The organism is Colwellia sp. RSH04 (genome assembly GCF_003545765.1).
Classification (GTDB): domain Bacteria; phylum Pseudomonadota; class Gammaproteobacteria; order Enterobacterales; family Alteromonadaceae; genus Colwellia.
The window spans coordinates 1-335099 of the sequence record NZ_QXIO01000005.1 but is presented as its reverse complement, the minus strand read 5'-3'; the positions used below and the strand labels follow the sequence as shown (position 1 = coordinate 335099).

290 protein-coding genes, 2 tRNA genes and 4 pseudogenes are annotated in these 335099 nt (G+C 36.7%); 103 read left to right on the top strand and 193 right to left on the bottom strand.

Annotation, left to right across the window (positions count from 1 at the left end):
• Positions 1-231: 231 nt before the first annotated feature.
• Entirely contained in the window at positions 232-1143 is a 912-nt protein-coding gene (locus D1094_RS11080; protein WP_118960162.1) for a LysR family transcriptional regulator, read from the bottom strand.
• A gap of 135 nt (positions 1144-1278) precedes the next feature.
• On the opposite strand from D1094_RS11080, the gene D1094_RS11075 reads away from it, so the two are divergent.
• Entirely contained in the window at positions 1279-1965 is a 687-nt protein-coding gene (locus D1094_RS11075; protein ID WP_118960161.1) for a type 1 glutamine amidotransferase domain-containing protein, read from the top strand.
• A gap of 39 nt (positions 1966-2004) precedes the next feature.
• Positions 2005-3162 (top strand): iron-containing alcohol dehydrogenase, encoded by a 1158-nt coding sequence (locus tag D1094_RS11070; RefSeq protein WP_118960160.1) that lies wholly within the window; start codon positions 2005-2007, stop codon positions 3160-3162.
• 101 nt (positions 3163-3263) lie between these two features.
• Here D1094_RS11070 and rimO read toward each other — a convergent pair whose 3' ends face one another.
• The 10 genes and pseudogenes from rimO to D1094_RS11025 all read right to left on the bottom strand — a co-directional run bounded on the left by rimO (position 3264) and on the right by D1094_RS11025 (position 14928).
• Complete coding sequence (rimO, locus tag D1094_RS11065; RefSeq protein ID WP_118960159.1) at positions 3264-4721, bottom strand: 30S ribosomal protein S12 methylthiotransferase RimO; 1458 nt, start codon at positions 4719-4721, stop codon at positions 3264-3266.
• Between the two features lie 172 nt (positions 4722-4893).
• The gene (locus D1094_RS18920) at positions 4894-5418 is read right to left on the bottom strand and encodes a DEAD/DEAH box helicase (protein ID WP_259337914.1); all 525 of its coding nucleotides are present in this window, start codon (positions 5416-5418) and stop codon (positions 4894-4896) included.
• Positions 5419-5607: 189 nt separating this feature from the next.
• Positions 5608-7323, bottom strand: a pseudogene (locus tag D1094_RS19085) (TOTE conflict system archaeo-eukaryotic primase domain-containing protein); the annotation flags it as partial.
• 4 nt (positions 7324-7327) lie between these two features.
• The gene (locus D1094_RS11055) at positions 7328-8254 is read right to left on the bottom strand and encodes a nucleotidyl transferase AbiEii/AbiGii toxin family protein (protein WP_118960158.1); all 927 of its coding nucleotides are present in this window, start codon (positions 8252-8254) and stop codon (positions 7328-7330) included.
• Positions 8247-9017 carry a type IV toxin-antitoxin system AbiEi family antitoxin gene (locus tag D1094_RS11050; protein WP_118960157.1) on the bottom strand — a complete coding sequence of 257 codons (771 nt, stop codon included), beginning with the start codon at positions 9015-9017 and terminating at the stop codon, positions 8247-8249. The genes D1094_RS11055 and D1094_RS11050 overlap by 8 nt, the downstream gene beginning before the upstream one ends.
• A 199-nt stretch (positions 9018-9216) precedes the next feature.
• Positions 9217-9417 carry a hypothetical protein gene (locus D1094_RS11045; protein WP_118960156.1) on the bottom strand — a complete coding sequence of 67 codons (201 nt, stop codon included), beginning with the start codon at positions 9415-9417 and terminating at the stop codon, positions 9217-9219.
• Between the two features lie 221 nt (positions 9418-9638).
• Complete coding sequence (locus tag D1094_RS11040; protein ID WP_147361075.1) at positions 9639-11033, bottom strand: diguanylate cyclase; 1395 nt, start codon at positions 11031-11033, stop codon at positions 9639-9641.
• 615 nt (positions 11034-11648) lie between these two features.
• Positions 11649-12833: a DEAD/DEAH box helicase gene (locus tag D1094_RS11035; protein WP_118960154.1), complete on the bottom strand. Its 1185-nt coding sequence runs from the start codon at positions 12831-12833 to the stop codon at positions 11649-11651.
• 5 nt (positions 12834-12838) lie between these two features.
• Positions 12839-13297, bottom strand: a complete 459-nt coding sequence (locus D1094_RS11030) for a DUF1456 family protein (protein WP_118960153.1) — start codon at positions 13295-13297, stop codon at positions 12839-12841.
• 26 nt (positions 13298-13323) lie between these two features.
• Positions 13324-14928, bottom strand: a complete 1605-nt coding sequence (locus D1094_RS11025) for an ABC-F family ATPase (protein WP_118960152.1) — start codon at positions 14926-14928, stop codon at positions 13324-13326.
• A 177-nt stretch (positions 14929-15105) separates the two neighbouring features.
• Here D1094_RS11025 and D1094_RS11020 point away from each other — a divergent pair, with 177 nt between their 5' ends.
• Complete coding sequence (locus tag D1094_RS11020; RefSeq protein ID WP_118960151.1) at positions 15106-15444, top strand: hypothetical protein; 339 nt, start codon at positions 15106-15108, stop codon at positions 15442-15444.
• Between the two features lie 291 nt (positions 15445-15735).
• Here D1094_RS11020 and D1094_RS11015 read toward each other — a convergent pair whose 3' ends face one another.
• The 3 genes from D1094_RS11015 to D1094_RS11005 are packed head-to-tail and all read right to left on the bottom strand — an operon-like array spanning position 15736 to position 18599.
• Positions 15736-16299, bottom strand: coding sequence for a hypothetical protein (locus tag D1094_RS11015; protein ID WP_118960150.1), 564 nt, complete (start codon positions 16297-16299; stop codon positions 15736-15738).
• Positions 16299-17276 (bottom strand): ABC transporter substrate-binding protein, encoded by a 978-nt coding sequence (locus tag D1094_RS11010; protein WP_118960149.1) that lies wholly within the window; start codon positions 17274-17276, stop codon positions 16299-16301. Before D1094_RS11010 ends, D1094_RS11015 begins: the two co-directional genes overlap by 1 nt.
• A 24-nt stretch (positions 17277-17300) precedes the next feature.
• The gene (locus D1094_RS11005; RefSeq protein WP_118960148.1) at positions 17301-18599 is read right to left on the bottom strand and encodes a hypothetical protein; all 1299 of its coding nucleotides are present in this window, start codon (positions 18597-18599) and stop codon (positions 17301-17303) included.
• Between the two features lie 479 nt (positions 18600-19078).
• Here D1094_RS11005 and D1094_RS11000 point away from each other — a divergent pair, with 479 nt between their 5' ends.
• The 4 genes from D1094_RS11000 to D1094_RS18905 all read left to right on the top strand — a co-directional run bounded on the left by D1094_RS11000 (position 19079) and on the right by D1094_RS18905 (position 21883).
• Entirely contained in the window at positions 19079-19705 is a 627-nt protein-coding gene (locus D1094_RS11000) for a hypothetical protein (protein ID WP_118960147.1), read from the top strand.
• Between the two features lie 10 nt (positions 19706-19715).
• Entirely contained in the window at positions 19716-19955 is a 240-nt protein-coding gene (locus D1094_RS10995) for a hypothetical protein (RefSeq protein ID WP_147361074.1), read from the top strand.
• Between the two features lie 317 nt (positions 19956-20272).
• Positions 20273-21013, top strand: a complete 741-nt coding sequence (locus D1094_RS10990; RefSeq protein WP_118960145.1) for an ABC transporter substrate-binding protein — start codon at positions 20273-20275, stop codon at positions 21011-21013.
• Between the two features lie 189 nt (positions 21014-21202).
• Complete coding sequence (locus D1094_RS18905) at positions 21203-21883, top strand: PEP-CTERM sorting domain-containing protein (protein ID WP_259337911.1); 681 nt, start codon at positions 21203-21205, stop codon at positions 21881-21883.
• 64 nt (positions 21884-21947) lie between these two features.
• Here the strand turns inward: D1094_RS18905 and D1094_RS10980 are convergent, their stop codons facing one another.
• Complete coding sequence (locus D1094_RS10980) at positions 21948-23204, bottom strand: Y-family DNA polymerase (RefSeq protein ID WP_118960144.1); 1257 nt, start codon at positions 23202-23204, stop codon at positions 21948-21950.
• The gene (locus D1094_RS10975; RefSeq protein WP_118960182.1) at positions 23192-23605 is read right to left on the bottom strand and encodes a LexA family transcriptional regulator; all 414 of its coding nucleotides are present in this window, start codon (positions 23603-23605) and stop codon (positions 23192-23194) included. Before D1094_RS10975 ends, D1094_RS10980 begins: the two co-directional genes overlap by 13 nt.
• Positions 23606-23751: 146 nt before the next feature.
• Between D1094_RS10975 and D1094_RS10970 the strand changes: the two genes are divergently transcribed.
• The 7 genes from D1094_RS10970 (at position 23752) to D1094_RS10935 (ending at position 30297) form a co-directional block, all read left to right on the top strand.
• Positions 23752-24165: a DUF4124 domain-containing protein gene (locus D1094_RS10970; RefSeq protein ID WP_118960143.1), complete on the top strand. Its 414-nt coding sequence runs from the start codon at positions 23752-23754 to the stop codon at positions 24163-24165.
• 37 nt (positions 24166-24202) lie between these two features.
• Positions 24203-24508 (top strand): DUF962 domain-containing protein, encoded by a 306-nt coding sequence (locus tag D1094_RS10965; RefSeq protein ID WP_118960142.1) that lies wholly within the window; start codon positions 24203-24205, stop codon positions 24506-24508.
• Positions 24509-24671: 163 nt separating this feature from the next.
• Positions 24672-26438 (top strand): MFS transporter, encoded by a 1767-nt coding sequence (locus D1094_RS10955; RefSeq protein WP_118960140.1) that lies wholly within the window; start codon positions 24672-24674, stop codon positions 26436-26438.
• A 12-nt stretch (positions 26439-26450) separates the two neighbouring features.
• Entirely contained in the window at positions 26451-27518 is a 1068-nt protein-coding gene (locus D1094_RS10950) for a proline racemase family protein (RefSeq protein ID WP_118960139.1), read from the top strand.
• A gap of 48 nt (positions 27519-27566) precedes the next feature.
• A complete protein-coding gene (locus D1094_RS10945; RefSeq protein ID WP_118960138.1) occupies positions 27567-28646 on the top strand; it encodes a Xaa-Pro peptidase family protein in 1080 nt (359 codons plus the stop codon).
• A gap of 90 nt (positions 28647-28736) precedes the next feature.
• Positions 28737-29684 (top strand): ornithine cyclodeaminase family protein, encoded by a 948-nt coding sequence (locus D1094_RS10940; protein ID WP_118960137.1) that lies wholly within the window; start codon positions 28737-28739, stop codon positions 29682-29684.
• Between the two features lie 292 nt (positions 29685-29976).
• Positions 29977-30297 (top strand): hypothetical protein, encoded by a 321-nt coding sequence (locus D1094_RS10935; RefSeq protein WP_118960136.1) that lies wholly within the window; start codon positions 29977-29979, stop codon positions 30295-30297.
• A gap of 1 nt (position 30298) precedes the next feature.
• Here the strand turns inward: D1094_RS10935 and D1094_RS10930 are convergent, their stop codons facing one another.
• From D1094_RS10930 to D1094_RS10910, 5 genes are all read right to left on the bottom strand, one after another.
• Entirely contained in the window at positions 30299-31000 is a 702-nt protein-coding gene (locus D1094_RS10930; protein ID WP_118960135.1) for a pseudouridine synthase, read from the bottom strand.
• Positions 31001-31131: 131 nt separating this feature from the next.
• The gene (locus D1094_RS10925; RefSeq protein WP_182440162.1) at positions 31132-31749 is read right to left on the bottom strand and encodes a CCXG family PEP-CTERM protein; all 618 of its coding nucleotides are present in this window, start codon (positions 31747-31749) and stop codon (positions 31132-31134) included.
• Between the two features lie 174 nt (positions 31750-31923).
• A complete protein-coding gene (locus tag D1094_RS10920; RefSeq protein WP_118960133.1) occupies positions 31924-33072 on the bottom strand; it encodes a cupin domain-containing protein in 1149 nt (382 codons plus the stop codon).
• Between the two features lie 44 nt (positions 33073-33116).
• Positions 33117-34001: a U32 family peptidase gene (locus D1094_RS10915; protein WP_118960132.1), complete on the bottom strand. Its 885-nt coding sequence runs from the start codon at positions 33999-34001 to the stop codon at positions 33117-33119.
• A 65-nt stretch (positions 34002-34066) separates the two neighbouring features.
• Positions 34067-35062: a peptidase U32 family protein gene (locus tag D1094_RS10910; RefSeq protein ID WP_118960131.1), complete on the bottom strand. Its 996-nt coding sequence runs from the start codon at positions 35060-35062 to the stop codon at positions 34067-34069.
• Between the two features lie 219 nt (positions 35063-35281).
• On the opposite strand from D1094_RS10910, the gene D1094_RS10905 reads away from it, so the two are divergent.
• Entirely contained in the window at positions 35282-35869 is a 588-nt protein-coding gene (locus D1094_RS10905) for an SCP2 domain-containing protein (RefSeq protein WP_259337910.1), read from the top strand.
• A 112-nt stretch (positions 35870-35981) separates the two neighbouring features.
• Here the strand turns inward: D1094_RS10905 and kdsB are convergent, their stop codons facing one another.
• The 6 genes and pseudogenes from kdsB to D1094_RS10875 all read right to left on the bottom strand — a co-directional run bounded on the left by kdsB (position 35982) and on the right by D1094_RS10875 (position 43175).
• Positions 35982-36800 carry a 3-deoxy-manno-octulosonate cytidylyltransferase gene (gene kdsB / locus D1094_RS10900; protein ID WP_118960129.1) on the bottom strand — a complete coding sequence of 273 codons (819 nt, stop codon included), beginning with the start codon at positions 36798-36800 and terminating at the stop codon, positions 35982-35984.
• 48 nt (positions 36801-36848) lie between these two features.
• Positions 36849-37025 carry a Trm112 family protein gene (locus D1094_RS10895; protein ID WP_118960128.1) on the bottom strand — a complete coding sequence of 59 codons (177 nt, stop codon included), beginning with the start codon at positions 37023-37025 and terminating at the stop codon, positions 36849-36851.
• Between the two features lie 109 nt (positions 37026-37134).
• The gene (lpxK, locus tag D1094_RS10890; RefSeq protein ID WP_118960127.1) at positions 37135-38181 is read right to left on the bottom strand and encodes a tetraacyldisaccharide 4'-kinase; all 1047 of its coding nucleotides are present in this window, start codon (positions 38179-38181) and stop codon (positions 37135-37137) included.
• Between the two features lie 53 nt (positions 38182-38234).
• On the bottom strand, positions 38235-39956 hold the full coding sequence (gene msbA, locus D1094_RS10885; protein ID WP_118960181.1) for a lipid A export permease/ATP-binding protein MsbA: 1722 nt from the start codon (positions 39954-39956) through the stop codon (positions 38235-38237).
• Positions 39957-40157: 201 nt separating this feature from the next.
• Positions 40158-40436 (bottom strand): annotated as a pseudogene (locus D1094_RS18900) (hypothetical protein).
• A 114-nt stretch (positions 40437-40550) separates the two neighbouring features.
• Positions 40551-43175: a DNA internalization-related competence protein ComEC/Rec2 gene (locus D1094_RS10875; protein WP_182440161.1), complete on the bottom strand. Its 2625-nt coding sequence runs from the start codon at positions 43173-43175 to the stop codon at positions 40551-40553.
• A gap of 90 nt (positions 43176-43265) precedes the next feature.
• On the opposite strand from D1094_RS10875, the gene D1094_RS10870 reads away from it, so the two are divergent.
• The gene (locus D1094_RS10870) at positions 43266-43790 is read left to right on the top strand and encodes a DUF2062 domain-containing protein (RefSeq protein WP_118960125.1); all 525 of its coding nucleotides are present in this window, start codon (positions 43266-43268) and stop codon (positions 43788-43790) included.
• Between the two features lie 183 nt (positions 43791-43973).
• On the opposite strand, the gene ruvB is transcribed toward D1094_RS10870, so the two are convergent.
• From ruvB to D1094_RS10845, 5 genes are all read right to left on the bottom strand, one after another.
• A complete protein-coding gene (gene ruvB / locus D1094_RS10865) occupies positions 43974-44981 on the bottom strand; it encodes a Holliday junction branch migration DNA helicase RuvB (RefSeq protein WP_118960124.1) in 1008 nt (335 codons plus the stop codon).
• 87 nt (positions 44982-45068) lie between these two features.
• On the bottom strand, positions 45069-45704 hold the full coding sequence (ruvA, locus tag D1094_RS10860) for a Holliday junction branch migration protein RuvA (protein ID WP_118960123.1): 636 nt from the start codon (positions 45702-45704) through the stop codon (positions 45069-45071).
• A 122-nt stretch (positions 45705-45826) separates the two neighbouring features.
• Entirely contained in the window at positions 45827-46366 is a 540-nt protein-coding gene (gene ruvC / locus D1094_RS10855) for a crossover junction endodeoxyribonuclease RuvC (protein WP_118960180.1), read from the bottom strand.
• A gap of 110 nt (positions 46367-46476) precedes the next feature.
• Positions 46477-48264 carry an aspartate--tRNA ligase gene (aspS, locus tag D1094_RS10850; RefSeq protein WP_118960122.1) on the bottom strand — a complete coding sequence of 596 codons (1788 nt, stop codon included), beginning with the start codon at positions 48262-48264 and terminating at the stop codon, positions 46477-46479.
• 151 nt (positions 48265-48415) lie between these two features.
• The gene (locus D1094_RS10845; protein WP_182440160.1) at positions 48416-51292 is read right to left on the bottom strand and encodes a transporter substrate-binding domain-containing protein; all 2877 of its coding nucleotides are present in this window, start codon (positions 51290-51292) and stop codon (positions 48416-48418) included.
• 90 nt (positions 51293-51382) lie between these two features.
• Here D1094_RS10845 and cmoA point away from each other — a divergent pair, with 90 nt between their 5' ends.
• The 3 genes from cmoA (at position 51383) to D1094_RS10830 (ending at position 54538) form a co-directional block, all read left to right on the top strand.
• A complete protein-coding gene (gene cmoA / locus D1094_RS10840; RefSeq protein WP_118960120.1) occupies positions 51383-52117 on the top strand; it encodes a carboxy-S-adenosyl-L-methionine synthase CmoA in 735 nt (244 codons plus the stop codon).
• A 31-nt stretch (positions 52118-52148) separates the two neighbouring features.
• Positions 52149-53126, top strand: a complete 978-nt coding sequence (gene cmoB / locus D1094_RS10835) for a tRNA 5-methoxyuridine(34)/uridine 5-oxyacetic acid(34) synthase CmoB (protein ID WP_118960119.1) — start codon at positions 52149-52151, stop codon at positions 53124-53126.
• 68 nt (positions 53127-53194) lie between these two features.
• Positions 53195-54538, top strand: coding sequence for an anti-phage deoxyguanosine triphosphatase (locus D1094_RS10830; RefSeq protein ID WP_118960118.1), 1344 nt, complete (start codon positions 53195-53197; stop codon positions 54536-54538).
• A 39-nt stretch (positions 54539-54577) separates the two neighbouring features.
• Here the strand turns inward: D1094_RS10830 and D1094_RS10825 are convergent, their stop codons facing one another.
• On the bottom strand, positions 54578-55399 hold the full coding sequence (locus tag D1094_RS10825; protein ID WP_118960117.1) for an ABC transporter substrate-binding protein: 822 nt from the start codon (positions 55397-55399) through the stop codon (positions 54578-54580).
• A gap of 164 nt (positions 55400-55563) precedes the next feature.
• Here D1094_RS10825 and D1094_RS19080 point away from each other — a divergent pair.
• The 4 genes and pseudogenes from D1094_RS19080 to D1094_RS10805 all read left to right on the top strand — a co-directional run.
• Positions 55564-55679, top strand: a pseudogene (locus D1094_RS19080) (patatin-like phospholipase family protein); the annotation flags it as partial.
• Between the two features lie 197 nt (positions 55680-55876).
• Positions 55877-56815 (top strand): hypothetical protein, encoded by a 939-nt coding sequence (locus D1094_RS10815; RefSeq protein WP_118960116.1) that lies wholly within the window; start codon positions 55877-55879, stop codon positions 56813-56815.
• Between the two features lie 15 nt (positions 56816-56830).
• Entirely contained in the window at positions 56831-57160 is a 330-nt protein-coding gene (locus D1094_RS10810; protein WP_118960115.1) for a hypothetical protein, read from the top strand.
• Positions 57161-57358: 198 nt separating this feature from the next.
• Positions 57359-57475: pseudogene (locus D1094_RS10805) on the top strand (patatin-like phospholipase family protein); the annotation flags it as partial.
• Positions 57476-57568: 93 nt separating this feature from the next.
• Here the strand turns inward: D1094_RS10805 and D1094_RS10800 are convergent.
• The gene (locus D1094_RS10800) at positions 57569-58834 is read right to left on the bottom strand and encodes a S41 family peptidase (protein WP_118960114.1); all 1266 of its coding nucleotides are present in this window, start codon (positions 58832-58834) and stop codon (positions 57569-57571) included.
• Positions 58835-58883: 49 nt separating this feature from the next.
• Positions 58884-60317 (bottom strand): serine hydrolase domain-containing protein, encoded by a 1434-nt coding sequence (locus D1094_RS10795; RefSeq protein ID WP_118960113.1) that lies wholly within the window; start codon positions 60315-60317, stop codon positions 58884-58886.
• Positions 60318-60488: 171 nt separating this feature from the next.
• On the opposite strand from D1094_RS10795, the gene D1094_RS10790 reads away from it, so the two are divergent.
• Positions 60489-62063, top strand: a complete 1575-nt coding sequence (locus D1094_RS10790) for a winged helix-turn-helix domain-containing protein (RefSeq protein ID WP_118960112.1) — start codon at positions 60489-60491, stop codon at positions 62061-62063.
• A gap of 168 nt (positions 62064-62231) precedes the next feature.
• Complete coding sequence (locus D1094_RS10785) at positions 62232-63287, top strand: patatin-like phospholipase family protein (protein ID WP_118960111.1); 1056 nt, start codon at positions 62232-62234, stop codon at positions 63285-63287.
• A 25-nt stretch (positions 63288-63312) separates the two neighbouring features.
• Here the strand turns inward: D1094_RS10785 and D1094_RS10780 are convergent, their stop codons facing one another.
• From D1094_RS10780 to D1094_RS10770, 4 genes are all read right to left on the bottom strand, one after another.
• Positions 63313-64533 carry an EAL domain-containing protein gene (locus D1094_RS10780; protein WP_118960110.1) on the bottom strand — a complete coding sequence of 407 codons (1221 nt, stop codon included), beginning with the start codon at positions 64531-64533 and terminating at the stop codon, positions 63313-63315.
• 324 nt (positions 64534-64857) lie between these two features.
• Positions 64858-65025, bottom strand: coding sequence for a hypothetical protein (locus D1094_RS18635; protein ID WP_182440159.1), 168 nt, complete (start codon positions 65023-65025; stop codon positions 64858-64860).
• 264 nt (positions 65026-65289) lie between these two features.
• Positions 65290-65817 carry a DUF6942 family protein gene (locus D1094_RS10775; protein ID WP_118960109.1) on the bottom strand — a complete coding sequence of 176 codons (528 nt, stop codon included), beginning with the start codon at positions 65815-65817 and terminating at the stop codon, positions 65290-65292.
• A gap of 363 nt (positions 65818-66180) precedes the next feature.
• Positions 66181-68229, bottom strand: a complete 2049-nt coding sequence (locus tag D1094_RS10770) for a hypothetical protein (protein WP_118960108.1) — start codon at positions 68227-68229, stop codon at positions 66181-66183.
• 525 nt (positions 68230-68754) lie between these two features.
• Between D1094_RS10770 and D1094_RS10765 the strand changes: the two genes are divergently transcribed.
• Positions 68755-69648 carry a DMT family transporter gene (locus D1094_RS10765; RefSeq protein ID WP_118960107.1) on the top strand — a complete coding sequence of 298 codons (894 nt, stop codon included), beginning with the start codon at positions 68755-68757 and terminating at the stop codon, positions 69646-69648.
• A gap of 146 nt (positions 69649-69794) precedes the next feature.
• Positions 69795-70475, top strand: coding sequence for a glucosaminidase domain-containing protein (locus D1094_RS10760; protein ID WP_118960106.1), 681 nt, complete (start codon positions 69795-69797; stop codon positions 70473-70475).
• 62 nt (positions 70476-70537) lie between these two features.
• Here the strand turns inward: D1094_RS10760 and D1094_RS10755 are convergent, their stop codons facing one another.
• The gene (locus D1094_RS10755) at positions 70538-71728 is read right to left on the bottom strand and encodes a PLP-dependent aspartate aminotransferase family protein (protein WP_118960105.1); all 1191 of its coding nucleotides are present in this window, start codon (positions 71726-71728) and stop codon (positions 70538-70540) included.
• A 59-nt stretch (positions 71729-71787) separates the two neighbouring features.
• Positions 71788-73749: a glycoside hydrolase family 97 protein gene (locus D1094_RS10750; protein ID WP_118960104.1), complete on the bottom strand. Its 1962-nt coding sequence runs from the start codon at positions 73747-73749 to the stop codon at positions 71788-71790.
• Positions 73750-74034: 285 nt separating this feature from the next.
• On the opposite strand from D1094_RS10750, the gene D1094_RS10745 reads away from it, so the two are divergent.
• Positions 74035-74442 carry a hypothetical protein gene (locus D1094_RS10745; protein ID WP_118960103.1) on the top strand — a complete coding sequence of 136 codons (408 nt, stop codon included), beginning with the start codon at positions 74035-74037 and terminating at the stop codon, positions 74440-74442.
• 82 nt (positions 74443-74524) lie between these two features.
• On the top strand, positions 74525-74962 hold the full coding sequence (locus tag D1094_RS10740; RefSeq protein WP_118960102.1) for a glutaredoxin family protein: 438 nt from the start codon (positions 74525-74527) through the stop codon (positions 74960-74962).
• 331 nt (positions 74963-75293) lie between these two features.
• Here the strand turns inward: D1094_RS10740 and D1094_RS10735 are convergent, their stop codons facing one another.
• The 3 genes from D1094_RS10735 to D1094_RS10725 form a co-directional block, all read right to left on the bottom strand.
• Positions 75294-76817, bottom strand: coding sequence for an aminotransferase class V-fold PLP-dependent enzyme (locus tag D1094_RS10735; RefSeq protein WP_118960101.1), 1524 nt, complete (start codon positions 76815-76817; stop codon positions 75294-75296).
• Between the two features lie 576 nt (positions 76818-77393).
• Positions 77394-77867, bottom strand: a complete 474-nt coding sequence (locus tag D1094_RS10730; protein ID WP_118960100.1) for an ArgR family transcriptional regulator — start codon at positions 77865-77867, stop codon at positions 77394-77396.
• A 29-nt stretch (positions 77868-77896) separates the two neighbouring features.
• Positions 77897-79297 carry an aspartate ammonia-lyase gene (locus tag D1094_RS10725; RefSeq protein ID WP_118960179.1) on the bottom strand — a complete coding sequence of 467 codons (1401 nt, stop codon included), beginning with the start codon at positions 79295-79297 and terminating at the stop codon, positions 77897-77899.
• A 538-nt stretch (positions 79298-79835) separates the two neighbouring features.
• On the opposite strand from D1094_RS10725, the gene D1094_RS10720 reads away from it, so the two are divergent.
• The 3 genes from D1094_RS10720 (at position 79836) to D1094_RS10710 (ending at position 85000) form a co-directional block, all read left to right on the top strand.
• The gene (locus D1094_RS10720) at positions 79836-81230 is read left to right on the top strand and encodes a pre-peptidase C-terminal domain-containing protein (RefSeq protein ID WP_118960099.1); all 1395 of its coding nucleotides are present in this window, start codon (positions 79836-79838) and stop codon (positions 81228-81230) included.
• Between the two features lie 91 nt (positions 81231-81321).
• Positions 81322-82050 (top strand): ABC transporter substrate-binding protein, encoded by a 729-nt coding sequence (locus D1094_RS10715; protein ID WP_118960098.1) that lies wholly within the window; start codon positions 81322-81324, stop codon positions 82048-82050.
• A gap of 79 nt (positions 82051-82129) precedes the next feature.
• Entirely contained in the window at positions 82130-85000 is a 2871-nt protein-coding gene (locus D1094_RS10710) for a ligand-binding sensor domain-containing diguanylate cyclase (protein WP_118960097.1), read from the top strand.
• Here the strand turns inward: D1094_RS10710 and D1094_RS10705 are convergent, their stop codons facing one another.
• The 6 genes from D1094_RS10705 to D1094_RS10680 form a co-directional block, all read right to left on the bottom strand.
• Entirely contained in the window at positions 85001-85903 is a 903-nt protein-coding gene (locus tag D1094_RS10705) for a LysR family transcriptional regulator (RefSeq protein ID WP_118960096.1), read from the bottom strand.
• 104 nt (positions 85904-86007) lie between these two features.
• On the bottom strand, positions 86008-87597 hold the full coding sequence (locus D1094_RS10700) for a sulfotransferase (RefSeq protein WP_118960095.1): 1590 nt from the start codon (positions 87595-87597) through the stop codon (positions 86008-86010).
• Positions 87598-87650: 53 nt separating this feature from the next.
• Positions 87651-90089 (bottom strand): TonB-dependent receptor, encoded by a 2439-nt coding sequence (locus D1094_RS10695; protein WP_118960094.1) that lies wholly within the window; start codon positions 90087-90089, stop codon positions 87651-87653.
• Between the two features lie 183 nt (positions 90090-90272).
• Entirely contained in the window at positions 90273-91439 is a 1167-nt protein-coding gene (gene iadA / locus D1094_RS10690) for a beta-aspartyl-peptidase (protein ID WP_118960093.1), read from the bottom strand.
• Positions 91440-91448: 9 nt separating this feature from the next.
• Positions 91449-92954 (bottom strand): putative basic amino acid antiporter YfcC, encoded by a 1506-nt coding sequence (gene yfcC / locus D1094_RS10685; RefSeq protein WP_118960092.1) that lies wholly within the window; start codon positions 92952-92954, stop codon positions 91449-91451.
• A 111-nt stretch (positions 92955-93065) separates the two neighbouring features.
• Positions 93066-95993, bottom strand: a complete 2928-nt coding sequence (locus tag D1094_RS10680) for a TonB-dependent siderophore receptor (RefSeq protein WP_118960091.1) — start codon at positions 95991-95993, stop codon at positions 93066-93068.
• Positions 95994-96398: 405 nt separating this feature from the next.
• On the opposite strand from D1094_RS10680, the gene D1094_RS10675 reads away from it, so the two are divergent.
• Positions 96399-98183, top strand: coding sequence for a cyanophycinase (locus D1094_RS10675; RefSeq protein WP_182440158.1), 1785 nt, complete (start codon positions 96399-96401; stop codon positions 98181-98183).
• Between the two features lie 418 nt (positions 98184-98601).
• Here the strand turns inward: D1094_RS10675 and D1094_RS10670 are convergent, their stop codons facing one another.
• Positions 98602-99738 (bottom strand): AraC family transcriptional regulator, encoded by a 1137-nt coding sequence (locus D1094_RS10670; protein WP_118960089.1) that lies wholly within the window; start codon positions 99736-99738, stop codon positions 98602-98604.
• A 220-nt stretch (positions 99739-99958) separates the two neighbouring features.
• Between D1094_RS10670 and D1094_RS10665 the strand changes: the two genes are divergently transcribed.
• Complete coding sequence (locus tag D1094_RS10665) at positions 99959-100642, top strand: hypothetical protein (protein ID WP_147361072.1); 684 nt, start codon at positions 99959-99961, stop codon at positions 100640-100642.
• A gap of 347 nt (positions 100643-100989) precedes the next feature.
• Here the strand turns inward: D1094_RS10665 and D1094_RS10660 are convergent, their stop codons facing one another.
• The 14 genes from D1094_RS10660 to rlmE form a co-directional block, all read right to left on the bottom strand.
• Positions 100990-102405 carry a peptidoglycan-binding protein gene (locus tag D1094_RS10660; RefSeq protein WP_220452546.1) on the bottom strand — a complete coding sequence of 472 codons (1416 nt, stop codon included), beginning with the start codon at positions 102403-102405 and terminating at the stop codon, positions 100990-100992.
• Positions 102406-102686: 281 nt separating this feature from the next.
• Positions 102687-104033 (bottom strand): McrC family protein, encoded by a 1347-nt coding sequence (locus tag D1094_RS10655; RefSeq protein WP_118960087.1) that lies wholly within the window; start codon positions 104031-104033, stop codon positions 102687-102689.
• Positions 104034-104043: 10 nt separating this feature from the next.
• Entirely contained in the window at positions 104044-104934 is an 891-nt protein-coding gene (locus tag D1094_RS10650; RefSeq protein ID WP_259337909.1) for an McrB family protein, read from the bottom strand.
• Positions 104931-106718 (bottom strand): hypothetical protein, encoded by a 1788-nt coding sequence (locus D1094_RS18735; RefSeq protein WP_220452545.1) that lies wholly within the window; start codon positions 106716-106718, stop codon positions 104931-104933. Before D1094_RS18735 ends, D1094_RS10650 begins: the two co-directional genes overlap by 4 nt.
• A gap of 13 nt (positions 106719-106731) precedes the next feature.
• On the bottom strand, positions 106732-107379 hold the full coding sequence (locus D1094_RS10640; protein WP_182440157.1) for a peptidase M15: 648 nt from the start codon (positions 107377-107379) through the stop codon (positions 106732-106734).
• A gap of 11 nt (positions 107380-107390) precedes the next feature.
• Positions 107391-107732 (bottom strand): hypothetical protein, encoded by a 342-nt coding sequence (locus D1094_RS10635; RefSeq protein WP_118960085.1) that lies wholly within the window; start codon positions 107730-107732, stop codon positions 107391-107393.
• 296 nt (positions 107733-108028) lie between these two features.
• Positions 108029-108763 (bottom strand): hypothetical protein, encoded by a 735-nt coding sequence (locus D1094_RS10630; protein WP_118960084.1) that lies wholly within the window; start codon positions 108761-108763, stop codon positions 108029-108031.
• Positions 108764-108952: 189 nt separating this feature from the next.
• A tRNA-Leu gene (locus D1094_RS10625) sits at positions 108953-109038 on the bottom strand.
• Between the two features lie 29 nt (positions 109039-109067).
• Positions 109068-109475, bottom strand: a complete 408-nt coding sequence (gene secG / locus D1094_RS10620; protein WP_118960083.1) for a preprotein translocase subunit SecG — start codon at positions 109473-109475, stop codon at positions 109068-109070.
• Positions 109476-109477: 2 nt separating this feature from the next.
• Positions 109478-110248 (bottom strand): triose-phosphate isomerase, encoded by a 771-nt coding sequence (tpiA, locus tag D1094_RS10615; RefSeq protein ID WP_118960082.1) that lies wholly within the window; start codon positions 110246-110248, stop codon positions 109478-109480.
• 169 nt (positions 110249-110417) lie between these two features.
• Complete coding sequence (gene glmM / locus D1094_RS10610; RefSeq protein ID WP_118960081.1) at positions 110418-111755, bottom strand: phosphoglucosamine mutase; 1338 nt, start codon at positions 111753-111755, stop codon at positions 110418-110420.
• 113 nt (positions 111756-111868) lie between these two features.
• The gene (gene folP / locus D1094_RS10605; RefSeq protein ID WP_118960080.1) at positions 111869-112693 is read right to left on the bottom strand and encodes a dihydropteroate synthase; all 825 of its coding nucleotides are present in this window, start codon (positions 112691-112693) and stop codon (positions 111869-111871) included.
• A gap of 118 nt (positions 112694-112811) precedes the next feature.
• Positions 112812-114788, bottom strand: coding sequence for an ATP-dependent zinc metalloprotease FtsH (gene ftsH / locus D1094_RS10600; RefSeq protein WP_118960079.1), 1977 nt, complete (start codon positions 114786-114788; stop codon positions 112812-112814).
• A gap of 146 nt (positions 114789-114934) precedes the next feature.
• Complete coding sequence (gene rlmE / locus D1094_RS10595) at positions 114935-115564, bottom strand: 23S rRNA (uridine(2552)-2'-O)-methyltransferase RlmE (protein WP_118960078.1); 630 nt, start codon at positions 115562-115564, stop codon at positions 114935-114937.
• Between the two features lie 112 nt (positions 115565-115676).
• Between rlmE and yhbY the strand changes: the two genes are divergently transcribed.
• Both yhbY and D1094_RS10585 read left to right on the top strand, forming a co-directional pair.
• Entirely contained in the window at positions 115677-115973 is a 297-nt protein-coding gene (yhbY, locus tag D1094_RS10590; RefSeq protein ID WP_118960077.1) for a ribosome assembly RNA-binding protein YhbY, read from the top strand.
• Positions 115974-116455: 482 nt separating this feature from the next.
• Positions 116456-118435 carry a S8 family peptidase gene (locus D1094_RS10585; RefSeq protein ID WP_118960076.1) on the top strand — a complete coding sequence of 660 codons (1980 nt, stop codon included), beginning with the start codon at positions 116456-116458 and terminating at the stop codon, positions 118433-118435.
• Positions 118436-118565: 130 nt separating this feature from the next.
• Here D1094_RS10585 and D1094_RS10580 read toward each other — a convergent pair whose 3' ends face one another.
• The 8 genes from D1094_RS10580 to D1094_RS10545 all read right to left on the bottom strand — a co-directional run bounded on the left by D1094_RS10580 (position 118566) and on the right by D1094_RS10545 (position 127085).
• Positions 118566-118766: a hypothetical protein gene (locus tag D1094_RS10580; RefSeq protein ID WP_118960075.1), complete on the bottom strand. Its 201-nt coding sequence runs from the start codon at positions 118764-118766 to the stop codon at positions 118566-118568.
• Between the two features lie 26 nt (positions 118767-118792).
• The gene (locus tag D1094_RS10575; RefSeq protein WP_118960177.1) at positions 118793-119638 is read right to left on the bottom strand and encodes an SPFH domain-containing protein; all 846 of its coding nucleotides are present in this window, start codon (positions 119636-119638) and stop codon (positions 118793-118795) included.
• A gap of 185 nt (positions 119639-119823) precedes the next feature.
• Positions 119824-120300, bottom strand: coding sequence for a transcription elongation factor GreA (gene greA, locus D1094_RS10570; RefSeq protein WP_118960074.1), 477 nt, complete (start codon positions 120298-120300; stop codon positions 119824-119826).
• Positions 120301-120401: 101 nt separating this feature from the next.
• On the bottom strand, positions 120402-123620 hold the full coding sequence (carB, locus tag D1094_RS10565) for a carbamoyl-phosphate synthase large subunit (RefSeq protein ID WP_118960073.1): 3219 nt from the start codon (positions 123618-123620) through the stop codon (positions 120402-120404).
• A 27-nt stretch (positions 123621-123647) separates the two neighbouring features.
• Positions 123648-124823 carry a glutamine-hydrolyzing carbamoyl-phosphate synthase small subunit gene (gene carA / locus D1094_RS10560; protein WP_118960072.1) on the bottom strand — a complete coding sequence of 392 codons (1176 nt, stop codon included), beginning with the start codon at positions 124821-124823 and terminating at the stop codon, positions 123648-123650.
• Positions 124824-125141: 318 nt separating this feature from the next.
• Positions 125142-125948, bottom strand: coding sequence for a 4-hydroxy-tetrahydrodipicolinate reductase (dapB, locus tag D1094_RS10555; protein WP_118960071.1), 807 nt, complete (start codon positions 125946-125948; stop codon positions 125142-125144).
• Between the two features lie 30 nt (positions 125949-125978).
• Positions 125979-126395: a hypothetical protein gene (locus D1094_RS10550; protein ID WP_118960070.1), complete on the bottom strand. Its 417-nt coding sequence runs from the start codon at positions 126393-126395 to the stop codon at positions 125979-125981.
• 69 nt (positions 126396-126464) lie between these two features.
• Positions 126465-127085, bottom strand: a complete 621-nt coding sequence (locus D1094_RS10545; protein WP_118960069.1) for an FKBP-type peptidyl-prolyl cis-trans isomerase — start codon at positions 127083-127085, stop codon at positions 126465-126467.
• 289 nt (positions 127086-127374) lie between these two features.
• Between D1094_RS10545 and D1094_RS10540 the strand changes: the two genes are divergently transcribed.
• A complete protein-coding gene (locus D1094_RS10540) occupies positions 127375-128712 on the top strand; it encodes a Na+/H+ antiporter NhaC family protein (protein WP_118960068.1) in 1338 nt (445 codons plus the stop codon).
• Between the two features lie 527 nt (positions 128713-129239).
• Here D1094_RS10540 and D1094_RS10530 read toward each other — a convergent pair.
• From D1094_RS10530 to zipA, 3 genes are all read right to left on the bottom strand, one after another.
• The gene (locus D1094_RS10530; protein WP_220452544.1) at positions 129240-129575 is read right to left on the bottom strand and encodes a DUF3392 domain-containing protein; all 336 of its coding nucleotides are present in this window, start codon (positions 129573-129575) and stop codon (positions 129240-129242) included.
• The gene (gene ligA, locus D1094_RS10525; RefSeq protein WP_118960066.1) at positions 129575-131647 is read right to left on the bottom strand and encodes an NAD-dependent DNA ligase LigA; all 2073 of its coding nucleotides are present in this window, start codon (positions 131645-131647) and stop codon (positions 129575-129577) included. Before ligA ends, D1094_RS10530 begins: the two co-directional genes overlap by 1 nt.
• Before the next feature lie 115 nt (positions 131648-131762).
• Entirely contained in the window at positions 131763-132935 is a 1173-nt protein-coding gene (zipA, locus tag D1094_RS10520; RefSeq protein ID WP_118960065.1) for a cell division protein ZipA, read from the bottom strand.
• A 174-nt stretch (positions 132936-133109) separates the two neighbouring features.
• Here zipA and cysZ point away from each other — a divergent pair, with 174 nt between their 5' ends.
• The 6 genes from cysZ (at position 133110) to D1094_RS10490 (ending at position 139756) form a co-directional block, all read left to right on the top strand.
• On the top strand, positions 133110-133877 hold the full coding sequence (cysZ, locus tag D1094_RS10515) for a sulfate transporter CysZ (protein ID WP_118960064.1): 768 nt from the start codon (positions 133110-133112) through the stop codon (positions 133875-133877).
• Between the two features lie 194 nt (positions 133878-134071).
• Positions 134072-134701 carry a hypothetical protein gene (locus tag D1094_RS10510; RefSeq protein ID WP_118960063.1) on the top strand — a complete coding sequence of 210 codons (630 nt, stop codon included), beginning with the start codon at positions 134072-134074 and terminating at the stop codon, positions 134699-134701.
• Between the two features lie 101 nt (positions 134702-134802).
• Entirely contained in the window at positions 134803-135393 is a 591-nt protein-coding gene (locus D1094_RS10505) for a GNAT family N-acetyltransferase (protein WP_118960062.1), read from the top strand.
• A gap of 113 nt (positions 135394-135506) precedes the next feature.
• Positions 135507-135791 carry a hypothetical protein gene (locus tag D1094_RS10500; protein WP_118960061.1) on the top strand — a complete coding sequence of 95 codons (285 nt, stop codon included), beginning with the start codon at positions 135507-135509 and terminating at the stop codon, positions 135789-135791.
• A 262-nt stretch (positions 135792-136053) separates the two neighbouring features.
• The gene (locus tag D1094_RS10495) at positions 136054-137811 is read left to right on the top strand and encodes a GGDEF domain-containing protein (protein WP_182440156.1); all 1758 of its coding nucleotides are present in this window, start codon (positions 136054-136056) and stop codon (positions 137809-137811) included.
• A 151-nt stretch (positions 137812-137962) separates the two neighbouring features.
• Positions 137963-139756, top strand: coding sequence for a GGDEF domain-containing protein (locus tag D1094_RS10490; protein WP_182440155.1), 1794 nt, complete (start codon positions 137963-137965; stop codon positions 139754-139756).
• Between the two features lie 9 nt (positions 139757-139765).
• Here the strand turns inward: D1094_RS10490 and D1094_RS10485 are convergent, their stop codons facing one another.
• Positions 139766-140668, bottom strand: a complete 903-nt coding sequence (locus D1094_RS10485) for an OmpA family protein (RefSeq protein WP_118960058.1) — start codon at positions 140666-140668, stop codon at positions 139766-139768.
• A gap of 300 nt (positions 140669-140968) precedes the next feature.
• On the opposite strand from D1094_RS10485, the gene rnt reads away from it, so the two are divergent.
• A complete protein-coding gene (gene rnt, locus D1094_RS10480; protein WP_118960057.1) occupies positions 140969-141664 on the top strand; it encodes a ribonuclease T in 696 nt (231 codons plus the stop codon).
• 122 nt (positions 141665-141786) lie between these two features.
• Here rnt and D1094_RS10475 read toward each other — a convergent pair whose 3' ends face one another.
• On the bottom strand, positions 141787-142392 hold the full coding sequence (locus D1094_RS10475; RefSeq protein WP_118960056.1) for a peroxiredoxin: 606 nt from the start codon (positions 142390-142392) through the stop codon (positions 141787-141789).
• Positions 142393-142492: 100 nt separating this feature from the next.
• On the bottom strand, positions 142493-142822 hold the full coding sequence (locus D1094_RS10470) for a Grx4 family monothiol glutaredoxin (protein ID WP_118960055.1): 330 nt from the start codon (positions 142820-142822) through the stop codon (positions 142493-142495).
• A gap of 234 nt (positions 142823-143056) precedes the next feature.
• Here D1094_RS10470 and D1094_RS10465 point away from each other — a divergent pair, with 234 nt between their 5' ends.
• The 4 genes from D1094_RS10465 (at position 143057) to D1094_RS10450 (ending at position 148989) form a co-directional block, all read left to right on the top strand.
• Positions 143057-143638, top strand: a complete 582-nt coding sequence (locus D1094_RS10465; protein WP_118960054.1) for a Fe-Mn family superoxide dismutase — start codon at positions 143057-143059, stop codon at positions 143636-143638.
• A 417-nt stretch (positions 143639-144055) separates the two neighbouring features.
• Positions 144056-145990: a PrkA family serine protein kinase gene (locus tag D1094_RS10460; RefSeq protein ID WP_118960053.1), complete on the top strand. Its 1935-nt coding sequence runs from the start codon at positions 144056-144058 to the stop codon at positions 145988-145990.
• Positions 145991-146083: 93 nt separating this feature from the next.
• The gene (locus D1094_RS10455; protein ID WP_118960052.1) at positions 146084-147361 is read left to right on the top strand and encodes a YeaH/YhbH family protein; all 1278 of its coding nucleotides are present in this window, start codon (positions 146084-146086) and stop codon (positions 147359-147361) included.
• A gap of 17 nt (positions 147362-147378) precedes the next feature.
• Positions 147379-148989: a SpoVR family protein gene (locus D1094_RS10450; protein ID WP_118960051.1), complete on the top strand. Its 1611-nt coding sequence runs from the start codon at positions 147379-147381 to the stop codon at positions 148987-148989.
• A gap of 116 nt (positions 148990-149105) precedes the next feature.
• Here D1094_RS10450 and fadR read toward each other — a convergent pair whose 3' ends face one another.
• The 3 genes from fadR to D1094_RS10435 form a co-directional block, all read right to left on the bottom strand.
• Positions 149106-149819: a fatty acid metabolism transcriptional regulator FadR gene (gene fadR, locus D1094_RS10445; protein WP_118960050.1), complete on the bottom strand. Its 714-nt coding sequence runs from the start codon at positions 149817-149819 to the stop codon at positions 149106-149108.
• 272 nt (positions 149820-150091) lie between these two features.
• Complete coding sequence (locus tag D1094_RS10440) at positions 150092-150760, bottom strand: hypothetical protein (protein ID WP_147361070.1); 669 nt, start codon at positions 150758-150760, stop codon at positions 150092-150094.
• Positions 150761-151162: 402 nt separating this feature from the next.
• Positions 151163-152290 (bottom strand): PQQ-dependent sugar dehydrogenase, encoded by a 1128-nt coding sequence (locus D1094_RS10435; protein WP_118960048.1) that lies wholly within the window; start codon positions 152288-152290, stop codon positions 151163-151165.
• 262 nt (positions 152291-152552) lie between these two features.
• On the opposite strand from D1094_RS10435, the gene nhaD reads away from it, so the two are divergent.
• The gene (nhaD, locus tag D1094_RS10430) at positions 152553-153953 is read left to right on the top strand and encodes a sodium:proton antiporter NhaD (RefSeq protein ID WP_118960047.1); all 1401 of its coding nucleotides are present in this window, start codon (positions 152553-152555) and stop codon (positions 153951-153953) included.
• A 132-nt stretch (positions 153954-154085) separates the two neighbouring features.
• Complete coding sequence (gene dsbB / locus D1094_RS10425) at positions 154086-154604, top strand: disulfide bond formation protein DsbB (protein ID WP_118960046.1); 519 nt, start codon at positions 154086-154088, stop codon at positions 154602-154604.
• A 108-nt stretch (positions 154605-154712) separates the two neighbouring features.
• Here dsbB and D1094_RS10420 read toward each other — a convergent pair whose 3' ends face one another.
• A complete protein-coding gene (locus D1094_RS10420; protein WP_118960045.1) occupies positions 154713-155342 on the bottom strand; it encodes a TetR/AcrR family transcriptional regulator in 630 nt (209 codons plus the stop codon).
• Positions 155343-155899: 557 nt separating this feature from the next.
• Between D1094_RS10420 and D1094_RS10415 the strand changes: the two genes are divergently transcribed.
• Positions 155900-157753: a M2 family metallopeptidase gene (locus D1094_RS10415; protein WP_182440154.1), complete on the top strand. Its 1854-nt coding sequence runs from the start codon at positions 155900-155902 to the stop codon at positions 157751-157753.
• A gap of 180 nt (positions 157754-157933) precedes the next feature.
• Here D1094_RS10415 and D1094_RS10410 read toward each other — a convergent pair whose 3' ends face one another.
• The 6 genes from D1094_RS10410 to seqA form a co-directional block, all read right to left on the bottom strand.
• Positions 157934-159181 carry a dihydrolipoyllysine-residue acetyltransferase gene (locus tag D1094_RS10410; protein WP_118960044.1) on the bottom strand — a complete coding sequence of 416 codons (1248 nt, stop codon included), beginning with the start codon at positions 159179-159181 and terminating at the stop codon, positions 157934-157936.
• Positions 159182-159200: 19 nt separating this feature from the next.
• Positions 159201-160178 carry an alpha-ketoacid dehydrogenase subunit beta gene (locus tag D1094_RS10405; protein ID WP_118960043.1) on the bottom strand — a complete coding sequence of 326 codons (978 nt, stop codon included), beginning with the start codon at positions 160176-160178 and terminating at the stop codon, positions 159201-159203.
• Positions 160179-160180: 2 nt separating this feature from the next.
• Positions 160181-161386 (bottom strand): thiamine pyrophosphate-dependent dehydrogenase E1 component subunit alpha, encoded by a 1206-nt coding sequence (locus D1094_RS10400; RefSeq protein WP_182440153.1) that lies wholly within the window; start codon positions 161384-161386, stop codon positions 160181-160183.
• Between the two features lie 509 nt (positions 161387-161895).
• Positions 161896-162387 carry a DUF7000 family protein gene (locus tag D1094_RS10395; protein WP_118960042.1) on the bottom strand — a complete coding sequence of 164 codons (492 nt, stop codon included), beginning with the start codon at positions 162385-162387 and terminating at the stop codon, positions 161896-161898.
• A 434-nt stretch (positions 162388-162821) separates the two neighbouring features.
• Positions 162822-164477, bottom strand: a complete 1656-nt coding sequence (pgm, locus tag D1094_RS10390; protein WP_118960041.1) for a phosphoglucomutase (alpha-D-glucose-1,6-bisphosphate-dependent) — start codon at positions 164475-164477, stop codon at positions 162822-162824.
• Between the two features lie 23 nt (positions 164478-164500).
• The gene (gene seqA / locus D1094_RS10385; RefSeq protein WP_118960040.1) at positions 164501-165058 is read right to left on the bottom strand and encodes a replication initiation negative regulator SeqA; all 558 of its coding nucleotides are present in this window, start codon (positions 165056-165058) and stop codon (positions 164501-164503) included.
• Between the two features lie 226 nt (positions 165059-165284).
• Between seqA and D1094_RS10380 the strand changes: the two genes are divergently transcribed.
• From D1094_RS10380 to D1094_RS10355, 6 genes are all read left to right on the top strand, one after another.
• Positions 165285-166103, top strand: a complete 819-nt coding sequence (locus D1094_RS10380; RefSeq protein ID WP_118960173.1) for an alpha/beta fold hydrolase — start codon at positions 165285-165287, stop codon at positions 166101-166103.
• Positions 166104-166294: 191 nt separating this feature from the next.
• Positions 166295-166516: a DUF2788 domain-containing protein gene (locus D1094_RS10375; protein ID WP_118960039.1), complete on the top strand. Its 222-nt coding sequence runs from the start codon at positions 166295-166297 to the stop codon at positions 166514-166516.
• A gap of 5 nt (positions 166517-166521) precedes the next feature.
• Positions 166522-166803: a LexA regulated protein gene (gene ybfE / locus D1094_RS10370; protein WP_118960038.1), complete on the top strand. Its 282-nt coding sequence runs from the start codon at positions 166522-166524 to the stop codon at positions 166801-166803.
• A 33-nt stretch (positions 166804-166836) separates the two neighbouring features.
• Positions 166837-167361: a flavodoxin FldA gene (gene fldA / locus D1094_RS10365; RefSeq protein WP_118960037.1), complete on the top strand. Its 525-nt coding sequence runs from the start codon at positions 166837-166839 to the stop codon at positions 167359-167361.
• Between the two features lie 193 nt (positions 167362-167554).
• Positions 167555-167998, top strand: a complete 444-nt coding sequence (fur, locus tag D1094_RS10360) for a ferric iron uptake transcriptional regulator (RefSeq protein ID WP_118960036.1) — start codon at positions 167555-167557, stop codon at positions 167996-167998.
• A 233-nt stretch (positions 167999-168231) separates the two neighbouring features.
• Positions 168232-168696 (top strand): isoprenylcysteine carboxylmethyltransferase family protein, encoded by a 465-nt coding sequence (locus D1094_RS10355; protein WP_118960035.1) that lies wholly within the window; start codon positions 168232-168234, stop codon positions 168694-168696.
• 308 nt (positions 168697-169004) lie between these two features.
• On the opposite strand, the gene D1094_RS10350 is transcribed toward D1094_RS10355, so the two are convergent.
• Positions 169005-169574: a PhnA domain-containing protein gene (locus tag D1094_RS10350; RefSeq protein ID WP_118960034.1), complete on the bottom strand. Its 570-nt coding sequence runs from the start codon at positions 169572-169574 to the stop codon at positions 169005-169007.
• A 211-nt stretch (positions 169575-169785) separates the two neighbouring features.
• Here D1094_RS10350 and sstT point away from each other — a divergent pair, with 211 nt between their 5' ends.
• Positions 169786-171003: a serine/threonine transporter SstT gene (gene sstT, locus D1094_RS10345; RefSeq protein ID WP_118960033.1), complete on the top strand. Its 1218-nt coding sequence runs from the start codon at positions 169786-169788 to the stop codon at positions 171001-171003.
• A gap of 133 nt (positions 171004-171136) precedes the next feature.
• Here the strand turns inward: sstT and tilS are convergent, their stop codons facing one another.
• The 18 genes from tilS to rpsB all read right to left on the bottom strand — a co-directional run bounded on the left by tilS (position 171137) and on the right by rpsB (position 192368).
• On the bottom strand, positions 171137-172522 hold the full coding sequence (tilS, locus tag D1094_RS10340) for a tRNA lysidine(34) synthetase TilS (protein WP_118960032.1): 1386 nt from the start codon (positions 172520-172522) through the stop codon (positions 171137-171139).
• 35 nt (positions 172523-172557) lie between these two features.
• Entirely contained in the window at positions 172558-173514 is a 957-nt protein-coding gene (gene accA, locus D1094_RS10335; protein ID WP_118960031.1) for an acetyl-CoA carboxylase carboxyl transferase subunit alpha, read from the bottom strand.
• Between the two features lie 98 nt (positions 173515-173612).
• The gene (gene dnaE / locus D1094_RS10330) at positions 173613-177131 is read right to left on the bottom strand and encodes a DNA polymerase III subunit alpha (RefSeq protein ID WP_118960030.1); all 3519 of its coding nucleotides are present in this window, start codon (positions 177129-177131) and stop codon (positions 173613-173615) included.
• Positions 177124-177750, bottom strand: a complete 627-nt coding sequence (gene rnhB, locus D1094_RS10325; protein WP_118960029.1) for a ribonuclease HII — start codon at positions 177748-177750, stop codon at positions 177124-177126. Before rnhB ends, dnaE begins: the two co-directional genes overlap by 8 nt.
• A 9-nt stretch (positions 177751-177759) precedes the next feature.
• Positions 177760-178947 carry a lipid-A-disaccharide synthase gene (lpxB, locus tag D1094_RS10320; protein ID WP_259337904.1) on the bottom strand — a complete coding sequence of 396 codons (1188 nt, stop codon included), beginning with the start codon at positions 178945-178947 and terminating at the stop codon, positions 177760-177762.
• 78 nt (positions 178948-179025) lie between these two features.
• Positions 179026-179796 carry an acyl-ACP--UDP-N-acetylglucosamine O-acyltransferase gene (gene lpxA, locus D1094_RS10315; protein WP_118960028.1) on the bottom strand — a complete coding sequence of 257 codons (771 nt, stop codon included), beginning with the start codon at positions 179794-179796 and terminating at the stop codon, positions 179026-179028.
• Positions 179797-179832: 36 nt separating this feature from the next.
• The gene (gene fabZ, locus D1094_RS10310) at positions 179833-180285 is read right to left on the bottom strand and encodes a 3-hydroxyacyl-ACP dehydratase FabZ (RefSeq protein ID WP_118960027.1); all 453 of its coding nucleotides are present in this window, start codon (positions 180283-180285) and stop codon (positions 179833-179835) included.
• A gap of 101 nt (positions 180286-180386) precedes the next feature.
• Positions 180387-181445 (bottom strand): UDP-3-O-(3-hydroxymyristoyl)glucosamine N-acyltransferase, encoded by a 1059-nt coding sequence (lpxD, locus tag D1094_RS10305; RefSeq protein ID WP_118960026.1) that lies wholly within the window; start codon positions 181443-181445, stop codon positions 180387-180389.
• A 36-nt stretch (positions 181446-181481) separates the two neighbouring features.
• Complete coding sequence (locus tag D1094_RS10300) at positions 181482-182000, bottom strand: OmpH family outer membrane protein (protein ID WP_118960025.1); 519 nt, start codon at positions 181998-182000, stop codon at positions 181482-181484.
• 75 nt (positions 182001-182075) lie between these two features.
• Positions 182076-184550, bottom strand: a complete 2475-nt coding sequence (bamA, locus tag D1094_RS10295) for an outer membrane protein assembly factor BamA (protein ID WP_118960024.1) — start codon at positions 184548-184550, stop codon at positions 182076-182078.
• A gap of 88 nt (positions 184551-184638) precedes the next feature.
• Entirely contained in the window at positions 184639-186000 is a 1362-nt protein-coding gene (rseP, locus tag D1094_RS10290; RefSeq protein ID WP_118960023.1) for a sigma E protease regulator RseP, read from the bottom strand.
• Positions 186001-186019: 19 nt separating this feature from the next.
• Complete coding sequence (ispC, locus tag D1094_RS10285; RefSeq protein ID WP_118960022.1) at positions 186020-187246, bottom strand: 1-deoxy-D-xylulose-5-phosphate reductoisomerase; 1227 nt, start codon at positions 187244-187246, stop codon at positions 186020-186022.
• Between the two features lie 4 nt (positions 187247-187250).
• Complete coding sequence (locus D1094_RS10280; RefSeq protein ID WP_118960021.1) at positions 187251-188117, bottom strand: phosphatidate cytidylyltransferase; 867 nt, start codon at positions 188115-188117, stop codon at positions 187251-187253.
• Between the two features lie 107 nt (positions 188118-188224).
• A complete protein-coding gene (locus D1094_RS10275) occupies positions 188225-188992 on the bottom strand; it encodes an isoprenyl transferase (protein ID WP_118960020.1) in 768 nt (255 codons plus the stop codon).
• Positions 188993-189120: 128 nt separating this feature from the next.
• Entirely contained in the window at positions 189121-189678 is a 558-nt protein-coding gene (gene frr, locus D1094_RS10270; RefSeq protein ID WP_118960019.1) for a ribosome recycling factor, read from the bottom strand.
• 53 nt (positions 189679-189731) lie between these two features.
• Complete coding sequence (gene pyrH, locus D1094_RS10265) at positions 189732-190463, bottom strand: UMP kinase (RefSeq protein ID WP_118960018.1); 732 nt, start codon at positions 190461-190463, stop codon at positions 189732-189734.
• A gap of 209 nt (positions 190464-190672) precedes the next feature.
• On the bottom strand, positions 190673-191509 hold the full coding sequence (gene tsf, locus D1094_RS10260; protein WP_118960017.1) for a translation elongation factor Ts: 837 nt from the start codon (positions 191507-191509) through the stop codon (positions 190673-190675).
• A 130-nt stretch (positions 191510-191639) separates the two neighbouring features.
• The gene (gene rpsB / locus D1094_RS10255; protein ID WP_118960016.1) at positions 191640-192368 is read right to left on the bottom strand and encodes a 30S ribosomal protein S2; all 729 of its coding nucleotides are present in this window, start codon (positions 192366-192368) and stop codon (positions 191640-191642) included.
• 374 nt (positions 192369-192742) lie between these two features.
• Between rpsB and D1094_RS10250 the strand changes: the two genes are divergently transcribed.
• The 5 genes from D1094_RS10250 to D1094_RS10230 all read left to right on the top strand — a co-directional run bounded on the left by D1094_RS10250 (position 192743) and on the right by D1094_RS10230 (position 198620).
• Positions 192743-193357 carry a hypothetical protein gene (locus D1094_RS10250; protein ID WP_118960015.1) on the top strand — a complete coding sequence of 205 codons (615 nt, stop codon included), beginning with the start codon at positions 192743-192745 and terminating at the stop codon, positions 193355-193357.
• Positions 193358-193442: 85 nt separating this feature from the next.
• Positions 193443-194234: a type I methionyl aminopeptidase gene (gene map / locus D1094_RS10245; protein ID WP_118960014.1), complete on the top strand. Its 792-nt coding sequence runs from the start codon at positions 193443-193445 to the stop codon at positions 194232-194234.
• 72 nt (positions 194235-194306) lie between these two features.
• Positions 194307-196931: a [protein-PII] uridylyltransferase gene (gene glnD / locus D1094_RS10240; RefSeq protein ID WP_259337903.1), complete on the top strand. Its 2625-nt coding sequence runs from the start codon at positions 194307-194309 to the stop codon at positions 196929-196931.
• A gap of 42 nt (positions 196932-196973) precedes the next feature.
• Positions 196974-197819, top strand: coding sequence for a 2,3,4,5-tetrahydropyridine-2,6-dicarboxylate N-succinyltransferase (gene dapD, locus D1094_RS10235; protein ID WP_118960012.1), 846 nt, complete (start codon positions 196974-196976; stop codon positions 197817-197819).
• A 387-nt stretch (positions 197820-198206) separates the two neighbouring features.
• Positions 198207-198620 (top strand): hypothetical protein, encoded by a 414-nt coding sequence (locus D1094_RS10230; RefSeq protein WP_118960011.1) that lies wholly within the window; start codon positions 198207-198209, stop codon positions 198618-198620.
• A 102-nt stretch (positions 198621-198722) separates the two neighbouring features.
• Here the strand turns inward: D1094_RS10230 and D1094_RS10225 are convergent, their stop codons facing one another.
• A complete protein-coding gene (locus D1094_RS10225) occupies positions 198723-199517 on the bottom strand; it encodes a tRNA pseudouridine(65) synthase TruC (protein ID WP_404851478.1) in 795 nt (264 codons plus the stop codon).
• Between the two features lie 571 nt (positions 199518-200088).
• Here D1094_RS10225 and D1094_RS10220 point away from each other — a divergent pair.
• From D1094_RS10220 to D1094_RS10210, 3 genes are all read left to right on the top strand, one after another.
• Positions 200089-201126: a DUF3549 family protein gene (locus D1094_RS10220; RefSeq protein WP_118960009.1), complete on the top strand. Its 1038-nt coding sequence runs from the start codon at positions 200089-200091 to the stop codon at positions 201124-201126.
• Between the two features lie 30 nt (positions 201127-201156).
• Positions 201157-201456 (top strand): DUF3301 domain-containing protein, encoded by a 300-nt coding sequence (locus tag D1094_RS10215; RefSeq protein WP_118960008.1) that lies wholly within the window; start codon positions 201157-201159, stop codon positions 201454-201456.
• 82 nt (positions 201457-201538) lie between these two features.
• On the top strand, positions 201539-202669 hold the full coding sequence (locus D1094_RS10210; RefSeq protein WP_118960007.1) for a DUF805 domain-containing protein: 1131 nt from the start codon (positions 201539-201541) through the stop codon (positions 202667-202669).
• Between the two features lie 192 nt (positions 202670-202861).
• Here the strand turns inward: D1094_RS10210 and D1094_RS10205 are convergent, their stop codons facing one another.
• The 5 genes from D1094_RS10205 to D1094_RS10185 form a co-directional block, all read right to left on the bottom strand.
• Positions 202862-203278, bottom strand: a complete 417-nt coding sequence (locus D1094_RS10205; protein WP_220452543.1) for a putative zinc-binding protein — start codon at positions 203276-203278, stop codon at positions 202862-202864.
• Between the two features lie 568 nt (positions 203279-203846).
• The gene (gene wecA, locus D1094_RS10200) at positions 203847-204878 is read right to left on the bottom strand and encodes a UDP-N-acetylglucosamine--undecaprenyl-phosphate N-acetylglucosaminephosphotransferase (protein WP_118960006.1); all 1032 of its coding nucleotides are present in this window, start codon (positions 204876-204878) and stop codon (positions 203847-203849) included.
• A 229-nt stretch (positions 204879-205107) separates the two neighbouring features.
• Positions 205108-206133 carry an NAD-dependent epimerase/dehydratase family protein gene (locus tag D1094_RS10195; protein WP_118960005.1) on the bottom strand — a complete coding sequence of 342 codons (1026 nt, stop codon included), beginning with the start codon at positions 206131-206133 and terminating at the stop codon, positions 205108-205110.
• A gap of 57 nt (positions 206134-206190) precedes the next feature.
• The gene (gene tviB, locus D1094_RS10190; protein WP_118960004.1) at positions 206191-207483 is read right to left on the bottom strand and encodes a Vi polysaccharide biosynthesis UDP-N-acetylglucosamine C-6 dehydrogenase TviB; all 1293 of its coding nucleotides are present in this window, start codon (positions 207481-207483) and stop codon (positions 206191-206193) included.
• Between the two features lie 20 nt (positions 207484-207503).
• On the bottom strand, positions 207504-210272 hold the full coding sequence (locus D1094_RS10185; protein WP_118960003.1) for an SLBB domain-containing protein: 2769 nt from the start codon (positions 210270-210272) through the stop codon (positions 207504-207506).
• Between the two features lie 411 nt (positions 210273-210683).
• Here D1094_RS10185 and D1094_RS10180 point away from each other — a divergent pair, with 411 nt between their 5' ends.
• The 4 genes from D1094_RS10180 (at position 210684) to serA (ending at position 215090) form a co-directional block, all read left to right on the top strand.
• A complete protein-coding gene (locus D1094_RS10180; RefSeq protein WP_118960002.1) occupies positions 210684-212129 on the top strand; it encodes a peptide MFS transporter in 1446 nt (481 codons plus the stop codon).
• Positions 212130-212209: 80 nt separating this feature from the next.
• Complete coding sequence (locus tag D1094_RS10175) at positions 212210-212812, top strand: 5-formyltetrahydrofolate cyclo-ligase (protein ID WP_118960001.1); 603 nt, start codon at positions 212210-212212, stop codon at positions 212810-212812.
• Between the two features lie 153 nt (positions 212813-212965).
• On the top strand, positions 212966-213622 hold the full coding sequence (rpiA, locus tag D1094_RS10170) for a ribose-5-phosphate isomerase RpiA (RefSeq protein WP_118960000.1): 657 nt from the start codon (positions 212966-212968) through the stop codon (positions 213620-213622).
• Between the two features lie 223 nt (positions 213623-213845).
• A complete protein-coding gene (gene serA / locus D1094_RS10165) occupies positions 213846-215090 on the top strand; it encodes a phosphoglycerate dehydrogenase (protein ID WP_118960170.1) in 1245 nt (414 codons plus the stop codon).
• 140 nt (positions 215091-215230) lie between these two features.
• On the opposite strand, the gene D1094_RS10160 is transcribed toward serA, so the two are convergent.
• A complete protein-coding gene (locus tag D1094_RS10160) occupies positions 215231-216733 on the bottom strand; it encodes a CoA-acylating methylmalonate-semialdehyde dehydrogenase (RefSeq protein WP_118959999.1) in 1503 nt (500 codons plus the stop codon).
• Between the two features lie 137 nt (positions 216734-216870).
• Here D1094_RS10160 and D1094_RS10155 point away from each other — a divergent pair, with 137 nt between their 5' ends.
• Positions 216871-217764, top strand: a complete 894-nt coding sequence (locus D1094_RS10155; protein ID WP_182440151.1) for a LysR family transcriptional regulator — start codon at positions 216871-216873, stop codon at positions 217762-217764.
• 80 nt (positions 217765-217844) lie between these two features.
• Here D1094_RS10155 and D1094_RS10150 read toward each other — a convergent pair whose 3' ends face one another.
• The 4 genes from D1094_RS10150 to dbpA all read right to left on the bottom strand — a co-directional run bounded on the left by D1094_RS10150 (position 217845) and on the right by dbpA (position 222370).
• A complete protein-coding gene (locus D1094_RS10150) occupies positions 217845-218627 on the bottom strand; it encodes a tRNA-uridine aminocarboxypropyltransferase (protein ID WP_118959997.1) in 783 nt (260 codons plus the stop codon).
• 96 nt (positions 218628-218723) lie between these two features.
• Positions 218724-219575, bottom strand: a complete 852-nt coding sequence (locus D1094_RS10145; RefSeq protein WP_118959996.1) for a DUF2884 family protein — start codon at positions 219573-219575, stop codon at positions 218724-218726.
• A 178-nt stretch (positions 219576-219753) separates the two neighbouring features.
• Positions 219754-220956 carry a cell division protein ZapE gene (gene zapE, locus D1094_RS10140; RefSeq protein WP_118959995.1) on the bottom strand — a complete coding sequence of 401 codons (1203 nt, stop codon included), beginning with the start codon at positions 220954-220956 and terminating at the stop codon, positions 219754-219756.
• A gap of 10 nt (positions 220957-220966) precedes the next feature.
• Positions 220967-222370, bottom strand: coding sequence for an ATP-dependent RNA helicase DbpA (gene dbpA, locus D1094_RS10135; protein ID WP_118959994.1), 1404 nt, complete (start codon positions 222368-222370; stop codon positions 220967-220969).
• Between the two features lie 316 nt (positions 222371-222686).
• Here dbpA and D1094_RS18540 point away from each other — a divergent pair, with 316 nt between their 5' ends.
• The gene (locus tag D1094_RS18540) at positions 222687-222887 is read left to right on the top strand and encodes a hypothetical protein (protein WP_147361069.1); all 201 of its coding nucleotides are present in this window, start codon (positions 222687-222689) and stop codon (positions 222885-222887) included.
• Positions 222888-222918: 31 nt separating this feature from the next.
• Positions 222919-223101, top strand: coding sequence for a DUF2986 domain-containing protein (locus D1094_RS10125; RefSeq protein WP_118959992.1), 183 nt, complete (start codon positions 222919-222921; stop codon positions 223099-223101).
• Between the two features lie 94 nt (positions 223102-223195).
• Here D1094_RS10125 and D1094_RS10120 read toward each other — a convergent pair whose 3' ends face one another.
• The 40 genes from D1094_RS10120 to D1094_RS09925 all read right to left on the bottom strand — a co-directional run bounded on the left by D1094_RS10120 (position 223196) and on the right by D1094_RS09925 (position 265297).
• Positions 223196-226309, bottom strand: coding sequence for an efflux RND transporter permease subunit (locus D1094_RS10120; RefSeq protein WP_118959991.1), 3114 nt, complete (start codon positions 226307-226309; stop codon positions 223196-223198).
• A 10-nt stretch (positions 226310-226319) separates the two neighbouring features.
• Positions 226320-227519 carry an efflux RND transporter periplasmic adaptor subunit gene (locus tag D1094_RS10115; protein WP_118959990.1) on the bottom strand — a complete coding sequence of 400 codons (1200 nt, stop codon included), beginning with the start codon at positions 227517-227519 and terminating at the stop codon, positions 226320-226322.
• 427 nt (positions 227520-227946) lie between these two features.
• The gene (gene hpf / locus D1094_RS10110; protein ID WP_118959989.1) at positions 227947-228303 is read right to left on the bottom strand and encodes a ribosome hibernation-promoting factor, HPF/YfiA family; all 357 of its coding nucleotides are present in this window, start codon (positions 228301-228303) and stop codon (positions 227947-227949) included.
• 487 nt (positions 228304-228790) lie between these two features.
• Positions 228791-229264 (bottom strand): phosphatidylglycerophosphatase A, encoded by a 474-nt coding sequence (locus D1094_RS10105; RefSeq protein ID WP_118959988.1) that lies wholly within the window; start codon positions 229262-229264, stop codon positions 228791-228793.
• A 32-nt stretch (positions 229265-229296) separates the two neighbouring features.
• Positions 229297-230256 carry a thiamine-phosphate kinase gene (thiL, locus tag D1094_RS10100; RefSeq protein ID WP_118959987.1) on the bottom strand — a complete coding sequence of 320 codons (960 nt, stop codon included), beginning with the start codon at positions 230254-230256 and terminating at the stop codon, positions 229297-229299.
• 6 nt (positions 230257-230262) lie between these two features.
• Complete coding sequence (nusB, locus tag D1094_RS10095) at positions 230263-230679, bottom strand: transcription antitermination factor NusB (RefSeq protein ID WP_118959986.1); 417 nt, start codon at positions 230677-230679, stop codon at positions 230263-230265.
• A gap of 26 nt (positions 230680-230705) precedes the next feature.
• A complete protein-coding gene (gene ribE / locus D1094_RS10090; RefSeq protein ID WP_118959985.1) occupies positions 230706-231170 on the bottom strand; it encodes a 6,7-dimethyl-8-ribityllumazine synthase in 465 nt (154 codons plus the stop codon).
• A gap of 110 nt (positions 231171-231280) precedes the next feature.
• Positions 231281-231994, bottom strand: coding sequence for a VacJ family lipoprotein (locus D1094_RS10085; RefSeq protein ID WP_259337902.1), 714 nt, complete (start codon positions 231992-231994; stop codon positions 231281-231283).
• A gap of 213 nt (positions 231995-232207) precedes the next feature.
• Positions 232208-232678: a DUF2802 domain-containing protein gene (locus D1094_RS10080; RefSeq protein ID WP_118959983.1), complete on the bottom strand. Its 471-nt coding sequence runs from the start codon at positions 232676-232678 to the stop codon at positions 232208-232210.
• 81 nt (positions 232679-232759) lie between these two features.
• Positions 232760-233254, bottom strand: coding sequence for a chemotaxis protein CheW (locus D1094_RS10075; protein WP_118959982.1), 495 nt, complete (start codon positions 233252-233254; stop codon positions 232760-232762).
• Between the two features lie 35 nt (positions 233255-233289).
• Positions 233290-234084 (bottom strand): chemotaxis protein CheW, encoded by a 795-nt coding sequence (locus D1094_RS10070; RefSeq protein ID WP_182440150.1) that lies wholly within the window; start codon positions 234082-234084, stop codon positions 233290-233292.
• Complete coding sequence (locus D1094_RS10065) at positions 234085-234873, bottom strand: ParA family protein (protein WP_118959981.1); 789 nt, start codon at positions 234871-234873, stop codon at positions 234085-234087.
• 9 nt (positions 234874-234882) lie between these two features.
• Positions 234883-235887 (bottom strand): flagellar motor protein MotB, encoded by a 1005-nt coding sequence (locus tag D1094_RS10060; protein ID WP_118959980.1) that lies wholly within the window; start codon positions 235885-235887, stop codon positions 234883-234885.
• Positions 235887-236630 carry a flagellar motor protein gene (locus D1094_RS10055; RefSeq protein WP_118959979.1) on the bottom strand — a complete coding sequence of 248 codons (744 nt, stop codon included), beginning with the start codon at positions 236628-236630 and terminating at the stop codon, positions 235887-235889. Before D1094_RS10055 ends, D1094_RS10060 begins: the two co-directional genes overlap by 1 nt.
• On the bottom strand, positions 236623-237759 hold the full coding sequence (locus tag D1094_RS10050; RefSeq protein WP_118959978.1) for a chemotaxis response regulator protein-glutamate methylesterase: 1137 nt from the start codon (positions 237757-237759) through the stop codon (positions 236623-236625). Before D1094_RS10050 ends, D1094_RS10055 begins: the two co-directional genes overlap by 8 nt.
• Before the next feature lie 51 nt (positions 237760-237810).
• Entirely contained in the window at positions 237811-239973 is a 2163-nt protein-coding gene (locus D1094_RS10045) for a chemotaxis protein CheA (RefSeq protein WP_118959977.1), read from the bottom strand.
• Positions 239974-239986: 13 nt separating this feature from the next.
• Positions 239987-240727: a protein phosphatase CheZ gene (locus D1094_RS10040; protein ID WP_118959976.1), complete on the bottom strand. Its 741-nt coding sequence runs from the start codon at positions 240725-240727 to the stop codon at positions 239987-239989.
• A 94-nt stretch (positions 240728-240821) separates the two neighbouring features.
• Positions 240822-241205, bottom strand: coding sequence for a chemotaxis response regulator CheY (gene cheY, locus D1094_RS10035; protein WP_118959975.1), 384 nt, complete (start codon positions 241203-241205; stop codon positions 240822-240824).
• A 56-nt stretch (positions 241206-241261) separates the two neighbouring features.
• Positions 241262-241981, bottom strand: coding sequence for an RNA polymerase sigma factor FliA (locus D1094_RS10030; protein WP_118959974.1), 720 nt, complete (start codon positions 241979-241981; stop codon positions 241262-241264).
• Between the two features lie 30 nt (positions 241982-242011).
• A complete protein-coding gene (locus D1094_RS10025) occupies positions 242012-242854 on the bottom strand; it encodes a MinD/ParA family protein (protein WP_118959973.1) in 843 nt (280 codons plus the stop codon).
• A 37-nt stretch (positions 242855-242891) separates the two neighbouring features.
• Positions 242892-244409, bottom strand: coding sequence for a flagellar biosynthesis protein FlhF (flhF, locus tag D1094_RS10020; protein WP_118959972.1), 1518 nt, complete (start codon positions 244407-244409; stop codon positions 242892-242894).
• 53 nt (positions 244410-244462) lie between these two features.
• On the bottom strand, positions 244463-246565 hold the full coding sequence (flhA, locus tag D1094_RS10015; RefSeq protein WP_118959971.1) for a flagellar biosynthesis protein FlhA: 2103 nt from the start codon (positions 246563-246565) through the stop codon (positions 244463-244465).
• Positions 246566-246660: 95 nt separating this feature from the next.
• Positions 246661-247791, bottom strand: a complete 1131-nt coding sequence (gene flhB / locus D1094_RS10010; protein WP_118959970.1) for a flagellar biosynthesis protein FlhB — start codon at positions 247789-247791, stop codon at positions 246661-246663.
• A gap of 9 nt (positions 247792-247800) precedes the next feature.
• Complete coding sequence (gene fliR, locus D1094_RS10005; RefSeq protein ID WP_118959969.1) at positions 247801-248583, bottom strand: flagellar biosynthetic protein FliR; 783 nt, start codon at positions 248581-248583, stop codon at positions 247801-247803.
• Entirely contained in the window at positions 248583-248852 is a 270-nt protein-coding gene (gene fliQ / locus D1094_RS10000; RefSeq protein WP_118959968.1) for a flagellar biosynthesis protein FliQ, read from the bottom strand. Before fliQ ends, fliR begins: the two co-directional genes overlap by 1 nt.
• Positions 248853-248891: 39 nt before the next feature.
• A complete protein-coding gene (fliP, locus tag D1094_RS09995) occupies positions 248892-249653 on the bottom strand; it encodes a flagellar type III secretion system pore protein FliP (protein WP_118959967.1) in 762 nt (253 codons plus the stop codon).
• A 105-nt stretch (positions 249654-249758) separates the two neighbouring features.
• Positions 249759-250217, bottom strand: a complete 459-nt coding sequence (fliO, locus tag D1094_RS09990; RefSeq protein ID WP_118959966.1) for a flagellar biosynthetic protein FliO — start codon at positions 250215-250217, stop codon at positions 249759-249761.
• A gap of 8 nt (positions 250218-250225) precedes the next feature.
• Positions 250226-250627: a flagellar motor switch protein FliN gene (gene fliN, locus D1094_RS09985; protein ID WP_118959965.1), complete on the bottom strand. Its 402-nt coding sequence runs from the start codon at positions 250625-250627 to the stop codon at positions 250226-250228.
• Positions 250628-250678: 51 nt separating this feature from the next.
• A complete protein-coding gene (fliM, locus tag D1094_RS09980; protein ID WP_118959964.1) occupies positions 250679-251743 on the bottom strand; it encodes a flagellar motor switch protein FliM in 1065 nt (354 codons plus the stop codon).
• A 60-nt stretch (positions 251744-251803) separates the two neighbouring features.
• Positions 251804-252361 (bottom strand): flagellar basal body-associated protein FliL, encoded by a 558-nt coding sequence (fliL, locus tag D1094_RS09975; RefSeq protein ID WP_118959963.1) that lies wholly within the window; start codon positions 252359-252361, stop codon positions 251804-251806.
• Positions 252362-252472: 111 nt separating this feature from the next.
• Positions 252473-254782 carry a flagellar hook-length control protein FliK gene (locus tag D1094_RS09970; protein WP_118959962.1) on the bottom strand — a complete coding sequence of 770 codons (2310 nt, stop codon included), beginning with the start codon at positions 254780-254782 and terminating at the stop codon, positions 252473-252475.
• 203 nt (positions 254783-254985) lie between these two features.
• The gene (gene fliJ / locus D1094_RS09965) at positions 254986-255429 is read right to left on the bottom strand and encodes a flagellar export protein FliJ (RefSeq protein WP_118959961.1); all 444 of its coding nucleotides are present in this window, start codon (positions 255427-255429) and stop codon (positions 254986-254988) included.
• A 43-nt stretch (positions 255430-255472) separates the two neighbouring features.
• Complete coding sequence (gene fliI, locus D1094_RS09960) at positions 255473-256834, bottom strand: flagellar protein export ATPase FliI (protein WP_118959960.1); 1362 nt, start codon at positions 256832-256834, stop codon at positions 255473-255475.
• 60 nt (positions 256835-256894) lie between these two features.
• A complete protein-coding gene (fliH, locus tag D1094_RS09955) occupies positions 256895-257689 on the bottom strand; it encodes a flagellar assembly protein FliH (protein WP_118959959.1) in 795 nt (264 codons plus the stop codon).
• A gap of 55 nt (positions 257690-257744) precedes the next feature.
• Positions 257745-258803, bottom strand: coding sequence for a flagellar motor switch protein FliG (gene fliG, locus D1094_RS09950; RefSeq protein WP_118959958.1), 1059 nt, complete (start codon positions 258801-258803; stop codon positions 257745-257747).
• A complete protein-coding gene (gene fliF, locus D1094_RS09945; protein WP_118960168.1) occupies positions 258796-260517 on the bottom strand; it encodes a flagellar basal-body MS-ring/collar protein FliF in 1722 nt (573 codons plus the stop codon). The genes fliG and fliF overlap by 8 nt, the downstream gene beginning before the upstream one ends.
• Positions 260518-260588: 71 nt before the next feature.
• Entirely contained in the window at positions 260589-260942 is a 354-nt protein-coding gene (gene fliE, locus D1094_RS09940; protein WP_118959957.1) for a flagellar hook-basal body complex protein FliE, read from the bottom strand.
• A 186-nt stretch (positions 260943-261128) separates the two neighbouring features.
• The gene (locus D1094_RS09935) at positions 261129-262469 is read right to left on the bottom strand and encodes a sigma-54 dependent transcriptional regulator (protein ID WP_118959956.1); all 1341 of its coding nucleotides are present in this window, start codon (positions 262467-262469) and stop codon (positions 261129-261131) included.
• Positions 262466-263671: a PAS domain-containing sensor histidine kinase gene (locus D1094_RS09930; protein ID WP_118959955.1), complete on the bottom strand. Its 1206-nt coding sequence runs from the start codon at positions 263669-263671 to the stop codon at positions 262466-262468. The genes D1094_RS09935 and D1094_RS09930 overlap by 4 nt, the downstream gene beginning before the upstream one ends.
• Before the next feature lie 132 nt (positions 263672-263803).
• Entirely contained in the window at positions 263804-265297 is a 1494-nt protein-coding gene (locus D1094_RS09925) for a sigma-54 dependent transcriptional regulator (RefSeq protein WP_118959954.1), read from the bottom strand.
• A 280-nt stretch (positions 265298-265577) separates the two neighbouring features.
• Here D1094_RS09925 and D1094_RS09920 point away from each other — a divergent pair, with 280 nt between their 5' ends.
• The 13 genes from D1094_RS09920 to D1094_RS09860 all read left to right on the top strand — a co-directional run bounded on the left by D1094_RS09920 (position 265578) and on the right by D1094_RS09860 (position 279280).
• On the top strand, positions 265578-265889 hold the full coding sequence (locus D1094_RS09920; RefSeq protein ID WP_118959953.1) for a hypothetical protein: 312 nt from the start codon (positions 265578-265580) through the stop codon (positions 265887-265889).
• A gap of 339 nt (positions 265890-266228) precedes the next feature.
• Positions 266229-267230 carry a UDP-N-acetylglucosamine 4,6-dehydratase (inverting) gene (pseB, locus tag D1094_RS09915; protein WP_118960167.1) on the top strand — a complete coding sequence of 334 codons (1002 nt, stop codon included), beginning with the start codon at positions 266229-266231 and terminating at the stop codon, positions 267228-267230.
• Complete coding sequence (pseC, locus tag D1094_RS09910) at positions 267227-268378, top strand: UDP-4-amino-4,6-dideoxy-N-acetyl-beta-L-altrosamine transaminase (RefSeq protein ID WP_118959952.1); 1152 nt, start codon at positions 267227-267229, stop codon at positions 268376-268378. The genes pseB and pseC overlap by 4 nt, the downstream gene beginning before the upstream one ends.
• A complete protein-coding gene (locus D1094_RS09905) occupies positions 268375-269250 on the top strand; it encodes an aldo/keto reductase (RefSeq protein WP_118959951.1) in 876 nt (291 codons plus the stop codon). Before pseC ends, D1094_RS09905 begins: the two co-directional genes overlap by 4 nt.
• A gap of 18 nt (positions 269251-269268) precedes the next feature.
• Complete coding sequence (locus D1094_RS09900; RefSeq protein WP_118959950.1) at positions 269269-270399, top strand: FkbM family methyltransferase; 1131 nt, start codon at positions 269269-269271, stop codon at positions 270397-270399.
• Positions 270400-270409: 10 nt separating this feature from the next.
• Positions 270410-271237, top strand: coding sequence for a hypothetical protein (locus tag D1094_RS09895; RefSeq protein WP_118959949.1), 828 nt, complete (start codon positions 270410-270412; stop codon positions 271235-271237).
• Positions 271238-271328: 91 nt separating this feature from the next.
• A complete protein-coding gene (locus tag D1094_RS09890) occupies positions 271329-272519 on the top strand; it encodes a 3-deoxy-7-phosphoheptulonate synthase (protein WP_118959948.1) in 1191 nt (396 codons plus the stop codon).
• Positions 272520-272601: 82 nt separating this feature from the next.
• On the top strand, positions 272602-273348 hold the full coding sequence (gene pseF / locus D1094_RS09885; protein WP_310648348.1) for a pseudaminic acid cytidylyltransferase: 747 nt from the start codon (positions 272602-272604) through the stop codon (positions 273346-273348).
• Positions 273345-275015 carry a UDP-2,4-diacetamido-2,4,6-trideoxy-beta-L-altropyranose hydrolase gene (gene pseG, locus D1094_RS09880; RefSeq protein ID WP_118959946.1) on the top strand — a complete coding sequence of 557 codons (1671 nt, stop codon included), beginning with the start codon at positions 273345-273347 and terminating at the stop codon, positions 275013-275015. Before pseF ends, pseG begins: the two co-directional genes overlap by 4 nt.
• Before the next feature lie 96 nt (positions 275016-275111).
• Positions 275112-276260, top strand: a complete 1149-nt coding sequence (locus D1094_RS09875) for a Gfo/Idh/MocA family protein (protein WP_118959945.1) — start codon at positions 275112-275114, stop codon at positions 276258-276260.
• 1 nt (position 276261) lies between these two features.
• Complete coding sequence (pseI, locus tag D1094_RS09870) at positions 276262-277317, top strand: pseudaminic acid synthase (protein WP_118959944.1); 1056 nt, start codon at positions 276262-276264, stop codon at positions 277315-277317.
• Complete coding sequence (locus D1094_RS09865) at positions 277314-277571, top strand: acyl carrier protein (protein WP_182440149.1); 258 nt, start codon at positions 277314-277316, stop codon at positions 277569-277571. The genes pseI and D1094_RS09865 overlap by 4 nt, the downstream gene beginning before the upstream one ends.
• Before the next feature lie 125 nt (positions 277572-277696).
• Positions 277697-279280, top strand: coding sequence for a class I adenylate-forming enzyme family protein (locus D1094_RS09860; RefSeq protein ID WP_118959942.1), 1584 nt, complete (start codon positions 277697-277699; stop codon positions 279278-279280).
• Positions 279281-279524: 244 nt separating this feature from the next.
• Here the strand turns inward: D1094_RS09860 and D1094_RS09855 are convergent, their stop codons facing one another.
• The 25 genes from D1094_RS09855 to D1094_RS09735 all read right to left on the bottom strand — a co-directional run bounded on the left by D1094_RS09855 (position 279525) and on the right by D1094_RS09735 (position 306155).
• A complete protein-coding gene (locus D1094_RS09855; RefSeq protein WP_118960166.1) occupies positions 279525-280835 on the bottom strand; it encodes a glutamate-1-semialdehyde 2,1-aminomutase in 1311 nt (436 codons plus the stop codon).
• Between the two features lie 120 nt (positions 280836-280955).
• Complete coding sequence (locus tag D1094_RS09850) at positions 280956-281477, bottom strand: GNAT family N-acetyltransferase (RefSeq protein WP_118959941.1); 522 nt, start codon at positions 281475-281477, stop codon at positions 280956-280958.
• Between the two features lie 126 nt (positions 281478-281603).
• Positions 281604-283697 carry a 6-hydroxymethylpterin diphosphokinase MptE-like protein gene (locus D1094_RS09845; protein ID WP_259337900.1) on the bottom strand — a complete coding sequence of 698 codons (2094 nt, stop codon included), beginning with the start codon at positions 283695-283697 and terminating at the stop codon, positions 281604-281606.
• Between the two features lie 214 nt (positions 283698-283911).
• The gene (locus tag D1094_RS09840) at positions 283912-284232 is read right to left on the bottom strand and encodes a hypothetical protein (protein WP_118959939.1); all 321 of its coding nucleotides are present in this window, start codon (positions 284230-284232) and stop codon (positions 283912-283914) included.
• On the bottom strand, positions 284222-284647 hold the full coding sequence (gene fliS, locus D1094_RS09835; RefSeq protein ID WP_404851474.1) for a flagellar export chaperone FliS: 426 nt from the start codon (positions 284645-284647) through the stop codon (positions 284222-284224). The genes D1094_RS09840 and fliS overlap by 11 nt, the downstream gene beginning before the upstream one ends.
• Positions 284648-284687: 40 nt before the next feature.
• Positions 284688-286085, bottom strand: a complete 1398-nt coding sequence (gene fliD, locus D1094_RS09830; protein WP_118959937.1) for a flagellar filament capping protein FliD — start codon at positions 286083-286085, stop codon at positions 284688-284690.
• Between the two features lie 79 nt (positions 286086-286164).
• The gene (locus tag D1094_RS09825; RefSeq protein ID WP_118959936.1) at positions 286165-286632 is read right to left on the bottom strand and encodes a flagellar protein FlaG; all 468 of its coding nucleotides are present in this window, start codon (positions 286630-286632) and stop codon (positions 286165-286167) included.
• 119 nt (positions 286633-286751) lie between these two features.
• A complete protein-coding gene (locus D1094_RS09820) occupies positions 286752-287720 on the bottom strand; it encodes a flagellin (protein ID WP_118959935.1) in 969 nt (322 codons plus the stop codon).
• 172 nt (positions 287721-287892) lie between these two features.
• Positions 287893-288864, bottom strand: a complete 972-nt coding sequence (locus tag D1094_RS09815) for a flagellin (protein WP_118959934.1) — start codon at positions 288862-288864, stop codon at positions 287893-287895.
• Between the two features lie 25 nt (positions 288865-288889).
• Complete coding sequence (locus tag D1094_RS09810; RefSeq protein WP_118959933.1) at positions 288890-289858, bottom strand: flagellin; 969 nt, start codon at positions 289856-289858, stop codon at positions 288890-288892.
• A 476-nt stretch (positions 289859-290334) separates the two neighbouring features.
• The gene (locus D1094_RS09805; protein WP_118959932.1) at positions 290335-291303 is read right to left on the bottom strand and encodes a flagellin; all 969 of its coding nucleotides are present in this window, start codon (positions 291301-291303) and stop codon (positions 290335-290337) included.
• A 575-nt stretch (positions 291304-291878) separates the two neighbouring features.
• Positions 291879-292853 (bottom strand): flagellin, encoded by a 975-nt coding sequence (locus D1094_RS09800; protein WP_118959931.1) that lies wholly within the window; start codon positions 292851-292853, stop codon positions 291879-291881.
• Positions 292854-292973: 120 nt separating this feature from the next.
• Positions 292974-294197 (bottom strand): flagellar hook-associated protein FlgL, encoded by a 1224-nt coding sequence (gene flgL / locus D1094_RS09795; protein WP_118959930.1) that lies wholly within the window; start codon positions 294195-294197, stop codon positions 292974-292976.
• A 10-nt stretch (positions 294198-294207) separates the two neighbouring features.
• Positions 294208-296169: a flagellar hook-associated protein FlgK gene (gene flgK, locus D1094_RS09790; protein WP_118959929.1), complete on the bottom strand. Its 1962-nt coding sequence runs from the start codon at positions 296167-296169 to the stop codon at positions 294208-294210.
• A 99-nt stretch (positions 296170-296268) separates the two neighbouring features.
• On the bottom strand, positions 296269-297411 hold the full coding sequence (gene flgJ / locus D1094_RS09785; RefSeq protein ID WP_118959928.1) for a flagellar assembly peptidoglycan hydrolase FlgJ: 1143 nt from the start codon (positions 297409-297411) through the stop codon (positions 296269-296271).
• 49 nt (positions 297412-297460) lie between these two features.
• A complete protein-coding gene (locus D1094_RS09780) occupies positions 297461-298555 on the bottom strand; it encodes a flagellar basal body P-ring protein FlgI (RefSeq protein WP_259337898.1) in 1095 nt (364 codons plus the stop codon).
• Positions 298556-298615: 60 nt separating this feature from the next.
• Complete coding sequence (gene flgH / locus D1094_RS09775; RefSeq protein ID WP_118959927.1) at positions 298616-299311, bottom strand: flagellar basal body L-ring protein FlgH; 696 nt, start codon at positions 299309-299311, stop codon at positions 298616-298618.
• A gap of 27 nt (positions 299312-299338) precedes the next feature.
• On the bottom strand, positions 299339-300127 hold the full coding sequence (gene flgG, locus D1094_RS09770) for a flagellar basal-body rod protein FlgG (protein ID WP_118959926.1): 789 nt from the start codon (positions 300125-300127) through the stop codon (positions 299339-299341).
• A 42-nt stretch (positions 300128-300169) separates the two neighbouring features.
• Positions 300170-300913 carry a flagellar basal-body rod protein FlgF gene (flgF, locus tag D1094_RS09765; RefSeq protein ID WP_118959925.1) on the bottom strand — a complete coding sequence of 248 codons (744 nt, stop codon included), beginning with the start codon at positions 300911-300913 and terminating at the stop codon, positions 300170-300172.
• Positions 300914-301143: 230 nt separating this feature from the next.
• Positions 301144-302526, bottom strand: coding sequence for a flagellar hook protein FlgE (flgE, locus tag D1094_RS09760; RefSeq protein WP_118959924.1), 1383 nt, complete (start codon positions 302524-302526; stop codon positions 301144-301146).
• 88 nt (positions 302527-302614) lie between these two features.
• On the bottom strand, positions 302615-303301 hold the full coding sequence (locus D1094_RS09755) for a flagellar hook assembly protein FlgD (RefSeq protein WP_118959923.1): 687 nt from the start codon (positions 303299-303301) through the stop codon (positions 302615-302617).
• Between the two features lie 30 nt (positions 303302-303331).
• Positions 303332-303751 carry a flagellar basal body rod protein FlgC gene (gene flgC / locus D1094_RS09750; RefSeq protein WP_118959922.1) on the bottom strand — a complete coding sequence of 140 codons (420 nt, stop codon included), beginning with the start codon at positions 303749-303751 and terminating at the stop codon, positions 303332-303334.
• 2 nt (positions 303752-303753) lie between these two features.
• Positions 303754-304152 (bottom strand): flagellar basal body rod protein FlgB, encoded by a 399-nt coding sequence (gene flgB / locus D1094_RS09745; protein WP_118959921.1) that lies wholly within the window; start codon positions 304150-304152, stop codon positions 303754-303756.
• Positions 304153-304342: 190 nt separating this feature from the next.
• The gene (locus tag D1094_RS09740; protein WP_118959920.1) at positions 304343-305173 is read right to left on the bottom strand and encodes a protein-glutamate O-methyltransferase CheR; all 831 of its coding nucleotides are present in this window, start codon (positions 305171-305173) and stop codon (positions 304343-304345) included.
• Positions 305174-305225: 52 nt separating this feature from the next.
• Positions 305226-306155: a chemotaxis protein gene (locus D1094_RS09735; protein WP_118959919.1), complete on the bottom strand. Its 930-nt coding sequence runs from the start codon at positions 306153-306155 to the stop codon at positions 305226-305228.
• 179 nt (positions 306156-306334) lie between these two features.
• Here D1094_RS09735 and flgA point away from each other — a divergent pair, with 179 nt between their 5' ends.
• The 3 genes from flgA (at position 306335) to flgN (ending at position 308050) form a co-directional block, all read left to right on the top strand.
• Positions 306335-307027: a flagellar basal body P-ring formation chaperone FlgA gene (gene flgA, locus D1094_RS09730; protein ID WP_118959918.1), complete on the top strand. Its 693-nt coding sequence runs from the start codon at positions 306335-306337 to the stop codon at positions 307025-307027.
• Between the two features lie 85 nt (positions 307028-307112).
• Complete coding sequence (flgM, locus tag D1094_RS09725; RefSeq protein ID WP_118959917.1) at positions 307113-307421, top strand: flagellar biosynthesis anti-sigma factor FlgM; 309 nt, start codon at positions 307113-307115, stop codon at positions 307419-307421.
• A gap of 197 nt (positions 307422-307618) precedes the next feature.
• A complete protein-coding gene (gene flgN, locus D1094_RS09720; protein WP_118959916.1) occupies positions 307619-308050 on the top strand; it encodes a flagellar export chaperone FlgN in 432 nt (143 codons plus the stop codon).
• Between the two features lie 69 nt (positions 308051-308119).
• Here the strand turns inward: flgN and D1094_RS09715 are convergent, their stop codons facing one another.
• Positions 308120-308587, bottom strand: a complete 468-nt coding sequence (locus tag D1094_RS09715) for an LPP20 family lipoprotein (protein ID WP_118959915.1) — start codon at positions 308585-308587, stop codon at positions 308120-308122.
• A 39-nt stretch (positions 308588-308626) separates the two neighbouring features.
• Entirely contained in the window at positions 308627-309271 is a 645-nt protein-coding gene (locus D1094_RS09710) for a FlgO family outer membrane protein (protein WP_118959914.1), read from the bottom strand.
• A gap of 258 nt (positions 309272-309529) precedes the next feature.
• On the opposite strand from D1094_RS09710, the gene D1094_RS09705 reads away from it, so the two are divergent.
• Both D1094_RS09705 and D1094_RS09700 read left to right on the top strand, forming a co-directional pair.
• The gene (locus D1094_RS09705; RefSeq protein WP_259337897.1) at positions 309530-310711 is read left to right on the top strand and encodes a flagellar assembly protein FlgT; all 1182 of its coding nucleotides are present in this window, start codon (positions 309530-309532) and stop codon (positions 310709-310711) included.
• 56 nt (positions 310712-310767) lie between these two features.
• Positions 310768-310843: transfer RNA gene (locus tag D1094_RS09700), tRNA-Arg, on the top strand.
• 98 nt (positions 310844-310941) lie between these two features.
• Here the strand turns inward: D1094_RS09700 and D1094_RS18895 are convergent.
• Both D1094_RS18895 and D1094_RS09695 read right to left on the bottom strand, forming a co-directional pair.
• The gene (locus D1094_RS18895; protein ID WP_259337896.1) at positions 310942-311076 is read right to left on the bottom strand and encodes a hypothetical protein; all 135 of its coding nucleotides are present in this window, start codon (positions 311074-311076) and stop codon (positions 310942-310944) included.
• Between the two features lie 135 nt (positions 311077-311211).
• Positions 311212-313431 (bottom strand): CHASE domain-containing protein, encoded by a 2220-nt coding sequence (locus D1094_RS09695; RefSeq protein WP_182440148.1) that lies wholly within the window; start codon positions 313429-313431, stop codon positions 311212-311214.
• Between the two features lie 668 nt (positions 313432-314099).
• Between D1094_RS09695 and tkt the strand changes: the two genes are divergently transcribed.
• The 8 genes from tkt to D1094_RS09655 all read left to right on the top strand — a co-directional run bounded on the left by tkt (position 314100) and on the right by D1094_RS09655 (position 324240).
• Complete coding sequence (gene tkt, locus D1094_RS09690) at positions 314100-316088, top strand: transketolase (RefSeq protein ID WP_118959912.1); 1989 nt, start codon at positions 314100-314102, stop codon at positions 316086-316088.
• Between the two features lie 75 nt (positions 316089-316163).
• Positions 316164-317213 carry an erythrose-4-phosphate dehydrogenase gene (gene epd, locus D1094_RS09685; RefSeq protein ID WP_118959911.1) on the top strand — a complete coding sequence of 350 codons (1050 nt, stop codon included), beginning with the start codon at positions 316164-316166 and terminating at the stop codon, positions 317211-317213.
• A 75-nt stretch (positions 317214-317288) separates the two neighbouring features.
• Positions 317289-318464: a phosphoglycerate kinase gene (locus D1094_RS09680; protein ID WP_118959910.1), complete on the top strand. Its 1176-nt coding sequence runs from the start codon at positions 317289-317291 to the stop codon at positions 318462-318464.
• A gap of 474 nt (positions 318465-318938) precedes the next feature.
• Entirely contained in the window at positions 318939-320003 is a 1065-nt protein-coding gene (gene fba, locus D1094_RS09675; protein WP_118959909.1) for a class II fructose-bisphosphate aldolase, read from the top strand.
• A gap of 189 nt (positions 320004-320192) precedes the next feature.
• Complete coding sequence (locus D1094_RS09670; RefSeq protein ID WP_259337895.1) at positions 320193-321116, top strand: YdiY family protein; 924 nt, start codon at positions 320193-320195, stop codon at positions 321114-321116.
• 386 nt (positions 321117-321502) lie between these two features.
• Entirely contained in the window at positions 321503-323182 is a 1680-nt protein-coding gene (gene ettA, locus D1094_RS09665) for an energy-dependent translational throttle protein EttA (protein ID WP_118959907.1), read from the top strand.
• 130 nt (positions 323183-323312) lie between these two features.
• On the top strand, positions 323313-323675 hold the full coding sequence (locus D1094_RS09660) for a PilZ domain-containing protein (RefSeq protein WP_118959906.1): 363 nt from the start codon (positions 323313-323315) through the stop codon (positions 323673-323675).
• A 67-nt stretch (positions 323676-323742) separates the two neighbouring features.
• Complete coding sequence (locus D1094_RS09655) at positions 323743-324240, top strand: glycine cleavage system protein R (RefSeq protein ID WP_118959905.1); 498 nt, start codon at positions 323743-323745, stop codon at positions 324238-324240.
• 167 nt (positions 324241-324407) lie between these two features.
• Here D1094_RS09655 and D1094_RS09650 read toward each other — a convergent pair whose 3' ends face one another.
• The 4 genes from D1094_RS09650 to D1094_RS09635 form a co-directional block, all read right to left on the bottom strand.
• Positions 324408-325373 carry a PstS family phosphate ABC transporter substrate-binding protein gene (locus D1094_RS09650; protein WP_118959904.1) on the bottom strand — a complete coding sequence of 322 codons (966 nt, stop codon included), beginning with the start codon at positions 325371-325373 and terminating at the stop codon, positions 324408-324410.
• A 171-nt stretch (positions 325374-325544) separates the two neighbouring features.
• A complete protein-coding gene (gene phoR, locus D1094_RS09645) occupies positions 325545-326852 on the bottom strand; it encodes a phosphate regulon sensor histidine kinase PhoR (protein WP_118959903.1) in 1308 nt (435 codons plus the stop codon).
• 3 nt (positions 326853-326855) lie between these two features.
• Positions 326856-327551, bottom strand: a complete 696-nt coding sequence (gene phoB / locus D1094_RS09640; protein WP_118959902.1) for a phosphate regulon transcriptional regulator PhoB — start codon at positions 327549-327551, stop codon at positions 326856-326858.
• A gap of 283 nt (positions 327552-327834) precedes the next feature.
• Positions 327835-328848, bottom strand: a complete 1014-nt coding sequence (locus D1094_RS09635) for a porin (protein WP_118959901.1) — start codon at positions 328846-328848, stop codon at positions 327835-327837.
• A 325-nt stretch (positions 328849-329173) separates the two neighbouring features.
• Between D1094_RS09635 and D1094_RS09630 the strand changes: the two genes are divergently transcribed.
• Together D1094_RS09630 and rdgC are read left to right on the top strand one after the other, a co-directional pair.
• Positions 329174-330925: a sensor histidine kinase gene (locus D1094_RS09630; RefSeq protein ID WP_118960163.1), complete on the top strand. Its 1752-nt coding sequence runs from the start codon at positions 329174-329176 to the stop codon at positions 330923-330925.
• A gap of 102 nt (positions 330926-331027) precedes the next feature.
• On the top strand, positions 331028-331951 hold the full coding sequence (rdgC, locus tag D1094_RS09625; RefSeq protein ID WP_118959900.1) for a recombination-associated protein RdgC: 924 nt from the start codon (positions 331028-331030) through the stop codon (positions 331949-331951).
• Positions 331952-332107: 156 nt separating this feature from the next.
• Here rdgC and D1094_RS09620 read toward each other — a convergent pair whose 3' ends face one another.
• On the bottom strand, positions 332108-332950 hold the full coding sequence (locus D1094_RS09620; RefSeq protein ID WP_118959899.1) for an HDOD domain-containing protein: 843 nt from the start codon (positions 332948-332950) through the stop codon (positions 332108-332110).
• A 273-nt stretch (positions 332951-333223) separates the two neighbouring features.
• Between D1094_RS09620 and yegQ the strand changes: the two genes are divergently transcribed.
• Positions 333224-334630, top strand: coding sequence for a tRNA 5-hydroxyuridine modification protein YegQ (gene yegQ / locus D1094_RS09615; protein WP_118959898.1), 1407 nt, complete (start codon positions 333224-333226; stop codon positions 334628-334630).
• An 11-nt stretch (positions 334631-334641) separates the two neighbouring features.
• The gene (locus D1094_RS09610; protein ID WP_118959897.1) at positions 334642-334887 is read left to right on the top strand and encodes a YfhL family 4Fe-4S dicluster ferredoxin; all 246 of its coding nucleotides are present in this window, start codon (positions 334642-334644) and stop codon (positions 334885-334887) included.
• Positions 334888-335099: the final 212 nt, after the last annotated feature.

Below are 335099 nucleotides of genomic sequence, written 5' to 3'. Positions count from 1 at the left end.
CGGTGTTTCACCTGCTAAATTTGAGGAAGCGTATTTTTCTGAGTTAGAAACTGTCTAGTGAAATCTGGGAAGTCCATACTCTCTCTCAAAAAATTATTTAATCTGTGTAGTTATCATAATTAAACTCCCACTACTTATTACTTAAACTTAGAACATTTATGTCTTTTTTCCTATGGTTATTATTTAATTATAAATAAATTAACTGTAACAATCGTATTGTCTCTTAACATTTTAATGGTTATTTAATTTACTGCGACTCGCAAAGTACTCTTTTAGATAATCTAATAATAAACGGAGTTTTTTTGAACTTGCAGCACCCGGTGGAAAAACACCAAAAACATTAATATCTGTCAACGTGTAATCATCAAGTACCGTTTCAAGAAGCCCTGCTTGTATTTTTGGCCACGCGTCATACAAAGGAATGCGACCTAAACCATGACCGGCTTCAACAAAGGAGGTTCGTGCTGCCGCATTATTAGTGCTTATACTGCCTTTCGTTTCTACGCTATATGAACGCCCTGCTTTATCTAGCGAAATGGCTCCTGAGGTTAATTTATAATTCACCCATTCATGTCGACTCAATTGCGCTGGCGTACTTGGCCGACCATAGCGCTTAAAGTATTCAGGCGATGCACAAATACACGTTTTTAATGTCGCTAATTTAATGGCTTGTAAACCAGAATCAGGCAGCGGAGCTCCTCTAATAGCTAAATCTATACCTTCTTTCATAATGTTAACCACTTCATCCGTGAGCATGACATCAAGTTCAATTTTCGGGTACGTTCTTTTAAAGTCATTCAATGCAGGAATCACTGTTTGCAAACCTATATTAACTGGGCACGTAATTTTCAATAAACCGACGGGTTCATTTTTAAAGTTTTCAATTTGTTGGTTTGCAGCACTCGCTTGTTCAGCAATGACTCGACAACGCTCATAATAGGCTAAGCCTGCTTCAGTTAACTTAATTGAACGTGTCGAACGATTAAGTAATTTTACTTCAAGTTGCGCTTCGAGCTTCTTTAAATGGTAGCTTACTACTGCTCTAGATAAACCTATATGCTTGGCTGCTGCACTTAAACTGCCTTGTTCTATTACCTGAGCAAACACCACCATACTTTTAAGTTGTTCAAAAGATACTTCCATAAACGCCTCTATTTATTTATAAGCATCCAACTATTGTATCAATAATTAATACAAAGTTATCTAAAACATCTGCATTGTTCAGTTAAAAATCTCGCTCTATACTGTAGCCAGATTTCATTATTAGGACAGTAACTCATGACTAAAAAAGTATTAATGGTATTAACATCACACAGTGAACTAGGAAACACAGGTAATAAAACAGGCTTTTGGGTTGAAGAGTTTGCATCGCCATACTACACATTTATCGATGCTGGTGTTGAAGTTACCCTTGCGAGCCCGTTAGGTGGTCAAGCGCCTATTGATCCGAGTAGTCAACTTGACGATTTTAAAACCCCTGCAACGGATAGATTTGAAACTGATAACATTGCACAAGATAAAATTGCCAATACACAAAAAATTTCCGCTGTTAACGCGTCTGATTTTGACGGCGTATTTTACCCGGGCGGTCATGGCCCTTTATGGGATTTAACCGAGAATAAAACATCAATTGCACTGATTGAAGCTTTTCTCAACTCTGGTAAAGCTGTTGCGGCGGTGTGCCATGCAAGTGCAGCATTACTAAATATAAAATCATCTTCAGGTGACTATATTATTAATGGTAAAGCAATAACGGGGTTTTCAAACACAGAAGAAGAAGCGGTGCAATTAACAAACGTTGTACCTTTTTTACTTGAAGATGAACTGGCTAAGCGCGGCGCTGATTATCAAAAAGCAGAAGACTGGCATGCATTTGCAGTTCAAGATGGTTTAGTAATTACTGGTCAAAATCCTGCAAGCTCAGAGTTAACTGCGCAAAAATTATTAACACAATTGTCATCTTAATAAAGTATATATATCGTATACACGAAACAAGGAAATAGCATGTTAAATTTCAACTTTCAAAATAGCACTCACATTCATTTTGGCAGTGAGCAAATTCAAGTTATCAAGACAGAAATCCCTTCAAATGCAAAAGTGTTAGTGGTTTATGGGGGTGGTTCAATTAAAAAAAATGGAGTTTATGAGCAAGTATCAGAAGCATTAAACGAGCATATTTGGTTTGAGTTTTCTGGTATTGAACCAAACCCAACCTATAGTACGTTAATGAAAGCACAAGAGATTATCAAAAATGAAAGTATTGATTATATTTTAGCCGTAGGTGGAGGCTCGGTAGTAGATGGCGCTAAATTTATCGCCGCAGCAGCTCTTTATCAAGGCGATGATCCTTGGAATATCTTAGCTAAACAAGAAGCGGTTAGCAAAGCGTTACCTTTAAGTGCAGTATTAACGTTACCTGCCACAGGCTCAGAAAGTAATGGTAACTCTGTTGTCACTCGCGATGGTAATAAATTACCTTTTTCTAGCCCTTTAGTAAGACCATTATTTGCTGTTTTAGACCCTAGTGTCACGCTTTCCCTGTCTGATAGACAAATTAGTAACGGTGTTGTTGATGCTTTTGTTCATATAATGGAACAATATCTAACCTATGATGTGAACGGTAAAGTACAAGATCGCTTCAGTGAAGGTTTATTGCAAACCCTAATTGAAGAAGGTCCAAAAGCTTTACAAGCCGAAACTAAAGAAGATTTAGACATTAGAGCAAACATTATGTGGTCTGCAACCATGGCATTAAACGGGCTTATTGGTTCAGGGGTTCCTCAAGATTGGTCGACACATATGATTGGCCATGAACTGACAGGCGAATTTAACATTGATCATGCACGTACGTTGTCTATTGTTTTACCTGCAGTTATGAAAGTACGTAAAGAGCAAAAACGAGAGAAGTTATTACAATACGCTGCTCGTGTTTGGCAAATTAATTCTGGTAACGAAGATGAACGTATTAACCAAGCCATTAAATTAACTGAACAGTTCTTTATTCAAATGCAAGTACCGACACGTTTATCTGATGTTGATTTAAGTGAAAGTGATATTGATTTACTCATTGATAGACTGGCAAACCATGGCATGACAAGCTTAGGTGAACATGGTGATATTACTTTAGAAATTAGTCGAGAAATATTAACTACCGCTCTTTAAATCTTTAAGCTTTATAAAAATAGATTGGCGTACATTATTTGATGCACGCCAATTTTTATTGGGTTAACAACCTTTTATTTGATTAAAAAAACAGCCTTCTCTTAATCTTCTACGCGAACACCCCAAACATCATGCTCATCGGCATGAATTATTTGTACCCATAATTGGTCACCTGGTTTCGCATCAAAATCATCAGACAAATACACTTTGCCATCGACTTCGGGGGCATCCATGTAAGAGCGCCCGACAATGCCAAGATCATTAACTTCATCGACAAGAATTAAGTATTCTTGTCCAATACGTGCTTGTAGCTTATCAGCGCTTATTTTCGCTTGTACTTCCATAAAGCGCTGTAATCGTTTTTCCATTACTTCATCAGAAACATGATCAGGCAAATCATTAGCTGTAGCCCCTTCAACAGGCGAGTATTTAAAACAACCAACGCGATCTAGTTGCGCTTCTACTAAGAAATCCAATAATTCTTGAAACTCTTCTTCTGTTTCACCAGGGAAACCAACGATAAATGTTGAGCGAATCACTAATTCAGGACAAACTTCTCGCCACTTAGCAATACGCTCTAAAACCCGCTCAGAGCTACCAGGGCGCTTCATTAGTTTTAAAATACGCTTGTTAGCATGTTGAAATGGAATATCTAAATAAGGCAATATTTTGCCTTCTGCCATGAGTGGAATAATTTTATCTACATGCGGATAAGGATAAACATAGTGTAAACGCACCCAAACGCCTTGCTTACCTAATTCTTCACAAAGCTGCTGCATATGTGTTTTAACAGGCATACCTTCGTAAAAATCAAGCTTGTGCTTAACATCAACGCCATAAGCCGATGTGTCTTGGGAAATAACCAAAAGCTCTTTTACGCCAGCATTGACTAAACGTTTTGCCTCACCAATGACATCGCCTACAGGGCGTGAGTCTAAATCGCCACGCATTGATGGAATAATGCAGAATGTACAACGGTGATTACACCCTTCTGATATTTTTAAATAAGCGTAATGTTTAGGCGTAAGTTTAACGCCGTGATCAGGTACTAAATCAATCAACGGATTATGTTCAGGTTTCGCCACATGTTCATGGACTTGTGCTAACACTTCATCATAAGCGTGTGGCCCTGTTACCCCTAATACATTAGGATGAAGCTCAATAATTTCATCTTTTTTAGCGCCTAAACAACCTGTAACTAACACTTTGCCATTCTCGCTAAGTGCTTCACCAATAGTATCTAAAGACTCTTGAACGGCAGAGTCAATAAAACCACAAGTATTAACAATAACCATCTCTGCATCATCATATGAGTTAACTACATCATAACCTTCGGTACGAAGTTGAGTAAGAATACGCTCAGAATCCACTAAGTTTTTTGGACAGCCAAGACTTACGAAGCCCACCTTTGCAGCTTTTTCAGAAACAAGAGTAGATTCTTTATCTGAGTTAACAACTTCGTTATGTTGCTCTTCAATCATTTTAGATGGAATGTCTAACGTGGTTGTTTGGCTTTGGGCTGAATTACTAGTGCTTGGGTCGAATTGTTCTACGGTCATATTGCGCTCTGCTGCTTTAACTGGCTCAAACCATGAGGTTAAAGCGTCATAAGTGGTGATTTAACTGCCTTTATCGCAAACTCAGTCTTTACTTGGAATAAGCGCTAAGGCAGCTGTTTAATGCGCAGGATTATACAGCAAAGTAGGTTTTGAGGAAATCAATCGATATTTTTTAATTAAGCTCTAAGCTTCTTTGCTCATCAAAAGTATAACCAAGCGCCTTATAGCCTTTTTCGCGCTTTGCCCACATACGCTTAAGTGTTATGTAATCATCAACAAAGTCGTAAACTTGAATAACTTTCTTTGTGCTCCACTCTCGCTGTATTCGACCAGCATATTGAGCCAAAATGCCCTTCCATGCTATCGGCAGTGTAATAAACAAAGTATCTAGATAAGGTAAGTCAAAGCCTTCACCAACATATTTACCCGTTGCTAATATTACAAATTGATTATTACTATCATTTTCTAATGTGTCAGCATTAGGATCATGGTGTTGTAACTTTTCTATGCGTTGTTGTCTTTGTTTAGCTGAAATAGAGCCATGTAACTCAATGACATTAACACCCTCACTTGTCAGCATTTCAGCGAGTATTGTTATATGCTCTTTACGTTCAGTTAATACCATAACTATCCGTTTATTTTTTACCGATTCAATAACCGCTTTTATGATGAGCTGATTCCGTTGTTGATTCAGCATTAAATATTGATAAACTTCAGAGATATGAGGTTTCTGCTCAGGATCATCCCACGACTTAGGAAAGCTAATTCTGGTATTAATCACTTTCACATGTTGCTCAAATTTATGAGTTGATGCAGTTGCCTTAAACACAACACCACCTAATTGAAAATGCATTAACTTCTCTAACCCATCTTGACGTTTAGGTGTTGCAGTTAATCCGTGAATATAACGAGCATTAGCCGATTTTACCAATGTCTCATAATTTGAGGCGGGTAAATGATGGCACTCATCAATGATAATTTGCCCATATTTTTCAATGGCAGGTTTAATATCTAAACCATTCCTACTCACTAAACTTTGATAAGTAGCAACATCAACTTGGTAACTCAGTTTATCTTTACCGCCTAATAAACTACCAACTTCTACATTGGTTAAGAACACTTTTATACGTTCAAGTCATTGCTCAGCTAGTTGTCGATTATGTACTAAAATGAGCGTATTAGTTTTTCGTTTAGCTATTAGCGCTAATCCTGTTACTGTTTTACCAAATCCCGTTGACGCAACAAAAACCCCATTATCTTTTTCAAGCAATGCATTCACAGCTTTTGTTTGCTGGCTTTTCAGTTTGCCGCTAAATTTTATTTTACTTAATAGCTCTCCCTCAAAGCGTTTATCATCATGCTCAATGGAAATGTTTTGTTGAGACAAAATATTTTCAATGTCAGGTAAACAACCTCTAGGTAAGATCAAATAGTTATCTTCTATATGAGCCGCACAAATATATCGACTAGTGCCGATAGTTGAAAACCTTAATGCTTGTCGTTTGAAAAACTCTGGATTAGCAAACACTGCACATCGCTTTAAACTTGACGTGATTTTCCCTGGCAAATTTGAAATTGGAATGTAAACTTGATTTGCTAAAACGAGTGATATTTTCTCAGGGCAATTGTCTACTTTAATAACTTCTCTCTGGCCACTCTTTGATATTGCACTACGCTGCCAAGGTTTATTTTTACAATCATCTGAGGAAGTTTCGTCGTTAGTACTTGAGATATCAACTAATTCGGTAAGGTGCTGACTAAGTCGCGACGGAGACAGTTTCTCAATGGACGCTAACTTTGCCCATTGGTCATTAAAAGGAAGTCCTTCTTTATCTATAAATATGCTATTACCCAATTGCCTAGGTGAAAATTGCAAAGGTAAGGCGATCAAATTACCAAAGCCCCCTTCTGGCATAATATCTTGGTTAGGAAATAATCTATCGAAACAATCAAAGGAAAGAGATGGATAAAGCTCCATCGTTTTATTTAATAAGGCATTACCGAGTTTTCTAGCATCACTTGCTTGAACGGGATGAGAGAAAAACACCCATATATGGCCACCATTACCACTACGGGATCGCTCAAGAATATAAGGAATATTTAATATTTCACAACTACTAGCAAATGCTGTTATCGATTCAAACCAATCTGTCTTGTCAAAGTCAGCAGCTAATAAGTAGGTTGTGTTATCGGTTAATAGCGGATATACCCCTAAAGTTTTAATCCCCTTTAAATGCTCAAATATCGCATTCTCATCAAGAACTTTAAAGTTTTGATTATTACATTCGGTACAACTTATTTTTGGCTTATTACAAACCTTAGGCTGCCACTCATTTCAACAAGCAGGTGAATAACCACTGCGACCATTTTTAGACTCCCATCTAAAAGGGTAGATATCTGGCCTCCCTTTAAAATAAGATAAAAACAGTTCGATTTTATCTTCTACTGGCGCATATTGGTTAAAGTTATTAGCGAGGAGTTGATCATCAAGTTGTAATAGTTTTTTTCGCGCTATAAGTAAACTTTCTTGCTCAGCTTTTAACCGCGATAGTTTTGTATCTATTTCAGTTAACTGATGAACTATCTGCTCTCTTTCATCCATGCGCTTACAGCCACTGCGTTAGCACATGAGTTAGTTTATCTACTGCTTGCGATTTTTTATCCATGCTCATTTTATTAATGTTAATTAATTTCCATTTCACCGCGGGTAAATTAGCAATATTACTATCAGGTGCAAGTTCCCAATTAGGCTTTCCTGATTTAAACGACAGCAAAAAATCAAAATCTCGTTCAGTAAAGTGAGTTTTTAACGCAGCTATTAATTTATTTGGTATCTCAATAAGCTCATCAACTGTTACAGCTTGTGTTGTCATCCCATTGAACTCATGAATAAATGAGTTTTTGATATCTTTAAGTCGAGGAGACATCACTTCAGCAATAGGCCTTGGGTGACTTAACAAATATGCAATAAAACCATCAAAAATAGCTCTATCAATGCCTACAGACAAACCTTGTTGCTCAAGGAGTAATTTAATGTCAAAAAGATCTCTTGGATGCTGTCTATCAAGTGCAGCACAAATTTTACCGCCATATAAATCAGCTAATGAAACCACGTCAATGCTAGCATAGCCAAACTCATCTTCTACTGACTCAATAAGATCCATTTCAATTGCTGGCTTTAAAGTGCCTCTCATTACTGGTGAAACTTCAACTTTTATTTGTGCTTGCTGTCCTGTCACAATGATACGCATTTCATCAGGTCTATTAAGTTGCAACTCTGCTTTTGCTATCCCTGAACTACTAATCTGTTTAGCGATACGGTTTAATGCTCCTCGAACATTAACTATAGCTTCATCTCTTTGCTCTAGTAACATGTAGGCCAAATCAATATCAACTGACAACCTAGGAAAGTCTTGTATGAATAAATTAATTGCAGTGCCACCTTTTAGGGCGAAACATTTTTCCTCAGCAACATAAGGCAATACAGAGATTAACAATTGGACTTGTTTGTAATAATGACTATTTTTATCCATTTTCTAACTCCATATCTTTAAACTTCAATGGCACGGTTATCTTATACTGCCTATCGACATAACCGCCCTTCACTACTTGACGGTTACCAGAGCCAAGATCTAATTTGCTCTCATCTAACCGTTTAAGCCAAGGATGTTGATTATAATGTGCTAGAAACAAGAAAAGGCGTTTCACCTTTACCGAAGATGACCTTTCTAATAATGATTGAAGTTTTCTAGGTCTTAACGACGTTAATCCTTGAAACAATTCAGAAGCAAATATAAAACTACTTTCGTCCGTTACTTTCTCTAACACTTCTAAAACAGCTAATTCTATTACGCTCGACTTGATTGTTTGGTTATTAACGGTTAACTCTATTAAATCATTTTCATGGAGTTCGTCTAATACTTTAGAGCACTTATATTCTATCTGCCAATGTTGAGAAAATAACCATTTAGGTGATCTTATCGCTTTTATAGAATTAAGCTGAACAGTTTCATTACCCATAGTGAGGTAATGAGATAGTCCTTGATACGCTAGACTTGAAAGCCCTGAAAGATGTAATGAACTGCCATGCTGGTATTGCAATGCAGAAAGTGCTGAACTCCAAGATATGTTTTGACTTGGTTTTTTATAAACACCGTTGGCAACTACTTCTAACCAACCACTTTTCACATAATTTTGCACATGCGAGCGTGATATATCGTGTTGGTTTAAATACGGCATTAGCAGTAGTTCAAACTGTGATAATTGATCATTTATCCATTTCAGTTTAGTTGACATTTAATTTACCAAAAAACAAATAAGTACACTTTAAATGTACGTTATTGTATTTAAGTAAACAAGGTGTTTTAAATATTAATAGAAAAATTTGTAAAATAACGGAGTTATTTTTCGGAATTAGATAGTTAAAAAGTGGATTGGATTGATATAAGTATTGATAGAACAAGGGCTGTAGCTTGGATTTATCTTAGACTTCAGGTCAGCCAAGACTTACGAAGCCCACCTTTGCAGCTTTTTCAGAAACAAGAGTAGATTCTTTATCTGAGTTAACAACTTCGTTATGTTGCTCTTCAATCATTTTAGAAGGGATGTCTAACGTGGTTGTTTGGCTTTCGTTTGAGTTACTGCTTTTTGTAGGTGTTTGCAGCTTATCGCTAGGAATGTATTGTTCTACGGTCATAGGTATCTCTACTTGCTCTTATTCTATACTGGTGCTTATATCTAATAAAGAGAAGAGCAACGTCAAAAATTGTGATTTAACTGCCTTTATTGCAAACTAAATGTGTTTGCAGACTGTTGTTTAATGCTCAGGATTATACAGGAATGTTACGATAGGTGGTAATTATACTAATCTACATAAAGAAGTGAGCATTTAGAGTGACATTAGAACAAATTAAGCTTTTAAAGAGACTCTTTAATACAGTTTCGACCTTCATTTTTAGCTTGATAAAGTGCTGTATCTGCACGCTCAATCCAAGATTCAATAGTATCGTTATCTTTAAATTGAGATACTCCAATACTAATAGTTAAGTTAATATTTAAATCAAACGAATGATGTTCTACAGCTTCAATCAACCTTTTGGCTAAAGTGAGAGAACTGTTATTATCAGTTTCAGGTAAGAGCACTACAAACTCTTCCCCACCCCACCTAGCAGCTATATCACCTGCCCTTAATGCATTTAAAAGTAATGCTGAGAATTGCTGTAATATTTTGTCTCCTACTGCATGGCCAAATTCATCATTTATTTTTTTAAAAAAATCAAGGTCAACCATTAGAATACATGAATCAATCTCCTGCCTAGCCAACTGATTTAAATGATCGTTTAAAGTCGACATGAAATAATGACGATTATATAAATTTGTTAAGTTGTCATGGAATGATAAATATTCAAGTTCCTTATTTACAAAAAGTAACTCTTCTCTTATTTGTTCTAACTCTTTATTTTTATGTTTTAGCGCATTAGATATTTTTATAGAAACAAGATAACGCCATAAGAAAACAATGAAAAGTAAACTCATTCCACTGATAAAATAATACAGCACAGTATAATCTGTCTGTTTTACAACCCTGACATCACTCCACCTCATTAAAATATCATTGTGTTGTTTTGATGAAATTTTTTCGATAGTTTTATTAAATATAGGGGTTAAGTGTGCATTGGGCTTAGTAAATCCAATTCGAAGTTTATCTTGCAATGAAATCCAGCCATTAATTTTTACAGACTGTAAATTTAATGTATTAATACTCAAATTAATCGAGTATAACGACCCCACAAAGGCATCTATATCACCTTGATTTACCGAAAGTAAACCAGCTTCCTCCGAACTAAGGACTTTTATCTTAATTTCAGGGTAATACATAGGGATCTCTTCAAGTAATCGATATCCCGACACTACGCCGAGTGTCATATCACCAATCGCCGTTAAATCTTGTATAAATGGCATCCCGCCCTTAGTCACCAGTACATTAGGGCCAAAAAAATAAGGTAAGCTAAAGGTTAGGTATTTTTCTCTTTCTGCGGAACTATTGAGCATTAAGGTTAAATCACATTTACCTGATTTAAGAAAGTCTGTGCTTTCTTTCCATGAGTTTGTTGATACCAGAATAAATTTATAGGGTAATGATTGCGAAAAGAGTTCGAGGTAGTCACTTGCAATTCCGGTATGTTTGCCATTAACTACTCCTTCAAATGGCATCCAATCAGGATCAACACAGTACTTCAACGTTTTAATGTCTTGTTGAGCAATCACGGGCAAAGTTATAATGAATAAAAAGAGTAAAACGATCTTCTTCATCAGATGAAAAATCGCTCTATTGTATTGTTGGTTAAAAGCATGAATAACTTTCACAAAGGTATGCGTAATTAACAAAACTGCTAAACCTTATCTTTAATCATTAATTTACCCATATCTAATTTTGTGATGCTAAATTGATTTTTGATAAGTATAGGATAAATAATTTATTTACGATAATTCAGGTGATCAAGTCAAAAATGATGTTAGTGCAAGGTGAACTTTCGAGTACGAATTTTGTATGAGCTAATCATGATTTAACTAAGGTGTAGTGTTTAATGTGTCGTTATTCTACATAAATGAACGACATCAAAAAGTAAATGCTGTTAAACGTATCTCAAGAACAGCGTCAAGTTGCTCTTTATTCCGCGTTTTCACTTGTTTATGGGGATCAACTCATGACATAAGCTCAGCCTCGTATAAATACCAAATAAGCCGCTGAAAAAATGGAAGTTATGGGTGTAATGTTAATTGTATTTATTCAAGAAACGCACAACGCTTCTTGGATAAATACAATAAAGTTAACTAATAGCCTGAAGCTGAACGCTATAGTTTAACTAAAGACTTCGTTCTGAGTTCTTTACTTTAAGGAACGAAGTCTACATGCCAAAGAAAGTATTACTGTTTTTTACCCTTAGGCACATAATTTAATATTGAAACAGGCACGATTTTTTTTACGGGAAAATCCTCAAATTCTTTTCTTGTAATGATATGTCCTAAGCGACTTTCTATGGCGCAAAGTTCTCTAAAATTATCTTTTGACACTAACGAGATGGCTTCGCCAGTCGCTCCTGCTCTACCAGTACGACCAATACGGTGTATATATTCATCTGCTTGTGCGGGTAAATCATAATTAACCACTCGCTCAAGTTCACCAATATCAATACCACGAGCCGCAATGCCCGTTGACACTAACATCGTAATTTTACCTGATTTAAAGTCTGCTAATATTTGCTCACGAACGGCTTGAGTTCTTCCTCCGTGTATCGATTCAGCACTAATGCCACGTTTTTCTAACTGACTTACTAATTTTGCTGCACCATGTTTTGTCTCAATAAAAATAAGCGCCTGCTGCCATTGGTGTTCTTTAATTAAAAAGCTGAGTAAAGCTGATTTATTGCTCTTATCAACCGTGACTAACCATTGATCAATTTTGGGCTTGGAAGACTCGTCAGGTGAAATAGAGATTTCTACAGCATTATTGATGGTTCTTTTTGCTAAGGCGCGAACATCAGTTGAAATAGTGGCAGAAAACAATAAGTTTTGTCGCTGTTTCGGTAAACGTTCGATAATTTTATTGATGTCATCAATAAACCCCATATCAAGCATTCTGTCTGCTTCATCCAAAACCAATACTTTTAATTCATCAAAATGTAATGCTCGTTGGTGGGCCATATCTAACAGTCGACCTGGTGTGGCAACGAGAATATCAACACCCCAAATCAACGCCTGTTTTTGTGGTGCAGAGTCTACGCCACCATACATTGCCATTGAGCTTAAGTTTAAATATTTACTGTACTTTTCTATACTTGCTTCAACTTGTACAGCCAATTCACGCGTAGGTGTTAATACAAGTGCTTGAATACGTTTTCCACGTAGTTTATGGCCATTATTAAGTAATTCTAATGTAGGTAAAACAAAGCTCGCCGTTTTTCCTGTACCTGTTTGTGCTGCCGCAATTAAGTCTTTCCCCGTTAAAACAACCGGAATTGCTTGTTTTTGAATGGCTGTTGGCTCGGTGTAACCCAGCTCATTAATTGCTTTGGTAACAGGCTCTGTTAACCCTAACTTAGAAAACGGCATAACTATTACCTTTGATATTTTATCTGCAAACCACTTAAGAAAGTAGACAATACTTGGTCACTACATTCACGGTAATGTTTATGATTAATATTTCTAAAGAACGCACTTAACTCATATTTACCTAAGTTAAGGTTTGCCATGTCGAGAATAGCAATCACATCATCGGCTTTTAACGCAAGCGCAATTTTAAGTTTATTAAAGACAATATTATTGTTTAATACTTGCTCTGGTTGTCGTTGAGGGCCATCTTGTTTCCCTCTTTTTTCAATGATTAATCCATTTAAAAAGCTTGCCAGTTCAATATCTAATAATTCTTTATACTGTGGATCGTTCTTTTCTTTAAAAAAACAATCTAATTGTTCAGCAGTAATATCACATTGACTTAAAGAAAATATCGTCAAAAGTTTTTCATTATTAAAAGCAAATATTTTGCTAATTCGACGAAGAATATCATTATTTATCATAAGCATGCCTTAGTTTTTTAGTGGCGTTACGCGACTTTTTGCTGATTAATTTCACTCGCTAAATATTCATCTAACGAGCCTTGAAAGTTAACTAATTTTTTATCTTTAATATCGATAATACGTGTTGCTAAGCTTGAGACAAACTCACGATCGTGACTGACAAAAATCAATGTTCCTTCAAACGCTTTCAGTGCGTTATTAAGCGCATCTATCGCTTCAATATCCATATGGTTTGTTGGCTCATCCATTATCAATACGTTGATGTCTTGCATCATTAACATACCGAATAACAAGCGGTTTTTTTCACCACCCGAACAATTGCGCGCTTTCTTGTTGGCATCGTCTTCGGTAAACAACAACCGTCCTAACATGCCTCGTACCATTAAGTCATTATGGCAAGGTCTGCGCCATTGAGACATCCAGTCCATCAAAGTTAAGTCATTGTCGAAAAAGTGACTGCTGTCTTGAGGGCAATACCCTAGAGTAGCATTGTCAGACCACTTTACGACACCTAAGTCTTGTTTTAATTCGTTCATTAAACAACGTAAAAATGTGGTTTTACCTACGCCATTCTCGCCAATAATAGCAAGTTTACTTCCTGCTTCTAAAAGTAAATCACCTTTATCAAACAACATTTCATTGTCAAAGCCATGACCTAAGTTTTCAAGCTCTAAGGCTTGGCGGTACATTTTTTTACCTGGCGCAAAAGCAATGTTTGGCGTAATGCGACTTGAAGCCTTAACATCATCAAGCTTGATTTTATCCATTTTTTTAGCGCGAGAGCTCGCTTGTTTGGCCTTAGAAGCATTGGCACCAAAACGATTAACGAAGTCTTGTAGCTCTTCAATTTCTGCTGATTTTTTTGCATTACCCGCAAGTAATTGCTCACGTAATAGCGCTGATTGCGCCAAGAAGAATTCATAATTTCCTGGGTATATGCGTAACTCACCGTAATCAATATCAGCCATATGTGTACATACAGCATTAAGAAAATGTCTGTCATGAGAAATTATAATCATGGTACATTTACGTTTGTTCAATTCACCTTCTAACCAACTAATAGTGTGAATATCCAAGTTATTGGTCGGTTCATCGAGCAATAAAATATCAGGATTAGCAAACAAGGCTTGCGCTAGTAATACCCGTAACTTCCAACCGGGTGCAACTTGTTGCATTAAACCGTAATGCAATGACTCTTCAATACCTGCTTCTAATAATATTTCACCCGCACGACTTTCGGCACTATAACCGTCCATTTCAGCAAATTGACTTTCCAAATCACCAACACGCATACCATCGGCTTCGCTCATTTCAGCTTGTGCGTATATGCTGTCTCTTTCTTGTTTTACTTTCCACAACGCCACATCACCCATAATCACAGTATCAATAACACTGTATTGTTCAAAAGCGAATTGATCTTGACTCAGAGTACCTACTTTATTGCCCACAGAAATCGACACATTTCCTGAGCTAGGAGCTAACTCTCCGCTGAGTATTTTCATGAATGTAGATTTGCCACAGCCGTTAGCACCGATCAATCCGTAACGGTTACCGTTGCCAAATTTGGCAGAAATGTTTTCAAATAAAGGCTCAGCGCCAAATTGCATTGTGATATTCGATGTAGTGATCAAAAAAGATATTCCTAGGTTATGCTAATAGTTTCTAAAGAAAAGACGACTAATAACAATGAGACACAAAATAAGGTCGCGCATTATACAGTATTTGCTACCTCTACCCCACTAAACATTGAAGTTTTATAGCTGTTATTTTCAGCAAAGCAATTCTTGCATGTCTAAAGTCATTTTAGTTTGAACATTATTCCCCATGGGATTTTGCCGGACAATGCACTAGAAACCGGGGGAACAACGCAAGATCATCAAGAGTTAACAAAGGTGTATCAAAAAGCAAAAAATTGGTCAGACATTCACAACATTCCTGTGATGGTGAATGAATTTGGTAGCACAAAATATGATTATTCCGCTCCTGATAATATCTGTGACCAAATTAGTCGAGAAGCTTATATAAGTGCGCATATCAACAACCTCAAGAGCTTTGGATTTGCTGGCTCGTTTTGGGATGATGGTGGTGCGTTTAGTACCTATGTTCGTGCAGAAAACAGCTGGGGATTTGAAAAGATATCTTGGTAAAAAATTAAAACGAAAAAATGACACGTTTAATAAGTTTGGCCTAATTAATCTCCGCTCGGGTTAAGAGAGAAGCTAATTATTTGAAATTTTTATACTGGTGTTAATAGTAACTCACAAGCTTGATAGTTTTTCTTAATTCAAGGCAAATTCATTAATAATAGCCATTATATTGTTTATGAATTTAACGAAGAAGTAAGAAAAAAACCTGCTAGGGCGCTATTTATAATACCGATTTGAGGTTATCTATCAATTCAGAGTGAAATCAAATTTATATAAAAGTTTATAATCATATTAATCAATTAAATGAACCTCATCCATTCTAGCATATACGCCATATGCAGAAATGGCTACCCAGCAAACCTCAAGACTAAAGACAGGCCAGTTTTGTTGAACCCACAATATAGGCATAATCGCGCCAGCAGCATAAATATTAATTAATAAATACTTAATGTGTGTAACTTTTTTACTACAAAACAGGAAATATGATAAGCAGAACGCGTAACTTGACGACCAACCTAATACAGTATAAAAATTGGTAGACTTCCAACCACTGTCATAACCAACAAAAGCACACCACCCTATAATTGCTACGCTTCCTATATAAAAGCTTCTTTTAGAGACAGGAACCTTAGATATATCAATTTTTTTCAATAATAATATTGAAATCAATGCCCAAAAACTATTTATCACTGCTGCTTGATACGAGAACAGAATAAGAGAACTTATCACTAAAGAAAGCGCTGCAATTAGATTACTTGCGTAGTATATTTTGGGGCTCCAACTTTTCACCATTGAAATATAAGCATGGCCAATCAAATAGAGCAGCGAACCTATCCAGCCTAATGAAATAGACATTATTGTATCTCTAAATGCATATTTTTAATATAAAGTTCTTTACCGACATGTGGGCCATTCAAGACAACGACATAACTAAGATCTATCATACTCTTATATAAACGATCTGTTTGCGAAGGCCTAAGGATCTTATCACTCCAATTCAGTACTAAAACACGAGTGCCTTGTGGTAAAGTATAATAATCAACAGCCTCTTCAAGGGATGTCTGCCCAACAATTGCAGGATACCCTTCTGCTGTAACTAATCTTGCAATATCTTTAAGTTTAAAGCGCTCAATAGCTTTTGGTTGTACGCTTTTAATTTTCTTTATTTGTTCAATAAGTTGATCAATACTAGCAATGAATTTCTCTCCTTCAACCGTTTTTGGTGCGATCAAATGTAACGAGTCATAACCTACAATATCGTTAACCTTTTTAATGAGTAATGCTTGATCTCTATATGTTTTATTAAGCATGTTATTCATTACGCTCTTAGTCATAGGAAGAAAATCAATTTCATTATTCAATAAACTTTCTAAAGCATCTTTTTCCGTTGCATAAGTTTCCGCATCTTTAAGGTATGTATCAATGACCTCACCATAGCTATAACCCACGACTCGACCAAAACTATGACGACTAATTTGAGTTAAGTCGAGTTTACTTTCACGTTGACGGTTATAATAAATATGACTTTTAACACTAAAAAGTGCTCGAGAAAATAAGACCTGCTGTTCTCGTTCCTTAGTTTTAAAATATGGAAACGCTGATTGTTGCTTACCTCTTTTTACAAGTTCAAAAGCTAAATCATAATTTTGATATCGCCAAGAGATAATTTTATCATTTTGTGAAAGTATCTGCTCTAACAGCTCGGCTGCTATACCTAAAGGCTGGTGTTTAGCATTAATATAAGGTGCCCATTGGTAAGTGGCTATCGAGATTGGTTTAGTCCAGCCAATGACAGGATATAAGAGAATATAAAAGAATATTAAAGATTTCATTTACGCACTTCGTTTTAGTTAGAATCAGTTTCGTTTTATGTAACGGTAAACCATAATAAGCAATAGAGTTAACCCGAAACCAAAAGAAAACATAATATCAGCATCAATTTCAGCAATAATACTTAAGAAAAAAGAACTTTTATTATCGTTATAGTCAAGTGCTGGTCTGCTCATCATTTCTCGACTAAACTCAGTCAAATAAAGCGATAATTCAAAGACGGCAAAAAAACTTAATGTAACAAGTAAGAAATCGGTCATTACAGTGCTTCGTTCACGTTTTTTATTGTCTTCCTCTTGTAGTCGAGCATTACAGATTTCAACCATTCTCTCAGAATTTTCAACCAGCTGCTCAAACTTCCAACCATTTAAAATATCTTCCAAAAGAACCCTATTGGGTTGACTGAGAAACTTTATATTTTCATAAAAAGCTATTTTGTTTAAACGACAAGCGGTTCGGGTATTGGCAAGTACTTTATCTACTTTTTGTTTTTGTCTGGGGGCATATGCAATTTCAATAGCGCTACGCAGTGCACTGTTACAATGCTCTTGTGAAATATAATAATATTGAGCTAATACCATAACTTGTATATATGGATCTTCCCCTACACACTTAACATCTTTGACCACGTAATTTAACCAGGTCATAGAGTGATTTTTTTTAGCTGCAATAATATCAGCCGCATCTTCTGGCCTACCTGTTTTTCTTAACCATGCAGTTAAAATGTGCTGAAACTCTTTATCAAGCAAATGATCATCATTAATAATCATTGTTCTAGCTACCCAATTAGTACTTATTGAGTCGTCACTATTTGAAATGATATAATTATGAGACAGTAATGGCTTAAGGTGCTGTATATCTTGACAGAAACTATCATAAAATTGTGCAACCTGTTCCTCAGCTAGTTGCTGTACTTTTTCTTCAATTGCTGCCACTAATTCACTTGTCGTTTGTGTCGTTGTGCGTAATGAAGATATATCAACAGTAAACTCTACTTCAACAATTGTAATATGATTGGTAAATACGTGAAACATAACATGAGTATTTTCCTTATCGTTAGAATTAGGTACCCAACACATAAGTCGAATATCTTTAGAGTCTCTGTCGGTAGATTGATATTGTCGTTGTTCGTTTTCCTGTCCACTTAAATTCAAAAATTTACCATGCCATTTAAGAGGGTTTTTATCTTGCTCAACGTTTATATCTACATTAATTGCCTGTAATGACTCGACAAAGGGTTTTGAAAATTGATCAACACCAATGTGTAAGCATAAAGGTGAATAAATAGGCGCTATTGCACGAAAGGTTATTTGAGAGTCTGACATAACTTAGCGGTTTCAAAGGTATTAATTAGCCATAATAGTATCAGTTACAAATCAAAACATCTATGCTTACTACCCCACTATCCGTCTGTTTTATAAAGCTATATTTTAAAATACCCCTTAATACTTAACAGTTAATCTTTATCTGAGTTAATGACAGTTTAATAATCATCGAGAAAGGTATAGCCTAGTTATTGTAAATAATGACTCCTGTCGTTTGCAAAAAGCTCCCCCCTAGCAAAAGCAATGAATGATGTACGTTTAATTAAACTCCCCTTATCTCCCATAGTACTGATTCGTTATTTCTGCGGTGTTATTATCTTTTTTTTCGAATAACCAATTATGTTAACATCACCACATAGACACTCTAGACACTCTAGACACTCTAGACACTCTAGAAAAATATTAATATTTGATTGATATTTACCTATTTATTTATAAAATAGCCCGCCTTTTTATTTCGTCAGTTAGGAGAAAGATTCTTGTTTTTTGAAGGTTCAGAAAAGAAAGCCGAGATCATGGTTGATATTAACAAAATCAACCTGTTGACTGATATTGATAACACGTTTTGGTCAGATTTAGTCACTTATTGTAATGCTCAAGTACTCACAACAATTGAAAACCAGTATTGCAAAGCCTTTGTTTTATCTGAATCAAGCTTATTTGTTTGGCCAGAACGGTTCTTAATCATTACTTGCGGCGAAACGAGCTTAGTTAATTCTATCGAGTTCTTTTTATCACGTCACAGTAAAAGTGTTATTGAGCATTTAATTTATCAACGAAAAAATGAATACTTTGCAAACGCACAGCCAAGTTGCTTTGGCGATGACATAAAAATCATCTCTAAATTTGTTAAGGGTAAAGCTTATCGTTTTGGCGAATTAGATAGACACCACAATTATATTTTTCATCAACAAAATAATTTATCGCGGGAGAATATTAAAGCTTATTTATGCTTAGACACACTGCTGTCTGACTTTATTATCGATGATTATCTATTTCAACCTTATGGTTATTCGTTAAATGCAATTAATGGTAAAGATTATTTAACAATTCATATAACACCACAAGCAAGTAGTAGCTATATATCTTTTGATATCAAGCATTAATATAATGCACATGGCACCAAAATTTTTTGAAATTTTACAGCCCGCCTCTTTCGATGTTTTAAGCTTTAATGAAGAGGACTTTGAAATACAGCTAGATCAATTTATACCTAAAAAATATATTGGCAACTCCTTAATCAAGCAAACATTGGATAATAACTACCTTATTCACTTTGCTAACTTTATTCGACCACAACAACAATTCACATCAGCTATTGAACTTGATATCGATGGAGAAAACCATACACTTTAGTTTATCGATATTAGAAAAATTGAAGAGTTTTTGAGTTTACATTGGAAAAGTGAATTGCTAACCGTTACTACCGTTGAGATCAAAGGTCATAGTAAAATGTTTAGTAAACGATGGGGTACTAATAGTTACAGACTGAGGGAGTTCGCTTACTATGACATTCTATTGAAGCGAAAGACTACGCTTCTAGTCCTCTCTCCCCGTACATATTTTTTTATAAGCCTACTTTTATAAGCCGATATTGATAATACTACCTGCTTGTATTGTTCATTACGATTGATTTATGATGAATACAGCTGTAATGATTTTAGTTGGCGATAATGAATATTCGTTTTTACCTCTTATATATATTTATACTTTGTTTAAGTCTACATTCTCTCAATGCCCGTGAAATTAAAGTCGTCACTGAATGCAATCAACCGTGTAAACTTCGATCATCAGACGCTTTGCCTGAAAGCCTTCCCACAGATATTGTTTTAGCACTTTTTAATATGACAAAAGATGCGCCAAAGATTCATATCATGCCTTGGGCTAGAGCTTACGATAATGCTCTTACTGAAAAGAACGTGTTTATTTATTCGATTTCAAGAACGCTTAAACGAGAGCCTTTATTTCAGTGGATTGGAGATATCTTAATCGAAAGATATTATATTTGGGGATTAAAAAGCAATACCAATCACCAGCTAGCATTGTCTAGTGACTTTAAAAATAGCTCTTTCGCAACTTATCGTGGTTCAAACGAGTCTGAATATTTGTTAGAAATGCCTAATATTGACCTATACCCCGTGGTCTACCCTAACCAACGCATGCAGATGGTGTTGCGTAACAGAATTGATTATTTCATTGAAAGTGAACAAACATTACTCGAAACCTGTAACCGCTTTACTATTGATTGCAATAAATTTGAAAAAATTACTGAAGTTAAGCCTCTCAACACCCCATTAAGCATTGCAATCAATAAAGATAGTGACCCTGCGTTAATCAAACAGTATCAAGAAGCGTTTTCTGTTTTACGTGCTTCAGGACAACTGAGTAACTTAATAACACAATGGAAGCTATAACCCAGCCCTGAGTTTTCTTACTTTAAGTGACATCGTCTCATAAGTGTCAGCTTTATTTACACCAAATAATTTAACACTTAAACAAAACAATAAACCTATTATTATACAACTACTTATCGCTTTGGTGTGTTTTTTGCTTATATCTCAAAAAATCATAACTATAATAATCATTATTCACTAAGGAACACTATGAACTTAACACTATTAAAATCAGCATGTGCTGGACTAATACTATCAATCAGCAGCTTTGCTAACGCTGGAGCAATTATCCCTTTTGGCATTCAGAATGATACTAATGTTGATGCTATAATTGACGATGGTTGGTCATACCTTTATCGAGAAAATGCTGGTTTAACATCTAGCATTGCTGATGTTTTCGGCGATTTAAATACTAATGACTGGATAATTTTAGCCGGTATTCGTAATTCAGATAATTTAGTATTAGCTCATGCCGCAATTACATGGGGTGAATTCTCAACCTATACAGCATTCAACCAAACTCACTCATTTAATGGTGCTGATTGGTACTATAACGGAAAATCATTTGGTTTTACTGCAATTGGTGACGCGATAACTCAAAGCACTGCTGATACTTCAAGTTATGTTAACGGTAACCAAGGGTTAAGTGTTCACACTAATTACTCAAGTGGCTCTCATGGGCAAGCCAGTTTCAACAACCAAAACGATGCAATAAGCCCTACATTTTTTGGTTCAGGCTGGAGCATGGGAGCTGTCAGAGGCCTTAACAGCTCAAACGCTTATGATTATGCTATCTTTGTAGGTGAAGTACAAGAAGTACCAGAGCCTTCAACGATTGCAATTTTTGCACTAGGTCTTCTAGGGTTAGCTTCTCGAAGAGTAAAGAAATAGTCATATAGGCTAGCTCAATTTACGCTATTTGAAAGCACCTACTTCTAGGTGCTTTTTTATTGCGCTAACAAATAATTTTAGGAATATCTGACCACTTTGTTGTATAACTTGGCGATAAAAAATGTCGCTTCATTTGCCAATCTTGCTGGTTATTTTCAGTTGCCATACTCAAAGTCCCCTGCCCATAACGCCTATTAACCATATCAAAGCACTGCATTAACGAGTCGTTGTTAACATCAGGGCTGAATAAGTCTGGCTGCCTATAACGGTTACTTTCAAGCGCTACCGCCCCTACACCACATTTATAGAATAAAACCCCTTGCCTATAAATACTCGGTAATGCCTTAGTAACGGCATTGGCAAGCACTAAAGTATTATTAGTCGCTTGAGTGAACTGAACAATAACTGACTGTTTGTAGTAATTACCTTGGTGTTGAGAACTATGAGCGAAAATATAAAGCTTCTTAACTAACGAGTTTTGCTGTCTGAGTTTTCTAGCAACAATATTGACATGACTAACCATCGCTGATTTTAATACATGATAATCAGTAACTCGTTGCCCAAAACTGCGCGTTGAAAATATCTCCTGCTTAGGCTCTTTTACTTCATCCCACGACAAGCAAGCAATACCGTTAAGTTCATTAATCGTACGCTCAACAACGACACTGAATTGTTTTCTCATCTGTTTGGCGCACTGATTCGATAAATCGAGTGCAGTATTAATCCCCATAATCATAAGCTTATTACTTAACCGTGATCCTATTCCCCATACCTCTGAAACGGCCATTTTCGCTAATATGTTTTGGCGACTTTGCTCACTGTCAATCACAGCAACGCCATTGTAACCCGGTAACTTTTTAGCAGCATGATTAGCCGCTTTTGCTAAAGTAGGTGTACTGGCTATCCCAACACCTACTGGTAGCCTTGTTTCTCGCCAAACCGCTTTTCGAATTTGATAACCATAATCATGCCAATCCTTAATAAGGCTAGTAAATTGTTTAAAATACAAAAAGCATTCATCAATAGAATAAACATGTTGGTTATCACAAAAACGCGCCGTTACCTCCATCATACGTTCGCTTAAATCAGCGTAAAGTTCATAGTTAGATGAGCGAATAACAACACCGTGCTGAGCTAAATAATGTTTAATTTTAAAATACGGACCAAACTTGGGAATATTAAGTTTTCTCGCGATAGGACAAACAGCACAAATACAGCCATCATTATTAGTTAAAACCACAACGGGCTTATGCCGAATACTTGGATCAAATACTTTTTCTGCCGAAGCATAAAAAGAGGTGGCATCAACTAAGGCATACATCGGCTTAACTCTCGAATAGGCTCTAATATACGAATAACGCGAGTAACGACACCCTCTACTTGAAATTCATCACTTGCCGTTATGTTGACAGGAGCGTGTTCTTTTGAGGCAGATATGAGTTGAGCATGTGTTTTATTTAAGGTTTTACAGACAAAGCAACCATTATAATTAGCGACAATTACCGCATTATTTTTAACAGCTATAGAGCGATCAACAATTAATAAATCACCATCAAATATGCCCATTCCTTGCATAGAACTTCCAGAGGCAAGACCGATAAAGGTTGCCGTAGGGTTTTCTATCAATAGCTCATCAAGCGATAAACCAAGCTCTTTATATTCTGCAGCCGGTGATTCAAAGCCACTAATACCTGCTTCAATGTAAATGGGAACAACTTTCATAATAATAAACACAAACACTGTAAATAAACACAGTATAGCTTATGTGATTTACATTAAGCAATATAGCTTAATATCAAAAAGGTTGGATTATTTATCTGTCATGTTTACACTATAGCCTTTCACTCTTGATATAGTTTTTAGTACTCATGAATAAAGCCATTCTTTTATTACTATTATCTCCGCTATCCGTATACGCTAGTGATGTTTATCAATGTACTGTTGATGGTGTAACCACTTTTAGTCAAACACCTTGTGATGATCAATACAATACCGTTGAAGTCGATAACTCTTCTGGTGGCAGTATTAGTGAAGAAGAAAAAAGTATGGTCATGAAAGCGTGCGTAAATCATCATAGTTCAAACTTTAAAGACCCCAACTCTGTTCGTATTGATAACTCAAAAACCGTTTGGATATCTGATACCAGTGGTGCTCGACAGGTTCTTATCCTCGATTTAAATGCAAGGAATGGCTATGGTGCATATGAAGGCGCAAAACCATACCGTTGTTTTTTAAATCATGACGGTAGCCAATTAAGTAAAGTTCAATATTTAATTCAATAACCCTCTCCCCACTTAATCACATAATCTTGGATAATATATGAGTAAAACATATCAAAGTTTTTCAGAGTTTTATCCTTTTTACTTAAGTCAGCATCAAAATCCTACTTGTAGGCGTTTACATTTTGTTGGCTCTTTTCTTATCATAATAGTAGCGATCTACGTGCTATTTACACATTCCTATTCTCTATTATGGCTGTTGCCTATTATAGGTTATGGCTTTGCTTGGTTTGGGCACTTTTTCTTTGAAAAAAACAAACCCGCTACCTTCACATACCCTCTTTATAGTTTAATAGGCGACTGGGTAATGTTTAAAGATATTCTCACAGGTAAAATAAAACTTTAGTAGGTTGCTTGTTTTTACAAGCAGCACAGCCTTGCATAAAAAATTCAAACACATATTTATGAGCCTTAATCGCATATTTTATTTGTATTCGATAGAAATCCTCTTGTAATGACCAAATAATTGTATACAATATTTCTTCTTTTAATTGTGTGATAATTATAATATGAGTCAAATACAACGCAGCCCTTTTCAAAGCGCCTTTTATGTCGCCAATACCATGGAAATCTTTGAACGATTAGCTTGGTATGGCATGTATACCCTTCTTGCTAGTTATATTATGACACCAACAACCCAAGGTGGCTTAGGATTAGGCAATAATGAACGAGGCCTGATCATGGGCGTTGTGCCATTTTTCTTGTATTTATTTCCCGTTATTTCTGGCGCACTAGCAGATCGCTTCGGGTACAAAAAAATGTTCTTGCTGTCATTTACCTTAATGGCGCCTAGTTATTATTTATTAGGTTATGTAACTGATTTAGTCAGTTTTATGAGTGTTTTCATGCTCGTTGCTTTAGGTGCTGGTATATTTAAGCCTGTAGTTACCGCAACCATTAGCCGAACAACCGATGACACTAACCGAGGTTTAGGCTTTGGTATCTTTTACATGATGGTTAACATTGGCGGCTTCTTAGGCCCTGTATTAGCTCCTGTTGTGCAAAAAAATTACGGCTGGGAATGGGTATTCATTTTCGCATGTATTTGGATTTCAGTTAACTTTATCCCTGCGTTATTTTTCTATAAAGAACCTGAGCGTCATGCTGATAACAAGTCACTAAAACAAGTATTTAAAGAAATGCAGCAAGTACTTGGAAATGGTCGTTTAGCACTAGCTGTTGTACCACTACTTATTTTATTAGTTTCAGATTATGCAGGCTTTATTTCAGATGGCAAAGTAACCCTTGCTATTGCTGTTGCATTAATCAGTATTGCCGTTGTTTGGGATATTGTCGTATCAAAAGCAAATGCCAAAACAGAGCAAAGTAAATGGTATTTGCAAAAAATGCGCATTGGTAACAAACCTTTCATGACCTACTTATTGATTATGACTGGTTTTTGGACCGTCTATTTACAAATATTTATCACCTTACCCGTATTTATTCGTGATTATGTAGATACCTCTGACTTAGTACGTGGTCTTCATGCAATAAGCCCTTGGTTGCATGAGATATTCACCGCAGTGAATGTTGATACATTAAGCAGTGAAATATCACGACTTGCTAGCCAATTTACCTCTGTTGATTTATTACAAAGCCAAGTCGCTATTAAAGAAATTACCAGTACCATTTCGTCGTTAGATGTTCGCGTACCCAAACAGGTAATAATCGATAGCTTTACTCAACTAGCTCAGCAAAGCCACTCAGCTGAAGCCGTTCAAACAATGAGCCAAGAATTAGCTAAACAGTGGGCTAATGACTATCGTCAAATGAACCCAGCAACAATTCTTAGTTTAGATTTTCTCATGATCATACTCTTTCAGGTATTAATCAGCCGATTTATCGATAAATTTAAGCCGTTGCCTACTTTAATTGCCGGCACTGCCATTCTTTCATTTTCAATGCTAATTAACGGGATTGGCCATACCTTTGTATTCGGTGGTTTATTAGTTGCAACGTCTGTCATTATTTTTGCTGTAGGTGAAATGACCGCATCGCCGAAAAGCCAAGAGTACGTCGCATCATTTGCACCATCAGATAAAGCAGCAATGTTCATGGGATATTACTTTGTTTCTATGGCACTAGGTAACTTGTTTGGTGGTTTATTATCAGGCTGGTTATATGATTCTATCACCGTAAAACTGGATAACCCTGCACTTATGTGGGCTATTATTGCCTTACTAGGGGCAGCTACCTGTATTGCCTTGTATTTATTCAACAGACACTTTGTTGATGAAATAGCTCAACAACAATTAGAACAAGCTCAGGTGAACTAACAGGTTATAGAAATGACAATAAATATTAAAAATCCAGCTGAAAAATTTGAGCAATGGCAAGTTAATACTGAGCAAGAGCTGTTCACTACCATAAAAACGCTTGAATGCCATACCGGTGGCGAACCACTAAGAATCATTACCTGTGGTTTTCCAACGCTTAAAGGTGATTCAATCCTGGCAAAGCGTCGTGACTGTCAAGAGAACTATGATGACTTACGCACTGCGTTAATGTTTGAACCAAGAGGTCATGCAGATATGTATGGCGCTATTATTACTGAAGCTGAAAAATCGGACAGTCACTTTGGCGCTATTTTTATTCATAACGAAGGCTACAGCACTATGTGTGGCCATGCGGTAATAGCGCTAACGAAATGTGCGGTAGAGTCAGGTGTTGTAGCACAAACAGGTGATATAACTTCAGTTGTAATTGATGTACCTTGCGGTCAAATTCACGCACAAGCTTTTGCTAAAGGTAAAGTTATCACTCATGTGACTTTTAACTGTGTACCATCATTTGTGCCAGCCTTAAACCAACAAGTACAGGTTGATGGCATTGGAAAGGTAAATTTTGACATTGCCTTTGGTGGTGCATTTTATGCTTACGTACAAGCAAAACCATTAGGGCTTAACTTAGAGCCAAGTGAGCATGAAAAACTCATTGACTATGGTCGAAGAATTAAAAAAGCCGTTATGGAAAAAACACCCGTAACTCACCCGCTTGAAGAAGACTTAAGCTTTTTATATGGGGTAATATTTATTGATGATTCTCCAAATGAAGGCGTTCACAGTAGAAATGTGTGTATCTTTGCTGACGGTGAACTTGATAGAAGCCCTACAGGCAGTGGCGTAAGTGGGCGTATTGCATTACATGTTGCTAAAAATGAAATAGCTCTCAATCAAGCAATAAAGATTGAAAGTATTTTAGGTAGTCAATTTAATGTTAACGCCATAGAAAAAGTTAACTATGCGGGTGTTGATGCAATTATTCCTCAAGTCACAGGTGATGCTTTTATCTGTGGAAAAGCAGAATGGTTAATTAACTTAAACGACCCATTAAAAAATGGCTTTTTGCTAAGGTAAATATTGTCCCTTAGGCAAAAACACTTAAACAAATAATAGAGGAATATCATGACAACTGAACGTTTACGCCAGCAAGTATTATCTAAATCGCACAGTGCAATGATAATCTTCAGTGATATAAGTATTAGCTATTTATCTGGTTTTACGGGGCATGCTGCGACCGTACTATTAACAGGTAAAGCAAATTACTTAATTACTGATTATCGTTATTTCGAACAAGCTGAAAAAGAAGCTCACGACTACATTGTTATTTCTCGTGATAGAGCGAATCAATCGCTAGCCTCATTAATTACTGAAATTATCATTAAAGATGAATGTCAGCACATTAGCTTTGAATGCGAACAAGTGACTGTCGCTCAATGGCAAGAAGTAAAAGAGACACTTGAAAAGAGTGGCGTGACTGATTTTATGCCCATTTATCAAAGTGTAGAAAAGCTTAGAAGAGTTAAAACCGCGAATGAAATAGACTCAATTCGACAAGCGGCCGCTATTGCCGATCAAGCCCTTAAGAATATCTTACCACTAGTAAAGCAAGGCATTAGTGAAAAAGAATTGGCGAATGAGCTTGATTATCAAATGGCAAAGCTAGGCTCAGAAGAGCTATCGTTTGCCACCATTTTATTGTTTGGTGAACGCAGTGCTATGCCTCATGGCGTACCATCATCGAGAACCCTAAATAACGGCGATATCATTTTAATAGATTTTGGCGCAGTCATTAATGGTTATCGTTCAGATATGACAAGAACCTTTATTTTTGGTGAAGCCTGTGAGCAACAACGAGAGATTTACCAACTGGTAAAAACCGCTCAACAAGCGGCACTAAACGCTGTAAAAGAAGGCGTACGTGGTGATGCTATCTACCAAGAGTCAGCCAACATATTACAGGCAAGTAAATATAAAGAATTTGCAGGAGAAGGTTTAGGTCATGGCGTTGGTTTACAGCTTCACGAACAGCCCTTCTTAGGGCCTGACTGTCATTATGAAATGGAATTAGGTTGTGTTGTTACTATTGAACCAGGTATTTACATTCCTGGCTGGGGCGGTATCAGAATAGAAGATGATGTGGTACTCAGCGAGCAAGGCCTTGAAATAATTACCCAATCGCCAAAAGAGCTCACCGTACTGTAAGGTACTTATCAATAGAGCTAAAAACACTTATAAAGACGAACGATGCGTGCTTGTTATCGTTCGTCATTCCCCTAGGTAAAAGAGAATAAAATGAAAATAATCAGTGCAGAACAAGTACATCAATCGCTAAATTTTGCCGACTTAGTTCCTCTATTAAAACAAAGCTTTAGTAAACCTTTTCACATGCCACAGCGTCAAGTGCACCTACTGGCACCTGAAGACAAAAGTAATCATGATGCCTTTGCTCTACTTCCTTCATGGAATGAAGAGGTAATAGGAAATAAAGCATTTACCTATTTCCCTGACAATGCTGAAAAACATGATCTTCCCGGTCTTTTTTCAAAAATAATGCTTTTTAAACGTAACACAGGCGAGCCTTTAGCACTTGTTGATGGTACCAGCGTTACTTATTGGCGTACTGCGGCTATTTCAGCCTTAGCAAGCCAGCTACTTTCTCGTGAAGATAGCAAGCATTTAATGCTATTTGGTACAGGTAATTTGTCTACCTACATCCTTCATGCACATTTAACTGTTCGCCCTATTAATAAAGTCACTATTTGGGGCAGAAGTTTAGCCAAAGTTGGCAACCTTATTGATGAAATGTCTACTCAGTATCCACAAGTAGAGTTTGTTGCAAGTTCGAACGTTGATGATGAATGCGCACAAGCCGATATTATTTGCTGTGCCACTGCATCAAAAACCCCCCTGTTTAATGGCGAGTTAATCAAAGCAGGTTGTCATATTGATTGTTTAGGTAATCATGTTGTTAACGCACGTGAGTGTGACACCACTACCGTGCAACGAGCGCGAGTCTTTGTCGATAGCTTAACCAATACGCTTAATGAAGCAGGTGAGCTACTAATACCTATTGAAGAAGGTGCCTTTAACGCACAAGACATTATTGGTGAATTAGCTGACATGTGTAAAAAACCAGAAATACTTCGCCAATCAGCACAAGAAATCACCCTCTTTAAGTCAGTTGGTACAGCAATAAGTGATTTAGTGGCTGCCTATCAGGTTTATCAACACTGCAATTAATGCTGCAGTCAGTTTTACTTAGTGAATTAATGTGGCTATACGCTAACTAACTCATTATTTAATGAGTATTACTACAATATATCAAGCACAGTTAGTTAGCTTTTCGCGCTGTGCTTTTTCTATACAGATTCTATGTGGTATCAAATAGTAACCCGTATAAAATACGTCTGCATCGTTCTAACTAGTCATTTCTTTATGTTAAATGGTATGAATGATATAAGTGCAAAGGTGCACTATGGTTTTATAAATGTCATGATATAGGCAGTTTAAATTACTCAGAATGTAGATAAAAATGAGAGAGCCTTTAAAAACCGTATCAGAAATCATCGCTCGCGCGAATGATGGTTTTTATCAGAAGTATACCCGTATTGATACTATCATCGGCATCATGGATAACACATTAAGAAAGCAAGGCATGAATAGTGATGCCATAACTGTTGACTGCCCTGCCCAGAACAAGAAAATTGTTTTTTTACTCCACGATGAAAAACCAGAGCATGTCAGTATTGCCGTTGGAGATAAAAGCGGTAAAGTAGAAACCTCTTCAGAGCTTGAATTAACACGCTTATCTGAAGAAGCCCTATTAGCAATGTTAGAAATGCACTTCACATAACTTATAAAAACTGGGCAACTTCATCTTGTGTTAAATAGCGCCACTCACCCGGTGCTAAATCGGCCAACTCAATACTGCCTACTTTTTCTCGGTGTAATTTTTCTACTCGGTTACCTACTGCGGCAAACATACGCTTAACTTGATGATATTTACCTTCAGTAATCGTTAACAACACTTCATCGGTATCAACTTGTTCTAAAATAGCTGGGCGAGTTAACTGGGCTTCACCTTGCAGTTGTATACCTATTTTAAAGTGCTCAATAAGCGCCCCAAGCTGTTGAGGCAAAATATCATCCCTTAACCAAACTCTATAAACTTTAGGACACTCTTTTTTGGGTGAGATCACATTATGCGACCATCGACCATCATCTGTAATTAACACTAAACCAGTCGTGTCAGCATCTAAACGCCCTGCTATATGAAGATCGAACGCTTTTTCTAAATCAATATAGTGTAGTACCGACGGGTAAACTTCATCAACATTAGAGCAAATGGTTTCAGCAACCTTATGTAGCATTAAATAACGAGACTGCCTTGCGGTTAGCTTTTCGCCATCAAGGGTTATAGCGTTATTTTCATGGACTTGCATGGCCGCATCTTTAGCCACTTCGCCATTAACAAACACAACACCTTTCTTGAGCAGCTTTTTCGCCTCATTTCGAGTTAACTCTGTACTTTTACAAATAAATTTATCTAGTCGCATTTAAATCACAAAAAACTATGTTTACATGGCGCGTCATTATCCCTATTCAAATAGAACAAGCAATAAAATGACAGAAAAAAACCAAAAAAAAACCTGCAGATGCAGGCTTTATAAAACTCATTAGTAATGAATTATTTGCTAAAACGACGACTTACTAAACCAAGTAAACCCATCGCAATTAATGCAATACTAGTAGGCTCAGGAATACTCGCATCTGCTAAGTTTGAAGCAGATAAGTTACCCCATTGGCTGAAATCGTTTTTAAAGCGAATTGAACTAGCGCCATTACAACAGTGCTCGCCCCAATAAATATCTACAACTTTGTTGTCGCGTGTTAAGCCGTTTAAAGCAACAGAGAATACATCACTGTTATTCCAGTTATAACCCCACCACAAATCATCAGTACGATTGTCAACTAAGTTGCCATCTAAATATACAGCAGCACCAAATCCTGCATCTAAACCTAGCTCAAAAAACCAGTTTGATAAGCCTCTATCAATTGATAAATCAATTTGTAAGTGTGAAATACGGTCTTTACCAGACTTAATCATAGTAAAATCTGATAATTCAACACTATTAATATCGCTAGCTTGTGCTAACCAAGAACCCGCATAGTCAAGTTTATCGATACCGTGATTAGCCGCATCGTGGTCTAAATCACGTGTTTCAAATGTCATTAATGTCGCACTTGCATTACCACAAATTAAAAGTAAAGAAGCACACATTAATTTTATATTCTTAAAATTCATTACTACATTTTCCATTATATTAAAACGTTATGAACAATTTCCGATAAAGTTAAATGCTAAAATCATGCCACATTTTAAGTGCATGAAACATAACAAATTATACTTTTGTTCAAAATTTACTGTAAAAAAAACCGACATTAAAACCAACGTTGAATACGCGCTATCGTGTCATAGTTACTCATCTTCAGCAAGATACCAGTAACCTTTATCTAATAATGAAACAACCAAGTTAACAAAGGCTGAATGCTCACACCAAGCAGCTAAGCTCTCTGGAAATACAACCACATTATCACATAACAAAATCACTGCTGGTGCTATCTCAGCATCAAAAGAAACCTCTTCACCATTAATGTAACAGATACCTTGACTAATAGTGTCTTCGAAATAGAACGCTCTTAACCCTCCAAGACGTTTAATGCCATGTGTTGTAAGTAGTTGGCTCACTTCTGACGATTCAAAAGGTTCATCAGGTAGCATAATATCAAGCTCATGCTTAGGCGCAGTTAAGAAATTACCTGTAAAGGTTTTAAATATCTTATCATCAACTAAAGATAACAACTGATTTTTAATACTTTCATAATCTTGATTACTTACTTCTCCCGAATGTGCTGTGACTTGCCTCTTAGGATCTTTAAGTAACTGGCCTCCCAGCTCATTATCAATTAAATGATCAGCAAAACCGCTGAGTAAACTAACAGAAGAGTTGGCTCTAAAACCGACTGAGAAACTAAGTGATGTTTCAAGGGTTATCCCTTCATGTGGAAAACCAGGTGGAATATAAATAATATCGCCTGCCTCTAACTCAGCATCAATAATCGCTTCAAATGGCTTAACATGTAATAACGCCTCGTGAGCAGCAAACTCTGTGTGTTGCCCGTTATTACCAACACGCCAGCGACGTTTACCTGATCCCTGACAAATAAACACATCATAATTATCAATGTGTGGGCCAACACTACCGCCTGGGGTAGCAAAACTTGCCATAAGATCATCAAGTCGCCAATGAGGTAAAAAACGAAACGGTTCAATTAATAATGCTGCTTCTTCTGAGAAATTGTCTAATGCTTGAATAACCAATGACCAGTTTTCATTGCCTAACTGATCATAGTTTTCAAAAGGGCCAAATTTTGCCTGCCACTTACCACCCTCTTTATATACTAAGCGAGATTGCACCTCTTCTTCCATGGCAAAACCGGCAAGCTCATTGGCATCAATAGGATCGACAAAATCTTTAAACCCTTGACGAATGACAACAGGTTTTTTCTGCCAATACTCATCTAAAAACTGCTGTGGTGTCAGTTGCATTAAATCTAATTGATACATAGTACTCTCAGTGTATATAAAATTATAAGTTTCGAATGCTCGAATTATTGCGCAATAGACATTCCGGCTATTTTATGCCAAAAACCATTGCATTCATTTACACCATCTAATGGGTAATGCGCGGGTTGTGTCAGTTGCTGCTTAAATTTATCGAGTTGAATAAACGCTTGTTCGTTATCAGCACTGATTCGGGCAATATCTACGCCTAATTCTTGCAGTGCTGTTACTTCATTAATTAAATTATACTGGTATCCTGACATGGTTTGAATACCATTGAGCACAAATACTTTTTCACCTTCTCGACTATTCATGCGTCGACCTTCAGGGTAGTTAATGCAGCAGTATTGGCAATCATCTTTTGGTCTATCTTCTGAACGTGCGGTAAAACATCGTGCAGAATAGGCTAATGGTAAATACCCCCAAGAAAAAACTTCACACTCAAACTGATTTCTAACACCTGCCTCTTCAGCCTCTTGTAAGATAGACTTTAACCAGTCGCCCGATAACTCAACAGGCATTAACCAGCGCATCATTCCTTGTTTGAGTAACACTTTCAATGTTGAGAGGTTATAACAATTGATTGCAGGGCCCGCGACAAAGGGCATTTTTAAATCATGCATAATTTGTACAGCACTTAAATCGTTTGCTTCAACTAAAAAATCACCGTTATCACATAGCTTTTTTAATACTTGAATTTCAGCGGGAGACTCCAACAACGTCATAGTTGAAATAACCACTTGTTTATTTGAATCTTTTGCCACTTCATGAGCGAGTTGAATCCAGTCTTTTGCTCGTAACTCTCGACGTTTAGAACAAACGGTTTCGCCTAAATAGATGATGTCGGCACTGGATGATTTCGCTTGCTGATAGTACGATTCAACTTGTGATTTTGGCCAAAAAAATAAACTAGGGCCTAGAGAAAACTTCATAGAATTACCTTACTTACATTACTTTCTGAATTTATTTATCAAAATTTTGCGCGCAACTAAAACGATTATTGCCACTTCCGATGATAAGCACCTAATGTTGTTTGCGCTCCTTCAGAAAGGTTCGCTAACGTTTGCATCCATGCACCTTCAACCGCAAAGTTGTCAGGGTTTTGTTTATAGCGATCTAAGGCCATTCGCCACGTTTTCGCGACTTGCTCGACATAAGCAGGACTGCGTTGACGGCCTTCAATTTTGACCGACACAATACCCATTGCCATTAGCTCAGGGATCAGCTCAAGAGTATTTAAACTTGTTGGCTCTTCGAGTGCATGATAAACATTATTATCGACTTCAAAACGCCCTTTACATAACGTTGGATAGCCTGCATTTTCATCACTTTGATAGCGATCAATAAGGACATTATTTAAACGAGACTCTAAACCTTGCTCGGTTTCTTGCCAGCGAACATATTTTGCAGGAGAGCAAGCACCAACCGTATTGGGTGATTCCCCAGTCATATAAGAAGATAAATAACAGCGCCCTTCTGCCATAATGCATAAACTTCCAAAAGCAAAAACTTCTAAGTCGACTGGGCTAGATTTTGCTAACTGCCTTACTTGCTGAACAGACAAAACACGTGGCAGAACGACACGCTCTACGTCAAAGTTATTTTTGAAAAATTTAATGGCTTCTAAATTCGTTGTCGAGGCTTGAACAGAAACATGACGCTCTACATCAGGGTATTTATTGGCGGCATAATCAAGAACACCAACATCAGCAATAATGAGTGCATCGGTGCCAATTGCTACGGCATTATCAACGGCTTTTTTCCATCGTTCTTCTGCACCTGCATGAGCAAACGTATTAATGGCTACATGCAATTTTTTGCCACGTTCATGAACATAATCTGACGCTTTAGCTAACTTACCATCATTAAAGTTTAACCCCGCAAAATGACGCGCATTAGTATCATCTTTCATACCGATATAAACAGCATCGGCACCATTATCTATCGCTGTTTTTAAGGCAGGTAAATTACCAGCCGGACAAAGTAACTCCACAAAACTCTCCAAATAAATATTCGTAGTAAGCTATCGTCATATTGAAAATTAGCTACTGATAAACACTTTCAATCAATGGAACAAATTGGCGCTTAGTGTACGGCTATAAAAACCTTAGTTTATTGATATGTATTAAAGAAAACTTGATCTGCATTACGATAACAATACCGTAGATTGCTACAATGCAACCATTCAGTATTTTGATAGCAAGAGGCAACCGTGATAAAAACTACAACCTTGACTCAAATGAGTCGTTTTTTGCCAAAAAAATCAACTATCTCTTCTTTAGAAAAACGTATACCGCTTGCAGTGCGCACATCTTTGATTGATTTTTTACCAAAGGTTTTAAGGCCTAGCTTAAAATTAATCCCTTATAGCGGCCAAAAGGCAGCGTTGCTTCCTGCACTGCACTCTATTTTTCGCGAGGCGATAGAAGATGGTGATTTTGAATTTTTACAAGGTAAATGGTTAAAAATATCCATTACAGATCTACAATTGGATTGGTGGATAAGCTTTGATGAAGACCAATTAATTATGGCTGCTCCTAATGAGCATATTCAAGAAGATGTAAGTTTTAGCGCAACGGGTGATGATTTGGTTTTGATTGCCGGTCGTAAACAAGACCCTGACACTTTGTTTTTTCAGCGCCGTTTAAAAATTGAAGGAGATACTGAGTTAGGCTTAGAAGTTAAAAACTTGATTGATGCTATCGATATTGAGCAGCTTCCCAGCACAGTTCACGACCTTGTTGAAATGAGCGCAAGCTTTATTCAAAACACACGAGACGAAAAAGCATTACAGCATTAAACGGTTAACTCGTGGCATAATTAAAGCCTTTTTGAAACAAACCTTAGAAAAGCAAAAAGGCTTATCAATCGATAAGCCTTTACATTAATATAAACAATTCCGATAATTCCGATTACAAAGTTGCTGCATAAGCTTTTGCTTTTTCGAGGTCTTCTGGCGTATCTACCCCTTCAACAGGAACATTGCTGCACGCGACATCAACATGAATTTTTTCACCTTGATATAACACTCTTAATTGCTCTAATGCTTCAATTTGTTCAAGTTCGCTGGTAGGCCAGTGAATATAATCTTTAATGAAACCTGCTCGATAAGCGTATATACCAACATGCCTTAAATAAAAATCTCCGATAGATTTTATATTGGTATCAGTATGTGCTTGAGAAGTTAAAAAGCGCTCGCGATCATAAGGAATAGTTGCGCGTGAAAAGTAAAGTGCGTAACCATTTTTATCTGTAATGACTTTAACAGCATTAGGGTTGAATGCTTCTTCAACTGAATTAATTTTTATCGCTAACGTCGACATTCTCGCTTTGTGGTTTTCTTGCTGGTTTGCTAAATTTTCAGCCACTTGTCTAATATTCTCTGGAGGAATAAAAGGCTCATCCCCTTGCACATTGACTATGATCTCATCTGCTGCAAATTGATAAATATCCATCACCTCAGCCAGTCGTTCAGTACCTGACTGATGGTCAGCTCGTGTTTTACAGACTTCACCACCAAAATCATTAACGACTCGCGCCACCTCATCATTATCAGTAGCAACAATAACTTTGCTTGCACCACTTAATTTCGCTTTTTCCACAACCCATTGAATCATAGGCTTGCCATGTATATCTGCTAACACCTTACCGGGAAGACGTGACGATTGATAGCGCGCAGGAATAACTACAACAAATGATACGTTTTGTTGAGTTATGCTCTGTTGTGTCATAAAAATACCTTTTTTATAATGATTAAAATTACTAAAGCTAAGTGTGATTTAAGATGATGTTAATTTACGTGCTTCGGCTTCCAACAAAACAGGAATGTCTTGTTCTATGGCGTATGCTAAGCGATCAAAATTACAAATAAGTTCTTGTTGCTCTTTATCATAATCTAGTTTTCCTTTACATACAGGGCAAGCAAGGATTTCCATTAATTGGGTATCAAAAGCCATTATTATTCTCTTCTATATTTTAGTTAATTTACGAAATTAATATACGTTGTATTTTACGTTATTTGTTTACGTTATTTTTTACGTTAGTGCAGAAAAATAGTTAACTTTACTACCTATCACTATTCATTTCTTTTCTACAGCTACTCAATAAAACTTCTATTTGCTGTTGATGCTTTGACGAGAAAACGGCATCAACGGGCAAGTACCACCAATTTTCTTTAGCAAACTCTCGACATTTTACCGCATCTTTCTCTGTCATTATCAACGGAATAGTATCAGGATATTGAGAAAAGTCATCTAGCATGAAACTATGATGGTCAAAAAAGCCTTGCTGAGCATTAAGCGTGAAACCAAGTTTTTGTAAACTTGCAAAAAAACGCTCGGGTGCCCCGATACCTGCAATGGCATTACAAGCCATGGTATGTAATTGCATAAAATCATTAACAGTTATTTGCTGGCCAGAAACTAAATTACATAGCTTTGTTGCCCCAAGCTCCATTGACAAACTTGGTAACGTTGAAGCAGCCACTACTTTCTTTGGCTTACCCTCACCATTAAATATCAATAGATCAGCAGAATTTAAACGTGTTGTTGTTTCTCTTAATGGGCCTGCGGGTAATAATAAACCATTGCCAAATAGGCGCTTATTATCAATAACAATAATCTCTTTATCTCGTTGTAAGCGATAATGCTGCAAACCATCATCACTGATAATGATATTACAACCCTGTTTAATCAGTGTCTTGGCAGAAGCCACCCGATCACTTCCAACACAAACAGGAACATTACAGCGTTTGAAAATAAGCATAGGTTCATCACCTGCTTCAATTGCTGTTGATTGTTCGTTTAACAGGTATGGGTAACTAGGTGCATTACCACCATAACCGCGAGAAATAACACCTGGTCTAAAGCCTAATTGTTGTGCAAGTTTAACTAAATAAACGACAACAGGCGTTTTACCGTTACCACCAACCCCAATGTTACCAACAATAATAACAGGGCAATCAAGCTTAACGGATTGCTTGAAGCCTAACTTAAAAAGCACTCGCCGTAATTGGCTCAATAAGAAAAAAAGCAAACTTAACGGTAACAGTAATGGAACTAACCAATATTTTGCTTTGTGTTGGTAAAACCACACTTTTTCAATTAAACGCATTGGCTAACTTCTATGTGTAGTGAAGCGCTATTGATACATGCCATCAGTAATACTTACCCTTCAAACTGAAAGCTATGTAACTGCGCATAGGCACCACCTTTCTCGAGTAAGGTTTTATGATCACCTTGCTCAATAACTTTGCCCTGCTCCATGACGATAATTTTATCGGCATTTTCAATAGTAGATAAACGATGTGCAATCACAATTGAAGTTCTATTTTGTTGCAACGCATGAAGCGCATCTTGAATATGACGCTCAGACTCAGTATCTAATGCACTGGTTGCTTCATCTAGAATAAGAAACGGCGTATCGCACAATAATGCCCTAGCAATGGCTACACGCTGTCTTTGCCCACCTGATAATAACGCTCCGTTTTCACCAATATTTGTTTCTAAGCCTTGTTCCATTTGCTGTGCAAATTCCATTACATGAGCACTTTTTGCCGCAGCTATAATCTCCTCTTGCGTAGCCTCAGGTTTGCCGTAAGCAATGTTGTTGGCCAAAGTATCATTAAACAATACAACTTGCTGAGAAACATAAGAAAACTGCTTTCTTAAATCGGTTAAATGATAGTTTTCAATATTGACATCATCTATACATATTTCACCTGAAGTTACGTCATAAAACCTTAATAACAGTGAACTTGTCGTTGATTTACCACTACCAGAGCGGCCAACTAATGCTAAGGTTTCACCTGGGTTTAATGCAAATGAGACATCATTAAGTGCTAATTTACTGGTATCTTCTTCACCCGTTTGAGTATCACTACCGTACGAAAAATTAACGTGATTAAAAGCGATATGCCCTTTAGCTCTGTCAAGAGGTTTACTGCCGGTATCGAGCTCTTTTTCTTGATCAAGTACCGCAAAAATACTCACGCAAGCTGCCATACCACGTTGAAACTCACTATTTACATTAGTTAATAATTTAAGAGGGCGTAATAGCATTGTCATGTAGGTAATAATACTAACGAATATTCCTGGTGAAATGGCATCTTTTAACGTGTCAGAAGTTACTGCATAAAATACAAACGCTAAAGCAAACGAGGCAATAACTTGAATCAACGGTACGCTTGATGCTTTTGTCGCAATCATTTTCATGCGCTGTTGACGATTATGCTTATTAATGTCGGCAAAACGACTATATTCTCGTTCTTGACCACCAAAAGTTAACACCACTTTATGGCCATTAAATGTTTGCTCTGCAGCCGTGGTTACTTCCCCCATTGCTCCTTGGATTTTTTTACTTACTTGACGAAAACGTTTTGAGACAATAGTTACGATCACCGCAATAATAGGCGTGATTAACAAGAAAATAACCGATAGTTGCCAACTTAAATAAAACATCCACCCTAGTAAACCAACAACAAAGGCACTTTGCTGAATAATGGTTAACACCGATTTACTAACAGAATTCAGTACCTGTTCAGTATCATAAGTAATTTTCGAAATTAACGCGCCAGTAGATTCTTTATCATGAAAGGCAACAGGCAATGTCATAATATGTTCAAAGAGTTGCTGCCTTAAATCTGCAACGACATGATTACCGACCCAAGCTAGGCAGTAGTTAGCGACAAAATGAAAAGTACCACGGACAATAAAAGCAACAACAACAAATACTGGAGCCCATTTCATAAAATCTGGGTTTGTACCAGTTAAGCCTTCATCAATTAGCGGTTGCAGTTTTGATAAAAAATAAACATCAATGGCAGCATAGCCCAGCATACCAATAATAGCGGCGATAAAGCCCAATTTATACGGTTTAGCATATTTCATTAAGCGAATAAAGTTTTGCCAAGTTGTCGCGGAATCTAAAGGTACTGGCGTTTGGTTATTGCTATGTTGAGCATTTGAAGATTCTGTCATTGAATCATTCAACGACACATTGTCTGAAGAGGTATTAGCCATTTAATTTGAGTTCTCAATTGCGCTAAAAATATTATCACGTAGCAGTCACTGCATTTTAACGCGATTTTCTCATGACAACCAACTAATTATCGCTTGATGACAAGGTCGGTTGCTTATACAGAGAAAATACAAAGATAAACACGCCCTAGGGGCTGTTGATCTTTCGGGGTTGTTTTTGCAGCTTTTTGTTGGGTATTTGTACAAGGCAGAGCCTTTGTCATGTGGTCATTCCACATAAAAAGGCGATAACGCCGTAAAAATGACCAACAAACGCTGTCCGAAGGATTCGGCTAAAAGCATTTTACGCTTTGTTGAGTAGTATTTACTTAGAATGACTAAGCTACACACTAATCGCCGCGAATAAAACGCTTTTAGCTCGAACAAAATTTAATCGCGAAAGATCAACAGACCCTAATACATGGGCAAATATATGTTATGAAAACCTTAATAAATCATAACCACTTAATTTAAAAACCAAAAAGGTCGTAAGCTATCACGATAACTTTCAAGGTGGAGCTGCTCACCCTTAAAGTTAACAACAATTGCCCCAACATCTGCCGTATTAACAACCGTCGTTTTAAAAAGATGGTATTTTTTTAACACTTCAGGCACTGGCATCGACCAGCGGTTTAAATAACCAGCACTTATTAAGGCGAACTCAGGTGCTAACTGTTTAATAAACTTTTTACTTGAGGAGGTTTTAGAACCATGATGTGGTACCACGAGTACATCTGCATCTAGCCTTGGATACAGCCTTAAAAGTTCGTGCTCTATTTTCGTTGATATATCCGCTGTTAACAGTAACTTATGATAACCATCAGAAATCAGCAGTACACAAGAGTCATTGTTTTTTTGCTTTTTAGCCGCTTTTTGTTCAGATAACCATTCCTTACTTGGCCACAGCGAAGTAACGGTTAAACCTTGCCAGATAAAATGGTTACCTTGCACACAAGGTTGCCGCTGTATATCTGTAGTTGTCAGAGAAACATTGGTTAAAAGGTTATTTATTTTTATTTGGCTGCTTAACTGACTAAAACTACCAGCATGATAGTTATCACTATGACTTAACACCACCCAGTCTAACGCACTAATCCCTTTGTTTTTTAATACAGGTAATGTCACTGAATCAGCCATATTAAAACCAGACGGGTAACTAGCCCCTGTATCATAAAGCAAAGCGTTCTTTTCTTTAATAAGCAATAATGACAAACCTTGACCTACATCTTGTACAACCAACTGCCACGCTTGTCTTGTAGCAAAGTTATCATTAATCTTTTGTTTACTTGCGCTTAACGATAATTGCCCGCCTAACAAAATGAATGCCGCGAAGAAGGTAAGTGATAATGCTCTTAATCGAGAAAAAGAGCTTAATTGAGAAAGGATATTAAAATGCTGAAAAAGATAGTAGTTAAGAAATTTTCCAACGTTTGGAAATATCAATAAAATGACCGACACGAGATATAGTAATAATAACCAATACAGCTGTGAGCTAGATATGACAAGCACAGACCAAGAATAACTCACTAATCCTTCAATAATTGACCATAACATCGCGGTAGTAGAGAGCTGTATACTCATTAAGCTTTGAGCCAACCATTCACTAAAGGGTAATGCGATGATAGAAAATAGCGCTAAAGGAATAGAAATAACACTCATCCACGGAATCGCAATTAAATTTGCCGCAATAGCAACCAATGATACTTGTTGGAAAAACAATGCCGTAATGGGTAAAAGCAACAACGTTAAGCTCAGTTGCACAACGACTAAACCTTTTAAGAAGCGTATGAGGTAGTTTCCACTAATAAGGTAATATTTAAACCGCCAAGTAATAATAAAAAGACAAGTCACCGCATATAACGACAGCCAAAAACTCATGGTTAGCACACTTAATGGTTCAAGTAATATAATGATAAAGATAGTCAGTAAAATGATACGCTTTGCCGTCACTTTCAAACCAAGTAACCTGAACAACCAATACATTGACAACATAACTAACGCTCTCATTGTCGGAATAGAGAACCCCGCTAAAAAGCAGTAAAATAAGGCACACAATAAACTAAAAATAATGGCAACATAGCGAGCATTAATCGTTTGAATATTCACGGGTAATACAACAACGGATCGAAAGAAAAGTAAAAAAATAAAATAACTCGCTGAAGCCACCAAACCGATATGTAACCCAGATATTGCTATTAAATGTCCTATGCCACTTTGTTGTAAGGTTTGCCATTGTTCAGTAGTAAGAGTGCTGCGCTCTCCAAAGGTTAACGCTAATAATAAAGGAGCAAACTGAAACGTTGTTTCATCATTTAACGCATTTAGCATACCTTGATAATGATTGAACAATTGCTGCCTTAATGAGGGCTTGTGAACTAAAACCTCATTAGCATATTGCGAGTGTTCTTTTTTCGACTGCTGAATGAATTGCGTTGTATGGTGTGTATTTAAGAGACGCTTTTGTTGAGTTTGCTCTGATGCACTATCGGCCTTAGGTTTGTGAACTTTATTACTAACATAACCGGTAAAAGCAATATCTTTACTTATTAGCCATCGTTTATAACTAAAAGCCCCCACATTTCTAAGGCCATGTGCTGGCTTCAATTTAACGTTAAGTTTTAACACCTGCCCTTGGTGAACATTAAATAAAGGTTTATTCCAGTTTAGCCTAGCTAAAATGGGGGTATTTAGCACCTGATCATTAATATCAGTTATTTCAAAATTAAATTTAACTTTAGTGTTTTTAACTGAGGTTGTCGCTGCAATATTATCTAATGCGGGTAAATGACGATACTGGTTTGCTTGTAAGCTGACCACATTACCTTTTACAACGATTGCCTGTCTATTTTTAATAGCATCAGCAACTTGTCTAGAGAGATCACTTAACTCAATTTGATAAAAATACCCACCAGCGAAGGCTAATATCCAACAAGCTCCAAAAAATAATCCAGAGGTAAAACGTGAAATTTTGAAGTAATAAAGTACTATCGCGATCAATAGAAGTAAAAATAGCTGAAAAAGCGCTGGCACTATCGGTAAAAATAGTGACAATATAGCACCTAGGAAAAAAGTGAATAGCCACCAATCCATAGTGAAGATAATCCTTTTATCTATTCTCATGTAAGAATAGCTTAATTAACAGGATTTACTTGATAAACGAAAAGAGATAATCAGCTTTCCATGCCAAAAAAAGCAATTAAGCGCTTTATGCCAGACCATCAAAGCGTGAAAGAAAATAAGTACTTAAAGATATTTGGTAACTTGCTACATAATGCAAACCTTTGGCATTTAAATCGCCACTCTGTTGCTAAAGCGTTTGCTGTAGGGTTATTCTTTGCTTTTATACCGGTACCCTTTCAAATGGTACTAGCAGCAGGTGCTGCAATTTTATTCCATGCAAACTTACCGTTATCAATAGCGCTTGTTTGGTTAACAAACCCATTAACAATGCCCGTTATTTTTTATGCTTGTTACTTAGTTGGTATTTGGGTACTTGCCGAGCCTCCACAACAGTTTGTTTTTGAAGCAAATTGGCAATGGGTTATTGATAGCTTATCCACCATTGGTCCAGCATTTTTACTCGGTTGTGGTATTTTAGCGGTAATTTTTTCTATATTAGGTTATGTAGGTATTCAAACCTTGTGGCGTTACAGTGTAGCCAAAGCATGGAAAAATCGTGGCCATAAAGATTTAAAATTGAAATAACCAACACTTAGTAAAATTAAGAGCCTTTTGCATAAAGAAGTAAACACTTCGAACAACATGGGCGGCATTAGAACAAATAAATTTTGTGCGAGTATAGATATTCTACATCAAACAAGTTTTATCAAGTTCTCCTGATGTCAATGGGTTCCCAAAGTGTGAGTTTTAATGTTAATTTTTTGCTCTTTATTCAGTCGGACGAGCAATAGAAAAATGCTGATATGCTCTATCCGTGGCTATTCTGCCTCGTGGTGTTCGTTGTAAAAAACCTTGTTGAATCAAAAAGGGTTCTAACACATCTTCTATCGTTTCACGTTCTTCACCAATTGCCGCGGCTAAATTATCTAAGCCAACGGGGCCACCCATAAATTTGTCGATTATCGCATGAAGAAGTTTTCTATCCATAATATCAAAACCTTCATTATCTACTTCAAGCATATCAAGCGCAGCAGCTGCAGTCTCTTTAGTAACTATGCCGTTTGCTTTAACATCTGCGTAATCTCGCACACGGCGCAATAATCGATTCGCTATTCGTGGTGTTCCCCGTGAACGTCGTGCAACTTCAAACGCACCTTCTTCATTCATATCGAGGTTTAAAAAGTGTGCTGAACGCGAAACGATACTGGTTAAGTCTTTAACATTATAAAACTCTAAGCGCTGAACAATACCAAATCTATCACGTAGAGGAGACGTTAACGCGCCCGCTCTTGTGGTAGCGCCTATCAAAGTAAAAGGCGGTAAATCAAGCTTTATAGAGCGTGCTGCTGGGCCTTCACCTATCATAATATCAAGCTGATAATCTTCCATTGCTGGATATAAAACTTCTTCAACAACAGGGCTTAAGCGATGGATTTCATCAATAAAAAGAATATCATTCTCTTCAAGGTTCGTTAAAAGAGCAGCAAGATCGCCTGCTTTTTCAAGTACAGGGCCAGAGGTAGTACGTATATTAACGCCCATCTCATTCGCTACTATGTTTGCTAAGGTCGTTTTACCTAAGCCTGGAGGACCAAAAATAAGTAAATGATCAAGTGGCTCACCACGCTTTTTAGCGGCTGGAATAAAAATTTCCATTTGCGCTTTAACATGAGATTGCCCTGTATAATCCTGTAGCATTTTAGGGCGAATAGCACGATCTACCCCTTCATCTTCAATGGTAGCTATAGGTTCAATTAAGCGATCAGCTTCTATCATATTTACTTTTTCCTACGTTCTTATCTTTAAAAGATTTCTCGTGAACTTAGCGGTTATAAATACTCCCCTAAGCAATGCCCAAATCACTTATAACATTGACTTAAGCGCATCACGAATAATATCTTCACTCGACATGCCGTCATTGTAGACTTGCTTAACAGCTTTATCTGCTTGCGCTTGCTTATAACCAAGAGAAATCAATGCATTAATAGCATCGCCTTTCTCATCATTAACGAAATTATCAACAAAGGTATATTCAGCCGTTAGCTGATCAGGCATCGTATCTGTTGCAGGCGTATGTATCGGCATTTGTGCTTGCCAATCTTTTAACTTATCGCGCATTTCAATTAAAAGTCGCTCTGCTGTTTTTTTACCAACGCCAGGAATTTTAACAATAGCAGTTACATCATCATGATTAACACAACTAACAAATTGATTTGCCGACATACCTGATAAAATGGCTAACGCTAATTTCGGCCCTACCCCATTCACTTTAATCAGTAACCTAAAGAGTTTTCGCTCTACTTTATTGGCAAAGCCATACAAAAGCTGTGCATCTTCACGCACAACAAAGTGAGTATAAATGGTTGCTTGTTCATTGAGCTCGGGTAATGCATAAATACTAGTCATTGGCATACTTACTTCATAACCAACACCTGCACATTCAATAAGAATTTCAGGAGATAACTTTTCAATTAATGTGCCACGTAAACGACCAATCACAGCTTGATACCTTAGGTTGAATAATAAAAGTTAATACTTTATTTATTAGAATTGATATTAGGGTTGATATTTTGATTAGATACTAACACTATATATTTATACAGTAAAGGTACTGTATAGCTTTATCTTAAACGACCCCGTACTGTCTTACTTGCCTGCCCAGCCAACTTAGTTAAGCTGTCATGGCTATTGGCATGACAGAGTGCTACTGCGAGCGCATCGGCGGCATCGGCTTGTGGTGTGCCTGGTAATTTCAAAATATTTTTCACCATATGTTGTACTTGAGACTTATCTGCGCCCCCAGTACCAACCACAGCTTGTTTTATTTGCCTTGCTGAATATTCAGCAACAGATAACCCGTTATTAGTGGCTGCAACAATTGCCGCGCCACGAGCTTGCCCAAGTTTTAAAGCACCTCCGGGATTAACCCCCATAAAGACTTGTTCAATAGCAAAGAGCTCAGGTTTAAATTGAATAATTAACTCTGAGATACCCGAAAATATTATCTGCAAGCGTTGACTGAAGTCATCATCTGATTCCTTATTGCCTGATACTGCTTTAATACAGCCACTCCCTAAATAAGTTACCTTACGGCCATCTTTTTGAATAACACCATAACCAGTAATGCGAGAGCCAGGATCTATGCCTAAAATAATACTCATATCATCTTTTATTACATTTAAAAAAAGTGAGAAAAAAAGCGTATTGATGCTTAACATACAATACGCTTTTTATGATTAGCTAGTAAAGTGTATAGCTACATTTCTTAGCATTATTCGCTATCAGAAGAGTCTTCTGCTTTTTCTTCAACAATCGTCTGTACGCCAAGTTCAGCAAGCTGTGCTGGGTTTGCTTGACCTGGAGCGTTGGTTAATGGACACGCTGCCGTTGTTGTTTTAGGGAAAGCCATCACATCACGAATAGACGTTGCACCCGTCATTAACATTACTAGTCTGTCTAAACCAAATGCTAAACCTGCATGTGGTGGAGCACCATATTGTAACGCTTCAAGTAAGAAGCCAAACTTCTCTTGAGCTTCTTCATCACTAATACCTAATATTCTAAACACCGTTGCTTGCATTGTTTGGTCGAAAATACGTACCGAACCACCACCTAACTCACAACCATTTAATACCATGTCGTATGCATCAGATAATGCACCAGCTGGGTTCGCTTCAAGCTCTTCTGCTGTTAAATTAGTGGGTGCAGTAAATGGATGATGAATAGCGTGCATGTGACCATCTACTTCTTCAAACATTGGGAAGTCTACAACCCATAAAGGCTTCCATTCACCTTCAAGTAAATCTAGATCTTCACCTAATTTAAGGCGTAATGCGCCAAGTGATTCACTAACGACATTGTACTGATCAGCACCGAAGAAAATAATATCCCCCGTTTTAGCATTAGTACGTTCAAGTAATGCTTTTGCAGCGTCTTCAGATAAGAACTTCAAGATTGGCGATTGTAAGCCTTCCATACCTGCGTCAATGTCATTAACTTTTAACCAAGGCATGCCTTTGGCACCGTAAATACCAACATACTTAGTGAGTTCGTCAAGTCCTTTACGTGAGAATTTTGATGCACCTTGTGGTACACAAATAACCGCAACTCGACCTTTCTCATCATTAGCAGGGCCTGAGAAAACTTTAAATTCAACATCTTTTAAAATGTCGGCAACATCAATTATTTCTAATGGATTACGTAAATCAGGCTTATCGCTACCAAAGCGAGACATTGCTTCAGAATATGGCATACGTGGGAAGTCACCTAAATCCACATCAAGCATGGTTTGGAATAATTCACGGATCATTTTTTCCGTAACTTCCATTACTTGCTCACTACTCATAAACGACGTTTCAATATCTATTTGAGTAAATTCTGGCTGTCTATCGGCACGTAAATCTTCATCACGGAAACATTTTACGATTTGGTAGTAGCGCTCCATACCTGACATCATTAACAATTGCTTGAATAACTGTGGTGATTGAGGCAGTGCAAAAAATTGACCTTTATGAGTACGGCTTGGTACTAAGTAATCACGTGCACCTTCAGGTGTTGCTGCAGTAAGAATTGGCGTTTCAATGTCTAAAAAGCCTTGAGATTCTAACGATGAACGTACAGCAGAAGTCACTTTTGCTCTGAAACGCATACGCTCAGTCATCTCAGGACGACGTAAGTCTAAATAACGATATTTTAAACGTTGCTCTTCAGAGTTAGTTTGATTCGAATCTAGAGGAAGTGGCGCTGACTTATTTAAAATAGTTAACTCAAGACCTAGTACTTCAATGGCACCTGTTTTCATGTCTTTATTCACTTGCCCTTCAGGACGAGCACGTACTTTACCTTTTAACTGAACACAAAATTCATTACGTAATGTATTTGCAACAGCTAGCACTTCAGGAAGATCAGGATCATAAACCACTTGTACAAGACCTTCACGATCTCGTAAATCAAGAAATATTACCGCGCCAAGATCGCGACGACGGTTAACCCAACCACAAAGAGTAACTTCTTGACCAATGTGAGACTCATTCACCTCACCACAATAAATACTACGCATTAATTTTTGCCTTGATTAGTTTGACGAATTTATGTGCTAAGACAATAAACTTCGAAAGGATTCAAATTTTTGCGCATATTATAAAGCAAAGAAACTTATTGTCACCCTCTGACAAACCTTGGTAAGAGCTTTATTTTTCACTCGTAGCTGCTTAGGTCAAATTGTCTTCGTTTTGATTACTATGAAAGGCATAATGATTTTTTCCTGATGCTTTAACTTTATACATCAGGGTATCTGCAATTTTTAACAAATCTGATTCGTTATCACCGTCTTCTGGAAACATTGCAACCCCAATACTACAACCTATATTCACTTTCGCTTTTGATAAGTCAAACGGTTTTTGAATTAACTCAAGTACTTTTTCCGCTACATAGGCCGCTTCATTGGCACCGTGTAATCCCGTTAGTAAAAGTATAAATTCGTCACCACCAAAGCGAACAACGGTATCAGACTTTCTAACACAACCGAGTAAACGATAAGCAACAATTTTTAATAATTCATCACCGACATCGTGACCATGAGTATCATTAATATTTTTAAAGCCATCGAGATCTATAAATAGTACTGCAATTTTTAATGATTGCCTTTGGTGAAACGCTATTGATTTAGTTAACCTGTCTTTTAACAGCACTCTATTTGCTAACCCCGTTAATTCATCATGGGTTGCCATATGTTTCATAATTTTTTCAAGTTGTTCTCTATGGTTTATTTCCCGTTGTAAGCGTCTATTCCACATAACAATAACAAAAAGCACCAATAGAATAAGCACACCTATTTGAGCACCGACCTGTAAAACAACTTTTTTATCAAGACCGGTATTAATCGCTAAACTGAACCATTTATCATAAATCTCTTGCTGTTCCTGCGTCGAGATACTGAGTATCCCTTTATCGAATATGCTCTTCAATAAAGGTTTTTCTGGGTTAATACCAAAGCTGTTCTCATCAACACTGACACTTCCCATAACTGAAATCATTAATGCGACTAAACTTTCTCTTTTTAAAAGGTCTGTTGCGGAGGCTATTGTGGCAATGAAACCATCCACTTTTTCTTGTTGAAGTGCCAGTAATCCTTCATTTCTACTTTCTACGATCACAAAAGTAATTAAAGGGTATTTTTCACGCAGTTTATCAACTAAATAATAACCTTTTATGATGGCTAACTGCTTCCCATAAAAGTCACTAAATGCAGTTTTTTTGCCTATATGTTGCGAATGAATTATTACCCAAGGCATTTGCCAATAAGTATCACTAAATAGTATTTGTTTCTCACGAGCATCAGTCTTAGTAATACTACCCAGTACATCGACCTCTTTATTCAAAAGGCCTTGATATAATAAATGCCAACTTGAATAAGGTTTATACTTGAATGTTAACCCGGTTCTTTGTGAAATAAGATTAATGATATCGCGATTTATTCCTTCGAATTCACCTTGCTGATTAATAAATTCAATAGGTGAAAAATCATTCATAATGCCAAGTGTAATAGAGTTGTTTTTCTTTATGAATTCTTTTTCTTCAGCAGTTAAAGAGACTTTTTGAGCACGTTTTTTATAATATTTCTCACCTGTTTTTATCCAGCGCTTTTCAATTTTAACTAGCTGATTAATATCAAGACCAGAAAAACCTTCATTGATCATACTTATTAGTTTTTCATTTGCCTCACCTAATAAAGGAGAAAGCTTTACAGGAAACACAGGAGAATCCATGGGATAAAAATCTGACTGTAAATTTGCTTGAATCAACCTTGCGTTCATTAAGTCGACTAAACTAATCATCGCACTAATTTCATGAGTCTCTGCTGCGCGCAGCATTTCTTCAGCCGACTTAAATAAGGTTATATTTAACTCAGGAAAGGCCTTAAATACCTCTTGCTTATATGTCGATCTGGCCACTAAACCCACTTTATTATTTGGGAGCTTATTTAAGTCATGTATATTATTAATATTTGCGTATGATGTATTTATATAAATTTGTGCTTTAGATTCATAAATTGGCTCAGCAAATCTACCTGCAACCTCTGTTTGTTCACTTTCTGGAAAAGCCATTATCACATCGATATCTTGAGATTGAGTTAGTTTTGTTTCGTCATTGATATCTCTAATAATAAATTCAATGTTATTTCCTGTTTGTTCTGACCAATAACGCCAAATATCGATAAGAAGACCTTGTGGTTTTCCCGTTGGCGTTAATGCCATATAAGGAGGAAAATCTGGAGCTACTGCAATTTGCAGCGCATCTTTTTGCTTCTCTATCCCTAACCACTTTCGTTCAATGGCTTTTCTTTCTTCAAGAGAAATTTTAGTTAAGCCTTGCTCGATAAACGATAATAGCTGTTGATTATCTTTCGCCACAGCAATGGCGTAATCTCCTTGTTGATATTGTAATCGTTTATAGGCAGGAAATAGTTGATTGAGCGTTTTATAGTGCTGGTAATCTTTGGCAAGCCTCTCAAGACCAGTAAAAACCAATACCTCACCATTTATCGCTGCATCATAAAGTTCATGACGACTTTGATATAACTTTTGCTCAAGTTGTGGGAAGTTTTTGTTTAAAAAACTAATATGGGCAGAGCCTTTGACAACACCTATAGCATAAGGCGTTAATTTACTCATGTTATTCACTTGAGTTAAGCTTTGGTGAATATATAAATGGGTATATAAAGAAAAAATAGGCTCAGAAAAGCTAAAAAGCTCTTTTCTCGCTTCTATTACAGACAGCCCTGCATGAATATCAATTGAACCATCTGCTACTTGGGCTAACGTATCATTCCAAGCTAAAGCAACAAACTCAACGTCAACTTGTTGTTTTTCAGCCCATAATCGCCATAAATCTATCATTAAACCAACGGGTTCGTTATTAGCGTTAACAGAGTGATAAGGAAATGAAGTCGCATTAATAGCAATAGTTATCGGCTTTTCTTGGGCCAGAACCCCCCCCGCATTAAAGCCCAAAATGACACACAGCAAAAAAATCTTACGTATATGAAAGGAAAGGTTAGCAAATAAAGTCCATACACTATTGTTCAAAAAAATACCCTTAACATCGGTGTTATTTATGTTGCTATCAGTTAAAATAGCCATCATTAACATTGATAACCCTGTAAAGAAAACTGATTCATGCAAAAGTCTGACACTGATCTCATTTATTCAAACCCACATAAGCAAGTCAAAGACTTTGCGTTTGATGCTCAGGTAGTTGAAGTATTTCCTGATATGATCAGTCGCTCTGTGCCTGGTTATAATACTATTATCGACACAATAGGTCGACTTAGCCAACAATTTGTCAAAGATAATAGCCACATATATGATTTAGGTTGCTCTTTAGGGGCTGCAACCCTTGCTATGCGTAAAGGTATTACCTCTTCAAACTGCAAAATTATTGGTGTTGATAACTCAGCTGATATGGTTAAGCGATGCAAACTTCATATTGAAGCGTTTAAAGGTGAAACGCCCGTAGAAATAATTGAAGGCAATATCCAAGATATTGAAATATCAAATGCTAGTATGGTTGTATTAAATTTTACGCTGCAGTTTATTGAACGTTCACAACGAGAAGCCTTATTAACTAAAATAGCTAACGGGTTAAACACTGGCGGATTATTAGTCTTGTCAGAAAAAGTCTCTCACGGAGATACAAAAAGCGATGAATTGCTAATCGACTTACACCATAAGTTCAAGCGAGATAACGGTTATAGCGAACTTGAAGTGGCTCAAAAACGTTCCGCATTAGAAAAAGTTATGTTAACAGATACCAGCGAACAGCATATTAACCGACTCAAGCGTGCAGGTTTTAACCATATATCTCCTTGGTTTCAATGCTATAATTTTGTCTCTTTTGTCGCAATAAAATAACACTTTCTACCATTTATACTGAAATATTCTTATGTCTAGTCTTTTTAACTCTTTTTACCAACAAATTGCCAGCAACCGATTAAGTCAATGGTTAAATACGCTACCCGCCCAATTAAGCCATTGGCAACAAAATGAATTACATGGTGAGTTCAAGCATTGGCAAAAATCCCTTGATGCATTACCCAGTGTATCAACACAAGAAACGGTTAACATAGATTTAGAAAATGGCGTTATCATTGGTCAATCAGGAGACTTTAACCAAGGCGAATATAAGCGGTTAGAGAATTTGTTGAAAAAATTTAAGCCGTGGCGAAAAGGTCCTTATCATATTCATGGCTTACATGTAGATACTGAGTGGCGCTCAGACTTTAAATGGGACCGATTAGCCGAACACATAAGTGACCTATCAGGAAGATATGTTTTAGATATAGGTTGTGGTAGCGGTTATCATTTATGGCGTATGCGTGGTGCAGGTGCTGAATTTGTTGTCGGCGTTGACCCGACACAATTATTTTTAATGCAATTTAATGCGGTTCAACATTTTATAAATGACAATCACGTTAACCTTCTCCCGTTAGGTGTAGAACAATTACCTGAACTCAAAGCATTTGATACGGTTTTTTCCATGGGTGTTTTATATCATAGGCGCTCACCAATTGATTTTTTATATCAATTAAAAGCCCAGCTAATTAAAGGCGGCGAATTAGTTTTAGAAACACTGATTGTTGATGGCGATGAAAACACCGTACTTGTTCCTGGTGAACGCTACGCAAAAATGAGAAACGTGTGGTTTTTACCTAGCGAGAAAGCAATGTGTGCTTGGTTAGAGCGTTGTGGGTTTTCTAATGTACGCGTAGTTAATACTGATGTTACGGCATTAGATGAACAAAGAAAAACCCCTTGGATTGATACAGAATCATTACAAGATTTTCTCGACCCAAATGATCAAAGTAAAACCATAGAAGGCTACCCTGCCCCTAAACGCGCTATTTTTATCGCAAATGCATAACAATACGCTTTTAATCAATAGGTTGTTAGGTTATAAATAATACTAACAACCTTTGAATGAGAGTAAATATGACTGATGTATGGCTAGAAAGAAGATTAAAGAAAATTTCTAAACGTCAATTAGATCATAGAGACCCATTTCAGCGCGACAGAGCACGCGTATTACACTCTGCTTCATTCAGGCGTTTACAGTCTAAAACTCAAGTGATGGGCAGCAGTCAAGGTGATTTCTTTCGCACACGTTTAACTCATTCACTTGAAGCGGCGCAAATTGGCTCAGGTATAACCGCTCAACTTCGCTGTAAATACCCTGAACTCTGCCAAGCACTTTTTCCTGCTAGTGATAGTTTAATAGAAACCATTTGTTTGGCACATGATATTGGTCATCCCCCCTTCGGCCATGGCGGAGAAGTGGCACTAAATTATATGATGAGAGACCATGGCGGTTTTGAAGGAAACGGACAAACCTTGCGTATTGTGGCAAGGTTAGAGACCTTTAGTGAACACTTTGGTATGAATTTAAGTCGTCGCACCTTACTGGGCTTAATGAAATATCCGCAATTAATTGACACCTTGCATCATTCTCAACCCATCAATATTGTCGCAAATTTCAGACAATTGAAGGCAAATGACTGGCACCCACCCAAAGGGTTATATAAAGATGATGAAGATATCATCGAATGGGTGTTAGCACCGCTTAATGAGCAAGACAAAACCTTATTCCAACACATTAAACAACAACAAGAAGACCAGCACCATAAAACAAAATTTAAATCCCTTGATTGCTCTATTATGGAACTGGCCGACGATATTGCTTACGGTATTCATGATTTAGAAGATGCTATTGTCACTAAAACCGTCAGTAAAAGTGATTTTGAACAACACGTCATTCAGAACTTATTAGCTATAGATGATCCCTGGGTGAATAAATTTTCACTCGAATTAACCGATAAATTATTTAGTGACGAACACCATAAACAAAAAGATGCTATTGGCGGCCTTGTAAATTATCTTATAACGGCAATTAGAATTTCGGATTTAAATGAACAGGCTGATATCGAATTTAGTGAACCACTATTAAGGTACAACGCTACCCTGCCCAACCCCATGGCAGAAGTATTAAAAGTTTTTAAGGATTTTGTTTACCATTACGTCATTAAACAAACGAGCATTCAACGATTAGAATACCGAGGTCAACAAATTGTTATGGAGTTATTTGAAGCATTATCATCAGATCCATTACGGTTATTACCCAAAAATAGTGCTAAGCGTTGGCAAGCTGCGGTTGATAACAAGCAAAATTCACATCGAATTATTGCAGATTACATCGCAGGGATGACAGACGATTATGCAACACGGCTATATCAATCATTATTTAACGCCAATGCCGAGACAAATTTTCAATTGGGTTAGTCTTAAATATGCTATGTGACTCTATTGAACAATGACAAGCTAAAACCCGTTATCAACCTTAACAGTATAGCGATTAATTATTTGATGAAACTCATCTGAAGCTAAGAACGTTTCAAGAGCGATATCCATACTTTTTATAAAGTCTTCTTTATAGTAAAAATCAGTATTTTTACTATTGCTGTAACCAATATGCGCTGTTTGAGACATAATGAGCAACGCTTCATAAATATCATCAAAGTGTACTGAGCTTTTTACTGAAGCTCTTGATAACTCCCAAAGCGTGGAGGCTCTATCATTTACGTAGCAATCAATTCTTTTGGAATATAATTTCAAAATATTTGAATGAGTACTCTTGTTTTCAGATATTACAATATTACCAGCCTTTTTAGCTTGAATGAAATCACGAGACAAAATGATATAGCCTGCATTAACTCCGATGGTTATTGGTTTAAAATCAGCTTGTTTAAATGCCTGTATATACTGTTCTAATTGAATACCCTTATCGCAAAACGCAACCACATGCTCGGTTAATAACGCTTTTGAGTAGGGCCAAATATAAGGTCTTTCTTTGGGGCGCTTATAAGGCGGAATAATTGCAAAAGACTGCCCTGATTTTATTTTTTTAAGCCCTCTCTTCCATGGAATAGCGCTGACAGTAACCTTATATCTTTTAGGTATTAACTTTACTGCACCTTTTAAAATATCAACATAGATTCCCGTCAAACGACCATTTTCAACATATGAATAAGGTGGGTAACTGTCATCAGCTAGAATATTAACATTAATAATGCTTTCAGCATGAAGAAGTGATGAATAAAAACATATTGTAAAAAAAAGCCAAATGTTCTTAGTTGTTACCATAAAATTAACAATTATCTTGAAGGCATTAAGCTTAGTTTAGGTCACCGTTTCATAAAAATAAATATGATAATTTTCATTAACCTACAAAAGACCTTAATGTGCAATATGTATTAAAAGCAGGTAGTATTACTGTCTATTTTATTGGCTGTTAAGCTTAATTCAAAATGCTTCAAATATACGCAGGCCTAACACCTTAAAAACCCTTCAAGAACACGGCTTTAAGCAAGAACTATTCACCAACTTTTTAGGGGCATCTGGTGGCCCTAAATGGTTTGCTTTGTAAAGCTAAACACCGAAAAGCATAGAAAGATACTCTTCCGCTCATTTTACAGAAAGTTGACTCCCACATTACATTGAAATAATTAGCCTACTGAATGATACTCTAGATTTTTTCTATAACCATTTAAATTAATTGAAAAAAAGGTTGTTTAATGATATTTTCTTCGGGTCAATAAGGACATTTCATAAGGATAAAGGATGTACAAAAAAATAATATTATTAACCTCACTTCTAAGTTTTTCCAGCGTATCTTTAGCAACAATCCATATTTGCCCTGTAATACCAAAAATAACTGATGGTTGCTCACTTAATCTAATAGGAGAAGAAAAAGGAGAAGTTGTTGAGACTTGGGCTGAAATTCTTTCTAGCCCTTATGTTGGAGACTTCACTGAATCCTGTAACTCGCACGATAGCTGCTACCAAACTATAGGTAAAACACAACAAGTTTGTGATCATGAGTTTCGTGAAAACTTATATGACGAATGTGGCCTTGACCCTATTTGCAAGCTTGAGGCGGACATTTTTGTTGATACAGTCCAAAGTTACGGGAAGAAGTACTACAACATTAATATTAATAACTCTGCCTCGATAGTTTCTCAAGCAGAAGGCAATATAGCCTCCGAAAGTTGTGTTACCACTCCAAAACATGTCAATAGGTACAGTTCAAGCATGCTAAATTATGTTAAAAACCAATTTAAGTCTTATGTAGGTAGAAATCCTACAACAGCAGAAGAGTTTGATTTACTTAATTTATATTTATTAAATGAAAACGACTCGGTTAATGACTACATCAACTGGACTAACTCTGTAATACCTCAAATTCAAAATAATTACCTAAATACTTCAGGACCAGAGGCAATTTATTACAAACAGTCTGAAACATATAGAGGATGGACTCAAGCTTTTATAATAAATGCTGAGTTATCTAAAGGCCAGTCTGTTCAGTACAAGTGGCACATGGTTCATGATGAAGAGTTTGATAGTGATTACAGAAAATCCACACCACCTGCTGGCGGAATGATGTATATCAATGGCTACTTAAAAGTTGAAAATTCCGATGGAAAAGATTACATAGTAATTGATGAATCTTTTTATGTTAATTCTTGTACTTCCACAATATGTTACACTGAACCATAAAGGGGCATTATTCAGATGAAAATATTATTAACAACTTTATTAGTTTTGCTTTTAGCTGGTTGCACTTCAATGAGAACCTTGGATGTGGCTAATGTGAATACACATGAGCAATTAATAAAACAGATTGGTGTGGGCGATGTTGTTTCAGTGATAACAAAAGACGGAACAACACATGAATTTGCTATTACATTAATCGACTCTGAGGTGATTTCAGGTAATGAAATAAAAATATCAATTTCAGAAATTAAAGAAATAAGGAAAGAAGAGTTTTCTATACTCAAAACAGGTGGATTAATACCTATAACATGGATTGGCCTTACATTAATTGTACTAGCTATCATATAAATTAATTTCACCATCCAAAAGGGGAATAATTTAATATTCCCCCCTTAACTAACCTTTAAATGTAACTAAGACTTGGATAAAAATATAACAAACGTTAATACCTGAACAATTAAGTCAAACTCATTTGCAGTTAATTATTTAATTTGTGATAAACACAGTGTGTAATCTAAATTACAAATATAAAGGGATTAAGTCGCTATGCTAGACATATACGCAGGCGCTAACGCCTTAAAAACCATTCAAGAACACGGCTTTAAACAAGAGTTATTCACAAACTTTTTAGGTGCTTCTGGCGGGCCAAAATGGTTTACCTTGTAAAGCTATACACCGATATATTTTGTATAATTTAGAGTATTTAATTGATTAATATTTATTGGAATATCCTGTAAAAAGTTAAGTCCATTAGTTTTAAGATAAAACCTTACACGCTAGGATAGATAGTTGGTTGTGTGACAGGAATCCTTTTGATATACCTGATTTGATATCGTCTCTATCACTAAATATTACTTTTTGAGTCATTCTTCCTGTTTTATTTCCTAGTTGGAGTTTGACTCTTGTTCTCCCATTTCCATAATACTTTATTTGATATGGAAATTGATATTTTTTTGTTTTCTCATTATACCTGGGCTCAGAGATACGGTATTTAATGAGGCATTGTCCTTTAAAAAACTGCCAATCTGGGTAAATTATTTGGTCTCTATTTAATGAGTAAGCTTCTTGGGGGGTTCCTCTGCCTTGTTTTACTCGATACTCCACAGCAGAATGTTTTGCCATTGGATAAGTCTCTTTAAATGCTAAAAAAGAAACTACAAGTAGATCTGGCTTTATATAATCAATTTCTTTTTCAGAGTGATTAATTTGACCATATGGAATTGAAATAGACAAAGCATTACCAATACTAAAATCACGCCTTGGATTAATGTTTCCCTTTGTACTTTCCCCAACAATATAAGCTCGATTTAGCCGCTTTAAAGTAGCAGCGAAGACCTCTGCCCCCCCAGAAGTGCTTGCATTGGTTAATAGGTAAATGGGTAAGTCGGGTCTCTTTTTGTTCGTAGAGTGTTCGTTAGTCCAATATTCTTTTTGGCTGTTTGACTCCCTCAAATATACTTTGTTAAGAAGAGTTCTTTTTTTAAATAGATAACTAGATATGTATTGAATTGTCTCTAATTTTGCTTTATTCGTATCACGTAGGTCAATAATGAGTACATCTGCTTTTTCAACATCAAGAAACACTCTATCTATTTGCTTATTCGTTGAATTTAAATCAAATACAACTAATCCAACATTACCATTTAGAAGCTTAACACTGTTGGAAGTCGTACTGTTTAAAGGTTGTGATGTTTTTTTAATATAATTATTGGCTTGTTTTACTTCAATATGTTTATCAAAAGATAGTGCTAAAAGATCTTTTGTTAATTTTGAAGCAAAAGACTGTGTATCTTCATAACCGAGGTACTTGTAGTCATTTAATTTTGCCAATAATTCACTTTGAATTTTTATTGAAATTTCAGGGTATATCGAATGATTTTTAATAGTACCAACAATGCTTTCTATAATTGCTTTTTGATCTTTTTCAGTTAGCTCTACATTGCTATTCGCTTTACTGAAATTAGCAAATATTATAATAAATATCCCAAGTAAAAAATGGCTGGTTTTTATACGTTTTAACATTAGTCATCCTTAAGATGTAAGACGAATCGGCTAGTTATTTTCTAAGGCCTTACTTTAAACTTTCAATCGCTTCTTTAGCATTCATATTACCTTCATCAAGCGCTAGTGACTTTTTGTAGTTAATTAATGCTAACGCTTTATTAGCATTGGATAAATATGCTTCAGCCAAGCTATCATAAGCATTCGAAGATTCAGGGAAGCTTTCAACATTTAGTTTAAATATTTCAATTGATTCTTTTATTAAGCCCATATTCATTAATTCATAACCGAAATGATTTAAACTACGCTCACTGATTTTTTCTCCTTTATTTTTTAAATCAGTATATTTTTCTACTGCTGCACTAATGCCTTTAAACTTAATTTCATCATACAAAACTCGGTTCAGTCGCTTCTTGGCTTTTTGGGTAGCTTTGCCATAAAGAATGTTGGTTATTCCTTTATTTAATGAACTAATAGGTGCTCCTCCAGTGTTGTTCAGCAGTACAATTAAATATTTGTCTTCAATAATCCTAGTGATACTCGTATTAAAACCATTAATAAAGCCTGAATGATTAATGCGAGTTAATGGCTTACCAAACTCTTTTTCTGGCAATTTACTAACCTCCCACCCATAAGCATAATTTCGATGAGTAGATACTTGGTACATTTTTGTTGCCAACTTTTCATTCAATAGTATTTCTGTATATAAAGCAGCGTCCCAAATCATTAAGTCTCGGGCAGTTGAATACATAGAACCGGCAGCGTATGGAATCGACATATCGAGATAATCTGTATTTTTATAGCCATCCAAATTGTTCTCATAACCACTAACTCGACTTTTTAAAATTGTTGACGCTAAATCAAAGCCAGTATTATTCATACCTAAAGGCTTTAATATTTTTTGAGTAAGCACTTCTTGATAGCTTTGCTGTGTAACATTTTCAATTATTTTCCCCAAAATTGAGTAGCCTGAATTGCTATAACGAAATTGACTACCTGGCTCAAAATCTAAATCTTCACTACAAAATTGTTTTATAAACTCATCAACAGAGTAAGTGGTTCGACTGTTATTTTTTATAAAACCATTGATGCGTAAATAGTTAGGAATCCCAGAGGTATGATTAAGTAACTGGTGTATTGTTACTTTTTGACCAATATCCTTTCGATAGTCTCTAAGGTAATCGCTGATCGTTGAATCTAATTTAACATGGCCTTCCTGTACGAGTTGTAGAATAAGCATGGCTGTAAATTGTTTTGTCATTGAGGCGATGCGAAACTTAGATTCAGGCGTGTGTTTGATATCCCATTCAAAGTTTGCATAGCCAAAACCTTTCTCAAAAATTATTTTCCCATTTTGAGAAACAAGCACATTACCATTAAACTGTTTAATGTCGTGAAACCCTTGAAGAAAACTATTTATCTCGTTAAATCTTTCAACAGCTAAAGAAGGGGGTAAAAGTAGTATGTTTAAAATGCCAATAATTATAATCAATTTAAGTTTCATTTTTTCCTCTAAGAACTTTGTTTTTTGTTAGTTTAAATATGATGCACAACACAGTACTTGAAATAGTAAAAAAGTAGCTGACAATCACGGTTCTATACGGTGACTTAAAGTGACACCTTGATATAGTTCAAGTAAGATGTTGTATTTAAAATAATAAATAGTAGCTTTGATATGAGAAGGTTTGTGATTGGCGATGACTTGATACTCGATTCAAGTCAAAGAAAAGTCCTTAAAAAGGATGTTGAGCTTAATCTATCAGAGCTGTCTTATCGGTTGCTACTTACCTTAGTTGAGCACGCTCCAAATATTGTCAGCCATGATGATTTAATGATTGCCGTTTGGCCTGATCGTGTTGTTTCTGACGAGAACTTAAAAAAGCGAGTGTCAAGGTTAAGGGAAGCACTTTCTGAAACTTCAGATAATCCCAAATATTTGGTTGCTGAACGAGGTTTAGGTTATCGCTGTATTGCTCAAGTGAGCGAACAAGTAAAATTAAAGCCTAATGAAGCGGAATCAAAACCTCTTAATAACAAACCAATACCAAGTAAGAAGAAAACTCCAGCCATATTATTTGCAGCTTTTTCCTTTATTGCTTTATGCGCCTTATTAGTAAGTACATATAGCGATGTATTATTTGCTACGTCTAGTGCACAGAAAAGCCGTGGAAACAATGATTACGCATTCCAAGCAACACAGTATTATTTCCGATTTAATTTGGCTGATAATGATCGAGCTATTGGTCTTTATAAAAAGGCAATCGAAGAAGAGCCACATATTGGTTCAACATACAGTGGTTTGGCTAATGCGTATGCGCAAGGTTATTTTCAATTCGGTAAAGGAGAGCTTTGGTTAAAACAAGCATCTGAGTTATCTAAAAAAGCAATAATATTAGAACCCAAAAGCCCATGGGGATATGCCTCACAAGGCTTCACACTTTTCCTTAAAGGACATTACTCGGACTCAATGGCAGCACATAATACAGCAAGTGAAATTGCGCCTAATTGGGGCGTGGTTGCTGCTTATCGTGCTCTAGTATACTTAGGGATGGGAGAAACATTACTCGCTTATCAAACCGTAAGAGGTGCCTCTGAAAAATCACCTGAAAACCCAGAAGTTATGACTATCTTAGCTTTGTGTTACCGAGAACTCTATATGCTTGAACATGCCAAAAGGGTACTTAATCAATCTTTAGAAATAAATCCTGACTATTTATTGTCATATAGCGTGCTAGCCGAAATAAGCCTACAGGAAGGTGAGCACCTTCAAGCAAGTGCGGTTTTGCAAGATAAACTAGCAGGGTCACCTAATTCTCAATTTGATCATTGGTTATTGTCCCTAGCACATCTTCAAGCAAATAATTTAGAGTCAGCAACCCAAAGCCTTGAGCGTTCGACTTTGTTGGGTGGGCGTTATACTTTACCCTCTCAAATATATTTAGCAATTATCACTAAAAATGCTCAACAGCTAGAGTACCTATTGCAACAAATAAATGACAAGATCAACTCAGGTAACCAATGGGCTGAACTGATATTTAATAAAGGACTTATATTACTTGCGCTTAAAAATAAATCAGAAGCAATTGATACATTTGAGCAGGCAGTGAGAAAAGGGTTTAGTTATGAATATCGCTTTAAAAATCTACCTCTTTTTTTAAAAGTAGCTGATGAAGCACAATTCAATAGATTACTTAAAACACTTGCACAAAAAAATAGACAAAAACCTTTAAAAAGAGTTCCCAGAAAGTAAAGCTAAAATTTTTCCATTTCTTAAATTGTGGGATTACAACCTCAATAATCACATCCAAGATTGGTTTCTTTTAGGAATTTTAGCTTCAAAGTTAATATAAAATGATGAGCAGTCACGATAACTATAAGCTTTCAGTTGCCATTGATTAAAACAAATAAGTAGATAAATATGCTGGAAATATACGCAGGCGCTAACGCCTTAAAAACCCTTCAAGAACAAGGTTTTAAACAAGAGTTATTTAACAATTTCCTTGGAGCAAGTGGGGGCCCTAAGTGGTTTACGCTTTTTGGGTTAGATAAATATCTATTTGGTGAGTTTTTTAAAAATAGAGTAAATGAGTTAAATCTTATTGGCTCTTCTGCTGGTGCTTTTCGTGCTGCCTGTTTTGCGCAAAAGTCTCCTGTTGAGGCAATAGAAAGATTAGCTTATAAATATGCCAGAGTAGTTTATTCAGAAAAGCCAACACCCCAAGAGATATCAGACAACGCCACAGAAATTATCAGTCATGTTTTTGGAGAGTCTGGCGAACAAGAAATTCTCGATAATGATATTTTTAAAGCACATTTTATTGTAGCAAAATGTATTGGGTTTACCGCCAGTGAATCTAAATATAAACAAGGTGCTGGGTTACTTTCTAGCATGTTATTAAATAAAATTAACAGACAGTATTTATCACTTCAGTACCAACGGTTTATATTTAAACACCCGAGTAGTCAATTAACCATTAGCGATCCCTATAAAATACCTAGTTATTATATTAACTTACAAAAACAGAATATTGGTGAATCGCTTATGGCGTCTGGGTCTATACCTATGGTGATGGCTGGCGTTAAAAACATTCAAGGCGCACCTAGCGGTATGTATCGAGATGGAGGCATTATTGATTATCACTTTGACTTTACACTTGAGCAAAAAAGCAAAGGTTTAACCCTTTACCCTCATTTTAATTCTACCCCAAAAGCTGGCTGGTTTGATAAAAACAGTAAACGGGCGGTATTAAATTCAAGTTATGATGATGTCGTTATGTTGGCACCATCAGATGAGTTCATTAACAGCTTACCCTATAAAAAAATTCCCGACAGAACAGATTTCAATAACCTTGATGCCAATACCCGATTAAACTATTGGTTAACAGTACTTAAGGAAACAGAGCGATTAGCTGATGCATTTAATGAATTTATTGTGAAGCAGAAAATTGAAAATATTCTGCCTTTTCAGCGTTAAATATATGAGAATGATGGGGAAGCGCTTAAGTTTTAGCATTCCATTCACGTTGCCAAGCAAGTACATCCTTAGCTTTCATCGGTTTACTTATATAATACCCTTGACCATAATCACAGCCCATGTCTGTTACTAAACTCATCACAGCAGAATCTTCAACACCTTCTGCGATCGTTTTAATATGTAATTCCTTGGCGATAGATAATGTGCTGTTGATTAATGCAAGTTGGTTCAATTGCCCTTTTTGTTCAATAAAGTAACTTTTATCTAATTTTAAATAATTAACAGGAAACTTTTGAAGTCGCTCAATTGTAGAGTTGTTTTGACCAAAATCATCAAACGCTAACGCTACACCTCGCATACTTAGACGATTTAAATTAGCAAGCTCTTGCAAAGGGTCATTTGCTAAAGCACCTTCTGTAATTTCAATACATAGCTTATCTGCGGGCATTGCGAACTGAGAAAGCAGCATAAAAATAGTATCGGCAAATTCAGGCTGCTGAAGAGATATCGGTGAAACATTTACCGAGAGTTTTAAATCTAGGCCATTCATTGACCATTTTTTCCAATCACCAAAGGCTATTTTCAATACGGCCAAGGTAATATGAATGATTAGCTCGCTTTCTTCAGCTTTATCAATGAATCTATCAGGTGAAATCATGCCTAGCCTTGGGTGTACCATACGACACAATGCTTCAACCCCCATAAACTTTCTGCTGGCAAGCTCTATTTGAGGTTGATACATTACCTCAATATCATCATTTTTAATTGCTCTGATAATTTCATAGGTTTTTAAAGAGTCTGATGACTGAAACTTCTTTCGAGATGTACCAATTTTATTAATAATATTAACAAAATCAGATTCGTGCATAGGTTTGAGCAATGTGCCTATATAGTTTAACCCATAGTTTTTAGTTAACGATTCAACAGAAGAGATAATTTGAGTAGAAACACCACTCATAATAACTACATAGCCTTTATAATTAATTTGACTTAGTTTTTCTAAAAATTGAATACCATCAACATTAGGCATGTTCAAATCTAAAAAGAGTAAATTAATTGATTTTGAGCTTCTTAATACTTGAATAGCCTCTGCAGAAGACGTTGCTTTATGGCAGTTAGATATATTAAACGAATCTTCTAAGACTTTTGCTACGTAGTCTAAAATAACGGTACTATCATCAATAAGTAGAGCATTTAACCATTCATAGTCTTTTGTTTTGCTCGCTAAATCCATTTGAATATTCATGTAATAACAATAAAAGTCTGTAAAGCTGTTTAGTAAGTATTAAGTAGTTCTGCTGAAAAGCAAGGATTTAATACCAAACGTATAATAAAGTTATTTCTTAACTAGGAATTGCTTGAAGTAGAATAGCCATACCGATAAATTTTTTTTATTCTAATGTCCCTCATGTCGTTCTATGTGGTCATTTCTTTATGCAAAATGGTATGACTATAAATAACAATTGATTTTAAAACAAAAAAACAACTTTCATTATAGATAGTTGCTTTTTATTTTTTTAATAACTGACAATTTTGTAACGTTAATTATTAAAAGTCACTGATATTGCCATTAAAGTTGGTAAAGTTTTGTTAAAAACTGTTTAGACTCATCTGCTTTAGTAAACTTAAAGTGATGCGCTCCAGATTGATCTTTAACAACAACATTACATTTGTTAACTGAGATAGACTTTACTGGTGCAGCAATACTGTAAACCTTACCTTGATAAGTGTAAGACATAAAATAACTCCTTTTTGTCGAGTTTACGACATTACAAAAGCTAAACTGCTAATTTTGGTGGCGATAAATAGCCACATCAAAAAATTGATGAAGTTAGCATTTAACAATTGATTAAATTGATAAAAAAGGTGTTGACTGACTGTGAAAGGGAAAGACAAAACACGAAATAAGCGTGAGGATTTACTCTGTAATACCATGTATGGAGCACGGTGATTAGCTTAACGCGACGAACTATAGGTGATTGTGCGTATAAAGTAAACACTTTTATTCTGTTAAAGATAAAATTAACTGTTTGAGTTTTTCTATTTTAATATTTGATAACTGTCTATAGTCAAAATAAGGGCAAACAATAACTTGATTATGCTTGTCTATCGCAAACTCATCATCTAACCAAATAAAGTTAGCCTTTAGATCGCCTGTATTTAACAACGATTTTGCGTAGGTTCTACCGCAAATAATCTTTATATTCGCCTTAACTTTAGTTATTTGAGGTGAAGAAAAGAGTAATGCTATCTTACTATTTGGTTGTAACATCAATTCATCTCGATATTTCTGCCAACTGCTATGCATAGAGATATCTTCAATGTTGATAACATTAAGTGCATAAATCAGTTTGGCATATACATTAAACACTTTGCACCAACCATTACCACATGCTTGACCTATCGTATATATTTCATCTTGGGTTAGCGGTGTTATACAAGACAGCGTCTTATATTCTGACATATTTGGTATATTGGCAATATATACCCCAAGTGAAAAGTGCTTACATCCAAACCCAACATTACTCATCGAAAATCCTGTTTGTTAGCATAGATTATTATTTATTTGCCTGAATGAAACCAGCACTAGAGTTTTCACATTGAACGAGCAAATAATAGCACCCCGTATAATAAAATGATTTCTTAATGATTATTTTATTTGTTCTAATGTCGCCGATGTTGTTCTATGTGGTTACTTCTTTATGTGAAGTGTTTATGCGAAATCTATATGCAAAAGGTATAAGCTTCGCGACTTATTACAACAGCGCTATATTTCAAGCGCCCTATGTTACCCTAAAAACAAAAACTGCCATTAAATTATTTTATAAATAACATTTAATGGCAGCAATATACTTTACGATTTACTAAGTTTCGCTCTTAGCGGTTTATTTAGCTAAAGTGTCACTTTAATAGGGCTATTTCCATCCCAACTAATGTGTTGTACTTGTGTATTTTGCGATTGAATTATAATTTGAAACGCCTCAGCATTATTTGCATCCCTTTTCACACAAATATCAAAATTATTTGAGAATGCACGAATACTATTTAAACACATTTCATTCCATGACGAAGGTAGATATGGAGCAACATAAAAAGCATTAAACGCAATTGGCTCTATGCCAAATAAACCTTCGGTAATTGCTCTAGCGTACAACGCACTTTCAGCTGAAAGGTGGCGTTGATTCCCCTCAGGCCATGCTTCAACCGCATAAGGTACGTGTTCACCTAGCAAGCGCTTTCTTGAGTAATATTTAAAGTAGCGCATTGCCGTATCGGTTTCTTTAGCATTGAATATTCCACGAAATGCATACAATGTAGCTCTATCCCAAAACGTTTTATTACCCGCTTCTGAATAAATCCCGTCTTCACTCCATAGGTGTTCAGACAGTAATGCCGCAAGGGTTTGCTCTTTGCGCTCAAAAATACCAAAAGTAAATGGTAAGGCAATCCAAGCTCTAAGCTTTTCATTACCTTGATAGTACTGGTATGTTTCATATCCTTGAACATTAGCACCAAAGTACTTTTCAATATTCTTCGCTAGTATCACAGCCTTAGTTTCATATTGCTTTGCCGTGTCAAAATGACCTAATTCTTGATGAAGGTAGCTCGCAGATATTAAGCTGCCATAAGTTAGCATATTCGTACTTAAGTTTACGTCTCCCGCAGGAAAACGTCCTTCAAGTTCATCACTGTCAGAAGCAATAACGCCGTCTTGTGTTTCCTGCATAAAGCTATAATCAATACACCAATTAATCAATGGTAATAACTCTGTCGCTTGCGCTTTATCACCATAAGCTAATGCAAAGCGACTCGCTCCATAAGCGATCATCGCGCAGTCGCCTCTATCACCTGCACCATCCCAAATATCAGTGCCTTCGGCAATGATTGATGAAGGTATATATTTTCCCTGATCATTCATAAAGCGAGCGAAATGATAAAAACTATTAATCGCTGATTCATTGCCATTGATATCCCCTAAAAAAGGAAAAAATGGATTAATATATTCCGCTTGATCATTCGCCCAAATTGCAGCGTAGTATCTTCCTCCGCCAGGGCCATGCATTAAACCACCTTTTGTTCTAAAAATAGATTCAGCAGAACGAAGCTTAGCAAATTCAAACATTTGATTAATAACAGGATCAGGTGTGACTAATTGCAAATTACTTTTTAACCCATCAACGTATGCTTCTCTAGCTAGAAGCTCTTGTGCACTATTGAAATGGGCTACTTGCCCTTTTTTAGTCGCTTTATAGTCAACATTGACTGTAATACCTTTACCTGAAGAAAGTACATAATCGCCCGATTTATCACTGGTCGCTTGCACTTTATAACTGCCATAAACGCCTTGTTCTGCCGGTGTGTTATGTTGATAGGATAATGAACCAAGTGATACATTCACTGCAGACTTAGCGTCATTTTTTATCGTTATCTGTTCTATCACTAAAGGCTTGGTGGGACTAGGAGCCAATGTACGGGTAATTGTTATTCCAGCTTTAATAGTACTCTTTAGTGTTAATGTGCCATTAATATCGACTTGAGTTAAAAGCTCATGTTCTACCTCTTGACCATTTAAACTAATGGTGGGCGTAATTGATAAATCAAAATCATGAATGTAACTTGCATGGGTATCATTAGGAATTGTTCTTAACATAGGCCAAACAATTTTTCTTTTCAGCGTTAACCTGCCTTTATCATCATTTCCATAATAAATAATGGCAGATACTTGCTCACCACTCATTTCTATATGATCTTCATGGATATCTTGTACTTGCCAAGTAATACCTTGTTCTGTTTGTTGCCACCGATTATCTAAGGTGTTAGCTAAGCTTGTGATTTCTGATTTACTCTGACTTTTTAACGCAGGAGCGATAACTGCTTGCTTTGAATTACAAGCAAACAATATGGGTAGTGTAGCTAAAATGGTATAAAAATTACGTTTCATGGGCTATCCTATTAGGCATTATTCAACATATAAAATGGCGATAAAATTTAATACAGTAGCCATTTATTATTGATATCATTCAATCATGATTGTTCAAGTTTAGGCTTACACTATTGCAACATTAATCTCCTGATAAATAACTTTTGATATAGCTAAATAAGGTAATTTATAATCAACTTTAAATCGAACAGTCTCTTTTTTAACAAGCATTAACGAAAACGAGTAAAAGAGTACTGAGCAACACCTTTAGTCTTGATTAACGGGGTTTCATCTCTCAAACTAATGATTAAGTAAAGATATACACGCCTTAGTTTTTTAATACCATTTTGTATAAAAATTTCGCATAAACATTCCACAAAAAAAGTGGTCACTTAGATAATATTTGGCACGTATAAGCTGTGCTTCTATGCCCATACATTCTAGATAAGACGTCACCTTCTTATACGGATTAGTATTATTTTTCTCTTGAACTAATTTCAACCGAGATATTGTCATTTATTATTTCAGCAGATACTCTAAGGACTTATGAAAAATCCCCCATTTAACATCATGATCTGTGCATTACTTGCACTGATAGCATTTGCTGGAAACTCAATACTGTGTCGGTTGGCATTAGGTACAACCTCAATAGACCCTGCAAGCTTTACCGCTATTCGCCTGCTATCAGGAGCGATTACCTTATTAGCTATAGTCTTAATATCTAAACAGACTAAGCAAACTAATCAAACTAAAAAAACACAATCTAAAGGGAGTTGGTTGGCTGCCAGTATGCTATTTCTATATGCCGTATCATTTTCATATGGATATATCTCTTTAGACACAGGAACTGGCGCATTAATTTTATTTGGCGCCGTTCAAATAAGCATGATTATCATCAATGTTATTTTAGGTAATCGATTACACTATGCTGAATGGTTTGGCTTATGTCTGGCTTTTTCAGGCTTTGTGTATTTAATCATTCCCAGACTTACAACGCCTTCGCTTTTAGGGTTTATTTTAATGAGTGTCGCTGGTTTAGCATGGGGGATTTATACACTTGTAGGCAAGGCATCAGCACAAGCTTTAAATGACACTGCTTATAACTTCTTACGCACAATTCCTATGCTTTTTGTTTTAGTTATATTTACTTTCGAGGAAGCAAATATAACCTTAGACGGGGTTTTACTCGCAATAGTCTCTGGCGCTATAACCTCTGGCTTAGGGTACGCTGTTTGGTATATTGCACTTGGCGGGCTTACCGTTACACAATCAGCGGTCATTCAATTACTTGTGCCAATAATTGCAGCATTAGGCGGAGTAATATTTACCCATGAAGTCATAACGCTGCGTTTGCTTGAATCATCAGGGTTAGTCCTTGGAGGCATCCTTATTGTCATATTAAGTAAAAAATTAACATTGTCATCAACTCATAAAGCATGATGTCATCACTGAACTAACCAAAGGTATTAAATTTAAAAGCCGATACCTGTTACTATTAATAATTCAATAACATTAACTCAACATTAACGCTTATAACGCTATTCGTTTAGCTAATAGTTTTACTTTTCAGATATATAAGGATATCTATGCAATTAAACAAAACTAAAATACTTGTTTTAATTTTACTATTAATAATAACTGCTTCTGTCGCTTTTTACTTCTACCAAAAAGATAGTGATTTACCACCAATGACAGTTCAAGAGAAAAAAGCGCGCTTTAAAGCCCTTATTGTTCCAGCAGTAAATACCGTCTACACCAAACTACTATCACAATATCAAGAGGTTAAAAAGACTATTGAGCAAGGAAAGAGTTCTGAGAAAATTAAACAGTTGAAAATTGAATATAAAGCCAATACTCATGATGAACTACTCATGGCACTTAAACCTCACCCTCGAAGTATCGCTATAGCGCAAGCTGCAATGGAAAGCTCGTGGGCAACTTCTCGTTTTTTTAGAAAAGCGAATAATATTTTTGGTGTATGGTCTTTTGATGAAGGTGAACCTCGCATTGCCGCTTTGCAAAAACGTGGCGATAAAACCATCTGGGTAAAGAAATACCGTAGTGTTGAAGAAGCTGTATTTGACTACTATCGTACCCTTGCAAGAAGTGCCGCTTTTGCTGAGTTTAGACAAACCAAAATGATAACAGATGACCCTTATGTTCTTGTTACCAAACTTGATCGTTATTCAGAAAAAGGTCATCTATACGGTGAAGAGCTAACGTCAATAATAAAATTCAATAAATTTACTGATTACGACAAAGATTAATCAACAAACATTATTAGGGCGTGTTTATCTTTGTTTAATCATTCACCACAAAGATAAACACCCTATTCTATTTTTGCTAGCGCCTGAGTTAAATCGGCTATCAAATCATCAACATTTTCTAACCCTATCGAAACACGCATATTGCTGAATGATAACCCCATGCGCTTCATATGCTCTGGTGTTTGTTCTACACTGCAACTTATAGCAGGTGCATAAATCAAGCTTTCATGTCCGCCCCAACTTACTCCTTTTTGAAACAATGTAAGGGCATTAAAAAAACGTTTAATTAATACCAAATTATCTGTTTGCAACTTAAAACTAAATAAACCGCTATAGCCGGTCATTTGTTGCGCAGCAAGCGAGGATTGAGTAAATGAACTAAGGCCGGGGTAAAAAACTTCTGCTATTTTTTCATGATCATTTAAAAAGTTAGCAATACGCATAGCACTTTGCTGATGCCTTTCCATTCTTATTGGTAGAGTACGCAAGCTTCTTAATAGCATACTTGCATCGTTAGGAGATGATGTTGCGCCCAATAACTCATATTCTTTCATACTGATTTTGTTGATCAGTGACTGACTGCCAATTAATACTCCACTAATAATATCGCTGTGACCACCAAGGTATTTGGTACAAGAATGCATTTCTAAATCGATGCCTAACGCTAATGGTTTTTGATAAAGCGGAGTCGCCCAAGTATTATCAATCATGGTGTTAATATTATGCGCTTTTGCAAGCAAACTTATCTGTGCTATATCTTGCAAAGAAAAGACTACTGACGAAGGGCTTTCAAGGTATATAAGCTTGGTATTTGGTCTTATTGCCTCCATAATTTCATCAAGACAATGACCCGTCACATAAGTGACTTCAACTCCCATCTTTGGTATTAACATATCGCGAATTAACGTTGCTGTTGGCCCATAAATATTACTTACAGTAATTAAATGATCGCCCTGCGATAGAAAATGTAAAATTCCCGCTGACACGGCAGCCATGCCTGAAGAAAAAAGCTTGGCTTTTTCACCGCCTGCTAATAAAGCTAATTTATTTTCAGTATATTGCACTGAAGGGTTATTACCACGAGTATAAATAACACTATTTTCTTTATCTGCAAACGCCTGCTCTAGAGCTTCCCAGCTGTCAAAAGTAAATAAGGAGTTTTGATATACAGGAGGAACAACCGCGCCATAAGGATCATGATTATCATCACCGTCGAATACTAACTCGGTTTCAATATGTTGCTTTATTGTCATCTTAATATTACCTAACGTTGTTCCACTGTATTTACAGTATGTGATAAGAGCGGGTAAACTTAGTTACTTGGCGTAATTCGAGCAGCCCAACCACCACTGGGTGCTAATTCAATCGTTAACTTATTTTGGCTCGTGACCTGTTGAGTTTTTTTAGTTATGTCGCTGGCAAATTTATCTGCATTTATGCCATCACTCATTGATGTTAACTGGTATTGACCTTGACCTAAAAAGCTCAAATCAATATTAAATTGTCTTGCTTGGCTATTACCTAGCACACCAATAAACCATTCATCACCTGAACGTCTTGCGCTAACTATATGATCTTGAAATTTAGCCGAGAGAATTTTTGTTTCGTCCCAAACCGTTGGCACCTTGCTAATAAAGGCAGTACTTTGCTCATTAGCTAAATAATTTGACGGACTATCTGCTAGCATTTGTAATGGACTTTCAAACACCACATACAAGGCTAGTTGATGCGCGCGCGTTGTTTTACTCATTGGCCGATTAAATGAAATTCTAAAGTTTTCTGGCTGCGTATTAACCATTGCACCGGGTGTATAATCCATAGGCCCTGCAACCATACGAATAAAAGGCAAAGTTAAGTTATGCTCTGCGGTAATATAATCAGCCCATTTGTTGTGCTCTAAGCCGCGTACACCTTCACGTGTAATCACATTAGGGTAGGCACGTCTTAGCCCTGCTGGCTTGTATGAACCGTGAAAATTCACTAAAAGTTTATTTTTCGCTGCTTCTTTTGCCACGCGCCAGTAATATTGCACCATAGCTTGATCATCACGTTGCATGAAATCAACCTTTATTCCTTTAACGCCCCACTGTGCATATTGCGCTAATAGCTTAGTTAAATCATCTTCAATCGTTTCCCAGATTACCCATAAAATAATATCGACATTTTTACGCTTACCATAACTAATAATTTCTTCTAAATTAATATCGGGTACAATTTCTAGCGCATTGCCAAGTTCATACCACCCCTCATCAAGAATGATGTATTCAATGCCATATTTTGCTGCAAAATCAATATAGTATTTATAGGTTTGTGTATTGATGCCTGACTTAAAATCAACGCCGTAAATGTTATTCGCATTCCACCAATCCCAAGCGACTTTGCCTGGTTTTATCCAAGAGGTGTCTTCAATTTCCAGCGGGTTTGCTAGTAAAAATGATAATTCATTGGTTAAAAGCTGGGAATCATTTTGGCTAATAGCAAAAATTCGCCAAGGGAAGTCAACACCCTGCTCTCTAGTTATCACAGCAATATCATTATATCGCTGAGTTATGTTCTCATTTCTATCGGAGTCTTTTTTAAGTTGTGCTGATTTCACTCGCTTAGGATGTGTTCCATGGAGACTATTTTTATTACTTCCAACCACCCAAAGCCCTGGGTAATCTTTCAATCCCGACTCAGTAAAAACGACTTTTTGATTAGGGGTTTCAACAAGCAAAGGTAAGCTAGCTAGATTTTCTGCTGAAATACTCTGCAAAGTTTTTGTTAAATAAGCACGTTCATTGTGAGAATAGAAACCTTTTTCTAACGGGTATTGCACAACAAAGTCACCACTGAAATTCAGAGTTACGTCTTCATCTAAAACCTCTATTTCACTCGCTGACTTTGACCTAAAACGATAAGCGACCCCTTCATTAAACACACGAAACTCTATGGATAACTCATTATCAAATTGAATAGACAGCTGATTATAATGTTCAATAATTTCTTTAGATTTTTGTTGAACAACAGGATTAACCACTTGATTTACTGTGGTTATGTTATGAGATAAGTATTGTAGTTTCGATTGTGCATTGTCAGTTGATGAAAATGTAATATTCGCTTTAGCCTTCGATAATATCAATTCATTATGAGAGGTAATGTCATATTGAACAAAGCCTGACTGGTTCGTGACTTTAAGCGATATATTTTTATCTGGCGAACTAAGTAATAATGATTGACCAAACGCTGAAAAACTAAAAAACATAATGAGCAGCAAGCTAAAGACTTTATTCATGTAGAGACCTAATTTGTTAAAATAAGTTGTTAAAGTAACTTGTTAATTTAACTCGCAGCCACATTGAAAACGACCGAGTTTGTTTAGTGGTAATTTAAGCATGAACTTGCTAATGAAGCGTACGAGTTCTTCAGAGTTAACTCCTAAAAACTCACTACACGCGACAATTAAGTATTAAATAAAACATTGAACTGACATAATGGTTCTGTATTGATGAGTTACTCTTTACATAGTATTTTAGATAAAGCACAACTTCTATCACACTCGTTTTTCAAGGAAGAATATATGTATCGACGTACTGTCCCCTTATTCATTTCACTTTTATGTGTACTGCCATGTAGTGCTGATGAGTCAAAAGCTTTGACGGTTGATCGCGCCATTTCCGGTCAAATCAATATGTCTTTTCCAAATGATGAAAATATAAAACCTAAACCTAATGATTTTGACTTAAATAATTATGTATTGATGAGTAATGAATTAGGCGAGCGCTGGGCTGTTATTACCATGACAAATTCATCTTCAGGAAATAGAGTGCTGCAACAAGAGCATTTACTCGCCTTATTTGCCAATGGAAAACGTAAATCGCCAAAGCATCTTAAGTTAAATTTTGAACCGAATGAAACGCAATCAATCACGGTTTCTTTTGGTCAAAGTAAGTTTCCTATTCTTTCTATCAGTTCAAAAGCTGAATAGCACCAACAAATTAAAACTTCCACGTTAGAACGACCATTGGCAATAAAAAATTGCATCGAATAATTTACGAGACTCAATAAAAATGAAATATATCAAGCTATTAATTATCACTTTATTTATTATCTTTACCTCGTCGCATGCGCAAGAAATATATAAGTGGGTTGATGAAAATGGCAAGGTACACTTTGGCGATAGAAAACCAGATACTCAAAACGAGGTTGAAGCACTTAACATTAAGCTCATCAATTCTGTTGAGACAGTAACTTATCAACCCTCTTCTATAGATGTTGGTAAAAAAGTAGTCATTTATACCACCAGCTGGTGTGGTTATTGTAAAAAAGCGAAAAAATACTTTGGAAGTAAACGAATCCGATATACCGAAAAGAACATAGAAAAAAGTAAAATAGCGAAAATGGAGTTTGATAAACTTGGTGGTAAAGGCGTGCCTGTTATTTTAGTCGGTAAAAAACGCATGAGCGGATTTAGCGAAGCTGGTTTTGAGCGTATTTATTCTCCCTAGCAACCCGAGCTAATGAACTTTATTTAAGTGGTTACATATCTTCTAATTTTTCTTCTGGCAATAACTTTACTGTAGATCCTGTTTTTCCATACAAAACTATATGGAAAATGAATATGATAAAGTTATCAAGATTCAAAGCCAACTTGAGCTCAAAGTCACGCTGATACACATTAATGATTAAGCCTTCTATGCATTAATGTGTATCAGATCGGGATAAAAAATAGCTCCCTAGCTGCTATTCTTCCTTACTTCAGAGTTAAATTACCTCTTAACCCGAGCCTGAGGTTAACTTATTAACACTCATTGAAGGCTTATTTAAGATATGGCTAACTTAACCAAATAATTTTCTAATTATAGCCAATTTAGGTGCTTCTATCGCGACACTCGCTTTACCTAGTGGCTCAAAGTCATTCAAACTAGGAAATTCAATATCAGCATTTTTATGTTCAAAATCACCCAAAGCAGGGTTAAAACGATATTCTGCGCCCCACTGTTCAATGTTTTCAGTAATTTCATTAATTGCGTTCACAACAAATCGAGCCTCATTATCTGACGTTGTTGGGTGAAATGAAGCGCGGATCCAACCCGGTTTATCAGCATAATCACCTGAATCGATTTGTTTGGTGATTTTTTGCGAAGTCCCTTGATCAACATTTAACAAAATATGTCCGTATGTACCTGCACATGAACAACCTCCACGTGTTTGAATACCGTATCGATCATTTAATAACCTTACGACCAAATTGTAATGAACACCGGGGACATAGAATGAAACAATTGCTAAGCGGTCTTTGATGGTTGGCTCAAGCATCACCACTTTTTCATTCTTACTTAACTCACCCATCACGTATTCGGTTAGCTCTTTTTCACGCGCAGCTATATTTTCAACACCCATTTCCTCTTTTAACTTTATCGCTAATGCAGTACGAATACACTGTAAAAAACCAGGTGTTCCGCCGTCTTCACGCATCTCAATATTATTAAAGAAACTGTGTTCACCCCAAGGATTGGTCCACGTAACAGTGCCACCACCTGGGTGATCTGGCACTTTGTTTTTATATAACGCTTTACTAAACACTAAAACGCCTGAGCTACCTGGTCCACCTAAGAATTTATGAGGAGAAAAGTAAATAGCATCTAAGCATTGACGAGGATTTGCAGGGTGCATATCAATATCGACATAAGGTGCTGAGGCGGCAAAATCGACAAAACATAAACCATCATAATCATGCATAATTTCAGCAAGCTGATAATAAGGCGTTTTAATCCCCGTAACATTTGAACACGCAGTGAAAGATCCTATTTTCACTTTACGATCTCGGTATTGTTCAAGTAATGCAATTAAATGTTCTTTGGATGGATTCCCCTTTTCGTCAGGGTTTACTATTTCAAGCGTTACATCACATTCATACCATGATGTTTGATTTGAGTGATGCTCCATATGAGTAATAAAAACAACAGGCTTATCATTTTCAGCAAAGCTGACTTGATCTTGCATACGTTCAGGGATACGTAAACCGAGTATACGTTGAAACTTATTAATAACAGCCGTCATCCCTGCACCAGCAGTGATTAAAATATCATTCTCACACGCATTAACATGACGCTTAATAATACTTTGGGCGTCATGATAAGCGTGAGTCATAGCACTACCCGTTAAATTGGTTTCTGTATGCGTATTGGCAACATAAGGGCCTAGTTTATTATTAATATAATCTTCAATGGGTTGATACAATCTTCCACTAGCGGTCCAATCAGCATAGATAATTGAAAGCTCTTTACCGTTAATTTTATGGCTCAAATTTTGGCCATTAACATTATTTCTAAAAGGCAAAAAGTAATGCTCAAGTGACATGTTGTTTGTACTCTTAAGTTAATTCTATATAACAACCATACTAGCAAAAGCACACTTTAGAGCAATATAAAACCACACAAAAACAATATTTAGCAAATATACTCTAATATCAACTTTAAATTGAGAATTTAAAACTAATCCACCCTATATTTTGCATCTTTAGCGAAAAAAAATTCTACTAAAAATGAATTTGCACAGGATGTCGTTGGTAAGATATCTGCTTTTGATTTGTAGCCTGAACTTTAGGTTGTCAATGATAACGATTCAGAACATGCAAAAGTCATCATTAAAGAGTCACCGCTGCATAAAAGCAATTCTGATTGGGTCTGCAATAATCGTAATAAAACAAATGATGCTGCTTTTGATATTTATGGCAATGCCAACAAGAAAGTTAGCGTTGAATATTTTAATAAATTATTAATGAGTTATTACGCTAAACAGCAAATAACTCATTAATAATTTTCAACGCACGTATAGAGCTTAACTCCTATTTTTCATGGGTAATTCAGCTGTGTATTCCTCTACAACGTTTTGAAAAACCATTAACAATTATCTACTTTATGATAGAGCATTTTTCTAATGTACTTGGAGCCTAAATAAGGTTGAAATTCGTTTTGTAATATCGTCTACTTTACTAACATCACTTGGAATAATGAGCACACTATCATCCCCCGAGATCGTACCGAGTATTCCAAAAGATTCTTCTAATGAATCTAACACTCTGGCAATTAAAGGCGCACCTCCTGAGCCTGTTTTAAGTACTATTTGATATCCATTATGTTTAATGGTTAAAGCGATACTATAAATAGCGTAATCTACTTTTGGAATAACTAATTGATCGGGTAGCTGGTAAATAATTCTATTTTGAGCATTCCTTGTGCGAATAGCACCAACTTTAGTTAACATTCTTGAGACTTTAGACTGAGATATATTGCTAAACCCCCGACTCACTAATTCATAAACTAACTCTTCTTGAGAACGATATTTTTGCTCTTTTAGCATAACTTTAAAGGTATTCATCAGCCTTCTTTGTTCACAATAATCTGTCATTACTCTTTTCCTCTTACTGATGCATACTTTTATATTGGTTGTGTCATTTTTTCTATATTTAAGATGGTACTTAACTGCTCTGGGGTGAGTAATTTTTCTTTTTTGATAATATCAATCACTGATTCACCTCCTGCTAGCGCTCGCTCTGCGACTACAGTAGACATTTCATAACCTAAATAAGGGTTTAGTGCCGTGACTAACCCTAAGCTTTGCTCAAGCAGATCACTGCAACGGCTTTTATTTGCTTTAATACCGTCGACACAATGTACTTTAAACATACGCATTGATTTAGTTAATATGTTCATTGAATCAAGTAGGTTTACTGTAATTAATGGTTCCATTGCGTTTAACTGTAATTGGCCTGCTTCTGCCGCCATTGTTATTGCCATATCATTGCCAATCACTTGATAACTGCACTGACTTACCGCTTCAGGAATAACAGGGTTCACTTTGCCTGGCATAATAGAGCTACCGGGTTGTTTACTGGGTAGTGATATTTCTCCAATACCCGCTCGAGGCCCCATACTCAAAAGCCTTAAATCATTCGAAATTTTTGATAACTTTAAAGCTAAACGTTTTAAAACCGCTGAGTAAATAACAAACGCTCCCATATCTGAACTTGCTTCAATAAGGTCACTGGCTTGAGTAAAGTTCAACTTTGTTAATTCAGACAGTGTTTCAATGGCTAATTTGCCAAAGTTTTCTTTCGCATTAATACCGGTGCCAACAGCAGTACCTCCAATATTAATTTCTGTTAACAGTGCACTGGTTTGTTTTAATAATTTGATATCTTCCTTTAGCGTATTAGCAAACCCACTAAATTCTTGGCCTAAGGTCATTGGTACCGCATCTTGTAATTGAGTTCTGGCAAGCTTTAATACACCACAAAATTGAACACCTTTTTCAGAAAAGGCTTGCACTAATTTTTCTAGCGCCATCAGTAAGGGCTCTTGTCTAAATAACACCGCTAGCCTAACAGCACTTGGGTAAACATCATTAGTTGATTGCGACATGTTTACATCCGTGTTGGGGTGTAGGTGCTGATAATTACCTTTTTCGATTCCCAACTCTTCAAGTGCAATGTTTGCAATGACTTCATTAATATTCATATTGGTTGAAGTACCTGCACCACCTTGTACCATATCAATAGGAAAAGAATGATCGTATTCACCTGATAACACTTTATTTGCGGCAGTACATATTGCTTTACTTTTAACCTCAGACAAATCATTTAGCTTGCTGTTGGCTTTAGCACAGGCTGATTTAATATAAGCCAAAGCCCTAATTAGCTCAGGGTAATGCTTTAGCTTTTTTTCTGTAAGATCAAAGTTATTAATCGCTCTTTGTGTTTGAATACCAAAATACGCTGTATTTATAATCTCCATTTTGCCAAGTAAGTCTTTTTCTTGTCTGTAACTAAAATTTTCCATCGCTTTTTTTAGCGCGTGTTGAACTTTACTGAAAATGTAACTTCGAAAGATCAACAGCTCCTATACACCTTTAATGTTAAATAATGGTGCAACAATAATGAGTTAGGGTATTTAGTTCCAATGCTTATTTCTGCTGTAGATTATGCAAATTTGGCATAATTAGTTAGGTCTGTGTGAATTAAACACCAAATAGCAAAAACAAAAAGCACAATAAATAAATGATTTTTAAAGAATAAAACAAAAAACATCTCTGTAAATATCTTAAAAAGTGAGCCAAACCAAGATCTGTTGAATAAATAAACAATCTGTGTCAGTGTGTTATTGCAGTATGTTCTGCAACAAAAACACTTCAATAATCATTTAGGAGACGTATATGAACTATTTCTATGTAATACGCCCAAGTGATCTCAAAGAATGCTCAGTTAATTTCCACTTAAGCGAGTGGTTCGACGAATAACCTCACCTGAATTATCAATAAATCCATACCCACCTAACCGAGGGTAGGCATAACAATAATTATAAATTCAGGAAAAATTCAATGAATATCAATAAAACTATTCTTTCAGTATCACTGACAGCCTCACTTTTTATTTCTACTAATAGCCATGCATGCTTAACAAGTGAAATAGAATCAAATAATAGCGAAAATTCAGCAAATTCTGGTATTTGCAGTAATACAACCGTTGAGGGTAATTTAAGTAGAAATGATATCGATTGGTTTGAGTTTCAAGTTTCTCAAGCAGGCAGTATCAATATTTCCTTAGATCATCATCGTAGAGATGATTTTGACTGGCACTTGTATCAAGAAAGTGGCTCAGCTGTAGCACAAGGCGATACAAATAATCGCCCTGAAACAGGTAGCTTTCAAGCAACCTCGGCAGGTACTTATTATGTAAAGTTAACTCGTTATAAAGGCTCAGGCTGGTATGATCTCAATGTAACCTTTCCTGAAGGCGATATTACACCACCGCCAACTAATGACTGTAGCTATGGATCAAGACCAAGCAAACCAGGAACACTCAAAGCTTATATCGTTGGAAATAGCAACGACAACTGCTCTTCATTAACGCAAGATAATGGTGCTGTACTGCTTATGGGTGGAGGCTCTGATGTAGATTCAGCTTTTAGTAATCGAGTAGCGCCTCATATTGGTACAAATAGTGATATTGTTGTATTACGTACATCAGGTACCGATGCATACAATGGCTACCTTCAGGGGTTAACAAGTGCTAATTCTGTTGAAACGTTAATTATTGATACCAGAACGAAAGCAAATGATCCTTATGTAGATTGGGCGATTCGAAGTGCTGAGTTTGTTTGGATATCAGGGGGAGATCAATCAGACTATCTTAATCAATGGCATGGCACTTCAGTACAAACTGCAATACAACATGTATTTGATAAAGGTGGCGTTGTTGGCGGTACTTCAGCAGGCATGGCTTTAATGGCTAACAGTATTTATGATCCTGATGGTGTTCAAGGTGCTGTTTCTTCTGAAGTAGTCACTAATTTTTGCCATAATACTTTACAGTTTAGCAACCGGTTTATTTCCATTCCAATGTTAAATAATTCACTGACAGACACTCACTTTCAAGAGCGAGACCGTATGGGCAGAGCCACTGTATCGTTAGGTCATCATAGTAGTAACTTTTTCTCTATTGCCGCAAGCGAAGGTACATCAATGTTCTTAACAAGTAACGGAAACGGTGTCGTTGATGGATATGGAGAAGTTTATGTTTTACGAGAAACGACACAAACGCAGAGGCAAACCCTTAGTTGTAATCAAGCAGTCAGTTATTTAGATGTGTTAAGAACGAAGCTTGTCTCTGGTGAAAGTTATAATGTTTTCACTCATAGTCATAATGGCGATGCCATGAATATTTCTATTAATGGTAATAATAATAACTTTTACACCCCAAGTAACCCTTATTAAATTAAAGCATTAATAAGTCATTTATATTGGAGCCTCAAAGGCTCCATTTTCTGCTGTAGAAAACTAAGCAAACCTCAGTTACACTAACAGTATGAACTTTAAGTTAATCTTTATTTTATCCATAATCGCTTTTACTCCTTTTAGTTTTGCAAAAACTGATTATATCACCGCTTGTATTGATGATTATCCTCCCTACCAATTTGTAGGTCCTACCCCTCATGGCATCCATATCACTGGGCTAGAAAAGCTTGCGACAACGCTAAATAAGACCTTACGGTTTGTTGCATCACCCAATTTTGCTCGTTGTGTCAGGCTATTAAAAAATGGTCAAGTTGATGTCATTGCGGGGTTAAATAAAAGTAAGGAACGAGAAGCTTTTGCGTTTTATGCCCCTTATACAATAGAAGAAGAACTCGTTGTCATTGCAAAAAAAGAGATAGACATTATTAACTACCAAAGTATTCAAGATAAGATAATTGGCGTTCCCAGAGGCACCACTTATTTTAGAAAATTTAATGAAGATAGTTCTTTAAATAAAATCGAGGTACAAAGTGTACGCATTGGTATTGAGATGATATTAAAAGATCGCATAGATATTATTATCACTTCAATAAATGTTTCAAACTTACTTATTAACGATTTAAAAAAAGCACAATTAAAAACCACGGTTATTGAGCGTAGTGATAATAAAGATAATGTATCTTACTTTGGCTTTAGTAAGCGTAATAAGCTTAATTTATCTCAACAAGAAATCATCGCACTCACAACAACTGCGTTTAATCAAGGAATATTCAAAAAACAAACAAAGCACAATGAATAAACTATCAAAGCAAAAACAGCTATTGATAAACAATTAACAAAACAATTAACGAAACAAGTAATAGAGGTTATATAAAATTATGCGCCGAGTATTAATACTAATTTTACTAACGTTAATACCTCAACTGGTTGAAGGGCAAGTTTATTCATTAGAAAATGAGCAACTTCACTTTAGGCGCTTTAGCGTAAAAGACGGTTTACCCTCTGTGTATATCAACACCATATTTCAAAGAAGCAATGGCATCATGTGGATAGGCACCAAAGGTGGTTTGACTCGATTTGATGGTCAAAACATGTCTAATTATTTCTATATTCCTAATAAAGCTAATAGTCTTAACAGTAACGATATAACTAGCTTATTTGAAGACGAGAAAAATCAACTGTGGGTTGGTACTAGCAATGGCGTTAATCTCTTTAATGATGACGCGAATGAATTTATTAACATTATGCTAGAAGATATAACCCCTGCACCGATAATTTTTTACATCACCCAAGATGATAAAAAGAATATTTGGCTTGGTACCAGTCATGGTGTCTTTGTACTAAATCAACAAAAAAAAATAATTTGGCGAGGGCTAAAAGACCATTCGGTTAAATTTATTGTGCAGTCAGATACCAATAAGGTTTGGATTGCCAGTAAGCAGGGAGTCAAATTAATGAATCCAGAAGGATTCACTTTTACCTCACTGCCTTTGGAGAATAACGCTTCAATTAATTACTCTGACCTTAAAGTCTATGATGGTTTGCTTGAAGAGTCTTCACTGTGGCTAGCCACTTCGCAAGACGGTCTATTAAAAATTGACACAAACACACATAAGGTTATCGAACATTACTCTGGTAAAGATAATGCAATTAGTAATAAAAGTATTTGGTCTTTAGCTAAAAGAGATAGCGGATTGTGGTTAGGTTACTTTTATGATGGGATTAGCCATTTTACCCCTGAAACAAAGCACAATATTCAAAGTGGCTACCATCCACAAATAAATTACACCCTACCTTATAACAATGTAAGTAAATTATTTTTTGATAATTCTGGCTTACTGTGGGTTGCAACAACCAATGGATTATCCGTTACCGATCCCAAAAATAGAGTTATTAAACATATTGGTGAATATCAAAACATTACTAATAAGCATGTTTGGTCTGTCGCAAGAGATGATAATGATATTTGGTTTGCTACAGAAGATGGCTTAAACAAAGTTAATATCATTGAAAATACATTAACTACCTACCCTAGCTCTGAAAACGCTAAAGGGTTACCTAGAACGGTTATCTGGTCAATATATCCTCAAAAAAATACGATTTGGCTAGGTACAAATAAAGGGTTAATAAAATTTTTACCTAAAGAAAATAAGGCGATAATTTTTGATAACCCCTACCTTACTGAGCAAAGAATTAGAAATAGAAGTATTTATAGCATGCAAGTAACAAACAACACCTTGTTGCTTGGTTATTACAATGGCTCTTTCGCTAAGTTTGATATTGAACAAGAACAATTTGTTGAAACCTTACTTAATGTCTCATCAGGCTATATAACAAATATTATTGAATACAGTCCAAGTGAATATATCGTAGCCAGTCAATATGGCATGATGAGCGTTGTTAAAGATAAGGTTAAAAAAATACTACCGAATGAACGTATTGCTAATTATCATATAACCGCAATGAGACTATTAGATAATCAGCTTTGGGTCGCAACATTAAGTAACGGGCTTTATGTACTAGCTAATAAAGATTCACAATGGCACATCATAAAGCATCTTTCGTCTGAGAACTCATTACCAGAGAATACCGTTAAATCACTTTCTATCGACTTAGATAATAATGTTTGGGTTACCGGAAGAAAATCTGTCTTTAACGTTTCACCAAACGATTTTAAAGTGACATTATTTACCAGTCTATTCCATTGGCTAGACATGGAGTTTAATGATAACGCTTCTAACCCGAATCAAGATAACACGATTTTGTTGGGTGGTAATGAAGGTTTAGTTTATTTTACGACGACATCAATTAGTGAACAAAAAACATTCCCTGCGCTTAAACTCTCTTCTGTACAAGTCGCCGATAGAAAATACCCTCAATTAAATAGTTATAATGACATTACAATTACCCCAGATGATAGCTTTTACTCTTTTAGCTTAAGCGCATTAGAGTTTTTATCGCCAGAATCTATCAAATATGAATACCAATTATTACCAGGCCAAGCCGTTTGGCAGTCTTTAGAACAAAGCACCATCATGTTAAGTAACCTACCTTACGATCAATATACCTTAAGAGTAAGAGCCACCAATTCAGATAATGTTTTAAATAATGACCTACTTGAAATCAACTTGGATATACCGCCACCATTTTGGTTAACAACTATCGCTAAGTTATTTTATAGCCTTATATTACTCACGATAATATTTCGTTTTATTTTTTCTCACCAAAAGCGATTAAACAAGATGACGATTAAAGCCACCCATGATGCTTTAACAGGCTTACCTAATCGAGATTATTTAATCAATGAATTAAATGTAAAACTAAAAAAAGCATCAAGTGAGCAATACCAAGTAGCAGTACTCTTTTTTGATTTAAATGGTTTTAAATTAATAAATGATACCTACGGGCATGACGTAGGTGACAAATTACTTATACATGTTGCAAAAACAATCAATCAATCAATTAGAGACAAAGACTTTTTTGCTCGCCAGTCAGGTGATGAGTTTATTCTTTTACTTGATAACATTAACACTGAAAATGATATTTCTTTAGCAATACAAAGAATACAATCAGGCTTTAAACAAGCATTTATACACGACGAAAAGTCGATCAGTTATGGTAGTAGTATCGGCGTTAGCATTTATAAACCAAACACGGATATTTCAGGAGAAGAATTAATTAAACAAGCTGATCAGGCTATGTACCAATGTAAAAAAGATAAACTAGCTTTTTGTTATTATCATGCTTAATTAATGCTGTTGTGGTGTTATTTTACTTGCTAAATAGTCCCAAAGCTTTTGCTGTAATACAGAAAGTTTATTCGCTTTATAAATCCTTACTTCTAACTCTGGTTGCCATTCTTTATCACCACAAATAACCAAAGATTTATCTTTAAGGGCTTCTTGAATACTATATTCAGGTATCCAAGCGATACCAACACCTTTAATTGCCATCATTTTTAAGTTATCAGCCATGGATGACTCTAACCTTTTTACTACATTAACTTTCATCAAATTATTAGCAATTAAATTATTTACCACTCTTCCTAAGTAAATATTAGCTTGATAGGCTAAATACGGTATTGAGTGACTACTCTGAGTTAAGTTGTGCAGTGGTTCGCCTTCTTTATTAGGAATACAAACAGGTAGCAGCCTAACTTTTCCAATAAAAAGCGAATCTTTTTTCTTTACCTCTAATTCAGGGTCACTAAAAGAGAGAAGAAAGTCACAAGTGTTGTTCGCTAACATGTCAATGCAATCATCAGAGTCAGCAATTTTTAATTCCGTAGAAACATTCGGTTCAAAACCCGATAAATGTTGAGCAATAAGGGGGAATATCCCGGTAGATAAAGTATGAGTAGTGGCAAATTTTATGGGTAAGGAACAATGATTATTTTCATTTAATCGCGAAATGCCCTCTTCAAGCTCAGTTAACATTTTTGAAGCAATTGCTTTAAATGCCAAACCTTTTTCTGTTAACGCAACGGGGTGTGTGCCTCGATTAAATAGCTCACAGTTTATATTACTCTCTAACGCTTTAATTCGACGACTAAAAGCTGGTTGAGTAACAAACCTTAATTTTGATGCTCTTGAAAAATTTAACGTTTCAGATAATACGATAAAATCTTTCAACCACTTTGTTTCTATATTCATTTATTAAATTGAGCCTTTGACTTATGCCTGTAAACCAATGAAATATAAGCCTTTAAACCTCGCCTATGTCATTCTATAAGGTTACTTCTTTATGCAGAATGGTATTATTTATTAAGGTTATAATTCTCAGTAAGTAAAGAGTTCTTTATTTCTTCAAGGTGATTTTTATAATGCTTCCAGTTGCCAATATTACTACTTACTATAGGCTGTCTTACTTGAATAGCACTAGCAGTGTCAACAGGGCGATGATTGTTCTCAATTAATGCATAATCATCTTGCCAAGATAAATCACAAAAATTAAATACCTCCTCTCCAACAACACGAGGTGATTCAACGAGTCGCTCATAGCTTATTTTGATGAAGTTATTAGGGTATTTATTTTGATATATTGATATTAGCTTTTTGAACTGCATATAAAAACGGCATAAGTCATTGATATCTAAGCTGTGGTGATACAAAGAATAGTTTGACGCAAATAGTTGCCTAAAATTACTCATAATGGTATCTAAAGGTTCTCTTTCTAAACAAATAATTTTAGCATTCGGTAATGCAGTCAAAATTAGTTGCGTGTAAAGCACATTTAATGGCAATTTATCGACAAACTTCGATGGGCAATTAGCAACTGACTTTGCCTTTTGAATGTATGTTTTGCCTAATAGTTCATAATTTATGCGCTCTGCTGCACGTAAAACATCATCATTTAGTAAGTGTGGGCTATTTTCTTCACTCAATTGTTTGGTTAACAAAGGAAAATCATGGAGTTCGCCTGCTGAGTGAACTTCTTCATGACGGGTTAACATTCGCTCAACGACAGTAGTGCCGGTTCTAGGCATACCCACAATAAATATTGGCGAGTCATCAACAACCCCCTTTTTCTGTTCTAGTCGACCCGAGTCAATATACTGATAAAGCTGATTAAACATTTTTTTATCTCGAGAACGAGTAGAGCCTACTTGCTTACTTTTGGCCTTTTTAGCATACAGTAAACTATAAAACGCCTGATCATAATCATTTATCTCTTCATATTCTTTTGCCAGAGCATGCCCAATATATAACTGTTCATCAGCGTTTAATGGCTGACGCTTTAGTGTTAATAAACGGTCAATATGATTACTTTGCGAAGTTATCTGACCTAACCCAGATAAAGCAAAATGCGCAGCTACTTGCATCGGATTAATAGCAATCGCTTTTTCATAGGCTATTCTAGCTTGCTGTAAATCTCCTAAAAATTTACTCGACACACCAAAATTATAAAAATAATCTGCATTACTGCTATCAATTTTTATCGCCTGTTGAAAAAAGACTATTGCGCGTTCATGAAGCCCTATGCGACTAAGAACAACCCCTATGGTATCAGCGGTTAATGCCTTGCTAATATTTTTTACATCAACCTTCTCAATACAACTTTTCGCTTGTGTGAGCTTGCCCATTAAGGCATAACATTTAGCTAAATGCGCTCTGTACTCTATAAGATCATTAAAACTTAATGCTTTTTCAATTAGTTTACTTGCTTTAACAAGTTGTCCAACATTGATATTTACCATCGCGAGCAAAAAATAACCGTCAGCATGATCAGGCACAAGTTTAACTAACTGCACTAGGTACGCATGGGCTTGCTTTATATTCTGATGATTTAATGCTTCTACTGCTTTTGCATGTAACTGCTTAGGGGTCATATCGTTTAAAACACTCAAAATAAAACTCCCCCTATTAAAGGGGGAAGTTGAAACAGAACGGGAGTTAATCCCTAAAAAACGTAATTAAATTTTACACCTACGGTTAAAGGTTTAGTCACATAATGGCCATACACACGCTGTAATTCTGGAAGCGCTCGGTTTTCTTGTTCAAACTTCGCCATTCCAGCCCATGATTTATCACGGCGTACTGATGTTTTTGCATGTTTGTTAAACATATTGTCAATATACAATGTTGCAGACCAGTCTCCACCTTCAAGTTTCGCCGATATATTATTCAAAGCGTAACCTGAAAGTATTTCACCATCAGCCTTTAAGCCCACTTTACTATACACATCACTTTGCGCTGTTAAACCGTAGTTAATAATAAGCATTTTATCATCGAAAACCTCTGCTTCATAACTAACACCTAAAGAAAACTGATGCTCTGGTGCACCCGGTAAACGATCGCCTTTGCTGCCATCGTAGTAATCCTGAAGCGCTGTCCCCTGCTCATCTTTCACGCCAAATAAATAAGGTGCATCTTCAGTGAGTTCAGCCTTTGCGTATGAGTATGTTGCGTAAGCTATGATAGAGTCTGTCAGCATTGCTCTTGTTGATATTTCGGTACCTTTGGAATTAGCGGCACCGGCATTAGACGTAATGTTCTCTTGCCCATTCACTGAAACAGCAGCTATTTGTGCATCTTCCCAATCAACATTAAATACAGCTGCATTAAAATGAATTCTATTACTTAACCAAGTGCTCTTAAAACCTAACTCATAGTTCGTTGTGGTATCTGGCTCATAACCAACTTCATTAGGTAGTGCACAAACAATTTGTTGCTCGGGTAATTCATCTGGGCAGTCTTTTAAACCATTTGCACCACCAATCCTAAAACCTTCACTGACCGTAAAATATGCCAACATATCTTCAGATAATTGATAACTTGCATTGAACTTAAATAAATTACCGTCATCTTCAGCTTTAGAGTGGTCAAATTCAATTTGATCTAACTCTTCAAAATCTCCTGAATATAATGGCGTAGCAGAGCCTGAACTTGAAGTGATTTCATATTCATAAAATCTTGCTCCAACGGTTAAACTCAACTTATCGTTTACTTGATAAGACAATTCACCAAACAGAGCAGATTCTGTTACCTCAGATGAACTAAGCGCAATATACTCAAGATCTTTCTCAACATTGGGAATACCGCCACCCCAATAGTCAGTTAAACCTGGCGTATATTCTCTATCATCTGATGAACTCTCTGTATTGTTGTAATAGCCGCCAACAATCCAACTTAAAGCTGAATCACTTTGTGACACTAAACGAATTTCCTGCGTAAAGCTATCTTCAACGCCAGTATCTCGGGTATAGGCAACAAATGAAGGAAAGTCTGCGTAGCCGCTCCAAATATCATAGAGAAGATCGGTTTGATCTCGTTGACCAACTTGGTCATAACTAGACCACCCCGATGCAGAAACTAACTCAGCAAAACCTAAATCGGCTTTAAGCTCTAAACTAAGTAAATCATCTTCTTTCTCATTTGGCTCTTCCACACGATAAGCAGAATCATATTCATTAATTCTGTTGGCAATACCATTAGCGTTATTGATGGTGTTATGCTGAACAATTGAGTTACCGCCATTTTCTTGTTTTTGATAGAAATAATTCAACGTACTATCAAACCAGTCTGTTGGTTGCCAACGAACAGATAGTCGAGCTGTAGTAATTTGCTCGTCGTTTACATCGGCAACACTCTTTAAGTTTTCATTAATGGCTGCTTCATTACTCCAGTCAGGATCAGGAAGCGACACTCCTGGCTCTCTCACCACATGCGTGTAATCAACATAACCTGGTGTATCAAAATAATTAACACTTGCCCTAACCGCCAATACATCTTCAATGATAGGAGTATTAAAAATAAGCCCCGCTTCTGCTCCAGTGCCTTCACTTTCACTTAACGTAAATATATCACCTGTAACTTCACCTTCAGTTATATCAAGCTCAGGTTGCTTTAACATATAGCGAATAGCACCACCTAGGGTACCTGCACCATATAACGTTCCCTGAGGACCGATTAAAACTTCGACTCTTTCAATATCGGTTAAACGCAGATCTGCGTTAAATGGCATTTCACCAAGATAAGTTGCAACAGTTCCACCATCAGCACTTCGTTCTGATGAATTGGTATTTAAACCACGAACAATAATAGAAGCCCCTTCACGCCCACCTTGATCTGAGATGGTTAAACCAGGCACCCATCTTGCCACATCTTCAGCAGCGGTAATGTTTTGATCTTTCATTACGTCGCTATCTAACGCAGTAATATTCATTGGTGCTTCTTGAATACTCGATACTCGTCGAGAAGCAGTAACATTAATTCTTTCGATACCCTCAATTTTCGCCTCAACTTCTTCAGCAAAGGCCACACTAGGCGACGAAATTACTGTTGAGATCGCAAGGCATAATGCCGTTTTTTTAAAGTATTCTTTTTTCGATGTTTTCATGTTTACTTCCTCAATATTGTATTGATGTTTTTTTGTTTTTATTTGTATTTATAGTTTTATCTGTCTTAAAGGTTTAACAAAATTTAGACAACCCTCCCCTTTAAGATTTGGTCGTGATTATTTTCATTTAATAATTCAACTTAGAGATGAATTAAAACGTATCTTTTTTAACTAAAAAATGAGTTAGCTATATGGTGCTTTAATTAACACGTTTTCATCTTTAACAACCTGTTGACCTTTCGCGAAAACTGCTTGCACTTTAAGTGTTTCAGCATCTAGCAAATTAATATCAGCATCCATACCTACTTTTACCTTCCCTTTGTTTTTTAAGGATAAAATAGCAGCAGGTGATTGAGTAATACTTGCTAATGCTAATTCTAGCGGTACTTGATGAATTAGCACTGCGTCAACCATGGATTGATGCAAGCTGCTGACTCTGCCAACTTCAAGTTCAATCAATTGCCCTTTATTATCGAAGGTAGGTAAGCTAGCGTTACCATCAGAGCTCATGGTTAATTGAGCGACATCGATACCTTTTTCTAACGCTAAAGCGAGTGCTTTAGCTGCTGGTATTTCGCCTTGCTCAATAATTTGCTCTGTTGTACTAGTAGTAAAATCTAACATTCCGCCTTGTTCAGCATAAAAAATGCCAGCTTCTAATAACGCTTTACTCCGATTGATATGAGTCGGATAAAATTGTTTAACAGGAATATCAGATTGCTCAACAACTTGTGTTAGTAAAGAGAGTTTTTCATCTTCATCACCCACATGGATACTAACGATGCCTGCTTTACCAGAAAGCATTCCTGCCACGCGTGCTTCAGAAGCAACTCGTGAAAGCTCGCTGACACTCATCTGTGAACTACGATGATCGGCAATAGCGACCTCTCCAACACCAATAAATCGCTCAATTAACATAATGTCACGCTTAATTGACTCAGTAATGGACCCCATTGGAAAATGATAAGAGCCTGTGTAGCAATAAACCGAAAGCCCTTGCTCTTCAAGCCCATATGCTTTAGCTAACAAGTTCTCTAGACTTCGGGTTTCTGCATCAGTCCCTAAAGCACCAATTACCGTGGTAACACCACCAATAAACGCTTCTTCAATATTCATTTCTGGCGTTCTAGTCGCATAGCCACCTTCGCCACCACCACCGGTAATATGCACTAAAGAATCCACAAAACCAGGCGTTAAAATCTGCCCTTTAGCATCAATTTCATCAACAAACTGGTTGGAAAACTCTGATAGATCACGTTCAATTGCTATAATTTTATTTCCTGCAATTAATACATCCATTTGACCAAGTGACTTTGGAGAAAACACTTGAGCATTTCTAATTAACTTCATAAATATCCTTTACGTTACATTGATAACTACAGCTAAAACCATGGAACCAATTGCAACACTTGCTAATAACAACATGAAACGCCATATAAATTTTGCCCAGACAAACCAATCAATATTCGTGACACCTAAACAGCCAATAAGTGCTGCTGAGGTCGGAATAATAATATTTGTTAGGCCGTCACCGAGCTGAAAAGCCAATACAGCAATTTGACGTTGCAAACCGATAATATCAGCCAAAGGCGCCATAATGGGCATTGTTAATGCTGCTTGCCCCGAACCTGACGCAATAAAAAAATTAAATATCGATTGAAAGAGGAACATACACACGGCAGATACCGTCTGAGGTAATTCGGCTAATAATTGACCTGCATAATACAAAACCGTATTTAACACCGAGGGTTCAGAGGCTTGATCTCCACCAAGAATAATCACGATCCCTTTTGCCATACCCACAATCATTGCTGCAGGTAATAAATCCTTCGCGCCCGATTTAAATGCATCAGCTACTTCATTCATAGTCAACCGCTTACTAATGACAGCAATGATGCCAATAGCACAACCCAGAGTAAAAAACTGGCTTGCGATTTCAGGAATATAATAACCTCGAGCAATAACTCCCCATATAACCCAAACAATCCCCAATAGAAAAGTACACAGCAGTAAAGTATCGACTCGACTATATTTTATTGAATGTTGTGAAGTGTTCTGAACATGCTCTTTCGATTGAAAACAAGGAGATAAGCTTGGGTTTTGTTTTATTTTCATTGCATATCGCATCGTAAAAACAACACCCAATAACGTAAAAACGCTCCATAACCCAACCCGAAACTCTAAAGCCGACATTAAAGGTAAACCGGCAATACCTTGTGCTATGGCAACACTAAAAGGGTTCATCCAAGAGGTTGCAAAACCAATTTGGGTTGCAACATAAGTGACTAGCACCGTGGTGATACCGTCATAACCAATAGCGCGCATTAAGGGCAAAAGGACAATACAAAAGGCAATAGCCTCTTCTCCCATACCAAAAATAGCGCCAGCAAATGAAAACAAAACAAACAAAATAGGAATGAAAGCTTGTTCCATTTTTTGAGTCTTTGTGATTAATGCCATAATGCCATTATCAATGGCGCGCGTTTGCATAATAATGCCAAAGGCGCCACCCGTTAAAATAATAAACATCATGACGCCAATCGCTGATCCCCACTTATCTCCAGAAACCATGCCTTCAAAAGCAAAATTCAAGAAACCAATGTTGCCCTGCTCTGCAAATAAGGGCACACCATCACTTTGCTCAGCAAACTGGAAACTATCAGCAATTAACGTTGTCTTATTTGTTAGAGGGTCAACTTCTACTTGGTAGAAGCCTGCAGGAATAAAGTGTGTCGCAATAGCAGCTAACATCACAATAAAAAATAAAATAACAAAGGCATCAGGCATCGACTTTTCAGACACTAAGTTTGTAGATGGCTGAGTCGTCTTGTCTAATGGCGAGTTATCGCTTTTTTCTATAGTCATTATAACGTTACTTCTTTATGTAAATAATGGTTAGAGAATATTCTCAGTATAGTGCTTAAGCGAAAGCTCAATGGCTTTCACTTAGCACTGCTATTAAGTAATAGTCATTAATTAAAAGAAATAAGTCATTGATAAACGATAATTAGCACCTAAAGCATCATGGTTTAATGAATCAAACCCTCGACTTGAACCGTAAGCCACTGGTGGTTCTTCATTTAACAAGTTATTGATTGTAAAATTAATATTCATATTTTCAAAATCATAACCAATATTTGCTCGAACCGTTAACCAAGAATCGACATCTCGCTGCCCATTTTCATCAAGAAAACCTAGTTCATCAATCTCTTCGATTTGTCGATTTTTCAAACCTTCAATGTCATCTTGATACTCGCTTGTATAATCTACCGTTAAGCTGGTATAAAAAGCGTCACCAGACCAAGCGACTCTCGCCATAGCAATATTTTCAGGATATCGCCATGTGCCAATTAACTCCTCAAGTTCGAATGAGCCAGCTTTATTACGTTCGAATTCAAGGTAATGTGTTGCATCTACACTAAAGCTGAGTTCACCTTGAGAAAATACAACACTGTGAACGAAACTTAAATCTACACCTGATACATTTTGTTCACCTGTATTTTCTAGCTGAATAATATGATCACGATACAAAGGTAACTCAGCATATCGAGGGTCATCAAAGTCAACCCATGCATCTAAAATTTCAGATAAGTTAGCGCCATCGTCTTCAATGGTTAAACCATTAATATCGCTCACTAAGCATAAGTCTTCTTCATATGAAATCCCTGTTTCTCCCTCAGGGACTATGCCACAATGTCTTAAAGAAGCATCATTCGTTGCACTAGCTAATGCGCCTGTCATATCGGTATCAACTAATCCATCGTGCTGAAAATTCCAATAATCAACAGTCAAAGTTGTATTATCTGTCGGACTATAAGCAAAACCAACACTGATAGATTCCGACTCCTCTGCACGAAGATTTGCGTTACCAAGCTCTAATACATTAGGACTTCTTTGATCGCCTGCCCCTTCACAATATAAATCAGCCACTGATTGGTTTGCACCACAGTCGTATGTTGCAGTCGTTGTTCTTAATTTAACCCCAGCTTGTGTTAACGACGGCGCTCTGAAAGACGTAGACCAAGAGGCTCTTAGAATTAGCTCGTCAATGGGTCTTACTGTAATAGCTACTTTAGGGTTAAAGGTATCGCCAAAGTCATCATAATCATCATAGCGACCAGCTAATTGAAGCTCTACGATATCATTAAGTGGTATGTTTAATTCAGCAAACATACCCCATTGGAAACGGTCAGCTTCAGATAAACTAGAACCAAAACCAAAGACATCCACTAAATATTCATTTTCAGCTCTAGCTCGAGCATTTAGTGATGGAATATCGGTAATCTCTTCTTTTCTTGCTTCAATACCAAACGCGGCTCTAATGATTTGATCATTAAATTCAAATAAGTCACCCGACACTCTTGCATCCCAACCATATACGGTACTTTCACCATCACGGGTAGGTATTTCTTGAGACATTGCTAGTAAATCATTATTTGCACTATCTCCCGCTAAGAAAGGGTTATACATAGCAAGTAAATCACCAGCACCACACGAAAGGTTATCACTGCTTTGATTATAATCTGCAATTGAACCATCACTGCATAATTCACCTGAAAGTAACGCATGATATTTGTAGCGATTATAGATACCTGCACTCGCTTTTTGCTCAGACTCTGATTTTGATAATGTGACGGCAGATTCCCACTCCCACTCACCAATATCACCTGATAAGCCTGACACTATGCGTAACGCATTAGTTTGAACCTCGACTGTTCTTGGCGTGCCAAAACGAGCATCATATCTAAAGCCCCATAATTCACGTCCAGCAATAGTATCGTATGGATCTATATACATTTGATCGAGTAAATCGTTTCGAACTTCATCAGAAAAAACAGCTAATGAAGTTTCATTCGCCCAAGGACCTTCACTATCATCAACCTGGTTAATCGCAGCAGGAGCAGAGATTGCTTGAGAGTCACTGTGAGAGTAAAAAAAATCGGTATCCCAAACCAAATCACCAATTTCTTTTGAGTAAATGAAACCTAAGGATGCTGTTTCTAAGTCGCTGTTTAACATATCATCTTCATTGCGATAATAAGCACAAATATCTTCACCAAACTCAGTGGTAACAAATTCAGACTTACAATCAGGGTTACCTAGTTCGTTACCTGAGCGAGCAGAATAATAATAAATATTTGGCGTATCTTTAGGTAAATATGAATAAGAATTAACTAAAGATGGTGTTCTGGTAAAGTCTCTATCTTGGGCACTAAATGCATCACGCTTATAGTAATCTGCAAAGACTGTTAAATTTCCACCAGCTAAATCTGTACCTAATACAAGGTTTACATTCATTTTTCCTTCATTGGTCGATTCAAAGCTATTTCCGTATGACAGGTTAAGCTCTGCACCTTGGTAGTCTTTTTTCAAAATATAGTTGATAACACCGGCAACGGCATCAGCACCATAAATGGCTGACGCCCCAGTTGCTAGCACTTCAATTCTTTCAATAGCAGCTAATGGAATACTGTTAACATCGACAAAGTTTTGAGTACCAGAAGCAAACGAGCTAGCGGCCACGCGTCTTCCATTAATCAAGGTTAACGTAGAAGAAGGCCCTAAACCTCTCAACGATGCAGCTGCTTGTCCAGCAGGCGTAGATGTTGACGTAGCACCACTTTCACTTGTGCTAAATGAACCTTCACCACCACGAGTTTGGCTAATTTGTCTCATCAACTCTGACACACTTGTTGCTCCAGACTTTCGAATATCATCAGCATCAATGACAACAAGCGGTTGCTTGCCTTCAAGGTCAACACCTTTAATTCGACTTCCGGTAACGACTATTTTTTCAACTGACTTTTCATCACTGGCATTTTGCTCAGCAGCATTTACATAAATTGGCGACAGCAAAGTACTGCAAACAGCCATAGCTAGACACGAAGGCTTAATAACTTTCATAATTTAATTCTCAGATTTTATAAATTTAACATAACCAAAATAAACAATGCCATAAAGACAAATGTCACTTTGGATAAAGAGCTAAAATAATTTTTGAATTGTGTGGATGGATAGAAAACGAGATCTAACGTCCAGAAAACAAAATAATTGTTTTCTAGTGTTTACTCGTCAAACCACTCCGAAAGATAGTAGTTTTGATAAGTATATGTTGTAAGTGCGAATGCTTTCTTGTACATATATAAAAGGTCTTGGTTGCCTAACGTTTCATAAAAAAGTTTGTTTGCCGCAAACTCTTTTAAAATTTGCTTATTTATAAATACCGCTGTCGTAATTGGTTGTCAACAGTATTTTAACTTTTAATGTTGAATGTTTTTGCCGAACACTCAATTTTTGGAAACTAGAGAAATGAAACGAATAACCACTATTTTAATGCTATCTTCGCTGATAACGCCGCCATCTTACGCAAAAAACACAAAAGACGCTGGCGTATTATTCCTCGTCGGTGGAGGCTTAAAAACCTGCACATCAATAGCCAAAAATAACTGTAATAATAATGCGTTAAAAGAAATGAGCGCATTAAAAACAATAAAAACAATAAAAACAGGCAATCGATATAAAATTGACCCAAAATCCATTCATTTAGTTAAAGAAAATTGGCAAAGTGACTCAGGAGAAGCGACTAAAAATAATGTAGTTAAACTTTTAAAGCGAGCTACTTTCCAAAATGAACAAGACGCTGTTTCTTTAAAAAGCCTAAAAACAAGACTAAAAAAATATGATAGAAAGCAAATTATTAGGCAATTGAGTGATCGTGAATATTATACTTTGCTAGATTGTTTAGAACAAAAAGTAATTAATAATAAAACTGGCGAGCGTTTGAAAGAATATGTTGATTTAGCTAATTCTAAGAATGTATTTTCTACTCAAATCTATCATGAATTTGTTACTCATGCTAAAAAGATAAGTAACAATGAATCCCCTAACGTCATTGTGCTGACAGCTTCTGCACGAGACCCTTTTGAAGCAGCAGACTTCTATCAAACAGCATTCAACCAAGCAGGTGCTAACGCAAACTGGTTACCGCTAGATGCTACGCTTAATGCTTTAATGCAACAAACTGGCTCTCGTGATGAGGTGTGTAAAAATATCCCTAAGGTAAGAGCTGAAATTCAAGGCTCTGTTAATAGAGAGCTTATTTATCCTGATTTAACTGCAAAGCAATTAGAAGCTTGCTTATTACCCGCTTCAATAAACAACGCTATATCTCAAGCTGATGGCATATTTATAAACGGAGGGGATCAATCTCTTACGGTTAAAGCTTTTAAAAATGCAGATGGCTCAGACAGTAAAGCATTACAAATTATTAAAGAAAAACTCAAAAATAATCAGCTTATTATTGGTGGCACCAGTGCAGGTACCGCAGTAATGTCTGGTGGAGAGTTTAATAAAAACAAAACCGTAATGATTACTAACGGCCAAAGTAATACAGCAATTATTCGAGGAAGCAAGGGGGATATCCTTCCGACAGAGGGCTGTCAAAAGTCTGAAACTTGCCCAAAAGATATTCTCAATAATGATTTAACGTTTAACTCAACGGGTGGTTTAGGACTATTTCATTGGGGAATTATGGATACACACTTTTCTGAAAGAGGTCGACAAGGCCGTCTTGCAAAACTTTTATTAGATACAAAAGCTTCGTTCGCTTTTGGTGTTGATGAAGCAACGGCGCTTATTGTGAAAAACTCCGCCGACAACTCACCATTAATGGAGGTCATAGGTCAAGGCGGTGTATTTATCATTGAAAATAAACAACTCACCAAAGCCCAGCCTAAAGATAAAAGTAAAACGAGTATTCACTATATGACTTATGGAGATATTGCGACTATTTCTGAGCAAAAATTATTAATCAACATAGCTAAGTGGAAAAAACCTGCACAAGAGTCAATAAAAATACCAGACAATATTACTAGCATTTTTACGGGTGATAAATTTAAAACATTGACTGAAGTACTGTGTAGAAGTAACTCTCAACGTTATAATGCTAGTGACAGTTGGAATAATCACAAAATTCATGTCAATGTCGAAAAAAGCTCAAACGCAAAGAGTGGTTACGGTGCAATTAAAGTTGGTGAAACTGTAAAAGGCTACTGTAGCTTTAAAAACTATAACTTTTCATTTGCAATGAATTAGCCTTCTATTAAGGTATATTGATCTTTGCTTACATTTCTAGCAATGAGCTATTTTTATCAATAGTAAAACAGTATGAACAAAGTTTGGTTGTTCCAAATAAGTGAATACGAATATGCTAGTGTTAAAAATAGCTATTGCCTAAATGGCTGAGATGAAATCTCTTTAGTTTGTGGGAAAAGCTACTGATTTAGCCAACTAAACTTCACAACCTTTGCCTTGATTAAAGAGGTATTATCTATCAGCTCAATAATCAAACAAAGTTCATCAAGCCGTAAAGATAATTAGAAAAATCACTTAACTATATTGCTTTTATATAGTTGTATTTTGTTGACCGTTAATAGACCAGTTTAAATTTTTCGAATAGGTATACAGAAGGTTGATGTGAACAAATCTACATAAGCAGCATTAAAAGCTATCGTTATGAACTTTGTGTTTTTCGATATTGACTAGGTGTTAAACCAGTAAATTGCTTAAACGCTTTATAGAAAGATGAACGTGAATTAAACCCCGTTTCAAGCGATATATTAAGAACCGATTTGTTACTTTCAATCAGCATGAGCTTTGCATCGTCAATTCTAGCAAAGTTAATAAAATCAAAAAATGTTGTATTTAGGTGCTGTGACAATGTCTGTGATACATATTGCGGTTGCTCACCAATTAATGCTGAGAGTTTAGCTAATGTTAAGTCGTGCTCAAGGTGAGCATTGTCGCTATTTATTGCAACGGTTAATTTTTCAGCAATATTTAATAAATCGATATCTGTTAATGCCGAACGCTCATACGTTTTCTTGTGTTGAGGTTGCGATGCCTGTTCAGGAAGAGACGATTCTTCAAACCCTGGGCGCTGAATCAACCCATTAGCAGATATAATCCATACAATCCCCATAAGTAGCAACAGTACACCTGTTTCAGACAAGCCAATATTATTCAATGTGTCACCAAAAACTAGCGCCGTTAGCGCATAAATCCAAGTAAAAATGATAAGTAACAAGGTACCGCTTAGCCAATTAAGACTTTTCCCCTGCTCATTTGAGTACACCTCTTTTAACCGCTGCCTATAGTGCGCTGTACGTAACAAAAGTTTTACAACATATATAAAACTCAATAAGCACCAACCCATTACAGCAACAAAGAAAGCAATAGAAAGAATACTTACCCATAGTTCATCACCTACATAATCAGAAAAGAACATCTCATTAAACGTAGTACTCGACAGTAAAAAAATGGCGATACCGAGTAACAAAGCAGCTGGTAATGGAGTGAAATGCTTCCACATACTCCACTGCCAAAACCAATGTCCCTCTGCAATCAATGCCTCATGATAAAACCATAATGCAGGCAACAGCGTAAAAAACAGTAATGGAAGCGCACTAATATAAAGTTGCTTTAGTGTTGGAATGAACGCAAAAACAATAGGGCCGAATGATAAGAAAAGTAAACACAACAACACAAGCATTAATGTGCTTTTAGACGGTGATGGCGCTTGAAAAGTAAGCAGTAACAACGTAAAGATAGCAATAGAAATTGCCATCATCGATATAAAAACGTCAATCATAAAAAACACTCTAAACTACATAGTTCTATAGTAGCACAATGTTTTCATACTTTGTCTTCGCCACGTATTGATTATAATTATTAAAGCTAGGCTCGAACAAACAATTCAGGGTCACTATTTAACGTAAACGTGTCTTTGTTAAATAGAAAAGACGAATTAAGACACGGATACCCTACAATAACGCCTAAGTTGAACTGTTAATTATAGAAGAACCATAATCATGCACCAAAAGACAACTAACCATAATTCGTCAAATTATTCACTTATGCGATGGGGGGCTGTAACCTATTTCTCTATGCCACTTTGCTACATCGGTATGTTCTTAGTTTTTGGCATCTTTCTTACATTCCCTCAGTCTGATCATGTCGTCGATAAAGTTTCCTATATAGTCTCACAACAGTCCTTGTTGTCGCTCGGTTACATTATTGGCTACCTATTATTTGGGAGCTTACTGTTAGTATCAGTTCAAGCGACTCATAGCCGTTTAAAAGCAGAGTCTCACCACTTACTTAACGTTGCAAGCGCTTTTGGCTTGATTTGGGTGGTGTTAATGATGTGCTCAGGCATGATAGCGTTAGTTGGCATGAATACAATGGTGAAATTGTTTTTACAAGGGAGTCCGCATGCCGAGATGTTATTTGTTGCTTACAGCACAGTAGTTGACAGTTTAGGTGGGGGAATCGAATTTGTTGGCGGTATGTGGGTATTCATTCTGAGCTTATATGGGTTAAAAACATTACAAATAGCGAAACCTCTTAGTTTCTTCGGTCTATTGGTTGGTTTGCTTGGTATATGCACTCTTATGCAGACTATTCCTGGTATTAAAGAAGCCTTTGGTCTGTGTCAGATCATATGGTTTATTTGTATGGGCTTTTTCTTATTAAAGAATAACGTTCAAAATTAATCATCACACACTACAAACACAAGAATGAGTTATTAAGTCAGAATAAAACATCCAATGAGTTAAACGAAAAGGCCCGTTTCTTTACGAAACGGGCCTTTAGTAATTCTTTTGTCTAAGTTTAGTGGTGCGATGGGGGGACTCAATCAAAATCAGTAACCGACTGTTTTAAAGTAAATTTAATTAAACAGAAAACCCAAAGTGTTACACTTGGTGTTACATAAATAAAAACTCATATAGAAATATCGTCTGCTTAAATTTAGTTAATAGTGATCTTCGCTAAATATCTATTTCCTAAACAATGCTTTCTCTGAAATTAGGAAGTACTTTTCAATATTCAAAACAATAAATTAAATAGTTTGCTTGCGAATATGAGCAACAGGCAAACCTCCACTTAAAAGCTCAGTTTTTGTTAGCCCTTTTATAACAACAGGAGTTTCTTGGTTAATACTAATAGTATTTTCACCAGGCTTTCCATTCACCTGAATAAGCCATGAATCCCCTTTGTTCTTTGTATGATTGCAACTAACATGGCAAGAAACATTTCCCGCGATCACTAACCGAGAAATTTTTCCCCCTAGAGACACTTCTATATTCACCTCAAACTTTTGAAGATCTTTAAATAACCTACTGCTAAATGTTTTTTTTGAACTGGATGACTTTACATCGCGCTCATTTATCTTAATACGGTTACTATTAGAGCTCGTAAACTCTGATGTAAGGGACAAAGGCTGTCCTTTATAAGAATTGAAATATTTATTAAGAATTGACAGAACTTTCTGTTCAGGAATTTCCCACGATACAGGAACTCTGACACTATAACTACCATCAACCTCGGTAGATACGTCAGGTTTACCAAGCTCAATTTTCGTATGTTTTTTTAAAACATCTACAAGATTCATCGATATATCTCGACGAGCTTGTTTATATTCATGCTCTGAATTACGTGCTTGTTCTAGCAAAGACTCATGTGAACTCGCTTGAGCTTTATCCGACATCAAAAATGAGTAATCAGAAATAGTTAATTTTTCACTTTTAGTTAAGCCATTTTTACTTTTAAATTCACGTATTGCGGATAATGTTGAAGGCCCTATCACTCCATCAGGGGTACCCGTATTATAGCCCAGTAAGTTTAATCGTTGCTGTGCTTGCTTCAACAATACCACCTCTATAGTTTCTAATTCTGAATTAGCTTCTGTTAATTGTTTCCTCAAAGAAGCTAGCTCTATTGTTTGAGCGGATAATTTCATTTCCAGTTCATTACGTTTTTCAGCTTCTTTGCCTGAATTCCATTTTAGTTCCTCTTTTTTTATAAAGTAACTTTTAAAGTTTTCTTTGTTTTTGTTTTGTAAATTAACTACAGCTATAATTAGCCCCGCAATAACTAAAACCATAGCTAAAGCAGCATCTTTCCAACCATTATAACTACCACTTGGCGCAGATGATAAATGAGGGTGCGTCGCTAATTTAATTTGTTGTTGCTTTTCTTTTTCAACTCTTTCTTGCGCCAGCAAACTTCTTAGGTTTGTAACCACAATTTCTACTGACTGATTAAACTCGTCAATATCGAAGATTTCTTCATCTTGGTGAACTACTTTATTACGTACTGACGCTATAAACCTTGCTTTACGAACAATATCTATTGGAATACGATGCTCAACATCACTTAAGTATTCATGCAACCCTTTCCCTTTAGCATCAAACCCATCACGAAGAATTGCTTCAATCCTTTTTGAACCTCGAACGGCAGATTCAATATAACTCATCCTTACTTCTCCCTCTATCTACGAAATTTGATATTTTTAAATTTTCATTGTTCATTGTTCATTGTTCATTGTTCATCAAAATAATTACCCCTTCATTTCGTCAAAAGACACTTATCTATATGAAACTAACTTAACTGATAGCATTAGTTATACCATTAAAAAAAAAAGAAAATAATCTTAAGATCAATAAACTAGAACACAAGAAAATGCCTGAAGATAAAAATTTATATCTTTATTCAATTTAAATCACCTTAGCTATGCATATTATTACAAATAATTCTCTAGCCTTTATTAATACCAATAAAGGCTAAATCGATTCGTTCACCGTTATTATCATTTCTATTAGGGCTTACATCAAAAGGCACGACCCAAAGTTTTAATTTACTGTCGTCATCATAATTAAAGCTATGCTCAAATGGTTTATCAAAACTTTCGGTTTTAGGGTATATCAGTACTAAGCTACCTGTAGACTCAAGATATTTGTGTCCATAGCCAAGCATTTGATAAAAGTCGCTTTGCGATAAGCCGAACTTATCTTTTCCTGCTGATTTGTTCTGGTCTATTAACTTCCACTTGGTATCTAAAACAGTGTGCGCAACTTTTAGCTCTGTTACATAAAGGTCAGGCTTCAAACGAAAATAGTTTTTATCGCCATAACTTACTAACGATTTAGACTGAACTTGAGATAATACCTTCAATGACGGTGGCAGATGTTTCTTTAAGTACTTAGCAACAAAGCTTTCAAACACGGCCTCCATCGGAAATAACAACGAATAAGCATTATTCTCACCTAGCATTGACTGAGGTGAATAGCCCTCCAATACAAGCCTTGCCCAACTTAACGGCACTTCATAATGTTGCATGCCCCTCTGAACTTTTACACTAGAAAAATCATTCTTGTAGTTTGTACTTAGAGGCACTTCTTCAAAAGCAAAAAGCAGTTCCTGAGATAGCTTTTTACTCTTGTTAACACTAGTATATGAGGCGACTGACTTAAGAGCTGAATGAATGAGTCGGTTTTCCGCTCTATCCACTAAATAAGCGTCATACTCTACATAGAACTTGTGACGATTAATAAAGTTGTGTTTTAGTTGTTGGGTATGAAGCAACTTACCTTTTAAAAAGGTGTTATTGCTTTGTTCTCGAACATAGTCACTTCTGATTCCTTTCTTAATGAGGCCATTCACTGAATTTAAAAACTGAGAAATAAAAATCTCCATCAAGGGCATTTTCTGCTTTTGAATACTCGCGACTTCAGTTTCAATATGGCGAAACTGTTTGAGTGACTTAAGCATCATCAATAGAGACTGTTGAGCTTCCTTGGCTGCGCTTTCTTGATTGTTAACTTTTGCTACTTTAGGCAGCACTTCAATTTGAGTACCATCTGGGCATAAAAAAACACCAGCATAATTTTGAACTTGTAGCACTTCCATGCCGTGTGCAATTTTTAGTTTTAAAAAACGTGACTCTGATTCGTCGCATAAACAACACTTTTTTAAATACTCAAAAGCGTCATGCGTAATTGCTTCTACATGATCTTTTTTAACTGCCTTAGCGCTAGAGCTTAACAGTCCATATTCAAATACTGTTACGTTAGTCGTCTTTAAACGTTTTAATCCCTTAATCATGTTGCGTCAATTAGTCCTCATCCTTAGGTAATTGACTTGCTTTATACATGCCTATATAGGTAAGAGCCTGCTTCCAAAGCTTTGAGTTATTATCTATTAGCGTAAAGTCCTGCGCATCATCAGCAAAGTCAGTCACTTCATCGCTATCACCAAATAGCACTTCATAATCTATATCTGACTGTTTAATAAGTTGGTAGGCTTTGGGTTTCTGATTATCACCAAGTACTAAACGTATCTTTTGCCAATCTTCAAAAAAGTACTCAGCCAACAAAGGAATAATTTTATTTTGAAAGCAATTAGCCAGTTCGTATAGTGCTGCTTCATGCCTATCAGCTATTATTTCTTTTACAACAGCTATTAAGAAGGCATGGCCAAGCTCATGTTCTCGGTCATATAAAGCTAAAATACGCTTATTAAGTGTTTTCAATAGAAGCACCAAGTCAATTTCGTAACCTTCAATTTCAATTTTGTACGGCTGATTTTCTTCATTATGCAGTACTTTGTAATCCGGCATCATTTCAACAAAATCAAAGCGGCGGCGAAGCGCAGTATCCATTAAAGCAAGCGACCTATCAGCCGTATTCATGGTGCCGATAATATAGAGGTTGTCGGGAACAGAAAATTTTTCACCTGAGTAAGGTAGAACAACTTCAAGGCTTTCTTTTTGACCTAAACGTTTAGACGGTTCAATTAACGTAATTAACTCACCAAAAACTTTAGAAATATTACCTCGGTTAATTTCATCGATAACCAATACAAAGTTTTTTCGTTCTATCTGATTTTCTGTTTGGGTTATTTGTGTATGACTTAAATGTTCAATCAACGCACCGTAGTATGGTTGCAAGCCACCTTTAATTTCTTTCTCTTGGTTATATACAGCTTTTAAGGTTTTTACACTCAAAGTGTGAACTGAGTTACCTTTGCTCTTATCAAACCGAATAGTGTTATTAGTAACATCTGTAATGGTAAAATAAGTTTTTTACTAAGCGTTTCAATTTGAACACCTGTTTCAGACTCAGCTAAGTGTTCAGCAAACACTTGCAAACGCTCATCAAAGCTATCTGATATCTGCCCAACTTTTGCTACACGAAATGCTTTAGCGTCATCACAAATACTTTTGAAAACACCATCTTTTTCAAAATAGCTTAATTGGTCACCTTCAGTTTTAGCGCTTAACCCCTCAACAAACTCCTCGTATCCATAGCTCTGATGAAAAGTGACAAACCTAATGCGTCCAGCATCAAATAAATCTTTATAAAGCTGAGTTAGCACCTCGCGTTGTTCTTGTGAAGTGCCTAACTCTTCGTTTATACCAAGTTCGCAATATACCTCTGGCTCTGCCGCTTTCACCGCAGCTTGAATTGAGTGGTAGGTTTTACCAGTGCCTGGTGGACCATATAGTATTTGATTAAGTGATGTATTATTCATGGCTTGCACCGTTTGGTTCTCTGCTTCAGGTTTGTTAAGTTGGTTTGTATCCAAGCCAAGCTCTTCAAGGGTCAGTTGGTAATAAGGCTTAAGTATTTCCCTTTCAAACATCCTAAATTCTTTTTTTGGAACTTGCCACGATGTCCCAGGGTATCTTGGTGACCAGCGCTTATTTTCACCCTTATATTTCACTGGTTTCTCTAAGCCTTTAATTAACTCATACTTTCGCATTAACCATTCGTCATTAAACGGAGAGTCTCCCTCATAGGTAATATCAGATATAACTTTAACCAGTCTAAATACAGTATTTCCATGTCCAATAGATACAATATCGCCAATTTTGATATCGCGAAAATTATTCGCGCTACCATTACCTGTATTTTTATGAACAGTTACCACTTGATTTTGCTCAAGCCAAACTAGCTCTTCTTTGGTAAAGGTTGAAGGACTCAGGGATACTTTCCAAATATTAGCTTCAACATCTGATAAGGCTGGCTCTGAGTAATCACTAGGCCAATAAGGAGTTCTTGTTATGGGGTGTTCTTGGTTAAACGCTGCCATATCGCCTACCGCTTTTAATTCAGTAAGTACGTCATTATCTAGTTCATAGATTAGATAATCATCTCTGTGCCTATAACGCTGAGCGTAATTCACTTTATTTTTGCATGGTTCAATAGTGGTAAATACTTCTTTGGCGATTTGATGAGTATTTCCTTTGCGCCCAATGCGGATGGAGTCGCCTGTTTTCATGTTATTGGTATAAATATCTAAACCCGATTGGTGGGTATAACGCATGAAGTCACAAAATGCTTTTAATACATCATCTGACCAAGCTTGATAATTTTTTTTAAATGCAGGTTTATGGAGAAACTGTTTAATAATTTCTTCATCACAGAGTACTGGGGGTTCTACCTTAATGTCGAAGCCTAGTTTGAGTGCATGCTCAACAAACAATTCAATGTTACCTTTTCCCCACTCGATACAAACGACTATTCCTTCACCTCCAACGGTAAGCAAGTCAGCTACTTTGATAAAAAAGCGCTCTTTGTTGTCATTTGAAGATTGCTTTCTTTTGTCATATTCGTGTTGTGTATGAAAAACGCCAATACTACCCTGTAAGCTTTTCGGAAAGGCTGTTTTCAGTTGCTCTATTGTTGGCTGTTCTTTTTCAATAAACTGTTTTACTACAGCATGCACTAAACGGCCTTTACCATAACTATTACCATTAAATAAGTACTTGGTGTTGTCATTTGCCACTATTAATACTCCATTATTTTATAAACTTTTTACATGCTGCATAACGTTCAAAAAGTGGAATATCTCGATAATACTCACTTTCAACGCCTGCGGTTAAAATGCGCTTTTTATGACCCGTATTTGGATCGGTAATATACGAACTAATGCTTTTAGGAGCGCTTTCATCTTCGTACCATGAAATATTGAAGGCACATAAACTTGGGAAAAAGTACATATGCTTATAGGCTGGAATATGGGCGTGGATCCACCATGCCAATGAGGTCCAATCGCCTGTTTTTTCAAAGTAATCCAAATAGCAAGGAATAACGATGCAAGCGGTAGCACCCATAAAACCTTTATCATCGCGTCTATCCCAAATATGACCTGCGTAATTTTTTTCATTGCTAGCGCAATTAGCGCCCAACTCATTACCAAGTTGGTTTACTTCACAGCTACGAAAAGCAGAACGAATATGAATACGCCCCCATGTGTCTTGAATAGGCTCAAGCACTTGTTCACACAACTGAGTACCTGCTGCTACTGTCAATTCAATATCAACAGGGATGTTATTAATACCATGAACCGAAGCTGTTTCTGAAAAGAGAAAGTCGCGTAAGAAAAAGTGTTTTGATAAACGAGTACGCACTAGTTCATCTAATTTTACCACTTGATGTTTAGACATTCTTTGTTCCTCTAGCTCTTTGGTGAAAATCGATTGATCATATCGACTAGTTGGGTTGGACCTTGGTCATTTTTAAGCATATCGGTTGTACTTGGTCTGAATAGTGTTTGTAGAATAAGTTGGCGGTCTTCATCTTTTGGTCCTTGCCCTTTGCGACTCAGTGCAAGGTAAGTGTAGATCATGGTTCTGCGTTCTTTAAGCACATATAGAAAATCAACTTCATCTTTTACACGTTCTTCATTACCTAAATTATAAGCATCAGCTTCTTGTAAGCCTAGAAAAAGTTTGCGGTCAATAGGGCTATTGATATGAGTGCGATAAACTTGAATATCTTGAGCTGGTCTATTAATCATAGTCATACGCTTTTTCATAAAACGTTAAACTTACCTCACTTGTTTTCATCTTTATTTGCAAGCATGACAATTTAATCAATAGGGGCTGTTGTTTGTGTAGTAAGCGTAACAATGGCAGCGTTTTGTTCCTGCAACATGTTTTCAAGATCTCGATTGCCGAGTCAAGTTAGCAGTGTATGCACAATCCGTTTGCTTATTCTAATTTATTTGTAAACTATCTTACCTTAAATAAAATATTTTACCCATAAAATACTAGTAGTGTTAGTAGACTAATATTTATCAATAGAATAAAAAAATCAGTTACTTTCTTCCTTTGTTAGCCAAGAAGGAATCCCCATAATATGCATAGTAAGAGGATAAAATAGTAAGTGTTCTTGAGGGCAGGATATTTGAATACCGTTCCAACCTACACCGAATTCATCATCGATTACTTTAAGTAAGTTGTTGGAATATTTTTGCTCGCATTCTGGGCATATAACTTCTCCTTTACCCGCTTTTATTAAATCTAACGCGATAAATTCAAATCGATCTAGTTCTGCTGGAACAGATACAGGTGTACTGTCAGCTTCATTTCTGTTTAACAACCACTTTTTGATGATTGGCTCTTGATTAAGTCGACTCACTTCACCTGTAACATTTTTTAAATTATCAGCTTGCAGAGCATCTAATGCAGAAAAATAAAACTTCCCTTTCAATTCACTTCTACTTAACTCACTATAAAAAAGTATTGTATTAGTGCAGTAAGGCGGGCTTGCCCTCAAATCTTCCATTTCTTCCTGAGCGCTTTGAATTGCTCCATTCACACCCAAAATTGAAGACTCTTTAAACAAGTGAGGAAATATAAAATTTAAAATTACCGCAAGAATAACCAAAGGCCAAAGTAGCGCCAAAACCATAAGCAAAAGGTGAGCAGCAATAAATTTAATTACACTTCCCAACTCTTCGACACTAAAATCAAGCTCATACTTTACAATAGCTAAGTAACCAGCTGCAGCAATCGCACAATAAAGCCCCATCATCCAAGTAAACATAAAATTACTTCCTGTATTATCAATTTAAGACTATCTTAATCCAAAAAAGTATCTTCATTGAATCAAGACTTCCCTTTCGCATAATGGCCTATCTTTACATATACCTGTTTAATCAATGCATAAAAAAACCGGAGAACCTTATCTTTATCAGGCTTTCCGGTTTTTATTGGTTCTTGTAGAACCTAGTAGTGGTGCGGATGGTGGGACTTGAACCCACACGAGCATAGCTCACCACCCCCTCAAGATGGCGCGTCTACCAATTCCGCCACATCCGCATAATAACTTATCAAACTATTGTAAAATATTAGTTTGGAACGTCACCGTTGTTTTCTTTTTTCGCAGGTGCGTCTGATGCTGGTACATCAGTGTTTTGAACAGCGGCTTCTTTCGCTGGCTCAACACTTTCAGTTGGAATAGCGTCAACAGCAGACTCAGCTACTGGCGCACTTAAATCATTCCACTCATCAACGGCTTTCGTTCTATTTGCTGTTAAGTTACCTAAAACTAGGCTGATAACAAAGAAGCCGATAGCTAAGTAAGTTGTCGCAGAAGTTAGGAAGTTTCCTGAACCACCAGAGCCAAATACTGTTGCTGAAGAGCCTGCACCAAATGATGCGCCCATATCAGCACCTTTACCTTGCTGGATTAACACTAAACCAATTAAGGCTAAGGCAATAATTACATATGTAATAATTAATACTTGATACAACATTTCTATTTTCCTTTAGCTGCTAAGCAAATCGGTGAGAATTGCTCAACTTTTAAACTTGCACCGCCGATAAGACCACCGTCTATATCTGCTTGTGCGAATAAATCTTCACAGTTAGTAGCATTAACACTACCACCATATAATAACGGCACTTTCGCTGAAACCAGCTCGCTACTTTGTGCCAAAAACTGGCGAATAAACTGGTGAGTTTCTTGCGCCATTTCGCTTGATGCCGTTTTACCTGTGCCGATAGCCCAAACGGGTTCGTAGGCAATAACCACATCAACAAATTTTTCTATACCTACTTCATCGATTACCGGTTGTAATTGAGAAGCTAAAACTGTTTCTGTTTGCTCTGTTGCACGTTCGCTTTCACTTTCACCGATACACAGTATTGGTGTTAGGCCTGCTTTAAGTGCTGCATTTACTTTGTGAGCAACTTGCGTTGACGTCTCTTTATATAAACTTCTGCGCTCAGAGTGCCCTACAATAACATATTTTACTGATAAATCTTTCAACATATGTGTTGAAACTTCACCAGTAAAAGCACCGCTGTCGTGCTCACTAACATTTTGACTACCAATAAAAAGGTTACTTGCCAAATTTACTTTGCTTAACTCGTTATTAAGCTCTGATAAATATGGGAAGCTAGGGCAAATAACAACATCAACATTTTCAGCCAGTTCAATATTGCTTAAACCAGTAACCATAGTATTAACTAGTGCTGAATTTCCATTCATTTTCCAGTTAGCAGCAACAATTGTACGTCTTGTCATGTTTATTCCTCGATCCATTGCCAAAATGAAGCCGCGAGATATTAACTAACCTAAGCAAAAGATACAAGTAAATAACGTGATATCTTTTGCTATTTGTATGCTTTTCAAACAAATAATAAGGCTAAGCTATGATCTTGCGACTAAAATAGGCAATTAGCTTTATTAATGGTTACTTAACCTGCTTAACTTGTTCGGCTATTTGATTCGCTAAACGTGTTACTTCATCTTTATCAGAGCCTTCAACCATCACTCTAATTAATGGTTCAGTACCTGATTTACGCAATAATACTCGTCCACGGCCCGTTAGTACTGCATTAACTTTTTCAACTTCTGCTTTAACGTTCTCTGCACTTAACGGATCACAATCACCATTAAACCTTACGTTCACTAGCACTTGCGGCAACATTGTCATGCCTTGTCTCAGTTCAAATAAGGTTTTATTATTTTGGCATACAGCTGTTAGTACATTTAACGCGGCAATTATACCATCGCCTGTCGATGTGTGATTTAAGTTAATAATATGACCTGAATTTTCTGCGCCTAAGTTCCAGCCCTTTTCTCTTAGCATTTCCATAACATATCTATCGCCAACATTACTGCGAGCAAATGGTATATCTAAATCAGCAAGCGCAAGTTCTAAGCCCATATTACTCATTAGAGTGCCAACAACACCACCAGATAAATTACCTGATTTCAAATCGTTACAAGCAATAATATATACTGCTTCATCACCATCAATAACATGACCTGTATGATCAACCATCATTAAACGGTCGCCATCACCATCAAGAGCTACACCTAAATCCGCTTCATGTTCAACAACCGCTTTGCTGATCATATCCATAGATGTTGCACCACAACCATCATTAATATTTGTGCCATTAGGCGATGTTGCTAACTCAATAACCGTAGCACCTAATTCTCTGAATACGTTGGGTGCGATATGGTAAGTTGCCCCGTTAGCGCAATCTACCACCATTTTAATGCCTTGCAATGATAACTGACTTGGAAAATTACTTTTACAAAATTCAATGTATCGACCAGCAGCATCAGCAATTCGGGTTGCTTTACCTAAATGAGCAGACTCTACACACCCCATTGGTTCATCAAGTTGTGCTTCTATCGCAAGCTCTACATCGTCAGGTAATTTTTCCCCATCTTGAGAGAAAAACTTTATACCGTTATCGTAAAAAGGATTATGCGAAGCACTAATAACAATACCGGCTTCCGCCCTAAAAGTTTTTGTTAAATAAGCGATACCCGGTGTTGGCATTGGTCCTAATAAACCTATATCAATGCCGGCAGCAGAAAAGCCAGCCTCAAGGGCTGATTCAAGCATGTAACCCGATATACGGGTATCTTTGCCTATTAATACTTTTTTAGTTCCTTGTGCAGCAAGTTCTTTACCTGCAGCATAACCAAGCTTCATAACAAACTCTGGTGAAATAGGGTATTGACCAACTAGGCCACGTACACCATCGGTACCAAAATATTTACGATTAGACATAGTGTTTCCTTTTTATCTTTTTATATCTTTCACTTTAAATACGCATGCAAAGTGAAATAGAAAATAGTGCGTTAAAAATTTATTAATATTTGTTGTTCGAGCTATAGACTCGATTATACGTTTTGTTCTAGAGCTAATAACACTTTCATTGCATCAACGGTTTCAGCAACGTCATGAACACGTATGATATTAGCACCTTGTTGTGCAGCAATAATTGCTGTGGTTAAACTACCTGCGAGGCGTTGTTCAACATCTCTATTTAGTAGATTACCTATCATTGACTTACGTGATGTCCCAGAGAGTATTGGCAAGCCCAATGATTTAAACTGGCTTAAGTGCGCTAATAATTGATAATTTTGCTTCAAAGTTTTACCAAAACCAAAACCAGGGTCAATAATTATTCTCTCTTTCGCAATACCTGCTTGTTGGCAAACATTAATACGTTGCTGAAAAAACAACATTATATCATCAATTAGATTTTCATATTGTGGATTATTCTGCATTGTTCTAGGTAAGCCTTGCATATGCATCAAACATACTGGAACATTACTTTTTGCTATAACCTCTAAGCAATTATCATTTTGTAATGCTCGAACATCATTAATTATATCAGCGCCGCTATTAATTGCTTCAGCCATTACTTCGGCTTTACTGGTATCTACAGAAATAAGCACATCAAAGTGCGCTTTAATTAACTTAACCAAAGGAATAACGCGTGAAAGTTCATCATTTTCACTCACTTCTGCCGCACCTGGTCGAGTCGATTCACCACCAATATCGATGATGGTTGCTCCCTGCTCTATCATCATAGCAACTTGCGAAATAGCCTTGTCGGTTTGAGTGTATTTCCCACCATCTGAAAACGAGTCAGGGGTCACATTTAAAATACCCATCACTTGAGCAGGAGCAGTTTGATTTAAAATTTTGTTTAGTAACATTGATGACAAAATATTTACTCTTTAACTAACACGTATAAACAACGTAAAAAATAGCAGATAAAATAAAGCCCCGTTATTTAATAAACAACGGGGCTAAATAGACTTAATTTAGATAAAATTAACTTGGGCTATCGCCTTTATGTTCAGATAAATCTGGGCTTGCTTTATCATCACTCGCTTCTGTTGTGTTTGCAGAAGTTTCATCTTTCTTTTCGGCTGATGCATTACCACTGGTTGAGTTAGAGTCAGACTTGTCATCATTGTCTTCCCAATCAGAAGGGGCACGTACTTCTTTACGCTCCATTAAATCATCAATTTGGTTTGCATCAATAGTTTCATACTTCATTAACGCGTCTTTCATCGCATGAAGAATATCCATATTGTCTTTAATTAAGTTTTCTGCTCGCTCATAGTTACGATTAACAACCGCTTTTATTTCTTCATCAATAAGCTTTGCTGTCTCATCAGACATATGAAGTGATTTAGCAGACGTTCTACCTAAAAATACTTCACCCTCTTCTTCAGCAAATAACATAGGGCCCATTTTTTCAGATAGACCCCATTGGGTTACCATTTTACGGGCAATATTGGTTGCACGCTCGATATCATTTGATGCGCCTGTAGAAACTTTATCTGCACCATAAATTACATCTTCAGCAATACGCCCACCATATAATGATGAAATATTACTTTCTAAATGTTGTTTAGAGTGACTAAATCTATCTTGCTCTGGTAAGTACATAGTAACACCTAGAGCACGACCTCGAGGAATAATACTTACTTTGTATACGGGATCATGATCTGGCACTAAACGACCAATGATGGCATGACCTGCTTCATGATAAGCTGTCATTTCTTTTTCAGATTCGCTCATTACCATAGTACGGCGCTCTGAGCCCATCATAATCTTATCTTTCGCTTTATCGAATTCATGCATACCAACTAAGCGACGTGAAGTTCGAGCGGCCCATAAAGCGGCCTCATTGACTAAGTTAGCTAAATCAGCACCAGAAAAACCAGGTGTACCACGAGCAATAACAGAAGCTTTAACATCATCGGCTAAAGGTACTTTGCGCATGTGCACTTTAAGAATTTGTTCACGACCACGAATGTCTGGTAAGCCTACAGTGACTTGACGGTCAAAACGACCAGGTCTTAATAAGGCAGGATCAAGTACGTCAGGACGGTTAGTTGCCGCAATAACAATAACGCCTTCATTACCTTCAAAGCCATCCATTTCGACTAACATTTGGTTTAATGTTTGCTCTCGCTCATCATGACCACCACCCATACCCGCACCACGTTGGCGACCTACGGCATCAATCTCATCGATAAAGATAATACAAGGCGCAGCTTTTTTCGCTTGTTCAAACATATCACGAACACGCGATGCACCAACACCAACAAACATTTCAACAAAATCTGAACCTGAAATAGTGAAAAATGGTACTTTCGCTTCACCCGCAATTGCTTTAGCTAATAAGGTTTTACCTGTACCTGGTTGGCCAACTAATAATATACCTGAAGGAATACGACCACCGAGTTTTTGAAAACGAGTTGGCTCTCGCAAATAATCGACTAATTCAGCAACTTCTTCTTTTGCTTCATCACAGCCTGCAACATCAGTGAATGTTGTTTTGATTTGTTCTTCGTTTAACTGGCGAGCTTTACTTTTACCAAAAGACATAGCGCCTTTGCCGCCGCCACCTTGCATTTGACGCATGAAGAAAATCCATACACCAATCAAGAGGATCATAGGGAACCAAGACACAAAAATTGTCGTTAAAAAGCTTGTTTCTTCAGGCAATTTGCCTTGAGCACGAACGCCTTGCTTAACTAAATCGTTAATTAAGTCGCCATCATAACCACCTGGGATTACCGTAACAAAGGCTTCACCACTTCGTTTTTCACCGGTAATAACGCCGTTTCTATCAACATTAGCTTCACGAATTTGCCCTTGGCGAACGTCCTGAATAAAGCGCGTATAGTCCATTTGTTGTTCATTTGCGGTATTCGGAGAGAAACTCTGAAATACGCTCATTAAAACAACCGCAATAACTAACCATAAAATAAGATTTTTTGCCATATCGCTCAACTTAATGACCTCTTTTGGTACTGATTAAAATTTTCATTAAAAATATATTTAAAATTATAGCGCCTAATCTACTATAAATTAAGCCCTGTCGCTATTTAACTTTAGTGGTCATTAACAACTAGTTACACTTAGCGTTAATTCGGTTACTAACCTTTATAACCTGTTGCTACTAGGTATACTTCTCTAGAGCGTGCTCTAGAAGATTCAGGCTTACGTGTTTTAACCGTTTTAAAAACAGCACGTACTTCTTTCATGTATTGCTCAAAACCTGCGCCTTGAAACACCTTAACAACAAAAGCGCCATTTTGTTTTAATACATGGCTACACATGTCTAACGCAAGTTCTACTAAATACATGCTGCGAGCTGAATCGGCACTTTCATTGCCCGTCATATTAGCAGCCATGTCAGACATAACCACATCAATATTCTTGCCATTAATACGCGTTAATAAAGCATCGAGGACGGCTTCCTCTCGAAAATCACCTTCTAAAAAATCAACCCCCGCAATGGCATCCATAGGCAAAATATCACAAGCAACAACTTGTCCGTTATCGCCGACTACTTTACTAGCATATTCAGACCAACCACCGGGCGCTGCGCCTAAATCGACCACTTTCATGCCCGGTTTAATCAATTTATCTTTGATATTAATCTCTTCAATTTTAAAAACTGCACGAGATCGCAAACCCAATTTTTGCGCTTTTTTAACGTACTCATCATCAAAATGTTCATCAAGCCAGCGCTGACTGCTAACCGTATGCTTTTTCTTGCTCATGCTTATTTTGCTCAGATAAGGTCTTAAACAAATAATTGTCTAACAAATTAGTATTAATCACTAGATAAGGGTAAAATAGTCGTAATTCAAGCCAACTTGTTAAATATTTCAAATGACTTTAAATAAAAAACAAATTCAACACTTAAAAGGATTAGCGCATTCGCTAAAACCTATCGTATTACTTGGTAGCAACGGACTAACTGAAGCTGTTATCGCTGAGATTGATTATGCACTTAATCATCATGAGTTAATCAAAGTAAAAATCCCAACAGATGACAGAGAAACAAAAGCATTAATCGTTGAAGCTATTTGCCGTGAAACTAACTCAACTAAGGTGCAAGTTATCGGTAAAACCTTAATTATATATCGCCAAAGCGATGAAAAGAAAATTAGCATTCCAAAAGTTTAATTCAATTAAACAATTTACAATGCTTTCTACCCTGCTAAATTCATAGCAGGGTTTTATTACCCTTTTATTGCACTAAAGCAATATAGCATTCAAACAGTTATATCATTTCATTCTCCCGAAGAACAAAAGACTCTAACTCTCTTTTTCACTAGTAATTGCATAATTATGCTCCTTATTGCTCGTCAGGCCAATTATTAGGTTACTTATCTCATTCTACACCGCTAATTATCGAGATAATCCGCATACCAACCCTTATCTATAACCCTTTGATATTAATTGATAATACTAACAAAAGCTTTATTATATCCCTGCTTTTTTAAGCACATTATTTTTATAGAAATGGAAGTCTATATATGATGAGTTGTGACATTTTTCACCTCACTATTCAGGCTTTAAACATTTCAAATCAAGAACATGTCATCTAAACGTTCACTTAGCAAAAAGTTAAGTGTTAATTTTCCGTTTTATTTAGGTACATAACAATGTTTAAAAAATTAATTATCGCAAGCACCATTGCAGCCGTTTTATCTCCACAACAGGTATTTGCTTCAACAAAAGAAACAAAGCAACCTGAAACAGCTAAACGCTTTATCGTTAAGCTAAAAGCCACCGAGAAGATTAAAGATCAATCTGTTAAAAAAACTGTTCCTATCGTTCATTCAGGTAAGAGCAACTTAAAATATAAAAGAAAGTTAGCTTCAGGCGATCTCTTGATTGAAGCGGGAGACTTCACATCATTAGAGCAAGTTAAAAGCGATCTTGCACAAAGTGGCCAAGTTATTTCGATTGAAGAAGATGAGTTAGTAACCGCACATCATCTTCCTAATGATCCATATGTTAATTCTATGTATAGCATTGGCAATGATACCAGAGGTATTAATGCTATTGATGCATGGGATTTATCACGCGGTAATGGTGTAAACGTTGCTATTTTAGATTCAGGATTTACTGACCACCCCGATTATGATGAACGCTCTATCAATGGTTATGACATGATAAGCTACAGTAGTTATAGCAATGATAGTGACGGTAGAGACTCTGATGCTCATGACCCTGGAACAGGTTTAAACTGTGAAGGTAAAGCAAGTTCATGGCATGGTACTCATGTCGCTGGTATTATAGGCGCTAGTATGGATAACCAAGTAGGAACCGTAGGTATAGCACCCGAATCTAACTTACTTCATGTACGTGTTTTAGGTAAATGTAATTCAGGTTATCGTTCAGATATTATTGATGGTATTTACTGGGCTGCTGGCAAAGAAATCCCCGGTTTGCCTGTCAATAATAACCCCGCAAAAGTTATTAATATGAGTTTAGGTGGTACAAGTTCGTGTGGTAGTTACCAATCAGCCATTGATTACGCTCGTGAACAAGGTGCCACCGTTGTTGTCTCGGCGGGTAATAATAATACTGATGCCATAAATCAGTCACCTGCCAACTGTCATGGGGTTATCACTGTAGCTGCAACTGATTCAACGGGTGATAAAGCCAGTTATTCAAATTTCTCTCCATGGCTAGGTGTTGTTGATGTTGTAGCGCCTGGTAGCACTATTATCGCCCCAATCAATACCGGTACTGATGGTCCTTTATTCGCTGATTATGGGTATAAAAGTGGCACCAGTATGTCTGCTCCTCATGTAGCAGGTGTTGTTGCATTGATGCTAGAAAAGAATCCGACGTTATCACCTGATGAGGTAGAAGAAATAATTAAATCAACGGCGGATCAATTTGGTCCTTTCTTCGATTGTACACCGCAAGAGCCTATTTGTGGCCATGGCATGGTTAACGCTTTTGCAGCGGTAAACAAAGCTATTGAAACGAATACTCCAAATTCAAACGTGCTTGAAATGAACCAAACACAACTTATATCTGGCGAAGAAAAATCATTGCAATATTTGAGCTTAACTGCACCAGAAACTGCTGAAACGGTAACAGTAAGCATTAATGGTGGTTCGGGAGATGCTGACTTATATATAAAACAAGGTGGTAATGTCAGTGTAGACAACTACGATTGCCGTCCTTGGTTAACAGGTAATAGCGAGAGCTGTACTTTACCAGCAGCTAGTGAGTATTCAATACTAGTGCGTGGTTATAATGCTTACGATAATGTCGAATTATTAGCAACATATAGTGAACCTGCTCCAGAAAACGGCACTGAATTACAAAATGGTCAATCGGTTTGGAATTTATCGGGTGAGCACAATGATGAGTTAATCTTTTGGGCTGATGTGCCTAATAACGTTACTGGTCTTTGGGTACAAACATGGTCTGGCACTGGTGATGCTGATCTGTGGGTTAAAAAAGGCGCGTTACCCACACGTGAAGATAATGATTGTTATGAATCAACAGCAGGTAATGAAGAAACCTGTGTATTAAGCCCTGAAGGTGGCCGCTACTATATTAAAGTAAGAGGTTATAGCGCTTTTGATAATGCCGCTTTACGTATTTTGTGGAATGAGTAATAAAGCTTAATCCTGCATAACGCAATGACTTCGCGTAAATAAAACAAGGGGGATTGAACAAAGTATTGTTTAATCCCCCTTTCTTGTTTTCATTCGTGTTAAGAATGCGTGTTATCTTCAACTTTACACGTTATTCTTTTTTTGGATCAGTCTCTTCCACTTGCGTAACAACTTTTTGAATTAGCTTTACTCGGCCAGATTCTACAAGAGCATTTCTTAGCACATACTCTATTTGTGCATTCAAACTACGCAGTTCATCATCAGACCAACGTTGCATCGCTGCTAACACTTCTGGGTTTATTCTTAAAGGAAAGCTCTTTTTAGCTGCCAAAATAATCTCCCGTTAGGCTTATCATGTTAATAAAGTGAACCTGCATTAACGATAGGCTGTGTATTTTGATCACTACATAATACCACTAACAAGTTGCTTACCATGGCTGCTTTACGCTCTTCATCTAACTCAACAATTTGTTTTTCAGATAATTGATTTAACGCCATATCAACCATGCCCACGGCACCATCAACAATCTTACTTCTTGCGGCAATAATTGCTGCAGCTTGTTGTCTTTGTAACATCGCATTGGCAATTTCAGGCGCATAAGCTAAATGGCTAATTCTTGCTTCATGAACTCTAACACCCGCTTTTTCTAAACGCTGTTGTATCTCACCTTTTAGCGCTTCAGAAACCTCATGAGGATGGCTTCTTAACGCGATTTCATCACCTTCGTGTTGATCATACGGATAACTAATTGCCATATTTCTTAAGGCTGATTCACTTTGAATATTGACGAAGCTAATGTAGTCATCAACTTCAAAAACCGCTTCCGCGGTATCATCTACTGACCAAACTACCACTGTGGCAATCTCAATTGGATTGCCGTGATTATCATTTACTTTCATTTGGTTTGATTCAAAATTGCGAATTCTTAAGGAAATATTTTTACGAAGAAAAAATGGAATAGTCCACTGCAAACCACTATTTTTAACCGTTCCGACATAACTACCAAAAAAAGTCATCACTTTCGCTTGGTTTGGTTGCACGACAAAAAAACCTGGTAGCGCAATAATCGTAAATATAAATAAAATTACGGTACTAATCCCTACTTGTGCAGAAACTACGTTAGCAATTAAATACCCCACGATAACTAATAAAACAACAAAGGCAGCGTAACCATTAAGTGACAATCCCTTCTTTTCTTTCATACCTTGACTCGACATAAACAACTCCTAGTTAAAAACCACACCACCCCAACAACAAAAAAAAACAAGGTGATATCAATTTGATATCACAAATATAACAGGTATTCTTCTAATTGCAAACAACGAAAAATAAAAAGGCCCTAAGCTTTTCAGCTTAGGGCCTTTAAAAAGAGTGGTAGTCGCAGTGATTAAATGTGATCTACTGAAACAATCTCATATTCAACAAGGCCACCTGGCGTTTTAATTTCTATTTCGCTATCGACAGTTTTACCAATTAAACCGCGAGCAATCGGTGAATTTACTGAAATACGGTTTTGTTTAATATCAGCTTCGTCATCACCTACAATTTGGTAAGTGACTTCAACTTCAGTATCAATATTAAGTAAGGTTACTGTCGTACCAAAAATCACTTTACCGCTATTAGGAATAGCTTTAATATCAATAATCTGTGCATTGCCTAATTTACCTTCAATTTCTTGAATGCGACCTTCACAAAAACCCTGCTCTTCACGGGCTGCATGGTATTCAGCATTTTCTTTTAGGTCACCATGTTCACGCGCGTCTGCGATATCAGCAACAATTCTAGGGCGCTTTACTGTCTTCAAATGGTTTAGCTCTTCACGCAATCTATCTGCGCCTTCAACTGTCATTGGATATTGACTCATAATATTCTTCTTCTTAAATGAAAAAGTTGTCTTAACAACAACTTTTAAAATTACATCAATGTATTAATGCTGTATTTTTCAAAAGTACAGCACATTAACTTTTATTTACAACGCTTATGAAGCTCTTGGATAGAAGTTACTGTATTTCTATCATCTGCGGCATGCGACATGCAACTTGCAAATGCAGCATTTAATGTCGTAGTGTACGCCACTTTATAACGCAATGCACCGCCACGCAATACTTTAGAATCTTCAATCGCCTTGCGGCCTTCTGTCGTATTGATGATGTAGTTGTACTCTTCATTCTTAATTCTATCAAGAATATGAGGACGACCTTCATGAACTTTATTCACTAAACGTACCGGAACATTCGCTTCACCTAGTACAATTGCTGTACCGTGAGTTGCATCTAATTCATAACCTAATGCCACCATTTGCTTGGCTAAATCAACGACACGTTCTTTATCACTATTACGTACAGATATTAACGCTCTACCAGATTTTGGTACTGAAACGCCTGCACCTAAGTTAGCTTTTGCATAAGCTTCTTCAAACGTATCACCAACGCCCATAACCTCACCTGTAGAGCGCATTTCTGGGCCAACTAACGGGTCACTACCGTGGAACTTGTTAAATGGAATAACTACTTCTTTAACCGAGAAAAATGGTGGTATAGTTTCTTCTGTTACGCCCTGCTCTGCTAGTGATTTACCCGCCATAACACGCGCACCAACTTTAGCTAACGGTACAGAAGTCGCTTTTGATACAAATGGAACGGTACGTGCTGCACGTGGGTTTACTTCAATTAAGTACACTTTGTCGTCTTTAACGGCCATTTGAGTATTCATCAAACCAACCACACCTAATTCAAACGCTAAATCTGTTACTTGCTTACGCATAACATCTTGAACTTCTTGACTTAAGCTATAAGCAGGTAAAGAACATGCTGAATCACCCGAGTGAACACCTGCTTGCTCGATATGTTGCATAATACCGCCAACAACCACTTGTTCACCATCACAAATCACGTCAATATCTACTTCAATGGCATCATCAAGGAAGTGATCAAGTAAAACAGGAGAATCGTTAGATACACTTACCGCTTCAGTCATATAACGACGTAAATCATCTAAATCATAAACAATTTCCATCGCACGACCACCTAATACATACGATGGACGTACAACAAGTGGGAAACCAATAGCTTCAGCTTTTGCTAAAGCTTCATCTAATGACGTCACTGTCGCATTTTCAGGTTGTAATAAACCTAAACGGTCAACCGCTTGTTGGAAACGCTCTCTATCTTCTGCTCTGTCAATTGCATCAGGTGAAGTACCAATAATTGGCACACCAGCCGCTTCTAAAGCGCGTGCTAATTTAAGTGGTGTTTGACCACCGTATTGAACAATAACGCCTTTTGGCTTTTCAATACGAACAATTTCAAGGACATCTTCAAAAGTGATTGATTCAAAATATAATCTGTCAGACGTATCATAATCAGTAGAAACTGTTTCAGGGTTACAGTTCACCATGATGGTTTCATAACCGTCTTCACGTAGTGCTAACGCCGCATGTACACAACAGTAATCAAATTCAATACCTTGACCTATACGGTTTGGGCCACCGCCTAAGATCATGATTTTGTCATTCTCTGTAGGCTGTGCTTCACACTCTTCATCATACGTTGAGTACATATAAGCAGTATCTGAACTAAACTCTGCCGCACAGGTATCTACACGTTTGTAAACTGGGAATATTTCAGCATTATGACGTTTCTTACGAATTTCTGCTTCAGCAACACCAATTAAATCAGCAAGACGCGAATCAGCAAAACCTTTACGTTTTAACTTACGTAAGTATTCAGGTGTTAATACTTTTAAACCACCTTCGCTAACTTTGGCTTCTTCTAGAACAATATCTTCAATTTGTACTAAGAACCAACGATCAATTTTAGTTAACCTAAAGATATCGTCTACCGTTAAACCTAATCGGAATGCATCTGCTACATACCAAATTCTGTCTGCACCAGCTTCTTGAAGCTCATGCATAATTTCAGTTTTAGCACCTGGCTGAGTTACATCAACTTTAGGATCAAAACCATTTACGCCAACTTCTAAACCACGTAATGCTTTTTGCATTGATTCTTGTTGGTTACGGCCAATTGCCATAACTTCACCAACAGATTTCATTTGCGTGGTTAATCTGTCTTCGCTACCAGCAAACTTTTCAAAGTTAAAACGTGGGATCTTAGTGACAACGTAATCAATTGTTGGTTCAAATGAAGCAGGTGTCGCACCGCCAGTAATATCATTTGACAATTCATCTAAGGTGTAACCAACCGCAAGTTTTGCAGCAATTTTTGCAATTGGGAAACCTGTGGCTTTTGAAGCAAGTGCTGATGAACGAGATACACGAGGGTTCATCTCAATAATAACCATACGGCCAGTATCTGGACAAACACCAAACTGTACGTTTGAACCACCTGTTTCAACACCAATTTCACGTAATACCGCTAAAGAAGCGTTACGCATAATTTGGTATTCTTTATCTGTCAAGGTTTGCGCAGGTGCAACGGTAATTGAGTCACCCGTGTGAATACCCATAGGGTCGAAGTTCTCTATTGAACAAATAATGATACAGTTATCTTTTTTGTCACGAACCACTTCCATCTCATACTCTTTCCAACCAATTAACGATTCATCAATTAATAGCTCAGAAGTAGGAGAAAGGTCTAAACCACGCGTACAAATCTCTTCATATTCTTCTTGGTTGTATGCAATACCGCCACCCGTACCCCCCATAGTAAAAGATGGACGAATGATACATGGGAAGCCAATACGCTTAGCGGTTTCTCGTGCTTCATCCATAGTATGAACGATTTCAGCACGAGGACATTCTAAGCCAATGTTTTTCATTGCTTTATCGAAACGACTTCTGTCTTCTGCTTTATCAATAGCATCCGCCGTTGCACCAATCATTTCAACGTTAAATTCTTCTAAAACGCCTTTTGATTCAAGCTCTAGCGCACAGTTAAGTGCAGTTTGACCACCCATAGTAGGTAAAACAGCACATGGGCGCTCTTTTTCAATAATTTTGCGAACAACTTCCCAGTGAATTGGTTCGATGTAAGTTGCATCAGCCATTTCAGGGTCTGTCATAATCGTTGCAGGGTTTGAGTTAACTAAGATAACTCGATAGCCTTCTTCACGAAGTGCTTTACAGGCTTGTGCGCCTGAATAGTCAAACTCACACGCTTGACCGATTACAATAGGACCAGCACCTAAAATTAAGATACTTTTTATGTCATTACGTTTTGGCATAGTTTTTCGTCTCTCTAATAGGTTGTATTAAGCTTTATACTTTTTAATTAATTCAATGAAATGGTCAAATAATGGCGCGGCATCATGTGGACCAGGGCTAGCTTCAGGGTGACCCTGGAAACTAAATGCCGGCTTATCTGTACGATGAATACCTTGAATAGTGCCATCAAATAATGAATTGTGTGTAACTGTTAAGTTTTCTGGTAAGTTATTTTCATCAACCGCAAAACCATGATTTTGTGCGGTGATCATAACAACATCACGCTCATGATCTTTAACTGGGTGGTTACCACCATGATGACCAAACTTCATTTTAATGGTTGTTGCACCACTTGCTAAACCAAGAAGTTGGTGACCTAAACAAATACCAAATACTGGAATATCTGTTTGTAAAAATTCTTTAATCGCTGCAATCGCGTAATCACACGGAGCAGGATCTCCAGGACCATTTGAAAGGAAAATACCATCAGGGTTCATCGCTAGCACTTCACTTGCTGGAGTTTGCGCTGGTACTACAGTTAATTTACAACCACGGTCAACTAACATACGTAAGATGTTATGTTTTGCACCAAAGTCATAAGCAACAACATGGAAATCAAAGCTATCAGGTTTAGTAAAACCTGTACCTGTGTTATCGCCATTGCTCATATCAAGCGTCCAGCTACCACCAGTCCATTGGTATTGCTCTTTTGTAGAAACAACTTTTGCTAAATCCATGCCTTTAAGACCAGGGAATGCTTTTGCTTGAGTCAACGCATTATCTTGTGCTGTTTGTAAGCTTGCTTCACCGCTATCATCAATGGTTAAAATACAACCATTTTGAGCACCTTTTTCTCGTAAAATACGAGTCAGTTTGCGCGTATCAATATCAGCAATACCTAAAATATTATTTTCTACAAGGTAATCACTTAAGTTTTGCTCATTTCTGAAGTTACTTGCTAATAAAGGTAAATCACGAATCACTAGACCTTTAGCAAAGATACTTTCTGATTCTCTATCTTCACGGTTGGTACCTGTATTACCAATATGAGGATAAGTTAATGTGATTATTTGCTCTGCATAAGAGGGGTCGGTAAGAATTTCTTGATAACCTGTCATTGAAGTATTAAAAACTACCTCTCCAACAGCCGATCCTTGTGCACCTATTGCGGTGCCTTTAAACACAGTACCATCTTGTAGTACTAAAATAGCAGATATAGCCAATGTAACCTCCAAAAAGAAGAAGAATCTTATAAGTAGTTACTAAGTAACCACTAAAAGCGCATAATTCGTTAGTGTAAATTCTATTTTCCTAAGGAAGTAAAACCCACACATAAAAAATGCCAAAAACATAGCGATTCAATAAAGAAAGGTTAATTTTTGACAAAATCCACTTATTTTACGCTTACAGCACTCATTCGTCTAGTAAAAAATGTAAAAACTAGCTCTTTTTTATGTTTTTGTTTTCAAACGACCAAAACCAATACTTAAGTTTGTAAAAACCATGTAAAGAGCTTATTCAAAGTTGAGTAAAATAACTTACTACTCTTTTAACCCTAATACGTCTTGCATATCATAAAAACCTGCATCGGCTTCACTTAACCAAAAAGCGGCTCGCATAGCACCTAAGGCAAAGGTCATACGAGAGCTTGCTTTATGCGTAATTTCTAATCGCTCACCTAAATCAGCAAAAAATGCAGTATGTTCACCAACAATATCACCAGCACGAACGGTAGCAAAACCTATTGTTTCTTGCTTTCTTTCCTCGGTAATGCCTTCACGCCCGTAAACAGCACATTTGTTTAAGTCTCTACCTAGGGTATCAGCAATAACTTGCCCCATTTTAACTGCAGTACCCGATGGCGCATCTTTCTTAAATCGATGGTGAGCTTCAAATATTTCTATATCAGTATAGTCGCCAATCGCTTTTGCGGTTACTTGTAAAAGCTTAAACATTAAATTTACACCAACACTGGTGTTTGGCGCTAATATAACAGGCATGGTTTGACCTGCTTTCTTAATTTGCTCGACTTGCTCATCGTTAAAACCTGTTGTACCAATCACTAAGGCTTTATTATGTTCATTACACCACTGAACATTCTCGAGTGTCGTTTCAATACTGGTAAAATCAATATACACATCTGCATTCGTTAATTCAGTTAACTGGGTAGATGTTTTAATACCTATCGCCCCTATCCCCGCTAGCTCACCTAAATCAAAATCAACAAATGAAGACGATTCTCTTACACTACCACCAACAAGTTCAATACTTTGGTGTTCATGCGCAGCTTGAATAAGATTACGCCCCATACGGCCACTACAGCCTAAAATTGCTACTTTTACTTTCATTTTTTTCTCTACAAATTTATTTATTGCCTGTTATAAGGTAAAGCGATTAGCGAGTTTAATGCTATTTGAAATATCATGAGAAATCACATTAAATATCTTATAGTTACCATCAATTAACAGTAAATGATAAATAGCGGTAAACTCAGCAAAACATTGTTGGTTTTCATCAAAAAAATACCAATCTACACTGACCATAATCACAGAATCACTAATGATTTGGTAGCCAAGGTTTTTGGTAATAATCTTAGCGGTATTTTCTGTTTTTAATTGCAAGAAAATATCACTTAAGGCCTGCTCCCTACTTTGTTCACACTTTATAAAAACAAGGTTGTCAGGTGTATTTAGTGTGCAAGGAATAAAGTAGTGCTTTGCAAATGCTTTTAATTGATAATTTTTCAATGCATCAATATAAGTGTTAAATGTTTGCTGCAATATATTTTCTATCATTAATTTTTATATCTAATTACTTTTTCTTGACAAAAAAAAGCCCTCAATTGAGGGCTTTAAAAACACTGATTATTTGATGCTTAATAATTCAACATCAAATACTAACGTTGCGTATGGAGGGATAGCACCCTGTGAGCCACGCTCACCGTACGCAAGGTTATAAGGAATAGTTAAACGATATTTTGAACCTTCAGTCATTAATTGTAATGCTTCAGTCCAACCTGCAATAACGCCTTTAACAGGAAACTCTGCTGGCTGACCACGTTCAACTGAGCTATCAAAAACGTCACCGTTAGTGAACGTACCGTGATAATGAACACTTACCGTGCTATCTGCTGTTGGTTTTTCGCCATCACCTTCTACGATAACTTCAAATTGCAAACCAGACTCAGTTACCGTAACTTCATCACGCTTAGCATTTTCTACTAAATAAGCTTCACCTTCAGCGGCTGCTTCTTTAGCCATTGCTTGCTCTTTCTCTTGTAGTTTTTGTGATACAACAGAAAAAGCTTCACTTAGTGCTTCTTCAGAAACTTGGCTAACAGCATTAGCTAAAGCATCTGCAATACCAGCTTGTACTGCGGCAACGTCAAAATCTTTAAAAGGATTATTACGTAATTGATCACCTAATTGACGACCTACTCCGTAACTTACACGTTGTTCAATGCTTTCAAATTTATTATCAGACATAATTACTCTATTCATTAGTTAATAGTTTAAAAAATTGTCGCGATTCTAGCATAAATGTTCAGCAGTCTGTAGTAGGAAAAACAGTTTATTTCAACTAACTCGGTTTAAGCCAAATACTGTGTTATTGCACTTCAGTGATTTATTATGAGTAGAGACTTAAAACTCATTTAGCCATCTATACATCTACATTGACAAAGCAACATATACTTCTATAATGATTGCTCGAAAAATAATAACAATAAAAACTTATCATCATGGTTTATCACGATACCTTCCTTTGGAGATCTACATGTCGTTAACGACTCAATCACCTGAAAGCACTATTTCGGGAAGTTTATTAGCCCTATTACCTTTTGCCGTATTCTTATGTTTATTTTTAGGCACAGGAATAGTGCTTACTTTACAAGGGGTAGATTTTGCTTTTTATCAACTGCCTGCCAGTATTGCGATAATCCCCGCTATTTTTGTCGCTATATATCTTGGAAAACGTGTCAGTAAAAGTACCATTGAAGAACAGGTTAGTCAGTTTATTAAAGGCGCAGGCCATAGCAACATCATTACCATGTGTGTGATCTATTTACTTGCAGGCGCTTTTGCTGTTGTTGCGAAAGCAACAGGAAGTGTTGATGCGAGTGTACAACTTGGATTAGCTGTGTTCCCTGATTACTTGCTGCTTCCAGGTTTATTTATTGTTGCCGCTTTTTTATCTACCGCCATGGGAACATCCATGGGAACTATTGCAGCTATAGCCCCTGTTGCTTTAGGTCTTATTGAGTCAACTCAACTCGACGGTGCTGTTGTCGCAGGTTGTTTAATCTCTGGCGCTATTTTTGGTGATAATTTATCCATTATCTCAGACACGACTATAGCATCTACACGCAGTCAAGGTGCACACATGAAAGACAAATTTCGTGTGAATTTTAAGTTTGCAGTACCAGCGGCGATCATTTGCTTAATCATTTTCATTATTATTGGCGAAAGTGCTCCTTATCAAGTTGATTCAGAAGCTGCACTTGTTGGGCTTTTGCCTTACGTCGTTATTTTAGTGCTTGCCTTACTTGGTGTGAATGTTTTTGTTGTACTGACTCTTGGCATCATTCTAGCTGCTGGAATAGGTATGCTTTCTAATGGATACCAAGTTACTGTATGGATAAACGATATCAATAAAGGGTTTGCAAATATGCAAGATATCTTTATTTTATCGTTATTTATTGGGGGGTTAAGTGAGTTAGTTAAAAACCAAGGGGGGTTAGCGGCATTAACTAAGTCAATTGAGCAACGCTCACAAAAAATTAGTCCTAACAATAAAAAACGTGCCGCTGGTATAGGTATTGCTGGCCTTGCCTTTATTTGTAATTTCTTTACCGCAAATAATACCGTATCAATCATTGTTACTGGTGAAACAGCAAAGAAATTAAGTCAAGATGGAGATTTAACGCCTGCACAATCTGCGAGTTTACTTGATATTTTCGCCTGTATTAACCAAGGTTTATTGCCCTATGGCGCACAAGCATTATTGCTTGGTGCAACATTAAATATTTCACCATTAACCGTTGCTATGCATGCCATTTACCCGATTATTTTATTCTTTATTGCTGGTTTTGCTTTTTGGCGAATGACCAAATAACTGACTTACACTTATTTAAGCAGCCAATCATATCAATGAAGTAACTTATGCGAGCAAGAGGTTACTTCAAAACGTTTAGTCGTTATACTTATCTCATGAAGTTATATTTCTCACCACACACTTTTCACACAATTGCTAAACATATAGCAAATTTTCGTTGGCGATTATTGCTATGGAGTGCAGCCCTGCTTAGTTTTTTTGTCATAATACAAACACAAATTACCAGTTCGACGCCTGATCTTTTAATACTCGTCAGCTTACTTATTTTATTTTCTGGATTACAAGCCCTCGTGATAGGGGCATTTATATTTTTCTTTTTGCATTTGCCTTCAAAGAATCAAGCACGAAAAGAAGTTAATACCAATAAACAAGCAAGCTATTGGCTTAAATTTTACCAAACCATTGAATGGTGTGAAGCAACATTGTTCTTTGTATTATTGCCTTTACCTTGTTTAACCTTTGTTTACGCCGTTTATGTTGTGTTATAAATTAACTGAATATTGTCGTAAAGTGACAAGCAACTAACCTTATATATGTCGTTGTTTTTGAGCATACATTCCCATACAAAAAAATGAGATAAAGACTACAGGCACAATATATGGTGTAGGAATTTTTGCGAGCTGCGCTGCTAATAAGCTCGTTAACCAAACCGTTAATAAACCATAACCAAATGCACACACTAAAACGAACACTATAGTTCGTACTAAAAAGTGTTGCTTAACCACTAAAGATTTCACCGCTTTATTAATTTCATTACCAAATAGTACTAATAAAGTCGCAATAATCGCTAACGCTGTTTGATATTGATAAGGTCTGAACCACTGACCTATATCAGTCAAAAACTCCATAATTACAACAGGCATTACACATCAATACCATGTTGTTTTAACAAGGTAAGCATTTCTTCCTCAGTTAGCACTTTAACACCAAGATCTTGTGCTTTAGTTAACTTTGACCCGGCCTTTTCACCCGCAACTAAATAATGAGTTTTCTTAGAAACACTTCCTGATACTTTTGCCCCTAGTAATTGCAAAGCGGCCTTCGCTTCATTCCTTCCCATTTGACTAAGTGTTCCTGTTAACACAAAGGTTTGTTCTTCAAGGGGCAAACTGCCTGCTTCTTTCGCGACAATTTCTGGCCAACTCATGATATCAGCAAGTTGTTCTACAATAGTTAAATTGTGTGACTCTTTAAAGAAGTTAACAATATTCTTCGCGACAATAACACCTACATCATCAACTTGTTGCAAGGTTTCAGAGTCAGCCGCTTTGAGTGAATCTAGCGTTAAAAAGTGCTGTGCTAAGTTTGCAGCAGTAGCTTCCCCTACTTCTCTAATACCTAAACCATAAATAAATTTAGCTAAGGTCGTTTCTTTTGCTTGTATTAAACCATTCACTAAATTCTGCGCTGATTTTTTCCCCATACGCTCCATAGTACTAATTTGTATTTCAGTTAAGCTAAATAAATCAACGGGTGTAGAAATAAGCTTTTCATCAACTAACTGTTCAACGAGCTTGTCGCCTAAACCATCGACATCATGGGCTTTACGAGAAGCAAAATGTTTAATCGCTTCTTTTCGCTGCGCTCCACAAAAAAGACCCGCGGTACAACGTAATACGGCTTCACCTTCTGCTTTGGCAACTTTTGAATCGCATACTGGGCAAGTTGCAGGAAACACAATGTTAGTTGCATTTTCAGCACGTTTATCTAATACAACGCTCACAATTTGTGGGATTACATCGCCAGCACGACGAATAATCACCGTATCAGACACCTTTAACCCTAAGCGATTAATCTCATCTTGGTTATGTAATGTTGCATTAGATACAGTAACACCACCAACAAACACTGGTTTTAAACGCGCAACGGGGGTTATAGCACCTGTACGACCCACTTGAAACTCAACACCTTCGACAACGGTTAATTCCTCCTGTGCAGGAAATTTAAACGCTATCGCCCATCTTGGAGCGCGTGCAACAAACCCTAATTTTTTCTGTAAAGCGATGTCATCAACTTTTAAAACGGTTCCATCAATTTCATAACTTAACTGTTCACGCTTTGTTAAAATGTCTTGATAAAATGCTTCGCAATCATGTTCACTCGCTAACAGCCTTACTTCTGGACACATAGGTAACCCTAGTGCCTTAATTTGGCATAAACGCTGGTAATGAGAATTTGAAAAATATTGGGCTAACACGTCAGTAGATTGCTCTGTATCGGTAATAGACTCTCCAACAAAGCCTAAACCATAAGCGTAAAACGCTAAGTTACGCTTTGCAGTCACTTTAGAATCTAATTGTCTTAGGCTGCCAGCGGCAGCATTTCTTGGGTTAGCAAACACCTTTTCATTTCGCTTTTTAGCCTGTTCATTCAACTGTTCAAAACTGGCTTTAGGCATAAACACCTCACCACGCACTTCAACAATCTCAGGGTAGTCTTTCCCTAAAACACCTTGTAACTTCAATGGAATCGATTTAATCGTGCGAATATTTTGAGTGATATTTTCACCGACACTGCCATCACCGCGAGTTGCTGCTTGAACAAACATTCCTTTTTCGTAACGTAAACTCACCGCTAAACCATCAAGTTTAGGCTCAGCGCAAAAAGATAATGATTTACTGGTTAGCAATCGATCTTTATTACGTTTAACAAAGGCGTTGAAATCAGCTAAATCAAAAACATTATCCAGTGATAACATCGGTAACTGGTGAGTAACTTGGCTAAAAGACTTTAACGCTTGCCCGCCTACTTTTTGGCTAGGCGAATCAATAGATTTTAATTCAGGGTGCTTTGCTTCGATGGCGATTAGTTCATTCATTAATCGATCATATTCTGCATCGGGAACAGTCGGCTCATCAAGTACATAATACTGATGATTATATTGATTAATAAGTTGGTGCAATTCATGTACGCGTGATTGTGGCATAGTCGTCATAGCAGTATCTTGAGAGAGTGAATAATTATTATGTCCCTAATATAGCGATTTCATTAGGGGGATGAAAATAAGGCTACTGCATCAGTAGCCTTAAAAATATAAGTAAAATTAAGCGTTATTCTGCTAAAGCAATTCGGCTTTTGCGATCAAACTCTCTTATTCTGCTCATATAATGTTGCTCTGTTTGTTTAGTCATCACATTACGCTTATCATCTAACAGTTGTGCATTAAACTCTTGCGCTAACTGCTTCGCCGCAGACAACATGTGCTCAAAAACACTAAATGGATCGCCCGCATTTGGTAAGGTCATAAATAAACTAACCCCTTGAGTAGCAAATGTTTCCATGCTATCTAAATCAAATGAACCAGGGTTAAGCATGTTCGCTAAACTAAAAGTAACAGCACCATTACCTGCGTTGTCTTGATGACGATGAAATATATTCATCTCGCCATATTTCATTCCCAAGGTTAGTAATGATGGCAGTAACGCTGCACCAAACATTTGCTGACCTTGCGGCATGACAACCGACAGTATAATAACCTGTGGCTCAAGTGCTTCGGTTGCAGAAGAACGCTCTGAAGCCGAAAAACTTGGCATATCATCTTCTGTCGCTAATTCGTCACCAAAATTAATTTCCATTTGATTACGCTTTAATGCTGACTTTGATTTTGCAGTCGTTTTTCTTGAGGGTTTCTTTATTTGCATTTCAGGTTTAGCCTGAGTGACTGGCTCTTGATATACAGGCTCTGCCTTTTCAACTTGGGTTATATCATCGCCTAACTCATCATTGCTATACGGTTTAACAGAGCTCTCTTGCGCAAACAAATCATCACGTGAAATACGTTCAGTTTTATCAATACTATCAATGCTTTCGTTATTTACTTGCTGATTTTCTTGTAATGAAACTTGCGCTTCCCGCATGCTACTCAAATATTCTTCTTTGACAACATCCACGTCAGACACTTCAGAGACTTGCTGTTCTGATTTTACAGAATCGAGATCCGCTTTGTTAATCGCTTGAGCTATATTTTGAGTGCTCGTTAAATTAACAGATGATTTATCAGTATTTTCATCCGACTCTGGTTTTAAGACTTTAACCTGACCGACGCCATCTTGATCAAAACCAGAACCATCAAAACTTCTGTCTATTGGATCAATTTTTTGTTTGCTTGTTTTTAATTTGTAGGGGTTTTTCTGTTTTCTTATTGTCCACAATCCATGAACAAAAATAGCCCCGATAACAATGCCGCTGAGAATAATTAATGCGTTTCTGAAATTGTCTTCCATTGCTTAAGCCTGTTTACTCAATGTGATGATCTATTGCTTTGGGTATGACCAAATATATTAGCAAGTAACTTTATCAGAATCCTTGGCATTTTGTAACAAGTTAGTACTGTAAAAAGTTGTAACACAGTTTTATACTCCCTGATGTATTTTCAATAGCTTAGCGTAAAAACAACCATGACATCGCCTACACATCGTCAAACGAATATTCAACCTCAAACTTTCGCTCAAAGCGGAGCCGGTTACTTTATAAAAGGTTTTGAATTAATTAGAAAAAAAGGCATACGTCGATTTGTCTTCATACCACTAGCTATTAACATTATTTTATTTAGTGTCGCTTTTTATTTTATGTTCATTCAACTTGAGCACTATATGATAAGCCTTATGGATTGGTTACCTTCATGGTTAGACTGGCTAGATGTCGTATTATGGCCTTTGGCCGTAGTAACTGTATTAGTTTTATTTTCGTTTATTTTTAGCACCGCGGCTAATTGGCTAGCGGCTCCTTTCAATGGATTATTGTCAGAAAAAATAGAGGGAATTTTATCTAACCAAGGTGTTCCTCAAGGTAATGCTATAGACGTTATTAAAGATATTCCTCGAACACTAGGACGAGAATGGCAAAAACTAGCGTATTATTTACCTCGCGCGATTGGTTTTTTTATTCTCCTGTGGGTTTTACCGGTAATTGGCCAAGTCATTTGGTTTTTATTTATTTCATGGATGATGGCAATACAATATAAAGATTACCCTTTTGATAATCACAAGATCCCTTTTGCTCAAATGAAAAATGCTTTAAAACAAAAGCAAGGCTTGAGTTATAGTTTTGGTATGACTGTCGCTGTTTTTTCTATGATTCCAATTATTAATTTGGTCGTTATGCCTGTTGCAATATGTGGAGCAACGGCAATGTGGGTAGATCATTATAAAAAAGACATTTATTAAACAGGTGAAAATAGGTATTAAAATATCATGCCCGTGCATACTAATTTTTTATTGTACAATTATTTTTTAAAAACTAATCAAACCGCTGAACTATCAGACAATTGTTGAGTTTTTCTCATGCGATTGTCGCCATGCCGCCAAAAAGCATGTATATTAAAATAACTAGTAGATGAACTTTAAAGGAAATGGCTAAAATGAAATCAAAACAAGGTGTTAAATGCCAGGCCAACTTAGGTAAAAAAATATCTCACTTATCAATATTACCAATCGTTTGTGCATTAACGATTTCAACTGTTTCACAAGCAAATACTGTTGATGAATCTAGCTTACTTCAATTACCTGAAAAGTATAATTTACAAGAAACAGTACCAGAGCAGCCAGAAAAGCCTGAAGAAGCTAAACCAGAACAAACCAAAGTAGACATACCTAAAATCACTGATGTCGAGGAAGTTAATGTCCCTAAAGTTGCACTAAGTGCTCCAATAACAGAGCCCGAAGAAAGCACTGAACTTAGCAACGTTGGAGATCCTATCCCACTTCATCGTGATTATGAAAACAATTACATTCCAGTGATCGATAATGCCAAAGTTTTCGCCAACTTAACCGTAGAATTACCTGCAGTTCTTAACTTTTTTACCCTTTACAGTGAAGAGGAAGTGATTGCTTTTTATCAGCAAAGTTATGGTGAAGCATTATCACAAGAGCGCAAACGTGGTCGACTAACATTGCATTATCAACAAAATGCTCAAAAAATGCGTGTGGTTATTTCTCAACAAGGTAATCAGCGACAAGTCGATGTATTAGTCGAAGCAAACGAAGAATAGCTGATACTTTAAGGTTCATGCTTTTTTATAAGCAGCTTAATGTCTGAGTTAGCTGCTTATATTATCCCCTAGCCCATACCGAAATTTCAAACGGTATTATCATGCTTCCATTACCAAGCATTAAAGCGTTTACCAGTGAAGGCTTTATCTTCACGCCTATTAGTGAGCAACATCAAGCCTTAATTATATCCCTCTATACCAACAAAAAAGCCATGCATTTTATTGAGCCAGTTCAAAGTGCACAAAGCGCATTGAAAATACATCAGTCCTTTGTTAAGAAAAACAATAACACTCACTCAGGCTTTTACACTTGGGCTGTTCAAGCAAATCAATCATACAAAACATGTACAGAGGTTAAAACAAAGAATAATGACGATATCGGCTTTGTCGTTTTATATACAAAAATAGGTAAAAATACATTACCCTTGCCTGAAATTGGCATCATGCTAAAACCGCATATAAGTGGAAATGGTATTGCTACACAAGTATTAAGCGCGTTAATTATGCAGGTTTTTCAATTGATACCTTGTGATGCTATCAATATCCGTTTTCATCAAAAGCATACCGCAATGCAAAGAATAAGTGAAAAACTTGGGTTTATTTATGATGAGCTACAACAAAATCAAGAAAGAAAGTTCATCTATGATGAGATGCGAATTGAAACGATAGAAAAAAGTAAAATTGTTTATTAAAGCGCAATAAAACATCAAAATAATCACTAGACTTAACCCGTGAGATCAGCAACAATCTAAGTGTAATTAATGCATTTTTTACCCTAATCATTTTACTTGCACGGAAGGTTATCATGACAAATCAGCAAACCAGTAATATCATCGAATTATTATCACAATTAGCCAGTGACGCTTCTCTAAACGATACAAAATTAATACTAGCGCAAATTGAGCAAGCTGATATCAACGATACGCTTAAAGCATTAATTGCCAGTAAAAACGTACAATCTTTATCAGATGTTCTTGAATTAAATACTTTAATCAAATGTAATATTATTCGCACACCTGATGAAGATGACGATGACGATGAACAAGAGCAACCAGATAGCACCGAAGAAAAAAGTTTAGCTGTCAGCTAGTCAGTAATTTTTTAAATTAAGTGGCATGATATGTTGTGCCACTATGTTCAATGTAATTTTTTCGCTAATTTAACGTTAACCTTTATCCTGAGTTTTTATGCCCCTCTGGCAATTACACACTGTAACCTCCTATTCAATAATAAGTACTAGCAGTTTAACTGCATCTATACTGTCTACTTTTTTTGTAAAAAAACATCTTAAAATTAGCGCTTTGTTAATCTTAATGCTTGTTTTTACGTCAAAAACACACGCTCAACTATTCGTGAGTACAAACCAAGCTGAAAGTATAGAGTCTGGTAATATCTACAGTTCAAACATTGATTTTGTTAATTCGTCATTTGATGATTTATTACAACAAGCCGATGATAAGCGAAGTAGTCATAATCAATTGTCAGTCAATATAATTAGTTACCTGCACAGTAAAGCTAATCAGTTATCTAAACAGCAAAAAGAATACCTCACTTATTTACGTGCCTACCAATTTACATTTAGTGCAAATTATCAAGCAGCTATCCCGTTATTTAAGCAATTAATAAAAACGAGTCAACAACCACAATTAAGACTTAGAGCCCATGAAACATTAATCACTGTTTTTTCAATTACACAACAGTGGGAACAAGGCTTGTTGCACATTCAAAAACTCATTGATTTAATCAACAATGCCGATGATAAAAAACTAGCACAAGGTGCTTTAATCACTGTTACAGCTTTTTTTAATCAACTTGGTCAATATCAAGAGGCACTTCATTATTTAGAACAAGTCAAACAAAGTGACATTACTGATATACGAGATACTTGTTTCATTCATCAACAATATGCGCTAGTAAATTTACGGTTGTTGTTAACAAAGTCTGAACAAGTAGGCATTTTAAATACTGAAACATTAATAGAGCACATAAGTAAAAGTATTAGTTTTTGTCATCAAGCAAATGAACCCTTGATAACAAACCTTTTACGTAGCTATTTAGCCGAATTAGATTTATTTAATCAACAAGCTGAACGAGCACTAACATTATTATTGCCTAATATAGATGAGGTTATTACAACTAACTTTCCTACATTAATTAACCTTACTTATAACTTAATTGCAAAAGCGTATTGGCAACAAGGGGATATTGCTAATACTGAAAAATATATTACTTTAGCGCAAAAGAAACTACCACGACTAGCAGATACTCAGCAAAGCATTATTACCTATAAATTATTATCACAACTTGCTGAGAGACAAGGTAGGTTTGAGCAGGCTTTTCAATACCACCGACTTTACAGTAAAGTAAAACAAAAGGTTGCTGATGAAGAACAAGCGAAACAATTAGCTTTTCAATTAGCAAAACAAAGTGACTACCAAAGAAAAGAAGAAATAAAGCGCATTAGCCAACAAAACAGTATATTTTCAAGCACGCAACATTTAACTCAGCAACAAGAAGGTAATCATTTATTACTGATTATTTTATTAATTGTGCTGTTAATCACCTTATTTTTTTGGGGCTACAAATCTTGGCTTACTCAACAAAAACTAAAATTATTAACTGAATACGATTATTTAACACAGGTAAATACTCGCGCTCAATTTATTGTACAAGGACAACAAGCTTTAGAGCAGTGCCAAGCTGTTCAAAAACCTGTAAGTTGTATCATGTTTGATTTAGACCATTTTAAAAGCATAAATGATAAATTTGGTCACATTGCTGGTGATACCGTATTACAACAAGTCAGTTTAACATGTAAGCATATCTGCAGGCCGAACGACTTTATAGGAAGAATTGGTGGTGAAGAATTTGCTATTCTTTTGCCCGAATGTACTTTACTGGTAGCTGAAGATATTGCAAATAGATGCTTAACTGCCGTTGCAAGTATAAGTTTTGCAGAAATCGGGATAAACACAGCTGTTACCGCAAGTTTTGGCGTAAGCGGCACTGAACAAGTTGATTATAATTTTACACGGTTATTAGCCGATGCGGATAGTGCAATGTACTCTTCTAAGCATCATGGCAGAAACTGTGTAAACGTTTATAGGTAGTTACTTCATGCATAAAAACTACTTTTTAAATGTTTTAACACAGATGAACACATTTACGATATTGATTACACTATTAAAGAAGCATTTAAAGAGTTTTTTAAACAGCTCAATAATACTTGATACTTCAACAGCAAACCTATTAAGCAAACTGTTGCGTCCCCTTTTAAGTAACGTTTATTTTCAGGTAGCATTACTCTGTTTCTTTTCAGTACCTCAAGTAAATGCACTGGTTACCACTAATAACGTTCAGGTCACTCCAAATAACAAAGTCATTTCTGAACGAGCATTAACTGAGCAAGATATAGATGCAATGCTAAATAAAGCCAATAATTTACGCAGTAGTAACAACCCTGTAAGCAAAAGCTTGCTGGATAAACTAAAAAAACAGGCCTTTTTAACGGTAGAACAAAGACACTATTTAACGTATTTAACGGCTATTCAATGGGGCTTTCAAGGAGATTACCAGCAAGTTGAGCCTCTATTATTATCGCTTATAGAGAGTGACGCTAGTAACACCCTTAAATATCGCGCTACTTACAGCTTAATAAATTTATACACTGAGCAAAAAAGGTGGCGAGATGGTTTAAAGCAACTAGATACGTTATCAAAAATAGACTTTAAAATTACTCGATATTATAAACAATTAGGGTTGATGACCGTAATTGATTTTTATATTAAATTAGAGCAATACGACTTAGCTTACCAATACAGTTTACAGGTTTTGAAAGATAGTATTTCTCCTCGCAATATTTGTATTTCAAAAAAATTACAACTAGAAGTTAAGCTAAAAAGTAATAGTTTGTTATTAAAAGAAGCTGATTTTTTTGAAGGAATTGATGCATGTAAAGATATTAACGAAGCAATATTTTTAGGCTACATTAGACTTTACCAAGCAACAAAATACTTGCAGGGTAAATTAACTAACAAGGCTTTAAATGCTGTTCAACCTTATATAGAAAAAATTAATGCAACAAATTACAACCCACTTATTAGCAGCAGTTATCGACTTCTTGCTGAAGTTTTTTGGCAAAAAAATCAAATTGCCAAAGCAAAAAAATACGCAATTAAAGCAAAAATGCTTTTCAAAGAAAGTAGTTCTTTAAAAGATAGAAAAAAGGTATATAAAATCTTATTTCAAGCAGCGCAACTAGAGGGGAACTTCCACCAAGCGCTTGAGTACCATAAGCTATATGATGCGGTAAACAGTGAATTAATAATTACCACGCAAGAAAAACACCTAACTTTTCAATTAGTACAACATAAAGATATTGAGAATAATAATAAAATTTCGCTATTAAACAAAACCAATATATTTTTAAAAACACAACATGAAATAGCACAAGAAAAAGAACAAACTATTATATTAATTGTTATGATTTTGGTCGGCTTACTGACACTTGGATCTTCTTGGGTATACAATTCTTGGCTAACGCAACAAAAGCTCAAACAACTAGCAAACATTGACCATTTAACAGGCGTTAATAGTCGAGGACATTTTTTTGAGTTAGCCAATATGTTACTTAAAGAACAAAAGATATATCAGCATCCCCTTTCATGTATTATTTTCGATCTAGATCATTTTAAGCAGATTAATGATACCTTTGGCCACGCAATGGGTGATAAGGTACTAAAAGAAGTAGCGAATACTTGTAAAGCGCAATTGCGTCACCAAGATTTACTCGGCCGTTTAGGTGGGGAAGAGTTTGCTATCATTTTGCCTGATTTCGATTTAACCATGGCTGAAGATGTGGCCGAGAAGTGTCGTCGTGCTATTAACTTAATAGATTATGCAGCGCTTGGTTTAAAGAGCCGAATCAGCGCAAGTTTTGGCGTTAGTGATGTAAATATTTCAGGCGAAGATTTAACTGACATACTCGCCGATGCAGATAACGCCATGTACTCATCAAAACAACATGGAAGAAACTGTACCAATACTTATCGTTAATAGTTTAGTTTATGGTTTTTGCATTTGAATAACTACGCGTCGGTTTTTACCTCGACCTAACGTTGTACTATTTGACGATATATGGCGTTTCTCACCATAGCCTTTTGCCTCAATTCGACTCGCATCTATACCATTTTTAACAAAATAATCGCGTATTTTAGCTGCTCGACGTTCCGACAACTTCAAGTTTGACCAACGTCCGCCATAACTATCTGAGTATGCATCAATTAAGACTAACTCAAGCTCAGGATCTAAACTTAAATATTCTCGTATCATATCAATCCGTCTTTGTGACGCTTTAGTGAATTTATCACTACTTGATTGATAATTAAGTACTGTATAAGAAATATCATCAAAACTATAATTGAGTAAATTACCAACACAACCGACAAATTGTTGATAAGCCTTTTTAAAGCGAGCAGTCGATAGACCAACCGATATTTTATCTTGGTCACTGTACCAATCATTATAATAAAATGTTGGGCTCATGCCTTGATCAAGTTCACTCAGCATAGTCCACGCGACTTTTTTAGGCAGGCTTGGATTAAAGTGCTTATGCAGTTGCATATTTGTTAAGCTTCTGCCTCCCTTACCTGGCTGCCATTTTGGCGCGACACTTCTGACTTCGGCTAAAGAGTAGTTATCAGGCAAAAGCATCATATCTAATTCAAACTCCATATTGAGCTTGCGACTTGCTTTAGCTGAAAATTTTGCTTCACCATAATTAGGGATTTGATGCGCTAGAGTACATTGTAAGCGAGAATTGTTAGCAAGCTGCCATTGTGAATTTTCAAGATCAGCTCGGTATTGACGAATACCCGCATTGGCGTCACACGATAGAGCTAGCGAGCAGATGCCTACAGCGATACTGGTAGATAAAAAGCTATTCACAGTGTTTAGAATATTTTTCATAAAGATGACACAATATTAGTTAGCAACTATTATAAAAGCAGCATTTAGGGTTATGTACAATTTATCGCCCTAGAATAAAATAACTTTAGCAGTTTATTACAAATAATTCTTGTTTTATCTAAAGCAGGCTAATAGCCTAAATCAAGTTAATAATCACGGTACATTTTTGCTACGCAATATATACTTTATATACATCGCTATAGTATTTCTTTATTGTGTTTTTATTGTAGCTCGTTTTTATAATGAATATCTGTAATAATTAGCCCTTGCTGTAACCTAATTAAGTTCTACGATTAATCCATGTCTGAAAATAACGATCAAACACAAAATTCAACGTCATCACCAAACGATCCAACTGAAAAGAAACCGCTTTTTTCGAAACGTTTTAGAGGATATTTCCCTGTAGTCATTGATGTTGAAACAGCAGGTTTTAATGCAAAAACAGATGCTTTACTTGAATTAGCAGCTTCTATGTTGTGTCTTGACGAGCAATCAGGTGAGCTTTCTATTGATGAAACCATTCAGTTCAATATCAATCCATTTGAAGGAGCCAATTTAGAGCCTGCAGCATTAGAGTTTACTGGTATTGATCCATCTAACCCTTTAAGAGGGGCCGTTGATGAAAAAGACGCCCTAAAAACGTTATTTAAACTGGTTAGAAAAAAAATGAAATTAGCCGGTTGTCAACGCGCAATTATTGTTGCTCATAATGCTGCCTTTGATTTAGGTTTTTTAAATGAAGCAACAGCAAGATGTGCAATTAAACGAAGCCCATTCCATGCCTTTGTAAGTTTTGATACTACGACACTATCAGGTCTTGCCTTAGGACAAACAGTGCTAGCAAAAGCCTGTGAAGCTGCTGAAATAGATTTTAATAATAGCGAAGCGCACAGTGCCTTGTACGATACAGAAAAAACAGCTGAGCTGTTTTGTCATATAGTCAACAAATGGCAAGCATTAGGTGGTTGGCCATTAGCCATAGAGCCCAGTGAATAAAGATTGTAAATAACCTGTAAAAATAAATCTCAAATATAACTCTGACAGGATATTAAATTAGCAGACACAAAAAAACCGCTTACGCGGTTTTTTTATTCATAGATAACAAACTATATCAATAATTATAATTTGTCAGCATTATCAGTTAAATAAGAAGCAACACCTTCAGGTGACGCTGTCATACCTTTATCGCCTTTGTTCCAACCAGCAGGACATACTTCACCATGCTCTTGATGGAATTGTAAAGCGTCTACCATACGGATCATTTCATCAACGTTACGACCTAATGGTAAATCGTTAACAACTTGGTGACGAACGTTACCTTCTTCATCAATTAAGAAAGAACCACGAAATGCCACGCCCGCTTCTGGGTGCTCTACATCGTATGCTTGACAAATATCATGTTTAACATCAGCAACTAACGTGTATTGTACTTGACCAATACCACCGTCGTTTACCGGTGTGTTTCTCCACGCATTGTGAGAGAACTGAGAATCGATTGAAACACCAATCACTTCAACGCCACGGCTTTTGAACTCTTCAAAACGGTGATCAAATGCTAATAACTCTGAAGGACAAACAAAAGTAAAATCTAATGGGTAGAAGAAAATTACCGCTTTTTTACCTTTAATTGCTTCAGTTAAGTTAAAGCTATCTACAATTTCACCACTACCTAATACTGCTGCTGCAGTAAAATCTGGTGCTGGACGACCAACTAATACGCTCATTCTTTGCTCCATTTTCTTATTGAATAATAAATTATTACTTACGCTTACGCGCGACTATTTATACTTATAGTATGTATTGTGGCAGATATTAAAAATTCAATTACTCTGCTGAACTTTTTTCTGCGGCTTCTTTTACAATAGTTTGTAATTCGCCTTGTTGAAACATTTCCAAAATAATATCGCAACCACCAATCAACTCACCTTCAACCCATAATTGAGGGAACGTAGGCCAATCAGCATACTTTGGTAATTCGGCACGAATATCAGGGTTTTGTAAAATATCAACGTATGCAAATTTTTCTCCACACGAAATAAGTGCTTGAGATGCTTGTGATGAAAAACCACAGCTTGGTAATTTAGGAGAACCCTTCATATATAATAAAACTGAGTTTTCACTAATTTGCTCTTTAATACGTTCAATTGTATCCATGATAACCTCTATAATTAATGCTAATTGTATTGGTTATGGTGACGTAAACTACGTTTTCAACATAACCAATACAATCAGTTGCTAGAATTTAGCAAATTTTTTAAAAATTCTACTTGATAGTTAACTAAGTAATACCTATATAATGGTAATACCTGAGTATTTTACTCAAGTTTTATATAAAACACACCCCTTTCTTACATATGGGTGTGCAATATCTTAGACTAGGAGAGCATAATGACAATCGAATTACCGGCACTACCCTACGAACAAAATGCGTTAGAGCCACATATTTCAGCAGAAACGTTATCTTTTCATTATTCAAAGCATCATAATACTTATGTTGTTAAGCTTAATGGACTTATTAAAGGTACTGAATTTGAAGGGAAATCTTTAGAAGATATCGTAAAAACTTCATCTGCTGGTGTATTTAATAATGCTGCACAAATTTGGAACCACACTTTCTACTGGCATAGCTTAAGCCCTAACGGTGGTGGTGAACCAAGTGGTGATTTATTAGCCGCTATTAATAGCAACTTTGGTAGTTTCGACGAATTCAAAGCTAAATTTACAGACAGTGCAATTAACAACTTTGGCTCAAGCTGGACTTGGTTAGTAAAAAATGCCGATGGTAGTTTAGCTATTGTTAACACATCAAATGCTGCAACACCATTAACTGATGAAGGTGTAACACCGTTAATCACTGTCGATTTATGGGAACACGCTTATTACATTGATTATAGAAACTTACGCCCAAATTATTTAGAGGCTTTTTGGCAACTAGCTAACTGGGATTTTGCAAGTAAGAATTTTGCATAGAGACTAGCGCCATAAAACTCAATTCAAATTAGAATTTAGTTTAGTTAAAACATCGCAATCGATCATTAATCTATTGCGATTTTTTTTATTTTTCAACAATCCAAACTCACCACGTAATTTTCAATACTTTTAACAACTTTTCTCATTTTATCTATATAAATATGATCCCCCCCCTAGAACCCTCTAGGCAATATTCATTAATTAATCAATTGATCTCATGTAACTTTTTTTAGTTAAAGTTACAATTTATTTACCTTTTTTTATTAGCAAAATGAGTTTAAACAACTAACCTTAGAATATGGCAGGTATGTTTATGCCTTGGAATAACAAAGCTCAATATTTAATATTCTTGGCTTAATTTATCTAACTTAGTAAGTGGAATACATTAATTAACTTTCCACTTTTTTGGAGGTAGTTATGAGTATATTTCAACATTATCAAGCGCGTTATGAACAAGCTCAACAGGAAGAGTTTAGCTTGCAAGAGTTTTTAGCTATCTGTAAAGATAATAAACTTGCCTATTCCAGCGCATCTGAACGTTTACTTTCAGCAATTGGCGAGCCTGTACCAGTTGATACCGCAACAGACCCTAGGTTGAGTCGCATTTTTTCTAATCGGGTCATTAATCGTTACCCTGCTTTTGAAGACTTTTATGGTATGGAAGAAGCCATAGAGCAAATTGTTGCCTACCTAAAACATGCTTCTCAGGGTTTAGAAGAACAAAAACAAATTCTCTATTTATTAGGCCCTGTTGGTGGTGGTAAATCATCTTTAGCAGAGAAACTTAAAGCATTAATGCAGCAAGAGCCTATATACGTCCTCAGTGCTAATGGTGAACGAAGCCCTGTAAACGACCACCCTTTTTGCCTTTTTGATGCGCATTCAGACGGTAAAATTTTAAAAGATGAATACAATATTCCTGAGCGCTATCTAAACAATATTATTTCACCTTGGGCCGCTAAGCGACTTCACGAATTTAAAGGTGATATTGCTCAATTTAAAGTGGTTAAAGTATATCCTTCTATTTTAGATCAAATTGCTATTGCAAAAACTGAGCCTGGTGATGATAACAATCAAGATATTTCAGCATTAGTGGGTAAAGTCGATATAAGACAACTAGAACATTATGCGCAAAATGATGCTGATGCTTATAGTTATTCTGGCGCTTTATGTAGAGCAAACCAAGGCTTAATGGAGTTTGTTGAAATGTTTAAAGCACCTATTAAAGTGCTTCATCCATTATTAACCGCAACACAAGAAGGTAATTACAACCCTACTGAAGGCCTATCAGCCCTGCCTTTTAATGGCATTTTATTAGCGCATTCGAATGAGTCAGAATGGCAAACCTTTAGAAATAATAAAAATAATGAAGCGTTTTTAGACCGTGTTTATATTGTCAAAGTACCTTATTGTATGCGTGTCTCTGAAGAAGTTAATATTTATAAAAAGCTACTCGAACACAGTGAATTGAAAAATGCACAATGTGCACCTGATACCCTAGAAACGCTAGCACAGTTCTCAGTGTTATCACGCTTAAAAGAACCTGACAACTCAAGCATTTACTCAAAAATGCGTGTGTATGACGGTGAAACATTAAAAGATACGGATCCAAAAGCAAAATCATTTCAAGAATATAAAGATTACGCAGGTATTGATGAAGGTATGTCAGGCTTATCAACGCGCTTTGCTTTTAAAATATTATCGCGCGTATTCAATTTTGATAGCGGTGAAGTGGCTGCCAACCCTGTTCATCTATTTTATGTACTTGAACAACAAGTTGAACGTGAGCAATTACCTAAAGAAACAACCGATCGATATTTAGAGTTTATTAAAGGGTATTTAACACCGCAGTACATTGAGTTTATAGGTAAAGAAATTCAAACAGCGTATTTAGAGTCTTACTCTGAATACGGTCAAAACATCTTTGATCGATATGTAACTTATGCTGATTTCTGGATTCAAGATCAAGAATATCGTGATACCGAAACAGGACAGTTATTTGATCGCCAATCCTTAAATGAAGAATTAGAAAAAATTGAAAAACCCGCAGGAATAAGTAATCCAAAAGATTTCAGAAATGAAATTGTTAATTTTGTTTTACGTGCCAAAGCAAATAACAACGGCAAAAATCCTGCGTGGACGAGTTATGAAAAACTTCGCACTGTGATTGAAAAGAAAATGTTCTCAAACACTGAAGATTTATTACCTGTTATCTCCTTTAACGCGAAAACCTCTGCTGACGATCAGCAAAAACATGATGATTTTGTTGAACGTATGATGAGTAAAGGCTATACCCAAAAACAAGTTAGATTATTGTCGGAGTGGTATTTACGTGTGAGAAAATCTTCTTAAGCTGTTTCTCTTTCATTGTTTAGACAATGCAGCAGCAAGTTATTCAACAAGGTACTAATACGTTGTTGAATAAAAAAGAGAAAAGGAGAAAATATGGCTAACTTTATTGATAGACGGCTAAACAGTAAAAATAAAAGTACTGTCAACCGTCAGCGTTTTCTACGACGCTATAAAAATCAGATTAAAAAGTCTGTCTCTGATGCAATTAATCAGCGCGGTGTAACTGATATTGAATCTGGCGAAAATATAGTCATTCCAAGGAAGGATTTATCTGAGCCTGTGTTTCATCAAGGTAGCGGCGGTACAAAAGACAGAGTTCACCCCGGCAATGATCAATTTTGCTCTGGCGATAGAATACCAAGACCTCCTAAGCAACAAGGTCAAGGTTCAGGACAAGGTGATGCAAGTGATAGCGGCGAAGGTGAAGATGATTTTACTTTCTCTATCTCTAAAGACGAATATTTAAACCTGCTTTTTGAAGACCTTGAATTGCCCAATTTAGAGAAAAATCAACTTGATAAATTAATAGAATATAAAACCGTTCGTTCTGGTTATTGCGCAGAAGGTGTTCCCTCTAATATTGATATTGTTAAATCTTTACAAGGCTCAATTGCTCGTAGAATAGCAATGACTTCAAGTAAACGAAAAGCGCTTAAAGACTTAGAACAAAAGCTAGCTACCTTACAAAATGATAAGCTTGATCATATCCAAGAAGAACGACAGTTAATACAAGAAATCAAAGAGTTAAAAGGTAAAATAGCTAAAGTACCTTTTATAGATACCTTTGATTTACGCTTTAGAAATTATGCAAAACAAGCGGTTCCGACTTCAAAAGCGGTAATGTTTTGCTTGATGGATGTTTCTGGCTCTATGGATCAAGCAACTAAAGAAATGGCCAAGCGCTTTTATATTTTACTCTATTTATTTCTAAGCAGAACCTATGAAAATATTGATGTGGTTTATATACGCCATCACACTCAAGCAAAAGAAGTAAATGAGCATGACTTCTTCTACTCTCAAGAGACTGGCGGCACTATTGCCTCTAGTGCCTTGGAGTTAATGAATCAAATAATTAATGAGCGTTACAGTGAAAGCCAGTGGAATATCTACGGTGCACAAGCCTCTGATGGTGATAATTGGGCTGACGACTCCCCACGCTGCAAGACGTTGTTAGAACAAAATATCCTGCCAAGAAGTCGGTATTTTAGTTATATTGAAATAACACAACGTGCTCACCAAACGCTTTGGCAACATTATCAACAAGTGGCTGAAGCTAATCCAAACTTTGCGATGCAACATATCAAATCAGTCGATGATATATACCCTGTATTTAGAGAGCTTTTTAAGAAAAACACTCAAAATGCAGCGTAAAAGGAATAGGTGATAATATGGCGACATCAACACATAACAATAGTAATAAACCGGTTGAAAAAAATTCAACGCATAAAAAGACAGCCAGCAGCACCCAGAAAAAAGCTAAAGAAAAGGTTAATAACCGTCCACCTCTCGATGACAGTTCTGATTGGACCTTCGAATCGCTCGACTTATACCAAAAAGAAATAGCCAGAGTTGCAAAACACTACAGATTAGATACTTATACTAACCAAATTGAAGTCATTACCGCAGAACAAATGATGGATGCTTACGCAAGTGTTGGCATGCCAATAGGTTATAGTCACTGGACATTTGGTAAAAAATTCATTCAAACAGAACAAAATTATAAACGAGGTCAAATGGGGCTAGCTTATGAAATTGTCATTAATTCTAGCCCTTGTATTTCATATTTAATGGAGGAAAACACCATGACCATGCAAGCCTTAGTAATGGCACATGCTTGCTATGGTCACAATTCATTTTTTAAGGGAAACTATTTGTTCAAGGCATGGACCGATGCTAGCTCTATTATTGATTATTTACTCTTTGCAAAAAACTATATTGCAGATTGTGAGCTTAAATATGGTATTAGCGAGGTTGAGGCTACGCTTGATGCGTGTCATGCGTTAATGAATCATGGCGTTGACCGATATAAAAGGCCTCAAAAAATATCACTTGATGAAGAGTTAAAGCGCCAAAAGGAAAGAGAAGAATACTTACAATCACAAGTAAACTCGTTATGGAGAACATTACCTAAAGCAGAAAAATCAGACTGTAAAAAGCGCTATAAGTTCCCTACTGAGCCACAAGAAAACATTCTCTATTTTATTGAGAAAAATGCACCGTTGTTAAAACCTTGGCAACGTGAAATAGTGCGTATTGTCCGAAAAATATCACAGTACTTTTATCCTCAAAAACAAACGCAAGTGATGAATGAAGGTTGGGCGTGTTTTTGGCATTACACTATATTAAATCACTTATATGATGAAGGTTTAGTGACTGATAAGTTTATGATCGAGTTTTTACATAGTCACACTAGTGTAGTCGCCCAACCAGAATATAACAGTCGTTATTATTCAGGTATAAACCCATATGCCTTAGGTTTTAATATGTTTATGGATATTCGCCGTATCTGTGAAGAGCCAACTGATGAAGATAAACAATATTTCCCTGAAATAGCGGGCAGTAACTGGTTAGATACCGTTCATTTTGCTATGGAAAATTTTAAAGATGAAAGCTTTATTAGCCAATATTTATCACCTAAGCTCATTAGAGATTTTAAATTATTTCACATACACGACGATAGTGAGAATAACTTTGTTGAAATTGGTGCGATTCATAATGAACAAGGTTATAAAAAAGTAAGAGAAAATTTAGCAAATCAATATAACCTAAGTAATTTAGAGGTTAACATTCAAATTATCGATGCAAATATTGAAGGCGATCGCGCATTAACTTTACGCTATACACCACATAATGATGTGGCTTTAGGTGATTCAAAAAATGAAGTCTTAAAGCACTTACACTTTTTATGGCAGTTTGATGTAAAAATAATTCAAGAAGATAAAGAAGGTGTTGATCAAATCATTGCTAGCTGCCCTGAGCAAAAGAAACAAACCAACTAACACTTCAGTACAATATACATATTAAGATGAGACACATTAATTAAAAAAGCCACTAAATAAACTATTAGGTGGCTTTCTATTATCTGGCTTTCTATTATCTGGACGGATAAATATGACTAATCTTCAGATAACTCTTTAAAGACATCATCTTTTAATTCAGACCATAATTGGCCCGACTCGATACCATATTTTCTTACGGCTAAAACAGATTCGTCAAATCGATTCGCTTTGGCTAAATCAATTAAGTTTTCGTAATAATCACGAGAAATTTTTCGTCCTTTTGGATGGCTAAAGTACAAACTACCTATACGAGAATATAATCCTCGAAAACCATTAAGGATTAATAAATAGATTGAGTTACCAGAAGCGACAACAAGCTCTTTATTTAACTTATAGTCAAACTCGGCAAACGCTTCACCGGTATCTTCTACATTTTTATATTCTTGTAATAGCTCAATTGTTTTTTCAGGATTATTTTTAATGGCACCACGAATATAAATAGCACTGATATTTGTTCGAGCAGAGAGTAAGTTATCAACTAACTCAGGGATACCATCGTGATCTAATTGCGCTAACGTTTCTAAGATATTTAACCCTGACGTTTCCCAAAAATTATTTACTTTTGTAGGTTTACCATGCTGAATGGTTAACCAACCGTCACGCGCCAAGCGTTGTAAAACTTCACGTAAGGTCGTTCTTGTCACCCCTATTAATTCAGAAAGTTCTCGTTCTGCCGGTAAGATTGAGCCCGGTGGAAAGCCACCATTCCAGATTGACTCTACTATATACTGTTCAGCAAACCCAGCAGGGCTTTGAGCTTTTATGACCATGGTCTAGAACTACCTAAATTAAGGAAAAGAAAAATTTAACAACTGATTGTACCAGAACATCAATTTGGTACAAGTCTTGAGTATTAACTGCTTTGATTAATGCCATTTAAATTGAAATTTATCGACAACCTAACACTTTAAAAAGCCTTAATGAATCAGAAGCTTATTGGGTACATATAAATGGTAGTTACAGGCTAAAAGTGGGGATGTTCCGATAGGTAAGCAAGATATAATACTCCAAGTTTTTTTTAAACAAGTGTAATACGATATTATTAATAATTGACCCTTTGAGCATAGGCTAGATTCATACTTTCATTGCTTACTAGATAATAGTCAAATAATGTATTTGAATCATCAAATTTAAAAATAAACCTATACGACTGTAAAGTATTTTCAGCTTCGCGATATATTAATGAATCGCTAACTAAGTAATTACTGATATCATCGATGGTCCGGCCTTTAAGACGAGGAAATAGAATATCTGAAGCAGTAACTAGGTTTTTTTCACATTTTTCATTACCTTTCAACTGAAGCCCAAACTTTAGTTCCCATACAACACCTTCTTCAGACCTTTGATTTTTAACATATTTAAAGAAATCATCTATGAATATTTTTTCTTCAACATCCAAATTAAAATATGCAAGTTGATCAGTAACAGGGGTCAACTGATTTACGGTAGGTTTAATTTCATTAGCAATAAGACCTAGAGTAGCGTTGAGTTTTTGACATAGCTCCAATTTATTTTCTGCATACTTACCAGATAAATAAGTGAATTCAGACTCTACCTTTGATTTTTGAGACATAAACAATGAAGAAAAGGTACGTTTATTCTGGAGAAACTCTTTAATTTTATTTTCATGGGAAGCCCCTCGTGTTGCGCCAAGATATAATAGCGCGCAACCTGATAAGAATACCCCCACTAATAATATACTCTTAAGCACTTCAAGCCCCCCTTTTTTAAAAATCCCATAAACTTAATAACATATTAAAGTTTTATAGGCAATAATAGGTACATTTCTGATAACGACAACCATACGATATACATATTCACGATTTATTTTGACTACTTTAGGAATAGAGGAAAGCTCGACACAACTTTAATTAGGAGTTAATCATCAAGAGGTAAAGCAAAGCTTTACACATTTATCAACATAAACGTCATAATCGATTAAAAATTACAGTTTAAATGGCAGTCGAGTTTCTCCCTAATTTTTGAAGTTGTTTATATTAAAATAAAGTAGATACCTTAGATTTCTAACTTAAGTGACATTAAGAAAAAACTACAGCTAATTAAGTAACCTTGATACTAATTGCAAATTGACAATTAATTCAAATCATACTCATTAGTAATGTATTAATCTATAAATGCCTTGCCCATCAACAGCCACATAGATATAACCATCAGGTCCCTGCTTCACGTTTCGAACACGAGTCAGTTCATCTTTAATAATTTCTTGTTTAATCACTTGGTTGTTTTGCAACGTTAACATAACTACGTAACCAAACTTTAACGAGCTAACTAATACGTTGCCTTGCCAATCAGGGTATTTATCACCTGTTATAAAGTTCATCCCTGAAGGCGCAATAGAAGGATCCCAATACCAAATAGGCTGCTCCATGCCCTTTTTCATAGTAAGTTCAGTAAATTTTGATCCCGAATAGTTAATACCATAACTAATGACGGGCCAACCATAATTTTTACCTTTTTGAATGATGTTAACTTCATCGCCACCTTTAGGACCGTGTTCATTTACCCAGATAGCGCCACTTGCTGGGTGAATAGCCATTCCCTGAGGGTTTCTATGCCCATAAGAATAGATAGCTTTTTTAGCTGCTTCATTATCAACAAAGGGGTTATCAGCAGGTATGCGTCCATCATCATGTAAACGATAAATTTTACCCGCATCGCGACTAATATCTTGAGGATTTTTATCTCTTTGACCTCTATCACCAATAGAGAAATATAAAAAGCCTGACTTATCAAAAGCTAAACGACTACCAAAATGCGAAGATTTGTTACTATACGCTTGCGCAATATATATATCTTCTTGTTCTATTAATGCCATACCTTTTAATTTTGCACGCATAATCGCCGTACTTTTGTTGCCATGCCCATCAGCTTTACTGTAAGAAAAATAAATCCATCCATTTTTTTCATAGTTTGGGTGTATTGCAATATCTAATAAACCACCTTGATTAGCGACTTCAATCTTTGGCAAACCACTAACTTCTTCGCTTATAAGCTTACCTTGTTTAACTAAGCGTAATTTTCCACCTCGCATAGTGATCAGCATATCTTGATTAGGTAACCATGCCATTCCCCACGGAATACCATCAAGTTTAACAACTTGCTTTGCAGAAAGTTGATTATTTGAGTGAGCAATCTCTTGTGGCACTTGGGTTATAACTTGCGCCGTAGCGGATGTAAAAGCGGTTAGTGCAATAGTAAGGAGTAAGATGATTTTTTTCATTGGCGTTTATGAATAATATTTAAGTAAGCTATTTTACATCATAATCAATTCACACGTGATTTAAAACCACAGCAATTTATGTGGCTCTTACAGCACAAGTTCATAACTAAACAGTAGCTGTATTTGTTATAAATCAAACATATTCTTGAAATCAGCCAAATAAATCAGAATCAAACGGTTTGTTGTATCATTTTGTAAATTTTTTGGTAGAATTCGCCCCCACATTGACACCAACTAACTTAACCCTAATTTAGAGACCAATATGAAACCGATTTCATTCTTATTATTGGCAGTTATTGCGATACTATTTCCTAGTATGGCTTTAGCTTCAGACGCTGCTCATCAATCCATTGATTTAACAACTCACTGGATTGGTTATACCGCCATCGCTATTTTTGTTTTTTCTTACACATTAGTTATTCTTGAAGAGCAACTACACTTAAGAAAATCAAAACCCGTATTACTCGCTGCAGGATTAATTTGGATTCTAATTGCTGCATTTTATGGCTCGCAAGGTATGCCTCATGCCGCTGAAGTTGCTATTAGACACAACTTCCTTGAATACGCAGAGTTATTCTTCTTCTTATTAGTTGCTATGACTTACATTAACGCTATGTTAGAGCGAAATGTATTTGATGCGTTAAGAGATTGGTTAGTTCAGAAAGGCTTTAGTTATAAAGCACTGTTTTGGTTAACAGGTATACTAGCATTCTTCATTTCGCCTATTGCTGATAACTTAACAACGGCATTGATAATGTGTGCTGTAGTGCTCGCTGTAGGTAAAGATGAACCTAAGTTTGTTGCTATGTCTTGTGTAAACATTGTTGTTGGCGCTAATGCGGGTGGTGCGTTTAGCCCATTCGGTGATATCACCACATTAATGGTATGGCAAAAAGGTATAATTCAATTTACTGAATTCTTTTCGTTATTTATTCCTTCAGTGGTTAATTTTGTTATACCAGCGTTTATTATGTCCTTTTTCCTACCTAGCGGTAGTCCAAAACAGGGTACGGGAGAAATGACTCAAATTAAACACGGTGGTTTAACTATTGTAGGTTTATTCATTTTAACGATTATTACTGCTGTTTCATTCCACAACTTCCTACATTTACCACCAGTATTCGGTATGATGTTAGGTTTAGCTTATTTAAAACTTTTTGGTTACTATATACGTAGATCAGGGTTAGGCAAGCTTAATACTTCTGATGTACCCGCAGGTAGAACGAATCCTGATAACTTCGATATTTTTGATAAAATAGCTAAATCAGAGTGGGATACACTATTTTTCTTCTACGGTGTAATTTTAGCTGTTGGCGGCTTAGGGTTTATCGGTTACTTAGGTCTTGTATCTGAATTTATGTATGGTCAGTTAGGTGCAACGAATGCGAATATTTTAGTCGGTATTTTATCTGCAATTGTTGATAACATCCCGGTCATGTTTGCAGTCCTTACTATGCAACCTGAAATGTCACATACTCAGTGGTTATTAGTGACCTTAACAGCGGGTGTTGGTGGTAGTTTATTATCAATCGGCTCTGCTGCTGGTGTTGCGCTAATGGGGCAAGCACGTGGTTATTATACATTCTTTAGCCATTTAAAATGGACGCCAGTAATTGCGATTGGTTACGCTGCAAGTATCTGGGTTCATTTACTATTGAATTAATTCTTTACACTTAATTATCCTCTCAAAATAAACATTGAGGTCGATATAACGTGTTAGCATGATATGATTAAAAAGCTTCTATTAATAGAAGCTTTTTTTATGAGGAAAATAATTATTTTCAAAGGTATACAAATGAATTTTTTAAGTGATATCACCACAAAAGCACAAGCTTGGGTATTATTAGCCCTTTCGGCTTTAGCACTAGAGCTTTGCGCCTTATTCTTTCAATATGTCATGGATTTAGCACCTTGCATAATGTGCGTTTATCAGCGCTTAGCCATAGCAGCAATCATTGCTGCTGGCTTGATAGGAAGCAAACTACACCAGTATATGTTAGCAAGATTATTGGCCTATTCATTATGGGCAACAGGCTCTATCTGGGGCTTAATTATTGCTCTTGAACATGTTGAAATGCAAAGCAGTACTGCATCACTATTTTTTAGCTGTGAGTTTACGCCTAACTTCCCTACTTGGGCACCATTACACGAGTGGATGCCATTCTTATTTGAAGCAACGGGAGATTGTGGAGAAATAAGCTGGCAATTTTTAGGCTACAGTATGCCGCAGTGGATGGTTGTAGTTTATGCTGGATATGCAATGGCATTTTTCTTGATTCTATTGAACAGATTAGTCATCGCAAGAAAATTTTAACACCACTATATGTTAAGTAATAATATTTAGGATAAAACAATCAAGAAGGCGGTTATTACCGTCTTCTTGATTTTATATTATGGGAAGGTGTGTTGAGCTTTTGAGTTTTCATTTATTGGAAATAGGTGCTGCTACGCCAGCAGCAACATAAGGAATTACTTTTTCAATAACACCTGAGATATCAACTTCTCGGCTAAAATCATTAGCTGCTATATCAATAAGTGCATCGCTTGAAGACATAGTAAAAACAATGGTGCCCATGGTGAAATGTAATCGCCAAAACATTTCTTCTGCTGAAAGCTCTGGATAAGCTTTATGTACTGCTTCGGTAAAATTAGCAAACACGTTTGGATATTGTGTTGTTAAAAACCACCTTAAAAAGCCCTGACTATCAGTATAACCTCGACCTAGTAACTGCAAAAAAGTACTGGTGCCGTTTTCTCGGTACTGATTTAAATAAAGTAACGGTTCAATGAATGCAGAAAAAACTTCATGTAGCGTTGGTTTATCATCACGTTCACATAATTGTAATAGTGCACTTTCTAACCTCGGTGAAAGCTCATCCATATAGCGTGACATAACAGCTTTAATTAGCTCTTTTTTCGAACCAAAATGGTAATTTACTGCCGCTAAGTTTACCGATGCTAAACCGGTAATTTCTCGCAATGATGTGCCGTTAAAGCCTTTGTCAGCAAATAACAATTCTGCTGCATCTAATATTTTATTTTTAGTACTCATACATCTCAATACATTAGTGACCGAGAACAGTAGTTAGCAAACAGTCAGTTTAAACACCTGTTTAAAATACCGCATTTAACTTTTATAGGTCAAGTCTTTAAGCGAAAGAGAAAATACTTTAAATAAAATTTGAACTATTTTTACATTTGACGACTCCTATAAATGAATACATGTTATTCCTGACTCAGAGACCTGATCTGTCAATCACTCCCTGAGTCTTTTTTTTGGCACAATTTCCAGAGTTACCTTATCAATTCTTTCTTCATAAAATAACAAATCGTTACGCAATCAATACAGTAAGCAACAAGCTTACTCGTTATCATTTCTTTGCTTTTTAAGAAAGTAGATTTTAAGCACTTGTTTTTTAAAAGTTTCATGTTGTTGTTTGGCTCATTCAATCCCCTTGAATGAGCTTTTTTTTATTTGCCGTTTCAGTAAAACTAATTAACGCAAAAACATTGTATCAATAGCACAATTTAATATACTTAATTCTATCTTGGCATAGCTATACGCCTCGAATTTACCTATAAACTCCTTAACCAACAACGATATATATAATGAATAATATTACTAAAACATTTAAATACACAGGTATTGCATTAGTTGTTGCCGCGTCACTCGCAGCTTGTACTAATAGCAATGTATCAAGTAAAAATACAGAAACTGAAATAAGCTCTCAAAGCACTTTAACAAGTGCCGATGCTCAAAAGTTTCTTGATGATGTTGCAAAAGAAATGGTTGAATTAAATCTTTCTGGCGCACGTGCAGCTTGGATATACGCTAACTTTATCACCGAAGATACGGCATCGTTAGCTGCAGAGGCAGATCAAAAATCAACTGAAGCTGGTGTTAGGTTTGCGATGCAAGCTGCAAAATTTGATAAGGTGGATGTTACAGAAACTCAGCGCCGCCAATTAGATATTCTTAAACAAAGCTTAGTTTTACCCGCCCCTCAAGATTCCGAAAAATCTGCGGAGCTAGCTCAAATTGGCGCTAAACTAGGCAGTATCTATGGTAAAGGTACTTACACAACAAAATCGGGTGAAAAACTCAGCCTTGTTGACATGGGCGCAAAAATGTCTACCTCACGAGACTACAATGAATTACTTGAACTGTGGGCTGGCTGGCGTGAAGTAAGTCCTGAAATGAAACCTTTATATACTCGTCAAGCTGAATTAGCTAATGAAGGAGCAAATGGTTTAGGTTATAAAGACTTAGGTGCAATGTGGCGCTCTAATTATGACATGCCTGCTGATGAATTCGCCAAAGAATTAGATAGGTTATGGGGACAAGTTAAACCCCTATATGACGATTTGCATTGTTACGTAAGATCAGAACTTGGCGAACAGTATGGCGAAGATAAAGTACCACAAGATAAGCCTATCCCAGCTCATTTATTAGGTAATATGTGGGCTCAATCATGGGGTAACATTTATGACATAGTTGCGCCTGATAATGCAGATCCAGGTTACGATGTTACTAAACAACTTGCTGCACACAACTATGATGAAATTAAAATGGTTGAAGGTGCAGAGACATTCTTCACCTCGCTAGGCTTTGATCCTTTACCTGAAACATTTTGGACACGTTCATTATTTACTAAACCAGCAGATCGTGATGTGGTATGTCATGCTTCAGCATGGGATTTAGATGCAAAAGACGATATTCGTATTAAAATGTGTATTCAAAAAACGGGTGAAGAATTTAACGTTATTCATCACGAGTTGGGACATAACTTTTATCAACGTGCCTATAAAGACCAACCAGTATTTTTTCAAAACAGTGCTAATGATGGTTTCCATGAAGCGATTGGTGACACCATTGCTTTATCAGTTACCCCTAAGTATTTAAAAGAAATTGGTTTGATTGAAACTATTCCAAATGAGTCTAAAGATATTGGCTTATTAATGAAGCAAGCGTTAGATAAAATTGCTTTTATCCCTTTTGGCTTGTTAGTCGATCAATGGCGTTGGAAAGTATACTCAGGTGAAGTAACTCCTGAGAATTACAACACTGCGTGGTGGGAGTTACGTGAGAAGTATCAAGGTGTGGCAGCGCCTATTGCACGTGATGACGAGGCATTTGATCCCGGTGCAAAATACCATGTACCAGGTGGTGTTCCGTATTCTCGTTATTTCTTAGCACATATTCAACAATTTGAATTCCATCGTGCATTATGTGAAATTTCAGGTAATACCGATCCAATTCATCGCTGTTCTATTTATAACAGTAAAGAAGCCGGTGAAGCACTTAATACCATGTTAGAAATGGGTTCAAGTAAACCATGGCAACAAGCATATAAAGTCGTTACTGGAAACGAACAAATGGATGCGAGTGCTATTTTAGATTATTTCGAGCCATTACACGTTTGGTTGAAAGATAAAAACCAAGGTAAACAGTGTGGATTTTAATAACCTAAGCAATTGATGTTTGAGCAATATAGCACTCATTTAAGCTAACCTTAACTTAAATGAGTTGCAATTAACTCATTCAATTAGCATTAAAAAAGCCCTAACTCATAACTGTGTTAGGGCTTTCTATTATTCCGTTTCTTATTCTTTAACTTCTTAGTATTTAACCATGCAAAAAGCTTAACTCATATGCATCAGCATATTCGTTGGTTTCTCTAAGAAAGACTTCCAAAGATTACAAAAACGAGCAATAGTACCACCATCAATTACACGATGATCACCAGACCAACTTACTTGCATAATACTACGCGCTTCAACTTCACCTTTAGCATTAAAGCGAGGTAACGCTTGTAACTTACCTAATGCAACAATTGCTGCTTCAGGCTTATTGATGATAGGTGTCGCAACAGTTCCACCAATAGCACCTATATTAGAAATAGTTACCGTACCGCCTTTTAAGTCGCTACTGGCAACACGTCCACTACGTGCATCATTCGTTAGTTTTGTAATATCATTTGCCAAATCAATAATTGACTTTAATTGCACTTGCTTCACATTAGGGACTAATAGTCCTACTTTTGAATCAACTGCCATGCCAATATTATGATCGTCAAAATAAGTTAACTCTGTGCAATCTTCATTGACTTGCGAGTTAATTAACGGGAATTCTGATAACGCTAAAGACATTGCTTTCATGAAAAATGGCATCATGGTCAATTTTATATCTTGCTTCGCGTACACTTCTTTTAGCTCTTTACGTAATGCTATCAGCTCAGTTAAATCAATCTCTTCACAGTAAGTAAAATGTGGAATTGTAGATACTGACTCTTGCATCGCTTTAGCCATAACCGCTTTAACGCCGCGTATAGCTTCAGTTCTTGTGCCGCCTGAAGGTTTTCCATGAATAGGTGCAACAACATCATCCTGACAAAATGCCAACACATCATCTTTGTAGACGCGCCCTTTTTTACCACTACCTGCTACTTCATGAATGTTCACGTCTAATTCTCTAGCAACGCGGCGGACTGCAGGACTTGCTAATGCTTTACCATTTGACGTTTTTTGGCTAACGGGTGCGCTAACAACAGAAGAAGTCGCAGCATTACTAGCACTAGCTTGTTCAACTGGCTTTTCAGATGCTTCAACCGTTTTTTCTTTTGTTTTTTTCTCGCTACTTTCAGCATCAGCACCATCAGCAATCATTGCAAATAATGGCTCATGTACTTTAGCAATATCACCTTGCTTATAATAAAGTTTTTCAATAACACCAGAATGCATAGCAGGAATTTGCACTAATGCTTTATCTGTCATTACGTCGGCAATAGGCTGATCTTCAACGATTTTATCGCCTTCTTTAACCAACCATTCAACCAGCTCACACTCAACAATACCTTCGCCGATATCTGGTAATATAAAATCAATGCTCATAATAATAATTTCCGATTGTCTAGTAATTTACACTAGCTTTAATGGCTTCATACACTTTTAAGTGATCGCTAATATATTCTTTTTCTAATGCTAAAGGATACGGTGTATCTAAACCGCAAACCCTTGCTATAGGCGACTCTAAGTGTAAGAAACATTCACTTTGTACAGTTGCTGCAATTTCACTCGCAAAACCCGCCGTTAATGGTGCTTCTTGACTAACCAACAAACGACCTGTTTTCATTACTGATTGGCAAACAGTTTCAATATCCCAAGGTAAAATAGTACGTAAATCAACTATTTCACATGAAATACCATCGTTTGCCGCTAATTCAGCTGCTTTTTCATTAATCTCCATCTGTGCGCCCCAAGCAAGAAGTGTAATGTCACTTCCCTCTTGTACTACTTCAGCTTTACCTAATGGTAATTGGTAATCTTCTTCAGGCACTTCACCTACAGATGCACGATATAAGCGCTTAGGTTCAAAGAAAACGACTGGGTTATCATCTCGAATAGACGCAAGTAATAAACCTTTTGCTTGATAAGGGTTTCGTGGAACAACAACCTTTAAACCCGGAGTATGAGCAAAGTAAGCTTCTGGTGATTGGCTATGATACAAGCCACCGGCAATACCACCACCGTATGGTGTACGAATCGTTAATTTACCAACATCAAACTCATTACCACTACGATATCTAAATTTAGCTGACTCGTTAACAATTTGATCAAAAGCTGGAAAAATATAATCAGCAAATTGAATCTCAGCAATAGCAACACTGCCTTGTGCAGCTAAGCCATTGGCAAAACCAATAATGCCCTGCTCTACTAAAGGGGTGTTAAAACAACGTGTTTTACCGTATTTATCTTGCAAACCACTTGTTGCACGAAAAACACCACCAAAATGTCCAACATCTTCACCAAAACAAACAGTGCGATCATTTTCAGCCATAGCAATGTCTAACGCATTGTTAATGGCGTGTAATAAATTCATTTGTGCCATAACTAAAATTTCCCCGCGGTAAATGGATAAGCTTCTGGGTATTTATTTACATGTGCTTTAACTTCATCAAGCTGTGCTTTGAGTTGCGAAGTAGGTTCATCATAAACATCTGTAATAAGCGTATCGATATGCGGCTTATCTATTTTCTCAGATACCTTAACAGCAGCTAAGACCTCTTCACGTAACCCTTCAAATAGGGTGTTATCTTGCTCTTCATCCCACCAACCTTGGGCAAGAATCCAGTTTTTCATCCGCAAAATAGGATCGTTAGCTTGCCACTTCTCTTCTTCTTCACGCGTTCTGTAACCTGAAGGATCATCTGAAGTAGAGTGTGCACCTAAACGGTACGACATAGCTTCAATTAATACCGGTGCATTTTCTTTTAATGCATAAGCTCTCGCTATTTGCGTCGCTTTTAATACCGCAAGGATATCATTGCCATCAACACGGATAGTTTTAATACCATACCCCACACCTCTAGAAGCAATGCCATTACCTTTGAACTGTTCATCTGCTGGCGTTGAAATAGCATAACCATTATTTCTACAGAAAAAGATAACCGGCGCTTCTTGTACTGCAGCCATATTTAATCCTGCATGAAAATCACCTTCAGAGGCGGCACCTTCACCGAAATAACATATAGTCACTGCATCAAGGCCTTGCACTTTTTGCCCGTAGGCATAACCTGTTGCTTGAGGGATTTGGGTACCTAACGGAGAAGAAACCGTTAAATAATTTAATTCTTTTGAACCATAATGAATTGGCATTTGGCGACCTTTACCCAAATCCTTTTCATTACTAAATAATTGGTTCATAAAATTCTCAAGACTAAAACCACGATACATTAATGCACCTTGCTCTCGATATTGAGTCATGATCATATCTTGTGGTTTTAAGCCTGCTGCACCGCCAACACTGGCCGCTTCTTCACCTAATGCTGCCATATAGAAACTTAAGCGACCTTGACGCTGCGAAGCGACCATACGTTCATCAAGTACACGATGAAAGGCTAATGTTTTATAAATTTTGATGGCATGCGCTTCATCAATTTCAGGCATATCTGCATCAGGGTAAATAGTACCATCTTGATGCAATATTTTTAGCTCAGGAATGTCAACACTACTACCATCGATAAAAACAGGTTGATGAACAACCGGTCCTTTTTCATAGAGCTCTGAGGGTATTTCTGGAGATTTTTCAGTGGTCATAATATTCTCTTACTTATCAGTTACGCTAATTTAATAGCGAGAACTTGTGGAATTCACACTTGTTGTTTTTATTCACTCATTAGACGTTATTTTATTATTATCTTTCGTGCTAAAGAGGTAGTACATAAATTGACATTAGTATAGTCAATATATGTACTAACTGTGCCAAACTTTACCTTTACGTCAACTGACATTCAAGAATATCTGATAATGAATTGGCCTATTCTCCATAATAAGTGAACATGAATCTTTACACTTGCATGTCTCAATGAGTTTTACCGCGTAAACTATACCTACTTAATTGAGAGCATCATAATTTACTTAATAATAAAGTAAGCAAATAAAAACAACTAATTAATCTAATTTGGGATGAGCATGATAAATAAAAAATTGAATTGAATTTTGTAAGTATTGAATAAATGCAACCATATTTATATAAGTAATAATATTAAAACGTTAACTGTTGAAATATATAAACAATAATTTTCTTATAAACGTGTTTTTCTAATTTATTCAAATGTTTTCAATATTGTAAATATCTCTTCTGACAACGTTGAAAATGTACTTAGCATCGCGTTAGATAACGTCTCTTTATCATCAAAATCTGGATTGGCAACCATAACAACGTCAAAAATAGACCAGTGAGGCATCGAGTCTTGGTTTATCCATTTAACATCTCTTAACTTGTTCCAATAGTTGGCTTGCACACTTTTCGTTTGCCCGAGTAACCAAAGTTCGAAACGAGCTTCCTTGTGATTAAGTACAATAGCTAACTTGAGTTTACGATTTTTAAGGAAATCGTTTTGTAGATAAAAGTAAGTATAATCTATATAACCATGCAATAGATTTGCTACAGCGAATTTACCTTTATACTCTTTATTAAAATCAGTTCTAATGGCTTGTATAACTACAACAAGACTTTGATATATTTTCTGTAATTCTCCACTTGCAAGGGCTTGTTTGTAGAAAGGAATGCTATCGTTGATATTATTTACTGACATAGAGTTTTTTCTTTTTAATGTGAAGAACACATAACAATTATAGTTTCTAAAACTTAATAGTTCACTTGCGGTATTTCCCCTTGGTTAATAAATCAGCTGAGAGATCCTCCCCCCCACTTAATCAGCAGTTTTTAACGCAGATTAAAGAGGGGTTTAACCTCAACTCTAATAGCAATGTTTTTTTGTACTAGCGTCATTAGAATTCACTTATTTGGAACAACCAAACTGCGTTCATGCTGCTTTGCTCATGATAAAAAGAGCGCATTGCTGAAAATATTAACAAAGGCCAACACGCCCTAAACATATAAAAGTTAACGGGATAAAGAATAGTACTAATTGCAGGCACTTTTTCAAATGAACGCAAGTGATCAAACATAAAAAATAATAAGCTAACATTGAACGTTAACTTATTGGGGACTCTTGGATAAAACCTTTTAAAGCCCTGCTTTTTTAAATGCGGCGCTAACAATATCCTGTGCTTGGGCAATAATTGCATCTAAATGAGCTTTATCAATAAAACTTTCAGCATAAATTTTATAGATATCTTCAGTACCTGAAGGTCTAGCAGCAAACCAACCATTTGAAGTAACAACTTTTATACCGCCAATAGCAGCATTATTACCCGGTGCATGTGACAAAATACGTTCTATTTTTTCACCCGCCAAAGTATCAGCGGTTACATCTGATGGGCTAAGAGACGTTAATACCGTTTTTTGCGCTGAATTAGCAACAGCTTCCACCCTGCCATAACATGGCTCGCCTAGTTCATTAACTAATTCAAGGTAATATTGATGAGGATCTTTTCCTGTTACCGCTATAATTTCAGCCGCTAATAACCCCATGACAAAGCCATCTTTATCAGTGGTCCAAGTACTACCGTCCAAGGCTAAAAAGCTTGCGCCAGCACTTTCTTCACCACCAAATGCATATTCACCATGCTGTAAACCTGATACAAACCATTTAAAGCCAACAGGTACTTCTGATAGCGGTTTAGCTAACTTTGCTGCTACGCGATCAATTAATGAGCTTGAAACGAGCGTTTTACCAATTTTACAATCAACAGACCAATTTCTATGGGTCATTAAATAATGAATAGCAACGGCTAAAAAGTGATTAGGGTTCATTAAGCCCCCTTGCTTTGTAACAATGCCGTGGCGATCAAAATCGGGGTCATTACCTATACTAACATCAAACTTGTCTTTCATTTCAATAAGACCCGACATCGCATAGGGTGATGAGCAATCCATTCGAATCTTGCCATCTTTATCTAATGGCATAAAAGCAAAACTAGCATCAACCACAGGGTTAACAACCGATAAGTTTAGCCCGTAAACTTTTGCAATTTCAGGCCAATAAGCAATACCTGAACCCCCTAGCGGGTCCACGCCAATATTAACGTTTGCCTTAGCAATAGCTCTCATGTCAACCACTTGCGATAACTGCTCAACATAAAATTTTATAAAATCTTGTTTTGAAACACAGTCAGATAACAAAGCTTGAGTAATATCAACTTTTTTCACGTCAACTAATTTAGCAGCAATCAGTTCATTGGCACGTTGTTCAATAGCTTTAGTAATGTCACCTTCAGCTGGCCCGCCATGAGGTGGGTTATATTTAATCCCTCCGTCGCTTGGTGGATTATGTGAGGGAGTAATAATTAAACCATCAGCATATTCATCATCATTGGCTAAACACTTATTATGGTTAATTATTAATCGAGAAATAACCGGAGTTGGGGTAAAACCTTCATCATCTTGTATAACAACATTAATGTTATTAGCGACAAGTACAGATAATGCCGAAATAAAAGCAGGCTCAGATAAAGCGTGAGTATCTTTACCTAAAAACAGTGGCCCAGTTATGCCCTGGCTTTGACGATATTCGACAACAGCTTGGCAAATCGCGACAATATGCGCTTCATTAAAACTGCATTTATTGGCATTACCTCTATGGCCTGAAGTACCAAACGTTACTCTTTGCTCTTCAATTTCGACATCGGGAAACAACGAGTAATAGTGGCTTACCAGTTGAGCAATATTAATTCTATCTTCTGGTCGAACTGGTTTTCCTGCATGAGGGTGAATGCTCATTGACGCAAATCCTTAGTAATCGGTTAGAGTAATTCTCTTATTTTTTCAACTTCAACGTCTTTATAACCTAATGATGAAGCCGCTTTTGTTAGCATCATTTTTTTACGTGTTGTATTTGAGTTAGTTATAACCCAAAACGGGCTTTCAGGTATTTGCCTTGGTTTAGTACTGCTCCCACTTGCTGCTAGCTCTTCTTCACTATGAGCAAAATACAATCTATCGCGACCACTGATATCAGTAACCACATCAAATTCTTTAGGGTGCGCGCGATATAGTGCGGCTAAAATCAAGAGAAAACGCCCTACAGCACCACGCTGCATTGCAAGTTCTTCTTTGTTGATAAAATCAAAGACACTTGTTTGCTCAGCAGGGTTTTCTAAAGCTACTTTTTGCTTGGTTTTTATCGGTTTGTTTGATTCAACAGGCTGTTCTGCTACAGTTTTTGTAACAGTATCTTCTTTAACCTTTGGTACATCTAATTGCAATAATCGGCGTAAAATGGCCGAAGCACTTTCACCAATATACTGAGTATTACTAGCAATATACTGATATAGCTCTTCATCTATCTCGATGTTTTTCATTAAAACCCCTAACTTTTAATTTTCGCGCGAAATTATACTGAGGTTTACTTCATCTAGCCATACTAAATTACAGCTAAATATTCTAATTATTGAGGCGTTAATCTCTAACATGCTGAACATTGTTGACCTTTGAGTAAGTAATTTCGCAATGAATACAGGCTAGACCGATATTTTGAATCAAGGTAATATGCAGCAAATTTTCGCTATAAATACATATAAAGCAAATATGAACTCTTCTGCCCTAAATCAAACGCCGTTACTAAACTACCAACAAGTAGGCCAAGGTGATCATATTATCCTCATCCATGGTTTATTTGGTAGCCTAGAAAACCTCAACATGGTTGCTAAAACCCTAGCGAACGATTTTACTGTAACCAGTGTTGATGTTAGAAATCATGGTAGCTCGTTTCATGCTGACAATATGAATTATTCTGTGTTAGCACAAGATGTGATAAAATTACTTGATCATTTAGCCATTGATAATGCGCATATATTAGGTCATTCAATGGGGGGAAAAATAGCCATGCAATTAGCGCTTGAGTATGGTGATAGAATTAATACCTTAATTGTCGCTGACATTGCCCCTGTTCAATACCCAAATCACCATCAGCAAATTATCAATGGCTTAAAAGCTATTGATTTAACTAAAGTACTAAAAAGAAAAGATGCTGATGAACAACTCAGTATGTATGTTCCAGAGCAAGGTGTTCGCCAATTTCTTTTACGTAACCTTGCACTTAATGAGCAAAAGCATTTTTATTTTAAATGTAGCCTAGCATTGATTGACCAATGTTATAGTCAAGTTATGCTGGCGAATAAATTAGATGATAAAAGTAACATTCAAGTCGCTAAACGTTTTGAAAAGCCAACAATGTTCATTAAAGGTGGTAACTCAAACTATATTCTTCCTGAACACCAACATGATATATTAGCGCTTTTCCCTCAGAGTAAGGCAAAAGTTATTCAGGGCGCAGGTCATTGGCTTCATGCTGAAAAAACAACCGCCTTTAATAAAATAGTACTTAACTTTTTAAAAGCTTTATAACGACCACTTTCTAAACAGGTGCCTGTGTTGATAAAGATCAAAACGACAAATTATAATAAACGTTATAGTGATTTTATAAGTATTCTCAGTTTTATTTGCTGCCGCAATGGTATGGTGAATAGGATATGCTATAATGCCGCCAATTTTTTTAGCTGCCCTATTTTCTATCATTACATGGATAATAAACACACATGTTAGCGGAACATTTAGAACTCATTGAAGCAATTGGACTGAACTTATTTTTCTTATTTATCTTTGGTTTTATTGGCTTATCTATTCATGATGTTATGACAAAGAATGATGTGCCTAAAATGGGGCGTGTTGTTGTATATTTCGTTTTGTTTTTAGGCTGTGCAGGATTTATTGCTAAAGGCATAATACAATTCGTTTGGGAAAGTCAGGGTGTTGGTTAATCATAATGGCTAAGGAAATATCTGATTTAACGACCATCGATTTATTTAGTGATGAAAAGCGTCCGGGGCGTCCTAAGACTAACCCTCACTCACGCAGTGTTCAGATTAAGATAAATAAAAGAAATCAAGTTAAAAGAGACAAAAACAAAGGGTTAAAGCGTGTTGAATTCAAAGTTCACCATAGCTTATTTGAACAGTTAGAGACGTTAGCTAAGGCACAAAATATGAGCCGTAGTGAACTTATCGAATCGTTGTTAATAGAATCTTTAGCAACGAAAGACAACTAACTAATTATTCATTCGCAATTAAGGTAAAATTTCATGGCAATCGTAGGTTTATTCTTCGGCAGTGATACTGGTAATACAGAAGCAATTGGTAAAATGATCCAGAAAAAGCTGGGCAAGCAAATGGTAGATGTAAAAGACGTCGCTAAATGCACTAAAGAAGAAATTGCAGAGTTTGATTTATTAATTTTAGGTATTCCAACATGGTATTACGGTGAAAACCAATGTGATTGGGATGACTTCTTACCTGAGTTAGAAGAAATTGATTTTACTGATAAATTAGTTGCTATCTACGGCTTAGGTGATCAAGAAGATTATGCTGAGTATTTCTGTGATGCAATGGAGCCACTTCGCGATATTGTTGAAGCTAGAGGCGCAATAGTTGTCGGTAACTGGCCAACTGAAGGCTATGAATTTGAAGCATCTAAAGCACTGGTTGATGAAAATACCTTTATCGGTTTATGTATTGATGAAGACAGACAAGCAGAATTAACCGAAGAGCGTGTTGATAAATGGTTAGCGCAATTAAATGATGAAATGTGTTTAGCTGAGTTCGCTTAATTTATACCTTGATACTTAATTCTAAACCGTGATAAAAATATTGTTTAAATAAAAGCCCTTTATTGGGCTTTTATTATTTTTTAAACAATATATTTATAAAATAAGACTATATTCGAAAGTATTCCTTTTCTCTTGATAGAGAACCCCCTATACTTTTCGTAATTTCAATTTAATGACTTCAGAGAATAATAATATGGCAGACCAAAACGAAGAGCTAAAAAGAGCTGGGTTAAAAATCACCCTGCCGCGGATAAAAATCCTTAGCATACTTCAACAGCCTAAAAATCAACATATAAGTGCCGAAGATGTTTACAAAATATTATTAGAACAAAATGAAGAAATTGGATTAGCCACTGTATATCGTGTTTTAAACCAGTTTGATGATGCGGGTATTGTTACTCGTCACCATTTCGAAGGTGGAAAATCTGTTTTTGAACTTGCACATAAAAATCATCATGATCATCTAGTATGTTTAAAGTGTGGCAAAGTCGTTGAGTTTGAAGATGACGTTATCGAGCAAAGACAAAAAGATATTGCTGATTCTCATAAGATTACCTTAACTAATCACAGCTTATATTTATACGGCGAATGTGAAGACAAAGTTGCTTGCGAAGATTTTAGAAAAAGTACGCTATAGTGCTTCACTACTCTGTCGAACTTTCTTATATTGATTTCGATGACTAAAGTTACTCTATTAAAAGCTAACTAATTCATATTGGTTAGCTTTTTTAATAACCTAAGCACTAATACCATATCGCGTAACATAACGACCACTTAGAGAGATTTTTAAAGGCCTATAAACATTTACCATGTCTCTAAGCCGTTAAATTCTCGTTAAAGCAGCAGTTTCTTATATAAATTGGTATAAAGATGGATTTAAAAATAATTCCGGTTATTCAATGTGCTATAGCTATGCTACTTATGTGGCTGTGCTATGAGTTTTTACCTAGTTACTCATATGCTAGGCAGATGCCAATACTAAGTAATGGTTACTTACCGAGTGTTTTAGTAATCGTTGCCGTGTACCTTGCCATGCACGCATTGCTTGATTTTAAAAAGCATGGCACAACATTCCACCCACATACGCCAGAGAAAACGTCGAAAGTCGTGAGTTCAGGTGTCTATCGTTTTTCAAGAAATCCTATGTATTTAGCTATGTTGCTTGCGTTAATCGCCATAGCATTACTTACTACAAACCTTATTGCGTTATTGGTTTTGCCTTTGTTTATCATGTATATAACCCGCTTTCAGATTCAACCTGAAGAAAAAGCACTTGGTAAGTTATTTGGCAAGGAATATGATGAATATTGTCAGAAGGTAAGACGCTGGCTATAACATACTTTAACTAGGCTGTTGATATTTTCCGCAATGCGCTATTTTTATCAAGAGCTAAGCAGTATGGACGCAGTTTGGTTATTCCAAAGACGTGAATACTAATGCCACTAGTGTTAAAAATAGCCATTACCTTTAGGGCTGAGGCTAACATCCCTTTACTTTGCGTTAAAAGCTGCTGATTCAGCGAGTAAACTAGGCAACTTTTTCCTTAATTAAAGGGGGTTATCTCACAGCTGAATGATTAACAAAGATAAACACGCCTTAATTAAAGCCTCGACAATTTAGTAAATAAGAGAGAGGGCGTAGGCTTATGCTTTCTTTAAATATGCAGCAACCAGCACAATACGCGTACCGTTTACTTTACCTTCAATGTGTTCGGGGTTATCAGTTAAAGAGATACCTCTTACCATAGTACCTTGCTTTGCAGTGAAGTTAGCTCCTTTAACCTTTAAATCTTTGATTAAAGTAACGTTGTCACCCTCTTGTAATTCTGCGCCATTGCTATCACGAGTTGGGCCGTTAGATTGTGCAGCTGCAATGCCCTGCTCAGCCCAGGTTCTAACCTCATCTTCTAGATATATCATGTCTAATGCATCTTGTGCCCAGCTTTCTGATGAAAGTTTATGTAACATACGATAAGACATAACTTGTACCGCAGGCTCTTGATTCCACATGCTGTCATTTAAACAACGCCAATGATTTAAATCTAATTCAGCATTACCTTCGATTTGTGACAAACACAGTTGGCAAGTGTATATAGACTGTTGTGCACTTAAATCGCTTGTTGGTGGTACAGGGTAAACAGATAAGTTCTCTGTTGAACCACATAATTCACAGCTTGAATTACTACGTTGTTTTAATGCTTGTTCCGTTGCCATGGGGTTTCCTAATATCGAAGTATAATTTTATCGCGCAATTATACGCGCCTATTGAGAAAAAAAAAGCGACTAAATCAACAGTAATGCTGTTTTCACGTCAAACAACATAAATTTTTCTCTACTCATCGAATTAGGCTAGACAAGTTGACCACAATAAGAAAAACTAGTGACGTATCCTTCAAAACAATAATTAAAATTAAATTAAAAGCTTATGACCACTGAAAAGTTCACCTTATTAAAAAAAATAACCTCGACAAGCTTGGTTAGCCAAATTATTTTTGCCATTATACTTGCTAGTATACTTGCAATAATTTCACCTGAAACAGCGAAGAATTTTTCGTTATTAGGTAATTTATTTGTTAATGCTCTTAAAGCCGTTGCCCCCATTTTGGTGTTAGTTTTAGTCGCGTCTTCAATTGCTAACCAAAAACAAAATAGTGATGCTGAATTAAAACCAATCATAGCGCTTTACCTTGTTGGTACGTTATCAGCAGCATTTATCGCTGTTGCTTTAAGCTTTTTGATGCCAACAACACTCACCTTGGAAATTGCTGCCGCGAGTGCAAACCCGCCACAAGGTTTAACAGAAGTACTGTCAAACTTACTATTTAAGGTGGTTGAAAATCCCATTACCGCTATCGCAGGTGGTAATTTTATCGCGGTACTTGCTTGGGGGTTAGGTTTAGGGTTTTCTTTTAAAAAAGCTAACGAAAGCTCTAAAAACATGCTTCAAGATTTAAGTAATGCTATTTCGAGTATTGTTAAATTTGTTATTCGGTTTGCACCTGTAGGTATTTTTGGCTTAGTTAGTAATACTTTGGCAACAACAGGCTTTAGCGTAATATCGCAATATAGCCAATTACTCATCGTATTACTTAGCGCTATGCTGATCATTGCGTTATTGGTAAACCCATTAATTGTTTACCTGATTACCAAGAAAACCCCTTACCCCTTAGTTTTTACAAGCTTAAGAGAATCGGGTATCACGGCCTTTTTTACGCGAAGCTCTGCGGCAAATATTCCGGTAAATATGGCACTGTGTAAAAAGCTGAATCTACATGAAGATACATATTCTATATCAATACCTTTAGGGGCAACCATTAATATGGCAGGCGCTGCAATTACCATTACCGTATTAACATTAGCGGCTACCAACACTCTAGGAATCGAGGTTGATTTTGCTACAGCGATATTGTTGTCGATTGTCGCATCTATATCAGCGTGTGGCGCATCAGGTGTTGCTGGTGGCTCATTATTACTCATTCCATTAGCGTGTAGCCTATTTGGTATTTCTAACGATGTTGCCATGCAAGTAGTGGCTATTGGCTTTATTATTGGTGTTATACAAGACTCTGCAGAAACAGCACTAAATAGCTCTACCGATGTCGTTTTCTCTGCTGCTGCATCTCACCATATTAGCTCGAAATAAGCGGTGAAGAATTAATACTACCCCGTATAGTTTCCCAGCGATTTACAAACACTAATACAGTAAATAACCTAAAAAACCTCTAGTAAATACGTTTGCTAGAGGTTTTTTATAGGGTCTGTTCAAGCTAAATAAATTAGTTTTGTTGCCAGTCAATGCTAATTGACTGCTCTGCATTGTTGGCCAGAAATTCTTGGCAAACAAAATGTCCTATTGCAGCAACCAATTGATCGTCATAGTATAAGAATGGTGTTCTCTTTCTTTGCCAAGGAGGTAAATTTAACTCTTGTAGCACTTTTTTAAGCGAGCGTGAATGTTGACGATAATCAGGTAAACACTTAGGGTTATCATGACAAAATTTTATGGTCACTTTCTGTCCAGCAGTTGGCACTGCAACTTGCAAAACTTTAGTTACCCCTTCATCAAACCCTTTTATGGGTTCAGATATGCTCGCCCCATGGCTAAAATATAGATTTCCTAAGTGATCAGGCAGATTAACTACATTGGTTTTATCAGATAAAGATGTATTGTTTAAATCTAACGCTGCGACCCAATGAGAAACATCATCAAAATCATTTGTTAAATAAAATAGATCTTTATAGCGTCTAAAATAGGCATTCCCCAATTTGACTTGCGGGCTTTTATCGCTGTCAGCAGTTATTTGTCGCCTTAACTGCTCTAATTGCTGAGTTGTTGGCATTAAAGCATTGTGAAACGATAAAAAATATCGAATAAGGTTATTAAACCTCGCCACAGAAAATGTTTTTAACACTGTCACGCGTAAACAGAGATTGCTTTCTCTACACGCAGCTAAATCTTGTTCAGCTAACTCATCAAGTAATAATTGCCCTTGTGCACAATGAGCCGCACTGCGGTTCACCGTTTGGTTAAAGCTGCCCCATCGATTGATTAATTGCGGGATAATATCTTGACGTAGAAAATTTCGATCAAAACTAGTATCTTGATTCGATTCATCTTCAACCCAATTAAGCTGATGTTCAATAGCATAAGCATTAATTTGTGCACGAGTGATTGCTAATAACGGCCTAACAAGTAAGTGTTGTTCTAGGGGGGTTTTCTCAGCCATAGCAGCCAAACCCTTTAGCCCTGAGCCGCGCTTTAATGCTAACAAAAAGGTTTCAACTTGATCATCACAATGATGACCCGTAACAATATAAGAGTGCTGATTACATACTTTGCAAAGCGCTTCATAGCGAGCATCTCGTGCTAACGCTTCCAAAGAATGTTGTGCTTTTTCTTTGACGTTGACTTCACACACGGCTAATTCAACATTAAACAGCTTACACTGGGCTTTAGCAAAAGATTGCCAATTTAAGGCATTATCACTTAAACCATGATTGACATGACAAGCAATAATTTTGTTTGATAAGGTGTTTTCTTGCTTTAACCGAGATAACGCATGAAGTAAAACTTGTGAGTCAATACCGCCGCTATAAGCAATAATAATAGGATGATTAGGCTTTGATAAAAAAAAAGCCTTTAAAGTAGAAATGATAGCCATACATGAAAAAAGGCAGCCTAAGCCGCCTTAATATATTAACAGTAGCCGAATGACATTAATCTGTCATAACGTTTTTCAATAAGCTCTTCTTTAGACAAACCATCTAAATCTGCTAAATCACTCTTGATCGCTTGCTTTAACATAGCAGCCATTTGATCCATATCACGATGTGCACCACCTAAAGGCTCTTCAACAACACTATTAATAAGATCTAACTCTTTAATACGAGTTGCCGTAATACCCATCGCTTCTGCAGCCGTTGATGCTTTTTCAGCAGTTTTCCATAAAATAGAAGCACAACCTTCTGGAGAAATTACAGAATAAGTTGCATATTGCAGCATGTTAACACGATCGCCAACACCAATAGCTAGTGCACCACCAGAGCCGCCTTCGCCAATAACAGTACAAACAATAGGTACCGTTAAACGAGCCATCACTTTTAAGTTTCTTGCAATTGCTTCACTTTGACCACGCTCTTCAGCACCAATACCAGGATATGCACCAGGTGTGTCGATAAAAGTAATAATTGGCATATTAAAACGTTCTGCCATTTCCATTAAACGAAGCGCTTTACGGTAACCTTCAGGTCTAGGCATACCAAAATTACGTTTTACTTTCTCTGTAGTTGAACGACCTTTTTGATGACCAATAATAACAACAGGCTGACCATCTAAACGTGCGGTTCCACCAACAATAGCACTGTCATCGGCATAAGCACGATCACCGGCTAATTCATCAAATTCAGTAAAAATACGAGGGATATAGTCAAGTGTGTAAGGACGTTGTGGGTGTCTTGCAACACGTGCAGTTTGCCACGGGTCTAAGTTGGCAAATATTTTTGTCATTTGCTCTTTGTTTTTTTCACGTAGTTGCGTTATTTGTTCTTCTAAATCAAGATCAAGCTCTTGGCCTGTATTAACAAGCTGAAGCTCTTCAATTTTAGCATCTAACTCAGCAATGGGCTGCTCAAAATCTAAGAAATTTAATGACATATGCTTACTTTTACCTATATAAATATTAAGTAACGCTATAAAACGGTACTATTCAATCGTGATACTTTGCTGTTAAACCTTTAACAACAATCGCTTAATTATTTAAATTGCAAGGTGACACTTTCCTCACCTAACAATGCTTTTAATTCGTATAATAACATATCTGCTGGCGTAACTCGCCACTGGACACCCAGTTCCAGCATAGCTGATGCTTCTTTTCGACGATAAAATACTCGAACAGGGCAAGTTCCCTCTTTATGAGGTGTTAATACTTGTTCAAATTGTTCGATAAACTGCTCATCAATCATGTCATTATCTATAATAACATCAAGTGAACTAACGTAATTTTCCCTTGCGTCAGTGATGGTCATTATATCCCGAGCCGTCATTGTATTACCACCAGAGTAATCATCAAAGCTGACCTGTCCGCTACAGACCAAAATAGCATCATTTACAAGCAATTCGGCAAAGGTATCATAATCGTCTGGAAACAACCTGACATCCATACGAGCACTTTTATCATCTAGTGTTACAAGTGCCCAACGACGGCCCCTTTTATTGACCAATACTCTAACACCAATCACTAAACCTACAGCGACTGCTTGTCTATCTCGACCTGTAGGCTGCATGGTAACTAACCGACCCGATGAATATTTTTTTATTTCAGTTAAGTATCGATTAATGGGGTGACCCGTTAAATATAAACCTAAGGTTTCTTTTTCTCCGTCAAGCCATTGCTCTTCTGGCCACGGTTTAACCTCTTTAAACGCTTGACGGGTATCTTCAGGTTCTTCATTAATTAAACCAAATAAATCATTTTGACCCAATGCTTGAGCTTTGGCGTGTTGTTCAGCCGCTTTTATCGCTTCAGGTAAACTCGCAAACATTGCAGCTCTGTGCGGGCCTAAGTTATCCATAGCACCCGACTTGATTAAACGCTCTAACACACGTTTATTGGTTTTCTTTAAATCTAATCTTGCGCAAAAATCAAATAAATCGAGAAAGGGTCCACCCTCTTTTCTAGCGGCGATAATCGCTTCAATGGGACCTTCACCAACACCTTTAACCGCACCGATGCCATAAACAATTTGATTATCATCGTTTACCGTAAACTTATACTGACCCGCGTTAACATCAGGTGGCAATAAATCTAGCTCCATATTGCTACACTCATCCACTAAGGTAACAATTTTATCGGTGTTATCCATATCAGCAGACATTACCGCTGCCATAAACGGGGCAGGAAAATGCGCTTTCATCCATAAGGTTTGATAGGAAACTAAAGCATAAGCAGCAGAATGTGATTTGTTAAAACCATAACCAGCGAATTTTTCAACTAAATCGAAAATCTTCATAGCTAGTTCGCCATCGACGCCGCGATCAACAGCACCTTGCTCAAAACCTGCACGCTGCTTAGCCATTTCTTCAGGCTTTTTCTTACCCATAGCACGACGAAGCATATCTGCGCCACCTAGTGAGTAGCCAGCTAGTACCTGAGCAATTTGCATTACCTGTTCTTGGTATAAAATAATGCCGTAGGTAGGCTCTAATACAGGTTTTAGATCTTCATGTTGCCATGTTGAGTCTGGGTAACTTATTTCTTCACGGCCATGTTTACGCTCAATAAAGTTATCAACCATGCCTGATTGCAAAGGCCCTGGTCTAAATAAAGCAACAAGTGCGATAATATCTTCAAAGCAATCTGGTTTTAGCTTTTCGATTAACGACTTCATACCGCTAGATTCAAGTTGAAATACAGCCGTTGTTTGTGATGCAAGTAATAATTTAAAAGAATCTTTATCATCAAGCGGAATAGCAGCAATATCTATCGGCTCTTCACCCGCTTTAAGAAGCTTTTCGTCGGCCATTTCAATAGCCCACTGTAAAATAGTGAGTGTTCTTAGGCCCAAGAAATCAAACTTAACTAAGCCAGCATCCTCAACATCATTTTTATCGAATTGAGTTACCGGGTTTTTACCCTCTTCATCACAATATAGTGGTGCAAAATCAGTGATAGTGGTAGGTGAAATAACAACACCACCTGCATGTTTACCCGCATTACGTGTCGTCCCTTCAAGAATACGACACATGTCTATTAAGTCTTTAACTTCACTATCTTGGGCATAAACTTCGGGTAATTTAGGCTCTTCTTCAAATGCCTTTTCTAAGGTCATGCCAGGTGTTGGCGGGATCAGTTTTGAAATGCGATCAACAAAGCCATACGGGTGCCCCAAGACACGCCCTACGTCACGAATAACAGCTTTAGCTGCCATAGTACCGAAGGTTATAATTTGCGATACTGCATCTCGACCATATAACTCAGCCGTATGGTCAATAACTTCATCACGTCTGTCCATGCAGAAATCAACATCAAAATCTGGCATAGATACCCGTTCAGGGTTTAAGAAACGTTCAAAAAGTAAATCAAACTCAAGAGGGTCTAAGTCAGTAATTTTTAACGCATAAGCGATAAGTGAACCGGCCCCCGACCCACGCCCAGGACCAACAGGAATATTATTATCTTTACTCCACTGAATAAATTCCATAACGATGAGGAAATATCCCGGAAACCCCATATTATTTACAACTTCCAGCTCAATAGCTAAGCGTTCATCATAGGGTTTTCGTATTTCAGCAAAGTTATCCGCTTGTGTATCAAACAGCTGTTCTAAACGTTCTTGCAACCCCTCTTCAGACACTTTGATGAAATAATCATTTATTTCCATGCCCTCAGTTGGGAAGTCAGGTAGTACATATTCGCCTAAAGTCACAGTTACATTACAGCGTTTCGCTATTTCAACTGAATTCGCTAGTGCTTCTGGGATATCACTAAACAGCTCACACATTTCTTCTTCACTGCGTAAATATTGCTGTTTGCTATAACGTTTAGGTCTACGTTTATCGTCGAGGGTATAGCCGTCATGAATCGCGACTCGAATTTCATGAGCATCAAAATCATCAGGAGAAAGAAAGACCACTTCATTCGTTGCTACTACAGGTAACTGGAATTGCTCTGCAAATTCAACGGCTAGATGAAGATAATTTTCCTCATCGCTACGCCCAGTGCGAATTAACTCAAGAAAGTAGCAGTTATCAAAGTGCTGTTGGTAGAACGTGACCATTTGCTTGGCAAGATCTTGATTCCCTTTAATCAACGCTTTGCCAATATCACCTTCTCTTCCGCCAGAAAGTAAAATAAGCCCTTCCTTGAACTCTACTAACCAATCTCTATCAATGACCGCTTTATTTTGCACATGACCGCGAAGATAAGCCTTAGAGATTAATTCGGTTAGGTTCTTATAACCGACATTATTGGTACTTAATACAACAATGCGAGCAAGCTCATCTCCTAATTCTTCACTTTTCACCCAAAAATCACAGCCGATAATGGGTTTAATGCCAGCTCCATGGGTCGCATGATAAAATTTAACTAAACCACAAAGGTTTGTTTGATCAGTTAATGCCAAGGCTGGCATTTTATATTCTGACGCTTTAGCAACAATAGGCTTTACTTTCTTTAAGCCATCGCACATTGAATAATCACTATGGACTCTTAAGTGAATAAAAGAAGGTTCGGGTGATGGATCTACGCTGTGTTCAAGCTGTGTATCAGTCATTTGCAAGTACCTTAGCAACAGGCTTAAAACTCTGACGATAATTATCTAATACACCATGCTCCATTATTTTTTCTAAGTGGACTTTCGTTGGATAGCCTTTATGTTTGGCAAAGCCATATTCTGGGTGTTTTTTGTCCAGCTCAATCATATCGTGATCGCGAGCAACTTTAGCTAAAATTGATGCCGCGCTTATTTCAGCGACTCGCGCATCACCTTTAACCACAGCTTGAGTTTTTATTTCACCTTGCTTACTACTAAATGTTGGGCAACGATTACCGTCTACAAGTACAAAGTCGGGTTCAACGTTTAACGACTGTACCGCTCGCTGCATGGCTAACATTGTTGCATGAAGAATATTAATCGTATCGATTTCTTCTGGCGTTGCACGGCCAATAGCCCAAGCTATTGCATGTTCTTTAATTTGTTCAGCTAATATTTCTCGTTTTTTCTCTGAGAGTTTTTTTGAGTCCATTAACCCTTCTATAGGGTTTTCACTATCGAGAATAACGGCCGCAGTAACCACATCGCCTACTAAAGGTCCTCTACCTACTTCATCAACACCAGCGATACAATAGGCAATAGGATATTGAAATTCTGGAAGCTCTTTAGTTTTAGTCATGGGTTTTCTCTAACATGCCTGAGGCATTAACTGAATAATTGCTTTAGCTGCTTGTTCACTTGCATTACAACGCAACTGTTGATGAATGATAGTAAAATTTTCATTTAAGTCAGATTGATCTTGGTACAACCGCTCCTTAATTAATGGCAACATTTTCTCTAGACACACTTCATCTTGAAGTAACTCTGGTACTAAGGATTTATTAGCCAAAAGGTTAGGCAATGAAAACCATTGTAACTTAACTAACCATTTCGCTAATAAATACGTTAATGGGCTAAATTTATAGCAAATAACCATTGGTCTTTTAATAAGTGCCGCTTCAAGGGTTACAGTACCCGATGCTGTTAACAAACAGTCACTAGCCGCCATAACTGTTTGTGTTTTATCAATAACGACGGTCACAGGTAAGCTAGGTGCGAGTTCTTTTTTTAAGGCTTGAAATTGAAGTGCTCTTTTTTCACTGATCATAGGTGCGATGAAAATTAGCGAGCTATCTTCTTGATGAAGCCGTTCAGCACATAATAAAAAAGGCGCTAACAAACGAGATAATTCACCACCTCGACTACCAGGCATCAATGCTAACACTTTATTGTCTTGTGGTAATTCAAGTTCCATTCGAGCAGCAACTTTATCACTTTCCATTGGAATATCATCAGCCAACGGGTGACCGACAAATGTACAGGGAACTTGATGTTTATCATAAAACGCTTTTTCAAAAGGCAATAACGACAATACCATATCTGTCGCTTTCGCTATTTTGAAAATACGTTTTTCACGCCATGCCCACACAGAAGGACTCACATAATGTACTGTTTTAATACCGTGTTGTTTTAACCTAGCCTCTAAACCAATATTAAAATCGGGGGCATCAATGCCAATAAAGACATCAGGAGCATGCTGACTGAAATGATCTGTTAGTGACTTTCTAACATAAAGTAATCGCTTAATTCTACCGAGTACTTCAACAATCCCCATAACGGCAAGCTCTTCCATATCAAAGAGGCTGTCAAAGCCAAGGGCTAGCATTTTAGGTCCACCTATACCAATAAATTTGGCATTAGGGTAACGCGCTTTCAATGAAACAATAAGACCTGCACCAAGTGTATCTCCTGAGTGCTCACCCACGACAATCGCAAAGGTAGGTTCATCTTTCACAATATATTGATCTGTTGAACTAGATAAAGTTGTTTGATTCACGGTAAATTCACTTGAAAAAATAACAGCGCTAATTAGCGCTGTCAGAAACTCTTAGTATACTTTCACCTTAAGAGGGAGTTATCGAATAATACCACGAGTTGATTGTTTAATTGATGAAGTAAAAATATCTAATTCTGTCGATGCTTCACTTTCGCTACTTATTTGCGCTAACGCTGCCTCAACAGAAAGGCTTTTACGATAAACCCATTTATATGCACGCTTAATCGCTGCTATTGTGTCTTTTTCGAAACCGCGTCGCTTCAAACCTTCACTATTTAAACCAAAAGGTTTAGCTGGCTGACCTGAAGCCATCACATAAGCAGGAATATCTTTCAGTACCAGTGCATTTGCCGCGACAAAACTATGATCGCCAATATGACAAAACTGATGAACACCAGCCATTCCACCAATAATAACATGGTTGCCTACATGAACATGACCAGCTATAGAGGCATTATTTGCCATTATACAGTGATTACCTACCATACAATCATGCGCAACGTGAGCATAGGCCATAAATAAGTTATTACTACCAATTTGGGTGATTGCCTTATCTTGAGCTGTGCCGCGATGAATAGTACAAGATTCACGAAAGATATTGTTATCACCAATCACTAGCTCGGTGACTTCACCTGCATATTTTAAATCTTGACAGTCTTCGCCAATGCTCGCAAATTGAAAAATTCGGTTACCTTTGCCAATTCGCGTAGGCCCATTAATAACAACATGTGAACTGATTTCACAGTCATCATCAATAACAACTTCACTCGCAATATAAGTCCAAGGTCCAATTGATACGTTTTTACCAATTTTAGCCCCTGGCTCAATAATCGCTTGAGGGTGAATCATATAAAAATACCTTTTGTTATGTCTATAACGTCAAGACTAAAGCGCTTTTCTAGCGCACATTAAATCGGCACTACAAACAACTTTACCATCAACAATGGCTTCACCATAAAATTTCCACATACCGCGACGCTCTTTAATAAACTCAACATGTAAGTTCATAGTGTCACCCGGTAAAACAGGCTTTTTAAATTTAGCATTGTCAATAGAAGCAAAAAGATACATTTCATTTTCATTTCTAACTTCACTACTTTTAAAGCCTAAAATACCTGTTGCTTGCGCTAACGCTTCTAAAATCAATACACCTGGAAATATCGCTGCATCAGGGAAATGACCGGTAAAAACAGGTTCATTAATGGTTACATTTTTAATAGCATGTAATGATTTCCCTGGTTCATGATCAACAACCTTATCAACTAATAGCATAGGGTATCTATGCGGAATTAGTGTTTTAATTTCATTAAGGTCGATTGGTTTTTTTACTGTGTCCAAATGGCTATTCCTTTTAAACAAGCACTCAAATGTTTAGACATAAGTTGAGCACTTAATATGCGTTAATTAACGAGTCAGTCTTGTAATTATTATTAACTAACCTATTCCAATTCTTTAAGTTGTTGTTCTAATTCTTTTACTCTTTTTGTTAAACTATCAAGACGTTTAACTCGAGCATTAGTACGATTCCACTCTTTATTGGGTGCTGCAGGCATTCCAGAAGAGTATACACCTGGTTGATTTATATCTTTTGTTACCATAGCCATGCCAGTAAATACGACATTGTCAGTAACAGTGATATGCCCATTTACCCCGACCAAACCTGCAAGTGTACAATTTTTTCCAACTGTTGTACTTCCAGCAATAACGCTACATGCTGCCATGGCGGTGTTTTCACCAACAATAACATTATGGGCAATTTGAATTTGGTTATCTAAGATAGCACCGTCTCTTATTTCTGTGTTATCTAAAGCGCCTCTATCAATTGTGGTACTTGCACCAATTTCAACATGATCACCAATAATAACACTGCCCAACTGAGGTATTTTATGCCATTTATATTGACCAGCAACAGGGGCGTAGCCAAAGCCATCAGAGCCAATAACGGTATTTGCTTGAATCAAACAAAACTCACCGATTTGTACATCGTGATAAATGCTAATATTTGACCACAGTTGAGTAAATTTACCGATTTTTGCATTTTTACCAATAAAGCAACCAGCGCCAATACTAACATTGTCAGCTAAAACAACCCCTGATTCAATCACCGCATTTGCACCAATATTAACATTTTCACCCAATTTAACAGACTCATCAATAACAGCTGTTGGGTGAATACCTAAAGCAACTGGCGGTGTGGTATTAAGTAAATTAGCTGCTTTAGCATAGCCCATATAAGGGTTATCCATAACTAATGCAACAACGGGACAATCTTCAACAGCATCAGAAGAGACAATAACTGCCGAAGCAGAAGTATCAGCTAATTGTTGGCGGTATTTACTGTTTGCTAGAAAAGCAAGTTGACCTTCATTTGCATTAGCTAGTGTAGCCAATGAATGAATAGAAAATTGAAGATAGAAATCATCACCCTTCGATAAAGTCTCAGGGATGATAATTTTAGCATCAATTATATTTGCTATTTCAGCTAAGGTATAAGTCATAAAAAATGATTCTCAGATACGTTTAACAATAAGTAATTACTTAAGCTTACTTACTTGTTCTACAACCTTATCTGTAATACTTAAATCAGGCTTTGAAAAAACAACCGCTTGCTGTGATAACACAACATCATATTTATTTTTTGCAGCAATGTTATCTACCGCTTGACGAACCAAAGCAACAATTTTATTTGTCTCTTCGTTTTGACGTTGACCTGCTTTCTCTTGAAGAGCTTTACCTTTCACTTGATAGTCTTGGAAAAGTGTCGCTAATTTTTTATCTAACTCTTCTTTTTCCTTAGCACTCATCAAAGCACCATCACGCTTTTTCTTTTCTTGGTAGTATTTAATATCTTTTTCAAGTTGAGTAATAACCGCTTTCTCATCTTTAAACTCTGCTTCAAGGGCTTGCATCAATGCCGCCGTTTGTGGAATTTTACCCATTACTTCTTGAAAGTTAACCACGGCAATAGATTGGTCAGCAGCCATAACTGAACTCGCTAATAACATACCTGAAGCTGCTGTTGTCATTACCATTGATTTAATAAACTGTTTCAATTTCTTTTCCTCTATTCGTTTTTATTTAGTAGTAATACTGTATCAAAACAAGTGTTACTTAATTTTTAATTTATGTTAGAAAGTTTTACCGATATTAAAGCTAAAGAATGCAGTATCGTCATCTTCCACTTCCTTAAGTGCTTTAGCAAAGCTAAATATCATCGGCCCCATTGGTGAAATCCATTGAATTGATAACCCCGCTGAACTTCTATAACGTCTAAAATCTGAAAAGTCATCTATCTTCTCATACTCTTTTGGATCTAATTCACTATAGTGATCTAAGTTAAACTCTGTATCAACCACATTACCTACATCAACAAAAAAACTCGTTCGAACACTGTTAGCATAACTCTCATCTAAAAATGGTGTAGGTACAATTAACTCGATACCTGCTAACGCTATTGCGTTGCCCCCGACAGATTTTGGCGATACGGCAACAGCATCATGATCAGGTCCTAAACAACACCCTGAACTGCCACCTGTTGGGTCTGGCGTACCAGGTATTTGACTTGGGTAACGATATATTGCTCGAGGTCCAACGGTATTATTCTCAAAGCCACGTAAGGTATCGGCACCACCTGCTCTAAAGTTTTCCCAAAACGGTAATAATTGGTCGTGACCATTTACCGTACCGTAACCATTAGCATAACCTAACTGTAAACGTGTTAATACTGACCACTTTTGACTTCTTGTTAATGGGAAGTAATATTTACTATCAAAGTTTAACTTGAAGTATTGTAAATCCGACTTTGGTGAAGTCATTTTATAAGTTAATGATTGCTGTGAGCCTGATGTTGGGAACGTACCACGGTTTAACGTAGAACGAGAAAGGCCAACATTTAAATCTAACGTTTTAAAGTCTAACTGGCCATCAGGATCCGTTGGATCAGCGTAAATATCATAAAACTGTTGTATTTGTTCGTACGCTTGCAGCTGTGATATTTGGTTGTATTTCCAACCCACACCAAAGTTTACACGCAAATACTCATTAACAGGAAAGCCCCAATTAAGGCCTAAGCCAAAGGTTTTATTATTATACTCAACCATGTTTGCACGGCCGGCATCATATTCGTTGAAGTATATTTGGCCACCAAGTGATACGGCATCAACCGTAAAATATGGGTCGGTATAATTTAAACTAACACTTTTAGAATAGGTATTTGTATTAACGTTAAAGCCTAAAACGTTACCCGTACCTAAAAAGTTATTTTGTTGCACACCTGCATTTAAGCTCAACTTAGTCTGAGAGCCATAGCCAATACCCGCGGTAAAAGAGCCTGAAGGCTGTTCTTTCACCGTAAAATCGATATCAACTAAATCATCTTCACCAGGTATTTGTTTAGTTTCAAACTCTACGGTTTCTAAATAAGGTAACCTTGATAAACGCGACTTTGAATGCTCAACCATGCTGTTTGATAACCAAGCACCTTCAAGTTGTCTCATTTCACGTCTTAATACCCCTTCAGAGGTCACATGGTTTCCTGAAAAATTCACTTTATTAACGTAGACACGTTTACCCGGATCAATAGATATATTTAACTTTACGGTATGATCTTCATCATTAATTTCTGGTATCGTTACGACTTTAGGGTACGCATAACCGTATCTACCTAAAAATTTGCTTATCACTTCTTCGGTATATGTTACTTCTGCACCATTATATAGCTCACCTGCTTGTAATGGATTAATCGCTTTAATAGTAGATTCAAAGCCAGCCATATCACCAACAAAATCGACACCACTGACCGAATATGTTTCACCTTCAGTGACATTTAAGGCGATATAAACACCTTGTTTATCGGGCGTCATAGAGACTTGAGTAGAATCAACTTTAAAACGTAAATAACCACGATCTAGATAATAGCTATTAATGGTTTCCATATCCCCCTGAAGGGTTTGCTTTTGATATCTATCTTGCGCCATGAAATTCCACCATGGCGAGCCAAAGGTTAACTCGATACGGTCTAATAATTCTGCATCGGAAAAAATCTCATTACCCACAATATTGATTTGCTTTATCGCCGCGGCATCACCCTCTTCAAAGGTGAATTCAAGGTTAACTCGGTTACGCGGTAAATGGGTTATTTTACTGGTGACGTTCGCATTATATTTACCAACACTATGGTAAAAATCTTCAAGCCCCATTTCTATACCAGAAATAACAGTACGATCTAAGGTTTCACCTACTCGTATGTTACTCCCGTCAAGACTCTCTGTAAGCTGTTCATCTTTTAAGTCACTGTTACCATCAAAAAGAATTTCACTAATGGTTTCACGTTCGCGTACGCGATATACAAGACGATTGCCATCACGATATACGCGAATATCATTAAAATGCCCTGACTTATAAAGCGACTTTATAGACTGAGATATACGAAACTCATTTAACGAGTCTCCAACATTAAACGGGATATGTGTGAGAGCAGCACCTAATGCGACACGCTGTAAGCCTTTGACCTCGATATCTTCTACTTGAAAATCTTGAGCCGCTTGAACTTGACTTCCTAGCGCACCTAATAAGACAGCGAAGGCTATTTTTTTAATTATCATATAACTATTTTACTTCTTAAAATATCAACTGACTTTCATCAGCAATTTGATTAATACCTTATACGGTATTAATTTCACACGGGTGTCGCTACCCTAAAACTCGACTAAAATCATTAAATAAACCAATCGCCATTAATAGCAATAAGGCAAGAGCTCCAAACTTAAATCCAGCTTCTTGAATATTTTCTGGCACAGGCTTTCCTGTTAAAAGCTCTATAAGATAATAGAGTAAGTGCCCGCCATCAAGTACTGGGAGTGGTAAAAGGTTAATAATTCCTAAATTAATGCTAATTAATGCTAAAAAACCTAAAAAATATACAATTCCAAACCCTGCACTATTGCCAGCACCTTGTGCAATACCTATTGGACCACTTAAGTTTTTAACCGAAACATCACCAGTAATTAATTTGCCTATCATGCTGAATGTTAACCTTGTTAAGTCCCAAGTACGAATCAAACTTTGAGAAATCGCTTCTAGAGGGCCATAGGCTATATCAATTTTATAATGCTCAGGCCATTGGTCAAACTTTGGAGCAACGCCAATATACCCTTGAGTTTTACCGTTTCTCTTTATTTTTTCAGGTGTGATGAGAACACTCATTGTTTCACCACGTCTTTGAATGGTTAATGCCACTTCTTGATTAGGAAACAGCTTAATTTTTTCAGAAAAAATTTGCCAACTATCATCAATTGAATCACCGTTTATGGCAATTAATTTATCACCTACTTTTAAACCTGCCCGCTCAGCTGGACTAGAATCACCTATTACCGCCAACTCATTAAAGACTTTAGGGCGAAATGGTGTAATACCTAAGCTATTCAATGCCGAAGTTTTGTCTGGAGAAAAATGCCACTCACTGGTATTTAAAACATAAGTAGAGATAAATTGAGAATCTTGACCTTTCGTTTTAAATTCAATGGACTCACTACCTATTTCACCTATTAATGCTAAATTAACGCCTTGCCAATCAAGCGTATTTTGACCAGCAACACTTATTATTTCGACATTTTCAGGAAGGTTAGCTTGTGCAGCGATTGAGTGTTCATTTATTGTGCCTATAACAGGTTTTACGCTTGGCACTCCAATCAAGAACATTAAATAAAAAGCAAAAGCAGCAAAAACAAAGTTAGCAAAGGGTCCTGCGGCGATGATAGCAATGCGTTGATATACGGTTTTACTATTAAAGGTTTTATCTTTGTCTTCTTCTGCTACATCATCTACTCGTTCATCAAGCATTTTAACGTAGCCACCAAGTGGAATCATAGCCAGCACATATTCAGTACCATCACTTGCTTTCTTGCGCCAGATGGCTTTACCAAAACCTACTGAAAAACGTTCAACTTTAACGCCATTTTTACGTGCTACCCAAAAGTGACCGTATTCATGTACGGTAACTAAAATCCCTAAAGCAACAACAAAAGAAGCTAAGTTCCAAAAAAAATCAAACATATTGTAATTTACTTACCTTCTATACTGCAGTATCACTTTTATTTTCAATGAGATTATCCACTAACGATGCAGCATACTTTCGTACATCCTGATCTAAAGTGATAACCTCATTAATATTTCTTACATGCTGTGAGACAAATTTTTTCACAGAAGTTTCATTTATTTTATAAATATCTGTAAATTTAATTTTTTCGTTTAAAAATGCATCAACAGCAATTTCATTGGCGGCATTGAGAGCTGTACAAGCTGCTTGGCCATTTTCACATGCGTCTATAGCCAATTTCAAATTAGGGTATTTTTCAAAATCAGGCGCTTGAAAATCAAAAGATCTGATATCAAAGAAGTTTAACGGAGCAACTCCTGAATCAATTCTTTCAGGGTATGATAAAGCATGAGCAATAGGCGTGCGCATATCAGGGTTGCCCATTTGAGCTAATACCGAACCATCTTTATATTGCACCATTGAATGAATCGTACTTTGCGGATGCAAAACAACCTGAATATCGCTAGCTTCAACATTGAATAACCACTTAGCTTCAATAAACTCTAGCCCTTTATTCATCATAGTGGCAGAGTCAACCGATATTTTTCGTCCCATTTCCCAGTTTGGATGAGCACACGCTTGTTCAGGAGTTACCTCACTTAACTTTGAAACTTCCATTGTTCTAAATGGGCCACCTGAGCCAGTAAGTAAAATTTTACTGATACCATTTTCAAGTAGGTTACACTCACCTACTTTAGCTTGCTGGCTTTCTGGCAAGCATTGAAAAATTGCATTGTGTTCACTATCAATAGGTAATAATAACGCGCCTGACTCCTTAACAGCCGACATAAAGATTGCACCAGAGGTAACTAATGCTTCTTTATTGGCAAGTAATACTCTTTTACCTTTCTTAACGGCTGCTAAAGTTGGCATTAAGCCTGAAGCACCGACAATGGCTGCCATGACAGTATCAGAATCAGGTGCTTGAGCAACATCGACTAATGCTTGCTGGCCCGAGTTAACTTTTATACCTGTAATACCTTCATCGAGAAGTCGTTGTTCAAATTGCTGAGCATGTAGTTTTGAAGCGAGAACAACCGTTTTAGGTGAAAACTCGATACATTGTTCAAGTAACTTCTCGATGCTTGAATTGGCTGACAAACTAACAACATTAAATTTGTTAGGATGCAGTCTAACAACATCTAGCGTGCTTTTTCCTATAGACCCAGTTGAGCCTAATATACATAGGTGATGTATCGTCACAATATTACCAACCTAACAAAACATAACATAAGGCGAAAACAGGAGCCGTTGCCGTTAAGCTATCGATTCTATCTAATATTCCACCATGACCAGGTAAGATAGAACCACTGTCTTTCACGCCAGCTTGGCGTTTAAACATACTTTCATTTAAGTCACCTAACACCGAAATAGTAGTGATCAACGCGGTTACGGATAAAGCGATAATATATTGTTGAGTATTCCAATGTAAATTAAAACCAAGTATCGCGATTAAAATGCAAGCACAAACAACACCACCAAGAAATCCTTCGATGGTTTTCCCAGGGCTGACATTAGGCATTAGTTTATGTTTCCCCATAGATTTACCAACAAAATAAGCACCAACATCAGCACTCCAAACCATAAGAAACAATACCATCAGTAGTTGAGCCCCTTGATATGGGTCTGTACTGTATTCATGACTTCTGAGTACCATAAACGATAACCAGGTCGGAACTAACGTCAACCAGCCAAACATGCCTCGAATAGAGCGATGAGCAGACCAAAAACTACTAAAGCGCGGATAACTTGTCATAAGTAGCGCCGATAAAGCCCACCAAGCAACTGCAACCCATAAAATAAGAGCAGCAGGTTGTTCAATAGTATTATCAGCCAGCCAAAGCATTTGAGGAGGGATTAAATACCACACAGATAAGATTAACATTGAGGTAAGCCCAACAAAGAGGGTTCGTTTGCTTAAACTGGTAAAGCCCATTAATGGACCCCACTCCCATGCTCCAATAGCAACAACAGCTAACAATAATAGAGCAAAATAAGTTAACGGGAGATAAAAAATAGCACTAATAGCTGCAGGAGCTAATATCAATGCGGTAATAATTCGTTGTTTTAACAAGTGTTGCCCTTTTAATTATTTCGAGTGATTTATTTTTTTAATTGTCACTTAATTAACATATTAAGGTGTTATTTTCGTGTTTCGTTTGTTAGATAAAATGGTTTAACTTAAGAAACGTTGTTTATTTGATCGCCAGTTTTACCAAACCGACGCTCTCTTTGGTTAAATACAGAGAGTGCTTCTAAAAATTGTTCATCCTTAAAATCAGGCCATAACGTATCAGTAAAATAAAGCTCTGCATAGGCAGCTTGCCATAATAAAAAGTTACTGATTCTATAGTCACCGCCTGTTCGAATCAAAAGATCCAACTCAGGCAATGAAGCTAAACACGTCTGTTGGTTTAACGTTTCTTCAGAAATATCATTTACATCAAGTAGATCTTGTTTTACCTGTTTTGCTAGTTTTTTAGCTGCAGCGGCTATATCCCATCGACCACCGTAATTGGCAGCAATTGAAAGCACCATACCCGTGTTATCAGCGGTAAGCTTTTCTGATTTCTCAATATTTTTTTGTAGCTTGTCAGAAAATCGCTGTGTATCACCTATCACTTGAAAGCGAATATTGTGCTTATGCAATCGCTTAACTTCTTTGGTGAGTACATACATGAATAAATCCATGAGAACACTAACTTCTTTTTCTGGTCTTTGCCAATTTTCACTACTAAAAGCAAAAAGAGTAAGTGCTTGAACGTTTAATTTTCGCGCAGAAGTCACTACAGCTCTAACAGACTCTACACCTGCTTTATGGCCAAAGACACGTCCCTTTCCCTGCTGCTGAGCCCATCGACCATTACCATCCATTATGATAGCAATATGTTTGGGTACTTTATCTACAACCTCTTCATTTACTGCGTCGGTTGATTGGTTGTTATCCAATGAGAATTCCTATATTTTCTGTGCAAGTTTATCGAGTAAAAACTCCCCTTACCTTTTTACTCGATAAAATAAAACAAAACGCCAATCAAGTAGCACTTGAAATGGCGTTATCGTTGTTTTACTGCGAATTAAATTTCCATTAGCTCTGCTTCTTTTTTAGTAAGCAACTCGTCTACTTGCTTAATAAAAACATCGGTGATTTTTTGAATTTCATCTTCAGACTGATGCATTTCATCATCACTAATTTCTTTTTCTTTATTCAGTGATTTTATATCTGAATTAGCATCACGGCGAATATTACGAATCGCAACCTTACCGTTTTCAGCTTCACCACGCACAACTTTAACTAAATCTTTACGACGTTCTTCTGTTAAAGGCGGTAAAGGGATACGAATTAATGTGCCATTTGACTGTGGATTTAATCCTAAATCAGATTTCATAATGGCTTTTTCAACCGCTGAAATCATTCCTTTATCAAAAACGGTAATAGATAAATTACGTGCATCTGGCACTGAAATATTACCTACTTGATTTAATGGCGTATCCATACCGTAATATTCAACAACAATATTATCAAGTAATGAAGCGTGCGCACGACCCGTTCTTACTTTATTTAAGTTATTTTTTAATGCTTCAATGCTCTTGCCCATACGTTCTTGAGCATCTTCTTTTATTTCATCGATCACGTTAACTGTCCTGAAATTAATAGTTTATATAAATGTTAATCGTTACTAATATTTTACTGAGCGTGAGTAATAGTTGTGCCTTCATCGCCGCCCATAATAACTGTTTTTAATGCGCCAGGTTTATTCATATTAAAGACTTTAATTGGCATACTGTGGTCTCTAGCCAATGTAAATGCAGCTAAATCCATTACTTTTAATTCTTTATCAAGCACTTCATCGTAACTTAATTCTGAATACAATTCAGCATTTGGGTTTTTAACTGGATCTTCAGAGTAAATACCATCAACTTTTGTTGCTTTTAAAACCGCATCAGCTTCAATTTCAATGCCTCTTAAGCAAGCAGCTGAATCCGTTGTAAAAAATGGGTTACCTGTACCTGCTGAAAAAATAACAACACGTCCAGATTTTAACAAGCTAATCGCATTAGCCCAGTTATATCTTTCACAAACTCCAGCGAGATCAATCGCCGACATCAAACGAGTATTTACAAAGGCACGATGAAGTGCGTCTCGCATTGCTAACCCGTTCATTACGGTTGCAAGCATACCCATTTGGTCACCTACAACTCGGTTCATACCAGCATCAGCTAAACCTGCACCTCTAAATAAGTTACCGCCACCAATAACAAGGCCTACCTGAATCCCCATTTCTACAAGCTCTTTTATTTCTTGAGCCATACGATCGAGAATTTTTGGGTCAATGCCAAAGCCCTCATTGCCCATAAGTGCTTCACCACTTAATTTAAGAAGAATGCGACGGTAAGTTGGTTTTAAATTGGTGGTCATAGGAGAAACATTCCTTCATTGGTGATTATTATACGGCTAGTTTTCATTTTAAAAGCAATAGCCCAAATAGGGCGCACTTATTTTAATACGTTTAGCGAACTATCGAAAGCAGAAAGTTTAAAAATGATGGCTAATCTACAGATTAAAAAACTATAGATAAAAAAAACGCCTACTTAGTAGGCGTTTTTACATTAACGATAATGCGTTAATTAAGATTTAGCAGCAGCAATTTGAGCTTCAACTTCTGCAGCGAAGTCTTCTTCTTTCTTCTCAATACCTTCACCTACTTCTAAGCGAACAAATGAAGAAACAGTGATGCCTTTCTCTTTTAATACTTCACCAACAGTTTTCTTAGGTTCCATGATGAAAGCTTGACCAGTTAAAGATACTTCACCAGTAAACTTCTTCATACGACCTGTAACCATCTTCTCAGCGATTTCTGCAGGCTTACCTTCGTTCATTGCCATTTCGATTTGAATGCGTTTTTCATTAGCAACAACATCAGCAGGAACGTCATCTGGAGTTAAGAATTCTGGCTTGCTAGCAGCAACGTGCATTGCGATATGCTTAAGTGACTCTACATCACCTTCACCCGCAACAACAACACCAATAGTAGCACCATGCTTGTAAGAAGCTAAAGTAGTACCTTCAACATAAGCTACACGACGTACGTTGATGTTTTCACCAATTTTAGTCACTAATGCAATACGCTCTTCTTCGAACTTAGCTTGTAAGTCTTCGATAGAAAGTTTTTCAGCAACAGCAGCGTCAGCAACTTTGTTAGCAAATGCTAAGAAGTTGTCATCTTTTGCTACGAAGTCAGTTTGACAGTTAACTTCAACTAAAGCGCCATCTTTAATGATGATTTGACCTTCAGCTGCGATATTACCCGCTTTTTTAGCCGCTTTTGCTTGACCGTTTTTGCGCATATTTTCAATCGCAAGATCCATGTCACCGTCAGCTTCTTGTAACGCTTTTTTACAATCCATCATGCCCGCAGCTGTGCGATCACGAAGTTCTTTAACCATTGCAGCAGTAATTGCCATGAGTTAATTCCTCAATTTTCAATTACCCCCATCAATAAAGTATGGGAATAAGTATTAATAAAGAGCCATAAAAGCTTACTTTTGTGTAGCGCTTTTATGGCTAATTTAAAAAACAGTAATTGTCTACAGCTTATTCAGCTTCAACAAAACCGTCTTTTTCAGCTTGAACAACGATGTTTTGCTCACGGCCTTCAACTACTGCATTAGCAGCTGAATCACAGTATAAGGTAACAGCACGAATTGCATCATCGTTACCTGGTACGATGTAATCAACACCGTCTGGGCTTGAGTTAGTATCAACAACAGAAATTACTGGGATACCTAGGTTGTTAGCTTCTTTAATAGCAATGTGTTCGTGATCAGCATCGATGATGAAAAGCGCATCAGGTAAACCACCCATGTTCTTAATTCCACCTAAACTTTTATCAAGTTTTTCCATTTCACGAGTACGCATTAATGCTTCTTTTTTCGTTAATGCTTCAAAAGTACCGTCAGAGCTTTGAGCTTCTAAATCTTTCAAACGCTTGATAGATTGACGAACTGTTTTCCAGTTAGTCAACATACCACCTAACCAACGGTGGTTTACGTAGAATTGGTCACTTTTGATTGCCGCATCTCTGATTGCATCACTTGCAGCACGTTTAGTACCTACAAATAATACTTTACCTTTCTTCGATGAAACATTGTTTAAGAAAGCTAATGCTTCATTGAACATAGGAACAGTTTGTTCAAGGTTAATGATATGAACTTTATCGCGAGCACCAAAAATGTATGATTTCATTTTTGGATTCCAGTAACGGGTTTTGTGACCGAAATGAACACCGGCTTTAAGCATATCGCGCATTGAAACGTTTGGCATGTTTTTTCCTTTAAGGGGTTAAGCGTTCATACACCCAATATACACGACTCTTCTGGCTTGTCAGTCATAGACTAATTCAGCCGAGCACCCCGGTATACCTTATAAAGATGTATGTGAGTTTATATTAGTAATTAAATTAGCCTTTTTGCCAATTTAATCGATTTAGTTAGGCTAAATAGTGCACGAACAATTAAAAACTGACGTTGCTAAAATTTAGCGCGCACTTTATACCATAAGCAACAAATTATAGCCAGTGAAATAAATCAATATTATAGTGGGATAATTTGTTTAGTCGCGTTAAAATTGCTCTATCAATCTCGAAATTCTATTAATTTTACGGCTTTTAACAGCTGATATCAGAACTAAGGTACAAAATGTCCACTGAATTATTCTTTATTTATGACACCCACTGTCCGTGGAGTTATGTTACAACACCACTTATTAATGCGGTTAGTCGTGAGTTACCTCAAGTAAACATCAACCTTTGGCATAACGCCTACTACGATGGTGAAACTTATATTGATGAGAACCAGCTACGTGAAATTAAAAATTTAACTGATAAGACGTTCAGTTCAAGCTACTTAGCCAATATTAGCAATAGTAAAGATGCCACTAGTTGTGCCAACTTAATGGCTTGGGCTGAGAATAAAACACCTCAACAATCTCTTGCTTTATTAAACGCCATTCAAAAAGCGCATTTTGAACAAGGTAACGAGTTAGACACTGCTGACTCTTTTTCAGAGATAATTGAAGAGTTAAAATTATCGCCGCCAACTAAGGTTTTCAGACAAGATAAATTAAGCAAAGATGCAGAAGCCATTGTGCATGAAATATTATCGTTACAAGAAATCATTGCCACACAAGCAATTCCTGCTTTATTGTTAGCGGTCAATGATGAATTGGTTTTATTAAATCATAATTATTATCTTCAGCAACCTGATGCCATTGTTGACGCCATCAAAATTGAGATAGATAAATTAAGCGATTAACTTAACCATACATTTTTTACATACCGTCAAATCAATAAAAAATATATACTGCTTTTATTGATATACCTACAAAATAGAGAAAAAAATGGCCATTACAATTAAAAGCCAAGAAGAAATAGAGAAAATGCGTATTGCTGGCAAACTTGCCGCTGACGTACTAGAAATGATTGCACCACATGTTAAGGCTGGTGTAACCACAGACGAACTAAACACGCTGTGTGCTGAATACACAGAAAAAGTGCAACAAGCTATATCTGCACCACTCAATTATCATAACTTTCCAAAATCAATCTGTACTTCTGTAAACCACGTTGTTTGTCACGGCATACCTAATGATATCCCGCTAGAAGATGGCGATATTATTAATATCGACATTACTGTTATCAAAGATGGTTATCATGGTGATACCAGTAAAATGTTTCTCGTTGGCGAAGTAACACCAGAAGACAAACGTTTATGCCGCATTACCCAAGAAGCACTTTATTTAGCACTTAAAAAAGTAAAGCCTGGTGTAGCATTTGGGGAAATAGGTGCAACCATTCAGAAGTTTATTAAAAAATCAGGGCGTTACTCTATCGTAAAAGAATACTGCGGCCATGGTATTGGAAAAGAATTTCACGAAGAACCGCAAATTGTTCATTATAAAAACAATGATAAAACAAAAATGAAAGAAGGTATGTGTTTTACCATTGAGCCTATGATTAACTTAGGTCGAGCGAATACTATTTTAGATAAAGAAGATAATTGGACGGTTTATACTATTGACGGTAAAAAGTCAGCGCAATGGGAACATACTATAGTAGTGACAAAAACAGGCTGTGAGATTTTAACCCTGCGCCAAGAAGAGACCATAGCTAAAGTGTTGAACAATAGCTAAAACACTATCGAGAATTTTACTAGCAAGCAAAATGTTCATTTCGTAAAAACTTAAATCGTTAAAGGTAATAATTTGATTACACATAATATCGTTCCTGAGCATTTTTTTGACAAATTATCTATAACATCACCGCAATTATCGAGTCGAGAGATATGTGAGTTATCGACAGAGTTTGCTACTTGGCTAAAAGACGCTTTTATTGATAATGATATTAGAGATTTACTCGCTGCTAGAGCTTTTTTTGTTGATGCTATATTACAAAAACTTTGGTGCCAACATCACCTTGATGAATACCAAATTAGCTTAGTCGCGGTAGGTGGTTATGGCCGTGGTGAGTTACACCCGCAATCAGATGTTGATATCTTATTATTAACTCAAAATGATATTGATATTAGCCTTGAAAGCAAAATATCAAATTTTATTACTCAATTGTGGGATATAAAATTAGATATCGGCCACAGTGTCCGTTCAATTAAAGAATGCTTAAAGCAAGCGGTTAAAGATGTGACGGTTGCGACAAACTTGATGGAAATGAGGCAAGTAGCCGGCAATGTTTCATTAACTCAGCAATTATTACCTTTACTCAATGAAGATGTATTCTGGACTTCAGAGAAATTCTTCATTGCTAAATACCAAGAACAAAACAAGCGCCATCAACAATATCGTGGCGCAGCTTATACATTAGAGCCTAATTTAAAAGCTAACCCAGGTGGTCTACGTGACGTACAAACCATCGCTTGGGTAGCCAAAAGACATTTCCAAGCTGACTCTCTTGAAGAGCTAGTTGAACACGGTTACTTATACCCAAATGAGTTATTTGAATTGCTTGAAGCGCAAGATTACTTGTGGCGCATGCGTTTTGCTTTGCATTTTGTCGCTAACCGTAGTGAAAATAGATTACTTTTTGACTATCAAACTGATGTAGCAAAAATGATGGGCTTTGGTGATGAAGGTAAAGCACCTGTTGAACGTATGATGAAGCGCTTCTTCAGAATTATAGCGCGAGTTGCCGAACTTAACACCATGCTATTACAGCACTTTGAACAAGCCATCATTACAAAACCGGAAGAAAAAACAACCACCATAATAAATGATGATTTTGAGCTAGTAGACAAGCTAATTAATACGCGCAACGATCGTATTTTTATGCGCCCTGCAAAAATGATTGAAATGTTTTTGATTATAGCTCAAGAGCCAAGCACTAAAGGAATTCACTCGCACACTTTACGTTTAATGAGAAACGCTCGGCGACGATTGATTTCTGGTTTAATCGATTATGCTGAATGTCGTCGTATTTTTATGGCGATTATTAGGCACCCTAGAGGCTTAGGATTGGCATTTAACTTAATGCATAAACACAGCATTTTAAGCTCTTATCTGCCATTATGGCGAAGTATTGTTGGTCAAATGCAGTTTGACCTGTTTCATGCTTATTCAGTTGATGAACATAGCTATAGAGTCATTAAAAACTTATATCAATTTAGCCTAAAAGAGCATAACCATAAGTTTCCTTTATGCAGTAAAATCGTTCAAAAAATACGTAAACCTGAAGTACTTTATTTAGCAGGTATCTTTCATGATATTGCCAAAGGGCGCGGTGGCGATCACGCCGAACTTGGCGCAATAGATGCCCTCGACTTTTGTTTAGCTCATGGCTTAAATAAACACGATTCAAACATGGTATCATGGCTCGTGGAAAATCATTTGTTAATGTCAGTCACTGCACAACGCCGTGATATTTCTGATGAAAATGTCATAAAAACATTCGGCGAAATTGTTCGAGACGAAGCGCATTTAAATTACCTATATTGCTTAACCGTGGCTGATATGCGTGCAACCAATGAAAGCCTATGGAATGGCTGGAAAGCCAATTTACTTGAAGATCTTTACTTCAATACCTTACGTGCCTTTAGACATGGTTTAGAAAAACCAGTAGAAATTCGTTCTAAAATTCGCGAAAACCAACAACAGGCACGAGATATTTTAAATGAAATATCGATAGATAAAGAAAAAGTTAAAGGTTTATGGGGTGAATTTAGCGTTGATTATTTTTTACGTTATGCACCAGAGCAGATTGCCAGACATAGTCAACACATTATAGACCATGACAGAAGTAACCCTCTGGTACTTATTAGTCCTAAACCTTACCGTGGCGGTACAGAAGTATTTATTTTCACCAAAGAAAAAAGTGACACCTTCGCCCGCACAGTGACTTTTTTAGGTATGAAAAAACTTTCTATCCATGACGCGAAAATTATCACCACGAAAACAGGTTACACAGTAAATACCTTCATTGTTCTCGATGGTAGAGGTAAGCCATTAAAAGAAAATTATCATGTTGAAGAAATATGTAAAGCGCTCGCTGAACGATTAAGCCAAGATGAAGTGTTTGACCAGCCTATTATTTCTCCCTCAAAACACATAAAAGAATTTAGAGTTCCGAGTAAAGTTAATTTCATAAAACTGCATGCTAAAAGTCGGACTATGATCGAAATCATCGCATTAGATAGACCAGGTTTACTGTCAAAAATAGGCCAAATATTTCAGCGTGAAAAAATAAATATACATTCAGCCAAAATAACGACCTTTGGTGAAAAAGCAGATGATGTATTTACCATTTCAACAATTGATGGCAATGCATTAACTCAGCAAGAAAAAGAAGCATTAGCTGAAAAGCTAACACAAGAAATAGATTAAAAATATCACTTAGCACTTTATCAGTATCAACAGGAATAGATTATGAGCACACTAGCGCAACATCCTCTTCAAGCAACCATAGAAAAAGCATTTGAAGACAGAGCAAACATTAGCCCTAAAACCGTAAGTGATAACATTAAGCAAGCTGTTTTAGACGCATTAGCCGCATTAAATGATGGTTCAGCAAGAGTTGCTGAAAAGATAGACGGTCAATGGCATGTTCATCAATGGCTGAAAAAAGCCGTTTTATTGTCATTTAGAATTTGGGATAACGAAGTTATTGATGGCGCTGAAAGCAAATTCTTTGACAAAGTTCCGATGAAGTACAGTGACTATAATCAAGAAATGTTTGAAGCTGACGGTGTTCGTGTTGTGCCTGGAGCAAGTGTTCGTACTGGCAGCTTCATAGGCAAAAATGTCGTGGTAATGCCAAGCTTTGTAAATATTGGAGCCTATGTTGACGAAGGCTGTATGGTTGATGGCTGGGCTACAGTTGGCTCATGCGCACAAATAGGTAAAAATGTTCATTTATCTGGCGGTGTTGGCATTGGTGGAGTTTTAGAGCCCCTTCAAGCAGGCCCAACAATTATTGAAGATAATTGTTTTATTGGCGCGCGCTCTGAGATTGTTGAGGGTGTGGTGGTAGAAGAAGGCTCTGTTATTTCAATGGGAGTTTATATCGGTCAAAGTACTCGCATTTTTGATAGAGAAACAGGTGAAGTACACTACGGCAGAGTACCCGCTGGTTCAGTAGTTGTTCCGGGGAACCTTCCTTCAAAATGTGGTAGCTATAGTTTATACGCTGCAATCATTGTTAAAAAAGTTGATGCAAAAACAAGAGCTAAAGTAGGGATTAATGAATTACTTCGCTCTATAGATGATGAGTAAGGCGACGATACGCTTTTTTAACGTTTCAATTGAATAAAATTCATTTGAGTAACTTTATTATTTTATATTTAAAGTCAACTTTTTACTAAAGGTTGGCTTTTTTATTGAGTTAAACAGCATAAATCGGCGCGCTGAAATTTTGACACTCCACCCTATGAGTTAAATATTTCGATGAGAAAACGACATTAACCTAAGTTAACTCGTGTAAATACAAAATTTTTATATTTTCATTTTTTCTCTATTTTACTTAACGTTACAGTGTGTAATTTTAGACCTTTTTACTAAAGATCATTGTAAATGATACTTTGGCACGACACTTGCCACTTTACAGATAATTATTTAATCCGCTTGAGTATTTTTAATAAGCGATAATTATCAGGCCATGTCATGAAAGTATTAAAATCTGTTGTTGTTATCTTAATTAGTACGTTAGTGTGTGCTTGTGGCTCAACCTCGAAACATTCACTAAACACTGACGTAAATACAGAACTCAAAAGTGGCTATTATCAAAGTCAATTTTCTCATAACAGCTTTTCATTAAGTAATCACAAGACCAATAAGAAATCAAATACCTCTGACCATCACTTAATGCTATCGTTACTCAATAGACCAATAACAGAAGATAGAAAAATGATGCTCGCTTTTGCTAAACAAAGAGCTAGATATTTACCAGTTCAATTAGCTCAAGGCATTCAAATTAAAGGTGACGTTAAACAAGATTCAAACGGTACTAATGAACCCCCTTATACCGTTCTTATTGCTCAAGATTCAAATGCAATTAATATCATAGCTCCTAACTAATCAATTCAACTTCATTAACTAATCGCGTATTGTCTAATGGCTTATCAAGTTTTGTTTAAACACCAAAGTTATAACTATTGAAATACTACCTTCGACTAAAAGCTACAACTGCCAATTAAGTAGTTTAAATACTGATTGCCATTGCTCATCAAAATCAACTTCAATGTTAATTTCCTTCCCTGTTATCGGGTGCATAAACTGTAATGATTTTGCGATCAACATCAGCCTTTTAAAACCAAAATGCTCAATAAAAAAAGGGTTTTGTTTATTATCACCATAATTTATATCGCCAATAATAGGATGGCGTAGATGCGCTAAGTGTCGACGCAATTGATGCCGTCTCCCCGTCACTGGTGTAAGTTGCACTAAAGAATACCTAACTGAATCATATTTTCCAACGGCGACGGGCAATGTTGCCTGTTTAATAACGCGATAGTAGCTTTTAGCCTGCTGAGCTTCTTTTTTTTGACTGACAAATTTATCGCCCAGCTTATCAAGTTTCTCTTTAAGGGGGTGATCTATCACCCCTTCATCAATTATTATGCCCTGCTCCTCTTTTACAATTAAATGCCCTCTTATTAACGCATAGTAAGTTTTCGTCATTAATAGCTCATCACTTTCACGATCTTTACTTTGCTCTAGTGCCAATGCCTGAGCTTTATTAGCAAATGCGTCACTTAACTGTTGTGCGACTTCTTTTGTTAAAGCAAACAATAAAACACCAGATGTTGGTCGGTCTAAGCGATGAACAGGATACACGTACTGCCCTATTTGATCTCTAACGAGTTGTACAGCAAAGTAGATTTCTTCTTTATCCATAAAACTTCTATGGACGAATAAACCAGCGGGTTTATCAACGGCGACAAGGTATTCATCTTGATATAAAATAGTTAATATGGGCTTTTCATCTTGACTACTTAACCCCTCACATTGATGAGGTATAGCAGTCAATTCTTTATTTTCAATTGAGGACATAAACTTGATTACACAGATGTAAATGTTGAAGTTAGGCTGACAGTAAACCTTCTATCTTAAAAAGTATACTCAATAATTCTTCAGTTTTAATGAACGAGCGTTTAATACTTCTTCGGCGGTTGGCGTTAATGAAATCTAAAAAGGTAAAGGCTGATTTATCAAAATAAGGTTTTTCATTTTCTCAATGAGTACAAATTGAAGCTACTGCTAAAAAGCTAATACGTCAAACGCTAATATGTCTAAATCCAAAGATACAGAACTCGCCAATGCATCAGTTGAAGGCGTTTTTTCTTGCTATAAATTTTTTGCTTTTAATTGCTCGGTTAATTTATCACGTAAAACCAAGGTTTGTTGCTCTTTAGTAACTGTCATACCCTGACTAAATTATTGCTAGGTTAATGCCATTATTATCTCTATAATACCGCAGACAAAGAATGTTAACTTGGCACAATATCTACCCCATTATTTTTCTTGAAGAACATCTAAAGCGTTTATGACTACTATTGATACTATATCTCACCTATTACAATTATCAGATTCACAATATCGACTTTTCGATATGGGAAGGAAAGTTGAAAAGATATCCAAAGAACTCTTTGAGAAGGTTGAATTAAATCAAATACCTTATCCAACACCATCTCAAGGGCATGCTTTTATTGCTATTGCATTTTGGCAAAAAAAATCTCCTGAGCCTTATTTATGGTTAGTAAAGTTACCGCTTGATGAGCGAAGGTTGCTTAATCAAGGTGCTAGAAATCATTTTATTGCGATAATCGTTGAGGCACTAGGTTCAGATTTAACAAAAGATCCAACAGAGCAACAAGAAGAGTTATTAAAGAACAACCCCTATTTATTTACGCCTGCTCAATATAAATTAGCCAGTTTAAATAGCAAAATAAAAGTAGAATTGAAACAAACGGCAAGTGAGTACTTATCACCCTTTATAGAGTATTTGACTACAAAGAGTAACTGGCAAAACTGGCAGGGAGTTGGTGTTCAAGGTATTACAGATTTTGCCGCTAGAATAAGCCATAAAAATCACAGTGATATACTAGTAAGGGCACTGCCATATTTACCTGAAGAAGTATTGTTTCCGTTGTGTGGCGCATTAGAAAATGAAACTTTTGATTTAAGCTTAATTGAAGCATTAATTATACAGTTTAAAGCATCACTGCAATCATCGAACAAAAACAACCAATTTCCACAACATTTGCTAAGAGCACTTTCTGCAAACAGTGGGCATATCCGAGTTAAAACGTTAATAACAGAATTGCTACAACAAGATACTATCTCTGCCGAATTATTAATTACGCTATCGGGACGTTGTTGGCTCTCTTTGTCAGACACTGAAACCTTGATGGCTTTCTTTGAGCATTTAGTCTTAATAAAAGATACACCATTATTTAATAGTATTTTTAAAGACCTTGTTGCAATTCCAGCGACTAGACCTATCGTTTTTCAATGTATGAGAGCAGAAAGTCGTTCAAATGAGTTAGCACAAGCCATTGGTAACTTATTCAATCAAGTGTAATTATCTATAAATTAAAAAGTCACATAACCTATGGAAAATATATATTACTTATTAGTGTTTTTTTTATTCTGCTGGTACTTTGCTTATTTAAGAAAAGTTTCTGAAGCAGGTAGGCGTCATGCGAGTAACTATTGTAAAGACTCCGGTTTACAATTTATCGCCTTAGCTAGAAAGTCAACACGATTAACTTTCACAAAAAAACATGGATTGATATTTAAAAGCATCTTTGATGTCGAGTTTAGTGGCGATGGAGAGTCATCAAGTCAAGGTGAACTCTATTTAGTCGATTTAAAGCTCGATAAAGTCGTATTACCCGCTTATAAAATATAAATACCGCAGAGTTCACCATTGATTTGTGTGAAAGTGAAAATTACTATATCAACAATAACGAAATATCATTACTGGAGTATTCGTGCAGTTTTTTCAATCTATCATGTGTTTAAAGGGTTTAGATAACCGTAATAGGTTTTCCGCTATCGCTTTTAGTACGTTGATTAGCTTTTTATTATTAGCCAATATGTTTAACGAACATTTCGCAGTCAACTTAGTTATTCTTGTAGTAACAAGTAGCATCTTAACAATGAGTACGATAAGACGATTAAATGACGCGAAACTAAGCTCAAACTGGCAATACATCCCTGGGGTAATATTTTTTATTTCTGGGATAATTATTTTATTATTGAATAATTCATTAAGTTTTTGGTTACTATTATTACCCGCCCTACCATGTGCTTTATTACTCACTTACCCTAGCAAACATAAAAGCAAACAGTATATCTTTGGTTATGCTGGTCCAGTTGATTTGTCAGCATACAAAGAATCCCAATTTAATAGCCACCGCGCCAGTCAACGAATAGAGCCCACTTTAGCTGGGGGGACTACAGAACAACATCATCAAGCAATAGATATCCATACTCATACTTCAACTGAACGTTTGGGCGATATAAATGAAGACGCTAATACCAATCAGTTTGATCTTGGCGAATTAATCAGAATTAAATTTTTACAAAATAAAAACCTACAAAAGGGTTTGCTTATTTCTATTCTGGTTTTCATTGTTTATGTCTTACTAGATAGTTTTCTTTTATCAAACACAGATGAAGTAGTTAGTAACCAACTAGCAATAGATAAATCAACACCGCTTAACACGACTAAACAGCAGCTTTTTTCGAGTAATGAATTAGAATACCCTCTCGCTATGCCTGATAACTTTAATTTGTACCAATCAACGTTTAAAGGCATCACCGTTCATTGGCAAGCTGATGAAGAAAGTAATGGCACTTTATGGGCATTGGCTACCGCAGAAGGTGATAATAGTTGTAAAACCATTAGCTTTAATAAAGGTGCACCTATTAGAACGATTAAGGTAGTTGTTGAAAATTCTATTGATTATTACGCATACTTTTCTCCACTTGACTCAAAAGAGTTAGTGAAAGCATTGGCAGATAGAGGTAGCTTTTCTCTGTGTGGTTATAAGTTCTCTTTAAAGGGAAGTCAGGCTGCCCTTGGGAAAAATAACGCCTATGCTAGTTTCATTAACTAATATTTAACAATGCCAATTAAATAGCGTTTAAATTTCGCTTTGAATAAATGTTAAAACTAAACTTTTGGTATTTTAGTAAACTAGGCATTTTAGAAAACTGAAGAATAAGTGCTGAAAATAAAAAAAATAGGATGCTATGCATCCTATTAAATAATCCAAACTGGTTTCAGATTTTATTATCTTCCTAACAATTTACCTTGGAAAAGATATTCCTGACTTAAATAACTCAGCATAAATACTTTTCATCGCAATAGTGTTTTCAGTCAGCGAATCATTCCACTTACTTTTCTTATCAAAACCTAATTCACTAATGTTAAAGTAATGATCTGCCGTTAAGCCACTGGCATCAAGACAAGATTTAGTGCACCCTAAATCACAGCCATCAATAGCAATAATAGCTCGGCCAGACTTTGCTAACTCAAGTATTGGTGGAACCTTACCTATTACGCCAGAGATACACGACATCTCTGCAATGCCATCTCCGTCTAGATTAAGTGATATATTATGAGCCATTTGAGCCAAGTTAGAACAGCCCGAACAAGAATAAACTAATGGTTTATTCTTTTTGTCGCTGCTAACTGATTTTCTGATATCTATAATATTTTCCACAAGATGCTGCTCTCAATTCAGGTATTAATAATAATTAAATACATTTATCAAATCTAATTCGTAGCAGTATATCAACGAATAATAGTATCGGATTGATTTGGATCAATCAGGATAACAATACCCCTAAAAAATTTCAGGTTATTTTCATTAACTGATGGATGTGAGCAAAACAATGCTTTTTACCAATGGCCCTAGGCCATGTTGACCTTGTTGGAGTTTTCAGCAATACGCTATCTTTATCAATAGCAAAGCAGTATGAGCGCAGTTTGGTTGTTCAAAATAAGTAAATACTAATGCAGCTAATATTAAAAATAGATATTACCCGTAGGGCTGAGATTAAAATTAATGTATTCTACGTTAAAAGCAGCTGCTTTAGCTGGCTAAACTACGTAACCTTTAGTTTATGATTAAAGGGGTTTAATTTCTCAGCTGAATACATTAAATAAAGAAGAATACGCCCTAATAGTTAAAAGTAATAGCAATAAACTATCTCGAACTAATTAAATTATAATAAAAAAGCCCATACTTCGCACAGTATGGGCTTTGCAGAAAATACAGGTAAAGTTAGCTATTTAGTTAATTTAGAAAGATTTCTTATTGAGGCGACATAGCAGATAAACATAATAAGGAAACCTACTAACAATAAACTTTCATTTACTTTGAAGTACTCTCCAGCTAAGCCAATTGATGACATAAACGTTGATGCAATTGAAATAACAATCAAGGTTTGCTTTGCACTCAACCCTGCTCTTTGTAATAAGTGATGCAAATGGTCTCTATCAGGCTTAAACGGCGATTTCCCGTTTTTATATCGGCGTACCACGATAGCTAACATATCCATTAACGGAATAGCACAAATCCATAGTGCTGTAACGGGCCTAAAGGACGCTTGCTCGCCTTGAGTACCCATCGTTAATAGCCATATAACACTCAGCCCTATGAACATGCTACCAGCATCACCCATGAAGATCTTTTTAGAGTTTTGTTTAAAAACACCTAAATTAAACATTAAATAAGGCAAGGTTGCTGTGGCTAAGATTAATGGGTAACTTAAATAATCGGTTTGACCACTCATCAAAAATAATAGCGCGATAGAGACAAAGGTATTTATGCTTAAGCTACCAATGAGGCCATCAATGCCATCAATCATATTGTAAGCATTAATCACTACGATAATAGATAGGTAGGTGAAAATAATTCCAAACGGCCCTAGGTTAATATTACCTAGTTGAAATAAATTACCCAAATTTTCAATATAGCCACCGACCCCATAGATCATCAAACTAGCAATAATTATTTGACCGACAATTCGTACCCGTACTCTTAAATCAAACTTATCATCAAGCGCACCAATAAATACCATCATCGCTGAAGCAATGAGGTACATACGTAACTCAAGGGTATTGGGTAACCATAATAAACTTGCAGCAAGCACTGCTAGAAAAATAGAAATACCACCAATTAAAGGAATATTTCCATCATGTAATTTGCGAGCACTTGGTTTATCAACTAACCCAACTTCTATTGCTACTGGCTTGAAAAATTTAATGGCAAAAAAAGCAAAACAAAAAGTGGTAAGTATAGTAGCGAAAATATACATCAATCATCCAAGTATTTATGGTTTATGTTATCTAACATAAGTGGAGTATCTGCTCTAAAAAAAGCAAATTGAACGCTATTATAAGCGAATAGAGTCAAAAGTAAATGCTATCTAATAGTTCAACAGCAAAAACATACACTTTTAATACACTTTAAACATTAATTAGACCTAATCATTCTTATTAGTAATAAATAACATTAGTAAAAACTAATTTTCAATTAACTCTAGGCTATTTTTTAATAAAATCAATATACCATGGCATGGCTTTATTAATACCCTGTTCTATTTTATATTCAGGCTCATACCCCAATAATAATTTACCCTTTGAAATATCAGCTTGAGAATGACGCACATCTCCTGCTCTAAACTCTCTATATTTAGGGGCTTGTTGATAATTAATGTTATTTTCAGCAAGGGCTTTTTTTAACGAATCATGCAACGCATTCAAACTAGTTCTATCGCCTAGTGCAACGTTATAAACATTGTTTTTTGCCTTAACATCAGATATTGCCGCTAAAATATTAGCTTGAACGGCATTCTCAATGAAACAAAAATCTCTACTAGTTTCACCATCACCATTAATAAATACATCATCATTATTGAGCATTGCTGCAGTCCATTTTGGTATAACTGCGGCATAGGCCCCTTCTGGGTCTTGCCTTTTACCAAAAACATTAAAATATCTAAGACCGATACTATTAAGTCCATATGTCTTAAAAAAAACATCTGCATAGAGCTCATTAACATACTTGGTCACGGCATAAGGCGATAACGGTTTACCAATATTTTCTTCAATTTTAGGTAATGCGGGGTGATCGCCATATGTCGAACTTGATGCTGCATAGACAAAAGTATCGACCCCTTCATCTTTTGCTGCCGTTAGCATATTAACAAAACCCGTAATATTACTAGCATTTGTTGTGATTGGATCGGCAATAGATCTTGGTACAGAGCCAAGTGCCGCTTGATGAAGGACAAAATCAACATCTTTAACGGCCAAAATACAATCTTGCAACTCTCTAATGTCACCTTTAATAAAGGTAAAATTTTGCCATTGCTCATAAGAAACTAATGAATTCACTTCATCTAAATTATGTTGATGACCTGTAGAAAAGTTATCAAGTCCAACAACTTTTTGATTTAGTAAAAGTAACGTTTCTATTAAGTTAGAGCCAATAAAACCTGCACAACCTGTAACTAACCAGGTTTTTGGTTTTGATAATAATTGCTGCTTTACTATTTGGTAACGAGACATCAAACATCCTTTTAATAATTTTTTAAGAGTGATTATTTTTAGTTAAGCTAATATAACTTAAAGTCTAATATCAGCAATAGAAGGCGGTAACATATATTTTAAATCATAAATAACATGCTGAGCTTTTAAAGTTTTCTTAATATCTTGCTCAGACATAGATTTAAATTGTTCATGTGCGACCGCAAAAATAACAGCATCATAATGATTTTCTTTTGGTTCAATCACCATATCGACATCATATTCAGCTTTTGCTTCATCAATAGATACCCAAGGATCATATACATCAACATTAACCTCGTATTCGGTCAACTCAGAAATAACATCAACAATTTTAGTGTTTCTAATATCGGGGCAATTCTCTTTAAATGTTAATCCCATCAATAATACATTAGCACCACTTACCGGTAACTTTGACTTCAGCATTTTTTTAATCAGTTGCGAGACAACATATTCAGCCATTCCATCATTGATGCGCCTACCGGCAAGAATTACTTCTGGGTTATATCCTATCGCCTGCGCTTTATGGGTAAGATAATAAGGATCGACACCAATACAATGCCCACCTACAAGACCTGGCCTAAAAGGTAAGAAGTTCCATTTTGTTCCTGCCGCTTTTAATACTTCTTCCGTGTCGATATCAAGCTTATCAAAAATAACCGCAAGTTCATTAATTAATGCAATATTTAAGTCACGTTGTGTGTTTTCAATAACCTTAGCAGCTTCGGCAACTTTAATAGATGAAGCCTGATAAGTACCTGCCGTTATTATTGAGCCATATAAAGCATCGATGAAATTTGCAACATCACTCGTCGAGCCAGATGTGACTTTCAAAATATTAGTCACTCGATGTTCTTTATCGCCAGGATTTATTCGCTCAGGACTATACCCAGCATAAAAGTCCTTATTAAAGAGCATATTTGCATTTTGCTCAATGACCGGAATACAAACTTCTTCAGTGGCTCCTGGATATACTGTGGATTCATATATCACGATATCATCTTTAGAGATAACCTTTGCAAGCAATTCACTGGCTTTAATTAAAGGGGTTAAATCAGGCTGTTTATGTTCATCAATAGGTGTTGGTACGGTGACAATATAAACATTACATTGTTTTAATTGTTCTACATCATTTGAGTAAATCAATTTCGAAGCTTGAGTTAATTCCTCGTCTGAAACTTCTAACGTTGAATCATGCCCTTTTACTAAGTCAGCTATTCTTTTACTATTAATATCAAAGCCTAAAGTTGAGTATTTTTTCCCAAACTCAACGGCTAAAGGTAAACCAACATACCCTAACCCAATGATGGCAATTTTAATTTTATCTTTACTTATCACAGCGTTTCTTTCCATAAAAATTGATAATGCTTATTCTATATACCACTAATCGCAGCTATAGCTACCGCAGTATTATACATAATCGTTGTTGCACTGGTCCACAATGATAAATTATTCATATATTCGGCATCTAGAGGTACAACAATTGTATCACCTGGCTTCATATTGCTGCTCACATCACTTGTAAACCAATTAGCATTTTCCATCATTTTAATACTACCATTTGCCGATATAATATATATTCTGTCGGTGTCGGCTCTTTTCTTAGTACCACCACTTTTTGCTAAATAATCCTCAGCAGATAAATTATCATCATAAATGTGTGATGAAGTCACTTGCACTTGTCCAATAACATTAATTGAACTTTTCTTAGTGGGCACATAGAGAATATCACCATCCTCTAATAATATGTCGTAACTATTATCTTTGACTATCTTAGGTAAGTTAACAACTAATCGCCCCACCGGTTGCACTTTAGCCATATCGGCTAGCATTTTTTGAACTTCACTATAAGATTGAGAATAATCAGTATCAGACAATGATTTCGATGCCATTTCAACTCGTAAATCTGACGTCAACTTAAGTAAATTTTGTTGCTCCAGCTCTCTTAGTTGTACTCGGGTAAATACCGAACCTTCCTGATGTGCAAAAGTTGTAAAGCCACCTGCTTTTTCTATCAAATCAGATAAACTCTCTCCCCTTCGAATGGTGTATTTACCTGGAAAAACAAATTCTCCACGTAGCTCTACTACGTGGTTTTCACTCCACGCAGGTATTTTATGAATGTTAAGTCTATCTTTAGAGCTTAGCTTGATATTCGCGGTAAACTCCTGTTTTAAGGCATCACCTAAATTGATATCAATAGACTCTTTAATGACACCAGTTCTTTTCACACTATTACGTGTTATTTCAGCTTTTGCTAAATATGCAGATTCAGTTAACCCTCCTGCTGCAACAACTAAGTCATCTACTTTTGCATTAAGTGTTAACGGATAAATTCCTGGGAATTTAACTGCCCCATCAACTTCTACAAGCTGAATTGGAGCGCCTGAACGTCCTTGTTGTTTTAACTTTTCAATAATAGGTAACAATAAACGCTGCCTTGAAAAAAGTGCCAGCTGTTTAATATCAATTTCCTCTTCAAGTTCTCCGCCAGTCATTTGTTCAATTGACTGTTTTAATAACTTCTCTGTATCAGCTGCAGCTTGTTGCTCAGCACTATATGCTTCAATAGTTGCGTCATCACCATATTTATCCCAAAACTGTTTAGTTTTAAATGATTCTTTCGCTAACTGTTGTTCTTTCCTGGTTAGCTCATCTTGGGTAAACGCTAATTGTTCAAGACCTAAATTTGCATTTGTCGTTTTTGATAGCTGGGAAAAAACTACAATTTTATCGTTCGAGTTAAGTTCAATATTGTCTGTAGAATCAGGGGTTGAAAGCGCTTTAACAATATCAAATTGCAACACTTCTATATTTTTAGCTAAATCAATCTCACGAACAATTAAACTATAATTAAGATCGGCATCAGCAAGAAAGTGTGAATCTATCCCCTTTAGAATATCCGTCACTTTCATACCATCACGCCATTGATATTTTCCTGGGCGACTCACAGCCCCTATTAAAGTTATCGACTTATCAAACATAGCTGACGCTTTTAACACTCTAATTTCATCACCAGCTTGAATGCTTTTAGATAAATCACTTTGCTTAGTTAAATCTAAATTTACGACACTACGAAGTGAATGTTGATTAAAACGTTCAACAATGGTTGATTTGGCAAAAGCAGAAGGCAACAGACCACCCGCCATAGAAACAATATCGCTAAAATCGTCTTTATCAACTATTTCATAGATTGCAGGTCGTCTAACTTCGCCTTCAATACTCACCCGACTTCCTACAGGTTCAATAAAAACTACGTCTCCTGATTGAAGTAACATATCATCGCTAGAGTCTCCATTAATAAGCAAGTCATATAGGTCAAGAGTTTTTATTAGTTTACCGGCACGTTTTAACTGAATTTTTCTTAATGAGCCAATATCACTGATACCACCGGCAGCAAAAATTGCATGGGTTATACTTGATAAAGAACTCAAGGTATAAGGCCCTGGTTTATGTGCTTCTCCTAACACAAAAACTCGCATGGAGCGTAACTCCGCCATACCTATAATAACTTCAACTCCGATAACTTTTTCTTTAATTTTTGCTTTGAGTAACTGACTCATATCTCCATAAGTCAATCCAGCAACAGTAAAGGGGCCATAACTAGGAAAAATAATCGCACCTTCTCGGGTAACCTCTAGTTCTAATTCTTTATTTTCTTTACCAAAGACCTGAACAGAAATACGATCACCAGGACCTACAATATAATCAGCGGGTATAGCAATATCCATTGAGGGAGCAAAGGTTTGCGGTGAGTTTGCAAAAACATCATAACCAAATGGCTTTAACTCCTTTATCAATTCATCTTCATCTTCATCATTGCTCTGTTCAGAAAATATTGGATTTCCTAAGGCATCAAACTTTGTTCCGCGTGGGTACGTATCAGTTGTTTCATTAACAGAATTATTTGATTGAGTTTGAGAAAGTTGCTTTCTTATATCGTTAATATCAACCCCCATACTTTTAGCTAAGGCTGATTGTTGTGAGGCAGGTAACTTTTTAAATTGTTCTATTTGTTGTTGACTAACTTGCATAGCATCAACGGGGACTGAGATGAACACTCCAATCAACAATAAAAACACAAAACCTGATAAAAAATTATCGGTAAATAGATTTTCTTTTCTAAATAAAAAATTAAGCATTAACTCAAGTTCTTCCTGTTGTACATTTAATTAATCAAATAGTTAGCTAACATTAATTACCTCACGAGAATTGATAATACATGAACAGCTGAAACTATAGGATAAAAGCAGCACCGAAGTTTATCAGCATATTTACTACTGAACAACAAAGAAAGCGCTTTAAAATAATAATGTAATAATGCCCTAAAACTATCGATTAAATACTCAGTAACTCGACTTATTAATTATTGAAATTAACTAGGAAACATTTCGCTACACTGTTCATTACTTTAAGGCCGTTGATTACTCGTAAGACTTGCCTTTACCCACTCACACAGGTATAACAGCTCACTAGATTCATTTTTCAATTGGATTAAATGCATCTACCATGATGCAGATTACGCAAGAATTATAAAAATTTAGGATAATTATATGAACAAACCTAATGTTGGAACATTTCTAGGTCACCCAAAAGGATTATTCCTTTTATTTGGAACGGAAATGTGGGAACGATTTAGTTACTACGGAATGCGCGCAATTTTAGTACTATATCTCGTAGATTTAGTTGAGCGCGGTGGTTTAGGCTTCACTCGTGGTGATGCATTAAGTTTATATGGTACTTTTACCATGCTTGTCTACTTAACCCCACTCATCGGTGGTTGGTTAGCTGATAACATTTTAGGGCAACGACGCTCTATTATCATTGGCGGTATCTTAATGGCATTAGGCCAATTTGCTTTAGGTACACCCCATGCCTATGTTCAAGGTATGGAACTTGAAATGTTCTATTTTGGTTTAGCCTTACTTGTTTGTGGTAATGGTTTATTTAAGCCAAACATATCTACCATGGTAGGTGATTTATACAATGAAGGTGATCATCGTCGTGATGGTGCTTTTACTATTTTCTACATGGGTATTAATTTAGGTGCGGCTATTGCACCACTTATTGTAGGTACTATCGCTGAAAAAGGTGAATGGCAATATGGTTTCGTTGCTGCTGGTGTTGGTATGATTATCAGTGTCATAATGCAACTAACTTTTGGTAAAAAGTACTTAGGTGATATTGGTGTAGAGCCAGCGGCTAAGTTAGCGCTTAAAAACAGCACCTCAGATAAGAAAGAACCCCTAACAGCCGTAGAAAGAGATCGCATCAAAGTTATCTTTATCATGGGTGTATTTACTATTATATTCTGGGCCGGCTTTGAACAAGCGGGTGGCTTAATGAATTTATTTGCCAATGAATATACTGATAGAATGATCGGTGCTTTTGAAGTCCCAGCCAGTTGGTTCCAATCAGTCAATGCTATCTTTATTGTTATTTTTGCCCCTATTATTGCATCCATCTGGGTTAAGATGGGCGACAATGAACCAACCTCTCCGGTGAAGTTTGCTTTAGCATTAATTCTATTAGCTATTGGTTTCTTCTTTATGATTGGTGCAACTTTACAACAAGGTGGCGACGTAAGTGTTAAAACCTCAATGATTTGGTTAATCTTAGCTTACTTATTCCATACCTTAGGAGAACTATGTTTATCACCAATTGGTTTATCTATGGTAACAAAACTTGCACCATTACGTCTTGCTTCATTATTAATGGGTATTTGGTTCTTCTTTACAGCACTAGCGAATAAAGTTGCAGCATTTGTTGGTTCGTTTATCGGTGAAGGTAATGAAGCAGCTAATAATGCGCTTGCTATTTTCTCTGGTATTGCTATCACAGCCATTGTATCAGGTATCATTATGTACATGATCAGTGGTAAATTAGTTGACTGGATGCACGGTGCTGAAGGTGCTCACACTGATAGTGTTGAAGAAAAATTAGAAGAAGAATTAGAAGTAACAGCAACACATGAAGGTGTATCAAAGCAACACAGTTAATTTGAACATCTACTATTAAAAAAGATTGAGAAAAGCTGGTAGACTTCTACCAGCTTTTTTTTATACTAAAAATTAATAATATGAAAATTGATTCAAGAGCCATAATACGTAAAAACGTACGTTTAAAGCGAAAAAACCTCACAATAACGCAACAAAACCAAGCCAGTATCCATCTATTAGAGCAGCTAACAAAACATGCTAAAGTAAAGTTTGCAACAAAAATCGCTATCTATTTAGCGAATGATGGCGAATTAAACCCTCAGATGTTTATTCAATGGTGCTGGCAACAAAACAAAGAAGTATACCTACCCGTTATTCACCCTTTCAATAAACATAATTTACTTTTTCTTCGTTATCGACATGAAACTAACCTTGTGAAGAATAAATTTAATATTGAAGAGCCAGAGCTTAATGTTAGTGAGGTTTGTCCGTCTGAACAATTAGATTTAATATTTACTCCACTTGTTGCCTTTGACGCTAGTGGCGCAAGGCTTGGCATGGGCGGTGGGTTTTATGATAGGACATTAACACATTGGCATAATGACAAAAATAAAAGCATTAATTCTTACCCAATTGGACTTGCACATGACTGCCAACAAGTGGAGAAAGTGCCAATAGAAGCTTGGGATATTCCTCTTCCTGAAATTATTACTCCTTCTCAAGTCATTCAAGCTGTAACTTAACGTTAAGTATTACCTAGCAAGCAATAGCATTATTACCTGACGATGATATAATCGCCAGCCACAAATTAAGTAAGCATGAAGTAACAACAATCTATGATTACTTATCAAAATTTAAAACGTTTTTAACGTAAACAATTTACTAAGGGTAATGTAATGACTCAAGATGAAATGAAAAAAGCCGTAGCAATTAAAGCACTAGATTTCATTGAAAATGACACAATTGTGGGTGTTGGAACCGGCTCTACGGTAAATCATTTTATCGACGCTTTAGCGACTATCAAAAATAAAATAACCGGTGCAGTTTCTTCTTCAGAAGAGTCAACTAAACGACTAAAAGAGCATGGTATTGAAGTTTTCGACCTAAATAGTATCGACACGCTTGATGTCTATATTGATGGCGCAGATGAAATTACTAAGCACATGAGCATGATTAAAGGCGGTGGTGCCGCATTAACTCGTGAAAAAATAGTTGCAGCTGTCTCTAAAAGGTTTATCTGTATCGCTGATGATTCAAAGCAAGTAGAAGTGCTAGGTACCTTTCCATTACCCGTTGAAGTTATCCCTATGGCTAGAAGCTATGTTGCCAGAGAATTAGTTAAATTAGGTGGAGACCCTGTTTATCGACAAGGTGTGATTACAGACAATGGTAACGTGATCTTAGATGTTCATAACATGAGTATTATTGATCCAAAAGGCCTTGAAAATTCAATTAATTCAATAGTAGGGGTAGTCACTAATGGGTTATTTGCACAACGTGGTGCTGATATATTAGTACTCGGCTCAGCTCAAGGTGTTGAAGTTATTAGTTAAACTTTATTTACAACAATAAAAAATCAATTATTTAGCATAATTATCTAACATATAGCAAATTATCACTTTAGAGTTTATATTCTATATGCTATGTTTAATTTACTTTAGATGGCTAGATATCTAAAACCTTTTAAAGTGAATTGCTAAATAATCAATTTTTAGCGTAAGCAGAAAATATTTTTCTATCAAGAAACAACCAGTGAAGACTATTCTTATGAACAATGTGAACCAAAACTCATTAGCGAAAGACAAAATAAAGATTTTATTACTCGAGGGGGTCCATGAAAGTGCATTGGAAGAGTTAAAGCATAAAGGCTACTCCAATATTGAGTATTTAAAAACATCACTTTCACAAGAAGCGTTAATTGAAAAAATTGCTAATGTTCATTTTATTGGGATACGTTCAAGAACACAATTAACTGATGAAGTATTAAGCCATGCTAAAAAATTGGTTGCTATCGGTTGTTTCTGTATTGGTACCAATCAAGTAAATACTGAAGCGGCACAGCGCAGAGGTATACCGGTATTTAATGCTCCTTTCTCTAACACACGCTCAGTCGCTGAGTTAGTCCTAGGTGAAACACTATTATTACTTCGTGGTATTCCTGAAAAAAGTGCTAAAGCTCACCGAGGTGAATGGTTTAAGTCTGCTGCTGGTTCTGTAGAAGCTCGAGGAAAAACGTTAGGGATCATAGGCTATGGTCATATTGGTACTCAATTGGGAATTTTGGCAGAAACATTAGGCATGCGAGTTCGCTTTTATGATATCGAAACTAAACTCCCTTTGGGTAATGCTAGTCAGGTATTTTCATTACCTGCGCTTCTTGGTGAAGCAGATGTTGTTAGCTTACACGTCCCTGAAACGGCTCAAACGCAAGATATGATTGGCAAAAATGAGTTTGCAGCAATGAAAGAAGGTGCAATATTCATCAACGCTTCTCGTGGCACTGTGGTTGATATAGATGCACTAAGCGATGCCTTAAGTGATAAAAAACTAGCAGGCGCAGCAATCGACGTGTTCCCTGTAGAACCAAAGGGTAATGATGAAGAGTTTGTTTCTCCGCTACGTGCTTTTGATAATGTTATTTTAACGCCTCATATTGGTGGAAGTACAAAAGAAGCGCAAGCAAATATCGGTTTAGAAGTTGCGAGCAAATTAGCTAAGTATTCTGATAACGGTTCAAGTTTATCAGCAGTTAACTTCCCAGAAGTTTCTTTACCTGAGCATTTTGTGCCTGGTGAAACAAGTGTTAGTCGCTTATTACATATACATCATAACCAACCAGGCGTATTAACAAAAATTAACCAAGCATTTGCTGAGCACGATATTAATATTGCAGCCCAGTATCTGCAAACTGATGACAAAATTGGTTATGTGGTTATTGATATTGAATCATCAAATAGTACCCAAGCGTTAAAAGCGCTTAAAGCAATAGACGGGACAATCAGAGCTAGAATATTACACTAGGCTCAACTATTCTTTGAGCTAGTACTCTCTATTTAAAGTAGCAAGTATAGTTAACTAAACACAAAAAAATGGTCACTAAAAAGTGACCATTTTTATTTAAACCGCCTTATAAATAATAAGACGTTTATCTTAATAAACCACTATTTTAAACTAATAGTTGTGTGAATTGTTGAACCGTCTTGGTGATCTGGTTCAAACCAACGTGCTGTCACTGACTTTGTATAAGTCCAAAAGCTAATGACTTGTTTACCGTTAGGTCCTAAATCACCCAGTTTTGATCCTCTTGAACCTGTAAAGCTAAAATAAGCAACAGGAACAGGAATAGGTACATTAATACCAACTTGACCAACATCAATTTCATTTTCGAATTTTCTTGCGGCCCAGCCTGATGAAGTGAAAATTGACGTACCATTACCATTTGGATTAGCATTAATAACCTCAATGGCTTCATCTAATGTTTCAGCTTCAAGGACACATAAAGCAGGGCCAAAGATCTCTTGAGTATAAATATCCATGTCTGTTGTCACATCAGTAAATAACGTTGGACCAACAAAGTTACCATTTGGATAACCTTCAACTTCGCACTCTCTACCGTCAACTAATAACGTGGCACCCTGCTCTACCCCAGAATTTAAAATATTGATAATACGGTTTTTTGCTTGTGGAGAAACCACAGGTCCTAAATCAGCGTCACGCTGTGTACCAGGGCCAACTTTCATTAATTTAGCTCTTTCTGCTATTTCTGGTAACCATTGACGAGCTTCACCAACGAGTATTGTTACAGGGTTAGCCATACAACGTTGACCAGCCGCACCAAATGCTGAGCCCAATAAATCATTAATTGCACGATCTTTATTGGCATCAGGCATAATTACCATATGGTTTTTGGCCCCCATCATTGATTGTGCTCGTTTACCATGCTTTGCTGCGTGATTATAAACCTTAGTACCAATATTGGTTGAACCGATAAATGATACGGCTTTGACTTCGTCACTTTCAATTAATTGATTCACCACATTGGCATCACCGTGAACAACATTTAACACACCAGCAGGAATACCAGCTTCAAGTGCAAGTTCAACAAACCTTATTGTTGACGATGGATCTTGCTCAGATGGTTTTAATACAAAAGTGTTACCACAAGCAATAGCAGGTGGAAACATAAATGCAGGTAACATAAGTGGGAAATTAAATGCTGTGATACCTAAACCTACACCTAATGGCTTGTTAAGTGTATAAGTATCAACGCCTGTCGCTGCGTTATTTGCCATTTCACCTAACTGCAATCTTGTAACCGAACAAGCATTTTCAATGGCTTCTAATGCTCTTCCTACCTCACCTTCAGCGTCTGGTAATGTTTTACCATGTTCTAAGGTAACTAATTCAGCAAGTTCCTGCGTATGTTCTTTCACTAATTGCTGAAAGTTCAGCATGATCCGCATTCTATTGGTAAGAGATACTTTAGACCATGACTTAAACGCTTCTTGTGCTGACTCAACAGCAGCCGCCACTTCTTCACGCGTTGCAACAGGGACTCTCGCAACAACTTCTTGTGTGGCTGGATTTAAAACATCTAACCAGACGTCTGATTTTGAACGAATTTTTTCACCACCAATAATTAGCGGAACTTCTTTGATAGTCATAGCAACCTCTATGCGTAAATAAGTAATATTTGTTTTATCTACCTAAGGTAGTTTGTATCCCTTTCAACCACAACAAACATAAACGCAACAAGCATTGCATTTTTGCAAATACTAACTGATTTATGTATGATACAAAGATGAATTGGGACGATATAAAAATATTTTTAGAAGTAGCAAGAAGTGAACGTCTATCGACAGCAGCTAAACGACTGAGTATCGACGCCTCTACACTGTCTAGACGTGTTCATAAACTCGAAGAAAGCTTATCCACAAAACTTTTTGAACGAACTGTTGAAGGACATAAGTTAACACAAAATGGCGATAAGCTATTACAGTTTGCAAGGCAAATGGAGTTAAATGCCAGCCAAGCTTTTAAAAACATTACTGACGAAAACATTCAAAACAGTGGCCAAGTAAGAATCGGTGTTACCGAAGCTTTTGGCAGCTTTTTTATTTCCCCACATTTAATAGCACTTCAAGAGTCCTTTCCCAATATAGATATCGAGTTATTACATTTTTCACGTAACGTAAAAATCAGTAGAAATGAAGCTGACATTGCTATTGCTGTTGAAAAACCGAAAAACACCTCGACTATTATTAGCAAGTTATGTGACTACCAACTACAGCTTTATGGACATAAAACCTATTTAGACAAAGTTATGGGGCGTATTGATCTGTCACAGTTATCAAGTTACCGCTGGGTAAGTTATGTCGATAACTTACTCTTTACTGAGCAGTTATCTTACTTGAAAGAACTAGATAGCAATATCAAGCCTCACTTTCAAAGTACCAGTATAACGAGCCAATATACGGCAATAAAAAGTGGTTTAGGAATAGGAATACTGCCCTGCTTTTTAGCTGAGCAAGATAAATCTCTCATCAAACTTTGCTCAAATGAAATAAAAGTTATTCGAAGTCTATATTTAATCACCCACCCTGAAAGTAAAAGACTTTCGCATGTGAATAGTGTTTGGCAATATTTGAAACAACTGGTTGCTGATAAGAGAACAGTATTAATGCCTGACAACTAATGCCTAATATTTAATGGCTAATAATTAACTCCTAAAAGTTAATGCCGCAACTTCAAAGCATTACAGCAAGCTTATTTTGGTTATGAGGTAGATGTTCTTACAAAAGCTTGATAATTTTCAAGTGCATCAGGGTTACCTTTATTTCTTTGGCAAACACTTTTTTGATACTGATAATTAAACACATCAAACCACAAGTCTAATAACTTAGCATTATTGTGCTCACCAAACATATCTAACACCCTAGCAGCAACATCTGCTGTTGAAAATTGATGCTCAAGTTCTGTTTTTCTAACAGTGTATCTTGAATCATCACCTACTGGTGACTGCTGATTACTCCCTACCCTGTCGAAAGTTTTCGCATCAAAGCTAACCAGAGGGTATTTATTTAAATAAGGGCTCTTACGAAACATTTTTTTTGCTTCACGCCAACTACCGTCTAACATAATAAATAAGGGCTTTTTGCCATGTTTACATTCAACAGTATTTATTTGTACTTCTCTCTCCTCGTTTGCATACTCACCAGGAAAAATAATCATCGGTTGCCACTTTTCATCGTTTAATAGTGCAATTAATTCACTATTTTGCTCTGTTCTCGACCATAAGAAAGCATACGTATCGGGAATAATATCTGCTATAAGTTTGCCAGTATTACTCGGTTTTAATACTTCAGTGTCGTACATTAACAATAAAAATCCAGCATTTGAGTGCTGAGTTTCACAGACTTGTTTTGGAGCAAGTGAACAAATACAGAAGCGCTTGGCTAAACGACAAAAATCACAACGAATGACTCTTTGTCCCCTTGCCTTGTAGGTAGTAGTGCTTAAACTTTTTCGATATTGATATAAATGATGAACTGCGTGCATAAAACATGATAAATAAAAAAAGACCTATCAATTATATCAGTGATAGGTCTTAAAGTTGAGCTGTAAACGTAAGAACAAAGCTTACAACTTAGGTATCTACATTAATTGGTTACTTGTAGCTTCTTGTTCACTTGTATACTTGGTACTAGTAGAAATAACATTAATAGTAGAAAGTTCTTCAATATTTAGCTTCATTTGCTCTTCCAATCTATCAATTTCTATAGCTGCCTCACATAATGCTTCTGCTTTTTCTTCTATTTTCTCAGCCCTTGCTTCCATTTGGTGTTCAATATTTTCACCAAAGTTTTCCATGCGTGCTTCAAATGCATCTGTATCACCACCAGAGAACAACATTTCTTGACCAACGGCAACAAGCAATGACCCCATTGAATTCATTACGGCTTTTTCTACTACAGACTCAATGCGCTCTTCAAACTCTTCACCGAAAAACTCTCCATCATTAATACCATTTTCACCAATGGTAAATCCATGCTCTTCAGAGAATTTAGTCGATACCTCTTCACGCACTAACGATAATTCATGTGTTAATTCCGTGGCAATATCATTACCTTCACCTAACAATTCGTTAAACGCTAAATTTACGCCTTCAACAGCTAAATCAACGCCTTCTATTGCAATGGTTTTGACCTCAGGAACCATTGCTCGGATAATAGTGGAGTAATCATGAACTAACTGTTGTTGGGAATCATTTAACTCAATTTGCTCTCCCGAAACAATTAGTACATCATTATCAATAATTTTATAAATAGCTTCATCATGTTTATCTAAAAAAGCGATTGTACTTTTATTAATACTAAAGCCTGTATCTAGCTCAACATTACATTCAGAGTCATGTGCTAACACGTTACCACAAGCAAATGTCGTTATTAATGTCGCAGCTACCATTGATTTATTAAATAATGAACGGTTATTTCTTAAAATCTTCATGTGATTATCCTAGTATTCGTAGAAGTTAATTAGTTTCATTGTTATATTTCTTTCTGACTTAAGTACTTACAAAAGCAGTGCCACAATTAAAAACTAATAAAATCATAAAGATAGGATTTACACATTAAATACATCAAGAGTAAATAACAAAAAACTAGTCAAATACACTAAAAAGTAGTCAATGATTAATATGTTGCATTTCATGTAATCGAGACTGGCAGCGAGCAAACTCAAAGGCGAGTAGCTTGCCCTTATACAATTCATCAATAGAAACTTCTGCACTAACAACTAACTGAATACTTTTATCATAAAACTCATCAACTAAGGCAATAAATCGCCTTGCTTCATCATCAAGTGCCTGTAGTTGATTTAAAAGCTGACCTTTTCTCTGATAGTTATCTTCTACCCCTTGAGATATTTTAGTTAATTCTCTACCGCTAAATTGCGGTACATTACTTATGAAGACCGTTTGATAGTTATTCGCTATATCAATATAATCAAGTTGGCTTCTAGTCCCTGAACATAAAGCAAAAAAATCAAACCATATAACTTTTTTAGCTCGTCTTAAAAAATCAATTTCACGATTACACACTAAAATACGACCATGAGATTCCGTTTTATATTCACTCGGTATCAATGAAGTAAAGTGTTGCTCTAAAGCTACATTTCCATTTTCAGCGACTAAAAAGTAATGCTTAGTTTTATCGCAACTCTCATCACCTAAGCGATGATCAATGTCGCCATCAATTGAGATTATCTGGCAATGCTTTTTAATTTGTTCAATCGTCGGTAAAAAACGTTCTCGTTGAAGGCCATTTTTATAAAGTTGCTCAGGATGACAATTAGAGGTAGTTACGATGATAACCCCATAATTAAACAAAGCTTCAAATAGCCCAGCTAATATCATCGCATCGCCAATATCAACCACAAAGAACTCATCAAAGCAAAGTACCTGCACTTCATTAGACCAACGTTTTGCTATTTGTTCTAGTGGGTTTGTTTTTAACGTATTGCTAGCAGAGATAATAGCTAATTCTTGATGAACATCAGCCATAAAACGATAAAAATGGATTCGTCTTTTACGCTTTATCGTAAGTTTTTGATAAAACAAATCCATTAACATTGTTTTACCTCGCCCTACACGTCCATAAAAGTATATTCCCTTACCAGGCAAGCCAAGTGTTTTTCGATGCTTATTACTGAAGAAAAGGTTGGGCAAAGCAACCTTTATTTTTGAAAAGAAGGTTGGCTCACATATAAAGCCTTTACCCTGTTGTTCTATAGTGTTTATTAGCTTGTCTAATGCATTAACAGCGAAAAATTGCCCTTGATCACTTTCAAGCTCGCCTTCTGCTATTTTATGTTGGTAAGCTGCTTTCATGCACAGTAAACTAGCTAACTAAATGTCTAACTTTAAAGGTTTTTCCTTTCATTTTTCCGTTTGCCAATTTTTTCAATGCAGTTTTAATAGCGTTCTTTTTCACGGCGACATAGGCTTTATTATCAAACACATTGATTTTACCCACCTGCTCACCTTTTATACCTTTATCACCGGTTAACGCCCCTAAAATGTCACCAGGACGAACTTTTTGTCTTTTTCCACCATCAATTTGAATAGTCGCCATATTAGCACTTGGCCTCTTCAAAGATAAAACATCCAAGGCTGGTAAAGTTTGTGGTTGTATAACTTTTTCTAAATAATCTTCTAGTAAGCCAACTTTATAACGCTCTTTTTCACTGAATAATGAAAAAGCGAGACCTTTATTGCCTGCTCTTCCCGTTCGACCAATTCGGTGAACATGCACTTCACTATCCCTAGCAATATGGTAGTTAACAACTAAATCTAAGTTATCAATATCTAAACCTCTTGCTGCCACATCTGTTGCGACAAGTATTGCTGCGCTTTTGTTAGCAAATCGTAATAAGGTTTGATCTCTGTCACGTTGCTCTAAGTCACCATGTAAGGCAAGAACACTAAAGCCATCACTATGAAGCATATTTGCTACAAGTTGCGTTTCTTTTTTGGTATTGCAAAAAATGACGCTTGAATCAACCTGATTATCTAGTAACAATAATCGTAATGCATCTAAGCGATGCTCGTCGTTTTCAACTTTAAAAAACTGCTGCTCAATATTCGATTTTTCTTCAGTAGATGCAACCTCAACCATTACAGGATTAGTCATTATACTGTCACTGATAGCTTTGATTTGTTTTGGGAAAGTTGCGCTAAACAGTAATGTTTGTCTTTGCGCTGGAGTTCTCTCAATTATGTTATCAAGTGCTGCCTGAAAGCCCATTTCTAACATTCTGTCAGCTTCATCTAAAACAAGTAACTCTAAATCATCCAGATTCAGTGTACCTTTGATAACATGCTCTTCGATTCTACCTGGAGTACCGACAATGATATGAGCGCCATGCTCTAAAGAACCAATTTGAGGACCAAAAGGCGTGCCGCCACATAAAGTAAGCACTTTTATATTGTGAATAGCTCGAGCTAGTTTTCTAATTTCTTTTGCGACTTGATCTGCTAACTCTCTTGTTGGGCACAGCACCATTGATTGGATACGAAAACGCTTTACATTCAATTTGTTCAACAAGGCTAAACCAAAAGCGGCTGTTTTACCTGAGCCTGTTTTACCTTGCCCTATAACATCCTTTCCACTAATCATGTCAGGTAAGGATTTAGCCTGAATAGGAGTCATTTCATAGTATTCTAATGACTTAAGGTTACTAACCAAGGCATTATCTAGGGCTAATGATGAAAATGACTTTTTATTAGAGGCTGAGTTACTCATGAATATTCCTAACGTTTTTGATGCTCACTACTTTCATGAGCGTATAATTGCGCGCATAATATCAGCAAAGCTCTTTTTACCCTAATTTTATCACTTTAATAAAGGCGAACCTTCCAAAATGGTCAATCAATGGCAGCTACTTCATCACGATTACGAAAAATACGAGCACTTTAGTCTTCTAAACAAAATTTGCGCATTTATAATAAGCCTAGTTTGTTTTGCTTTTTCTTTCTCGATAATAGTATCCATTTTACTTTTAGCACTTATATGGCTTCAAGAGGCCATTTTAAAAACCTATCAAGGGCGAACCGCTGCAATGTTAGTCACCATTGAGTCCCTGCTTAGCAAAGACGAAACAGATCAGAATAATTTTATGCCTATTTATCAACAATGGCAAAGTGAGCGTAGCTCTATAAGCGGTTTATTAACTGAATATGTCCGTAATGCATTTAAACCCACGGTAATGACTCCTTATATTCCTTTAATGATAATTTTTATCATTGCACAATTTTTATAAATAAGAACTTCCGACACATCAAGGTAACCTCATGAATAGAAAAAAGAAAATAAATAACACATTAAAACTTAAAGTTAAAAAAGCCAATGCTAAACTTCATAAAAGTAATAAGCCAAAATATATTTCAAAGGCTGAGCGAGCTAAAATGGAAGAGCAACAAAAAGAAACACAAGCAAATACAGCAGAGAGTAACTTGAGCAGTGAAACCGAGTAACTAATGACTTTGTCTAAAAATTTACATAAAAAAACGCTTAGTAAATACTAAGCGTTTTGTTATTTCTTAAAGTCAGTAAACTTTAATTAGCATATTATTTCACTTCAGATGCACCCTTAAATTTTTCACGCATTCTTTGAACTAACATGTAAAAGTAAGGAACAAGCAGTGTTCCTAAAATGGTTGCCGAAATCATACCAGCTAATACTGTTATACCCAAAGAAACACGGCTACCAGCACCAGCACCAGTAGCAAAAACTAGTGGTAAAACACCCAAAATAAAAGAGAAAGCTGTCATTAATACCGCTCTAAATCGCATTTTTGCGGCAATAAGCGCAGCATTAAATATTGTTTCACCAGCGGCTCTTTGCTCCATAGCAAACTCAACAATCAAAATAGCAGTTTTAGTCGAAAGACCGATAAGTAAGACTAAACCTACTTGTGCATAAATATTATTAGCTAAACCTATCGTATATAAAGCAAGCATAGCGCCAAACAATGCCAATGGCACTGCTGCAATAACAGAAAATGGGATTGTCCAACTCTCGTATTGCGCTACTAAAAACAAATAAACGAATAAAATTGCGAAAGCAAAAATAATCGGAGCTAAATCACCTGCTTCAATTTCTTGTTTAGATTGCCCAGACCATTCATAAATGAAACCTTGTGGTAAGTTATCAGCCAACTCTTCCATAACCTGAATAGCTTGGCCAGAAGAGTAACCTTCCAGCGCTTGCCCTGTTATACTTGCACTACGATATAAATTAAAATGGTTTATCGTTGTAGGGCCTAATATAGGAGAAAGCTTAGCTAATGTCGTTAATGGCACCATTTCATTTTCATTGTTTCTCACATAATAATAACGTAAGTCTGAAGGCTCTTTTCGATATTTAGATTCTGCTTGTATGGTCACACGATAAGTTCTACCAAACTGACTAAAATCATTAATATATAAAGAACCTAGTTGGGCTTGTAAGGTCGTAAAAATATCTGATAAAGCAACACCTTGTGCTTTAGCTTTATTTCGATCAACCTCAAGGAAATACTGAGGGACATTGGCGCGATAGGTACTAAATACACGCGTTAATTCTGGTCGCTGATTTGCTTCAAAAATCAACCCATTCATAACTTGAGCAAGTTGAGCAGGATCACGCCCTTCACTATCTTGTAATTTAAATTCAAAACCAGAGCTATTACCCAAACCTGGAATTGGCGGTGGATTAAACACCATTATTTGTGCATCAGGCATTGTCCAAAGCTGCCCCATAAGACGAGGTATTAATTGACTTAAACCTAATTCAGGTGTGGTTCTTTCTTCCCAGTCTTTTAAGGTAATAATTGCTAAACCATTATTTGAACCAGCGCCGCCTAACAATGAAAAACCAGAAACGGTAATAAGATCTTCTACCGCTGCATCTTTGGTAATAACAGGGGTTATTTTATCTAACACTGCTTGAGTACGATTACTTGAAGATGCATCAGGCAGTTGAATATCAACAAATAAATACCCCTGATCTTCATCAGGTAAAAAAGCAGTAGGAACTGTATTCGTTAATACACCTGCACCGACAAAAACAATAACAGCAAGAATGCCCACTCGAGAAACACGCTTTAATAAAAAGCCGACCGCTTTACTGTATCCTGACGTTGAATTAACAATCATACGCTCAAACGGTTGTAACCATTTGATAGGCTTCATGGTTTCTGCACTTAATAACACAGTACACAACGCAGGGCTTAATGTTAGAGCATTGATAGACGATATAATCACAGCAAATGAAATCGTCACTGAAAATTGTTTGTATAATTCACCAGTAATGCCTGGCATAAAGCCGACAGGCACAAAAACGGCAAGTAATACTAATGTTGTCGCTACAATAGGACCAGAAACTTGCTCCATTGCTTTTGTCACCGCTTCTTTAATAGGTAACTTTTCTTCTTTTAAAATCCGCTCAACATTTTCTATAACAATGATTGCATCATCAACCACAATACCAATAGCTAAAACTAAGCCGAACAAGGTAATTGTATTAATGGAATAGCCCATTAATAACATAAAAGCAAAAGTACCAATGAGAGAAACAGGTATGGCTAGCGTAGGTATAATAGTTGCTCGCCAATTTTGTAAAAAGATGAAAACAACCAGAATTACTAATGCAACAGCTTGAAATAAAGTAACTTTCACTTCTTCCATTGAACGATCAATAAACTCTGTAGTATCGTAAGGGATTACGTATTCTAATCCATCAGGAAATCGCTCTGACAACTTCGCCATTTCAGCTTTAACTAAATCAGCGACTTCAGTAGCGTTAGCATCAGGCAATTGATAAATAACTAAGAAAGCTGTTTCTTTACCATTCAACCTTGCTTGGGTTGAATAATCTTCCGCACCTAGTTCTAATCTTGCGATATCGGTTAAGCGCACAAAGTTACCATTTGATTTTGCTCGTATAATGGTTTGTCCAAACTCTTTTGGAGATTTTAATCGCCCTTTGGCTTGAATTGAGTATTCAAATTTTTGGTTTGGTAACGAGGGGCTAGAGCCTAATTTACCTGCTGCGACGATCATATTTTGTTCTTGCAGAGCTTGTTGAACTTCCGTAACAGTTACATTAAGAGAAGACATTCTTTCAGGGTTCAACCAAGCTCTCATGCTATAAGTCATTTCACCCATAACTTCAGCCGATGCAACCCCTTTGATACGCCCTAATGGCTCCACCAAATAGTTTGTCGCATAGTTACTTAAGAATAACTGGTTTATACCTTCCTGATCTGAATATAAGTTGACACCCAACAGCATACTGCTAGATTTTTTCTTAACATCGACCCCTTGCCTCGTTACTTCTGAAGGCAATGAACTCGTTGCTAAAGCAACTCTGTTTTGTACATTAACTTGCGCGATATCACCGTCGGTGCCGACATTAAAAAACACGGTGATAATAGCTGCACCATTATTGGTAGCAGTAGATTCAATGTAGAGCATATCCTCTACACCATTTACTTGTTCCTCAATTGGCCGAATAACTGACTCCTCAACCACTTGAGCACTAGCCCCTGGGTAAACAGCTGATATTTGAACTTGGGGCGGTGTAATTTCAGGGTACATATTAACAGGCAGTACCCCCATAGCAATCAAACCTGCAATTGATATAACAATTGAGATAACAAATGCAAATTTTGGACGATTTATAAACGTTTTACTAATCATTTATCTATCCCTAACTCGCTGCAATTGTTTTTATAATTGATGAGTTTTGAGCACTAATAGTTCCCGTTACCCCATCAACACTTTTTTCAACACCATTTACCTCAATGCCGGGTTTTACTTTCTGTAAACCTTCGATTATAACCATTTCTCCCGCTTCTAAACCTTCTTCAACTACCCACATAGCGTTAATTCTTCGACCTAGCACTACATGACGTTGCTTAACTGTATTTTGCTCATCAACAACTAAGACAAACTTTCCTTGTTGCCCTTCTTGTACTGCAACTTGCGGAATTAAGGCCATTTTTTCTTTTTGCTTACTTTCTGCAATTAGTGTTACAAAAAGCCCAGGTAAGATGATCCCGTTCGGGTTATCAAAAACCGCTCTTAATTCTACAGTCCCCATCCCTTGCTCTATGGTTGTATCCGCAAAATCAAGTACACCGGTATGCGGATACTCTGAATTGTTTGGTAATCTAATTGATATATTTAACTGAACATCATCTGCTTTTTTTGTTTTTTGATGTGATTGTAAATAAGAGACATATAAGCTTTCTTCTACCTGAAAACTAACATACATAGGGTCTGTTAATGTCAAAGTCGCTAGTGCATCACTATTAGGACCAACGACATTACCTACGTTGTAATTTACCTTACCAATTCGACCAGTAAAAGGTGCAATAATAGTTGTATAATCTAGGTTCAACTGGGCTTTTTCAACGGCAGCAGTAGCTGACTTTACTGCTGCGCGAGCTTGAGACTCTTCAGTTGTTAAACGATCAAAATCTGATTGAGATATATACCCGTCCTCAATCAACTCTTTTGCACGTTTTAAATTTCTTTTGGCATTATCTTCACCTGATTCTTTACTATTTAAATCAGCCTTAGCTGAAGCAAGTGCAGCTTGATATTCAGCAGGATCTATTTTTAATAAAACCTGTCCTTTTTCAACTAATGCCCCTTCTTTGAAGTGACGTTCAAGCAACTCACCTTCAACTCTTGCTCGCAAATTAGCCTCTCTAGAAGCTTCTGTTCTTGCAACAAACTCCCTATATGAGCCAATTTCTTCGGTATTTACTTTATAGACTGATACAGCAGGAGCAGGAGTTGCAACTTGAGTTTCAGGCTCACCACACCCCAAAAGGCTTATAGAAAAAATGGTTAAACATAACGTTTTTATTACATTGAATTGTTTAGTAAAAGGCTTGAACATTAATAATAGTCCTTGTAATGATACAATATTTATTAATGCTGATTATGACACAACTATTTAAAAATAGTGTTATTTTATCGGTTGTTGTATGGGTGTTTGGTATATTTAGAGGTTAAAAAAAGAACCGCAGCAAAACTACAATTCTTTTTATATGCTTTTAAGGCATGTTGACCTTTGTTGATATTTTCAGCAATACGCTATTTTTATCAATAGTAAAGCAGTATGAACGCAATTTGGTTGTACCAAATAAGTAAAGTCTAATGCCGCTAGTGCTAAAAACAGCCATTGCCCTTATTACTGAAGTTACAACCCCTTTACTCCGTGTTAAAAGCTGGTGATTTAGTCAGTAAACTATGTAACTTTTGTCTTGATTGCAGGGGTTATATCTCTCATCTGAATGATTAAAAAAAGCTAAACACGCCCTAGTTTAAATTAAATTCATTTCTTGTACTTTTTCGTGTGCAATATCAGGTGCGGTAGCATCTGGTTTTGCATGTAAATTAGCTTTTAACTGACCTTTTCTATGCTTTAACGCTGCATCGAGTTTTTTAGCCGCTGATGCAATAGCTGGATACATCACATCATCATTGCCAGAGGCAGATATTCGACCGCCTTCATAATTAGTGGTTAACTCGACTTGATGCTTATTATGAACTTTTGAAATAATGACATCTAAAGTGATAAGGCTAGGGAAATGACTTGCTATCTTTGAAAACTTTTCCTCGATATGTTCTTTGATTGAATCAGTAACTTCAACATGATGACCAGAAAGATTTATTTTCATAGGTATTCCTTTTAAACGGTTACTATTAGTTCTTTTACGATTTTATTTGGCGGTTTCTTACCACGTAATATAGAACTGAGGGCAGAGTAGAAAAAATCAATGCAAAATTAAACTTATTCTTCATTGCTCTGTTATAAAAATAGCGTATAAACAGCAGTATTACTATTGATCTGATTCAATAATATCGAATTTATTGATTATTTAATACGTTTAATGACTAGGGTGTGCGGAGCTTTGTTGATATTTTCAGCAATGAGCTATTTTTCAATAGCAAAGCTGTATGAACGCAATTTGGTTATTCCAAATAAGTGAAGTCTAATAACGCTAGTCTAAAAATATCCATTACACATAGAGATAAGGTTAAAGTTCCTATACTCTGCGTTAAAAACTACTGATTTAACGAGTAAACGACACAAGTTTTTGCCTTGAATAAAAGGTTTATCTCTAAGCTGAACTATTAAATAAAGATAAACATGCCCTAATAAGCTTAAAAAACAAAGTGCATTATTATTAAAGCAAAAAAACCCGCTAATATGTCATCGAACATAATACCAAAACCACCTTTAAGTTTTTTATCTGCTATAGAAATTGGCCAAGGTTTTAATATGTCAAAGAATCTAAAAAGAAGAAAACCTACGACAAGACTTTGTATAGAGAACGGTACCATAAACATAGTAATTAAAAAGCCAGCAATTTCATCCCATACAATAGCAGGATGGTCATGTACACCAACTTCCGCGGCAGCTTTACCACATATATACACTCCAGCAATACAAATCAATACAGTTGCAACAGCATAATATAAGGTGGTTAAGTTCATTAACACTAAATATAAAGGTATGGCAGCAAGGGTGCCAAATGTTCCAGGAGCTTTAGGCGCTAAACCACTACCAAAACCTAACGCTAAAAACTGTATAGGGCTAGCTAAATTAAACGCAGTTTTTTTATTAGTAGACATCATATATGTTCATTGAAGGTTAAATTTAATCTCGATTATGAGAAGTGCTCAAAACCTGAGGAATTGATAGGTACTGCTTTATTGTTCAACGTGGTTGTGATTGTTTGCGTTGCATTCAATTGACCTATACATGTCACATGAATACCAGCATGAGAGAGTGCTGTTTCAACACCAACTTTATTTGCCTCAGAGACCGTAAATAACAATTCGTAATCATCGCCACCAGTAGTAGCAATATTAATAGCATCTTCCTCTAATAAACTATTAGTTAACTTTTCAGACAACGGCAATGCATCTAGAACTACATTTGCGCCAACGTTAGAGGCTTGGCAAATGTGACCTAAATCGGAAATAAGCCCATCAGAAAGGTCTATTGCAGCTGAAGCATATTCACGTATTATTTCGCCTGCCAATACACGTGGTTTTGGATAATTAAGTCTTTCTATTAAAGGCGCGACATAATGCTCTTCAACAGATATATTCCCTTGAAGATATTGAAGTGCTAAAGCGGCATCACCAAGTTCACCTGTCACATATAACCAATCACCGGCTTTGGCTCCACCACGCGATAAATATTGATTTTCTGGTGTCAAACCTTGAGCAGTAATTGTTATACTTAAAGGCCCTTGGGTAGTATCGCCACCAATTAATTCAACATTAAAGAATTCACAAAGTTCAAAAACACCAGCACAAAATTCAGCCACCCAAGCTTCATTAATACTCGGTAAAGTAATAGCTAAAGAAATCCAGCTGGGCTTAGCTCCCATGGCAGCTAAATCAGATAAGTTTACTGCTACGGCTTTATGCCCTATTGCTCTAGCGTCAGTATTTATTGGAAAATGAACACCTTCGACAAGAGTATCTGTAGTAACAACAATGTGTTGATTCGCAATAGGTTTGATTACAGCGCAATCATCACCTATACCAACAGCAACATCTTTTCGCTTTACAGGTTGATTAGAAAAGTAATGTTTTATTAATTCAAACTCTTTCATAAAATATTATTCTTGAGGACGAATTACTTTTACGACTTTATCTAGTACACCATTTACAAACTTGTGACTATCGTCTGCAGCAAAAGATTTTGCTAATTCAATGGCTTCATTGATAACTACACGATAAGGAACTTCTTTACAGTCAGTTAATTCAAAGACAGCGACACGAAGAATTGCTTTCTCAACTTGGTCAATATCATCTAATAGACGATCAACGTGTGGAGAAATTAAACTATCGATTTCACTTACATTACTTGTAACGCCACGAAGTAACTGTTGAAAATATTCAATATCAAAGCGTCTTTTACTATTATCAGTAATAAAGTTGACTTCAACATCCGTTACTGAATTTTGACTAATTTGCCATGAGTAAATAGCTTGAACGGCTAATTCACGAGCTTTTCTTCTTGGGGAAGGTTTCACAATAAATTTCCAGTTAATTTCTTAAATTAAATTTTAGCAAGAACGTTAACCATTTCAAGCGCGCCAAGTGCTGCTTCAGCACCTTTGTTACCTGCTTTAGTTCCTGCTCTTTCAATCGCTTGTTCTATAGAGTCAGTTGTGATTACACCAAATGAAACAGGTATTTCAGATTCTAAACACACTTGTGCTAAACCTTTATTGCATTCGCCTGCGACAAAATCAAAATGTGGCGTGCCACCTCTAATAACAGCACCAATTGCTATGATCGCATCGTAATCACCTTTGTTAGCTGCCTTTTTAGCAACTAATGGCAGTTCATAGGCACCAGGTACTTTCACAACAGTGATGTCAGAGTCTTGGACACTACCATGACGTTTAAGCGCATCTACAGCACCTTCTAATAGACTATCTACAATAAAGTGATTAAAACGTGATACTACGATAGCAAATTTCTTACCTTTTGCTTCGAATGAACCTTCAATAATATTCATTTAACTGTTTCCAATAAGATTATGAAAAATTTTGCGCAATTCTATCAAATTGCTTCTGAATTAGGTACTCGTTTATAGTATTTGCGTGTATTTAATTATTACCACTAAAACTATTCGTCAAACTCATCAAGTAAAGCATCAATTTCAGCTTCTTGGTCTTCATCAATTATAATAGGAGGATTACCATCATAAAGTCGATAATTCATGTTTTGAAAATAAGCATTTTTCAAAAATTCATATGGATCTGCTGACTCAAGTAATAGTTGTTCTTGGTCTCTTATAGCAGCACGTTTTTCAAGACCAAGAATGCTTAAGCGAACCATATTAGGCCAAAAGTCTATTATTGCCATTGGCCAATACAAACCATCAACATAGTCACCTACCTCTTCCCTAACAGAACTAGGTCCAAGCCCTGGGATTACCAAGAAAGGTCCGTCGCCAACCCCATAACTACCTAGAACTTCACCAAATTCTTCTTGATCACCACTCCAACCAAAATCACTGGCAGGATCATAAAAACCAAGAAGGCCGACAGTTGAATTTAAAGTAAAACGCCCCGTACTTTTAGCCGCTTCAGTGAACTTAAATTGCAGCAAATTATTGATAATACTTGCTGGTTCGTTCAAATTGAGCGCTATATTATATAGGCCTGTACGAAGAAAAGGAGGAGTATAAGTCGTATAGAGTTCCGAGGCCGGCTTTGCCAAGTACTTATCAACATAATCCCAAGTAAAAGTCCATAAAGGTCTATTTATCACTTCTAAAGGGTCTCTATTGTCATAAATAGCAGCTACCGGAACATTTGTATCTTGTTCATCATTCATATCAACCGCTGGTTTAGAGGAACATGCAGACACGCATAAAATAGTTACACAGAGAACAAGCCGAACAAAAAATGTCATGAATATATTCACTAAGCTAAAATCCTTGTCTTAGTCTCAATAGTGCAAATGACGTTATTAGTTAACATCGTTGCAAAAAAAATTTCGCCGAGTTTAACATGGAATGGCGCACACTACTAAATGCTGTTTAATGATTTATTTAGGTTGTTTTCTCTGAGCGTATACAGACAATAACATTTCAACTTCTGCACGAGGAAGTTCACACTCGGCCATAATTTCTTCAATATCAGCCCCTTTTTCAGCTAATTTGAACGCCCTAGTATAAAACTTATCTTGTCCGTCACTCTCTTGAAGCTGCATAACTTGTTGTTGGTGGGTTTGCAATTGCGTTTGTACTAACTTTATTCTGTGCTCTAGTTGTTTTGATACTTGGATAGTTTCCACTAGATCATTTTCACTCTTACTAGTTGTCTGCTCAATTCTGACTTTTAATAAAGTAAACTCATTTTGTAAATTATTAAGCATGAACTCATCAGCTTGTTGTTGAGCATTCAGAAGTTCAATATTCTTTTTTAATTGTTTGAATAAATATATAAATAAAATGGTAACGAGCAATGAGACTAGCAAACCACTAACAGCAATAATAGGAACGGCTAATAATGACATTAATATTGGAACTCATTTAAAAGGTGCTTAATGGCTTTAATTATATTAAAGCCATTAGCTGTAGGCAAAATGTAGTGACAATTAAAACTGTTTTAATTCGTCCCATTCATCATCAGAAAGTAATTTGTCAAGATCAACAAGTATAAGCAATTCACCATCTCTATTTGATACACCTTGTATAAATTGCGCGCTTTCTTCATTTCCAACGTTTGGAGCTATATCTATTTCAGAAGCTTTTAAATAAACAACTTCGGCAACACTATCAACTAAGATACCAATAACTTGCTTTTCAGACTCAATAACAACAACCCTAGTATTATCAGTTACATCACAAGGCTCTAATCCAAAGCGTGATCTCGTATCAATCACAGTGACAACATTACCACGTAAATTAATTATACCAAGAACATATAAAGGAGCCCCTGGAACAGGTGCTATTTCACTATAACGTAATACTTCTTGAACCTGCATTACATTAATACCGTATGTTTCATTTTCTAATTTAAAAGTAACCCATTGCAATACTTCATCGTTCATATCGACATTATCACTGGAAATTCGTCTTTCATCAGACATAACATTTGCCTCTTATATAATCAAAATCACTACGTTTATTTATTTTGATGGATGCCACTGCCATCATTTAATAATTTTATTAATGCATCTACATCTAATAATGCACACATTTTTTCTTTGACTAACCCTGCCAACCATGGTCTTTTGCTCGAAGAGTCTAACCATTTCACTTCATCTTGATTCAGAGTAACTGTATCGACTAAGTGCTCAGCCATTAAGCCCCAATGACTTTTATTTAACATTATAACATATTGATAGTTTAGTGAATTAATAAGTTTATCATCACATTTTTCAGGCATTACCCACAAGGCAGTATCGACAACATTAATTTTCTCATCACGGTGAAGCATTACGCCTTTAAACCAATCAGGTTTGCCCATTAAACTATTTGTTTTATGAACTTTATGTATTCCACCTAATTCAATTAAAGGAACAGCAATCATTAACCCTGCAACATCAAAAAACATTGCTTGAAAATTCCCTTCCCTGTAGCTCTTCTCTTTTGCTTTACTTTCTTGCTTTTGAGCGAGGCTTTTCTGTGTTGTAACTGGCTTAATGGTATCTATAGGCTGTGCTTTAACTGTCTCTTTCTTTTCAGACTGAACAGTAGGCTCTTTGGTAATAACTTCCTCTATAGATGGTTTAACAGTATTAAGCAGTTTCTCTAATGATTTATCTTTAATTTTTTCAGGCTGTCCAACCGATATCGTCGGTTGGACATGTTGTTTAGTTGTTTGAACATCTTGATTTACAGGCAGGTCAGCTTCTGTCAATAATTCTGACAAATAGTTCTTCATGACCTTTTTACTAGCAGATAACGATTTAGCCATTTAACTGCAAACCTCATGTTCGTTTTTCATTTGACTCATTAAATAATCCAGTAAACTTTTATAAGCAAATGTCCCTCTAGAGTTTGCTGCATAATCTGATGGCACTTGCTGGGCAACACTCGCATTTCTAAAGTTTGTATCAATTGGGACTACACCAGGCCACACTTTATTAGTATAGACTTCTTGTAATTTTTTATACGCTAAAATTGAGGCTTTTGTTCGCTTATCAAACATAGTTGGTACGATAGTAAATTTAAATGGTTCATCTTGTTCTCCTTGCATTATTTCCATCGTTTTTATCATACGATCTAAACCTTTCAAAGCAAGAAACTCGGTTTGTACTGGCACAACAATTCTATCTGCAGCAGCCAAAGCGTTAACCATTAACACCCCTAACACAGGAGGACAATCCATCAATACATAATCATAATCGTTAGCTAGTTTTTGAATTGCTTTTTTTAATACTAATCCCATTCCGCCTTTAGTACCTAAAGACCGGTCTAAAGTTGCCAAGCCCATCGTAGCCGGCAATATATCTATGTTCGGATATTTAGAAGGGCATAAGCTTTGTAATATCTGCTCTTTTGAAGAAACTTGTACGAATAAATCATAAACACTTAAGTCTAAATCCTCAGATTCAATACCAAAATAATAACTTAATGAGGCATGAGGATCTGTATCTACTAGCAATACACGATGACCTCGTTCAGCTAATAAACCAGCCAAGGCAATAGTGGTTGTTGTTTTTCCAACACCACCTTTTTGATTTGCAACTGTCCAAATTATCAAGAGTACATCCTAATTATCATTATTATCTTGTTGTTTTATATTTGTATTATTGTTTTGATTATTTTTTTCATCATCATTTCTTGTGGTAATTCTGATACCGCCATTATCTAAACGTATTACTTTAATAGAATTATCACTTTCTGGTTGATTATTCTGTTTAATATTTTCAACCTCATTCAAACTAATAGTAGGAGCAACAAGCAAGTTTGACTTTTCTAATCCATATTTAGATATAGCGACGACAACTTTTCGATTTCTAGCTCGTCCTTGTGCAGTAGTATTATCTGCACTTGGGTAGTATTGTCCGTAGCCTTCAATTGCCATTCTTGCTGGATCTAGTTCGAGTGCTTCAAATAAACGTAAAATAGCCGTTGCGCGATGAACAGACAGCTCCCAATTTGATGAATATACTTCATTATTTATTGGTTGGTTATCCGTGTAGCCTCGTACTCTAACAAAGTTACTTACGTTTCCAATCACATCGTTAATTACGCCTATAATTGCTTGTGCTGAATTTGTAGGCGAAGACGAGCCACTTGGGAAAAGAAGCCCACTATTTAATTCTATTTCTAGCCAATCACCATCAACCTGTAATTGAGCATAACCAGACTCAACAATATCATATAAAGCAGTACTTAACTCTTCTTCTAATGAATCAAGATTTGAACCATTAACCGTATCAGAGATATTAGACAAATCTTGTTCACCTGAAACTAATTCAGGCCCTGCCACATCAAGAATATTATTACCGTATAAACGTTTTTTGGTTTGAAGACTGTTAACCATCAGTAAATCATCACCATGACCAACATTTTTTGTTAATATATCATCAGCTTGAAAAACCCTGCCTATAGATTCAGTTATACTTTCAAACGGTTTCTCATTGACCATAGCCATGGCATATAAAACCACAAATAAAGCAAACAATAATGTCATATAATCAGCATATGAAATTAGCCAGCGATGAACATTATCATGTTCTAAAGAATGGCGTCTTCGTCTAAGACGATTCATTATAGCAACCTAAACGCTGATAACTTATTTTCAATTGCATGCGGATTTTCACCATTTGCAATCGAAACTAAACCTTCACAAATCATTTCTCTGTACATTGTCTGCTGATGGATAATAGCTCTTAATTTATTCGCCACAGGTAAGTATATTAAATTAGCAAACCCTACCCCATAAATTGTAGCGATAAATGCAGTAGCTATTCCCTGCCCCAACAAGTCTGGTTCACTTAAATTTGACATTGCATGAACCAAACCTAAAACAGCACCTAAAATTCCGATTGTTGGACTGTACCCACCCATAGATTCAAAAACATTTGCAGAGCGTAAATTGTGCTCACGATACAGTTCTAAATCGAGTTCAAGTGAAATGCGAAAATCCTCTAACTCTACACCATCAACAAGTAAATTTAAGCCTTTGTGTGTAAAAGGCTCTTCAATATCAAGAGCAATATCTTCAAGTGATAAATACCCGGATTCACGTGCTTTTTCAGACCAAGAGACTAAATTCAAAATACCTTCATCAATATCATATCGAGGTGGAATAATAACCCACTTTAATAAAGAGAGAGCATGTTGAAACTGATTTAAAGATGATTGCAGCATTACAGCACCTAAAGTACCACCGAATACAATAATAAATGCTGGTAACTCAAATAAAGTAGCGATTGCACCGCCATCTAAAGCAAAACCAAAATAAATAGCAATAATTGCTAATAATAGCCCTGCAATACTGAGTTTATCCACAACCGACTTCCTTGCTCATTGAGCTAGACATATCACTCAATGGCAAAGATAAAGAAGAGATACCCGCTTTATCAATGGCTTGAGGCATACCATATACAACACATGACTCTTCATTTTGAGACCAGATAGTAGCGCCACGGGCTTTTAACATTTTTGCGCCATCTCTCCCATCAGATCCCATTCCTGTTAAAATGGCAGCTAGTACTTTCCCTGAGAATACCTTTGCAGCAGAAGCAAAACTAATATCCACACTGGGCCTAAATGTGATCTTTGCAGAATTATCATCAATAATTTTTATTTTTGCAGAAGATTCTGTCCCAGATAAAAGCATTTGCCGCCCACCTGGAGCCAAGTACGCACAGCCTGGCTTTAATAAATCTCCATCACTCGCCTCTTTCACTGATATGTTACATAAGCTGTCTAGCCTTTTTGCAAACGCAGCTGTAAATGCTGCTGGCATATGTTGAACTAAAATAATAGGTAATGGAAAGTTTTTATCAAATTGCGTTAATATTTGCTGAAGTGCTACAGGGCCACCTGTTGATGTACCTATAGCAAGTAGTTTGTATTCTTTACCAGAACTTTTCTTTGCAGTATTTATTCTACTACCATTGTCACTTATCGCTACTTTATCAACTTGTCGCGTTAAGTTTGAATTTTGTTTTGGGGCTTCTACTTTAGGTGTGTTGGTGTTAGAAAAGTTAGAATGCTGTTTAGGACGAATTGAGCTCCGTTTTCTTGCAATTTCAACAACTCTTTGTCTTAACAAGTTTCCTGCTTCGTCACTATCCTTTGCAATATCACTAAATTTTTTTGGTAAGAAGTCTAATGCACCGGCATCAAGTGCCTCTAATGTTGCTTTCGCGCCTTGATGCGTTAATGACGAAAACATTAGAATTGGTGTTGGGGTTTGAGCCATTATTTTTTTTACAGCGTCAATGCCATTTAAAACAGGCATTTCAATATCCATTGTAATGACATCAGGTTTCAAAGACATTGCTTTATCTACAGCTTCTTGCCCATTAACGGCAACATCAATAACTGTTAAATTTGGATCTTTGTTTATAATATCAGTTACTCTCCGTCGAAAAAAACTGGAATCATCAACAACAAGTACCTTATATGGCATTTAAATTCTCTACATAAAATTAGCAAAATTGGCTGTTAGCATTATAAAAAGTTAAGAGCGAAGCTTTTTATTTACTGGTGATTTCTTAGCATAAAATTTCAGCATATTCGGAATATCTAAAATTAAAGCAATTCCTCCATCACTGGTTATTGTTGCACCAGCCATTCCAGGTGTACCATGTAATAATCTATCTAAAGGTTTTATTACCACCTCTTCTTGGCCAATCAATCTATCAACAACAAAAGCCACTTGCTGATTCCCTAATTGAACAATAACTACATGTCCTTTGACACGTGATTTATCAACAAAGTTACGTACTAGCCATTGATCTAAATAAAACAGAGGGATAGCTTTTTCTCTTACTATAATCGTTAATTGCCCATCAACACTGTTGGTGTTTGATAAATCTAAATGGAAAATTTCATTCACCGCAGCAAGAGGTAAAGCAAAGGTTTGTTCACCAACTACAACCATTAGAGTAGGCAGTATTGCTAAAGTTAAAGGAACCTTTATCTCTAAAACAGTACCAACCCCTAATTCAGAGTCAATACTGACAGTACCGTTTAACTGGGTGATTTTCGTTTTAACAACATCCATACCAACACCACGACCTGAAACTTCAGAAATTTCTGTTTTGGTCGAAAACCCAGGTGCAAATATTAGGCTAAACGCTTCTTTATCTGACATTCGTGCAGCCGCATCATGATCTAAAACACCACGTTCGATGGCGATATCTTTTAACTTATCAGCATTCATACCTGCACCATCATCTTTGATAGTTAACAGTATATGATCACCTTCTTGAGATGCTGATAAAACAACGGTTCCTTCTCGTGGCTTTCCTAAAGATTCACGTACATCTGGTTCTTCTACACCATGATCAACTGAATTTCTGACTAAATGCACTAACGGATCAGCTAACGCTTCAACTAAGTTTTTATCTAAATCAGTTTCTTCGCCCTCAAGTACTAATTTAATATCTTTTTTGAGGCTGCGTGCTAGATCTCTAACAACTCTTGGAAAACGACCAAATACTTTCTTAATTGGCTGCATGCGCGTTTGCATTACAGCACCTTGTAAATCTGTTGTTACGGCATCTAAGTTTGACACCGCTTTAGTAAGATCTTCGTCGTCTGAGGTTAATCCAAGACTAGTTAATCTATTCCTAACTAATACTAGTTCACCAACCATATTCATAATTTGATCTAGGCGTTTAGTATCAACCCTAACTGTTGTTTCACCTTGAGAACTTGCTTGTTGAGGCGATTTTTTTGCAGGTTCTTTCGCAGGAGCTTTTGAAGCTTTAGATGCGCTAACAGGGGTCGGCTTAGCTTTGGGTGTAGGCACTGGTGTTGGTTTGCTAACCGGTGATGTTGCCTCTGGTTTACTTTCTTCTTGTTTAGGCGAGTCAACGAGTTTTGGTGCATTTCCCTTGCCATGCAATTCATCTAAGAGTGATTCAAATTCATCGTCATCAATCTCATCACTTGAGCTAGCTATTGGGGAGGAGGATGACTCAGCAGTTTCAGCCGAAAATGCACCTTGACCATGTAATTCATCTAATAAAGATTCGAACTCATCATCGGTTATTTCATCACTACCTGAATCGACTGCCGTTTGACTTGAATCACTTTTAACATCTGATGCAGATTCTTGATTTGCAGACGGTACGCTTCCAGCGCCATGTAACTCATCAAGCAATTTTTCAAATTCGTCTTCTGACATTTCATCAACACTGCCATCTTGACTTTCATTACTTGAGTTATCAATTACGGGTTCTACAGTCGCTTGAACAACGGGTGCTTCATCCGTTTTTTCTTCACTATCAGGAGTACTTAGTCGATGTAACTCAGCAAGCAAATCGGCATCAGCTGCGACAAGAGGCTCTCTGTTTTGCACTAAAGCAAACATATCATTGACAGTATCTAAAGCTGATAAAATAGTATCCATCAATTCAGGTGTTACACTTCTTTGACCATTACGAAGTAAATCAAAAATATTTTCAGCGCCATGACAAACATCAACAAGCTCGGTTAAGCTTAAAAAGCCTGCTCCGCCTTTGACTGTGTGAAAGCCACGAAAAATTGAATTAAGCAAATCAGCATTATCTACATCATTTTCTAATTCAACTAACTCCTCTGAAAGTGATTCTAATATTTCACCCGCTTCTACTAAAAAGTCCTGTAAAATTTCTTCATCTGCTTCAAAAGACATGCAGTAACTCCCACTAAAAACCTAAACTAGATAAAAGATCATCAACATCATCTTGATCTTCTACAACATCATCACGATTATCTTTATTTACAATCGGCCCTTCAACTAGGTTATCCCCAACTTTAGGTTGACTGTTAACTTGTTCTTCTGACGCTATACCAAAGGCAGTTAACATATTAATTAAGCTATCTTCTACTTCTCTAACTAAATCAATAACTTTTCGAATAACTTGTCCTGTTAAATCTTGAAAGTCTTGCGCCATTAACACATCTGTCATTAACGTATGAATGTGTTCTGTTTCACGGTTTGTTATTTTTAAAAGTGCATCTATATCTATACACAGTGTTTTGAACTCGTTAAGCTCTAATTTATTGTTCATAAGTTTATCCCATGAGGGATTAACTTTTTTTACTTGATCGGAAATAACGTCAACAACTGGAAAAATTGATTCAACAGCATCCATCGTTTTATTTGCTGCTTCCTCTGTACGATCAATAACATAATTCAGACGTTCTTTAGCATCAGGAATATCAGCCGTTGCTAAATCATTTAACCGAGAATCAAGTTGAAAGTTCGTCAAAGAGTCATGAAGCTGTCTTGTTAGCTTTCCTATTTCAGCAAAAAGCTCAGAATTTATTGGATTTTGAATTTCAGCAATTAACTGATCGGCTTTATCTTGCTGATCTGTCTCTAAATATTCAACCAATGATCTAGCTTGCTCTAAAGAGATTTGCCCCATCATAGCTATACTCATGCAAAGTCCTTAATAACTTATGCAAACTAACTTTAGTAGACACGTAGAGTTATGGATACGAGAAAACTCACTATGAATACTAATTAGCGCAAAATTAACCTAATCGTTCAAAAATTTTGTCTAATTTGGTTTTCAGTGTCGCTGCAGTAAAAGGTTTTACAATATAACCATTTACACCTGCTTGAGCTGCCATGACTATTTGCTCTTTTTTAGCTTCTGCAGTTATTAATAACACAGGTATATGAGCTAAACTTGCATCTGCACGTATTGCTTTCAATAAGTCTATACCTTGCATACCGGGCATATTCCAATCAGTAACAACAAAGTCAAAATCGCCACCTTGAAGCATTGGTAATGCGGTACTGCCATCATCTGCTTCTTGAATGTTGGTAAAGCCCAAATCGCGCAACAAATTTTTCACTATACGTCTCATGGTTGAAAAGTCATCAACAACAAGCACTTTCATATTTTTATCCAAGGCACCCTCCGGCGAAACATTCAAAATTATAAGTATTAACGGTAATTATAGTTTACTCAACTTTGCCAAGATTGCATACGAGCTTTTAATCGATGCATCGCTTGACTGTGAATTTGACTTACTCGAGACTCACTGACATCGAGTACTTGTCCAATTTCACGTAAATTTAATTCTTCATCATAATATAGTGACAGTACTAAAGCTTCTCGCTCTGGTAAAGACTTAATACATTCAGTTAAACCTTTTTTAAAGGCCGTATGCTCAATGTTTTGATATGGATCATCGACTTTAATTGAATCACTATAATTAATAGTATCTTCATCAACCCCTAGATCATCAATACCTAAGATCTTACCCGTACTCACCTCACTAAGTATATGATGGTAGTCATTTAATGAAATATCAAGTTTTTCAGCAACTTCTACATCAGAAACATCTCGACCTAGTTTAGCCTCTAACTGTTTTATTGCTTCACTGACCATTCGACTATTCTTATGAACCGATCTCGGAGTCCAGTCTCCTCGTCTAATCTCATCAAGCATAGCACCACGAATACGTATTCCAGCAAACGTTTCAAAGCTTGCACCTTTAGTATTATCAAAGTTATTTGCTGCCTCAAAAAGGCCAACCATGCCAGATTGGATAAGATCATCAACTAAGACACTCGCTGGTAACCTAGCAAGTAAATGGTAAGCAATTCTTTTCACTAAAACAGTATGTTGTTCTAGCAGTTGTGACTTATCAACTTTATTATTGTAAGTAATAGCTTTTACCACGTAATCTAATTCTCACTAAAAAGTTCAAATTTAATGGGTTATAAGTTGTTCTATAAAGAACTCTAAATGCCCTGAAGCTTGTTGAGGTATTGGCCAGTCACTTACTTTTTTTGCTAAGCCTTTAAATGCTTGAGCTGCTGGAGATTGAGGATAGGCTTCAACAATGGCCTGTTGTTTTCTAACAGAGTTTCTAATGTTTTCATCAAACGGAACAACTGCGACTAGCTCTAAAGCCACATCTAGGAACCTATCAGTCACTTTTGTTAATTTTGCAAACAGTTGCTTCCCTTCATTGGCAGACCTTACCATATTTGCAACAACTTTAAATTTAAATACGCCATGATCTCGGCTAAGTAATTTCATTAAGGCATAGCAATCGGTAATAGATGTGGGCTCATCACAAACAACAAGAACAACATCTTGTGCGGCGCGTGTAAAGCTCAGTACCATGTCAGAAATACCCGCAGCAGTATCAACTAACAATACGTCAAATGAGGTTTGAATTTCACTAAATGCTCTGATTAATCCTGCATGTTCAGAAGGTGTTAAATCGACCATAGATTGAGAGCCTGATGTGGCTGGTATTATTTTTATCCCAGCAGGTCCTTCAATAATAATATCATCTAATTCACACTCACCTGATAGCACATGAGATAAATTACGCTTAACTCTTAAACCAAGCATCACATCAACATTAGCTAAACCTAAATCAGCATCTAACACTAACACTCGCTTACCTTGTTGGCCTAAGGCAATAGCCGTATTTAACGATACATTGGTTTTGCCAACACCGCCTTTGCCACCTGACACAGCTATTACTTTAACTTTTTGTAATTCTTGCATTTTTCTTAAGCCGCTCGCTTGATCGATCATTTAAATACTACTTTTTATTTCACTTAGCTTATTAAGCTTAAACCATAGCTGCCCTCGAAATAGGCATTGACTGCATATGGACTGAATTTGTTCTTACTGACTTTGTTGCCATCTTATCTGCAAGAGTAACTAATTTCTCAGCATTTGCAACTTTAATATCTTCAGGAACCCTTTGCCCATCAGTAAGATAACCAATAGGTAAACCATTTTGTACTGCAGTGGTAATTATTTCACCAATACTTAAGCTTTCATCAAGTTTAGTATAGATACAACCAGAAAGTGGTACTTTTCTAAATCGGTCAACATTTTCTTGCATAACACCTTGCTGAGTATTGGCTGCAAGCACTAAATAATTTCTAATGCGTACACGAGCATTTGAAACAAGCGCAGAAAGCTGCTCTGCAAGTCTCATATCTCTTTGTCCCATTCCCGCAGTATCAATTAAAATAAGCTTTTTCTTGGCAAACTGTTGTAATAAAACATCAAGTTCTTGACTATCTTTTGCCAGCTTGACTTGACAGCCAATAATCTTTCCGTAGGTTGCTAGTTGCTCAAAACCTGCAATTCGAAAAGTATCGGTAGAAATCAAAGCCACTTGCTCATGACCATGAACTTGTGCAAATCCAGCAGCTAACTTAGCTATTGTTGTCGTTTTACCTACACCTGTAGGTCCAACAAGCGCTACAACGCCACCACGTTTGATTATATCATTTTGCGTCGTATTAACTTGTTTAGCAATGAGTTGTTTTGCTTGTTCCCAAGCTACTTGTTCACCCAACTGTTCAGGAACATAACCGGCAATTTGATCGGCTATTTGCTCACTTAAACCTAGGTTAAGTAGCTTATTCAGCAAAGCAGCTCTTTGAGGATTTTTTTGCGCCATGTCTTGCCACATCAATCCAGAGACTTGATGCTCTAAAATTGCACGTATTGATGCCATTTCCTGCTGCATCTTATTGAAATCTGACGCTGAAACATTTGTAAGGTCATGCTCTGACTGACTTAGTTGATAATCCTCTTTGTTTATTGAAGCCACAGAAGTAATGCTATCGCTATCATCTATCATTTCTTTAGCATCATGCATAATTGATAAATTTTCAGACGGCGCAGGAATAATTCCTTCAGGGGTTGACTGTTTAAGTCGTTCCGTAAAACTTTTTAGTTGTTGCTCAATATCATCTTCTGGCATATCGACTTTATCAATATTGCCTATACTCGGTTGCCCTTGCTGAACTTGTCTACCTAGTAAGGCAGAAAGGCTATCTACTGGAGGTTTTGGCTGATTACTATTTTCTGTAAGTGGTTTGGTGGTCGATTCTTGTTGAGTTTGCTTGCTTAAGTGCACAACATCTTCATTCATTTGCTCTGTTTGAGTCACTTTCTCAGCGTGAGGTTTAACCTCTGTTGGAGCTTGGTTGTAATCAACCGCTGCCATCAGTTCAACACCTTCAGGTATTTTTTTATTTGACATAATAACCGCATCAGCACCCAACTCTACTTTTATTTGTGCTAATGCTGTTCGCATATCTTTGGCAACAAAACGTTTAATCTTCATATCCAACCCCTTAATACTTCGATAACCCAGCAATTATTTAACGAGAATAGTTTTTATTGACCAATAGCGCTGACAATTCTAATTTGTTTATCATCTGGAACTTCTTGATATGAAATAACGCGCAAACTAGGTATTGTATATTTAACAAACTTAGATAGTACCGAACGCAATATTCCAGACGTTAATAAAATAGGGCTGTCTCCAGACATTTCCTGCTGTTGAGCACCATCGGTTAACGATTTTTGCAAGCGTTCTGCCAAACCTGGCTCTATGCCTGCGCCATCATCTCCCGCCATTTGCATTGACTGATGCAACATCTGTTCCAGCTCTGGCGCCAAAGTAATGACAGGTATTTCATGCGCTGAGCCAACAAGGTCTTGAATAATAAACTTACGCAACGTAATCCTTACGGCAGCCGTTAAAACTTCAGGGTCTTGACTTTTAGGTCCATATTCTACAAGTGTTTGCACAATTGAGCGCATATCTCTTACCGCGACACCTTCATTCATTAAGCTTTGTAGCACCTTAACAACCGTACCTAATGTCAAAGTATCAGGAATAAAACCTTCAACTAGTTTAGGATAATTTTTAGCCAGTAAATCAAGTAAATTTTGCACTTCTTCATGCCCTAATAACTGTGCAGCATTATTGGTTAATATCTGACTTAGATGTGTCGCCAATACGGTTGCTGCATCAACAACCGTATAGCCTAATGTTTGAGCTTGCTCTCTTTGGTTCTGATTAATCCACACAGCGTCTAAACCAAATGCAGGATCTTTAGTCATAGTCCCTTCTAACTGACCAAAAACTTGACCTGGATTAATCGCTAATTCTTGATCATGCTTTATTTGAGCTGTACCAATCGTAACGCCCATTAAAGATATTTGATAACTGTTAGGATCTAAATCTAGATTATCTCGAATGTGTACTGCAGGCACCAGAAAGCCAAACTCTTGTGACAACTTCTTCCTAACCCCCTTAATTCGACTAAGCAGTTCACCACCTTGTGCTTTGTCAACTAAAGGAATTAATCGATAACCTATTTCTAAACCAATGACATCAACATGATTAACATCATCCCAATCTAACTCTTTCACCTCATCTTCTTTTTGCTTACTCTCTGCTTCTTCTTCATGAGCTATCTGCTTTAACTCTACTGCTTTTTTGGCTTTATGTTTTGTACCGAAATAAGCACTCCCCGCAATAAGCGCAGCAAAAAATAAGAATGCAAAATGTGGCATACCAGGAATAACACCCATCACAAACATAACACCCGCAGCGATATAAAGTGATTTTTCTTGACCAAGCTGAGAGCTAACTTGCTCTCCCATGTCTTGTGAAGTGTTTTGACGCGTAACAACTATTGCCGTTCCTACAGATAATAACAAACCAGGAATTTGTGCAACCAGACCATCACCAATTGTTAATAGCGTATAAATTTGCACCGCTTCATCGAAAGACAGGTCATGCTGCACCATACCAATCACTAAACCGCCAACGATATTTATGAAAAGAATTAAAATGCCAGCAATGGCATCACCTTTTACAAACTTACTTGCACCATCCATTGAACCGTAAAAATCAGCTTCGCTGGTTACTTCTATTCGTCGGTCACGCGCTTGATCTTGCGTGATAAACCCTGCATTTAAATCTGCGTCAATGGCCATTTGCTTACCAGGCATAGCATCTAAGGTAAAACGAGCTGTTACTTCCGCAATTCGACCCGCACCTTTAGTAACAACGACAAAGTTAATAATGATTAAAATAAGAAATACCACTAAACCAACAGCATAATTACCACCAATCACTACCGACCCAAATGCTTCTATTACTTTACCTGCGGCTCCAGTACCTTCATGCCCTTCAAGTAATACAACCCGAGTACTTGCGACGTTTAACGCTAAGCGTAAGATCGTTGCAACCAGTAAAACAGCAGGAAAGGAACCAAAATCTAATGGTTTAAGGGTATATACGGTAATTAGCAACACCACAAGAGATAGTGCGATATTAAAAGAGAAGAGAATATCTAAAAGCCATGGGGACATGGGTAAAATCACCATGCCAAGAGCGGCCATTACTAATAATGGTGTACCCAGCCCGGTAAAATGGCTGAATTTCTTTTTATCGAATTGATTAAAATAAGCAGCTAGTTGCATTGATTACTTCATGTTATTTTTTTGACACTATGCTTGAAACAGCAAAACTTGTACCAAAAAATCATTTTGAAATAATGCAATGCACTTTTTATAAACTAATACTTAAATTCATCTGGAATAGGTAAGTTTCTTGCGATAGGAATTGGCTTTTTAGCCCGACCTTTTTTGTGTTCATTTAATTGAAAAATAAAGGCTAATACTTGCGCAACGGCAGCAAATAGTTCTTCTGGTATATCTTCGCCTACCTCTGCACTGTAGTATAAAGACCTTGCTAAAGCGGGCGCAGGGATGATCTCAATTTGATGCTCTTTAGCAATAGTTCGAATATGAATTGCCATTTCATCAACACCTTTTGCTATAACTAGAGGTGCCCCACCTACTTTCACATCATACTGTAATGCAACAGAATAATGAGTCGGGTTTGTAATGACTACATCAGAATTTGGCACATCAGCCATCATTCTTCGTTGAGAAAGCTCATATTGTGTACGTTTAATACGCCCTTTTATTTCAGGACTACCCTCTGTAGATTTATGCTCATCTTTTATTTCTTGCTTTGTCATCTTTAACTGCCGTTTATGATTCCAAACTTGATATGGGGCATCAATAACAACAATGATACTTACAGAGAGTGCTAAGACTAAAAACATCCACAACAGCATCTTAGAAGCATGTTCAAAATTATTGGGGATAGCTTCCAAACTAAGCGCTAATATTTCTTCAAACAAGCCGCTCAATAACAAGTAAGCACAAATAAAAACAACAAAGAATTTTAATAAAGACTTAATAAATTCAACAGCAGCCTGCACGCCAAGCATTCGTTTGAAGCCAGCTATAGGTGATAATCGGCTTGCTTTAGGGGCAGCCGCCTCCCATGAAAGGCTAACCCCACCTAATAGTACATTGCCAACAAAAGCCGCTATAACGACAATAAAAAATATCCACGCTAATGGTGTTATAACAAGGCTAACACTATCGTCAATAATCTTAAAAAGTGCATTAACGTCCATGACTTCTTGTCGGGATAAACTAAACATTCGTTTCATCATCGCTGCAACCGCACTGGCTAAGGAATTACCCATAAGCAACATAGCACAGGCTGCACCAACTAAAACAAATAAGGTTCCCATGTCTTTTGAGCGTGGTATTTGTCCTTTACCTCGGGCGTCTGAGAGTTTTTTCGCCGTGGGGTCTTCTGTTTTTTCACCGCTATCATCATCAGCCATATAAGTTGCCTATTGAACCGCGCAATCAATTAAATAACAGCTAAAATCAAGTGCTCTTTGCCATTGCATTTCAAAATGAGTATAGAAATTACCAAAGGTTAACCACATAATAATTAACCCGGCAGTCATGGTTATCGGGAAACCTATCGCAAATATATTAAGTTGAGGCGCTGCTCTTGTCATAATGCCAAAAGAAAAGTTTATTAGTAACATAGCTGTTAAAGGAGCTAAGGCTAAAGAAAGCGCGGTAGCAAACATCCAACTACCCCACTCAACAATTTCGCGATACTTTATACTAGATAAATGCTCGGTCGGGATTGGCAAAGTATCAAAGCTTGCGACAATAAATTGTAAGTAGGCTAAATGACCATCCATTACCCAAAAAAGTAATGATGACAAAATTAAAAAGAACTGACCAATTGCAGGAACATTCATCCCACTTGCGGGATCAACAAGTGACGCAAAACCTAAACCCGATTGCATTGCAATAATTTGTCCCGCCATTGTAAAAGTATTTACAACCATAATGGTGACAAAACCAAGCATGGTACCTATCACAATTTGCTGCAAAATTACGATAACAGTACTAAAAGATAACAACTCCCCTACATTAGAGGGTGGAATAGCAGGCATAACGGCTATAGTGACCATGACACTTAAAAAAAGCTTAATACGGCCTGGTAATGTTTTTGAACCAAGCCCTATCATAGCCATGACTAACGCTGAAATGCGGGTGAAAGGCAGAATAAAATCAGCAAGGTATTGATTTATGATAGATTCAGTGAATTCCATCAACTTACCACACTAGGAATGCTCTCAACTAATCGAATCGTGTAGTCCATCAGTTTTTGAACTCCCCAATGCCCACCGAAAATTATTGCTAACAAAGTAACTATCAAACGAGGTAAAAAGCTTAAAGTTTGTTCATTGATAGAGGTTGCCGCTTGAAAAATGGCGACAATGAGTCCAACACAAAGGCTAGGCACAATAACAGCACTTACTAAGACAATAACTAATAGAAGTGCATCACTTAGTATATCGACAAATACTTCAGGACCCATAAAAATCCCCTATATTATGAGTAAGTTTAATCACTGTCATCAACTGCCCATTCCATAACTTCTGGCAATTGTCCCTATCACTAAATTCCAGCCATCGACTAATACGAATAGCATCAATTTAAACGGTAACGATACAATCATAGGAGATAACATCATCATTCCCATTGCCATTAGAATACTCGCTACAACTAAATCAATAATAAGAAACGGAATAAATAATATAAAACCAATTTGAAAGGCTGTTTTTAATTCACTAATAATAAAAGCAGGAATTATCACCGTCATAGGTAAATCTGTTGGTTTATCAACAGATTCAATACCAGCCATTGCTGATAACGTATCTAAATCTTTTATGCGAGTTTGTTCAAGCATAAAGGCTCGAAGGGGTATTTTACCTCTGTCTATTGCTTCAACTGATGTCAGTTGATCAGCTAAATATGGTTGAATGGCTGTTTCATTCACCTGATTATAAACGGGTGTCATAATAAATAAGGTTAAAAACAGCGTTAAGCCAATAATGACCTGATTGGAAGGCGTTTGTTGTAAACCAAAAGCTTGCCGTAAAATTGCCATAACAACAACAATACGTGTAAAAGAAGTCATCATGATAATCGCCGCAGGTATGAAGCTGAGCGCGGTCATGAAAATTAAAATCTGCAGAGTCACTGAGTACTCTTGGGAACCGTCTGGGTTGGTGGTCAAGGTTAATGCAGATAAAGACAAATCTTCTGCTGCATGCACACCAAAGCTAAATGCTAAAACACATACCAATACAAAGAGTGTTAATGCGAGCTTTTTCATAGGGTCCCTTTTGTCTGTAATTACACGAGGTTGTTTATAAACATTAACTATAATACGTTGAAATCAAATTGTTTTTCAAAAAATATTTCCTAAAATATATTACTATTAATTTATACCACCCGTTTTACTTTTCTGTTTGAAAAATTTTGCGATATTATCAGGTAAGTCAGCAGAGTTATTTCCATTGATAAATAGTTGCTCATCACCACTATCAATTAAAGTAATTTGATTTGACGTAACACCAAGTATTAATTGTTTTTCACCAATGTGCACAACCACTAATTTTTCTTTTGTGCCTAACGCTAAACTCGCTACAACTTTCAGTTGACCTGAATTTTGTTGTACAACATTAAATTTTTTTAATAAAAGAGCACTTGCAACAATTAAGGCTAACACCATTAACAATGACAGTATCATACTGCCAGAGTCCATGTTAGCCATAACATGCTTACCCACTTCTGGTGAGGCTCCATTAGTGAGTTCTTCGCTATAGCTAGCAGTGATAAATGCATTTAGCATAAAAAAAATAGCTGCCTTTTTCGTTAACTTGGTTAAAAACAACATAAACACACTTATTTCAGCTTTTTAATACGTTCAATTTGGCTAATAACATCAGTTAAACGAATACCAAATTTATCATTCACAACGACTACCTCACCATGTGCGATAAGCGTACCATTGACTAATACATCAAGAGATTCACCTGCGACACGATCAAGCTCAACAACAGAGCCTTGGTTAAGCTGCAACAAATTTCTAATGCTGATATGGCTTCGGCCAACTTCCATAGAAATCGTTACTGGTATATCGAGAATAGCATCTAATTTTCGCTTCTCTTCTCCAGATATCGGTGGCTCATCCTCTGTTAGTTCTTCTAATTCTACAGGCTCGGCATTTTCAGAAGCCTCTCTTGCTTCTGCTTGCTCATCTAATGCTTCATCCCACATACTTAGATCATCATCTTTTTCACTCATACCACTTGCCTCAATTTTACAATGCTTTACTTACTAACGAATACACTCAATTTATAAATCATCTTCTAAGAGATGAAGTTCTGCATCACTATCAAGGCGTTTACCGCCTTTAGTTAATATCGTTAGTTCTGATTTAACCGACTCTGGTCGTTTAATTTTTGATTCTATTTTCAGCGCGACATTATCACGACTGCGGCCTAATTTAGCTCTAAATGTTGGTAGGTCTTCAATTAATACGGTAATACTTTCAGGCATTTCAATAGGGATAATATCACCCGCTTGTAACTCCATTATCTGACTCAGCGGGATATCAACTTCTAAAAATTTGGTATTAATAGCAACAGGCACGTCCATAATTTCATCTCGAAGTGCTTTAGACCAACGCATATCGGTATCTTCTTTATCACTTTGTACACCGGCATCAAGCAACTCACGTATGGGCTCTAACATCGAATAAGGTAAAGCAACATGAAAATCACCGCCTCCGCCATCTAATTCAATATGAAAAGAGCTGATTACAACCACTTCTGTTGGGCTAACAATATTAGCCATCGACGGGTTTACTTCGGAGTCCAAGTACTCAAATGACACATCCATAACGGGTGACCAAGCTTCTTTATAATCTTCAAAGATAAGCTTTAACAACATTTGAATAATTCGACGCTCGGTGGGCGTAAATTCACGACCTTCTATTTTAGCGTGGTATCGACCATCTCCCCCAAAAAAGTTATCAACGAGAATAAAGACTAAACGCGCTTCCATGGTAATTAACGCAGTACCTTTTAATGGACGAAAACGGACCATATTCAAACTAGTTGGTACGAATAAGGTATGAATATACTCACCAAACTTAATCATTTGGATACCATTAATGGAGACTTCAGCTGTACGTCGCATCATATTAAATAAACTAATACGCATATGACGGGCAAAGCGCTCGTTAACCATCTCCAAAGTAGGCATTCGGCCACGAACAATACGATCTTGTGAAGAAAAGTCATAATCAGAAGTCCCGTCGTTTCGTTCAACAACGTCCTCAACTATTTCTTCTTCTTCAACGTCATCAACACCATGTAATAACGCATCAATTTCGTCTTGCGATAATAAATCACTCACACGCTTTTCTCTTTATTTGTTGTTAAACAACTAACTATACTTTTTAAAAACTTACAATGATTACTGCATGACAAAGCCAGTAAATAATACTTTTTCAATAGTTTTATTACCTTCTACATCTGTCATTACTTTTTGTACCGCTGCTAGAGACTGTTGTTTTAAGGTGACCTTACCGGCACTTGTTGCTAGATCATCAGCATTTGCTTGTGAAAAGATGCCTAATAAAGTGCTTTCAATTAGCGGAATATGCATTTTGGCATTTTCTTCATTATCTCCACCACGAACTAACAATTGCACTCGAATCTCAACAAACCTGTCTCGTGCGGCACCAGGGACATTAAACCGAAAAGGTCTTGGCATCGGAACATATAAAGCACTACCTACTTGTGGTCCTGCATCAGGATTGGCTTGAACCTCTGTGCCTTCTTTTGTGCCTTCAGCACTAACTTGTTCTTGCGTTGCAGGCGCATCGGAGCCTGCTATAAAGAAAAAGTATCCGCCAGCTGCCCCCCCTAAAAGTACTACAACAGCAACGATTATAATAATCAGTTTCTTTTTGCCGCCAGATTTATCAAGTTCTAAATCACCGTCTTTATTATTTTCTTTGTCTTCAGCCATTACTTACCCTTTTCTATGCGTTTTTTTTGCTAAGCCTTTATTAATGATAATATATCCTTGATAAGTCATCTAGCCAATGGCTTTTACGCTAGTTAATCACTTTAAAAGTAATTAAGCGTAATAATCAACACTCATTGATGAAGATTCAATCACTTTTGAGGATAAAATATGTTCAACAGCGTCTTCGGCATTTGCAGCTGACAACCCAGTTTGGTCATGTTGACTATTATCCCCTTGTGCACTTTCATTCTCTTGTTGATTTTGTTGCTCAACGTTAGCTCCGCCAACATCGACACCTTGCTCCGCTAACATATCCTTAAGCTTATGCATATTTTGCTCTAGGGCATCTTTTGCTTGCTGGTTTTGAACGATAAAATTCACAGCTGCTTGTTCACCTTGTAAGTTAACACGCACTTGCATATTACCAAATTCAGGTGGGTCTAATGAAATATCAAACTGTTGCAGTTTTTGTGAAATAACAACCATTACTTTGTCTTTCACCGCATCGGCAAAGTCTTTTCTAAAAATCGAGATGGTTTCTTGATGAAGCTGCACAGAAGACTTTTGAATGTGCGCTGAATCTGACACCACATTATGATTAAGCACTTCACTCGCTTGTTGTGCGACAAAGTTATTGTAATTATCTTGAGTAGTTGTCGTTGCTGCCATTGTATTACGGTTAAATGAAAAAAGTGTTACTGGAGTCACTTCACTTTTATTCACTGTATTTTTAGCGCTACCATCAAAGGGCTGCGCAATTTTTTCTAACGTTAACTCTTCATTACCGATTTGGTTTAAAGTTTCTTCGACAGAAACATCACGTTTACTTGTATCGTTTATTTCATCAACTATGGTTGGTTGAACAGTTTGTTTATTCACTGATTTTGAGAGATTGTTCTGACTAAGCAATGCACTTTGAGCTTGATTATCTTTAAAAGCTGGAGTCACTTTTACTGAATCATTAGCTGGCAACTGATTCAACTCATTATCATCATGAGGAGATAGATTATCTAAATTAGCCGGTAATTGACGTTGATCATCAGTTACTTTCGCTAATGAATTCCCATTAACCGCCCCAGCAAGAGTAGACGTTGATGATAAGTTGACGCCTTGCGCTTTGACTAAGGTGATCTCTTCTGGTGATTTTGCTGAGCCGCTATACTCACCTTCTTCTACATTCTCAATACTTGCGAGTTGTTGAGGTGTGAAAACCAAGCGTTCATCAGTTACTTTCGCTAATGTATTCCCATTAACCGCCCCAGCTGGAGTAGACGTTGATGATAAATTGACTCCTTGCGCTTTGACCAAGGTGATCTCTTCTGGTGATTTTGCTGAGCCGCTATATTCACTTTCTTCTACATTCTCAAGGCTTGCAAGTTGTTGAGGTGTCAGAGCCAAGCGTTCATCCGCTATTTTTGCAGAGGAGTTATTTACCTGTTCACCTTTAGTTTCGCTGTTTACCTTAACATCAGGTTGCAAAAGAGTTGCAACGTTTTTATTTATTGTACCTTTATCAGTAATAGACTCTTTAGATAGATAATCTGTTACAGCTTCAGCTTGCTTTTGATGCAAAACGCTATCTTTTAGTATTGGGTTTAAAGGTGTTTGTTCGAGTTTTTTCTGTAAATTAATATCATCAGCCGCTTGGTTGTTAGCAGCCATATTATCTTTGTTAACTTGGCTCAGTTTCTCTTCACTGAGCTGTTGTTCTTCTGTTGTTTGCCTTGTAATTTTCGCTGATGATGATAAATCTTTAATGCCATCAACAAATTCTTTTAAGCTATGCTTTTTCGAATCACCGCTTTGTTCTTTTGATTCACCTTGCTTTACTTGTAAAATGTCTTCTCCCTCAATACTAATAGGGTTTGTAGCTTTACTTTGCTGCGCTAGTGTCTCAAAATCATCTTGCACACTTTTTTGTAATGTATTATCTGCATTATACAATAAAGAAATAAATTGCTCTGATTCAGTCAAGATTTGACTATTGTCACTCGCCTCTTCGTCTTCTTTTATTAGCTCTACACTGTTTTCAGGGCTTACCTGTTCAACAGTATCTCCAGTCGAGGCTTGTTCAGTGGTACTATTTTCATCATTCTGATTAATTAATGCCTCTTTTTCTGTTAATGAGTCACTGGTATCTCTTGTCTCATTCTTTTTATTCGTCAAGGCTTGAGTATGATCATTATTGCCACTCTCAGTTTTAGAGTGTTCGTTATTTGCCGCTTTTGATATAGATGCTGATAAATTAGTTTGCGCGGCAGTTTTTTTGGGGGTTAGCTTATTAGCTTCTTTATCTATATGTTTTTCAACATAACTAGAAAATGCCATTCCTTTATCGGAAGACGTTTGTGCTGAAGTATCTTTACCACTTAAATCAGTATCTTGTGATAATAAAACAGATGTAACACTTACTTGTTGCATAATTACCCTAGCCTTAAATAGATGAAAAAAATACCGCTTTATTAAATAATTTCCCAGGTTTATCGACAATCATTTACTAATATTGCCTAAATTTAACTTGATAAAACCACCGCAAATTTTTGTATTTAATTTCAAAGAGTTTCTTAGTTATGTCTTAGTTATGAATAAAAGCAAAATTCGCGCCATAAAACTAAATCTTTGTCTTAACCTATTTTTCGGCGAATAAACTGTTGTGTCGCAATTTCATCAAACATCGCTTGTTCCTTTTTATTCGCTAACTTTAATAGCTTTTCATTTCTTTTATCTTTTAACGACTCTACCGCTTGCACTTTTTGTCTCTGTTTGAGCCAAACGGCCTTACATTGTGCAACAAGGGCTTGTGCTTGTCTCATGGCTATTTCTACTTGTTCTGAAGCATTATCTAATTTAATAATAAATGCATGGTAATGACTATAGGTTGAGCTATCTAAACCTTGTTCAGCTCTTTGACTTAATCGTCTCATGTATTCTAGGCGATAATCTGCGACGCCTTGAAGTCGAGATATATTTTGTTGATATTCATTTTCTGCTTGCTGCAATTGTTCAATACATGCTCGCTCTTTATCTTTCTCAAATTTTAATAGGGTCTCTAATTGGTTTTTTGCCATGATATTTTTCTCTTATCAACGTTTAAAGAAACTAACCTTGATTTTAATTTTGAGCCTGACTTTGGTTGTGCGCATGAGCAGCGGCAATAATTTCTTGAAGTTGCTCTAGACTTTGATCATAAGGAATAACTTCATTAATTTTTTGTTGTAAAAAGAAATTAATTACCGGTACAACATTGATTGACTGATCAATTCTTGGATCATTCCCCTTGGTGTATGCACCAATTGCAATTAAATCCTTATTTTCTTGATATAAAGCGTAAATTTGTTTGAGTTGTCTTGCTAACTCTTGATGCTCTTCACTGGTCACCATCGGCATAACCCGTGAAATAGAACCCTCTATGTCTACAGCAGGATAATGACCTGCATCAGCAAGCTCTCTGGATAAAACAATATGACCATCTAAAATGGCTCTGGCAGCATCTGCAATAGGGTCTTGTAAGTCATCGCCTTCGGTTAGTACAGTATAAAATGCCGTAATTGAACCTTGCCCTTCTCCTCCATTTCCCGCCCGCTCTACAAGTTGAGGTAACTTAGAAAATACAGACGGTGGATAGCCCTTAGTTGCTGGAGGCTCCCCAACAGCTAAGGCAATTTCACGCTGTGCTTGAGCGTAACGAGTTAACGAATCAAGCAGCAATAAAACATTTAAACCTTGATCACGAAAATACTCACTGATTTGGACAGCCGTTTCACATCCTTTTAAGCGCATTAAAGGGGAGTTATCGGCAGGTGCGGCTACCACAACAGATCGCTTACGTCCTTCTTCACCTAGAATCTCTTCAATAAACTCTTTAACTTCTCGCCCACGTTCCCCGACTAAACCCACCACGACGACATCAGCCGTTGTACCACGGGTCATCATACCTAAGAGTACACTTTTACCAACACCAGAACCAGCAAACAAGCCCATACGTTGCCCTTGACCAACAGTAATAAAACTATTAATTGAACGCACGCCTACATCAAGAGGCTCTTTTATCGCTCTTCTTGATAATGGATTAATTGGTTTGCTGTTATGAATATATTCGTGATTTGGTGCTATTGGTCCTAGGCCATCAATTGGCTTGCCAACACCATCAATCACCCTACCCAGTAGTGACATAGATAAAGGTAATTGCAACTTAGTACCAACAGGAAGGACTCTAGCACCTGGCAGTACACCTTTTAAACTTTCTTCAGGCATTAAAAAAGTTATGTCTTGAGCAAACCCAACAACTTCTGCAAGTAAGTCACCTTGGGAAGTTTCTACAAGGCATTGACTACCTACAGGTGCTTTCACCCCCACAGCCTCAAGCGTTAATCCTACAACCCTGACGAGTCGTCCTGCTATTGGTTGCTTGAACGGGTGAACAAATTGTTCACTTTGTTTTAATCGCTCAGTGAGACGAATACTATCAACCATGACAGTTATTACCTTTGAAAAAGAGTTTATAACGTATAACTGTGGTGTTTATGACGCTATTTATTGATGTAATGCATCCTGCAAGAACGATTCCAACACTTGCTTTAAACGAGATTTCATCTGAAGATCAATATTAGAAGTACTGTTTTCGATTTGACAACTACCTTGGCTAAATTGTGGAGCCGCTAATAATCGCCAACCTTGCTCAGTAATATATGTTTCACCAAACGCTTCTTCAACAAGTTTAATATCATCAGGATTTAAATAAATTTGTGTCTGTGCTTCTTGGCTGGGTAAACTTTTAATCCCTTGAGAAATAGCCGCAGTAAGAATATCAGGGTTAGTTTTTGCTTCTTGAAGAACAACCGCTTCGGTTAGCTGAACAACAAGCGCTAACAATTGCTCTTCTACATTTTTTTCAACGGTGCTTAATGGTGAATGCAGCTGTGAAATTAATTGCTGCCAAACCTTAGACTGCTCATTAATAACTTCTTTCCCTTGTTCTAATCCAAGTGCATTACCTTCTTCTATCCCTTGAATTTTACCTGCTTCTATCCCTTGCAGTTTTCCTTCATCATATCCTTGACTGTAACCTTCTTCCTTACCTTGGTTAAAGCCTTCATCATGTGCAGCTTGACGAATTTCTTCAATTTCTTGTGCAGTTAAAGGCTCAGGCTCTGGTGCTTCTTCTTCGGGAGGCTCATAGCGCCAGCCCTTCTTCTTACCAAACGCATTGGTTTTATTGTCATCTTTAGGCGCACTTTTTTCTTGAACATCCGGTAAACTCCACACATCAAGATCTTCTTGCTGTTTTGCTTTAATAATCTTAACAGGAGGCCCGCCATATTCACTCATCTTTTGTTACCTTTAAGCACAGTTTCAGTTTTAATTTATCGTTTGGTACAAGCTCTTATAAGAACTCATCACCACCGCCGCCACCGCCAAGCATAATTTCCCCAGCATCAGATAAACGACGAGCCACAGAAAGGATCTCTTTTTGTGCAGCTTCAACTTCACTGATACGAACTGGCCCCATGGCTTCTAGATCATCAGCCAACATCTCAGCGGCACGTTTAGACATGTTACTTAGTATTTTCTCTTTCAGCGCTTCGTCAGTACCTTTAATTGCTTTCATTAATGCTTCTTGCTGTACTTCTCGTAAAATAGCTTGCATACCTCGGTCATCAACATCAGCAAGGTTTTCAAAGACAAACATCAAGTCTTGAATTTGTTGGCTCATCTCTTCGTCATTCTCACGAATTGAGTCCATTAACATACCTTCAACGTTAGTATCTAAGTAGTTCATAATATCTGCAGCAGCTTTCAATCCACCCATCTTCGCAGCTTGCGCACCTGCTTGACCAGCAAACTGTTTCTCCATAATTTCATTTAACTCTTGAAGAGCCGCAGGTTGAACTTCTTCTAAGTTCGCTATTCGCATCATTAAATCTAAGCGTACTTTTTCAGTAAATTGTCCGACAATTTCAGCTGATTGCTCAGGCTCTAAGTACGACAAAACTATCGTTTGAATTTGTGGATGCTCGTTACGTATAATATTTGCTACTTGTTTAGAATCCATCCATTTTAGTGAATCTAAGCCTTTAGCACCGCCACCCATAACAATTTGGTCAATTAAGTTACCCGCTTTATCTTCACCTAATGCTGCCGTTAATGCTTTACGAACAAACTCTTCACTTTGGAAGCCAATAGTTGAGAAGTTTTGAATTTCGTTAATAAATAACTTATGAACAGCCGTAATTTTTTCTTGGGTAAAATCTTCCATCGCAGCCATCACAGTACCTACTTGCTGAACCTGCTTCGGCTCTAAGTGCTTCAGTATTTGGGCTGCATCTTCTTCAGACAAACTCAATAATAAAATGGCTGCTTTTTCTGCCCCTTCAAGCTTTTCAACATCAAAACCTGTTGGTGCAGCGGCTAATTCACCGATTTCTTGGGATTCATCACTCATCTTCGTTCAACCAACTTTTCACTACTTGCGATGATAACTCTGGCTCGTTCGCAACAAGTGCTCGAACCGCTTTAAGTACATCTTCATCTCGATGAAGATCAGGTAACTGTAAACTGCCATCTGGAGCAAAACCGACTGCACCAGCATCAAAATCAGACGTTAACATATCCATGGTCTCATCACCTAAATCAATATGACTGTCTAAAGACTTGTCACCATAATCCGCTGGTGTTTGATCTGGGTAAATTAAGCGTTTAAGCATTGGGCGAACAATCGCTACAATCAACACAATAATAACTAAAGCGCCTAGTGCCAATTTAAAGTATTTTAAGAACCATGGTTGTTGCCACATAGGTAATTCAACTTGATTGCCTACATCCGGTTTATTAAATGGAATGGTAACCACTTCTAATATATCACCACGTTGCAAATCAAAACCAATACTGCCTTGTAATAACCGACGAATGCTTGCTATCTCTGCAACTGAACGGGAAGCAATCGCTGCTGCGGTTGGAGCCTCGCCTTCTACATCACCTGAGGGCGCAGTGCTAGCTTCACTGACATAATCTAAAGCGACAGAAACACTCACTCTTCTTATAATACCTGCTTGCTGTTTAGTATGACTGATTGCTTCATCTAACTCATAATTTTTAGTTGATTCGCTATGTTTACGACTTGGCATGGCCTTTTTCTGACCGCCCGCCGCATTTTCAGGAATAGCAGACTCTAAAGGAGGTTGATTAGTTAAGGCACCCGCAATACCACCAATGTCACCACCAATAGTACTATTTTCAACTTTCATTTCACTGCGTAGTGCTGGTAAATCTGAATTATAGCGACGTTGTGTTTCTTCCACATTAGTGAAGTCCATCGTTACATCAACTTGAGCAGTATAATTGCCTAAACCAACAACAGGAATTAAAATACTGTCTATCTTATCTAAATATTCTTGTTCTCTTTTTTGTTCAATTTCAAATTCTTTACGTGAACGCGATGAAATTGAGTCTTGTGAGCCTGAATTGAGTAATCGGCCATTTTGATCGGTAACCGTCACTCTGTTTGGACTTAATCCTTGTACCGCTGAAGCGACGATATCAACAACAGAATCAACTTCTTCTTCAGATAAAATTCTTCCTCGCTGCATTGTCAGTACAACAGTCGCTGAAGGGTTTTTCTCTCTGCGAGCAAAGATATTTTCACGTGGAATTGCTAATAGCACTTTTGCTTTAGCAATGCTTTGTAATTGCTCTATCGTTTTGCCTAACTGCTGCTCTCTACCATATTTTAATCGTTCTCTTTCTAAACGTTGACTTACACCAAAGCCCATGTCTTTCATTAAAATTTCATCATTTTCTACAGGCTCGTTAGATAAGCCTTCTCGAGCAAGCAGTAATTTAATGTTTTTATATTCATCAGCAGGTACAGAAATAGTGTTGTTTTCTTGAGTATATTCAACATTATTCGCATCAAGGTGATCCATGGTTTTTATCAATTGCTCTGTTGGTAGCTTTGATAGCACACGATATTCAGGCTCATTGGCTAAAATAATGACAAAGATAGCGATTGCTAAACAAATACTTAAAGCAACTACTAAAGTAATTTGTCTTAAAACATCAACATTGCCTAAAGTAGCTGAAAAGCCTGACTTTTGCTCTTCTACAGCGCCATCGCCTTCATTGGCAAGCAAATCATTACTGTTATCTGAACTTATCATTGCGTTGGTATCTGACACTTTACTTCTCCGCTAAATTTGTTTTTAGCACATTCAACATGGTGAAAACCGATTTATACCGGCATACTCATAATTTCTTTGTAGGCTTCTACAAATTTATTTCTTACTTGAACCGTTGCATCAAGGGCTATACCTGATTTTGAAGAAGCAATCATAACTTCTGCTAGTGAAACATTGCGATCGCCCATTTCAAAGGCCGTTTTCTTGGCACCAGAGTCTTGTTGAAGTTCGTTCACTGTTTTCAATGCATCGGTTAACATATTGCCAAAATTACTCGTAGATGGGTTTGCTTTATTAACACTCTCAATTGATGAGGCATCAGCATTGATCGCTGTTGTACTATGTCCCATAGCTTGTAAGGACATATTCTGCATTTGTGTATAAAGTGAGTTGCCTTTGATATCCATGATAACCCTCGCGGTGTCAATTTTTTCACGTTAAAACGATTAACATGGGTAACTGCAAGCATAATGCCAAAAATAGATAGTGGCAGTTTAGATATGAATAACAATGAGTAGATATAAAAAAACACTATAATAAACATTTAGTTAATTACAGTGTTTTGATTAGATTATAGGTTTCTTTCTGTACGATTAAGCGGGGATTTCAATACCACTTTCTCGCATGCGGGCTATTTTATATCGTAAAGTACGCGGACTAATACCTAAACGCTCCGCCACTTCCTTTCTACTTCCATGACACGCTTGCAGTGTGTCTAAAATAATCTGATTTTCTTGCAGCTTTAGTTCACTTCCCAATTTGTCTTCATTACTTTCATTGCACTGACTCTCTTGCACAATGGTTGTTTCGAAGTTTTCAATCAGTAAATCTTTAGCATCAATTTCATTATTAGTATGTAAAATTAACGCACGCTGTACGACATTATCTAACTCTCTTACATTACCAGGCCAATGATAAGCATTTAACTTACTTCGAGCAGGGCCTGTAAACTCAGGAATTACCTCGCCACTTTTTTGACAATGGCGTTGAACTAAATGTTCTGCAAGTATAATAATATCATCTACTCGCTCAGATAATGGCAACCATGTTAATGGAAACACGTTTAAACGATAATATAAATCTTCTCGAAATACGCCATCAGCAACAGCCTCTTTTAAGTTTCTATTACTAGTAGCTATCACTCTCACATCAAGGCTAATCGTTTTTCTTCCGCCTAAACGTTCAACTTCTCTTTCTTGCAAGACTCTTAATATTTTTGCTTGTAAACCCAGATCCATCTCTGTAATTTCATCAAGTAAAATTGTTCCGCCTTGTGCTTGCTCAAATTTACCAGGACAAGCTTGTATTGCACCAGTAAAAGCCCCTTTTTCATAACCAAATAGAGTTGCTTCAAGCATATTTTCAGGAATAGCAGCACAGTTTATTGCAACAAAAGGTTGTTCTGCACGCGCTGAATTATTATGAACGAATTGAGCTAACACTTCTTTACCTGAGCCGCTAGGTCCTAAAATCATAACGGAGGCTTCGGTGGTGGCAACTTTTTTAGCTAAGCCTAGTAGCTCTAAGCTATTTTTATCAGCAACGACAGGTGTGTTGGTATTAATTGGTTGCACAGGTAAATACTGGCTTACCATATTTAATAAGACCTCAGGAGCAAAAGGTTTAGCGATGTAATTACACGCCCCATCTTGCATAGCCTGAACAGCATCATCAATTGTGCCATAAGCAGTCATTAACAATACCGGCAAATTAGGCTGTTGCGCTTTAATACTTTTCAATAAAGATAAGCCTGTCATACCGCCCATTTGTACATCACTGACAACTAAATCGATCAAATGCGTTTTTAGCTTTAACAAAGCGTCTTCACCAGAGTTAGCCTCTGCACATTGATACCCTGCTAAAGATAACGTATCGATAAGGGCTTCTCTTAAACCTGCATCATCTTCAACTACTAATATTTTGCGATCGTTCATGATAACTCTCCCGTCGATTTAACACACTCTAATTTGGGTAACTTAAGAATGAAGTGCGCTCCCTCTCCTGGTTGACTAATTAAACTGACTTCACCTTGATGGGCATTAATAACTGATTTAACAACGGCTAACCCTAAGCCCGTTCCTTGACTTGAAGAAGTAAAAAACGGTTGAAAAATTTTATCTTTAATCTCTGCAGATACACCTGGCCCATTATCTTTTACACTGATATATGCATCCTTATCACTGTAATGCACTTGAATGGAAACCTTTGCGTTATCATCAATAACCTGTAAAGCATTATGAATTAAATTTTGAATAGCACCTGTTAAAGCACTTTTATTTCCAAGAACTTGACCACTCTCATTTGGCAACTGCACATTAACTTCTGCGCCAGCTTTATTGACTAAAACCTCTACTCCCTGAACAGCATCATTAAGTAATTCATTTAACTCAATAGGAGAAACAACTTGTTCTGTGCCACTTTTAGAGAAAAGTAACATGTCATTCACTTGCTGCTCTAAATCTTTTAACCTTGAATTAAGCTTATCTTGGAACTTTGCTCTAGCTTGATCTGATAACTGATGACTGGCTAAGTTTGCCCCATATAATATTGCTGCTGAGAGTGGTGTTCTAATTTGATGCGCTAACGTTGAAACCATCTTCCCTAAAGAGGATAAACGTTGCATTTGACCTATTTTATCTTGTAATAACCGAGTTTCAGTAAGGTCAGTAATCATGATTAACTGACCAGGTTGATCACCTAAACTGGATATTTCCAACTTTACTCGACGGCCATCTTTTAATGAAACTTCATGCCAATCGTCTTCTCTTGGTTTAAATGAACGCTTAATGACATCAAACCACGCTTGACCAAGAATAGGCTCATCTAAAAGTAATCTAGCCACTTTATTAATCTTAGAAACAATACCGTTGCCATCTAACACAACAAGCCCTGTTGGCATAACCTCAATAAGTCGGTCTGCTAATTTATGTTGCTTTGCATGATGTTGCTCTGAGAGAAAATCATTAATGAACGGTTGTTCTACCATATTTTTGGAGTATTGAGCACGAAGCGCCGCTAATTCACCGGGAAAAGCTTCCTGCTCTAGAGGTACATCTTCACTAGCCAAAGAAGAACTGGCAATATTGAAATTGCTGTTTTTAGAGTTTTGTGTGATTGGATGTACTGCTAATGCCATAATATGGTACTCAATTAAACATAGTAATTAAGTACCATAAAGCATTTAGTGTGCCATTATTAAAACAGTGTTATTTCAGTTAATTACAGCACATATCAACAAATTTTCATGAGTCAAATATTTGTCTATCGACTATTCTGTGGGTTTTTGTAGATCATATTTTCGCATTTTTTCTACTAACGTTGTCCGTCGCATTCCAAGCGTTTCCGCTGCCCTTGCGACCACCCAATCATGCTTTTCTAATGACTGTTTAATTAAAGACACTTCAAGATCTGCCAAGTGCTCTTTTAGGTTAATGCCATCCTCTGGTAATAAACCTGCGTTAGGTAAGTTTTCCTCAATCGCTGTGTTTATGAAGTCATTTTGAGCATCAACTTCATCATATTCAAAACTAGAAAACAGCTCATTAATTGCATCTTGTTCTTGTAATTCTTCAGGATATTCTGGTTCGTATGCTTCAACATCAATATGTTGATATTTCTTGGGGAGCTCAGCAACATCAACAATTTGTTCGCCATACATAATAAGCATTCGTTCAATTAAGTTAGAAAGCTCCCTAACATTACCTGCCCAAGGATGTTCCATTAATGATTCAATAGCTTTCTCAGTAAAACGTACTGTTTTCCCTTGTTCATGCTCAAAGCGCGTTAACAGTTCCTTTAATAATAGCGGGATATCTTCTTTACGCTCTCGTAATGCGGGGGTTTCAATTGGGAAAACATTTAAGCGATAAAACAGATCTTCTCTAAAATCACCTGTCTTTATCATATCTTCTAGTTGTTGATGAGTTGCTGCGATAATACGTACATCGGCTTTTAAACTTTTACTCCCACCAACCCGCTCAAAGGTTCTTTCTTGTAGTACTCTTAACAATTTCACTTGCATCGGTTGAGGCATATCACCAATTTCATCTAAAAACAGTGTGCCACCTTCGGCTAATTCAAAGCGTCCTTTTCTAGTAGAAATAGCCCCCGTAAATGCTCCTTTCTCATGACCAAATAATTCACTCTCTAGTAATTCAGCTGGAATAGCACCACAATTTACCGGTACGAAAGCTTTGCCAGCACGTTCAGAAAGATCATGAATATTTCTTGCAACAACTTCTTTACCTGTACCAGACTCCCCTAACACTAAAACACTAGCTGGAGTTTTAGCAACCTGCTCAATTAAAAACCTTACTTGAGTCATTGGTTCACTAATTCCAACGAGCGATCGAAACAACGCAGAACGGGTTAACTTACCAGCTTGGCGAGGCAATTTATTATGGTATTGGTGACAATGGTGGATCATTTGTGTCAATTGCGCGTAATTTAACGGCGTAGATAAACAGCCAATCACATTGACATAATGCTTTAATGCATTGGCATCAATAACATCGTGAAGTAAAAAAGGTAAACTTGGATTTTCTTTTACAAGCTTATCAATACTGGGCTTAATTTCACCACAAAGCACGATAGATAAAATGCGATCACGTTGAGATAAATAGCTTGATACTTCTTCCTGTGTACACAAAATAAAATGTTCACCAACAAACGAAAATACCGTAGCAATTTGTTGTGCTCGGTCATGATCATTATCGACGACTAGAATTTGTTTATGGCCATGAAGTATCAAAGTATCTGTCATAAAATAGCTCTATAAAATGCTTATAATTAAAAAAAGTTACTCATTTATTTAATCAGATTTTAGCCATAAGAGAATATTAATCAACAAATTATTGACACTTTTTAGTTAAATGGCGTTTTTTTGACACTATCCCGACAACAAAACGCTCGTTTTTTGTACTAACTGATCCTATACTTGTATAGCTTTTACTAAAAAATGTAATCGCTAACGTTACATTGTTAGAAGTTATATTGCTAAACGTTATATTGCTAAATATTATCATTCAAAGAAAGAGTCTATTATGCCATCAGTGCCACCATTAACAGCTGGTATAGAAATCAACCGAGTCACAAGCTCCAATGCTGGCTCTTCAACAAAACCGCCCTTTTTACAATCAACGCTTGGTCAATATGCCGATGATGTCGTTAATATTTCAGGTTTAGCTCAGGAAAAACTTCAACAAGAAAACCAACTTGGAGCCGCGCAACAAATTAATGATATTGCGAATGACGTTATTAGAGTCACCTCAACCATAGGTCGCGCTAAATCTTCCGGTAACCTATCTCAAAGCCAAGCAACCGATTTATACAATAAAATCGCTAACCTTTTATAAAGACTTCTGTCTATTCTCCCCTCTAAAAAGTACACGAAAGGTGAACGATATATTTTTGACATTTTATGCCGCTTACCGATTCACGGTAAATACACTGTCTAATACCTTCAAGACACTTACATAAGCTAACTGGCTGAAAATAAAACAGCTTTTTTATAACTTTTTGCTAAAATAGTAATAAATAGTTGTATATCTAAATAGCTAGGCACATAATTTGCTAATCACAACTAAATGATATGATGACACTGCATTTTCTTGTTGTTCCATACATAGAAAAAGAAACTGTGATAAACATTACATCGTTCCATAACAAAGAATGAGGCGCAAATGACTAAATCAATGTTCGAGAATAAAAGTATTTTGATCACAGGAGGCACAGGCTCTTTTGGGAAGAAATACGTAGAAACGTTATTAAAAAGTCATAACCCCAAAAAAATAATTATTTATTCAAGGGACGAGTTAAAGCAATTTGAGATGCAGCAAGTCTTCAATCAAGATTGCATGCGATATTTTATTGGTGACGTCAGAGATAAAGAGCGTTTAATTCGCGCCATGCGAGGCGTCGACTATGTAATTCATGCAGCCGCGATGAAACAGGTGCCTGCCGCAGAATACAACCCGATGGAATGTGTCAAAACCAATATTAATGGCGCCGAAAATGTCATTGATGCAGCCTTAGACAACAATGTAGAAAAAGTTATCGCCCTCTCTACAGACAAAGCAGCAAATCCAATTAACCTATACGGGGCGACCAAACTAGCGTCGGATAAAATATTTATTGCTGCGAATAATATATCTGGCGGGCATAAAACCTCTTTCGCAGTTGTACGCTATGGCAATGTTGTCGGATCTCGAGGTTCGGTTGTTCCTTTTTTTGAAAAGCTTATCGAAGAAGGTTCAGATCACTTACCTATTACTCATGAAGAGATGACACGTTTTTGGATTTCGTTACAGCAAGGTGTCGACTTTGTGCTTAAAAACTTTTATCGCATGTCGGGTGGTGAAATTTTTGTTCCGAAAATCCCCTCAATAAAAATTACCGATCTTGCTACGGCGATGGCTCCAAACTTAGCACAAAAAGTTGTTGGTATCAGACCCGGAGAAAAGTTACATGAAGTCATGTGCCCTGGCGAGTTGTGCTATAACACCTTTGAATTTGACGATCATTTTGTAATTTCTCCTGCGATACGCTTTTTTAGTCGTGAAAATGATTTTTCCAGCAATGCGCTTAATGAAGTTGGTAAGCCTGTTCCCGAAGGCTATGAATACGATTCATTAAGTAACCCAGACTTTTTGACTATCGATGAAATTGCTCAATTTAATCAACAGGCGTGTTTATGATCCCTTACGGCAAGCAACATATATCTCAAAAAGATATTGATGCAGTTGTAGCAGTTTTAAAATCAGATAGATTAACTCAGGGACCTAAAGTACCTGAATTTGAAAACGCAATTGCACAATATTGCAACGCAACTCATGGTGTCGCAACTAATAGTGCCACTTCGGCTTTACACATAGCTTGTTTAGCACTTGATGTAGGTCATAATGATATTGTTTGGACTAGCCCAATTACATTTGTTGCCTCTGCTAATTGTGCGCTCTACTGTGGAGCAAACGTAGACTTTGTCGATATAGATCCTTGCACCGGTAATATGTCAGTCACAGCATTGGCAGAAAGACTAAAACAAGCCAACACTAAAAATAGATTACCTAAAGTACTTATTCCAGTGCATTTAGCAGGTCAGTCGTGTGACATGCATGCAATCTATCAGCTTGCTCGCCAATATAATATTAAGGTTATTGAAGACGCATCACATGCTATTGGTGCACAATATCAAAATACTCCTGTTGGCAATTGCCGTTATAGTGACATTACTGTATTTAGCTTTCATCCGGTGAAGATTATCACCAGTGCTGAAGGGGGGATGGCGACCACTAATTGCGCTAATATTGCTCAGAAAATGAAACGATTAAGAAGCCATGGTATTACGGCTGAACAAGAGCAAATGACAGAGATAAGTCACGGTCCTTGGTACTATCAGCAAATAGAATTAGGTTTTAATTATCGTATGACCGAGTTACAAGCTGCACTTGGGTTAAGTCAATTAGCTGAGTTAGAGCACTTCGTAAAAAAAAGAAACCAACTTGCTACGCTATATAATGATGCATTTACCGAATTAGCTATTTCACCATTATCTCAAGGTACATCCTGCTATAGCGCTTATCATTTATATATAATTAAGCTGCCCACGCCGAACAAAGAACAGCATAAATTACTTGTGGAAGCACTTCGTGCAAAACAAATTTTCGCACAAATTCATTATATACCAGTGCATTTACAGCCTTATTACCAAAAATTAGGCTTTAGCCAAGGAGACTTCCCTCAAGCCGAGAATTATTACCAACAAGCATTATCTTTACCTCTCTACCCTGATCTAACGCTAGAAGAGCAAACATATGTCATTAACACGGTAAAATCTCTATTATGAAATTAGCACTAGGTACTGTTCAATTTGGTTTAAACTATGGAATTAGTAATACCCAGGGGCAAACACAACCTAAAGAAGTTCATCGAATTCTAAAGTTAGCTCATAAATCAGGGATATCACTCCTTGATACCTCTTCAAGCTACGGAAATGCTGAGTCAATATTAGGCAGCTATGAACATTTAAGCGATCAATTTAACATCATCACAAAGACGGTTGCCGTTAATGATTTAACAATAGAACAAAAACATATTGAGACCATACGCATAACTCTTAAAAATTCAAGAGACCAATTAAAAACATCTCAATTATCTGGCGTACTCGTACATCAATGCGATGATTTATTTAAACACAGGGGTGAACTCATATACCAAACGTTAGCAGAACAAAAATCAGCAGGTCATATCAAAAGCATTGGCGCCTCTGTTTATCATCAACAACAAATTGATGATCTACTAGCACATTTCGATATCGATATTATTCAATTGCCCTTTAATATTTTTGATCAACGTTTACTTAATAGCGGTACATTAGATAATTTGAAGCAGCGTAATATAGAAATTCATGCTCGTTCTGTATTTCTTCAAGGTTTATTTTTTGCAGAGCAATCTCAACTGAACAACTTTTTTTCACCTGCCTTTAAACAATTAAATAACCTAAAGGCATATGCGAAGAAAAACGATATATCGTTAATTGAGTTAACCCTAAATTTTGTTAAAAATATTCCGCAGATAGATAAAATGATTTGTGGTGTAAATACCTGTAAGCAACTTGAACAACTTCTTAGCGCTAATGATAAAGATATTACTATTGAACATGCTGAACAATACGCCTTATCTGATGAAAATATTTTATCGCCAACTAATTGGCCTTAACAAGAGGACTCGACTCAAATGAGTAATCCCACAGAGCATAATAAAACATTCATTTACGGAGCCTCTTATTTAGGCCTAGCTCTTGCCCAATTATTTGAACAACAAAATATAGACTATGAATTCATTGATGCTTATGCCCCTCGAGATAGAGTGTTAGGTAAGTACCTGTATCGACCTGATGAAATTAGCGCTGAAGATAAAGCAAACGCAAAAATTTATATTTCGGTATTACTTCCCCCTGTAAAAACTGGAGTTGATGACGCTTTATTTGAACAATTAACCGAGATGGGCTTCATAAATTTAGTTTCTCCTTATCAAACCATGGAGGCATTTCCTAAAACACTCTCTATTATCAGTCACGACGGTATATTATGGCGTAACCCTAACGACGAAAACTTTACCAATCAGCAAGGCTTTGAAACGGTATTAAGTTATTTTAACGATGAAAGAAGTAAAACATTGCTCACTAATATAGCCAAATTTAGGCAATCGTTTGCTGTAAAAGATTATATTAAACCCGATTATTGCGAGGAATATTTTCCACCTGATATAGATTTATGTACAGGCCTAGATAAACTGCATATTCTTGATTGTGGTGCTTTTGATGGTGATACCATCAATCAATTTTTTACCGCATTCAAAGAGAGAATACAGTCATATAAAGCGTTTGAACTTGAAAATTACCAAGCGCTAACCAGTGCGGCGAGTAGCATCAAAAACGCATACCCTCAAGCTAATATCAACTGCTTTCCAATGGGGGTAGGTAACACAAATGAGGTATTGAGGTTCTCATCAGGCGATGGTGCGGCATCTCATATCAGTGATGAAGGCGAAACAGAGATATTTATAGTTAAGCTAGACGACACACACGCAAATTCTATGGTCAATTTAATAAAAATAGACGTTGAAGGAGCTGATCTAGATGTTATTTCAGGCGCTGCAGAGCTTATAAAACAACAGCGTCCTAATATTGCAGTATCTTGTTATCATCAGCCTGGTCACATTTGGCAAATTCCGCAATTAATTAAAACAATAAATCCAGATTATCAGCTGTTTTTAAGACAACATGGTCATTATGGCTTTGAGCTAACTTTGTACTGTATAGACAAAAGCCGCTTCAATCATGTAACTAAACCATTTTATAACTAAAGGTATTATTATGTTTCTAAGAATAACTCCATGGATCGCAGATGCCTCAATTCAGTTTTTAAACAATCTGTTTAAATGGTACCCAACATTAATTAATAAAAAATTATCTGTATTGGAATGGGGTGGCGGTAATTCAACCATCTATTTTCTACAAAAAAAATGTCAGGTATTAACTATAGAAAGTGATGACAGCTTTATAAGTGACTTATGTTTGCTTGCAGAAAAAGCCGGATTTACCGTTGCAATAACAGACAATTTAACCCAAGCCATAAGTGCTTATTCAAACAATGATCTAACCATATTAAAAGCTCAGGATTACAGTCAAATAAGTGATGGTATTTTTGAATTCAACCCATGGTCTATTGTGGTAAATGACGGTATATCTAGAAAAGAAGTGATTGAAGCAATTACTGAAAAGGCGACACAAGCAATAGTAGTATTAGATAACATAGAGTATTGCGCCAATTGGGGAAGACTTGCGCGAAGCAGTGGTAAAACGGAAACAGTACGTGCCTATCGAAAATTTATTCGTAATACACAATGGCAAAAAATCATGTTTGAACAGAGTGAAGGCCGAGATGGCCACGGTTCGCCAGACTCTACGGGCTGGGAAAGTCCAAACCGTCAAATAACAGGAATTCACTGGCAACAAGAGCATTTATTAAATGAATTAATGGTTTCTCAACTTGGTTTGCCGTTAGTTAACTCTGAAGGCATTGATGATAAAGACTTACTTTCTGTTGATGAACGTTGTCCTTTTGATTGGCAAAAAAACGAATGGGCTATTGAAGAGTATCCTGAAACACTCGATTTAAAATTAACGAGGCGCTTTGATTAACGGTAGTGACTATGTCACAAAGCATGATATTAAACTTATTCTTCCCCTGACCGATACAAAGGTAATATGACCTTTGTATAAGGGTAATCTCATGCTTAACCATTTTTTAACACGGTTAAATGAACACAGCAGTGATACAACAGCTAATTCGGTACACAAAAGAAAACCACAACCCCAATCAAAAGAGCAATTTAACAAAGCAACACACGGTATAACAGCGAAAGATATCAGTAAAAACACGACTCAGTTACATGAGTCAATACTTATTACGCCTGCACAATTAAAGCAGGAAATTGCGATTTCCCCTACTATCAAAACCTTCATTGAACAAAGTAAAACGGCAATTCAATCTATCATGAATAGCTATGATGATAGGTTATTAGTAATCATTGGCCCCTGCTCTATTCACGACCCTACTGCAGCATTAGATTACGCTAAAAAATTAAAATTGATGAGTGACGAATTTTCTCAAGAATTACTTATTGTTATGCGAGTATTTTTAGAAAAGCCACGAACAACCCTTGGCTGGAAAGGCTTAATTAACGATCCTGATCTCGATGAAAGCTTTGATGTCAATAAAGGCTTGCATAAAGCAAGAGCATTATTATTAACAATAAATAAGTTAGGCCTAGCAACCGCGACAGAGTTTCTTAACATTAATGTTGCTTCTTACATCAGTGATTTGATCTGTTGGGGCGCTATCGGTGCCCGAACTTCACAAAGCCAATCACATAGAGAATTAGCCTCGGCTTTGTCTTTTCCTGTTGGCTTTAAAAACAATACCGATGGAAATACCCAAATAGCCATTGATGCAATCACTTCCGCAAAAGAGAGTCACACGGTGTGCTTGCCAAATAACCAAGGACAGTTGTCAGTTTTAAGTACCATAGGGAACCAAAATAGTCACTTAATATTACGTGGTGGCAATCAACCAAATTATTCGCAACATAATATCAATCATACATCTGAGCGACTTAAAGAATCTCAACACTTACCAAGGTTGATGATTGATTGTAGCCATGGTAATAGCGAAAAGGATCATTTAAAACAACGCGTTGTAGCCCATGACATTGCTAATAGTATTAAACAAGGTGAAAAAACAGTATTTGGCGTAATGATAGAAAGCTTCTTAGTCGAAGGAAGACAAAGCTTAGCTGATGTTGATCATCTAACTTACGGACAAAGCACCACCGATGCCTGTATAAACCTTGAGCAAAGTTATGATGTGTTAGCTGAATTAGCTAATTCAATTAGACAAAGACGAGAGATAAATCGTCAATAATCAGCGCTATTACCTGCAAATACAGGATGAAATTATGCTTAATTATCAATATACTCAAGTAATCAAGAGATAAACTTGTTTCATACAAGTTAATAACAAAAGTAGGTGTCATATTAACGTATGTATCATTCCCGCGCGTGGCGGTAGCAAAAGAATACCAAGAAAAAATATTAAACACTTTTGTGGTAAACCTATTATTGCCTACGCCATTGAAGCTGCAATAGCTTCTGGATGCTTTGATCAAGTTATTGTTTCAACTGATGATCAAGAAATTGCGGAGGTTGCAAGAAATTTTGGTGCATCTACGCCATTCATCAGGCCTGATGAACTATCTGACGATCACTGTGGCACATTAGCTGTTATCAATCATGCGATAAACTGGTTAGCTGAATCAGGTAAACCAGCAAGCTATGTTTGCACGCTCTATGGTACATCACCATTCATTAAAGCAGACACTTTGAAAAATGCATTAAACATACTTACCTCCCAAGCAGAGAAAATATATTGCTTTGGCGTCTGTGAATATCCGGTCCCCATTCAACAGGCATTTAGCATTTCTGAGACACAAAAAATTGAAATGTTTGAACCGGAATCTTTTGGTCTTAGAACTCAAGATCTCACGCCTGCTTATTTTGATGCTGGCCAATTTTATTGGGGTACTGCACAAGGTTTTCTGTCTGAGCAATGCATGTTTTCTGATGCAGCAATACCATATATTTTACCCAAATATGAAGTTCATGATATTGATAATATCGATGACTGGGTTTTAGCCGAAGCGATGTATATTGCCTTAAACAAAATCACTTTAAGCAAAACTTCACAAGAATGACTTCAAATACCACTACGTTCATAAGAACTAATGCAGGTAAAAATACTGGTATTGGCCACCTTGTTCGTTGCCTGCAACTTGCGAAAGAACTTAAAAAACACCTAATAAATGTCGTGTTCGTACTTGATTATATTGAAGAGGCAATAGAACCCTTTTTACGAGACGTTGAAACACGGGTTCTCTATCAAGCACAACAAAATTCACTTAATGAAATCGAAGATGCAGAAAAGTTCATCGCTTTAACTGAACAATATCAAACAGGCTATATTATTATCGATGATTACCGCTTAGGAAAACTATGGGAACAAACGGTTTATTCTAAGAAGAATAATAATATTCCATTATTAGTGATTGATGACTTATTGCGTGAACATTATTGTGACTTTTTAGTCGATATGAAATGGCGAGGCGATCAAACTCAATCAGCCTACGACACTCTTACTCCTACGCACTGTATCAAATTACTTGGTTCTTCATATGTCTTACTCGATGAAAAGTACCGCTCAGTTAAAAAACCTTCAAACATAGCGGTAATAAGTGAATTTACGATAATGTTTGGCTTAGGTGGCGCAGGAGATTTATTGCAATGCCAACAATTGATAGATTACTTACTAGCTCAACAATATACTTTGGGGCTGTCTTTTAAGGTGTTAGTTGTTTTAGGACCTTTAGCCCAGAATAGTCAGCCGTTTATTGAGCATTATAATAAAAATAATAACGTTGAGCTTCTAATAGGTAAAACTGATTTATATCCTTATTTAGAAAATTGCCATTTATATATTGGCGCCGCGGGTGGTATAACCTACCAACTACTCGCATTAAAGATTCCCGCATTAACATTCGCTATTGCCGAAAACCAACACTCAGAGAAGAAGCAACTTGCTCAATTAGGTCATTATTTTCATTTAGATTCATTCAATGAAATTACAGCAGATAATTTAGTCTTTTTCGTTAAATCTGCTTGTACTTATTATCCCCGTTTAAAGTCATTAATACTTAACGCTGAACATCCCATTGATGCACTGGGTACAACAAGAGTGGTAGAAACGCTATTAGCGTTACCTACTCCAGTTACCCAAGCAAAGGCAAAGATAACGTCCAAAAACCATATAACAAGAAACCAAAAATATCTAATCGATTCAAATAATTACACATTGCGTGAAGTTAATGATGGCGATATTAATCATTATCTACAAAGTAGAAACTTGCCAAGTAACTGCCAGAATATGATTAAGTCCGCTCAAATTCCTTACTTATCTCATTACGCTTGGTGGTTTAATACTCAACGCGATTCATATTTACTTTCACACCATGGTAAACCTGTTCTGTATATATGGCATGAAATTAAAAACATTGAAGATAATACTTTCTTAATTGGTGGCTGGTTTGTTTGTGAGCGAGATATAGGTTTTCAAGAAGCATTATTAGCGCTTAATTGGCAACTTGAGCATTGTAAGAAGTTATACCCGACAACGCCTTGGCTTGCCGTTATTCATAAAGAAAATAAATTTGTTCGCTTGCTGAATAAATACCTAGGCTTCTCTGATGTTGGTACAGACCATGCATACAATAAAACGGTAAACACCCTGTTTAATGGTGCAGAGCGCGATGATTTTCACTATGTGACTTTTTGTCCTAGTAGTGAAACGAACGACATTACTTGTTAATAATTGTCTATTTACATATAAAATAAATGCGTCGCTACTTAAACCTTAGTTAAATCTTAGTTAAACCTTAGTTAAACCTTAGTTAAAGAGATTTTTATGATCACAGCATCACAAAACAAGAAACCATTAAAGTTAGGTTTTATAGGCGGCTCTGTTAAATCAGCTGTCGGGCACGCGCATTGGGTTGCGTGTCAATTAGATGAAAGGTGGCAAGTAGTTTCAGGCTGTTTTAGCCGAGATAAAGAAATCAGTATGGCCACAGGTCAAGCGTGGCATTTGCCTGAAGAAAAAGTTTATCACGATTGGCAACAATATATTAAACAAGAGAAAGCTCACTTAGATGCTGTTGTTGTGCTAACGCCAACACCACATCACCAAGAGGTAGTTTGCCAGCTACTAGAAAACGATATTGCTGTAATTTGTGAAAAAGCGATGGCTGCTAATATCGAACAATCAAAGAAAATCAAACAAGCATTAGATAACAGTAAAGGTTTTCTGGCTGTCACGTTTAATTACAGTGGTTACCCTATGGTTCGAGATTTACGACGCCATATTGAATCGGGTACGCTAGGTAAATTAAAGCAAATTCAAATTGAAATGCCTTCAGATGGTTTTATTCAAGCTGAAGATAAAATGTGTCCACAAGCATGGCGACTTCAAGATGGTGATATCCCAACACTTCTCCTTGATTTAGCGGTTCATGTACACCATTTAACTGGCTTTATTACCGACTTAAAACCACAAAGTATCAATGCAGATTTTCATCATTTTTCTATCTTTAATGATATTGTTGACGATGCCTACATGTGGGTAAACTACGAACAAGATTTTCGTGCTTCAATGTGGGTTAGTAAAACAGCTCTTGGGCATAGAAACGGCTTAAAACTTAGGATATTTGGTGATCAAGGCAGCGCAGAATGGTACCAAGAGGAGCCTGAACGCTTACATATTTATAACAAAGATTCAAGTCGAGTCACTTATGACAGAGGCAACTGTCAGTATCAAAATGAAATCAGAGACCGATTTAAACCAGGCCATCCTTCTGGTTTCATTGAAGCGTTTGCTAACTTATATACCGACATGGCTGACGCCCTTGAGCAATTTAAAGCACAAGGTGAATATAACTCTCCTTATGTTTATGGCTGGTCGCATGCCCACGAAGGTCTAGCACTTTTTCAAGCAGCCAATGTTGCTAATAAAGAAAGACGTTGGATAGATTTAACTACTTTTGAAAAGACAGAGTAATATGATGAACGATATAAACATTGGCTCAATCGCCATTGGTAAAGGTAAGCCCACCTATGTAATTGCAGAATTGTCTGGTAATCACGGTGGCAAAATATCTAAAGCAATAGAAATGATTCATGCAGCACATAAAGCAGGCGCTGATGCGATAAAAATTCAAGTTTATCGTCCCAACACTATAACGCTTAACAGCGATAAAGCTGACTTTGCTATCGCTAAAGACAACGCCTGGGCCGCTTATAAAAATCTTTATAACTTATATGAATACGCACATACTCCTTGGGAGTGGTTACCTGAGCTTTTTAAACATGCTCAAGAATTAGGAATAGAGCTATTTGGCTCCGTCTTTGATGAAACCTCAGTTGATGAGTTAGAGCAATATCCAGTTAAAGCTTATAAAATAGCTTCTCCTGAAATAGTTGATTTAGCCTTACTTGAAAAAGTAGCCAAAACAGGAAAGCCCGTCATTGTTTCCACAGGTTTGGCAAATATTGGTGATGTTTTTACCGCGGTAAGCCATTTAAAAGCGCATGGTTGCAATGACATCATTTTATTAAAATGTACCACGGCATACCCTACCCCACCCGAAGAAGTAAACCTCAAAACAGTAGCAAACCTTGAAGAAACTTTTAATTGTCATGCTGGGCTATCAGATCACACTATGGGTATTGGTGTATCAATTGCCGCAGTAGCGCTTGGTGCAAAAGTTATCGAAAAGCATATTAAATTGGCCGATGAAGTTGAAACGGTAGATAGTTTCTTTTCATTAACAATTGAAGAGTTTCAACAAATGATTGTCGAAATAAGGCGTGCTGAAAAAGCAATTGGTAAAGTCGATTATGATTTAACACCCGCTGCAAGCCTTAATAAAAATGGTCGTCGTTCACTTTACGTTAGCGCAGATATTAAAAAAGGCGAAAAGTTTACTGAGAACAATATAAAATCGGTTCGACCTGGCTTTGGCTTATCAACTAAATATAAAGCGATAGTTTTAGGTAGAGAAGCAAGTCAAGACTTAACACTAGGCGATCGTTTATCATGGGATGTAATACAATGACAGCAGTAATAGAGCAAGTTGAACAATTTATCATTGAATATATTGAAGATAACACCACAGAAGATAACATCTCTGTTAATGGCAGCAGTAACTTCGTTAATGAACAGCTACTCGACTCATTTGCAACCTTAAGTATGATAATGACGTTAGAAAGCGAATACAGTATCAAGCTTTCACCCATGGAATTAGCTGACGAACAAATGCGTGTTGTCCGCACTTTAGCAGAAAAAGTAGCGAGTAAAGTAGAGACTTAGTATTAAGTAACAGTGTAATACCTTATCAATCTTAATGAGATAGCTATCATAAAAGTCTAACTTTCATTGATAGCTTAACCCCGTAAAACAAACCCTAATAATTATTACCCAACAGGAAACTATCTATGACTGTTCTTTTTCATACGTTTCAAAAAACTGCGCAAACGTATCACAATAAAACAGCCATAATTTCAGACAATAAGCAGCATACTTATCAAGCGCTAGAATCTCTCTGCCTTGAGTGGGCTATGACATTAAGCACTTTAATAGCTGAACCAAGAGTTGCTTTTTTAACAGAAGAAGCACTTAATACTGCAGCATTATCATTAGCAATAGCTAAAATAGACGCGGTTTGTATTCCCACAAATCCTCAATTAACAAAGGAACAATTAGTTAATGGTTGGCAAGCAACCAATGTTAATATTGTCATCTATGAAAAAGAGTTCTCGGCTAAAGTACAACAATGTATGTCATTGTCAAATAGCGATCACATTCTTTTTCTTAGTATTGAAGAATTAAAAGCTAAAACTGAAAAAATACAACCTCATAATGAATCGGTCACTCAAAAGGAGCAAAGCCAGCATATACCAGTTCCAAGTGATTTTATTATTACACTGTCATCAGGCTCAACAGGAAAACCTAAACCCATAGCGTTATCACAACAATCTAAGTTAGCTAGAGCACAACAAAGTTGGCAGCTATATGATATTGATGACAATGACACCGTTTTATGTGCCTCACCTTTCTTTCACTCTTTAGGGCAGCGACTTTTTTTTGTACCATTACTAAAAGGTTGCACGTTAGTTCATCTAAAACACTTTACCCCCCAACGTTGGCTTTTAGCTGTTGAAAACCATAAAGTGAGCAAAGTAATTAGTGTTTCATCACATTTATACGCGTTAAAAGATGAGCTACTAGTGAATGCGAAACAATTACAATCGTTAAAAACTATAGTCACCTCTTCCGCGCCTATTGATAACCATTTTAAAGAGCAACTATTCAACGCCGTAGGCTGTGACTTTCATGAAATGTATGGTGCGACTGAAGTTGCGACGGCAACCAACCTATACCCGAAAGATGCAAAAGAAAAGTATACGAGTGTTGGTAGCCCCTGCCCTAATGTTGATATTAAGATTCTCGATGAGAATAAAGGTGAGCTTCCTATTAATACCATTGGAGAAATTGCCGTAAAATCTCCCTTAATTTTTAATGGGTACTACCAGCAAACACAACTAACAGATTCATCGTTTAAAGACGGGTATTTTTTAACGGGTGATTTAGGAAAAAGTGCACAAGATGGCTTTTTAACATATGTCGGCAGAAAAAAAGATATCATTATTTCTGGCGGCATCAATATTTACCCCAAAGATATCGAAACGGCTATTGCTAAACATAAAGCCATTAAAGAGATCTCTGTTATTGGCGTTGATGATAAGTTTCTTGGTGAAGTCATATTAGCGATATGTGTACCATATTTACCTTATGATGAAGAGCAGAATCAAGAGCTTAAAACCCTTGAAAAGGAATTAAGACGTATTGCCAATAAAACCTTAGCTCCTTTTCAACGGCCATTAAAATATTACTTTGAACAGTCATTGCCACTTACGCCTTCAGGCAAAACATCAAAGCTACTCATCAAAGAGCAATATAATAATTTAAATGAGGATTGGTCTGCACCGCTAAGAGCAATGTTATTTAACTTAAACTAGTTTATTGAATGTTAAAATACAAAATAAGCATTTAACTTTCAAAAGTTAAATTTAAAGTCATTTAAAATAACTAGCTCTTGGTAACAAAGCTACCTAGATAGGCTATTTAGATAAAACGTTTTAATTAAGCGTTGTATTGAATGTGCTTAATATCAACTAAAGCACATTCATACCGTTTTTTATTATCCAATAATGATTGGAAACTGACTATTAAAAAGCAGCTATTGAAAGCTAATTAAGACGATTAGTTAAACTTTCTAAACACTGGTTTAACTACATCACCTTCAACATAGCCTGCAATATTTCCTTCTTGCCTTGCTTTATTTATTACTGCAAACGCCTCTGTTATTTTTTCCATGGCGTTAGTTATTATTTGCGGGCTATGAGAGAAACTAGGCACTATATATGGCATTAACACGCCACGCTTTATTGTTTCTTGTAAAAATAATGTTCTCGTAGTCATGCAAGACTTACCATCACTTCCTAACATCGCAAAAGCAGGTTTACAATCATAGCCACCGACCTCAATCAAATCACTGATACCAGCATCTTCAGCCGCCTTACTTAATCCTTGTTTAATAAGACCACCTGTTTTCCAGATATGGTCAATAATATTATACTCTTTTATCGTATTGATAGTTTTGATCGCAGCAGCGATAGAGTGTGTTTCACCACCATGAGTCGTTGAGAGCAAAAATACTCGCTCCTGTTCTCCATCTATGCCACCTAGCTCCATAATGTCACGTCGTCCAGCTAACGCACTGACCGAGAAACCATTTGCCATTGCCTTACCAAAAGCAGCTAGATGTGGAGTAACGCCACAATACTCTTGACCACCACCTAATGAAAAACGAAAACCAGAAACCACTTCATCAAAAATTAATATCGCACCATTAATTTCACATAATTCTTTTACTGCCTGCAGAAAACCTGGCTCTGGTTCAATGAAAGAAATAGGTTCAAAAATAACGCACGCTATTTCATTAGGATATTGCATAAATAATGCAGAAAGAGAATCAATATTGTTATATTCAAATTGTAACGTCAGATCTTTGACAGCCTTTGGTACACCTCTATCAACAACGGTTGAACCAATAAACCAATCGTGAACAGCATTAAAAGCGTCTGCTGAACAACGAATTACACGCTCTTTTCCTGTATAGGCACGAGCAAGTTTAATCGATGCTGTGGTGACATCAGAGCCGTGCTTCGCTAATTTAACCATTTCAGCACAAGGTACAATATCGCAAATTAACTCAGCTAATTCACCCTCAATTATCGAAGGTCTTACAAAGTTTACCCCTTTAACCAACTCTTCGCGCACAGCATCTAATACAGGCTCATAGGCATGCCCTAACACTACGGTTCCTAATGAAAGCGCAAAATCGGTAAACTGATTATCTTCTGCATCCCATAGTTGACAACCTTTACCGCGAGTAATGACACTAGGGGCATTGGCTGGAAATTGATCATCACCTTTACTGTACGTATGCGCTCCACCGGGAATAAAACGTTTTGCACGGTCAGCGTAAAATTTATTATCATACTTTGCCAAGGTTTGCTCCACTTTAGCTATGTTTTTAAACAAGTTATTTGATTAATCTAGCAAATCCCATACCATTAAAAGCCCTACTTTTTCTGGCGCTTCTATGAGTACTTCCCATTCATATCGTAATTATTCAAACTGATAAATCATTGCAATACCATTTTCACCTATAGGGAATGGTGGGCTATTACAACTAATAAAACCCACCTCTTCATAAGCTAAAATAGCAGGAATATTTTTTTTACCTACACCTAAATAAACTAAGTCAACTTTTCTCTTATTATGCAAGTAATCCATAGAGGCTGGTAATATTTCTTTTGCAACACCTCTACCGCGCCAATCTGGTTCTCCAATTAAAATGCCCATAACAGCCTGCCCATTATTTATATTATCAAATTTCAGGTTGCCAATATGCTCATCAGTTTCTTTACAAAAAACACCTAAAAAAAGTACTTCAGAAGCGAGTAAATGAGCTCTTACATAGGCTTTTAAATCATTTATATTATCTTGTCGGTAAGTGATAAATTTCGATGTAATATTATCTTGTAACCAAGATAAATATCTTGGCCCTACATCTTTCTCAGTGAGCTCTCTTAAATAAAACCTTTGTGTATTAATTCTCAAATTTTTACTCACTTTTTTGTTAAACACTCTACTCTATTACTTTTCGTGTTTACTCTCATAAAATCAAAGCAGAATTTTATATTAATGTTAACACTACAGTTCAAAACTAAAATACCAAACTAACTTAAAATGGATATAGAAATAATTTTCTACCTACTTTTCAAAAATAAAATTATGGTCGCTTAAAGTATTCCAACGCTCTCGATACTGTTCTGGGGCAACTTTTAAGAAAGAAATCCAATGTTCTAAAGCTTCCTTAAAGTACGGAATAATGTTTTTGTCATCACCAAAGTTAAATAACAAACTTATTAACACACTATTGATATAAAGTGCCTCACCCTCAAGTATCAAATAAAGATGAAGGTACTCTTCCCCTGTTCTAAATGACATTAAATACCTTAAGTGGTCAATGATATTTTTCAATGCATCCTCACGATCGTTAATTGGCTGTTCGAGAATTTCAATCATGGTATTACAAATTTGCTCAAAAACATCGAATGATAATAAGTCTGCAAGTGAGGCCTCTAAATTCGGTTTTTTAAAGGAATTTTCTTTTACAAAATTAATGACTTGTTCTTTTGTGGCAGCATCATTTCCTAAAATAATATCAGAGGACCTTACTGGTATAGCACCTTCAATTCTTGCACCATCACTACAGTTATAACATTGCAGGTTGGTACCTGAAAAAGAGTTAATTAGCCTATCCATCTGCTCTTTTCCGGTGAAAAGAAATGGTTCTGTTATAACTGTTTGACCAAAGTTTCCTTCGACTTCAAATTCTGCGCCCATTTTAATAGAATCTAACTTTGAGTTACCCTTATCATCATAGTAAAAACTTGCCTTAGAGTGATGATGGGTTTCATCAACATAACCGTTATCGACACCGAACAAGTAAATATCTAAAAAGCCTAAGTGGGCAAAAAAACTTAACGCTGTATTCCCTACTAAAGGGTTCGAATAACCAATGGTCGGCATTAAGGTTTTTGATTGAAGAAAGATCCCTAGTTGAAAGAGCATAGTACCAGGTTCACTACCTTTTAGTGCTACACCACTCCAACCAAAAAGATCAAGCACCTCAGGGTACATTACATTAAGTACCAAAAGATTAATTTTCTGACGATCTTCTTCAGATATAATTGTTTCTAAAAAATCATATGTTTGTTTTGTCCGCTCAAGAGCAACATGGAAGTCAGGATAAATTCCACGAGCTAGTAAAGCAGTACTAGCAGAATTACAAGCAACAACAATGACTTTATCTTGATGTGCTTTAATAAACTCAATATCTTTATCAAGAGATGGCCCATTAGCTACAATAAAAATCGGAAACTGCTCAATCGATTTAGGCAGCTTAACTGATAAATCTAACATATTAGGGTTTTTTTCAGCTACGCCGATTGAGTGAGCGACACTCATAAGTGCATCATCAAAAAAACCCCAACCCATAAAAAACTGATGAAAGTTATTCTTAATTTTAGAGATTAAATTAGCAACCGATCGAGACTTATAATGTAAATAAAAAAATGAGTTACTAACACTAAAAGCACCAATATTCTTGGCGCGCTGATACAGTGTCTGGTACATATCTTCTTCAGAGTCACCAATTCCTATATATAAATACGAACCATCATCATCAACTTGTTTTAAATACGCATCCCAATCAAACGAAAACAAACTAGCAAAAAAGTAATCTTCATTAGGCTCAAAAATTGTTATATAACTTGCTTTGGTCGCCTCTAATAATGGCTGTAAGTGATAGCCTAAACCTATACCAAAAATGACTTTGCTTGGTATTGCTTTATCAACCAATAAATTTTCCTCAAGTTCATCTTTAGCTTTGTTATAAACCTTTCCTACTTTATTCATAATTCGTACATGTAAAAAGTCAGCGGTATCTTCGATAAACTCAACTGAAGATAGATCAACGCGGCTTAACTCTGGGTTAGCTAACGTTTCTTTAACTTGTGCATTCACTTGTTCAACAGGAGTCTGCGAGTACATAGGGACTTGAGTGTCATAATCTAAAATATTTGCGGTACCATCAGGATTAACGTCTAGTTGAAAGTCTTGTTTTGGATTGTATGCGATAAATCGCTGATAAATGTCAGGGAAATACTTTTCAAACGCACGTAAATTCTGTTCGTAACGAACGTTTGCTTTTTCAGTAAAAGCCTCTTCTAAAGCAATTTTATCTTGAAGTTTTTCAAGTTTGTCTTCTACGTCACGTAAATTTTTTTCTAATGAATCCACAGTACACCTAATATATGTTATAGACTTTTATATGTTATACACTCTAACTGAATTTTATTGCGCTAAGAAAAAAGCAATAAAAAATAAGTTTTGAGAACAATAGTATAAAGCAATAGTTAAGCCAAGCTTATGAATAATATTAGTTAATTACTAGAATTTAACTAATATTTTTGTTATGAGAGTAATATTTGATTGGAATTTAAGCGAATATGGCTTAGGCGCCATAAGCTTTTTTCATTTTAGTCGCAGTTTTCAACGAGGATAATTCTTTAACGATATTTTGTGAGGTAAGTGTCAAATTTTTAACTTCATTCTGTAAGAAGCTATCAATTTCAATTAATAACTCTCTCATCGGTAAATTTTCTTCACTTGGATGTAAAAATATTGTTTTATCAAAGTCTGCACTTGTAAAAAGTGCAGTCATTAACTGCTGTAATTGTGTGATCTGCTCATTTGCTTGTTCAAACTCTTGTGACGATATCATCATTTTTGTTTTTTCAAGAGTTTGACTAAGCTGTTGATGGTTAACCAACATTTGCGGTAGCTGCCCTTTGCTGTTCAGCTTCTACACGAGCTTCCATTGGAATATCGTCCCAAGCAGATTTTATTTCTCTAAACAGTGAAGCCACTTCATCTACCGCTTCAGTGTCTTTGGCTAAGCTTGCATCAATCAAACGCTCCGTCATATATTCATAAAGTGCATTCAAGTTATCAGACACTTCACCACCGACACTAAAATCTAAACTTGATCTTAGCGCAACAATAATAGAACTTGCTTTAGAAAGTGAACGACTCTTTTGTTCATAATCGCCACGTTCTATACTGCCTTTAGCTAACGCTAAACTATCCATAACGCCAACCATCAACATTTGGATTATTTGATAAGGCTCAGCATCGGCCATTTGAGTTTTTGTTGCTTCTTTTTGATAATGCTTTAATTTTAAATTCATAATTAACTCTCTACTTTTAAACCTATCAATACATTAGTGGTTATTTCTCTCTAGTAAAGCCAGGTAAGCTGGCTAATTGCCCACTTAAAAAATCACCAGAGCTTTTCATTTGCGCAATCAATACATCTAAACTTGAATATTGCTTTCTTAAACGAATTTCAAACTGCTCCATGCGATAAGCATGATTGCTTCTATCATTTTCAAGCTGCTTCAATTCAGCATTAAGCGAATCTTCACGAAACTTCATTGCACCATCGCTTTCTAGATAGTTATCTAACAGACCAGAAAATACGGTTGCAATACCATCAGGAGCGGTAAAAATAGTACCTACATCATCATAAGAATCAGTTAACGCATCATTTAAACTTCTCACCAACGAGTCTTTTTCTAAGTTACCTTCTTTACTTAAACCAATACCAACATCATAAAGTGTTTCAAAGTTTCCTGCGCCAGTCACCATGCTAGACAATGTATTCACTAGCTGTGACTTCAAACTTCTCATCGCACTGTCACCATTTAATGCTGCGCCAATCTGAGTGTGATAATCAATAGTATCAATAACATTATTAAACTTTTCTATAAATTCATTAATATTACCTTCAACTGTAGACTTATCTACATCAACAACTAAACCAGCGGTTTCGTTGTTCTCACTTTCTTTTAACGCAGTAATGGTGAGATCTTGAATAGCATTGGTAAACTTATTTGTTTCACTAGAAATTGATATTCCGTCAACTTCAATAATGGCATCATCCGCCATATCTTCCGCTGCAATTTTTAAGCCACCTTGAGAAATACCATCGTTTGCTAACGTTGAGACATTATCTAATTCAGCCGTGTCATTCGTTATAACAAGATCGTTACCTGCGCCTGTTTCATCAGAAGTTAAAACCAATTTTGAAGACGTACCATCATTGATAATATTGGCAGTAACACCAAAGTTGTCATCTGAATCATTTATCGCAACACGAAGCTCTTCTAATGTTGCACCGGCAGCCAAATTAATAGAAAAGTTTTTTCCGCCCGCGGTAAAAGTCAAATTACCACCAGAAGCGGTAACAACATCAGTAGGGTCTGTAAACAGATTATCATCCATAACAGCACGACTACCTTGTGCTAGCTGCATGACTTCAACGTCAAATGAAGCAGTAGTAGATTTTGACGTAGTAGAGACAGAGATTAAATTACCGCTAGCTGGCTGTGTTACCGATGCGGTTCGTTTATTGAAGTTATCTATATCAGCAAGTTTTTCCATTATGCTGTCAAGGCTAGACAACGAAGATTTTATAGCGCCAACACTCGACAAGCTAACGCTTAGCTCTTGCTCTTTTTTAGTAAATTTTGATAATTTGGGTAAGTTCTCAGCATCAACCGTTGCTGAAATAATAGATTCCAGATCAAGTCCTGAGCCAACGCCTGCTGATGTAATTAATGCCATAATAAAGCTACCTCTAATACCAAATATTTATCTTAAGATATCAAGCAGCTTATTAATAAAAAGCTTAAGTTAAAAGCGATTAAACTTCTGAATTAAATAAAGCGCCCGTCTTATTAATACTATCGGCCATATCATTCAAAGCTTGAGTTATCTTTTTAAGATTTTTAGGTGGTATTTCCCTAATGATCTCATCTGTATTTTTATCAACTACTTTAACTATAGGAGGTTCGGCAATATCATCAAACTCAAATATTAAATTAGTGTTTTTTAACGGAAGAAGCTCATTTATTACTTCTAGTGACTGCTCCACTTCTTCTTTATTTTCAGCTGACTCTTTTTCTTGCTCTGCTAATTCGGCTTTTTCCATTTGCTTTTTTTCCAAGATTTTTTCAGCTTGGTTTGCAATGGGTTGGCTCGATGTCTCGTCAAGAGCCCTTTTGTCGACTGATTTTTTATCTGCCAATGCATTATCTGCATTAACCTCTAGACTTTTCAAACCTGATAACGATACTAAGGCTTGATCTGTGGGTACTTGTTCTACAGACATAATACCTCCTACTCCTTCGCAAAAACTAGCAAATATTAAGCCACTAATGAAAAAGAATGCTGAAAACCTGGAAAGAGTATATTACCTCCCAGGTTGATTCTATAGTCGCTTACCTTTAACTAGCCTAATAATGATAAGGCCATTTGTGGTCTTTGGTTTGCTTGACTTAAAACAGAGGTACTTGCTTGTTGCAAGATTTGGTTACGTGTTAACGCAGCCGTCTCCGCAGCAAAATCAGCATCTTTTACACGAGATTTTGCAGCTGATAAGTTTTCAGATATATTAGATTGGTTACGAATAGTTGACTGAAAACGGTTCTGCACCGCACCTAGCTCCGCACGTTTTTTATCAACCACTGCAATAAGTGAATCCATACCCGCTAAGACAAATTGTGCATTACCTTGACTTGATACACTGATACCTGTCGCTTTGAATCGTGTGGCAAAATCATCAGTACCCGCAACAGCGGCACCAGATATCACTGACACACCAGCCGCAAGGGTTGTTAAGCCACTACCAGTTACATTACTGGCAACACCAGCAATACCTGACAAGGTAAAACCACCGTTAGCAGACATAGTTCCGTTCACTGTACCGCCAACATCTTTCATACTAAAGCCAATAGTCTGCACTGCATCAGCACCGACTTGGAATGTTGCATCGTAAGTACCGTCTAGTAGGTTTTGACCACCAAAGGTTGTATCAGAGGCAACGCGGTTAACTTCAGACATCAATGAACGAATCTCTTCTTGGATCGCTAATCTATCATCATCAGTATTTGAACCATTAGCTGATTGTTGCGCCAAAGTTCTGACACGCTGGAACATAGAAGTCATCTCATCCATAGCACCTTCAGCAGTTTGTGCTAAAGAAATACCATCATTGGCGTTTCGATTACCTTGGTTTAAACCGTTAATTTGAGAACTTAAACGGTTAGAGATTTGAAGTCCAGCAGCATCATCTTTTGCGCTGTTAATGCGCATGCCTGACGATAAACGTTGGAATGATGTATCAAGTGCGCTGCCAGTATTGCTTAATTGACGTTGTGCGTTCAAAGAACTGACATTAGTATTTACATAAATAGCCATAGAGCCTCCGCATATTATAAATTCGACTTAGTAATTTGGTACCCCTACCAAAATTAAAAAGCTTTGGGAACTGATTTAAGTTTCCTAGACACTCTATCGACCCACTTTAAAATAGCTTTAACACTTTTTTTAATTATTTTTAATTTCTGACATAATTTTCACATAACTCATTCTAGTTCAGTAAGCTTAAAGCCAGTTGTGGCCTTTGATTGGCTTGAGATAAAATACTACTACTTGCTTGTTGCAAAATTTGAAATTTTGTCAATTTTGCCGTTTCCAAGGCAAAATCAGTATCTTGAATTCTTGATTTAGCTGCTGATAAATTCTCACTATTATTAGATTGATTACGAATAGTAGATTGAAACCTATTTTGCACGGCACCAAGTTCAGCCCGCTTTTTATTCACTACAGCAATGAGTGAGTCAACCCCAGCCAATATAAATTGTGCATTAGCGGTACTAGATATACTAATTGAACTTGCTCTAAATTTAGTAGAAAAGTCATCATTAACACCAATCGCCACCCCTGAAATAGTAGATATACCTTTAGCAAGTGATGTAAGCCCTTGATTATTAATCGTACTGGCTATTCCAGCAATGCCCGACAAAGTAAAGCCGCCATTCATCGTCAAACTATTTACGGCCGCACTTCCCCCAACAGATTTCATATCAAATGACACAACTTGCATCGCATCAGAACCAACCTGAATAGTCGTTGAAAAACTCCCATCCAAAATTTTTTTTTTGGCAAACGTTGTATCATCAGCAATACGATTAACCTCTGCTGATAACGCTCTAACTTCTTCTTGTAATGCTAATCGATCACCGCCTGAATTTGAGCCATTTGATGCTTGGGAAGCTAACGACCTAACTCGTCTAAGCATGGTGGAAACTTCCTCCATAGCTCCTTCAATCGACTGAGTTAAAGAAATGCCATCATTGGCATTTCTATTGCCCTGGTTCAACCCAAGTATTTGTGATGTCAACCGGTTAGCAATTTGCAAACCTGCTGCATCATCAGTGGCACTGTTAATCCTCATCCCTGTAGACAAGCGCTTATAACTTACATCCATTTCGTTAATAGCGCCTGCCATTTTTCGTTGAGAAAATAGGCTACTGATATTAGTATTTACATAGAGAGCCATAGTATCCCCCCACTATAACTCAGTATTAACCTAATAAGCTCAATGCAGCTTGCGGTCGTTGATTCGCTTGACTAAGTATTGTTTGACTCGCTTGTTGTAGTATTTGATTACGTGTCAATGAAGCCGTTTCAGCAGCAAAATCAGCATCTTTAATACGTGATTTAGCTGCCGATAGGTTTTCAGCAATATTAGACTGGTTGCGAATGGTAGATTGGAAACGATTCTGCACCGCACCTAGCTCCGCACGTTTTTTATCAACCACAGCAATAAGTGAATCCATACCCGCTAAGACAAATTGTGCATTACCTTGGCTTGATACACTGATACCTGTCGCTTTGAATCGTGTTGCAAAATCATCAGTACCTGCAATAGCGGCACCAGATATCGCAGACACACCGGCAGCAAGAGTCGTTAAACCACTACCAGTTACATTACTGGCAACACCAGCAATACCTGACAAAGTAAAACCCCCGTTAGCAGACATAGAACCATTCACTGTACCGCCAACATCTTTCATACTAAAGCCAATGGTTTGTACAGCATCAGCCCCCACCTGAAAACTTGCATCATATGAACCATCAAGCAGGTTTTGACCACCAAAGGTTGTATCAGAGGCAACACGGTTTACTTCGGCCATCAGTGAGCGAATCTCTTCTTGAATCGCTAATCTATCTTCATCGGTGTTTGAACCATTTGAAGATTGCTGTGCTAGGGTTCTAACACGTTGAAACATGGACGTCATTTCATCCATCGCACCTTCTGCTGTTTGCGCCAGTGATATACCGTCATTCGCATTTCGGTTACCTTGATTTAAACCATTAATTTGCGACTGAAGACGATCTGAAATCTGCAAACCAGCAGCATCATCTTTAGCACTATTAATTCTTAAACCCGATGACAAACGTTGAAAAGACGTGTCTAATTTTCCGCCAGTATTGGTTAATTGACGCTGTGCGTTCAATGAACTTACATTGGTATTTACATATAAAGCCATAATGGCCTCCTTTGGTTAACGTAATACGTTATTAAATTATTGTTTGAAGACAATAAAGCAAATATAAAAACAATTGCTACAATCACTTACAAACAACGACTACTTTTACTTTTTCAATAAATTTGTAATTAACCTAGTACTAAATAAGGTGTCAAAATAAAGTTGGCACGTTATTAGCTTCATCATTAGTAGCTTGCTTAACATAGCTCGCTATTAATGAGTACTTAATTGCTTTGCAGCCTCCGCGCATACCAGTTAATTTTCATTAATGTGCGCCCTTAACTACTACCCCATTTGTTAAGGGCGCGCCTCCACACTAAACCTTTAGAACCTTGCTCAAAAACACCCTTTTAAGCGCACAACTCCCCCGTAACATATATGTATGCAAATTGCTTTTGTTATTAGCGGCAACACCTTACCGCTATCGAGGAGTTAAAAACTTATTAAATGGTTAAATTTATCCGCTAATCTAATGATTAGCCTAATAAACTTAATGCAGCTTGTGGCCTTTGGTTCGCTTGACTTAAGATAGTTTGACTAGCTTGTTGTAATATTTGATTACGCGTCAATGATGCAGTCTCTGCGGCAAAGTCAGCATCTTTAATGCGTGATTTCGCTGCGGATAAATTCTCAGAGATGTTAGCTTGGTTACGAATGGTTGATTGAAAACGATTCTGTACAGCACCTAGCTCTGCACGTTTCTTATCAACAACAGCAATGAGTGAGTCCATACCAGCTAAAACAAATTGTGCATTACCTTGGCTGGAGACACTAATACCCGTCGCTTTGAATCGTGTGGCGAAATCATCGGCCCCCGTTACAGCGGCGCCAGATATCGTTGAAACTCCCGCAGCAAGAGTCGTTAGACCAGTCCCTGTAACATTACTCGCAACACCGGCAACACCTGACAAAGTGAAGCCACCATTTGCCGACATGGTGCCATTTACTGTTCCACCAACGCTTTTCATACTAAAACCAATAGTTTGTACTGCATCAGCTCCTACTTGAAAGCTAGCATCGTAGGTACCATCGAGTAAGTTTTGACCACCGAACGTGGTATCGGTTGCAACACGATTAACTTCGGCCATTAATGAACGAATTTCTTCTTGAATTGCTAATCTATCTTCATCTGTATTTGAACCATTAGCTGACTGCTGTGCCAAAGTTCTGACACGTTGAAACATTGAGGTTAATTCATCCATCGCCCCTTCAGCTGTTTGCGCTAGAGAGATACCATCATTAGCATTACGGTTACCTTGATTAAGACCTTGAATTTGGGATTCTAATCGGTCAGAAATTTGCAAGCCTGCAGCATCATCTTTAGCACTGTTGATGCGTAGACCTGATGATAAACGTTGGAATGAAGTATCTAACTTACCGCCTGTATTCGTTAACTGGCGTTGAGCATTTAGTGAACTGACGTTAGTATTAACATATAAAGCCATAATGGTGTCCTCAATAATCTTTGTTGGTTCAACGGCTTCGTTGAACCGTTAACTATTTGCTATTACTGCTTTGTCAAAATTATTGCAGTAAAAACATCTCTCAGATTAATGAGTACTAACTTGGCAAGTGCTCCGCGCATACCAGTTAACTTTATATGCCAATTATTTCCTACCCCTAGAAAAGAAGTGACATGAACAAAAAAATAATTTATTTCCTTGTACAAACTCTTTATCGGATAGAAAAAAATTTACTTGAGTCTTTTTTTACTTTTTTTAAGAAAAAGAGTAAAAATAAAAATATAACATTTAAAATCAATCGTTTGAAAAGTTATAAGATATGGTTTCACGTTTTCAATTAGATATTTACTAAGAATTGCAATAATAATTTGAGTTTTGAGTTTTGAGTTTTGAGTTTTGAGTTTTGAGTTTTGAGTTTTGAGTTTTGAGTTTTGAGTTTTGAGTTTTGAGTTTTGAGTTTTGAGTTTTGAGTTTATAAAAGGATAAAAATAAAATACCCAATTAAGTCACTCTTAATTGGGTATTAAAACGATTTAACTAGATTTCTATTAAGGTAATTAACCCTGTAACAGACTTAATGCTGCTTGCGGCCTTTGGTTAGCTTGAGAAAGAATCGTTTGACTAGCTTGTTGAAGTATCTGTGCTCTAGTCAATGTTGCTGTCTCTTTAGCAAAGTCAGCATCTTTAATACGCGATTTTGCTGCTGATAAGTTTTCTGAAATATTAGACTGATTTCGAATAGTTGATTCAAATCTATTTTGCACAGCACCAAGCTCAGCACGTTTTTTATCAACAACGGCAATTAGTGCATCCATACCAGCAAGTACATATTGGGCGTTATCTTGTGAAGAAACACTAATAGATGAGGCAATAAAGCGAGTCGCAAAGTCGTCAGCACCAGTAATAGCGTTACCTGATATTGCTGAAACCCCTGCGGCTAATGTTGTAAGACCAACATTAGACACTGCACTAGCGATACCTGCAATACCTGACAAAGTAAAACCACCATTAGCAGACAAACTGTTAATGACTGCGGTTCCGCCAACATTTTGCATACTAAAACCAACTACTTGTACCGCATCAGCACCAATTTGAAAACTTGCGTTGTAACTACCATCAAGTAAATTTTGCCCACCAAAAGTAGTATCGGTAGCTACACGGTTAACTTCTGCCATCAATGAACGAATTTCTTCTTGTAGCGCTAATCTATCTTCACCTGTATTTGAACCATTCGCAGATTGTTGTGCCAAAGTTCTGACTCGCTGAAACATGCTCGTCATTTCTTCCATTGCACCTTCAGCTGTTTGTGCTAGTGATATACCATCATTAGCATTTCGGTTGCCTTGGTTTAAACCTAATATTTGAGATTGTAAGCGATCTGATATTTGCAAACCCGCGGCATCATCCTTGGCACTATTAATACGTAGACCCGATGATAAACGTTGAAAAGCTGTATCTAAATCACCACCAGATTTGCTCAACTGGCGTTGTGCATTTAATGCACTGATATTACTATTTACATATAAAGGCATAATTTACCCCTGAGTTAAAATGGTTTAAGAAAGATACAACGCTAACTGCATTTTTGTTCGCTATATCATCACTACCGAATATAAAAGCAAGTATTGCGCCAACTTTTAAAAAGTTATGCTTTATCGGATATAATTGAGTAATGATAAGCCTTGAACTTTTGTGAAAGTAAGCTGTGCTGCTTGAAGGGCAACTTCTGACTGCTCTAGGCGTGTCGTGGCTTTATAAAAATCTAAATCTTCAATAGAAGAGCGGCCTTGTTCAAGAGATAGATTACTGTCTAAGTGTCTGCTCTCCTGGCTTTCGATAAGCTGCAAATTAATGCCCGCTTTACCTTGCTGAGCAGAAATGTGACTGGCCGACTCATTGAGCTGACTCAGAATATGGCCATAATCGACTTCATGTTGGCTAGTATTTGCCGCACTACCACCAACCTCTAACCAGTCAATTGCCGCTTTAAGCGTTTCAAAAATACTAACTTCATCATCTTCGTTTAATACGAATTGATCGCCAACGGTTGGGGTACCATCAATAGTGACTTCGACACCATTAAAGCTGAACGCTTGACCCGGTACAAAAGGATCAATGGTGGTTACGCCACCTGCGGTTGAATCAGTAATAACCACTTCTAACTGACCATTATTATCTGCATCTGTAAAATCTAATGTATATCCAGGGGGGAAAGTCGCTATGTCGTAGGCGCCTCTATCAGCAATTAAGGCACGAGATACAGTTGCACCACCCACGTTGGTATTATAACTAGGGCTAAAATCGCCAATAGTATTATTTATCTTTTCAAAAGCTCGATCGCCCGATTGATTATTATCAACCAAGATATTATTACTAATTGCCAATTGGTTGACACCATTATCACCTTGATAGATTACTGAGTTATCAGCTTGAATAGCAAAGGGCTGTGTCTCTATTTGATACCCTGAAAAAATATACCCGCCCGTTTCATCTTTGGTATTTGCTATATCTAATACTTGCGTAAGATACTGTTTCATTTGCTCCGCAATGGACAACCTATCGTCATCAGTCAAAGCACTATTATTCGCTTGAATAAATCGCTGCTTAGCCTGTAACAACGTTTCTTGAACGAGCGAAAATGAAGTTTCAGTAAGAGCATTATGGTTTTTACTTTGGGTAATATTTCGATTGTATTGTTCAATGCGGTTCATACCGTCTTTATAGCCAGATAAACTACCAAATGATACTGCATCATCTTTTGCCGTTAATACTCTTTTTCCGCTAGAAATATAGGCTGTTTGCTCATTTACATCTGAACTTTTGTTCATCATGTTTAAGCTGCTTTGGTGGTAAAACTGTGCAGTTGATACACGCATAAAAAACTCCTTATCTCACTGCCGATAAAATAGTGTCGAATATAGTATTAGCCACCGATACAATTTGTGATGCTGCTTGATAAGCTTGTTGAAACTTCAATAAATTAGCGGCTTCTTCATCTAAATTGACGCCTGAAGTCGCTTGATTCCGATTATATGCTTGGGTGAATAATGCTTGTGCTGTATCTGCAGCAAGTTCAGCATTACTTGCTTTTGAGCCCACTTGAGCAGTACTTATGGACATACTTTGATTAAATGTTTCTTTACCTGCATTAAGGATGCCTTGAGTTTGTGTTTGAGAAGTTGCTAGAGCATTCTGTCCATTGCCGGGTCCAAAGGCATCCTCAAAATTAAAGACTTCAGGGGCATTAGGAGCTACCCCTGATGGCGTTCCAGAAATGGTCATTTCCCAAACAGGAAAAGAAATGGTTTCAGATGGCGGTGTGTATGGGCCTGTAGTAGATGGTAAGCCAGCCTGACTGAAAATTGTATAAGTAAAAACCCCAATAGGACTTTCTAAAATCTCTAATTTGCTTGGTCTATTTGCTCTTTGTGTTTCAGGGTCTGTTACTCCTGTGATACTTACTTGGCCATCACTTGTATTATCCTTAGATGGTATTACGGACACAGCAGTACTTGCCGCTATCTGCGCTCCATCAGTCATAATTGTTCGCATCAGCGCAGCACTATTTTTAGTCGGTTTTATAAGAAAAGTATCATCCGTAGCAGGAACCCCCGTTTCAACAAACTCAAAACCAAATGCTGTGGTATGGGTACCCGCAGGAGATCCTGATCCTGGAGCACCTAAATTAGTCGTTGTTTTATCTGACAAATTCATCATGATAAAATCAGTGCCATCAAAACGAATTTCAAACTCATCGGTTGGTACTAAAGAGACATCGGAGATATTTACTTGCGCTGTTAAATTACCACCATTACTCTGTGGTGATAACACTCTACCTTGTTGCAACGCTGTTGTATTAATATCGGTAAATATATTAGCTCCATTGAGGGCATTTAAATCTAAACCTTCAGATTGACTATCATTAATAGTTGAGGAAAATGCCATCGCTAATCGTTCAATTTCAATCATAGCTTGCGCTAAATGTTGATCTCTAAACTCAAAATTAGCAGATAATGAACCACCAATATCAGCGCCATATAATGCGGTAGAGCTATTTGGGCTATTCAGCCTTAATTCTGTTTTCAAAGGGTCAGGATCACCTGAAACGACACTTACCGTTAATGGTGTAATACCTGCCACAAGCGTGGTTCCTTGACCAATCATCACAGACATCACTCCATTTTGATCTTCGATAGTATTAACGCGTGTATATTCTCCTAGTTCAGCAACTAGCTGATCACGTTTATCTAATAAATCATTTGGTTTGCTTGTTTGACTGTTATTTTGTGAATGTAAAATTGTTTCATTTATTTTGGCCAACTCTAAAGATATTTCTGAAATTTTACTCGCAACTTGATTAATCTCTCCATTTACCGATTTTTGCATTTGTACAAAATTACTTTGTAACTCATTAAAGTCATTACTTAAGATACTTGACTGATTTAAAACGATACTTCTTAATGCTGGATCATTAGGGTTATCTGCAACACCATTCATAGCTTGGTAAAAGCGGTCGATAGACTCAGACAATGTAACACCAGATGAGCTCATTATTTGATCAAGTTGGGTTAACTTATTATGTAGAGAGTTAGAGTTTCCTAAATTACTTTGATTTAGCAACTGCTCTTTATAAGAAAATTGATCATAAAGTCTTGTGATATCTTGAATATAACTACCAGAACCAATGTAGTTATCACCATAACGCAAACCTACGGCTGCATTTTGCTCCGCCCGTTGACGGTTATAACCTTCGGTATTAACATTAGAGATATTGTGACCTGTAGTTGCCAGCTGTTGCTGTGCGCTTAACAGCCCACTCACACCGGTTTGATATAAACTAACAGTCATTATCGACACTCCTACAGATAAACATAACGATCCAATCAGCACTGCCTAATTCATACACTCATCTATGTAAACAGAGTCTATAATTTTACTTCGACACGCCTATTTGGTTAATAAGTTACCAACAGTTTTCAAGGTGCCGAGGATCTTGTTAGCATATTGAGGATCTGTTGCGTAACCTGCTTTCTGTAGACCATGCAGGAATTGTTCCACATTACCAGATTGCTGTAATGCATCTTGATAACGATTGTTTGTTGAAAGGAAGTTTACGTAGTCATTAACGCTTTCACTAATCGATTGATATACTCTAAATGGTGCTGTTTTTTTCACCATCGCGCCATTCTCAAACTCTAACGTATCTTTTGATACTTTATTACCAGACCAGCGTGCATCAGCTTTGATATTAAATAGGTTATTTGAACTTGCCCCATCAACATCTTTAATAATTTTTTGCCCCCACCCCGTTTCAAGTGCTGCTTGGGCAATAACAACCTCAAAAGGAACACCTAATTTTTCTTGGACTTTTTTCGCTGGCTGAACCATTGCAAAAACAAAGTCTTTTGGTTGTTCAAAGTTAGGTGTTGATATTTTGACGTTATTATTTTCTGTTGTACTTGAAGTAGCGTATGGCACTGAAGTAGTCTGTATAGACTTAGCACTGTTAGCACCTAAGGCACTACCAAAAGGGTTATTAACTAACGTTGTAAATTGCGCTTTACTTTGATTTAGTAAACTTTGCGCTGATAATAGTTCATCATTAGAATAGCTTGCCTGGACTATATCACTCTGGGCTTTATGTGGCTTACCACTAGACATTGCATTTAATAAACTATTATTGCGAGAGTTAGTTTTATCTGTTGCTAAATTACCATCATTACGCAAAACGGAACTTGGCTTATAATCATCTCCACCACCTAGTTGCCTAACAATAAGATCTGTTAAGCCTAATGTACCGTTAGAGGATAATTCAACAGCCATTTGCTGGTCGTGCATATCACGGTAAAACTTTGTTGACTGAGAGTTGAAAGGACTATCAGATTCTAAAACTTCTTGCGCCTTGCGCATGCTTGAAAGTAACATTCTCATGAAAATTGCTTCAAACTGCTGGGCTGCTTCTTTTAAAGCAGCACCTTTTTCTTTACTATCTGACGATCTTGATTGTGCACGAATATCGTTTAAGCCATTTAACTCCAACGCATTACGCGCCTGATCAAATGCATGTGCTTGATTAATATTAGTATCCATAAAGATAGCCTTTCGCTTTAAAACGACTTAATAACAAAGATAAACACTGTTAAATAACAATGAGCTCGCCACGAATAGCGCCTGCTTGGTCAAGTGCTTCTAAAATAGCCATCACGTCACCTGGACCAGCACCTACTTCATTAATGGCACGTACTAAAGTGTCTAATGTTATACCCGGCTCAAAAACAAACATACGAGCATCCGTTTGACTTACATCAATCACCGATTCATTCGTTACTACTGTTTCACCTTCTGCAAAAGCATCAGGCTGAGAAACATTTTGTATCTCATTTATAGTTACAGTAATACCACCATGGGTGATAGCAGCGGCAAGCAATTTAACTTCTGAGCCAATCACAATAGTACCTGTACGCGAGTTAACTATAATTTTTGCCGCAGGTGATGCTGGTTCAAACTCTAAGTTTTCAATAACAGATAAAAAGCTCACCCTATCAGAAATATCTCTTGGCGCAGTCACTCTTACAGAAGTGGCATCAAGTGCTTGAGCTGAGCCTTCAATTAATTCGTTAATGGTATCTGATAGACGTTTTGCGGTGGTGAAGTCTGAGTTTCTTAAATTAAACGTAATATAATCACCTGATGAAAAGGGAGATTTAACTTCTTTTTCAACAATAGCACCGTTGGCAATTCGACCAACGGTAGGAATATTTACCAATACTTGAGAGCCATCAAGCCCTTGTGCTCCCAAACCACTTACCACTAAACTGCCTTGAGCTACAGCATAAGCATTGCCATCAATACCCATTAATACCGTTTGTAATAAAGTACCACCTCGTAAACTTTGCGCACTGCCCATGCTAGAAACGGTAACATCAATACTTTGACCAGGTTTTGCAAAAGCATTTAACTCTGCATGCACGGCTACTGCGGCAACATTTTTAATTTTTGGCTTTAAATTATCTGGCATGGTAATACCAAAATTGCTCAACATGGTTTTAAAGCTTTGTTCAGTAAATGGGCTTTGTTCGCCTGTTCCCGGTAAACCAACAACTAAGCCATAGCCAATTAATTGGTTAGAACGAACCCCAGCGACATCAGCTAGGTCTTTAATACGCTGTGCGTAACTGACATTTACCAATATCAAGCTACAAAGTATTAATGTTATTTGTCTAAACGTTTTCATTTGCTTATTACCTATTGTTTACAGTTCACAAAACAACTCATTTCATCGTTAAATTAAACGTTAAATCGGCCACCAAGAACTACTAAAGAATTTTGTTAACCACCCCTGTTCATTAACATCAGCAAAAGTTCCTGTACCTGCATATTGAATTCGTGCATTGGCGACTTTAGTTGATTGAATGGTATTATTAGAATTGATATCTTTTGAACGGATAACCCCCGTTAGACGAATGTATTCATCACCATTATTTAAGGTGATCCATTTTTCGCCACGGATCATTAAATTACCATTAGGTAAAACGCGTAATACGTGAACAGAAATATTACCACTGAGACTATTGCCTTGATCCGCTTTTGAGTCACCTTTAAAAGCAGAATCTTGCTCTAACCCAAACTGTAATGCTTTACCATTAACCGTGACTGCTCCTCCACCTAAACCAGTAACAGCACCAAGTTCAAAGTCATTTTCTTTTTTAAGCTCTGTTTTAGCATTTTTCTTTGCTTGAGTACTCTCACTTAAAATAACAGAGATAATATCTCCCACTCGGTGCGCTTTTGAGTCAGAATAAATGTTATTTACATAGTGTTGGTTAAACAGTGAACCACTGGGTACAATTGACTCTTCTTCTGTCTCAGGCATTATCGGCGCAAAATCAGGATCATCAGGCAGTGCCTTACTTAATTCTACGGTGTTACTACAACCAGACATTAAAGCCATTATCATACTGACTAAAGAAAGCTTAATAATGTTATTCATTACAGACTCCTCAATTATACCTAATGACTATAATTGCTGATTAATATAGCTAAGCATTTGATCAACAGCTGAAATAACTTTTGAATTCATTTCGTAAACTCGCTGACTTTCAATTAAATTGACCAATTCTTCTGTGGTATTTACATTTGACGTTTCTAAAGCGCCTTGAACTAACATGCCATAGCCTTCAAGCCCAGGAACCCCTTCTTGAGGTGCACCACTTACCGCCGTTTCAGTAAATAAATTTTGTCCTATAGGCTCTAGACCTGTTGGGTTAACAAAATTAATCAAGTTAATTTGACCAACAACAGCGGGATCAGCTTGCCCTTGTAACGTAACCGACACTTCACCATCTTGAGACACAATAATACTTAAGGCATCTTCGGGTATGGTTACTTGCGGCTGAACTAGATACCCAGCCCCTGGTGTCACCATATTACCTTCTTCATCCATGGTGAATTGACCATTACGGCTATAAGCAGAGCTACCGTCAGGCATAAGTATTTCAAAGAAACCTTCCCCTTGAATCATTAGATCTAATGCATTATCAGTAGTGATCATGTCACCTTGGGTGTGGATTTTTTGTGTCGCGACTACTTTGGTACCGGCACCTAACATTAAACCAGAAGGCGCCTCAGTATCTTGAGCTGTACGACCACCTGGCTGATTAATGTTTTGATAAAGTAAGTCTTCAAATACTGCTCTACTTTTCTTAAAGCCTACGGTACTGGCATTGGCTAAATTATTAGAAATTACCGCAATATCTTTATTTTGCGCATCTAAGCCGGTTTTACTTATCCATAATGCTGGGTTCATAAATCACCTCTTTTGCTAATCGTTGTTATCGAGACTCTCACGTTAGAATGCTCTTAATAAAGCAGAAGCACTTGAGTCGATCTCTTCTGCGGTTTTCATCATTTTTAATTGCATCTCAAACTGTCGTTGCAAGGCAATCATTTCTGTCATTTCATTGATAGGATTCACGTTACTTGATTCTAAGGTACCACCCAGTACTTTAACGTTAATATCAGCAGGTAAAGCAGCTCCCCCTTTCGCACGGAATAAACCATCGTTTCCTTTTTCTATCAATCGTACGTCAGTATTTACGAGCTTAATACGGCCAACCTCATCTTGAACACTACTTGGTGCGCCTTCAGGTTGAACCATAATAGTTCCGTCTCGACCAATTTGAATATTGTTAACAGGTAAAGGGAGTTGTATTGGTCCGTTCTCACCTAGCACCAGTTCACCAGAATTTGTTTCTAGCGTACCTTGTTCAGTGACTCGCAAATGTCCACTACGTGTGTAAGCTTCCTTACCATCGCCTGCCTGTACAGCCATAAAACCATCACCTTCAATGGCAACATCAAGTGAACGACCCGTCGTTAACATAGAACCAGAGTCAAAATTTTGGCTTGCTCTCTCAGTCATAGAGAAGACACGTGTGGGTAAACCTTCACCATAAGCTTGCATAGATCTCGCTTGTGCTAAATCAGCTTTAAATCCCGTTGTTTTAGCATTGGCTAAGTTATTGGCATTAATAGATAAAGCGTGCATATTTTGTTTAGCACCGCTCATCGCGATATAAAGCATCTTATCCATGGTAATTTCCTTACAATTCTATCTAACTAAGAAAATGCAAGTTAAATGCCACAACGAGTAAATAGATAAGTTTTATTCTGAAAAGAAAAAAGTCAGTTTTAACAGAGGTAGTTCTATTTAAATTGAAAAGCAGTCGTAAAAAATAAAAAACCAATATCTAAGAGAGGAACTTTGATATTGGTTTTTGCGTAAATCCCTAGCGATTGTAAAGTCGCTAGGGGTTGTAATAACTATCTAATTTGTAAAATAGTTTGGTTTAACTGGTTATCAACTTCTAACGCTCGAGAGTTAGCTTGGAAATTTCGTTGTGCTGAAATTAAATCAATAAGCTCTGTTGTTAAATTAACGTTTGACTGCTCAAGTGCTGATGAATTAATCGTACCAAAAGTACCTGAACCTGCTTCACCTGCTAATGCCTCACCAGAAACAATGCTCTCCTTCCAGTTAGTATTACCTATTTGGGTTAAGCCTTGCTCGTTAGCAAAGTTTACCATCGCAATACGGGATAACGGTTGCGACGTACCATTACTGTAGGTAGCTCGAACAAGACCATCAGTACCAATATCAATACCGGTTAATCGCCCTACAGCCAAACCATCTTGGTTTAATGCTGTTACTTCAAAGTTTGAGGCAAACTGTGTTGGTTCATTCGGGTTAGGGCCTGTAGGGTCCAAATTAAAATCTATTTGTACCCGTTGAGTAGTATCCGCACCATTTGGCAAGTGATTAGTAAAATCTTCGGTAATAATACCGCCATCAGCTAAGGTTGGTATTTGTGCGATAAAATCACCTGAAGCATCAAACTCTAATCGTGCTCCACCAACACCACCAGGAGCCAATGGACCAGAAACAGTACCACCTGTTATACCCGTTGGTGAAGGTGGTGCCGTACTATCATCAACTAAATTGATAGGTTTGCCATCAACGGCTGCAAAGAGCATCCATTGATTAGGGTTGACAGAGGGATCATCTTTAATGAAAAAATACGTCATTACATGACTATCACCCAACGAATCAAAGATTGTTACCGACGTTGAGTTATTGAAGGTTAGTGGATCATCTGGATCAAAGTTACCTGGAGCCCCTGCTATGTATGAGTCACCCGCAGGTAAATTCATACGTACATCGACTTCACTGGTTTTAGTTGGTGCGCCAGAAGCTGTTGGAATTCGAATAGGTTCAGCCGTACTTAAACTAACCGATGCTGATGAGCCATCAGGGTTTACTGGAAACCCTAATAAATGACCGCCTTGTGAATTAACAACGAAGTTATCAGAGTTTAATTTAAATTGCCCTGCTCGAGTGTATGAGGTTTCAAGAGAGCCAAGTTCAGGCACTGTTGCAAAAAAACCATTTCCTGTTACGGCAAGATCAAGCGCATTATTAGTAAATTGAATACTACCTTGTGAAAATTGTTGAGCAACATCGGCAGTTAATACACCATCACCGACTTTGGTTTTACCGGAAGCAAGTAATGATGCGGCATAAACATCTACAAACTCAGCACGAGACTCTTTAAAACCTACCGTATTGACATTAGCAATGTTGTTTGATGTAACATCTAAATCTTTCTGCGCTGCGTTTAGCCCGCTTAATGCTATGTTAAATGACATAATCTAACCCTCTTTAAAAATTCTATTCAGTATTGGCACTTGCCTAATAAATTCATTTATTTTGTGTAATCAAGTATCTTGAAAATAATTAAGTTTCAGAAACTTCAATAACATCGGCTAATGCCATTGCACTGCCACCATTTAAATTCAGCATAATATTGCCGCCCGCACCCGCTAAAGTGACACTGTCAACTTTACGATAAGTCATCGCTTCTAATTCTGATGCTTTACCATCGACTAAACCAACCACTCTAAAGCGATAAGCGCCTGCTTGAGCATCTTCGCCATTAGCGGTTTGACCATTCCAAGTAAAACCAAACTCACCTTTATTAACACTACCAACAGGGACAGTTTGAATCACTTCGCCCGCGGTGTTTTCGACATAAATAACAACATTACTCGCTGGTTTATCGGTGACTAATTTACCTTTAACATTTTCACCTTCATTCATGCCAAAGACGTTATCTTTAACTAAAACACTGCGTCCAACTAATGATGATGCTTGCAGTGCTTGACTTGAAGTCATAGAACTTGCGAAGGAATTAAATTGATCATTTAATTTACTCACACCATCTGTGGTTGAGAATGCAGTCATCTGAGAAATCATCTCATTGTTATCAACAGGCTTTGTCGGATCTTGATTTGAAAGCTCTTTCGTTAATAAAGCAAAGAAATCTGCTTGTGTAAGCATGCCTTTATCTTGCTCTGCAACTTTATAATCCTCTTTTTGCCAACGCATAGCTTCAAGAGGATTGCCACCTTTAACTGTTTCCATTTTGCGCTCCTAATATAGTTAAGCTATTCATTAGCGTTGACCTAGAGTTAACGTTTTATTGAGCATATTCTTAGCTGACTCAGCTAATTGAACATTTGTTTGATAAGAGCGTGAAGCTGAGATCATGTTAGTCATCTCTTCAATCACATTAACATTTGGCTTATAAATATAACCGTCTTTATCAGCCATAGGGTGACTTGGAGAATATTCCACATTAAGTGGCTTATCACTTTCAACTATCCCTAGCACTTTTACACCAGCGGCATTTTGTTGCCCTGCGGCAGCTTCTTGCATTGCTGCGGCAAAAACAGGATGCCTCGCTCGATACGTTTCATTTGCACTGCTACTAACACTGTCAGCATTAGCAATATTACTTGCCGTTGTGTTTAACCGTGTGGATTGAGCGCTCATACCGCTTCCGCTGATATCAAATACGTTAAATAAGCTCATGATTATTGACCTCCGCTGATGACTTTCTTGTAGGCTTTTATCTTGCCATTAAGAAATTGTACGCTGGCTTGATACTCTAATGAGTTTTCTAGATACAAGTTTCGTTCCATTTGTACATCAACGGTATTACCATCACCTGTATCGGGTTGATCTGGAACGCGAAATTTTAGAAAATCTTCTGAGCCGGTACGAATATCGAAATGTTTTTCGTTGGTTTTGTAAATATTGGTTCGCTGTTTTTGTGAAGCTTGGGCTAATGCCTCTTTGAAGTCCATACCTTGAGCTTTATAGCCAGGAGTATCTGCATTAGCTATATTTCCAGCAATAACTTCTGCTCTTTGGGTACGTAAAAGCATACCTTGAGCATGCATTTGAAAACCTTTATCAAATCCCACTGCCATAGCAGCCTCACTTAGTGTAAACAACTTACATTTATTTATGAGTAAAGATTATTCAATTATTGTGCCAATTAAAGTGTCAAATTTATTTTAAAGGGATATCAGAGAAGTATGTAAAAACAAGAAATAGTCAAATAGACAAATAGACAAGTCGTTATGAGTTAGCTTTAGATATTACTATTAATAGTAAATGTTAACGTTTTTGATAAACAATGCCGGGATTACACCTGATCATATTAAAGTTTTGATTTAATCCAGACAAAGACTCAGAGGCTCCTAAAAATAAGTAACCGTCATTATTCAAAACACCGTGTATTTGGCCAATAATTTGAGACTTTATTTCAGGAGAAAAGTAGATTAAAACATTGCGACAAAAAACAATATCGAAACGCCCCATTAAACTATAACTATTTAATAAATTCAGTGGCCTGAAACTGACCATCGATTTTACATGCTGCTTCACTTTCAGCATACCGTTATCGCCTGATTCAAAAAACTGTCGCTTACGCTCTGCTGAAAGGCCTCTTGCTAAAGCTAAGCTATCATAGTGGCCATATTTACAATGCTCTAGCATCGTTGTCGAAATATCAGTACCAACCACTTGCACACCACGTGGAAACGCGCCGGGGTTTGCTTGCTGGTATTCAAGCACTGACATAGCAATAGAATATGGCTCTTGACCAGAAGAGCTGGCTGCAGACCAAATTTTAACTGGGGTTTTTCTGTTGGCGAAATCGGGTAACAACTTAGACTTTAACAACTTAAACGGATAATCATCACGAAACCAAAGTGTTTCATTAGTTGTCATAGCATCAATCACTGCGGCACGAAGTTGCCGCTCAACAGGAGAAAGGGTTTTAGTGACCAATTCACCTAAAGATGCTATGCCAAATTTAGCCATTAAAGGCGCTAAACGACTTTTAACTAGATATTGTTTATTTTCCCCAAGCACAATACCACATTGCTGCTCAAGGAAAGTCCTAAATTCGTGATAGCTTTTTTCGTCTAGTTGTCTTGCTGACACTCGATATTTCCTGTTTGCTCAACGTATAAATAATATGATTAAACTAGCGACGTTAATCTTCTAGTTTCAACCACTTCTTAACTGCTGTTGCCAGCTCATCAGGGTGAAATTTTGGTATAAAATCTTCAGCACCTACTTTTTCAACCATCGCGTTATTAAATACACCACTTAATGAGGTGTGCAATATAATTGGCATTTTGGCCATACGATCATTACCTTTAACCTCAGCAGTTAGTGTGTAACCATCCATTTCAGGCATTTCAATATCAGAAATCATTAACGCGACTTTTTCGGTGATACAATTAGAACAGGTGCTTTCAATTTCTAATAGTTGATTCAATGCATCTTGACCATTTTTAGCCAAAATCATGTTAATTCCAAGAGGCTCTAGAGCTCGTTTTACTTGGTTACGTGCTACAGTAGAGTCATCGGCAATCATGACAAGTTTTTCACCTAAATCTTCACCAACTTGTGCATCACCAACACCTTCACTCAATTCTGTTGAAACTGGAGAAATTTCATTTAAGATTTTTTCTACATCTAAAATTGAAATCATTTCATTATCAATTTCAGTTACCGCAGTTAAATAACTCGATTTCCCAGCTCCTTCTGGTGGCGGCATAATATCTTTCCAACTCAGCGTAACAATTCTTTCAACACCTGCGACTAAAAAGCCTTGAACACTTCGGTTGTACTCTGCAATTATAATAAAGCTATCATCTGTCTGCATAATTGGCGGACCACCTGTCGCTTTACTTAAATCAATAACAGAAATAGTTTGACCTCGAATATGAGCAACCCCTTTAATGTAAGCATCTTGATTGGGTAATGACGTTAATGGTGGACATTGCAAAACCTCTCTCACTTTAAACACATTAATGCCAAAGCGTGGTCTTCCCACTAATTTAAAAAGAAGTAACTCCAGTCTATTTTCACCAACTAATTGAGTGCGTTGGTTTACTGAATCTAAAATGCCTGCCATAAAAACCTCATTTGTATACGTGCTTTAACCTACTCTTACTTTGCCCAAAACTCATAAGGGCACACTTCTTGTAAGGTAACAGTAATATGTGTCTGTAAATTGACACAAAATAAAATGTACTAACTTAACCTAAGCATAGACGACAATTTGTATTTACCTATATATAGACAACAAAATATATGCAATATAATCAAGTAATTTTATCATTTTCTTCGCTAATGCTCATTTTCTCATCACATTGCCTAAGTAAAGAGTATAAAAGAGAAGAAATAGAGCAAATCAGTAAAAACTATGTAGAACAAAATTATGTAACGAAATCAGAGGGAAAAATAAACGTTTCGGTGGCACAACTTGACCCCAGAATAATCATAAAGCCCTGTCAAATTCCCCTTAAAGCAAATATACCTGAAAAAAGTATAGGTAGAAATGTAAATGTGAAAATAAGTTGTGAAGATTCAACACCATGGAAAATGTATCTCACAGCAAAAGTCTCTATAACCTACCCTGTATTGGTTGCAATCAAAACAATACCAAAAGGAAGCCGGTTAACCGAAGATAACGTTGCCTTACAATTTTTACCTGAACATAAAATAAGAGGTGAAAAACTTAATGATTTTAAACCGATCAACGGCGCAAAAGTTAAACGTCGAATAGGAAAAGGAAAAGCGATAAATAATAAAAGCTTATGCATAGTATGCAAAGGAGATAGTGTTACTATTACTGCAGAATCAAAAAACTTCAGTATAAAAACACAAGGTAAGGCATTAAGTTCAGGTAATATTGGCGAGCAAATTCGCGTTGAAAATCTGCGTTCAGGTAAAATTATTACCCCACAAGTAATTGCTATTAACCAAGTTGTTATTCATCTATAATTTAATTAAAGTATTATTACTGTATGCCGATATATAAATATTAGGAATAATCTACACTATTGGTTAATTGTCGCGGGACATTATTATGGCTATAAATATCAACAACTTAAATAACGTAAATCAGGTGCAGCAAAACCAAAAAACTCAGGTTAAGCAGCAAGCATCTGAAATGGCTAATACACAGAGTCACGTTAAAACAGCTGGTAAAGATTCAGTTTCGATTACCCCTCAAGCTAAACAGTTAAATGAATTGCAGAAAAAGTCCACTGAAGGCCCTGGTATCGATCAGAAGAAAATAGATGAGCTAAAAAAAGCAATAAGTTCAGGTGACTACAAAGTCAATCCTGAAAAACTTGCTGCAAGCCTCGCTGATTTCGAGTTTAAATTACTGTAATTACATAGCCAATGATCTTTCGTAAAATTTAAGTAAAGTCATTCTATTTTGGCGTTAGTTTTCCTTAAGCTAGTTGTAATTTATTTAGATAATGCCTTTAAAAGAAATGACTTAAACTAAAATTGTTTCTTTACTCTATCTGCAATTGTTTTTATGGTAGTAGGTATTACAGCGCATTGATAAATAAAGGTCATTTTATGTCACAAGGATTATCTCCTCAGCAACTACTTGCTCAACAATTACAACAATTGCAAACACTTGAGAAGTTAATAATCACTGAAAAACAAGTGCTTCAACAGCACGATCCTGAAGCTCTCGTCACTATAAGCCAAGAAAAAAATCAGCAACTTCTTGCTATTGAATCACTTGATAAACACATTAGCTTAGATCAACAATTCGCTAGAGATAAAGCCGCTGGAATATTAGATAATGAACTAGCTGAAATAACAGACTTATTATCACAATGCCAACAACAAAACCTAGTGAACGGACAAATCATCCAACAATCTCAACTCGCCGTTGAGCGCATGAAAACAAGCTTATTGGAAAACCACACAAAAAATACTATTACGTATGATAGTAAAGGTAAGAAAAGCGGTGGGTTATCAAGTATAGGAATAAAAGCGTAAAATGATATTTGCGAGATTAACAGAACCATTAATCTCGCTAAATAGACAAAGGTAGTTGATGAGATTTACTTAAAAATAAGTGACTTCTTTAATTTCTTTTCTGTTCAAACTTGCCTGATAAATCGTATAAACATCTTCAAAGTCAAGTTGTAACTCCGTCGTATAAGTATCGCCAACAGGGTAGCTTTTGACGACTTTTGCAGCTCTTATAATACCGCTCACTGATGCAGATAAACGATCATCGTTAATTAAAAGATCGGCCATTGTCGTATTACCACTTACTTGCTGACCGTAAACTTGTTCAGCTAATTCAGCATAGGCTGCAAGTTTAGATGCCTTAATAGCCATTAACATTCGCTGAGTTTCATGTGTTGAATTTTGTAAGCTAATTGGAGCATATCCTATTCCGTTAAGTACAGGGAAACTTTCAGGTTTTACCGCTTCCCATTCAACATGTTTATCATACAAACTTGAACATGCAGATAAAAATACCCCTGCTATTAGTATCACAGTTACTCTGAAGTGTTTATAAAACATAATTATTTCCCATCACTTAATGAAGTAAATTCAATATCATTAATTTTGAATACTCACTGCGCGTTGATCTTCCACCAGCATGTTGTTTGTTCTTATTAACATACCATCCTTCATTTTTACATTTTGATCAGGATTTACTTCATCACCAAGAACCCAATTAGGAATAAATGACTGTGCAGTAGCAACAACAACTTTTGATTGAATACCGATCATTCTTGCATTAATCAGTATGCCACTTTCTTGCTCAACCATTGTGCCGGCAACAACATAGTCAATTATCTGACGTTCAGGTAGTTCTTTCCAATCACGGCTAAACACATAATCACCACTTTTAGTTACCCTAATATGACCTGTCGTTTTATAATCAATAACTACTAAGCCATGTCTTTGCAGCTCATGTACAAAGCTTTCAGCCAATTGGTTACCTAACCAGTTTGTACTTTCTAAAGATGAAAGCTCAACGAATGACGTAACGGCAACAGGAGTTTTAGCATTTACAAAGCTACTGCTCTCAAGCATCTGATAAGCTAAACCTTTTACCACATCATTAATGGCATGCTTAGGCAGGTTATAACTATCTATTTCTCCCCTATCAACTTTTGTAGATTGATAAAACCCATCATCATTCGTGGTTTCACACGACAATAAAGCAGGTAACAATAATGGTATAAGCCATTTTTTCATGGTGTTCCCCTTATAAAAGCAATTTCTACCTGAGTACATAACATCAAGTATTTGCGCTTAACTCGGTTAAAGCTAACTATTTGCCAAAAACTAATGCAGTTTTTACGCCAAACCATCAAAAAATACAAAATAAAAAAGGAGAAGATTTTTAATAACTTTAAGTAGGCATAATTAATGCATCGCAATATTATTACGTTTCAATACAGAAACAGCTGAAATTAACCACTCATCAAAACAAGAGTTGTGAGATTTATCATCATGAATTATTGGGAAAAAACACTATTACTTAGTATGATCCTTGTGCTATTTACTTTACCTACAACAACTCATGCGCAATGGTATGAGACACAAGGTCACGCTAGATTAGATAAGAATACAGTAGAAATAGCTCGCACAAAAGCTATGGAGAATGCTTTAAAAAAAGCACTCCTTATAGCTGGAGCAAGCGTATCGAGTGTACAGCAAGTTATCAATGGTTTACTAACTCAAGACCAACTTAATGTTAGGGCTACCGGCAGTGTTAACTCAATTGAAATTGTCGATGAAATGTACAACGGCGATCTCATTACGGTTACCATTAGAGCAGATATATTTCCTCAAGAACGAAAATGTTTTGCCGTAAACTTCAAGAAATCTCTATTACTGACTAAAAGTAATATTATGCATAGAGAACAAGCGAATGTTGGTAAAATTTACGCAATAGATAAGGCAATACCTCTACAACTAAGCAAACAACTTAATAAACATTCTAGTTACACAACACATACCAATATTATTCACAATAAAACCCAGTTTTCGCGTTTAAATAATAGCTTAGCTTATGATGAAATCGCAGAGTTATCTAAAGCTCTTGCACAATCATCAAACAGCCAGTACATCTTATTTAGTGAAATAAATGATATCTCTTTTGAAAAAGAAGCTACCAATAGTTGGAAAGTTTGGCAACAAGGTATTTACCCTCGAAATTTAGCTATGAATTTTTATTTATATAATGGGATCAATGGTGAGTTAGTGTGGCAAGAGGAATACCAAGACTCTGCCCCTTGGGAGTTTACAAAAAGAAAAACTATTGACCCTTTTGCGACAAAGTTTTGGCAAAGTGAATATGGCACCATGATTAATACGCTTCTTGAAAAAGTGGTTAAACATATTGATGAGAACATTATGTGTGAGCCAAGCAGAGGTAACATTATTCAACTAACAGGTAATCAAATTACCTTTGACTTAGGTAGACAACATGGAGTAAAAATTGGTGATGAGTTTACTATTTTACAACGCCAAAACTTTACCAGTAATAACGGTAAGAACTATACTGGCTTTAATACTAGCCCCTTTAAAGTTAAGGTAACTCAATTAAGCCAAAAGACCGCAGTGGCTAAAACATCTAACAACAGTTTATTTGGCAATATTCAGGTAGATGATTTAGTTGTCAGGTATTAGGGCATATTACTAAAAAGTATTGTATCTGAATAATCTTCAGTTACAATTTGCTTTATGTCCTCATAGTTTAACTGGATAAAACTGCGGCCTCCTAAGCCGCTGCTCCAGGTTCGAGTCCTGGTGGGGACGCCACTATAACTAACGATAAATAGCGAACATAAAAAAGCCCTACACTTTACAGTATAGGGCTAATATCTTTTATATTTAGCCTTACAATCTTTAGAATAAAATTATTCTGATTGGGATTGTTCCACATCCATGTCATCGGCTACAGAGGTTGTACTAAGTATTGCTGAAACTGCCATTATTAGTACTGCAAATATCACCGTAGTTAGCTTTAACCCTCTTGATGATGACTTATTCATTTTATTACCTATTAGCTGTATTCATTATTATTAATTTGCTTACTTTTACAGCGAATCAAAAATCTAATTGATTTTTAGATAAATATCAATACGTAGGGGAAATTAAATGTTTAAAAATCAAACAGTATTTTTTAATTAAGTATCCATGTTTTGATCAAATGAATTAGATTGCTCCTTTCTTTGCTCCTCTTCTGAAGTAATACTTACTCGTATTGAAGCACTTAACATCCCTCCTCCAGAATCTAACATACCTAGGCTTATATTACCTTGAAGCAACTGACTAACTTCTTTTACCATGGCCATAGAAGTACTGTAAGTAGCTAGATCCGTTTTAGAAATAGTTTTTAAAACTTCATCGCTATCTGCGGCGGTCGTCTCATCTTGATGAGAAAAGATAAAAAATAACGTTGCACTTCGTTTATGGTGAGCATGAACTTTTATGGATAACCTTAAATTATCAGTATTAAAAACTTGCTGAGCACTTTTAATAAAAGCTGTTAGCATTTTTTGAATACGCAACTCATCACTGTTTATGTAATGGGGAACCTCTTTATCTATTAAAAAGAAAACCGACTTTCCAGCCATCAAGTTATTTGCTTTAATCATTAATTCCATGCGCTCTATAAAACCATAAAAATCAAAAGGCACACTTTTTACGGGTATACTACCTGACTCTATATCCGATAAATCCATCATAGTATTTAACAATTGCTCTATATTATTAGACGCATGATTAATTCCTAAAACTTGCTTATTATTAATTCCTTTTCGTTTGAATTGCTCTAAAAATGCTCTTATTGCATTAAGAGGAAGGCGTAACTCGTCATTTAACGTTCTTAAAAATTGAATTTTAGCGGTACTACTGCGTTCTGATTGCTCCTTAGCAAGTTCTAATGCCCGAGTTTTAGAATCAACCTGCAAAGTTAACTCACTCGAGTAAGCCGCCATCATCAGAATCATTAATTGAAAAAAGAACCCTCCTAAAGTGCCACCAATGAGAATAACCCAAGTTTTTAATGATTTACTTTGCATAAACCATGGTTGTGATTCTGCAAATTCAATACGCCAAAGCCGAGAAAAAACCGATAGCTCAGAGAAGTCATGAAGTCTGTTATCTCGTGTTAAGGTTTTACCATATAATAAATACGGCTCTACAACTGAAACGTCTTTAATCATGAACTTCACTTTATTATTTTTTCTTTCATCTAACTTTTGTAATAGTTCATCAAATTGAACAACAGCGACAATAAAGCCAAGTAATTCATGTTGTTTCTTAGGTTGTTCATAAGTTAACTCTCTGCTCGTTACTTCTCGCTCTTTATGCTTAAAGACAGCTTTGGTAAACAACACTCCGGGTTTCGTGTGATCATCTTGGATTAAAGTTATGGGTGCACTTGCTAAAATTTCATCACTATGAAAAACACTGGTCATTGATAATGCGTTTTTAGGATTTGAATAAACATCAAGACCTAATACGACTTCATTTCCTTCACCAGGGTAAATATAAAATAAAGGTGCATATTGTTCTCGATTTCTTGATGGCTTTAAATTATTTCCTTTTTGTCGCTCTTTAATTATAAAGTTTTGCTGAAAAAGTTCACTCGCTTGCTCTTCAAAGGTTTTTCTTTGCGATCCATTTACTAAGGGCGCCCATTCTAATGCCCTAATGCTATAGTGTTCGTTTAAGATAATTTTACTAAAGACATTAAACTCATTAAGCGTAACTTCTTGGCTTGCTTTGAATAACGCCGATAAACTATTTACTTTCTTTGAAACTTCCTCTATTTCATGTTGAATAATCGATACAACCTCAGCTTGTTCTGCTTCAAATTGCATTGCTCTGTCTAATTGCTGCTCATCTTGTGATGTTTTAATGATCAGTAAAATAGCAAAGGCACCTATAAAGGAAGCCAACAAAATATAAAGCTTTCTACTAACATGAAAAACCATTGAATCTCGCTCTTGGCGAAGTAACATGGTTGGCACAAAAAAAGTCGCAATTAATAAGCTACTCGACCAAGCTGATAAAAAGGTATAAAGAAAAGAACCTGTTAATACTTTATTATCTAAGATAGAGATAACTAAAACAGCTGAAGCCGAAACTAAACTTGCTAAAGGTCCAACCTTTAGTAAAAATGCAAACAACCAGCGCCTAGATTTCAACCATTTTTTATAAAACACGTATTTATAAGTTAGTTGTTTAGCCCAATAACTTTGCAGAAAAATAGCCAATGTAGAAATCAAAATCAAAGATATATCTACGCCATCTTCAAAATAATAATAAGAAAAAATGGGTAATAGCGCACTCATTAACAAAACGGAAACAAAAGCAACATTACCCCAGATTATTATCAAGCAACTTGCCACGGCTGCAGCTGGACCAACGTAATTGACAAAAGAGAAGGGAGTCATAATCAACAAAGCGCCGACACAAGTAGAGAAGAATATAATGGCCGTGACTAAAAATTGTTGGATGCGATTGAATAACATAAAAACTAAAATGCGCTAAATATCATAAGACTAATTTGATACTATCAGAGTTTACCTTATAAACAATTATTAACTGTACACAGAGTTAAACTTCACCATAATAAATATTGATTGCAAGTAAGAAGTGAAACCACTGTTTACTCATCACTCTACCTAACGATTTAAAATAATGAGTTTCTTTCTAAAAACCTCATTTTAATGTTCAAAATAGCAATTGCCCATAGCGATGAGGTTAACCCTTCTTTATGCTGCGTTAAAAACTGCTGATTTACTTGCCTAAACCACACAACTTTACCTTAATGTATAGGGGGATCTCTCAGCTGAATTATTAAACAAAGGTAAACACGCTCTAATCATATTCACCTTATGACTTAACTAAAATTAAAATAATATAAAAAATAATGTAATTAAATTTGCGCTGATGCGCTGGGTAAGGGAAAATATGGCTTCGAAATTCAATTATTATTAACAATAATTATAAGAAGCTGGATTTTAGAAACCTTGCATTCTTATAAATAAAGACTGGAGCTACTATGTCGTCGCGTCAAGAGTTGGCAAATGCCATTCGAGTTTTAAGTATGGATGCTGTACAAAAAGCAAAATCAGGGCATCCTGGTGCACCAATGGGAATGGCAGACATTGCCGAAGTTCTCTGGCGTGACTTTTTAAAGCATAACCCATCAGATCCAAACTGGGCTGATCGCGATCGATTTATCCTTTCAAACGGTCATGGTTCAATGCTTATTTATTCATTATTGCATTTATCCGGTTATGACTTATCTATTGATGATCTAAAGAACTTCCGTCAATTACATTCTAAAACTCCAGGTCATCCAGAATATGGTTATACACCTGGTGTTGAAACAACTACAGGACCTCTAGGCGCTGGTATCTCAAATGCCGTTGGTATGGCTATTGCTGAAAAAACTTTAGCTGCACAATTTAACCGTCCAGAGCATGACATTGTTGATCACTTCACCTACTGTTTCTTAGGTGATGGCTGTTTAATGGAAGGCATCTCTCATGAAGCATGTTCTCTTGCCGGTACGCTTGGTCTGGGTAAACTTATCGCTTTTTGGGATGACAATGGCATATCAATTGATGGTGAAGTTGAAGGTTGGTTTACTGATGACACCCCTGCTCGCTTTGCATCATATGGCTGGCATGTAATCAGCGTTGATGGTCACGATGCACAAGCAATCACCAATGCAATCACTGAAGCAAAATCAGTGACCGATAAGCCAAGTATGATTTGCTGCAAAACTATTATTGGTTTTGGTTCACCAAATAAAGAAGGTACACATGACTGTCATGGTGCTCCGTTAGGTGATGAAGAAATTGCTGCAACACGTGAAAAATTGAACTGGTCGCATGCACCATTTGATATTCCTACAGATGTTTACAGCCAATGGGATCAAAAAGCCAAGGGCCAAATAAGCCAAACTAACTGGAATGAAAAGTTTGCCGCTTACCAAGCTGTATACCCAGAGCTCGCCAATGAATTTGAACGTCGAGTCATCAAAGGCGAATTACCGAAAGATTTTGAAGGTAAAGCGAATGCCTTCATTCAGCAGTGTCACGACAATGGTGAAAATATCGCGTCACGTAAAGCCTCACAAAATGCTATTGAAGCGTTTGGTAACGTTTTACCTGAAATGTTAGGCGGCTCTGCAGATTTAGCAGGTTCAAACCTTACGTTATGGTCTGGTTCAAAAGGTATCGAAACAGATCCTGCTGGTAACTATATTTTCTACGGTGTACGTGAATTTGGTATGAGCGGTATCATGAATGGTATCTCTTTACATGGTGGTTTCATCAACTACGGTGCAACCTTCATGATGTTTATGGAATACGCACGTAATGCAGTACGTATGTCTGCACTTATGGGTATACAAAACATTTTTGTATACACTCATGATTCAATCGGTCAAGGCGAAGATGGCCCTACTCACCAACCTATTGAGCAATTAACTAACTTACGTACAACACCAAATTTAACGACATGGCGCCCATGTGATGCGACAGAATCAGCAGTTGCATGGAAAGCTGCGGTTAAAAACCAAAAAGCACCAACAGCACTAATCTTTAGTCGCCAAGGACTGCCTGCGGTTTCTCGCAACGCCGAACAGCTTTCAAGTATCGAAAAAGGTGGCTATGTTATCTCTGATTGTGAAGGTACAGCAGATGTCATATTGATTGCGACTGGCTCTGAAGTTTCACTAGCACTTAATTCAGCTAAAGCGTTAACAGAGCAAGGCAAAAAAGTACGTGTTGTTTCTATGCCTTCAACCAATGTATTTGATGCACAAAGTAAAGAATATAAAGAATCAATTCTACCTGCTGCAATAACAAAGCGTGTTGCCATTGAAGCAGCTCATGTCGATTTCTGGCATAAATATGTTGGATTACAGGGTGCTGTTGTTGGTATGACTACCTTTGGTGAATCAGCTCCAGGTAATATATTATTAGAGCACTTTGGTTTCACTGTTGATAACGTTGTTAATACCGTTAATCAACTTTAAGCAAAACAACAAGGCGGGCAATTAACCCGCCTTGTTACTTTTTCTACAGCAAATTCTTGCTAACTTAGTGATTACATGACCATTAGAATAGCTATTAACGGCTTTGGCCGTATTGGCCGCAGTATTGTTCGAGCATTATATGAAAGCGGCAGATCAGACGAGTTCACTTTAGTTGCGATTAATGAATTAGCGCCTGCCTCAGGCATCGCTCATTTATTAAAATACGATACAACGCACGGGCAATTTCCATTTACTGTTTCTCATAACGAGCAATCGTTACAAATAAGCAACAACGGCTTTAGCAAAAATAAGCCATGCTCTGATGAAATAATATTAAGTCATCATAAGTCACTAAGCGACCTTCCATGGAAAGCGTTAGATATTGATTTGGTGTTAGATTGTACGGGCAAGTTTGGCAGTAAAAGCGATGCCTTAATACATATAGAGCAAGGTGCTAAAAAAGTTTTATTTTCGCACCCTGGTAGCCAAGACCTAGATGCCACCATTATTTATGGCATTAATCATCAAAGCCTATCTGAAAACGATCGAATCGTTTCAAATGGCTCTTGTACAACTAATTGTATTGTACCCGTTATTAAGGTTCTTGATGAAGCCTTTGGTGTTGAAAGCGGTACCATTACCACGATTCACTCTTCAATGCATGATCAACAAGTTATTGATGCATATCACCCTGATTTAAGGCGTTCTCGTGCAGCTAGCCAATCAATTATACCAGTAGATACCAAATTGGCAGCAGGTATAGAGCGTATTTTACCTCAGTTTAAAGGGCGTTTTGAGGCAATTGCCGTAAGAGTGCCTACGGTAAATGTTACGGCAATGGATTTAAGTATTACCGTCAACAAAGACGTAACCATAAACGATATAAACAAGGCTATTCAAAAAGCACAAGTATTACCAATTGAGCAAGGGGGTCTAAATGGCATTCTTGCTTATACCGAAGAGCCACTAGTTTCTATTGATTTTAACCATAACCCACATTCTTGTATTGTAGATGGTAGTCAAAGCCGTGTTAGCCATAAACGCTTAATCAAAATGTTAGTATGGTGTGATAACGAGTGGGGTTTCGCAAACAGAATGCTAGATACAGCACGACAAATGAAATAAACATAGAAAGCTAATTAAATTAAATAACTTAATTAGCTTTAATTACTTACCGATAACTAAATTTTGGAGATCAGCATGTCAGTGATAAAAATGACAGATTTAACACTAAACGACCAACGCGTTTTGATTCGTGAAGATTTAAATGTACCTGTAAAAAATGGACAAATCACATCAGACGCTCGTTTACGCGCTGCATTACCCACATTAAAACTTGCATTAGAAGCCGGGGCTAAAGTGATGGTTATGTCTCACTTAGGTCGCCCTACTGAAGGAGAAGCGAATGACGAGTTTTCATTACAACCTGTGGTTGATTATTTAGCCGCCGCGTTAAACTACCCTGTCAGATTAGTAAAAGACTACTTAGACGGTGTTGACATTGCTGCTGGAGAATTGGTTATTTTTGAAAATGTTCGCTTCAACAAAGGTGAAAAGAAAAACGATGAAGCACTCGCGAAAAAGCTTGCTGCACTTTGTGATGTTTTTGTTATGGATGCTTTTGGCACTGCCCATAGAGCTCAAGCCAGCACCTATGGCGTTGCAAAATATGCACCTAAAGCTTGTGCAGGACCTTTACTTGCTGGTGAACTAGAAGCACTTGGCAAGGCATTAGACAACCCTGCTCGCCCTCTAGTTGCTATAGTAGGCGGTTCAAAAGTATCGACTAAGTTAACGGTATTAGATTCTTTATCATCCATTGTAGACCAACTCGTTGTTGGTGGCGGTATTGCAAATACTTTTATTGCAGCATCAGGCAACAATGTTGGCAAGTCACTATTTGAAGCAGACCTTGTTGAAGAAGCAACACGTTTAACTCAGCAAGCGAAAGCTAATAATGGTGACATTCCTGTACCTACTGATGTCGTAGTTGGTACAGAATTTTCTGAATCTGCAACGGCTACGTTAAAAAGTGTTGCTGACGTGTCATCTGATGACATGATATTTGATATTGGCCCTGATTCAGCTAACGCTCTTGCTGAAATTATTGCTAACGCGGGGACTATCGTGTGGAATGGCCCTGTTGGCGTATTTGAATTTGATCAGTTCGGTGAAGGTACAAAAATCATTGCTCAGGCTATCGCTAATAGCTCTGCATTTTCAATTGCCGGTGGCGGCGATACTTTAGCTGCCGTTGATAAATATAATATTGCTGACAAGGTATCTTATATATCGACTGGCGGTGGTGCATTCTTAGAGTTCTTAGAAGGGAAAAAACTTCCTGCTGTTGAAATCTTAGAGCAACGAGCAAAATAAATAACCTGCCATTTTATAATAACGCTCAACAATAAATCTTAAATAAGCGAGTTCTTTTGAGCACTCGCTTATTTTATGCCCAAAATATTGTTCTCACTGAGATATACGGATTATTTCATTTCTTACTAAATTTATTCCCGTCATTTTGTTATTAACATAAAAACCACCGTATGAAAACCGAATAAAACAAAAACAAAACGAAGCAAAACGAAACTAACCGAAAACAAAAACGAAAGCTAAGCTAAAGAGAGTAGTAAACTTTAATTCATAAAGATAAAGCAAAGCACTATTGGCGTTTAGCCTATCTTGAATTGTTGTTATAATCGAACAAAATACATACCTACTAAACCAAACCGTTTAAAACGCAAGTTTTAACAAATTATTCTGTAAGATAAGCTTTCGTTTTGCTATAATTCTGCGCAATTAAGTAAAAACTTTCATCCATTACAACAAAACTTATCTAGGAGTAAGTAAATGGCTTTAATTTCAATGCGCCAAATGCTTGATCATGCGGCAGAAAATGGTTACGGTATTCCAGCATTTAACGTAAATAACTTAGAGCAAGTACGTGCGATTATGATCGCTGCTGATAAAACCAATAGCCCTGTTATTTTGCAAGGTTCAGCTGGTGCTCGTAAATACGCTGGTGCTCCTTTCTTACGCCATTTAATTTTAGCTGCAATTGAAGAGTTTCCTCATATTCCAGTTGTGATGCATCAAGATCACGGTACTTCGCCGTCAGTTTGTCAACGTTCTATCCAATTGGGTTTTTCATCAGTCATGATGGATGGTTCATTAATGGATGATGGTAAAACACCATCAAGTTATGAATATAATGTAGATGTAACACGCCGTACCGTTGAAATGGCTCATGCCTGTGGCGTATCCGTTGAAGGTGAATTAGGTTGTTTAGGGTCTTTAGAAACTGGTGAAGCGGGCGAAGAAGATGGCATTGGCGCTGAAGGTAAACTTAGCATGGAGCAAATGCTAACAGATCCAGAGGAAGCTGCTGACTTCGTTAACAAAACTCAGGTTGATGCCTTAGCAATAGCTTGTGGTACTTCACACGGTGCTTACAAATTCACGCGCCCGCCAACAGGCGATATTCTAGCGATTGATCGCATTAAAGAAATTCATAAACGTATTCCTAATACACACTTAGTTATGCACGGTTCATCTTCAGTACCACAAGACTGGTTAGCAGTAATTAATGAATTTGGTGGTGCTATTCCAGAAACTTACGGTGTACCTGTTGAGCAAATCTGTGAAGGTATTAAGCATGGCGTACGCAAAATTAACATCGATACCGATTTACGTTTAGCTTCTACTGGGGCAACTCGTCGTTTCTTAGCACAAAACCCAAGCGAGTTTGATCCTCGTAAATTCTTAGCTAAAACAACTGAAGCTATGACAGATATTTGTATTGCTCGTTATGAGTCTTTTGGTACTGCTGGCAATGCTGATAAAATTAAACCAATTTCATTAGACACTATGTTTGATCTCTATGAAAAAGGTGAGTTAAAAGCCTTAGTAAAATAACGGTAATCTATTAAGGTTTTCGCTAAAAGGGCTTCGGCCCTTTTTTATTGTATCTCTCATAATTTACCACTCACCATAACATTGTATTTCGCTACACTTTAGTAAAATATTTATCATTGCACTTCCATAATAAGCTTCGTTATAATAGTTCGCTTTACGGTAATAATTATTTCCATTTAGTAAATAGTTATGCAGCTATCGGATATCAAGCATCAAGTCATGAATCATTATTTCAATTATTCACTCATATTTGTCATTTCATCTTTATTTACAAGTAGTGTTCAAGCAACTAAATACCCTGACAACGCAGTAGAGAAGAGTATTAATCACGCTAAACAAGCGAGTGCGGCTGACATATTAACAAGCCTTGAACAGGCTGAGAAAATTATCGCAGAAAAAAAGGCAAGCTTTTCTGCTTCAGCACAATTAGGCCTGCTTTATCAAACAGGTAACACTAAAAGTGGTGATGTAAAGGCGGGGTTAGACTTCAGGTACGAACAAAAATTATGGCGTAGTTTATTTGTTTTTGATGCCTTATTAAAGAAAACAGAAGTACTTAATAGCGAAGGTGAAGAAAGTTACGAAACTACTGACAACAAATGGAGTGTTGTAACACAAACTAACTATACTATTAACAGTACTAAGCGAAACTATCTTTATGGAAACCTTTTCTATGAAGAAAACCGTTTTTCAAGCTTTGATTCCCAAGCCTCACTTTCAACCGGCTGGGGACGTCGCTGGTATGAGACATCAACAGCAAGTTTTGATGCCGATGTTGGTCCTGGCTTTAAACGAGATGTTACAAGGCCAACTGCCACAGAACGTGAAGAAGGTATTGGCAGTGAAACCCGCGATAGCTTAATACTACAAGCTCAAGCGTTATATATTCAAAAAGTTAATGAGCATATTGAATTTAAACAATTACTCGTAGCAAAGCATGCTATTGAAAAAGGCGAGAATAGTCTTTATAAATCTGAAACCTCATTAACCAGTAAACTTATTGACTCTCTGCAAATAAAGTTGAGCTTTATTGTCGATTATAATTCTAAAGTCGACCCTGACAAAGCAAATACCGATACGCAAACCGCTGCGGTTCTTGTCTATAGTTTCTAAGGGACATTTACCTTTCAAATGTTTTTTTACCTCTCTTAGTTGGGTAGTATTATAAGCCAAAACATTATTATGTGGTTATTCGACAAAATGACCACAATATACTTAAATCATCAATAAATACTTGTCAGTAGGTTGAGTCAAAAATCCACCTTGTACGAGGCTTATATAGTGCGTTATGGATTTTACAAGGCAATGATCGTTCTATGTAATCAATATCTTGATTATAAGCCTGTAAATTTTCACCAAGTTATCCATTCATTAATTCACTTAATATAAATATTTAAGTGCCTATTTGTCATATTGATTACAAAGCTTTTAGTTGCCTTAACACCGATAGAATCCTAAAATAGCTGACAATTATCAAATAATACTTAAAAAGGGTTCTTATGGCTCAGCCGCTACCAGATAAATTCATCATGTCGATGAATAGAGTTAGTAAAATCGTTCCTCCAAAACGCACTATTTTAAAAGATATCTCTCTATCATTTTTTCCTGGTGCCAAAATTGGTGTATTAGGTTTAAATGGCTCAGGTAAATCGACACTACTTCGTATTATGGCTGGTGTTGATACTGAGTTTGAAGGTGAAGCAAAGGCATTAGCAGGCACCAATATTGGCTACTTACCACAAGAGCCTGAGCTTGATGAAAGTAAAACCGTTCGTGAGGTCGTTGAAGAGGCGGTATCAACAGTTAAAAATGCGCTTGCTCGCTTAGATGCCGTATATGCTGAATATGCTGAAGAAGGTGCTGACTTTGATGCCTTAGCAAAAGAACAAGGTGAATTAGAAGATATTATCAACTCTCAAGATGGTCACAATATTGATAATGTGTTAGAGCGCGCTGCAGATGCCCTTCGCTTACCTGAGTGGGATCAACCCGTTAAAGTATTAAGTGGTGGTGAACGCCGCCGTGTTGCTTTATGCCGCTTATTGCTACAAAAACCAGATATGTTGTTACTTGATGAACCAACTAACCATTTAGATGCAGAATCAGTGGCTTGGTTAGAGCGCTTCCTACATGATTATACTGGTACTGTTGTGGCAATTACCCATGATAGATATTTCTTAGATAATGTTGCAGGTTGGATTCTTGAGCTAGATAGAGGCCATGGTATTCCTTATGAAGGAAATTACTCTTCTTGGTTAGAGCAAAAAGATGCTCGCCTTGAGCAAGAAAGTAAAGGCGAAAGCGCGTTACAAAAAACGATTAAACAAGAACTTGAGTGGGTTCGTTCAAACCCTAAAGCACGTCAATCTAAAAGCAAAGCCCGTATGGCACGTTTTGAAGAACTTAATAACCAAGATATTCAAAAACGAAATGAGACTAACGAGCTTTACATTCCACCAGGACCGCGTCTTGGTGATAAAGTATTAGACGTTAATAACCTAACCAAATCTTTTGGCGATAGAATGCTAATTGATAACTTAAGCTTTAGTGTTCCAAAGGGCGCTATTGTTGGTATTATCGGACCTAACGGTGCAGGTAAATCAACGCTATTTAAAATGATGTCAGGTGCAGAACAACCCGACTCAGGTAGCGTTAGCGTTGGTGATACCGTTAAACTTGCTAGTGTTGATCAATTCCGTGACGACATGGACAACAGTAAAACAGTTTACCAAGAGATATCTCAAGGTCATGATATTTTACAAATTGGTACTTTTGAAATTCCAAGCCGTGCTTACTGTTCACGCTTTAACTTTAAAGGAAATGATCAACAAAAGATAATTGGTGAATTATCAGGTGGTGAAAGAAACCGTGTGCATTTAGCTAAGCTTGTACAAACAGGTGGAAATGTATTACTACTTGATGAGCCAACCAACGATTTAGATGTTGAAACCTTACGTGCACTTGAAGAAGCGATATTAGAGTTCCCAGGTTGTGCCATGGTTATTTCTCATGACCGTTGGTTCTTAGATAGAATTGCTACTCATATATTAGATTATCGAGATGAAGGTCAAATTAACTTTTATGAAGGTAACTTCACTGATTATGAAGCATGGTTGAAGAAAACATTAGGCCCTGCTGCAACAGAACCTCATAGGATCAAATATAAAAAAATTGGTTAACCGATTTCTTTGATATTTATTCTTAATAAAAGGCAGCTAAATATTGATTTTAGCTGCCTTTTTCACTTTTACTTTTGAACAAATAGAGCTATGCTAAGGAAACATACTCAACAAAAAAGTCATTGTTTCAATGGAAAATAGACGACAATTTACCCGCATATTGTTTTCAATTACAGCTGAACTCAATGTAGACGACGTAACCTATCCTGTATCTATTCACGATATTTCACTTAATGGTGCACTAGTTACCGCTATTGAAAGCGAAGAATCCTTAAAAGGTAAACTAGGTACATTAAGGTTTTTCCTGTCTGATGGTGAATCTGAAGTTGAAATGCACATTGCTGTGGTTCATGAACACCAAGATGAAACTGGCTTACAGTGTAATGCCATAGATATTGATAGCGTGACACATCTTAGGAGACTAGTTGAGTTAAACCTAGGCGATAGTGAGCAACTCAATAAAGAGCTTAGTCAATTATCCCGAATAGATTAATAGCGACTCTTATTAAAAGTAGCGTTCTTTTTCAGTAAACATGTTTTCAAAAGCATAAGGAAGTTGTATGAATCACCTTGTTATCTCATGTATCGGTCCCGATAAATCAGGCATTGTTGATCAATTATCTAAAGTTATTAGTCAACACCAAGGTAATTGGCAGGTAAGTAGTTTACACCATTTATCAGGCTTTTTTGCTGGTGTTATTGAAGTGGCAGTAAGCGCTGAAAATACTATCGATTTAAAAAATGCGTTAGAAAATATTCAGCATTTGAACTGTCAAATTGAATTAGCAGAGCCAAACTCGGTAAAAGCAAACAGTAATTTAATACTTGAATTAACCGCAAATGATAGAGCAGGTATAGTACAGAATGTCTCTTCTGTTATTCATCATCAAGGTGGAAACTTAATTAAATTGGTAAGCTCTCAAAATAGTGCAGCACATACAGGACAAGTTATGTTTAAGGCAAAAGCACAAATTGCTATAAATGAAGAGCAAGTAGAAGATCTTGTCTCATCTTTAGAGCAGATTGCTGATGATTTAATGGTTGATATAACAAGGTAACCCCTTGTTATGCTTAAACATTACTAAGATGTACTGGCCTTTATTGATATTAAACAAAGTTAAACATGCCCTAATATATATTTGCCTCATAACTAAAAATATAAATACCCTGAAACTAAAAAAGCCTAACATTGTTAGGCTTTTTTAGTGTTAATTCTCAGCAAGTTTTACATTGTAAATCCAAGCTTTTTGAATTCTTTGGCTACCACTTTACTTGGTAATGGAATATAACCATCTTTCTCAACAATTTTTTGGCCAGACTTAGAAAGAATCATCTTTAAAAACTCTGCTTCCATTGGTGCTAATGGCTTATTAGGATGCTTGTTAACATAGATATATAAGTAACGAGATAATGGGTATTTACCCGAAACCGCATTTTCCATATTAGCTTCGATGTAGTTAGTACCTTTTTTCGCTAAAGGAAGTGCTCTAACTCCTGATGTTCTATAACCAATACCAGAGTAACCAATACCGTTTAATGATGCTGATACTGATTGTACAACAGAGGCCGAACCAGGCTGCTCGTTAACATTGTTTTTGAAATCACCTTTACACAAAGCTTTTTTCTTAAAGTAACCGTAAGTACCCGATACGGAGTTACGACCGTATAATTGAATATCTTTTCCAGTCCAAGCACCTGTTAATGCTAAGTCACCCCAGCGATCAACATCTTTATTTGCGCCACACTTACGGTTGTTTGAAAAAATAGCATCCACTTGAGCAATAGATAAACCTTCTAATGGGTTATCTTTATGAACAAATACTGCTAACGCGTCAATTGCCACTCTGACTTTAGTTGGTTTGTAACCATAGCGTTTTTGGAATGCTTCAATTTCGCGTGACTTCATCGCACGGCTCATTGGCCCTAAATTTGATGTAGCTTCAGTCAATGCTGGTGGAGCAGTAGAAGAGCCCGCCGCCTGAATTTGAATATTTACGTTAGGGTAAGTTCGTTTAAAGTTTTCAGCCCAAAAAGTCATCATATTAGCTAAGGTATCAGACCCTACCGATGAAACATTACCTGAGATACCACTTACCTTTTTATATTCAGGTAATGATTCATCAATAGCAGATGCAGAAAAACTCATTAAACTAGCTAAACTCAATGTGGCTAGTACTTTTTTAAAACTCATAATATTCTCCGATAAGAGCTTAGTTATTATTGTAAAGAGCAACCACTGCTCAATTGCAGCTACTATACAAAGCGAATATGACAATTATATTTAAGTTGTGTGACACAAATATGACAGAAAGTAATATAGAAGAAATAACGACTAAGGATATAAAAGTAACAAGGATGAACTTTATTGTTTACTTACATCAACCACGCTTCTAGCGTCAAAGAAAATAGCAAACTCACTTCCCTGCCCCCAATGACTTGAAATAACCAACTCGGCTTGATGATGTTGTAATACATGCTTAACAATAGCTAACCCCAAACCAGAGCCGCCCGTATCACGTGAACGAGATCTATCAATGCGGTAAAATCGCTCAGTTAAACGGTTAAGATGTTCTGGCCTTATTCCGTCACCATTATCCTTAACAGCAAACTTTAACTTGTCACCAACTTGCTGCCAGCTTACAGAAACCTCTCCACTTGCGGGAGTATACGCTATCGCATTTGAAATTAAGTTAGCACAAGCACTTTTAAGCTCTGTTTCAATGCCGATAACCCCCAATTGGGTAGATATATCAACATTAAGCTTGTGGTGTTTTTCTTGATTCAGCCAGCTTGCATCTTCAGCTAAATTAGTGATTAAATTGGCCATGTCTACGGGTTGTTTATCGTCATCACTATTGTTTTCTACTTTGGATAAATTTAAAAGCTGCTCAACTAAACGATCCATCCGAGTGACTTGACCTTCAATGGTATTAAACGCCTTTTGCCAATGCCCATCAAAAGTGCCTTCGGTCGCCTGAATCATTTCAACATACCCTCTGACAACAGTTAAAGGAGTCTTTAATTCGTGAGATACATTAGCAACAAAATCTCGACGCATTTCTTCAAGTCGATGAACATTAGAAATATCACGCGCAAGTAATAAAACATCATCAGTACCATAGGCCATAATTCTAATTTCTAACTGCACTTCAGCATTGACAGGTGAAATAAGCAAACAAGGGGATTCAAAGTTTTCTTGTAGTAAATAGTCTGCAAATTCAGGCGCACGGATTAAATTATCGATTCGTTGACCAAAATCATCTGGCCATCGAACACCTAATAACCGTTGTGCTTTTTTATTGCTCCAGCCAATGGTAAGTTCATGAGATAACATTAATGCGGCATCTGGTAAGGCTTCAGCACCATCTCTAAAACGTCTTATTTTCTCATTTTGCAGTTTATGTTTTGCTCGGTGACGTTTATTTTGACGATATAGACCATCATAAACCCTTCCCCAAATACCTTCTGCTTGGGGAGGAGATAATGACTTCGTTTGCCATAACCAATTTGCTAGCTTAAATAAGTGGTGGTAATGCCAAAAAAGTAAAGTTATAGACGTGATTAATATCGCTAATAAGGTATAACCAAAAAGAAAGCCTAAAAGACCACTTAAAGAGAAAATTATCAGTAATCGAGAGACCACGTCTTTAATTGATAAGCTAAAATGCATAAATTATTTTTTCAATTTCCCTGAAAAACGATAACCTGAACCGCGTACTGTTTGCACGAAATCTTCATGTCCAGCGCCAGAAATAGCTTTTCGCAAACGTCTGATGTGTACATCAACGGTTCTATCTTCAACATAAACGTTGGTACCCCAAACATTATCTAACAACTGCTCTCGCGAATATACACGTTCAGTATGTGTCATAAAAAAATGTAGTAATCTAAACTCTGTTGGACCAAGATCAATTGCTTGTTCATTAATAGACACGCGATGAGCAACAGGGTCTAACTTCAAACCATGAAACTCTACTTCTTCTTCTAAAGAGGTTGGCGATACACGACGAATCACCGCTTTAATTCGGGCAATTAGCTCTTTTGGTGAAAATGGTTTCGTCACATAATCATCGACTCCCGCTTCAAAACCTTTTACTTTATCATCTTCATCTGCTCTAGCAGTGAGCATAATAATTGGAATGTTGCGAGTATATTCGTTTTGTTTTAACGATTTAGCTAATTTAACACCAGTTCCTCCCGGTAACATCCAGTCTAAAATAATTAAATCGGGATAAGGCTCTTGAATTTTATCTTGTGCCTGGCCAATATCTGCCGCTTCTATTGTATTAAAACCATTTTGCTCTAATACAAAGGTGATCATATCCCTGATCGGGGTTTCATCTTCAACCACTAAAATTTGTCTGCTCATACAAACATCCTGAAAAACTATCAACTTAATAACATCTAGATGCCATTAAGCAATTAAAATTAAGATGATAGTATTGTGCAAAAGAAAAGTGACACTTTTATGACAAAGTAAAAAATTGCCAATATAATTAACTATATTACGCTTTATAACAAGAATGTTCTTGTATATATCATAATGAAAAATGAACTTTTATTAGCACATATCACAAACATAATCGAACAAACAAAAAATCCGTTAATAAAAGCTTATTAACGGATTTTCATTCTGAGTTTTCAGTGATAGGTTAGAACTTCTGTTCCATACCTATGCCGATATATTCGCCTTGTGATGCAAAATTATAGGTATAGCCGTCATTAGCTAAATACTTGTTTTCTGCTCGGTCAGTATACCATGCATAAACTTTAGTATTTTTACCAAGTTTATAATCAGCACCTACGCTTATTGCATCTTCACCGGCAAATTCTTGATATTGCGCTTTAGCTAATACTTTACCAAATTTATAAGAAACATTTACCGCATAACCTGTTTCACTATTTCCTGACTCTGTTGATTCAGAATCAACAAACATAGCACCTAAACGAAGATCGCCAAATCGATACATACCAGTTACACGTGTATTGGCAAGACCTACTGTTACATTACTTGAATTGCCTTCGTTGTCCTTGCGCTTAAATTTAACAGGCATATTCTCGTCGTGTGCAAAACCAATAAAGAAATCTGTCTTCTTAAGATTTAAATCACCAAAGAAAACACCTAAAGAATAAGGGTCACTTGCGTCTTTATCGTCAGAAATAATATAACTACCAAGGAATTGAAGATTCATATAGGTTGGAGACTTATAAGTTAAAGCATCTGATACACGGTTTTCACCAATAAATAAATGCTTTAAATCCCCTTCGTAGTCATTAAATAAATCAAACTTTCCTTGAGATACCTTTAACGTTGTATCTGAGCGACCCGCAGTTAATTCACCAAAACCACCTTTAATACCAACCCACTGATTACGTGCTGTTAAAGTGTCTTTAGAGTCATCATTTACATTCACTTGCCACTCTAATTTGTAAATGGCCGTTAAACCATGATCTAACTTGTACTTACCTTTAACGCCAACTCTTGATGCATTACTTTTTAATTCATTAAATGTGTCACCATCTTCTGCTGAGGCTTGTAACGAAATATTTAATTTACCGTAAAAATCGATAACCTCTTTCATTTCATTTTTTGCATCAGCTGCGATTGCAGGTAAAGCCAGTACAGAACAAATTGACAATACTAAGCTTTTCTTAATTAATTTCATGTTGTTATACCCTATAATTTAAATATTAATGACTATTAAGTGACATTTTTATGATTATTTTATGGCTTGAATATGACACTATTATGACAGTACGGTAATTTTACAAATATTTACCTATTCGAATAGCAATATATTTATTATGCATTTGTTTTATGTCATGAATTACCCGTCTTTTCCTCTAAATATACTAGACTACTAACCTTATTTTTGCTCTGTTCTAATCAGGAAGAATAAGTTTTTTTACAAAAAGTTTTAAATGCTTGATAAAACTAGCTAGAATCAAAAGAAGTCATTATTAATAAATGTTTGGTATTTTATGGCGTTAATGAAAGTTACCAGTATTTCAAGAAAGCTCTTAACTCGAGTTCTATCTGTTTACTTTATTCTGACTGTCAGTGTGACTGGCATTCAAATAATTGCTGAATACTTCAATACAAAAAGCCATATAAATAGTGAGTTACTTACCTTACAGAAAACCATTAGTGGCAGTTTAACTCGTGCAGTTTGGGAGTTAAATACACAACAAGCCATAGATATATCTGAAGGTTTAATTGCGATTCCAATGATTAAGGGAATTACCGTTAGTGACGAAGCTAATAAAGTGATTACTCAACTCGGAGAAGTAATCAACGAATCGGCTTTAGCAGAAGCAGACGAAATCGAACTTAATTCAGATCATCAAAGTGTAAGCTCACTAAGTGATGGCTTATTTGGACATTCTTTTCCTCTAATATTTGAATTTTCAGGTAGAACAACAACGGTAGGTACTGTCACGCTTCTTTCGAGTAATGATGTGATTTTTAGTCGCATTGAAGTCGGTATCTATTTTCTTATTGGTAATGCGATGGTAAAAACTGCTTTTCTAGTTTTTTTATTTTCCATCGCATTTAACAAACTACTCACCCAACCACTGCATGAATTAACTGAGCAAATAAAGCAACTAGATTTAAATGACCCAGAAGCATCTAAGCTACATACGATGAATTATGAGAAGAATGAGCTTAATATCCTAGAAGATGCCTATAACAACCTCATCGATGAACTCGTTGCTTTTAAAGATAAACTGGCCTTATCGCAACGAGAGACTAACTCTGCTAATGATAAACTTGATGAACAAAACTTATTGTTAGAGCAAGAAGTTGCCAGAAAAACATCTAGTTTAAGTAGTAATATGCTTAAAATGGAACTGCAGCAAAAAGAAATGTTGAGCCAGCAAAAACAACTTGAAGATGAAAATATTCGTAGAAGAAAAACTGAAGATACCCTTATTGCAACTAATAGAGAGTTGAAAAGTTCTATTTTAGAACTAAGCAAAGCGCAAGATAGGCTGCTAGACGCTGAAAAAATGTCTTCTTTAGGCATGTTAAGTGCAGAAGTTTCTCATGAAATCAACACGCCTATCGGTATAAGTATTACTTCAACAAGTTACTTATCAGATATTATTGGAAAATTAGAGCAAGATGTAAGTGAACAAAAAATATCTAAACGCGCACTAGAGTCGTTCGTCAATAATGCCAACCATAGCATAGAGTTATTACTAAACAATCTAACTAGAGCCTCTGAGCTAATCGCTAGCTTTAAACAAGTCGCCGTTGATCAAACTAATGATAAAGTAAGGCTAATCAATGTCGCTAAATTTATAGATGAAATTATTCAATCTTTACATCCTAAACTAAAAAAAACCAACCATAGTATTAAGGTGCATTGTGACCAAACAATTGAAATTTATAGTCACCCTGGCGCCATTGCGCAAATAATCATAAACCTCATTATAAACTCGATATTACATGGATTTGAAAATATCAATAGGGGTGAAATTGATATAGACATAACAATGGATCATCAACGTTTACACCTTCGTTTTGCTGATAATGGCCGCGGTATAGCACCAGAGCAGCTTAATCAATTATTCACACCTTTTTACACGACCAAGTCAGAGCAAGGTGGTACAGGTCTTGGCACACATATCATCAAAAACTTGGTTGTTGATACCCTAAACGGCAATATTAAAGTGCAAAGTAACTTAGGTGAAGGGTTGAGTTATCAAATAGATTTTCCTGATATGCGATATAGCTAAATTATCGCAAGTGTGACATCTAATCAGTAAAACAATGGCTGAATTTTTTTTTTCAGGTATCATAAAGCGTAAAAATCCCCTTATATTTTTAGGAAGTTATTTATGTGGTTTAAAAACCTCTATTTTTTCGCTTTTACGCGCCCTTTTGAATTATCAGAACAAGATCTAGAAAAACACTTATCGGAACATTTATTTACTCCATGTGGCTCAACAGAGTTAGCTCACTTTGGTTGGGTAAATGCATTAGGTAAACACGGCAATACTTGTGTACATAGTGCAAACGGTAACTTTTTAGTTTGTGCTAGAAAAGAAGAGAAAATACTTCCTGCACCGGTTATTAAAGATTTACTTGAAGAAAAAGTGGCTCAACTTGAACAAGAACAAAGCCGTGGCGCAACCAAAAAAGAAAAAGAGCAATTTAAAGAAGATATTATATTTGAATTATTACCTCGTGCATTTTCTCGAATAACAGATACTCACGCATACATTTCGCCTGTAAATAATATCATCGTGATTAATTCAAGTTCACGCGGAAAAGCTGAAGATCTGCTCGCTTTATTAAGAAAAGTGATCGGAACTCTACCGGTTACGAGCTTCGATCCCGATATAAGCGTTGATGAAACCATGACCGATTGGTTAATCGAAAAAAATCTAGGTGATAAATTTCAACTTGGAATGGAAGCTGAGTTTAATTCTTTAGGTGACGATGGCGCTGTTGTTCGAGTAAAAAACCAAGACTTAGCAAGTGAAGAGATTAAAGCTCATTTAGATGCTGAGAAATATGCCGTAAAAATCGCTCTAGAATGGGATGAATCATTGTCTTTTATTCTTTGTGATGATTTAGCCATTAAACGCTTAAAGTTTTTCGATGTATTACAAGAACAAAACGATGATATTGACAGTGACGATGTCCTTGCGAAAATGGACGCTGACTTTGCTTTAATGGCGGGTGAGTTAAATCGTTTTATTATTGACTTAATCGCTGAATTTAATATGACAACAACTGATTATATAACTAAAGAGTAAGTTATTAACCTCTTGGTCAGTTCCCTTATTTGATGCTATTAAAAATGGTCGCATATGCGACCATTTTTTACGATACTAATATCAATAATGACCTATTTAATTACCTGATAAAATCAACTAATAAACAGATAATCATAGGGTTAACTAAACACTTGTTTAACTAAACATAGCCTTAACTTCGTTACACATTTCGGCGAATTCATCACATTGCATATAATCAATTTCAGGTAAAATACCTTTCTTCGTGTAGCTCGTTAATAAGGCTTCTTTTGTCGACTCGTTTTTAAATACGTTATGGTATATTGCGCCGGCTCGAATAAAATCTAAATAGTGTACTTCTTTAGGGAGTACTGTTAGATCACTCCAACTTTCTGCAAGTTCAGTAAACTCATCTGAAAATCCCCAAGTACGAGTAATAGTACCGCTTATTTTACCAGACAACTTGATTATGGCTTGTTGTAAGAAAGTGGGATTAGCAAAGACATCTTGATGATTTTCAGCTTCAGTCAAAATAGGTAAAACACCAATATTATGTACTAAGGCGGCTAATGTTATCGTGTCTAAGGTCAATGATGTATGTTTATGCTCTTTTAGGTACATCGTCATTAAACTGATAGCTACCGAAGCAATATCGATAGTTTTCAGCCAAGACTTTTTCATGTACATAGAAACAATTTCATTTTTTGAAACAAATACTTGTTCTATCGCCATTGCAGTCGCAATACCCTTAATTTGTCTTAAGCCGATACGAGTAACGGCTTGACTTACTGTTTCAACCTTTACACTTCGACCTAACAATGCGCTATTAGCAACCTTTAGCATCCCCAGTGACAAAGCTGGATCTTGCGCAATAATATCACTCATTTGACCTAAGTTAATTTCAGGGTCATCAGCAGCAGTCCTTACTTTTAGTGCCACTTCAGGTAATGTAGGTAACACTAGAGTATCTTGTTTTATCTTCTCAACCAATATCGTGTATAAGGCATTTTCTGTTGCCATAAAGACCACCTTTATTTTTATTGTACTTACTTATTAAAAGTAGCACATTTTTAGTAATTCAACGTTTTTTTTTAATATATTTCAATATAGTAGGTGAATTATATAAAATAGCGTAAAGCATTTTAGTTAACCGTGTTTTATTATTACTTTTACATGGTGAAATATTAATCAATTACCATTGCCCAGAGATACGCTTTTCCTTATAATGCGCCCCTTACTAAAGCACGAGCAATAACAGCTCTGTTTTTCACCTAATTAAGAAAAGTAAAAACCATGATAAGACCTGAACTCCTTTCTCCTGCCGGCAGTTTAAAAAATATGCGCTATGCCTTTGCTTATGGCGCAGACGCGGTATATGCCGGACAACCGAGATACTCGTTAAGAGTACGAAATAACGAGTTCAGCCTTGAAAACATTAAAATAGGCATTGAAGAAGCGCACCAACTAGGAAAAAAGTTTTATCTGGTAAATAACATTGCTCCTCATAACGGTAAATTAAAAACGTTTCTAAAGGATATCTCTCCAGTTATAGACATGAAGCCAGATGCATTAATCATGTCTGATCCTGGGTTAATAATGATGGTACGTGAAAACTTTCCTGACATGCCTATTCATTTGTCTGTACAAGCAAATGCTGTTAATTGGGCTACCGTGAAGTTTTGGCATCAGCAAGGCGTTGAACGCGTCATTCTTTCTAGAGAATTATCACTGGATGAAATAGAAGACATCAGAATGCATTGCCCTGAAATGGAGTTAGAAGTTTTTGTACATGGTGCTTTATGTATGGCTTACTCTGGTCGTTGTTTACTATCTGGCTATATTAATAAGCGTGACCCTAACCAAGGTACATGTACTAACTCATGCCGATGGAAATACGACAGTCACCAAGCTAAAGAAAATGAAACAGGTGATATTATTGCTGTTAACCCTACCGACTCAGATAACGCAGAGACACAGATATACACACCTGAACAAAATATTATTATTCCTGAGCAAAAACCAATTGATGATGTTGTACTGCTTCAAGAGCAAGGTCGCCCCGGTGAATATATGCCAGCTTTTGAAGATGAGCATGGTACTTACATTATGAATTCAAAAGACTTACGTGCAGTAGAACATGTTGAACGTTTGGTTAAAATGGGCGTTCATTCATTAAAAATAGAAGGTAGAACCAAGTCTTTTTATTATTGCGCTAGAACGGCTCAGGTTTATAATCAAGCGATAAATGATGCGATGGCTGATAAGTCTTTCAACCAACAATTAAATACAGATTTAGAGCACCTTGCACATAGAGGTTATACCGAAGGTTTCCTTCAGCGTCATCGACATGGTGATACACAAAACTATGATTACGGTTACTCTAAAAGTGATACACAACAATTTGTTGGTGAAGTCATAGGTAAAAATGAAGAGACTGGTTTAATTGAGATAGATGTAAAAAATAAATTTTTACTTGGCGATCAATTGGAGTTGATGACACCAAGTGGCAATAAAACCTTCACCTTAAATAAAATGGTTAATAAGAAAGGTGAAGATATTGATGATGCAAAAGGCTCAGGCCATAAGGTTTCAATTGAGCTTGATACAGATTTAAATCTATCATTTGGTATCATAATGCGTTATCTCGATGAAGGCGGTACAACTCGACACCCTTTCGCTCAAAACCAAGCGGATAAATAGGAAGCTTTATAGTGGCTTTGATCATAGAACAAGCATGTATAAACTGTGACATGTGTGATCCTGAATGTCCAAACGAGGCCATTACACTTGGGGAAGAGATTTATGAGATTGATCCAAAAAAATGCACAGAATGCATTGGTCATTATGATAAACCTACATGCGTCAGTGTATGTCCAATAGACTGTATAAAACCTGATAATAACCATATTGAAACCGAGGAAGCTTTACTGGCAAAGTTTTTTTCGATGCACGGTTAGAGTTTTTCAGTGTTCGGTTAAACTTTTTGTGTGCGGTTAGATTATAGGCTTAATCGCTGATTTAAATACCGCTCTAATCAAAATTTAAAAGTGATTAACTTAGAAACAAAAAAGCAGACCTTAGTCTAATGCCGATCAGTTAAACAAAAGATCGGTTGACCGATCATAATGATCATGCAAAATCCATTATCAGTTTTCTGATAATGGATTTT

Bases quoted from the DNA above. Each gene is read 5' to 3' on its own strand.
- D1094_RS11080 (WP_118960162.1), bottom strand. From the start codon at position 1,143: ATGGAAGTATCTTTTGAACAACTTAAAAGTATGGTGGTGTTTGCTCAG.
- D1094_RS11075 (WP_118960161.1), top strand. From the start codon at position 1,279: ATGACTAAAAAAGTATTAATGGTATTAACATCACACAGTGAACTAGGA.
- D1094_RS11070 (WP_118960160.1), top strand. From the start codon at position 2,005: ATGTTAAATTTCAACTTTCAAAATAGCACTCACATTCATTTTGGCAGT.
- rimO (WP_118960159.1), bottom strand. From the start codon at position 4,721: ATGACCGTAGAACAATTCGACCCAAGCACTAGTAATTCAGCCCAAAGC.
- D1094_RS18920 (WP_259337914.1), bottom strand. From the start codon at position 5,418: ATGCTGAATCAACAACGGAATCAGCTCATCATAAAAGCGGTTATTGAA.
- D1094_RS11055 (WP_118960158.1), bottom strand. From the start codon at position 8,254: ATGGATAAAAATAGTCATTATTACAAACAAGTCCAATTGTTAATCTCT.
- D1094_RS11050 (WP_118960157.1), bottom strand. From the start codon at position 9,017: ATGTCAACTAAACTGAAATGGATAAATGATCAATTATCACAGTTTGAA.
- D1094_RS11045 (WP_118960156.1), bottom strand. From the start codon at position 9,417: ATGACCGTAGAACAATACATTCCTAGCGATAAGCTGCAAACACCTACA.
- D1094_RS11040 (WP_147361075.1), bottom strand. From the start codon at position 11,033: ATGAAGAAGATCGTTTTACTCTTTTTATTCATTATAACTTTGCCCGTG.
- D1094_RS11035 (WP_118960154.1), bottom strand. From the start codon at position 12,833: ATGCCGTTTTCTAAGTTAGGGTTAACAGAGCCTGTTACCAAAGCAATT.
- D1094_RS11030 (WP_118960153.1), bottom strand. From the start codon at position 13,297: ATGATAAATAATGATATTCTTCGTCGAATTAGCAAAATATTTGCTTTT.
- D1094_RS11015 (WP_118960150.1), bottom strand. From the start codon at position 16,299: ATGTCTATTTCATTAGGCTGGATAGGTTCGCTGCTCTATTTGATTGGC.
- D1094_RS11010 (WP_118960149.1), bottom strand. From the start codon at position 17,276: ATGAAATCTTTAATATTCTTTTATATTCTCTTATATCCTGTCATTGGC.
- D1094_RS11005 (WP_118960148.1), bottom strand. From the start codon at position 18,599: ATGTCAGACTCTCAAATAACCTTTCGTGCAATAGCGCCTATTTATTCA.
- D1094_RS10995 (WP_147361074.1), top strand. From the start codon at position 19,716: ATGGCACCAAAATTTTTTGAAATTTTACAGCCCGCCTCTTTCGATGTT.
- D1094_RS10990 (WP_118960145.1), top strand. From the start codon at position 20,273: ATGAATATTCGTTTTTACCTCTTATATATATTTATACTTTGTTTAAGT.
- D1094_RS18905 (WP_259337911.1), top strand. From the start codon at position 21,203: ATGAACTTAACACTATTAAAATCAGCATGTGCTGGACTAATACTATCA.
- D1094_RS10980 (WP_118960144.1), bottom strand. From the start codon at position 23,204: ATGTATGCCTTAGTTGATGCCACCTCTTTTTATGCTTCGGCAGAAAAA.
- D1094_RS10975 (WP_118960182.1), bottom strand. From the start codon at position 23,605: ATGAAAGTTGTTCCCATTTACATTGAAGCAGGTATTAGTGGCTTTGAA.
- D1094_RS10970 (WP_118960143.1), top strand. From the start codon at position 23,752: ATGAATAAAGCCATTCTTTTATTACTATTATCTCCGCTATCCGTATAC.
- D1094_RS10965 (WP_118960142.1), top strand. From the start codon at position 24,203: ATGAGTAAAACATATCAAAGTTTTTCAGAGTTTTATCCTTTTTACTTA.
- D1094_RS10955 (WP_118960140.1), top strand. From the start codon at position 24,672: ATGAGTCAAATACAACGCAGCCCTTTTCAAAGCGCCTTTTATGTCGCC.
- D1094_RS10950 (WP_118960139.1), top strand. From the start codon at position 26,451: ATGACAATAAATATTAAAAATCCAGCTGAAAAATTTGAGCAATGGCAA.
- D1094_RS10945 (WP_118960138.1), top strand. From the start codon at position 27,567: ATGACAACTGAACGTTTACGCCAGCAAGTATTATCTAAATCGCACAGT.
- D1094_RS10940 (WP_118960137.1), top strand. From the start codon at position 28,737: ATGAAAATAATCAGTGCAGAACAAGTACATCAATCGCTAAATTTTGCC.
- D1094_RS10935 (WP_118960136.1), top strand. From the start codon at position 29,977: ATGAGAGAGCCTTTAAAAACCGTATCAGAAATCATCGCTCGCGCGAAT.
- D1094_RS10930 (WP_118960135.1), bottom strand. From the start codon at position 31,000: ATGCGACTAGATAAATTTATTTGTAAAAGTACAGAGTTAACTCGAAAT.
- D1094_RS10925 (WP_182440162.1), bottom strand. From the start codon at position 31,749: ATGAATTTTAAGAATATAAAATTAATGTGTGCTTCTTTACTTTTAATT.
- D1094_RS10920 (WP_118960133.1), bottom strand. From the start codon at position 33,072: ATGTATCAATTAGATTTAATGCAACTGACACCACAGCAGTTTTTAGAT.
- D1094_RS10915 (WP_118960132.1), bottom strand. From the start codon at position 34,001: ATGAAGTTTTCTCTAGGCCCTAGTTTATTTTTTTGGCCAAAATCACAA.
- kdsB (WP_118960129.1), bottom strand. From the start codon at position 36,800: ATGACACAACAGAGCATAACTCAACAAAACGTATCATTTGTTGTAGTT.
- D1094_RS10895 (WP_118960128.1), bottom strand. From the start codon at position 37,025: ATGGCTTTTGATACCCAATTAATGGAAATCCTTGCTTGCCCTGTATGT.
- lpxK (WP_118960127.1), bottom strand. From the start codon at position 38,181: ATGCGTTTAATTGAAAAAGTGTGGTTTTACCAACACAAAGCAAAATAT.
- msbA (WP_118960181.1), bottom strand. From the start codon at position 39,956: ATGAAATATGCTAAACCGTATAAATTGGGCTTTATCGCCGCTATTATT.
- D1094_RS10875 (WP_182440161.1), bottom strand. From the start codon at position 43,175: ATGGATTGGTGGCTATTCACTTTTTTCCTAGGTGCTATATTGTCACTA.
- D1094_RS10870 (WP_118960125.1), top strand. From the start codon at position 43,266: ATGCCAAAAAAAGCAATTAAGCGCTTTATGCCAGACCATCAAAGCGTG.
- ruvB (WP_118960124.1), bottom strand. From the start codon at position 44,981: ATGATAGAAGCTGATCGCTTAATTGAACCTATAGCTACCATTGAAGAT.
- ruvC (WP_118960180.1), bottom strand. From the start codon at position 46,366: ATGAGTATTATTTTAGGCATAGATCCTGGCTCTCGCATTACTGGTTAT.
- aspS (WP_118960122.1), bottom strand. From the start codon at position 48,264: ATGCGTAGTATTTATTGTGGTGAGGTGAATGAGTCTCACATTGGTCAA.
- cmoA (WP_118960120.1), top strand. From the start codon at position 51,383: ATGCAAAAGTCTGACACTGATCTCATTTATTCAAACCCACATAAGCAA.
- cmoB (WP_118960119.1), top strand. From the start codon at position 52,149: ATGTCTAGTCTTTTTAACTCTTTTTACCAACAAATTGCCAGCAACCGA.
- D1094_RS10830 (WP_118960118.1), top strand. From the start codon at position 53,195: ATGACTGATGTATGGCTAGAAAGAAGATTAAAGAAAATTTCTAAACGT.
- D1094_RS10825 (WP_118960117.1), bottom strand. From the start codon at position 55,399: ATGGTAACAACTAAGAACATTTGGCTTTTTTTTACAATATGTTTTTAT.
- D1094_RS10815 (WP_118960116.1), top strand. From the start codon at position 55,877: ATGTACAAAAAAATAATATTATTAACCTCACTTCTAAGTTTTTCCAGC.
- D1094_RS10810 (WP_118960115.1), top strand. From the start codon at position 56,831: ATGAAAATATTATTAACAACTTTATTAGTTTTGCTTTTAGCTGGTTGC.
- D1094_RS10800 (WP_118960114.1), bottom strand. From the start codon at position 58,834: ATGTTAAAACGTATAAAAACCAGCCATTTTTTACTTGGGATATTTATT.
- D1094_RS10795 (WP_118960113.1), bottom strand. From the start codon at position 60,317: ATGAAACTTAAATTGATTATAATTATTGGCATTTTAAACATACTACTT.
- D1094_RS10790 (WP_118960112.1), top strand. From the start codon at position 60,489: ATGAGAAGGTTTGTGATTGGCGATGACTTGATACTCGATTCAAGTCAA.
- D1094_RS10785 (WP_118960111.1), top strand. From the start codon at position 62,232: ATGCTGGAAATATACGCAGGCGCTAACGCCTTAAAAACCCTTCAAGAA.
- D1094_RS10780 (WP_118960110.1), bottom strand. From the start codon at position 64,533: ATGAATATTCAAATGGATTTAGCGAGCAAAACAAAAGACTATGAATGG.
- D1094_RS18635 (WP_182440159.1), bottom strand. From the start codon at position 65,025: ATGTCTTACACTTATCAAGGTAAGGTTTACAGTATTGCTGCACCAGTA.
- D1094_RS10775 (WP_118960109.1), bottom strand. From the start codon at position 65,817: ATGAGTAATGTTGGGTTTGGATGTAAGCACTTTTCACTTGGGGTATAT.
- D1094_RS10770 (WP_118960108.1), bottom strand. From the start codon at position 68,229: ATGAAACGTAATTTTTATACCATTTTAGCTACACTACCCATATTGTTT.
- D1094_RS10765 (WP_118960107.1), top strand. From the start codon at position 68,755: ATGAAAAATCCCCCATTTAACATCATGATCTGTGCATTACTTGCACTG.
- D1094_RS10760 (WP_118960106.1), top strand. From the start codon at position 69,795: ATGCAATTAAACAAAACTAAAATACTTGTTTTAATTTTACTATTAATA.
- D1094_RS10755 (WP_118960105.1), bottom strand. From the start codon at position 71,728: ATGACAATAAAGCAACATATTGAAACCGAGTTAGTATTCGACGGTGAT.
- D1094_RS10750 (WP_118960104.1), bottom strand. From the start codon at position 73,749: ATGAATAAAGTCTTTAGCTTGCTGCTCATTATGTTTTTTAGTTTTTCA.
- D1094_RS10745 (WP_118960103.1), top strand. From the start codon at position 74,035: ATGTATCGACGTACTGTCCCCTTATTCATTTCACTTTTATGTGTACTG.
- D1094_RS10740 (WP_118960102.1), top strand. From the start codon at position 74,525: ATGAAATATATCAAGCTATTAATTATCACTTTATTTATTATCTTTACC.
- D1094_RS10735 (WP_118960101.1), bottom strand. From the start codon at position 76,817: ATGTCACTTGAGCATTACTTTTTGCCTTTTAGAAATAATGTTAATGGC.
- D1094_RS10730 (WP_118960100.1), bottom strand. From the start codon at position 77,867: ATGACAGATTATTGTGAACAAAGAAGGCTGATGAATACCTTTAAAGTT.
- D1094_RS10725 (WP_118960179.1), bottom strand. From the start codon at position 79,297: ATGGAAAATTTTAGTTACAGACAAGAAAAAGACTTACTTGGCAAAATG.
- D1094_RS10720 (WP_118960099.1), top strand. From the start codon at position 79,836: ATGAATATCAATAAAACTATTCTTTCAGTATCACTGACAGCCTCACTT.
- D1094_RS10715 (WP_118960098.1), top strand. From the start codon at position 81,322: ATGAACTTTAAGTTAATCTTTATTTTATCCATAATCGCTTTTACTCCT.
- D1094_RS10710 (WP_118960097.1), top strand. From the start codon at position 82,130: ATGCGCCGAGTATTAATACTAATTTTACTAACGTTAATACCTCAACTG.
- D1094_RS10705 (WP_118960096.1), bottom strand. From the start codon at position 85,903: ATGAATATAGAAACAAAGTGGTTGAAAGATTTTATCGTATTATCTGAA.
- D1094_RS10695 (WP_118960094.1), bottom strand. From the start codon at position 90,089: ATGAAAACATCGAAAAAAGAATACTTTAAAAAAACGGCATTATGCCTT.
- iadA (WP_118960093.1), bottom strand. From the start codon at position 91,439: ATGAAGTTAATTAGAAATGCTCAAGTGTTTTCTCCAAAGTCACTTGGT.
- yfcC (WP_118960092.1), bottom strand. From the start codon at position 92,954: ATGACTATAGAAAAAAGCGATAACTCGCCATTAGACAAGACGACTCAG.
- D1094_RS10680 (WP_118960091.1), bottom strand. From the start codon at position 95,993: ATGAAAGTTATTAAGCCTTCGTGTCTAGCTATGGCTGTTTGCAGTACT.
- D1094_RS10675 (WP_182440158.1), top strand. From the start codon at position 96,399: ATGAAACGAATAACCACTATTTTAATGCTATCTTCGCTGATAACGCCG.
- D1094_RS10670 (WP_118960089.1), bottom strand. From the start codon at position 99,738: ATGATTGACGTTTTTATATCGATGATGGCAATTTCTATTGCTATCTTT.
- D1094_RS10665 (WP_147361072.1), top strand. From the start codon at position 99,959: ATGCACCAAAAGACAACTAACCATAATTCGTCAAATTATTCACTTATG.
- D1094_RS10660 (WP_220452546.1), bottom strand. From the start codon at position 102,405: ATGAGTTATATTGAATCTGCCGTTCGAGGTTCAAAAAGGATTGAAGCA.
- D1094_RS10655 (WP_118960087.1), bottom strand. From the start codon at position 104,033: ATGATTAAGGGATTAAAACGTTTAAAGACGACTAACGTAACAGTATTT.
- D1094_RS10640 (WP_182440157.1), bottom strand. From the start codon at position 107,379: ATGTCTAAACATCAAGTGGTAAAATTAGATGAACTAGTGCGTACTCGT.
- D1094_RS10635 (WP_118960085.1), bottom strand. From the start codon at position 107,732: ATGATTAATAGACCAGCTCAAGATATTCAAGTTTATCGCACTCATATC.
- D1094_RS10630 (WP_118960084.1), bottom strand. From the start codon at position 108,763: ATGTTTACTTGGATGATGGGGCTTTATTGTGCGATTGCTGCAGCTGGT.
- secG (WP_118960083.1), bottom strand. From the start codon at position 109,475: ATGTTGTATCAAGTATTAATTATTACATATGTAATTATTGCCTTAGCC.
- tpiA (WP_118960082.1), bottom strand. From the start codon at position 110,248: ATGACAAGACGTACAATTGTTGCTGCTAACTGGAAAATGAATGGAAAT.
- glmM (WP_118960081.1), bottom strand. From the start codon at position 111,755: ATGTCTAATCGTAAATATTTTGGTACCGATGGTGTACGTGGCCTAGTT.
- folP (WP_118960080.1), bottom strand. From the start codon at position 112,693: ATGTTACTAAACAAAATTTTAAATCAAACTGCTCCTGCTCAAGTGATG.
- rlmE (WP_118960078.1), bottom strand. From the start codon at position 115,564: ATGAGCAAGAAAAAGCATACGGTTAGCAGTCAGCGCTGGCTTGATGAA.
- yhbY (WP_118960077.1), top strand. From the start codon at position 115,677: ATGACTTTAAATAAAAAACAAATTCAACACTTAAAAGGATTAGCGCAT.
- D1094_RS10585 (WP_118960076.1), top strand. From the start codon at position 116,456: ATGTTTAAAAAATTAATTATCGCAAGCACCATTGCAGCCGTTTTATCT.
- D1094_RS10575 (WP_118960177.1), bottom strand. From the start codon at position 119,638: ATGAAAGAAAAGAAGGGATTGTCACTTAATGGTTACGCTGCCTTTGTT.
- greA (WP_118960074.1), bottom strand. From the start codon at position 120,300: ATGAGTCAATATCCAATGACAGTTGAAGGCGCAGATAGATTGCGTGAA.
- carB (WP_118960073.1), bottom strand. From the start codon at position 123,620: ATGCCAAAACGTAATGACATAAAAAGTATCTTAATTTTAGGTGCTGGT.
- dapB (WP_118960071.1), bottom strand. From the start codon at position 125,948: ATGAAAGTAAAAGTAGCAATTTTAGGCTGTAGTGGCCGTATGGGGCGT.
- D1094_RS10550 (WP_118960070.1), bottom strand. From the start codon at position 126,395: ATGATAGAAAATATATTGCAGCAAACATTTAACACTTATATTGATGCA.
- D1094_RS10545 (WP_118960069.1), bottom strand. From the start codon at position 127,085: ATGTCTGATAATAAATTTGAAAGCATTGAACAACGTGTAAGTTACGGA.
- D1094_RS10540 (WP_118960068.1), top strand. From the start codon at position 127,375: ATGTCGTTAACGACTCAATCACCTGAAAGCACTATTTCGGGAAGTTTA.
- D1094_RS10530 (WP_220452544.1), bottom strand. From the start codon at position 129,575: ATGCCTGTTGTAATTATGGAGTTTTTGACTGATATAGGTCAGTGGTTC.
- ligA (WP_118960066.1), bottom strand. From the start codon at position 131,647: ATGACGACTATGCCACAATCACGCGTACATGAATTGCACCAACTTATT.
- zipA (WP_118960065.1), bottom strand. From the start codon at position 132,935: ATGGAAGACAATTTCAGAAACGCATTAATTATTCTCAGCGGCATTGTT.
- cysZ (WP_118960064.1), top strand. From the start codon at position 133,110: ATGACATCGCCTACACATCGTCAAACGAATATTCAACCTCAAACTTTC.
- D1094_RS10510 (WP_118960063.1), top strand. From the start codon at position 134,072: ATGAAATCAAAACAAGGTGTTAAATGCCAGGCCAACTTAGGTAAAAAA.
- D1094_RS10505 (WP_118960062.1), top strand. From the start codon at position 134,803: ATGCTTCCATTACCAAGCATTAAAGCGTTTACCAGTGAAGGCTTTATC.
- D1094_RS10500 (WP_118960061.1), top strand. From the start codon at position 135,507: ATGACAAATCAGCAAACCAGTAATATCATCGAATTATTATCACAATTA.
- D1094_RS10485 (WP_118960058.1), bottom strand. From the start codon at position 140,668: ATGAAAAATATTCTAAACACTGTGAATAGCTTTTTATCTACCAGTATC.
- rnt (WP_118960057.1), top strand. From the start codon at position 140,969: ATGTCTGAAAATAACGATCAAACACAAAATTCAACGTCATCACCAAAC.
- D1094_RS10475 (WP_118960056.1), bottom strand. From the start codon at position 142,392: ATGAGCGTATTAGTTGGTCGTCCAGCACCAGATTTTACTGCAGCAGCA.
- D1094_RS10470 (WP_118960055.1), bottom strand. From the start codon at position 142,822: ATGGATACAATTGAACGTATTAAAGAGCAAATTAGTGAAAACTCAGTT.
- D1094_RS10465 (WP_118960054.1), top strand. From the start codon at position 143,057: ATGACAATCGAATTACCGGCACTACCCTACGAACAAAATGCGTTAGAG.
- D1094_RS10460 (WP_118960053.1), top strand. From the start codon at position 144,056: ATGAGTATATTTCAACATTATCAAGCGCGTTATGAACAAGCTCAACAG.
- D1094_RS10455 (WP_118960052.1), top strand. From the start codon at position 146,084: ATGGCTAACTTTATTGATAGACGGCTAAACAGTAAAAATAAAAGTACT.
- D1094_RS10450 (WP_118960051.1), top strand. From the start codon at position 147,379: ATGGCGACATCAACACATAACAATAGTAATAAACCGGTTGAAAAAAAT.
- fadR (WP_118960050.1), bottom strand. From the start codon at position 149,819: ATGGTCATAAAAGCTCAAAGCCCTGCTGGGTTTGCTGAACAGTATATA.
- D1094_RS10435 (WP_118960048.1), bottom strand. From the start codon at position 152,290: ATGAAAAAAATCATCTTACTCCTTACTATTGCACTAACCGCTTTTACA.
- nhaD (WP_118960047.1), top strand. From the start codon at position 152,553: ATGAAACCGATTTCATTCTTATTATTGGCAGTTATTGCGATACTATTT.
- dsbB (WP_118960046.1), top strand. From the start codon at position 154,086: ATGAATTTTTTAAGTGATATCACCACAAAAGCACAAGCTTGGGTATTA.
- D1094_RS10420 (WP_118960045.1), bottom strand. From the start codon at position 155,342: ATGAGTACTAAAAATAAAATATTAGATGCAGCAGAATTGTTATTTGCT.
- D1094_RS10415 (WP_182440154.1), top strand. From the start codon at position 155,900: ATGAATAATATTACTAAAACATTTAAATACACAGGTATTGCATTAGTT.
- D1094_RS10410 (WP_118960044.1), bottom strand. From the start codon at position 159,181: ATGAGCATTGATTTTATATTACCAGATATCGGCGAAGGTATTGTTGAG.
- D1094_RS10405 (WP_118960043.1), bottom strand. From the start codon at position 160,178: ATGGCACAAATGAATTTATTACACGCCATTAACAATGCGTTAGACATT.
- D1094_RS10400 (WP_182440153.1), bottom strand. From the start codon at position 161,386: ATGACCACTGAAAAATCTCCAGAAATACCCTCAGAGCTCTATGAAAAA.
- D1094_RS10395 (WP_118960042.1), bottom strand. From the start codon at position 162,387: ATGTCAGTAAATAATATCAACGATAGCATTCCTTTCTACAAACAAGCC.
- pgm (WP_118960041.1), bottom strand. From the start codon at position 164,477: ATGAGCATTCACCCTCATGCAGGAAAACCAGTTCGACCAGAAGATAGA.
- seqA (WP_118960040.1), bottom strand. From the start codon at position 165,058: ATGAAAAACATCGAGATAGATGAAGAGCTATATCAGTATATTGCTAGT.
- D1094_RS10380 (WP_118960173.1), top strand. From the start codon at position 165,285: ATGAACTCTTCTGCCCTAAATCAAACGCCGTTACTAAACTACCAACAA.
- D1094_RS10375 (WP_118960039.1), top strand. From the start codon at position 166,295: ATGTTAGCGGAACATTTAGAACTCATTGAAGCAATTGGACTGAACTTA.
- ybfE (WP_118960038.1), top strand. From the start codon at position 166,522: ATGGCTAAGGAAATATCTGATTTAACGACCATCGATTTATTTAGTGAT.
- fldA (WP_118960037.1), top strand. From the start codon at position 166,837: ATGGCAATCGTAGGTTTATTCTTCGGCAGTGATACTGGTAATACAGAA.
- fur (WP_118960036.1), top strand. From the start codon at position 167,555: ATGGCAGACCAAAACGAAGAGCTAAAAAGAGCTGGGTTAAAAATCACC.
- D1094_RS10355 (WP_118960035.1), top strand. From the start codon at position 168,232: ATGGATTTAAAAATAATTCCGGTTATTCAATGTGCTATAGCTATGCTA.
- D1094_RS10350 (WP_118960034.1), bottom strand. From the start codon at position 169,574: ATGGCAACGGAACAAGCATTAAAACAACGTAGTAATTCAAGCTGTGAA.
- sstT (WP_118960033.1), top strand. From the start codon at position 169,786: ATGACCACTGAAAAGTTCACCTTATTAAAAAAAATAACCTCGACAAGC.
- tilS (WP_118960032.1), bottom strand. From the start codon at position 172,522: ATGGCTATCATTTCTACTTTAAAGGCTTTTTTTTTATCAAAGCCTAAT.
- accA (WP_118960031.1), bottom strand. From the start codon at position 173,514: ATGTCATTAAATTTCTTAGATTTTGAGCAGCCCATTGCTGAGTTAGAT.
- dnaE (WP_118960030.1), bottom strand. From the start codon at position 177,131: ATGACTGATACACAGCTTGAACACAGCGTAGATCCATCACCCGAACCT.
- rnhB (WP_118960029.1), bottom strand. From the start codon at position 177,750: ATGACTAAAACTAAAGAGCTTCCAGAATTTCAATATCCTATTGCCTAT.
- lpxA (WP_118960028.1), bottom strand. From the start codon at position 179,796: ATGATTCACCCTCAAGCGATTATTGAGCCAGGGGCTAAAATTGGTAAA.
- lpxD (WP_118960026.1), bottom strand. From the start codon at position 181,445: ATGACTTATACCTTAGCTGAAATAGCAAATATAATTGATGCTAAAATT.
- bamA (WP_118960024.1), bottom strand. From the start codon at position 184,550: ATGATAATTAAAAAAATAGCCTTCGCTGTCTTATTAGGTGCGCTAGGA.
- rseP (WP_118960023.1), bottom strand. From the start codon at position 186,000: ATGTTTGATTTTTTTTGGAACTTAGCTTCTTTTGTTGTTGCTTTAGGG.
- pyrH (WP_118960018.1), bottom strand. From the start codon at position 190,463: ATGACCACCAATTTAAAACCAACTTACCGTCGCATTCTTCTTAAATTA.
- tsf (WP_118960017.1), bottom strand. From the start codon at position 191,509: ATGGCAATTACTGCTGCAATGGTTAAAGAACTTCGTGATCGCACAGCT.
- rpsB (WP_118960016.1), bottom strand. From the start codon at position 192,368: ATGCCAAACGTTTCAATGCGCGATATGCTTAAAGCCGGTGTTCATTTC.
- D1094_RS10250 (WP_118960015.1), top strand. From the start codon at position 192,743: ATGTCCACTGAATTATTCTTTATTTATGACACCCACTGTCCGTGGAGT.
- map (WP_118960014.1), top strand. From the start codon at position 193,443: ATGGCCATTACAATTAAAAGCCAAGAAGAAATAGAGAAAATGCGTATT.
- dapD (WP_118960012.1), top strand. From the start codon at position 196,974: ATGAGCACACTAGCGCAACATCCTCTTCAAGCAACCATAGAAAAAGCA.
- D1094_RS10230 (WP_118960011.1), top strand. From the start codon at position 198,207: ATGAAAGTATTAAAATCTGTTGTTGTTATCTTAATTAGTACGTTAGTG.
- D1094_RS10220 (WP_118960009.1), top strand. From the start codon at position 200,089: ATGACTACTATTGATACTATATCTCACCTATTACAATTATCAGATTCA.
- D1094_RS10215 (WP_118960008.1), top strand. From the start codon at position 201,157: ATGGAAAATATATATTACTTATTAGTGTTTTTTTTATTCTGCTGGTAC.
- wecA (WP_118960006.1), bottom strand. From the start codon at position 204,878: ATGTATATTTTCGCTACTATACTTACCACTTTTTGTTTTGCTTTTTTT.
- D1094_RS10195 (WP_118960005.1), bottom strand. From the start codon at position 206,133: ATGTCTCGTTACCAAATAGTAAAGCAGCAATTATTATCAAAACCAAAA.
- tviB (WP_118960004.1), bottom strand. From the start codon at position 207,483: ATGGAAAGAAACGCTGTGATAAGTAAAGATAAAATTAAAATTGCCATC.
- D1094_RS10185 (WP_118960003.1), bottom strand. From the start codon at position 210,272: ATGCTTAATTTTTTATTTAGAAAAGAAAATCTATTTACCGATAATTTT.
- D1094_RS10180 (WP_118960002.1), top strand. From the start codon at position 210,684: ATGAACAAACCTAATGTTGGAACATTTCTAGGTCACCCAAAAGGATTA.
- D1094_RS10175 (WP_118960001.1), top strand. From the start codon at position 212,210: ATGAAAATTGATTCAAGAGCCATAATACGTAAAAACGTACGTTTAAAG.
- rpiA (WP_118960000.1), top strand. From the start codon at position 212,966: ATGACTCAAGATGAAATGAAAAAAGCCGTAGCAATTAAAGCACTAGAT.
- D1094_RS10160 (WP_118959999.1), bottom strand. From the start codon at position 216,733: ATGACTATCAAAGAAGTTCCGCTAATTATTGGTGGTGAAAAAATTCGT.
- D1094_RS10155 (WP_182440151.1), top strand. From the start codon at position 216,871: ATGAATTGGGACGATATAAAAATATTTTTAGAAGTAGCAAGAAGTGAA.
- D1094_RS10150 (WP_118959997.1), bottom strand. From the start codon at position 218,627: ATGCACGCAGTTCATCATTTATATCAATATCGAAAAAGTTTAAGCACT.
- D1094_RS10145 (WP_118959996.1), bottom strand. From the start codon at position 219,575: ATGAAGATTTTAAGAAATAACCGTTCATTATTTAATAAATCAATGGTA.
- zapE (WP_118959995.1), bottom strand. From the start codon at position 220,956: ATGAAAGCAGCTTACCAACATAAAATAGCAGAAGGCGAGCTTGAAAGT.
- dbpA (WP_118959994.1), bottom strand. From the start codon at position 222,370: ATGAGTAACTCAGCCTCTAATAAAAAGTCATTTTCATCATTAGCCCTA.
- D1094_RS18540 (WP_147361069.1), top strand. From the start codon at position 222,687: ATGTTAGTCACCATTGAGTCCCTGCTTAGCAAAGACGAAACAGATCAG.
- D1094_RS10125 (WP_118959992.1), top strand. From the start codon at position 222,919: ATGAATAGAAAAAAGAAAATAAATAACACATTAAAACTTAAAGTTAAA.
- D1094_RS10120 (WP_118959991.1), bottom strand. From the start codon at position 226,309: ATGATTAGTAAAACGTTTATAAATCGTCCAAAATTTGCATTTGTTATC.
- D1094_RS10115 (WP_118959990.1), bottom strand. From the start codon at position 227,519: ATGTTCAAGCCTTTTACTAAACAATTCAATGTAATAAAAACGTTATGT.
- hpf (WP_118959989.1), bottom strand. From the start codon at position 228,303: ATGAAAATAAATCTTTCTGGTCATCATGTTGAAGTTACTGATTCAATC.
- D1094_RS10105 (WP_118959988.1), bottom strand. From the start codon at position 229,264: ATGATGTCTACTAATAAAAAAACTGCGTTTAATTTAGCTAGCCCTATA.
- thiL (WP_118959987.1), bottom strand. From the start codon at position 230,256: ATGAAAGAGTTTGAATTAATAAAACATTACTTTTCTAATCAACCTGTA.
- ribE (WP_118959985.1), bottom strand. From the start codon at position 231,170: ATGAATATTATTGAAGGTTCATTCGAAGCAAAAGGTAAGAAATTTGCT.
- D1094_RS10085 (WP_259337902.1), bottom strand. From the start codon at position 231,994: ATGAATGATGAACAAGATACAAATGTTCCGGTAGCTGCTATTTATGAC.
- D1094_RS10080 (WP_118959983.1), bottom strand. From the start codon at position 232,678: ATGTCATTATTAGCCGTTCCTATTATTGCTGTTAGTGGTTTGCTAGTC.
- D1094_RS10075 (WP_118959982.1), bottom strand. From the start codon at position 233,254: ATGTCTGATGAAAGACGAATTTCCAGTGATAATGTCGATATGAACGAT.
- D1094_RS10070 (WP_182440150.1), bottom strand. From the start codon at position 234,084: ATGGCTAAATCGTTATCTGCTAGTAAAAAGGTCATGAAGAACTATTTG.
- D1094_RS10060 (WP_118959980.1), bottom strand. From the start codon at position 235,887: ATGAATCGTCTTAGACGAAGACGCCATTCTTTAGAACATGATAATGTT.
- D1094_RS10050 (WP_118959978.1), bottom strand. From the start codon at position 237,759: ATGCCATATAAGGTACTTGTTGTTGATGATTCCAGTTTTTTTCGACGG.
- D1094_RS10045 (WP_118959977.1), bottom strand. From the start codon at position 239,973: ATGTCTTTTGAAGCAGATGAAGAAATTTTACAGGACTTTTTAGTAGAA.
- D1094_RS10040 (WP_118959976.1), bottom strand. From the start codon at position 240,727: ATGAGTATAGCTATGATGGGGCAAATCTCTTTAGAGCAAGCTAGATCA.
- D1094_RS10025 (WP_118959973.1), bottom strand. From the start codon at position 242,854: ATGATCGATCAAGCGAGCGGCTTAAGAAAAATGCAAGAATTACAAAAA.
- flhF (WP_118959972.1), bottom strand. From the start codon at position 244,409: ATGAAGATTAAACGTTTTGTTGCCAAAGATATGCGAACAGCATTAGCA.
- flhA (WP_118959971.1), bottom strand. From the start codon at position 246,565: ATGCAACTAGCTGCTTATTTTAATCAATTCGATAAAAAGAAATTCAGC.
- flhB (WP_118959970.1), bottom strand. From the start codon at position 247,791: ATGGCTGATGATGATAGCGGTGAAAAAACAGAAGACCCCACGGCGAAA.
- fliR (WP_118959969.1), bottom strand. From the start codon at position 248,583: ATGGAATTCACTGAATCTATCATAAATCAATACCTTGCTGATTTTATT.
- fliQ (WP_118959968.1), bottom strand. From the start codon at position 248,852: ATGGGTCCTGAAGTATTTGTCGATATACTAAGTGATGCACTTCTATTA.
- fliP (WP_118959967.1), bottom strand. From the start codon at position 249,653: ATGAAAAAGCTCGCATTAACACTCTTTGTATTGGTATGTGTTTTAGCA.
- fliO (WP_118959966.1), bottom strand. From the start codon at position 250,217: ATGTTGTTTTTAACCAAGTTAACGAAAAAGGCAGCTATTTTTTTTATG.
- fliN (WP_118959965.1), bottom strand. From the start codon at position 250,627: ATGAGTGAAAAAGATGATGATCTAAGTATGTGGGATGAAGCATTAGAT.
- fliL (WP_118959963.1), bottom strand. From the start codon at position 252,361: ATGGCTGAAGACAAAGAAAATAATAAAGACGGTGATTTAGAACTTGAT.
- D1094_RS09970 (WP_118959962.1), bottom strand. From the start codon at position 254,782: ATGCAACAAGTAAGTGTTACATCTGTTTTATTATCACAAGATACTGAT.
- fliJ (WP_118959961.1), bottom strand. From the start codon at position 255,429: ATGGCAAAAAACCAATTAGAGACCCTATTAAAATTTGAGAAAGATAAA.
- fliI (WP_118959960.1), bottom strand. From the start codon at position 256,834: ATGGTTGATAGTATTCGTCTCACTGAGCGATTAAAACAAAGTGAACAA.
- fliH (WP_118959959.1), bottom strand. From the start codon at position 257,689: ATGAGTGAATATGGCGGGCCTCCTGTTAAGATTATTAAAGCAAAACAG.
- fliG (WP_118959958.1), bottom strand. From the start codon at position 258,803: ATGAGTGATGAATCCCAAGAAATCGGTGAATTAGCCGCTGCACCAACA.
- fliF (WP_118960168.1), bottom strand. From the start codon at position 260,517: ATGATAAGTTCAGATAACAGTAATGATTTGCTTGCCAATGAAGGCGAT.
- fliE (WP_118959957.1), bottom strand. From the start codon at position 260,942: ATGGATATCAAAGGCAACTCACTTTATACACAAATGCAGAATATGTCC.
- D1094_RS09935 (WP_118959956.1), bottom strand. From the start codon at position 262,469: ATGAACGATCGCAAAATATTAGTAGTTGAAGATGATGCAGGTTTAAGA.
- D1094_RS09930 (WP_118959955.1), bottom strand. From the start codon at position 263,671: ATGGCATTAGCAGTACATCCAATCACACAAAACTCTAAAAACAGCAAT.
- D1094_RS09925 (WP_118959954.1), bottom strand. From the start codon at position 265,297: ATGACAGATACTTTGATACTTCATGGCCATAAACAAATTCTAGTCGTC.
- D1094_RS09920 (WP_118959953.1), top strand. From the start codon at position 265,578: ATGCCATCAGTGCCACCATTAACAGCTGGTATAGAAATCAACCGAGTC.
- pseB (WP_118960167.1), top strand. From the start codon at position 266,229: ATGTTCGAGAATAAAAGTATTTTGATCACAGGAGGCACAGGCTCTTTT.
- pseC (WP_118959952.1), top strand. From the start codon at position 267,227: ATGATCCCTTACGGCAAGCAACATATATCTCAAAAAGATATTGATGCA.
- D1094_RS09905 (WP_118959951.1), top strand. From the start codon at position 268,375: ATGAAATTAGCACTAGGTACTGTTCAATTTGGTTTAAACTATGGAATT.
- D1094_RS09900 (WP_118959950.1), top strand. From the start codon at position 269,269: ATGAGTAATCCCACAGAGCATAATAAAACATTCATTTACGGAGCCTCT.
- D1094_RS09895 (WP_118959949.1), top strand. From the start codon at position 270,410: ATGTTTCTAAGAATAACTCCATGGATCGCAGATGCCTCAATTCAGTTT.
- D1094_RS09890 (WP_118959948.1), top strand. From the start codon at position 271,329: ATGCTTAACCATTTTTTAACACGGTTAAATGAACACAGCAGTGATACA.
- pseG (WP_118959946.1), top strand. From the start codon at position 273,345: ATGACTTCAAATACCACTACGTTCATAAGAACTAATGCAGGTAAAAAT.
- D1094_RS09875 (WP_118959945.1), top strand. From the start codon at position 275,112: ATGATCACAGCATCACAAAACAAGAAACCATTAAAGTTAGGTTTTATA.
- pseI (WP_118959944.1), top strand. From the start codon at position 276,262: ATGATGAACGATATAAACATTGGCTCAATCGCCATTGGTAAAGGTAAG.
- D1094_RS09865 (WP_182440149.1), top strand. From the start codon at position 277,314: ATGACAGCAGTAATAGAGCAAGTTGAACAATTTATCATTGAATATATT.
- D1094_RS09860 (WP_118959942.1), top strand. From the start codon at position 277,697: ATGACTGTTCTTTTTCATACGTTTCAAAAAACTGCGCAAACGTATCAC.
- D1094_RS09840 (WP_118959939.1), bottom strand. From the start codon at position 284,232: ATGTTGGTTAACCATCAACAGCTTAGTCAAACTCTTGAAAAAACAAAA.
- fliS (WP_404851474.1), bottom strand. From the start codon at position 284,647: ATGAATTTAAAATTAAAGCATTATCAAAAAGAAGCAACAAAAACTCAA.
- fliD (WP_118959937.1), bottom strand. From the start codon at position 286,085: ATGGCATTAATTACATCAGCAGGCGTTGGCTCAGGACTTGATCTGGAA.
- D1094_RS09825 (WP_118959936.1), bottom strand. From the start codon at position 286,632: ATGTCTGTAGAACAAGTACCCACAGATCAAGCCTTAGTATCGTTATCA.
- D1094_RS09820 (WP_118959935.1), bottom strand. From the start codon at position 287,720: ATGGCTATTTATGTAAATACTAATGTCAGTTCTTTGAACGCACAACGT.
- D1094_RS09815 (WP_118959934.1), bottom strand. From the start codon at position 288,864: ATGGCTCTCTATGTAAATACTAATATCAGTAGCCTATTTTCTCAACGA.
- D1094_RS09810 (WP_118959933.1), bottom strand. From the start codon at position 289,858: ATGGCTTTATATGTAAATACCAATGTAAGTTCATTGAACGCACAGCGT.
- D1094_RS09805 (WP_118959932.1), bottom strand. From the start codon at position 291,303: ATGGCTTTATATGTTAATACTAACGTCAGTTCACTAAATGCTCAACGC.
- D1094_RS09800 (WP_118959931.1), bottom strand. From the start codon at position 292,853: ATGCCTTTATATGTAAATAGTAATATCAGTGCATTAAATGCACAACGC.
- flgL (WP_118959930.1), bottom strand. From the start codon at position 294,197: ATGCGTGTATCAACTGCACAGTTTTACCACCAAAGCAGCTTAAACATG.
- flgK (WP_118959929.1), bottom strand. From the start codon at position 296,169: ATGACTGTTAGTTTATATCAAACCGGTGTGAGTGGGCTGTTAAGCGCA.
- flgJ (WP_118959928.1), bottom strand. From the start codon at position 297,411: ATGGATACTAATATTAATCAAGCACATGCATTTGATCAGGCGCGTAAT.
- D1094_RS09780 (WP_259337898.1), bottom strand. From the start codon at position 298,555: ATGAAAACGTTTAGACAAATAACATTAATACTTTGTAGCTTGATATTG.
- flgH (WP_118959927.1), bottom strand. From the start codon at position 299,311: ATGAATAACATTATTAAGCTTTCTTTAGTCAGTATGATAATGGCTTTA.
- flgG (WP_118959926.1), bottom strand. From the start codon at position 300,127: ATGAACCCAGCATTATGGATAAGTAAAACCGGCTTAGATGCGCAAAAT.
- flgF (WP_118959925.1), bottom strand. From the start codon at position 300,913: ATGGATAAGATGCTTTATATCGCGATGAGCGGTGCTAAACAAAATATG.
- flgE (WP_118959924.1), bottom strand. From the start codon at position 302,526: ATGTCATTTAACATAGCATTAAGCGGGCTAAACGCAGCGCAGAAAGAT.
- D1094_RS09755 (WP_118959923.1), bottom strand. From the start codon at position 303,301: ATGGAAACAGTTAAAGGTGGCAATCCTCTTGAAGCTATGCGTTGGCAA.
- flgC (WP_118959922.1), bottom strand. From the start codon at position 303,751: ATGAGCTTATTTAACGTATTTGATATCAGCGGAAGCGGTATGAGCGCT.
- flgB (WP_118959921.1), bottom strand. From the start codon at position 304,152: ATGGCAGTGGGATTTGATAAAGGTTTTCAAATGCATGCTCAAGGTATG.
- D1094_RS09735 (WP_118959919.1), bottom strand. From the start codon at position 306,155: ATGGCAGGCATTTTAGATTCAGTAAACCAACGCACTCAATTAGTTGGT.
- flgA (WP_118959918.1), top strand. From the start codon at position 306,335: ATGCAATATAATCAAGTAATTTTATCATTTTCTTCGCTAATGCTCATT.
- flgM (WP_118959917.1), top strand. From the start codon at position 307,113: ATGGCTATAAATATCAACAACTTAAATAACGTAAATCAGGTGCAGCAA.
- flgN (WP_118959916.1), top strand. From the start codon at position 307,619: ATGTCACAAGGATTATCTCCTCAGCAACTACTTGCTCAACAATTACAA.
- D1094_RS09715 (WP_118959915.1), bottom strand. From the start codon at position 308,587: ATGTTTTATAAACACTTCAGAGTAACTGTGATACTAATAGCAGGGGTA.
- D1094_RS09710 (WP_118959914.1), bottom strand. From the start codon at position 309,271: ATGAAAAAATGGCTTATACCATTATTGTTACCTGCTTTATTGTCGTGT.
- D1094_RS09705 (WP_259337897.1), top strand. From the start codon at position 309,530: ATGAATTATTGGGAAAAAACACTATTACTTAGTATGATCCTTGTGCTA.
- D1094_RS18895 (WP_259337896.1), bottom strand. From the start codon at position 311,076: ATGAATAAGTCATCATCAAGAGGGTTAAAGCTAACTACGGTGATATTT.
- tkt (WP_118959912.1), top strand. From the start codon at position 314,100: ATGTCGTCGCGTCAAGAGTTGGCAAATGCCATTCGAGTTTTAAGTATG.
- epd (WP_118959911.1), top strand. From the start codon at position 316,164: ATGACCATTAGAATAGCTATTAACGGCTTTGGCCGTATTGGCCGCAGT.
- D1094_RS09680 (WP_118959910.1), top strand. From the start codon at position 317,289: ATGTCAGTGATAAAAATGACAGATTTAACACTAAACGACCAACGCGTT.
- fba (WP_118959909.1), top strand. From the start codon at position 318,939: ATGGCTTTAATTTCAATGCGCCAAATGCTTGATCATGCGGCAGAAAAT.
- D1094_RS09670 (WP_259337895.1), top strand. From the start codon at position 320,193: ATGCAGCTATCGGATATCAAGCATCAAGTCATGAATCATTATTTCAAT.
- ettA (WP_118959907.1), top strand. From the start codon at position 321,503: ATGGCTCAGCCGCTACCAGATAAATTCATCATGTCGATGAATAGAGTT.
- D1094_RS09660 (WP_118959906.1), top strand. From the start codon at position 323,313: ATGGAAAATAGACGACAATTTACCCGCATATTGTTTTCAATTACAGCT.
- D1094_RS09655 (WP_118959905.1), top strand. From the start codon at position 323,743: ATGAATCACCTTGTTATCTCATGTATCGGTCCCGATAAATCAGGCATT.
- D1094_RS09650 (WP_118959904.1), bottom strand. From the start codon at position 325,373: ATGAGTTTTAAAAAAGTACTAGCCACATTGAGTTTAGCTAGTTTAATG.
- phoR (WP_118959903.1), bottom strand. From the start codon at position 326,852: ATGCATTTTAGCTTATCAATTAAAGACGTGGTCTCTCGATTACTGATA.
- phoB (WP_118959902.1), bottom strand. From the start codon at position 327,551: ATGAGCAGACAAATTTTAGTGGTTGAAGATGAAACCCCGATCAGGGAT.
- D1094_RS09635 (WP_118959901.1), bottom strand. From the start codon at position 328,848: ATGAAATTAATTAAGAAAAGCTTAGTATTGTCAATTTGTTCTGTACTG.
- D1094_RS09630 (WP_118960163.1), top strand. From the start codon at position 329,174: ATGAAAGTTACCAGTATTTCAAGAAAGCTCTTAACTCGAGTTCTATCT.
- rdgC (WP_118959900.1), top strand. From the start codon at position 331,028: ATGTGGTTTAAAAACCTCTATTTTTTCGCTTTTACGCGCCCTTTTGAA.
- D1094_RS09620 (WP_118959899.1), bottom strand. From the start codon at position 332,950: ATGGCAACAGAAAATGCCTTATACACGATATTGGTTGAGAAGATAAAA.
- yegQ (WP_118959898.1), top strand. From the start codon at position 333,224: ATGATAAGACCTGAACTCCTTTCTCCTGCCGGCAGTTTAAAAAATATG.